This window comes from Altererythrobacter sp. C41, from assembly GCF_016803135.1.
Lineage (GTDB): Bacteria > Pseudomonadota > Alphaproteobacteria > Sphingomonadales > Sphingomonadaceae > Pelagerythrobacter.
Genome location: NZ_JAEVFE010000001.1, coordinates 228,873 through 673,598, shown reverse-complemented (window position 1 = coordinate 673,598; position 444,726 = coordinate 228,873). Strand labels below are relative to the sequence as shown.

Here is a 444,726-nt window from a genome sequence, read left to right as displayed (position 1 = left end):
GCGGTGGAGGATGTCGGGGCGGGGCCAGGGGACCTGCTCCATGACCACGCAGCGCAGCGAGCGGCCGGGAACGTCCACCCCATCGCGCAAGGCATCGGTGCCGAGCAGGCTTGCGGCGGGGTCGTCGCGGAAGATGTCGACCAGCGTGCCGGTGTCGATCGGATCGACATGCTGCGCATAGAGCGGCAGGCCGGCGCGTGCGAGCCGGTCGGCGATCCGTCCGTGGACCGCGCGCAGCCGCCGGACCGCGGTGAACAGGCCGAGCACCCCGCCGCCCGCCGCTTCGATCAGCCGCGCATAGGCGCCGGCGAGCGCAGGGAGATCGCCCCGCTTCACGTCGGTCACGATCAGCACCTCCGCGCGCGCCGCGTAGTCGAACGGGCTTTCCGCGTGCGCGAGCATCGGCTCGACCTCGATATGCGGCGCTCCCGAGCGTGCGATCGCGTTCTGCCAGTCGTCGCCATCGCGTAGCGTCGCGCTGGTGAGCATCACGCCGTGCGCAGGTTCGAGAACGACGCGGGCGAAGGGGTTCATCGGGTCGAGCCAGCGGCGGTGGATGCCGACGTCGAACTCGCGCGCCTCGCTGCGGTCGACCGCCAGCCAGTCGACGAACTCCGGGTCCGCCGGGCCGCCGAGCCGATCGAGCAGCGCTTCCCATGCCTGCAGCAGGTCGACTCGCCAGGCGAGCGAATGGCGCGCGCCTTCGATCCGGGCGCGGCCCTGGCCGTCGAGCCAGTCGGGCGCCTCCTCCACCACCGCTTCCAGCCGCACACCGAGCTTGACCAAGGGGCGGCGGATGGCGGCGAGTGCGTCGCGCGCCGCCTGCGCCTGTTCGATCAGGTTGCCCGGCAGGCCCGCGGCTTCGGTCTCGATGCCGTAGCCGGCCTCCTGCCCGCCGCTTTCGTCGCGCGCGTAAGTGCAGGCGCGCACTGCCGCGAGGAGGGCTTCGAGCGGGCCGTAAGGCTCGCCGTCGTTGAGGCGCTGGAGCCAGCCGTCGGATGGCAGCGCCTGCGCCGCCTCCAGCGCCGCCTCGATCGCCTCCCCGCCCGCGTCGTCGTAACTTGCCACGTCGGCGAGGCGTGCCGCCAGCCCGCGGCGGCGGCCCTTATTCTTGCGTTCCGGCCCGACGATCCAGCGGCGGAGCTCGATCGCCTCCTGCCCCGTCAGGGCGGCGGCGAACGTGCTGTCGGCGGCATCGAAGACGTGGTGCCCCTCGTCGAACACGATCCGCGTCGGACGCTGCGCATGGTCCCGCCCGCGCGCCGCGTTGATCATCACCAGCGCATGGTTGGCGATGACGAGATCTGCCTGCGCCGAGGCGCGCGCGGCGCGTTCGATGAAGCATTTGCGGTAGTGCGGGCAGCCGGCGTAGACGCATTCGCCCCGCTGATCGGTCAGCGCCGCGATCCCGCGCTTGCGGAACAGCGTGCCGAGCCAACCCGGCAAGTCGCCGCCGATCATGTCCCCATCGCGGCTATAGCCGGCCCAGCGCGCGACCAGGTGGGCAAGAATCGCCGCCCGCCCGCCGAAGCCGCCCTGCAGCGCGTCCTCGAGATTGAGCAGGCACAGATAGTTCTCGCGCCCCTTGCGCACGACGACGGGCTGCGTGCCGTCGGCCCGTCGTTCGGGCCAGGCACGGCGGCTTTCCCCGCGGAGCTGGCGCTGGAGGTTCTTGGTATAGGTCGAGACCCATACCGTGCCCCGCGCCGCCGAGGCCCAGAGCGAAGCGGGGGCGAGGTAACCAAGGGTCTTGCCGATGCCGGTCCCGGCCTGTGCCAGCAGCAGGTGCGGCGCGGCGCGCTTCGCCCGCGGCGCGAAGACCTTCCCCACCTCGCGCGCATAGAGCCGCTGCCCCTCGCGCCGTTCCGATCCCGCGCCGGTGAGGTGCGCAAGCTGCGCCTCGATCTCCGGCTCCTCGATCAGCACTTGTCCGGGCGGCGGGCGGTCCGGCGCCTCCTCCCATTCGGGCAGGCGCGAGAACAGCCACTTCTCCGCCCGCTCCGGCCGCGCGACATGCGGCGCCAGAACTTGCGCCCACGGCCAGCGTAGCCGGACGAGCGACTGGAGCGCCGACCATGCGCCTTCGCGCTCCGCCCAGTCGGGACTGGCGCAGGTCTCCAGCAGCGCACCTGCGGCCTCTTGGAGCAGTTCGGGTACCTTGTGGTCGCTTTCCGGCTCTCTCAGTCCCAGCGCGTGAGCCAGCCCCTTGGGCGTCGGAACGCAGAAGCGGGCGGGGTGGACGAAGGCGAACAGCTCCAGCAGGTCGAGCCCCGAAAGGTCGGGATAACCCAGCCGGGTCGCGACCAGCGGCGCGTTGAGCAGCAGCACGGGCGTATCTGCCGCGGCCATGATCGCCTCGCCCTTGGAGCACCCGCGGGTCGCGCCATTGGCGTCGCGCAGCCAGGTTCCGGCATGGCTGGCATGGAGCGCGGGAAGGGGCACCGGTTCGGGCATCGGTGAACGATGCGCGAGAGAGAACGGAAAGTAAACATGGGGCAACAGGGCGGGGAAGCACGATCAACGCTTGAACGCGCGGAGACCGCGTCCCGTCGCGAAATCAAGTCGGCAAATGGTGCAAAATCAACGGCTCACGCCTCTCTGAACGGCAGATAAACAGGAACATGGCAGAAATGTGCCGCGTTTTTCACGGACTATGCCCAAAACCAGACATCACCTTCGCAGCGCCCCCATCGCCATCGCCGCGATGCTTGCGCTAGGCAGCACTTCGACGTTCGCGCAGTCCGCACCGGCCTCTCCCAAGCCGACCGCCCCGGCGGATCCGATCGTCTTGCAGTTGCCGATCGCACCAACGTCGGCGCCAACGCCGCCGACCACCGCTACCCCGAGCACCACCGTCTCCGCGCCCCCGGCAACGCAGCCGCCCAGCATCGTGCTCGATTTGCCGCCGGCGCCCGCTGCTGCGCCTGAAGCGGCGGAGAGCGCCCCACCGGCGCGGGCGGCCGCCGCGGCTGTCGAGCCTGAACCGGCGGCGGAGCGCAGCGCACCCGTGCGGGCAACGACGCCCGCCCGCGCGCTGGCACCGGCTGCGGCAACAGTCTCGGCTGTGGAAACTCCAGACGTCTCGACCGCAGACGCCTCGCTCCCTGCCGAGGCGACGGCTGCGCCGGCACCGATCGCAGCCAGCGCCGCCGAAGGTGTGGCACCGGAGTCCTTGCCCGATACGGATCCGGACTGGATCGCCCTGATCGCTCTTGCGCTGGTCGGTCTGATCCCGCTCGGCCTAGCGATCATGGCCTTTGCCTGGTTCCGCCGGCGGTCTCGCCGGGCAGGCGAACTCGAAATGGCTGCCGCGGAACGTCAGGCCGAACCGGTCGCGATGACGCTGGCGACGAACGAGTCTGCCCCGGTCGTCGAACTGGCCGCAGTACGCGACGCCCAGCCCGAGCGAGTGAGCGAAGTCCGCGATCCGCTCGGCGCCTATCGCGGCCAACCCACGGATGGTGCGGCGGTGGCTCTGCCGGCGAAGCTTCCGGAAACCTTCGAAGAACGGGACGCCCTGCTCAAGCGGATGATCGCGGCCGAGCCCGACCGCGCCAACCCGTTCCGCTCGACCAAGGCGCGGGCCCGACGTGCGCGGCTCATCCTCCAGTCGCTGGGCCGCAAGTTCGAGAACGTCCGCCCGCGGATCGACCTGAGCGAATACACCGCGAACTGGCCAGCCCTGGCGCGGCGCCCCGTGCGTTACGCCTGACCCGGGAGGGTCGCAGGGAAGGGGCGTTCCGCAAGGGGCGTCCCTTTTCGCATGAGGTGCCTTCGCACTTGCAACACTGGCTGCCTTGCGCGAGAGGCGAGCCATGACCGAGCAGACCCTGATCGAAGCCGCCCGCGTGTCCAAGGCCTGGCCTTTTCAGGAGGCGCAGCGGCTGCTCAAGCGCTATCCCGACGGCAAGCCGGGCGGCGCGCCGGTCCTGTTCGAGACCGGGTACGGCCCCTCGGGTCTGCCGCATATCGGCACATTCCAGGAAGTGCTGCGCACTACGCTCGTGCGCCGCGCCTATGAGGCGCTGATCGGCGCGAAGCCGGAAGACGGGAAGACGCGCCTCGTCGCCTTCTCCGACGACATGGACGGGCTGCGCAAGGTGCCCGACAACGTGCCGAACCGCGAGATGCTTGCCGAGCATCTCGGGAAGCCGCTGACGCGCATCCCCGATCCGTTCAACGCCGGGTTCGACAGCTTCGCCCACCACAACAACGCCAAGCTGCGCGAATTCCTCGACCGTTTCGGTTTCGAATACGAGTTCATGTCGTCGAGCGAGCACTACAATTCGGGCGGATTCAACGATGCGCTGCGGCAGGTGCTGCGCAGCAATCAGGCGATCCTCGACATCATGCTGCCCACGCTGCGCGAGGAGCGGCGCAGGACTTATTCGCCGGTGCTGCCGGTCAGTCCCACCACGGGCGTCGTGCTGCAAGTGCCGGTCGAAGTGGTCGACGCGGACCAGGGAATCGTCCGCTTCACCGACGAGGACGGTACGGTCGTCGAGCAGTCGGCGTTCGGGGGTATGGCCAAGCTGCAGTGGAAGGTCGACTGGGCGATGCGCTGGTACGCGCTGGGCGTCGATTACGAGATGTGCGGCAAGGATCTGACCGACAGCGTCACCCAGTCGGGCAAGATCGTCCAGGTGCTCGGCGGCCGCAAGCCGGAAGGGTTGATCTACGAGTTGTTCCTCGACGCCAATGGCGAGAAGATCTCCAAGTCGAAGGGCAACGGCCTGACGATCGAGGAATGGCTCACCTACGGCAGCGAGGAGAGCCTGGGCTTCTACATCTTTCCCAATCCGAAGAGCGCCAAGCAGCTCCACGTCGGGGTGATTCCCCGCGCGGTCGACGATTACTGGCAGTTCCGCGCGCGGTTGCCGGAGCAGGAACTCGACAAGCAGCTCGGCAACCCGGCGTGGCACCTGCTCCGCGCAAACGGCGGATTCGAAAATTCGGAGGCTCCGGGGGCCGGCGATGCCTTGCCGGTCACTTACGGGCTGCTGCTCAATCTCGTCGGCGTGCTCGGCGCAGGCGCCACGCGCGAGCAGGTCTGGTCGTACCTCGGCAACTACATCGTCGATCCCGATCCGGCGAAGCATCCCGAGCTCGACGTCCTGGTCGGCGCAGCGCTCGCCTACAACCGCGATTTCGTCGCTCCGACGCTGGAGCGTCGTGCGCCCGCGGCGAACGAGGCGGCGGCGCTGCGCAAGCTCGACGAAGCGCTGGTGGGCATCGCGGCGGAGAGCTCCGCGGAAGACCTGCAGACCATCGTCTACGAGATCGGCAAGGACGAGCAGTTCGCCTTCGAGTCGCTGCGCGATTGGTTCAAGGCGCTCTACGAGACGCTTCTCGGGTCGAGCCAGGGGCCGCGCATGGGCAGCTTCATCGCGCTTTACGGTATCGAGAACAGCCGCCGCCTGATCGCCGAAGCCCTCGCGCGGGCCTGAGGCTTTCGCCTGTTCTCACCCCCACTTGCGGGTGCGATACCACTTGGTGATGACGTATTTCACGCCGCGCTCGACCGGCGTGCCGGCATGCATCGTATCTTCGTTCGGCGTGCCGTCGGGCAAGGCGTTGTTCCAAGTCAGCAGCACGCCGGGCTTGGGCGGGATCTTGATCTCGACTTCGGTGAAGTGCGTCTCTCCGCCGGCCTCGACCTGGTTGAGGAAGATCATCGCGGTCCAGCTCCGCTGCCCGCCGCGTTTGCGCTCCATCTTCCAGTAGTCTTCGGTGGTGTAGAACCAGTCGTTGTGCGGCTTGAATTCCTGGCCGGGCATGTAGCGCTGGCCCTGGATCGCCTCGCCCGTTTCCGATTTCATGCCGAGCAGATCGTCGATCCGCCGCGAGATGCCTGCCACGAAGGGATCGCGCGGATCGAGATTGCCGGAATAGGACGTGCGGAATCCGCTCGAGTAGTCGGTGTCGTAGAGCGTGCTCGGCTGCGCGACGGCGTCGATCATCAAAATGAGCCGTTGGCATTCCGCAGGGCTCAGGAATTCCCCGATGGCGAAAATCTCCGCCTTGTCGGTCGGTACCTTGTAGGCTTGGGGGTCGACCTCGAGCCGTTTGCGGACGGTTGCGCCGACGCGCTTGAGCGCGTCCTTGTCGGGAATAGTCGCGGTCTTCGTCATATCGCGCTTCCCTACCAGCGCCTCCGTATGCTTCAAGAGTTCCGGAGGCCGATGGAAGATCATCGGATCAGAGGGAGATGGATCATGAACGAAGCTTCGGGACATCGCTATCCAGGTGTGGCCATGCTGCTGCACTGGCTGCTGGCCATCGGCGTGTTTGCGCAGTGGCGCATCGCGGTCGCGGCGGAGAACGCGCCCACCGATGAAGCCGGCAGCGAGATCATGGCCAATCACTTCTCGCTCGGCGCCACTCTGCTCGTGCTCGCCCTGGTGCGCCTGGTGTGGCGCTTCATCCAGCCGAACCCGCCGCTCGCGGCGCATCTTTCGACATGGGAACGCTGGCTGGCGAAGATCACGCACACGCTGTTCTATGTTCTTCTGATCGTCATGCCCTTGGCCGGCTGGCTCGCCATGTCGAAGTATGGAAATGGGGTGGACGTGTTCGGCATCTTCACATTGCCCGCCATGCCGGTCGAAAGCGATCCGGAAGGCGCGCGCGAGATATTCCACATCCATGCGGCCGCGGGAGTCACCCTGCTGGTGATTACGGCGATCCATATTCTCGGCACGCTCAAGCACACGCTGATCGACCGCGACGGCAATCTGTTCCGCATGCTGCCGTTCGGAACGCCCAAGGCCTGACGGCACATGCAAGAACCCCCGCCGGTTCGCACCAGCGGGGGCTTGCAAAGGGCTGCCGGGCTGACAAACCCCGGCAGCGGGGGAAAGCGGCTTACCAGAAGAAGTCGTAGATCACGTCGACCACTTCGCCGGAGTAGGTGTTCACCAGCAGCACGTCGTCGTAATAGCGGACCCAGCGATAGGGGCCGTATGCCGGCGGCAGGCGGTACTGCCACGGATCGTTGATCCAGTAGCGGTTGCTGTAGAACAGATTGCCGAGCCGGAACCCGATATTCACCCGGTTGTAGCGGTAGTTGCGATAGGGCGAATAATAACGGCCGATGCGGTAGACATTCCGGTTCGACGCGCGATAGCGATGCCAGTCGTAGCGGTCGTTGTCGCGCCAGCGGCGGTTCCAGGCGCGATGATCGCGCCGGTCGCGCCGGTCGTCCCAGCGATCGCGACGGTTGTCACGCCGGTCGTCCCACCGGTCGCGGCGGTTGTCGCGACGATCTTCCCAGCGATCTCGCCGGTCGTCGCGGCGGTCCCGCCAGTTCTCGCGGCGTTCCTGATTGCGATCGCGCCAGTTCTCACGGCGGTCCTGGTTGCGTTCGCGCCGGTTCTCGCGCCGATCGTGCCGCTGCTCCCGCCGGTCCTCACGGCGTTCGCTTCGGGCACCGCTCTGTTGTACGGCGCGGCGCATCGCATCCCAGCGAATCCGCTCGTTCCCCTGCCGAGCGTTGCCGCGGCGGTCGTCGCGGTCACGGGCACGCTGCTGGGTTTCGGCAGAGGCGGCGAAGGCTTCGGTGGGCAGGGCGGTCAGCGCCATCGCGCCTGCCACGGCCGCCATCGCGCTTCCCTTCAGAAATTGTCCAAGTGTCATCTCGTGGGTCTCCGTTCGTCGAGAACGCCGCGCCCACCGCCAGCGGCCCCTCTGATAAGATGAGGCACTTTTACGGTGGGCCGAATGACCGGAAACTGAACCGGCGTGTAGGGGTAACGTTCAGGTTCAGCGCAATTTCGCTTAACAAAAAATCAGCGCATCGGAACCCACTTCATCACGCCGCCTGCGAACGGCGTCCACCAGCCCGTCTTGATCCCTGCCGCGGCCAAAGTGTCGCTGGTCCACTGGTTGCAGGTGTTGCCGAGGTGATAAGTGCCGGGCGCGTCGTAGAATACGTCCCAGCCCTCGTACCCGGCGTGGATGGTGCGCGTGCCGGGCGGGACGACTTGCGACTCGATCCGGCGGACGAGGCGCGCGTATTCCGCGGGGCGCAGGCGCAGTATCCGCGCGGTCTCACTCGGAGCCGGGCGGACATAATGCGCAACATGAAGCAGCCCGTCGCCGCCCGTAGCCGCGTTGATCGCGGTGGGTAGCGAAAGGTCCGCCCATGTGGGCGTGTCGAGGAACACCTCGCGTTCCCCCCAACTGACGGATACGTGCGTATAGGGCCGGTTTGCCGCCGGCAGGTCCGAGGCCGGGAAGTCTGCCCGCCAGTCCTTCTGCGGGCTGACCAGCGGCATGACGATCGCGGTGTGGATGCCGTTGGTCTCGATCATGATGGCGACGCCGCGTTCCGGCTCCCTCCAGTCTCCGTTGCGCGGGATAGAGGAGCCGATCCACGCAAACGCCATGAACAGACCGACGGCTAGCGCGAGCCAGGCGAGAATCTTTGCGGTGATTCTCCAGACCCTGCCGTTCGCGAGCCGCCGCAGGCCGTCGCGGAGCCTCGCCCCTCTGAACGGAGAGGCGGAAGGGGAGGTCACCGCGTGGTCCGCCGCCGTAGCCAGAGGATCGACCAGTTGCCGTTCACCAGCCGCGACGCCAGGCGGAAGCCTTGGCGCCGATACGCTCGCCGCACTCGCGGCTCCTGCGTTTGGAGGAGTCCGGCCAGGAGCAGATTCCCGCCTGGTGTGACGGCGCGCGCGAAATCGGGCGCCAGCTCCACCAGCGGCCCGGCGAGAATGTTCGCTATCAGCAGGTCGTAGGGCGCGCGTGCCCGAAGCAGCGGGTGATGCATCCCGTCGGCGACGATCATCGCCAATTCACCAGGACCCCCGCCAACCTCAAAGCCGTTCGCCGCCGCGTTGTCCTCGACCACGCCGAGGCAGGCCGGATCGATATCGCTCGCGGTCGCCAGCGCGCGCGGCCAGAGCGTGAGCGCGGCGAAGGCAAGCAGGCCAGTGCCGGTTCCGATGTCGGCGAGGTTGCGTGGGGCGACGCCCCCGCGCCTCATCCCATCGAGCATTGCGAGACACCCCGCGGTCGTCGCGTGCTGTCCGGTGCCGAACGCCTGACTGGCGGGAATCGACAGGTTCACCACGCCCTTCGTATTGCTGGGCGCGTGCTCCGGTGTGTGGACGAAGAACCGGCCCGCGCGGATCGGTTCGACGCCCAGCTGGCTCTCGGTCACCCAGTCCGTCGGAGGCAATTTCTCCGCGTGCAGCTCCGGCGCGCCGCCGGCAAACAGCGCGGCCACCATGGCACGGTCGGCGCGGCGCGGTTTGCGCGGAAAGTAGGCGTCGAGCCGCCACTCCAGCGGCCGGTCTTCCGCTACCTCGCAGCCGGTGAGCACGACCTCGTCGTCCCACTCCAGCGCATCCTCCTGCGCGACGAGTGCGGCCTGGATCGCCGTCTTGTCGGCGAACGCGGTGAGTTTCCAGCTATCGGGCATGGACGCTCAGTAGCCCGATCGTTCGCCCGGCGGAAGCGGCGGCGCGCGGCCAGCGATTACCGGACGTAACTCGCCCCGTTTACGTCCACCGTCGCTCCGGTCATGCTCGCGGGGGCGTCGAGCGCGCAGAAGACGGCGATGGCGGCGATCTCCTCCGGCTCGGCAACCCGGCCCAGGGGGATGTCGGCTAGAAGGCCGGGACCGCCCCGGCTGGCGAGGTAGTCGCCGGCCATGGCCGTGTCGGTGAAGCCGGGCGTGATCGCGAAGCTCAAAATACCGTCCTTGGGGTAGGCGCGCGCGATCGTCTTGTGCAGTGCGAGCATGCCGCCCTTGGCCGCGGCGTAATGCCAATGCGCGGGCGAGTCGCCGCGGTGCCCGGCGCGGCTCGCGACATGGACGATGCGGCCGGGCACGCCTCGCTCGAGCCAGTGCCGCACCGCGAAGCGCGAAAGCTGCGCGGCCGAGGTGAGGTTGATGCGCAGCGTATCCTCCCACCCGTCGAGCCATTCGATGTCGGAGCGGTCGAGTGGGTTCGCCTGGAACAGGCCGGCGTTGTTGATCAGCACGTCGATCTCGCCGCCGGCGCGGTCCAGCGCCTCTTCCCACACCATGTGAGGGGCTGTCGGCTCGGCGAGATCGGCGCCGATGGTCTGCGCATCATGCGGTGCGCTGGCGTGGCCGATCACGCGTGCCTTGCGCATTTCGAGCTGCGTGCGGATCGCGGCGCCTATGCCGCGGCTGGAGCCGGTGAGAAGGATCGTGGGCATGTGTCCGCGCTTATCGCACCGTCACCTGTCCGTCATCCCTGCGCAGGGGGGGATCCAGCTTCCCGTGCCGGAAGTGCGCCCGCCTGCGGGGAATGACGGGAGAGCGATTATCGCGCGGGAGCCCCGCACGCGCCTTGTCTCGCCAGTCGATTGCGCTAAGGGGAGGGCGAAATTTCAAGGGCAACCGGACGATCGCCATGGCCGAAAGACCACTCTCCCCGCATCTCAGCATCTGGAAATGGGGACCGCACATGCTGGTCTCGATCCTGCACCGTGTCACCGGCGACGGAATGGCGATCGTGGGTCTCGGCGTGCTGCTGTGGTGGCTCGGCGCGCTGGCGAGCGGGCCGGAGGCTTACGCGACCTTCACCGGGATCGCGACCTCCTGGTACGGCTATGTCGTGCTCGTCGGTCTCTCCTGGGCCTTCTTCAACCACATGACCTCGGGCCTGCGCCATTTCGTGCTCGACATCGGCGCGGGGTATGAACTCGGCATCAACAAGGCCTGGTCGGTCGCTTCCCCAATCATCGGCATTGCGCTGACGGCGGCGTTCTGGGCCGCTCTGCTGCTTCTCTGAGGACTTGAACGATGGGTAACGGAACCTCGATCGGTCGCGTGCGCGGGCTCGGCTCGGCGCACGAGGGCGTGCACCACTGGCTGCTCCAGCGCTTCACCGCGATTGGCAACCTGATCCTCGTGCTGTGGCTGGTCGGCTCGATCCTGCTGCTGCCCGATCTCTCCTATGCCACCGTCACCGGCTATCTCTCGCATCCGCTTGCAGCGACGGCGATGGCGCTGCTGATCGTCAGCCCGTTCTGGCACGCGCGCCTCGGCCTGCAGGTGATGATCGAGGACTACGTCCACACGCCCGGCAACAAGTTCGCGGCGATCGCGCTGCTCAATGTCGCGACCGTCGGCGGCGCGGCGTTCGGCCTGTTCTGCGTCGCCCGCATCGTATTCGGAGGAGCCGCCTGATGGGCAACCCGGCACCCAAGACCGCCAGCAACAATCAGGCGAGCCAGAAGGCGGGGCAGAGCCCGGCCTATCCGATCGTCGATCACACCTACGACGTTGTCGTGGTCGGCGCCGGCGGCTCCGGCCTGCGCGCGACGATGGGCGCGGCCGAATCCGGCCTCAAGACTGCCTGCATCACCAAGGTCTTCCCGACCCGCTCGCACACCGTCGCGGCGCAGGGCGGCATTGCCGCCAGCCTCGGCAACAACACGCCCGATCACTGGTCGTGGCACATGTACGACACCGTCAAGGGCTCCGACTGGCTCGGCGACCAGGACGCGATCGAGTACATGGTGCGCGAGGCGCCGCAGGCGGTCTACGAGCTCGAACACGCCGGCGTGCCGTTCAGCCGCAACGACAACGGCACGATCTACCAGCGTCCGTTCGGCGGCCACATGCAGAACATGGGCGAAGGCCCGCCGGTGCAGCGCACCTGTGCCGCAGCCGACCGCACGGGCCACGCGATGCTTCACGCGCTCTACCAGCAGAGCCTGAAGTACGACGCGGACTTCTTCATCGAATATTTCGCGCTCGACCTCATCATGGAGAACGGCGCGTGCCGCGGCGTGATGGCGATGTGTCTCGACGACGGGACGATCCACCGTTTCCGCGCCAAGGCCGTGGTGCTGGCGACCGGCGGCTACGGCCGCTGCTACTACACCGCGACGAGCGCGCACACCTGTACCGGCGACGGTGGCGGCATGGTGCTGCGCGCCGGCTTGCCGCTCCAGGACATGGAGTTCGTCCAGTTCCACCCGACCGGCATCTACGGCGCCGGCGTGCTCATCACCGAGGGCGCGCGCGGTGAGGGCGGCTATCTCACAAACTCGGAAGGCGAGCGCTTCATGGAGCGCTACGCACCGAGCGCGAAGGATCTCGCCAGCCGTGACGTCGTCAGCCGCTCGATGGCGCTGGAGATGCGTGAGGGGCGCGGCGTCGGGCCGGAGAAGGACCACATCTACCTCCACCTCGACCATATCGACCCGAAGGTGCTCGCCGAGCGCCTGCCGGGCATCACCGAGAGCGGCAAGATCTTCGCCGGCGTCGACCTGACGCGCCAGCCGCTCCCCGTGACGCCGACCGTCCACTACAACATGGGCGGCATCCCCTGTAACTATCACGGCGAGGTCGTGACGATCGGCCCCGACGGCAATCCGGAGACCATCGTGCCCGGCCTGTTCGCGGTGGGTGAGGCGGCCTGCGTCTCGGTCCACGGGGCGAACCGCCTCGGCTCCAACTCGCTGATCGATCTCGTGGTGTTCGGCCGCGCGACCGGCCATCGCCTCAAGGAAATCATCAAGCCCGGCACCAGCCACGACGAGCTGCCGAAGGACAGCGCCGATCTCGCGCTGACCCGTCTCGACCATTTCCGCCACGCCAGCGGCGGTTCGCCCACGGCGGCCGTTCGCGCGGAAATGCAGAAGGACATGCAGAAGCATGCAGCCGTGTTCCGCGACAGCAAGCTGCTCAGCGAAGGCGTCGAACTGCTCAAGCAGGCGAACAAGCGGATGGAGGACATTCACGTTTCCGACCGCTCGCTGATCTGGAACTCGGACCTCATCGAGACTCTCGAGCTCGACAACCTGATGGCGCAGGCGAACGTCACCATGGCTTCCGCCGAGAACCGCAAGGAAAGCCGCGGCGCTCATGCACACGAGGACTTCCCCGAGCGCGACGATGCCAACTGGATGAAGCACACCGTCGCCTGGTTCGAAGGGTGGGGTGGCAACGGCGGCGCGGTGAAGATCGATTACCGCCCGGTTCATGAATACACGCTCACCGACGACATCGAATACATCAAGCCGAAGAAACGGGTGTACTAGCCATGCAGATCGCGGTCCTGACGTTCGACGGGTACAATGAACTCGACTCGTTCGTCGCGGCCGCGATCCTCAACCGCATGCACGGGGCGGGGTGGAAGGCGCACATCGCGGCACCCACTCCGCTGGTGACGTCGATGAACGGCGTGACGGTCGAGCGTCAGAAGCCGATCGAATTCGCCCGCGAGGCGGATGCGGTGATCATCGGCAGCGGTATCCGCACCCGCGAGATCGCGGCCGATCCGGCCATGCTGGCGCGGATCAAGCTCGATCCTGCGCGGCAGCTCATCGGCGCGCAATGTTCGGGCACGCTGCTCCTCGCCAAGCTGGGGCTGGTCGGCGACCTGCCCGCCTGTACCGACCTGACCACCAAGCCATGGGTGATCGAGGCGGGTGTGAACGTGATCGACGCTCCGTTCGTGGCGCACGGCAACGTCGCCACGGCCGGCGGCTGCCTCGCCTCGCAGTACCTCGCCGCGTGGATCATCGCGCGTCTTGCCGGAGAGCGCCAAGCCGAAGAGGCGCTGCACTACGTCGCGCCGGTCGGCGAGAAGGACGTCTACGTCGATCGCGCCATGGCCGCGGTGCGGCCCTTCCTCGGCGCTGCAGTCGCGGTCTAGCGGAAGGACGATTCGGTCCAGCGTTCGATGAGGGCCATTCGCCTGCTTCCTCTGACGGTGTTTCTGGCCAGCGCCTGCGCCGCGCTACCATCACCGCCCGAGGACCTCGAGCTCGATCCCTTCTACACGAAGTACGTCGAGGCGGAGGGTATTCCCATCGTCGGCTCTCCGCGCGTTGCCGACGAGGCTCTGGTCAACGCCCGCTCGATCGTCGAGGACATGCTGGCGCACCGCCCCGATCTCGCCGCGGTGCTCGCGCGCAAGGGCTATCGGGTGGCAATCCTCGCGGAAGAGGAGGCGATCACCGACCTGCCGGAGAACGCGCACTGGACCAAGCCTGCGCCCGACGATCCGCGGCTGACGCGCTGCGAGCGCAAGCATTATGAGGCGCGGATCGGAAGCCTCACCGACCGTGAGTACTGGAACGCCCGCGCCCGAGGCATTGGCGGCATCCACACGGTCGGAGCGGAGGAGGACGTGCTGGGCAAGCGCACGAGCCGCTATTTCGGCGAGACGATCCTCGTCCACGAGTTCGCGCACAACCTCCTCGATGCAATCCACGCCGCTGACCCGCAGCTCTATGCCGAGGTCGAAGCCGCTTATGCCCGGGCGCTCGAGCAAGGCCTCTGGCGCGACGAATATGCCAGCACGACCGTGCAGGAATACTGGGCGGAAGGAACGCAATTCTGGTTCAACTCGAACCGCCTGGCGGTCTTCGACGGCCAGCAGATCCTGAACCACGCCGATCTGGAAACATACGATCCGCGCCTCGCCGCAGCGCTGCGCACGGCCTACGGCGAACGCCACCGCCTCACCGCAGACCCATTCTACCGCCACCCCGCGCGCGTACCGCCAGGCCCGATCCCGGAAAACACCGCAGAGGTGTGCTGAGGCGGCCGCGAAGCGCTTGGACGAGAGGCGCCGGGTCATTCATATATCTCGCCGAAGGGAGCAGGTTTGTTGAGCCTGCTCGAAAGTCATGCGTAGTCTTGAAACCCGTAGCGTTGATCCGGTAATCTCGACACTTGCTCAAAAGGGGGGCGCATGAAGTTCTCGATTCTAAAGGCCGCTGCGGCCTTTATCGCCGTACTTGTGAGTGGCCCGGCGCATGCTGAATGGCTTGAAGCGACGTCACCGCACTTCACTGTCGTTGGCGACATGTCGGAGCGTGAATTGCGAGAGCGGACAGTTGCGCTCGAACAATACGATGCGATGCTGCGCTATGTCCTTAATGCCGAGGAGGCGGTCCCCGTGACCGTTTTCATCGTCTCCGGGCTCGGCGCCGTGCAGGATGCGCTGGGCAGCGGAGCGCGCAATGCCGCCGGGTTCTATTCGGCCACCGCGCAGGGTGCCAATGCCGTCGTGCCGGAGAGGCTCGGCTACTATCGCGAGGACTTCAATCCTCGCGTCGTACTCTTCCACGAATACGCGCACCACATGCTGCTCACCAACGTGGAGATATTCATGCCGGGATGGGCGCAGGAGGGCCTGGCCGAGATGTTCGCCACTGCGAAGATCGAGGACGATGGCGGTGTGGTGATCGGCGACAAGAACGATTCTCGTGCCGACGAAATGTTCGGCGCACATCGCTGGAGCGTCGAGCGCATGTTGCTGAGCGACTTCGAACCTCCGAAGAACCCGTACGATAATATCGAGAAGTACTCGCGCGGGTGGGCTCTCGCACATTACCTCTGGATGAGCGGCGAACGGCCGAACCAGTACGGGGAATTCATCGCCGAGCTCAATCGGACCGTGGACCCGGTCGCCAGCGGCAAGAAAGTGTTCGGCGACCTCGACAGGCTCGACAGCGAGCTCGACCGCTACATCCGGATGCACAAGTACAAGCTCGCCCGCTTCGGGCCCGAGCTGATCGGCAAGCCGGCCGAGGTGGCCATCCGGCGCCTCTCGGAGGGGGAGGCGGCGATGCTGGACTACCGGATGACCAGCACGCTGGGCGTGACCGGGGAAACGGCGGGCCCGCTGGCCGCGAAGGCAAGGCCGGTGGCTGCGCGCTTCCCTGATAGCGTGCCGGTGCAGACCTGGCTCGCCGAGATCGAATACGACGCGAAGAATTATGATGCCGCCGCGGCGGCAGCCGACCGCGTGCTGGCCATGGATCCGCAAAGCCTGTTTGCCATGGTGTACAAGGGGCGCGTCGCGATGCAGCGCGCCCTGGCCGCGCAGGAGCCGGCGCTGGCAAAGGAGGCACGGCGCTGGTTTCTCAAGGCCAACCGCATCGACCCCGATCATGCACTGCCGTTTATGCTGTATTACGACAGCTTCGGCGCCATGGGGCAAACTCCGCCTTCCGATGCGGTCACTGGCCTGTACCGTGCAGTGACGCTGGTGCCGCAGGACACGACGCTGAGAATTCGCGCCGCGGTGGCGCTGCTGCGTGAGGGCGACGTCGAGAGCGCCCGAAGGATTATCGCTCCGGCCGCGTTCGCTGCGGAGAGCCTGGGTGAAAACAGCGCGCTCCAGCTCGTCAAGACAATGCAGGAAACCCTCGACCCCGAAGCATTGCTGGCGAAGGCCGCCGAACTCAAGTTCGATCGGTTGAACGAGTTCGTCTTGCCAGAGGTCGACGGAGAGGAAGCCAGCGGGGAAGACGGGGAAAGCGGGGAAGGCGAAGGTCAGTCCTAGGAGGCGTTTGCGCTCTGGGGGTCTGGCGATTCGGGTTTGAGCGCCTTTCTGCGGCGCGAGCGGTCTGCGCTCCGGTCGATTTTCCCGGCCATGCCTGTAGAAGGGGGTGAATCCGCCCAGCCGATGCCGAGTCGAGATCATGAACATGTCTACCCCAGTCGAGAGAACGCGCGAGGAGGTTCGCCAGGCGCGTGAAGCGAAGCGTGCGGCGGCCGCGGCGCTCGGGGTGGACGAACATTACGTTTCGGAGCTGGTCGAGCGGTTCTACGCCGCCATTCGCGAGGACGACCTGCTCGGCCCGATCTTCGCGGAGCGGGTCGAATCGTGGCCCGAGCACCTAGCGCGGATGAAGAGCTTCTGGCGCTCGATCCTGTTCAACAGCGGCGAGTTCTCCGGGAATCCGATGGTCAAGCACGTGGTCATCCCCGGTCTGGAGGAGCGGCACTTCGCCCACTGGCTGACGCTGTTCTACGCCACGCTCCGCGATCTGGAGGGCGATCCCGGTGCCTCGTCGCTGGTCGGCGAACGCGCGCGTGCGATTGCCGACAGCCTCCTCACCGGAATAACCATCCGCCGCGAAGGAATCGGGGGTTCGCGAGCGGGGGCCGGCCTGCCGCATATCTGACGGCCAGGCTTTGCGGCGCTACTCGCCGGGCACGCCCGGCTCGGCCCGCCGCGCCTCGATGATCTTGACCGGCTCGGCCAGCATCTGGCCCTTCATCCAGCCTTCGCCCTTGTTCGGATCGGCCGGCGCGGCGTGGATCGCGCGGACGACGTCCATTCCCTCGACGACATGGCCGAAGGCGGCGTAGCCGGCGCGCAGCTCCGGGTCTTCGGAAGTCGGATCGGCATCCATTCCCGGCTGCTCCTGGAGCATGATCGAGAAGTCCCCGGTGGCGGTACCTGGCGCATTGCGCGCCATGGAAAGTGCGCCGGCGGTGTGGAGCACGCCCGTTTCGTTGGTCGGTTCATGCGCGATCGGGGGCAGGACGCGCTCGGGATCGTGCTGCGTGCCGGCCTGGATCAGTCCGTTGGGCTGCTCGCCCCAGTCGAGCCGCATCGCGCGATAGAACACGATGCCGTCGAAACGGCCCTCGTCGACATAGCGCAGGAAGTTCGCGGCGGTGATCGGCGCGCGCTCGGTCTCGATCGCGGCGGTGATGTCGCCCATCGTGGTCTCGAGCACTACGAGCGTGGTTTCGGGTTCGGCTTCCGGGGAAGGCACAGGAGCAGGCGCCTCTTGTGCAAACGCGGCGGAGGCGAGCGCGAAGGGCAGGGCGAGCGCGGCGAATCGTCTGAACATGCCGCGACTATGCCGGACTTTCACCGCCTCCGCAGCATGTCGCGGTCGAGCTGGTCGATGGAGGTCACGCCCATCAGCCGCATGCCGCGCTCGATCTCGTCCCTGAGCAGCGTGAGCGCACGCTCCACCCCGGCCTGCCCGGCGGCGGCAAGGGCGTAGAGGTAGAGCCGTCCGCCCGATGCCGCCGTGGCCCCCTGCGCCAGCGCCTTGAGCACGTGCGTCCCCCGCCGCACGCCGCCGTCGCAGATGACCTCGATCTCGCCGCCTACCGCATCGACGATCTCCGCAAGCTGGTCGAACGGCGCGCGGCTGCCGTCGAGCTGGCGGCCGCCGTGGTTGGAGACCATGATCGCGTCCGCCCCGATTTCGACCGCGCGGCGTGCATCGGCCACGCTCATCACGCCCTTGAGGCAGAACGTACCGCCCCAGTCCTGCTTGATGCGTGCGGCGGTGTCCCAGTCCATCGCCGTGTCGAGCATGGTGTTGAAGTATTCGGCGATCGAAACCGCGCGGCCCGTGCCTTCGCTGACGTGGGTATCGAGATTGGGCAGGCGGAACTTCTCGCGGAACACGTAGTCGAGCGCCCAGCGCGGCCGCGTGGCGTAGGACCAGACCGCGCTCGGCGTGAAGCGGGGCGGGGTGGTGAAGCCGCTGCGCGCGCACCGCTCCCGCTTGCCGGCGACGATCGTGTCGACCGTCAGCGCCATGGCATCGAACCCGGCGGCCTTGCAGCGCTCGATCATCGAGGTGTTCAGCCCCGCGTCCTTGTGGACGTAGAGCTGGAACAGCTTGGGTGTTGACACGAGTGACGCGATCTCTTCGATGCTCACGGTCGCGAGGCTGGAGATCCCGAACCACAGGCCGAACCTCTCAGCCGCCCGTGCGACGGCGCGCTCGCCCTGCCAGTGGAACACGCGCTGGAGCGCCGTCGGGCTGAGCATCAGCGGCAGCGCGCTGCGGCGGCCCATGATCGTGCAGCTCGTGTCGATCTCGGACACGCCCGCAAGCACGTTCGGCACGAGGTCCACCTCGTCGAATGCGGCCGTGTTGCGCGCCCGGGTAATCTCGTCGTCCGCCGCGCCATCGATATAGTCGAACACTGGCCACGGCAGGCGGCGTCTGGCGAGCAGGCGCAGATCGCCGACGTTATGGCAGTCCGACAGACGCATGACCGGGCTCTACCAGCAGCATCGGAGCTCGCCAATCGGTTCATCCACGCTTAATGTTTACAAGCGTAGTCGTTGTGCCTACAGACGTAAACGAAACCGGGGAGGTTTTCGTGGCGAAGTCCGAAGACGACGAACGGCCGGAACGCATCAGCGATGCCGAGCACGCCGTGATGGAAACGCTCTGGGCCAGGAGCCCGCTGACCGCTGCCGAAGTGTGCGAGGCGGTCTGCGCGGAGCGCGACTGGAGTCTGCCGACGGTCAAGACGCTGCTCTCGCGGCTCGTGACCAAGCAGGCAGTCGAGACCAGGCCGGACGGGCGGCGGTTCCTCTACAGTCCGCTGCTCGCGCGCGACGACTATGTGGGCGGAGAATCCCGCCGGCTCATGGATAGGCTGTTCGGCGGCCGGGCGGCGCCGCTCTTCGCCCATCTCGCGCAGGATGAGGCGTTGACCGACGCCGATATCGCGGAGATCGAGGCCCTGCTGAAGGAGCTGAAGCAATGAGCTGGCTTCTCGACACACTCGTCTGGACCGCGGCGTTGATCGCGCTGGTCCTGGTGCTGCGGCGGCCCGTTGCGCGCCATTTCGGGGCGAAAGCGGCTTACGGACTATGGCTGCTGCCTTTCCTCCGCCTGCTGTTGCCCCCGATCACGCTGCCAGCCTCGCTCGCACCTGAAGTGCCTTCAGCGCCCGTCGCGGTGCCGTCCGAAGCAACTTATCTCATCATCGATCGAGTTGCCGCCCTGGACGGGACGGGTGCAGCGGTGGAAGCAGCGTCGCCGACAGTCCCCTGGGCGGCGGCGCTGCTTGCACTGTGGCTCGCGGGCGCGGCGCTGTTCCTCTGGCTGCGCTTTTCCGGATACCACCGAATGCGCCGCGTGCTGCTTGCCGAAGCGGTTCCGGTGGGCGAGGCGGGGAAGATCCGCCTGGTCGAGACCCCGGAGACCAACGCCCCGATCGCGTTCGGCGTGCTGGACAAGGTCGTAGCGCTTCCGCCGGGCTTCATGGCCCAGCGCGACCGCGCCGCGCGCGACCTGGCACTGGCGCACGAGCTTGCCCACCATCGCGGCGGGGATTTGCTGGCAAACTTCGCCGCGCAGCCGCTGTTTGCGCTGCACTGGTTCAACCCGCTCGCCTACGCCGGATGGCAGGCCATGCGCCGTGACCAGGAAGCGGCCTGCGACGCTCGCGTGGTCGAGAGAAGCGACCGCGAGACGCGTGCCGCCTACGGCCAAGTCATTGCCAGCTTCGCCGCCGGGCCGCGCGTCGCGCTCGCAGCGCCGATGGCCTGCCCCGTCCTGGGCGACAAATCGATCATCCACCGTTTGAGGAGCCTGAACATGTCCGAGATCACTCCGCGCCGTCGCATGGCCGGGCGCGCGCTGCTCGCCGCCGGGCTTCTCGCCCTGCCGCTGACCGCTTCGATCAGCTATGCGGAAACCATGGACCTGCCGAAGACGCCCGAGCCGCCCGCTGCGCCGGCCGTTCCTGCTGACGTGCCGCCGGCCCCGCCCGCTCCTCCTGCGCCTCCCGCACCGCCGGCACCGCTTCCGCTCCAGGTCGTCGGCGATCACTCCGATGGTGAGCGGCGCCACATCGTCGTCCATCGGCTCGATGGTGACCACGAGGGAGAGCCGATGGTCGTCAAGATGCGAGGTGACGGCGCGACCTGGGAAGGCAGTGCGCCGCGCTTCTCCCCTGAACAGCGAGCGGCTCACCTCAAGGCGCTCGAAGAGCTTCGTGCGCTCGGCGAGCTCGGTAAACTTGGCGAACTCGGCAAGCTTGGCAGCCTGGGTGAGCGTATCGGGCACGAGGTGCGTGTCGCTCTGGCCGACATGCCGGAGGTCCCGCGCGTGATCGAGGGCTGCAGCGGCACGGAGGTGGTTCACGAGAGTTCCGAGGATGGGCGGCAGGTGATCCGCATCTGCACCGCCGCGATCAACGCCGAAGCCATGCGCGGCCTGCGCGAGGCCCGGGCCGAGATCGCCCGTGACCAAGCGATCTCTGCGGAGATGCGGGCGCGCGTGCTGAGTTCGCTGGACGAATCGATCGCGCGGATGGCGGCGAAGAACTAGCCCGGGCGGCGGTTCAGCCGCCGACTGGCTGCACGACTTCCTTGGAAACGAAGGTGATCCCTCGGGCGCCTTCGTTTTCCGTTTTCGGCTTCTCGACCTCGGGTGCGGCTTGCGCGCTGGCAGCGCCGAACGCGAGTTCGGTTTCGGCCCATTCGACGCGGTCGTCTTTCGTTATGTCGATCTTCGCGAAGGCGGGGCGGGCCGGATAGGCGCAGCCCATCTGCTGACCCAATCCCTTCAGATAGCCGCGCCGGATCAATCCGGCGACGATCGCCGCCTCGAACTCGCGCTGGTGGTCGGCGGCGCCGGTGATCTCACGCACGATGCTGCGGAACGGGATGAACGATCCCACCGCGCTCTTGGCGATGCGGCCGACGGAAATATCGTCGCGATCCTCGTCGGCGATATCGAGGTCGGCGCCGAGCATCGCATCGAGCTGGGCGATCGCCCCTTCGACTTCGCTGCATTCGTCGAGGCCGTCGTTCGCGTAGGGCGACCGGGTAGCGGCCAGCAGGATCTCGGGAATCGGATCCTTCGCGAGGTTGAGATCGATGAGCGGCGTCGTGGCGATGTCCTCCATATCGGGATCGCGGTCGCGCATGTTCGCCTGGTCCCGCGCCGCGAGCGGCGCGCCGGCCAGAACCGAGGCCAGGGCGAGCGCCCTAGCGCATGTCGAAATAGGCATCGCACACACTGTCATCGGCCTGCTCCATTCCGCGCCGCAGCGCTTCCGAGCGCTGGGCGCTCGACCCATGGGTGAAGCTTTCGGGGCTGACCTGCTGCCCGGCCTGCCGCTGGAGCGTATCGTCGCCGATCGCGCTCGCGGCGCGCAGCCCTTCCTCCATGTCGCCCGGATCGATCAGGTTGCGGTTCTTGCCGGCCCAGACGCCGGCATAGCAGTCCGCCTGCAATTCCATCCGCACCTGCAGCTCATTGGCGCGGCCGGGGTTCTGCGACTGCGCGCTGCGCACCTGCCCGGCGAGCCCGGTGAGATACTGGATGTGGTGCCCGTATTCGTGGGCCATGACGTAGTAGCGGGCAAAGTCGCCGCCTGCGCCCAACTCGCGCGCCAGTGTGTCGTAGAAGCTCGTGTCGATGTAGATGCCCTGATCCGCGGGGCAGTAGAACGGGCCCATCGCGCTCGATGCGCCCCCGCAGCCGGAGTTCGTGCCCCCGGTGTAGAACGCGAGCTCCGGATCCCTGAACGCGATCCCCGCGCGCTCGAACTCGGGTTGCCAGGTGCGGTTCAGCGAATCGAGCGCGTTGCAGGCCTCGAGCGCATATTCGTTCTGCTCACAGACCTGGGTTTCCGAAAGATCCGATTGCGGCCGCTGCCCGGCCGGCGCGCTCTGCTGCACGCCGTCGATCGTGCCGAGCATCTGCCCCGGGTCCACTCCGAACACGAGCGCGGCGACGACCACGATCACCAGCGTGCCGCAGCCGACCTTGCCTCCACCGCCGCCGGGAAACCCGCCCCCACCACCGCCGCCCTGGCGTACGCGAATATTGCGCGGATCGAACCGGTTGAGCCTCATCAATTCATCTCCCCGAAGGCGCGGCCGCCGATAGTATCTGGACAGGTACAGACTTGCCCGCAAAAGCCGTTTAGGCAAGGCTTCGCTCATCAAATCTGCAGGGGGTATGGAATGTTCCTTTCAGGCAAGCGTGCGCTCGTCACTGGGTCGACCTCCGGGATCGGCCTCGCGGTCGCGCGCGCGCTGGCGGCGGAAGGGGCGGAGATCGTACTCAACGGCTTCGGAGAGGAAGCCGATATCGCCCGGCTTCGCGACGAATTCCGCGCACGGCACGTGGGGGCGGACCTCACCACCTGCGAAGGATGCGACGCGCTGATGGATGCGGCCGGGCCGGTCGATATCCTCGTCAACAATGCCGGGATGCAGCACGTCGCCCCCGTCGAATCCTTTCCGGTCGAGAAATGGGACGCGATCGTCGCGCTCAACCTGACCGCGGCGTTCCACACCGTGCGCCGCGCCGTGCCACACATGAAGGCGCAGGGCTGGGGACGGATCGTCAACGTGGCCAGCGCGCATTCGAAGACCGCATCGCCTTTCAAGAGTGCCTATATCGCCGCCAAGCATGGGCTCGACGGCTTCACCAAGACGATCGCGCTGGAACTGGCGCGGAGCGGCGTGACGGCGAACTGCGTCAGCCCCGGTTATGCCTGGACGCCGCTGGTCGAGAACCAGATCCCCGACACGATGAAGGCGCGCGGGCTGTCGCGCGAAGAAGTGATCGACGACGTGCTGCTGGCCAAGCAGCCGACCAAGAAGTTCGTCCAGCCTGCGGAAATCGGCGCACTCGCCGTGTTCCTGTGCCGCGAGGATGCGGGCAACGTCACCGGTGCCAACTGGAGCATCGATGGCGGCTGGACCGCCGAGTAGCCGGCCGGTGCGGGCAGGGGCGCAGATGCACCGCTGGGCGGTGATCCTCCTCGCGGTGGCGGCCGCGAGCTGCGCGCCTGCGCGAATGGATTCTGCGCCGGCCGACAGCCTCGATACGATCGAAAGCGAGCTGGCGGCCGACGTCGCCGTGCTGGCGAGCGACGGGTTCGAAGGCCGCCGCCCCGGCACGGACGGCGAGGCGAAAACTCTGCGCTATCTCGCGCAGCGCTGGCAGGCGGCCGGGCTCGAATCGGGTACGAACGATCCGGCGAATCCCTGGTTCGCGCCGGTGGCGTTGCAGCTCATCACGCCGGAGCACTTCGAAGCCGCATTCTTCCGCGGCCGCCGCAAGCTGGTGCCGCCGGAAGGATCGGTCCGCCTCTATAGCTCGGGGCGCCGCTCGCTGCTCGAACGCAGCCCGGCGGTGTTCGTCGGACGCAGGGGAGGGTCGCTCGATCAGGCCGAACTCGCCGGACGCATCGCGGTCATGCTGTGGGATCATCCGCGCAAGGTGGAGCAACGCGAGGCGCTGCTGGAGAAGGGCGCCGCGGCCGTTCTGGCGATCGTCCCCGATACGGCAGAGCTGGCGGAACTGACCGATCTGCGGAGCAAGGGTTCCTACCGCCTGGCGAGCGCGGAGGACGGCGCCCAGCTCGACGGGCTCGTGTCGCGGGAAGGCGCAGAGGCGCTTCTGGGTGAGGAGCGCTTCACCACACTTTCTGCCGCTGCGGGGCGCGACGGCTTCAGGCCCGTTCCACTCGACATCGAAGCGCGCCTGGAGGCGACCTCCCTCTCGCGCGAGGTGCGCACGCACAATCTCATCGCGCGGCTGCCGGGCCGCCTGCCCAACGCTGGCGCGGTGCTGCTGCTCGCTCACTGGGATCATTTCGGGCATTGCGCGGAAGGGCAGGGGGCCGACGCGATCTGCAACGGCGCGGTCGACAATGCCAGCGGGCTTGCCGTGCTTGGTGCGGTGGCAAAGCGTCTCGCGCAGGGGCCGCAGCTCGACCGCGACGTCTATTTCGTCGCGACCACCGCGGAAGAATGGGGTTTGCTGGGCGCGCGGGCGTTCGCGCAGGATCCGCCGATGCCGCTCGATACCATCGTCGCTGCATTCAACGTGGACACGATCGCCGTAGCGCCGCGCGGTGGCCCGGTGGCCATCGTCGGGCACGGGATGACTGCGCTGGACGGCGAAGTGGAGCGCATCGCTGCGAGCCTCGGCCGCAAGCTGGGCGATCACGACTACGCCAACCGGTACGTGCGCAGGCAGGACGGTTGGGCGCTGCTGCAGCACGACGTGCCCGCGCTGATGGTCTCCAGCGCCTTTGCCGATCGCGCGGCGATGGAAGCCTATATGCGCGACCGCTACCACCGCACCGGAGACGTCACCGACGCGATCCAGTTCGGCGGTGCGGCGGAGGACGTGCTGCTGCATCTCGCGCTCGTGCGGCACTTCGCCAGCCTCGGCGGCTACCAGGCCGCCCAGCCATAAATTCCCGCTCACCCCTAGCGGGCGCCGGTACATGCGGTTACATGGGCCGCCACGATTCTCCCGGCGAAAGATTTTACGTGGCTTCGATCGATATCCCCCTCGGCCTTACCTTCGACGACGTGCTTCTGCGTCCGGCCGAAAGCGACATCCTCCCTTCCATGGCGGACACGAGCACGCGGCTGACGCGCGACATCGCGCTCAATATCCCCGTGCTGTCCGCGGCGATGGACACGGTGACGGAGGCGGACATGGCGATCGTCATGGCGCAGCTCGGCGGGATCGGCGTGCTCCACCGCAACCTCACCATCGAGCAGCAATGCACCGCGGCGCGCGCGGTCAAGCGGTTCGAGAGCGGCATGGTCGTGAACCCGATCACCATCTCGCCCGACGCGACGCTGGGCGAGGCGCAGGCGCTGATGACGCAGCACCGGATCAGCGGCATTCCCGTGACGGACCGCGGCGGCACGCTGGTCGGTATTCTGACCAATCGCGACGTGCGCTTTGCCGAGAACCCGCAGCAGCCGGTGCGCGAGTTGATGACGACCGAAAATCTCGCCACCGTGCCGCTCGGCACCGGGCAGGACGAAGCGCGCCGCCTGCTGCACCAGCGACGGATCGAGAAGCTGCTGGTGGTCGACGACGCCTTCCGCTGCATCGGACTGATCACGGTCAAGGATATCGAGAAAGCCGTGAACTATCCGGACGCGACCAAGGACGTCAGCGGGCGCCTGCGCGTCGCCGCGGCGACGACCGTCGGCGACAAGGGTTTCGAGCGGACGCAGGCGCTGGTCGACGCCGAAGTCGACGTGGTCATCATCGATACCGCGCACGGCCACAACAGGGACGTCGCGCGCGCGGTGGAGAAGGCGAAGACCCTTTCGAACTCCGTGCAGATCGTCGCCGGCAACGTCGCGACGGCGGAAGCGACTCGTGCCTTGATCGACGCGGGCGCGGACGCGGTGAAAATCGGCATTGGCCCGGGCTCGATCTGCACCACGCGGATCGTCGCCGGCGTCGGCGTGCCGCAGCTCACCGCAATCATGGAATGCGCTGAGGAAGCGGCGAAGTCGGGCGTTCCGGTGATCGCCGACGGCGGCCTGCGGACGAGCGGCGATGCGGCCAAGGCGCTCGCGGCGGGCGCCTCGACCGTGATGGTGGGTTCGATGCTCGCCGGCACTGCCGAGAGCCCCGGCGAGACGTTCCTTTACCAAGGGCGCAGCTACAAGGCCTACCGCGGCATGGGCTCGGTCGGCGCGATGGCGCGCGGCAGTGCCGACCGGTACTTCCAGCAGGACGTGTCGGCGATGAAGCTGGTGCCCGAGGGGATCGAGGGCCAGGTGCCCTTCAAGGGCCCCGCGGCGGACGTGATCCACCAGCTCGTCGGCGGCATCAAGGCCGCGATGGGCTATACCGGCAGCGCAACGATCGACGATCTGCGCACGCGCGCGAAGTTCGTCCGCATCACCAATGCGGGGCTCAGCGAGAGCCATGTGCACGACGTCGCCATCACCCGCGAGGCGCCGAATTATCCGACGCGATGAGGGTGTGGCGCTCCTCGTGTAAGCCTCCGCGAAGGTTGCGGCGTCGGGCGGCCAAGCCTTCGGCATTCAAGGGAGGCCCCAGCCTGCGCTGGGGCTCACATACATGACCCCCGCGGCAAGGGTGCAGGCCGCGATCGAACTGCTCGATTCCGTCATCGCCGCAGCGCAAGGCAAGGGCGCGCCTGCAGACCGGCTGATTGCCGATTATTTCCGCCAGCGCCGGTATGCCGGGAGCAAGGACCGGCGTGCGGTGCGTGAGCTGGTCTATCGGGCGATCCGCGTTTGCGGACCGGTCCCGTCCGGCGGTCGCGCAGCGATGATTGCGCTCGGCGCCGAGGACCAAGCGATCCTGCAGCTTTTCGACGGTTCGCCCCACGGCCCGGCGCCGCTTGCCAGCGGCGAAGTCGCTGCCGAGCCCGGCCTCGCGCCGCGATGGCTGGTCGAGGCGCTCGCCGGCTCCGGGATTGCGGGAGGGGAAGCCGCTGCCCTGCTGGATCGCGCCCCGCTCGATCTGCGGATCAACACGCTCAAGGCAGGCCGCGAAAGCATCGATCTGCCCGACCATGGCGAGCCGCTCGCCGCACCGAACGCATTGCGCTTTCCTGCGGGTACTTCGGTCGATCAGTGGCCTGCGTACCGCGAGGGACTGGTCGAGATCCAGGACCACGGCAGCCAGCTCGCCTGCGTGGCCGTGGACGCACAGCCGGGCGAGACGGTGATCGATCTCTGCGCAGGGGCGGGCGGCAAGACGCTGGCGCTGGCGGCCGCGATGCAGAACCGCGGCACGCTGATCGCAAGCGACACCGACCGCGCGCGGCTGGCGAACCTTGCGCCGCGGGCCGAGCGGGCCGGCGCGGGAATGATCGAGACGCTGCTGCTGAACCCGGGCCGCGAGATGGAGGCGCTGGAGCGCTTCGTGGGTGCGGCCGATGCGGTGCTGGTCGATGCGCCATGCTCCGGCACCGGCACATGGCGCCGTAATCCGGAGGCGCGCTGGCGCCTCGACCAGGCGCAACTCGCCCGGTTCGCGGAGACGCAGGACCGGCTGCTCGACCTTGCTGCCAGGCTCGTGCGGCCGGGCGGACGGATCGTCTACGTCACCTGCTCGCTGCTCGACATCGAGGGCGCGGAGCGCATCGCGCATTTCCTTGCCGAACATCCGGAATGGCGGGCCGAACCGCCCGATCTTCCGCTCGGCCGAACGCGGGGGAGCGGCGTGCGCCTGACGCCGTTCCACGACCAAACGGACGGATTTTTCATCGCGCGTGCAGCCTTGCCGTGTTAACCGGCGGCGCTATGGCAGAGGAACCATCTGCAAGTGGCCGGGCCTACCAGGAGTTGATCATGCGTTTTGCCCCCGCAGCCGTTGCCCTTTCGCTGGCCGTTGCGCTTACCGCAAGCGTCGGGATGGGGGCGGAACGCGAAGCCGATCCACGCGCGGCGGCGCTGATCGCCGAAGGCCGCGCGGCGCTCGCTGCGGAACAGCCGCAGCGCGCCATCGACGCGTTCGAAGCCGCACTGGCCGTCGATCCGGGTTACACGCCGATCTTCCTCGAGCTTGCTCAGGCGTCGCGTGCCGAGGGGCTGCAGGGTAAGGCGATCCACTATTACCGCGAAACGCTCGCGCGCGATCCGGGCAATCTCGCGGCGATTTCCGGCGAAGGCGAAGCCTTGCTGGAGAAAGGTGCGGTCGAGAAGGCGAAGGCTAATCTCGCAAAGCTCAAGAGCATGTGCGGCGAGGGTTGCCCCGAAACGCGCGAACTCGCCGCCTCTATCCAGCGCGGGCCCACTGCGCCGGTGCTGACGGCCGAAGCGGTCATGCCCGAAGCGCAGGTGTCGCAGCAGAATTGATCGTCTAGCGGGCGCCGCTCGCGCGGGAGTTCGCGCGGCGTACTACACCAACTCGCGGAACGCTTCCACGACCGTGCGATAGACGCGCTTCTTGAACGGCACGATCAGTTCGGGAAGCCGTTCGGGTTCAACCCATTTCCAGTCGCAGAATTCCGGCGGGTCGTGGGCTTCGAGATCGATGTCGGCATCGCTACCGCCGAAGCGGGCGAGGAACCAGACCTGCTCCTGTCCGCGGTACTTGCCGCCCCAGAGTTTGCCCATCAGCTCCTCCGGCAGGTCGTAGCGGACCGGCTCCTCCATCCGTTTGAGGATCGAGACATGTTCGGCCCTCGCACCGGTCTCCTCGGCCAGTTCGCGCAGGGCGGCGGCCACCAGGTCTTCGCCCTCGTCGACCCCGCCCTGCGGCATCTGCCACCAGTCGCCTTCCTTGTTGTCGATCCGGCGGCCGACGAAGACCTTGCCGTCGGCGTTGACCAGCATGACTCCGACGCAGGGGCGGTAGCCGAGTTCGTCCATGTGCTTTCGTGCCTTAACTTGCGTGCCGCTCGAGCATCAGCCTGATCGCGGCGAGGAAGGAATCGAGGTCCTTCTGCCCGCTCGGGATCGCCTTGCGCAAGGTGGTAAAGCCATGAATGATCCCGGGAAACTCAAGATAGCAGACTTCCGTCCCCAGCCGGATCAGGTGCGCAGCATAGCTCCGGCCCGAGTCGCGCAGCGGATCGAGCCCGGCGGTGCACAGCACGGTCGGCGGAGCGCCAGCGCAGTCGCCGGCCATCGGCGTGTGGCGCGGATCGCCGGGATCGCCGCCGTAGTTGTCGGTGAACCAGGCCATCGCCGCGCCGGTGAGGAAGAAGCCTTCGAAGAAGTCCTTGAGGCTCTGATGCTGCCGCACGTCGTCCGCCACCGGATAGATCGGTGCCTGAACGATCACGGGCACATCGGCGGGCCGGGTGCAGAGCTGGTTCGCGGTGACGATCGTCAGGTTGCCGCCGGCACTGTCGCCGGTAATGACGAGACCGGTGAACTGCCGTCCCAGTTCGGCCGGGCTGGAGGCGATCCAGCGCGCCGCCGTCTCGCAGTCGTCAGGCGCGGCGGGAAAGGGGTGCTCGGGCGCGAGGCGGTAATCGACCGAGACCACCGGCAGATCGAGCTGGTGACAGATCTCGGTGCAGAGCGAATGATAGACCTCGAGATCGCCGATCGTGAACCCGCCGCCGTGGATGAACACGACGCAAGGGCTGGGATCGCGCGATTCCTTCGTGTCGTAGAAACGCAGTGGAATCTCACCGGCCGGACCCGGGCAGGCGAGATCTCGGATCACGGCGAGGGGGCGCGGTTCGGCCTCGGCCAGCGTGCCGAGCATGCGCATTCCCTGCCGGCCTTCCTCGACCGGCAGTTCCTCGACTCCGGGACGGCCCATTTGCTCGAGCATATCGAGAAATCCGCGCACGTCTTCACGCACGTAATGTTGAGTATCGGCCAATGTCCCCTCCCGCTATCGGTTGCTTTTCGCAATCCTAGCGCGCGACCGGCTCTTTTCCACTCGACATTTTTCACCCTGGGGAGAAAAACTTCATTGCGGGCGCCAGGGCGGATACATAGGTGCCGCAGCGTAGACGAGTGCACCGCCAAGTGCGGCGCCTGAAAAGGAATTCCGATGGCTACCCAAGCCGCCGACACGCCGCTGGAAGCGGAAAACCCCGACGCCGTCGTTGTGCGCTTCGCCGGAGACTCCGGCGATGGCATGCAGCTCACGGGCGGGCAGTTTACGCTCTCCACCGCGCTTGCAGGCAACGATCTCGCGACGTTTCCCGACTTCCCGGCCGAAATCCGCGCGCCGCAGGGGACGCTGTTCGGCGTCTCGGCGTTCCAGATCAACTTCGGCAGCCGCCAGATCAACACCGCGGGGGATGCGCCCGACGTGCTGGTGGCGATGAACCCGGCGGCACTCAAGGTGAACCTGGCGGCACTGAAGCCGGGCGGCCTGATCATCGCCGACACCGGTGAGTTCACCAAGCGTAACCTCGACAAGGCGAAGTACGAGAACAATCCGCTCGAGGATGGCAGCCTCGCGAAGTACGACGTGCTCGCCTTCGACATCAGTGCGCTGACGATCGAGGCGGTCAAGCCGTTCGGCCTCGGCAACAAGGACGCGCTGCGGTCCAAGAACATGTGGACGCTGGGCCTCGCGCTGTGGATGTTCGACCGTCCGCGCGAGCCGCTGCACGAATGGCTGCGCGCCAAGTTCAAGACCAAGCCCGACATTGCGGGCGCCAATATCGCGGCGCTCGATGCGGGTCATGCCTATGGCGAGACGGCGGAGCTGTCGGGGCCCCTCAAGCAGCTTCACGTCGCGCCGGTTCCGAGCGCGCCGGGCCTCTACCGCACGATCACTGGCGCCGAGGCGGTTTCGCTCGGCCTCGTGGCGGGCGCGCAGCTTGCCGAACTGCCGATGTTCTTCGGCGGCTATCCGATCACGCCGGCGAGCGCGATCCTGCACCATCTCGCGCGGCTCAAGGAATTCGGCGTCACGACTTTCCAGGCCGAGGATGAGATCGCCGCGGTCTGCGCCGCGATCGGCGCGAGCTATGCCGGGCAACTTGGCGTTACCTCGTCGTCCGGCCCGGGCATCGCGCTCAAGACCGAGGCGATCGGCCTCGGCATCATGACCGAGCTGCCGCTGGTGATCGTCAACTCGCAGCGCGGCGGGCCGTCCACCGGCCTCCCGACCAAGACCGAGCAGAGCGACCTCTACCAGGCGGTCTACGGCCGCAACGGCGATGCACCGATGCCGGTGGTCGCCGCGCGCAGCCCGTCCGACGCGTTCGAGTGCGCGATCGAGGCCTGCCGCATCGCGGTCCAGTACATGACCCCGGTCATGCTGCTGACCGATGGCTACATCGCCAATGCCGCCGAGCCTTGGAAGGTGCCGGATCCCGCTAGCTACGAGACGTTCCCGGTGCAATTCCTCACCGAGAAGAACGACGGCGACCGGCTGCTGCCTTACAAGCGCGATGCGAAGGGCGCGCGGCCGTGGATCAAGCCGGGCACGCCTGGCCTGCTGCACCGCATCGGCGGGATCGAGAAGCACGAGCTCACCGGCAACATCGACTATTCGCCCGACAACCACCAGAAGATGACCGACGCCCGCAAGGCGAAGGTCGAGCGCATCGCGGTGCCGGACCAGGACGTCGCCCTCGGCGAATCGACCGGCAAGCTCGCGGTGGTGGGCTGGGGCTCGACCTACGGGCCGATCCACCAGGCGGTGGGCCGCGCGCGGCGCAAGGGACTGGACGTCAGCCATATTCACGTGCGCCACATCTGGCCGCTGCCGGCCAATCTCGGCGCGCTGCTCAAGGGCTTCGACAAGGTGCTTGTGCCTGAGATGAACACCGGCCAGTTCAAGACGGTGCTGCGCGACCAGTTCCTGGTCGACGCCGAGCCGCTGACCAAGACCAGCGGCCAGCCGTTCCAGATCGCCGAGCTGGAAGAGGCGATCGGCAGGTATTTCGACGGTATTCCGGGCAACGAAGGCGGCGAGGTTCCGGCGAACGAGCAGCAGTTGCCGATCTCCGAATCCGGCCATGACGACGGGACCTATCCCGACGCCCCGTTCCACGGCGACGACGCCGCGCTCCCGGGCGAGGGATCCGATACCGGGGCGGTGAACCAATGACGATCTCCCGTCATCCCGGCGCAGGCCGGGATCGCTCTCCGCACCGCCCGACTTCGCTGCACCAGATCCCGGCTCTCGCCGGGGTGACGAGGTGATTTTATGAACGCCCCTGTAAAGATCGAAACCACCCTCAAGGACTGGGAAACCGACCAGGAGGTCCGCTGGTGCCCCGGCTGCGGGGACTATGCGATCCTCAAGGCCGTGCAGCGCACGCTGCCGCAGCTCGGCGCGGACCCGGCGAACACGGTGTTCATTTCCGGCATTGGCTGCTCCAGCCGCTTCCCATACTACATGGAAACCTACGGCTTCCATACGATCCACGGCCGCGCGCCGGCGATCGCGACGGGGGTGAAGCTGGCCAATCCAGACCTCGACATCTGGCTCGTGACCGGCGACGGCGACGGGCTGTCGATCGGCGGCAACCACCTGATGCACGTACTGCGGCGCAACGTGAACATGCAGATCATGCTGTTCAACAACGAGATCTACGGCCTCACCAAAGGCCAGTACTCGCCGACCAGCCGCGAGGGGACGAAGTCGCCTTCGACCCCGCTCGGCTCCTACGACCATCCGGCCCGGCCCGCCGCCTTCGCGCTCGGCTCGGGCGCGCGTTTCGTCGGGCGCGGGTTCGACGTGTCGAAGAACCTGCCCGAGGTGCTCAAGGCCGCCCACGCGCACCAGGGCGCGGCGTTCATCGAGATCTTCCAGAACTGCATCGTCTACAACAAGGACGTGTTCAACGACTTCGCCGCGCCCAAAGGTGCGGAGGACCGGCAGCTCTGGCTCGAGAACGGCGAACCGATGCTGTTCGCCGGCGGCGCGAAGGGCATCGCGCTCGACCGAGACCGGCTGGAGCTCAAGGTAGTCGACGTGGCGGGCGGCGACTGGCAGGCGGCCGACGTGCTGGTGCACGACGTCACCAATCGTTCGATTGCGCACATGCTGGTCGAAATGCCTTTCGGCCCATTCCCGATGGCCCTCGGCGTCCTCTACGACGACCCGCGTCCGACCTTCGAAACCGCCGTCATCGAAGAGCGTGCGAAGGCGAGTGAAGGCAAGACTGCGGACCTCGCCAAGCTCCTCGGCAAGGGCCAGACCTGGACCGTCAGCGGAACGGCTGCCGATCCGGTGTGATCGCGGCGCCTAAGGGGGGATGGATAACCTAACACACAGCCTCGTCGGGGCGCTGATCGGGCAGGCTGGGCTCAAGCGGAAGACGGGGCTGGCGATGCCTGCGCTGGTCATCGGCGCGAACCTGCCCGACGTCGATGCGGCGTGCTTCTTCTGGCTCGACGGGGTGCAGCATCTCGGCTTCCGGCGCGGGATTACGCACGGGCCGATCGCGTGGGTGTTGCTGCCCTTGATCCTTGCAGGGGTGCTCTGGTGGTTCGACCGATGGCAGGCGAGGCGCGGACGGCGGCCGGAGGGGCGGCTGCCGGTGCACTTCGGCTGGCTCTACGCGCTCAGCTTCATCGCCTGCCTGTCGCATCCGGCGCTCGACTGGCTGAACAGCTATGGCATTCGCCTGCTCGAGCCGTTCTCGAGCCGCTGGTTCTACGGCGACACGCTGTTCATCATCGACGTCTGGCTGTGGGCGCTGATGGGCTTCGCGACGTGGTTTTCGCTGCGGCGGGAGAGGCAGGGCGGGGAGTGGCGGCGGCCGGCGCGAATCGCGATTGCGGTGGCTGTTGGTTACATCGGGTTGAATGGGGCGATTACGGCGTATCACTATGATCTTGAGCAGAACTACGATCAAGGAAGAACAAAGATAGTAAGCCCCGTCCTCGTCCAATTCTGGTCGCGAGAGGTGCTGACTCATGAAGAGGACACAATCTGGAGTTCTACGGAGTGGGACGGTCCGCTAAAGAATCCCGAAGCAGTGAATCGTTTTTGTTTTGATAACTGTCCCGGTTATCCGGCTGCAAAAGTATGCAACATGGCGCCTGTCCGAGCGCTACAAGATGCTAACCCGCAAGTTGCCGCCTTTCTCTTCTGGTCTCGCGCACCGTTTGCGGAGCGCGAATCCGATGGTTCGGTAATCCTGCGCGACGCGCGCTTTTACGATCCGCGTGCGCGGGATCGCTTCAGCGTGGCGCTACCCGATGTGAAGTGCGAACCCATTCCTTCCACCGTTCGTGCTGAGGAGGCGCCGAGGCCGTAGGCCGAGGCGCCGTCTCGAAGCGTCGCGCGGGTCCTTCGAGACGCTCGGCCAGCGGCCTCACTCCTCAGGACGAACGGGGATGGGGAAGTGCCTCGCTCTCCGCCGCCGCCCTTGCGGGCCGATAGAGCAGCGCCGCGGCCATGAAGGCCCAACCCGCGCCGCCCAGCCAGCCGGCAACCACGTCGCTCGGGAAATGGACGCCGAGCATCACGCGGCTCCATGCGACCATGGCCGAAATCAGCATGGCAGCGCCGATAACGGTGAAGCGCACTGATTGCCGGCGGCTCAGCGCGGCGAAGGCGAGGGCCATCGCGATATAGACCACGGCCGCGTTGAAGCTGTGGCCCGAAGGAAAGCTCTCGCCGCCGGCGTTCATCAGGTGCGGGACAATCTGCGGCCGCTCGCGCCCGACGAGCGCCTTGAGGCCGGAGTTGACCAGCCAGCCTGCCGCAACCGTCATCGCGAACAGCATGGCCTCACGCCTCAGCCGGAGGAATAGCAGCGCGACGACCGCGCCGATCGCGAACAGATTGCGCAGGAATACGCCGCCGAGCGCGGTGGCGTCGCGCACGATCTCGCGCACCAGCTCCGGCCCGACGAGCGCCAGTTCGGTGCCGGTGCGGCCCGACAGGAGCCCGACCCGATCGAACGCCTCCGTACGGCCGTTCGCGACGAGCCAGACGACGATGGCAAACGCGGTCCAGCACAGCGCGCCGGCGATCAGCGCCTTGCGCCGATCGATCGTGAACCCGCGCTCGGGCAGACGGATTGTCTCTGCGGGAAGGTGATGCGCGTCGCTGGGGAGCTCGTCCATTGCAGGGGCAACCCCCGGCCGGGTGGGTCGTTCCCCCTTGCGGGCCCTTAAACCGCCTCGATCCGCCGAAGCATCAGACGCTTGGCGAAGAGCACGGCGACCAGCGGTAGAACCGCACTGGCCGCGATCAGCCAGTCGGGATGCGGAATCATCCGCGTGCTCCATATGCCCAGCAGCGCGATCAGGAGCCCGACGATCCACGCGGGGAGCACGCGCCGCGAGATGGCAATCGCAGCGCAGGCGCCCGCCAGCGCGCCGAGAAACCAGGCAAGCGCCATTGCGATCTGCGCCTCGACCGGGATCAATTCCATCGCCTGCGCAGGATCTTCCACGCCGGCGAGGTCGGGCGGGGGAGGCAGTGTGGCATCGCCGATCGTCTGGACGATAGCCATCCCGATCATCGCGGCGACCAACCCGGCCATCACTGCCAGGGCATTGCGTATCAACGGATTGCTCATCGTAGCTTCCCCTCCCGTTACGGGCCGACGTTAGCATGATCCCAGGGCCTTGCGCACTGCCGTTCGCGCCGGATGTGATGCTTGAACCGCCGTTTCCCCCGGTCCATAGGAACGGCATGAAGGCAGAGGGGATAGGCAGGGGCGAAACCCTTCTCACTGGCGGCGCACGGTTCGAGCGCAGCCCTGGCCTGCTTGCGCGTCTGTTCGCGCCGGGCTTCCACAAGATCCTCGACCGGATCGATGCGGGGCTCGAGAGCGGATCGATCACCGGCCGTCTGCCCGACGGCACCACTCGGGTGGTCGGCGGACGGGTGCCCGGATTCGATGCCGAGGTGACGATCCACGACTGGCGCGCGCTCATGCGGTTGGCGACCAACGGCTCGATCGGCTGGTATCAGGCCTGGGAAGCGGGCGAATGGGAGAGCCCCGATCCGGTGCCGCTGTTCGCCCTGTTCATGGCCAATGGCGATGCGCTGGGCGACACCGGCCGCGCGCGCGGGCCGTTCCGCTGGGCCGCGCGGCTCGCGCATTGGATGAACCGCAACACGCCCGAAGGCGCGGAACGGAACATCCACGCGCATTACGACCTCGGCAACGACTTTTACGCCGCCTGGCTCGACCCGACGATGAGCTATTCCTCGGCGATCTGGGGCGCGGGTGACGATCTCGAGGCCGCGCAGCGCCGCAAGTGGGCGCGCCTTGCCGAGCGGGTCGGCAAGCCGGAGACCTTGCTCGAGATCGGTTGCGGCTGGGGCGGCCTGTCGGACTTCTTCGCGCGGGGCGGCGCACGAGTGACCGGCATCAGCCTGTCGGACGAACAGCTTGCCTGGGCGCGGGAGCGGCACGATCAGGGTATCGACTTCCGCAAGCAGGACTATCGCGACGTAGATGAGACGTTCGATGCGATCGTCAGCGTCGAGATGGTCGAGGCGGTCGGCCGCGAATATTGGCCGAGCTACTTCGACTGCATCGCCCGCTGCCTGAAGCCCGGTGGTCGCGCGGCGATCCAGTTCATCTCGATGAAGGACAGCCTGTTCGAGGACTACGCGAGGAGCGCGGACTTCATCCAGGCCTATGTCTTCCCCGGCGGCCTGCTGATCCGGACCAGCGAGTTCGAACAGCTCGCGCGCGAACGCGGGCTCCGGTGGGAGAACTGCGAGAGCTTCGGGCTCGACTATGCCGCGACCTTGAAGGCCTGGCGCGAACGGTTCGACGCGGCCGCCGAGCAGGGGCGGCTGCCGGCCGAGTTCGACGAACGCTTCCGCCGGCTGTGGCGGTTCTACCTGATGTATTGCGAAGGGGGATTCCGCGGGCGCGGCATCGACGTTCAGCAGGTTACGTTGGTCAGGGAGGGGTAGGGGAATGCGGATATTCGGGATCGCGCTGGCGGCAGCGCTGCTGGCGGGCTGTGCGAGCGCGCCGGGCGAGTCGACGCTCGCGCAGCGGGTGGAAGTCTATCCGACCGAGCCATCGGAGCCGATTGCGCTGGAGGACCAGCAGGTCCTCTTCTGGGACGATGCCACACGCGCCGACCGCTTCCGCCGGATGGAGAACTTCTTCGCCGGTATCGAGGCGACCCATGCCGGCACCGTGCGCGAGCTGCCCGAGGGGTCTCCGCTGCCTGCGGAGGTTGTGGCGGCGGTCGACGCTTTCCTCGCCTCCAGCAACGCGGCGGGGATTATGGTGATCGACGACGGCAAGGTCCGCTACGAGAAGTACGGGCTCGGTTTCGGGCCGGAGCAGCGCTGGACCAGCTTCTCGGTCGCGAAGAGCTTCACCTCGACACTGCTGGGCGCGGCGGTAGCGGAAGGGCTGATCGGGAGCATGGACGATCCGGTGACCCGCCACATCCCCAAGCTGGCCGGCACCGCCTACGAAGGCGTGAGCGTCGAGCAACTCGCCACGATGACGTCGGGGGTGAAATGGAACGAGGACTACACCGATCCCGAAAGCGACGTGGCGAAGATGCTCAACGTTGCGCCCGTACCCGGTGAATCGCAGGCGGTGACTTATGCGCGCACGCTGGAACGCGAAGCGCCGGCGGGCGAGAAGTGGGTCTACAAGACGCTCGAGACCAACCTGCTCGGGGTGCTGGTGGAGGAAGCGACCGGTCGCAGTCTCGCCGACTACGCCAAGGAGAAGATCGTCGATCCTGCGGGTTTCGCGGGCGACCTGTTCTGGATGACCGACCTGACCGGCGGCAACATCGGCGGGTGCTGCCTGTCGATCAGGCTGTCCGATTACGCGCGCTTCGGCCAATTCGTGCTCGAAGGCGGGGAGGGCGTCGTGCCGCCGGGCTGGTTCGCGGAGGCGACCGGCAAGCAGGTTGCGTTCGACACGCCCGGCTTCGGCTATGGATACCAGTGGTGGACCTATCCCGGCGCCTACGGCGCGCAGGGAATCTTCGGTCAGGCGATCACGATCGTGCCGGAGGACCGGCTGGTGGTAGCGGTCGTCAGTAACTGGCCGGTGGCGTCGAGCCGCGATCTGCGGCTCCAATGGGGCGAGGTGGTGCAGACGATCGCGGCGGCCGACTAGGATGGCCTGACGGCCTCAAATGGGCCTTCGGCGCCTCCGGCCATCGAGGAAGAGGGCGCCTCTCACCACTCTTGTCATTGCCGCGCACGCGGGAATCCATGAGTACCCTGGATCGCCGCTTTCGCGGGGATGACAAGCCTTTGATGACCGGGCTGCGCCGATTACCGCGCCTCAACAGGCGCTGCGGTAGACTCCGCCACTGCGGTGCTTGCTGACGATATTGTCGTGGACGATCGGGCTGAGCAGCTCGGCGAAGGCGCAGCCGACCTGGCAATTGTCCCACCAGATCACTTCGGCCTGCAGCGCACCGAGCCCGGGCAGGGTGATCCAGCACACCTGCCCAGGATGCATGCGATTGATCGCCGCCGCGGAAAAGCCCGAGATCGAGAGATCGTGGACGACCGTCTGAAAAGCGCGGCCGCCGGAAGCGCGGAGCTGCGCGGGGATCGTCAGCTTGGTGCGCGGCGCGCAGCGATCTTCCTGCGCTGCGATCGCATAGCGTCCGGACGATTGGACCGTCATCGCCTGGTTTCCTTTCCCGAAACATCTGAGCCGCGCATCGCGCGCGGGCGCTCGGAAAACTTGGGCGCTGCTGGTTTCCGCGAAGTTACGAAACAGGGTTAAGCCGGATTAACCACGCGCTCGCGGTGGCGCGTCTCGAAGTCCTCGGTGACGAGAGTAGCGATGCGTTCACCCACGACGTCGGGATGCTTGACCGTTTCGGGATCCTCGCCCGGATAGGCCTTGGCACGCATCGCGGTGCGTGTGGCGCCCGGGTCGACGATCGCGAGGCGGATGTTGCCGAGCTTGCGCACTTCCTCGGCGTAACTGTCGAGGAGCGACTCGAATGCCGCCTTGGTCGAGCCGTAGGCCGACCAGAACGCGCGCGGCTCCGACCCGACGCTGCTCGTAAGCCCGACCACCCGCGCGCCGTCGGCGCGCTTCAACAGCGGGTCGAACGCGGCGAGCAGGGCCTGTGTCGCGAGCAGGTTGGTGGTGACGGCCTGGGCGAACTGCTTGGGCTCGATCTGCGTCACCGGGGTCAGCGTCGGCAGGTAGGCGGCGGAGATCACCAGGATATCGAGCTTGTCCCACCGGCTCGCGACGGCAGCGGCGAGGCGTGAAATCCCATCCTGTTCGGCCAAGTCGAGCGGGGCGATCGTCGCACTGCCGCCAACCTCGTGGATCGCGTCCTCGACTTGTTCCAACGCGCGAACGTCCCGCCCGGTGAGGACGACATGCGCGCCGGCCTTCGCCAGCGCGACCGCCGTCGCCGCGCCGATTCCGCGGCTCGCGCCGGTGACGAGCGCAATGCGCCTTTCGAGAGGCTTGGTCTGGGACATTACGCGACCTTATCGAACGGGAGCTGCGCCTCGCGATGCTCGCGCGTGGCGAGATCGGTCAGCGGCGTGGGATAATCGCCGGTGAAGCAGGCGTCGCAGAACTGCGGGCAGGCCGCATTGCGCGGCTGGTGGCCCACCGCGCGGTAGAGGCCGTCGATCGAGACGAACGCCAGGCTGTCGGCCTTGATGAACTCGCGCATCGGTTCGACATCCATGCGGGCTGCGAGCAGCTTCGAGCGTTCGGGTGTGTCGACCCCGTAGAAGCACGAATGCGCGGTCGGCGGGCTGGCGACGCGGAAATGCACCTCGGCCGCGCCGGCCTCGCGCATCATCTCCACGATCTTCAGGCTGGTCGTGCCGCGCACGATCGAATCGTCGATCAGCACGATGCGCTTGCCTTCGACCAGCGCGCGGTTGGCGTTGTGCTTGCGCTTCACGCTCGAATGGCGCGCGCCGTCGCTCGGCTGGATGAACGTGCGCCCGACGTAGTGGCTGCGGATGATGCCGAGTTCGAACGGGACGCCCGACTGCTGGGCGTAGCCGATCGCCGCCGGCACGCCGCTGTCGGGCACGGGCACGACAAGGTCCGCCTCGACCGGGCTCTCGATCGCGAGCTGCTCCCCGATCGCCTTGCGCGCGGCATAGACGCTGCGCCCGTCGAAGATCGAATCCGGCCGGCTGAAATAGACATGCTCGAAGATGCAGGGCCGTTGCTGGCGCGTGCCGAAAGGATGAAGGGAATCGATGTTGCCGTCGAAGTCGACCTTGACCAGCTCGCCCGGTTCCACCTGGCGCACGAATTCGGCGCCAACCACGTCCAGCGCGACCGTTTCGCTCGCGAACACGGTCGCGTCGCCCATCTTGCCCATCACCAGTGGGCGGATGCCGAGCGGGTCGCGGCAGGCGATCATGCCTTCGGGCGTCATCACCACCAGCGCGTAAGCGCCCTCGATCAGGCGCAGTGCATCGATCAGGCGGTCGATCATCGTGGGATAGCGGCTGGTTGCCACGAGATGGATGATGACCTCCGTGTCGGACGTCGACTGGAAGATCGCGCCCTTGCTCACGAGTTCCTGCCGCAGCGTGCCGGCGTTCGAGATATTGCCATTGTGTGCCACGGCGAAACCGCCGCTGGCCAGATCGGCATAGAGCGGCTGGATGTTCCGCATGCCCGACCCGCCGGTGGTCGAATAGCGGACGTGGCCTGCGGCCATGAATCCGGGCAGTTCGGCGATCGCTTCGCTGGAGGAGAAGTTCTCCGCCACGTGGCCGAGCCCGCGACGCTGATAGAATTCGCCGCCGTCGAAGCTGATGATGCCGGCGGCTTCCTGCCCGCGGTGCTGCAGTGCGTGGAGGCCGAGCGCGGTCGCGGCGGCGGCGTCCGCGGCGTTGACGGCTCCGAAGACGCCGCACTCCTCGCGAAGCTTGTCGCCGTCCTCGTCGCGGAACGGGTGAGTGAGATTCATGCCGATGCGATCCGGGTTTTGCGCGCAGCGCGTCTTAGGGCGCTCAATGGCGATGTTGCAGCCCGATTACAAGGGGCGGCCTGGTTCGGCGGCGGGGCGCTCGGGGATTTCATTGCGCAGACAGGAAAGCGTGCCTAAGGCTGCGCCACACCTCAGAACAGATGAGATCGCTCGCCCTTGATCCTCTCCCTCTTCGAACGAACGATCGCAAAGCGATACCTTCTGCCCGGGCGGGGGGAGGCGTTCATCGCGCTGGTCGCCGGCATCAGCGTGGGTGTGGTTATGCTCAGCGTCGCGATGCTGGTGATCGTAATGAGCGTGATGAACGGGTTCCGTGCCGAACTGCTGGACAAGATCGTGGGGCTCAACGGCCATGCGATCGTGCAGGCCTACGGCCAGCGGCTGGACAATTGGGAAGTCATTCTGGAGGACATTCGCGAGACGCCCGGCGTCGTCAGCGCCTCTCCATTGATCGAGCGGCCGCTGCTGGTCAGCTTCAACGGCCGGGTTGAGGCGATCCTCGTGCGCGGCAATACGCAGGGGGACATAGGGAAGCTCTCGCCCAATGTCCTCGCCGGCAATATCTCGGCGCTTCAACCGGGTGAACGTAATGTGGCGATCGGCGCGCGCCTGGCGGAAAATCTCGGCGTACGCCTTGGCGACACGATCACGATCATCAATCCCGAAGGGCGAGCGACGCCGTTCGGCACGATGCCGCGGCAAATCGGCTATCGCGTCGCCGCGATCTTCGAAATCGGGATCTACGACTACGACCAGAAATTCGTCGTCATGCCGATGCAGGAGGCGCAGCGATTGCTGCTCCTCGGCGACACGGTGGGCATGATCGAGGTCAAGACCACCGACGCCGACCGGGTCGAAGAGATCATGGCGCCGATCGAGCGCAATCTTGCCGGCCGCGCGGTGGTGAACGACTGGAAGACCATCAATTCCACCCTGTTCGAAGCTTTGCAGGTCGAGCGGGTGGCGATGTTCTTTGCCTTGAGTTTCATGGTGCTGGTCGCCGCGTTCAACATTCTTTCGAGCCTCGTCATGCTCGTGCGTGCGAAGACGCGGGACATCGCCATTATGCGCACGATGGGCGCCACCCGGCGCAGTCTGCTCAAGATCTTCGTCACGACCGGCTTTACGGTTGGCGCGATCGGCACGGTAGCGGGGCTGGCGCTCGGCTTTCTCGTGCTCGCGTTCCGCCAGCAGATCGTGAAGGTGATCGAAGTCGTGACGGGGCAGAACCTGTGGGACCCCTCGATCCGCTTCCTCTCGATGCTGCCCGCGCGGGTCGATCCGCTGGAAATTACCGGCATCGTCGCCCTGGCACTGGTGTTGAGCTTCCTCGCCACGCTGTACCCGGCATACAAGGCCGCCAGCACCGACCCCGTGCAGGTGCTGCGCTATGAGTAATCCCGTCGTCCGCCTCCGGAACCTGACGCGCAGCTTCGAGCAGGGCGGCGAGCGCATCGACGTGCTGCGCGGCATCGATCTCGAAATCCAGCCCGGCGAGATCGTCGCGCTGCTCGGCCCCTCGGGCTCGGGCAAGTCCACGATGCTCCAGGCGGTGGGGCTGCTCGAAGGTGGCTTCGGCGGCTCGATCGAGATCGCCGGCACGCCCGCAAGCACGCTGCCGTCCGACGGCCGCACGCGCGTGCGGCGCGAGCACCTCGGCTTCGTCTACCAGTTCCACCACCTCCTGGCGGATTTCAATGCGGAGGAGAACGTGATGCTGCCGCAACTCGTTGCCGGCAGCGGGCGGGACGAGGCGGCCGTGAGGGCGCGCGAACTGCTCGGCGCGCTGGGCCTTTCGCAAAGGCTCGACCATCGCCCCAGCCAGCTTTCGGGCGGCGAGCAGCAGCGTGTGGCCGTCGCCCGCGCGCTCGCCAACCGGCCGACGCTGGTGCTGGCGGACGAGCCGACCGGCAATCTCGACGAGCACACCGCCGACCGCGTGCTGGCACAGTTCCTGGAACTCGTGCGCGGTGAAGGCAGCGCGGCATTGGTGGCGACCCACAACGAGCGGCTGGCAGGCAAGATGGACCGCGTCCTCCGCCTGCACGAGGGCAAACTCGAATAGCGGACCCGGCGCCCGTTTCGGACGTTGGTCATGCAGCAAGGAGGAACTGCATGACCGATCATCCCAGCACGTTCAAAGCCGCCAGAACTCACGAAGAAGGCATCCAGTGGGACGATCGCGCATCGATCCACTCCGCTCACGACGGGCAGGGCGTGCTCGACGGCGCCAAGGGCCTGCGCCGCGGCACGCTGGCCGAGATGGTGGCGCAGGTCATGGCCTATCCGCCCGCGCGGCGCGGCGATTTCGTCATCCAGAAGGCGGGCGACCACAAGCTGAAGCGCGCGGAAATCGAGGCACTGGCGGCGCGAAGCGACTTTCCGGGATGATCGGTTCCCGCGGCGTGGTATGCCGGCGCAAGTAGCAGGGAGGCCCGCCGCATGACCACGATCGCCGATTTCACCGTAACCACCAATCGGGGCGAGACACTCAACCTGAAGGACAAGCTCGGCAAAGTGCTGCTGGTGGTCAACACCGCCAGCAAGTGCGGCTTCACGCCACAGTACGACGGGCTGGAGAAGCTCCATGAGGACTATACTGGCCGCGGTTTCGAGGTGCTCGGCTTTCCGTGCAACCAGTTCGGCGCGCAGGAACCCGGCAGCGCCGAGGAGATCGCCGAGTTCTGCAAGGTGAACTTCGGCGTGACCTTTCCGCTGATGGCGAAGGTGGACGTGAACGGCGAGGATGCCTCGCCGCTGTTCGACTGGCTGAAGAAGGAAGCTCCGGGGCTGATGGGCTCGAAGGCGATCAAGTGGAACTTCACGAAGTTCCTGATCGACCGCGAGGGAAAGGTCGTGCGCCGCTATGCGCCGACCGACAAGCCGGAAGCGATCGCAAAGGATATCGAAGCGCTGCTCTAGCTTCCTTCTCGTCATCCCAGCGAAAGCTGGGATCGCTCACCGCACCGTCGGAGCTTGCTGCCAGCGATCCCAGCTTTCGCTGGGATGACAGAGATTAGGGAAGGGGAAGTAGCGGACGACGGTCGATCCCGCGACGAACAGGGGGAAACAGCGGCACTCTACCTTGGCGAATCCCGCCGCCGCACGCATATTGCCACCATGCCTTTCGCTCCGTTCGTCCCCCTGCGCGTGCTGTCGTCCTATTCGATGCTCGAAGGGGCGATCGATCCCAAGGCGATCGCCAAGCTGGCCAAGGAGCGTGGGTTTCCTGCAATCGCGATCTGTGATCGCAACGGGCTCTACGGCGCGGTCATGTTCGCCAAGGCATGCTTGGACGAGGGTGTGCAGCCGATCGTCGGCACGCTGCTCGGGGTGGCGCGGGATGCGGAGGGCAAGCAGGTCGATTACCTGCCGCTCTATGCGCAGGACGAGGCGGGGTACGACAACCTCTGCCACCTGGTCAGCAAGGCGCATCTCGACCGGCCGCTCGAATTCGAACCTCACGTCGCGCCCGCCGACCTGGAAGGGCGCACCGAGGGTCTGATCGCGCTCACCGGGGCGAGCGAAGGCGCGCTGACGCGGCTGCTCGCCGACGGTCAGCGGGATCATGCCGAGGCCCAGCTCGACCGGCTCGAGGCCCTGTTCCCGGGCCGGCTCTACGTCGAACTCGCGCGGCGCGGCAATGCGGTCGAAGATGCAGCGGAAGGCGCGCTGATCGAGCTCGCGTATCAGCGCGATCTGCCGCTCGTGGCGACGAACCCGGCGAACTTTGCCGAGCCGCATATGTACGCAGCCCACGACGCGATGCTCTGCATCGCCGGCTCGACGCATATCGAGGCGGAGGAGCGAGCCCGCTCCAATCGCGAAGCCTGGGTCAAGCCGGCGGATGCGATGGCCGAGACGTTCGAGGACTTGCCTGAGGCAACTGAGAACACGCTGGTGATCGCGCAGCGCTGCGCCTTCGCTCCGCCAAGCCGCGCCCCAATCCTGCCGAGTCTTGCCGGCGACCTCGAGGGTGAGGCGAAGATGCTCGCGGAAGACGCGCGCAAGGGGCTCGTCGCGCGGCTGGAGCCCTACTATCCGGAATCCGTCCATGCGGAGCTCGTCGAGGCCCTGTGCGCACCGTCGGTCGAGACGCTCGAAGCGAATCCGATGGCGTCCGAGAAGCTCCGCACGGGCGGCATCTGGGACGAGGTTCTCGAATACAAGAAACGCCTCGAATTCGAAGTCGAGATCATCGTCGGGATGGGCTTCCCCGGCTACTTTCTGATCGTTGCCGACTTCATCAAGTGGGCCAAGGACAACGGCATTCCGGTCGGGCCGGGCCGCGGCTCGGGCGCGGGCTCGCTGGTCGCGTGGTCGTTGACGATCACCGATCTCGATCCGATCCGCCTCGGCCTGCTGTTCGAGCGTTTCCTCAACCCGGAACGTGTCTCGATGCCGGACTTCGACATCGACTTCTGCGAAACCCGGCGCGGCGAGGTGATCCGCTATGTCCAGCGCAAGTACGGGCACGACCACGTCGCGCAGATCATCACCTTCGGTAAGCTCAAGGCGCGCGCGGTGCTGCGCGACTGCGGGCGCATCCTGCAGATGAGCTACGGCCACGTCGACCGGCTGTGCAAGATGGTGCCCAACCATCCGACCGATCCGTGGACACTGCCGCGCGCGCTCAACGGCGCCGCCGATTTCAAGCGCGAGTACGACAACGACAACGAGGTCAAGCGCCTGGTCGATCTCGCGATGCAGCTCGAAGGCTTCCCGCGCAACAGCTCGACCCACGCGGCCGGCGTGGTGATCGGCGACCGGCCGCTGGCACAGCTTGTGCCGCTCTACCGCGATCCGCGATCGGACATGCCGGTGACGCAGTTCGACATGAAGCACGTAGAGAGCTCGGGGCTGGTCAAGTTCGACTTCCTCGGCCTCAAGACGCTGTCGGTGCTGCAGAAGGCCGTCGAGCTGCTTGCGCAGCGCGGGATCGAAGTCGATCTCGGTGCGCTCGCGTGGGACGATCCGGCGGTCTACGAGTTGCTCAAGCGCGGCGACACGGTCGGCGTGTTCCAGCTCGAATCCGAAGGCATGCGGCGCACGCTGACCGCGGTGAAGCCGAGCAATTTCGGCGACATCATCGCACTCGTGTCGCTCTATCGCCCGGGCCCGATGGACAACATCCCCTTGTTCGGCAAGCGCAAGGGCGGCGAGGTGCCGATCGAATATCCGCATCCCAAGCTCGAAGGCATTCTGGCGGAAACCTACGGCATCTTCGTCTATCAGGAACAGGTCATGCAGGCCGCGCAGATCCTCGCCGGCTACTCGCTCGGCGATGCCGACCTGCTGCGCCGCGCGATGGGCAAGAAGGTCCAGGCCGAGATGGACGCGCAGCGCCAGCGCTTCGTCGACGGGTGCAAGGAGGTGTCGGGTATCGAGCCCAAGCAGGCGAACGAGCTGTTCGACTTGATCGACAAGTTCGCCGGCTACGGATTCAACAAGTCGCACGCCGCGGCCTACGCGCTGCTCGCCTACCAGACCGCGTGGCTGAAGGCGCACTATCCGGAGGAATTCTACGCCGCCTCCATGTGCTTCGACATGCACCAGTCGGAGAAGCTGGCACTGTTCGTCGACGATGCGCGGCGCGGCGGGGTCGAGGTCTATGCGCCCGATATCAACCGCTCGGAAGCCGAGTTCACCGTCGAACGGACCGACGAGGGCTATGCCGTGCGCTATGCGCTGGCGGGCATTCGCAACGTCGGCGAGAAAGCGATGGAGGCGCTGGTCGCCGAACGCGAGGCGCACGGCTGGTTCGAGAGCCTGCAGGACCTGTTCGAGCGCATCCCCAAGGGCTCGATGAACAGCCGCCAGCTCGAAGGGCTGGTCTGCGCCGGGGCGCTCGACGGGCTCGAGCCGGACCGGGCGAAGCTGTTCGCCAATATCGACATGCTGCTCGCCATCGCCGACGCCGCGAACCGCGAGCGCGAGAGCGGTCAGGTCGGCCTGTTCGGCGGCGAGGAAGCGGCAGGCGATACGCTGCGGTTGAAAGATGCCGAGCCCTGGAGCCGCGCCGACCGTATGGCGAAGGAGCGCGAGAACTTCGGTTTCTACTTCTCCGCTCATCCGGTGGAGCAATATCGCGCCGTCGCCTCGGCCAATGGGGCGCGCAGCTATCAGAGCCTGATGCAGGGTGGCGGCCCTGCCGGCGGACGCCAGCCTGCAGTGATGGCCGCGATGGTCGAGAAGGTGAACAAGGGCCGCACGCGGCGCGGCGGCGAATTCGTGCGTGCCGACTTCTCCGACAGCTCGGGCCAGTTCAGCGCGGCCTGCTTCGAGGAATCGCTGGTCGAGAGCTTCCAGAAATGGGCGGCGGAGGGGACGTGCGTGCTGCTCAACGTCGAACTCGACAGCCCCAGCCCGGACGAACCGCCGCGCGTGACCGTGCGCGGCGCGCGGCCGCTGGATGAGGTCAAGAGCGGCTCGCGCATGCTGCTGACGATGGACGTGACCAGCGCCGATGCGATCGCGGAGCTGAAGCTGGCGCTGGAGATCGGCACGCCGGGCCACGGCGAGGTGCAAGTGCGCCTGAAGATCGGCGGCGAGAGCGAGCCACTCCTGCGGCTGGGCCGCGACTATCGGCTCGATGGTGAACTCGCGGAGCGCCTGGCCGAGATCGAAGGGCTAGAGAATGTCGCGCTCGCTACCCAGCGGGGCGGCGGGCACTTGCGCCTCGTCGCCTGATCCTGGCGCCGCTTCGGCGGTAGGTCGCGGCCGGGCGAAGACGTTCGTATAGCGCGCCGCAATCAGCAAGAGGGTCGGGACGGCCATGGTGTTGAGGATGTCTTTCACGTTCTCGCGGCCGATGGCGCTCTCGAACGGGCCGGGCATTCCCCGAATATCGAGCACCTCGCCCACGAACGCGGCAAGCAGCACCAGCAGCCACGGCCTCCATTGGTGCACCTTCCATCCGAACAGGGCGCACGAGCCGAACAGGACGATCAGCGCGACGTAGATATGCAGCGCGTCCCTCGCGAGATGCAGGTGCTCGACGAGATAGAACTTGGATTGCTGGAACGGATTCATTCGCCCCGCCTGCCGCCGATTGCCAAGGCGCGCAAGCGGCGGCATGAAAGTGGCAAAGAGAAATCTAACGGGAGAGAAATACCGATGCTCGGAGCCATGCAGGATTGGGACCTCGTGGTCACCCACCTGATCGACCACGCCGCACGCGAACACGGCGCGCGTGAACACGTCACCCACTGGGGAGACGGCACGGAGACGCGCGCCACCTGGGCCAGCGTGCGGCGCGATGCGCTGAAGATGGTGCAGGCCCTGCAGGTGCTCGGTATTGCGAAAGGCGACCGGATCGCGACGCTGGCCATGAACCACTCGCGTCATCTGGTGAGCTGGTACGGCGCCGTAGGCGCGGGCGGGGTGCTTCACACGATCAACCCGCGCCTGTTCGACGATCAGCTCGAATATATCGCCAACCACGCAGAGGATCGGGTGCTGCTCTATGATGCGGCGTTCCAGCCGATCGTCGACAAGATGCGCGAGAAGTGGACCACGATCGAGCACTACATCTGCTACGATCCGCCGGCGGGGTTCGCCGGGCTCGGCTTCGAGGACTGGATTGGCGAGCACGACGGCGAAGCGAGCTGGGTCGCGGTGGATGAGCGCGATCCCTGCATGCTCTGCTACACCAGCGGCACCACCGGGCATCCCAAGGGCGTTCTCTACGAACACCGATCGACGATGCTGCACGCCATGGCCGGCATTCAGCCGAACAGCTTCGATTTCGATGCACGGAGCGTGATGCTGCCGGTCGTGCCGATGTTTCATGCAGCAAGCTGGGGCCTGCCCTGGGCGGGCGCGGCGACAGGCGTGAAGTTCGTCTATTCGACGGTCAACGACCCTGCCGTCCTGTGCGGTCTGATGGAGCGCGAGGGCGTGACCCATTCCGCCGGCGTGCCGACGGTGTGGCTGGCGATGTTCCAGCATTGCGACGCGACCGGCACCCCGCTGCCCAAGCTGCAACAGGCGATCATCGGCGGCTCGGCCGCGCCGCGCTTCATGATCGAGCGGCTGATGAAGAACGGCAGCCGCGTGGCGCATGCCTGGGGGATGACGGAGACTTCGCCCATCGGCACGGTCGGCGCGCCGACGCCCGACTGGGACACGCTCTCGTTCGAGGAGCAGGTCGAGATCGTCACCCGGCAGGGCCGCCCGATCTTCGGCGTCGAGCTGCGCACGGTCGATCTCGACGACTGGACCAAGGAATTGCCGCGCGACGGCAAGACCGCGGGCGCACTGCAGATTCGCGGTCCGTGGATCATCAAGCGCTACTTCAAGGCGGAGGAGGACGCGGTGACGGCCGACGGCTGGTTCGACACCGGCGACGTCGGGATCCTCCACCCCGACGGCACGCTGCAACTGACCGACCGCACCAAGGACGTGATCAAGTCGGGCGGAGAATGGATCAGCTCGGTCGAGCTGGAAAATGCCGCCTGCGGCCATCCCAAAGTCGCGGAAGCGGCCGCCATCGGCATTCCGCACCCAAAGTGGGACGAGCGACCGGTGTTGTTCATCGTCAAGAAGCAGGGCCAGGACCTGACCGCAGGGGAGCTGATGGAGCACCTGACTCCGCTGGTCGCCAAATGGTGGCTGCCCGACGCGGTCGAGTTCGTGGACGAGATTCCCCACACCGCCACCGGCAAGATCAGCAAGAAGGACCTGCGTGCGCGGTTCAGTGAATATCGGCTGGAGGAATGACGGAGGAGCGAATGCCTCACTACATCGACCCCAGCCGCGCGAACTTCGAAGCCTTCAAGGCGCTTCCGCGCGACGAGCCCATCCATATGCTGAACCTGCTGCTCTACCGCGACCTTGCCGACTATCCGGCGGGCCATGAGCACGTGGGGAAGGGCTGGACCGGGCGGCGCGCCTACCAGGAATATGGCAAAACTTCGGGCCCGATCTTCCGACGCGTGGGCGGCACGATCGTCTGGCGCGGTGCGTTCCAGGCGATGGTGACCGGTCCGGAGGATCGCCGCTGGCACGATGGCTTCGTCGCCCAGTATCCCAGCAGCGCAGCTTTCTTCGAGATGATCAAGGATCCGGACTACCAGCAAGCCGTCATAAACCGCACGGCTGCACTCACGGACAGCCGCTTGGTGCGTTTCAAACCGGGCGAGGGCGGCGAGGGGTTCTGACAGCGTCTTTCGATAGCGTCGGTCCGCAGTGCGGGCTATTATTCCTCGTCGCGCTCACCGGAGCGCCCGTTTCCATCGAGGAGGCGCGAGATGAATTCCCATGTGCGAATGCCGGCTGCGAACGCGATCCGCATTGCCGCCTGGTCGATAGCCGGCCTCGTTCTCTGCGTACCGCTGGTCGCGATGCAGTTCACCAGCGAGGTGGACTGGACCGTATTCGACTTCATCGTTGCGGCGGCGATGCTGGGTGCGACCGGATTGATGGCGGAGGTCCTGTTTCGCAGATCGGCCGGGCTCGCATACCGCGCCGGCACGGTCTTTGCGCTCGGCGCCATACTCTTCACGATGTGGGCGAACCTTGCCGTGGGCATCGCGGGGAACGAGGGCGATCCGTTCAACCTTCTGTACTTCGCACTGCTCGCGTTCGCGGTTCTGGTGGCTGTGCTCGTGCGGTTCCGGGCATTGGGTCTGGCGTTCATCTCCGTCGGTGCGGTAGCAGGTCTTGCTCTTTTGGGCGCGGTAGCCGCGTCGCGCGGCTACGCGATCTGGCCGCAGACCATCGTGCTCATGTTGCCCTGGTGCGCCGCAGCCGCATTCTTCCGCTACGCGGCGCCAGCGCAGACCGCCTAGAGCAGCCGCATCTGCCCGCCGGTCTCCGGCGGTCTGAACTGCGAGCAATCGAGCTCGAACCGTTCCTTCCCGATCCCGGCGCGCTTGCAGGCGATGCGAAAGCGCGTGCGGAAGAGGTCGGCCCAGACGCCGCTCGGTTTCATGCGGGTGAAGAAGTCGGGGTCGTTGTCGCGCCCGCCGCGGATCGAACGGACGATCGACATGACCTTGTCGCCGCGCTCGGGAAAATGGACCGAGAGCCATTCGCGAAACAGCGGCGCGACTTCGTGCGGCAGGCGCAGCGGTATCCAACCGGCCGAGCGCACTCCCAGTGCCGCAGCGCGCGCTACGATCTCTTCCATGAACTCGTCGGTGATCGCGGGGATGATCGGTGCGATGGAGCAGTGCGCCGGCACGCCTGCCGCGACCAGTTTTCCCAGCGCTGCGAGCCGTTTGGCGGGCGCAGCCGCGCGCGGTTCGAGCTTGCCCGACAGCTTGGGATCGAAAGTGGTGACCGAGATCGCCACAGCGACCAGCCCGCGCTCGGCCATCTCGGTCAGCAGGTCGAGATCGTCGAGCACGCGGTCGGACTTGGTGGTGATCGTCACCGGGTGGCGCGCGTCCAGACATACCTCCAGAATCTGGCGGGTGATGCGGTAGCGCCGCTCGATCGGCTGGTAGGGATCGGTGTTGGTGCCCATCGCGATGGGGCGAGGGCGGTACTTCGGCTTCGCCAGCGTCTCGCGCAGCAGCCGCGCGGCATCGGGCTTGGCGTAAAGCTTCGTCTCGAAATCGAGACCCGGGGACAGGTCGTGATAGGCATGCGTCGGCCGCGCGAAGCAATAGACGCAGCCGTGCTCACATCCCCGATAGGCGTTCACCGAACGATCGAAGGCGATGTCCGGCGAGCGGTTGAAGGAGAGGATCGTCTTCGGCCGCTCCTCGGTCACCGTGGTGCGCAGCTTTACGGGCGGGCCGTCAAGCGCCTCCATGTGGTCGCGCCAGTCGCCATCTGCCTCGCGCGTTGCCAGCCCGAATCGCGTCGGCACCGCGCCCGACTGGGCGCCGCGACCGTGCACTTCAGGGTCGAGACGGCGTTCCATTTTTAGAACATACAGTGAACATTTTCGGAGCGCCAGTTTGTTTTCGCGTAAAGACACGAAGATCTGGCCCGCCCCCGCAGAGGGGCACTCCCACGGCGTGCTGCTCGCAGTTCGTCTCCGAGAATTGAACCGGAGGTGAGACGGATCTTTGCCGACCGCAGGACTTGAGAAGGTCAGTCCCGCGCCGTCACCCGCACGCCGCCGCCGCCCGACAGCTCGGGGAAGGTCGGCCACAGGCCCTGCGCGAGGGCGGTCCGGCTCTCGGACGCTCCACCGGCCTGACGTTCGTACATCCAGTAGTTGCGCATGACGATCGAGACGTAGCCGCGCGTCTCCCAGTAGGGGATGCTCTCCATGTAGAGCAGCGGATCGCCGAGATCGCGCACCTCGGTGTTCCAGCGGCTAATCGGTGTGAGACCTGCGTTGTAGGCGGCCATGATCTTCGGCAGCAGCCCGCCGGTCGCAGGTGCGTCGCGGAGCATCCGGAGATGCGCCTGCCCGAAAGCAAGGTTGATCTCCGGCCGTGCGAGATCGCTCGGCGAGCCGGCAACGCCGAGCCTGCCCGAATGATCCATCGCCGCAGCGGGCATGATCTGCATCAGACCGCGCGCACCGGCCGGGCTGACGGCGTCGGCGCGGAAGACCGATTCCTGCAGCGTGTGTGCATAGGCGAGCGCCGGATCGACCTTCCATCCGTTGACCGGCGCCCATCGCGGCGCGGGATAGCGCAGCGCGGGTTCGGCCGCCGCGCCGCGCGGGGCATTGTGCGCCATCCAGAGCTGGGTCGAGGGCAGCCCCATGTCGCGCGCGAGGCGCGAGAGCTCGTCGTAGTTCTCGGGATTGCCGATCCGTGCCTCGTGCCGCAGGACCTCATCCGCGAGATCGTCGCGCCCGATTTCCGAGAGCGCGACCGCAATCCGCACATTCTCGTTCTCGCGCAGCTTCTGCCAGTCCTCCATCGCGAAGTCGGCGCCGGCGTGCGTCCGTGGCAAGGCTTGGCCGAGCTGCTCGCGGGCGAGCATGCCGTAGAGCGTCTCGTCGAACCGCGCCGCTCCGCGCAACTGCTCGCCTGCCTTCTCCGGATGGCGGCACCGGACCAGCGCACGGCTGGCCCAGTAGAAGGAGGCTGCGGTAAGTTCGTTGTTGGTCGATCCGCTTGCGGCGCGCCTGAAGGCATCCGCCGCCGTGTCGCAGTCGCCCATCCGCCAGGCGGCGAGCCCGGCGACCCAGTCGCCTTCCGCCACCCACGCGCCGGATCCCTGGTGCACCGTCAGCGCCATCGCCAGCGCCGCGGGATCGTTGTTTTCGATGTAGTAGCTCCAGGCCACGCGCTGGCGCCATTCGGCCCGCGCGGGCGGACTGAGCAGGGCATCGACGCCGTCGAGCAGCAGGCGTGCGCCACCCGGGTCGTCGTTGGTGATCCGCTCCAGGATTGCCGCCCGCACGTCACTCGGCATCGTGCCGTCGTCGACGGTCGCAGGGCGGATTCGCTTGGAAGAATAGGCTTGCCGCACGAAATTCTGCTCTTGCGGCAGATACGGCGCCGACATGAGCCCGCGGGTCAGGCCGAGGTTGCCCATCTGCTCGGCCTGCGGCAAGCGGTTGCCCGAAGCGAACCAGGCCTGGATGGCGGGAAGTTCGACCCGGGGGCTGTTGGCGGCGAGATAATATTCGGCACGCGCGACCTGGTGCAGCGGCCCATCGCCGCGTTCGGCGAACATAGCCTGGACCCGTGCCCAATCCTCGCGGTCGATCGCCTGGAAGAGCTGCGAATAATACTCGCGGTCGGGCCGGCTCAGCAGTTGCGGGACATTGCTGTTGAGAGCGCGGGAGCGGAAATATTCCGCGCTGCTGTTCGCTGCGGCCGGTGCCGCCACGATCGCGGACGCGAGAGCCGCGGCGATCGTCGCCGCCAGCTGCCAACCCCGCTTAATCCGTCCGTCCGTCGCCATACGTCCAATCGAGCCAGCATCGCCAGAACCGCTCGCGACGTTTCGCCGAACGGCGCATATCCGCGAGCCCTCCGGCCCCCATGGCAGGAATGCTTCGCCCTTCATGGTTAAATTCCGGTAAAATTGCAGGACGTTGCGCCATGTCGTGTCTCAGCAGCGGTGGAATGTTGCGCCCGAGGAAAAGGATACGCTGCGGTGCGACGAGCCCGACGTGATGGGCGAGCAGCGGGCCGAACCCGGCGGAACCGATCGCGGTCCAGTCCGGAGCGGGGTCGTGGCGCGGCAGAAGAGACGCGAGATAAACCGCATCCGCTGCAATTCCGGCCGCCCGCAGGAACCCCTGCAGCAGGGCGCCGTCCGGCCCTGAGAGAAGGCTTTCGCGATCGCCTTCTTCCGGCTGGTTGACGACGATCATCAGCGCCGCTCCGGCCGGACCAATGGGCGCGACGCGAGGAAACGCGCCGCCCCGATCGATCGTGTCCGCAGTCAACCACCATTCGCGAAATGCCGCGAGATTGGTCGGCCAGGCGGAGCGGTCGGCGTCGATTTTCGGCGGCGCTTCGGCCTGAGGTGCCAGCGGCGCGGGCGCCGCGGCTGCCGGTATGGGAACCGCCTTGGGGGCCTCATCCTCCGGCGGGGCCAGCCAATCCGTAGCGTCCTCGGCGAAATCGCAATCGACGCCGGCCTCGCGCCACCAGTCGAAGGCGGCGGCAAGCTGGTCGGCAAGGGGCGGGGGCGGGCGTTCGGCCATCTCGGCTGCGGTCTTGACCTGCCCCGCCGCAGCAATCAAGGCATGATCCAAGCCTCGTCAACGCAATATTCGAAGGACCGACCGGGAAATGAGCGAACGCGAATCGATGCCGTGCGACGTCGTGATCGTCGGCGGGGGCCCTGCTGGCCTCGCTGCGGCGATCCGTCTCAAGCAGATCAACGATGCGCTCGAAGTCGTCGTTCTCGAAAAGGGATCGGAGATCGGCGCGCATATCCTGTCGGGCGCGGTGGTCGATCCGATCGCGCTCGACGAGCTGCTGCCCGACTGGCGCGAACAGGGTTGCCCGATGGCGGAAACGCCGGTGACCGACAACTGGCACTGGGTGCTGAGCAAGTCGGGCAAGTGGTCGATGCCGCACCTGCTGATGCCGCCGTTCCTGTCGAACAACGGCTGCTACACCGGTTCGCTCGGCAATCTGACACGCTGGCTCGGCGAACAGGCGGAGGCGCTGGGCGTGATGGTATTCCCGGGCTTCCCGGCTGCTGACGTGCTGTTCGACGAGAGCGGCGCCGTTGCCGGCGTGGTGACGCAGGACATGGGCGTTGCCGCCGATGGAAGCCACAAGCCCGACTACCAGCCGGGCATGGAGATCCACGCCAAGTATACGCTCTTTGCCGAGGGCGCGCGCGGTAATCTGACCAAGCGGATGAAGGCGAAGTTCGACCTCGAGGCCGATTGCCAGCCGCAGACCTACGGGCTCGGCGTCAAGGAACTGTGGGACATCGATCCCGCGAAGCACGTCCCCGGCCGCGTGATCCACACGCAGGGCTGGCCTCTCTCGGAAAGCGACACCTGGGGCGGCGGCTTCCTCTATCATCAGGCGAACGGGCAGGTCGCGATCGGCTTCGTCACCGCGCTCGACTACGAAAATCCCTACGTCTCGCCGTTCCAGGAATTTCAGCGCTGGAAGCAGCATCCGGCGATCCGTGAGTATCTCGAAGGCGGCAAGCGCGTCGCCTATGGCGCGCGTGCGATCAACGAGGGCGGCTGGCAGTCCGTGCCGAAGCTCGCCTTCCCCGGCGGGGCGCTGATCGGCTGCGCGGCAGGCTTCGTCAACGTGCCCCGGATCAAGGGCAGCCACACTGCGATGAAGAGCGGTATGCTCGCCGCGGAGGCGGTTGCGGCGGCGATCGCCGGGGGCAGTGAAAAGACCGAGTTGGCGGACTACGATTCCGCCGTGCGTTCGAGCTGGATCGCGGACGAGCTCAAGAAAGTGAAGAACGCGCAGCCCGCCGTCGCCAAGTTCGGCGGCGATATCGGCACGCTGGTCGCCGGGGTCGACATGTGGATGCGCACGCTCGGCATCGGCTTGCCGATCACGATGAAGCACGCGCCCGACTACACGCACACGCACCGGGCCGACCTTCACCGGCCGATCGACTATCCCAAGCCCGACGGCGTGATCAGCTTCGACCGGCTTACTTCGGTCTCCTATTCCTACACCAACCACGCGGAGGATCAGCCCTGTCACCTCAAGGTGAAGGACATGGCCCTGCAGGAAGCGAGTGAACTGGGTGTCTATGGCGGCCCCTCGACGCGCTACTGTCCCGCCGGCGTTTACGAGTGGGTCGGCGTGGAGGAGGGCGATCCCAAGTTCGTCATCAACTCGCAGAACTGCGTCCACTGCAAGACCTGCGATATCAAGGACCCGAACCAGAACATCGAATGGGTCACGCCCGAGGGCGGCGGCGGGCCTAACTATCCGAACATGTGATGGGTAGCGCCCGCACCACCCCCAAACCCCCTCCTCTGAAGAGGAGGGGGCTTTACCGTTGCGCACTCTTCTCCCCCTCCTCTTCAGAGGAGGGGGCCGGGGGGTGGTGAACGCGGTGCCGGCCGAAACAGCCTACGCCAAGATCAACCTCGCGCTGCACGTCCGCAGGCGGCGCGCGGACGATTATCACGAGCTCGAGACGGCGTTCGCCTTCGTTGACGCCGGCGACGAACTGACCGCGCGCACCGCCGCACAGGATAGCCTGACGGTGACCGGAGAATTCGCCGGCGCGCTCGACGATCCGTTCGGGAACATCGCCGCCAAAGCGCTCGGCAAGCTGCCGCGCGCGGAGGGGCTGGCGGTCACGCTGGACAAGCGCCTTCCCGTCGCCGCCGGGCTCGGTGGCGGCTCGGCTGATGCGGGCGCGGTGTTTCGGATGATCCGCGAGCGCTACGGCTTGCCCGACGACTGGCGCGAACGTGCCGCCGCTCTAGGAGCGGACGTTCCGGCCTGCGTCGAGAGCGAGGCCTGCATCGGCCGCGGGACGGGGACCGAGCTCGCGCCACTGGAGAACGACCTCGCCGGAACGCCGGTGTTGCTGGTGAACCCGCGCGTGCCGCTCGCGACCGCGGCCGTGTTCGCGGCCTGGGACGGCCGGGACCGGGGCCCACTGCAGGAAGGTCCAGCATCCCGTATCGCGCAGGCGGGGCGCAACGATCTCGAAGCGGCAGCCGTCGCGCAGTGCCCGCTGATCGCCGACGTCCTCGCCGCGCTGCGGGGGACGAGCGCGTTCCTCAGCCGCATGTCGGGTTCGGGCGCGACGTGTTTCGCCCTGTTCGAGAGCGGCGATGCTCTGACCGACGCCGCTGCACGGCTCACTGCGGACCACCGCGACTGGTGGCAAATGCAAGGAAAGCTGAGATGACCAGCCATTCTCCCTATCGGCACGTCGGCGAGGTCGCGCCGGGCGGGATCGTGTGCGTGGCGGACCACGCGTCCAGTTTCGTGCCCGACGACGTCTCGCTCGGCATTGCGCCCGAGCTTCTGGGCAAGCACATCGCGGTCGACATCGGCGTGGAGGGCGTCGCCGAGCGAATGGCGCTGGGTCACGGAATTCCGGCGCACCTCGCCCGCATCAGCCGCCTCGTCTGCGATCTTCACCGCGAAGAGGATTCACCGGCCGTCGTTCCAACCGCCAGCGACGGGTACGTGATACCGGGCAATGTCGATGCCGATATCGAGGAGCGGCTGGCCCGGTTCCACCGGCCCTATCACGCGGCGCTGGGGGACTGGCTCGATGCGGCACAGCCTGAGCTTATCGTGGCGCTTCACAGCTTCACGCCGCGGCTCGAAAGTGGCGGCGAGGAGCGTCCTTGGGAAGTGGCGCTGCTATACAACGAGGATGACCGCGCGGCGCGGCACGCGATCCGCCTGTTCGCCGAGGAAGGGCTGACCGTCGGCGACAATCAGCCCTATTCGGGCAAGCAGCTCAACGCGACGATGAACCGCCATGCCGAGGCGCATGGCCGGCCGTATCTCACGATCGAGGTCCGCCAGGACATGATCGAGCGCGAGGCAGACCAGACCCGCTGGGCGGCGCTCGTAGCGAATGTCGCCCGCCAAACCTCCCTTTTGCTGAAACGCACCTAGAGACACCTAGGCGCACTCAAAGGAAGTCAAAAGGCGCAGAGCTGTTGCCGGCAAAAGAATTTCCCTTTCGACCGCTGCGCGCGATGCTTTAGGGGTGACCGGAACCCAAATCCCGCAACATCTGGAATTCGTCATGCCCGCCTACCGCTCCCGCACTTCGACCCACGGCCGCAACATGGCTGGCGCGCGCGGGCTGTGGCGCGCGACGGGGATGAAGGACGACGACTTCGGCAAACCGATCATCGCGGTGGTCAATTCGTTCACCCAGTTCGTTCCGGGCCATGTCCATCTCAAGGACCTCGGCCAGATGGTCGCGCGGGAGATCGAGGCGGCTGGGGGCGTGGCGAAGGAGTTCAACACGATCGCCGTCGACGACGGGATCGCGATGGGCCACGACGGCATGCTCTATTCGCTGCCGAGCCGCGACCTGATCGCTGACAGCGTCGAATACATGGTCAATGCGCACTGCGCCGACGCGATGGTCTGCATCTCCAACTGCGACAAGATCACGCCCGGCATGCTGATGGCCGCGATGCGGATCAATATCCCGGTCGTGTTCGTCTCGGGCGGACCGATGGAGGCGGGCAAGGTCGTGGTGAAGGGCAAGGAAGTCGCGCTCGACCTGGTCGACGCGATGGTCGCCGCGGCGGACGAGCATTACACCGACGAGGAAGTCGCCGCGATCGAGCGCTCGGCCTGCCCGACCTGCGGCTCGTGCTCGGGCATGTTCACCGCCAACTCGATGAACTGCCTGACCGAAGCGCTGGGCCTCTCGCTGCCGGGCAACGGATCGACGCTGGCGACGCATGCCGACCGCCAGGCGCTGTTCCTGCGCGCGGGGCGGCTGGTCGTCGAGCTGTGCCGCCGCTGGTACGAGGAGGACGACGCGAGCGTCCTGCCGCGCACGATCGCCGACAAATCCGTGTTCGAGAACGCGATGAGCCTCGACATCGCGATGGGCGGTTCGACCAACACCGTTCTCCACCTGCTCGCCGCGGCGCACGAGGCGGAGGTGGATTTCACCATGGCCGATATCGACCGCCTTTCGCGCCACGTGCCGTGCCTCAGCAAGATCGCGCCGGCGAAGTCCGACGTCCATATGGAGGACGTTCACCGCGCCGGCGGTATCATGGCGATCCTGGGCGAGCTCGATCGCGCGGGCCTGCTCAATACCGCAGTGCCGACGGTCCATAGCCCGACGCTGGCCGACGCGCTCGACGCGTGGGACATCGCCCGCACCAACAGCCCGGCGGTGCAGGAATTCTTCCGCGCCGCGCCGGGCGGCGTGCCGACGCAGACCGCTTTCAGCCAGAGCCGCCGCTGGGACGAGCTCGACCTCGACCGTCAGGGCGGCGTCATCCGCTCGGCCGAGCATGCCTTCAGCAAGGATGGCGGCCTGGCGGTCCTCTACGGCAATATCGCGCTCGACGGGTGCATCGTGAAAACCGCCGGGGTGGACGAGAGCATCCTCAAGTTCTCCGGCTCGGCCAAGGTCTTCGAGAGTCAGGACTCGGCAGTCACGGGAATCCTGATGGACCAGGTCAAGGAAGGCGACGTGGTCGTGGTCCGCTATGAAGGACCCCGCGGCGGGCCGGGCATGCAGGAAATGCTCTATCCGACGAGCTATCTGAAATCGAAGGGGCTGGGGAAAGCCTGCGCGCTGCTGACCGACGGGCGCTTCTCCGGCGGCTCTTCCGGCCTGTCGATCGGCCATGTCTCGCCCGAGGCGGCCGAGGGCGGGGCGATCGGGCTGATCCGGGACGGCGACACGATCGTCATCGACATTCCCGGGCGCACGATCCATCTCGATGTATCCGACGAGGAACTCGCGCACCGCCGCGCGGAGATGGAGGCGAAGGGGGATGCGGCATGGCAACCGATGGAAAAGCGCAAGCGGCAGGTCTCGACCGCGCTCAGGGCCTATGCCGCGATGACCACCAGCGCCGCGCGCGGCGCGGTACGCGACGTCTCGCAGCTCGAGCGCAAGTGACCCGCTTCTCCACCGCCGCCGCAGGGGCGCTGGCGCTCGCCGCCTGCTCCTCGGGCGATGCGGCGGTGCAGGCGCAGGCGGAGGAAGGCGCGCAGCGGATCGAATGCGCGATCGGACCGGGCGCCGAATTCGGGGCCGACTGCCTGGTGGAACGCGCCGAAGCGGACGGGGTAGCCGTGCTCACCGTGCGCCACCCCGACGGCGGTTTTCGCCGCTTCGAGCAAATGCCGGACGGACGCGGCCTCTCGGCTTTCGACGGAGCCGATCCGGTGGAACAGGAACTGGCGGGCGCGCTGCTGGAAGTCAGCGTGGCGGGCGACCGCTACCGCTTCCCCGCGCGCCCGCAGCAAGGCGGCGATGCCGGCGAGTGATCCTGTCCTTACGGTCGCCGAAATGCAGGCGGCCGAGCAGACGCTGATCGATGGCGGAACCAGCGTCGACGAACTGATGCAGCGCGCCGGCCGCGGCGCGGCGGAATGGGTCTGGCGGATCGCGGCCGGGCGGCCGGCGACGGTGCTCTGCGGCCCCGGCAACAATGGCGGCGACGGCTACGTGATCGCCGAAGTGCTGCGCGAGCGCGAGCTGGATGTGCTCGTCGTCGCGCCGATCGAACCGAGGACCGAAGCGGCGGCAAACGCGCGGACGCTCTATCGCGGCGCGGTCGCGACGACGGCCGAGGGACGGCGCGGCGGGGTGCTGGTCGACTGCCTCTTCGGAAGCGGGCTGACGCGGCCGCTGTCGGACGAACTGCTTGCCTTGCTGGGCGGCCTTGCGGTGAGCCACGATCAGATTATCGCGGTCGACCTGCCGAGCGGCGTCGAGAGCGACAGCGGGGCGCTGCTCAACGACGGGCTGCCGCGCTACGACCTAACGCTTGCGCTCGGCGCATGGAAGTTCGCGCACTGGACGATGCCTTCCTCCGCCGCGATGGGCGCGCGGCGGCTGATCGACATCGGCATCCGTGAGACCGGCGCGGCTACTTCGCTGTCGGCGCGGCCACGCTTCGAACAGCCCGCACCCGATGCGCACAAGTACAGCCGCGGTCTGCTCGCGGTGGTCGGCGGAGCGATGCCCGGCGCCGCGCTGCTCGCAGCGCAGGCGGCGATGCACGCAGGGGCGGGCAACGTGAGGCTGCTCGCCGACCATTCGCATCCGGCCACGCCCGCCGCGCTGGTGGTGAGCGACGCGCAGCTTGACGAGGCGCTTGGCGACGAGCGGATCGGCGCCGTGCTCGCGGGGCCGGGTCTGGGGCGCGACGACGCGGCGAAAGCTCGGCTCGCGGCGGTGCTGGCGCGTGGGGGACCGCTGGTTCTCGATGCCGAAGCGCTGGGGCTGCTCGAGCACCAGGTCTTTACGAGCGAGACGCTGGCCACGCCGCACGAGGGCGAGCTCGCGAAGCTGTGCAAGACTTACGGCATTTCCGCCCAGGGAAAGCGCGCGAAGGCCCGGGCGCTGGCCGAGGCGAGCGGGATGACGGTGCTCGCCAAGGGCCCCGACACCGTGCTCTGCGCGCCTGATGGACACGTGCGTCTGTTCGCTCCGGGCCCGAGCTGGCTTTCGGCAGCGGGTACCGGCGACGTGCTCGCGGGCATCGCCGCGAGCCGCATGGCCACGGGGCGCTCGGCGTTCGAAGCTGCCGAGCAGGCTGTCTGGCTCCAGCACGAGGCCGCGCGGATCGCCGGCTCGGCGTTCATCGCGGACGAACTGGCGCAAGCCGTCAAGAGCGCCTACGCGCGCTTCCTGTGAGCGAAGCATCCGAGATCGTCCGCATCGTCGCCAAGGGCGATGGCATCACCGCCGATGGCCGGCACGTGCCCTACGCCGCGCCGGGCGACGCGCTCCTGCCCGACGGATCGCTGGCGCCCGGGCCGCACCATGCGGTTCCGCCCTGCCGCCACTTCGGCACGTGCGGCGGATGCCAGCTCCAGCATTGCGACGAGCGCTCGATCGCGCGCTATGTCGGCGAACGGATTGCCTTCGCGGCGCAGTCGCAGGGCGTGGCGATCGGCGAACTGCTCGCGCCTCATCTCTCGCCGCCGCGCAGCCGCCGCCGGTGCACGCTGCACGCGCTCCCCACCGGAGGGAAGCCGGTGATCGGCTTCCGCGAGGCAGGCTCGCACCGCGTGGTCGACATGCGCGAATGCCATATCCTGCGGCCGGAGCTGTTCGCGCTCGTGCCCGCGCTTCGCGCCCTGCTTGCGCGCCGCAGGGGGCGCTTCGCGGTCGATATCGAGCTGGCGCTGACCGATCAGGGCGTGGACTGCGCGCTGGCCAACCTGCCCGTCGAGGGCCTGGAGGACACCGAAGCGCTGCTCGCTTTCGCGCAGGAAAACCGTCTCGCGCGGCTGACGCTGGATCAGGGTTACGGCCCCGAGCCGGTGTGGGAGCCGGAGCCGGTGACGGTCTCCCTCTCGGGGATTCCGGTCGGCTTTCCCAGCGGCAGCTTCCTCCAGGCCACCGCCGACGGGGAGGCGGCGCTCGCCGGTGCGACCCGCGAATGGCTCGCCGGGGCCGGCGTGATCGCCGACCTGTTCGCGGGCCTCGGCACGTTCTCGTTCCCGCTGGCCGAAACCGCGAAAGTGCTGGCCGTCGAAGCCGCTCGCGACGCCCATCTCGCGTGCAAGGCTGCAGCGGGGCGATCGGGCAGGGCGGTCCACGCCATGCACCGCGACCTGTTCCGCAACCCGCTTCAGCCCGACGAACTCAATCGCTTCGACGCCGTCCTCCTCGACCCGCCCCGCGCCGGCGCGCGAGATCAGGTCGCGCGCCTCGCCGAAAGCACCGTGCCCCGCATCGCATACGTGAGCTGCAACCCCTCGAGCTGGGCCCGCGACGCGGCGCGGCTGGTGGACGCCGGCTACCGGCTCGAGCGCGTTCGCCCGGTGGGCCAGTTCGTCTGGTCAACCCACGTGGAACTGGCGAGCCTGTTCGTCCGCTAGACTGTGGGGAAAGCCCCTCGTTCCGCTCTGTTAGCGGGCGCGCGGCGCTGCTAGGGCGGGGAGCATGGCGACCCTGCACGATGAAAAAGATCCCTTCGACGCGATCGTCGATGCGCCGTTCGATTCCGCGCTGGAAGAGCGCTATCTGGTCTATGCGCTCTCGACGATCACCGCGCGTTCGCTGCCCGATCTGCGCGACGGGCTGAAGCCGGTCCACCGCCGCCTGCTGTGGGCGATGCGGCAGTTGAAGCTCGATCCGGCCAGTGCGTTCAAGAAGTCCGCGCGCGTGGTCGGCGACGTGATCGGCAAGTATCACCCGCATGGCGATGCCAGCGTTTACGACGCGATGGTGCGCCTCGCGCAGGATTTCGCGCTGCGCTATCCGCTGGTCGAGGGGCAGGGCAACTTCGGCAATATCGACGGCGATAACGCCGCGGCCTACCGCTACACCGAGGCGCGGCTGACGAAGACTGCGCTGCGCCTGATGGAGGGGCTCGACGAAGGAACGGTCGAGTTCATCCCGACCTACAATGGCGAGGAGCAGGAGCCGGAGATCTTCCCGGGCCTGTTCCCCAACCTGCTCGCCAACGGTGCCAGCGGCATCGCGGTCGGCATGGCGACCAATATCCCGAGCCACAACGTCGCCGAGGTGATCGACGCGACGCTGGAGCTGATCGACAACCCGCATGTCGAGCATGCGCGGCTGATGGAGCTGTTCCAGGGGCCGGATTTTGCCACCGGCGGCCTGATCGTCGACAGCCCGGAGATGATCTCCCACGCCTATGAGACCGGCCGCGGCAGTTTCCGCGTCCGGGCACGCTTTCACGCGGCCGAGGCGGAGAAGGCGGAGGACCGGGAGGCGGGGATCGAGCGGCTGGGCGGGGGCCAGTGGCAACTCGTCGTCAGCGAAATCCCCTACCAGGTGCAGAAGGGCAAGCTGATCGAGCAGATCGCGCAGCTTATCGCCGACAAGAAGCTGCCGATCCTCGAGGACATTCGCGACGAGAGCGATGAGAACATTCGCCTCGTGCTGGTCCCGCGCAGCCGCAACGTTGATCCCGAGCTGCTCAAGGAATCGCTCTACAAGCTGAGCGACCTCGAGACCCGCTTCGGCCTCAACATGAATGTGCTCGATGCGCACCGCACCCCGATGGTCATGGGCCTGAAGGAGCTGCTGACGCACTGGACCACGAGCCAGATCGACATCCTCCAGCGCCGCAGCCGCCACCGGCTCGAGCAGATCGCGCGGCGGCTGGAGCTGCTCGAGGGCTATATCATCGCCTTCCTCAACCTCGACCGGGTGATCGAGATCATCCGCGCCGAGGACGAGCCCAAGCCGGTGATGATGGCGGAGTTCAACCTCACCGACCGCCAGGCCGAGGCGATCCTCAACATGCGTCTGCGCAGCTTGCGCAAGCTGGAGGAGATGCAGCTGCGGCAGGAGAAGGATGCGCTGCTGAAGGAGCAGGACGAGCTCACCAAGCTGCTCGACAGCCCGGCGCGGCAGCGCACGCGGCTGAAGCGGGACCTCGGCGCGCTGCGCAAGGAATATGGCGAGGATACCGCGCTCGGCCGCCGGCGGACCACGGTGGCCGAGGCGGCGCCGGCGGTCGAATTCAGCATGGACGCGATGATCGAGAAGGAACCGGTGACGGTAATCCTGTCGCAGAAGGGCTGGGTCCGCGGCGCCAAGGGCCACGTCGATCTCGCGAGCGAGTTCAAGTTCAAGGAGGGCGACGGGCCTGCCTTCGCGGTCCATGCGCAGACGACCGACAAGCTGCTGGTCGTGGCGGACGACGGGCGCATCTATACCCTCGGCGCCGACAAACTCCCCGGCGCGCGCGGGTTCGGCGAACCGATCCGCAACATGCTCGACATCGATCCGGAGGCGCAGGTCGTCGGCCTGATCGTGCACAAGCCCAAGGGGCAGCTCCTGCTCGCGGCCACGACCGGCAAGGGCTTCGCCGCGGCGACCGACGAAATCCTCGCCGAGACGCGCAAGGGGCGGCAGGTCGTCAATCTCAAGGCCGGTGCGAAGCTGCGCGTGGTGCGCGAGATCGCCGAGGCGCACGATCACGTCGCCGTCGTCGGCGACAACCGCAAGCTGGTGGTCTTCAATCTCGAGGAACTGCCGATGCTCGCGCGCGGTCAGGGGGTGACGCTGCAGCGCTACCGCGACGGCGGGCTCAGCGATGCGATCACCTTCACCCTCGCGGATGGCTTGAGCTGGACGATGGGCGGCGAGACCGGTCGTACGCGGACGGAAAGCGAGATCTGGCAGTGGAAGGTCGCGCGCGGCGCGGCGGGCCGCCTGCCGCCGCAGGGCTTCCCGAAGGACAACCGCTTCTAGGTCATAGAAAAAGGGCCGGGTGCACCAGCACCCGGCCCCTTCCTTGCAACCTGAAGAGGAAGCTTATTCGGTAGCGCCAGCCGTCGTTTCGGCCTGCGCCGCGCCGGCCGCGGGGCTCGGCGTGGCACTGGTCTGGGCTGCAACCGCCTGGTCGAGCTGCGCGTCGGTGAACAGCACCATGAGCTGGCCGCTCTGGTTGACCGCGAAGTGCTCGCGCAGGAGGTTCAGGTCGCCCTGGCCGCCGCTGACGATCACGGTGTTGCCCGCGATGCTCTTGACGACGCCGAGCGGCTGGTTGTCGGCCGTGACCACCGCGGCGGCTTCGACCAGCGCCGCATCGCGCTTGGCATTGGCGGCGGCGATCTGCTCGTCGAGCATCGCGTCGAGCTGCGCCTTGGTGACGGTGATGGTCGGGCCCTTGTCGCCCTGACCGAAAGCGTTGGAAGGCAGTGGCGCCTTGTGCTTGCCCGTGTCCACGGTCACGACGCCATCGGCGACGCTCTCGATCGTGCCAACCGAATTGCCCTCGGGCCCGTAGACGGTTGCGCCGACGGTGACGCCCTGAGCATGTGCTGCCGTCGCGATCCCGGCGGCGGCGATGGCGGCAATGGCCATTTTCGAGAACTTCATAATTCCACTCCGTAAATAATTCATATCAAACGCAAAGCTGTACGACGCGAGACCCGCACGAAACCAGCCAGTTTGGATCACGGGTGCACCATTCGAAGGTCTGGAACGTCCTTCGGCGCCTAGCGCCCCGCTGCAAGAGCAGGAACCCGCATGCCCGGAAGAACCGGACGGAGGCCCACCGCGAGCGAGGCACGCGATGACATGTCCTGCCTGTCGGCGATGAACACGGGGTATCATTTCCACATTAAACCCGGATGAAGCAACCTCAGATGCCTCCGAGTACCTCATCCAGAATACGCTTCACCCGGTCGCGCCCGGGGAAGCCTTCGTCGATCCACCGGGATTCGACCTGCCGCAGCGTGCGCGCGACTTCCGGCCCGGCGGCGATCCCACGTTCCACGATCTCACCGCCCTTGAGCGGGAGTTCGGGCACCTGCCAGCCGATCAGCGGCGCGACGTCGGCGCCCGCAAGCAGCAGGCGGTCGATCGCGCAGTCGATGCCTTCGCGGTAGGCCAGCACGCGCGGTTGCTGCGCATCCTCGGCGCAGCGCGCGGCGGCGCGGGTGATCCGCTCGCGCTGCGCCTTCGACAGGCGGAGACGCGCGGCGACGGTTTCCGCGACTGCAGGGAGCGTCGGCAGGAGCGCCGCGAGCCGGCGGATCGGGTTGGGCGTGACGCCGGCCGCTCGCTCGTTCGCTACGAGGCGGCGAAGTGCCTCGATCCCCTTGGGCCCGGCTTCCGGCAAAACCACGGGCAATACGCCGAGCGTCAGCATTCGCGCGACTGTGTCGGCAGGATCGGGAAGACCGAGCAGGTTGAGCAGTTCGCCGGCGATCCGCTCCCGCGAGAGGCCCTTGAGCGTCGCGGCAAGCTCGGCGCAGGCTCCTTCCGCCTCGGCATCGAGCTCGGCGCCGAAGCGCGCCTGGAAGCGGAAATAGCGCAGGATGCGAAGATGATCCTCCCGGATGCGCTGGCGCGCATCGCCGATGAACCGCACACGCTGCGCCGCGAGATCGCCGAGCCCCCCGAACCAGTCGAAGATCTCGAGCGTATCGGGCGCGGCGTAGAGCGCGTTGATCGTGAAATCGCGCCGGGCGGCATCCTCGCGCCAGTCTTGCGCGAAGGCGACGGTCGCGCGGCGGCCGTCGGTCGAGACGTCGCGGCGGAGCGTGGTGATCTCGACCGGGCCGCCGGGCAGGACCGCGGTGACGGTGCCGTGGTCGATCCCCGTCGGAACCGTCCTGATCCCGGCCGCTCGCAGCCGGTCGATCACGGTCGCAGGCTCGAGCGGAGTGGCGGCATCGATGTCGCGCACGTCGTGTCCGAGCAGCGTGTCGCGCACCGCGCCGCCGACCCAGCGGACATTGTCCGCGCCCAGGGCCGCCACGAGCGCCGCGAGATCGGGGCGCTGCGTCCATTCGGCAGATGGAAGGCGCTCAGCCATCGAACAGGGCCTTGTACTCGATCCGACGGGCAAGATTGGCGATGATCGCCGCGGTCACGCCCCAGATGCGGAAGCCGTCGTAGTGATATTCGAGGTAGCGCCGCGTCGCGCCGCGCCAGAAGACCTCGTGCTCGGTCCAGTTGTCTCGGTCCAGCAGCAGGTCGAGCGGCGCCTCGAACCATGCCTCGACCTCGCCGGGGTTGGCGATCAGCGGCAGGTCGGGCGGTACGACGCCAAGCACTGGCGTGACGTCGAAGCCGGTGCCTGTCTGGTAGCGGTCGGTCGTGCCGATCACGCGCACATGGTCAGGGCGCATGGAGAGCTCCTCCTCGGCCTCGCGCAAGGCGGCTTCGACCGCGGTTTCTCCTGGGTCGATCTTCCCGCCCGGAAAAGCGACCTGACCGGGATGATCGCGCATGCCGTGCGGCCGCTGTGTCAGGATCACGCCGGGGGAGGGGCGGTCGGTCACCGCGATCAGCACCGCAGCGTCCGCCGTGCGGCTGGCATCGGCAAAGCGCTCGTCGGTCAGCAGGTCCGGGATATCCGCGCGGTGCCCCTGTTCGAACAGGGCTTCGAGGCGATCGAAGAGCGAGCTCATCGCGGCAGAAGGGGGAAGGTTTCGCCCTGGCTCGCCACCGTCCGGCCGTCGCCCTCGGACAGCGCGATTTCGGCGAGCTGCTGCCAGGTGCTGCGGTTCAGCCGCGCCTCGCAGCCGCGCCGCACGGCGAGATAGATCGCGGGCGCTTCGATCTCGCCCGCCGCGCGCAGCGGATTGTCGGGGCCGGCGACGATCAGTTCATCGGTGTTGAGGCGGAAGGCGAGGTCGCCGCCGCGCCGGACCACATCGGTCGCCATGAAGGCCGCATCCTCGACCTCGATCGAGAGCTTCTCGAACGGGGTGACGAGCCAGTGGCGTCCGTCATCATCGCGGGTCACCAGCCCGGAAAAGGCACGTACCATCGCATGGCGGGTGATCGGGCCGCCATCGTGATACCAGGTCCCGTCGGCCGCGATGCGCATATGGCTGTCGCCCGTGCTTTCCGGCCGCCACTCCTCGACCGGCGGCAGCTTGCGCGCCGCGACCTGCTCAGCGATTTCGTCGAGCGTCAGGCCGGCAAGTTCGGGAGGCGGTTGGTACGGCATCGAGTGTCCGATGCCACGGCGCGGTCAATTCGCCAAGGTCTCGGGCCAGGGGCCGAGCATTCCCTTTGCCGGAAGGATCGACGGATTGTCGCACCGGACCAGCAGGCGTGCGGGTTCGAAAGGGCCGGGGCAGTGCCAGCCGCCGGTGGGTGCGGCGGTGAAGCCGAAGAAGCGGCCGTAATATTCCGGATCGCCGATCATCACCTGCGGCAGCGCGCCGGGCTCCAGCGCGCCGAGCGCGGCGAGCATCAACGCCTTGCCGAAACCTTCGCTCTGCCGTTCGGGCACGACCGCGACCGGGCCGACCATGATCATCGGATGGGCGCGGCCTTCCGGATCGGTAAGCGCCGCCGGCCAGAGCTGGATCGTGCCGACGAGATAGCCGTCGTCGTCGACCGCCGCAAAGCTGAGGGCGGGGAGCCAGTCCATGCCTTCGCGGATACGGTAGGCGGTGCGCGCATGACGATCCGGTCCGAAGGCACGGTCGAGCAACGCTTCGATCAGCGCGGAATCGACGTTGGCAAGGGGCACGATGGTCGCCATAGGCGCGCGCCGTTAGGGGCGGCGCGCGCCGCTGTCGATCAAATTCGCCTTGCTGCGCGCGGGGCGCAGCTTTGCCGTCAGCGCGGAGTGAGCCTGACGAGCCGCCCGTCTTCGCCATCCTCGAGGATCCACAAGGCTCCATCGGGGCCTTCGAGGATCTCGCGCACGCGCTTCTCGAAGGGATAGCGAGCCGCCTCGGTCGCCTTGTCCCCCTCGATCGCGACGCGCACCACCGCGGTCGGCTTCATGGCGCCGATGATCGCCTGCCCCCGCCACTCCGGCCAGAGCTTGCCCGAATAGAACACGAAGTCGCCCGGCGCGATGACCGGATCCCAACTGATCGCGGGCGCGTGGAATTCGGGGCGCGTGTTGTGGTCGGGGATCGGATCGCCGTTATAGTGAACGCCGTCCGACACGACCGGCCAGCCGTAGTTTTCGCCCTGTACGACGAGGTTGAGCTCGTCGCCGCCCGCCGGGCCGTGCTCGAGGTCCCACAGCCGCCCCTGCGCATCGAACTGCAGGCCCAGGATGTTGCGGTGACCGTACGACCAGATCTGATCCGACGGGCTGCCGCGGTCCGCGAAGGGGTTGCCGGGGGCCGGCTTGCCGTCGAGCGTGAGCCGCAGGACGCTGCCGAGGTTGTTCGACAGGTCCTGTGCCGGCTCCATCTTCTGCCGGTCGCCCGAGGCGAGGAACAGATATTGCCCGTCGGGCGAGAAGGCGATGCGGTGCGAATAGTGGCCGCGGCCGGTGACTTTCGGCTGCTGGCGCCAGATCACCGAAAGGCCGTCGACCGTGCAGGCATTGGCCTGTTCGCAGACGAGCGTGCCCTTGCCGAGCGCGGCGCCGCGCGTGTCGCCTTCGCCTGCCTCGGCCCAAGTGAGATAGATCGTCCTGCGGCCCAGCGTGTCGGCGCTTTCGGAAGGCAGGAACGCCACGTCGCCGAGGCCGCCCTGGCCGCCGTAATCGACCTCCGGCATGCCGATGACCGTGCCGGTCCGGCCGGTCGCGGTATCGACGAACTTCATCGTCCCCCTCTTCTCGGTAATGAACAGCACGCTGGTGCCCGGCGCGAACTCGGCCGCCCAGGGCTCGTCGAAGGTGCCGAGGGACATGGCCTTGAACTGGTTCGCGGACGTGACGGACACTTCTTCGCCGATTTCGGCAGTGACGGCGGCTTCGGTCGGGGCGCTGTCCCCGGCGGGTTCCGCGCTGCAGCTTGCAGAGACGAGCGCGCACGGCGATAGAACCGCGGCAAGAATCGCAGATTTCGTCATGTTCAGTGGAACTCCCCATCACAGGTTCGGGCTCGGACCCCTCGTCGTCGGCGTCGACGAGGCGGGGCGTGGGCCGTTGGCAGGGCCGGTTGTGGCGGCTGCGGTGGCGCTGTGCAAGCCACGACCGGCGGGGCTCGACGATTCGAAGAAGCTCTGCGCCAACTCGCGCGGCCGGCTCGATCTCACGATCCGCCGTCGCTGCGCCTGGGGGGTCGGCGTGGTCGAGGTGGAAGAGATCGACCGGCTCAATATCTTCGGAGCGACGATGCTGGCGATGACGCTGGCAGTGGCGCGGCTTGCCGAAGTGCTCGCGCGCGACCCCGACGAAGTGCTGGTCGACGGAAACCTCACCCCCCACGGCCGCCGGCCGGAATGGCGCTGGGCGGCGCGGCCGATCGTGGGCGGCGACGCGAAGGAGCCGGCGATCTCGGCCGCTTCGATCGTCGCAAAGGAATGGCGCGATCGCATGATGATCGAAGCCGCCCGCGAACACCCGCATTACGGGTGGGAACACAACAAGGGTTACGGCACGCCCGACCACGTGGAGGCGCTGCGCACGCATGGTCCCACGCCGCTCCACCGCCGCAGCTTCGCCCCCGTCGCACAGATGGAACTGTTCTGACGAGCGAGTCCTTCCGGCAACACCCGCAGCATGTCGAGTCTGCCCGAATACCGTAGACTCAACATCTTGTGGCGGACTCTTTTCGTTCCTCGGCAGGTTACCGGGCGTTAACCATACCAGGCGCAAATTCCTCGCTTGACGCGGAGTCCGCTTGGACTCACCCTGTGGATAACTACGGAAACGGGGGATTTGCATTGAGCGTTCTGGAAATCACGAAGACGCGCGCGCCGCGCATGGCCGAAACGGTCGAGACGCCGCGCACGCTGCCGCTGGGGCAGATCCTCGGCGGCGACTGCGTGGAGGCCATGCGCAAGCTGCCCGACGCCAGCGTCGATCTCGTCTTCGCCGATCCGCCTTACAATCTCCAGCTCGGCGGCGATCTCAATCGGCCCGACGGCAGCCATGTCGATGCGGTGACCGACGAGTGGGACCGGTTCGACAGCTTCAAGACCTACGACGATTTCACCCGCGCCTGGCTGGCCGAAGCGAAGCGCGTGCTCAAGCCGGACGGCGCGCTGTGGGTGATCGGCAGCTATCACAACATCTTCCGCGTCGGTGCGATCCTGCAGGATCTCGGCTTCTGGATCCTCAACGACGTCGTCTGGCGCAAGGCGAACCCGATGCCCAATTTCAAGGGCACGCGTTTCACCAACGCACACGAAACGCTCATCTGGGCGAGCCAGGGCGAGAAGGCGAAGTATCACTTCAACTACCGCGCGATGAAGACGCTCAACGACGAACTGCAGATGCGCAGCGACTGGGTCCTGCCGATCTGCGCGGGGCAGGAACGGCTCAAGGAAGGCGGGCATAAGGTCCACCCGACGCAGAAGCCCGAGGCGCTGCTCTACCGCGTGCTGCTGGCTACGACCGAGCGGGGGGACGTCGTGCTCGATCCGTTCTTCGGCACGGGGACGACCGGTGCGGTTGCAAAGCGCCTGGGCCGGCAGTGGATCGGATGCGAACGCGAGGGGCTCTATCGCGAAGCCGCGCTCAAGCGGATCGAGAAGGAACTGCCGCTCGACGAAAGCGCGCTCCAGACCATGCAGAGCCGCAAGAGTGCGCCGAAGGTCGCGTTCGGCGCGCTGGTCGAGAATGGCATGATCCAGCCCGGTACGGAGATCTTCGACAAGAAGCGCCGCTGGGTCGCCACCGTGCGGGCCGACGGCTCGCTCGCCTATGGCAAGCAGACCGGCTCGATCCACGGGCTCGGCAAGGAACTGCAAGGCGCACCGAGCTGCAACGGCTGGACTTTCTGGCACTACGAGGCCGGCGGCGACGTCAAGCCGATCGATGCGGCGCGGCAGCTCTACCTGCTGGCGATGGAGGACTGATCCTTCTCTCGTCCGCTCTACCGTCATCCCGGCTTTCGCCGGGGCGGCGGATTGGGTAGCGAAGGCACCGCATGTCCGACCAGATCTATCTCCGCCCGATCGGCCTTGTCGCCAGTCCGCAGAGCGAGGAGGGGGATTGCATCCGCCTCGCAGGCGGCATGGTCTACGCGCATCGCTTCGCGGCGATCCTGCGGCGTGACGGCGAGGTGGTCGAGCGCTGGCGCTTCACGCCGGCGAGCGTGGAGGACCTTCTCGGTCGCCTGCCGGACACTCTGGGTGCGGAGGCGGAGGCCCAATGGGCGAACTTGCGCATGGCGCATCCGCCGATCGAGATGGGGGCGCGGACCGTGCGGCTCGACCAGCCGCAGATCATGGGCATCCTCAACCTCACGCCCGACAGCTTCTCTGACGGCGGGAAATTCCTCGACAATCCGGAAGAGGGCCGCGCGCATGCCGCCGCTATGCTCGAAGCCGGGGCGGCAATCGTCGACATGGGCGGCGAGAGCACCCGGCCGGGCGCGCCCGCGGTGTGGGAAGGGGACGAGCTCGGCCGCGTGATCCCCGCGATCGAATACTGCGCGGCGATGGGCGCCGCGATCAGCGTCGACACACGGCGCCCGGCGGTGATGGACGCCGCGCTTCACGCCGGCGCGCACATGATCAACGACGTCTCGGCGCTACGTCACGATCCCCGCAGCATGGAGCTAGTCGCGGCGCGCGACTGCCCTGTGGTGCTGATGCATGCGCCGGGGGAGGGTGACGATCTCCACGCGGATGCCGATTACGAATGCGTCGTGCTCGACGTGTTCGACTGGTTGCGCGAACGGCGCGATGCGGCCCTGGGGGCCGGTGTGGCGCGTGAAAGGATCGTGCTCGATCCGGGCATCGGCTTCGGAAAGAGCGTGAGCGAGAACCTCGCGCTCATCAACGGGCTGCCGCTGTTCCATGCGCTCGGCCAACCGCTGCTGCTCGGTGCCAGCCGAAAGCGGATGATTGGCGCGCTCAGCAATGAAGTGCCCGCGCACGAGCGCCTGGGCGGCAGCCTCGCGCTCGCAATCGCGGGCATGAACGCGGGCGTTCAACTCCTGCGCGTCCACGACGTGTTCGAAACGGTTCAGGCCCGCAACGTCTGGCGCGGCCTGCGCGACGCGGCCCTGACCGACTTCTCCGATCTTCCCGCCTAGAGCGAGTATCCGCCGTCGCTGACCAGCACGGCGCCGGTGATCGTCGCCGCGGCGTCGGAAAGCAGGAAGCCGGCCTGCGCGGCGATCTCTTCGGCAGTCGCGTAGCGGCCCAGCGGCGTCGCCATTTCGGCCATCGCCGTCAGCGCCGCGGCGCGATCGCCGCCGTGCTGGGCGACGAGATCGCGGAAGAACGGCGTCTGATCCCAGATCGGCGTGTCGACGCCGCCCGGGGCGATCGCGTTGACCCGCAGGCCGCGTGATGCACCTTCCTTAGCGGCGACTTTGGCGAGCTGGATCAGTGCCGCCTTCGAAGCGCCATAGGCGGCCGTTCCGGGCTCTGCCTTCAAACCGCTGACCGAGGCGGTGACGACCACGCTGCCGGCGCCGGGGATCGCCCGCATCGCGGCCTGGAGCGAGAGGAAGGCGCCGTCGAGGTTGACCGTCATCACGCGCCGCCACTCGGCAAAGTCGCAATCCACAATCGCCGCGCCTGCGGAAATTCCCGCGTTGATCACTGCATGGTCGAGCGGTGCCAGGCCCGCGATCCGCGCCCACAATGCGGGATCGGCCACGTCGCCCGTCACGCGCTCGCACGAACAGGCGAGGTCCAGCGCTTCGAGAGCGTCGGCGTCACGGTCGACGAGGACGAGATGCGCGATCCCGTGATCGCCCAGCCAGCGCGCCACGGCCGCGCCGATACCCGAAGCCGCGCCGGTGACGAGCGCCCTGCGTCCTGTGAAATCGAAATGGTCGGCCATGGCGTGCCGGGTAAGGTGCCTAGGCCGCGTTGTCGATTCCGAGTTCGCCGAGCTTGCGATAGAGCGTGGAGCGGCCGATGCCGAGGCGACGGGCGACTTCCGTCATCCGGCCGCGATAGTGGCCAATGGCGAGGCGGATCACGTCGGCCTCGATCTCCTCGAGCGGACGCAGGTTGCCGTCGTCGGTATAGAGCTGCACCCCGGCGCCGTCCTGCACGGCCGCGGCGGCATGGCCGAAATCCCCGACAAGCTCCAGCAACTGCGGGAAGCTTTCGATGGTGAGCGTCTCGCCTTCGCAATAGACGGCGGCGCGGAACAGCACCGACTGGAGCTGGCGCACGTTGCCCGGCCAGTCGAATGCCGCGAGGAGTTGCAGCGCACCGTCGGTGATCGAATGGTGTCGGAGGCCCGGCTGCTCTCCGATCCGCGCGAGGAAATGGCGGGTGAGCGCAGGTATGTCGCCCTGTCGTTCGCGCAGGGGTGGGAGCACGATCGTCGTGGGCGCGATCGCGGCGAGCAGCCGCTCGTCGAAATGGCCTCCCTGGACGAATTCGGCGAGCGGCAGATTGCTCGCGGTGAGCAGGCGCACGTCGACGCGGAATCCGTGCCGCGCGCCCGTGGGGCGGACGATCCCCTGCTCGAGGCAGTCGGCCAGCCGCTCCTGCACCGATCGGTCGAGGCGGTCGATCTCGTCGAGGAACAGGGTGCCTCCGTCGCAATGCTGCAGCGCGCCGATCTGCCGGTCGAACGCGCCGGGGAACGCGCCTTGCTCGTGACCGAACAGCATCGATTCGATCGAGCTCGACGGCACGCCGCCGACGTTGATCATCCGGAAAGACGCCTTCGCGCGGGGCGATGCGGCGTACATCGCGCGCACCAGCATTTCCTTGCCCGTGCCGGTCTCGCCCTCGATCAGAACCGGGCCGTGCCCGCGCGCCGCCTTGGCCGCGCGGGCGAGCGCGGTACGGAACGATGGCGATGTGCCGATCATCGCATCGAAGTCGAGTGAGGCCGGCATCTTCTCGGTCAGCGGCTGGAGCTCGTCCTTGGGCGCCTCGCGCTTTGTCGCGCTGCGCAGCGCCTGCATCAGCCGGTCGGGCGCGACGGGCTTGATGAGATAGTCGGTTGCGCCCGCGCGCATCGCCTCGACCGCGAGGAGCGGAGAAGCACTGGTCGTCAGCATCAGGATCGGCAGGGCCGGGCGGCGGCTCTTCAGTTCCTCGATCAGCGCGCAGGCATCGTCGCCGGGCACCCATTGATCGAGGATGATCGCCGAAAGCTGCATGCCTTCTCGGGTGCCGAGGGTCGCGATGGCGGTTTCGGAATCCTTCACGACGAGCGTGCGCCATCCCTCGCGCGCGGCCAGCGCGGCGATCAGCCGGCTCTGCGCCGGTTCGTCGTCGATCAGCATCAAAAGACGTGATTCGTTTTCGGCCATCGTCCCCAAACCGTCCCGCTGCGGTACAGGCGTTCGATTTACGGGGCGGGGGTAAAGGTCCGATTAAGGCTGTTGCCACCCCCACGAGGCTTGATGCCGTGCACCCGGCGCGATAGAGCCTCGTGCAAACGTATCTCTTGGGGAAATGAATACAAATGGCTTCGGGTAACGACATGAAGGCGGCCAACGCGACCTACGCAGGCTTCATCAGCATGCTGAAGTGGTCGGTTCCGACGATCGCGATCGCAACGCTGATCATCGTCATCCTGATCTCAAGCTGACCGACGCCATCTTGCGGATCGCCGTCCTCAAGGAACGCGCGCCGGGCGAGACCCGGGTCGCGGCCACGCCCGAAACGGTGAAGAAGTTCGTCGCGCTGGGCGCGGCGGTGGCGATCGAGGAAGGCGCGGGCGAATCCGCATCGGTGTCCGACGCCGCCTATCGCGAGGCGGGCGCCGAACTCGGGTCCGCCGCCGAGGTGGCGAAGGATGCGGATATCGTCCTCGGCATCCAGGCGCCCGACGTGGCCTTGCTGGAGGGGACTAAACCTGGCGCATGGGTCGCGGCGCTGTTCGATCCGTTCGGCCAGCGCGCGCGTGTCGATGCCTATGCGAAGGCGGGCGTCGAGGCGCTCAGCATGGAGTTCATGCCGCGCATCACCCGCGCGCAGAGCATGGACGTGCTCTCCAGCCAGTCCAACCTCGCCGGCTACAAGGCGGTGATCGCCGCGGCGGACGTCTATGGCCGCGCGTTCCCGATGATGATGACCGCGGCGGGCACGATCCAGGCCGCTAAAGTCTTCGTCATGGGTGTCGGCGTCGCGGGCTTGCAGGCGATTGCCACGGCCCGCCGGCTGGGCGCGCAGGTTTCTGCGACCGACGTGCGTTCGGCCACGAAAGAGCAGATCCAGTCGCTCGGCGCCAAGCCGGTGTTCGTCGAAACCGTCGCCGGGATCGAGGGCGAGGGCAGCGGCGGCTACGCCACCGAAATGTCGGAGGAATACCAGAAGGCACAGGCCGAGCTGGTTTCCGGCCATATCGCCAAGCAGGACATCGTCATCACGACAGCGTTGATCCCCGGCCGCGCCGCGCCGCGCCTGATCTCCGAAGCGCAGATCGCAACCATGAAGCCGGGTAGCGTGATCTTCGACCTCGCCGTGGCCCAAGGCGGGAACGTCGAAGGTTCTGTGGCCGATCAGGTGGTGGAGAAGCATGGCGTGAAGATCGTCGGCTATTCCAATACCGCCGCGCACCTCGCTGCCGACGCCAGCGCGCTCTTCGCCCGCAATCACTACAACTTCCTCTCCGCCTTCTGGGACAAGGAGCAGGGCCGGCCCGTGCTGGATGAAGAGATCGGCGATGCGGTGCGCCTGACGCGCGGTGGCGAGATCGTGAACGAGAGGCTGAAGGGGTGAGGGCGGAAATCTGATGGACTTCATATCGATCCTGTCGATCTTCGTTCTCGCCTGCTTCGTCGGGTATTACGTCGTCTGGTCCGTCACCCCCGCGCTGCACACGCCGCTGATGGCGGTGACGAATGCGATTTCCAGCGTGATCATCGTCGGCGCCCTGATCGCCGCGGCGGCGGCCGAAGTGCCGGGGGCGAAGTGGCTCGGCCTTGCCGGCGTCGTGCTTGCCAGCGTCAACATCTTCGGCGGCTTTGCTGTGACCGAGCGCATGCTCGCGATGTACAAGAAGAAGGAGCGCAATTGAGATGACGCTCCCGCCGGATGCGGTTTCCGACCTCTCGATCGCTGCGGACGCGGCGCATGCGGTGAGCCCGTGGGTCGCACTCGCCTATCTCGCCAGCGGCGTGCTGTTCATTCTCGCGCTGCGTGGCCTTTCGAGCCCGTCGACTAGCCGGCGCGGCAACCGCTTCGGCATGGCAGGCATGCTGATCGCCGTGGTGACGACTCTCGTCACGCACGAGATCGCAGGACTGCCGGAAATTTTGGTCGCGATCGCGGTCGGCGGCGCGATCGGTTTCATCATCGCACGCCGTATCGCCATGACCGCGATGCCGCAGCTCGTCGCGGCGTTCCACTCGCTGGTCGGGCTGGCAGCGGTACTCGTGGCGGCGGCTGCTTTCCTCAACCCCGGATCATTCGACATCCTCGGGCTCGACGGCAACATCCTTGCCGTCAGCCGCGTGGAAATGGCTCTCGGCGCGGCGATTGGGGCAATCACGTTCTCCGGTTCGGTGATCGCCTTCGCCAAACTCAACGGTAATATGAGCGGGGCTCCGATCCTTCTGCCCGCGCGGCATGTGATCAACCTCGGTACGCTGATCGCAATCCTCGGCATGACCGCTGCCTACGCGCTCGCGCCCAACGCGGGACCCGGGGAAGGATGGTTGTTCTGGGCGATCGTCGCGGCGGCCTTCGTGATCGGCTTCCTGTTGATCATCCCGATCGGTGGGGCGGATATGCCGGTCGTCGTCTCGATGCTCAACTCCTACTCGGGGTGGGCTGCCGCGGCGATGGGGTTCACGCTGCACAACACCGCGATGATCGTCACCGGCGCGCTGGTCGGCAGTTCGGGCGCGATCCTCAGCTACATCATGTGCCGCGCGATGAACCGCAGCTTCATTTCGGTGATCGCGGGCGGCTTCGGCGCGGATGCGAGCGCGGGCGGGGGCGAGCCGAAGGAACAGCGCCCCTACAAGCAGGGCAGCGCCGCCGATGCGGCCTTCATGCTGGAACAGGCGGAGAAGGTCATCATCATCCCCGGCTACGGCATGGCCGTGGCCCAGGCGCAGCACGCGCTGCGGGAGATGGCCGATGTCCTCAAGGAAAAGGGCGTGGAGGTGAAGTACGCCATTCACCCCGTCGCCGGCCGCATGCCGGGCCACATGAACGTGCTGCTCGCCGAAGCCAACGTGCCCTACGACGAAGTGTTCGAGCTGGAGGACATCAACTCCGAGTTCGCGACGGCGGACGTCGCCTTCGTTATCGGCGCGAACGACGTGGTCAACCCGGCTGCCAAGACCGACAAGTCCAGCCCGATCTACGGCATGCCGGTGTTCGACGTGGACAAGGCCAAGCAGGTCTTCTTCATCAAGCGCTCGATGGGCGGCGTCGGGTATGCGGGTGTCGACAACGACGTGTTCTACATGGACCAGACCATGATGCTGCTCGCCGACGCGAAGAAGATGGTCGAAGAGATTGTGAAGGCGCTGGACTAAGCCTCTCCTCCAAGGACAGCTTGCAATCCTCCATCTGCGCGGCAGAATAGGTTGCAGGGGAGAGACTCACATGATCAGACTGTCGATTGTCGCACTTGCGCTTGCGAGCGCTGCACCCGTTCTTGCCGAAACCATCGCCGTCGAGCCCGGAGAAGGCGCGCAGGAGCGCTTGCAGGAGGCGCTGATCCTCGCCCAGCCGGGCGACGAGATCGCGCTCGGCGCGGGCCGTTTCGAATTGACCGACGGGCTTTCGCTCGATGTCGACGACGTCACGGTCCGGGGCGCCGGGATAGAGGCCACCATCCTCGATTACACCAGCCAGCAAGGCTCGGGCGAGGGCCTGCTCGTCACCTCCGATGGCGTTACCCTGCGCGATTTCGCGGTCGAGAACCCCAAGGGGGACGGGATCAAGTCCAAGGGCGCCGACAACATCGTCTACCACGCGATCCGCGTCACCTGGACCGGCGGACCGAAGCCGACCAATGGCGCTTACGGTATCTATCCGGTCGAGAGCACCAATATCCTGATCGACGGCACCGAGGTTTCGGGTGCATCGGACGCGGGGATATACGTCGGCCAGTCGAGCAAGATCACCGTCCGCAATTCGGTCGCGACGGATAACGTCGCGGGGATCGAGATCGAGAATAGCCGGGACGCGATCGTCGAACGCAACTTCGTCAGCCGCAACACCGGAGGCATCCTCGTGTTCGACCTGCCCAACCTGCCGGTGATGGGTGGTGGCAACGTGATCGTGCGCGACAACCTCGTCGCCGCGAACACCACCCCCAACTTCGCGCCGGAGGGCAATATCGTCGCCACCGTGCCGCGCGGCACCGGCGTGATGGTCATGGCAAACGAGAACGTCTGGGTCGGGCAGAACCTGCTCTACGACAATCCCACGGCGCCGATCATGGTCATCGCCTATCCGCTACCCTTCGAAGACGCGGACTATAATCCCTATCCGCGCGAAGTTACGATCGCGTGGAACGCCGTGGATGCGGGCGGCACCGACCCGCAGCTCGACGGCGCGGAACAATTGACGGCGGCGTTCGGCGGCGCGCTGCCCCCGGTCATGTGGGACGGCCTGACCGATGGCGGTGCCGAGTACACGCCGCTCAGGGTCCATTCCGATCTCAAGGGCTGGTCGCTCAACCTCACTGAACAGGGCAAGGGCATGACAGGCGCGCAGCCCGGGCCGCTCGAGGTCGGTCGGCCCGGGCAACCGATCTCGACCGAGGGTTGGGGCGCCAGTGCGGAGCTGGAGGCGCGGCTCAAGTGAAACGGGCGGCGATCTTGGTCGGGGCCGGGATCCTGGCCCTTACCGGCAGCATCGCCGCGCATTCGGGCCAACGCGCGGCGACCGCCGCACCGGTTGCCGTCAACGACGCGGCGGTGATGGGCGGGCTGCCGCGAACGCTCGCCGAGTTCGGGTTCTTCGCCGATGCGCCGGCTCAGGTACCCGCTGCGCGCGTCATCCCCTACCGCCTCAACACGCCGCTCTATTCCGACGGGGCGGAGAAGCTGCGGTTCATCTACCTGCCGGCAGGCGTCGGCGCCTCGGCCGACGGCGAGGGCCTGCTCGAAATCCCGGTGGGCGCGGCGCTGATCAAGACCTTCGCATTCGGCGAAGGCGAGGCGCGCCGCTTGATCGAGACGCGCGTGCTGCTTCACCGCGCAGATGGTTGGCTGGCATTGCCTTACCTCTGGAACGACGAGCAGACCGAGGCGCGACTGGCCGTTGCAGGCGCACGGGTCGATCTCGTTACACCGCGCGGGGAGGCGATCAGCTACCGCGTGCCCAACAAGAACCAGTGCAAGGAATGCCACGGTCTCGCCGGCGAGGTGATTCCGATCGGCCCCAAGGCGCGCAACCTGTCTCACGAATGGCTGGGCGAGATGGTCGCGCGCGGCATGCTCGATCGAGTGCCGGACGGGGCGGACGTCCTGCCACTATGGGAAGCGCGTGGTGACGCGAGCGCGGCCGATGCGGCGCGCGCCTATCTGGATGTCAATTGCGCCCATTGCCACCGGCCATCCGCCACGGCTTCGAACTCCGGCCTCGATCTGCGTTGGGAACAGCGCGAGCCGGCTGCGATCGGGATCATGAAACGGCCCGTCGCTGCGGGCCGGGGGTCCGGCGGCCTGCTGTTCGATGTAGTTCCGGGAAAGCCGGAAGAATCGATCCTGGCTCACCGCATGGCAAGCGCCGAGCCGGGCGTCGCAATGCCCGAACTGGGCAAGGCGACCGTCGATCCCGAAGGGGTCGAGGCGGTGGAGCGCTGGATTTCCGGTCTGGAGCCGTAGCGAGCGGGCATCGTCACCAGCACTCCTGTGCGCGGCCAACTTCCTTGGGATGACTGAAACAAGCGCCCAGTCGCGCACGCGCCCTGTGGACGGCCGACACCCGACTTCGCTAAGGCCCCCCGCCTAATTGCGTTTTCAGGAAGGATCGACGTTTGCGAAAATTGGGGCTGATCGGCGGCATGAGCTGGGTGTCGACGCGCACCTACTACGACTGGATCAACCGCTTGGTACAGCGCCGCGCAGAGCCGATGGCGAGTGCGCCGGTGCTGATCGACAGCCTCGATTTCAGGCGGCTCTATGGCCTGCACGAGCCGGAGGACTGGCAGCGGGCGGCGCAGGTTCTCGGAGATTCGGCGCGCCAGCTCGAAGGGGCGGGGGCAACGGCCATCGTGATCGCGGCCAATTCGATGCACAAGGTCTACGACGAAGTGGCGGCGCAGGTCACGGTTCCGATCATCCACATTGCCGAATGCATCGGCAAGCGGATGCGGGAGGACGGGGTCGCCAATGCCGCACTGATCGGCACGCGCAACGTGATGACGGAGAACTTCTATCGCCAGCGCCTCGTTGCGCACGGGATCGATCTGCTGCCGCCCGACATGGACAACGTCGAGCAGCTCGATCGCATCATCTACGACGAGCTGATGCTGGGCAAGGCGACCCGCGATGCGCAACGTGCGCTCAAGACCATGATCACCCGCAAGGAGCAGGACGGGGCGGAGGCGATCGTGCTCGCATGCACGGAGCTCGAAATGATCGTCGACGTCGATGCCAACGTGCTGCCGATATTCGATTCCGCGCGCATTCATTGCGAGGCTGCGGTCGATTGGATCTTGGGGGAAAGTTGAACGGACCCGCACCGAGGTTGCCCGATTGTTCCCGTTGCCGCCCGCGCCGGGCTGACCTAGGCGGCGCGGCATGACCCGTGCGCTGTTCGCCGCCGATCCCGCCGCATCGCGCGGCCGCGAATTTCCTGAAGATCGCGCGGGCGCGCGCGGGCCGCGGAGCGAGTTCCAGCGCGATCGCGACCGGATCATCCATTCGATCGCCTTCCGCCGGCTGCGCTCGAAGACGCAGGTCTTCATCGCGCCCGACGGCGATCACTATCGTACACGGCTCACGCATAGCCTTGAAGTCGCGCAGATCGGGCGGGTGATCGCGCGCGCGCTGGGTCTCGACGAGGATCTGACAGAGGCGCTGTGCCTGGCGCACGACATTGGACACCCGCCCTTCGGTCATGCCGGAGAGGATGCGCTCCGGCAGGCGATGGAGGGCGAGGGCGGGTTCGACCACAACGCGCAGGCCCTGCGGGTGCTGATGCGCCTCGAAAGTCCGTACTGCGAACACGACGGCCTCAATCTCACATGGGAGCTGCTGGAAGGTCTGGCAAAGCATAACGGCCCGGTTGCGGAGCCGGGCTGGGCGCTGACCGAACTGAATGCCGCATTCCCGCTCGATCTCGGCCGTTATCCCTCCCTCGAGGCGCAGGTTGCCGCGGTGGCGGACGACATCGCCTACGACAATCATGACATCGACGACGGGCTGCGAGCGGGCTTTCTCGCGCTCGACGACCTGCTTTCGCTGGATTTCGTCGCAGACCAGTGGCGCGAGGTCGAAAAGCGCTTCCCCAACGCTCCGCGCGAGCGCCAGTTGCGCGAACTGGTGAGGGTGCAGATCGGCCTGATGGTGAACGATGTTATCGCGCAGACGCAGCGCGCCGCGGAAGGCATGGCGACGATCGACGACGTGCGCGCCGCGGGGCGCGCTCTCGCCACCTTCTCTCCCGCAATGGGAGCCCAGGAGCGCCGGCTGAAGCGTTTCATGTACGACCGGCTCTATTTCCATCCGGAGCAGCTCGCGACGGCCGAGCGCGCGCGCGAGGTCGTGGCGAAGCTCTATGCCGCTTACGCCGCCGATCCGGCAGCGCTGCCCGCCGCCTGGCGTGCTTCCCTGCCGGCCGAGCAACCGGCGCGGGCGCGGCATATCGGCGATTTCGTCGCGGGCATGACGGACCGGTTCGCGATCGATCAGTATGCGCGGATATTCGGCAGTCGGCCCGAAGGCCTGAGCAATGTCTGAGCTGCTGCGCATCGCGCTGGTCGGTTCGACCGGGCTGATCGGCAACACGATCATCAACCTCTCGATCGGGCGCGAGGACTTCCGTCTCGTGGGGCTCTCACGGCGCGAGGTTCCTCTGCCCCAAGGCGTTCGAATGGAGATGTTCGTCGCCGATCCGGCACATTGGGGCGAGGTGTTCGAAGCCGTGCGGCCCAAGGCCCTGATCTGTGCGCTGGGCACGACCTGGCGCAAGGCGGGGGAGGACGAGGCTGCCTTCCGCGCGGTCGATCACGATCTCGTGCTGGAGACGGCGCGCGCGGCGAAGGAGCACGGGATCGAGCGAATGGTTGCCGTCAGCTCGGCGGGCGCCTCGCTCGCGTCCAAGGCGTTTTACCTGCGTGTGAAGGCGGAGATGGAGCGGGATCTGGCCAAGGTCGGGTTCAAGCGCCTCGACATCCTGCGTCCCGGTCTGCTGCGGGGCCCCCGCGTCGACGACCGACGCCCCGGGGAACGGATCGGGATCGCCATGAGTCCGCTGACCGATTTCTTCCTTCGCGGCGGAATGCGGCGGTTCCGCTCGATCCCGGTACAGACGGTAGCCGAGGCGGCGCTGGGGCTGACCATGCGCAAAGCCGCCGGGCGCTTCATTCACGATAACGACGGCATCCGCCGGGCCGCGCGCGAGTTCCCGCAGCCCGTCGACGCCTGAGGCGAAAAAGGGGGCGCGCGCGAATGTGGCCGACGATCTTTGGTGCGACCAACCTCGTCGCGCTTGCCGCATGGGCGATCCTGCTGTTTCTGCCGCGCCGTCCGTTCGCGATGGCCAGCGTGCTCTATCTCGGCATCGCCCTGCTGTGCCTGGTCTACACGGTTCTGCTCGTACTGCTGGTGACCGGTGCGGTCGATCCCGTGCGGGACGCGGGGGCGGCCTGGTCTGCCGATTTCTCACTCGCCGGCATCAAGGCCCTGTCCCGATCCGACGGGGCGGTCGTGCTCGGCTGGACCCATTACCTCGCGTTCGATCTATTCGTCGGGTTGTGGATCGCGCGCGACGCCGATGCGAAGGGATTCTCCCGGATCGCCCAGGCCCCCGTGCTCCTCACGACCTTTCTGGCCGGGCCGCTCGGTCTCCTGATCTGGCTCGCCATTCGGGAACGCCGCGCACGTGCGTCGGGCCGGTGGGCATGAAGCGCCACGCACCCGCTGCCGGGCGCAACAGCGAGCCGATCGCGGCCGTGCTCGAAGTCGAGCTGCCGGCGCGGGGAATCGTGCTCGAGATCGCGAGCGGTTCGGGCGAGCATGCCTTGTTCTTCGCGCGCCGCTTTCCGCATTTGTCATGGCAACCGAGCGACCGCGAGCCTGATGCACTGGCTTCGATTGCGGCGTGGCGGGAGGAGGCGGGGCCCGGAAACCTGTTGCCCCCGGTTGAGCTCGACGCCTCCTCGGTAGCCTGGCCGGTAACGCAGGCAGACGCGGTTCTGTGCAGCAACATGATCCACATCAGCCCGTGGGCGGCAGCCGAGGGTCTGTTCGCGGGCGCGGCGAAGATCCTGCCGCGGGGTGCGCCGCTGATCGTCTACGGCCCGTTTATCGAACAGGAAGTGGAGACGGCGGAATCGAATCTGACATTCGATGCAAGTCTTCGCGCTCGCGATCCCGCCTGGGGACTACGCGATCGTGCGGCGGTCGACGCACTGGCGAAGGACACGGGCTTCATCCGGTCGGCGCGACATGCAATGCCGGCCAACAACCTTACACTGATCTACCGGCGCAACTAGCTCGCAAATACGCCCGCCGGATCCCTCCGACGGGCGCATGTGGCCCGGAACCGGGCCTTGTCCGTGGCGTGCGATCAGATTGCCTCGTCGCCGGCTTCGCCGACGGATTCGATGTCTTCCCCGACGCCCTTCACCGTGTTGCAGGCCGTTGCGGCGAGCGAGAACGCGGCAATTCCTGCGGCGAGTAGAATCTTGCGGACCATAACATGGCACTCCTTCGTTGCTCACTGCGAGCAGATGGAGGAAAAACGCAGCGCCGCGGCCGGGGTTCCGGCTGCCCGCCGCTTGCCGAGCATCGGCGCACCGCCCATATCGCGCCGCAATGAGCATCGGGCACTTTCTGACGTTCGCCAGCGAAGCGGAAATCACCGGCCTCTGGGGGCTCGGCTGTCTCGGTATAGCGCTCGTGGCGACACTGGCGGAGATCCGGCGCAATCGGCGCACGCGGATGGACGGCGTGGGCTGGGTCCCTTGGCGAGGCATCTTTCTGACCTCCGCGATCGTCGGCGGCGGTTTGATACTGCTGTCGGTGAAGGGACTGCTCGCCGGTTAGCGGGTCAGAGGCACGCTTCCAGATAGGCCTGATCGAACCCGAACTGGCGCGCCTTTTCCAGGGTGTAGGGGCGCAGGCCCGAACTGCGGAACTCGCCCAGGATCTTGCCGTCCTCGCTCTCGTCCAGATACTCGAACTTGAACAACTCCTGGGTGACGATCACGTCGCCTTCCATGCCGATTACTTCGGTGACGTTGGTCGTGCGGCGCGAGCCGTCGCGCAGGCGCTTGACCTGAACGATGAGGTCGACCGATTCCGCGATCTGGCGGCTGATGGCCTCCTTCGGAATCTTGATGTCGCCCATCAGGATCATGTTTTCCATACGGCCCAGGCATTCGCGCGGGCTGTTGGCGTGCAGCGTGCACATCGATCCGTCGTGGCCGGTGTTCATCGCGGCGAGGAGATCGAAACACTCCGCGCCGCGGATCTCGCCCAGGATGATGCGGTCAGGGCGCATACGCAGCGCGTTCTTGACCAGGTCTCCGATCGTGATCGCGCCCTGGCCCTCCAGGTTCGGCGGGCGCGTTTCGAGCGGGAGCCAGTGCGGCTGCTGCAGCCGAAGCTCGGCCGCGTCCTCGATCGTCAGCACGCGTTCGCCCGGGTCGATCATCTTCGACAGCGCGTTGAGCATCGTGGTCTTGCCCGAGCCGGTACCGCCCGAGATGACGATGTTCATCCGGCACGCGCCGGCGATCTTGAGCGCCGTCGCCATCTTGTCGCTCATCGACCCGAAGTCGCGCAGCATGTCGATGGTGATCGGCTTCTCGGAGAACTTGCGGATCGAGATCGCCGTACCACGCAGCGACAGCGGCGGCACGATGACGTTGACGCGGCTGCCGTCCTTGAGGCGGGCGTCGGCGAGCGGGGTCGTCTGGTCGACGCGGCGGCCGACCTGGTTCACGATACGCTGCGCGATCTGGAACAAGTGCTGCTCGTCACGGAACTTGATCGGCGCGACGACCAGCTTGCCTTTCTTCTCGATGTAGGTCTGATCGGGGCCGTTGACCATGATGTCCGAGACATCGGGGTCGTTGAGCAGCTCCTCCAGGGGACCGAAGCCGAGCAATTCATCGATCAGCACCTTCTCGAGCGCGAACTGCTCGCGCCGGTTGAGCGTGACCTTGAGCTCGGCCAGCACCTCCATGATGATGGGGCGAAATTCCTCGCTGAGCTCGTCCTTGGTCAGCGTCGCCGCCGCTTCGGGGTCCACGCGCTCGAGGAGGCGGGGCAACACCTGTTCCTTGATCTTGTGGACGCTGGCTTCGAAGCCGCCGATCTCGGCCTGCTGGTGGATCGCATTGGCCCGGTCCGCGAGGCGAGCCAGGGCATCGGACTTGTTCGGTGCAGCGGATTCCGACGGAGCGGTAGCGCTATCGCCCGGCAGAGGCGGAAACTGCTCGCCGCCAGGTTCCGGCGCCCGGCGCGCGTCGCCCCCCTTCATGGGTCGCGCCACACCGAAGGAGGGACGCGCCCCGGGCATACCCCCCGGTCCGTTCTTCCTGCCGAAAGCCGTCATTCCAAACCCCTTGGTCCACCCGCTCGACCTACCAGCACTGCGGGAGCGACGGTCTGCGGGAACTTGGTGAATAGATCGGAAAGTTTATTATTTTCCTAAGGCTGATTGATCAGACCCCGCCGGCACCTAATGGTGTGCCACCGCCGCGCTCGCCGTCGCGTTCGCGATTACCAGACACAGGATGACGATCATCACTGGATAGGTGTGATATAGCGAGCCTTCGAGCATCGCCATTGCCAGCAATCCGGTCGCTGTCCCAATTGATGCCAGCCGGACATCGGTCCACGTATGATTTCGCAGGTTCCGGACCGTCGAAGCCAGCATCAATGCCAATGCGGCTGTACCGATAAATCCCCACTGATAGAGAAACTGGAGGGGCGCGTTGTGGGGGTGGTTCAAGCCGTTGCCGGCGCTCACGATCTGAGATCGGAACTGACCTTCTCCGTGGCCGAGAAGGGGACGTTCGAGAACTGCTGCCCATGTCTCCTTCCAGATCGCTAAGCGCCCAGATGTATATGCATTCATATCGTCGTCGAAAAAGCTTCGGTCCATGATCCGGTCGAAGCCCCAGCTCTCATGAGGAACCAGTAAATATGATGTAGGAATCGCCGTCACGAGAGCGAGAGTGACGAGCATCGCCAGTGATGCGCGCTGCTTCCTTTCGCTTAGTACACCGACAACGATACCCGCGATGACGGCAGCAACAAACGCTACCCTGCTACCACTCACGATCGTCAGCCAAAACCCGAATGCAGTGCTCAGTGCGGCGAACCACCAGGGCCAGCCGCGGGAGACCGCGCCAAGACCGAGGGCGATGCCTACCAGTGTGATACCGTAGAAGCCCAGCTGTCTGATGTTGGTGATACCGATACCCACGCCCACCCAATTGAAATCAGGGTTGTTCAGTTCGGCCAATATCACCACGGTAAAGACGACGCCGAACAGGCCGACGCCTGCTGCGGCGCAGTAGAGAAAGCCTCTTTGGCGCAATCTCCAGCGACTCGTAACCAGACTCCAAAGCGCAAGCGCAAAGGATGCGTGGATGAGAGTAATAAACAGCAACGGCACCGCTGCAGCTCGCACGGGCGCAAAAATGAGGTTTGCGCACAGGACGGTCGCAAGCCAGACGACCGCTCCGAGACGGGTGATTGGGTGAAGCTGCGAGAACGCCCCGCGCAAGTCGAAGCCGGCGCCAACCGCGAGGATGATTACGGCGATTTCGGCCGCGAGCACGGGGAATGCGTAGAACAGGACTGCAGGGTAGTCCGCCGCGACAAGCCAGCTCGCCAAGGCGAAGGCCGGCGCTGCTAGCAGCAGCGCTACCCCTGCTAGCGCTGACAGACCGGTCGCTTGGCGGGGCATAGATACGTCGCGCCACGACGAGCGGAATTTCAACCTCGCACCGTCGACGTTTTGGACGACGTTCATCAAGCTCTCCCGTCTCGGCGTTCGCTTCCGGCTAACGCGTGCTGCTTAAGGTGCGGTAAACCACGATCTGTCGAATGCCGTTGCAGCGCTTCCGAAGTTGGAGCGCTTCCGAATTTGTTTGACGCGATATCATGATATGATATCGCGATATCATTATGCCGCGAATCCTCGCCGACCTTCCCGAAGATGACATCAGATGGCTCGATCGCCTTGCGGAGGAGCAGGGGAAGTCGCGCGCCGCGGTGTTGCGCGAAGCGGTGAGCGCCTATCGGGGCGAAAGCTCGACCGACTGGATCGATCGCGGGTTCGGTCTCTGGAAGGAGCGAACGGATCTCGGCGATGCGGCGACGTGGCAGCGGCGCGAACGGGCGTCCTCGACCCGGCCGTGGGACGATGATTACGAAGACGCGCGCGGCGAGTTTCCGGAGCTCTTCGATGCCGAGGACGACCGGCAGCGGCAGATACATCGGCAATTTTCCGGCAAGGGCGGCGAAAGGCCATGAGCGGCTTTGCTTTCGACACCGGTATCGTCATCGATGCGCTTCTCGGCATAGAGCAGGGGCGGGCGGAACTGCGTCGAGCCCTCAATCAGACCGGGCGCGCGTGGCTGAGTCGGATGGCCTGGGTCGAGATCATGTCGAAGAGTTCGGGGACCGAGTTGCGCGAGATAGAGCGTTTCCTGGCCGGGTTCGCGATAGATGAAATAGATTCGGAAATCGCCGATCGGGCGGCGGCGCTGCGCCGCGAACGCAAAGGTATTCGCTTGCCCGATGCGATCATCCTCGCCACGGCGCTGGTGCGCGGGCGCGTTCTCGTAACTCGAAATATCAAGGATTTTCCGGCCGAGATGCCGGGCATCCGCATACCTTACACACTCTGAAGGAAATACGGCTCTATGTGCGGAATCATCGGCATCGTCGGCAGGGATCAGGTTGCAGACCGGCTGGTCGACGGACTGAAGCGGATGGAATACCGCGGCTACGACAGCTCCGGGGTCTGTACCATTCAGGAGGGCAGGTTGATCCGGTGCCGCGCGGAAGGCAAGCTCGCCAATCTCGTCAAGGAGCTCGAGCACAACGCTGCGCCCGGCACGATCGGTATCGCGCACACGCGCTGGGCGACGCACGGCGCCCCCACAGCAAACAACGCACACCCGCACGCGACCGAGCACGTAGCGCTGGTCCACAACGGCATCATCGAAAACTTCAAGCCGCTCCGGGACGAGCTCACGGCCAAGGGACGCAAGCTCGAGAGCGAGACCGATAGTGAGGTCGTCGCGCACCTGATCTCCGAGGAAATCGAGAACGGCGCGTCACCGGAAGAAGCCGTCAGGACTGTTCTGCCGCGGCTGCGCGGCGCCTTCGCCCTCGCCATCGCATTCCGCGATCACCCCGATATGCTCATCGGCGCGCGCCTCGGTTCGCCGCTGGTCGTGGGATACGGCGAAGGCGAGACCTACCTCGGCTCCGACGCGCTTGCGCTCGCGCCGTTGACGCAGAAGATCGCCTATCTCGACGAGGGGGATTGGGTCGTCGTGCGCCGCGATGGGGCGCAGATCTTCGATGCAGAGAACAACCCGGTGGAGCGCGAGATCACCACGTCCGGCGCGTCGGCGGCGGCGGTGGAGAAGGGCAACTATCGCCACTTCATGCAGAAGGAGATCTTCGAGCAGCCGACCGTCGTCGCCCAGACGCTGCGCAGCTACGTGCACCAGGCGAACAACACTGTCGCGCTGCCGCAGATGGACTTCGATCTTTCGACGATCAGGCGCGTGACGATCGTCGCCTGCGGTACGTCGTACTACGCGGGGCTGGTCGCGAAATACTGGTTCGAGCACTTCGCGCGCGTGCCGGTGGACATCGACGTGGCGAGCGAGTTTCGGTACCGCGATCCCGTGCTGGAGGAGGGCGGCCTGGCCCTGTTCATCTCGCAGAGCGGCGAGACCGCGGACACGCTGGCGGCACTGCGCCACTGCAAGGCGGCCGGGCAGACCATCGGCGTGGTCGTCAACGTGCCGACCAGTTCGATGGCGCGCGAGGCAGACCTGCTGCTCCCGACCCATGCCGGACCCGAGATCGGCGTTGCCAGCACGAAGGCCTTCACCTGTCAGCTTGCAGTGCTCGCCGCGCTGGCCGCGCATCTGGCGGTGAAGAAAGGCCGCATGGACCGGGCCGAAGAGCAGGAAGTGGTGAAGCACCTGCTCGAAGCGCCGGCTGCGCTCAACGCCGCCCTCGATCACGACGAGGACATTGCCGGGATGGCGCACCTGATCGCACCTGCGCGCGACGTGCTGTACCTCGGCCGCGGGCCGGACTACCCGCTCGCGCTGGAGGGGGCGCTGAAGCTCAAGGAAATCAGCTACATTCACGCGGAAGGTTACGCTTCGGGCGAGATGAAGCACGGGCCGATCGCGCTGATCGACGAGGCAGTGCCGGTGATCGTCCTCGCGCCCTCGGGACCATTGTTCGAGAAAACGGTGTCGAACATGCAGGAAGTCCGCGCGCGAGGCGGCAAGATCGTGCTGATCTCCGACGCCGAGGGGCTGCTGGAGGCGGGCGAGGGGTGTCTGGCGACGATCCAGATGCCCAAGGTGCACCCGCTGATCGCACCGCTGGTCTACGCCGTGCCGGTGCAACTGCTCGCCTATCACACCGCTTGTGTGAAGGGCACCGATGTCGACCAGCCGCGCAACCTCGCCAAATCCGTCACGGTCGAGTGAGTGGCGGCGTCAATCGAGAAGCGCCGCGATCGAATCCTCTGCCACGCGCTCGACCAGGCGCCTTCGATGACCCGATCGGACTATAGGGCGCACTGCTTTATGGATATGCAAGCAGACGGCGCCCATCGACATGGTGGACGCCGATCGGAACATCATAGATTTCCTCGAGCACGTCCTGCCGGATAACCTCGTCAGGCGACCCGTCAGCAACGATGCGGCCGTCGCGCATGGCGATGATGCGGTCGGCGTAGTTTGCGGCGAACGCTATGTCGTGCACGACGATGACGATGGTTCGGGAGAGTTCATCCGCCGCGGTTCGGAACAGGCCGAGCATCTGCACGGACTTCTGCACGTCCAGGCTGCTCAAGGGCTCGTCCAGCAGGATGTAATCGGTCTCCTGCGCGAGAACCATGGCGATGAAGGCGCGCTGGCGCTGGCCGCCGGAAAGTTCGTCGAGATAGCGGTCGCCCAGAGCATCGAGATCGAGCTGCCGGATGGCCTGCTCGATGATGTCGCGGTCGGCCAGCGAGAGGCGGCCGTGGTTGTGCGGATAGCGGCCGAAGGCGACCAGATCGCGCACCGTCAGACGCAGCATGATGTGGTTATCCTGGCGGAGGATCGCGAGCCGCCGCGCCAGAACCGCGCCAGGCGTCTGATCCACCCGCATGCCGTCGATCGTGACATGGCCGGCGTCGGGGGCGATCAGGCGGCTCATGACGCCCAGCAGCGTGGACTTGCCGGCGCCGTTCGGCCCGATGATCGCGGTGATCCCGCCATGCGGGATCTTCACGGAGACATCGTCGAGCACGACGGAGGAGCCGTAGCGTTTGGTGACGGAGATTGCTTCGATCATCGACGGGGATCACGCAAGAGCAGCAAGATGAAGGTTATCCCTCCGGCGAATTCCAGGACCACGCGCAAGTTGGTGCCGAAGCCGAGCGCCTGCTCCAGCACCAGTTGCCCGGCCAGCAGCGCGATGACGGCGAGCAGCGTCGCCGCAGGCAGGATCAGCACATGGCGATGGGAGCGTATCAGCCAATAGGCTAGGTTGGAGACCAGCAGGCCGAAGAAGGTGACCGGGCCGACGAGCGCGGTGGAGATCGACACCAGGACCGCGGTGATCGCCAGGATCGCGCCCACGGTGCGCCGATGATCGACGCCGAGGCTGATGGCGCGCTCCCGACCCAGCCCGAGGACGTCGAATGCCGGCAGCATCCGCCAGGCCATCAGCGAGACGGCTCCGACCACGCCGTAGGAGAACGCGAGAAGCTGCGTGTCCGGATTGTTGAACGAGGCGAAGAACCTGTCCTGCAGGAACAGGTACTCGTTGGGCGAAATCACCCGGCCGGCGAATTCCGACAGGCTGCGGAACAGGATGCCGAGCACCACGCCCGTGAGGACCAGCAGGTGCAGGCTCCGCCCGCCGCTGTGGAACAGCAGGCGGTAGAGCAGGGCCGAAAAGCCGATCATCAGGGCCGCCTGGCCTGCAAAGAGCAGGCGCGGGTCGATGCCGGTGTAGCCCTGCGCGCCGATCGAGAAGACGATGAGCGTCTGGAGCAGAATGAAGAGGGAATCGAAACCCATGATGCCCGGCGTCAGGATCCGGTTGCCGGTGGCGGTCTGGAAGAGCACGGCGGAAACGGCCACCGAGTAGCCGACCAGCACCATTGTCAGGATCTTGGTTCCGCGGAATGGCAGGACGAAGTCCCACTGCCCGTTCGCGCCGACCGTGAGGAACAGCGCCACGCACAGCATCGCCCCGGCAAAAAGGCCGAACAGCGTCTGTCGGGAGGAGCGGATGGCGCTGTTAGCCAACCTGCCGCTCCCTTCGAAGCAGCAGCGCAAGGAAGACCGCGCCCCCGACCACGCCGACGACGGTCCCCACCGGAATCTCGTAAGGATAGCGAACCACGCGGCCGGCGATGTCGCACAGCAGGATCAGCGCCGCACCGGTGAGAGCCACCCAGGGCAGGGAGCGGCGGGCATTGTCGCCCATTCGCATGGCCACCAGGTTGGGGGCGATCAGCCCGACGAACGGGATCAGGCCGACCGTCACGACCACGCTCGCCGTGATGAGCGAAACGATCAGCAGCCCGATCGCGACGACCCTGTTATAGTTGATGCCGACGTTGACGGCGAATGTCTCGCCGATGCCGATGGCGGTGAATCGATCCGCGGCAAGGTAGCCCGCGAGCGCGAGCGCGAATCCGATCCAGAGCAGTTCGTAGCGTCCTGCAAGCACGCCCGAGAAGTCGCCGGCCATCCAGGTCGAAATCGACTGGAGCAGATCATAGCGATAGGCGAAGAACGTAGTGATGGAATCGATGACCCCGCCGAGCATCAGGCCGACGAGCGGCACCACCAGTGCCGAGCGATGGGGAATGCGGCGCAGGATCAGCAGGAACAGGAACGTGCCTGCCAGCGCGAAACCCCCGGCAACGAGCATTCTCGCCAGAACGGAAATGCCCGGGGCGAGGAGCATTACCGCCAGGACGCCCAGCGCAGCGGATTCCGCCGTGCCGGCCGTGGCAGGCTCTACGAAACGGTTGCGGGCGATCATCTGCATGATCAGCCCGGCTATGGCGAGCGAACTCCCGGCCAGGACCAGCGCGAGGGTTCGCGGGACGCGGCTTTCGCGCAGCAGAGCCGAGGCGTTGCCCCCGGAGCCTGAGAACAGCTCTTCCAGGTGCAACGTCCCGGCCCCGATGGTGAGGCTGACGAAGGCGAGTGCGGCGACGCCCGTCCACGCGAGGACGAGCCTGCCGTTACGTTCGAACAATCTCGATCACTGGCCTTCTGCGGAGGTGCCTTCGGCACGCTCGTAGGCAGCCGCGATCTCGTCGACCATGGTCTGGGTGGATTGCAGGCCGCTGCCGACAAGGTACCAGGCGACGGGGTTGAGATAGACGACCTGATCGTTCTTCCACGCGTTGGTCTCCCGCACGAGCGGATTGTCGAGCAGGCGCTTGGCCGCATCGCCCTGGCCGATCGCCGCGTCCCGATCGATCACGAACAGCCAGTCCGGATTGCGCTCGCGGATGAATTCGGAACCGATCGCCTCGCCGTGAAGCGACGTATCGAGGCCTTCCGCCGCGGTGGGTACGCCGAAGTCGGTGTGGATGACCCCGAAACGGGATCCGGGGCCATAGGCGCTCATGCGCCCGCCGGTCGTCAGGACGATCAGGCCGCGGCCCCCCTCGGCGGTGCGGGCGCGGAGGTTCTCGATCGATTGCTCGAGGCGCGCGATCCGTTGCTCGGCCTCGTCGGTCTTGCCGAAGATCGCGGCGAGCATGCGCGTGTTTGCGACGGTCGTCGCGATCGGCGCATTGTTGTCCGTGCGCATGTCGATGGTCGGCACCATTCCGGCGACCTGCTGATACTTCGCGCTCGAGCGGCCGCCGGTGATCGCGAGGTCCGGCTGCAGTGCGTTGACCGCCTCAAGGTCGGGCTCGAACAAAGTGCCCAGCTTCGCATAGCCGTCTTCGCCGTACTTGCTGAGATAAGGCGGGAAATTGTCGCCCGCGACACCTGCCACGCCGACGCCCAGAGCATCGAGTGTGTCGAGCGCCGACAGGTCGAATACCGCCACCCGAGCAGGGCTTGCGGGGATTTCGGTCGTGCCCTGTGCATGGGTTACCGGCTGCGTTTCCGACGCGCCAGGCTGGGCGGATGCCGAAGGATCGCCGCATCCCGCCAAGAGCAGCGCGGCGGCCGCAAGACCGCCCAACGCCGAAGCTTTCTTCCACATTACAATGTCTCCGTTAGCGATTGAAGCAACAGTATCGGGAGGATCCCTCAGAACCGCGCGGCCACGCCCAGCCAGACGCGCGCAGGATCGATGACATAGGCGTAGTCCGCGTAGGCGAGGCGCTTGTCGAACAGGTTCTGGACACCGCCGTGCAGCGTGAACGCCGGCGAAATCCTGTAGGAGCCGCCGATGTCCACGGTCGTGTAAGAGGCGGCCACCACGTTCTCGCCGCTGATCTGCGCTTCGGTGACGGCCTCCTCTCCGCGATAGACCGCGCGCAGGTAGCCGCTGAAACGATCGTCCGGCCGCCAGCTCAGCGATGCGCTGGCCTGCTGCTTGGGCGTGTCGTTGAGCGCCGCGCCCGCGGCGGGGCCGGTCAACTGCTCGGAATCGGTCAGGGTACCTGTGGCATTCAGCCTGACCGCCTGCGTAAGCCGCAGGTTCACGGTCGCCTCGATGCCGCGCACACGCGCTTCGTCTATATTGACGTAAGTGGTCGGGGGACGGCCGATCGAGCTCAACGGTTCATCGACGCACCATGCGCCCGCTTCCTCGCAGGTGATGCGGGTGATCTTGTCCTTGAAGCGCGTGTCGTAGGCGGCGAGGCTCGCTTCGAGAGGTCCGCCGTCATAGAGCAGGGAGGCTTCGAGCGTGCGCGACGTCTCCGCTTCCAGATCGGGGTTCCCATAGATGGTCCCGCCGCGGCTCATTTGACCCCAGTCAGGAAGAGTCTGGCGCAGGTTCGGGGCACGGAAGCCTTGCGAATAGCCGCCCTTCAGCGTGAATTCCGGAGTGATGTTCCACACGGCGTAGATGCGCGGCGTCCAATGGGAACCGTACTGCTCGTCGTCATCCATGCGGATGCCGCCGGTCAGCTTCAGATTGTCCAGGATACTGAGTTCGTTCTCGGCGAAGAGCGCCCAGTTGGTGCGTGTGGCGCCGGTGCGCGTGGATCCGGACAACCCGTTACCGGTCAGGTCGGTCAGGTCCTCATGCCGATAGAACAGCCCGACGCTCAGGACGTTGGCAGGCAGAGGCACCGTCCAGATCGACTGCCCCACCGTGTTCTTGATCCGCTTCTTGCCCTCGACGTGCTCCGCATCCTCGTACTGGAGGTAGCTGTCCGAGTCGGCGAAACCCCAGTCGCCGTTATGGCTGAGCGAGGCGACCCAGCGGTTCTGCGTCATCGGCGCTTCGGTCCCCTCCGGCTCGGTCGCCGAAACTTCGACGGTCTTGCCGGCGGTGGAGACGGTCTTCTGCCGGTAATAGCCGCCTTCGAGGATGAAGCGGTGACTGGAGCCTGTGTCAAAGCCCAGTTTGGCGGCGATCGACTCGTCCTCGCGCTCGGGTGTGCCGCCGACGACATCGTCTTCCTCGCGCCGGTTGATCGACCCCTGCACCTGCAGGCCGACCGCGTTTCCGACAACGGGGCCGGAGATGTAGAAATTGCCGTCGTAGAAGTTGCCGTAATCCTCGGCGAGCTGGAGCGTGCCGTTGACGCGGAGGCTGCCGCGCCAGCTTTCGGCAATGCTGCGGGTGATCACGTTGACCACACCGCCCATCGCGTCGGACCCGTAAAGCGAGGACATTGGGCCGCGGACGACTTCTATCCGCTCGATCGCTTCCAGCGGAGGCAGCAGCCCGCCCTCGCTGATGCTGCCCCCGTTGGTGCGGGATTCGCGCGAACTGAGCCGCCGCCCGTCGACGAGGATCAGCGAGTATTGCGGCGACATGCCGCGGATCGAAATATCACGGCTGTTCCCTTCACCGGGTGTCACCGTAACGCCGGGAATCTCGAGCAGAGCATCGGTCAGCTCGCGATAGGGCAGGCGCTCCAGCTCTTCGCGCGTGATGACGCTGATCGACGCGGGCGCGTCCTTGACCTGCTGCTCGCGCGAAGTGGCGGTCACAACAATGGCGTCCGGATCGGCGGCCACCTCGGCATGAGCGGGAACCGCGAACGCCAGGCTCGGAAACACGGCGGATGCGAGCAGGCGGCGGCAAAGCGCGTCGTTCATCAATTCTTCGAGACCCCTTGAGGGCAACCGGTTTATTGCGATTGCTTCTCAAGTGCGACTGCCAGCCGGAATCAGAGGCGGCAAATATCCAGATCGGATTTCGGTCTTTCGCGAATTGAATGATGTGGCTCGGCCAGCAGGTCGCGCAACCAGACCGAAGCGGCGTCGCGCGCGGTTCGCTCATGCCACAAGAGGCGATAGTCGAAGGTGCCGATTTCCTGCGGCGCACCGCGACAGCCGAGGCGGTGCGCGGCCGCGAAATAACGGGCCGCGCGGGTGGGAAGGGTGACGACGGCGTCGGATTTGCCGATCACTTCCGCGGATGCCCCGAAGTACGGCAATCGCGCGACGATCCGCCGGCGCCCGAGTGAACCGAGGCGGCTCTCGATGCGGTCGAAATCGTGCTCGCCTACCGTCAGTGCGATGTGCGGCCATTCGAGAAATTCGTCGAGCGGAATGGCTGATCGCCCGCGCGACAGGGGATGTCCGGCGCGGAAAAGGCAGGAGAAGTCCTCGGTGAAGAGATAGCGCTCGTGCGTCTGGCTGGGGTTCGGATCGAGGCCCGAGACGAGCAAGTCGACGTCGCCGGCAGCGAGCTCGTCGGTCATGCCCCCCTTCAACGGCACCACCTCGATCGACGCCTGCGGTGCGAGCGTCATGAACTTCGGCAAAACAGGCGCGATGACTGCGGAGACGCCGAAGTCGGTCGACGCGATGCGGAACCTGCGCTTCAGGCGCAAGGGGTCGAACAGCGGCGGTTCGAGCAGTGCTTCGGTCGCCGCGAGCCACTGCTGCAGCGGCGCGACCAGTTCCTCGCCGCGGCGCGTGAGCGTCATGCCGCCGCCCTTTCGCACGAGAAGCGGATCTTCCAGCAGCCTTCGCAATTGCGCCAGTGCCCGGCTGACCGACGGCTGACTGGTCTTGAGCTGGAGGGCCGTGTGCGTGACGCTCCGGGTCTTCAGAAGGATTGCGAGGATGACCAGCAGACTGGGATCAACACGGGTGGAAATCGCGACAGCTCCTATTGCGAATCATTCGCACACTGTCGCGGAAAGTGGGCGCGGGTCAACTCCCGCGAGGACGGCGTGGTCGAAGCCGGCGAAAAGCGAGCTAGGTCGCTTTACGAAGGAATTTCGCGAAACCTGGGTGCTTTAGACCCAAAATCGCATCGGGTCCCAAGCGGGAATCTAGCCGATCCCGGGCTCTGCCGAATTGCGCCGCGATCGATCGAGCGCGCGTTTGCCGAGATGTCCGGCCGAGTAGAACAGGAAGGCATAGATCAGCTTCACCAGGAAATTGAGCGCCATGCTCTCGGCGGTGAAGCTGAGGTGTCGTTCGACCGCGGTGAAGACCGGGCTGTTCGTGGTGACGAGGCAGAGCGCCGTCGTCCCTGCGGCAACCACCGGCGCAATCGGCAGGCCGGAGCGCCACCGATCCGAAAACCAGCCGATGACGAACATCGCAAGCCAAGTTGCAATCAGCATCTCTCCATCTCCTCTCCGTTAGCCGGCCCTCTTTCGGAACCTGACTGTCATCCCATCGCCCTGGTGGCGGTCTCCTTCTTGCTGCGCTTTTTTCTCCGCGCTCTATTTGCATGCACAATGTGCAGAACAATCGGTCCGCAGGCAAGGGCGGCCGCGCAATATGACTGCGTGCTCCATCCCGTGCGGGGATATAGTGCGATAGAAAGTGCGGCGGTAAGCGGCGGTTAGCCTGTGCGGGCCGCAGCCTGCCTCTCGATCAGAGGACGGCAGTTCCGATCACCGGAAACTCGGGGACGTGCAGCCGCGCCGGGCCGCGGTCCTCAGGCGGCGACCAGGCCCTTTACGGCGCTTTCGAACAAGGCGCGGCCGTCGCTGCCGCCGTGATCGGATTCGATCGCGCGCTCGGGGTGGGGCATCATGCCGAGCACGTTGCCGGCGTGGTTGAGAATGCCGGCGATGTCGCGCCGCGAGCCGTTGCACGCGTCGAGGTAGCGGAAGGCGACGCGGCCTTCGCCCTCGATCCGGTCGAGCGTGTCCTCGTCCGCGAAATAGTTGCCGTCATGATGGGCGACGGGCAGCATGATCTTCTGCCCCCGGTCATAGCCGCCGGTGAACAGCGACTGGCTGTTCTCGACCCGCAGCGGGGCGATGCGGCAGGTGAAGGTGAGCTGGGCGTTGCGCATCAGCGCGCCGGGCAGCAGGCCGCTCTCGGTCAGAACCTGGAAGCCGTTGCACACGCCGAGCACGGGCACGCCGCGCTCCGCCGCCTCGATCACCGCGCGCATGATCGGGCTGCGGCTCGCGATCGCGCCGCAGCGAAGATAGTCGCCGTAGGAGAAGCCGCCGGGGATACCGATGAAATCGAGCCGCTCGGGCAGCTCCGCATCGCCGTGCCACACGCGCATTGCCGGCGTGCCCGAGACCTTCTCGAGCGCGACCGCCAGATCGCGGTCGCAATTGGAGCCGGGGAAGGTGATGACTGCGGAGCGGAAGGCCATCACGCCGCCTCCATGCTCTCGATGCGGAAGTTCTCGATCACCGTGTTGGCCAGCAGCTTGCGGCACATGTCCTCGAGCTCGGCTTCGCTCGTGCTATCCGCAACGTCGAGCTCGATCAGACGGCCGACGCGGACGTCCTCTACTCCGGTGAAACCCAGGCCCTCGAGCGCGTGGTGAACCGCGCGGCCCTGCGGGTCGAGCACGCCGGGCTTGAGGCTGACATGGATGCGGACTTTCATGGGGCGGCGCGCCTTTCGCTAAGAGTGCTCATCGACTCGCGCGCAGCCTATGGCTTGCTGCGCACCGCAGGGCAAGCTGTGCCTTGAACAGGGAAGGCGCGAAACCTTGGGTTTTTGGCAAGGTGGGAATGCTAAGGCCGGCGCGATGAAGATCGATCTCGTCTACAATCCGGCGGCGGGCAATTTCCGCCAGGCACGGCTGGACGCGCTGATTGCGGCGTTTTCCATTCGCGGAGTCTCCGTCTCGCCGGTGGCGAGCCAGGTCGACGGCGCCTGGCTCTCGGGCCAGGCGGACATGGTCTGCGTTCACGGCGGCGACGGGACCTTGCGTGACACGGTTCAGGCGCTGGGCGAAAACGCGGGCAGGGTGCCGCTGGCGATCGCCCCGTCGGGCACGATCAACCTCGTCGCCCGCGAACTCGGTTACGCGAGAAATCCCGAACGGCTTGCGGAGCAGGTTCTTGCCGCATGGGAGCGCGGGCCCGAAAGCTGGGTGCGCGCGCCGCTCTACCGCCTCGGTGAAATGCCGATCGTCGCTTGCCTCAGCATCGGGCCCGACAGTCATGCGGTCGCGCAGGTTTCCGGCGCGCTCAAGAAGCGGCTCGGGCGCTACGCCTATGTCGTCGCGATCATGCGCCAGCTCCGGCGCTGGCCGCGCGACACCATGACGATCAGCGGCGAGCTTGCCGACGGAACGGCTTTCTCCTGCGAGGCCGAAGCGGCGATCGCCTCGCACGGCGCGCTCTACGCCGGTCCGTTCAGGCTCAGCCCGCGAGCCGCGCTGGCGGCGGATTCGGTGGAACTGATCACGCTGCGCCGCTCGACCCGGCTGGGCACGCTGGCGCTTTCCGGCGCGGCGATGCTGCGCCTGCCGCTCGATCGCCTCGGTCTCGCCGAAATCCGCACCGTGCGCCGCGTCGTGTTCGATCGCTGCGTCAGCCCGGTGCAGGTCGATGGCGACCATATTCCGGACTGCGCCTATGCGATCGGGCCGAGCGGAACGGCGCTGCAGTACGTGATCTGACGCTTCTTCGCGCGGAGGCGGTCTAGAACGCGCTGCCCGTCAGCGCGTCGATGGCGCCTTGCAGGATCACGGCTGCGGCGTGGCTGTCGATGCGTTCGGCGCGCTTCCTGCGGCTCATGTCCTGGCCGATCAGATCGCGCTCGGCACTGGTGGTGGACCAGCGTTCGTCCCACAGGAGGATCGGCAGCGCGAGGCGTTCGGAGAGATTGCGGGCATAGGCCCGGCTCGCCTGCGCGCGCGGACCCTCGCTCCCGTCCATGTTGCGCGGCAGGCCGAGGACGAGACCCTTTACCCGCCGCTCGCGCACGATTGCGGTGAGCGCCTCCAGATCGCGGCCGAACTTGCCGCGGGGCAGGGTCTTGCCCGCGGTGGCGAACTGCCAGCCCGCATCGCAGGTGGCGGTGCCGATCGTCTTCGTCCCGAGGTCAAGCGCGAGCAGCGTGCCGCCGCCGGGCAGGGCGGCACCGAACTCGGCGCTGCTGTCGGTGATCAGGGCCGCGCTGCCCACGCCTCGACCCGATTGGCGACATCCTGCTTCACGTTCTGCCAGAACAGCGGGATGTCGTAGACGTGGTAGTTGTTGCCCGGCAGCACCGCGCTGCCGACTTCGGGCGGATCGCCGATCAGCAGCAGGCCGCGTTCGTTGCAGCGGGCGGGCACCGCGCCCGGAACCAGCTCGCCGGTCGAATAGTCGGCGTTGGGGATGAGCGTCCCGAGGTTGGCCTCGGCCGGCGCTTCGCCGCCGATCCCGCCGGTGAGCGGGTTGGTGCAGAGGATCGGGCTTTCGCCGCGCATCGTCCCATCGAAGCCGCGCGAGCCGCTGTAGGCCTCGATCACGCGGGCCGGATCGGCGGGTTCGGCGAACGTCGACCAGCTCATGATGCAGCCGGCCTGCGAGGGGGTGGCGCATGCGGGAAAGCCGAGCGCGGGCAGATCGTGCTCGACCGAGATCGGCCAGCCCACTGCGTAGATCGCCGCGACACGGCCCGCCGACGGACTGTTTGCGAGTTCCTCCCGCAACAGGCGGAGCAGGTGAAGCGCGCCCTGGCTGTGCCCTGCGAGCACGATCGGCACGTCTTCGTCGACGCTGGCGACGAAGAAGTCGAACGCCTGCTTCACATCGTCGTAAGCGGCATCGATCGCCTGCTGCGCTTCGGGGGAATCGGTCAGGAATGCGCCGAAGGTCGCCTGGCGGTAGCGCGGGGCCCAGATCTCGCTCGCCTGGTTGAACGGGCTCGCCATGCCGCGAACGTAGATGCGCGCGATGCTCTGCGATTGCTCGTCGTCGAGCGGCGCGTTCCAGTTGGCGCTGTCGAGATAGCTCGTCGGATGCACGAAGAAGACGGCGAAGTTCTGGCTCGCCTCGCCGGCCTGCGGCAGTTGCCGTCCTTCACCGCGCATGGCCGGCTGCCAGCGCGCCGCGTCGTCGAGCCCGATCCCGGGGCGGGAGAGCCACATCGCCGGGTCCTGATAGGCGTTCGTCTCGAGCGGCTTCTGCTCGACGAATTCGCTGCGCGGGACGTAGGCGATCTCGGCCAGATCGTCCCAGTAGAGCCGCAGCGCGAACACCGCCACCAGGGCGAGAACGATCAGAACGGCAATGAAGTAGAGAAACTTGCGAGCCATCAGGCGCTTGCCTCGTTCAGCCTGTTATCGTTGTCGAGGCGCTCCGCCCGGCGTTCCAGCGCCACCTTGATCATCGCCAGCATGGGGTCGGCCAGCGCCAGCCCGAGGATGCCGAACACGACGCCGGAGATGAGCTGGGCTCCGAGAACGAGCGCGGGCGCCAGATCGACCGTCTTCTTCGCGATCATCGGGACCAGGATATAGCCGTCGAAGTTCTGCACGAGCAGATAGACGAAGATCGTGTAGAGCCCCATGTCGGTGCCGCCCGAGAACCCGACCAGCACCATCAGGACGCCCGAAATCAGCGCGCCGATGTTGGGGATGAAGGCGAGCAGGCCGGTCAGCAGGCCGAGCAGCGCGGCCATCGGGACCGGACCGATCCCGATCAACTGTCCGCCGTAGGCGAGCAGCGCCCAGGTGAAGAGACCTTCCGCGAACATGCCGAACAGGCGCCCCGCCAGAAGCCGGCGCAGGGTGAAGGACATGTGCTCTATGGTATCGTAGAACGCGCTCCGCTGGTTCTCCGGCACCATCCAGGCGACGCCGCGCTCGTAGAGGTTCGGATCGATCGCGATGTAGATGCCGATGATCAGGATCAGCAGCAGCGTCGCCAGACCGCCGAAGATGCCGCCGATCGCACGGGTTACGGTTCCCACGCCGCTGACGAGGCTGCCGACGACGTTCTGGACGTCGTCCTGGCTGATCGCGAAGCCCTGCTCGCGCAGCAGCGCCAGCAGACGGCCCAGTTGCTCGCCGACGATGGCGGGGAATTGCGCGGCCTGCTGGGAGATCTGCGAGCCGGCGAAGTAGCCGAGCCAGGCGAGGAACGCGACCATCGCGACGATCACGATCGCGACCCGCCACCCGCGCCCGATCCTGAGCCAGCGGCCGAGCAGGCGCGCACCGCCGTCGATCATCGACGCGAAGACCATCGCCCCGAAGATGACCAGCAACGACTGCGAGATATAGACCGCGAGGACCGCAAGCCCGATCACGGCGGCCCAGATGACCGCGCGCGCCGCTTCGTAGCGCAACTTGGGACTTCCGATGTGGGTTGGACTGACGCCCATCGGCGCGTCCGGTGCTTCGTCAGTCTTGCTCACTCTCGGCGCCCCCATCGGCGATTGCGGGCCGCAGTGTGGTCCAGGCGCGGTCGCCGCGCAAGGAGGTGAACCACGTGATCGGGTTGAAGCTGGTCGTGCCGTCGAGCGAGAACGTGATGAACTCTGCCCGGCCGCCGATGTTCGCCAGCGGAACCGGCCCGCCAAGCCCGCGCGAGCCATACTCGCGGCTATCCGCCGAATGGTCGCGGTTGTCGCCCATCACGAACACATGCCCTTCGGGCACGGTGATCTCGGCGAAGTTGTCGAGATCCTGCGTCGTGTGATCGACGACCAGATAGCTCGCGCCGTTCGGCATGGTCTCGCGGTAGGTCGGCATTTCGCAGACGGCCTCGCCGGAGGACGTGGTCGTCCGCATGCCTGGGTAGGTGTAGGGATCGCAGGGCGAATTGTCGTCGACCGGGATCTGCACGGGCGGCTCGACCGCGCGCGGGACCGGCGTGCCGTTGAGCACGATCTGCCCGCCCACCACCGCGATCCGGTCGCCGGGGAGGGCGACGACGCGCTTGATATAGTCCTCGTCGCGCTCCGGATGGACCGGAATCACGATGTCGCCATATTCCGGCGTCGCGGGCCAGATGCGCCAGTCGCCGCGAGGCATGAGGTGGAAGGAAATCGAGGCCCAGCTCCAGCCGTAGGGATACTTGCTCACCACCAGCCGGTCGCCGACCAGCAGGTTCGGCATCATCGATTCGCTGGGGATGTAGAACGGCTTGGCGACGAAGCTGTGGAAGCCCAGCACGGCGAGCAGCATCAGTGCCAGCCCGCGCAGTTCGGAGACCCAGTTGATCTTCTCGCGCTCTTTCGCCTTTTCGGTGGTCGTTTCGCTCACGGTCGGATTTTCTGCGGTCAAAGGGGTCGGGCCTCTATCACGACGAACGCCTGCGCCCATGGGTGGTCGTCGGTTAGGGTGAGATGAACGACCGCCTCATGGCCGGGCGGCGTCAATTCCGCAAGCCGCTTGGCCGCGCCGTTCGCCAGCGCGAGCGTGGGCGCGCCCGACGGCGCGTTCACCACGCCGATGTCCTTCATATAGACGCCGCGGAAGAATCCGGTGCCGACGGCCTTGGAATACGCCTCCTTGGCGGCGAAGCGCTTGGCGTAGGTGCCCGCGCGCGTGAAAGGGCGCTTGGCGGCCTTGGCGCGTTCGATCGCGGTGAAGCAGCGCTGCTCGAAACGCTCGCCGTGCCGGTCGAGCGCGGCCTGGATGCGCTCGATGTTGCAAAGGTCGGAGCCGAGGCCGATGATCACCGCGCCCGCCTCACCGCGCGTCGTCCATCAGCTCGCGCATCGTGCGCACGGCCTGCTCAAGCCCGACGAACACGGCCTCGCCGACGAGATAGTGGCCGATGTTGAGCTCGGCGAGCTGGGGGATGGCGGCGATCGGCTGCACGTTCTCGTAAGTGAGCCCGTGGCCGGCGTGCGGCTCGATCCCGTTCTTCGCGGCGAGCGCGGCCATGTCGGCGATGCGCTTCAATTCGCGCGCGCGATCCTCGCCGGCGGCGTGGGCGTACTCACCGGTGTGGAATTCGACGACCGGCGCGCCGAGCCGGATGGCGGCATCGAGCTGGCGCTCGGTCGCCTCGATGAACAGGCTGACGCGGATCCCGGCATCGATCAGCCGCGAGACGACCGGCGCGAGCTGGTTGTGCAGACCCGCCGCGTCGAGGCCGCCTTCGGTCGTTCGCTCCTCCCGCTTCTCGGGCACGATGCAGGCAGCGTGCGGCTTGTGGCGCAGCGCGATCGCCAGCATCTCGTCGGTGGCGGCCATCTCGAGATTGAGCGGCAAGTCGGTCGCCGCCTGGATCCGCGCGAGATCTTCGTCGCGGATGTGCCGCCGGTCCTCGCGCAGGTGCGCGGTGATGCCGTCGCCGCCGACGCGGGCCACGATCTCCGCCGCACGCACCGGATCGGGATGGGCTCCGCCGCGCGCGTTGCGGATGGTCGCGACGTGATCGATGTTGACGCCGAGGCGGAGCCGCCCGGCCACTTACTTGCGGCTCCCCGGCTTGGTGACCGGCACCGCCGCGAGTTCGGCGGGAACTTCATCCTCCGCATAAGTCGGGAAGGTGATGTCCAGCAGCGCGTGATAAGGGACGTCGAACGTCACCCCTTCGCCGCGACGGTCGACCAGCGAGACAAGTCCGACGACCTCGCCGCCCGCCGCCTCGACCGCCTTCATCGCCTCCTTGGAGGAGAGGCCGGTGGTCACGACGTCCTCGACGACGAGCACTTTGTCGCCCTGCTTCAGATCGAAGCCGCGGCGGAATTCGAACGTGCCTTCGGGCCGTTCGAGGAAGATCGCCTCCTTGCCGAGCGCGCGGCCCATCTCGTGACCGATGATGATCCCGCCCATCGCAGGGGAGACCACCTTGTCCACCGAAGCGCGCAACTCGCGCGGCATCTTCGCGGCCAGCGCGGCGGCGAGGCGGCTCGCGCGCATCGGCTCCATCAACACGCGCGCGCACTGCAGGTAAAAGGCGCTGTGGCGGCCGGAAGAGAGCTTGAAGTGCCCTTCCAGCAGCGCGTCGCTCGTGCGGAACTCGTGGAGAACTTCGTCTTCTGTCATCGAGGTTTGCGGTCCGTTTCTGGAGCGTTTCGCAGCGTTATCCGCCGGTTTCGGATTTTTCTCCTAGAAGCGCTTGAGGCAGGGGGCAAGCGGGCGTATAGGGCCGCCCAGACCTGTCCCCCGACGGGGTTTTCGCGGCTGCATATTGCAGTCTCTCAATGACAAGAACGGAAAGCGTCGGACAGATGAGATTCGGTGACTGGCCCCAAGGGGCTACGCGGTTCGTAATGGTTTTCTGGGCAGCGATCGCGCTCGCCCTGGCGCCCCAGGGTGCGTTCGCGCAGGATGCGGCGGAAGCGCCCGTGGCGGAAGCCGCGCCTGCCGAGGCGGCCGCTGCGCCCGCCGGCGATGCGGCGCCCGCAGCGGGTGGCTACGAACCGCTCGGTCCCGAGTGGATCAAGGGGCAGCCGACCGCGGGCGGCTGGGACGTGCAGGACCAGTTCTCGCCGATCGGCGACACGGCTTCCGGTCTGCACGTCGGCCTCATGTGGGTCATGGGCCTCATCTGCATCTTCGTGCTTGCGTTGCTGGTGTGGGTGATCGTCCGCTATCGCCGCGGCGCCAATCCGACCCCGTCGAAGACGACGCACAACACCTTCATCGAAGTGGTCTGGACGCTCGTCCCGGTTCTGATCCTGGTCGGCATCGCGGTCCCCTCGATCTCGCTGCTTTCCGACCAGTACGAATCCCCGCCCGAAGATGCGGTGACGATCAAGGTCACCGGCTATCAGTGGTACTGGGGCTACGGCTATCCCGACAACGGCGGGTTCGAGGTGATCTCGAACATGATGCCGGAGGATGAGGCGAAGGCGAAGGGCCTGCCCGCACTGCTCGAGGTGGACAACCGCATGGTCGTGCCCGTCGATACGCCGCTGCGCATCCAGACGACCGCGGCCGACGTCATCCACTCGTTCGCGGTGCCCTCGCTCTGGTTCAAGATCGACGCGGTTCCCGGCCGCCTCAACGAGCGTCTGCTGACGATCGACGAGCCCGGCATCTATTACGGCCAGTGCTCCGAACTGTGCGGTGCGCGCCACGGCTATATGCCGATCGCGGTCGAGGCGCTTCCGCGCGATCAGTGGGAGGCCTGGGTCCGTTCGCAGCCGGGCGGCAGCGTGGGTGACGAGGCCGAAGCGGCTCCTGCCGCTCCCGCCGCGGCGCCGGCCGCCGAGGGCGGCGAGGCCGCTCCCGAGAATGCCGACGGCGCCGAAGCCGCCGCCGCAACCAATTGATAGAAGTCGAAGAGAAACGCGACCATGGCTACCACCGCTGAAGGTTTTCAGGCTCACACCGAAGACGAGCATCACGATGCCGATCACAAGCCCGGCTTCTTTGCGCGTTGGTTCATGTCGACCAACCACAAGGACATCGGGACGCTCTACCTGATCTTCGCGATCTGCGCGGGCATCATCGGTGGTGCGATTTCGGGCATCATGCGTGCCGAACTCGCCGAGCCGGGCATCCAGATCCTTACGCAGGCCTGGCCGCTCGGTGCGAGCGAGGAAGGCTTCGACGCCGCGCTGCACCACTGGAACGTGCTGGTCACGGCGCACGGCCTGATCATGGTGTTCTTCATGGTCATGCCGGCGATGATCGGCGGCTTCGGCAACTGGTTCGTGCCGCTCATGATCGGCGCGCCCGACATGGCCTTCCCGCGGATGAACAACATCTCGTTCTGGCTCACCGCCGCCGGTTTCGTTTCGCTGATGATCTCCACGGTCGTCCCGGGCGCAGCCGCGGGTTCGGGTGCGGGGACGGGCTGGACGGTCTATGCGCCACTGGCGACCTATGGGCATGACGGTCCTGCGGTCGACTTCGTGATCTTCTCGCTCCACCTTGCGGGCGCAGGCTCGATTCTGGGCGCGACGAACTTCATCACCACGATCTTCAACATGCGCGCGCCGGGCATGACCCTGCACAAGATGCCGCTGTTCGTGTGGTCGGTGCTCATCACCGCCTTCCTGCTGCTGCTCGCGCTGCCGGTGCTCGCCGCTGCGATCACCATGCTGCTGACCGACCGCAACTTCGGCACGACGTTCTTCGATCCGGCCGGCGGGGGCGATCCGGTGCTCTATCAGCATCTGTTCTGGTTCTTCGGCCACCCCGAGGTCTACATCATGATCCTGCCGGGCTTCGGCATGGTCAGCCAGATCGTCGCGACCTTCAGCCGCAAGCCGGTGTTCGGCTACCTCGGCATGGCCTACGCCATGGTCGCGATCGGCGTGGTCGGCTTCGTCGTCTGGGCCCACCACATGTATACCGTGGGCCTCGACGTGAACACGAAGATGTACTTCACGGCGGCGACCATGGTCATCGCGGTCCCGACCGGCGTGAAGATCTTCAGCTGGATCGCGACGATGTGGGGCGGCAGCCTCGAGTTCAAGAGCCCGATGGTCTGGGCGCTGGGCTTCATCTTCCTGTTCACGGTCGGCGGCGTGACCGGCGTCTACCTCGCCAACGGCGGCGTCGACGACGTCGTGCACGACACCTACTTCGTGGTCGCGCACTTCCACTACGTGCTGTCGATGGGTGCGGTGTTCTCGCTCTTCGCGGGCTTCTACTACTGGTTCCCGAAGATGAGCGGGCGCATGCACAGCGAACTGCTGGCGCACATCCACTTCTGGGGCTTCTTCATCGGCGTGAACGTGATCTTCTTCCCGCAGCACTTCCTGGGCTGGCAAGGCATGCCCCGCCGTTACCCGGACTATGCGGAAGGCTACGCCTACTGGAACGAGATCTCCTCGGTCGGCTACACGATCATGGCCGTCTCGATGCTCGTCTTCTTCGTGAACCTCGCTTACGCGTTCATCGCGGGCAAGCGGGCGGCGCCGAACTATTGGGGCGAGGGCGCGACGACGCTCGAGTGGACGCTTTCGAGCCCGCCGCCTTACCACCAGTTCGAGACGCTGCCGGTGATCGAGGAAAGCCAGGGCTATCACGATCACCGCCCGGCGGCCGCGACCCCGGCGACGAGTTGACAATGCGACCCTCCCGCTTGCGGGAGGGGAAAGGGCGGCCCGCCGCCGCCCGCCCAACCGATCATGGACCCCTCCCGTTCGCGGGAGGGGGCATTTTTTGATATGACCGCGACCACGTCCCACACCCGATCCGTCCCGGCCGACTGGCGCGATTTCTTCGCCCTGACGAAGCCGAGAGTGATGAGCCTGGTGATCTTCACCGGGCTCTGCGGTCTTCTGGCGGCGCCCGGTACGATCCACCCGGTGCTCGGCTTTACGGCCGTGCTGTGCATCGCGCTTGGTGCGGGCGGCGCGGCGACGCTCAACCAGTGGTGGGAAGCCGATCTCGACGCGGGAATGAAGCGGACCGCAGGGCGGCCCATTCCCGCCGGCCGGCTGAATCGCATCGACGCGCGCGACTTCGGGATTGCCCTGTCGGTAGGCTCGGTCCTGCTGATGGGGCTGGCGGTGAACTGGCTCTCGGCCGCGATCCTCCTGGTCTCGATCATCTATTACGCGGTCGTCTACACGATCTGGCTCAAGCCGCGCACGCCGCAGAACATCGTGATCGGCGGCGGGGCGGGGGCCTTCCCGCCGATGATCGGATGGGTTGCCGTGACCGGCGACGTCACGCTGATGCCGGTCCTGCTGTTCGCGATCATCTTCTTCTGGACCCCGCCGCATTTCTGGGCGCTCGCGCTGTTCGTGCAGTCGGACTACGCCAAGGTCGGCATTCCGATGATGCCCGTGGTGAAGGGCGAGCGGTCGACCCGGCGGCAGATCCTGATCTACTCCGTATTGCTGCTGCCGCTCGCGCTGGCCCCCTGGTTGATCGGCGGCACGGGCCTCCTCTATGGCGGAGCGGCCGCGGCGCTGACGGCGGTATTCGTGGCGCTTTCGGTGCCCGTCGCGTTCCGCGCCGCCGGTGCGGACGACCGGATGCTGCCCGAGAAGCGGCTGTTCGGTTACAGCGTGCTCTATCTCTTCGCGCTCTTCGCGGCCCTCGTTGCGGACCGCATGGCGCAAACGCAAGGATGGCTCGGATGACCCCCGAAGAACAGGAAGAATTCAAGCGGCGGCAGAAGGGGCGCAACATCGCGCTCGCGCTCGTGCTCGGCTTCTTCGTCGTGCTGTTCTACGTCCTCACCTTCGTGAAGATGGGAGACTGATCATGTCCACCGCCGCGCTCGAACGGAAGAACCTGCGTGTCGGCCTCCTCGGCTTTTTCGGCGCTGCTGCCATGCTGGGGCTCGGCTATGCCGCGGTCCCGCTCTACCAGTTGTTCTGCCAGGTGACCGGTTTCGCGGGCACGACGCAGCGCGCGACCGAGACGGACGCGGCCGTCGCGGCACGTATCGCACAGAGCACCGGCGCCTCGACCATATCGATCCGGTTCGACGCGAGCACGTCGCACGGCATGCCCTGGACCTTCGCCCCCGAACAAGTGACCGAGACCGTCCAGGTCGGGGAGCGCGAGATGGCGTTCTTCGTTGCGCGCAACGACAGCGCGGAGCCGATCACCGGAACCGCGACCTTCAACGTCGAGCCCGAGCAGACGGGCAAGTACTTCAACAAGATCCAGTGCTTCTGCTTCACCGAGCAGACGCTCCAGCCGGGTCAGGAAGTGCGCATGCCGGTGCTGTTCTACATCGATCCGGCGATCCGCGACGACCCCAACGCGCAGGGTGTCGAACAGATCACCCTGAGCTACACTTTCCACCGCAAGCCGGAACCCGCTTCCTAACACTGGACCAACGGCGCGCCGCCGATTAAGGGCCGCGCAACGCTTTGACAGGACCTTCGATCAATGGCCGGAACCAAGAACCACGACTACCACATTCTCCCGCCCGACATCTGGCCGCTGATCGGCTCGATCTCGGCTGTCACCTTCACCAGCGGCATGGTCCTTTACATGCACGAGCTGGCGAACTGGCAGATCGTGCTCGGCCTCGGCATCGCCGGGCTGATCGCGACGTTCTTCAGCTGGTTCAGCAACATCGTGAAGGAAGCCGAGGCGGGATATCACACGCCCGTCGTGCAGCTTCACATGCGCTACGGCATGATCCTGTTCATCGCCTCCGAAGTCATGTTCTTCGCGGGCTGGTTCTGGGCCTGGTTCGACTTCTCGCTGTTCCCCAGCACGCTTTCCGAGGTGGTCGGCGGCCAGTTCCCGCCGGTGGCGATCGAAGCGGTCATGAACCCGTTCGACCTGCCGCTGCTCAACACGCTGATCCTGCTCTGCTCCGGCACCACGGTCACCTGGGCGCACCACTCGCTGATCCACGGCGATCGCGACGGGCTGAAGAAGGGCCTGTGGCTGACGGTCCTGCTCGGCGTGCTGTTCACCTGCATCCAGGCCTACGAGTACTGGCACGCGCCGTTCGAGTTCGGTGGCAACACCTACAGCTCGGCGTTCTACATGGCGACGGGCTTCCACGGCTTCCACGTGCTGGTCGGCACGATCTTCCTGATCGTCTGCCTGCGCCGCGCCTATCTGGGCCACTTCACCCCGCGTCAGCACTTCGGCTTCGAAGCGGCCGCCTGGTACTGGCACTTCGTCGACGTGGTGTGGCTCTTCCTGTTCGTCGTCGTGTACGTATGGGGCGGTTGGGGCGCGCCGGTCCACTGATGGATCAGGGCGAATCGACGCCAGAAAAGGGGCAGCCCGGCATCGCCGAGGCTGCCCTTTTCGGTTTGTGCCCGCAGTGCGGAGGGAAGACCCTGTTCGCACGCGGCGTTCGCTTTGCCGAGCGATGCCGGGCGTGCGGGCTCGACTACGACAGCTTCAATGTCGGCGACGGGCCAGCGGCGTTCCTCACGCTGCTGATCGGCGCTGCGGTCACCGCGCTTGCGATCTCGGTCGAACTCACATTCCGCCCGCCGCTCTGGCTGCACGCTTTGATGTGGGTGCCCGTCACCGCCCTTGCGGTGATCTTCGGCCTGCGGGTCGCCAAGGCGGCGCTGCTTGCCTCCGAATTCCGGAACCGCGCCAAGGAAGCGGGAAGCCGCGAGCTGTGAGGCGGAAGGTTCCGATCATCGCGACAGTGATCGTCGCCGCTGCCGTCGCGACGATGATCGCGCTCGGCTTCTGGCAGCTCGACCGCAAGGCGGAGAAGGAAGCGCTGCTCGCCCGCTACCAGCAGGCCCATACGCTCTCCTCCGCGGTCGAATGGCCGCAGAGCGAAGCGGAGACGGAGGCGGCGCTCTTCCGCCACGCCCAACTCGATTGCGAGCAGGTGCTGGAGTTGTCCTCGCGCGCGGGGACCAGCGTCGAGGGACGCAAGGGCTGGGCCCATGTGGCCCGCTGCGCGATCGGCGACGGACGTGAAGCCAAGGTGGCGATTGGCTGGTCGGAACGGCCCGTGACCCCCGAGTGGCAGGGCGGCACGGTCGAGGGGATCGTCGCGCCCGGTCCGCGTCTCGTGGTGGGGCAGCCCACGGCGGGCCTCGTGCCGCTGGCGCCGCCCGATCCCGCGGATGTCCCCAACAACCACCTCGCTTACGCCGGGCAGTGGTTCTTCTTCGCGCTGACGGCGCTCGTGATCTACATGCTGGCCCTTCGAAGGCGTCGCGACGAGATGGTGGATTAGCCGTCCGGGCGATCGGCGACCGCCTGAAGCTCTGCGGTCAAACGGTCTCGATCCTCGTCGCGGCCATGAAAGGCGGCCGGGGTGTTCTGGAACAGCTCCACGGCCCAAGATCCGTCCTTGCATGAAGCGACCACGGTTTGAACAACGTTGGCCTGTGGGTTGACGAGGCCGCCGGTGCGGGGGACCATCCCGGCGACGGCCGTCAGCAGCGCCATGTCCGATCCGAGTGGGCGGCAGTCGCGCACTTTCGCAACGAATCGCGCTGTGGGATGATCACGGAAGATCGGCTCGAGGTGGGCTTGGATTCGCTCCGGCCCGACCATCTGGGTTCCGTCGAAGCCAATCTGTACGCCTTCAGCCGCGAAAAGCGCGGCCATGCCGGCGGCATCCTGGCGGTTCCAGGCCTCCAGTAGCGCAAAGTAAAGGCCGGAGACTTCCCCCATCGCATCGCTGCTCGCCGGTCCGGTCACACGTACATCCCCTCCCGCAAATTGATGCCGTGCTCGAGCCAGGCCTTGAGCGCGCAGAGCATCTGGCTCCAGCCCTGGCAGTTGCCGTAGCTGGCCTTGAGCGCGCCCTGGTTCTCGCGCCAGCCCTCTTCGGCGATTTCGACCAGCGTGCGGCCGTCGTCGAGCGGCTTGAAGGTCATCGTCACGGTCGTCCGATAGTCCGCTCCGGTCGACTCGGCGCCCTCGACGTTCGGGGGTTCGCCTTCGCTGGCATCCCATTCCAGCACGATCCGCTCGTTCGGCACGACCTCGATCACGTAGACGGGGAATGCGCCGGGGAAGTCCCGGAAGTCCCAGGTCACCGTGGCCCCGGTCTCGAGCCGTCCCTGCGCGCCGCCCGTGGTGAAGTAGCGGGAGAGCTGTCCGGGGTCGGCGACTGCCTCGAACACTTCGTGCACCGGCCTGGCGATCCGCGCCGCCACTCTGAATTTCAGTTCCATCGCATCCGTTCCTTTCCGAGTCGCCGCTTGATTGGTTGGAAAATATGTTATAAAAAACTAACATGTCAATCGAAGACGACCTCGACGCCGTGTTCAAGGCGCTGGCCAATCCCGTGCGGCGGGCGGTCTGCGATGCGCTTAAGCTGCGCCCGCTCACGACCAAGCAGCTCTGCGCCTGCTTCGACGAACTCGACCGGACCACGGTGATGATGCATCTGCGCGTGCTGGAGCAGGCGGGGCTGGTGGTGCCGGTGCGCAAGGGGCGGGAGCGGTTCAACTACCTCGACGCCATGCCCATTCAGGCGATCCACGAGCGCTGGATCGGCCCGCACGCTGCAGCGGCCGCCGCCGGCCTGCATCGCCTCAAGCAGGAGCTGGAGCAGGATACGGTCAAAGCCCGTTCGCGCTGAAACGCGCCGTTCCCCCGCGCAGGCGGGGGCCAGGCCACTGGCGCTTCGTCTGCCTGCCTAAGACACCGTCTCGAAAAGAATTTGAGCACTCACAGAGGCACAGAGGCACAGAGTTTAAGTTTCGCGCAGAGTCCGCAGAGAACGCGGAGAGGATATTCCCCGCACCACGAACGGAGGCTTTTGAACCGATAAGCGCCGCTTGCTTGCTCGCCGCCCTGCGCGCGGCTAGTCGCTCCGGTCGATGGAATACCTATCCACCCGCGGAAGCGCCCAAAACCCCAATGGCGGGCCGCTCGATTTCGAAGGCGTCACGCTCGCCGGTCTGGCGAACGACGGCGGGCTCTACCTGCCGCGCGAATGGCCGCAGTTCTCGCATGGCGAGATCGCGGCACTGGCCGGTCTCCCTTACGCCGAGCTTGCCGCGCGGGTGATGCAGCCGTTCGTCGGCGACAGCCTGACGCCCGAGCGCCTGCGCGAGCTGTGCGAGGAGGCCTATGCCCGCTTCGCGCACAAGGCGGTGACGCCGCTGGTCCAGCTCGATCAGCGCAACTGGCTGCTCGAGCTGTTCCATGGGCCCACGCTGGCGTTCAAGGATGTCGCGCTGCAACTGCTCGGGCTGCTGTTCGAGGAATTCCTCGGTCGCCGCGAAGAGAGGCTGACGATCGTCGGCGCGACCAGCGGCGATACCGGCTCGGCTGCGATCGATGCGGTTGCGGGCCGCGAGGGCGTCGAGATCTTCATGCTCCATCCGAAGGGCCGCGTCAGCGACGTGCAGCGCCGCCAGATGACCACCGTGCTTGCGCCCAACGTGCACAATATCGCGATCGAGGGCAGCTTCGACGACGCGCAGGCGATGGTGAAGCGCATGTTCGCCGATACCGCGCTGACCGGCCGCGTGCGGCTCGGCGCGGTGAACTCGATCAATTGGGCGCGGCTCATGGCGCAGGTCGTCTATTACTTCGCCGCCGCGCTGCAGCTCGGCGCGCCCCGGCGCAAGGTCGCCTTCAGCGTGCCGACCGGCAATTTCGGCGACGTCTTCGCCGGCTATGTCGCCGCGAAGATGGGCCTGCCGGTCGAGCGGCTGATCGTGGCCACCAACGTCAACGACATCCTCCACCGCGCGCTGTCCGACGGCGACTATTCGGCCGGCGAGGTGACGCCGACCGCGGCGCCTTCGATGGACATTCAGGTCAGCTCCAATTTCGAGCGGCTGCTGTTCGACTGCGGCGGGCGCGACGGCGCGGCGCTGGCCGAACAGATGCGCGGGTTCGAGGCGACGAAGGCGATGCGGCTCACCAACGCGCAGCGCGAAGGGGCCGCTGCGCTTTTCACCAGCGCGCGCGCCGATCAGGACGAGATGGCCCAGGCGATGCGCTGGGCGTGGGAGCATTGCGGCGAGACCGTCGATCCGCATACCGCAATCGGCCTCCACGCGGCGCGCCTGCAGGACGTCGATGCGCCGGTCGTGACGCTTGCTACTGCCCATCCTGCCAAGTTCCGCGATGCCGTGGAGCGCGCGACCGGGACCCGCCCGCCGCTGCCCCCACGCGTCGGCGACCTGTTTGCGCGCGAGGAACGCTTTACCGAACTGCCCGGCGACTATGATGCGGTAGCCACGTACATCACCGAGCATGCGAGCGTGTGATCGTGGCCTCTGCGCGTGAACGACAAGGTCCGGCATGGCCCGCCTGATCGAAAACCCTCAGGTCATGATCGGCGAACCCTGGGCCGACTACGGGCTCGTCGACAGCGGTAACGGCCGCAAGCTCGAGCGCTACGGCCGCTACCGCTTCATCCGGCCCGAGCCGCAGGCCATGTGGACCCCGCGCAGTGCCGACTGGCGGGCGCACGGCGAGTTCGTGCCCGGTTCGGACGAGGACGGCGGCGGCCGCTGGCAGTTCGCCGAGCCGGTGCCGGCCGAGGGCTGGCCGCTTTCCTGGAACGAGGTGCGCTTCACCGCGCAATGCACGCCTTTCCGCCATCTCGGGTTTTTTCCCGACATGGCCCCTGTGTGGGAGTGGATGGGCGCGCAACTCGGCGCGGCCGAGGATGCGCAGCTCCTCAATCTCTTCGGCTATACCGGCGTCGGAACCCTGGCGCTCAGCCGCTTCGGGCAGGTCGCGCATGTCGACGCCTCGAAGAAGTCCGTCGCTCAGGCGCGCGAGAACGCGGCGCTCTCGGGCATGGAGGAGCGGCCGGTTCGCTGGCTCGTCGACGACGCGGTCAAGTTCGCCGCGCGCGAGGTGCGGCGCGGGCGGCGCTATGACGGGATCATCCTCGATCCGCCCAAGTTCGGGCGCGGCCCGAACGGGGAAGTCTGGCGGATCGAAGAGGGGCTGCCCGGCCTCGTCCGCGATTGCCGAAAGCTGCTCGATGGCCGCAGCCGCTTCCTCTTCCTCACCGTCTACGCGGTGCGCATGAGCAGCCTCGCGCTCGCCGGACTGCTGGCTGAAGTTCTGCAGGATCTGCCGGGGGAAATCCAACACGGCGACCTTTCTGTGCGCGAAGATAGCGAAGATCCCCGCCTCCTCCCCACCGCAATCTTCGCCCGCTGGTCGAATCGGGGCTAAGCGCAGCACATGGCCGATTCGCTGATCCTCGAAGTCGCCGATCTCGAGCACGATGTCCTCACGGGCATCTACTCGGAGGAGACCGGCAAGCCGCAGCCGCTGCGCATCTCGATCAGCGCGCGGCTCAAGTGCGCGGCCCGCTACGCGCCCGATACGCCGCTCGACGCGAGCAAGAACTACATGGACCTGAAGTTCGCCGCCACGGAAGCCCTGCCGCCCGGCGTGCACTTCAAGCTGATCGAGGCGGTTGCGGACCACATCTGCGAAACCCTGTTCCTGCAGGACGACCGGGTCGAGGCGGTCACGGTGAAGATCGTCAAGCTCGCTATCGCGGAAGGCAACGAGAAGATCGGCATCACGCTGACCCGCGAGCGCCGCTGATGAAGCGGATCGCGGTGGACGATCTGCCGGAAGATCCCCTGTCCGCCGCGAGCGTGTTCCACCAGCACTGGCTGCCTTATGCCGAGGACGCGCTTGCCGGGGGCGACGATCTGCTGCTCGTCTTCGCTCCGGCCGATCATACGCACCGTGCCTGGCGGATTGCAGCGGTGGCCGGGCTGGCGCGAAAGCATGCGCCGCTGCGCGTCAATGCCGTGGCGGGACAGGGTGACGCGATTGCGGAAGCAGAGCGATACCTGGCCGCTGCGCCCGGCGTGACCGGGCAATATCTGCCCCTGGGCGAGGAAGGCTCGCGAAGGCGGTAAGCGCAGCCCGCTAGAAGGCGCCGCGCAGCTCCGCCAGAATCGCATCCTCTTGCGCGATCATGTCGGCGACCTGGCCGTGTGCGTCGGCGATCGGCTCTCGCAGCTCGAAGGCGAGTGTCGCATCGGCGAATATCAGGTCGAGATCGCCCAGCGCGACCGCAGTCCTGCTGCGATGCGAATCGAGATCGGCCAGCGCGACCTGCGCGGCGGCCCAGCTATTGGTTTCAACGCCTGCCCCGCGAGCGGCCTCGATCGTGCGGCGCGCGCCCGGCACGGCTTGCGTAAACGCCCGATGGGCACTCGCTGCCTCGGTCCGTAGCTGCGAAAGCCGCTGGAGCAGATCGGCGCTCGGCACCGCTGGCGGGGCCGGGGCTTCGGTTGCCGGAGCAGGCTCGAACGTGCCCTCGACACGCTCCGCGTCGCGGATCGCCAGCGACGGGTAGTCGGCGCTGCCGCCAGCGCAGGCGGCCAGCGGGGCGGCCAGAACGAGTGGTACGAGGCGGATGAGGGCTTGCTTCATTCTGCAAGGCTCATAGCATGCACCCCGCGCGGCGCCAGATGGCGCGCGCAGGCGGATTTCCGCCGTTGACTTGCGCGGGCGCTTCCCTTAACGGCACCCATCTTTCCGGACACCGCCATTGGCGGCATTTCGGTCGCGCCCCTTCCACCACGGCAGGGGCACAGCAATGAGAATGGAAGTTACCACCATGTTCGCAGTAGTGCGCACGGGCGGCAAGCAATACCGGGTTGCCGCCGGAGACAAGATCGCGGTCGAAAAGCTCGCTGGCGAAGCCGGCGACACGGTGACGCTGGGCGACGTCCTGCTCGCTGGCGAAGGCGACAAGATCGCCGACGCCTCGAAGGTTGCCGTTTCGGCGGAGATCATCGCACAGGCGAAGAGCGAGAAGGTCGTCGTCTTCAAGAAGCGTCGCCGCCACAACTATCGCCGCAAGGCGGGTCACCGCCAGCAGTTGACCCTGCTGCGCATCACCGCGGTGGGCGATTCGAAGGCCGAGAAGAAGGCTGCTGCTCCCAAGAAGGAAGAGGCCAAGGCCGCTCCTGCGAAGGAAGAAGCTGCGCCGAAGAAGGCGGCACCCGCGAAGACGGCTGCCCCGGCTGCGAAGGCCGACACTGCCGAGAAGAAGCCGGCCGCCAAGAAGGCTGCGCCGAAGAAGGAAGGCGCCACCGACAAGGCGCCGGCCAAGAAAGCCCCGGCCAAGAAGGCCGAGAAGAAGTAAGGACCACGAACGATGGCACATAAGAAAGCAGGCGGTTCATCCCGCAACGGTCGCGATTCGGCCGGCCGTCGCCTCGGCGTGAAGAAGTTCGGCAGCCAGGGCGTGATTCCGGGCAACATTATCGTGCGCCAGCGCGGCACCAAGTTCTATCCGGGCACCAATGTCGGGATGGGCAAGGACCACACGCTGTTCGCGCTCGCGCAAGGCGTCGTCCGATTCCACACCGGCAAACTCGGCCGCAAGTACGTGTCGGTCGACATGCTCGCGGAAGCTGCCGAATAACCGGACGATCCGATGACGGGATCGTCCTCACGGGACGGTCCCAGCCCGGTTGAACGCCGGCAGACGAAGAGGGAGATGGGGCCGACCCGTCTCCCTCTTGTCGTTTCTCCCTCTCCCGCTGGCGAAATATTCTTTCGCCGCCATCGCACTGTCACGCATCGCCCGTAACGGGGCGCTGCGGGGCGAATGAGGAGAGATCGCCGTGTTCCATCGCAGCCAGAGACTGCTCCTGAGACCGCCATGGCCCGAGGATTCGGGCCAGGTCTTCAGCGCCATCGCCGACGAAGGTGTGGTGCGCAATCTGGCGCGCGCGCCGTGGCCGTACGGCGTGGCGGATGCGCGCGAATTCGTCTCGCGCCCGTTCGATCCCTGTTTCCCCAGGTTCCTGATCACACGCGCGGACGACGCTGCGCTGATCGGCTGCATCGGGATCAATCCGGAAGGCCGGGAGATCGAGCTGGGCTACTGGATCGCCCGGGATCACTGGGGGCAGGGCTATGCAACCGAAGCGGGAAGCGCGATGATCGAGATCGCGCGCATGCTCGGACACCCGCGGATCGTCGCGAGCCACTTCCTCGACAATCCCGCTTCAGGCGCCGTCCTGCGCAAGCTCGGCTTCGCGCCCGTCGGCCGCATCCGTCCGCGGTATAGTCGCGGGCGAGGCGAGCAGGCGCTGGCGGCCGAGTACGCGCTGGAACTGGCGGGCGAGGTCGAGCCGGACATGCGTGCGGCATAGCGTGAGCCCCCGCGCAGGCGGGGGCCTCAGGCCATCTGGTCGTCCGGTGCTGCCTGAGGTCCCCGCTTTCGCGGGGACTCCCGGCAATCACTCCGCCGGCAGCAGCGCGTCCTCGAACTCGCCTTCGTAGAGGCCGATCAGCTCGCGGTCGTCGTGTTCCCACGGGTGGAAGCCGGGCTTGAAGTAGGCGAGCCATGCCGGGAAGATCCGGCGCAGGACGCCCGGGCTGGCCACGAGATACTTGAGCAGACCCCAGCGCGCGTTCCAGCCGGTGATCCCGTCCTGCGCGAGCAGGTTCATCGAATCGATCCAGCGGTTCTTGAAGAACCTGCCCGTGACCGAGAGCATCACCAGGCTGCGGACTTTCCAGCGCTGCCACTTCGACCAGTCTCGCGTCGCGTGATTCCAGGTGTCGAATGCGACGCCCTTGTGCTCGATCTCCTCGACCGCATGCCAGCGCCACATCGCCCGCACCTCGGCGTCGGCGTTCTCGAAATGCTGCGGATTGGCGAGGAACTCGTGCGCCATCATCGCAGTGTAGTGCTCGAGCGCCATGGTCACGGCGAGGTTGGCGATCGCCGGACGGTCCTTGGTCAGCGCGAGCAACTCCTCGACCCGCTTGTCGATCGCCTTGATGTCGTAGCCGGCGTTCTCCGCCAACTTGTTGAAGGCGATGTGTTCGCGGGTGTGGTTGATTTCCTGCTTCACGAACGCGCGGATTTCGGCGTCCAGCTTCGGGTCCGCGCCGGCTCGGTGCGCCTTGACCGCTTCGATAAAGAAAGCTTCGCCGCGGGGGAAAGTGGCGGAAAGCGCGTTGTGCCAGGCGGTGCCGAACGGTTCGCCGGCCCACCAGCGGCGCGGCTTGCCCTCGCGGTTGAAGCGCTCGTCGCGCACGGTGATCGCGAGATCGGGTGGTGTGGGGCTCGCCGAAGCGCGGTCGAAGGGGAATGTCTGAGGGGCGTTCATGATTCGCTCGTACTTACTGACACTCTTGTAAGTAGTATCCGCTGACATTCGTGTCAATATGGCTAGAGTCCCTGCGAAGGCAGGGACCTCAGGCCACCGGCGCTCCTCGACGGGAAAGCCGCACCGGACGGCCGAGCGGCCCAAGGCTCCCGCCTTCGCGGGAGCTCACAAGAACGCGAAATACCGGTTTTATTCCGCCGGCATCACCGCATCGGCGTAAGGGCTGTCGAACTTGCGGATCAGTGCCCGGTCGTCCTGCTTCCAGGGATGGAAGCCCGGCAGCAGAATTTTCGCCCAGTCGAAGAACATCCGCCGCATCATGCCGGGGGCGATCCATAAATGCCTGAAAAGCAGCCACTTGGCCCGCAGACCTGTGATCCCGTCCTGCCGCAGCAGGCCCAGCGCGTCGCGCACCCTGTTGTTGTAATAGCGACGAGTGATCAGCAGCGTCAGCAGCGCGCGCACGCGGTACCGCTTCCACGCGCTCCACTCGCGCGTGGCGTGAAGCCAGACGTCGTAGGTGATGCCCTTGTGCTCGATCTCCTCGATCGAGTGCCAGCGCCACATCTCGGCGATTTCCTCGTCCACGCCCGCGAGGTAGCGCGGATCGGTCAGCAGGCAGTGGCTGATCGACGCGGCGAAATGCTCCAGCGCGATGGTGATCGCGAGATTGAATTCGACCGGCCGTCCCTGGGTCAGCGCGAGCATCTCCTCGATGCCCTTGTCGATGCTCTCGATGTCGTAACCATGGCTCTGCGCGAGATTGTTGAACGCCACATGCTCGCGCGCGTGGTTCGATTCCTGCCGCGTGAAGGCGCGCAGTTCCGCCGCCATGGCGGGCGGAACCTTGTCGTCGTAGTACTTCATCACCTGGATGAAGAACTTTTCCCCGCGGGGCAGACTGGCGGAAACCGAATTATACCAGGCCGTCGCCACCGGATCGCCCGAGTGCCACCAGCGCGCCGGCCGCTCCCCCCGGCAGAACTTCTGGTCGCGAATATTCAGCGCATGATCGGCAGGCGTCACGCTACCGCTGGTGCGCGGCGACTTGCCGGCAGCGCTCCCGCGCTCTACCCCGATTGTTTGATCCCCCCGCATGGTTAATCTTTTATTGTTCAGGGAATCGCATGGCAAGTCGCAAGCGTCTCAGCCCCGAGGAAAGCCGCAAATCTGCGCTCGAAGCGGCGCGCGCATTACTTATAGAAGCCGGCCCGCAATCCGTGACGCTGAAAGCCGTCTCGGCGCGGATTGGGCGGACGCATGCCAACTTGCTGCATCATTTCGGATCGGCGTCGGGCCTGCAGAAGGAACTCGCACGGCATCTGGCCGAAACCGTGTGCGAGAGCATCAAGGATGCCGTCCGCGCGAGCCGCGCCGGCCTCGGATCGCCGCGTGAAGTGGTCGATCTTGCGTTCGATGCCTTCGACAAGGAAGGGGCGGGAGCGCTCGCAAGCTGGATGATCCTGACCGGCAACGAGGATGCGCTGACCCCGATCGTCGAGGCGATCCATCAACTGGTGGACGAAATCGCGCCCGAAGAAGCGGGATCGCATGGCGATCTGGCGCGGGTGCACGAGGATACGCTGGCGCTCGTTCTTCTGGCGATGGGGGACGCGCTGATCGGTTCCGCGCTCGCACGCTCGCTCAAGCTGCCCGATACTGCCGCCCGCGACCGGGCCGAGCGAATGCTGCTGAACTCGATCGCGGCGGCTACTCAACCGGGCTGAGCGATCCCGCAAGCCAGGCGGGCGCCCACGCGGGATCGATCGCTTCGAGCCTCAGGTGATCGACCGCGAGGCCGAGTGCGGGGTAGGCCGCCTTGCGCCGCTTCTCCTCCGAACTGTCGAGCGGAACGACCACGAGGCGGCGATTGACCTTCTGCCGCCAGTTCATCCGTGCGGTGTTCTCCTGCCCGACGTAGCAGCCCTTGGAGAAGCTCACGCCGTGAAGCTCCACGGCATTGGTCTCGAGCCACAGCACGTCGCCGAGCTCGTCGCGTCCCTCGGGAACGCCGAGCGCGAGGCGGTGCGCATGCCATTCGGCGTCCGCAGCCACGTCGTCGCCCGAAACGGGCGCCAGCCAACGCTCGCCGAGATCCGCGAGCCTCGGGTCGGGCGCGGCGCCGTCGCCGCTCTGCTTGCGCCAATGGACGCCGACCGTGTCGTCGATCCGAATGTCGATCTTGCGCCGCAAGCGGTAGAGCGACAGCCGCCTGACCAGTTCCTCCGCATATGTGGCCTCGCAATCGAGCAGGATCTCGCCTTGGCCGCCCTGCCAGACGATCAGGTCGAACAGCGTCTTGCCCTGGGCGGAGAGCAGCGCGGCATAGGCGGGCAGCGGCCCCGCGACGTCGTTGGTCAGCAAGCCCTGGAGGAAGCCGGTCACGTTTTCCCCTTCATCGAGCGGGCTCAGGCGCACTACGGCGCGGTCGAACAAGCGGGTCGCGGTCATGGGTGACAGATAGGCAGCGGCGCGCCTAAGGGAAGCCCCATGACCGACGCGCCCGAATCCCTCACCATCCGCCGCCCCGACGACTGGCATGTCCACTTGCGCGACGGCGACGTGCTGCGCGGGGTCGCGCCCTTCACCGCGCGCCAGTTCGCGCGTGCGATCGTGATGCCGAACCTCTCGCCGCCGGTCGTGACGGTGGAGGCGGCCGACGCGTACCGTGATCGCATTCTGGCTGCGGTGCCGGAAGGCGTGAGCTTCACGCCGCTGATGACCTGCTATCTCACCGATCACACCGATCCGAACGAACTCGAACGCGGCCACCGCGATGGCGTGTTCACCGCGGCCAAGCTCTACCCTGCCAACGCCACCACGAATTCGGCGCATGGCGTCACCGATGTCGCGAATATCCGCGGAGGGCTGGAGCGGATGGCCGCGATCGGCATGCCGCTCTGCGTCCATGGCGAAGTCACCGATGCCGAGATCGACGTGTTCGACCGCGAGAAGGTGTTCATCGACCGCGTTCTCGCGCCGCTGCTGCGCGAGCTGCCCGAGCTCAAGGTGATCTTCGAACATATCACCACGGAGGACGCCGTGCAGTTCGTGGACGCAGGCAGCGCGAACGTCGGCGCGACGATCACGCCGCAGCACCTCCACATCAACCGCAATGCCATGCTTGTCGGCGGCATTCGGCCGCATGCCTACTGCCTGCCGGTCGCGAAGCGCGAGAAGCACCGGCTGGCCCTGCGCAAGGCGGCGACCTCCGGGTCGGCGAAATACTTCCTCGGCACCGACAGCGCGCCCCATGCGCGCCATACAAAGGAAAACGCCTGCGGCTGCGCAGGCATCTTCAACGCACCCTACGCGCTGGAGAGCTATCTGCAGGTATTCGACGAGGAAGGCGCGCTCGACCGTTTCGAGAGCTTCGCTTCGGAAAACGGCCCCCGCTTCTATGGATTACCGCTCAACGAGGAACGGATCACGCTGGAGCGGACCGGCATCGATGTCGCGGAGGAGATCGACGCGGGTGGCGCGGCGATCGTCCCGTTCCATGCCGGCGAGACTCTGCGCTGGAGGCTGCGCGCCTAAGCCTGGAGGACCTTGTCCGCCTGGCGCCGCGCGAGAATGTCCCACACGAAAATCGCGATCGCTATCCAGATCAGCACGAAACAGGCGAGCTGCACCGGCTGGAGCGGCTGATCGAACACCGTCAGGCCCAGGATGAACACGATCGTCGGTGCGAGGAATTGCAGGAAGCCCAGCGTCGAATAGTCCATCCGCCGCGCTGCGATGGCGAACAGCAGCAGCGGGATCGCGGTCACGATCCCGCCGAGCACGATTGCGAGGCTGAGTTCGGCCGACTGGCCGAACGACGAACCCGCGGGTGACGCGGCATACCACCAGGCGATGGCGCCGGCCGGGATGAGCAGCAGCGCCGATTCGATGGTCAGGCCGGGAAGGGCGCCGACGTCGACCTGCTTGCGCAGCAGGCCGTAAGCCCCGAACGTCACCGCCAGTGCGAGGCTGATCCACAGCGTCGTCAGCGCGCCGCCGAGAAGGAGCGCGACACCGCAGGCGGAAATCGCGACCGCAAGCCATTGCCGCCCGCTCAGCCGCTCGCCCAGAACGAAGGTGCCGAGAAGCACGTTGATCAGTGGGTTGATGTAGTAGCCGAGGCTCGCGGCGTAGACGTGATCGTGCTGGATCGCCCAGACGTAGACGAACCAGTTGGTGCCGATCAGCATCGCGCTCGCGGTCAGGGTGGCCAGGCTGCGGCGGTTGGAGAGCGCCTCCCGGATCTGCGGGCCCTGCTTGCGAACCGCCACGATCAGCAGGCAGATCGGGAGTGTCCAGATGATTCGCCAGCCGACGAATTCGAAAGCCGGCACCTCTCGCACGAGAAGCAGGTAGAGCGGCAGGAAGCCCCAGATGAAGTAGGCAGCGAGCGCCGCGGCGAAGCCCGACTGCCGGGTCTGAGGCTGTGCATCGGTCACCCAAGGGCATTAGGTGGGGCGAGGAAGACCGGCAAGGGGGCATTTCGGCGGCCGAAATCACTCGCTTTGTCGCAAATTCGAATTCTGTATCTCGCGTTGCAGTCTGTTCAGAAAACACGTCTTAAACATGAATGCATCGAGCGGATAACCCATCGAGTCGGGATCCGGCGAGACAAGAAAGGACCGAGCGATGACCATGAAGACTTTCAAGATCGCGGCGCTGGCGATTGCCGCCCCGGGCCTGGCGATGGCAATGCCCGCGCAGGCAGCGGTGCCGACCGCCACCCACCAGGCGGTCCATGCGGCGACTTACGAGATCGAGAGCAGCAACCAGTGGCGCGACCGCTATCGCGACCGCGACTATCGCCGCTACGACCGCGGCCGCTACGATCGCTATCGGGACCGCGACTATCGCGACCGGCGCACGTGGCGCGGCCGTGACGGACGCTACTACTGCCGCAAGGATGACGGCACGACCGGTCTCCTGATCGGCGGCGCAGTCGGCGGCCTGGTCGGTCATGAAGTTGCCGGCCGCGGCGACCGCACCCTCGGCGCCATTCTCGGCGCGGCGGGTGGTGCCCTCCTGGGCCGCGAGATCGACCGCAGCGGATCGCGTTGCCGCTGATCCGATCTGACTGAAGAGCTTCGGCTGCACCCACCTGCAGTCGCAGCGCGGCTCCACCGTGCCGCGGAAGGCGCTCCGTTTGCCACCTGGCGACGGGCGCCTTCAACTTTTCTGGCGACCGGTTAACCCTATTCTTCCCTCTTGCCGCTAACCCGCAGGTCGTTTCAGGCAGGTGGCTGGAAAGGGGCATTGACATGGCGACGCACCGCATCGCATTCTGCGCGCTGCTCGCCTGTGTCCTCGCCGCATGTGACGGTGAACGTCCCGAGCCGGTGCTCGACGAGATCGACCCCGCCGTGATTGCCGCGATCAACGATCAGATCCTCACCGACCCCGACCTTTCGCGCCAGAACGAGGGCAACGCTGCGCTCACGGGCGGCATCGACCATGCCCTTCCTCTGGTGAACGACAGTCCCCGTGCCATCGACGCCGCGCGCGAGGAGGCACGGGCGCTTGTCGGCGGGCGCGATCGTTTCCGTCGATTGCCCTCGGCGGGGGAGCGCCAAGCGGAAATTCCGCTGGAAAGCCGCATCACGGTTACCGCGCGCGCCGCCTATGCGGGCGCGAGTCAGGCCTGCGTCGGTTCGCTCGACCCTGGCTTCATCTGGGCCGCCCGCATGCCGGCGGCGTTTCCCGTCTATCCCCGCGGCGCGACGCAGGAGGCGGCGGGCAGCGACGCAGCGGGATGCGCGCTGCGCGCCGTCAATTTCCGAACACCCGTACCGCTCGAGGAGGTGCTTGCCTTCTACCACACCCGCGCACTCGACACGGGCTTCACCTCGACCCTCGCCACGGCAGGCGATGAATCGGTCCTGCTTGGCGAATATGGGGGCGGTTCTTTCGCCCTCTACGCACGCACCGATGCCGCCGGCCTTACGGAAGCCGATCTCGTCACGCGTGGGCTGTGAGGCGCCTCAGGCGTCCTTGAAGCCGACGCCCACGCTCGCGCGCGGCTGGTCCATCTCGGTGCTCGCCACTGGATAGGCGCAGTAGTCTGCGGCGTAGTAGGCGGCGGGGCGGTGATTGCCCGACAGGCCGATGCCGCCGAAGGGAGCGTTCGAGGATGCGCCGTTGGTCGGGCGGTTCCAGTTGACGATGCCTGCACGAACATTGGCCCAGAACCTGTTGTAATCTTGGGGCGTTCCGCCGATCAACGAGGCGGAGAGGCCGAAACGCGTGTTGTTCGCCTCCGCAATTCCTTCGTCGAGATCCTCCACCTTGATGACCTGCAGCAGCGGGCCGAACAACTCGACGTCGGGCCGATCGGCCATCGCGGTCGTATCGATCATCGCCGGAGAGAGAAACGGCAGGTCGTCGTCGGGCCGAGTCATGTGCCGGATCGCCTTGCCGCCGTTCGACAGCAGATAGAGGAAGCTCTCCATCAACTGGTCGGCTGCCTGGTTGTCGATCACCGGCCCCATGAAGGGTGCGGGATCGGCGAAAGGCTGTCCGACGATGATGCGGCTGGCGAGGGCTTTCACCTCGCCGACGATCGCATCGTACATGCTCGCCTTGACGATCAGCCTGCGTGCCGCCGTGCAGCGCTGCCCGGCCGAGGTGAAGGCGGACTGGATGATCAGTGTCGCCGTATCAGGAATCTTCGGCGTATCAAGTACTAGAATGGGATTGTTGCCACCCATTTCGAGCGCGACGATCTTGCCCGGGCTGGTCGCGAGCTTGCGGTTGATCGCGATCCCCGCCTGCGCCGAGCCGGTGAAGAGCACCCCGTCCACTCCGCGGTGGGCGACCAGTTCCTTGCCTTCCTCCGGCCCGCCGACGAGCAGTTGCACGACCGCCGCCGAAATGCCGGCGCGGTGGAAACATTCGACCAGGAACTCGCCCACTGCCGGCGTCTTCTCGCTCGGCTTGAAGATCACCGCGTTGCCGGCAATCAGCGCGGGGACGATGTGGCCGTTCGGCAGGTGCGCCGGGAAGTTGTACGGGCCGAGCACGGCCATCACGCCGTGCGGCTTGTGTCGCACGGCCGCTGTGCCCTGAAGTGCACTGTCGAGCTTCTTCTGCCCGGTTCGCTCCGCGTAGGCGGTGACCGAGATGTCGACCTTCTTGATCACGCTGTCGACTTCGGTGAGCGCTTCCCACAGCGGCTTGCCGGTCTCGCGTGCGATCAGCTCGGCGAAGCGATCCGACTGCTTGCGCACCTCGTTGGCGAAGCGGCGGCAGAGCTCGATGCGGGTCGCCAGCGGCTGCGCGGCCCAGGCGGGCCAGGCGCGGCGCGCGCGATCGACCGTTTCCTCGACGTTGCCGGCGGGGCTGCGCCACAGCTCCTCGCCCGTCGCGGGTTCGAAAGACACGATTTCATTGCTGCTCACTGGAGCGGGTATCCCTGCGTTCCTGAATGTCGGGGCCAATGCCATAGGCCCAAGGTAGTAACAAACCGATTGTCTGCCAGTCGGTGCCTCAGTGTCCCCGAGGCGGCGGCGGTGGCCCATGCGCACGGCCCATGCGGCGGATCGCTTCGACCTTGTCGTGGAGCAGCGCCCAGTCGTCGCGCTGGTCGATCGCGGACCAGATTGCCTCGACCTCCTCGATCAGCATCGTTTCCGGCGTCGGCAGGTTCCAGTACGGATCGTCCGACGGAATAGCGCGGTAACCCTCGAGCGCCTCGGCCAGTTCGCCCTCTGCACCGCGCCCGCCGCGGTGACGATGGAAGAAGCCGTCCGGCTGAACCCCGCTTTCCCGCATCGCCTTCTCACTGGCCGCGACGAGCGCGCCGTCGCTCTCCGGTCCGCGGGATTCGACGCCCAGACGCCAGCACCATCGCCGCGCCACGGCTTCCATGTAGAGCGGCCCGAACCGCTCCAGCGCCGCGATCAGGGGCGGAGCATCGGCGAGGAGACGCAGCGCGACCGCGAACTGTCCGAGGTTCCAGTGCAGCGCTTCCGGCTGGCGGCCGAACGCATAGAGTCCCGCATGATCGAAATAGGCCGCAGTGAAGGCGGAATCCCACTGGGGCAGCCAGCGCCATGGGCCGTAGTCGAAGCTCTCGCCCGTCACGTTCATGTTATCGGTGTTGAGCACGCCGTGGACGAAGCCTGCCACCATCCACGCGGCCGCAAGGTCGGCAAGCCGATCGACCACCTGATGCATCAGGACGATCGCCGGCTCGTCCCGCCCGGGCGCATCCGCCGGCGGCTGCGGGCCCGGAAATTGGCTGAGGCAATAGTCGACCAGTTCCGCCATGTGCTCGCGTTCCTCGAGCGCGAGGAGGCGCTGGAACGTGCCGATGCGGATATGCCCGTGGCTCAGCCGCACCATGACTGCCGAGCGGGTCGGGGAGGGCTCATCCCCCCGCCACAACTCCTCGCCGGTTTCGATCACCGAGAAAGTCTTCGAGGTGTAGACACCCAGCGCCTCGAGCATCTCGGTCGCGAGGATCTCGCGCACTGCGCCCTTCAGCGTCAGCCGCCCGTCGGCGGTGCGGCTGTAGGGGGTGAGACCGGAGCCCTTGGTACCGAGGTCGAGCAGCCGCTCCTCCGCATCGCGCATCTGCGCAAACAGAAAGCCCCGCCCGTCGCCGATGTCCGGATTGTACACTCGGAACTGATGGCCGTGGTACCGCAAGGCGAGCGGATGCAGCAGGTTGTCCGCGAGGGGTTCGAACCGCGCGAAGTGTGTGGTCCACTGCCGGTCGTCGAGACCGTCCAGGCCGACCGCGCGGTCCCATCTGCGATTGCGGAAGCGCAGCGTGGCGCGGGGGAATTGTGCGGCGGTCACTTCGTCCGCAATCCAGTCCGAGAGCGGCAGGATCGCGGGATCGGGCCGATAGGGCGACGCTTGCGGTTCTTCGCGCATCGGGCGATAGTGGGCTGCGCGGGCGGCGCTGGCAATGCGGCCGTCCGGAGATGCAGCAACTTGGACACAGGAAACTCTCCGAAGCCGATGGACACAGGATTTAGCGACCGTTTCTGGGAAAGCCCGGACGGTCTGAAGCTGCATTTCCGCGACTATCCGGGGCGTGAGGACCGTGTGCCGGTCGTCTGCATGCATGGCCTGACGCGCAACGCGCGCGACTTCGCGGCGCTCGCCGAGCATCTGGCGGGGGAGCGCCGTGTGCTCGTGCCCGAGATGCGCGGGCGGGGCGACAGCGAATATGCGCGCGACCCGGCGACTTACACGCCGGCGACATATGTCGCGGACGTGTCCGTTCTGCTGGCGCAGGAAGGTATCTCCCGCTTCGTCGCGGTCGGGACCTCGCTCGGCGGGCTGATGACTATGATGCTGGCCGCGGCCGAGCCAGACCGGATCGTCGGCGCGGTGCTCAATGACGTGGGCCCCGAGCTCCAGGCCGCGGGGCTGGCGCGTATCGCGGAATACGTTGGTCAGGGCCGCAATTTCCCGACCTGGATGCACGCAGCCCGCGCACTCGAGGAAGTGCATTCGGCGGCCCATCCGGGCTTCGACACTGAAGACTGGATCGCCATGGCCAAGCGCACGATGACCGTGCAGCAGAACGGCCGCATCGCCTTCGATTACGACATGAGCATCGCCGAGCCGTTCCAGGCAGGCGGCGGCGCTGCGCCGCCCGACCTCTGGCCTGCCTATGACGCGCTGCAGGGCGGACCGCTGCTGATCGTGCGCGGCGGGCTCTCCGACCTGCTTTCCGAAGAGACCGCCCGGAACATGCTGGCGCGGCATCCCGATGCGGAGCTCGTCACGGTGCCTGGCGTAGGCCATGCGCCGCTGCTCGATGAGCCTGCCGTCGTGGCTGCGATCGACCGGCTGATGGCGAAGGCGGCATGAGCGCCGCAGGGCGCGGCAAGGCGCGGATCCTGCATCTTCATTCGACCTTCGCCGCCGGCGGCAAGGAACTGCGTTCGGTTCGGCTGATCAACGCCTTTGGCCCGAAGGTCTCACATACGATCGTCTCGGCGGAACCGGAGCGGATGGAGGCCGCGCAGCACATCCTGCGGCAGATCCCCGTCACCTACCCGCGCGATTTCCCCGCGCTGAAGGGAAAGCCGACACCGGGCCGCCTGCAGCGTCTCGCCCGCGCCATGCAGGGCTACGATCTCGTACTGACCTACAACTGGGGCGCGATGAACGCGGTGATGGCGCATACGGCGTTCAGGGACGCTTTCCGGCTGCCTGCGCTGATCCATCACGAAGACGGCTTCAACGAAGACGAACGCAAACGCCTCAAGCCCATTCGCAACTGGTTTCGCAAGATCGCGCTCGGGCGCGCGAACGGCCTCGTCGTACCCTCGGAGACGCTCGAAGGTATCGCGCTGCAGGTATGGGAACAGCCGATCGGGCGGGTGAAGCACATCCCCAACGGCATCGACACCAAGGCCTTCGCCAAGCGCCCGAAGCCGGACGCTCTGCGCGGCGTGGTGAAGCGGAAAGGCGAATTCTGGGTCGGCACACTCGCCGGTCTGCGCCCGGTCAAGAACCTGCCGCGGCTGGTCCGCGCATTCCGCCATCTGCCCGAGGATTGGCACCTGGTGATCGTTGGCGAAGGGCCCGAGCGGGACGCCATTCGCGCCGAAGCCGACGAATACAACATCGGCCACCGGGTCCATCTGCCCGGCTTCGCACCTCATCCGGAGCGCTATGTCGGTCTGTTAGACATATTCGCGCTCTCCTCCGACAGCGAGCAGTTTCCGGTCTCGCTGGTCGAGGCGATGGCAGCCGGCGTACCGGTCGTCGCCCCGGCGGTGGGTGACGTGGCTGATATGGTGTCCGAGGCCAATGCTCCGCTGATCGGCCCCGCCGGCGACGAGAGCGCGCTGGCCCAGGGCCTCGCGCAGCTCGCCGGCGACGCGGCCCTGCGCGAGCGGATCGGGTATGCGAACCGGGAGAAGGCGCGCGCCAGTTACGACGAGAAACCGATGATCGCCGCCTATCGCCGCCTCTATTCCTCCGCGATGGACAACGATGCGCTGAGCTGAATGTCCACTCCGGCCCCGCTTCACCTCGGGTTCACGCGGCGGGGGACAGGCGGGTTTCCAAGTTGAATTGGCGCGGTCATCCGCTAAACAGCCCGGCGAACCTTCACTCGAATGATCGAAAGTGCCACGTCTTGGCCCTGAACCCTCTTTCCAAGCAGAACCCCGACCAGCGCCGCGCTTCGGAAGAAGACGTGCTGATGCGCGAAGTCGACGAAGCGGTCCGGCAGGACCAGTTGGCGAACTTCGCACAGCGCTACGGCAAGCCCATCATCGCCGCCGTCGTGCTCGGGCTCGTGGCGTTCGGTGGTTACCTGTTCTGGGATCACCGGCAGGAAGCGGCACTGGAAACTGAATCCGAAACGCTCGTGGGCGCGCTCGATCAGCTTCAGTCCGGCAATCTCGGCAGCGCAACCGAACGTCTCGAGCCGCTCTTGGCCGACGAGGGCGGTGCGGCGACACAGGCGGCGCTGCTCAAGGCAGGCATTGCGATGGAGCAGGGCCGCAGCGAGGATGCAGCCAAGATCTACGCGGAAGTCGCAGCCGACGGCGACGTGCCGCAACTGCTCCGCGACCTGGCCACGGTTCGCGAGGTCGCGGCGACGTTCGACAGCCAGGAGCCGGGTGAGGTCGTCACCCGGCTCAAGCCGCTGGCGGTGCCGGGTAACCCCTACTTCGGCAGCGCGGGCGAACTCGTCGCGATGGCCTACCTCGAGCAGGGCAAGAACCAGGAAGCGGGAACGCTCTTCGCATCGATCGCGAAGGACGAAACCCAGCCCGACAGCCTCCGCTCTCGTGCACGGCAGATGGCGGGCGTCCTCGGTGTGGACGCCATCGAAGACGTCGATGCAGTGCTGGACGGAATTCGAGAACCCGCGGCCGCGCCGCAAGCGCAGCAATAAGTCAGGACGGGCCTAACCGATGAAGTCGAATCGCATTTCCATTCTTGGCCGCGGCGTTGCCGTGGCGGCGCTTGCCGGCATGCTCGGTGCGTGCGGCATTTTCGGTGGCAGCGAAACCAAGACAACCCCCACGATCGGCGAGCGCAAGCCGGTGCTTTCGCGGATCGAGAGCGGGGCAAAGGTCGACCCGGCGCTGGCAGGCGTGGCTGTCGTTCTACCCACGGCGCAGACGAACAGCGAATGGGCCCAGGCCGGCGGCACGGCCGACAAAGCTTACGGCCACCTGACGCTGGCGGATCATCCGGTGTCGGCATGGACCGTGCAGATCGCGGGCGGTGGCGAACGCCGCAAACTCGCTTCCGCTCCTGTGATCGGCGGCGGCGCCCTGTTTGCCGTTGACACGGAAGGGGTGATCCACGCGTTCGACGCACAGACCGGCGCGCGGCGCTGGACCCACCGGATGGAGCTCGCCGGTAACGTGCGCAACGCGGCGTTCGGCGGCGGGGCGAGCTACAACGCGGGCCGTGTCTATGCGACCAACGGTGTCGGCCAGGTGATCGCGCTCGACGCCGAAACGGGCGCGGAGATCTGGAAGAAGCAGCCTGCAGGGCCGCTGCGCGGCGCGCCGACGATCGCGTTCAACTCGGTCTACGTGATGACGCAGGACAACCAGATCCATGCGCTGAACGCCGCGACCGGCGAAACGCAGTGGAACGAATCCGGCTCACAGGCGCAAGCGGGTGTGTTCGGCGTGGCGACCCCGGCGGCGGGGCAGGGCACCGTGATCGCCGGCTACAGCTCGGGCGAACTGGCGGCCTACCGCTACGAGAACGGCCGGGTCCTGTGGTCGGACGCTCTCGCGCGGACCTCGATCTCGACCGAGGTCGGCTCGCTGACCGACATCGACGCCGATCCCATCATCGATTCCGGAAGTGTTTACGCTCTGGGCCAGGGCGGCCGCATGGCCGCTTACGAGCTCGTGACCGGGCAGCGACAGTGGGAACTGAACGTCGCGGGTATCTCCACCCCGGCGGTGGCCGGCGAATGGATTTTCGCGCTCACCGACGATGCCCGCCTGCTCGCGATCGCGCGCGCGACCGGCAAGGTGCGGTGGATCACGCAGTTGCAGCGCTATCGCGACGAAGAGGACAAGGAAGACCCGATCTTTTGGACCGGCCCCGTCCTTGCGGGCAACAACCTGTGGGTCGCCAGCACGCAGGGCGAGATCTACAAGATCAGCGTCGGCGAAGGATCGGCGAGCCTGTTCACCGATCTGGAGACGGCCGTGTCGCTGCCGCCGGTAGTGGCCAACAACACCCTCTACCTGCTCGACGACGGCGGCACGATCCACGCCTTCCGGTAATCGCGCCGCCTGGGCTCTTACCACGCGCTTAACCCTTTGCCGCTATCGCGCGACTCGTCATGAGCGCGCACCCGATCTCGGCAAAGGGGCTTCCGGCAAGCGACGTCTCGGCGGGCGTGGGCCTTGCCGGGCTGCTCGGGTTGCTTGCGTGGATCGTTTTCTGCCGCAACTGGCCGCACTTTGCAGACGCTTTCGCTCTGCCGGGGCCGCGAGAGCCGCTCTCCGGGCCGCACGCGGCGCTGACGGCGCTGTTCTTCTCCGCGGCGCCGATGGTCCTTTGGTCGATCTTCGTCGACAAGGTTCATCGCAATCCCTCCACCGGGATCGACTGGAGCCGCAAGCGTCCTCTGTCCGAAGTGATCGGCGCCTCGATGGTGAAGATCGCCGGCCTCTGGGTCACCTGGGCGATCCTAGGTTTCCTCTACTGCGTCGCGCGCTGGTACTGGCGAGGGCAATATCTCTTTGCGATGGACGTGATCGCCGCGGCGGCGATCCCTCTGCTCGTGCTGTCGGTGCCCTATGTGCTCTGGCTCGACCGCTACCTGGTGAACCCGCGCGATCACGCCTGGCATTTCGGCGCCATGCTCCTCGGGCGCGAGGCCTTCGATCCGGATGAAGTGAAGAAGCACTGGCGGGCCTGGATCATCAAGGCGTTCTTTGGCGCTTTCATGATCTCGATCCTGCCCGCCGGCTTTGCGGCGGTGGTGGAAACGGACCTTGCACAGGTCGCCGCCAACCCGGTCGCGCTCGGCATGCTGCTGGTCCAACTCCTGTTCGTGATCGACGTGCATATCGGCACGGTCGGCTATCTCGTCACCTTCCGCCCGCTCGATGCGCATATCCGCAGCGGCAACCCGTTCCTGGCGGGATGGCTGGCGGCGTTGATTTGCTATCCTCCGTTCGTTTTCGCCTTCATGGGGGCCGAAGGGGTGCTGGCGTACGAGGTCAACACGCCTGGCTGGGGTTTCTGGTTCGGAGATCATTCCGTCCTGGCTTCGGTCTGGGCGGTGTGGCTCGTGTTCCTGACCGCGATCTACGCCTGGGCGACGCTCGCATTCGGGGTGCGCTTTTCCAATCTGACCTACCGCGGCGTGCTGACGAACGGGCCCTACCGCTTCACGCGGCACCCGGCATACCTGTCGAAGAACCTCTTCTGGTGGTGCTCGACGCTGCCGTTTCTCGTCTCCAGCGGTTCGGCGGTGGACGTGGTGCGCAATACCTTCTTCCTCGGCTGCGTAAGCGCGATCTATTACTGGCGGGCGAGGACCGAGGAGGCGCACTTGCTGGGGGAAGATGAGAAATATCGCGCGTATCACGCATGGATGGAGCGCCATGGGCTGGTCACCCGGCCGCTCGCGGCGCTGGGGCGGGGGCTGCGGCGGCGCAGGTCTACCGTGCAGCAGCCCGCGGAGTAGGTGCTAGAAGCTCTGCTCGTAGACCCGCGAGACGTCGCCGTTCCATTCGCCGTGGTAGAGGTCGAGCAGGCGCTGCGCCGGAACCTTGCCGCTGGCCACGATTTCGTCGAGCGTTTCGAGGAAGCCCGTCTCGTTGTCGCCCCCGCTGCTGACCCGGGCGCGCGCTGCGAGGCCCGAACGGGAGATCGCCAGCACCTCGCGCGCGATGTCGTGCAACCTGCCGCCGTTCGGGAGCGGCGCATCGAGAGCGAGCTTCGGAACGGCCCCCCGCAGCGCCTCGCGCTCCTCCATCGTCCAGTCCTTCACGACGTCCCACGCCGCATCGAGCGCGGCTTCGTCGTAGAGCAGGCCGACCCAGAAGGCGGGCAGGGCGCAGATCCGGTTCCACGGCCCGCCGTCCGCGCCGCGCATCTCGAGGAAGCTCTTGAGCCGCACTTCGGGAAAGGCGGTGGAGAGGTGATCCCACCAATCGCTCTCGCGCGGCTTCTCGCCGGGCAGCGCGGGCAGCTTGCCTTCGAGGAAGTCGCGGAAGCTCTGCCCGGCGGCGTCGATGTATTTCCCGTCGCGGAACACGAAGTACATCGGCACGTCGAGCATGTAGTCGACCCACCGCTCGTAACCGAAGCCGTCCTCGAACACGAACGGCAGCATGCCCGTGCGGTGCGGGTCGGTGTCCGACCAGATATGGCTGCGGTAGGAGAGGTAGCCGTTGGGCTTGCCCTCGGTGAACGGTGAATTGGCGAACAGCGCGGTGGCGAGCGGCTGCAGCGCCAGCCCGACGCGGAACTTCTTCACCATGTCCGCCTCGCTGCCGTAGTCGAGGTTCACCTGGATCGTGCAGGTCCGCAGCATCATGTCGAGGCCGAGCGAACCCACGCGCGGCATGTGCCGCATCATGATCTCGTAGCGGCCCTTGGGCATCACCGGCAGCGCCTCGCGGGTCTTGTCTGGCCACATGCCGAGACCGAGAAAGCCGACGCCGCAGCATTCGCCGATCGCCTTGACCTGCTGGAGATGCCGGCCCGTCTCGTCGCAGGTCTGATGCAGGTTCTCGAGCGGTGCGCCCGAGAGCTCGAGCTGCCCCGCCGGCTCCAGGCTGACGGTGCCGTCCGCGCCGCGCATGGCGATGACCTTGCCGCCCTCCTCGACCGGCTCCCACCCGAACTTGCGCAGGTTGAGCAGGAGGTCGCGGATGCCGCATGATTCGTCATAGGCGGGGGCGTGGAAATCGTCCCGCTTGTAGACGAGTTTCTCGTGCTCGGTGCCGATGCGCCAGGCATGTTTCGGCTTCTCGCCGGCGGCAATCGGCGCGACCAGCTGGTCGCGGCTCTCGATGGTCGGATCGTCGGCGGCCGAGGCTTCGCGGGTGCTCATGCCCGTTGCGATAGGCAACCGGTGAAGGGGAGGAAAGCGCTAATTGCGCCAGTCCCCGGCGACCGCCATCCAGAGCGCGGTCGCGGCGATCGCGGCCGTTTCGGCGCGCAGGATTCGCGGGCCCAGCGAGATCGGGCGCGCCTGCGGCAGGCCGCGAATCGCAGCGCGCTCGGCATTGTCGAAGCCGCCCTCGGGACCGATCAGCAGGGCTGCCGGGCCGGCATGGTTCGCCAGCGCCTCCGCCGGCGCTTCGCCGCCCATCTCGTCGGCGAAGAACAGCGCGCGGTCGGCCGGCCAGTCTCGCAAGAGCCGGTCGAGCTTCGTCAGCGGTGCGAGCTCGGGCAGGGCGGTGCGTTCGCACTGCTCGGCAGCCTCGATCATCCGCTTCTGCAACCGCGCGTCGTTGATCTTGCGCACGACCGAGCGGCGCATCTCGACCGGAACGAACCGCCGCACGCCCAGCTCGCAGGCCTTCTCCGCCACGAGTGCGAAGTTGTCGCGCTGGAGCGGGGAAGCACAGAGCCACAGGTCCGGCACCTCTTCGCGCGGCGCCAGCTTCTCCTCGACCGTGGCGAGGCAGCGTCCGCCCCCGGCAGCCGCCAGCCGGGCGAGATACTCGCCCGTCCGGTCGTCGAACAGCCGCACGACATCGTCGTCGCCGCGCCGCATCACGCCGAGCAGATAACGCGACTGGGCCTGGTCGAGCTCGATCGTGGCACCGGCCTCTATCCGCTCCTCGAGATAGAGACGCGGGGTCGATTTGGGCGGCCAGGCGGGGGTGGCGGGCATCGCAATCCTCTCGCTTTGCGGGTCGAACGGAGAAGGTTTGTGGCGCTGCCGACCTAATCGATATGGCGCAAGACGGAATCCGCGTGCTAGGGACGCGTCCAGACCATGGCCGAACAGTCTACCACCGAGTATTTCCGCTACCGGATCCGCCGCGATGCGTCCGGCGCGTTGAACTGGTTCAGGACGAACTGGCGCGAAAAGCGCTGGTTCCGCTGGACGACGATTCTGCTGGGGGTGTTCCTGGCGCTGTGGCTCGTCGTCTGGGCATTGCTTGCGCGCGACCTGCCCGATGCGGAAACCCTGCTCGAATACGAACCGCCCCTGCCCACGATGGTGCGCGGAATCGACGGGGACATCGTCTATTCCTATGCCCGCGAGCGCCGCGTCCAGTTGCAGTACGCCGACTTTCCGGTCGAACTGATCGAGGCCTATCTCGCGGCAGAGGACAAGACGTTCTTCAGCCATGGCGGGATCGACGCCGGCGGTCTTGCCGGGGCGGTGATCGACTATGTCAGCAAGCTCGGCTCGGGCGAGCGTGCGGTCGGCGGTTCGACGATCACCCAGCAGGTGGCGAAGAACATCCTGCTGTCGAACGAATATTCGATCACCCGCAAGCTCAAGGAAATGATCCTCGCGCGGCGCATCGAAGGGGTGCTGACCAAGCAGCAGATCCTCGAGCTCTACCTCAACGAGATCCCGCTCGGCCGGCGCAGCTTCGGCGTGCAGGCCGCCTCGCGCGCCTATTTCGACAAAGACGTGGGCGATCTCGAACTGCACGAGATGGCCTTCCTCGCGATCCTTCCCAAGGCGCCGGAGCGCTACGGGCGCAAGCAGCACGCCGAGTTGGCGCTGGAGCGGCGCAATTTCGTGCTCGACCAGATGGTCGAGAACGATTTCGTCACCGCGGCCGAGGCAACCGAAGCAAAAAGCCAACCGCTTGGCCTCAAGCCCATGCGCGCGCAGCACGAGACGGTCGATGCCGGCTATTTCTTCGAGGAAGTCCGGCGCACGCTGATCGAGAAGTTCGGCGAAACGGCGGAGGATGGGCGCAACAGCGTCTATGCCGGTGGGCTGTGGGTCCGCACTTCGCTCGATCCCGTGCTGCAGGAAGCGGCGCGCGACGCGCTGCGGAATGGCATGCTGCGCTACCACGGGAATCGCGGCTGGCCCGGTCCGGTAGCGACGATCGATCCGGACAACGGCGATCTCGTCGCACAGCTCCGTTCGTCCAACCTCAACCTCGACTTCCGCGACTGGCGCGTTGGCGTCGTGACCGAACGCAGCGGATCGTCCGCGACTGTGGGGCTCACCGACGGTGAGACTTATCCGCTGACCGGCTTTCCCGATGCGGTGAAGGTCGGCGATGTGGTCGCGGTCGAGCGTTCGGGCAACGGTTACCGCCTGCGCTCCGTACCCGAGGTTTCGGGCGGTTTCGTGGCCATGGCCCCGCAGTCGAGCCGTGTGCTCGCCATGCAGGGCGGGTTCGACAGCGGCCTGAGCGATTTCAACCGCGCGACCCAGGCCGAACGCCAGCCCGGATCGACGATCAAGCCGTTCGTCTATGCCACCGGCCTCGACAACGGCATGACCCCCGCGACGCAAGTGCCCGACCAGACGTTCTGCTTCTATCAGGGCGCGGCGCTGGGCGAGAAGTGCTTCCGCAACTTCGGCGGCGGCGGCGGCGGGGTCCACACCATGCGCTGGGGCCTGGAGCAGAGCCGCAACCTGATGACGGTGCACGTCGCGATGGACGCGGGGATGCCCAAGGTCATCGACACCTTCGAGCGGGTCGGGATCGGCAGTTACGAGCCCTACCCGGCCTTCGCGCTGGGCGCGGGCGACACCACCGTGCTCAAGATGGTCAACGCTTATGCGGCGCTGGTCAATCACGGGCGGCAGAACAATGCGACGCTGATCGACTACGTGCAGGACCGTCATGGCAAGGTGATCTGGCGCGCCGACACCCGTAGCTGCGAGCGATGCGACATGCCCGAATGGGACGGCAAGCCGATGCCGCGGCTCGGCCGCAGCGGCAAGCAGGTGCTCGACCCGCGCACTGCCTATCAGGTCGTCCACATGCTTGAAGGCGTGGTGACGCGCGGTACGGCGGTGCGCTTGCGCGACCTCGACCTGCCGCTGTTCGGCAAGACCGGCACGACTACCGGTCCGACGAACGCCTGGTTCGTGGGCGGATCCCCGGACATCATCGCGGGCATGTATCTCGGCTTCGACCAGCCCCGGAACATGGGCGGCTGGGTCCAGGGCGGGAACACCGCCGCGCCGATGTTCAAGGAATTCGTGCAGGAGACGCGCGATCGCTGGTCGGAGGAGCCATTCATCGCGCCGCAGGGTGTGCGAATGGTGCGGATCGACCGGCGCTCCGGCAAGCGCGTGCTCGATGGCTGGCCGACCGACGACCCCCTCAGCTCGATCATCTGGGAGGCATTCAAGCCCGATACCGAGCCGCCGCGGCGCACGCGCGCCGACGCGATCGAGGCCAAGCGCCGCGAGTTCCTGGATCTGATCCGCCGGGGCGAGCTGGCGCGGCGCAACGCCGGGTCCGGCACCGGGCGTCACGGCGAACCTTCGGACTTCGTCGAGGACCAGGGCGGAATCTACTGACGTTTGGGTAAGGAGAGCGCGATGAGGAAACTTGCCATGGCCGCCGTATTCGCCGCGCTTCTGGCCGCGCCGGCATCGGCCGAGCTGCCGGTCGGGGCGAAAGCGCCGCTGTTCGCGACCGACGCCGCGCTTGCTGGCAAGGCCTTCGCCTTCAACTTGCGCGCCGCCCTCGCGAAAGGACCGGTCGTCCTCTATTTCTACCCCAAGGCCTTCACCAAGGGCTGCACTCTGGAGGCGCGCCAGTTTGCCGAGGCGTCGGACGAGTTCGCCGCCGCGGGCGCGACGGTGATCGGGATGTCGGCCGACGATATCGACACGCTCAAGCGCTTCTCGCGAGAGGAATGCCGCGACAAGTTCGCCGTTGGCGCCGCGACGCCTAAGATCATCGAGGCATACGACGCCGCGCTCGTCCGCGACGGCAAGGACACCGGGATGACCGAGCGCACAAGCTACGTCATCGACCAGAGCGGCCGGATCGTGTTCGTCCATTCGGACCTCGACTACCGCAATCACGTCCGCCTTACGCTCGCCGCGGTGAAGAAGCTCGAGCGGGGCGGCTGACGCCCGCTTTCGGGCGTCCCTTTCGCTTCGCACGCCCCTCCGCTAAGCGGGCGGCCAAATCCTTTGGAGAATCAATTTATGCGTGCCGAAGGGCAGGCCCATATCGACCGTATCGACGCCGCGCTGGCGCTGGTGCGGCAATCGCTCGACTGGGAGCGCGCGTTGCGCCGGCTCGACGAGCTGAATGCGCGCGTCCAGGACCCCGCACTGTGGGACGATCCCAAGGAAGCGCAGGCGATCACGCGCGAACAGAAGCGGCTCGAAAGCGCGATCGGCACGGTGCGGCAGATCGGGTCCGAAAAGGACGACGCGATCGAGTTCGTGGAGATGGGTGAGGCCGAGGGTGACGACGACGTCGTGGCGGAAGGCCTCACCAGTCTCGCGCGGCTTGCCGAACGGGCCGACGCGGACAAGGTCCAGGCGCTCCTCGGCGGCGAGGCGGATGCGAACGACACTTATCTCGAAATCCATGCCGGCGCGGGCGGGACGGAAAGCCAGGACTGGGCCGAGATGCTTCAGCGGATGTACACCCGCTGGGCCGAGCGGCGCGGCTTCAAGGTCGAGCTGGTCGACTATCACGCCGGCGAACAGGCCGGGATCAAGGCCGCGACCCTGCTGATCAAGGGCGAGAACGCCTACGGCTACGCCAAGACCGAAAGCGGCGTGCACCGCCTCGTGCGCATCAGCCCCTATGACAGCGCGGCGCGGCGGCACACGAGCTTCAGCTCGGTCTGGGTCTATCCGGTGATCGACGACAACATCGACATCGAGATCAACCCGGCCGACCTCAAGATCGACACCTACCGGGCGAGCGGTGCTGGCGGGCAGCACGTCAACACGACCGATTCGGCGGTGCGCATCACCCACGTTCCCAGCGGGATCATCGTCGCCAGCCAGATGGACCGCAGCCAGCACAAGAACCGCGACATCGCGATGAACATGCTCAAGGCGCGGCTGTTCGAGGAGGAGATGCGCAAGCGCGAGGAAGCCGCCAGCGCCGAGCATGCGAGCAAGACCGAGATCGGCTGGGGGCACCAGATCAGGAGCTACGTCCTGCAGCCCTACCAGATGGTCAAGGACCTGCGCACCGGCGCGACCTCGAGCTCGCCCGACGACGTGCTCGACGGCGCGCTCGACCCGTTCATCTCCGCCGCGCTGGCCCAGCGCGTCACTGGCGAGACGGTCGAGGTCGAGGACGTCGAGTAGGGACGTTCGGCGGCTTTGCCGGGCCCTTCCGTTCCGCTAGGGGCGTCTCAGGACCAGATGAAGAGCCTCCTCTCCCTCCTCTGCGCCGCGCTGGCGCTTAGCCTTGCGGCCTGCGAGCCGGTCGACGACGGCCGGCTCGAAACCGCGCGCGACTTCCCGGTCCCCGACCGGCCCGTCTCCGGCCTCGGCGCGAACGAGTTCTCGTCGGAAGACGCGCGCGACAGCGTGGGCGAGGCGCGCAAGGTGATGGATTTCGCCGCGATCGAACCGGGCATGAGCGTCGCGGACATCGGCGCGGGTGAGGGCTACTATACCGTGCGTCTCGCCGACCGCGTGGGGGAGAGCGGCCGCGTGCTCGCGCAGGACATCGATCGCGACGCGCTCGACCGCCTGGCGCGCCGCGTCGAGCGCGAGCGGCTCGACAACGTCTCGATCAAGCTGGGCGAGATCGACGATCCCAAGTTGCCCGAAAACAGCTTCGATCGTATCTTCATGGTGCACATGTACCATGAGATCAGCGAGCCCTACGCGTTCCTGTGGCGCATGTGGCCCGCGCTGCGCGAGGGCGGCCAGGTGATCGTGGTGGACATCGACCGGCCGGCCGACCAGCACGGGATCGATCCGCTGCTGCTGGCGTGCGAGTTCACGCAGGTCGGTTTCGAGCTGGTGACGTTCCGTGACGCGCCCGAGCTGGCCGGGTACTATGCACAGTTCAAGCGGGCCGCTAAGAGGCCCGAACCGGAAGAGATCAAGCCCTGCCGGGGAACGCCGGTCAAGGCAGACAATGCGGCGCGATAAGGCCGCTCACGAGGATTAGCAGTTCAATGGCATTCAAGGGGCTCAGCCCGATCGTATATGGTGGCCGCGAGGTCTGGCCGCTCATCGAGGGCGGCAAGGGCGTCTCCGCGACCAATCACATGAGCTCGGGCGCCTGGGCGGCTGCCGGGGGCATCGGCACGGTCAGCGCGGTCAATGCAGACAGCTACGACGCCGAAGGCAAGATCATCCCGCAGATCTACGATCAGCTCACCCGCAAGGAACGGCATGAGCAGCTCGTCCGCTACGCCATCGACGGCGCCACCGAACAGGTCAAGCGCGCCTACGAGGTTTCGAACGGCATGGGCGCGATCAACATCAACGTGCTGTGGGAAATGGGCGGGGCGCAGGAGGTGCTGGAAGGCGTTCTCGAACGCACCAGAGGCCTCGTCACCGGCGTCACCTGCGGGGCGGGCATGCCCTACAAGCTGGCCGAGATCGCCGCGCGCTTCAACGTCAGCTACCTGCCGATCATCAGCTCCGCCCGTGCCTTCCGCGCACTGTGGAAGCGCAGCTACCACAAGGTGAGCGAGCTGATGGCCGCGGTCGTCTACGAGGACCCGTGGCTCGCCGGCGGGCACAACGGCCTTTCGAATGCCGAGGATCCGGAGAAGCCGGAGGATCCCTATCCCCGCGTGAAGGCGCTGCGCGAGACGATGCGTGCCGAAGGCGTGAGCGAGGACGTGCCGATCGTCATGGCCGGCGGCGTCTGGTTCCTGCGCGAGTGGGACGACTGGATCGACAACCCCGAGCTGGGCAAGATTGCCTTCCAGTTCGGCACGCGCCCGCTGCTGACCGAGGAAAGCCCGATCCCGCAAGGGTGGAAGGACATGCTCCGCACGATCGAGCCGGGCGACGTGCTCCTGCACAAGTTCTCGCCCACGGGCTTTTATTCGTCCGCCGTCAAGAACCCGTTCCTGTGGGACCTCATCCACCGCAGTGAGCGGCAGATCCCCTATTCGAAGGTCGAGGCGGGCGAGCACACGGTGCAGCTCGACGTCGGCATCAAGGGCAAGAACTTCTGGGTCACGCCGAAGGATCGCGAACGCGCCCGCGGCTGGGTCGGCGAGGGCTTCACCGAAGCGCTCAAGACCCCCGACGACACGGTCGTCTTCGTCACGCCGGAAAGCCGCGCCGAAATCCGCAAGGACCAGGCCGACTGCATGGGCTGCCTGTCGCACTGCGGGTTCTCGTCGTGGAAGGATCACGACGACTACACCACCGGCCGCCTCGCCGATCCGCGCAGCTTCTGCATCCAGAAGACCCTGCAGGATATCGCCCACGGCGGCCCGGTCGAACAGAACCTCGCCTTCGCGGGCCACGCGGCCTACCGTTTCAAGCAGGATCCGTTCTATTCGAACAACTTCACCCCGACGGTGAAGCAACTGGTCGACCGCATCCTGACCGGGGATTGATGGGCCTCATCCCGGCGCAAGCCGGGACGATGCAAATCAGACCAGCGCTTCCAGCACCTGATCGGGCGGGCGATGGCCGTCGGCCCAGAAGCGGATGTTGGCGATCACCTTCTCGCCCGAGGCTTCGCGGCCCTCGATAGTGGCGCTGCCGATATGCGGCTGCGCGATGACGTTCGGCAGTGCGATCAGCCGCGGGTCCACCTGCGGCTCGTCGGGAAAGACGTCGAGCCCCGCGCCGCCCAGGTGGCCGCTCTCGAGTGCGTCGATCATCGCCTCGTAATCGATCAGGTCCGCGCGCGCCGTGTTGATCAGCGCCGCCCCGGGCTTCATCAGCGCGATCCGCCGCGCATCGATCAGCCCGCGCGTCGCGGCCGTGGCGGGGCAGTGCAGGGTGACGATGTCCGAATCGGCCAGAAGCCTGTCGAGATCCTCGACATATTCGGCGCCGAACATCGATTCGACTGCGGGCGGCAGGCGATGACGATTGTGGTAGCGGATCTGCAGGCCGAAGGCGCGCGCGCGGAAGGCGACCGCCTGGCCGATGCGGCCCAGGCCGACGATCCCCAGCACTTTCCCGCCGAGCTTGCGCCCGAGCATCGCGAGCGGCGCCCAGCCCGTCCATTGCCCTTGCCGGATCAACGCGGTGCCTTCGCGCACACGGCGCGGCACGCCGATGATCAGCGCCATGGTGAGATCCGCGGTGTCCTCGGTGAAGACGCCAGGGGTGTTGGTCACCATGATCTTGCGTGCGGCGGCCGCGCCGAGATCGATGTGATCGGTGCCGGTGCCGAAGCTCGCGATCAGGCCCAGCCGCTCGCCGGCCTGCACGATCAGCTCGGCGTCTATCCGGTCGGTCACGGTGGGGACGAGCACGTCGCATTCGCGCATCGCGGCCGCGAGTTCGTCCCGCGTCATCGGCAGATCGTCGCGGTTGAGGCGCGTTTCGAAGAGCTCTTCCATCCGCGCTTCGATCGAGGGCAACAAGTGCCGCGTCACGATGACCCGCGGCTTGCCCGCCACACGCCGAGTCGAGGTGTCTCCCGCATTCTCCATATATGCCGCGCTAGGATGGCGGATGCGCCGCGGTCAAGCCGCGTGCGAGACGGCTTGAAGCAAGGGCGCTCCACGATTTAAGGGTGGAACCCATGCGCAGCTTCCTCCTCGCCGCCGTCTTCGCCCTTTTCACCTTAGTTTCCGTGCCCGCCGCGGCGCAGGAGCGTGAGGTGCCCTACTGGGCGACGATCGGGACGAGCAAGCTCAACATGCGCGTGGGGCCGAGCGTCAACTACCGGATCGCATGGGTCTACAAGCGCGAAGGGCTGCCGGTGAAAGTGGTCCGCGTCGTCGACGGATGGCGCCTGATCCGCGATCCCGATGGTGCGGAAGGCTGGGTCGTCGCCCGTCTGCTCGATGCCGACCGCAGCGCCGTCGTCGTGGGCGAGGGGCTTGCGGCCTTGCGGGAGGAGCCGTCGGACAATGCAAAGCTCAGGTGGAATGCCGAACCCGGCGTGGTCGGCAAGCTGGGCGAGTGCGAGAACGACTGGTGCAGCTTCGACGTCGAGGGCCGGGTGGGCTGGGTAAAGGCCGAACGCCTCTGGGGCGCGGGCAAACCCTGACAGCCGGGCGCCGCGCGAAGCTCGGCAATCGCGAGAATTGAGGCTTGCCTCCCCGCGGGGGCGCGGCCAAGCTCGGTTGCGAAACGCAACGCTTGGGAGGGTGCATGGACTTCAAGACAATCAGGTTCGCGGTGGACGAGCGCGTCGCCACGATCACGCTGAACCGGCCCGAGCGGCTCAACGCCTGCTCGCTGGAGATGGCGGGCGAGATGCTGATGGCGCTCGACCACCTCGGCGATGCGCGCGTGCTGGTGCTCACGGGCGAGGGGCGGGCGTTCTGCTCGGGTGCGGACCTTGCTGCGAGTGGCGAGCGGCCGGTGACCGGGGCGCAGGGCAGCTACATGGCGCTGACCGAGAAGTACAATCCGCTGATGATGAAGCTCGCGCGGCTGGACGTGCCGGTCGTCTGCGCCGTCAATGGCCCCGCGGCGGGCATCGGCTGCTCGATCGCGCTGGCGGGGGATTTCGTGATCGCGGGGGGCAGCGCCTATTTCCTGCAGGCCTTCGTCAACATCGGGCTGGTGCCCGACGGCGGCGCGAGCTGGATGCTCCCACGCCTCGTCGGCAAGGCGCGAGCGACCGAGATGATGATGCTGGGCGAAAAGATCGGCGCCGAAAAGGCGTACGAGTGGGGCATGATCTACAAGGCCGTGGCCGACGAATCGCTGGCCGGCGAAGTCGAGACGCTCGCCGCCCGGCTCGCGAACGGACCGACCGTTTCCTACGCCACGATGCGCAAGAATATTCTTACCGCGCTCGAGAACAGCTACGCTCAGGCGCTGCTGGCCGAAGCCGAGGGGCAGCGCACCGCAGCCTCGACCGAGGACGCGCGCGAGGGCGGCATGGCCTTCCTCCAGAAGCGCAAGCCCGCGTTCAAGGGCTGCTGATGCTGTTCTACGACAGCCCCAACCCCGCGCCCAATCCGCGGCGTGTGCGCATCTTCGCGGCGGAGAAGGGCATCGAGTTGCCGACCCGCGAAGTTTCGATTCTCGAGCGAGAGCAGAAGTCGCCCGAGTATCTCGCGATCAATCCGCGTGGACAGACGCCTGCGCTTCAGCTGGATGATGGCACCGTGATCGCCGAGAGCGTGGCGATCTGCCGCTATCTCGAGGCATTGCATCCCGAGCCCAACCTGTTCGGAACGACGCCCGAGGAGATCGCGCTGGTCGAGATGTGGAATCGCCGCGTCGAGATGATCGCAATGTATCCGATCGGCGCGGTTTGGGTTCACACGCACCGTTTCACTGCCGCGCTGCCGGGCCGCAACGAAGCCTGGGGCGAGGCCAATCGCGCGGCAGTGGCGAAGGCCTTCGGCTTCTTCGACGAGGCGCTGGTGGACCGTGAATTCCTTGCTGGGGAGCGCTTCACCTTCGCCGACATCCTGTTGCTGACGACGGTCGATTTTGCTGTTTTTGCCGGTTGCCCCCCGCCGGAAAGCTGCACCCACCTTACCGCTTGGCACACCCGCGTGTCGGCCCGTCCGAGTGCGGATGCCTGACGAATGTTGGCCGAGGTCAAGCTAAGCTCGCATTGAAATTTCCGCCGGAATGGTGGATCGGCGTCCCCATGACCGACGACAAAGACATCCGGCCCACCCTCTCCGACTGGCAAAACCTCGCCGAGAAGGAAGTGAAAGGCCGCGATCTCACCTGGCATACGCCGGAGGGGATCGATGTGAAGCCGCTTTATACCGAGGCGGATGTCGAGGGCTGGGACCCGGGCCTGCCCGGTTTCGCGCCCTACACCCGCGGCGTGAAGGCGAGCATGTATGCCGGGCGGCCTTGGACGATCCGGCAATACGCGGGCTTCTCGACCGCCGAGGAATCGAACGCTTTCTATCGCCGCAATCTCGCGGCGGGGCAGAAGGGCCTGTCGGTCGCCTTCGACCTTGCGACCCATCGCGGCTACGACAGCGACCATCCGCGCGTCGTCGGCGACGTCGGCAAGGCGGGGGTGGCGATCGATACGGTCGAGGACATGAAGATCCTCTTCGACGGCATCCCGCTCGATGAAATGAGCGTGTCGATGACGATGAACGGCGCGGTCATCCCGTGCCTTGCGTTCTACATCATCGCGGCGGAGGAGCAGGGGGTCGGCCCCGATCAGCTTACCGGGACCATCCAGAACGACATCCTCAAGGAGTTCATGGTCCGCAACACCTACATCTACCCGCCCGAGCCGAGCATGCGGATCATCTCCGACATCTTCGCTTACACGGCGGATCACATGCCGAAGTTCAACTCGATCTCGATCTCCGGCTACCACATGCAGGAAGCCGGGGCGACGCAGGTGCAGGAGCTCGCCTTCACCATCGCCGACGGCATGGAATATGTGAAGTACGGCGTCGCCAGCGGTCTCGATATCGACAAGTTCGCCGGGCGGCTCAGCTTCTTCTTCGCGATCGGCATGAACTTCTTCATGGAAGTCGCCAAGCTGCGCGCCGCGCGCACGCTGTGGCATCGTGCGATGACCGAGCTCGGCGCCAAGAGCGAACGCAGCAAGATGCTGCGCACGCACTGCCAGACGAGCGGCGTCTCGCTGACCGAGCAGGACCCGTACAACAACGTCATCCGCACGACGATCGAGGCGATGGCCGCGATGCTCGGTGGCACGCAGTCCCTGCATACGAATGCGCTCGACGAAGCGATCGCGCTGCCGACCGACTTCTCCGCCCGCATCGCGCGCAACACGCAGATCGTGCTGCAGGAAGAGACCGGGATGACCAACGTGGTCGATCCGCTCGGCGGCTCGTACTACGTCGAGGCGCTGACCAAGCAGCTCGTGGACGAGGCCTGGGCGATCATCGAGCGGGTAGAGAGCGAGGGCGGCATGGCCAAGGCGGTCGCCGCGGGCTGGCCCAAGGGCATGATCGAGGAAGCCGCCGCCGGGCGCCAGGCGCGGGTCGACCGGGGCGAGGACGTGATCGTCGGCGTCAACCGGTTCCGCCTCAAGGACGAGGACCCGATCGAGACGCTCGACATCGACAACACGAAGGTCCGCCAGAGCCAGATCGCGCGGATCGAGCGCGTCCGCGCCGGCCGCGATGAGGCGAAGTGCCAGGCGGCGCTCAAGGCATTGGCCGAGGGCGCGAAGGGCAAGGGCAACCTGCTCGCTCTGGCGGTCGATGCCGCGCGCGAGCGGGCGACGCTGGGCGAGATCTCTTCCGCGATGGAGGAAGCCTTCGGCCGCTACGACACGATGCCGCGCCCGGTGAAGGGCATCTACGGTGCCGCCTACAAGGACGACGAGCGCTATGCGCAGGTCGTGCGCGGGGTCGAGGCGGTCGCGCGCCGTCTGGACCGCAAGCCCAGGGTCATGGTCGCCAAGATGGGGCAGGACGGCCACGACCGCGGCGCCAACGTGATCGCCAGCGCCTTCGCCGACATGGGCTTCGAGGTGCTGAGCGGCCCGCTGTTCCAGACCCCGCGCGAGACGATGGAGATGGCGCTGGAGGCGGACGTCGACGCGATCGGGGCCTCGAGCCTTGCCGCCGGTCACAAGACGCTGATCCCCGAGCTGATCCAGCTCCTGAAGGATGCCGGGCGCGCGGACATCAAGGTGGTCGCCGGCGGCGTGATCCCGCCGAGCGACTACGAGTTCCTGCGCAAGGCCGGCGTGCAGGGCATCTACGGCCCCGGCTCCAACGTCGTCGAATGCGCCGCCGACCTGCTGCGCCTGCTGGGCCACAATATGCCGCCCGCGGGTGAGGACACCGGCGACGACCGCGCCGAGGCGGCGGAGTGATCGAACCCCCGTCATCCCGGCGGAAGCTGGGATCGCTCTCCGCCCGGTCGGAGCATGCGGCAAGCGATCCCAGCTTCCGCTGGGGCGACGGGGTAGATTTTTGGCAGGTGTCGCTCGATGCCGGAAACGTCTCCCGTCACCCCCGCGAAGGCGGGGGCCCAGCTAACCTCGTCGCGGCTGGGAACGCGAGCTGGATCCCCGCCTTCGCGAGGATGACGACAAGAGGGGTTTGCGCGTGACTCTCGGCTTCTCCGTCGACGCGCTTCTGCCCCGTGCTCGCGGCGGGGGTGTGCTCAAGATGGGGCTCGCCGCGCTGTCGGAGAATGAATGGCTCGATCCAGATCCCGATCTCGCGGCGCGCGAGGCGGGCTTTGCGGCTTATCCCGAAGCCATTCAGCTCGTTCCCGAAGGCGAAGCGCCGGGGCGTGAGCTCGCAGCGATGCTCGGCATCGGTGGCGGGCTCCCCGAAGCAGCGAAAGCGCGGTGGGAGGACATGTGCCTGCTCACGCGCCGCGAGGATGAGGACTTCTACCGCCTCATCGGCGCCGCGGTCGCCTTCCCGAGCGACTGGCGTCCGGCGGAGAAGATGGGCCTGCCGCTCGCCGGGATGCACGCGCCGATCCAGGGCTATGCGGAGCAGCTCGCGAGCGGCGTGGATCGCTTCATCGCCGGGCTCGCTCCCGGGCGTATATTCGGGCGCTGCAACTGGTTCATCGCCGCGACGCCCGCGCTGCGCTGGGTTGCCGAGCCGCCCGAGCAGGCCTTCGCCCATGTCACACCCGAGAACGCGGGCGAGACGCTGTTCGTCCGTTCCGAGCGCCAGACGCTGCGGCGCCTGCCGGAAACCGGCGCGATCCTGTTCACCATCGGGGTCTATGTCGCACCGCTCGGCGCCCTGTCCCACGCGAACGTGACGCGGCTCGCCGGTGCGATGGAGAAGCTGCTGGCAGGCGAGGGGGATCGCCGCGGCGCGCCCTGTTACGCCGTCGCACTGCAAGGGTTTGCGCAAACGCGCGAGGCCGCTATCGGAAGCCCCGTATGACACAGAAACCCGAAACCCTCGCCGTCCACGCAGGGACCGAACCCGATCCGACCACCAAGGCGCGGATCACCCCGATCTACCAGACCTCGTCCTACGTCTTCGACAGCGTCGAACATGCCTCGCGCCTGTTCAACCTGCAGGAATTCGGGAACATCTACACCCGGATCATGAACCCGACGAACGGGGCGCTGGAAGGCAAGATCGCGGCGCTCGAAGGCGGGGCCGGGGCACTTGCAGTGGCGTCGGGTCACGCCGCGCAGTTCCTCGCGTTCCACACGCTGATGGAGCCCGGGTGCGAGATCGTCGCCGCACAGAAGCTCTACGGCGGTTCGCAGAACCAGCTCGGCCAGAGCTTCCGCAAGATGGCGTGGACCACCCACTTCGTCGACGCCGATGATGCGGGCAACGTCGCCGCCGCGATCACCGACAAGACCCGCGCAGTGTTTATCGAAAGCCTCGCCAACCCCGGCGGCGTGGTGCAGGATATCGAGGCGATCGCGAAAGTCGCGCACGACGCCGGCGTTCCGCTGATCGTCGACAACACGATGGCGACCCCGGTTCTCTGCCGCCCGATCGAATACGGCGCGGACATCGTCGTCCATTCGACCACCAAGTTTCTCAACGGCCATGGCAACGCCATCGGCGGCGTGATCGTCGATGCAGGCAGCTTCGACTGGGCGAAGGATGGCAAGTATCCGACGCTCAGCGAGCCGAACGATTCCTATCACGGTATCAGGTTCACCGAGAATTTCGGCAATCTCGCCTTCATTCTTGCCGCGCGTACGCTGGGTCTGCGCGATCTCGGACCCGCTCTGGCACCGATGAACGCCTTTCTGGCACTTACTGGCATGGAGACGCTGGCGCTTCGTATGGAGCGGCACTGCAGCAACGCTCTCGCGCTCGCCAAGTGGTTGAAGGAACATCCGAAAGTGGACTGGGTCTCCTACGCCGGCCTGGAGGACGACCGCTATCACGCGCTCGCCCAGCGCTATCTCGGCGGCAAGGGCGGGGCGGTGTTCACCTTCGGCCTGAAGGGCGGATACGACGCGGGTGTGAAGCTGGTCTCCTCCGTGAAGATGTTCAGCCACCTCGCCAATCTCGGCGACACGCGCTCGCTGATCATCCACCCGGCCTCGACCACCCACAGCCAGCTCGAGGGCGAGGCGCTGGAGGCGACCGGCGCCGGGCCGGACGTGGTGCGGGTATCGGTCGGCATCGAACATATCGACGACATCATCGCCGATCTCTCGCAGGCACTGGACGCTATCTGATGACCGAAATCCGCAACGACTGGACCCGCGAGGAAATCGCCGAGCTGTTCGACCTGCCTTTCACCGAACTCGTGTTCCGCGCGGCCTCGGTGCATCGGGAGAACCATCCGCCCGCCGAAGTGCAGCTTTGCACCCTGCTCTCGATCAAGACCGGCGGATGCCCGGAGGATTGCGGCTATTGCTCGCAGAGCGTCCATGCCGACAGCGGCGTGGAGGCGACAAAGCTGATGGACGTGCAGGCCGTGCTCCAGTCGGCGGCGCAGGCCAAGGATCATGGCAGTCAGCGGTTCTGCATGGGTGCCGCCTGGCGTAACCCCAAGGACCGCGACATGCCCAAGATCGTCGAGATCGTGAAGGGTGTGCGGGCCATGGGGCTGGAGACCTGCATGACGCTCGGCATGCTGACGCCGAAGCAGGCCGACATGCTCGCCGAAGCCGGGCTCGACTACTACAACCATAACATCGACAGCAGCCCGGAATATTACGAGCGCGTCATCAGCACGCGCACGATGGACGAGCGGCTGGAGACGCTCGACAATGTGCGGCAAGCCGGGATCAACGTCTGCTCGGGCGGGATCGTCGGCATGGGCGAGACGCGCGCCGACCGCGTCGGCTTCATCCACACGCTCGCGACGCTGGACCAGCATCCGGAAAGCGTGCCGGTCAACGCGCTGGTGCCGGTCAAGGGCACGGTGCTGGGCGACATGCTGGCCGATACGCCGCTCGCCAAGATCGACGACATCGAATTCGTCCGCACCGTCGCGGTGGCGCGGATCACCATGCCGCTGAGCATGGTCCGCCTCTCCGCGGGCCGCGAGTCGATGAGCGAGGCGACGCAGGCGCTTTGCTTCCTCGCCGGCGCCAACTCGATCTTCACCGGCGACAAGCTGCTGACCGCGCCGAATGCGGGCGACGATAGCGACGGAGCGCTGTTCGCGAAGCTGGGCCTGACGGCGCTGCAGGGCGAGGAGCCCCTGAGAGCTTCTGGGCGCGCGTGCCGCGTGGCGGAGGCTGCGGAGTGAGCTTTAGCGATCGGCCGACACTGACTGTATGGCAGATGGCGGGTTGTTTTGCTTACATGGCGCTGGGAGCTTTGATCACATTCACCGGACTAATCGGTGCGGCGTTAGGCGATTGTGCCTCTAGTCCTGGCGGTTATGGCTGCCGTCACGATGGCCTCGTCAAATTCGCCATGTTTCCGGGAACCCTTATTGTGATTCTTGCCGGTGGGATTCTGCTGGCGCGACATATGATGAAAGATCGAGATTGATGTTCTCCAAAATCCTCATCGCCAACCGGGGCGAGATTGCCTGCCGGGTCATCAAGACCGCGCGCCGCATGGGTATTGCGACCGTTGCGGTCTATTCGGATGCCGACGCACGTGCACCGTTCGTGCGGATGGCGGACGAGGCGTTGCATATCGGGCCGGCGCCGGCCTCCGAGAGCTACCTGATCGCGGACAAGATCATCGCCGCGTGCAAGCAGACGGGTGCGGAGGCGGTGCATCCGGGTTACGGTTTCCTCTCCGAGCGGGCGAGTTTCGTCGAGGCGCTGGAGAAGGAAGGGATTGCGTTCGTCGGCCCGCCGCCCGGTGCGATCGCGGCGATGGGCGACAAGATCGAATCGAAGAAGCTGGCGAAGGAGGCGGGTGTCAACGTCGTCCCCGGCTTCGTCGGCGAGATCCGCGATACCGAGCATGCCGTCGAGATCAGCAATGGCATCGGCTACCCGGTGATGATGAAGGCCTCGGCCGGCGGCGGCGGCAAGGGGATGCGCCTCGCCTACGACGAGAAGGACGTCCGCGAAGGCTTCGAGAGCGTCAAGCGCGAAGGCCTCAACAGCTTCGGCGATGACCGGGTGTTCATCGAGAAATTCATCGAGAACCCGCGCCATATCGAGATTCAGGTGCTCGGCGACAAGCACGGGAATATCGTCTATCTCAACGAGCGCGAATGCTCGATCCAGCGCCGCCACCAGAAGGTGGTCGAGGAAGCGCCGAGCCCGTTCGTCACGCCCGCGATGCGCAAGGCGATGGGCGAGCAGTGCGTCGCGCTAGCAAAGGCGGTTGGATACCACTCGGCAGGCACCGTCGAACTGATCGTCAGTGGTGCCGATACGACCGGAGAGAGCTTCTACTTCCTCGAGATGAACACGCGGCTCCAGGTCGAGCATCCGGTGACCGAGGCGATCACCGGCGTCGATCTGGTGGAGCAGATGATCCGCGTCGCTTATGGCGAGAAGCTCGGCTTCACGCAGAATGACGTGACAATCGATGGCTGGGCGATCGAGAACCGGGTCTATGCCGAAGACCCCTACCGCGGCTTCCTGCCGAGCACCGGGCGGCTCGTGCGCTATCAGCCGCCGGTCGAGGGCTGGACCGACGACGGCGAGGCGAACGGCCGCCGCGGGATCGATGGCGTGCGTATCGACGACGGCGTCTTCGAAGGCGGCGAAGTCTCCATGTTCTACGACCCGATGATCGCCAAGCTGATCACCTGGGCGCCCACCCGCGAGGAAGCGGCGGACCTCCAGATCGAAGCGCTCGATGCGTTCCGGATCGAGGGACTCGGCCACAACATCGATTTCCTCTCCGCGATCATGCAGCATCCGCGTTTCCGCTCGGGCGAGCTGACGACGGGCTTCATCGCCGAGGAATATCCCGAGGGTTTCGCCGGGGCGGCGGCTTCCGACGAGCTGAAGCGCGCGCTTGCCGCTGTCGGCGGGGCTATCGCTACCGCCGATGCGGACCGGGCGCGGCGGATCGAAGGGCAGCTCGATCCCGCACTGGCCGCTCCGGGAGACTGGTCCGTCACCATCGATGGCACCGATTACGCGGTCAGCCTGGAGGAGGCCGCGATCACGGTCGACGGCGAACCGGTCGAACTGGAAATGGAATACACGCCGGGTGCGCGGCTCCTCGAAGTCGCGCTTTATAACGCCGGGTCGGACGAAGATGCCGAGCCGGTCGAGAAACTCGGCCTCCAGCTCGAACCCACCCGCACCGGCTATGCGATCACCACGCGTGGCGCACGGCACGTGCTGCGCATCCTGCCCGCGCACGTCGCCCATCTTGCGCAGCACATGATCGAGAAGGTACCGCCGGATCTCTCCAAGCTGCTGATCTGCCCGATGCCCGGCCTGCTCGTTGCCTTGCATGTGCAGGAAGGCGAGGAGGTTCAGCCCGGCCAGCCGCTCGCGACGGTCGAGGCGATGAAGATGGAGAACATCCTGCGCGCGGAGAAGCAGGCTACCGTCGCGAAGATCAATGCGGCGCAGGGCGACAGTCTGGCGGTCGACGCGGTGATCCTGGAGCTGGAGTAGTGCATCTCCACCATTCGCCCGATGCTCCTGCTGCGGAGCCGATCGACTTCGAGACGTTCCTCAAGGTGGACATCCGCGTCGGCACGATCGTCGCAGCCGAGGCGTTTCCCGAGGCGCGCAAGCCGAGTTATCGGCTGCGCATCAATTTCGGGCCGGCGATCGGCGAGAAGAAGAGCTGCGCGCAGATCGCAGCGAACTATACGCTGGAGGAGCTTCCCGGACGGCAGGTCGCGGCGGTGGTCAACTTTCCGCCGCGGCAGATCGGTCCTGCGATGTCCGAAGTGCTGACGCTGGGCTTTGCCGATGAAACTGGCGAGGTCGTGCTGTTCGCGCCCGACAAGCCGGTGCCGAACGGATCGCGCCTTTTCTAGTCCTCGATCAGCGCCACGGCCCTGATCCAGCCGGCGCTGGCGCGCTCGATCTTCACCGGGAAGCAGCTTAGCGTGAAGCCGTGGCCCGGCAGGCTTTCGAGGTTGGTGAGCTTCTCGATCTGATAATAGGGCCGGACGCGGCCGGCCTTGTGGCCTTCCCAGATGATCGAGGGATCGCGGTTTTCCGCCCAGCGGCGCGCGGTATGGCTGAAGGGCGCGTCCCAGCTCCAGGCGTCTGTGCCGACCACTTCGACGCCGCGCTCGGTCAGCCATAACGTCGCTTCCGCCCCGAGGCCGACGCCCTGGTCGGTGAAGTTCTCGGTTCCATAGACTGCGCCCGATTGCACGAGCACGATGTCGAGCGGCTTGAGTTCGTAGCCGATCCGGTCGAGCTCCGTCTCGACTTCTGCCGCACTCACCACGTGTCCGTGCGGCAAATGGCTGAAATCGAGTTTCACCCCCGGGCGGAAGAAGCGGTCGAGCGGTGCCTCGTCGATGCTCGGGGCGGGCAGGGCGCCTTCGCCGGTGGTCGAGTGGTAATGCCACGGGGCGTCCATGTGCGTGCCGTTGTGCGTCGAGAGTTCGAGCATTTCGACGGCCCAGCCTTCTCCGTCGGGGAGGTCATTCTTTTCAAGGCCGGGGAAGAACATGGCGATCTGCTGCCAGGTGGCCTCGTGCGTCATGTAGGTGATCTTCGGGCGCATGACCTCCGGGTCGGAGATCACGTCGTTGGTGATCGGGATCGAGAGGTCGATGAAGCGGGTCATATGACGAGAGTGCGTCGACCGGGAGGCACCGTCAATCCTCCCCATTTTTGCGCAGCACAAATGGGGAGGTGGCAGACGCCGCAGGCGGCTGACGGAGGGGCTTGGAGTGCAGAAACCCCTCCACCACGAGCCGCTTCGCGTCTCGCGGTTCCCCTCCCCATTTGCGCCTGCGGCGCAAAATGGGGAGGATCACGATCAATCCGCCCGCAGCTCTTCGTTCAAAAACTCGGTGATATCAGTCAACTCCACATCACGCGCCACATAGGCGTCGCCGATCGCTTGCAGGAGGACGAAGGGGAGGGTACCGGCATCCATCTTCTTGTCGTGAAGCATATGTTCCGCGAGCCGGCGTCCGTCGCAGTCGAGGCCGAGGGTGGCGATCTCGCTCGGCAGGCCCGCCGCATCCACGACGCGCGTTACCCGCTCCGCATCGGCATCACCGATCTGACCCCGCCGCGCGGAATAGCGTGCGGCGAGCACCATGCCGAGCGCGACGGCTTCGCCATGCAGAAGGCGGTCGGAAAAGCCGGTCTCCGCCTCGAGCGCATGGCCGAACGTGTGGCCGAGATTGAGCAACGCACGTCGGTCGGCGGTCTCGCGTTCGTCCTCGGCGACGATCCGCGCCTTGGCTGCGACGCTGGTGGCGACGGCGTGTTCGAGCGGCGCTTCCTCGCGCGCGAGGACCGCCGCGCCATGGGCCGAGAGCCAGTCGAAGAACTGCGCGTCGCCGAGCACGCCGTACTTGAGCACCTCGGCATAACCAGCGCGCATCTCGCGATCGGGCAGGGTGGCGAGCGCGCCGAGGTCGGCCAGCACCAGCGAGGGCTGGTGAAACGCGCCGATCAGGTTCTTGCCCGCACCGGTGTTGATCGCGGTCTTGCCCCCTACCGAGCTATCGACTTGCGCCAGCAACGTGGTCGGCAACTGGATGAAGCCGCATCCGCGCTTGAGGATCGCTGCCGCGAATCCGACGAGATCGCCGATCACTCCGCCGCCCAGCGCGAGGACGTGATCGCCGCGCTCGACCTGCTCGGCCAGCAGCCAGTCGGTGACGCGCTGCAGGTTCTCCCAACTCTTCGACGCTTCGCCGGGGTCGAGCACCAGCCAGCGCGGCTCAAGGCCCTCACGCGCGAACGATGTGTCGACCGGCTCGCGCCAGTGCCGCGCCACGTTGGCGTCGGTCACGATCGGCACCGAGCTCTTGCGGAGCAGCGGCGCGCACTGGCGCGCGGCATCGCGCAGCAGGTCCTTGCCGATGCGAACCTCGTAGGATCGGCCGCCCAGTTCCACCGGCACTACAGCCATCGATCGATTGCCTCCACTATGGCCATTGCGGTGTCGAGATGCGGACCGTCTTCCCCTGCGACGCGGATCGGCGCTTCGGCGTAGCACGGCATGCGCTCGCGATGGAGCCGCGTGAGAATTTCGTGCGGGTCACCGTCGCGCAGTAGCGGGCGGACGTTGCGCCGCGCGGTGCGCTCGACCAGCGTTTCGACGTCGCAGTCGATCCACACGGCGATCGCCTTTTCGAGAATCAGCGCGCGTGTGACATCGTTGACGAACGCGCCTCCGCCGGTGGCAATCACCCCGTGCCGTTCCTCGATCAGCCGCGCGATCACGCGCCGCTCCCCGTCGCGGAAGTAACCTTCACCGAAGCGGTCGAAGATTTCCGTGATCGGCATCTGTGCCGCATCCTCTATCGCCTCGTCCGCGTCGACGAAGCTCTTGCCCAGTAGCGCCGCGAGCTTGCGCCCGACGGTTGACTTGCCCACACCCATGAGGCCGACGAGCACGACCGGGCGATCTATCCGCCGTGCGACGCGGGCGATTTCTGCGTCGTTCCATGTTTCGGACTGCTGGGTCATTGCCGCTTCGCCTATAGATGGGCTAGGTGCGGCGCAACTGTGCAAGGACGGGCAAAGAAGGGTCTGCTGGCTTGGCAATGACAGGTAGGCGTGTCGTATGGGCGGTAGTGGTGCTGGTCGCCGCGCTGCTGCTCTATGCCTGGATCGATGGAGGGGAGGAGCCGATACGCCCCATCGCCGAGCCGATCGACCTGCCGGAGACGGCGGAATGAAGGCGGCCCTCTTCGTCGGAGGTGCGGCGCTCGCGCTGAGTTCCTCGTTCGTGCTCGCGCAGAGCGCACCCGAATCGCTGCTGCCGCCGGGGTTCGACGATCCGGCGCCGGCGCCAAGTCCCACGCCCACTCCGCGTCCCACAGCCACGAGCACGGCCGCCCCCGCGCCGAGCGCGACCAACACGCCCGTCATCCAGCCGCTGCCCGAGCTCGACGTCGCGGATATCGAGCTGCCGCCGGATCTGCCCTCGCTCGAAGAGCTGGAGGCGATGGACACCGATGAACTCGACGAACTGCTCGGGCTCAAGCCGCGAGACGACATTCCGCGGGCCGCGCGCCGCTCGCTCGCCGAAGTCGGCGTGCTCGCGCCGGACGAAGGCGGTTTCGCGACGGGGTCGCTTGCGGCACAACCTGCCTCGCTGGTGCGCGCGGCGCTGGCTGGAACGCGCGGGCCGCTGGTCTCGCGCTGGGGCCATATTCTGCTCCGCCGCGCGCTCGCGAGCCGCCTTGCGGCACCGGAAGGGATGGATCCGGTCGACTTCGCAGCGCTCCGCGCCGCGACGCTCAACTCCATCGGCGAATACACCGCCGCGCGCGCGATCGCGCAGGATGTCGACACGAGCAACTGGAACGGCGCCCTGACGGGTGCTGCGCTCGACGCCTATATCGCCACCGGCGACATCGTCGGGGCCTGTCCGGCAGTCCAGCTTCAGGGCAGCGACCGCGACGAAGCGCGCTGGCAGCTCTGGCGCTCGATCTGCTCGGCCTTTGCGGGCCAGGGCGTACGGGCCGGAACCGAACTCAGCCGCGCGCTCTCGCGCGGAACCGCGCCGGCGATCGACGTGCTGCTGGCGCAGCGCTACGCCGGCGCCGCGGGATCCGGGCGGCGAGCCGTCAACCTCGAATGGGAAGAGGTGAACGAGATCACGCCCTGGCGTTTCGCACTTGCGACGGCGGTCGGCGCGGAAATTCCCGAGAACCTGCTTGCGGACCCCGAACCCTACTACCAGCGAGTCACCGCCATCGCGCCAATGCTCGCCCCCATAGCCCGCGCGGAAGGTGCCGACCGGGCGGCGCGTGAGGGCATTCTCTCCGCCTCCGCGATGGTCGATCTCTACAGCCAGATCTATGCGATCGAGGGCGCCGAGGGACCGGCCGCCGCGACTGCCGCGAGCTTGCGGGAGGCCTATGTCGGCCAACCCGCCGCGCGGCTTCCTGCAATTCGGGAGATTTGGGGCTCGTCCAACTCGCCCGCCTATGGCCGCCTGGTCCTTACAGCCTATGCGGCGGCACGCCTGCGGCCGAGCGAGGATCTCACCGAGGCGGCGGCGCAGTTGATCGCATCGATGCTCGCAGCAGGGCTCGACCGGGACGCGATGGAATGGGCGCCGGTGGTCGAGCAGGGAAGCCAGGCCTGGGCGCTGCTTGCGCTGGCGCAGCCGGATCCGCAGGATTCTATCGGCGGCGGGCCACTCGATACGTTCATCGATGCCGACGAAAGCGCCGGACAGCGCAAATCGCGCTTCCTCGTCGCCGCGCTGGCGGCACTGGGGCGGATCGACGGCGATACGGCGCAGTCCTATTCGGAACGGGTGGGCATCGATCTCTCGCGCGAGACGAAGTGGATGCGCATGATCGAGCGCGCCGCCGACGTCGACAATCCGGCGCTCGTGGCGTTGCTCGCGGGACTCGGGATGCAAGGCGAAGGGTGGGAGCGGATGACCGCACGGCACCTGTTCCACATCGTATCCGCGCTCAACCGCGTGGGGCTTTCGGCGGAAGCGCGGATGATCGCGGCGGAGGCCGTGGCGCGCGGTTAACGCCTCTCCCGCTTGCGGGAGGGGCCGGGGGTGGGCCAGAATGCCGTCCATGCTCAGGCTGTGCTGTCCGATCCCCTCCTGCAAGTCGAAGGGGGCGTAGTGTCCGCGATCGAGGATTTCCTCGCGATGCTGGCGGCGGAACGCGGTGCGGCAGCGAATACGCTGGCAGCGTACCGACGCGATCTCGAAGGGGCGGAGGAAGCGATCGGCTCGCTCGATCGCGCTGGGCGGGACGATCTGGCGCGTCTGGGGCAGGCGTGGGCGATGCTCGCCCCATCGAGCGTGGCGCGAAAATCCTCGGCGCTGCGGCAGTTCTACGGCTTCCTCGTCGACGAAGGGCAGCGCAGCGACGACCCTTCCGCCGCGCTGCCCCAGCCTGCGATGCGGCGCCCGCTGCCGAAGATTCTCTCGCACGGCGAGATCGAGACGCTTTTCTCCACGGCGGAGGAGGAAGCTCGGGGCGACGATCCGCGTGCGGTGCGGCTCCTGGCGCTGCTGGAACTCCTTTACGGATCCGGGCTGCGCGCGACCGAGCTCGTCTCGTTGCCCCTCTCGGCCGTTCCCCGAGATGCGCCGTTCCTGACGGTGACCGGCAAGGGCGGACAGGCGCGTATGGTGCCGGTCAGCGGCCGGGCCGGGGCGGTTCTGTCGCGCTGGCTGCCGCTGCGGCCGGAGGGATCGAAGCACCTCTTTCCCTCGCGCGGAGGCAAGCATCTGACGCGCGTGCGGCTCTTCCAGCTCCTGAAGGCACTCGCGACGCGCGCCGGGCTGGCGGCAGAAAAGCTCAGTCCGCACGTGCTGCGCCATGCCTTCGCGACGCATCTGCTGGAGGGCGGGGCGGACTTGCGCGTGCTCCAGACCCTGCTCGGCCATGCCGATATCGCGACTACGCAGATATACACCCACGTCGACAGCGCCCGGCTGGTTGCACTGGTCAACGAACGGCATCCTCTTGCCGTCCGCCGCCGCGCGGACTAGGCGCTCTGCGATGATTTCCTATCTCGAATTCGAGAAGCCCGTCGCGCAGCTCGAGGCGCGGATCGCGGAACTGCGCACCGCAGCCGAGGGCGACGACGTCGATATCTCGGGCGAACTTCAGCGGCTCGAGCAGAAGAGCGCCGATTTGCTGTCCAGCACCTATGCCGCGTTGACCCCGTGGCAGAAGACGCAGGTGGCTCGCCATCCGGCGCGGCCGCACTTTCGCGATTTCGTCGAACATGCGTTCGAAGAGTTCATCCCTCTCGGCGGGGATCGCTTCTACGGCGAGGACGAGGCGATTCTCGGCGGATTTGCGAAGCTGGGCGATCGGCGCGTCATGTTGATCGGGCACGAGAAGGGCAACGACACCGAAAGCCGCCTGCGACACAACTTCGGCATGGGCAAGCCCGAGGGGTACCGCAAGGCGATCCGCCTGATGGAGATGGCGGGGCGCTTTGGCCTGCCGGTCGTGACGCTGGTCGATACCTCGGGAGCCTTTCCCGGCGTCGAGGCGGAAGAGCGCGGCCAGGCCGAGGCGATCGCGCGCTCGACCGAAGCCTGCCTTGCGCTGCCCGTGCCGATGGTTGCGACGATCGTTGGCGAAGGCGGTTCGGGTGGGGCGGTGGCACTGGCCAGTGCCGAGCGCGTGCTCATGCTCGAGCACGCGGTCTATTCGGTGATCTCGCCCGAAGGATGCGCCTCGATCCTCTGGCGCACGGCCGAGAAGGCTCCCGACGCGGCCGAAGCGATGAAAGTCACCGCCCAGCACCTCGAGCGGCTGGGCGTGATCGACCGCATCGTGCCCGAACCCGTCGGCGGCGCCCATCGCGATCCCGTCGCAACCGCGCAAGCTCTCGCGCACGCGATCGGCGAAGAACTGGACGCCCTTTCCGCACTCGCGCCCGACGAGCTCCGGCGCATGCGCGAAGAACGCTTTCTCCGGATCGGCGGCGCTTGAGGGAACGACGGCGACTCGCCGTCGCGGGTTCCCGATGGATTTGTCTGAAATGACGGTTGCGCGAGAAGCGGGAACCAAGCGTGTGCGCGCCGGGTTTCTCGCATAGAATCAACCGCAGCGGCGAGCGCAGCGTCGCGCATGCTTGGAGGAGACACCGCAAATGCTTCGCCTGAAACCGCTTGCGCTGGCGTCGGTCGCCACGCTTTCCATGACGCTCGGTTCGTGCACCTCGATGGGCAACATTCCGAGCGCGTCGACGCCGATCACCCAATCCGAAGCGCAAATGGGCGCCGAAGCGCATCCTCAGCTTCTCGCCGAGTTCGGAGGCGCGATGACGGGGCCGCAGGCGCAGTATGTCGCGCAGGTCGGCAAGAATATCGCGGTCCAGTCGGGGCTGGGGAATGCGCAGTCGGATTTCACCGTCACGCTACTCAACAGTTCGGTCAACAACGCCTTCGCGATCCCTGGCGGCTACGTGTACACCACGCGCCAGCTCGTCGCTCTGATGAACAACGAGGCGGAACTTGCGGGCGTGCTCGGGCATGAGGTCGGCCACGTCGCCGCCCGGCACTCGCAGCGTCGACAGGCAAGGGCGCAGCAGAACACGCTGCTCGGCGCGGCGGGGGCTATTCTCTCGGGCATCCTGCTGGGCGACAGCGGCATCGGCCAGCAGATCTCGCGCGGCATCCTGCAGGGATCGCAGATGCTGACATTGCGCTTCTCGCGCGATCAGGAATTGCAGGCTGACGACCTCGGCATTCAGTACCTCAATCGCGCCGGCTACGACCCCCGGGCCATGGCGACCGTGCTGCAGAGCCTCGCCGCGCAGAATGCACTCGATGCCTCGCTGCAGGGGCGTGACGATGCGACGGTGCCCGAATGGGCTTCCACCCACCCCGACCCCGCGAGCCGCGTTCAGACGGCGCTGCAGAGGGCGGCGGGCGGCACCGGCGTCACCAATCGCGATACCTTCCTCACGCGGATCGACGGATTGGTCTACGGCGACGATCCGGCGCAGGGGATCATCGAGGGACGGCAATTCATCCATCCGGTGTTCCGCCTCTCGTTCACCGCGCCGCAGGGTTTCTACATGGTCAACGGCACGCGCGCGGTGTCGATCAATGGGCAGAGCGGACAGGCGCAGCTCAGCACCGGCGCTTACGACGGCAATCTCGGCAACTACATCCGCAGCGTTTTCCGTGCGCTCGGCGGCAACCAGCAGACGCTGGCGCCGGCAAGCATGGAGCAGACGACGGTGAATGGCATCCCGGCCGCTTACGGCATTGCGCGCGTCAACAGCGGGAACGGTCAAGTGGATGTGGTGGTGTTCGCCTACGAGTTCTCGAACAATCAGGCGTTCCACTTCGCCGCGATCAGCCAGGCCGGGCGGTCGGGAGTGTTTACGCCGATGTTCAACTCAATGCGCAGGATCAGCCAGTCCGAAGCGAATCAGGTCGTGCCGCGGCGGATCGATGTGGTGACGGTGCGCAGCGGTGACACGATCTCCTCGCTGGCGCGGCGCATGGCCTACGATAACGCACAGGAGCAACGTTTCCGGGTGCTCAACGGCGTCGGCTCGGGCGACACGCTACAGGCCGGGCAGAAGGTGAAGATCGTGGTCCGGGGGAGCTAAACGCTTGCTGGCCATGTAAACAGAAAGGGCGGCGAGATCGCTCCCGCCGCCCTGTCTATCGGCGATTGCCGAGCTTACCTTTCATCAGGGGGCGCCATTTTCCATCGCCGATGAAACTTCACCGAAAGTCCCGATCAGCTGGTCGCCGAGTGCACCCATCGCACCAATCGCAGCAACAGCGATAAGCGCTGCAATCAGGCCGTATTCGATGGCGGTGGCGCCCTGCTCGTCGCGGAGCAGCTTGTTGATGAACTTCATGTCAGTCTCCTGGTTCAGTCTTCGATACCCGAACTCTTTCCTGCAACGCGGGAACGAGCAGTGAGCGGAATAAGGGGAATGGCTTTATAAAGTGCTAAAGGTCGGGACTGGCCGACCATCCTATCCCCTCTCCTTGGTGACCTCGCTCGAAACCCAGTCCCACATCTCGATGGTCTCCCCCACGACGAGCTGGAGAGCGCCCATGCAGGCGATCACGATCAAGGCCACGATCAGGCCGTACTCGATGGCAGTAGCGCCGCGGGTGTCGCGTCCGATGCGCGCCAGAAGATTCGTCTGCTGCATGGACGTTTCCCCCCGGTACGGTCCTGAGGGCGGACAATGCACCGTCTCCATTAAGAAAAAGTTCTGATAGGTCCGCGAGATGGAACAGGAGCCGAAATGGATCACGGTCGTCGCGCTGGCATTGCGCGGAGGCAATGGTCGCTGGCTGATGCACCGTCGGCCGCCGGAAAAGCATCATGGGGGGCTGTGGGAATTCCCTGGCGGCAAGGTCGAGCCGGACGAACTGCCCGATCGCGCGCTGGAGCGGGAAATCCGCGAGGAACTCGGCATTGCGATCCGCTGCGACCGGCTCCGGCCCGCCAGCTTCGCCCAGTCCGCACCGAGCAACGGCGCACCAGGCATCGTGATACTTCTCTACCGCACGGACCACTGGACCGGCGATCCGCGCGCGCTCGAGGGTGGAGAGGTCGCTTGGCTCACGCCCGAGGAAATCGCGCCGCTGCCCAAGCCTCCGCTGGACGTCGCGCTCTGCCGGGCGCTGTTCGGAAGCTTGTCCGAAAAACCGGTCCAATAGGGATTGCCAAGCTCTGCCGCCCCCCTTATGTGGCGCCCTCCAAGCGCGCCCGTAGCTCAGCTGGATAGAGCACCAGACTACGAATCTGGGGGTCAGAGGTTCGAATCCTTTCGGGCGCGCCAATAAACAGGGCCGTCCCCACCGGGGGGCGGCCCTGTTTGTTTGTGGGCCATGGAAGGTTCGGATTTTCGGAATCGGAGCGCCGCAGGCGCGGAGATGACGAAGCACCGCAGGTGCGGAGTAATCCTTTCGGGCGCGCCAACGAACAGGCCCGTTCCCATCCGGGGGTGGGCCTGTTTGCTTATGGGGGCTAGCGATCACCGCTCACTCTCACCTCTGGCGAATCCCTATTGCTTCGCATGCGTTGCAGCGTAGTTTCGGTAGCATGGGGCAGGAGGACGAGGAGGCCCGGCGCGAGCAGCGTCACCATGTCGCGGTCGAGGGGCGTTACCGCACCGGCAGCGGCGTGCCCAAGGACGTCAGCGTGCTCGATATCTCGGAACGCGGCTGCCGCTTCTTCGACAAGTTCGGCAGCCTAATACCCGGTGCGCAGATCACGGTCCGCATCGGGCCGATCGGGCCGATCGCGGCGACGGTGAAGTGGGCCGAGCGCCAGGTGGTCGGTGTCGAATTCGAGAACCCGATCTACGGCCCCGTACTCGATCACATCCGCAACGAGCTCGCCCGGAATCCCGGCGACTAGGGCGCGAGTTCGTCGTCCACGCTGTCTTCGAGCCAGTGCATCTCCTCGTCGGAAAAGCCGAAGTGATGCCCGGCTTCGTGAACCACCACGTGCCGCACCAGATCGCCGAAATCGACGCCCGTTTCGCGCCATTCTCGCACCAGGGGCCGGCGGAACAGGCTGATGACCGGGGGCAGTTCGCCGGAATCCCAGCTCGACTGCTCGCCGAGCGGACGCCCTTCGTAGAGACCGGTCAAATTCCACTTGCTTCGGATGTCGACCGAATCGAGTTGCTCGCGGGTGGCGAACTCCTCGATCCGCACGACGACCTGACGCAGCGGTTCGCGGAATTCCTCGGGTAGCGAGTCGATCACCGCCTGCGCCATGCGCTCCATGTCCTCGGCGGTTGGCGGGGTCTGCCTGAATGCGTCCATGGCGTGAATATGGCGTGCGCCCGCGACTTCGTCACCCCCGCCGGCCACGCGAGGAACTATGCTGGGATTCGGCCATTTTCCGATGGAACATCAACCAACAGGGGATCTCCGATATGGCAGCAGCCGAAGCGATTTTTGCGCGTCTGAAGCAGGATCATGACAAGCACCGCGAACTGCTCGACCGGATTCTCGGCACCCAGGGCGAGAGCCGAGAACGCGAAACCCTCTTTACCGAGCTGACCAAGGAACTGAAAAGCCACGCAGCGGCGGAGGAGCAAGCGCTCTATTCGACAATGCTGCGCAAGCCGGAGACCACCGACGAAACTCGCCACTCGGTTGCCGAGCATCACGAGATCGATGAGATGCTCAACGATCTTGCCGCAACCGAGATGACGAGCGGCGACTGGATGACGAAGTTCGAGGCCCTCGATCACCGCTATCGTCATCACATCGAAGAAGAGGAGGACGAGCACTTCCCCGACTTCGAAAAATACCTCACTGAGGAGGACGAGGTGTACATGGAATCCGTCTTCGAGCGCCGCAAGCGCGCGGAGAAGGCCGAGGCCGAGGTAACGCCCGAGAAGATGGAAGACGCCAAGGAATAGCGAAAGCGAGGGAGGGGTGGGCGCGGCCGAGGAAGACTTGAGCGAGCCGGAGTTCGACGACCGCGCGGAAGAACCGGGCGTCTGGCGTTATGCCCGCGTCGATCGCGCGAGCGTGATCGTCGACGCGGCGGCCTATTTCGCGCTGATGCAGCAGGCGATGCTCAAGGCCCGCCACCGGATATTCCTGGTGGGGTGGGATTTCGACACGCGCATTCACCTCGCTCTGGGCCGCCGCTGGTTCCACCGGATCCTGCGCCGCAAGTATCCGCGCCGGCTCGGCAGTTTCCTCATGTGGTTAGCGCGCCATCGGCCGGGGATGGAGATTCGGGTCCTCAAATGGAGCCTGGGCCTGCTCCAGTTCATGCTGCGCGGCTATATGCTGGTGGATCTGGCGCGCATGGCTTCGCACCGCGGGATCACTTTCAAGTTCGATACTCACCATCCGGTCGGCTGCTCGCATCACCAGAAGATCGCGGTGCTGGACGACAAGCTGGCCGTCTGCGGCGGGATCGACATGACGCAGGACCGGTGGGACACGCGCGAGCATCTGGAGCACGACCGGCGCCGGCGGCGGCCGCACGGCAGGCGCTACGGCCCCTGGCATGACGCAACGATGATGTTCGAAGGCGACGCGGCGCGCGTCCTGGGCGCCCTCGGCCGCAACCGGTGGGAGCGAGCGGGCGGCGAGCGGCTCGAGCAGGTACCGATTCCCGACGAAAGCCTCTGGCCCGATGATCTGCCGGTCCAGTTCGAGAATATCGAGATCGGCATCGCGCGGACGCGCGCCAAACACGACGGTTCGCCGCAGGTGAACGAGATCGAGCAGTTGCTGCTCGCCCAGATCGCTCGCGCCCGGCGCTTCATCTACAGCGAGAACCAGTATTTCACCTCGCGCAAGATCGCGGAGGCGATCGGCGAGCGTCTGAAGGAGGACGATCCGCCCGAAATCGTCATGGTCCAGCCGCAGACGGCCGAAGGGTGGCTGGAGCAGCAGGCGATGGATCACGCGCGCAATTGCCTGCTCCATAGCCTGGCCGAACTGGACCACAAGCGCCGCTTCAAGGTCTATGTCCCGCACGCCGGCGATACGCCGATCTATGTGCACGCAAAGTTGATGATCGTGGACGATCGCATTTTGCGGATCGGTTCGGCCAACTTCAACAACCGGTCGATGGGTCTGGATTCGGAGTGCGACGTGTTCGTCGATTGCGACCGACCGGGCAACGATCACGCTTGTGACGGCATCGCCGCGCTGCGCCACTCGCTGCTCGGCGAACACTGCGGAATCGAGGGGGAAGAGGTGGCCCGGCTGCTCTCCGCCGATCCGTCGATGCATGCCCTGATCGCGGCGCACGGGCAGGGCGATGGGCGCTCGCTGCGGCGCTATGATCCGCCCGAAATCGGCAGCATCGAAGAGACTCTGGCGGGGTCCAACCTGCTCGATCCCGAGCGGCCCGACGAGATGTTCGAGCCGTTTGCCAAAGGCGGACTTTTCCGTAAGGGAAGCCCTCTGGGCCGCGCCTTCCGCGGGGCGAAAAAGAGGATGGGGAAATGAGCAGCCTGGTCGGACCCGACGAAGACGTATCGGATGGAAAGCCGCCGGTGCCCGAAGAGGTGCAGGAGGCGATCCGCACTCTGATCCGTTGGACTGGCGACGATCCGACGCGGGAGGGCCTGCTCGATACGCCCAAGCGCGTGGCGCGGGCGTGGAAGGAATACTGTCTCGGCTACGGGGAGGATCCCTCGATCCATCTCAGCCGCGTGTTCGAGGAAGTCGGCGGCTACAACGAGATCGTCCTGCTCCGGGATATCCCGTTTCAGAGCCATTGCGAACATCATATGGCGCCGATCATCGGCAAGGCCGCGATCGCCTATCTGCCGACCGACCGCGTGGTCGGCATCTCCAAGCTCGCCCGGGTACTCCATGGTTTCGCCCGCCGCCTGCAGGTCCAGGAGCGCCTCACTGCCGAAGTCGCCGACTGCATCTGGGAACACCTCCATCCGCAGGGCGTCGCCGTCGTGATCGAGGCCAGCCATAGCTGCATGACCGCCCGCGGCGTCCGCACGCCCGGCGTCACCATGACCACCAGCCGCATGATGGGCACTTTCCTGGACGACCCCCGCAGCCGCGAGGAAGTGCTCAAGCTGATGGGCTATTGAGAGCCTGTTTCTCAGCCAGTCGCTCATCGCGCCGGATAACCAGTGGAGTGCTGGCCCGGAACGAAATAGCCGGGACGTCGCAGGACGCCCCGGCCGGTAATTTCGTCATGCCCGGCGCGAGCCGGAACGAGGAGGGGCGTCAGCCGAGTTGGCCGAGCATATGCTCCGCGCTCGAGACCGAGAAGTCGCCCGGCTGCTCGACGTTCAGTTCCTTGACCACGCCGTCCTCGACAATCATCGAGTAACGCTGGCCGCGCTGGCCGAGGCCGAAGCCGCTGCCGTCCATGGTCAGGCCCACGGCTTCGGCGAATTCGCCGTTGCCGTCTGCAAGCATGGTGATGTCTTCCGAACCCGCATTCTTGTTCCAGGCGCCCATCACGAAGGCGTCGTTGACGGCGGTGCAGGCGATCTCGTCGACGCCCTTGGCCTTCAGGTCCTGGGCCTTCTCGACATAGCCGGGCAGATGCCGGGCCGAGCAGGTCGGGGTGAAAGCGCCGGGGACGGAGAACAGCGCCACCTTCTTGCCCTTGAAGTAGTCGCTCGACTGGACCTTCTCGGGCCCGTTCTCGGTCGCCTTGACCAGCGTCACATCGGGAATTCTGTCGCCTACCGAAATCGTCATCGGGAAATTTCCTTTCGTCACCCCGTCCGTTCGCGCTCGATATAGAGCCTGCGTCCTGCACGGCAATATGGCATCATATAAAGATCGCTTTATATTTGCCTCGAAACGGACCGATCGTTACATCGCGATCGATCACGAGGTGCCCCTTCGCACGGGGGCCGGACGTAGCAGAATTGCAGGAGATCATTCGTGGCCGACGCCAAGCAGGACTACATCATCAAGGATATCGCGCTCGCCGAATACGGGCGCGACGAGATCGGAATCGCCGAAACCGAGATGCCGGGCCTGATGGCGCTGCGCGAGGAATACGGCCGCGCCCAGCCGCTCAAGGGCGCCCGGGTGACCGGCAGCCTGCACATGACGATCCAGACCGCCGTGCTGATCGAAACGCTGGTCGCGCTCGGAGCGGAAGTGCGCTGGGCGACCTGCAACATCTTCTCGACCCAGGACCATGCCGCCGCCGCGATCGCGGCACAGGGCATTCCGGTGTTCGCGGTGAAGGGCGAGAGCCTGGCGGACTATTGGGATTATGTCGGCCGGATCTTCGACTGGTCGACCGCCGACGATGCCGATCGCACCGCCAATATGATCCTCGACGACGGCGGCGATGCCACGATGTTCGCCCTGTGGGGCGCGCGGATCGAGGCGGGCGAGGAACTGCCCGAGCCGCAGAACGCCGAGGAGATCGAATTCCAGCGCGCACTGAAGGCGTTCGTCAAGGCGAAGCCGGGTTACCTCACCAAGTCGGTCGAGAACATCAAGGGCGTGTCCGAAGAGACGACCACGGGTGTCATGCGGCTCTACCAGATCGCCAAGAAGGGCAAGCTTCCGTTCCCTGCGATCAACGTGAACGATTCGGTGACCAAGTCGAAGTTCGACAATCTCTACGGCTGCAAGGAATCGCTGGTCGACGCGATCCGCCGCGCGACCGACGTGATGCTGGCGGGCAAGGTCGCGTGCGTCGCGGGCTACGGCGATGTCGGCAAGGGCTCGGCAGCCTCGCTGCGCAACGGCGGCGCGCGCGTGATGGTGACCGAGATCGACCCCATCTGCGCGCTCCAGGCGGCGATGGACGGGTTCGAGGTCGTGACGATGGAAGACGCCGTGAAGCGCTGCGACATCTTCGTCACCGCCACCGGCAACGAGGACGTGATCACCGCCGAGCACATGAAGGCGATGAAGCACATGGCGATCGTGTGCAACATCGGCCACTTCGACAGCGAGATCCAGATCTCGGCGCTCGACAACTATACCTGGAAGGAAGTGAAGCCGGGCACCGATCTGGTGACTTTCCCCGACGACAAGTCGATCATCGTGCTTGCCAAAGGCCGCCTGGTGAACCTCGGCTGCGCGACCGGCCATCCGAGCTTCGTCATGAGCAGCAGCTTCACCAACCAGACGCTGGCGCAGATCGAGCTGTTCACCAAGTCGGAAGAGTATCAGAACGACGTCTACGTCCTGCCCAAGCACCTCGACGAGAAGGTCGCGGCGCTGCACCTTGAGAAGCTCGGCGTGGCGCTGACGCAGCTCAGCAAGAAGCAGGCTGACTATATCGGCGTCCCGCAGAACGGTCCGTTCAAGCCGGATCACTACCGCTATTGAGCTAATACGAGTTTCCGCTGCCGGACACCGAAGGCGGGTGTCCGGCAGCGGGCATCTGCACCGGGATAGCCGTTGCATCCTTTCCGCATGCCGCATAGCTGGTCGGCATGGACCTTTCCCCCACCGCGCTGGCTCTGATCGGACTGCTGCTCGCAGCCTGGACTGCCGGCGCTGCGTGGCTGATGATCGCGGCCGCCGGGAAGGCCAGGGGGGCCGAAACCAGCCGCCGCGCCGCACGGCGCATGGCCCGCATGATCGACGAAGCGCCGGCTATTCCACTGCTGGTGCGTGCCGACATGCGGATCGAGGCATCGGAACGGCTCGCCGCCTGGCTCGGGCTTGCCAAGCTGCCTGCATACTTGAGTGAGCTGGCCGGCCGGAGCGGCGAGGGCCTGTCCGAAGGGCAACTCGCGGAGCTGACCGAGAACGTGCGCCGCGCGCAGAAGACAGCCGCGCCCTTCCGCATGGCCGTGACGCCGCCGGGCTCGCAGCGCAGCCTGGCGCTGCGCGGAGCGCTTGCGGATCCGCAGGTCTCGCCGGGTGGCGCCGCGCTCGTCTGGGTCTTCGACTTCAGCGAAAGCGAAAGCGAACTGGCGCTTCTGCGGGAGGAGGCAGCGCGCGCGCGGGGCGATTTCGCGGCACTGGTCGGCCTGATCGAAGGGGCGCCGATGCCGATGTGGTTCCGCGGGCCCGACGCACGGCTGCAACTGGTCAATGCGGCCTATGTCGAGGCGGTCGGGGCGGCCAGCGCTGCCGACGCGATCGAGCGTCAGCTCGAGCTGATCGAAGCGGTCGACGGCCTAACCGCAGCGCAGATCGCGCGCCATTCCGCCGACCAGAAGACCCCGATCGAACGGATCGTGGCCACGACGGTCGCGGGCGAGCGGCGCTCGTTGCGGGTCAGCGACTTACCTCTCGGGCAGGAGGGAATCGCCGGCTATGCAATCGACATCGAGGATCAGGAGGAGCTCGCCCGCGAGTTTCGGGCCTTCCGCGAAGCTCAGCGATCGATCCTGGACCAGCTTTCCGTCGGCGTCGCCCAGTTCGACGCGCGCCGCCGTCTGACTTTTGCCAATCAGCCATTCCGCCGGATTTTCGGCGTAGCGCCGGGCTCCGTGGCGACCGGGCTCGATTTCGAGCGTTTCCTCAGCGACGCGCGCGACGCCGGGAAGACTCCCGAAGTGCGCGATTTCCCTGCATGGCGACGCGAGCATGCGGAATGGTTCAGCGCCGGCGCACCGCGCGAGGAAGCCTGGCCGCTGGCGGACAAGACCCACTTGCGCGTCGTTGCCAACCCGATGCCCGACGGGGGGCTGGTGCTGATCGCCGAGGACCGGACCGAGCAGCTCGCGCTTTCCGCGACCCGGGACACGCTGCTGCGCACCCGGACCGCCACGTTCGACAGCCTGTTCGAAGCGCTCGCTGTTTTCGCGCCCGATGGGCATCTGCAGCTCTGGAACCGCGGCTTTGCCGGGAGCTGGGGTCTCGATCCGGACCTGATGGACACGCATCCTTCCGCCGACCGGCTGCTCGAGGCGATCGCGCCGAACCTGGCGAAGCCTGGCCAGGAGAAGGCGGTCGGCGAGGTAATCCGGGCCGCGACGCTCGATCGCAAGGAGCAGGGCGGGCGCATCCAGCTCGCGGACGGACGAACGCTCGAATTTGCCGGCGTTCCCTTGCCCGACGGCAACGGGCTGCTGACGGTGCTCGACATCACCGATTCGCAGAAGGCTGAGGAGGCACTGCGGGAGCGGAACATGGCGCTGGAGGAAGCCGATCAGGTCAAGACTCGTTTCCTTGCCAACATGTCCTACGAGTTCCGCACTCCGCTCACCTCGATCGGCGGGTTCGCCGAACTGCTGGAGAGCGGCGCGGCAGGCGAACTTTCGGACCAGGGCAGGGACTATGTTCGCGCGATTCTGGATTCGGTCGCACGGCTTTCCGATCAGGTCGAGAACGTACTCGACCTATCGCAGAGCGAGGCCGGGCTATTGCCGATCGCCAAGGAGCTGATCGCGCTGATGCCGTTCGTCACCAGGATTGTGCGCGAGCGGGAGCAGGCGATCCTTGGCGGCGGGTTGAGCCTCGACTTGCGCGGCAGTGCGGCGGGTAAGGTCGATGCGGATCCCCGCCAGCTCGGTCGCGCGATCGGGCACCTGCTCGACAACGCGATCGCCGCGACCGGCAAGGGCGGCAAGATCGCGGTCGACCTCACGCGCAAGGCCGAGGGTGCACGCATCGTGATCTCCGACAACGGGAAGGGGATGACGACGAGGGAGCTCGCCCATGCACTCGACGGGCTCCGCACCACGTCCGACGGGAACGGGCTGGTGCGGCGCCAGGGGCTTGGCATCCCGCTCGCGCGCCAACTCATCGAGGCGCACGGTGGCACGCTCGAGATCGTCTCGCGCGAAGGCGCGGGCACGACCGTGACGATCGAGCTGCCGTGAGGTTCGAAATGGACCTTCCCGATCTCTCCGCGATGGAGACGTTCGGCAATCGCATCGCCGCCCGGTTGCGCGCAGGTGATGTCGTCGCACTCTCCGGTGGGCTCGGGGCGGGCAAGACCACGCTGGCGCGCTCGATCGTCTCGGCGCTGGGTCATGAGGGGGAGGTGCCGTCACCGACCTTTACCATCGTCGAGACTTACGACGCACTGGATCCGCCCCTCGTTCACGCCGATTTCTACCGGCTCGAACATCCGGACGAGACGGAGGAAATCGGCCTCGACGACTATCGCGAGGGTGCGGCCCTGATCGCCGAATGGCCCGAAAACGCCGGCGGCTTTGCGCACGAGCCGGGCTGCCTCTCCATCACGCTCGAAATTGCCGGGAGCGGGCGCAAGGCGATTGTCGAACCCGGCGCGGATTGGCTAGGGCGCCTGCCATGAGCGAACTGCCCGATGGCCTGATTCAATTCCTCGAAAGCGCAGGATGGGGAGGGGCCGCGGTTGATCCGATCCCTGGCGATGCCTCGTTCCGTCGCTATTTCCGCGTCCGCGCGGGTGGTCGCAAAGCCATGCTGATGCACGCGCCGCCGCCCGAGGAAGACCCGCGCCCCTTCCTCGACGTTGCGCACTGGCTTGCCGCGCACGGTCAGCGCGCGCCCGAGATCATCGCAGAGGATGCCGAGGCGGGCTGGATCCTGCTGGAGGATTTCGGCGTCGACCGGATGCGCGACTGGCTGGACGAGAACCCCGAGGGCGAGGCGAATGCCTATGCGGCAGCGATCGATGCCTTGGTGGAGCTGCATCGCGCGCCTCCGGGGCCGTTCGATCCCTACGACATGCCGGTCTATCAACGCGAAGCCGCGCTGCTGACCGAGTGGTATTGCCCGGCGATGGGATTGGCGGTCGATGCCGAGGGCTATGCCGCTGTATGGACGGAGACGCTGCGCCCGCTGCTCGCCCGCCAGCAGCCCGGCGTGACGGTTCTGCGCGACTATCATGCGGAAAACATCATGCTGCTCGGGCCCGCGCAGGACGGCACCGGTGCGCAGGGGCTGATCGATTTCCAGGACGCGCTCGTCGGCCATCGTGCCTACGACCTCGTCTCGCTGCTGCAGGACGCCCGCCGCGACGTTTCGGTCGAGCTCGAACGGACCATGCTCGACCGCTATATCGCGCGCGCGGCGCCCGGCGACGAGTTCGAGGCCGATTACGCCCGGCTCGGCGCGCAGCGGAACGCGAAGATCGTCGGCATCTTCACCCGCTTGTGGAAGCGCGACGGCAAGGCGCGCTATCTCGCAATGATCCCGCGTGTGTGGGAAGCGATGGAGCGCGATCTCGCGCATCCCGCGCTCGCGCCGGTCGCTAGCTGGTTCGATCTCAACATCCCGCGCAATATCCGCGATACGTTCGGCGGAGAGATCCAGTGACCGGGCTCGCTTCCGACACCGCGATGGTCATGGCGGCGGGCCTCGGCAAGCGCATGCGGCCGCTGACGGCGAGCCAGCCTAAGCCGATGGTGCGCGTCGCCGGCAAGCCGTTGATCGACCACACACTCGATCGGCTCGCCGAAGCCGGTGTGGCGAAGGCGGTGGTCAACGTCCATTACCTCGCCGATTCGCTCGAAGCGCATTTGAAAGAGCGCGCCAGGCCGAAGGTTACGATCTCGGACGAGCGCGATCTGCTACTCGAGACGGGCGGCGGTATGGCGAAGGCGCGGCCGCACCTGCCGGACCCGTTCTTCTGCCTTAACGCCGACAACATCTGGCTCGACGGGCCGCGCGACGCCTTCGCCGACCTGTCGGAACTGTGGAACGCGGACGAGATGGACGCGCTGCTGCTGGTGGTTCCCCATGCGCGGGCGAGCAATTTCCGCGGCCTCGGGGACTTCCACATGGACCCGGTGGGCCGGTTGAAACGGCGCCTGCCGGGCCGTGTCGCGCCGTTCATCTACACCGGTATCCAGCTCGTGTCGCACCGCCTGCTGCGCGATGCGCCGGAAGGACCGTTCGGCACCATGGTGCTGTGGGAGCGCGCGATTGCCGAGGGGCGGCTGTACGGCGCCGTCTTCACTGGCTTGTGGTTCGAGGTAGGGACACCGGAGGCTATAAAGCCGACCGAAGAAGCGCTCAGGCGTGGCTGAACGCAGCGGGCCGAGCGTCTATTCGATCGCCGCGCACCGCGGTTTCGCCGATGCACTGGTGGCGGGTCTCGCCCCGCGCTACGCCGAACCCGATCTCGGCCTCGCGCGCCTGACGCTGTTGCTCCCGAGCACGCGGGCGGTGCGCACCGTCACCGAAGCGTTCATTCGCCACTTTGGCGCCGAAAGTCAGCCTGGAATGCTGATGCCGCGCATGGCGGTGGTCGGCGACCTCGATCTCGATGAGACGCTCGGGATGCTGCTCGACCCGCTGGGCGCGAGCGATATTCCTCCGGCGGTGGAGTCGACACGGCGCTGGCTGACGCTGGCGCAACTCGTCGATCAGGCGATGGCGGCGCTGGGACGCGATCCGCGCCCGACGCCTGCAGGCCGGCTGCGGCTCGCGCACGAGATCGGGCAGACGATGGACCGGCTGCTCGTCGAAGGCGTCGCACCCGACGATCTGTGGAACGAGCCGGTGATGCAGGCGCTCGCCGAAGTCGCCGCGCACTGGAGCGAGAACACCAAGCTTTTCTACACCGTGCAGACGATGTGGCTGGCGGAGCTCGAGCGGCTCGGCATGGTGGACGCCGCCATGCGCCGGAACATGCTGTTCGCCCGCGCGGCGACGCACTGGCGGAACCATCCGCCGGCAAGTGCCATCGTTGCGGCCGGTGTGACCAGCGCCGCGCCTGAACTCGCCAAGCTGTTGAGAGTGGTTGCCGATCTGCCCAACGGCGCTGTCGTGTTGCCCGATTTCGACCTCGCATTGGACGACGCGGTGTGGGACGAGCTCGGACGCGCGGGCCGGGGCGACAGTCCGGAGGATACCGCGTTGGCGCGCGGCGATGCGGTGACCCATCCGCAGTATCACCTCAAGCTGCTGCTCAACCGCATGGGCATCGCGCGCGGCGAGGTCCGGCCGTGGCATCGCAGAGGGCTCGGCGCGGCCGAACCCGAGCGCAGCCATGCGATCTCCAGCCTCTTCCTGCCGCCGCAGGCGAGCACGGGCTGGGTCGACCTACCGCCCGAGAAGCGCCGGCTCACAGGCGTACGGATCATGGAAAGCGCCAATCCGGAAGAGGAGGCGCAGGCGATCGCGCTGCTCGTGCGCGAGGCGCTGGAGGTGCCCGGCAAGCGGGTGGCGGTGGTGACGCCCGACCGCGGCCTCGCCGCGCGCGTCGCGGCGCACCTGCGGCGCTGGAATATCGAGGCGGACGACTCCGCCGGTCGGCCTCTTTCGAAAACCCCGGCCGGGCGGCTCCTCCTCCTGCTCGCCGAAGTTGCCGCCGAGCAGGCCGCACCGGTCCCGCTGATGGCGCTGCTGGAGCATCCGCTGGCCGGGCTGCCCTTCGGCCGCGCCGACTGGCTCGACCATGCACGCGCGCTTGAACTGGCGCTACGCGGGCCGCGACCGGCGCCGGGCCTTGGTCCCCTGCGCCAGGTGGTGTTGCGTCTCGGCGATAAACCGCGGATCGCCGACTGGTGGGCGGAGGTCGAAACCATCCTCGCCCCGCTGCTCCCGCGCGATGGCGACGAACCACCGCTCGCCGATCAGCTCGACGCGCTGGCGACGGCCGGAGAGGCGCTGTGCGGGGAGCAGCTCTGGGCGCGCGAGGATGGACGCGCGCTTTCCGCCTTCATCGACGATCTGCGCCTGCATGCGCGCGAGGCGGGCCTTGGCCTTGCATCCGCCGATCTCCCCACCGTGCTGCGTGAGGCGATGGAGCGCGTCGCGGTGCGCCCTCCCTACGGCGGGCACCCGCGCGTCGCGATCTACGGACTGCTCGAATCGCGCATGAGCCGCGCGGACCTGGTGATCTGCGGCGGGCTCAACGAGGGGAGCTGGCCGCCACGCCCCGCGCCCGATCCGCTGCTCGCACCGGCGGTGATGCGGGCGCTGGGCGTTCCCGGTGCGGACTTCCGTATCGGCCTGTCGGCGCATGATCTCGCCGGCGCTCTCGGCGCGCCGGAAGTCGTGCTGAGCCGGGCCGCGCGGGACGAGAGCGGTCCGGCGATCCCCTCGCGCTTCCTGCTGCGGGTCAAGGCGCTGCTGGGCGAGACGCTGCTCGAATCGCACCGGGAGACGGCCACGGTGGAACTGGCGCGGGCGCTCGATGCCGCGACCGACGAGCCGTCGCCCTATCCGCGCCCGGCGCCGCGCCCCAGCGCCGAGCAGCGCGACGTGCCGATCGCCGTCACTGCGCTCGACCGGCTGCTGGGCGATCCCTACCAGTTCTACGCGGGCGCGATCCTCGGCCTGCGCAGGCTCGATACGCTCGACGCCGAACCGTCCGCCGCATGGCAGGGGACGGCAGCGCATGAAATCCTCGAACGATGGCACCTCGCCCGCAAGGATGACCCGAAGGCGGCGCTCACGCCCGTCGCCGAGAGCGTGCTGGAGGAGATGAACGCCCATCCGTTGATGCGGGGGCTGTGGCGCCCCCGGCTGATGGCCGCGCTCGAGTGGGTCGAGGCGCAGATCGATGCCGAGCCCGAACGCGAGGTGATCGCGGTCGAGCGCAAGGGTGAGATGATCGTCGACGGTGTGCGAATCCACGGTCGCGCCGACCGGATCGATCGCTTGCCGGGCGGCGAGCTCGCGATTGTCGACTACAAGACCGGCAAGCCGCCGAGCTGGGCCATGGTCCAGGAGGGTTTCGCGCTCCAGCTCGGTCTGATCGGCACGATGGCGCGAGCCGGCGGGATTGAGGGCGTCTCGGGCGAACCCACCGCGTTCGAATACTGGTCGCTTGCAAAGAACCGGGAAGGCGATTTCGGCTATGTCGAAACGCCGCTTAGGATCGGCACCAAGCGCGTCGGCATCGCGCCCGAAAGCTTTCTGCCGCTAACTGACAAGAAGCTGCACAAAGCGATCGAGGAGTACATCAAAGGGACCGAGCCGTTCACCGCGCGCAAGAACCCCGACTATCCCGGCTATGCCGATTACGACCAGCTCATGCGGCTGGACGAATGGCAGGCGCGTCTCGACGACGACGAGGACGGCACATGAGCGGCAAGGTCTATCCGCTCCACGGCAATCAGCGCGCGGCAGTCGATCCGCGCGAGTGCGTCTGGCTTTCCGCTTCGGCCGGGACGGGCAAGACGCAGGTTCTTTCGGCGCGCGTGCTGCGTCTGCTGCTTCAGCCGGATACCGATCCGTCGCAGATCCTGTGCCTGACCTTCACCAAGGCCGGCGCGGCGGAGATGGCGGTGCGGGTCAACGATGTGCTCGCGCGATGGGTGCGGATGGATCCGGCCGCGCTGGCGGGCGAGCTCAAGGCGATCGGTGCGCCGTTCGATCCCGAGACTCAGGCGCGGGCGCGGACGCTGTTTGCGAGCGTACTCGACACGCCGGGCGGGGGGCTGAGGATCGACACGATCCATGCCTTTGCCCAGTGGCTGCTCGCGACGTTCCCGGAGGAAGCGCGGATCGTCCCCGGCTCGCGCCCGATGGAGGATCGGGAGTGCGAGCTGCTTTCGCACGACGTGCTGGCGGACATGCTGCTCGCGGCGGAACGCGAGGGGGACGGGGCGACGCTCGATGCTATCGCCAGGCTCAGCTGTGATAAGGGGCCCGACGGCGTGCGCGCGTGGCTCATGCGCTGCGCCGGCGCGAGCGAGCTCTGGTTCGGCCCCGGCGCCTGGCAGCCGCCGATGCGTCCGCGCGTCAACCGGCTCTTGGGGCTGGAAGCCGATGCCCGGCCGGAGGACGCGGCGACGCTCTGCGCTGACGAAAGCTTCGACGTTGCGGCGCTGAGGGAATGCCTCGCGCAGTACCGCGCGTGGAAGGGCAAGACCGGCGCCGCGGCGGTCGAGGCGATCGGCGCCTGGCTCGACGGTGATGGCTCCATGCGCGCGGCGGGGATCGAGGCGCTGGCCGATGCGCTGTTCTACAAGAACGGCAATCCCAAGCTGCCCAAATCCACCGATCCCGCATTCTCCGGCGCCAGCGCGCGGGCGGGCGAGTGCATCGGCAAAGTGCGCGAGTTCCTCGGCCTTCTGGCGCTGGCGGAGAATATCTCGCCGCTGCTCGAGCTCGGCCGCAAGTTCGCGCTGCTATGGGAGGAAGCCAAGGCGCGCGAGGGGCTGGTCGATTTCGATGACCAGATCCGCCGCGCCGCGGACCTGCTCGGCCGTTCGGACATGGCGGGGTGGATTCGCTACAAGCTCGACCGCCGCTTCGATCACATCCTGATCGACGAGGCGCAGGATACCAACGCCGAGCAGTGGGCGATCGTCTTTGCGCTGATCGACGATTTCTTCAGCGGCGAGGGCGCGCACGACGGCAAGCTGCGGACGATCTTCACCGTCGGCGACTACAAACAGGCGATCTTCCGCTTCCAGGGCACCAGCCCGGAGAACTTCGAGGCCGCGCGCAATCGGGTGAAGCGCGAGATGGAAGCGGCGGCGAAAGCCGCGGAAGATGCGTCCAAGGCGGCGGGGACGCTGTTTTCCGACATTCCGGTCCGCCGCTTGCAGGAATACGGCCTGGGCCAATCCTTCCGCACGGGACAACCGGTGCTCGATTTCGTCGATCGCGCGATCGAGGCGGTCGGGTTTGCCGAACTCGGGCTTGGCAGACCGTCCGAACCCCATATTGGCGAGGCGCGGGCTGGACTCGTCACGCTCTGGCAGCCGGTCACCGGCGAAGCGCTCGACGGGGAGGACGACGAGGGCGAGGAAGGCTGGCTCTCGCGCCACGACCGGCAAATGGCCGACCGCATCGCGCGACAGGTCAGGCGCTGGCTCGACGAAGGATTCCCGCTCGCGAAGGGAACGCCCCGCAACGCCGGTCCGGGCGACATCATGGTGCTGGTGCGCAAGCGCAAGGAGCTTGCCGGTCTGATCGTCGCGCGGCTCCACGCGGCGGGCGTGCCCGTCGCGGGCGTGGACCGGCTGCGGCTCGGCGCGCCGCTCGGGGTCAAGGACCTGATGGCGGCGCTGCGCTTCGCCGCGCAGCCGTTCGACGATCTGAACCTTGCCAATCTGCTGGTGTCGCCGCTCGGGGGGTGGAGCCAGGACGACCTGCTCGAATACGGCTATCGGCCGAAGGGCATCCGCTTGTGGACGCACCTGCGCGCCTCGCGCGCGCCGCTCGTGGTGGAGACTCTGGAACGCCTCGGCGCGCTGCTCGCGCGGGCCGACTTCGAGCTTCCGCAGGCGATGCTCCACTGGATACTCGTCGGGCCATGGCAGGGGCGGCGCAGGCTGGCCGCGCGGCTCGGGAGCGAGGTCAACGATCCGATCGACGAACTGCTCAATGCCGCCCACGCCTATGCCGCCGCGCATCCGGCGAGCCTGCAGGGCTTCATCCGCTGGTTCGATGCGGGCGAGGGCGAGCTCAAGCGCGAGGCGGGCGAGGGGGGCGATCTCGTCCGCGTGATGACGGCGCACGGTTCCAAGGGGCTGCAGGCGCCGATCGTGATCCTGGCCGACGCGACGGGAACCCCTCCTTCCGGCGGCGCGCTGACGCTGGCGGAGCCGGTTCCGGGCGGCGACAAGGGCCGCGCCGTGCCGATCCCGGGCCTGCCGAAGAACCAGCGCCTCGGCCCGATCGCCGCCGCGCACGAGGCGGCGATGGCCGAGGAAATGCGCGAGCACTGGCGCCTGCTCTACGTTGCCATGACACGGGCCGAGGAGGCGCTGTTCATCGGCGGATCGCTCGGTCCGCGGGAGAAGGGTGAGCCGCACGCCGACAGTTGGTACGCGCGCCTTCGCCCATTGTTCGAGGGCGACGGCCTCGCGGACGACCTGTGGGGGGCACGGTGGGAGATCGGCATCCCGGCGCCGGCACTGCCGGTCGAGGACCCGGCGGAGCGAAAGGCGGCACGCTCGCTGCCCGCCTGGGCCACCACACCTGTCGGCCCCGAGCCCCGGCCGCCGCGTCCTCTCGCGCCGTCCTCGGCAGGCGAGGACACTGGCGCCGACCCGCCGCTGCCGCCCGAGATGCTGCGCGAGGCGGCGCTGCGCGGCACGCTGACGCACAAGCTGCTCGAGCGGTTGCCGGAGGTGCCGGTTGCGGATCGCGAGCGGATCGGGCGCGAATGGCTCGAACGGCAGGGGCAGGGCCTGTCCGGTGATGTGCGTGAACAAGTGCTCGCCTCCGCTCTTGCCGTAATGGCCGATCCCGCCTTCGCGCAGGTTTTCGCCCCGGGGGCGCTGGCCGAGGTCCCGCTGGCGGCGATCGTCGAGGGGCAGGTCATTGCAGGGACCGCCGACCGGCTGCTCGTCGAAGCGAACCGCGTGACGGTGGTCGATTTCAAGACCGCGCGGCGTCCGCCCGAGACGCTCGATCGCGTGCCGCCATCCACGATCCGCCAGATGGCAGCATACGCCGCCGCGCTTGCGCAGATCTATCCGGGCAGAGAGATCGCCGCGGCGGTGCTCTACACGCAGGCCCCGCGGCTCGTCGCGATTCCTGCGGAGGTTCTGGCCGCGCAGAACGCCGCCTTGTCCACAGCGCAGGAAAGCTTTGGCCGCGCGCCCGTTGAGCCGGTAGACCGCGGCCCTAAATAGAGGGCAACACAACAGGAGATTCCCCATGGCGACCGTCAACGTCACCGATGCCAGCTTCCAGGCCGATGTGCTCGACAGCGACAAGCCCGTGCTTGTCGATTTCTGGGCCGACTGGTGCGGCCCCTGCAAGATGATCGCGCCTGCGCTCGAGGAAATCAGCGAGGAACTGGCCGACAAGGTGACGATCGCCAAGATGGACATCATGGAGAATACCGGCGTGCCCGGTCAGATCGGCGTCCAGTCGATTCCGCTGATGGTATTGTTCAAGGACGGCAAGCCGGTTGCGCAGAAGCTCGGCGCCGCGCCCAAGAGCCAGCTCAAGGGGTGGCTGGAAAGCGAGCTGTGAGTTTCCTCCCCTCCTTTTCAAAGGAGGGGATCGAGGGGTGGTTACGGACGCGCCAGCGTCCGCTGCGGCAAGCACCACTCCAACCCCTCCTCTGAAGAGGAGGGGCTTCAGTCGAGCGACGCCATCCGCTTCGCCAGATCATCCCACAGCGCCGGGCTTGCCGCACCGAGCAGGCCCGGCTTCTCCCATTCGTCGACCCGATAGGGTGAACCGTCCGGCCGTGCCGCCTTGCCGCCGGCCTCGTTGAGCCACAGCACCCCGGCGGCGTGGTCCCAGGCCAGCGTCCGCTCGAAGATCGAGACATCGTTCACGCCCAGCGCGAGGCGCGGGTACTGCTCGGCCGCGCAGTAGGGGATGTCGGTCAGGCGGTAGTGCGGAGCGATCCGCCGCTTCACCGTCTCGCGCCTCGATTCGTCCATGAAGATCAGCGAAATGGCCGCCACCGGCGGCGTTTCGCCGGTGGGCTGGGCCTCGATCCGTTCGCCGTCGACGAACGCGCCGTGCCCCTCATGCGCGGCGCAGAAGCGGCCGCTCAGGCAATCGTAGATCCAGCCCGAGCGGGCAACGCCGCCTTCTGCGCGCGCAATGATGATCCCGAACGGCGGTTCTCCGCGCGCGAAGTTGCGCGTCCCGTCGAGCGGATCGACGATCCAGCAATCGCCGGCCAGCGCATCCTGCACTGCGGCATCGGCGTGGGAGGCTTCCTCGCCGACGACCGGCAATGCAGGTTCGAAGGCGGCCAGCGCCTCGGCGAGCATGGCCTCCGCTGCATGGTCCGCCACCGTCACCACATCGCCGGGCGCCTTGGCCACGATCTGGTCGTCCGCCAGTGCGCGGTAGAGGGGCACGATCGCCTCCTCGCTCACGCGCCGCATCAGGGCGAGGATTTCGCGGTCGAGCAGGCTCACGATCGATAGTCCGCGTTGATCGCGATGTAGCCGTGGGTGAGATCGCAGGTCCATACGGTAGCCCGGCCGTCGCCGAGGCCCAGATCGACCGCGATCGCGATTTCGTTGCCTTTCAGATGTTCGGCGACGGGCGCTTCGTCGTAATCGGCGAGCGGCAACCCGTTGCGCGCGGTCCACTGGCCGCCGAAGCCGATCGAGAGCCGGTCGCGGTCGGCGGGCTCGCCCGCCTTGCCCACGGCCATGACCACGCGGCCCCAGTTCGCATCCTCGCCCGCGATGGCGGTCTTGACCAGCGGCGAGTTGGCGATCGCGAGGCCGATCCTGCGGGCGCTTTCGTCGGACACGGCGCCGGTCACCGCGATCTCGATGAACTTGCGCGCTCCCTCGCCGTCGCGGACCACGAGATGCGCAAGCTGGCGGCAGATGTCGTGCAGCGCGGCGGCGAAGGCATCGGCGCCGGGGTCGTCGAACGAGGATATCGGCGCGTTGCCCGCCTTGCCCGTGGCGAAGGCGAGCACGGTATCGCTGGTCGAGGTGTCGCTGTCGACGGTGATGCAGGAGAACGTCCGTTCGTTGGCTTCCGACAGCAGGCGGTGCAGGAATGCGGGTTCGACGGCCGCGTCGGTGAAGACATAGCCGAGCATCGTCGCCATGTCCGGCGCGATCATGCCGCTGCCCTTGATGATGGCGGAGAGTGTCACCGTGGTATCGCCGACCACCGCCTGTGCGGTGGCGCCCTTGGGGAAAGTGTCGGTGGTTCCGATGGTTGCGGCCGCTTCCTCCCATGAACATTCGTCGGCTTCGAGCGCTGCGGCGATCCCGGCGCGAGCCTTGTCCTTCGGCAGGGGCACGCCGATCACGCCGGTGGAGGAGACGAACACCTCGGTCTTCGGGCAGCCGAGGTGTTCGGCGACCTGTGCCATGATCGCTTCCACCGCCTCGCGCCCCCGATAGCCGGTGAAGGCGTTGGAGTTGCCCGCGTTGACCACCAGCGCCCGCGCCCGCCCGGCCTTGACCTGCTCGCGGCCCAGTTCGACCTCGCTCGAACAGCAGACGCTGCGCGTGAAGACGCCGGCGACTACCGTGCCTTCAGCAAGCTCGACGTAGGTCAGATCGCAGCGCCCCCAGTTCTTGTACCCGGCGCGCGCGACGCGCGGCACCACGCCGGCGATCGGAGGCATGTCGGGGAAGGGCAGAGCGAGGGGTGAGCGTTCGAGATCCATGGCCGGCTCCTACCCGGACGGCACGCGGGGGTAAATGCGGCTTTCTAGGTGGACGATCGGACGAACAGCACCTATCTTGCGCCGAGATGCTGACCCGCCTTCTCGCCTGCCTTGCGCTCATTACCGGGCTTGCCGCTACCGGCACGCCCGCGAACGCGGCGTTTGCGCAGGCGCTGAGCGCGGAAGTCAGCAACCGGGCGGAAGAGGCGCAGCCGGGGAAGACCCAGCGTTGCCAGGCCGCCGCCCGCAAGAGCAAACTGCCCGCGAAGGCCGATACTGCGCCGGGCTGCAAGGTTTGCAAACCGGTCACGATCTACATCCCGACCGTTCAGTTCGGCCCCGACCGCGCCTTCGAATAGGCGCATTTCCGCATTTTCCGACGTGATCTGCCGCCGGCGCCGAACGCGCGCGGGCGGCTTCCATCCATTTCCAGTCCGGACAGGACCCCTTTCATGTTCCAAGCAATCGCCAAGTCCATTTTCGGCTCGTCCAACGACCGCTACGTCAAGTCGCTGGGCAAGATCGTCAACCAGATCAACGCGCTCGAGGAGCAGATCCAGGCGTTCTCCGACGAGGAACTCCAAGCCCAGACCGCCAAATTCCGTGCGCAGCTCGAAGAGGGCAAGACGCTCGACGACATCCTGCCCGAAGCGTTCGCCACCGTGCGCGAGGCGTCGCAGCGCGTGCTCGGCATGCGGCATTTCGATGTGCAGATGGTCGGCGGCATCGTGCTCCATCGCGGCGAAATCGCGGAGATGAAGACTGGCGAAGGCAAGACCCTCGTCGCCACGCTCGCGACCTACCTCAACGCGATCGAGGGCAAGGGCGTGCACGTCGTCACCGTCAACGACTATCTCGCCCGCCGCGACGCGGAGCACATGGGACGGCTCTATAGCTGGCTGGGCCTGACCGTCGGCGTGATCGTGCCCAATCTCGACGAATACCAGCGGCGCGAAGCCTACGGTTCGGACATCACCTACGGCACCAACAACGAATTCGGGTTCGATTACCTGCGCGACAACATGAAGCACGAGCGCCGCCAGATGGTGCAGCGCCCGTTCAATTTCGCGATCGTCGACGAGGTGGACTCGATCCTGATCGACGAGGCGCGCACCCCGCTGATCATCTCCGGCCCGACCGAAGACAAGACCGAACTCTACGTCTCGATCGACGAGATCGTGAAGCGGATCGACGACAGCTTCTACGATGCAGACGAGAAGACCAAGAACATCACCTGGACCGAGGACGGGATCGAGAAGGTCGAGCAGATGCTCGCCGAAGCGGGCCTGCTCGAGACCGACAATCTCTACGACGTCGAGAACACCCAGGTCGTCCATCATCTGGACCAGGCGCTCAAGGCCAACATGATGTTCAAGCGCGACATCGATTACATCGTGAAGGACGGAAAGGTCGTCATCATCGACGAGTTCACCGGCCGCATGATGGAGGGGCGCCGGTGGTCGAACGGTCTGCACCAGGCGGTCGAAGCCAAGGAGGGTGTCAAAATCGAGCCCGAGAACCAGACGATGGCCTCGATCACCTTCCAGAATTATTTCCGCATGTACCCCAAGCTGTCGGGCATGACCGGCACTGCTGCGACCGAGGCGGCCGAGTTCTGGGACATCTACAAGATGAACGTGGTCGAGATTCCGACCAACGTGCCCGTGCAGCGCCTCGACGAGGAAGACGAGTTCTACAAGAACACGCAGGACAAGTTCAAAGCCATCGCCAAGGCGATCCGCGAGAAGAACGAGATCGGCCAGCCGGTGCTCGTCGGTACCGTCTCGATCGAGAAGAGCGAGTTGCTGTCCAAGTTCCTCGACGAGGAGGGCGTGAAGCACAACGTGCTCAACGCCCGCTTCCACGAGATGGAAGCGCACATCGTGGCGCAGGCGGGCCGCCTCGGCGCGGTGACCATCGCGACCAACATGGCCGGCCGCGGCACCGACATCCAGCTTGGCGGTAACGTCGACTTCCGGGTCGACGACGAGCTTCGCGATATGGAAGAGGGCCCCGAGAAGGACGCCGCGATCGCGAAGATCCGCGAAGAGGTTGCCGCGGAGAAGGCCAAGGTGCTCGAAGCGGGCGGGTTGTTCGTGCTGGGCACGGAACGGCACGAATCGCGCCGTATCGACAACCAGCTTCGCGGCCGCTCGGGCCGTCAGGGCGACCCGGGTCTCTCGCGCTTCTATCTCTGCCTCGAGGACGATCTGCTGCGCATCTTCGGGCCGGACACGCTGTTCGCCCGCATGATGAACTCGAATCTGGAAGACGGCGAAGCGATCGGCTCACGCTGGCTCTCGAAAGCGATCGAGACCGCGCAGAAGAAGGTCGAGGCGCGCAACTACGACACCCGCAAGCAGGTCGTCGAATTCGACGACGTGATGAACGACCAGCGCAAGGTGATCTACGAGCAGCGCGCGGAGATCATGGACAGCGAACGGGTCGACGACGTGGTGGTGGACATGCGCCACGATACGGTGGCCGGTATCGTCGGCGCCGCCTGCCCGCCCGAATCCTATCCCGAGCAATGGGACGTGGAGGGCCTGAAGGAGCGCGTCGCAGAAGTGCTCGGTATCAATCCGCCGATCGATGCCTGGATGCAGGAGGATACCCTCGATCCGGAGATCATCGAAGAACGTGTTCGCGCCGAGGTCGACGGGATCATGGAGCGCAAGATGGCGGACAACGATCCATCGATCTGGCGCCAGGTCGAAAAGTCGATCCTGCTCGAACGGCTCGACTACCACTGGAAGGAACACCTCGCGACGCTCGACGCTCTGAGGCAGGTCGTGTTCCTGCGTGCCTATGCGCAGAAGCAGCCGATCAACGAGTACAAGCAGGAAGCCTTCGGCCTGTTCGAATCGATGCTCGACAAGCTGCGCGAGGACATCACCTCGATCCTGCTCAAGAGCGAACTGCGCCTCGCCCCGCCGCCGCAGCAGGCCTTGCCGGACCTGCCGGACTTCCTCACCGGCCATATCGATCCGCTGACGGGGCTCGAGGATTCGAACGACGGCGACGGTTCGGCGGCGCGGGCCGCGCTGTTCGGCGCTCTCGCCGGCAGTCCGCAGGCGGCCGCAGGTCCGGGCGGCGCTGCGGGTGAGAACCCCTACGCCGGCATGGATATCAGCCGCAACGCGCTGTGCCCCTGCGGCTCGGGCAACAAGTACAAGCACTGCCACGGCGCCGCCTCCTGAGGCGCGCCGGAGCATGCGAAAAGGGCGCGGCGGGAAATCCCCGCCGCGCCCTTTTTCATTGCCGTTTCAGGATGATGGCTCCCCGAGTTGGATTCGAACCAACGACCAAGTGATTAACAGTCACCTACTCTACCGCTGAGCTATCGGGGAGCAGCCCGTGCAGGCAGAGCGCGCGTATATGGTCGAGCTTCGGAGTTTGCAACCCCGTCGTTGCGGTAGCCGCAAGATTGCCGACCCGGTGGGACTCGGCCTCCAGCGGCTCAGGCCACGAACTGCTCCGCCACGATGCGTTCGTCGAGCGCATGGCCGGGATCGAACAGCAGCGTCAGTTCGGCTTCGCGGGCGATCTCCAGCGTCACTTCCGCCACATCGCGCACTTCCTTCTGGTCGGCCACCGCGGAGACGGGCCGCTTCGACGGCTCGCGCACGCGCAGCTGAATCCGGCTGCGGTCGGGCAGGAGCGCGCCGTTCCACCGGCGCGGGCGGAAGGGGCTGATCGGAGTCAGCGCCAGCAGGTTCGAATCGAGCGGCAGGATCGGCCCGTGGGCGGACAGATTGTAGGCGGTCGATCCGGCGGGGGTCGCTACCAGAACACCGTCGCAGACGAGCTCTTCGATGCGCACGCGGTCATCGACCGAGACCTCGATCTTCGCCGTCTGGCGCGTTTCGCGCAGCAGCGAGACTTCGTTGATTGCGCAGAAGGTCGTCCGCGCACCGTCCTGAGTCACCGCTTCCATGCGCAGCGGCGCGATCGCGATCGCGCGGGCGCGGTTCACGCGGTCGATCACTCTGCCGCCCTTGCGATACTTGTTCATCAGAAAGCCGACCGTGCCCAGGTTGACGCCGTAAACCGGCTTCACGTCTCCACTGTCGAGCATCTGGTGCAACGTGTGGAGCATGAAGCCGTCGCCGCCGATCACCGCAACCGCCTCTGCCTCCTCCATCGAGCAGAAGGCCTGCGACTGGCGCAGCTCGTGCGCCGCCTCCTGCGCGCGCTCGGTATCGGAGGCGATCATCGCCAGCCGCGTAAATCCGTTGGAAACGCCCACTTAGAGCTCCGTCCTGCCGGCGCGCACCCTATGGGGCACCGTCTCGATTTGCAACGCGCGCGGCACACGGGCAGACGGGCAGGGCGGACTGCGCCAACGGCGGGGAATGAATTTCATGACATCGACTCGCGAGCGCCGTTCGCCCATCGACCGCCGGCGCAGCGGTGCCGAGCGTTCGCAGGAACTGTTCGCCGCGATCGACGGGGGGCAGATCGAAATCGCGTTCCAGCCGCAATTCTCCTGCAGCGACGAGAGGCTGATCGGCGCGGAGGCGTTGGCGCGCTGGAACCACCCGCGGCGCGGGACGATCGGGATCGACGCCCTGTTTGCGCTCGCCGGGAACGCCGGCGATGCCGCGGCGCTCACGCACCATATTGCCGGGCGGGCGCTGGCGGCTGCGGCACGCTGGCCCGATCCGCTGCGTCTCTCGCTCAACGTAACGGCCGCCGATATCGCGGCGGAGAATTTCGCCGACACCTTTGGCGCGGCGGTACGGGAATCGGGTTTCCCGGCGGAGCGACTGACGCTCGAACTCACCGAACAGGCGCTGGTGCGCGACATCGACGGCAGCGCCGCCCAGCTCGCGCGGCTTGCCGGCAAGGGCATGCGAATCGCGCTCGACGACTTCGGTGCGGGCTTCTGCAACTTCCGTTATCTCAAGATCCTGCCGCTCCATTATCTCAAGCTCGACCGATCGATGGTGGAGGGGATCGTCACGGATGCGCGCGATCTGGCCGTGCTGCGCGCGATCGTCGCCATGGCCGGGGCGCTCGACATCGCCGTGATCGCGGAGGGGATCGAGGACGAAGCGCAACTGGAGAAGGTGCGCGACGAAGGCTGCGCGGCGTTTCAGGGCTTCCTGCGCGCGCGGCCGATGGCTGCGCGGGCGTTCGAGGAATTCGCGAGCCAAGATAGCGGGCGAGTCGTTCGCGGACTTTAGCCAGCGAGTTCCTTCTCGCGCTTCTTCGTCTTGCTGACGATGCCGCTCAGGCCCTTGGTCAACTGGAACAGCCCATTCAGCCGCGACTTGGGGTCGCCCCAGGCACGGTTGATGACGAGTTTCATGTCGGGCCGCAGCTTGGCGGTGTCCTTCAGCCGCTCGACATAGGCGAGCAGGCCTGCGGGATCGGGGAAGTCGTCGTTGTGGAAGGTCACCAGCGTACCGCGCGCCCCGACATCGATCTTGGCTATGTTCGCGGTGATGGCCTGATGCTTGATCTCGATCAGGCGGATGAGGTTCGCGGTGGCATCGGGCAGGGGGCCGAAGCGGTCGATCATCTCGGCCGCCATCGCCTCAATCTCGGCGCCGTCCTTCGCGTCGTTGAGGCGGCGATAGAGCGCCATGCGAACGGCGAGATCGGGCACGTAGTCCTCGGGGATCATGATCGGCGCGTCGACCGTGATCTGCGGGCTCAGCGGATCGCCGCCACGCTCCAGCCCGGCATCGCCAGCCTTGGCGGCGAGGATCGCGTCCTCCAGCATCGACTGGTAGAGTTCGAACCCGACCTCGCGGATATGGCCTGACTGCTCGTCGCCCAGCAGATTGCCCGCGCCGCGAATGTCGAGATCGTGGCTGGCGAGCTGGAAACCGGCACCGAGGCTGTCGAGATCGCCGAGCACCTTGAGCCGCTTCTCGGCGACTTCGGACAGCGCGACGTCCTTCTCGTAGGTGAGGTAGGCATAGGCGCGCAGCTTCGATCGGCCGACGCGGCCGCGAAGCTGGTAGAGCTGGGCGAGGCCGAAGATGTCGGCGCGGTGGATGATGATCGTGTTGGCGCTCGGCAGGTCGAGCCCGCTCTCGACGATCGTGGTCGAGAGCAGCACGTCGTACTTGCCCTCGTAGAAGGCGCTCATCCGTTCCTCGATCTCGCCGGCGGCCATCTGGCCATGCGCGGCGACGAACTTCACTTCGGGCACGTGCTCGTGCAGCCAGTCGGACAGCGGCTCCATGTCGGAGATGCGGGGCACGACGATGAAGCTCTGCCCGCCGCGATGGTGCTCGCGCAGCAGCGCCTCGCGCATGACCATGTCGTCCCATTCCATCACGTAGGTGCGCACGGCGAGGCGGTCGACGGGCGGGGTCTGGATGGTCGAGAGTTCGCGCAGGCCGCTCATCGCCATCTGCAGCGTGCGCGGGATCGGCGTGGCGGTGAGGGTGAGAACATGAACGTCGGCGCGGAGCTGCTTGAGCTTCTCCTTATGCGTGACGCCGAAGCGCTGCTCCTCGTCGACGATCACGAGGCCGAGATTGCGGAACTTCGTCGTCTTGGAGAGGATCGCGTGGGTGCCGATCACGATATCGACTTTGCCTTCGGCCAGCCCTTCGCGGGTCTCGGTCATTTCCTTCGCGGGCACGAGGCGCGAGAGACGTCCGATGCGCAGCGGGAAGCCGGCGAAACGCTCGACGAAATTGGTGTAGTGCTGGCGCGCCAGCAGCGTGGTTGGCGCCACTACCGCGACCTGCTGCCCGGCCATCGCCGCGACGAAGGCGGCGCGCAGCGCAACCTCGGTCTTGCCGAAGCCGACATCGCCGCAGACCAGGCGGTCCATCGGCCGGCCGGCTTCGAGATCGCCCAGAACGTCCTCGATCGCGCGGTCCTGATCGTCGGTTTCCTGCCACGGGAAACGGTCGACGAACTGGTTGAAGCTCGCCTCTTCCGCCGCGAGCACCGGCGCCTTCTTCAGCGCGCGCTGGGCCGCGACCTGCATCAACTCGCCCGCGATCTCGCGGATGCGCTCCTTCAGCCGCGCGCGCCGCTTCTGCCACGCCTCGCCGCCGAGGCGGTCGAGCATGACCGCCTCCTCGCTGCTGCCGTAGCGGCTGAGGACGTCGATGTTCTCGACCGGGATGTAGAGCTTGTCACCGCCCTTGTACTCCAGCATCACGCAGTCGTGCTGGCTCTTGCCGACGGCGATCGGCTCCAGCCCGAGGTACTTGCCGATCCCGTGCTCGACATGGACGACCAGGTCGCCCCGGTTGAGCGCCGATAGCTCGGCCAGGAATGCGTCGGAATCCTTGCGCTTCTTGCGGCGGCGAACGAGGCGGTCGCCGAGCACGTCCTGTTCGGTGAGCAGCTCCAGTTCGTCGTTGGCGAAGCCGGTCTCGAGCGGCAGGACGAGCGCCACCGGCTTGCCCTTCGCGGCCAGGCCGAGCGCTTCCTGCCAGCTATCGGCAAGCTGCGTATTCGCACCGGCCTCCGAGAGGATCGACGCGATGCGGGCCCGGCTTCCGGTCGAATAGGCGGCGAACAGCGCCTTCTTCCCGCTTCGGCCGACCGCGCCGAGGTGCTTGGCAGCGGCTTCATAAACATTGCCGCCCCGCGCGCGCTCGGGTGCGAAATCGCGCGCGGAGGAGAAGCCGAAATCGACTACCCGCTCGCTTTCGGGCTCGGCGAAGATCGTCGTCCGGTGGACGGGCCTCTTGTCCAGCGCTGCGCCGAACTCGTCCTCGGCGAGGTAGAGCGCGTCGGCGGGGAGGGGGCGGTAGCTGCCCTTGGCCTGGCCGCCGGTGGTCTTGCGCTGTTCGTGATAGTCGGAAATGTCCGACAGGCGCTCCTCGGCGGCCTGGAGTGCTGCGGAATCGATCGCGACCATGTCGCCATCGCCGAGGTGATCGAACAGCGTCGCCATCCGCTCCTCGAACAGGGGCAACCAATGTTCCATGCCGGCGAGACGGCGCCCTTCGCTGACCGCCTCGTAGAGCGGATCCTGCGTCGCGTTGGCGCCGAACATTTCGCGGTAGCGGCTGCGGAAGCGCTTGATGCTGTCCTCGTCGAGCAGTGCTTCGCTGGCCGGCAGCAGGAGGTGCGACTTGAGCACGCCGGTGCTCATCTGGGTCGAGGGATCGAAGCTGCGCAGGCTTTCGAGCTCGTCGCCGAAGAAATCGAGCCGCAGGCCCTCGTCCAGCCCCGAGGGGAAGATGTCGACGATCGAACCGCGGACCGCGTACTCGCCTTTGTCGACCACCGTGTCGGTCCGGCTGTAGCCCTGCCTCTGGAGCAGTGCGGCGAGGCTCTCGCGGCCGATCTCGATCCCGGGCTTGAACTCGCGCACGCTCTCGCGGACGCGGAAGGGCGTCAGCACCCGCTGGAGCACCGCGTTTACGGTGGTGACGAGGAGCTGTGAACCCGCCTTGCCGGCCTGAAGCCGGTGCAGCGCGGAAAGCCTGCGTGCGCTGACGGTGAGGGCGGGGCTGGCGCGATCGTAGGGCAGGCAGTCCCACGCGGGAAACTCGATGACGTCGAGCTCGGGGGCGAAATACTGCGCCGCCTCCGTAACGCTGTGCATTGCCACTTCGTCGGCCGCGATGAAGACCGCTCGGCCCTTCGCCGCACGCGCGAGATCGGCCATCACGAGCGGCTGCGCGCCCCGCGCGACCGAGGCGAGCGTGAGCGGCCTCTCGGCCTTCAGGATACGGTGGAGGTCGGGCATGTCCTGTCCAAATCGTGTTGCCGGTCCCGCGTTCCGCGCACGAGCGAAAACCCGCCCGAGGGATTCGAGCGGGTGGGTCGTGGAGCCTCACATAGACATTCGGGGCGATTTTCCCACCCGCCATTCCAGCGAAAGCTGGGATGACGACCTTTGGGGAGCTACGAAATCTCGACGTAGTCGAGCTTCTGCATCGCAGCCATCTGGGGACCTGCGAACTGCTCCGGCACGGGCTGCGTACCAAGCGCCCAGGCCATCACATCGACGTCGTCTTCCTCCAGCAGCGCCTCGAACCACACCAGTTCCGCCTCGTCCCAGTCGGAATGATACCGGTCGAAGAACCCGCCGATCATGTAATCGGCCTCGCGCGTGCCGCGGTGCCACGCGCGGAAGCGGGCGCGGGAGAGGCGGGTGGGGTCGGGCATGCGGGGCGCCTATCTTCACCGCCGTGCCAGCGCAAGCCGGCATCGCTCTCCACAAGCGCAGCGCCGGGCATGCGATCCCAGCTTTCGCTGGCACGACGATGGGCGCTAAGAGCATCCCATGCGCCCCGACATCCTCAACCCGCTGTTCGCCGAAACCGCGACGCTCGACGGTGTCGGGCCCAAGCTGCAGAAGCCGCTCGACAAGCTCGGCCTCTCGCGGGTGAAGGACGTGGCCTACCACCTGCCCGAACGTTTCGTCACGCGCCGCCCGGTCGAGAACCTGGATGCCGCCAGCGAGGGCGAGCAGATCGTCGTCGCGCTCACCCCGACCGAGCACCGCGCCGCGCGCAGCGGCCGCGGCCCCTACCGCGTGCTCGCGCAGGATGCGGTCGGCAACGTCTGCGCGCTGACTTATTTCGGCCGCGCGTCCTACACCGCGAAGAAGCAGCTTCCAGTGGGCGAGAAGCGCTGGGTCGCCGGGCGCCTCGACCGCTACGGTGACATGCTCCAGATCGTACATCCGGATCACGTGTCGGAGGACGGCGGCAACGCGCTCTGCCAACTCTGCGAGCCGGTTTACGCGCTGTCGGAGGGGCTAACGCAGCCGAAGGTCGCAAGCCTCGTCGAGCAGGCGCTCGCACGCTTGCCTGAACTACCGGAATGGATCGAGCCGGGCCAGTTCGCGCGTCAGAAATGGCCTGCCTGGGCCGACGCGCTCAAGCTGGCGCACAACGGCGAGCATGCGGCCGCCCGGGAGCGGCTTGCTTACGACGAGCTTCTCGCCAACAGTCTCGCTCTGATGCTCGTGCGGGCGGACAATCGCCGCCGGCGCGGACAGTCTCTACAGGGCGACGGAGCCTTGCGTGCCAGGCTGCAACTGCCATTCCCCCTCACCGGCGCGCAGAAGCGCTCGATTGCCGAGATCGAGGGCGATCTGGCGCAGGAAGCGCCCATGCTGCGGCTGCTCCAGGGAGATGTCGGCGCGGGCAAGACGGTGGTGGCCCTGGAAGCCATGCTGATCGCAGTCGAGGCCGGCCGGCAGGCGGCACTCCTCGCACCCACCGAGATCCTCGCGCGCCAGCATTTCGAAACGCTGCGGGCCATGGCGCAGCCGACCGGAGTCGAGATTGCCCTGCTGACCGGCCGCGACAAGGGCAGGGCGCGCGAATCGATCCTGATGGGCCTGATGGACGGAAGCATCGACATCGTGGTCGGCACCCATGCGATCTTCCAGGAAAGCGTCGCCTACCGCGACCTCGCGCTGGTGGTGATCGACGAACAGCATCGCTTCGGGGTCGCACAGCGGCTGCAGCTCGCGGGCAAGGGGCGCCGCACGCCGCACACGCTGGCGATGACGGCAACCCCGATCCCGCGCACGCTCACTCTGGCGCAGTACGGCGAGATGGACGTCAGCCGCCTCGACGAGATGCCACCCGGACGCCAGGCGATCGATACCCGCGTAGTCGCGCAGGAGCGGCTCGCCGACGTGATTGATGCGATCGGCCGGCACATCGCGGGAGGGCAGCAGGCTTACTGGGTCTGCCCGATGGTGCGCGAGCACGAAAGCGAGGACATCGCCGCGGCCGAGGCGCGCTACGCCGCGCTGCGGGAGCGTTTCGGAGATGCAGTCGTGCTGGTCCACGGGCAGCTCAAGCCGGAACTCAAGGACGCCGCAATGGAGCGATTCGCGCGCGGCGTGGCGAAGCTGCTGGTGGCGACCACGGTGATCGAGGTCGGTGTCGACGTGCCCGCCGCAACCCTGATGGTGATCGAGCAGGCCGAGCGCTTCGGCCTCGCCCAGCTTCACCAGTTGCGCGGACGCGTGGGGCGCGGAAGCGAAAAATCGACGTGCCTGCTGCTGCGCGGCGAAGCGCTGTCGGAAACCGGCCGGGAACGCCTCGCCCTCATGCGCGAGACGCAGGACGGCTTTCGCCTCGCCGAGGAGGACTTGCGCTTGCGCGGCGGCGGCGAGCTGCTCGGCACGCGCCAGTCGGGCGACACGCCGTTTCGCGTCGCGACGCTGGAGCAGATCCAGCGCCTCCTTCCGCTCGCGCACGACGACGCCCACCTGCTGATGGAGCGCGACGGCGGCCTGGAGGGCGAGCGTGGCACTGCCGCCCGCGTGCTGCTTTATCTGTTCGAACGCGACTGGGGCGTGCAACTGCTGCGCGGAGGCTAGCGCAGCAGGGCGACGAGCGCTTCGGCGCCGCGGCTCACATCTTCCCAGGTGTAAGTGAAATTATCCTCGCCGCCGTACCAGGGATCGGCGACTTCCGCCCCTTCCCGGCCCGGCACGAGATCCATCAGCATGGCGACCTTCGCTCTGCTGTCCGCCGGCCGCAGGCGTTCGATATCGCGCATGTTCGAGCGATCCATGCCGACGATCCAGTCGAACCGGTCGAAGTCCTCCACCGCCAGTTGCCGTCCGCGATAATGCGAGATGTCGATTCCGTGCCGCGCCGCCGTCGCGATGCTGCGCGGATCGGGCTGCTTGCCGACGTGGTAGTCCGCGGTCCCCGCACTGTCGACCACGACATCGAGCCTCGCGCGCGCCGCCGCCGCGCGAAACGCCGCTTCGGCCAGCGGCGAGCGGCAGATGTTCCCCAGGCAGACGAACAGGATGGCGAGCCTTGCGATGATGTCCTCCGGCATGATGATTTCGACGGCTCTTAAGCCGCACGCCGGGTGCTTGGGAAGCGGGAGCATCTTACCGCGCGCGATCGCGTTCGCCGCGCAGCACGGCGGCGCGCGATTGCAGAAGGTCGCGGCGCGAGATGATGCCGATCAGCCGTCCATCGTCCGGGGCGACGACGCATATGCGACCGACCTCGTTGGTGATCATGAGGTTGGCGATCGCATCGGCCGGCGTATCGGGCGTCGCCACCGGCAACGACCGGTCCGACAGGCGATCGCCGAGCGAGACCGTCTGCCGATCGTCCAGCCGCTGCCAGTGCAAGGCATCGCGGCGTGCGGCCAGCCCGACGGGGCGGTGATCGGCGTCGACCACCGGATAAGTCTGGTGCACGGCTTCGGTTTCGAAGAAGTGCGTGGCGTCCGCGATCGACATGGTTTCCGGCAGGGTCTCCGGATCGCGCGTCATCAGGTCGGCCGCCATGCCCAGCGCCAGCGGGTCCACGCTGAATTCCTGACTGACGTGGCGCCCGCGGCGCGATATCTTCTCGGTCAGGATCGAGCGCCTGAGCGCCAGCACGGCGATCGCATAGGCGGCACCCGAGGCGGCGACGGCGGCGGGTAGCTCTGCAAAGTGCCCGGTGAGCTCGACCACGAAAATGGCCGACGTGAGCGGCGCGCGCATCGCCGCGCTCATCACGCCCGCCATGCCGAGCATGGCCCACGGCCCACTTCCGCCCGGCAGCCAATACCCCGCGACGCCGCCGAGGGCGCCCCCCAAGATAAGTAGCGGCGCAAGCACGCCGCCGGACGTGCCCGAACCTAGCGCGATCAGCCACACGACCGCTTTCGCCGCGAAGAGCAGCACCATTGCGGCGAGCATGAGGCGCCCGTCGAGCAGGTCCTGAATGCTGCCGTAGCCAGCGCCGAGCACGCGGGGTTCGATCAATCCGCCGACGCCGACGATCACGGCACCGAGCGCGGGCCACCACATCCAGTGTACCGGCAGGCGGTGGAAGACGTCCTCGATTCGGTAGAGCAGGGTGGACAGCAGTCCCGCGACGCCGCCGGCAAGGCACCCGAGCACGGCCGAGAGCAGCAGGACGGTGCCGTCGATCGGCAGAGCAGCGTCGAAAGGAAACAGCGGCCCACTGCCGATCAGTAGCGGCCGCCAGGCAAAGGCGACTGTCGCGCTGACGATCACCGGCACGAAGCTGCGGGGCTTCCATTCGAACAGCAGAACTTCGATCGCGAGCAGTATCGCGGCGACGGGCGTGCCGAAGATCGCCGTCATCCCCGCGGCTGCACCTGCCACCAGCAGGGTTTTGCGCTCGGCCGCGGTCAGGCGGAAACGCTGCGCGAACAGCGATCCGACCGCGCCGCCGGTCATGATGATCGGACCTTCGGCGCCGAACGGTCCGCCGCTTCCTATGGAAATGGCGGAGGAGAGCGGCTTGAGGAAGGCGACGCGGGGCGACAGCTTGCTTTCGCCGTAGAGAATCGCCTCTATCGCCTCCGGAATTCCGTGCCCCCTGATCTTGTCGGAGCCGAAGCGCGCCATCAGTCCGACAATCAGGCTGCCGATGACCGGAACGAGCAGCACGATCGGTCCGGTTGCCGCATCGACGATCGATGCAGGCTCCACAGAAATGCGCTGATACCAGAACAGGTTCACCGTGAGCTCGATCAGATGGAGCAGCAGCCAGGCGGCGAGCGCACCGCCGGTGCCCGTCACCAGCGCCATCGCCGCGAGCACGAGCATGCGCCTGTCCGCACTGTGGTCGGCCGCGCGTGGGCGAGGGACAGCGGCACGGGCGTCCGGCTGCGCAGGTCGGTCGGTCATCTCGGTCTCTTGCAAGGCGAAGTCGCCCCGGTATATCGTGATCCGATATTTTTCAAGGTGCACGATGGCGGACGAACTCGACAACGAAAGCTATCGCGCACTCGCGGCCTTCCGCTACGAGCTGCGGCGGTTCCTGCACTTCTCCGAAAACGCGGCGCGGGGCGCAGGACTCACGCCGCAGCAGCACCAGGCTCTGCTGGCGATACGGGCCGCTCCCGGCGGCGAGATGCTGGTCGGCGAATTGGCCGAGCGGCTCCTGCTACGGCCGCACAGTGCCTCGGAACTCGCGGCCCGACTCGAGGGGCAGGGGCTGGCGATGCGTCAGCATGACGCGGCCGACCGGCGGCAGGTCCATTTGTGTCTGACAAAGGAGGCGATGGAAATCCTCACCTCGCTGACCGTCGCCCATCGCGCAGAACTCCGCCGCTCCGGCCCCTTGCTGCACAAGTTGCTCGAAAAGCTTTGAAGGCCAGCCTCCGGGAAGGAGGTGCTGCCGCCCGCCGGAGAATACAGATTTCCGTTGAAGATATTGGTCGGGGAGAGAGGATTCGAACCTCCGGCCCCTGCCTCCCGAAGACAGTGCTCTACCAGGCTGAGCTACTCCCCGACCGTGTCGGTCCCGTCCGGCGAAGCGCCGTGCGGGTCGAGGCAAGGCGCGCCCTATAGGCAGCGTGTGGCGGGGTGGCAAGCGGGCAATTGCAGGTCTAGGACGTTGGCATGGCCAGCGCCGCACTTCCCGCCGATTCTCCGAATCGCGAGCACCCCGAACAGCAGTATCTCGACCTCATGCGCCGCATCTGGGCCGAGGGGAGCGAGCGGGTGGACCGCACCGGGGTCGGCACGCGGTCGGTGTTCGGGGCGATGCTGCGCTTCGATCTGGCAGAGGGTGCCATGCCGCTCCTCACCACCAAGCGGGTCTACTGGAAGACCGCAACGCGCGAGATGCTGTGGTTCCTCACGGGCGAGACGAACATTCGCCCGCTGGTGCTGCAGGGCGTGAAGATCTGGAACGAATGGCCGCATGCCCGCTACGTGCGCGAGACGGGCGATGCGATGACGCTCGAGGATTTCGTGCAGCGGATCGCCGAGGACGAGGCATTCGCCGAGCGCTGGGGCGATCTGGGACCGGTCTACGGCAAGCAATGGGTCGACTGGCCGACGTACCGCTATCGCCCGGACGGCACGTACGAGAAGGGCCCGGGGATCAACCAGGTCGCGCAAGTTGTCGAATCGCTGCGCACCAATCCCGGCAGCCGGCGCCACATCATCGAAGGGTGGAACGTTGCCGAGCTCGACCGCATGGCGCTGCCGCCGTGTCACAAGACCTACCAGTTCCACGTTGCCGACGGCCGGCTCAACTGCGCGCTCTATCAGCGGAGCTGCGACGTCGCGCTGGGCCTGCCGTTCAACTTGTGGTCGGGTGCGCTGCTACAGCGGATGATCGCGCAGCAGGTCGATCTCGAGCCGGGCGAGTTCGTGTGGATGGGGGGGGACGTCCACCTCTACCTCAACCACGAGCACCTGATCACCGAGCAGCTTACAAGGGAACCGCAGGGCCGCCCGCGGCTTGAGATAGTGCGGCGGCCGGAGACGATTTTCGATTACCGTCTCGAGAATTTCGAGGTCCGCAACTACACGCCGCTGGGGGCGATCAGGGCCCCCGTGGCGGTCTGAGACGGGAGAGCTTGACCCCTCCCGAACCGTGAAATAAAATAACGCACACGTATAAGAATGCGTCTCACGTTTTGGGAGATCACCCTATGGCCGACAGGCCCGACGCGGACCGGGAAGCAGGGGCCAACAAGCCCACGCTCCGGCTTCACGTTCCCGAACCCAAGTTCCGCCCCGGCGACACGGTGGACTTCAGCCATATCCAGGTCAGCGAGCCCGGCAAGCAGCCGCGCCCCGACGAGGCGTGCGATGCCCGGGAAACCGCGCCGCTCTGCCACGACCTGATCCGCGTGCTGGGCGACGACAACCGCGCCCACGGCCCCTGGGATCCCAAGCTCGATCCCGACACGCTGCGCACCATGCTCGGCCATTTCGCGCTCGTGCGCGCGTTCGACGAGCGCATGTTCCGCGGCCAGCGGCAGGGCAAGACCAGCTTCTACATGAAGTGTACGGGCGAGGAGGCGACCTCGGTCGCCGCCGCCATGGCGCTGGCGAGCGACGACATGGTCTTCCCCAGCTACCGCCAGCAGGGCGTGCTGATCGCGCGCGGCTACGACCTCGTCGAGATGATCAACCAGATCTACTCGAACAAGGGCGACAAGCTGAAGGGCCGCCAGCTCCCGATCATGTATTCGAGCCGAGAGCACAGCTTCTTCTCCATCAGCGGCAACCTCGCCACGCAGACCCCGCAGGCGGTGGGCTGGGCGATGGCGAGCGCGATCCGGGGCGACAGCCGCATCGCCGCGACCTGGGTGGGCGAGGGCAGCACCGCAGAAGGCGACTTTCATTCGGCCTGCACTTTCGCGACCGTCTATAACGCACCGGTTATCCTCAACGTTATCAACAACCAGTGGGCGATTTCGAGCTTCTCGGGCTTCGCCGGCGCGGAGCGGACGACCTTCGCCGCGCGCGCGCTGGGATATGGGCTTGCCGGGCTGCGGGTCGACGGCAACGACGCGCTCGCCGTCTATGCCGCGCAGCGGTGGGCGGCCAATCGCGCGCGCGCCAATGCCGGGCCGACTCTGATCGAATACTTCACCTACCGTGCGGAAGGGCATTCGACGTCCGACGATCCCGCCGGTTACCGCAGCGCGCAGGAGCGTGAGGAGTGGCCGCTGGGCGATCCCATCATGCGGCTCAAGAATCACCTAATCGCGCTCGGTGAATGGGATGAGGAGCGGCAGGAAGCCATGGACCGCGAGGCGGCCGAGCGGGTCAAGGCCGCGACCAAGGAGGCCGAGAAGAACGGTATCCTCGGCCACGGCATGCACCAGCCCTTCCGCACGATGTTCGAGGACGTGTTCGAGGAACTGCCCTGGCACCTGAAGGAACAGGCCGAGCAGGCGACGCGCGAGCGGCTCATCAAGTTCCACGGAGGGCGTCCGCAATGAGCGCCGAAGTGAAGGAAAGCCAGGCGGCACAGAGCGGCACCGAGCGCCGCCTCAACATGATCGAGGCGATCAACGATGCGTTGGACATCATGCTGGAGCGCGATCCCGACGTGATCGTGATGGGGGAGGACGTCGGCTACTTCGGCGGCGTCTTCCGCTGCACGGCTGGCCTGCAAAAGAAGCATGGCAAGACGCGGGTGTTCGACACGCCGATTTCGGAATGCGGGATCATCGGCGTCGCGGTGGGGATGGGCGCTTATGGTCTGAGGCCGGTGCCGGAGATCCAGTTCGCCGACTACATCTATCCCGGGCTCGACCAGCTCATCTCCGAAGCGGCGCGGCTGCGCTATCGTTCGGCGACCGAATACATCGCGCCGATGACGGTGCGTTCGCCCTTCGGCGGAGGCATCTTCGGTGGGCAGACGCACAGCCAGAGTCCGGAGGCGCTGTTTACCCACGTCTCGGGCCTCAAGACGGTGATCCCCTCGACGCCTTACGATGCCAAGGGTCTGCTGATCTCGTGCATAGAGGACAACGACCCGGTGATCTTCTTCGAGCCGAAGCGGATCTACAACGGGCCGTTCAGCGGTTACTACGACAAGCCGGCCGAGCCCTGGAAGCGCCACCCGCAGAGCGTCGTGCCCGAGGGATACTACAAGATCCCGCTCGGCAAGGCGCGCACGGTGACCGAAGGCGATGCCCTGACCGTGCTTGCTTACGGCACGATGGTTCACGTGGTCGAGGCGGTCTGCCGCGAGAAGGGCGTCGAGGCGGACATCCTGGACCTGCGCACGCTGGTGCCGATCGACATCGAGGCGATCGAGGCCTCGGTCGAGCGCACCGGCAAGTGCCTGATCGTGCACGAGGCGACCCGCACCTCCGGCTTCGGCGCGGAGCTCTCGGCGCTCGTCACCGAACGCTGCTTCTATCACCTCGAAGCCCCGGTCGAGCGCGTGACCGGCTTCGACACCCCTTATCCGCACAGCCTCGAATGGGCCTATTTCCCCGGCCCGGTTCGCATCGGCGAAGCGATCGACAAGCTCCTGAAGGACTGACGCACATGGCCAGATTCACCTTCAATCTTCCCGACATCGGCGAAGGCATCGCCGAAGCCGAGATCGTCGACTGGCACGTCAAGGTCGGCGACACCGTCGACGAAGACGACCGCCTCGCCGACATGATGACCGACAAGGCGACCGTCGAAATGGAAAGCCCGGTCGCGGGTAAAGTCGTCGAGATCGCCGGCGAAGTGGGTGACACGATCGCGATCGGCGCGATGCTCGTCGTGATCGAGACCGAGGGCGCCGCTGCGGAGGCGGATGCCGCCCCTGCACCGAAGGCCGAGGAAGTCGAAGAGCGGATCGAGGTGGAGACCTCGGACGCGAGCGACGCAGACGATGCGGTCGCGGCGGAAAAGCCCTCTCCCCATCAGGGGAAAGGGAGGAGTGCCCTGAGCATGTCGAAGGGCGCGGAGGGAGTGGGGGACGTGAGCGATGTCCCCCAAACCCCGACCCTCTCCCCTGAAGGGGAGAGGGAGAAGAAAGTTCTCGCCTCTCCTGCCGTTCGCGCGCGGGCGAGGGATCTCGGCGTCGATCTTGCCGAGGTGAAACCGGCCGAGGACGGGCGTATTCGCCATGCCGATCTCGACGCCTTCCTCTCCTACAATGCCGGCAGCGGGTTCTCGCCCGCGGGCCGCACACGGGCTGACGAGGAGATCAAGGTCATCGGCCTGCGCAAGCGCATCGCGCAGAACATGGCCGAATCGAAGCGCAACATCCCGCACTTCTCCTATGTCGAGGAGTGCGACGTGACCGAGCTCGAGCGGCTGCGCGCCGATCTCAACGCCAATCGCGGCAACAAGCCGAAGCTCACCATGCTGCCGCTGCTGATCGCCGCGATCTGCCGGACATTGCCCGACTTCCCGATGATCAATGCGCGCTACGACGACGAGGCGGGCGTGGTCACGCGCCACGGTGCGGTTCACCTCGGCATGGCGACGCAGACGGACAGGGGGCTGATGGTCCCGGTGATCCGCGACGCGCAGGCGAAGAACCTCTGGCAGCTCGCGCGCGAGATCGGCCGCCTGGCGGAAGCCGCCCGCGATGGCTCGGCGAAGTCGGAGGAGCTGTCCGGCTCGACGCTCACGCTTACTTCGCTCGGCCCGCTGGGCGGCGTGGCGACGACGCCCGTCATCAACCGGCCCGAAGTGGCGATCATCGGGCCCAACCGGATCATCGAGCGGCCGATGTTCGTGCCCGACGGGATGGGCGGCGACCGGATCGAGAAGCGCAAGCTGATGAACGTCTCGATCAGCTGCGATCATCGCGTGGTCGACGGCTACGACGCCGCCAGCTTCGTGCAGGCGCTCAAGAAACTGCTGGAAACCCCGGTCCTGCTGCTGGCGGATTGACCAGGATCCTCCCCATTTGCGCTTCGCGAAAATGGGGAGGATCGGGTAGGTTGGCTTTCATGGCCACCGACCCACGCATCGACGCTTATATCGACAAGGCCGAAGCCTTCGCGCAGCCGATCCTCCGACACGTCCGCGCTCTCGTGCATTCCGCGCTGCCGGAGGCCGAGGAAGCCATCAAGTGGGGCATGCCGCACTTCATGGTCGGCGGAAAGAACGTGGTCGGGATGGCGGCGTTCAAGGCACACGCGGCAGTGATGATTCACGGCGAGGACGATTCGGCGGAGGGCATGGGCACTCTCGGCAAGATCGCTTCGCTCGGAGAATTGCCGCCCGACGAGGACCTCACGGCGCGCTTCCGGGCGGCTGCCGATGCGTTCGTTTCAGGGAAAGCATCGACGCGCGCGGCGAAACCCAAACCGGAGATCGCGATGCCGGACGACTTCGGCAGCGCGCTCGCGGCGGCTCCGCAAGCGCGGGCGTTCTTCGATACGCTCGCGCCCTCCTATCGCCGCGAGTACCTGGAATGGATCGTCGAGGCAAAGCGCCCGGCGACCCGCACGAAACGCATCGCCACGGCAGTCGAGTGGCTGGCCGAGGGCAAGAAGCGCAACTGGAAGTACGCGGGCTGCTAGGCGGCCCGTTCAGCGCACGATCGCGCTGTAGGTCACCCGCGCGGCGCGTTGTGCGGCGCTGCCGTCGTCGAAGCGCCAGCGCAGGTGCGTGACATCTTCGGGCGAGGCGAGGCGCATGCCGTCGCCATCCGCCATTCGCATCGTGCCCAGCCGGCCCCAGTTGCGGCCCCCGTCGACCGAAACCTCGAGCGCGTCCGAACTGCTGCGCTGGAAGGCGAGGGCACGCGGCACCGCGCTCGAGACCGTGACCGGATCGCCGCTCCGCCGACCGCGCCATTCGACCATCAGCACGACCTTGTCGCCGGACCGCAGGTTTTCGGCCGGCTCGATCGTGCGAACCCGCTCCCCGTCGGACGTGGTCGCGACACGCTCCACATAGACCGCGCGCGAGATGGCGCTTGTCGATTGAGCCGCCACGCCGCTGGCGGCGAAGCAGGCGAGGCTGCCGATCACGAGACCGATACGCATGACTTCCCCCTTCGTCTCCTCGTGATCAGAGGTGACCGGAAGAGACGAAAATATGGTTAACGAAAGCCTCCGGGCGAGTGCTTTTCCACACCGTGAAAAAGCCGCGCGAGAGGCCATTGACAGCCCTTTCAGGCTGCCCTAGTGGCGCGGCTCCCAAGCGGCGCACCGCCCGAGAATGCGCGGGTGTAGCTCAGTTGGTTAGAGCGCCGGCCTGTCACGCCGGAGGTCGCGGGTTCGAGTCCCGTCACTCGCGCCACTTGGGATTTTCTTCCAGATTTGATGGTTGGCGGCAGCGTTTTGCAAGCACCACCCCCCGACCCCTTCCTCTGAAGAGGAGGGGGAGAAAAGACCTATGCGCCTCTAAGCCCCCTCCTCTTTAGAGGAAGGGGTTTGGGGGTGGTGGCAACGCCGCGCAACGGCCTCACCCCCAGCGGCCGGTTTCCATCCAGATCAGGAAGCGCCTGAGCGGCAGCAGCCAGGCGAGGCCCAGCGCTAGGTAGATCGGGGTCTGCGCCCAGGCCGGCCAGCCACCGATGAGATCGGGAACGTAGCGCGCGATCAGCAGGCCGTAGACCGCGAGGCCCACGAGCAGCCCCAGGATACCTACCGGAAGGCGCCAGCTCGGTTCCTCGCGCATCAGAACGGTCCGTAGAGGCGGGTGGGCGTGACGACGGCGTCGAGCGGCATGTCGTGCGGTTCGACCGGCAGTTCGCCGACGCGCTGGCTGTCCCACGCGAGCCCGATCCGCAGCGTGTCGGGATGCGCGTCGAGCCAGCGGTCGTAATGCCCGCCGCCCTGACCCAGACGGTCGCCGCGATCGGTGAAGCCGAGCAGCGGCACGAACAGCACCTGCGGCTCGATCGTTTCGGCATCCGCCCCGGGCTGGCGAATCGCAAACGGGCCCTCGACCAGATCGCTCTCTCCGAACGGATCGCTATGCCGGGCGAATTCCATCGGCGCCTCCCGGGTGGCGAAGCGGGGAAGGGCGACCGCGTGCCCGCGCTCGGCGAAGAAGCGCGCATATGATGCAGCCGGCGCCTCATGCGGGTGCGCGACGTAGAGGCCGATCACCGCGCCTTCGGGAATGCGTTCGAGCAGCGGCGCGGGCGGACGGTGAAATACGAGCGCGCGAATCTGTTCGGGCAAGGCCGCGACATGCTCGCGGCGCGCGGCGCGCAGCGCCTTCCTCAGTTCGGCCTTGGTCATAGCCTCGCGTATATCGGGGAAATCGAGTGGCGGAACCACCATGGGTCGTTTTCCGGCGAAATCCTCTGACGCCTAAACGTCAGGTGGGCGCCGTATGCCCGGGCCCCCTGGACGAACCAGTAGACCAAGGCAGGGACAGCTCCCGTTGGATTGCTTATAGCCTCAGGGATATTCTAGCGGCTCGTGCCGGGCAGTCCCGCCGCTTCCTATCTAGGATGCCGCCGCCTTGCTCTCAAGCTTCTCGGCGCATTTCTCGAGCAAGTCGGCGAATCGTTCGAGAGCGGGGGCGAGATCCGGATCGCGGAACAGGTCGGCGGCAGGGGACGTTGCCGAGCCGGCAGCCTTCAATTCATTGAGCTCCCGACGCAGCGTTTCGACCTCGGTGCGGGCGGCGGCGGCGTCCACTTCGGCGTCCTGATGCGCGGCGCGGAGGCGCTCGATCTCATCCTCGCGCTCGGCAATCGCCTGGCGCACTTCCCCCGCTTCGGGTGCGGTGCGGCGCTGTTCGTCGAGCTCGTCTGCGAGAAGGAGCGCGGCGAAGAGCAGATTCTGCGCATCGCGCGCCGTGAGATTGCTGCCGAGCTGCTGCAGCTTGGCGTCGATGGTTTCGCCCAAGCGCGTGATGTGCGCCTCCTCACCGGGAGCGCAGCCGACCGTGTATTCGCGGCCGCCGACGATGAGCCTGACCTCGCTCATCGCTCCAGTCTCTCGATCAGCGCGTCCAGTTCCTTGAGAGCGCCGGAGGTCGCTTCGCGCAGCCGCTCGTGCTCGACCACCAGACCGGAGACCGAGGGCGGGGCCGGTTGATAGTCGTCCGCCGCCTTGGCGATCCGGCCGAGTGCAGCCTCGATGCGCTGCACGGCGCGTTCGATACGCTCGCCATCCATGAGTCCAAACTATCGCAAATGTGTGACCGCGCAAAGCCTTGCCGTCACCTGTTGATAACTTGCGCGGGTTCGGCGGCCGGGGACGTGCCGCTGCGCCCTGTTGACCTGCGCCTGCGCGTCCGCAAAGGCTTCGCGCGCCCGAATCGACCGGGCACGCGCATTACCCCACGTCCTCCAGGAGCCTGCCCCGCATGACCCTCGATCCTACCCGCCTGGCGCCGATGGCCAATGCCATCCGGGCGCTGTCGATGGATGCGGTGCAGGCGGCGAATTCGGGACATCCCGGCATGCCGATGGGCATGGCCGACGTCGCAGCGGTCCTGTGGTCGAAGTATCTGAAGTTCGACCCGTCCACGCCGGACTGGGCCGATCGCGACCGTTTCGTGCTCAGCGCCGGGCACGGTTCGATGCTGATCTACTCGTTGCTCCATCTGTCGGGCTACGCGCATCCGACGATGGAGGAGATCAGGAATTTCCGCCAGCTCGGCAGCCCCTGCGCTGGCCACCCGGAGAACTTCCTGCTCGACGGCGTGGAATGCACGACAGGGCCGCTGGGCCAGGGGCTCGCGATGGCGGTCGGCATGGCGATCGCCGAGCGGCACCTGAACGCCGAATTCGGTGACGATCTGGTCGACCACCGCACCTGGGTGGTCGCCGGCGACGGCTGTCTGATGGAAGGCATCAACCACGAGGCGATCGGGATCGCCGGGCACTTGAAGCTCGGCCGCATGATCGTGCTGTGGGACGACAACCAGATCACCATCGACGGCTCGACCGACCTCTCGACGAGCGAGGACATCCGTGCGCGCTACGACGCGACCGGGTGGCACACGGTTGCCTGCGACGGGCACGATCCGGCCGATATCCAGCGCGCGATCGACGAGGCGCTTGCGGACGAGCGCCCCTCGCTGGTCGCTTGCCGCACCGTGATCGGCAAGGGTGCGCCCAACAAGCAGGGCACTTCCGCGACCCACGGCGCGCCGCTCGGCGCGGACGAGATCGCCGCGGCGCGCGAGGAGCTGGGCTGGACTTCAGAACCGTTCGAGGTTCCCGAAGCGATTCTCGCCGACTGGCGGGCGACCGGCGAGCGCGGCGCAAAGGCGCGTGGCGAATGGCATGCCCGGCTCGCAGGATCGGATCGCAAGGGCGAATTCGAACGGCGCATGGCCGGCGATCTGCCTGCGGGCGAGGATGCCGCCCAGGCCTTCGCCGACTGGCTCGGGAAGGACCAGAAGGTCGCCACCCGCAAGGCGTCGGAACTGGCGCTCGAGGTGCTGACGCCCCTGCTGCCCGAGATGATCGGCGGCTCGGCCGACCTTACCGGCTCCAACAACACCAAGACCAAGGCGATGGAGCCGCTCACCGTCGACAACTACGGCGGGCGCTACGTCTATTACGGCATCCGCGAATTCGGCATGGCCGCGGCGATGAACGGCATGGCGCTGCACGGCGGCGTGATCCCCTACGGCGGCACGTTCCTGATCTTCAGCGACTACTGCCGCAACGCGGTGCGCCTTTCTGCTTTGCAACAGACGCGGGCTATCTACGTCTTCACCCACGATTCGATCGGGCTGGGCGAGGACGGGCCGACGCACCAGCCGATCGAGCAGGTGATGAGCCTGCGGCTGATCCCCAATCTCAACGTGTTCCGCCCGGCCGACATTATCGAAACCGCCGAGTGCTGGAACCTCGCGCTGCAGACCAAGGGCACGCCCTCGGTCCTGGCGCTGAGCCGGCAGAACCTGCCGCAGCTCCGCCATGAGGGCGAGATGCTGAGCGCCAAGGGCGCCTACCGCCTCCGTGCGGCCCAGGCGGATCGCAAGGTCGTGCTGATCGCGACCGGCTCCGAGGTGCAGGTCGCCTGCGACGTCGCCGATGCGCTTGAAAGCCAGGGCATCGGTGCCGATGTGGTCTCCATGCCGTGCATGGAACTGTTCGAGGTGCAGGACGAGGCCTACCGGCGCGACCTGCTTCCGGCGGACGCCCTCAAGGTCTCGATCGAGGCCGGCTCGACCCTCGGGTGGGAGCGGTACACGGGCACGGACGGGCTGCAGATCGGCCTCGACCGCTTCGGCGCTTCCGCCCCGGCAGAGGAATTGTTCGCGAAATTCGGCTTCACCGCTGAAGCCATCGTTCCCAAAATCCAGGCCAAACTCGGCCTTTAGCAGGAGCTCTTCATATGGCGACCAAGGTTGCGATCAACGGTTTCGGACGTATCGGGCGGCTCGTGGCGCGCGCCATTCTGGAGCGCGATGACCATGATCTCGAACTCGTCTCGATCAACGATCTCGCCGACACGAAGTCCAACGCGCTGCTGTTCGGTTTCGACAGCACGCACGGCCGCTTCCCCGGCAAGGTCGAGACCGACGGCAACGACCTGGTCGTCAACGGCAAGCGCATCCACGTCACCGCCGAGCGCGAGCCGGGCAAGCTGCCGCACAAGGCGAACGGCATCGACATCGTGCTCGAATGCACCGGCTTCTTCCAGTCGGACGAAGCGAGCCGGCCGCATCTCGACGCAGGTGCCAAGCGCGTCCTGATCTCCGCCCCGGCGACGGGCGTGTCCAAGACCATCGTGTTCGGGGTCAACCAGGACACGCTGACCGCGGACGACGTGATCGTCTCCAACGCGAGCTGCACCACCAACTGCCTCGCGCCGGTCGCCAAGGTGCTGCACGAGGCCGTCGGCATCGAGCGCGGCTTCATGACCACGATCCACAGCTACACCAACGACCAGCGCATGCTCGACCAGATCCACAACGATCTGCGCCGCGCCCGCGCCGGCGCGCAGAACATGATCCCGACCACCACCGGCGCCGCGCGCGCGGTCGGGCTTGTCCTCCCTGAGCTCAAGGGCAAGCTCGACGGTTCCTCGGTCCGCGTGCCGACGCCGAACGTCAGCCTGATCGACCTCGTCTTCACGCCCGGCCGCGACACCAGCGCGGAGGAGCTCAACGCCGCGCTCAAGGCCGCGTCGGAAGGCGCGATGAAGGGCGTGCTCGACTACGCCGACCAGCCGCTCGTCTCGAGCGACTTCAACCACTATCCGGCAAGCTCGACTGTCGACAGCCTCGAGACCGCCGTGCTCGAAGGCAAGCTCGCCCGCGTGGTGAGCTGGTACGACAACGAGTGGGGCTTCTCCAACCGCATGATCGACACCGCCGGGGTGATGGCGGGGCTGCTTTGACGGCTTCCCCCCTTCCGCGTGCGGGAGGGGGGCGAGACTTGCGGGCGCGAAGCGGTCGCTAGTTGCAGCGGGATGGGTCCTTTGGCGGGCCCACGCCCACCCCGATCCCTCCCGTCCGCGGGAGGGCGGCAGGAGATGCAAATGCCCAAGTTCAAGACCCTCGACGATCTCGGCGACGTAACCGGCAAAGTCGCGCTCGTGCGCGTTGACCTCAACCTGCCGATGAAGGGCGGCTCGGCGACCGACGTCACCCGCGTCGAGGCGAGCATGCCGACGATCCTCGAACTGGCGGACGCGGGCGCCAAGGTGCTGCTGCTGGCTCACTTCGGCCGGCCCAAGGGCCAGCGTCATTCGACGATGAGCACGAGCTACGTCCAGGGCGACGTGTCGCGCGTGCTCGGGCGCGAGATCATGTTCATTTCCGAGGTAGCGGGTCCGGTGGTCGAACAGTCGATCTCGATCCTGCGCAACGGCGACATCGGCCTGCTCGACAACGTCCGCTTCTGGCCGGGCGAGGAAGCGAACGATCCCGAGTTCGCGAAGGGCATCGCCGCGAACGCAGACTTCTACGTCAACGACGCCTTTTCCGCCGCGCACCGCGCGCATGCCAGCACCGAGGGGCTGGCGCACCTGCTGCCCGCCTATGCCGGACGCGCGATGGAGAAGGAGCTGACCGCGCTCGACAAGGCGCTCGGCAATCCCGAGCCGCCCGTTGCGGCGGTGGTCGGCGGCGCGAAGGTCTCGACCAAGCTCGCCGTGCTCGAAAACCTCGTCGGGCGCGTGCAGCACCTGATCATTGGCGGCGGCATGGCCAACACGTTCCTCGCCGCGCGCGGGGTCGATGTCGGCAAGTCGCTGTGCGAGCACGACCTGACCGCGACCGCCAACGCTATCATGGACAAGGCCGACCACGCGGGCTGCACCGTGCATCTGCCCTATGACGTCGTGGTGGCGAAGGAATTCGCCGCCAATCCGCCGAGCCTGCGCACCTGCAACGTGCACGAGGTCGCCGCCGACGAGATGATTCTCGACATCGGCCCCCAGGCGACCGAGGCATTGGCCGACGTGCTCAAGACCTGCCGCACGCTGGTGTGGAATGGCCCCCTCGGCGCGTTCGAGACGGAACCGTTCGACACCGCCACCGTCGCGCTGGCCCGCACCGCGGCGGCGCTGACGCAGGACGGCTCGCTCACCTCCGTGGCCGGCGGCGGCGATACCGTCGCGGCGCTCAATCATGCTGGCGTGGCGAAGGATTTCACCTACGTTTCAACCGCCGGCGGCGCTTTCCTCGAATGGATGGAAGGCAAGGAACTGCCGGGCGTCGCGGCGCTCTCGGCATGAGCGAGGCATCGGCGGTCAGCGAGGGAAGCGGGCTCACCCTGATCACCGAAGGTGAATGGGCCGGGTGGTCCCGATGGATCGACGATCCGTTCGAGGAGCGCGCAGGCCCGTTTTACGACAAGGAGCTGGAGGACGGCTCGTTCGTCTCCGCCTTCCGCGCTGAACAGCGGCACATGAACGGCGCCGGCTTCATGCACGGCGGATGTCTGATGACGTTCGCCGATTCGGCAATCTTCACCATCGCCCGCAAGGCGATGGGCGACAGCCGCGGCGTCACGCTCCACCTGACGGGCGATTTCCTCGATCCCGCACGCGTGGGCCAATTGATCGAGGCACGCGGAGAAGTCGTGCGCGCAGGCGGCAAGACCGTGTTCGTACAGGGCATTGTCACCGCCGATGGCCAGCCCGTGTTGCGCTTCGACGGGATCATCCGCAAGGTTTCCGGCACGCGCACCTGAACCCGGTTGCGGGCGCGGCGGGTGCTGGCTAAGGGCTCGCGCGCATACGAATGCATAAGCCAAGGGGTAGACGATGAATCAGCAGGAAATGACCGATCGCATCGCAACGGGCCAGGGCTTCATCGCCGCGCTCGACCAGTCGGGAGGTTCCACCCCGAAGGCGCTGCGCGGTTACGGCATCGAGGAAGGCGCTTGGAACGGCGACGACGAGATGTTCGCGCTGATCCACGAGATGCGCAGCCGCATCATCGAGAGCCCCTGCTTCGGCAATGGCAAGGTTCTCGGCGCGATCCTGTTCGAAAAGACCATGGACGGCACGAGCGGTGGCAAGCCCGTGCCCGATCGCCTGAAGGAGCGCGGCATCGTTCCCTTCCTCAAGGTCGACAAGGGGCTGGAGGACGAGGCGAACGGCGTCCAGTTCATGAAGCCGATGCCCGATCTGGAAAGCCTGCTCGCCCGTGCGCGGGACAAGGGCGTGTTCGGCACCAAGATGCGCTCGGTCATCAAGGCGAACGACACTGCCGGTATCAAGGCGGTCGTCCATCAGCAGTTCGCCGAGGGTGCGCGCATCCTGGCGATGGGCCTGATGCCGATCCTGGAGCCGGAATACGACATCAAGTCGCCCGATCGCGCGGAAGGCGAGAAGGTCCTGCTCGAAGCGATCATGGAAGGGCTCGACGCGCTTCCCGAAGGGCAGCAGGTCATGCTCAAGCTGTCGATCCCGGCCGAGGCGGGCCTCTATCGTCCTGCGATCGAACACCCGGCCGTGCTGCGCGTGGTCGCGCTCTCGGGCGGCTACAGCACCGAGGAAGCCTGCGCCGAGCTGTCGAAGAACCCGGGCATGATTGCGAGCTTCAGCCGCGGCCTGCTGCAGGACCTGCGCGCCGGCCAGAGCGACGAGGAATTCGACGCGACGCTAGGAGCGGCGATCGACCGCATCCACGCGGCTTCGATCATGTAAGATCCTCCCCGTTTTCGCCGAAGGCGCAAATGGGGAGGGGGACCGCGAGACGCAAAGCGGCTCGTGGTGGAGGGGTATTGCGCAACAATGCCCCTCCGTCAGACGCCTTTGGCGTCTGCCACCTCCCCATTTGGCTTCGCAAAATGGGGAGGATCGGCGTTACCGCGCCTCGTACACAAACCGGTACTCCTCCGGCCGGGTCTCCCGATCGGCCTTCTTCTCGGGAATGCCCGAGACCAGCGCGATCACGCGGCCGTGGGTGCCGTACGTCTCGCCCAGCGTGATGTCGGTCGTGTCGCGCCAGCCGGCGCCGTCGACCTGCGTCTTCACGATCAGCCGTCCGGCCCAGACGCAGCGGGCGTTCTCGGGGCAGCGGCTGTCTTCCACGACGCCTTTGGGCGTCACCACGAGGTCGCCGACCTGAACCGGCTGACCGATCGGCACTGCGTAGCCCGCGGGCATGGGCGTCCGCTCCACGTTCGGCGCGTCGGGGACCACCATGCAGGCGGCGAGCGAGAGCGGGGCAAGGCTGACCAAGGCGAGGGCGCGGTTCATGGGCGCAATAAACGCGCAAGGCCGCTTTCCGGGCCCTGAACGTGTGACGAGCGCGTGACGAATCCCCTCGGCCGCACTACCTACCGCGCAATGACCGATACGCCTCACACCACCCACCTCTACCTCATCTCGCCTCAGGACGTCGGCGGCAGCTTCCCGGACCGTCTGGAGCGCGCGCTCGATGCGGGGGAGGTCGCTGCGTTCCAGTTCCGGGTGAAGGGCCTCGACCAGCACGACGAAGCCCAGCTCGCCGCCCCGCTGCAGGAAATCTGCGCGGCGCGCGACTGCGCCTTCATCGTCAACGATTCGATCGCGCTGGCCAAGCGTCTCGGAGCGGACGGCGTCCACCTCGGGCAGTCCGACGGCTCGCCGCAGGAAGCGCGCGAGGCGCTTGGGCGGGAGGCGCAGATCGGCGTCACCTGTCATGCTTCGAAGCATCTGGCGCTGGAAGCGGGCGAGGCGGGGGCGGACTACGTCGCCTTCGGCAGCTTCTTCCCGAGCGAAACCAAGGCGAGCGAGCATCGGCCCGATCTCGAACTGCTCGCCTGGTGGCAGGCGGTGGTCGAGATTCCCTGCGTCGCGATCGGCGGGATCACGCCGGAGAATTGCGGCCCTCTGGTGACCGCCGGCGCGGACTTCCTCGCGGTGAGCCACGCGGTGTGGGGCGGCGACGAGGCCGAGGCGGTCCGCGCCTTCCACCGTGCGATCACGGCTGCGGCGCCGGAGGGCTGACGCCGCCGTTTCCTTCACTTTTCCGGCATTTGCGCAGCAGGCGAGGAAATATCCCCGACATCGCGCGTTCTTCAGGCGAGGGGCGGGTCGCGTCCCGGCAATCGGGAGAATTCCATGCGCCATGCATTCGCCGCCGCTTCGCTGCTTGCCCTGTCCGCCTGCGGATTGAACGGCACCGACGGCGAGGGGGCTGACACCGAAGCGACTGCTGCTCCCGCCGCACCGGCAGACGATAACCTCGCTGATTCGATGGCCTCGCGCGATCCCGCACAGGGCGAGCGCGTCGTGCCCGAGATCCCGGACAGCGAGGAGCGCCCTCTGATGCAGGCGCAAGTGGTGCTCGACCGACAGGGTTTCGGGCCCGGGGTGGTCGACGGCGCCATGGGCATGAGCATGCGCAACGCGCTCAGCGGCTTTCAGGAAGCGAACGGGCTGGAGGCGACCGGCGAACTGGACGAACCGACGCGGCAGGCGCTCGCGCAGTGGCGCAATATTCCCGCGACGCGGGTGGTGCGTATCCCGGAAACCTGGGGGAAGCTCGCCTTTGCGCCCGTTCCCGAGGACCCGGCCGAGCAGGCGGAGATGGAGCGGCTCGGCTACGAATCGCTGGCGGAGAAGCTCGCCGAGCGGTTCCATACGACCCCGGAAGTGCTCGCGGCGCTCAACCCGGGCGGCAAGCCTGCGGGTGCAGCGGGAACCGGTGGCACTTCGGCCGCCAGCGAGACGCCGCCGGCCGCCGGCAACACGCCTCCCTCGCAGGCGGCGTTCAGGGCAGGCCAGCTCATCCGCGTCCCCAATGTCGGCGCGGACCGGATCGTGCCGGGCGCGATCGACGATCCCGACTGGCAGCGCACGCTGCAGATGCTGGGCGTCGGCAGCGAGCAGCCGGAGGTGGCGCGGATCGTCGTTAGCAAGTCGAAGGGCACGCTGCGGGCCTACGATGGCGACGACAAGCTGGTGGCGCTGTTCACCGTCACCTCGGGCTCGGAGCACGACCCGCTCCCGCTCGGCGAGTGGGGCGTGAACGGCGTCGCCTTCAACCCGCCCTTCGCCTACGATCCCTCGCTGTTCTGGGACGTGCCCGATCACGAGGAGGAGCAGCAGATTCCGCCCGGGCCGAACAGCCCGGTCGGCGTCGTCTGGATCGATATCACCAAGGAGCACTACGGCATCCACGGCACGCCCGAGCCGCAGATGATCGGCCGCACGCAGAGCCACGGCTGCGTGCGCCTGACCAACTGGGACGCGGCCCGGCTCGCGGAAATGGTGACGGGAAGCACAAAAGTGCTATTCGAGGCCTGATGGCGCTGAACTTCGTAGACAGGATGCTGACGGTCGTGGTCACGGCCACGCTCACCTCGGCGGTATGGATCGTGGCGGGGGGCAGCCTGATCGAGCTGGCCGACGGCGAAAACCAGCGCGACACCACCCGCCCGGCCGACGCTGCGCCGAGCCCGTCTCCCACGCCGGGCGAAGACGGCACGGCGCGGCCGGCCACAGCCCTCGACGCCGCGGCCGCGGGCGCCCCCAACGCGATCGAGCTGCGCGAGCTCGTCATCCCCGTGCTCAACGTGCGCGCGCAGGACCTCACCGACACCTTCACCGACGAGCGCGGGAATGCGCAGCGCCTGCACGAGGCGATCGACATCATGGCGCCCCGCGGCACGACGGTGATCGCCGCGACGCCGGGACGGATCGAGAAGCTGTTCCGCTCGAAAGCCGGCGGCAACACGATCTACGTCCGCTCCAACGACGGGCAGACGATCTACTACTACGCCCATCTCGACGAATATGCGGAGGGACTGCGCGAAGGGCAGCGCATCCGGCGCGGGCAGCGCCTCGGTTCCGTCGGCAGCAGCGGCAACGCGCCCGAAGACGCGCCGCACCTCCATTTCGCGATCCTGCGCACCACGGCCGATGCCGACTGGTGGGAGCCGGCGAACGCGGTCAATCCCTATCCGCTGCTGACGGCGAAGGCGCCCTAGCGCGACGGTCCGCGAACGCAGCGCACGCGGCGGGGCACGCCCTCGCTGTCGGTCCGCTGCAGCGTCGTCGTGCCCGTGCGGACGAAGCGCTCGCCCTTGAGCGGGCCGCGGGTGAAGACCAGCCGGTCGTCGGTCAGCAGGTAGGTGCCGGATCCGGTTTCGGTCCGGTAGGTGGAGGCGGTGTCGATGGTGAACTCGCCGCCCGGAATCACATTCCACGGCGCGCCCATGGCGTCGCCCGGCGTCGAGCAGGCGTAGGTCCCGTGGGGCAGCGTCCCCAGCTTGCCGCCCGGCGCGGCCTGCGCGGCGAGAGCGAGCGAGGCGAGGCCCGCGGCGGCGAGAAGAGCGATCGTGCGTCCCATCATGACGCGCCCGCTCCTAACAGCGCCGCCCGCCATACGCCAGCGACCTTGCCCGCGCCCCGCCGCTCCGCTAAGGCGCGGCGCGCGATTGCGGGCGGGATTTCTCTCGCCCTTCCAACGAAGGCTCCTTGAACCATGAAAATCAGCGGCGTGGACATCCGTCCCGGCAACATCCTCGAATACGAAGGCGGCATCTGGAAGGTCGCCAAGATCCAGCACACCCAGCCCGGCAAGGGCGGGGCCTACATGCAGGTCGAGATGAAGAACCTGCAGGACGGCCGCAAGACCAACGTCCGCTTCCGCAGCGCCGACACGGTCGAGCGCGTGCGCCTCGACACCAAGGATTTCCAGTACCTCTACGAGGATGGGGAGATGCTGGTGTTCATGGATCAGGACACGTACGATCAGATCAACCTGCCGTCCGACCTGCTCGGCGATGCCAAGGCGTTTCTGCAGGACGGGATGCAGGTCACGCTCGAACTGTGGGACGAGAAGCCGATCTCGGTTGCGCTGCCCGAACAGGTCGAGGCGACGATCGTCGAGGCCGACGCGGTGGTGAAGGGGCAGACCGCCTCCTCCAGCTACAAGCCCGCCGTGCTCGACAACGGCGTGCGCGTGATGGTGCCGCCGCACATCGAAAGCGGCACCCGCATCGTGGTCGACGTCTACGAGCGGACTTACGTGGGCAAGGCCGGATGAGATGAGCGAGGGCGGCGATCCGAAGCTGGCCGGAATCGACCTTTCCACCAGCTATGTCCTGGGCGTGATCTACGACGACGAGTCGCTCACGCTCGAGATGGATTTCCGCCTCCTCGAAACGCATCCCCGATACCAGCCGCCCGGCGACGGGTCGGACGGCTGCTACGGCAAGGGCTTCATCCGCTTCGCCGACCTCGACGACCTGCGCCTGCGCAAGGCCCGGCCTGAAGAGGGGCGCGACGTGAACTACAGCGACATCTACTCGGCCACGATCGACGGCGACTACGCCAATATCTCGAGCGGCTGGGGTGAAATCGAACTGACCGCGCGATCGATCCGCATCGCGCTCGACTGACGAGTACGGACACACAATGGCTCTTCCAGGACTGATCCGCGTGATGGAACGCGCCGCGCGCAAGGCGGGCGGCCGCCTGCGGCGCGACTTCGGCGAGATCGAACACCTGCAGGTGAGCCGCAAGGGTCCCTCGGATTTCGTCTCCAAGGCCGATCGCATCGCCGAGCGCACGATCTACGACGAGCTGCTCCACGCGCGTCCCGACTGGGGCTTCGTGATGGAGGAAGCGGGCACGATCGAGGGCGATCCGACCAAGCCGCGCTGGATCGTCGATCCGCTCGACGGCACCAGCAACTTCCTCCACGGCATTCCGCACTTCGCGGTCTCGATCGCGGTGCAGGAACCCAAGCTCGACGGCTCGGGCTGGGGCGAAGTGACCGCGGGCGTCGTTTACCAGCCGATCACCGACGAGACCTACTGGGCGGAAAAGACCCGCGGCGCCTGGTTGCACGACGGCCGCCTGCGCGTGTCTTCGCGCTCGCGCCTGTCCGACGCGCTGATCGGCACCGGCATTCCTTATGGCGGCCACGGCGATTTCGCCGAATGGGGCCGGATCTTCGCCGCGATCGGCCCGCAGGTCGCCGGCATCCGCCGCTTCGGGGCCGCCTCGCTCGACCTCGCCTGGCTCGCCGCGGGGCGCTTCGACGGGTTCTGGGAAAGCGATCTCGCCGACTGGGACACCGCCGCCGGCTGCCTGCTGGTGCGCGAGGCCGGCGGCTTCGTCAGCGACTACCGCGGCCGCTCGCAGCCGATCCACGCGAAGCAGGTCCTCGCCGCCAACGACAGCCTGCATTCGAAGTTGCACAAGCTGCTGGCCGGGGCGGTGAAAGCGTAAATCCTCTCCGTTTTGCCGAAGGTCAAACGAGGAGGGGGGCCGCGAGACGCCCCTCGGCTGGCTGGCAAGCCAGCCGCTCGGGATAAACTGCCCTTCGGGCAGCGTCTCATGGTGGAGGGGGCCTGCGCACCGATGCCGCTCCGACCGACGCCTGCGGCGTCGCCCACCTCCCCATTTGGCTTCGCAAAATGGGGAGGATCGAGATCAAGTGCATTCTTGCCGCGGCGATACCGCTCCGCTATCCGCCGCGCTCCCGCACCAGTGCCCCTGTGGCGGAATTGGTAGACGCGTTCGACTCAAAATCGAATTTCCACGGAAGTGCCGGTTCGAGTCCGGCCAGGGGCACCATGCAGCCGGAAAAAAAGGGCCAACCTCCGGCGCTCCCGCACACTTCGAATAATAAGCCGCAGCCGCAACGGAACTACCGCTGCGAGCTATCGTTGTGCCGAAACGGAGCGGACTCGATCCGTGCATCGGAGTGAGAAAAATGAAGAAGCTTCTGACAATGCTGGCTTTGGGCGGCACGGTTATGTTCCTGCCGGCCTGCAACACCGTTGAAGGGGCTGGTGAAGACGTAGAATCCGTCGGGGATTGCGCCGATGGGGTGGAAGGAAACTGCTAGCGTCCGGAGAACTTCTGATGAGACGTCCAGAGGCCTGATGAGGCGGGCGCCGCTTTCATTTTGCTCCTTTGGCGTCTCGTCAGTCCGACGTCTGTAGTCGCGTCGCTTCCCGGCCTCGGTGCAGGCCTGCGATACCCTGCCGTAAGCTCGCTGATCGCCTCGACGCGGTGCGGGCCTTCGCCTCCTGAGCATCCAGAATTTCCCGCAACTGCAAGGGCATATTTGAAGGGCTTCCCTTTCCGTCCGGCGGAATTGGCTTGATCTTGGCGGGCGGCTCTGGGAATTGCCCACTAGATGTTTCCCGGCGTGCCCTCCTTCCACGCGATCGCCGCCATGGTGGTCACGATCGCGATGTTCGTGGCGTTCGCGCGCGGGCGGATGTCGACAGAGATCGTTTCGCTGCTGACGATCGCGGTGATCGCGGTGGGGCTCTACTTCTTCCCGCTCGAAGGCACCGGGCCGACCGACGGCATCCAGCTCGCCTTCTCGGGCTTCGGGCACTATGCGCTGATCACGATCTGCGCGTTGATGATCATGGGCCGCGGCCTGGTGACGACGGGGGCGCTGGAGCCGGCGGCGCGGTTCCTTGAGCGGGTGTTCAAGCTGAACGTCCAACTCGGCCTGCTGGTCTCGCTGATCATCGCCTTCGGGCTCTCGATGGGCGTCAACGATACGCCTGTGGTGGTGCTGCTGCTGCCGATCTTCGTCAGCCTCGCCGCACGCGGGGTGATCCCGGCGTCCAAGACGCTGATCCCGATCAACGCCGCCGTGCTCATCGGCGGCATGGCGACGACGATCGGCACCTCGACCAATATCCTCGTCGTCTCGATCGCGGGCGATCTCGGCATGCCGCCCATGGGCGTGTTCCACTACACGCCGATCGTGCTCACGGCGTCGCTGTTCGCGCTGCCCTATCTCTGGCTGATCGCGCCACGCCTGCTGAGGGACAACACGGTCGCGGAAACGCACGCCGCGCGCCGGTTCCGCACCCGGCTGCGGGTGGGGGAGGAGAGCGCGCTGAGCGGGCAGGTGCTCGCAACGATCCTGCCCCGGCTTCCGGCCGATCTGGAGTTCCACGAGCCGCCGCAAGGGCCCATCCAGCCGCAGCAGCAACTCACCATTTCCGGCACGCATGAAGCGCTCGAGGAAGCCATGCGCACGCTCAAGGGCGAGGTCGCGCCGGCCTGGGTGCTCGACCGAATCAAGCGCAGCTCGAACGCCTCGGGCGAGGACATCGCCGTCGTCGAGATGACGGTGACGGCCGATTCGCGCCTGATCAACCGCACGCTGTCGACCTCGGGCATTGCCGATCTCTACGGCGTCGCCGTGCTCGGCGTGCACCGGCCCGAGCGGCTAATCGGCGAGCGGCACCGCGACGGCGAAGGGGCTGACTTGCGGATCGCCGAAGGCGACGTGCTCCTCGTCATGGGGATTTCCGCCGATCTCGCCGATTTCGCCCGCGCCGACAGCCTGCTGATCCTCGAAGGCGTGCGCGAGCTCCCCCGCCGGTCCAAGGCGGTGCTGTCGGCCGGCATCATGGTCGGCTCGGTGGGTCTTGCGTCGATCGGGCTGCTGCCGATCGCGATCTCGGCGCTGGCCGGGGCGATCCTGATGTTCGTCACCGGGTGCGTGAAGTTCGACCGGGTCGGCCGCGCGCTCTCGGCGCAGGTCATCGTGCTGGTGGCCGCGAGCATCGCGATCGGGCGGATCATCCTCGAAAGCGGCGCGGCGGCCTGGCTGGGCGAGGTCCTCGCGTCGGGACTGCAGTTCCTTCCCCCCGCAGGCGTGCTCGCGGCGATCATGCTGTTCGTGACGCTGCTCACCAACTTCGCCTCGAATGCGACCGCGGCGACGGTCGGCACGCCGATCGCCTTCGCGGTCGCGCAGCAGCTCGGCATGCCGCCCGAGCCGCTGATCCTGGCCGTGCTGTTCGGCTGCAACCTCTGCTACGCGACGCCGATCGCCTACCAGACGAACATGCTGATCATGTCGGAAGGCGGCTACGAATTCCGCGACTACATCCGCACCGGGCTGCCGCTGGTGCTGCTGATGGTGACGACGCTCTCGATCCTGCTGGTGACGACCTACATGTAGGGGACAGGCGCCTCGCGCCGAGGGCGCGGGGCGGTCTTTCCTACACGCCCGCGATCTGCAATGATCCGTTCCGATGACGCGTGCGAGGGCGAGTGGGGTGGTCTGGGTCTTGAACGGACGGCCATGTTCCAAGGTGACAGTCGAAAGTCACACACTCGTGTGACCCCTGTACGGAAGGTCACGGGAAGAGGGGGATTGTTCAATGATTGCAGCAGGTTCGCGAAACGCATATGCCCGTCGAGTGTCAACTCTGGCGGCTGCTGTGGCAGTGGTGCTCGCCGCGCCGGCCCATGCCGACGAGCTGCGCGACGCGGTCGCGGCCGACATGCCCGCGCTGATGGAGCTCTACCGTGACCTCCACGCCCATCCGGAGCTGAGCTTCCAGGAAGTCGAGACCGCGAAGAAGCTTGCCGCCCGCATGCGCGATCTCGGCTTCGCGGTGACCGAGAAGGTCGGCAAGACCGGGGTGGTCGCGGTGATGGAGAACGGTGCGGGACCGACCGTCATGCTCCGCGCCGACATGGACGGGCTGCCGGTGGTCGAGCAGACCGGACTGCCGTTCGCCTCGAAGGAAGTCGCCGTGCCTGCGTCGGGCGTTGAGACCGGCGTGATGCACGCCTGCGGGCACGACACGCACATGACCGCCTGGATCGGCGCCGCGCAGCAGCTCGCCGAGCGCAAGGACGAATGGTCGGGCACGCTGGTGATGATCCTCCAGCCGGCCGAGGAGATCGGCGAGGGCGCGCTGGCGATGATCGAGGATGGGCTCTACACGCGCTTTCCGAAGCCCGACTACGTGGTCGCCTTCCACGACGCGGCGCAGTTTCCGGCGGGAACGATCGGCTACTCGCCGGGCTTTGCGCTGGCAAACGTCGACAGCGTCGACATCACGGTTCCCGGGGTCGGCGGCCACGGCGCCTATCCGCACACGACCAAGGATCCGATCGTGCTCGCGAGCGCGATCGTGATGAAGTTGCAGACGCTGGTCAGCCGGGAGAGCAGTCCGCTCGACCCGACGGTGGTCACCGTCGGCAGCTTCCATGCGGGCGCCAAGCACAACATCATCTCCGACGAGGCGAAGCTGCAGCTGACCGTCCGTTCCTACAGCGACGAGACGCGCAAGCTGCTGCTCGACGGCATTGCCCGCATCGCGCGGGGCGAGGCGATCGCGGCGGGCATGCCGGAGGACAAGATGCCGACGGTCACGGTCGCCGATCCTTACACGCCCTCGACCTTCAACTCGCCTGACTTCACCGAGCAGGTCATGGCCGGCTTCCGCACCCGCTTCGGCGAGGATCGGGTGGTCGAGGTCCCCTCCGTCATGGGCGGGGAGGACTTCGGCCAGTTCCTGCGCGCCGATCCCGATGGGCTCAAGTCGCTGATCTTCTGGGTCGGCGGCGTGCCGCAGGCGGAGTTCGATGCGGCGCAGAAGGGCGAGGGCACGCTGCCCTCGTTGCACAGCCCGTTCTGGGCGCCCGACGCCGAGAAGGTGATCGCGACCGCCGCCGAAGCGCTGACCGCAGCGACGCTCGACCTGCTGCCTGCGGCCGGTCAGTAGTCGAGCGAACTCCCGCCGCCGCGCGCGAGCGAGCCTTCGAGCAGCGAGCGCGCCTGGCGGGAGCGGAGCTGGCGGAATTCACGCAGCAGCGCTTCCCGTTCCGACGGGGAGAGTCGCTCGAATTCCTCTTCCGTGAGGCCGAGCGCGGCATAGTCGATGCCGGTGCCGACGCGGGTCGTGCTGTTGCGCGGGAGATAGCTCGCGCTCTCCGCGCCGGCGCCTGCGGTATCCATCGGTGCGCCGAACGTGCTCGGGGTGCCGCCATAGTCGAAGGTCGCCGCATGGCCGCCGCGCTGGTCGGAGCTCGTGACCAGCTTGGGCGCGCCGAACTTCTCCGCCTCCGCGCGCTTCAGCTCCGCCTGCCGGTCGCGCCGGGCCAGTTCGTCGGCAACCGCCTCGCGGTTCTCGCCGTCGGCCAGGATCGCCAGCGCGCCCGTCAGGCAGACGGTGACGACGGCGAAATGCCGGTACATTTTCGCGTTCAACGCCGCCGGGTTCGCACGCCGTGCCATCGACCCGCAGCGCTGTCAGAAAATGGTTAAGATCCGGCAACGGCCGCCCAAAACCATGACGGCCGCCGAGGTCCGAGGAACCCCGACGGCCGTACTCTCCTCCCCAGGAGATCGTTGTCAGTTGTAGGTGCCGAGCCGGTGATGCAGGGCGTTGATCCGGGCGAGCTCGTCGCGGTCCTCGGTCGTGCGGGCATGGCTGGCGAGCGCGGCGCGCAGCAGCTTGAAGTCCGCGGTCGAGAACAGCGCGCGGGCGCGGGACGGTTCTCGGGGCAGCGTTTCGTTGCTCATGATGCCTTCTCCTTCGGGCGGTGTCCGCGGCGGCTCGGGGGGCTCAGGCCGCCGCGAACTGGTTCATCGTATTCGCCGTGCCGCCGGCTTTCAGCGCGGCCTCTCCGGCGAAGTATTCCTTGTGGTCGTCACCGATGTCGGAGCCGGCCATGTTCTGGTGCTTCACGCAGGCGATGCCCTGGCGGATCTCCTCGCGCTGCACCTGCTTGACGTAGCCGAGCATCCCTTCCTCGCCGAAGTAGCGCTTGGCGAGATTGTCGGTGCTGAGCGCCGCGGTATGGTAGGTCGGCAGCGTGATGAGGTGGTGGAAGATCCCCGCCTCGCGCGCCGCGTCGGCCTGGAAGGTGCGGATGCGCTCGTCGGCCTCGGCGGCGAGATCGCTGCCGTCGTAGTCCACGCTCATCAGCTTCGCCCGGTCGTAGGCCGAAAGATCGCGGCCCTCCGCTTCCCAGGCGTCGTAAACCTGCTGGCGGAAATTGAGCGTCCAGTTGAAGCTGGGCGAGTTGTTGTAGACCAGCTTGGCGTTCGGAATGACCTCGCGGATGCGGCTGACCATTCCGCCGATCTGGCCGATGTGCGGCTTCTCGGTCTCGATCCACAGCAGGTCCGCGCCGTTCTGGAGCGCCGTCACGCAGTCGAGCACGCAGCGGTCCTCACCCGTACCAGAGCGGAACTGATAGAGGTTGCTCGGCAGCCGCTTGGGCCGCAGCAGCTTGCCGTCGCGGGTGACGAGAACGTCGCCGTTGCCGATCTGGGCGGGATCGACCTCATCGCAGTCGAGGAAGCCGTTGTACTGGTCGCCGAGGTCGCCCGGCGCGGTGGAGTAGGCGATCTGCTTGGTCAGCCCGGCGCCGAGGCTGTCGGTGCGGGCGACGATGATCCCGTCCTCCACGCCCAGCTCGAGGAAGGCGTAGCGGATCGCGCGGATCTTCTGCAGGAAGTCCTCGTGCGGCACGGTGACCTTGCCGTCCTGGTGGCCGCACTGCTTCTCGTCCGAAACCTGGTTCTCGATCTGTAGCGCGCAGGCGCCAGCCTCGATCATCTTTCTGGCGAGCAGGTACGTCGCCTCGGCATTGCCGAAGCCGGCATCGATATCGGCGATGATCGGCACGACATGCGTCTCGTGATTCTCGATCGCATGCTCGAGCCGCTTGGCTTCGACCTCGTCGCCGCGCTCGCGCGCCGCATCGAGATCGCGGAACAGCATACCAAGCTCGCGCGCGTCGGCCTGGCGCAGGAAGGTGTAGAGCTCCTCGATCAGCGCGGGCACGGAGGTTTTCTCGTGCATCGACTGGTCGGGGAGGGGGCCGAACTCGCTGCGCAGCGCGGCGACCATCCAGCCCGACAGGTAGAGGTACTTGCCTCTGGTCGTGCCGAAATGCTTCTTGATGCTGATCATCTTCTGCTGGCCGATGAACCCGTGCCAGCAGCCGAGCGACTGGGTGTAGGCCGCCGGGTCGGCGTCGTAGGCGGCCATGTCTTCGCGCATGATCTTCGCGGTATGGCGCGCGATTTCGAGCCCGGTGGGGAAGCGGTTCTGGATCCGCATGCGCGCAGCCGCCTCGGCGTCGATCGCATTCCACGGCGCGCCTTGCGCGGCGATGGTGGTCCTGAACTCGTCGATCTTGGCCTGATAGGTCACGTCGGTGGTCTCCTGAAATCGATCGGCCGTTTCCGGCGTCGGGGACATTCATCGCGTGTCGGGCAGCGGCAGGATAGCCAAACTTACAAAGTTTCTTGTCCGATTGCGCAGGATGCCGCATCATTGCCTGTAAAGCTGTAAAGGAATTTACATGTCGGACGATGCCATCTTCGCGGGACCGGCCCTGCGACGCCTGCGCAAGCGCGAAGGCTTGACCCAATCCGCCATGGCGGCGCAGCTCGCGATTTCGCCGAGCTATCTCAATCTCATCGAACGCAACCAGCGCCCGTTGACCGCGCGAGTCATGGTGCAGGTGGTTGAGCGGTTCGATTTCGATCCTCGCAGCCTGCGGGAGTCCGAAACCGTGGGCGGGATCGACGGACTCGCGCGTCGGCTTGCCGACCAGCGCTTCGCCGGGTTTTCGATCGATCGCGACGAGATCGGAGAAGTGCTGGCCATGGCGCCGCACTTCGCGGCCGCTTTCGCGCAGCTCTACGACACCGCGGGGGAGGGGGCGGGGGGCGAAGATCCGCTCGCCGAGTCACGCCGCGAGATCGAGCGCTGGCGCAACCATTTCGCCGATCTCGACGCTGCGGCCGAGGAATTGGCCGACGAACTGCGCCTGTCGCGCGCCGACATCGGAACGGCGCTGGTCGAGCGCCTGCGCGAGCGCCATCAGATCGCGCTGCGCATCCTCCCGCGCGAAGTGATGCCCGAGGCGATCCGGCGGCTCGATCTGCATGCGCGGCAGTTGCAGCTCTCCGAGATGCTTTCGCCCGCCTCGCGCAATTTCCAGATCGCGGTGCAACTCGCGCAGCTCGAGCAGCGCGAGGCGATCCGGACGCTCGCTGCGAGCGGCCAGTTTCAGAACGAGGATGCGCGCAAGCTGTTCGAGCGGCACTTGCAAGGCTATTTCGCCGCGGCGCTGATCATGCCTTACGGCCGTTTCCTGCGCGCCTGCGATGCGACGGGCTACGACTTCCCCGTCTTGATGCGGCGCTTCGGGGTCAGCTTCGAACAGCTCGCGCATCGGCTGACCACGCTGCAGCGCGTGGGCCAGCGCGGGCTTCCCTTCTTCATGGCGCGGCTCGACCGCGCGGGGCAGTTCTCCAAGCGGTTCGCCGGTGCGAGCGGGGCGACTTTCCTCGAATCCGAGGCGAGCTGCCCGCTGTGGCACGTTCACCGGACTTTCGAACGCGCGGGCGAATGGTGCGTGCAGGAGATCGCGCCCGACGTGGCGGAAGCGGCGCCCGATCACTGGTTGACGGTCTCCCGCCTGACCGAGGGCGTTGCCGCCGAGGGGGAGGCGCAGTTCGCCGTCGTCGTGGGGGTGGAGGCACGTTTCGCCGCGGACCTGGCGCTTGCGCGGGGATATCCGCTGCGGCGTGAGCAGGCTCAGCCGATCGGCCCCGGATGCCGCGGCTGCCACATCGCCGGTTGCCGTCAGCGCTCGCTGCCGCCGCGTAACGCCCGGCTTGCGTTCGAGAACCACCAGCGCGGGGTCACCCCGTTTCGCTTCGGCGCTGAAGGCTGAAGAGGGAACCGCCCCTGCGGATCGCGAGTTTCCGGAGCGCCAAGGGAGTAGAAAACATGGTCGAAGAACGCACCACCGAAGTCGAAACGCCGCGAGGCGATACCCACACGCACACCACCGTCGTCACCGACGAGCCGCGGCGGCGCGGTTCCAGCGGATGGATCATCGCGCTCGTACTGATCGTCGCGCTGATCGTCGGCCTCTACCTCTTCAGCCAGACCGGCGGAGCCGAAATCGCCAAGGACAATGCGATCGCCGACGCTGCGGGCGAAGTGGGCGACGCTGCCCAGCAGGCGGGCGACGCAGTCGATCGCGCCGCAGACGAAGTCACCGACGGGAACTGATCCCGCTGAGGCCGTGCCCGTCCGCCTCACCGGCGGATGGGAAGTGGTGTAAAATTTACCGACATTTCATCTCTGCTCCCTAGTCCGGCTGTTCTTCGCAAGGACTTTTTCGGACCGGGACAGAGATGATCCGCCTGTTCAAGCACTACATTCCCCATGCGGTGCTGCTGTTGGGGCTGGTGGACCTTCTGCTGCTCGTCGCAGCGGGTGAGCTGGCCTGGGTGGCGCGCGCTGCGCAGGCCGGGATCGACACCGGGCCGCTGTCCGAGCGTATCGCGCCGCTTGCCGGCTTCGCGCTTACGGTGTGGACCGCAATGATCTCGGTCGGCGTCTACGGCAGCGAGGCGCTGCGGTTGATGCGCTATGCCTGCGCGCGCCTGCTGGTGGCGATCAGCTTGGCGATCATCGCGTTGTCGTTCATCGACTTCCTGCTGCCGGGGCTGACCTTCTGGCGCTCCACGCTCCTGTTCGCGATGATCATCTCTGCGGCGCTGCTGGTGTTCGGGCGGCTGCTGATCGGTTCGTTTCTCGGCACGTCCGCCTTTCGGCGGCGGGTGATGGTGCTCGGCGCCGGTCATCGCGCGCAGCGGCTGCGCAAGCTCGCGGAGCGGCCGGAGAGCGGCTTCGCCATCGTATCCTACATCGCCATGACCGATAGCGAGCGGGTGGTGGAGGAGGCGATCGCCCGCTCGGCGATTCACGACCTGGGCCGCTTCGTGGAGAACCTGGGGGTGAGCGAAGTCGTCCTAGCGCTGGAGGAGCGACGCAACGCGCTGCCGCTCAAGGATCTGCTGCGGGTCAAGACGATGGGCGTCCACGTCAACGACTTCAGTAGTTTCATGGAACGCGAGACCGGCCGGGTCGATCTCGACTCGCTCAATCCGAGCTGGCTGATCTTCTCCGACGGATTCTCGTCCGGCAGAATGGTGTCGAGCGCGGCGAAGCGCCTGTTCGACATTGCTGCAAGCGGTCTCCTGCTGCTGCTCACGCTACCGGTGATCGCGCTCTTCGCCCTGCTGGTGAAGCTCGACAGCAAGGGGCCGGCGTTCTTCCGCCAGACGCGGGTCGGCCTCTACGGACAGACCTTCGACCTCATCAAGCTGCGCTCGATGACCGCCGACGCCGAGAAGGACGGTGCGAAGTGGGCCGAGCGCAACGACCCGCGGGTCACGCGGGTCGGCAAGTTCATCCGCAAGGTCCGGATCGACGAACTGCCGCAGGTCTGGACGGTGCTGAAGGGCCAGATGAGTTTCGTCGGCCCGCGGCCCGAGGTGCCCCGCTTCGTCGCCGATCTCGAGCAGGAGCTGCCCTACTATGCCGAGCGTCATATGGTGAAGCCGGGGATCACCGGCTGGGCGCAGATCAACTATCCCTACGGCGCCTCGACGGAGGATGCGCGGCACAAGCTCGAATACGATCTCTATTACGCGAAGAACTACACGCCCTTCCTCGACCTGCTGATCCTGCTCCAGACCCTGCGCGTCGTGCTCTGGCCGGAGGGCGCGCGATGATCGGCCTCCGGCGCTTCCTTCGCCACCGCTACGACTATCGCGCCGAATGGCTGCGTTTCACGCGGACCATGGGGCAGGGCGGTTCGGCGGGCGAGGCCCTGCCGGAACGCGCGATCCGCGCCATTGCGGAGATGACCGAGAGCGCCGGCGGTCTGCTGTTCATGCCGGAGCAGGACGGGACCCTCGTCCTGGCGGCGCGCTGGCACTGGCCCGCGATCGAGGTGCCGGGGGCGGCCTTTCCGATTGAGTTCGCGCTGGAGGTCGAGCGGACCGGGCGTATCGTCGATATCGGCGAGGCGCGCGGCGAGACCGAGCCGGAGATACTGCCCATGTGGCTTGCCGCCGCGGCGGATGCCTGGGCGCTCGTCCCGCTGCTCCACCTCGACCGCCTGCATGGTGTCATCGTCCTTGCCCATCCCTCCGTGCCCCGGCAGCTCGACCGGGAGGATGTCGATCTGCTCGGCATCGTCGGCCGGCAGCTTGCGAGCTATCTCGCCGAGCGCGCGGGACAGGAAGCGCTGATGGAGGCGCGCCAGTTCGACGAGTTCAGCCGCCGCATCGCCTTCGTGATGCACGACGTGAAGAACCTCGCCAGCCAGCTCTCCCTGCTTGCCCGCAATGCCGAGCGCCACGCCGACAATCCCGCCTTCCGCGCCGACATGCTTGTCACCCTGCGCAACAGTGCGGACAAGCTCAATGCGCTGCTCGCTCGCCTGGGACGCTATGGCGCCAGCGGCGGCAGGCGGCGCGAGCGGGTGGAACTGCGCGAGCTTGCCGCACGAGTGAAGGATGGGCTGGCCGGCGGCGCCTCGCTGAACCTCATCGATTCCGGGGATGTCGCGGTGCTCGCCGACGCGGAGGCGCTCGAACAGGCGCTGGTCCATCTCGTGCAGAATGCGGTCGAGGCGGGTGAAGGGCACGGGCCGGTCTATCTCGATATCGCGAGCGACGGGGTGCGCGGGCGGATCGACGTGATCGATTCCGGCGGAGGAATGTCGGCCGAATTCATCCGCGACGGGCTGTTCCGTCCTTTCGTTTCGTCCAAGCCTTCCGGGTTCGGCATCGGAGCGTTCGAGGCGCGCGAACTCGTGCGCGCGATGGGCGGGCGGCTGGACGTCGATTCGCGGGAAGGGATCGGCACCCGCTTCTCGATCAGCCTGCCCTTGTTTGCCGCGGCCGAGCTGATTCGGAATGTGGAGGCGGCGTGATGGCGCAGGACAAGCCCCGGCTGCTGATCGTCGAGGACGATCCTGGCCTCCAGGCGCAGCTCAGATGGGCCTATGAGGATTTCGAGGTCGTCTGCGCCGCCGACCGCGAGACGGCGCTCACCGCGCTAAGAGCGGAAGAGCCGGCGGTGGTGACGCTCGATCTCGGCCTGCCGCCCGATCCCGACGGGGTGAGCGAAGGTTTCGCCGTGCTCGACGCGATCATGGCGTTGAAGCCCGACACCAAGGTGATCGTCGCATCCGGCCACGGCGCCCGGGAGAGCGCGCTCGAAGCGATCGCGCGGGGCGCTTACGATTTCTACCAGAAGCCCGTGGATATCGAGGCGCTCGGGCTGATCGTCCGGCGCGCCTGCAATCTCAGGCAGATCGAGCAGGAGAACCGCCGCCTGGTCCTGAGGGCTGCGGAGGACAGGACCGTGCTCGGCGGGCTCGTCACCGCGGCGCCCGAGATGATGAAAGTCGCGCGCACGATGGAGCGGGTGGCCAACACCGGCGTCTCGGTCATGCTGCTTGGCGCGAGCGGGACGGGCAAGGAACTGCTCGCGCGAGGTTTGCACGAGGCGAGCGACCGGGCCGGCGGGCGGTTCGTCGCGATCAACTGCGCTGCGATCCCCGAAACGCTGCTCGAGGCCGAGCTGTTCGGGCACGAGAAAGGCGCCTTCACCGGTGCGGTGAAAACCACCGAAGGCAAGATCGAGCAGGCGCACGGCGGGACCCTGTTTCTCGACGAAGTGGGCGACATTCCGCTACCCCTTCAGGTCAAGCTGCTGCGCTTCCTGCAGGAGCGGCAGATCGAACGGATCGGCGGCCGCAAGGCGATCGACGTCGATACGCGGATCGTGGGTGCGACGCATCAGGATCTCGAGGCGATGATCGCCGAGGGCCGCTTTCGCGAAGACCTGTTCTATCGCCTCGCCGAGATCGTGGTGAAGATTCCGCCGCTGTCGGAGCGGGCGGGCGATGCGGCGCTGCTCGCACGCGTATTTCTCAAGCGCTTTGCCGCCGAGATGAATCCGAACGTGGGCGGCTTCGCGCCAGACGCGCGCGCGGCGATCGACGGCTGGAACTGGCCGGGCAACGTGCGCGAACTGGAGAACCGCGTGAAGCGCGCGGTGATCATGGCCGACGGGAAGCTGATCACGGCTGCGGACCTCGACCTCGATGGGCTCGAGGAGGATGATTTCCCTCTCAACCTGAAGAGTGCGCGGGAGCGGTCGGATCGCAAGATGATCCGCCACGCGCTGGCACGCAGCGAAGGTAATATCTCGCACACGGCCAAGCTGCTCGGGATCAGCCGGCCCACGCTTTACGACCTGCTCAAGCAGTATGACTTGCAGGCGTAAACGGGGCCTGCGTCGGGCGCTGGCAGGCTTCGCTCTGCTGGCGCTGGCTGCGTGCGGTCAGGGGGAGCCCCAACTTGCCCCGCTCGATACCGCGCGCGCCGCGCTGGCACGCGGCGACGGGCTGAGCGCCGAGATCGTGCTGCGCCGGATGATGGAGCAGGGAACGCCGCGCGCGGACGTTGCCGCCTACCTCGGCCAGGCCGAGCTCGCGCAGGGCAAGGTTGTCGAGGCGCGCGACTGGCTCGGGTCGGGGGACTTCTCGCCCGCCACCAGGGCGCACGGCTTTCATATGCTCGGCGTGCTGGAAATGCGGGGCGGCAACCTCCCTGCCGCGGGCGCCGCTTTCGACCGTGCGCTGCGGAGCGATCCGGACAATCCCGAGCTGTGGGTCGATATCGGCCGGCTGCGCCATCTCGGCGGCGAGCACACGCTTGCTCTCGAAGCGGCCGAGCGAGCGGTTACCCTCGGCCCGCGCAATCCGGAGGCCTTGCGCTTCCGGGGGCAACTGATCCGCGATGCGCACGGTGTGGTCGCGGCATTGCCGTGGTTCGAAGCGGCGCTGGAAGTCGCACCCGACGACGGCGACATCCTGGCGGACTATGCCGCCACGCTCGGAGAGAGCGGACGGGCCGCCGAGATGCTCACCGCCTTGCGCCGCATGGCGGACGTCGCGCCCGGCGACCCGCGCCTCTATTTCCTCCAGGCCACTCTGGCGGCGCGCGCAGGCGAATTCGATCTCGCGCGGGGGCTGCTTTCGCGGCGAGGCGATCTCGATCGGCTGAGCCCGGCGATGGCGCTGCTTTCTGGAGTGATCGATCTTCGGAGCGGCAATCCCGCAAGCGCCGCGCAGACCTTCGACCGCCTCCTCCTGAACCAGCCGGACAATCGCCGGGTGCGTCAGTTGCTCGCCCATGCGCTGCATCTTTCGGGGAACGATCGGGAGCTCGTCTATCGCTTCGGCGACGCGGCGATGCGCCCTGACGCCGATCCCTATTTCGCCATGACAGTCGGGCGTGCGTACGAGGCACTTGGGCAGCGCGACGAGGCTGCGCCGCTATTGGAAAAGGCGAGCCGATCAGGCGGGCCCCAACTCGCGCCCCTTGCCACGCCGGTCGCGGTGGAGATCGCGCAGGCGAGGGGCGGGGCAACGGGTGCCGACACGGTCGCGCTCGTGCGCGGCCTGATCGCCGCGGACCGGCTGCCGGAGGCTTTGGCGGCGGCAGAGGCATTTCGTGGGCGGTTTCCCGGCTCCTCGGATGCGCTCGGGCTTGCCGGCGATACTCTGCTGGCCGCGGGGCGACCCGCCGAAGCGCTCGAGCGATATCGTGCGGCTGCGGGCATCCGGCGGCCGTGGCCGCTGATGCACCGTATGCTCGCGGCCTACGCCGCGCAGAACGACCGATCCGCGGCCTATGCGCTGCTCACCGATTACCTGCGCGCCGAGCCGCGGAACAGGGAGGCTGCGGCCATGCTTGCGCTGCTCGCCTTGGATGCCGGCCGGCGGGATCAGAGCATGGCGCTGCTCGATCACGCTCTGGCGTCCGGCGGCATGCGCGATCCGCGGCTATGGGCGCTGAAAGCCGAAGCCGGCTTGCTGCAGGGCGATGTCGCCGGCGCGCGCGAAGCGGCCGAGCGTGCCTATCGCCTTCAGCGCAGCGATCCGCTGGCGAGGCGCGCTCTGGCCCGTGCATTCACCGCCTCCGGCAATGTCGAGGCGGCGCGAGCGCTCACGCGGCGCTAGCCCACTCGACAGGCGATCGGCCGTTGGGCATGGCCGCGCCGTGGCCATTCCGATCCTCTCCCGCATCGACCCGATGGTGCGCCTGCTTGTCGTGGCAATCGCACTGGCGACGATTTGTCCTGCCGTGGGGGAAGGGCGGGAGGTAGTGGAGGTGGTGTCGAATTTCGCGATTTTCGCACTGTTCGCGCTTAATGGACTGAGATTGCCGCGGGGCGAGGTGCTGCATGGGGTGCGGCATGGGCGGTTCCTCGTGCCGCTGCTGGTCTGGTGCTTCGGGGCGATGGCGCTGACGGGGCTGGGGCTGTCGCGCGTGGGCGCGGGACATCTGCCGCAGGAGCTCGCGATCGGCCTGCTGTTCCTCGGCACCCTGGCTTCGACGGTGCAGTCGGCGACGGCCTACAGCTCCCTCGCGGGAGGCAACGTCGCGCGGTCGGTCGTGGCGGCGGCGCTGATCAACATCGCGGGCGTGTTCGTCACCGCGCCGCTGTTTGCAGTGATGGGGGGCTTCGGGACGGCCGAGATCGGGATAGGCGGCCTGGGCAAGATCCTCGCGCTGCTGGTCGTGCCGTTCGTGCTGGGGCAGGCGTTGCAGGGCGTCGGGCGCTCATGGGTGCAGGCGCATCCGGCGCTAGTCTCGACGATGGACCGGCTGGCGATCGCGATCGCGGTCTACGTGGCGTTCTCCGGCGCGGTCGAGCGGGGCATCTGGACCACGCTGGAGGCAGGCCAATGGGCGATCCTGCTCGGCCTGCTGCTCGCGTTCCTGGCGATCGGCTTCGGCGGAAGCTGGCTCTTCTCGGGCCTGTTCCGGCTGGACCGGCCGACGCGCATCTCGTTCATGTTCGCGGGCGCGCACAAGAGCGTGGTGAGCGGGGCGCCGATCGCGCTGATCCTGTTCCCTCCGGCGAGCGCGGGCCTCGTGATGGCGCCGCTGCTCGCCTACCACCTGCTGCAACTGGTGGTCTCGGCCCCGCTGGCTAGTCGGCTGTCCCACTCTCGCCGCTGACGCTGGCGCGCCGGTTGTGGCGCACCGACCACCACAGCGACAGGCCGATCAGGATCGCGCCGATCAGGCCGGTGATCGTCTCGGGAATGTGCATCACGGCGGAGAACAGCATGATCATCCCGAGCACGATGATCGCCCAGAAGGCGCCGTTCTCGAGGAAGCGGTACTGCGCCAGCGTGCCCTGCTTGACGAGGTGGATGGTCATCGAACGCACGAACATCGCGCCGATCGAGAGGCCGAGCGCGATCACGATCATGTTGTTCGAAAGCGCGAAGGCGCCGATCACGCCGTCGAAGCTGAACGAGGCGTCGAGCACGTTGAGGTAGAGGAAGCCGCCCAGGCCGCTGCGCACCACCGCGCCCTGCAGGCGGGCCGCTTCCGCGCGCATCTCGAGGATCGTGTTGACCCCCTCGACCGCGATGAAGGTGACGAGGCCGAGAATGCCCGCGACGAGGAACGTCAGCGCATCGGCCGGCTCGAGCATCGTCGAGATGCCCCACATCACCAGCAGGAGCAGCGCGATTTCGGCCGCCGGCAGCGCAGCGAAGCGGGCGAGCTGAACCTCCACGATGCGGATCCAGTGCACGTCCTTGTCGAGATCGAAGAAGAACTTGAGCCCGACCATGGCGAGGAAGGCGCCGCCGAAGCCAGCAATGCCGACATGGGCGGAGCTGACGATCTCCTCGTACCGCAGCGGATCGTTGAGCGAGAGGTTGAGCGTCTCCAGCGGCCCGAGACCGGCGGCGATGGCGACGATCGCGAGCGGAAAGATGACGCGCATGCCGAAGACCGCGAAGGCGATACCCCAGGTTAGGAAGCGGCGCTGCCAGACTTCGTCCATCTCCTTCAGCACCGAGGCGTTGACCACCGCGTTGTCGAAGCTGAGCGAGACTTCCAGCACCGAGAGGACGACGATGATCCACAGCAGCGACGCCGTCGCACCCAGATCGCCCGTGCTCGACCAGCCGTACCACGCACCGAGCGCGAGGCAGATCAGCGTGAAAATGAAGGAGAACTTGTAGAAGCGAAGCAGCGTGGCCATGCGGCGGTCCCGTCGAAATATCTGCACTCGTGGAGCGAGCGCGCGCTAGAAAATCCGCGGCGGAATCGCAAGTTCCCCGTGCCGCCGTCTGCCGGCCTATTTGGGCTGGTAGGTCTGCTCTTCGCCAGGGAAGGCGCGGCTGCGCACGTCGGCCGCGTAAGTCTCCGCCGCCTTCGCGATGATCTCGGCGATTTCCTCGTAACGCTTCACGAAACGCGGAACCCGCTCGAACATGCCGAGCATGTCTTCGGCCACCAGCACTTGCCCGTCGCAGCGGGCCGAGGCGCCGATCCCGATCGTCGGGCAGGAAATGCTCTCGGTCACCTCGATCGCGATCGGTTCGACCACGCCTTCGACCACGACGGCAAAGGCGCCGGCCTCGTCGAGCGCCTTCGCGTCGCCGACGATCTTCTCCGCCTCGGCATCGCTGCGCCCGCGCGCGCCGTAGCCGCCGAGCACGTTGACCGCCTGCGGGGTCAATCCGATGTGGCCCATCACCGGGATGCCACGCTGGCTCAGGAAAGCGACCGTTTCGGCCATGGCCGCGCCACCTTCGAGCTTCACGCCCGCCGCTCCGCTTTCCTTGAGCAGGCGCGCGGCGCTTTCGAATGCCTGCTGCGGCGAGGCTTCGTAGCTGCCGAAGGGCATGTCGACGATGACCACCGAATGATAGCTGCCGCGCACCACGGCGGCCGCATGGTTGGCCATCATGTCGAGCGTGACGGGCACGGTGGAGGGCAGGCCGTAGATCACCTGGCCGAGCGAATCGCCGACCAGCAGCAGGTCGCAGTGCGCGTCCAGCAACTGCGCCTGGCGCGCGGTATATGCCGTCAGCATGACCAGCGGTTCTTCGGTCACGCCGTTCTTCTTGCGCTGCCGGATCTTGGGCACCGTGAGGCGGCGCATCGGCTGCGGAGTGGGGGTTGCGCGGCTGGTCGCGGTGTCGAGCTGGAAGGTCGTGGACATGGCCGTGAGTTCTAGGGTCCAGGCTTGTGGCTGGCAACGGGCGTTACCGTCTGAGAGGTATTTCGGGCCCTGACGCTGCGTCAAGGCGGGGAAAGCTCCGCAATGGGCGCTTGTAATGACGCGACTTTGCGCTAGCTTCCCGGCCCATTCCGGGGCGCGGCAGCACAGATCGCGCCACCAGCGGGAGGGAAAATTTCAATATGCTCCTAGATAGGGTCAAGCCGCTCGACGCCATTCTGGCGACGGCGGAAAAGAAGTCGCTGAAGCGTACGCTGGGCTGGTTTCAGCTCACCTTGTTCGGCATCGGCTGTGTCATCGGCACGGGCATTTTCGTGCTGACCTCGGTCGGCGCACAGAAAGCGGGGCCGGGTCTCATGCTGGCCTTCGCCATTGCCGGCGCGGTCTGTATCGTCGCGGCGCTGTGTTATGCCGAGATCGCCTCGATGATCCCGGTTGCCGGCAGCGCCTATACCTACAGTTATGCCACGATGGGCGAATTCCTCGCATGGACGGTCGGCTGGGCGCTGATCATGGAATACGCCATCGCCGCCTCGGCCGTGTCGGTCGGGTGGTCGGGATATTTCTCCGGCACGATATTGGGAGGGTTGGGCATAGAATTGCCCGCCTGGCTCAGCGCAGGGCCGTTGGCCCTCGGCGGCGCGGAAGGCGGGCTCATCAACCTGCCCGCGCTGGTCATCGCGCTGCTGGTCACCAGCCTGCTGATCGTCGGCACGAGCGAAAGCGCCAAGTTCAACGCGCTTCTGGTTGCGATCAAGGTGACCGCGCTGACTCTCTTCGTCGCGCTGACGCTGACCAGCGTCGAATTCGACACCGAGAGATTCAATCCTTTCCTGCCCGCCGGCGTGTTCGGCGGCTTCGGAACAGGGCTGGGCGCCGTGGGTGCGGCGGCGACGATGTTCTTCGCCTATGTCGGCTTCGACGCGGTCTCGACCGCTGCGGAGGAAACCAAGAATCCGCAGCGCAACGTGCCTATCGGCCTGGTCGGATCGCTGCTGTTCTGCACCGTGTTCTACGTTCTTGTCGCCGCGGGTGCGATCGGGACGATCGGCGGGCAACCGATCATGGATGCCCTGGGCATTCCGCTCGAGACCGGCTCGCCCGAACTCGCGCGGCAATGTGCGATGCCGCAATATGCCGACGCGCTGGTGTGCTCGAACGAGCCGCTCGCGCACGTGCTGAAGGTTCTGGGCTTCTCGTGGTTCGGCAACGCGATCGGGATCGCGGCGATCCTCGCCCTGCCGTCGGTCATTCTCATCCTGATCTTCGGGCAGACGCGCATCTTCTTCGTCATGAGCCGCGACGGCCTGATGCCGGAGATGCTCAGCCGCGTGCACCCGAAGTTCCGCACGCCGCACGTGGTGACCGCGATCACCGGCACGGTCGTGGCCGTGGCGGCTGCGTTCTTCCCGGTCGGGCAGTTGGCCGACATCTCAAATGCGGGAACGCTCTATGCATTCTTCATGGTGGCATTGGCGGTCATGGTGCTCCGGCGCAGGGATCCCGGCCGTGCGCGGGGCTTCCGGGTCCCCGCCCTGTGGCTCATCGCACCGCTGACGATCGCGGGGTGTCTGTTCCTGTTCCTCAACCTGCCGAGCGCGGCTATGCTGTTCCTGCCAGCGTGGACGGTGCTGGGGCTGCTGGTCTACTTCCTCTACAGCCGCAGCCGCAGCCATCTGGGCCGCGGGATCGTGGAAGTGGTGGACGATGTCGGCGGGGAGGAGACGATGGTCCCGATCCATCCGGAGGGTCGGACCGACTGATCTCTCCCTTTCTGGGAAAACGGGAAAGGGCTGCCTCGATGAGGCAGCCCTTTTTCTTTGTCTCTGCCGAAGTTCGCTAGAGCCGGGTGTCGGCGTGGTGCTCGCTTGCGTCCTCGCGGACGTCCATGCCGAGCGCCATCCTGGCTGTATCCAAGAGGCCCATGTCGCCGTCCCAGATCTCCGCTTCGCCCAGGTCCATGCGCAGGAACAGGATGTCGGGATCGTCCTTGCCGCCGTCGAACCAGGCTTCGGCGAAGTTGTTCCAGAACTGGTCGAAGCGTTCGCGGCTGGTCTCGACCGTCAGCGAGCCATGAAAGCGGGCGTAGATGTCGTGACCCTTGCTCTCGAACGTCGCGGTGGCGGGGCCGAGCGCGGCGAACTTGCCCTGCTTGTGAGTGAAGAACCAGATCGCGCTGTTCGCGTCCTTGTCCAGCTGCGCGCTCATGGGCACCGCGCTGATGGTGTCGCTGTCGAGCTGGAGGAAGAGGAATGGCGAGTCCGCGAGCGCCTTCCAGAATTTCGTCTTCAGCTCGTCGGGATCGCCTTGGCGGTATTTCATGAGAATGGCTCCTTTCGTGATGGCAACGGGGCGGCGGGAGCTTTCGTTCCTTTGCTGCGGTGGAGGGTTGCCAATCCGCGTTCGTGGGAACATAATAGGAACAAATGAGTCGTTCCCGTATGCCTGCCACGATGCTTTCCGATCTGTGCGACGTCGATGCGCTTGCCGCCGCGCGCAGCACGCGCTGGCGGCCGGGGCTTGCCGCGCCTGCGCATAGCGAGATCTTTGCCGGCGGGTCCGAGGGCGGCGGCGCGGGATTGGCGCTCGCGCTTGCCTGTGATGCGCTCCGTTCGTCGCTTGTCGAAGACGAGGACCGGCGTGCCGTCCTGTGGGTGCAGGACCGTGCGGCGGTGCGGCTGACCGGGCGGCCTTACCGCCCCGGACTTCCGGTGGAGCTGCGCCGCCGGCTGATCCACGTCGTGGCGGAGAAGGCGGAAGATGCGCTGTTCGCCCTGGAGGAAGGGCTGCGCTGTCGCGAGCTCGCCTTCGTGATCGGCGAACTGACGGGCAATCCGAAAGCGCTCGATTTCACCGCTTCGCGCCGGTTGAGCCTTGCGGCGGAGAAATACGGCGTGCCGCTGTGGCTGGTTCGGCTCGATGCGCAGCGCGATCTTTCCTCCGCCCGGATGCGGTGGGACGTGCGCGCCGCAGCCTCGCCGGCGCCGCGCTGGAATGCGGTCGCGCCCGGCAATCCGAGCTGGCGGGCCGAGCTGTTCCGTGCGCGGGCTCATGCTCCTGGAGAATGGATATTGCGTGATGACGGACGAAGTCTCGTCGCCGCCCCGCCGCATTCTGTCGGTGTGGCTGCCGCGGCTGGCGATCGACCGCTGGCGGCTGGGTGAAGGCTGCGCGCGCGGGGAAGGGCCGGACGCCGACCCGCTCGCGCTGATCGCCGAAACCGCGCACGGACCGCGCATCGATGCGGTCAACGACGCCGGCCGCGCTGCGGGTGCGCGGCGCGGCATGATGCTGGCCGACGCGCGCACGCTCTGCCCGCGGCTGAAGGTCGCCCCTTCCGACCCGGAGGGTGATCTCGCGTTCCTCGGAAAGCTGGCGGTCTGGGCGCAGCGGTGGGGACCGTGGAGTGCGCTCGACGCGCCCGACGGGCTGGTGATCGACGTCACTGCGGTGGCACATCTGTTCGGTGGCGAGACGCGGCTGCTGGCCGATGCGCAGGCTGCTTTCGCCCGCCGCCGCCTGACCGCACGCCTCGCGATCGCGCCGACCGCGGGGGCGGCCTGGGCGCTGTCGCATTTCGGGCCGGAACGCGCGATCCTGCAACCGGGCGACGATGCGGCTGCGTGTCTCGAGGAGCTGCCGGTGGCGGCGCTGCGGCTCGACGACGAGGTGCTCGTCGTGCTCCGCCGCCTCGGCCTCAAGCGCCTGGGCGACCTGCACGGGATCGGCCGCAGCGCGCTCCACCGGCGCTTCCGCAACCGCAAGTCGCCCGCGGCCAATCCGCTGATCCGGATGGACCAGCTTCTCGGCCGCGTGTCGGAGCCGCTGCTGCCGGTGGTGCGACGGCAGGCGCCGCTGGTCCAGCGCCGGCTGCTCGAACCGATCCGCCATCGCGAACTGCTCGACCAGGTGGTGGCCGATCTGGCCGGCGACATGGCGCGCGAACTCGAAGGCAAGGGGCAGGGCGCCCGGCGGCTCGAAATCGGCCTGTGGCGGGTGGATGGCGAAGTGGCGATGCGGCATCTCGAGCTCTCCGCCGCCACGCGCGATCCGGCGCACGTGTGCCGGCTGTTCTCGGCCAAGCTCGATGACGTCGACGCCGGGTTCGGTATCGAGATGGTGCGCCTGCGCGCGAGCTGGACCGAACCGCTGGCGCTGGAGCAGGGCGACATCGAAGCGGCCGCCGAAACGCAGGGCACTTCGCTCGCCGCCTGCCTCGACCGGCTGACGGTGCGCCTCGGCGAGAAAGCGGTGCGCCGCCCGGTTCTGCACGCCAGTCACATGCCCGAGCGCGCGCAGCGCTGGCGCCCGCCGCTGGAGCGCGAGCCCGCCGCGCAGGAGGAACTGCGCTTCCACGCCCGCCCGTTGAAGCTGCTCGACCGGGCGGAGAAGATCGCCGTGCTCTACGCCACGCCGGACGGGCATCCGAAGGCCTTCCGCTGGCGCGGACAGGTGCGCGAGATCGCGCGTGTCGAGGGCCCCGAACGCATCGCGCCGGAATGGTGGCGCTCGAAATCGACGGCCCGCCTGCGCGATTACTACCGGATCGAGGACACCGCGGGGTGCCGCTACTGGATCTACCGTCACGGCTTGATGGAGGACGGGCGGGGCGGGCTGCCGGACTGGTTCTTGCAAGGTCTATGCGCATGAAAGCGCTAGGCAAATCCAGCATAAGAACATATAGTGAACGAATGGAGTCGCAGTCCATTCTCGAAAGGCTCGGGATTCTCGCCGATGCCGCCAAGTACGACGCCTCGTGCGCTTCCTCCGGCACGTCCGGCAGGAACAGCCTCGGCGGCAAGGGCATCGGCTCGACCGAAGGCATGGGCATCTGTCACGCCTACGCTCCCGACGGGCGCTGCATCTCGCTGCTGAAGATCCTGCTGACCAACCACTGCGTGTTCGACTGCCACTACTGCATCAACCGCAAGAGCTCGAACGTGCGCCGCGCCCGCTTCACGCCGCAGGAAGTCGCGGACCTCACGCTCAGCTTCTACCGCCGCAACTACATCGAAGGGCTGTTCCTCTCCTCCGGCATCGTGAAGAGTTCCAACCGCACGATGGAGCAGCTGATCGAAGCCGCGCGCATCCTGCGCGAGGAGCACGATTTCCGCGGCTATATCCATCTCAAGACGATCCCGGAGGCCGATCCCGAACTGGTCCACGAGGCCGGGCTCTATGCCGACCGCGTCTCGATCAACGTCGAACTTCCGACCGACAGCGGCCTCACCCGTCTCGCGCCCGACAAGGACGCGCGCCAGATCGAAGGCGCGATGGGGAGGACGAAGGACGACATCGCCGAGACGAGCGATGCACGGAAGAGATTCCGCCACGCGCCGCGCTTCGTGCCCGCCGGCCAGTCGACGCAGATGATCGTGGGCGCGGACGCGGCGACCGATGCGGACATCGTGGACAAGGCGAGCCGGCTCTACGGCAGCTTCGGACTGCGGCGCGTCTATTATTCGGCCTTCAGCCCGATCCCCGACGCTTCGGCAGTGCTGCCGCTGAAGCGCCCGCCGCTGATCCGCGAGCACCGGCTCTATCAGTCCGACTGGCTGATGCGCTTCTACGGCTACAAGCCCGCCGAGGTGATGCAGGCGGCCGGAGCGGACGGGATGCTGCCGCTCGACATCGATCCCAAGCTCGCCTGGGCGCTCAAGTTCCGCGACCGCTTCCCGCTCGACGTCAACCGTGCGGCGCGCGAGGACCTGCTGCGCGTGCCCGGGCTGGGCGTCGGCGCGGTCGACCGCATTCTCGCCGCGCGCCGCCACCGCACGCTGCGCCTCGACGACGTTGCGCGGCTGACCCAGTCGATCGCCAAGGTCCGCCCGTTCCTGTGCACAGTCGACTGGCGCCCGACCGCGCTCACCGACCGCGCCGACTTGCGCGCGCTGCTCGCGCCGAAGCAGGAGCAACTGGAGCTGTTCGCGGCATGAGCGCGCTCCGGCATATCGAGCTCGACACCTGCTATCTCGTGCATCTGCCCGAGCCGGACGACTTCGATGCCTGGCGCGAGCGGGCGCGGGTGTTGATCCAGTGCGATGTGCCGCCCGATCGGATCGTCTGGACCGCGGCGGGCGGAGCAGGGGACCTCTTCGCGCGGGGAGATTCGCGCCTGCCCGCGCCGGCGCCGAATGCGCCGCCCGTGCGTGCGAGCCGCCGCTTCGTGGAACTTGCGCGCCAGGCCGCGCTCCACACCGATCCGGAGCGTTTCGCGCTGCTCTACCGCTTGCTGTGGCGGCTTCAGGCCGATCCCCGGATCATGGAGGACAAGGCGGACCTCGATGTCCGGCGCATCGAGGAACGGAGCAAGGCCGTGCGCCGCGACAGTCACAAGATGCATGCTTTCGTGCGCTTCCGCCGCGTCGAATCCGACGAAGAGGAGAACGGCGAGCACTATGTCGCATGGTTCGAGCCGGAGCATCATATCCTGCGCGCGAACGCCGGGTTCTTCGTGCGCCGCTTCGCCTACATGAAATGGTCGATCCTCACGCCGCGCGGCAGCCTGCACTGGGACGGCGAAACGCTGGAGGAAGGGCCGCCTGCGCAGCGCGGCGACGCGCCCACCGGCGATCCGATGGAGGACCTCTGGCGCACCTATTACGCATCGATTTTCAATCCCGCGCGTTTGAAGGTCGGGGCGATGCTCAAGGAGATGCCCCGCAAGTACTGGAAGAACATGCCCGAGGCGGCGCTCATTCCCGAGCTTATCGCCGGGGCGCAGAAGCGGGAATTGCAGATGGTCGCGGAAGGCGCGCTGGAAACCGAAGACCGGCCCGGGACGCTCAAGGCAGTCGACAAGGCGATCCACCAATGCCGCCGATGCCCGATCGGCTGCCTGGACAACCGGGCGGTGATGGGGGAAGGGCCGAAAGACGCGGCGTTGATGATCGTCGGCGAACAGCCGGGCGATCAGGAGGACTTGGCGGGCCGGCCTTTCGTGGGTCCTGCCGGGCAGTTGCTCGACCGGTATCTCGAAAAGGCCGGGGTCGATCGCAAGGACGCCTATCTCACCAACGCGGTCAAACACTTCAAGTTCGTCCAGCGCGGCAAGCGGCGGCTGCACCAGTCGCCGACCGCCAAGGAAATCGACATCTGCCGCTGGTGGCTGGAGAGCGAGCGCGAGATCGTCCAGCCCAAGCTGATCCTCGCCACGGGCGCCAGCGCCGCGCGCGGTATACTCGGCAAGACGGTGAGCATCTCGAAAACGCGCGGCGAACCCATTCCGCTCGAGGATAACAGCGAACTGTGGGTCACGGCGCATCCGTCCTACCTCCTGCGTCTCGATGGCGAAGCGAAGGAGAAGCAGACCCGCCTGTTCGAAGCCGATCTTGCCGCGGTGAAGGAGCGGTTGGCGGAACTGGCGGGATGAACTCGCAATTTTATTGTCATTCCCGCGCATGCGGGAATCTGTCTCCGACCGGTCGGAGCTGGATCCCCGCGTGCGCGGGGACGACGAAGTGAAGGGCGGCACACAAACATGCCCGATGCCCCGATCACACCCGGCAAGCGCCGGATCGAGATCGATCCCGATCTGATCGATGCGCCTCCGCGCGCGCCGTTCGTCGAGCTGGGGCTGGTCTCCAATTTCAGCTTTCTGCGGGGTGCTTCGGATGCTCCCGATCTCGTGGGGGCCGCGCGCGAGCTGGGCTATGACGCGATCGGGATTGCCGACGCGAATACGATGGCCGGCGTCGTGCGCATTCATACGAATGCCAAAGCAGCGAAATTACGGCCGGTTATTGGCTGCAGGATAGAAACTGTGGAAGGTCTTTCCTTCCTTGCCTATCCCCAGGACCGCGCGGCCTATGGCCGGCTGTGCCGGCTGATCTCGGCCGGACGCATGAACACGCTCGACGGCAAGTGGCAGGACAAGGGCGTGTGCGACATCTCGCTCGCCATGCTGGCCGACCATGCGGAAGGGGTGCAGTTGCTCCTGCTGCCGCCGGACGATCTGGCGAAGCCGCTCACGATCGCGGTGCCGAACAACGTCATCCCGTTCCGGGGTCCCGACTCACATGTGGCCGAAGATATCTCCGCATCTCTGCGCGAAATAACAGGAGGTTTCACCGATATTCTGCCGCATCTTGTGAGCCAGCTCCCGACCTTGCGCCATCTGGCGGCATCTTACCTCTATGGCGGCGACGACATTGCGCGGATCGACCGGCTCGACGCGCTGGCAAGGGCGAACGGGCTTGCGCTGCTCGCTACCAACGATGTGCATTACCATGCTCCCGACCGACGGCCTCTGCAGGATGTCATGACGGCAATCCGTCACAAGACGACGGTGGCGGAGGCCGGGCACCTGCTGTTCGGTAACGCAGAGCGACACCTCAAGTCGCCCGGCGAAATGGTCAAGCTGTTCGCGCGCTGGCCCCACGCCATCGCAGCGGCGCGCGAGGTGGCGGATGCCTGCGACTTCGATCTGAAGGAACTGCAGTACGAGTATCCGGAGGAGATCTATCCCGACGGCATGACGCCGCAGCAATACCTTGAAAAGTCGACTTGGGAAGGGGCGCAGGGGTATTACCCAAAGGGCGTTCCCGACAGTGTGAAGAAAGCGCTCGATCACGAGCTGGCGCTGATCGAAAAGCTCAAGCTCGCCCGCTACTTCCTGACCATCAAGGATATCGTCGATTACGCGCGAACGCGGGAGCCGCCGATCTTGTGCCAGGGGCGCGGATCGGCGGCCAATTCGGCGGTCTGCTATTGCCTCGGGATCACTGCGGTCGATCCTGCAAAGCATCAATTGCTTTTCGAGCGTTTCATTTCGGACGAACGGAACGAACCGCCCGACATCGACGTCGATTTCGAGCACGAGCGGCGTGAGGAGGTGATCCAGCACATCTACGAGAAGTACGGCCGCCACCGCGCAGGCCTGTGCGCGACGGTGATCCATTACCGCCCGCGCATGGCGATCCGCGAGGTCGGCAAGGCGATGGGTCTGTCCGAAGACGTGACGTCGGCTCTAGCCCGCACCGTCTGGGGCGGACATGGCCGCAAGATCGACGAGAACCACGTCATGCAGGAAACGGGTCTGGACCTTTCCGACCCGCACTTGAGACGGGTTCTGAAGTTGACCGAACAGATGATCGGCATGCCGCGGCATCTCAGTCAGCATGTCGGCGGTTTCATTCTGACCCAGGGCCCGCTGATCGAGACGGTGCCGATCGGCAACGGGGCCATGGCCGATCGCACTTTCATCGAATGGGACAAGGACGACATCGACGATCTCGGCATCCTCAAGGTCGACGTGCTCGCGCTCGGCATGCTGACTTGTATCAGGAAGTGCTTCGATCTCGTTGAAAAACATTGTGGAAGATCATTGAAGCTTACCACGGTGCCACCCGATGAAGAGGCTGTTTATGACATGCTGTGCAAGGGCGATTCCATCGGCGTCTTCCAGGTGGAGAGCCGTGCGCAGATGAACATGCTGCCCCGGTTGCGCCCGCGCTGCCTCTACGATCTCGTCGTTCAGGTGGCGATCGTGCGGCCCGGGCCGATTCAGGGCGATATGGTCCATCCCTACCTGAAGCGGCGGAAGGAACGGCGCGAGGGGAAGAAGACCTTCGAACTACCAGGGCCAGCGAACGGCCCCGCAGACGAACTCTCGTCCATCTTGGAGCGGACGCTCGGCGTGCCGATCTTCCAGGAGCAGGCAATGAAGATCGCGATCGACGCGGCCGAGTTCACCGCGGTCGAAGCGAACCAGTTGCGCAAGGCCATGGCGACGTTCCGCAACCGCGGGACCGTCGACGAACTGGAAGAGCGGATGGTCGGCAGGATGATCGAGCGCGGCTACGATCCCGAGTTCGCCGAACGCTGCTTCAACCAGATCAAGGGATTCGGCGAATACGGCTTTCCCGAAAGCCATGCCGCGAGCTTCGCGCATCTGGTTTACGTCTCGAGCTGGCTGAAATGGTATTGTCCCGCGGTCTTCGCTTGCGGGCTGCTCAATTCGCAGCCGATGGGGTTCTACGCCCCCGCGCAGATCGTGCGCGACGCGCAGGAGCACGGCGTCACCGTGCTGCCGATCGACGTCAATGCGTCTGACTGGGACTGCACGCTGGAGAGCTGCGCGGACCAGCCTCCCGACAAGGACCGCTTGGACAGGCATGTCGCGCTGCGCCTGGGGCTGCGACAGGTCGATGGATTGCCCGAGCATGTCGCCGCAAAGCTTGTCGGCGAACGGGCTGTGAACGGCCCCTATCGCGACGTCGCCGATCTGCGCGATCGGGCGAAAGTGCCCGTGGGCCATATCGAACGGCTCGCCAGCGCCGATTGCTTCGGCTCGCTCGGGCTGTCGCGGCGGCAGGCGCTGTGGGACGCGCGCAGTCTGGTGGCGGCGCCCGACCTGCCGCTGTTTCGCTACGCCGAGGAGCGCGACGAGGGGGCGGAGAAGAGCGTCACCCGTCTGCCGCGGATGCCGCTGAGCGAGGAAGTGGTCACCGACTACCAGACGACGCGGCTCAGCCTGAAGGCGCATCCCATGTCCTTCCTGCGCGCCGAGCTCAGCGCGCGTGGCTTCGTGCGCGCCTGCGATCTGCGCACGCGCAAGTATCGCTCGATCGTCAATGTCGCGGGCGTGGTGCTGATCCGTCAGCGGCCGGGCTCGGCCAAGGGCGTGTGCTTCATCACGCTGGAAGATGAGACCGGCGTGGTCAATCTCGTCGTCTGGCCCGACTTGATGGAACGGCAGAGAACCGTCGTGATGGGCGCGCGTTTGATGGAAGTGCGCGGGCGGGTGGAATACGACGGTGAGGTGATCCATGTCATCGCGAACCACATGACCGACGCGACCCACCAGCTTCGCAAGCTGTCGGACGACACGCCGGGCGCGCCGACCGAGGACGATTACCGCCACAGGCACCCGCGCAACGTGCGGATCATTCCCAAGTCGCGGGATTTCCATTGAGCCGCGACCGCTGGCGCATATCCCGCCGCATCGGGCACTTCCGCGCCGATCGGCGCGCGGTCTGGCTGCTGATCGTCGCCGGCCTGCTGCTCGCCGCGCGCGGGTGGCTGGCCGATCATCCGCAGCACGACCCCTGGGCACCGCTCGACCTCAACGATCCGCCGGGCTGGGCGACGCAGAGCAAGCTGCTCGCGCTCAAGGACGATCCGGCCGAGTGCCGCGCCGTGCTCGAGCGCAGCGGCGTCGAATTCCGCGCGCTCGATCCGCAGGGCGAAGGGGCATGTCGGCGCGAGGACCGCACGGTGCTCGCCGCGCTGCCGCTCTCGCCCGACGTGCCGCCGACGACCTGCCCGGTGGGCATCGGCCTGGAACTATGGCTGCGTGACGTCGTGCAGCCGGCCGCGACCGAGCGCTTCGGAGCGGAAGTGGCGCGGATCGAGCATTTCGGCGCCTTCAGTTGCCGTCGTCTCTACGGTCGGGACGAGGGGCGCTGGAGCGAGCACGCGACCGGCAACGCGATCGATATCGCGGCTTTCGTGCTTGCCGACGGGCAGCGGATCGCGGTGCTCGGCGACTGGACGGGCGCGGACGAGGAGGCGGTGTTCCTGCGCGAGGTGCGCGATGGCGCCTGCCCGCTGTTCGCCACTGTGCTTTCGCCGGATTACAACGCGGCGCACGCCGACCATTTCCACTTCGACCAGTCCGGCCGCTACATGGGCGTCTGCCGCTAGTCGAACTCCGCTCAGACAGCCTCGAAGGCGTACCCGGCCGAGCGCACCGTGCGGATCGGGTCGGGTGCACCGGCCAGTTCGATCGCCTTGCGCAGCCGCCGGATATGCACGTCGACCGTGCGCAGCTCGATGTCGCTGCCGGTGCCCCACACGCCGTCGAGAAGCTGGTTGCGACTGAACACGCGACCCGGGCTTTCCATGAAGAACTTGAGCAGACGGTATTCGGTCGGGCCCATCTGCAGGTTCTGCCCCCGGCGGGCGACCTTGTGCGCGACCGGGTCGAGCTTGATGTCACCTACTTCGATCGTCTCGCCGGCCAGGGCCGGGCGGATGCGGCGGAGGACGGCGGCGACGCGCGCCAGCAGCTCGCGGGGCGAGAAGGGCTTGGTCACGTAGTCGTCGGCGCCGGTCTCGAGGCCGCGAATGCGGTCGTCCTCCGCCTCGCGCGCGGTGAGCATGATGATCGGCACGTGCGCGGTCGCCTTGTCGCGGCGCAGGCGACGGCAGACCTCGATGCCGCTGGTTCCCTCGATCATCCAGTCGAGGATGACGAGGTCGGGCACCTCCTCGGCGGCGAGCACCAGGGCTTCGTCGCCGTCGGCGGTGGCGCGGACGCGGTAGCCCTCGTTGGCGAACCGGTACTCGAGCAGTTCCGAAAGGGCGGGGTCGTCTTCGACGAGAAGGAGCGTTGCGGCTGTCATGACGAATTCAAGACACCGCGATTATTTCACTTTGACGACACGCGTGTCATGAATCGTCGTCGGCGGGATAAGTCCCGGTCGCCGCGTAGTGCACCATTTCCGCCACATTGGTCGCGTGGTCGCCGATCCGCTCGATGTTGCGGGCGACGAAGAGGAGCTGGGCGGCGGTCGAAATGGTCGAAGGGTTCTCGACCATATGGCTGACGAGATTGCGGAAAATCGAATTATAGAAATTATCGACCTTCTGGTCGGCCGCGATCACTTCACGCGCCAGCACGGGATCGCGCGCGCCGTAGGCGGTGAGCACGTCGTGCACCATTTCGGCGGCGAGCTCGCCCATGGCGGGAATCAATGTCAGCGGATCGAAGTGCCGGCGGTCGGCGATTTCACGGCTCGCCTTGGCGATCGCCTTCGAATAGTCGCCGATCCGCTCGACCACACCGGCGATCTTCAGCGCCGCGATCACCTCGCGCAAGTCGTCGGCCATCGGGGCGCGCAGGGCGATCACACGCACGGCGAGCTTGTCGACCTCGGATTCGAGGGCGTCGATCTTCTTGTCGCCCTTGATGATCTGCTGGGCCAGGGCGTCGTCGCCCTTGACCAGAGCGTCCATCGCGTTCTGCACGGCCACTTCGGCCAGACCGCCCATCTCCGCGATCAGGCCGCGGAGCCGGGTAATGTCCTCGTCGAACGCCTTGACTGTATGCTCGGTCATCAGCCGTACCTGCCCGTAATGTAATCCTTCGTCCGCTCCTCGAGCGGATTGGTGAATATGTCAGAAGTCCGGCCGTATTCCACCATCTTTCCGAGGTGGAAGAACGCCGTGCGCTGGCTGACGCGTGCGGCCTGCTGCATCGAGTGGGTGACGATGACGATGGCGTAGCGCCCGTTGAGCTCGTCGATCAGTTCCTCGATCTTGGCGGTCGCGATCGGGTCGAGCGCAGAGCATGGCTCGTCCATCAGGATCACCTCGGGATCGACGGCGATCGCCCGCGCGATGCACAGGCGCTGCTGCTGGCCGCCCGATAGTGCGGTTCCGCTATCTTCGAGCCGATCCTTCACCTCGTTCCACAGCCCCGCGCGCTGGAGTGAGGTTTCCACGATCGCGTCGAGTTCCTGCTTGCCTTCGGCCAGGCCGTGAATGCGCGGGCCGTAGGCGATGTTCTCGTAGATCGACTTGGGGAAGGGGTTCGGCTTCTGAAACACCATGCCCACGCGCGCACGAAGCTGCACGACGTCCATCTTGGAGCGGTAGATGTCCTCCCCGTCGAGCAGGATCTCGCCATCCACGCGGGCGGAGGGGATCGTGTCGTTCATGCGGTTGAGCGTGCGCAGGAAGGTCGACTTGCCGCAGCCCGACGGACCGATGAAGGCGGTGACGTATTTCGTCGGGATTTCGATCGAGACATTGTCGATCGCCATCTTGTCGCCGTAGAACACGGAGACGTCCCGCGCGTTCATCTTCGCTTCGGTGTCGTCCAGATTGGGATGGATTACGGTCACCACTTTTTCTCGAACTTGTTGCGCAGGTAGATGGCGAGGCCGTTCATCACGAGGAGGAACAGCAGGAGCACGATGATCGCTGCCGAGGTCCGCTCGACGAATCCGCGGTCGATCTCATCCGACCATAGGAAGATCTGGACCGGCAGGACAGTCGCCGGTGAAGTAAACCCGTCCGGCGGCGAAGCGACGAAGGCGCGCATGCCGATCATCAGCAACGGCGCGGTCTCGCCGAGAGCGCGGGCCATGCCGATGATCGTGCCGGTGAGAATACCGGGGAGGGCGAGGGGGAGCACGTGGTGGAACACCACCTGCACGGGCGACGCGCCGATCGCGAGCGCACCGTCGCGGATCGAAGGCGGCACGGCCTTGATCGCGTTGCGCCCGGAAATGACGATCACCGGCATCGTCATCAGTGCCAGCGTCATGCCGCCGATCAGCGGCGCCGACCGCATGCTGGGGAAGATCCACAGGAACACCGCGAGGCCGAGGAGGCCGAAGATGATCGAGGGCACGGCGGCCAGATTGTTGATCGACACCTCGATCAGGTCGGTCCAGCGGTTCTTCGGCGCGTATTCCTCGAGATAGAGCGCGGCGAGGACGCCGATCGGGAAGGCGAGCGCGAGTGTGACGATCATCGTCAGGATCGAGCCCTTGAGCGCGCCCCATATCCCGACCTGCTGCGGATCGGTGGCATCGGCGCGGGTCAGGAAACCGACGTCGAACGCGGTTCCCAGCTTGCCTTGCTCCACGAGCTGCGCAGCCAGGGCCTGGGTCTCGTCGGAACCTTCGCCGTTGAGTGCCGCCGCCAGATTGGGGCTCGCGGGAAGGTCGAAGGTGACCGTGGTATTCAGCAGCGAGGGATCGTCGATGATCGCCTGGCCGACCTCGCGCCAGGCACCGCTGCCGAGTTGCGCGGCGCCTTGCGGGCCAAGCTCCTGCTCGGCGAAGAATTCCACCACTGAGGGCAGGTCCTGCGCCTCGAGGTTCTGCATGCCCCCCGGCTGCGACAGCACCGCCGGATCGCCGGCAATTCCGGCTTCCTTGAAGTCGATCGGCACCGTCAGCTCGGCGCGCTGGAAGCCGCCGATGCCGTTCAGCGTCATCGTCACCAGCAGGAAGGCCAGCACGGCGATCGAGAACATGATCGCGGCGATCCCCGCCAGCTTGAAGCGGCGCTCTGAAGCGTAGCGCTTCTTCAGCCGCTCCTCGAAGGCGGGGGTGCGCGTCGGGGGGATGCGCTCATTCATAGGCTTCACGGAACCTCTTCACGACGCGCAGGGCGATGAAGTTGAGGCCAAGCGTGACCAGGAACAGCACGAAGCCGAGCGCAAAGGCGCTCAGCGTCGCCGGATGGTCGAAGCTGCCTTCGCCGGTCAGCATGGCGACGATCTGCACGGTCACGGTGGTCATCGCCTCCAGCGGATTGGCGCTGAGATTGGCGGCGGTCGATGCGGCCATGACGACGATCATCGTCTCGCCGATCGCGCGGCTGATGGCGAGCATGACACCCGCGACGATACCGGGCAGCGCCGCGGGCACGAGAACGCGGCGGATGGTTTCCGAAGTCGTCGCACCCATCGCGAGGCTGCCGTCGCGCATCGCCTGCGGAACGGCGGCGATCGAATCGTCCGCCATCGAGGAGACGAACGGAATGATCATCACGCCCATTACCAGCCCCGCTGCCAGCGCGCTCTCGCTCGACGGGTTGGACATGCCGGCGGCAAGCGCCAGGTCGCGGATCGCAGGGGCGACTGTCAGCGCCGCGAAATAGCCGTAGACGACGGTCGGGACGCCGGCGAGGATCTCCAGTGCCGGCTTGACCCATGCGCGCACGCTGGGGCGGGCATACTGGGTCAGATAGATCGCGCTCATCAGACCGAGCGGGATGGCGACGATCATGGCGATGATCGCGCCGATGTAGATCGTGCCCCAGAACAGCGGGATCGCGCCGTAGCGGCTCGGATCGGGATTGTCCGCGCTCGACATCGGGTCCGGGCCCCAGTGCGTCCCGAACAGGAAGTCGATCGGATTGACCATTCCGAAGAACCGGATCGTCTCGAACACCAGGCTGGCGAAGATCCCCAGCGTCGTCAGGATCGCGACGAGCGAGGCGAGCAGCAGGATGACCATGATGGTCCGTTCCACGCGGGTGCGGGCGGCGAAGTCGGGCTTGATGCGCAGGAAGGCCCATACGCCGCCGAGGAAGCCGAGGATCAGCGTCACGACGATCCCGATGGCCTGGTAGCGCCCGATCGCTTCCCGATAAGGCTCGATCAGAGCGCGCGCCTCGGCATTGAATACGCCCGGCGCCGTTCCCATCGCCACTGCGCGCGCTTCGGCCAGCATCGATTCGCGCTTGAAGCCGAACGCCGGAAGATCGGCGGCCGCCGGGGAGGCGAGGACGTGCTGGCTGACGAGGTGCGGGCCGACGACGCTCCACAAGGCAATGAAGAGCACCATGGGAACCACGATCCACAGCGCCACGTACCATCCGTGATAGCTGGGGAGGGCTGCCATCGCGCTCGCGCCGCTTGTCCGGCGGAAGGCCCATGCGCGCGACCGTGCGGCGAGCCATCCGGCTAGCCCCAGTCCCAGCGCCAGAAGAAGAAGAATGGTGAGAGACACGCCTGTTGCGACCTAGCTCGGGAGGGCTTCGAACGGACGCAAGCGCGCGGTCCACGAGCTTGCCACCGAGGCTTTGTTGAACTTTCGTGACAATTTCATGACACTTCCTCGGCAGTCTGGGCGACGGTCGGAATGCGCACGGTGATGGTCGTGCCTTGGCCAAGCTTGCTGGCGATGTCGAGGCGCCCGCGGTGTCGCTCCACAATGTGTTTCACGATGGCGAGGCCGAGCCCCGTCCCGCCCGAGGCGCGGCTACGGCCCGGATCGGTGCGATAGAACCTGCGGGTCAGGTGGGGGAGGTGCTCGGGCGCGATGCCTTCGCCGCGATCGGTGACCGTCAGTTCGGCATCGCCTTCGGGCAAGCGATGCAGGGTGACGGAGACCTTTTCCTCGGGCGCGCCGTACTTCAGCGCGTTGTCGACCAGGTTGCGGATGAGCTGTTCGATCTGACGCGCGTCGCCCCTGATTTCGATCTCGCCTTCGCAATCGAGGTCGAGGCGATCCTGCCGCTCGGCGCCGGCGGCATCGCGGGCGGCGCTTTCGACCAGCTCGCGCAAGGGAAGATGTTCCTGCGGCAGGTCGTGCTTCTCCGCCTCCACGCGCGAGAGCGACATGAGATCGTCGACGAGGTTCTTCAGGCGCCGCGCTTCGCCGAGCACGGTGTCGAGAAACTTGGCCCGGGTTTCGGGGGGGGCCTTGCCGGCGTCCTCCCGCAGCGTCTCGACGTAACCGATGATCGAGGAAAGCGGCGTCCGCAGTTCGTGGCTGGCGTTGGCGACGAAATCGGTGTGCGCGCGGCTGATGTCGGCTTCCGCCGTCTGGTTGAGCAGCTCGATCACGCCGAGCTCCTCGCCGAGCCGCTGATAGTTGAGGATCCAGATGTCGCGCCGGCGGACGAGCCCCTGCACGGTCGCCTGCCCGCTCGCGTCCCGCTCGAGCAGGGCGACGGCCTCGGGATGGCGGAAGGCGACCCGGATGTCCTGCCCCAGGATATGCGCGCCGAGGAGATTGCGGGCGGAGCGGTTGGCGATCGAGATCCGGCGGTTCTCGGTCACCAGGAGCGGCGTCCCGGCATGTTCGATGAACTGGCCCATGTCGTCGCGATTGAACGAACCGTTGGTCGCCGATTCGATGGGTGGTGGAGGAGATGCGACTGCGAGCCAGAGCGAGCCGGCCCAGACGAGAAGCACCGCCAGCGCGAGCCACAGGGGCGCTCCGGCGATTGCCATACCTACCGCCGTGATCACGGCCAGCACGAGCGCGGCGACGGGGTAGGTGCGATCCTGCTCCATAGCGCGCGGGGCCTTAGCCGCGGGAAACCGCTCCGGCTAGAAAATTGCGCCAATGTCCGGGTGGTAGTTGGAACATTGCCGTCCCTTTCACATGATCGCGGTTGCCCGGCCGTAGCCGAGCACCAGCGCGAGGATGAACAGTGCCGACCCGAGGCCGGCCGCGATGGTTCTGACGGTGTTCCAGATCGTCCATTCGCGCAGGAATCTCCGCCATAGGGCATCGCCGCTACCGGCGTCGGCCTCCGCGAGGCGACGGTTGAGCGGCACGTTAAAGGCGATCGTCACGCCGAAGCAGCCGACGATGTAGAGCAGGGAGCCGACAAGGACGAGCTGGCTCGCGAGGTTTTCGATCGAGAACAGCGACCATACCGCGAGGACGGCGGACAGCAGAGCTGTCCCGATGAACAGGATCATGAAGCTCGGCGTATAGACCGCCACGTTGATCGCGTTCATCGCGCCGCGGCCTTGCTCGTCCGGAACGCGGCCGAGCGCGGGCATGACGAAGGAGGAGAAGGCATAGAAGATGCCGGCGACGAGCGCAGCGGAAACGGCGCCCGCGAAAAGCATGACGGTGTAAACCGAGATCATAACCGACTCCCTCCCTGCGCGGGGAGAACTCAGCGCGAAACGGTAGGGGTCGCACGGGCGGCTGTCATCAACCGATCGGAACCGGTGTGCGCCCGCTGGCGCGGATTGCGTCGGCATCTGTCGCTTGAGCTGGTGACCCCTACGGGAATCGAACCCGTGTTTCAGCCGTGAGAGGGCCGCGTCCTGACCGCTAGACGAAGGGGCCATACCATGAAGAATGGCGCGCCACGGCGACATTTCGTCGGTGGTGACCCCTACGGGAATCGAACCCGTGTTTCAGCCGTGAAAGGGCCGCGTCCTAACCGCTAGACGAAGGGGCCGAACCGTCAGGTGCCGGTGGCGTGGCGGCGCACTTAGGGGTGCGGCGCGGCGCGGTCAACCCTGTGCGTTACGCGTTGATGTCAGTCGGCCCAGGCGGCGTCCTCGAGATGGAGCTCCGCCTGCGGCCGCGCGCGCCAGTCGTCGATCTTCGCGCGGCCGGCCAGCCACAGCCGCCGCCCCTTGGCGCCGTGGAGCAGCGACTGGCCGAGATCGCTTTCCGCCATGCGAAAGCCGATCGCCTTGAACGAGCGTCCGTCGTCGCCGCTGGCGATCACGCGGACGTGATCGGTTCCGACGAGATCGGCCTTGACCAGCCGCACCGGCCCGACTGCGAGCTTCGGTCCGGGCCACCCCACACCGAATGGCCCCGCGCGCTCGAGCGTTTCCACCAGCTCCGGCGTCAGCCCGCCAGGAGTGAGGGAAAGATCGAGCGACAGGACCTGCTCGGCACAAGCGCGCTGCACCGCACCCGCAAGGCGTTCATCGAGCCAGTCGGCAAGCGAATCGAGTTTGTCCGCATCCAGCGTGAGCCCCGCCGCCATCGCGTGTCCGCCGCCCGCGACCAGCAACCCCGATTCGCGCGCCGCGATGATGGCCGCGCCAAGGTCGACGCCGGAGATCGAACGGCCCGAGCCCTTGCCCTGGCCGGTCTCTCCATCGAGTGCGATCACGATCGCCGGCCTGCCTGCCTTTTCCTTGATTCGCCCGGCGACGATTCCGATCACGCCGGGATGCCAGCCCGAGCCGGCGAGCACGAGCACCGCGCGGTTGTGCTGCCGGGCAAGCTGCGCCTCTGCAGCCTCCTGTACCGCCATCTCGATCGCGCGCCGTTCTTCATTGAGCGCGGAAAGCTGCGCGGCGATCTCGCGCGCTTCGTCGGGATCTTCCGTGGTCAGCAGGCGAACGCCGAGCGTCGATTCGCCGACCCGGCCGCCCGCATTGATCCGCGGGCCAAGCGCAAAACCCAGATCACTGCACACCGGCGCGCGCGACAGCCGGCTCGCGTCGATCAGAGCGGACATGCCGACGTTCTGACGCTTCGCCATGACCTTCAGGCCTTGCGCCACGAAAGCCCGGTTGAGGCCGTGCAGGGCCGCGACGTCGGCCACGGTGCCGAGCGCGACCAGATCGAGCAGGGCGCGCAGATCGGGTTCCGGCCGCGCCGCGAAATACCCGCGCTCGCGCAAGGTGCGCACCACGGCGATCGCCAGCAGGAACGCGACGCCCACCGCTGCCAGATGACCGTGCCGCGCGCCCAGATCGCTTTCGTCGAGCCGGTTCGGATTGACCAGCGCCGCGGCCCTGGGAAGCTCGGTGGCGCATTTGTGGTGGTCGACCACGATCACGTCGACGCCCGCGTCGTGCGCCATGCTCAGCGCCTCGTGCGCCATCGCCCCGCAATCGACCGTGACGATCAGACTCGACCCTCCCTCCGCCAGCCTGACCAATGCCTCCCCGCTGGGCCCATAGCCCTCGAGCAAGCGGTCGGGAATATAGTGCCCGGCGTCATGCCCGAGCATGCGCAGCAGGCGGATCAGCAGTGCTGAACTGGTCGCGCCGTCCACGTCGTAGTCGCCGTAGATCGTGATCGTTTCGCCGCCGAGCACCGCCTGGGCGATGCGTTCTGCGGCCGCATCCATGTCGCGGAAGGCAGATGGATCGGGAAGGAACTCCCGCAGAGTAGGCGTCCGGTGCCGGTCCAGCTCCTCCCGGGCGACGCCGCGCGACAGCAGAAGCTGTGCGACGATATCGTCCTCGAGCGAGGCGGCGCCGTTTGCCAGCGCCATGTTCCCTCCGCGCCAGCGCCAGGCCTTGCCAGAGAGCGAACGTTCGATGCCGAACACGCAGGAAAGCGATTGCGACCCCATGGGCGGCATCTACCGCAGCGCTGCTGCTCGCGCAAAGCGTGCCGTTTGACAATCGACAGCTATCCGCGATGGTCCCGGCATGAGCGAAGATGGAAAGCGCCTGCTGATCGCCTGGCACAGCCGCACCGGGGCGAGCCGGGCGATGGCCCGCGCCGGTGCCGAAGGGGCGGGGGAAGCGGCGCGGCTCCTGCGTGCGGGTGAGGTTATGCCGGAGGACATCCTTGCTGCCTCCGCCTATCTTTTCGTGTGCCCCGAGAACCTCGCGAGCATGAGCGGAGAGATGAAGGAGATGTTCGATCGCTGCTACTATCCCGTCCTCGGCCGGATCGAGGGGCGGCCTTACGCGACGCTGATCGCGGCAGGTTCGGACGGGGAAGGCGCACAGCGCCAGATCGACCGCATCGCTACCGGATGGCGACTGCGCCGGGTGGCCGATCCGGTGATCCTCTGCTTCGATGCGCAGACGCCGGAGGCGATCATGGCTGAGAAGACCGTTTCGGCCGAACGCCTGTCGCGGTGCCGCGAGCTCGGCGCTGCCTTGGCCGAAGGGCTCGCTCTGGGGGTGTTCTAGCGGGCCACCGCAAATCTCTCGAAAACGGACGCATCTCTCGCCCCTCCCGACTCGACCTATGATGCCTTTCGCGTCAGGATTTCGGAGCATTACCGGGGGGGCGCACCGATCACGATCAGGTCCGACATTGCCGCGCACGAAGCGCCGCCGGGGCTGTTACTCATGTTCCGGTCGGGGGCCCGCCCCGACGCGGTCGCAGTCCGGCGGGCCATCGAGGCCGCCGGAAGAGTTGCGATCAGCCATAGCGGGGCGGAGCCCGGCGGGCCGGCGGGCAGTCAGTGGCTTGAACTGCTGATCGACGGGATGACCTTCGACCTTAGCGGGCTTGCGCCCGGCGCCGGTTACGCGGCGACGGATCTGCGCAACCGCTACGAGGTTCCACCCGACTTCGGCGAGACGCTGGGGGAGGGGCTTTGCCTCCTCCCTGGGCCCCACCTCGCGGGAGGGCGCGCGACGGTTCCCGTGGTGCGCGCGCAGGCGGCGCTCGGGGCGGAGCTCGTGCGCCGGTTGCCGGAGGCACTGGCGGTTGCCTGGACGCCCGCGCGAGCGCTGGTCGGGCGCGACTTCTATCTGTCGATGGTGGAAGCCTGGTTGGCGGGCGGGCCATTTCCGGCGCTCGGCCTCTGTGCGTTCCGGCAAATGCTAGGCGGCGCCATCCAGTCGGAGGGGCTGGCGTTCTTCATCGGGCAGGAGCTCCATTTCGATAACGCAGAGTTTCCCGACTCGGCGGCAGCGGTACGGCTCGGCTTGAGACTGGTGAACGAACTTGTCGGGGGCGGCAGGGTCGCGGATACCCTGTCGCTCACCGGGCCGGACGGTGCGCGCGTGACGCTCCGACCTTCGGGGAACGGGCGGTTCCTCAGGGTCGAGCGTGGCTGATCGCGGGCTGACCGGTTTCGGCGCTATCCGCCGCAGCATTCCGTTCGCAGCGGTCAACCATCGGGATCGTCCGGGGCACGATCCGGGCCTCCAGCGGCATCACTTGCTGCCGCGTCAGTTACGCACGATGCGGTGCTTCGAGCGGATGTTTGCGGAACTCGGGGTCGCACGGATGGGGCTCGAGGATTTCCGGCGCAACGGCATGCTGCTTCCGGCCCGCGAGCGCGCGGCGCTGCGCACGGGCCTGCCGCTTCACCGGGGGCCGCATCGGACCTACAGCGAGCTCGTGGCCGAGCGGGTCGGGCAGATCGAACGCGGGTGGGCGGCAGCGCGACCGCGCAATCCGGAAGGCGCCGTGGCGGAAGCGCTGATGCGGCTTGCGCTCCTCCAGCGCGGATTGCGGCGGCGATTGCTCGACACGCGCCGGAGGCTCGTCCTCAATCGCCGCGATCCGATCGGACACGGGTTCGACTTTACCGAGATGGATGCGCTGGCCGACGCTCTCTGGCCGGCGACTCAGCCGATGATCTTGGCAGCCAGTTCTTCGCGCGCCGCCTGATACTCGCGCTCGAGCCGCTCGACGCGGTCCGCCACGCTTTCGACGGCATCGACCATGCCAACGCCCTGGCCCGAGCCCCAGATGTCCTTCCACGCCTTGGCCTTGGTGTTGCCGCCGGAACCGAAGTTCATCTTGCTCGGATCGCTCACCGGCAGGTTCTCGGGATCGAGCCCCGCGGCGACGATCGAGCCGCGCAGATAGTTGCCGTGAACGCCGGTGAAGAGGTTGGTGTAGACGATGTCCGCCGCGCGGCTCTCGACGATGCCCTGCTTGTAGTGCTCGTCGGCGTTCGCTTCCTTCGTCGCGATCCAGGGTGAGCCGATATAGGCGAAGTCGGCGCCCATCGCCTGCGCGGCGAGCACCGAGCGGCCGTGCGCGATAGAGCCGGAAAGGGCGACCAGCCCGTCGAACCACTGGCGGATTTCCTGCATCAGCGCGAACGGCGACTGCACGCCCGCGTGCCCGCCGGCGCCGGCCGCAACCGGGATCAGGCCGTCGGCGCCCTTCTCAATCGCTTTCCGCGCAAAGCGGTCGTTGATCACATCGTGCAGTGTGATCCCGCCCCAGCCGCGCACCGCGGCGAAGATCTCCTCCCGCGCGCCGAGCGAGGTGATGACCAGCGGCACCTGCCACTTGGCGCAGACCTGCATGTCCTCCTCGAGCCGGTCGTTCGACTTGTGGACGATCTGATTTACGGCGAAGGGCGCCGCCGGCCGATCGGGATTGTCGCGGTTGTGCGCCGCCAGTTCCTCGGTGATCCGGTGCAGCCATTCGTCGAGCACGCCCGAAGGCCGGGCATTGAGCGCGGGGAAGGAGCCGACGATCCCTGCCTTGCACTGCGCGATCACCAGTTCGGGGCCGGATACGATGAACAGCGGCGATCCGATCACGGGCAGGCGCAGGCGGTCCAAAGGGGCGGGAAGGGGCATCCAGGTCTCCGTTGTCGATTGCAACTTATTGTGCGGGCTATCGGGGCGGCGCGGCCTTGTCGAGATTGCCGTTACGGAAGGGTCACCCTGAGGACGTGCTCGATACCGTAGATGCGCGCCGCAGTGCCGGCGAAGAGGTCGCGCTTCTCGTCCTCGCTCGCCCCGGCGGTGAGCCGCTTGAAGGCGTTCCACAGCACAGGGTAGCTGGCGCCCCAGCGGTCCACCGGATAGTTGCTCTCGAACATCGCCCGGGCGGCGCCGAACGCTTCGATGCAAGTGTCGATGTACGGCTTCCAGAGCGCGGCGAGCTCCTCGGAGCCGCGGCCCTTGGCGGGGCCGTCCTCGGGCATGCCGCAGAAGGCCATCGCGAGGCCGCCGAGCTTGACGGTGACGTTCGGGCATTCCGCGATCGCCCACATGCTTGCGCGCCAACGCTCGAAATGCTCCCCGAGCGTGCCGCGATAGCAGGCGATGTTGAGCGGCGTGCCGCAATGGTCGAGCACGATCGACTGATCGGGAAAGGCGCGGGCGAGATGAAGCACGTCGCCAAGCTGCGGCTCGAGCACCCAGGCGTCGAAGGTCAGCCCCCGCGTGCCGAGCTCGGCGAACCCTTCGCGAAAGGCTGCGTCGCGATAGAGGCCTTCGGGCGCGTGGAAGGGCGGGCCGAGCACGTCCGCATCGGCGTCCCACGCGCCCTGATGACGGATGCCGACGAAGCGGGGCGACGCGGCCTGCAGGGCGTCGAGCACTTCGCCCGCCGCCGCACCCAGCCTGAGGTCCGCATGGCCGACGATCGCCGCACAGGGGCGGTAGGTGCCATAAAGACCGCTTGCCCCCTGCGCGGCGACGCCATTGACGAACTCGACTTCGCCGACCGGCTTGAGCGCGTCGCTGCGGCTCACGTCGTAGAATGCGCCGCATTCCATGAACACGGTGGCGACGACGTTATGGCCGCTCTGCGTATCCGCCTGGAGTTGGTCGAACGTGTAGTGGGCCGCGCCCGCGATCGCTTCCAGGAATGCGTGCCGCGGTTCGGGGAATGCGGGCAGGAGGGGGCGCAGGTCCCACAGGTGGTGATGCGGGTCGATAATCGGCAGATCGGGTTCGATGATCTCTTCGGTCATGGCGGCTCCTCCCGGGCCGCCACGCTAACCGCACCGCCGATCGTGGCAAGCTAGATCGCAGCAGCCGAGTTCGCCGCACTCAGCACGGCGCGCACGCTGGCGGTGGCCACGTCCTCGTCGATCCCGCAACCCCAGATACGCTCACCGGAGGGAAGGGCACATTCGAGATATGCCGCCGCCCGGGCATCGGAGCCCGTGGAGAGTGCGTGCTCCGTGTAGTCGCACACCTCCAGTTCGACCCCGAACGCGTCCTTCAGCGTGGCCACGACCGAGGAGATCAGGCCGTTGCCGCGCCCGGACACGCTCTGCGCCTTGCCGTCGACTTCGACCATCCCGGCGAACACGCGTGTGCCGTCCGCCGCGCGGCTTTCCTCGTAATCGACGAGCTGGAAGCGCTTCGGCCGGACCTGGACGTGATAAGTGCGCTTGAACACGTCCCAGATATCGGCCGCGTTGAGCTCGCGCCCGAGCTCGTCGGCCATGCGCTGGACGTGCTTCGAGAAATCGGCCTGCATCTTCTTGGGCAGCTTGAGGCCCTGATCCTGTTCGAGAACCCAGGCGAAGCCGCCTTTGCCGCTCTGCGAGTTGACGCGGATCACCGCCTCGTAGTTGCGGCCGAGGTCGGCCGGGTCGATCGGCAGGTAGGGGACGCGCCAGAACTCGTCGTTCTGCTTGCCGTGCGCTTCGAAACCCTTCTTGATCGCATCCTGATGACTGCCGGAGAAAGCCGTGAACACCAGCTCGCCGCCATAGGGATGGCGCTGGTGGACCGGAATCTGGTTGCAGTATTCGACCGTCTCGATGATCCGGTCGATGTCCGAAAAATCGATCCCGGGGTCGATGCCCTGCGTGTACATGTTGAGCGCCACGGTCACGAGACAGCAGTTGCCGGTGCGTTCGCCGTTTCCGAACAGGCACCCTTCCACGCGGTCCGCGCCGGCCATGAGGCCGAGCTCCGCCGCTGCGACGCCGGTACCGCGGTCGTTGTGGGTGTGGAGGCTGATCACCGCGCTCTCGCGGTTCGGCAGATTGCGGCAGAAGTATTCGATCTGGTCGGCATAGACGTTGGGAGTCGCCGCTTCGACCGTAGCGGGCAGATTGAGGATGATCGGCCGCTCGGGCGTGGGGGCGAATACCTCCATCACCGCCTCGCAGACCTCGATCGAGAAATCGAGCTCGGCGGTGGAGAAGGTTTCCGGCGAATACTGGAAATGCCACTCGGTATCGGGACGTTTCGCCGCCTCGTCGCGCATGACCTTCGCCCCCGCCACCGCAATCTCGCGCACTTCATCGCGGCTCATCCGGAAGACGATGTCGCGCCATGCCGGGCTGACGGCGTTGTAGAGGTGCACAATCGCCGCGCGCGCGCCGTCGAGGCTGGCGAAGCTGGTGCGGATCAGATCCTCGCGGCTCTGCGTCAGGACTTGCACCACGACATCGTCGGGAATGCGCCCGGAACGGACGAGGCCCTGGATGAAGTCGAACTCGGTCGCGCCCGCGCTGGGGAAGCCGACCTCGATCTCCTTCACCCCGATCTGGACCAGAAGATCGAAGAAGCGGTTCTTCTTCGCCGAGTCCATCGGGTCGACGATGGCCTGGTTGCCGTCGCGCAGGTCGGTCGAGAGCCAGCGGGGTGCGGTCTCGATCACGCGTGCGGGCCATTGCCGGTCGGCCAGCGGCACCTGGGGGAAGGATCGGTACTTGCGCGAAGGTTCGCGGAGCATGGTCATTGTAGGAAATCTCGCAACGGAAGGTTCTGCTGTCTGGTGGCCTGGACCCCTTGGGCGCATCGCGCGCCCGCAAGGCACGCGTCAGATCACGCCCAAGGGCGAGTAAGTCGAAGCAGAATAAGTCCGTTGCGCGTCATGGCGATCCCAATGACCTAAAGTTTCCGTGATGGCAAGCGATGCAACCGCGATTATTCCGCGGCCCGCTTCTCGAAGGCGGCCGTGAATTCCAGCTTCACATCGTCCGACACCACCGGAATGCCGAAGGCGATGCCGAAATCGGAACGCTTGATAGTGCCGTGCCCCTCGAACCCGACGGTCTCGGCCTTGGTCATCGGGTTGGGCCCGGTGCCGGTGAAACGCGCGTAGAGCTGAACTTCCTTCGTCACACCGTTGAGCGTCAGGTCGCCGACGATGTCCGCGGTCATCCCGCCGGGGCTGATCTGGACCGATTTCGAGACGAATCGAGCCGGGGTCGGCTCGGGCCCGAAGAAGTCGGGCGCACCGCCATCCTTGCCGGGGCGCAGCAGATGATCGCGCAGCCCTTCGCTGGCCAGGGTGACGCTGGCGATGGGGATCGTGATATCGACCGACGACTGCGCCGGATTGGCGGGATCGAGCTGCAACGTCCCTTCGACATCCCCGAAGATGCCGAAATAGTCGTTGAAGCCGAAGTGGTTGACCCGCCACTGGACCAGGCTGTGCGCAGGGTCGGCGACATAAGCGCCGCCGGTGACCTTGCTTGGATCGACGACGCCCGGCACCTCGATCGGCGCGTCCTGGGCGCCGAGGGTGGTCAGGGCCGAGAGGCCGAGCGTTGCCGCGCCGATCGCGGCGATCCAGGTCGTCTTCGTCATCTCGCGTCTCCGAATGCTGTCGGCGCGAAAATGCCCTCAGTTCTTCTCCTTGTCGACCAGCTTGTTCTTGCCGATCCAGGGCATCATCGCCCTCAGGCGCGCGCCGGTCTGCTCGATCGGGTGCGCCTCCGCCGCCTTGCGGGCAGCCTTGAGTTCGGGCTGGCCGGCGCGATTGTCGAGGACGAAGTTCTTCACGAAGCGGCCCGACTGGATGTCGGCCAGCACGCGCTTCATCTCCGCCTTGGTCTCGTCCGTGATGATCCGCGGGCCGGTGGAGATGTCGCCGTATTCGGCCGTGTTGCTGATCGAATAGCGCATGTTGGCGATACCGCCTTCATAGAGCAGATCGACGATCAGCTTGGTTTCGTGGAGGCACTCGAAGTAGGCCATTTCGGGGGCGTAACCGGCCTCGACCAGCGTCTCGAACCCGGCCTGAATCAGGTGGGTGATGCCGCCGCAGAGCACGGCCTGCTCACCGAACAGATCGGTTTCGCATTCTTCCTTGAAGTTGGTTTCGATGATCCCGCTGCGGCCGCCGCCGACGCCGCTGGCATAGGCGAGGGCGATATCATGCGCATTGCCGGTCGAATCCTGGTGGACGGCGATCAGGCAGGGCACGCCGCCGCCGCGCTGGTACTCGCTGCGTACTGTGTGGCCGGGCCCCTTGGGCGCGATCATGATGACATCGATGTCCTTCGGCGCCTCGATCAGGCCGAAGTGAATGTTGAGCCCATGGGCAAAGGCGATCGCGCTGCCCGGCTTCATGTTGCCGGCGAGGTCGTTCTCCCAGATCGCAGCCTGATGCTCATCGGGCGCGAGGATCATCAGCACGTCGGCCCATTTCGCCGCTTCGCTGTTCGACATGACCGTGAAGCCGGCGGCTTCCGCCTTCTTGGCGGTGGCCGAGCCCTCGCGGAGTGCGATCGCGACGTCCTTCACACCCGAATCGCGCAGGTTCTGCGCATGCGCGTGACCCTGGCTGCCGTAGCCGAGCACGGCGATCTTCTTGTTGGCGATCAGATTCAGGTCGGCATCGGCGTCGTAGTAGACTTTCATCTCTCGTCCTTCGTTGCAGAAATCGTCATGCTGAAGTCGTTTCAGCATCCATTTCGCCGCACGCGGGGCGCTAACGGATAGATGGGCCCTGAAACAAGTTCAGGGTGACGTGGATTTTCTTTGGTCCGGTCTAGGCTCCCTGTGCCCCGCGCATCATCCCGACGATGCCGGTGCGGCCGACTTCGACCAGACCGAGTTCGCGCATCAGGCCGACGAAGCTGTCGACTTTCTCCGGCGGGCCGGTGATCTCGAAGATGAAGCTGCCGGTCGTCGTGTCGACCGGGCGGGCGCGGAAGATGTCGGCAAGGCGCAGCGCCTCGACCCGCTTTTCCCCCGTGCCCGCGACCTTGACCAGCGCCAGTTCGCGCTCGACGTGCGGGCCTTCCTCGGTCAGGTCGACGACCTTGTGCACCGGTACCAGCCGGTCGAGCTGCGCATGAATCTGGTCGATCACCTCAGGTGGGCCACTGGTGACGATGGTGATCCGGCTGACCGCGTGATTCTCGGTGATGTCGGCCACGGTCAGGCTGTCGATGTTGTATCCGCGTGCGGTGAACAGCCCCGCGATCTTCGCGAGAATGCCAGCCTCGTTGTCGACGGTGATCGCCAGCACGTGGCGCTGCGATTCGGCTTCCTTGATCAGCATCACACCAGCGCCTTCGCTTCGTCGTCCATCGTGCCGCTGACGCGGTCGCCGTAGAGCAGCATGTCGGTGTGCGCCGCGCCGCTCGGGATCATAGGGAAGCAGTTCGCTCCCTTCGACACGCGGCAGTCGACCATCACCGGCCCGTCATGCTCGATCATCGCCTGGATTCCCGCGTCGAGGCCCGCGTCGTCTTCGATGCGGATGCCTTTCCAGCCATAGGCTTCGGCGAGCTTCACGAAGTCGGGCAGGCTGTCGGAGTAGGAATTCGAATAGCGGCTCTCGTACGTCAGTTCCTGCCACTGGCGGACCATGCCCATGTACTCGTTGTTGAGGATGAAGATCTTGACCGGCAGGCGGTACTGGCTCGCGGTGCCGAGTTCCTGGATGTTCATCTGGATCGAGGCTTCGCCCGCAATATCGATCACCAGCGCGTCCGGATTGCCGAGCTGCGCGCCGATCGCGGCGGGCAGGCCGTAGCCCATCGTGCCCAGGCCGCCGCTCGTGAGCCAGCGGTTGGGATCGGAGAAGCCGAAATACTGCGCCGCCCACATCTGGTGCTGGCCGACTTCCGTCGAGATGATCGGGCTGCGGTCGCGGGTGAGCGCGAAGAGTCGCTCGATCGCCTTCTGCGGCATGATCTCGGTCTTGCTGGGCGGATAGGCGAGGCATTCGCATGCCCGCCAGCCGGCGATGCGAGCCTTCCATTCGCCGAGATCGCGCGGTTTCCGCGTACCCCAGGCGGTAGTCAGTTGACGTAGCACATGCGTGCAGTCGCCCAGTATGGCGAGGTCGACGGGCACGGTCTTGTTGATCGAGCTCCGGTCAATGTCGATGTGTATCTTCTTGGAATCGGGAGAAAACGCATCGAGGCGCCCGGTTACGCGGTCGTCGAAACGGGCGCCGATGCAGACCATCACGTCGCAGCGGTTCATCGCCATGTTCGCTTCGTAGGTTCCGTGCATGCCGAGCATGCCGAGCCAGTCGGGATGATTGGAAGGAAAGGCGCCGAGGCCCATCAGCGTGCTGGTGACCGGCGCGCCCGTCAGGTCCTGCAGACGGCGCAGCAGTGCGCTCGCCTCGGGACCGGAGTTGATGACGCCGCCGCCGGTGTAGAAGATCGGGCGCTCGGCCGAGGCCAGCATCTCGATCGCCTGCGCGATCTCGTCCGCTTCGCCTTCCACCGGCGGCGAATAGCGCGACGAGGGCAGGGGCGCTGTGTCCTGATCGTCCCAGCTTGCGAGCGCGATCTGCACGTCCTTCGGAATGTCGATCACGACCGGGCCGGGCCGTCCGGTCGTCGCGATGCGGAACGCCTCCTCGATGGTCGCGCGGAGCTGCGTCGGGTCCTTCACCAGATAGTTGTGCTTGGTGCAGTGGCGCGTGATGCCGATGGTATCGGCTTCCTGGAACGCGTCCGTGCCGATCAGCGTGGTCGGCACCTGGCCGGTGATGACCACCATCGGGATCGAATCCATGAAGGCATCGGCAATGCCGGTGACCGCGTTGGTCGCGCCAGGGCCGGAAGTGACGAGCACCACGCCCGGCTTGCCGGTCGAGCGCGCGTAGCCTTCGGCCGCGTGCGCTGCGCCCGCCTCGTGGCGGACGAGGATGTGGCGGACGCGCGTATCGGCGAAGAGCTCATCGTAGATCGGTAGCACCGCGCCGCCGGGATAGCCGAAGACGAATTCGACACCCTCCCGCACCAGGCACTCGATCAGGATGGATGCGCCGCTGCGCTCCTCCGCCATTGTCCGACCCTTTCCTTCTCAACTTCGTCATACGCCGAAAAAAGATCGACCCGGCGCGGAGGGGGTGGTTCGCGCCGGGCCAAACTGTTCACTTCGATCCGCCTATGCGACAGAATATGATATGTCAAGAGCTATTGGTGAAACAATGATGCGAATTGCGCCTTGATATCATTCTGAAGTGACTCGGTGCGCATCCATTCTTGCGGAGGCTGGCGGCGGAACCAGGTGTATTGCCGTTTCGCATAGTTGCGCGTCGCCTGCTGCCCTGAAGCGATCGCCTCCTCGCGCGAAAGTTCGCCCGCGAGCCACGCTGCGATCTCGCGCACGCCGATCGCACGCATGACGGGCAGCATGGGGTCGAGATCCCTCGCCAGAAGCGCCTCGACCTCCTCCACTGCGCCCGATTCGATCATCGCCTCGAAGCGCCGGTCGCAGCGTTCGTAGAGCCTCGCACGATCGGGAAGCAGGATCAGCGGATGGAGTGTGACCGCACCGCCGATCCCGCCTTCGCGCAGCGCTTGCCAGTGGGCGAGCGTGTGGCCCGTCGAACGGACGACTTCGAGCGCGCGGGCGATACGGGTCGTATCCGCCGGAGCGAGCTGCGCGGCTCGTTCGGGGTCGAGCGCCGTGAGCTCGGCATGCGCTTCGCTCACCGGCATCGCCCGGACGGCTTCGCGCACCTCAGGCTCGATTGGCGGCACGGGAGCAATCCCGTCGATCAGGGTGCGCAGATAGAGCCCGGTCCCGCCCACCAGGATCGGCACGCCGCCGCGCGCGTGCAACTCCGCGATCTCGACTTTCGCGCGCAAGGCCCAGTCGGGGGCGGAACAGGCCTCGGTCCCATCCCACGCGCCGAACAGGCGGTGCGGCACTCCGGCCATCTCTTCCTCGGAGGGGCGGGCGCTGAGGACGCGCAAGTCGCGATAGACCTGCGCGCTGTCGGCGTTGATCACCGCGGCGGGCCGTCCGCTCTCCGTCAGCGCACGCCCGAGACGCACGGCGAGATCGCTCTTGCCGCTCGCGGTCGGCCCTGCGATGAGCGCCACCGGCGGCCGTTCGCGGCGGGATTTCGGAGAATTTGCGGTGCTCATCGCCCGGCTGATAGCAGACCCGGTACACCTTGAAACACGCCTCGACCGTGCAACCGTCGCGCTCGAGCGCGAGGGGATGCGCGTGGCCGTGGCGCAGATGCTGGACTTCTGCGGCGATGTGCTCGAAATCGGACTGCCCCAAGGCGACGCAGCGGCGCTTCGTGCGATTCTGGACGAGCATTTCAAGCCCGCCGACCTTCTCGTATCCGAGCGCGAGATCGCCGTGCCCGACTTGTTCGTATCGGACATGGATTCGACCATGATCGGGCAGGAGTGCATCGACGAGCTCGCCGATTTCGCCGGGTTCAAGGACCGCGTCGCAGCAATCACCGAGCGGGCGATGCAGGGCGAGCTCGACTTCGCCAGTGCGCTCTCCGAACGCGTCGGTTTGCTCGCGGGCCTGTCGGAAGAGACCATCGTCACCTGTCTGACCGAGCGGATTCGCCCGATGGACGGCGCGAGAACGCTCGTCGCGACGCTCAAGGCGAAAGGCTGCCGCACCGTGCTGGTGACCGGCGGCTTCCATCACTTCGCCGACCCCGTGGCCGAAGACATCGGTTTCGAGCAGGTCGTCGGCAATCGCCTCGCCGTCGCCGAGGGCAAGCTGACCGGCGCACTCGCGGGCGCGATCACGGATAGCTCGGTGAAGGAGCGTGTGCTGCGCGAAGAGGCAGCGAAGATCGGCCCCGATGCTACCAGCCTCGCGGCCGGGGATGGCGCGAACGATATCCCGATGCTGCGCGCCGCGACCTGGGGCATTGCCTTCCGCGCCAAGCCGAAAGCGCGGGCGGCGGCGGACGGGTGGATCGATCGGGGCGATCTGACGGCGGTGCTCGAACTACTTGGCGTGCCGCGCGAGGAGTGGGTGAGCGGGTAGGCGCGCGCGAGCCAACTCCTGTCGCGCGAAGCCCTTCCCGAGTCCCAGCGGAGGCTGGGACCTCGTGCTATCGGGCGAAGCGCAGCGGCCGAGGCCCCTGCCTTCGCAGGGGCTCGCAAAATGCTGCGACCAGAACTAGCTTTCAATTTGCAACTGAAATGCTACATTGACAGGCGTGTCAGTAAGGGGCGACGCGATGACCGAAGTTCAGACCCTGCCGAATGCCGATCCCGACGCCGCCTGTGCCAGCGACGGCACGCTGTTCCGCAATCCGGTTCGGCCTGAAGTCAGGCGCGACGTCGGCAAGGCACTTCATCACTTTCGTGAGCTGCTGAAGGACAAGGAAGATACCGAGCAGGTCTTCCACATCTATGAAGCCCTACCGTCGAAGACCTTTCTGCCGCGCGCCCGCGCGCTGACGTTGAGCAAGGAGGGCGAGGAACTGCGCGCGAACGAGCCGTTCCTGCCGCCGATCCTCGACAATCATGCGGCGCTGCGGCGGATGCCCGCGGGCAGCGTTGCCCATACCTACGTCGATTTCATGGAGCGCGAAGGGCTGACCGCTGCGGGTCTCGTCGCTGAATCGGACAAGATGGGGCGACCGAAGTACGGTGACCTGATCGAGTGGTACGGCTTTCGCCAGCGCGACACGCACGATCTGATGCACGTCCTCACCGGCTACGGCCGCGACGCGCTGGGCGAGCAATGCGTGCTGCTGTTCACCCATGGGCAGAGCCCGAGCCATGGGCACCTGCTGCTCGGCTATGCAGGTGCGCTCAACATCAAGAAGCAGGTCAAGAGCAAGGCGCCGGTCTATCGCGCGGTGCGCGAGGCGCATCGGATCGGCAAGGCCTGTCCGTCGATCGTCGAGATGTCAGTGCGCGACTTGCTGGCGATGGATCTGGCGGAGGCGCGGCGGCGGTTCGGGATCGCCGAGGCGAAGTGGTATAAGCGCTGCCACGAAGTCTGGCGCAGCGAGGGCGTCGATCCGTATGACCTGCTCGGTAAGGAGCTGACGGAAAAGCTCGCCGCGTAGCGGCCGAGCCCTCGCGCAGGCGGGGGCCTCAGGTCACCGGGTCGTTCGCTGCGGTTTCGCTTGACGGCCTAACCAACGTCGTCCGAGCGGCCTGAGGCCCCCGCCTGCGCGAGGGCTCACGCTTAACTCTCCTCGTCATCCCAGCTTGCGCCGGAATGATGAGGGTCAGTGGATTTCCCTCCGGCCCTGCGCCGTGATCCATGCGATCGGGATGCCGACCAGGATGCAGTGCGAGAACAGCGCGTTGCCCACGCTCCATGCGATCTCGCCGGCGCTGTCACCGGCGTACGCCGCTGGCGGCCATTGCTCGGGCCAGCGGAGCGGGCGGACGATCCAGTACATGATGACCCACAGCAGCAGGCCGTAGAGCAGCCCGGCCACGATCGGGTGGCGCAGGGTCGCGGGGAAGTTCGGCGCAATCGTGACGTAGGCAGCGACCATCGCGAGCATGATCGCGAAATGCGTCAGCAGCCCGAGCGGTGCGCCGGCTGCGCTTTCATACATTCCGTCGCCGAAGGGCCCGCTGGCGACGAACTGCAGGACCTGTGTGGGCGTGACGCCCGCCATTCCCGCGAAGACGAAGGCCGAGAGGATATCGAGCGCTCCCGCGACAAGCCATGCGATGACAATCGTGCGTGTCATTCAGGCCTCCCCTTCCAACGCGACCTCACCACCTCATCACCTCACCACGCGCGCCACCTCCCTTACCCGTTCGTGCTGAGCTTGTCGAAGCACCGCTCTTTCTTCGGGCGTGGCGCTGGAAGAAAAAGTGCGGCCCTTCGACAAGCTCAGGGCGAACGGGGGGAGAGGGCGGGAGTGGGGTCAGGGGAGCTGGGCCCGAACCGCCTTACCCCTCCATCCAGTCGCGGAAGAAGCTCTGATGCGCCTCGCGCAGATCGGTCAGCGAAATGTCCAGAAGCTTGTCGCCGCCGACGGTGCCGAGGCGACGGAAACCGATCATCGCCGTTTCGGCGTTCTCGGTGCCCTTGGCCAGCGCTTCGTTGAGCGCATCGGTATCGGACACGGTGACGACGTAGCGGCCCTGGTCCTCGCCGAACCACCACTGGGCGGCGGTGTAGGCGTCGTTGCCGCCGACCTCGGCGCCGATCCCGCCCGCGAGTGCCATCTCCGCCAGCGCGACCGCCAGGCCGCCGTCGGAAATGTCGTGTACCGCGTTGACCAGCCCGTCGGCGATGAGCTGGCGCACGATCTCGCCCGCGTTGCGCTCGATGGTCAGGTCGGTGGGCGGGGTGCGGCCTTCGTCACGGCCGTGGATCTCGCGCAGCCACAGCGACTTGCCGAGGTGCGAACGCGTCGGATCGGGCTTGGCCCAATATTCCGCCGCGACGAGATAGACGACGTCGCCCTCGTTCTTGAACGGCATCGTCATCATGCGGCCGTAGTCCTCGATCACGCCGACGCCGCCGATCGCGGGAGTCGGCAGGATCGCGGTGCCGCCGCCCGTCGCCTTGCTCTCGTTATAGAGGCTGACGTTGCCGCTCACGATCGGGAAGTCGAGCGCGCGGCAGGCATCGCCCATGCCTTCGAGGCAGCCGGTGAACTGCGCCATGATCTCGGGCCGCTGCGGATTGGCGAAGTTGAGGCAGTTGGTCACCGCCAGCGGCCGCGCGCCCACCGCGCAGAGGTTGCGGTAGGCCTCGGCGATCGCCTGCTTGCCGCCTTCGTAGGGATCTGCATAGCAGTAGCGCGGCGTGCAATCGGTGGTCATCGCCAGCGCCTTGCGCGTGCCGTGGACGCGGACCACGCCGGCGTCGCCGCCGGTCTGGAGCGTGTCGGCGCCGACCTGGCTGTCATACTGCTCGGCGATCCAGCGGCGCGAGGCGAGGTCGGGGCAGGCCATCAGCTTGAGCAGGTCCGCGCCTACGTCGGCGCTCTCGGGCACGTCGGCGAGCGGCTTGATCTGGGCCCAGGTCTTGTAGTCCTCGCGGCTCATCGCCGGGCGGTCGTAAAGTGGCGCATCGGCGGCGAGCGGGCCGAGCGGTATGTCGCACACGACCTCGCCATCGAATTCGAGCACCATGTGCTGCGTGTCGGTGACTTCGCCGATCACCGCGAAATCCAGCTCCCACTTGCGGAAGATTTCCTCGGCCATCGCCTCCTTGCCGGGCTTGAGGACCATGAGCATTCGCTCCTGGCTCTCGCTCAGCATCATCTCGTACGGCGTCATACCCTCTTCGCGGCACGGCACCTGGTTCATGTCGAGGCGGATGCCGGCCTTGCCGTTGGTCGCCATCTCGACGCTGGAGGAGGTAAGGCCGGCCGCGCCCATGTCCTGGATTGCGACGATCGCGTCGGTCGCCATCAGCTCGAGGCAGGCTTCGATCAGCAGCTTCTCGGTGAAGGGATCGCCGACCTGCACGGTGGGGCGCTTCTCTTCCGCGTCCTCGCCGAAGTCGGCGCTCGCCATGGTCGCGCCGTGGATGCCGTCTCGCCCCGTCTTGGAGCCGACGTAGACGATCGGATTGCCGACGCCCGTGGCGGCCGAGTAGAAGATCCGGTCCGCGTCGGCGACGCCCACAGTCATCGCGTTGACGAGGATGTTGCCGTCGTAGGCCGGATGGAAGTTCGTCTCCCCGCCGACGGTCGGCACGCCGACGCAGTTGCCGTAGCCGCCGATGCCCGCGACGACGCCCTGCACCAGGTGCTTCATCTTGGGATGGTCGGGCCGGCCGAAGCGCAGCGCGTTCATGTTCGCCACCGGCCGCGCGCCCATCGTGAACACGTCGCGCAGGATGCCGCCGACGCCGGTCGCCGCGCCCTGGTAGGGCTCGATATAGCTGGGATGGTTGTGGCTCTCCATCTTGAAGATCGCAGCCTGCCCGTCGCCGATGTCGATCACGCCCGCGTTCTCGCCCGGGCCGCAGATGACCCACGGCGCCTCGGTCGGCAGCTTCTTCAGGTGGATGCGCGAGCTCTTGTAGCTGCAATGCTCGGACCACATGACGGAGAAGATACCGAGCTCGACGAGGTTCGGCTCGCGGCCCAGCGCGTGCAGGACGCGCTCGTATTCCTTGGGGCTGAGGCCGTGCTGCTCGACGACTTCGGGGGTGATCGTGGACTCGGTGGTAGCCATGCGCGCGCCCTTAGCCTTGGTAGGCCTGCGCCGCCAGTCCCACGTCGTGTCCGAAGGCGCGACAAAATCCACATCGGGCGCTCCCTTCGTCAGCCTGTCGCCTTGACCAAGCGGGGGGCGCCCGCCAATGCTCGCGCGCATGACCGAGGCTGCGCCCGAAATCGCCGAAATGTCCTTCGAAGATGCGCTGCGCGCGCTGGAGGAGATCGTGAGGAAGCTGGAGGGCGGTGAAGTGCCGCTCGACGATTCGATCACGCTCTACGAACGCGGCGAACAGTTGCGGCGCCACTGCCAGGCGCGGCTCGATGCGGCGCAGGCGCGGATCGAGAAGATCGTGACCGGGCCCGACGGGCAGCCGCGCGGCACCGCACCGTTCGGCGCGGACGGCTGACGTGCAACTGGTCGGCGATCGGGCGAATATTCTCTCCGGAAACCTCGCGCGGGTCCAGCGCGAGGTCGATGCCGCGTTCGAAGAGTTCCTTCCCGTCCCCGACGATACCCGCGCACGCCTGGTCGAGGCGATGCGCTATGCGGCGATCGGCGGGGGCAAGCGGGTTCGCCCGCTGCTGGTGACCGCGACGGCGGGCATGTATGGTGTCGCCCGCCAGACGGCGGTGAAAGCCGGATGCGCGGTCGAGGCGATCCACGTCTATTCGCTGATCCACGACGACTTGCCGTGCATGGACGATGACGAACTGCGCCACGGCAAGCCAACGCTGCACAGAGCCTACGACGAGGCGACCGCCGTGCTTGCCGGCGATGCGCTCCACGCGCTCGCTTTCGAGATCCTGTCGATGCCCGAGACGGTAAGCGACCCGTTCGTTCGGGCCGAGTTGATCGCCACGCTCGCCGGTGCCAGCGGCATGGGCGGCATGGCGGGCGGCCAGATGATGGACATGGCCGCCGCCGAGAAGGACTACGACCTTCGCGCGATAACCCGGCTGCAGCAGCTCAAGACGGGCGCCCTGCTGACGGCTGCGGTGGAGATGGGTGCGATCCTCGGCCGTGTCCCGGTCGATTCCCGCGGCCACTTGCGCAACTACGCCCGCGACGTCGGCCTCGCCTTCCAGATCGCCGACGACCTGCTCGACCACGAGGGAGACGAGGCCAAGGCGGGCAAGGCGCTGCGCAAGGACGACGAGAAGGGCAAGCAGACCTTCGTGACGCTGATGGGTGCCGACAAGGCGCGCGATCAGGCGCATGCGTTGGTAGAGCAGGCGATCGGCCATCTCGCCCCCCACGGCGGCGAGGCCGATTTGCTGCGTGCGCTGGCGCGATTTATCGTGGAGAGAGACAGGTGAGTGCCAAGGACGATTCGGAGCGTATCGGCGTATATCCGGGCACGTTCGACCCGATCACGCTCGGGCATGCCGACATCATCCGGCGCGGGGCCAAACTGGTCGACCGGTTGATCATCGGGGTGACGACCAATCCGTCGAAAAACCCGATGTTCTCGCCCGAAGAGCGGATGGAGATGGTGCGGCGCGAAGTCGCTTCGCTCGGGCTCGGCAATGTCGACGTCGTGGGTTTCAACGCGCTGCTGATGAAGTTCGCGCGCAAGCAGGGGGCGAGCGTGATCGTGCGCGGGCTCCGCGCCGTGGCCGACTTCGAATACGAATATCAGATGGCCGGCATGAACCAGCAGCTCGACGACGAGATCGAGACCGTGTTCCTGATGGCCGACGTCTCGCTTCAGCCGATCGCGTCCAAGCTGGTCAAGGAAATCGCCCTGTTCGGCGGGGACATCTCCCCCTTTGTCAGCCCCGCGGTGTGCGACGAAGTCATCGCGCGGGTCGAGAAGGTCGGGCGTCGGGGGGATTACTGATCCTTCGTTCGAAATATCCCGCCGCGTATCATTCATTGAACCGACAGTCCCCCGGCGCTAGACGCTGCCGCCGAAGCTGCCTGAAAGACGGAATACTCATGATCAGACGCCTGATTGCCGCCGGCGCCTTGCTGTCGCTCATTGCCGCCCCCACCGCCGCCGCCGCGCAGGACGACGAGGACGCGCTGGAGGACTCCGCAGCCGCAATGGAGGAGGATGCGACCGCACAAGCCGCGGCCGCGCCGATCTACGCGCCGATCAACTACAATATTCAGGAAGACCGGGAGAACATCCTCCTGCTCGACCTCTCGACCGGACAGCGCGTTGCGATCCGTCTTATGCCGAGCTGGGCCCCGAACCATGTCGAGCGGATCAAGACGCTCGCCCGGCAGGGCTTCTACGACGGGGTGATCTTTCACCGCGTGATCGACGGCTTCATGGCGCAGACGGGCGACCCGACGGGCACGGGGCAGGGCGGCTCCCAGCTCCCCGATCTGGAGGAAGAGTTTAATCCGATGCCGCACTTGCGCGGCACGGTCTCGATGGCGCGCGCGCAGTCGGAAAACAGCGCGAACAGCCAGTTCTTCATTGTCTTCTACCCGCGCTTCAGCCTGGACAAGCGGTATACCAACTTCGGCCGCGTGATCTCCGGCATGGAGGCGGTCGATGCGATCACGCGCGGCGAACCGCCGGCTAATCCGACCAAGATCCTCCAGGCCTCGATTGCTGCCGACAACAAGCCGCAGCGCATGCCGCTCCCGGCCGCGCCGCAGCCTCAGGAGATCACCGCCGACATGCTGAACGCGCCGACGAGCGAAGCGCCGGCGGGCGCGCCGGTCGAGGAATAGCAACCGGTATTTTGCGCCGCTCTTCGCGGGGTGACGAAGCGCGATCGCCGGTCTAAGCGCGCGCCATGCGTGTCGACCTCTTCGATTTCGAGCTTCCCCAGGATCTGATCGCACTGCGCCCGGCGGTGCCGCGCGATTCTGCGCGCATGCTGGTCGTGCGCGGTGAGGGCGCCTTCGCCGACCGCGCGGTGCGCGATCTGCCCGACTTGCTCGAGCCGGGTGACGTGCTCGTGTTCAATGACACACGCGTCATTCCCGCACAGCTCGAGGGGCGCCGTGGCGAGGCACGGATCGGCGCGACGCTGCACAAGCGGATCGACCTCAGGCGCTGGCAGGCCTTTGTGCGCAACGCCAAGCGGCTGCGCGAGGGCGACCGGATAGAGTTCGGTGCGGACGTGACCGCGATCGCGGAGGTACGACACGACGACGGCAGCTTCACCCTCGCATTCGACGGCGAGGAACCGGTCGAGGTGCTTCTGGAACGCGCAGGCCGCATGCCGCTGCCGCCCTATATCGCACAGCGCCGCGAGACCGACGAACGCGATCGGGCGGACTACCAAACCATGTTCGCCGCGCGCGACGGCGCCGTGGCAGCGCCCACCGCGGCGCTCCATTTCACGCCCGACCTGCTTGCCCGCCTCGAACAGCGCGGCATCGTTACGGAGACGCTCACGCTGCATGTCGGCGCGGGCACCTTCCTGCCGGTCAAGGCCGAGGATACCGACGAGCACCGGATGCACGCGGAATGGGGACGGATCGACGCGGTCATCGCAGATCGGCTCAACGCCGCACGGCAAAGCGGCCGGCGTGTGATCGCCGTCGGCACGACCAGCTTGCGCCTGTTGGAGAGCGCAGCGGGAGAGGACGGGACGATCCACGCTTTCGAAGGCGACACGGCGATCTTCATCACTCCCGGCTACACCTTTCGTGCGATCGACGGTCTGATGACCAACTTCCACCTGCCGAAATCGACCCTGTTCATGCTGGTGAGCGCTCTGATGGGGCGGGAGCGGATGCAGGCGGTCTATGCCCACGCGATCAAGGAAAAATACCGTTTCTACAGCTACGGAGATTCCTCGCTGCTGCTGCCGTGATCTCGCCGTTCGGTGCTTCTGAAGCATAGGCAATCGGGACCGGATCGTAGTCGAGACCTCTCTGTTCTGCCGGACATCCCGCTATTGCAGGCCCGCTGTTTCTATGTGACATTCGGGCCCAGGCAGGTGAATCCTTGGATGGGAGGGCCTCGCGATGCCGGTTCTTCACGCTCTGAAGATGCCTGCCGGATTGGCGATCGTTGCCCTTGCGCTTGCGCCCTCTCGATCGCGCCACCCGATACTCGGCAACATCTCGCGCGGACGCTTGTCGTCCTGCCGATCTAGCCGTTCGGGTTATTGAGGAAAGATCGATGACCAAGACGATCCTGATGGCTGCCGTGATGATCACCGTCGCGGGCTGCACTTCGGTTCCCCGCAACACGGGCACGAGCTATGTGTGCGACCGCGGCACAAAGCTGAAGGTCGATTATGTCGGCGATGGCGCGATCGTCCGTATCAGTGGGCGCCAGACGGCGGTGTTGCGTCAGACCTCGTCGAGCCGCGGAGAGATTTACGAAAACAAGGTTGGAGTGCGGCTGCAACGCAGCGGCAACACTGTGATCTGGAACACCGCCGCGCGTTCCGCGCCCGAACAGTGCCGTGTCGTCAACACGCCGCTCTGACGGGCTGGTACCCTTACTGGTTTCTTGATCCCAATACCCTGATCAACATCGGCTTGTTGGTCGCCGCCTTCGTCGCGGTTGCGCTCATGCTCATCGCCATCGATCGTTGGATGGGCCGGGCATAACCGCGTCGATCGACAGGAGTTGGGCGGGAGGGCATGTGTGCTGCGCCGCCGCAGGCGCCTGTTTTGCAGGCGGCCCGCCAGACGCGCATCATTAACACTTGGCAAGTGCAGCCGTTGCGGCAATGTTCCGCCGCCCATGGAACCGATTCCCCAACCCATTCTCGACATCCGCGGGCTGACCAAGGTCTATCCCGGCGGGCTCAAGGCGCTCGACAGCGTCGATCTTGAAATCCGCAAGGGCGAGATCTTCGCGCTGCTCGGGCCCAACGGTGCGGGCAAGACGACGCTGATCGGGGCTGTCTGCGGCATGGTCCGCGTCAGTTCCGGCACGATCAATGCGTTCGGTGAAGACCTGGCGCGTCACTGGCGCAGCGCACGCCAGCGGATCGGGCTGGTTCCGCAGGAACTCGGCTTCGACATGTTCGATACGGTCGAGCGCCAGGTCGGCTATTCGCGCGGTCTGTTCGGCCGCGCGCCCGATGCGAACCGGATCGAGGAAGTGCTGCGCTCCCTGAGTCTGTGGGACAAGCGCGGCGAGGAAATCCGCAAGCTTTCGGGCGGGATGAAGCGCCGCGTGCTGATCGCCAAGGCGCTCGCGCACGATCCCGAACTGCTGTTTCTCGACGAACCGACCGCCGGTGTGGACGTGGAACTGCGGCGCGACATGTGGCGCCAGATCGGCGCGCTGCGCGAGCAGGGCGTCACCGTCATCCTCACCACGCACTATCTCGAGGAAGCCGAGGAAATGGCCGATCGCGTCGGCGTGATCGACAAGGGCCGCGTGCTGCTGGTCGACGAGAAAGATGCGATGATGAGGCGTCTCGGCCGGACCGAGGCGCATTTCGCCCTCGCTGCGCAACTGCCCGAGCTTCCGGCCGTGCTGCGCGACTATCCCGTCACGCTCTCCGACGACGGGCGCACGCTCTGCTACCGCGGCGGCGACGGGACCGGGAAGGGCAAGGCGGAAGTCGCAGCGGTGGCGACCGCCCTCGTTCAAAGCGGCATCGTATTCACCGCGCTGGACCAGAAGGAATCGAGCCTGGAAGACATCTTCGTCGATCTGGTCGAGCGGCAGGGGCTGGCAGCATGATCAACTGGCGTTCCACTCTCGCGATCTACCGCAACGAGCTGTCCCGCTTCCGCCGCACGGTGTTCGGCTCGATCGTCTCGCCGGTGCTGACGACGAGCCTCTACTTCATCGTCTTCGGCGCCGCGATCGGCGGGCGCATCAACGAAGTCGGCGGGGTCGATTACGGCGCGTTCATCGTGCCCGGACTGCTGATGCTGACGCTGCTGTCTGAGAGTACCAGCAATGCCAGCTTCGGTATCTACATGCCCAAGTTCACCGGCGCGATCTACGAACTGCTATCCGCCCCCGTGGGGGTTGCCGAGACGCTGCTCGGCTTCGTCGGCGCGGCAGCGACCAAGAGCCTGATCCTCGCTGCGATCATCCTCACCACCGCGATGCTGTTCGTCGACTACACGATCGCGCATCCGCTGTTCGCGCTGGTCTACATCATGCTCGTGGCGGCGAGCTTCTCGCTGCTCGGCTTCATTCTCGGGGTTTGGGCCGAAGGTTTCGAGAAGCTGCAGATGGTCCCGCTGCTGATCCTGACCCCGCTGACCTTCCTCGGCGGTACGTTCTACTCGATCGACATGCTGCCGAGCCCGTGGGACAAGATCGCGCTGGCTAACCCGATCGTCTATCTGGTCAACGGGTTGCGCTGGACGTTTTACGGCCAGTCCGACGTGTCGATCGGGGTTTCGCTCGGCCTGACGCTGGCGTTCCTCGCAATCTGCGTGGCAGTCATCGCAGTGATCTTCCGCACGGGCTGGCGCCTCCGGTCCTGACGCGCTAACCCGATCTGGCGATGTTCCAACGATCTTCTCTTTGTGTCGCGGCGGGGTTCGCCGCCGTCGTTCTCGCGTCTCCCCCGGCGGTGGGCCAGACCATGGAAACTCGGAACGACGGGATGGCGATCGTGCCCGTGGAATCGACCCCGCTGCCCGTGGGTGAAATCCAGCCCGTCGTCGATGCGCCGCCTACCGCCGAGGAGGTTTCGAACATCCCCGGCGGCGTACGCGCGATGATCAACGCCGCGATGAAGACGAACGACAAGGGCAAGATCGAAACCGTGCTCGCTCTCGCGCGCCAGGCCGCTCCTCACGGAGAGGAAGAAGTCAAAGCGATCGAGACGGCTTGGCGAGCGGACGTTGCCGAGAAGGCGAGGCTCGCGCGCGAGGCGGAGACGAACAAGATTCGCCAGGCTGGTCTGTTCGAGCTGTGGAGCGGGGAGGGCCAGCTCGGCGGCTTCCAGGCCAGCGGCAACAGCAACAATATCGGCCTGTCCGCGGGTCTCAATCTCAAGCGCCAGGGGTTGGACTGGAGTCACTCCCTGCGCGCGACGGCCGACTACCAGCGCTCCAACGGCGTGACGAGCCGCGAACAGTTCCTGTTCGCCTACGAACCGCGTTACCAGGTCAAGGACGAGTTGTTCGTCTACGGTCTCGCCCAGTACGAGCGCAACAAGCTGCAGGGCTTTACGGGCCGGTACGCCATCTCGGGAGGGATCGGCTATCAGATCGCGAACAGCGGAGACCTCAAGTTGGCGGTCAAGGCAGGCCCGGCACTGAGGATCACGAACTTCACCGTTGAGGAGGATGAGACGCGCCTGGCCGCGCTGTTCGGGTTTGATTTCGACTGGAAGATCGCCGAGCGGCTCTCGTTCACCCAGGACGCGAACATGGTGACCGAAACCGGCGGTCAGGCGACGGTCATCGTCGATTCATCCCGCACGACGCTCAATCTGATCAGCGGGCTCGACGCGAAAGTCAGCGACCGGCTGCGCTCGCGCATCACTTATGCAGTGGATTATGACAGCAAGCCGCCGGAAGGCAAAGTCTCGACCGACACGGTCACGCGCCTGACGCTCGTCTACGACTTCTGATGTCCGGTCCCCGGTTCGATTTCCGCGTCGACGCCGTCGACGGCAACGCGCGTACCGGCCGTATCGCCATGCGACGCGGCGAGATTCGCACGCCCGCGTTCATGCCGGTCGGCACCGCGGCGACGGTCAAGGCGATGAAGCCGGAGACCGTGCGGGCGACCGGCGCCGACATCATCCTCGGCAACACCTATCACCTGATGCTGCGCCCGGGTGCGGAGCGGGTCGTGCGGCTCGGCGGGCTGCACGCCTTCATGAACTGGCAGCGACCGATCCTGACCGACAGTGGCGGCTATCAGGTCATGAGCCTCTCGGACCTGCGCAAACTGACCGAGCAGGGAGTGGAGTTCCGCAGTCATATCGACGGTTCGAGACACATGCTCACGCCCGAACGGTCGATGGAAATCCAGCGCCTGCTGGGCTCGGACATCGTGATGGCGTTCGACGAGTGCCCGCGGATCGATCGGCCCTATGACGAGATCGCCGCCTCGATGGAGCTTTCGATGCGCTGGGCGAAGCGCAGCCGCGACGCCTTCGATGCCGGCGGCGAGCACGCCGCGGGCGCGGCCCTGTTCGGCATCCAGCAGGGTGCGCTCGATCCGGAACTCCGCCGCCGATCGGCCGAGGCGCTGACCGAGATCGGCTTCGATGGATACGCGGTCGGCGGCCTGGCCGTGGGCGAGGGGCAGGAAGCGATGTTCGCCACGCTCAACTTCGCGCCGGACATGTTGCCCGCCGACCGGCCTCGCTATCTTATGGGCGTCGGCAAGCCCGACGATCTCGTCGGGGCGGTCGAGCGGGGGATCGACATGTTCGATTGCGTCCTGCCGACCCGCTCCGGCCGCAACGGACAGGCGTTCACCTGGAATGGCCCGCTCAACCTTCGAAACGCGCGCCACGCGGAGGACACCGACCCGCTCGATCCGCGCTGCACCTGCTCCGTCTGCGGAACCTATTCGCGCGCCTACCTCCACCACCTGCAAAAGGCCGGCGAGATCCTGGGGGCCATGCTCGTCACCGAGCATAACCTCGCGTTCTACCAGCAACTGATGCAGGCGATGCGCGAAGCGATCGGGGCAGGGCGTTTTGGAGCCTTCGCTGCAGACTTCCGGCGGGACTATTTCGCCGACTGATCCGGAGGCTCGGCCGCTTCCAGGCTGGTGCCGGGATAGGCCACGAAGCGGCCCGTAAGCCGTTCCAGGAAACCCGCGCCGATCGAGTTGGCGAAGAGCTGTGCCTGCCTGAGATCGGGGTACCACTTGCCCTTGCGGTGAGGGGTTACGAAACGGTATTTCGTCATAGCTCAGGGGAAAATCGCAAACTTGCGACTGGTTCCTAAGCTTCTGTAATCTTGCGACGAATAGAAAAAAGGCGGCCCCGCGGGACCGCCTTTTTCTCGTTCCGTAGTCGGAAGCCGGATCAGCGCGAGTAGAACTCGACGACCAGGTTCGGTTCCATCGTCACCGGGTAAGGCACCTCGTCCAGCGTGGGCACGCGGGTGTAGGTGACCTTGTCGGTGCCGTCGGGCGCGACGTAGTCGGGGATGTCACGCTCGGCCAGGCTCTGCGCCTCGATCACCAGCGCCATTTCCTTGGCCTTGTCGCCCAGGCTGATGACGTCGCCAATGTTGATGCGGCGGCTCGCGATGTTGCACTTCACGCCGTTCACGCGGATGTGCCCGTGGTTGACGATCTGGCGCGCGGCGAAGATCGTCGGCGCGAACTTGGCGCGATAGACGACCATGTCCAGACGGCGCTCGAGCAGACCGATCAGGTTCTGGCTCGTGTCGCCCTTCATGCTGGACGCTTCCTGGTAGGTGCGCTTGAACTGCTTCTCGGTGACGTCGCCGTAGTAGCCCTTGAGCTTCTGCTTGGCGCGGAGCTGCAGGCCGTAGTCGCTCATCTTGCCCTTGCGGCGCTGGCCATGCTGGCCGGGGCCGTAGGAACGCTTGTTGACCGGGGAATTCGGACGACCCCAGATGTTTTCGCCCATCCGGCGGTCAAGTTTGTGCTTGGCGCTCTTGCGCTTCGACATAAGTCGTGTCCTTCGATTTGCTGTCGCTACCCCAGCGGTAGCGCTTGAACCCGGCATCGCCCGCCCGACCCATTCGCCAGGCGCGGCCACCGCTTCACCGGGATGCGGGACCAAATTCGCGAAGGCGCGCGTCTAGCAGGATTGCGCGGTGCGTCAAGCACGCGATGGGCGCTCGACAAACCCAGCCGCTCGGGGCAGGGCGCAGGTATGACCGACGACTTCAAACTGCCCGACGATTGCACCGACATGCGCGAGGTGCGGATCGGCGTCGACGCGACCGATCGTGAACTGATAGCGCTGCTCGACCGCCGTTTCGGCTATATGCGCGCCGCCGCCCGGATCAAGCAATCGCGCGACACCGTGCGCGATGAAGCCCGCAAGGTGGCGGTGATCGGCGCGGTTGCTGGCGATGCAGCCTCCCGCGGCCTTCCTCGTGAAAAAATTGCCGAACTCTGGGATCTTCTGGTCGAAACCTCGATCGCTTACGAACTCGAGGAATGGGACCGGCTGCGGCGTTAGGTGCGCTCGCCCCGAGGAGGTTTTGCGAGGCTCGACAACACTCCGCGCATCGTTCGTACCTCCAGATGGTTCCAGCCCGGCTTGGTCAGCATCGTCCGCAAGGTTCGCCGCGTTGCCGCGGCTCGGCTTTCCGGCAGGAAATAGCCCCGCGGCTCGAGCATGGTTTCGAGCTGGCGCATCATCCCCTCCAGTTCTTCCTGGGGTGCCGGCGGGAGCAGGTCCTCCCCTGTGGGCTGCACCAGCGTGCCGCCGTCCCACTGGGTCTTCGACCATTCGTAAGCGCACAGGATCACCGCCTGGGCGAGGTTGAGCGAGCCGAACTCGGGATTGATCGGCACCGTCACGATCGCGCGGGCGAGGGCGACATCGTCGGTTTCGAGGCCGGAGCGCTCGGGCCCGAACACGATCGCGGAGCGCCCCTGCGCGCTGGCAATTTCAGTCGCCGCCTTTTCCGGCGTTACCACGGGCTTCGTCACACCCCTCTTGCGAACGGTGGTCGCATAGACGTGTGCGCAGTCGGCGACAGCGTCGGCCAGCGTTTGGTGAACGGTGGCGTTTTCCAGCACGTGGTCCGCGCCGGAGGCTGCCGGCCCCGCGCTGGGATTGGGCCACCCGTCGCGCGGGGCCACGAGCCGCATTTCGGTCAGCCCGAAATTGAGCATGGCCCGCGCTGCCTTGCCGATGTTCTCCCCAAGCTGGGGGCGGACGAGGACGATGACGGGCCCTTCGAGACACGCCTTCGATGCGCCCGCTGACGCGGGCTTGCTCAGTCGCTCCTCAGGATGAGCGGATTTTTTTTTATCCCGCTCATCCTGAGGAGAGGCTGAGCTTGTCGAAGCCTCGTCTCGAAGGGATCTGCGGCTAGGGGCGAGTCGGCTTACGAGATGCCAGTCGCCTGCAACCAGAGCTTCCTTCTTTGCCCTCGACCAGCCCTTGAGTTGCCGTTCGGCATCGAAGGCTTCATCCCGCGTGGGAAAGTCCGTCGACCACACCAACGTTACCGGTCGCCGCTTTGCAGTATATCCGCCCAGCGTCCCCTCGGCGTGCTGCGCCATCCGCGCTTCAAGATCATCGGTATGCCCGGCATAGTAGCTGCCATCCGCACACCGCAGCATATAGGTCCAGAACGGCTCAGCCATCGCCGCCCGCATCCCGCACGGTGCTGGCGAATTCCTCGAAGTCCTTTGCCTCGCTGAAGTCGCGATAGACGCTGGCGAAGCGGATGTAGGCGACGCTGTCGATCTGGCGCAGGCCGTCCATCACCAGTTCGCCGATGCGGGCGGAGGGGACTTCGCTGTCGCCCGCCGTCTCCACCTGGCGCTGGATGCCGGAGATGAGCTGGTCGATCCGCTCCTGCTCGATCCCGCGCTTGCGGCAGGCGAGTGCGACCGACTGCTCGAGCTTCGATCGGTCGAAAGCTTCGCGGCGATCGCCCGATTTGATGATCGTCACTTCGCGCAGTTGCACGCGTTCGAACGTAGTGAACCGTGCGCCGCAGCTCGTGCACTGGCGGCGGCGACGGATCGCGGTGCCGTCTTCGGTGGGGCGGCTATCCTTTACCTGGCTGTCGTCATGCGCGCAGAAGGGGCATCGCATCGCGCATCACATTCCCGGATAGACGGGGAAAGCGTCGCACAGCTCGTTCACCTTGCCGCGCACGCGCTCCTCGATCTGCGCGTCGCCGTCGGGCCCGTTCTTGGCGAGGCCGTCCACCACCTCGGCGATCAGCGCGCCGACCTTGCGGAATTCGGCCGGGCCGAAGCCGCGCGTTGTGCCCGCGGGCGTGCCGAGGCGGACACCGCTGGTTACGAAGGGGCTGCGCGTGTCGAACGGAATGCCGTTCTTGTTACAGGTGAGCCAGGCCCGGTCGAGGCCTTTCTCGGCCGCTTTACCGGTCACGTCCTTGGCGGTCAGGTCGACCAGCATCAGGTGGTTGTCGGTGCCGCCCGAGACGATGCGCAGACCGTTTTCTTCGAGGCTAGCGGCCAGTGCCTTGGCATTCTCGACCACGCGCGCGGCATAGCTCTTGAACTCGGGCCGCAGCGCTTCACGGAAGGCGACCGCCTTCGCGGTGACGACATGCATCAAGGGGCCACCCTGCATGCCGGGGAATACCGCGCTGTTGACCTTTTTCGCGATGTCCTCGTCGTTCGTGAGGATCACGCCCGAGCGGGGGCCGCGAAGGCTCTTGTGCGTGGTGGTCGTCGCGACATGGGCGTGCGGGAAGGGGGAGGGGTGCGCACCTCCGGCGACGAGACCGGCGAAGTGCGACATGTCCACCATCAGGTAGGCGCCCACGGCGTCCGCGATCTCGCGGAACTTCGCGAAATCCCACTGGCGCGAATAGGCGGTGCCGCCGGCGATGATGAGCTTGGGCTTGTGCTCCTGCGCGAGCCGCTCGACCTGCTCCATGTCGAGCAGTTCGTCGTCCTTGCGCACGCCGTAGGGCACGACGTTGAACCACTTGCCGCTCATGTTCACCGGCGACCCGTGTGTCAGGTGCCCGCCCGAGTTGAGGTCGAGCCCCATGAAAGTATCACCCGGCTCCAGCAGCGCGAGGAACACCGCTTGGTTCATCTGGCTGCCGCTGTTGGGCTGGACGTTGGCGAAATCGCACCCGAAGAGCTGCTTCGCGCGCTCGATCGCCAGCGTTTCTACCACGTCGGCATAATCGCAACCGCCGTAGTAGCGCTTGCCCGGATAGCCCTCGGCATATTTGTTGGTGAAGACGCTGCCGGTCGCCTCCAGCACCGCGCGGCTGGCGATGTTTTCGCTCGCGATCAGTTCGATCTTGTTGCGCTGGCGCTTGAGCTCGTTCTGGACCGCCTCGGCGATCTCCGGATCGGCTTCGGCGAGCGTATCGGTCCAGAAACGGCGCATGATGTCGGCGGTGGCGGCTTCGGCGGTGCTCATGAAATTCCTCAGCAACTGGGGTTCGATAGCTTGTCGACGCGGCGCTGATGGCGGCCGCCGCCGAATTCGGTTCCGAGAAAGGCGGCAACGCAGGCCTTGGCCATCTCGATACCGATCAGCCGTGCCCCGATGGCGAGGCAGTTGGCGTTGTTGTGTTCGCGCGCGAGACTGGCGGAGAGCGGCTCGGACACCAGCGCGCAGCGCACGGCCGGGTTGCGGTTCACGGCGATCGAGATGCCGATCCCCGATCCGCACAGCGCGATCCCGTGCTCGGCGGTTCCTTCCGCGACAACGGCTGCGAGCTTGTAGCCAAAGTCGGGATAGTCGACGCTGTCGTGACTGTCGGGGCCGAGATCGGCGACTTCATGGCCTTCCTCGATCAGCCACTCGCGCAGGGCGGCTTTCATCTCGATGGCAGCATGGTCGGAGGCAATGGCGATACGCATGGCGTCCCCATAGTGATTCGCGGGCCATGTCGCCACCGCAAACCGGCCTTGTCCCCGGCAAGGCTCGCTTGCTGGCGCCGCACGGGCCACTGAAGCAAAAGCCCCGGCGCCATTCGGCACCGGGGCTCCTGATAGCTTCTCCTGAGAGAAACTTCATATCCAGTCGATTTTTACATCGTCTGGACTTCAATAACGACTGACCGAGCGAACGGTTCCCGTACCCGGATCACTGATCCAGGAAGCTGCGCATCTTGCGGCTGCGGCTCGGGTGCTTGAGCTTGCGCAGCGCCTTGGCCTCGATCTGACGGATGCGTTCGCGGGTCACCGAGAACTGCTGGCCGACTTCCTCCAGCGTGTGATCGGTGTTCATGCCGATGCCGAAGCGCATGCGCAGCACGCGTTCCTCGCGCGGGGTGAGGCTGGCGAGGACGCGGGTGACCGTTTCCTTGAGGTTCGCCTGGATCGCGGCATCCACGGGAATGATCGCGTTCTTGTCCTCGATAAAATCGCCGAGGTGCGAATCCTCCTCGTCGCCGATCGGCGTTTCGAGGGAGATCGGCTCCTTGGCGATCTTCATCACCTTGCGGACCTTCTCGAGTGGCATGCTGAGGCGCTCGGCCATTTCCTCGGGCGTGGGCTCGCGGCCCTGCTCGTGGAGGAACTGGCGGCTGGTGCGCACCAGCTTGTTGATCGTCTCGATCATGTGCACCGGGATGCGGATCGTGCGCGCCTGGTCGGCGATCGAACGGGTGATCGCCTGGCGGATCCACCAGGTGGCGTAAGTGCTGAACTTGTAGCCGCGGCGGTACTCGAACTTGTCGACCGCCTTCATCAGGCCGATGTTCCCTTCCTGGATCAGGTCGAGGAACTGCAAGCCGCGGTTGGTGTACTTCTTGGCGATCGAGATCACGAGGCGCAGGTTCGCCTCGACCATTTCCTTCTTGGCAATGCGCGCCTCGCGCTCGCCTTTCTGGACCATGTTCACGATCCGCCGGAATTCCTCCAGGCTCATGCCCGTCTGGCTGGCGATGTCGGAGATCTCGGCACGGATGCGCTCGACCGCGTCGGCCTCCTTCTCGGCGAAGGCGGCCCACTTCTTGTCCTTCTTCACGCGCGCGGCCAGCCAGCTGTCGTCCAGCTCGTTGCCGATATAGGCCTGGAGGAAGTCGGCGCGCTTGATCTTGTGCCGCTCGGCCAGGCGCAACATCTGCCCGCCAAGCGCGGTCAGCCGGCGGTTGAAGGCGTAGAGATTGTCGACCAGGAACTCGATCTTGGTCGCGTGGAACTGCACGCTCTCGACTTCGGCCGTGAGCTGTTCGCGCAGATCTTCGTACTTCTTTTCCTTCGCCGCCGGGAACTCCTCACCGCGGCCAAGCACGTCGACGCGCTCGGCCTGGAGCTTCTCGAACTTCTTGAAGAGATCTGTGATGCGGGCGAAGCGTTCGAGCGCGTCGGGCTTCAGCGCGGCTTCCATCTGCGCGAGGGACATGGTGTTGTCTTCCTCGTCATCCTCCTCGCGCCGGCGCGAGCTGCCGCCTTCCTCATCGTCCTCGTCGCCGTCTTCTTCGTCCTCGACATCATCGTCGTCGCGGATCGAAGGGCCGGCAGTCTCCTCCGAGATCTCGCCGTCGTCGTCCTCGGCGCCTTCCTCCATCTTATCGGCCGGCGGTTCCTTCGAGAGCATGGCATCGAGATCGAGGATCTCGCGGAGCTGCATTTCCTCGTTGTTGAGCGCTTCCGACCACTGGATGATGGCATGGAAGGTGATCGGGCTTTCGCACAGCCCGATGATCATCGTGTCCCGGCCCGCCTCGATCCGCTTGGCGATGGCGATCTCGCCCTCGCGGCTGAGCAGCTCGACCGCACCCATCTCGCGCAGGTACATGCGCACGGGGTCGTCGGTGCGATCGGAAGTGGTGGTCTTCTTGGCAGCAGCGGGAGCGGCCTTCTTCGCCGCCTTGGGCTCGTCGCCGTCATCGTCGTCGCCGCCGATTTCCTCGACTTCGTCGCTCTCGGCATCTGCTTCGCCGTCGGCTTCCTCGTCGTTCTCGACGATATTGACGCCCATTTCGGAGATCGCGGACATCACATCCTCAATCTGGTCCGTGCTCATCTGATCTTCGGGCAGCGCCTCGTTGAGCTCGTCTACGGTCACGTAGCCGCGCTTCTTCGCCCTGGCGATGAGCTTCTTGATCGATGCTTCGTTGAGGTCGATCAGCGGTGCGTCGTCCTTCTCGGAATTCTTCGACGTGGTTGCCATGGAGGTGCGTTCAGTCCGTTTCTGCGCCGTTGGCGGACCCTGTCTCCCGCCGGCGCGTTGAATCAGTTTGGGCCGCCGAAGCAGCCCTTCGGCTTGCCATTTGCCCGAGTCGTCGCTCGAATTCCAGCTTTCGTTTGAGCAGCCTCTGCTGCTCGGCGAAAGCTCCTTCAGGGTCGGCTTCGAATCGCGCAGTGGCTGCGGAAAGCGCAGCTTCCAGCGCGGGCCTTTCGACCAGCAACGCTACGGCTTCGGCCAACTGTTCGCGCGCGTCTTGCGGATCGATGCCTTCATTGAGGAAGGCGAAACGGGTGTTATCCGGCGGCGCGACGGGACCGTCGAGCGACGATATGGGGAAAATCTCTCCCGGTTCAAGCATTTCCACCGCTTCGAGTATCGCATCGACCAGCGGGCCCGACTTAGCGTCCATCTGTGCGAAGCGTCCGAGCTGCTCCGCGTGGCGCAGCGCCTCCTCTGGAAAACGGACCAATCCGGCGATCACCGCGGAGACGAGCTGGTCGCGCGAACCCTCCCGCGCTCCGCGCAGTCGCCGCGCGGCGTCGGGTGAAAGCCTCGGTGCCGCCGGCTTGCGCCAGTCGCCCCGTGCGCGTTCACGGCGCGGGAAGGCGAAGGCGGAGAAGCGCTCCAGCAAGTCGCGCTTGTAGAGGGCGCGGATATCCGGATGCTCGATTTTCTCCACGTGATCGATCAGGCGCTGCTTGAGGCCGGCCTTGTCCTCGGGTGTGTTCAGCGGCTGCGCGGCGCGTTCGAACTCCCACAACGTGTCGAGCAGAGTGGCCGGTTCGGCGAGCAACTTCTCCATCGCGCCTTTACCCTTAGCGCGCAGCAGGTCGTCGGGATCGAGCCCGGAGGGGAGGCGCACGATCGCCAGCGAATGGGCCGGGCGGAGCAGGGGCAGGGCACGTTCGATCGCGCGCATGGCGGCGCGCTGGCCGGCAGCATCGCCGTCGAAGCACAGGATCGGCGTCTCGACCATGCGCCAGAGCAGTTCGATCTGCCGCTCGGTCAGCGCGGTACCGAGCGGCGCCACCGCATCCTCGAATCCGTGCGCGGCAAGCGCGATCACGTCCATGTAGCCTTCGACGACGATCATCCGCCCCGTCTGCCGCGAGGCGGGACCCGCGCGGTGCAGGTTGTAGAGCGTGCGGCCCTTGTCGAACAAGGGCGTGTCGGGCGAATTGAGGTACTTGGGTGCGTTGGTGTCCGCCTCGAGGATGCGCCCGCCGAACGCGATCACCCTCCCGCGCGCGTCATGGATAGGCAGCATCAGGCGATTGCGAAAGCGGTCGTAGGGCTCGCGTTCCTCGACCGCAATTCTCAGGCCCGCCTCGATCAGCAGCTTTTCGTCAAATCCCGAAAGGGCGACTTTGAGCGCCTGCCGCTCGTTCGGCGCGAACCCGAAGCCGAAGCGTTCGACGGTGCGCGCGTTAAATCCACGCGTTTGCAGATAGTCGCGCGCTCTGGCGCCTCCGGGCCCTTCGAGGGCTGCGACGAACCAGTCCTGTGCTGCCTGGGTCACGTCGTGCAGACCCGCCCGTTCTTCCGCCCGCTGCGCCGCGCGCGGGTCGGGCGCGGGGACTTCCAATCCCGCTTCGGCCGCAAGTTCCTTAACCGCGTCCATGAAGGAAAGGCCGCGCTGGTCGGTCATCCAGCGGATCACGTCGCCATGTGCGCCGCAGCCGAAGCAGTGGTAGAACCCCTTCTCGTCGCTGACGGTGAAGCTGGGCGTCTTCTCGTTATGGAACGGGCAGCACGCCTTCCACTCCCGCCCCGCGCGCTGGAGCTTGGTCGTGCGCATGATGACGCTCGAAAGCGTCACCCGCGCACGCAGTTCGTCCAGCCATTGGGGGGAGAGCACTCTACTCCCCTCCCGCTCGCGGGAGGGGCTGGGGGAGGGCATGCCGAACAACGCTCACCAGTCGCTGCCCCGAGGCTTGGACATATCGCGCGTTCCCAGTTCGGCGAGCACACGCTCGATCTCGTGGATCACACCTTCGAGGTTGTTCAGCACATCGTTGTTCCAGAAGCGGAGGACGCGGTAGCCGCGCGCCTCGATATAGCATGTCCGGGCCGAGTCGTACGAAGAGGCCGTGGCATGCTGTCCGCCATCGACCTCTATGATCAATCCCTTCGATCGAGCGGCAAAGTCGCAGATGTAAGGGCCCACGGGATATTGCCGGTTGAAGCGGACACCGGCGACTTGTTTTGAGCGCAAGCAGGACCAGAGTTTGGTTTCGGCGTCGGTGGGATTGACGCGCAGTTCGCGCGAGCGGCTAGTCGGTCGTATGTAACCTTTGTCCAAACAGGCCCTCCCCCAACCCCTCCCGCAAGCGGGAGGGGTGTTTTGTCTCAGCTCAGCGCTTCCTTCACCCAGCCGCTGGCCTTGCTCATGTCGAGCACGGCGCCATGTCGGGCTTTCAGTTCGGCCATGACGCGGCCCATGTCCTTGATCGAGGAGGCGCCGAGGCCACTCTTCACGTCCTCGATCGCCGCGCGGGTGGCCGCCTCGTCCATCATCTGGGGCAGGAATTCCTCGATCACGGCGAGCTCGTCGCGCTCCTGCTGCGCGAGTTCCTCGCGGCCGCCTTCCTCATACATCTGGATCGATTCGCGGCGCTGCTTGGCCATCTTCTGCAGCACTTCGGTCACCAGATCGTCGTCGTTCACTTCCTTGGCGGAAGTGCGCATCTCGATATCGCGATCCTTAATCCTGGCGGAGATCAGGCGCAGCGCGGCGGTGCGCGGCTTGTCGCCCGCCTTCATCGCCTGGACGGTGGCTTGCTTGATATCGTCGCGGATCATGGGTGCTCTTTCTGTGGAAGGGTTTTGCCAGGCGGGGCATTTAACCCGATAAATCGCAATTGGACAGGTTGACGGGCACGCCCCCGGGGCCTAGCGGCAACGACTTAGCGACATCGCCGGAAACACCTGACTCGGAGCGCCACATGGCAGACCCCGCAAACTCTCGCGCGCAACCCAGCGGCGCGACGGGAGTCCTCGTGCTGGCCGACGGAACGGTCATTTGGGGCCATGGCTTCGGCGCCGTCGGCAGTGCAGTGGGCGAGGTATGTTTCAATACCGCGATGACCGGCTATCAGGAGGTGATGACCGATCCGTCGTATGCCGGCCAGATCGTCACGTTCACCTTTCCGCACATCGGCAACGTCGGCGCGAACCCCGAGGACATCGAGTCGAAGGTGGAAGGCGCGGTCGGCTGCGTGGTGCGGGAAGAGGTCACTCCGCATTCAAGCTTTCGCGCCCGCGAAGAGTTCGGGGAGTGGCTTGCCGCGATGGGCAAGATCGGCCTGTCCGGCGTCGATACGCGCGCGCTAACCCGCCGTATCCGCCTGAACGGTGCGCCCAATGCCGTGATCGCGCACGATCCGAAGGGCGCCTTCGATATTCCCGCGCTGCTCAAACGCGCGCAGGACTGGCCGGGACTGGAGGGCATGGACCTCGCCCAGCGTGTCAGCCGCGAGAAGCACGAGAGCTGGGAAGGGGGCTACTGGCGCCTAGGCACCGGCTACGGCCGCGCGCCCCGCGATGCGAAACCGCACGTGGTTGCGGTCGACTACGGCAGCAAGGACAACATCTTCCGCAACCTGGTGAAGGCGGGAGCGCGGGTGACGGTGGTTCCGGCGCAAACCACGCTCGACGAGATCCTGGCGCTCCAGCCCGACGGCGTGTTCCTCTCCAACGGCCCCGGCGATCCGGCGGCGACCGGGGAGTACGCGGTGCCGACGATCAAGGCGCTGCTGGAGCGCGACATGCCGATCTTCGGCATCTGCCTCGGCCACCAGATGCTCGGCCTCGCCGCCGGCGCCAAGACCGCCAAGATGCACCAGGGCCATCGCGGCGCGAACCACCCGGTCAAGCGACTGGAAGACGGCGTGGTCGAGATCACCAGCATGAACCACGGCTTCGCGGTCGATAATGCGACGCTGCCCGAGGGGGTGGAGGAAACCCACGTCTCGCTGTTCGACGGCTCCAACTGCGGCATCGCGATCCGCGGGAAGAAGGCGTTCGGGGTGCAGTATCATCCCGAGGCGAGCCCGGGGCCGCAGGACAGCTTCTATCTGTTCGAGAAGTTCGTGGGGATGTTGGGGTGAGGCGGATCAAGTTGACTTGGTTTGCGTGGGGTGCTGGCACTTCTGCTCTCTTTGCACTCTTTGCGTGGTGGTATTTGAAGCCCGAAGTGCTTGAGGAGGACTGGACTGCAAACATTGTTTTGGTCGAGCCTACTTCATCGGTCGCGGGCATGAGCAAAGAACAATCGGACTTCAATATGATTGCAGATGAGACGGGGAAAATTCTTCGCGATTGCGGCGCGCGAATTTTTGAGACGACGTTTCTAGCTGACGATCATCTCCCAACGGCAAGTTTGCCAATCATTGTCGAAAACTACGATTCCTTAGAGTGCGTTATCAAGACGAGTGAAGGGCGGAACATTGGGTATCGCGTTGAGGTTCACTCGGGATCACGGATAGCGGATCACATGAGGTCAACGAATTAATGCCCAAACGCACTGACATCTCCTCGATCCTCGTTATCGGCGCCGGGCCGATCGTTATCGGCCAGGCTTGCGAGTTCGATTATTCGGGCACGCAGGCGATCAAGGCGTTGAAGGAGGAGGGCTATCGGGTGGTCCTCGTCAACTCCAACCCCGCGACGATCATGACCGATCCCGAGTTCGCCGACGCGACTTACGTCGAGCCGATCACGCCCGAGATCGTAGAGAAGATCATCGCCAAGGAGCGGCCCGACGCACTGCTGCCGACGATGGGCGGCCAGACGGCGCTCAACTGCGCACTGGCGCTGTTCAATGACGGCACGCTGGAGAAGTACGGCGTCCAGATGATCGGCGCCGATGCCGATGCGATCGACAAGGCGGAGAACCGCCAGCGATTCCGCGAGGCGATGGACAAGATCGGGCTCGAAAGCGCCCGCAGCGGCGTCGCGAACACGCTGGACGAGGCATTCGCGGTGCTGGAGACGACCGGCCTGCCGTCGATCATCCGCCCGAGCTTCACGCTCGGCGGCACCGGCGGCGGCATCGCCTATAACAAGGCCGAATTCGAGCGGATCGTGCGCGAGGGGCTCGACGCCTCGCCGACCACCGAGGTCCTGATCGAGGAATCGCTGCTCGGGTGGAAGGAATACGAGATGGAAGTCGTGCGCGACCGCGCCGACAATGCCATCATCATCTGCTCGATCGAGAACGTCGATCCGATGGGCGTCCACACCGGGGACTCGATCACCGTCGCCCCGGCGCTGACGCTGACCGACAAGGAATACCAGATCATGCGCAGCGCCAGCATCGCTGTGCTGCGCGAGATCGGCGTCGAGACGGGTGGGTCGAACGTCCAGTTCGCGGTCAACCCGAAGGACGGGCGCCTGATCGTGATCGAGATGAACCCGCGCGTATCGCGTTCCTCGGCGCTCGCCTCGAAGGCGACCGGTTTCCCGATCGCGCGCGTCGCGGCCAAGCTCGCGGTCGGCTACACGCTCGACGAGATCACCAACGAGATCACCGGCGCGACCCCGGCCGCGTTCGAGCCGACGATCGACTACGTCGTCACCAAGATCCCGCGCTTCGCGTTCGAGAAGTTCAAGGGCGCCAAGACCGAACTCTCGACGGCGATGAAGTCGGTGGGCGAGGTTATGGCGATCGGGCGCAACTTCCAGGAATCTGTCCAGAAAGCGCTGCGCGGGCTCGAAACCGGGCTCGACGGGTTCAACCGCGTGCTCGAGCTGGAAGGCGCGGATCGCGAAACGATCACGACCGCGCTCAGCCGCCGCACCGACGACCGGCTGCTCAAGACCGCGCAAGCGATGCGCGAGGGCTTCACGATCGAGGATATCCAGGCGATCACCGGTTACGACCCGTGGTTCCTGCGCCAGATCGCGGACATCGTCGCCGCCGAGAAGGAGGTGAGCGAGAACGGTCTGCCGAACGACGCCGAGGGGCTGCGACGGCTCAAGGCGATGGGCTTCTCCGATCGCCGCCTCGCCACGCTGGCGGTGCGTTCGGTCGGCGTTGCCGGTGGGCTTGCCGAGACCCAGGCACGCCATTCGGGCCTGCTGCACGATACGCTGCGCGCCATGGCCGGCGCCACGAGCGAGGAAGAAGTGCGCAAGCTGCGCCACAAGCTCGGCGTGCTGCCAGTGTTCAAGCGGATCGACAGTTGCGCTGCCGAGTTCGAGGCGATCACGCCCTATATGTATTCGACCTACGAGGCACCGAGCTTCGGTGAGCCCGAGGACGAGGCCATGCCGAGCGACCGGCGCAAGATCGTGATCCTTGGCGGCGGACCGAACCGGATCGGGCAGGGAATCGAGTTCGACTATTGCTGCGTCCACGCCTGCTTCGCACTGGCCGAAGCCGGGTTCGAGACGATCATGGTCAACTGTAACCCGGAGACGGTGAGCACCGACTACGACACCTCCGACAGGCTCTATTTCGAGCCGCTGACGGCGGAGGACGTGCTGGAAATCCTGCGCGTCGAGCAGCAGGCGGGTGAACTGGTCGGCGTGATCGTCCAGTTGGGCGGTCAAACCCCTCTCAAGCTGGCGCAGGCGCTGGAGGACGAGGGCATTCCGATCCTCGGCACCAGTCCTGACGCGATCGACTTGGCCGAAGACCGCGAGCGCTTCGCCAAGCTGGTCAACCAGCTCAAGCTCAAGCAGCCGATGAACGGCATCGCCAAGAGCCGTGACGAGGCGGCCGCGGTCGCCGCGCGGATCGGCTATCCGGTTCTGCTGCGCCCGAGCTATGTGCTCGGCGGGCGGGCGATGGAGATCGTCGATTCCGAAGCGCAGCTCGACAACTACATCGCAACTGCGGTGCATGTGTCCGGCGACAGTCCGGTACTGGTCGACCAGTATTTGCGCGACGCGATCGAGTGCGACGTCGATGCGCTCAGCGACGGGCAGGAGGTGCGCGTCGCGGGTGTGATGCAGCACATCGAAGAGGCGGGCGTGCACTCGGGCGACAGCGCATCGACGCTGCCGCCTTATTCGCTCCCGGCCGAGATCGTCGAGGAAATGGAGCGTCAGACCGAAGCGTTGGCCAAGGCGCTCGGCGTTCGCGGGCTGATGAACGTGCAGTTCGCCGTCAAGGACGGCGAGATCTATCTGATCGAAGTCAACCCGCGCGCGAGCCGCACGGTCCCCTTCGTCGCCAAGGCGATCGGCCAGCCGGTCGCCAAGATCGCGGCCCGGGTGATGGCAGGCGAGCCGCTCTCGGCTTTCCCGCCGTTCCGGCGCGATCTCGACTACATGGCCGTCAAGGAAGCGGTATTCCCCTTCACGCGCTTCCCCGGGTCGGACCCGGTGCTGACGCCGGAGATGCGGTCGACGGGCGAGGTCATGGGGATCGATCGCGACTTCCCGGCTGCCTTCTTCAAGTCGCAGCTCGGCGCAGGGGCGGCGCTGCCGGCTGGCGGCGTGCTGTTCGTCTCGGTCAAGGACAGCGACAAGGCGATGATCCTGCCGGCGGTGCAGACGCTGATCGAGCAGGGCTTCAAGGTGATCGCGACCGCCGGCACGCAGGCCTATCTCGCCGAGCATGGTTTGCCGGTCGAGCGTGTCAACAAGGTCGCGCAGGGCCAGCCCCACATCGTCGACCGGATGATCGACGGCGAGATCGCTCTGGTCTTCAACACGACCGAGGGCTGGCAGAGCCTGATCGATTCCAAATCGATCCGCGCCACGGCACTGGAGATGAAGATTCCCTACTACACGACCGGGGCGGCTTCGGTCGCCGCGGCCAAGGCGATCCGCGCGGTCAAGGCCAGCCAGCTTGAAGTGCGCCCGCTGCAGGCTTATTATAGCTGAAACAACCGCGGTTCCCTCTTCCGGACAATTCACCGTTCAATCGCCGCCTCCCGAGGGAGGGGCAGAACGGCGAATTGCCGTTGCAGGGCCGCCTGGAGGAAAGACGCGATGGCTACGATGGAAAAGGTTCCGATGCTGGCGGAGGGTTACGAGCGGCTGACGGCCGACCTCAAGACGCTGCGCGCGGAACGTCCGAAGATCGTCGACGCGATCGAGGAAGCGCGCGCGCACGGAGATCTCTCGGAGAACGCCGAATATCACGCCGCGAAGGAGCGGCAGGGACAGGTCGAGGCGCAGATCGCGGACATCGAAGACCGCGTCAGCCGCGCGCAGATCATCGATCCTTCGACGCTGTCGGGCGACAAGATCGTATTCGGCGCCACCGTCACCTTGCTCGACGATAATGACAAGCCTGTGAAATACCAGATCGTCGGCCAGACCGAAGCCGATGCGAACAAGGGGCGGATCTCCTACAACTCACCGCTCGGCCGCGCGCTGATCGGCAAGAGCGTGGGCGACGAGATCGAAGTCACCGTTCCCTCGGGCGACAAGTTCTACCTCGTCGACAAGATCGAATTCATCTGAACCCGAAAGTGAGCCCCCGCGAAAGCGGGGGCTGCAGTGGCATCACACCTCCGGCGTCAGCAGCCGGTGCAGGTGGACGACGACGTACTTCATTTCCGCATCGTCGACCGTGCGCTGTGCGTTCGAGCGCCAGGCATCGACGGCCGCGTCGTAGTCGCTGAAAACGCCCACCACGTGAATGCTTTCCGGGTCCTGGAACTCCAGGCTCCGCGGATCCTTGACGCGGCCGCCCATCACGAGGTGCAGCCGCTGCTTGGCTTCGGTTTCTTCCATGTCTTGTCTCTGGGGTCTTGGGGAGGACGGCGCGGCCATTAAAGCAAACGGCGCGGCAGGCAAGCCCGCCGCGCCGCGTGCATCGGACCAACCGGATCAATGCGCCATCCGCGCCCGCAGATCGCGAACCTTGCGGCCGGTTTTCTTGCCGACTTCGCGGGTCAGCCGCCGCGCACCTTCGCTGGCGGCGCTCCCTTGCAAGCTTGCCTTCCGGCGCAGATCGTGTGCGCTATCGCCGATCGCATCGCCGAAATCCTCGAGCCGGTCGCCGCCTGCGCGCGCGGCGGTGCCCAGGCTGTCGATGAGGCTGGCCCCGTAGGCAAGGCCGATCTCCGCCGCCATCGCCGCGAGCGCGGAGCCGCGCCGGGCCGCCTGCTTGCGCATCCGCCGGCCCGGACCGGGAAGCATGCTGGCAACGATCACCCCGATCGCGAGGCCGCCCACGACTGTCGCAACGGGATGATCCTTGACGAATGCGGTGGCCGTATCGCGCGCCTCGCGAGCGTAATCGCCCACGGTGCGATTGGCATGGCGTTGCTGGCCCGCCTCGATCCGGTTTTTCAGTTCTTCGCGCTTCTGATTGTCGGCCATCGCCTCGTCTCCGCTGGAATGGGGTTGTCGTGGATCGAACGGGCTCAATCGCGCTCGGGTTCCTCGGTTTCTTTATCCTCGCCGTCATCGTCGCCGAACAGTGCGAGGAGTGGGTTGCGCGTCAGCCAGAGCACCACCGCCGCGAGCAGCGTGAACAGGACGCCGCGATTGTTTTCAGCCACTTCCGCCGCCTCGTCGAGCACGTCGCTCGCCCCTTCGGCTACCCGGTCGAGGAAACGCGCGCCGATGCCCTTGGTCGTGAGGTCTACCCGGAGATGGGCAATGTCGGCCTTGACGAGTGCCCAGGCTGCATCGCGCAGTGCGCGGTCTTCGATCATCTTGCGCTCGGGATCGCTCATTGCCCGTCGCCCGTGAAACTGCTGCCCGCGTCCCTGAAGTGCGCCAGCGCCTTGCGGCCGATGACCACGCCGGCGATCAGCAGCACACCCGTGACGAGTGCGGTCGCGCCCCAGATGGTCAGAAGGGGGGCGAGTGCGATCACTGCGCCGACGACCAGGCCGATCAATGCGGTGTGGATGAGGGCGAAGGCGACCAGCCCATGGATGATGCCGCTCTTGCCCTCGTGCGCAACATAGATCGCGCGGCTCTTCTGAAAAGCCTTCTCCGCCTCGAAGTAGGTCTTCCCGTCGTCCAGCAGGGCGACGAGGTCGTCGGTCAACGAGGAGCCGGACCGGGGGGATTCCCCGGCGGGCTCCTCGTCGCCGTCCTGCGCGGGCAGGGGCTCGTCGTGCATGGATGCCACCGCGCGGGGCGGGGGATCAGTCGCGGCTGCCGCGGAACATCCGCGCCAGCATGAAACCAGCAACCGCAGCGAGACCGACCGCGAGACCGGGGCTCTTGCGGACCATCTCGCGCGCGTCCTCGCTCAGATCGTCGACGCTCTTACTGTCGAGCTTGACCGAGGCTTCCTGCAAGCTCCGCGAGGCGTTGCGCGCATAGTCGCCATACTGCGCGCCGAACTTCTCGTCGATCGCCGCGGCGTTCTCGGAAACCATCCTGCTGAGCGAGGAGAGCGCTTCGCTCGCCTTGGTCTTGCCCTCGGTCGCGAGTTCCCGGCCTTTGCCCTTGGCCTGGCGGCCATAGGTCTTTGCCTCTTCGACCCAGTCTTCCGAGCGGCCCTTGGCCTGATCACGATAGGCGACGGCGCGGTCGGCGGCTTCGGCTTTGAGGGCCGCCGCACCCGCCTTCGCTTCCTCGAGCGCCGAGTTGAAGCGCGACTTCGCCTCCGCGCGGTGATCCGATGTCGAGGCTGCCGTCACTGGCGTGCCGACCGTGGGCGCAGCCTTGGTGGTCGCGGCCGACTTGGTCGCCGGCTTGCGGGTGGTCTTCTTCTTGCTCGTGCTCGGGGTCGTCGCGTCAGCCATATCTCGTTCCTTAGCCCTCACTTGGTTCGTTATCCACCACCGCCGTCGGCGGTTTCACGGTTCTGTGTCGCAACGTAACTTGCGTGGCATTGTTCCGGCGCATAGAGGGCGCCTAGCTCCCGATATGGGAGTGTCATAGCCCTTTACAACACCTCGCAACTCCGGAGCGCAGCATGACCGCCATCATCGACCTTCACGGCCGCGAAATCCTCGACAGCCGCGGCAATCCGACGGTCGAGGTCGACGTGCTCCTCGAAGACGGCAGCTTCGGCCGAGCGGCTGTCCCCTCGGGCGCATCGACCGGCGCGCACGAAGCGGTGGAGCTGCGCGATGGCGACAAGACGCGCTATCTCGGCAAGGGTGTGACCAAGGCGGTGGACGCGGTCAACGGCGACATCTCCGACGCTCTGCTGGGCCTCGATGCCGAGGATCAGCGCGACATCGACCTCGCGATGATCGCACTCGATGGCAGCGCGAACAAGGGGCGGCTTGGCGCGAACGCGATCCTCGGCGTCAGCCTCGCTGTTGCGAAAGCCGCGGCGAACGCGCGCGGACTGCCCCTCTACAGCTACATCGGCGGCGTCTCCGCACATGTCCTGCCGGTGCCGATGATGAACATCATCAACGGCGGCGAGCACGCCGACAACCCCATCGATATTCAGGAATTCATGATCATGCCGGTCGGTGCTGAGACGCTTGCCGACGGCGTGCGTTGGGGCGCGGAGGTGTTCCACACGCTCAAGAAAGGGCTGGCAGAGAAGGGGCTTTCCACCGCGGTCGGCGACGAGGGCGGCTTCGCGCCCGATCTTGCGAGCACCCGCGCCGCGCTCGACTTCATCATGCAGTCGATCGAGCGAGCCGGCTTCAAGCCCGGCGCCGATGTCGCGCTCGCGCTCGATTGCGCCTCCACCGAGTTCTTCGCCAGCGGCCGCTACGACCTGGCGGGCGAAGAGCTGTCGCTTACGCCTGACGAAATGGCCGAATACCTGGCCAAGCTCTGTGCCGACTATCCGATCCGCTCGATCGAAGACGGCATGAGCGAAGACGACTTCGAAGGCTGGAAGGCGCTGACCGAGCTGGTCGGCAACAAGGTCCAGTTGGTTGGCGATGACTTGTTCGTGACCAACCCGGAACGCCTGCGCATGGGGATCGGCAAAGGGCTCGCCAATTCGTTGCTGGTCAAGGTCAACCAGATCGGCACGCTGACCGAAACGCTGGAGGCGGTCGATATCGCCAACCGCGCCGGCTACACCGCCGTGATGAGCCACCGTTCGGGCGAGACCGAGGACGCGACGATCGCGGATCTCGCGGTCGCGACCAACTGCGGGCAGATCAAGACCGGCTCGCTGGCACGGTCGGACCGGCTTGCGAAGTACAACCAGCTCATCCGCATCGAGGAAGAACTGGGCGACAGTGCGCTCTACGCGGGCGAGGGCTGCTTCGGGAAGCTGGCAACGGGCGACTGACGGGGATCAGGCTTTCTCGGCTTCGAGCTCCCGCTCGGCTTCCTCTTCCAGTTCCTCCAGCTTCTCGATCTTCTTCCGGTTCTTCGGGTTGAGGAGATACTGCCACACGCCCCAGGCGTTGATCAGCAGGAGGATCGCGTTCATGGCCGCGATCGGCAGGGCGTCGCTGGTGAGGCCGGAGACGATCCATGTCACCGCGACCGCGCAGAACAATACAAACCCCCAGCCGGTAGCCCGGCGCCCCAGGTCGGCGGCAATCAGACCGGCGGCGATCATCGTGCCGACCGCGGCGATCCATTCGAGCGAACCGTTCATCGCTTGCCGAGCGCTCGGCGCGGGAGAAGGTTCCTGAGCTTAGCCGGGGAGGGCTGCCGACAGCCGGGCGACCTGATCGTCGCTCAGCTCCACGCGAGTGAACTCAAGCAGATCGGTTAGCTGCTCGACGGTGCGCGCGCTCGCGATCGGCGCGGGAATGCCCGATTGGCGCACCAGCCATGCGAGCGCGATCGCGGGCAGGCTTGCACCGGTTTCGGCGGCGACTTCGTCCATGGCGGACAGGACGGGCGCGCCCTTTTCGGCGTAGGCCCGGGCGCTGCCCGACCGCGCACCTCGTTCGAAATCCTCCGGAGTGCGGTACTTGCCGGTCAGATAGCCGGAGGCGAGGCCATAGAACGGCAGCATGGCGATGCCGCGCGCCGTACACAGGGCTTGCAGGTCGCCGCCGTAGCTGCCGCGGGATACGAGATTGTATTCGTTCTGCAGCACGGTGAACGGCGTCCGTCCCGCCGCATCGGCGGCTTCCAGCGCGGCGGCAAGGCGCACTGCATCGAAGTTGGAGGCGCCGATCTCGCGGACCTTGCCGCTCGCCACCGCGCCATCGAATGCCTCGACGATGTCCCCGGCGGGCAATTCGGGATAATCCTTATGGGCGTAGTAGAGATCGAGATAGTCGGTCCGCAGCCGCTCCAACGAGGCGTCGAGCGAGTGCAGGACCCGCGCAGGCTCGTAAAGCTCCTTACCGCCCATCATCCCCGTTTTGGTGTGGATCAGCATCTCGCCGCGCACGCCGCGCGTCTCGAGCCATTCGCCGATCACCCGTTCCGATTCCCCGCCCTGGTGGCCTTCGACCCAGGCAGAGTAGACGTCGGCGGTGTCGATCATCCGCCCGCCCGCTTCGTGGAAGGCGTCGAGAACCGCAAAGCTCTCGTCGCGCGTGGCGGTCCAGCCGAAGACGTTCCCGCCCAGCACGAGCGGAATGCCGCCGATGGCAGGATGCGCGCTCATGCGAACTTCTCCTGAAGCGCGAGCAGCGCAAGTGCGGCCTTGGCCGCTTCGCCGCCTTTGTCCTTCTGCGCCTTGTCCGCTCGGACGAGCGCCTGCTGCTCGTCCTCGACCGTCAGAATGCCGTTGCCGATGGCGATGCCGTCCATCGTCAGCGCCATGATCCCGCGTGCGCTTTCGCCCGCGACGATCTCGAAGTGATAGGTTTCGCCGCGAATGACCACACCGATCGCCACGAAGCCTTCATAGCGTCCGCTTTCCGCCGCAAGCGCGATCGCGCCAGGAATTTCCAGCGCACCCGGAACGGTCAGCAGATCCGCCTCGTGACCGGCTGCTTCGAGAGCGCTACGTGCGCCGTCGATCAGCATGTCGTTGAGGTGGTCGTAGAACCGGGCTTCGACGATCAGGAAGCGCGCCATGTCTTTCTCCGCGGCAATGAACCACCGCGGCGTAGCTACGCGATCGCTACAGGGGAAGGGGGCTGCAAAAGAAAGCCCCACCCGAAGGCGGGGCTTGGAGGTGAGAGCCGTGCTAACACGAGCCCTTCGGGTCGCCGGTCGCTTCTGCCGGATCGCGAACGACGAACCTAGCCCAAGAAATGTTGGGGCGCGTGGCGAAGCCGCCCTCAACTGGCCACCGAAGGCTGAAACATGATGATAGCCATGCCCGCGAGCGCAACGAGCACGCCGGCGACGTCCCACACCGTCGGGCGGACACCATCGACCACCCAGAGCCACGCGATCGCGGCGCCGATGTAGACTCCGCCATAGGCCGCGTAGACACGCCCCGCCGCGGTCTCGTGCATCGTCAGCAACCATGCGAATAACGCAAGCGCGATCGCCGCCGGCACGAGCAACCAGACGGACTTGTCCTCACGCAGCCAGAGATAGGCCATGTAGCAACCGGCGATCTCCGCCAGCGCCGTTGCGGCGTAGAGCAGGAATGTTTTCAACGGCAGTCCCTTTCGGATCAGACCGTACAAGCTCCAGGGTGAGGCAGGAACCGGCGACAGGAGGCACAGGGCATGAATCTAGGCCTGATCAAGAGTCCATAGAATGCAACTCTTCTAACGGTTATCCCGTGAATTCGTGGTTTGTTTCGATACCATAAATCAACGGGTTATAAGGCATTGTCGAATTGGATTGCTCTTGAGCTTCTCCTTCGGTGAGCGTCTCGCACAGAATGAGGAGCGAACTCGTCATCCTGCGAGAGCCAGTTAGCCAGGCAAAATCTTCGATGAACGGAGCTCCCACCTTCGGTTCAGTCGTTAGGTCATAATCCGAAGAATGATTCCCGATTCCGCGTGGTCGACGGGAAAGGAGATAGACTATGACGACGTCGAAACTCCGCAGGATGCTGTTCCTGGGCGCGATGACCGGGCTCACGGTCATGCTTTCCGCCTGCGAGCCCGAGGATAGTAAGAATCAGCTGCAGCACAGTTCACTGTTATCCGACGCGGCATTGGGGCCGGGCTGGTCGATGACCGATCTAGCTGGACTGGAGCCTGGCCTGCTGAGCGGCAACTATTCCGAAATGCCCCAAGCGCTGCCGATGCAGGCGTCCTGGGATGGCGGGTATGATTATGCCCCCGCCTATGATTATGCACCGTACGCGGATGAATATTATGAGCCGCTGGACGAGAGCTACTACACTGAGTCCTCTAGCTCCGACGATTATCTCTGGCTTGCACTGGCGGCCGCGCTGGCGGGCATGCTCGGCGATTCCCCGCCGGATTATGCTTTCGGCTACGACGGCATCCAGCCTTGGGCCTGGGAGACAGGCGACCGCTATGTTCGCTATGCGGAGCCGGTCTATGGCGGCTACCGCTATTACTATTACGAGCCGGACGCCTATCGTCCCTTCCTCGTGCGAGATCCCTATTACAGCTATGGCTACCGCGACGACCGGCTGATGGTCATCTATGACCGTCATGGCCAGATCATCGACGGCGGGCGGGCCAGGCACCAACGCCTGGCGGCGCGCGATTACTATTTGCGCGGCGAACGCCTCTACCGGGCCGGCCACCAACAGAAGCGCTTCGGCGTCCCGGCGCCGCTCTGGGACAGGCATCGCGACAAGGTCGCGCAGGAACGGCGCGAATGGCAAGAAGCGCGCCGCGATCACGACAACTGGCAGCGCTGGGATGTTCGACATCGGCAGCGACTTCATCGCGACTGGGCCGGCGAGGCTCTGCTGAGGCGCAAGGCGGAGCGCGGCTTTGCCAGCTGGCAGAAGGCCGACTACCGCACGCCCGCACCGAAATTCTACACCGCTGAAAACCGCCGTGCGCAACTACTCAAGGTGGCCGATATCAGGCGCGAGCGAGCGGGCGAGCCTCGCGAGATGCTGCGCCGCGAAGAACGGCTCGCTCTGGTTCGGAGCGCCGAACCCGATCGGTTGGAGCGGCGCGGCAATGGCCCATCCGGGGAGCAATTCCGGAGAGCCAACCTTGCACCCGAGCGGGACAATGGCCGTGCCGATCGAGCGGGGCAGGGGGGGAATCGCCGGGCCGAGCTACGCCGCGAGGTCGATCGCCCGCAGCGCTCGGAGCGTGCCGCCGAGCGCCATCAGGAACGCGCGACGCCGCGTCAGGATCTTCAGCGACAGGCCGCACCCCCTCGTCAGAACGCCGAACGGCAGCAGCGCGCTTCGGTCCAGAAGGACTGGGCGGGTGAGCGCGGGACCCAGGCGCGGCAAGTGGAGCGACGCCGCAACGAGCAGCAGACGCAGCGTGCTGGTCGTGAACGCCAGGCAGCTGTGAACGCAGAGGCTCGCCGGGAGAGGATGCAGCAGCAACGGCAGGAAGTCCGCCGCCAGCAACAGGTGAGGCAGGAAGCTGCCCGGCAGACGCAACAGCGCCGACACGTCGATCGCCAACGAGATCAGCAGCGAGCACAGCGTCAGGTGGTCCGCCAAGCCGATGCGCGCTCGCAGCAGCAAGTCCGGACCCAGGCACCGCGCGCCAGACAGGATGCGCGGCGGGAGCGCAGCCGCGGTAACCATAGATAGTTAGAGCTGAGCCCCGTTCGCCGCCAGAAGGCGATGGCAGCTACCAAGGTGACGGCTGACAGGAAGTTGGCTCGCTCCAATATGGTGGAATAACATCCGGCGCGACGTGCGAGTCAGGTCCAGCAGGTCGCAGGGAACCGAAAGGCACGCCGCCGCACCAGGAGAAGAGATATGCCTGACCGCACTTCTACCGACGTCATCGACAACCCAGGCGAGCACCGCTTCGAACTCGCGCTCGATGGCGAAGATATCGCCGCTGCCTATTATCGCCGCGACGAGAACGGCTATCTCGTCCTCACCCATACCGAAGTGCCGAGCGAATACGGCGGCCGGGGGCTTGGCTCGACTCTCGCTCTCGGCGTGTTCGACATGGCCCGCGAGCGGGGTGACAAGCTCGTCCTCAAATGTCCGTTCATGGCGGCATGGTTTGCCAAGCATCCCGACTATGCGGACGTGGTTGTGGGCTGACAGAACGGGCAGGAGGCGCGAACGACAACGGGGATCCAGCTTGCAGAAGAGCCGCAGAAGGGGCTTCGTTGCTGCGTATCGCTGAGGAAATGAGCGGTCTTTTCGGCTAGTGGGTGGCCTGAAGTCCCGGCTCCCCACGTAGCCGACCGGGCCAACTCGCGAAAGCCACCTAGCAGGATTGGAACGACAGATGGTTCAGATACTCGGTCTCTCGGGCAGTCTTCGGGAAGGTTCGTTCAACTCCGCGCTGCTGCGAGCCGCCGCGGACCTGATGCCGGAGGGCGCGACGCTCGAGATCGGCACGATCGAGGGCATCCCGCTCTATCATGGTGATCTCGAGGCTGAGCATGGACTTCCCGAGCCGGTGGTCGTTCTCAAGGAGCAAATCGCACGCGCGGACGGCCTGCTGCTGGCAACGCCCGAGTATAACAACGGAATTCCCGGTGTCTTCAAGAACGCGATCGATTGGACGACGCGGCCGGCCTCGGACATCGAGCGGGTGTTCGGCGGCAAGAAAGCGGCGCTGATGGGCGCTTCGCCTGGAGCGTTCGGGACGATCCTTTCACAGAACGCATGGTTACCCGTGCTGCGAACCCTCGGCGTAAACTTGTGGTCCAGCGGGCGAATGCTGGTCCCGCGGGCCAGCACAGCGTTCGATGATGCGGGTAAGCTCACCGACCCGAAATCGAGGGAGCGGCTCGGGGCGTTCCTCGAGGGTTTCGTTGCCTACGCGAGGGGATGAACTTGAGGAGACGTCCGGGCACTTCGCCGGGATGCGGGGGGAAGCGGCCCGAGAAGCGAGCAACTCGGGCGTCGATTGCGGCGATGTGCGATCTTCCAGCGGTTCCGCACTGGTTTTCTCGACAGCGTCTCGTGCGCTCGTTCTGCGGTTCCGTCGATCCCGTACGATTGTCGGAATGACGCCGCGCGATTTCCGCTAAGTCATTGAAAAGGTGGTGGACGCACTAGGGCTCGAACCTAGGACCCGCTGATTAAGAGTCAGCTGCTCTACCAACTGAGCTATGCGTCCACATCCCGTCGGACTGTCGGGCCGGCTGCTGCCGTCCGACTCGGGAGGCGCTGCATATAGCGATCTCCGCGCGCATGAAAAGGGGCGATTTTCGCTCTAACTCAATCGGCTGCGCGGGGCGCGGTTGTTCCAGCGGTTCACCATCATCAACGTGCCGATGCAGATCATGTTGGTCATCATCGACGAGCCGCCGTGGCTCATGAAGGGCAGGGGGATGCCCACGACCGGGGCGAGCCCCATCACCATCATCAGGTTGATCGCGACATAGAAGAACATCGTCGCCACCATGCCCGAGGCGAGCAACGTGCCGAAGCGGTCGTGCGATTTGCGCGCAACGCTCAGGCCCCAGCGCATGATGAGGCCGTAGATCAGGATCACGGCGAATCCGCCCAGGAGACCCCATTCTTCTGCCATGGTGGCGAAGACGAAGTCGGTGTGCGGCTCGGGGAGATAGTTGAGGTGGCTCTGCGAGCCTTCATTGAATCCCTTGCCGAACAGTCCGCCCGATCCGATCGCGATCTTCGACTGCGTGATGTGGTAGCCCGCGCCGAGAGGATCGCTCTCCGGATCGAGGAACGTCGTCACGCGGCGTTGCTGGTAGTCGTGAAGGCCGAAGAAATAGGCGAGCGGGGCGATCACCACGGCCGCGGCGCCTGCCGTGAGGAACCAGCGGAGCGGCAGGCCGGCGAGGAACATCACCGTGGCGCCGCCGAAGCCGATGGCCAGGGCGGTGCCGAGATCGGGCTGCAGCAGGACGAGGCCCATCGGCATCGCGATCAATCCCGCCGCGGGCACCAGCGCGCGCCACGAAGTGATCATGCCCGGGGGAAGCTCGCTGTAGAACTTCGCGAGGACGAGAACGATCGCCGGCTTCATGAACTCCGACGGCTGCAGGTGGATGATGCCGAGGTTGAGCCAGCGCTGACTGCCGCCGCCGACGAAACCCATCGCTTCCACGGCCATCAGAAGGACGAGAATGATGCCATAGACGGGATAAGCCGCGAAACGCACGAACTCGCGTCTGAACAGCGTCATTACCGAGGCCATGACGAGGAAGAGCAGGAAGCGCACGACATGCGAGGTCGCGTAGGGCTCCCAGCTTCCGCCGGCCGCGGAAAACAGCACCATGGCGCCGAAACCGACCAACGCGATCAGCGGGAACAGCATCGACCAGGGCTGGCGAGCGATGGGCGTAGGGATCACGGAGTTCATTCGGCGACATCCGAACGGTTGATGGCTGCGTCGGTCGCCTCGGTGACAGGGATCATCGCGGCGGCGCGCGCTTCCGCGTCGACGCGAGCGAAGATCTCCTCATCACGCCGCGGTGCAGGCGCCACGGCTTCGCCCGCCTGCGCCGCATAGGCGGCATAGCGGGCGGCGAGCCGTTCCTGTGCGTTGCCCCCCCACTGCTTCTCCAGCGCGTGCAGGGCGTCCATTCCCTTGCGCGGGTCGAACAGGAACGTCATCACGTCGCGGGCGATCGGGTAAGCCGAGCTGGACCCGCCGCCGTGTTCGATCACGACTGCCCCGGCATAGCGTGGATTGTCGTAGGGCGCGAAGAAGATGAACAGCCCGTGGTCGCGATATTTCCATGGGCCGGAGGTGCCATCGGACACCGACAGCGACACCACCTGCGCGGTGCCGGTCTTGCCCGCCATCAGCACATCTTCAATCGGCAGCCGCGCGCGGCCGGCGGTGCCGGGCCCGTTGATCACGTCGCTCATCGCCTGACGCACGAGGGCGACGTGCTCGGGGGCGAAGTCGGCGGGGGGGAACTCGCCGTCGGATTCGCCGAACAGCAGATGCGGTTCGACATGGCGCCCGCTCGCCAGGCGCGAGGCCATGACCGCGAGCTGGAGCGGGTTTGCGAGCATGTAACCCTGACCGATCGTGGCATTGACCGTATCGTAGGCCTGCCATTTCGTGCCGTACTTCTCCAGCTTCCACGCCGGATCGGGCACCGTGCCGTAGAACTGGCTGAGGACCGGCAGGTCGAATTCCTGCCCCATGCCGCAGCGGCGGGCCATCGCCGCGATCGGATCCATCCCGATGCGCTGCGCCAAGTGGTAGAAATAGACGTCGCAGCTCTGATAGATGCCCTTCGCCATGTTCACCTGGCCGTGGCCGCGGCGCTGCCAGCAGTGGAACACGCGGTTGCCCACCCGCAAGCCGCCCCCGCAGTACACGGTCTCTTCCGGGTCGACGCCTTCCCGCAGGAGCGCCATCGACACCATCGGCTTCACGGTGGAGCCGGGCGGATAGAGGCCCTTCAGCACCTTGTTGCGCAGCGGCACCCGCTCGTCGTCGCGCAGCATGGCGTATTCGACGCGCCCGATGCCGTCGGAAAAGCTGTTCGGGTCGAAGCTGGGCATCGAGGCCATGCACAGCACGTCGCCCGTGCGGCAGTCCATCACCACGACGGAGCCCGACTCCGGCCCGATGCGGCGCGCCGCATAGTCCTGCAGCGGGCCGTCGATGGTCAGCTTGACCGGCTTGCCCTGAATGTCTTCGCGCGTTTCGAGGTCGCGCACGATGCGGCCGGATGCGGTCACCTCCACGCGGCGCGCACCTGGCACACCGCGAAGCCGCTGCTCGAACTGCTTCTCCAGACCGTCCTTGCCGATCTTGTATCCGGGCGTGATCAGCAGCGGGTTGCGGTCCTTCTCGTACTCTTCGGCGGAAGCGGGACCGACGTAGCCGATCAGGTGTCCGACCGACGGGCCGGTGGGATAATAGCGCGAATAGCCACGCTGCGGGACGACGCCGGGGAGGTTCGGCAGGCGAACGCTCAGCGCCGCGAACTGCTCGTAGGAAAGGCCGCTGGCGACTTCGACCGGTCGGAAGCCGCGCGTCCGGCCGATGCGCTCGCGCAGATCGGCCATCGCCGCCTGATCGAGGTTCAGCACCTCCTGCAGGACCGCCATCTGCTGTTCGGGACGACTCATCCGCTCGGGGATCACGTCGACGCGGAAATCCGCACGGTTGGATGCGAGCGGGGCTCCGCTGCGGTCGACGATCCACCCGCGGCGGGGAGGGATCAGCGACAGGTTGACCCGGTTGCTTTCCGCTTCCGTCGCGTACTTCTCGTTCTCGGCAATCGCGAGATAGCTCATCCGGCCGGCCAGCAGCAGGCCGATGCTTGCGCCGAAGCCGGCCACGACGAAGCTGCGCCGGTCGTAGGTATTCTCGAGCGTGGCGGAGGTGATCTGGACCTGCGATGCTTTGCGGAACAGCGGTTTCCTGCGGAACATCAGCCGAGAATCCGAACGCGCAGCAGCCGGAACCGATCGAGAGTGGAGACCATTCGCGCGATAATGGGATAGAGCATCAGCGACAGCAAGACCTGAGGAACGAGGGCCGCGAACAGGGGCGGACCCAGCGAAGCGCCCGAGAGAGAGGCCGCCGCGACGATGCTGCAGGCGACTATCCCCACCGCGATCAACCAGTCCTGAACGAAGCTGCGCCAGGGAAAGCGCGTTTCGATCGCTTCGATCACGATCATTGCCAGCGACCACAGCATGATGCCGCTGCCGAAGGGCTGACCGCTAAAGAGGTCGCTGAACATGCCGAGCGGGAAACCCGCCCAGACCGGCAGGAGCCCCGGCCTCACGAGCCGCCAGGCGAGGAGCGTCATCAGCCCGACCGGCGGCACGATCGGCGCGGCCGAGGCGATCGGAAACAGCGGGAGAAGGCTGGCGAACAGGATCGTCGCCCACGGCACGGCGTAGGCGAGAAGCGGCGAGTGCGCGCGATTGATCCGCGAACCGTAGGCGTCCCTCCGCGATCTCGGATCGGCCCGTTCCATCAGGTGTCGTCCGCGTCGGCGACGGATTGCTCGACCGGGGTTTCGGCGGCCCTGATCGCCTGCGGTTGCCAGATCTCCTCGATCGCCACGTAGTCGGTCGCCGCAGGATCGCTGATGATCCGCGCGAGCGCGCCGTCTTCGGTCTTTTCGGCGACGATGGCGACCGCAGTACCGGGCCGGTAATACCCGCCGGCGCCGCTGGTCACGAAGATATCGCCCTTCTCGAGCGGATTGATGCCGAGGTTGATCAGGCGGATCCGCAGCATGCTGTCGCCCCGGCCTTCGGCGTAGGCGACGACGTTGCTGTCGGTCAGCCGGACGGGGAGAACGCTCTGGCTGTCGGTCAGCAGGAGCACGCGGGAGCTGTGCCGCCCGACTTCCAGCACCCGGCCGACCACGCCGCGCGGACTGCGCACTGGCATTCCGACCCTGACGCCATCGGCACTACCCGCGCCAAGGTAGGCGAAACGCCGGGCGCTGGCGGAGCTCGATCCGATCAGCCGTGCGACGGCAACTGGCCGCGTGTTCTCCTGCTGCTCGAGGCCGAGCAGCGCCTTGAGCCGCGCGTTCTCGCGCTTGATCGCCTCGGCCTCCGCCAGGCGGATACGCGCGAGTTCGACTTCCTGCTTCAGCTCGGCATTCTGGCTACCCGCGCGCAGATAGCCGCGGATCGCCTCGATCAGATTCTGGCTTTCGGCCCGAACTTCCGCGCTGGCTTCTGCGGCGGGGGCTACTGCGTCCTGCGCGACCGTGCGCGGGCCGTTGAAGCTGGCGGGCCGCCAGAGCGAGAGAGCGAGCAGGATGGCGCCGATCAGCGCGCCGACCCCGGCAATCACGTAGCCGGTAAAAACCCCGTATTGCGCCCTGCGCGAATAGCTCGAGCGCCGTGACGAAGGCGGCGCCATATATCTCCCCTCAAGCGGTCATCAGCACGCCGCGATAGATCGGATCTTCCATCGCCCGGCCGGTGCCGACGGCGACGCAGGACAATGGATCCTCCGCGATGCTGACCGGAAGGCCGGTCTCCTCGCGCAGGTGCTCGTCGAGCCCCTGGATCAGCGCGCCGCCCCCGGTGAGGACGATACCCTGATCGACGATGTCGGCGGCGAGTTCCGGCGCGGTGTTCTCAAGCGCGATACGCACGCCTTCGACGATCGCGCCGATCGGCTCGGCGAGCGCCTCGGCGACATGCGCCTGGTTGATCGTGATTTCCTTGGGCACGCCGTTCACGAGGTCGCGGCCCTTGAGGGTAATGATGTCGCCCACGCCGTCTTCCGGCACGGTGGCGATGCCGTAATCCTTCTTGATCCGTTCCGCCGTCGCTTCACCGATCAGCAGGTTGTGATGGCGGCGAACGTAAGAAACGATTGCCTCGTCCATCTTGTCGCCGCCGGTGCGGACCGAGGTGGTGTAGGCGAGGCCGCGCAGCGAGAGCACCGCGACTTCGGTGGTACCACCGCCGATGTCGACCACCATGCTCCCGACGGGCTCCGTCACCGGCATGTCGGCGCCGATCGCCGCAGCCATCGGCTCGAGGATCAGGTAGACCGCGCTCGCGCCGGCGTTGCTCGCCGCATCGCGGATCGCGCGGCGCTCGACCGAGGTCGAACCCGAGGGAACGCAAATCGTGATTTCGGGATAGCGGAACAGGCTCCGCTTCCCATGCACCTTGCGGATGAAGTGCTTGATCATCTCTTCCGCGATTTCGATGTCCGCAATCACGCCGTCGCGCAGCGGACGGATCGCCTCGATGCTGTCGGGCGTCTTGCCCATCATCATCTTGGCGTCGTCGCCAACCGCCTTGACCCGCTTGATCCCGTTGATCGTCTCGATCGCGACCACCGACGGTTCGTTGAGAACGATGCCCTGGTCCTGAACGTAGACCAGCGTGTTGGCAGTTCCGAGGTCGATCGCGAGGTTGGGTGAGCCGAATTTGAACATATTGGAGAAGAAGCTCATGCGGTTGCGTATTTCCGTATGTGTTTCGGGCCCTTGCCGCAGTGACCTGCGACTGCCGTAACCCGCATCTGACAGGGACCGCGGGTCCTTACCCAAAGCTGCGGAAAAAGGCCAAAAGAAATATGACGAAAGCCGGGGGCAAAATTCACTGCCGGCCTCGAATTCCCGGCGCTTCGCCGCTAGGCCATGGCATCCATGCCCCAGATACGCCGCCTGCCCGAGAATCTGGTCAACCGCATCGCCGCGGGCGAAGTGGTGGAGCGGCCGGCGGCAGCGCTCAAGGAACTCGTCGAAAACGCGATCGATTCCGGCGCTTCGCGGATCGCGGTGAAGATCGCCGATGGCGGCCTCGCGCGGATCGAAGTGACCGACGACGGCTGCGGCATGGCGCCCGACGAGATGGCGCTCGCGCTCGAACGTCATGCAACCTCCAAGCTTCCCGACGATGCGATCGAGCAAGTCGCGACGCTGGGCTTCCGGGGCGAGGCGCTGCCTTCGATCGCCAGCGTCGCACGCCTCACGCTGGAAAGCCGGCCGCACGGTGCCGCGGACGGATGGCGCCGCGTGGTCGACCATGGCGAACTGCGCGAGGACGGCCCGGCCGCTCTGCCGCCCGGCACGCGGGTGCGGGTCGAGAACCTGTTCGGCAAAGTGCCTGCGCGCCGCAAGTTCCTGCGCACCCCCCGCAGCGAGTACGGCGCGTGTCACGAGGTCGTCCGCCGTCTGGCGATGGCGCGGCCGGATATCGCCTTCACGTTCGAGCACGGCGACCGGCGCGTGCTGTCGCTCCAGGCCGGGCAGCCGCTCGGGCAACGGGTGGCGGAGATCGTTGCGCGGGAACTGGCGGACAACGGCGTTGCGATCGATCTCGAGCGCGGAACCCTGCGGTTGACGGGCATCGCTGGTCTGCCGACCTACAACCGCGGCGTCGCCGACCACCAGTACCTCTTCGTCAACGGGCGCCCGGTGAAGGACCGGACGCTGTCCGGCGCGGTGCGCGGGGCCTATGCCGACATGCTCGCGCGCGACCGGCACGCGGTGCTGGCGCTGTTCCTCGAGCTTCCGCCGGAGGAGGTGGACGTGAACGTCCATCCGGCCAAGACCGAGGTGCGTTTCCGCGATGCGCCGGCAGTACGCGGGTTCATCGTCTCGGGTCTGCGCCAGGCGCTCGCGACCGGCGACAAGCGCAGCGCGCAGACGCCCGACGCAGGCGCGATGGCGCGCTGGCAGGCTGAGCCGACGACGACACAAGAAGTACCCAGCGCGCTCGAAACGATCTTCTCGGGCCGCGACTGGTCCCGTCCGCAGAGCAGCGTGCGCGAAACCTCCGATGCCTGGCGCAGCTACGAAAGCCAGGTCATGGCCGCGCCGCAGGGCCGGGCGGAAGAAGCGGCTCCGTTGCCGGAGGAGGCGACCGAGTACCCGCTCGGGATCGCGCGCGGCCAGGTCGCCAACACGTACATCGTGGCAGAGGCTGCCGACGGGCTGGTGATCGTGGACCAGCATGCCGCGCACGAACGGCTCGTGCTCGAACGCCTGCGCGCGGCGGGGGCGGCGGACTCGGTCGCGCGAGCGCAGGCGCTGCTCATTCCGGAGGTGGTCGAGCTCGACGAGCCGGCCTGCGACCGGCTCGAGGACGCGGCGGAGAAGCTCGGTGCGCTGGGCCTCGCGATCGAGCGTTTCGGCCCCGGCGCGATGCTGGTGCGCAGCGTTCCGCATGCGCTCGGCAAGTCCGATCCGCACAAGCTGCTGCAGGACATTGCCGACGATCTAGCGAACCACGGCGAGGCGCTGCTGCTCGGCGAGAAGCTCGACCTGGTGCTCGCGACCATGGCCTGCCACGGCTCGGTTCGTGCGGGCCGCACGCTCTCGGTTTCCGAGATGAATGCGCTGCTGCGCGAGATGGAGCGAACCCCACGCTCGGGGCAGTGCAACCACGGGCGGCCGACCTGGGTCAAACTTCGGATGGAAGACGTCGAGAAGCTGTTCGGGAGACACTGAGATGAGAAAAGCGGTTCTCTTCCTCCCGCTCCTGGTCATGGCCTGCAGCGAGCCAGAACTGTCGCCCGAGCAGCGGGAGGCCGCGGAAGAACGCGCCATCGCCGCGGTCGAGGCGGCGCAGATCATCCCTCCGGAGCCCGTGACGCCGGAGCCGATCCTCTTCGCCGATATCGAACGATACGACCTGTTCGGCGCCGGATGCAGCTTCCTTCCCCGGGGCGAGGCTGCCGAGGCGCCGGACGGAGCGGGCGTGCTTGCGCTCACCAGCGAGAGCGGCGCCTACATCAAGGTCGAGGGCGAGCTCCACCGCCTCGCGCCCGACGCCGGCAGCCCGCAACTGCCGCTCGGAACGCGCGGCAAGTACGATGGCAGGGAGTTCGCCCTGATCCTCGACATCGCGGCCGAAGAAGGCACGCCGAGCGGAACCGAGACGATCGACTTCCCCGCACGCCTGGTGCTGCGCAATGCGCGCGACCAGACTGTCTATGCCGAAACGGGCATAGCGCAGTGCGGCTCGTGAGCCGCCCTAGTCCTCGATCGGCGCCTCGGGGTCGCGCACGCTGATCAGTCCGTTGGAGGTCATTTCCAGCACCGGCGTGTCGTCCTGGTTGAAGACCCGGATGCGCGACTTGAACAGGCCCATGTCGCGCCGGGACTTGCTGCGCCGCTTCTCGATCACTTCCGTTTCGCACCGCAGCGTGTCGCCGGGATAGACGGGTCGCAGCCATTTGAGCTGGTCGACGCCGGGCGAACCCAGCCCCGCCTGCGTCTGCGACTTCATGTTCTCGACCAGCATCGCCATGGTCATCGCACAAGTGTGCCATCCGCTGGCGGAGAGCCGCCCGAAGTGCGTTTTCGCCGCGGCTTCATCGTCGAGGTGGAAGGGCTGGGGATCGTACTTCGAGGCGAAATCGGTCACCTCCTCGCGCGTGACTTCATAGCGGCCGAAGCTCTGCTTCGCGCCGACTTCGATATCCTCGTAGTAGTTCATCTCGTCCCCTCACGCTGAATCGGGCACGGATCGTGTAACGCATCCGGCGGTCAAGGCCATAGAGGGCGAGCGCCTCAGGGCATGAAGATCATCCAGATCGCCATGCCGATCATGAACAGGTTCTCGGTCAGCGAGACGAAGCCCAGGGGCACGTTGCTCGATCCGCCGACGCAGGCGCATTTGATCTCGCGCTTCTGCACGTAGACGGCGTAGAACACGCTCACAGCGCCGATCGTACCGATGAACAGCGCCACGGGGATGGAGAGCCAGTCGAGCGCATGCGCCGCCATCAGCACGCCGGCGCCGGCCTCCAGGAAGGGGTAGGCATAGGCGTAGGGCACGAAGCGCTTGGCAAGCAGGTCGTAGCCGAGGAACATGGTCGAGAACTGCTCGACGTCCTGGAGCTTGAGCATGGCGAGGATCGCCATGGTGAAGGCGACGAACCATTCGGCCGCGCGAATGGTGAAGGGCGAGCCGAACATGAACTGGCTGACGGCCATCCCCAGCGCGGCCGCAATGACGAACACGGCGATCACCGGCGTGTAGCTGGTCGCGCCCTTCTCGGGCAGCGGCTTGCCGAGGAAGGCGCGCAGCTCGGTATAGCCGCCGATGCGCTTGCCATCGATGAACGTCTGCGGGGTGGTCGCGACGTCGTGCTCGCGCTTGAACGCGTCGGTCTCTTCGCGAGTCGTCAGCCAGTGGTCCTCGACCGTGTAGCCGTGGCGTTCGAGCAGCCACTTCGCTTTCACGCCGTAAGGGCAGATGTGTTTGTCCATCACCATGCGATGGAGGCGGGCGGTCTTGTTTCCAGTCATGAAAGCATCCATAACCTCCGTACTACGGTACGGAGTCAAGCATGAAAGCGATGCGCATCTCTGATCTCGCAAAGGCCGGCAAAGTCGGAGTGGAGACCGTGCGCTTCTATCAGCGCAAGGGACTGCTGCAGGTTCCGCGCGGCGATGCGCCCGGTGGGCGGCACTACGGCCCCGACGACCTGCGCCGCCTGCGCTACGTCAAGCAGGCGCAGACGGCGGGGTTCACGCTGGCGGAGATTGCCGAGCTGATCGACCTCGACCGCACCGACGACCGGCCGCGCGCCCGCGACATGGCCCGTGAGCGAATCGCGGCGCTGGACGAGCAGATCGCGCAGCTCACTGCCGCGCGCGCTTCGCTTGCGAAGCTCGCCTCCGACTGCGCAAGGGGCGGAGAGGGACCCTGTCCGATCCTCGCGGCGTTCGCCTAGGTGCGAAAGCTCGGCCGCAGTCCGCGCGGGCCGAGATCCGGGATGATCCGGTAGCGCGCCAGCACGAGACTGAAGGCGCCGAACAGCATCAGACCCACGGCGACCAGCGTGTAGAGCGCGCCCATGTCTCGCAGCGAAAGTATCGCTTCGCCAAGGCCCTTGATCTGGCTTTCCTGCGCGAACCACGCACCCTGAACCATCGACCACCCGATGATGGCGAAGACGATCGCCCGCGCCGCATGTCCGATCCGGCCCACGGTTCGCACGCCTGCGGGGGCGGCGCCGCTGATCCAGCGCATGAAATCGCAGGTCCAGGCTTTCTTCGCCTGCATGGCACCGGCCACGAGAAAGCCCAGCCCGACAAGACCGATCAGCACCGAGCCGAGCTCCATCGACAGCACGGAACCGGCCATTTCCTCCCCGCTCGCGCCGCCGCCGGAGCTCTGCTGTTCGCCCGTGGCGAACTGATAGCAGGCATAGGCGAGAAAGGTGTGCGCCACGCCGCTCGCCGCATCGCCGACACGGTGCAGAGCGCCCGTCGTGTCGCTGCCGCGATGCTGGATGTCGGCGATCGCGGAGAGGAACTTGAATGCGGCATAGCCCAGCAGGCCGATCGCCATGACCCACAGGAGCGGGGTGCCCAGCGGAACCTCCTGGATATAGTCGAACACGGCCGACTGGCCGTTCTTTGCCTCGCCCGCGGTGCCGAGCGCGATATAGCCGAGCAGAAGATAGACCACCCCTCGCGCCGCGAAGCCAAGGCGGACGAGCCAGCGGAACTTCTCGGATTTGTCGATCATCACTCTCCCCTTGAAATTCCTAGCGGAACGGGCGGGGAGGGAATTGGTGCCCGGCGCGGGCAGCCGGGCTCGGGGTGAGGCTGACTAACGCAGCGCCCCGCGCACCGGCTCGAGAGAGCCGTCGGTCTCAGTCGCCTGCGACAGCCCGATCAGCTCGCGGATCAGCGGCGTTATCGCGGTGTTGCGGAAGGGCGGCAGGGTCGCACCGCTGCGGAAGGCCGGGCCGTGAGCGACGAACAGCGCGGCCATCTCAGGTGCTGCAGGATCGTAACCGTGGCTGCCGCCGGTCCATGCCTCCTCGGGCTGCGTGAGGGCGATCGTCCAGCCCGTCTCCGGCAAGCAGAAATACGGCGGAATGCGGCGGTGCGTGCCGTAAGCGAAGCGTTCCGGGATCTCGCCCTTGCGCCAGCACTCCATATGCTCGTGCTTTCGCAGAAGCGCCTTCTCCAGCGCAGCCGTGTTGCCTTCGGTCGGCTCGAACGTGGCATAGGCGCCGCTCTCGACAAGTCGATAGAGCGAGGCGTCGAGCAGTTCGTCGAGCGCGATCACGCGCTCCGAACTCGTTGCCGCCATGCCGTGGTCGGAGACGATCATCAGATTGGCCGGTTGACCGAGATCGCTCAGGCCGCCGACCAGCCTCGCGATATCGCCGTCGATGCCGCGCAGCGCCTCGTTCAGCTCCGCGCTGTCGGGGCCGCCGCCATGACCGGCGGTGTCGATCGTATCGAAATAGAGGGTGACGAACTCGGGGCGGATCTCGGCAGGGCGGCGCAGCCAGTCGAGCACGGTGTTGACGCGCTGGACGTTCGTCACCTGCATGCTGAACTGCTGCCAGTCCTGCGGCACGGTTCCGTCGGAGACCGGTCCCCAACCTCCTTCGGGCATGGTGCCGCCCCAGGCGACCGACGAACCGGGCCAGAACATTGCCGCGCTGCGAATGCCGGCTTCCTCGGCGGCGACCCAGACCGGCTTCGCTTCGTTCCACCACCAGGGGTCGAGTGTGGCCATGGTGAACACTTCGCCCGGCCGGGCCGGGTCTTCGATCCGGTTGGCCACGATACCGTGATGGTCGGGGACCATACCGGTCACCAGCGTCCAGTGGTTGGGGAAGGTCTTGCTGGGAAAGGACGGCTGCATCGGCGCGCGCACGCCTTCGGCAGCGAGCGCGGACAGCGTCGGCGTCAATCCGCGGTCGAGATAATCGGCGCGAAAGCCGTCGATCGATACGAGGATCGTAACGGGTGGGCGCTGTTCGGCCTGTACGACCGTGGCTGCGGTGGGAGCAGTGCTTTGGGAAACCGATGCGCAGGCGGCGAGCAGCGCCGCCGCCGTCAGGGTGAGGGCACTCGCAAGCCTGCGCATCTCGTCGCTCCGCGTGTTCAGACGTTGAACTTGAACAGCAGGACGTCGCCGTCCTGGACGAGGTACTCCTTGCCTTCCTGCCGCAGCTTTCCGGCCTCGCGCGCACCCGTCTCGCCGCCGAGCGCGACGTAGTCGTCGAAGGCAATTGTTTCAGCACGAATAAAGCCGCGCTCGAAATCGGAATGAATCTCGCCGGCGGCCTGCGGCGCCTTGGCGCCGGCGGGGAAGGTCCAGGCGCGCGCCTCCTTCGGTCCGGCGGTGAAGAAGGTCTGCAGGCCGAGCAGCGTGTACCCGGCGCGGATCACCCGACTGAGGCCGCTTTCGGTGAGGCCCAGCTCGGTCAAGTATTCGGCGCGCTCTTCCGCTTCCATCGCGACGAGTTCGCTCTCGATCGCGGCGGAGACCACGACGGCTTCGGCGCCCTCGGCCTTGGCCTTCTCGAAGACCTGCGCGCTCAACGCATTGCCCTCGGCCGCGTCTTCCTCGGCGACGTTGCAGACGTAGAGCACCGGCTTGGCGGTGAGGAGCTGCGCCTGTTCGAACAGGCGCGCCTCCTCGTCGTCCTTCGGCTCGGTCAAGCGGGCGGGCTTGCCGTCGCGGAGAAGGTCGAGCGCCTGGCCGAGAACGCTCGCCATCGCCTTCGCTTCCTTGTCGCCGCCTGTCGCCTTCTTGGCCGCGGCGGGGACGCGCTTTTCGAGGCTTTCGAGATCGGCCAGCATCAGCTCGGTCTCGACCACTTCGGCGTCGGCGATGGGATCGACCTTGTTGGCGACGTGCTGGATGTCGTCATCCTCGAAGCAACGCAGGACGTGGACGATCGCGTCGACCTCGCGGATGTTGCCGAGGAACTGGTTGCCGAGCCCTTCGCCCTTGCTCGCGCCCTTCACGAGGCCCGCGATGTCGACGAAGGCGAGCTGGGTCGGGATGATCTTCGCCGACCCGGCGATTGAGGCGATCTTCTCGAGCCGGTCGTCGGGCACGGCGACCTGGCCGACGTTCGGTTCAATCGTGCAGAACGGATAGTTCGCCGCTTGCGCTGCCTGCGTCTCGGTCAGCGCGTTGAACAGGGTGGACTTGCCGACATTGGGCAGCCCGACGATTCCGCAACGGAAACCCATCGATAACTCCGGAAAGAACTGATTTGCCCGGCCCGATAGGCGCGGCGGGGCCGAAAAGCTAGGGAGGAGGGGTCAATCCCTCATCCGCAGTGCCACGTCGCTCATGAAGCGCGCGTCGTCGCTCTTGGCGAGCCATTCCGCCTCGGCGCCGATCGCGGCGAGCATGTCGGTCAGATCGTCCAGTTCGGCTTTTGCGTAGTTGCCGAGGACGTGGCCGGTCACGCGGTCCTTGTGGCCGGGATGGCCGATTCCGATGCGGACTCGGCGGAAATCCGGCCCAAGATGTTTGTCGATGCTCCGGAGACCGTTGTGCCCGGCGAGCCCGCCACCGGTGCGGACCTTGACCTTGAACGGAGCCAGATCGAGCTCGTCGTGGAACACCGTCAGCGCATCGGTGCCGAGCTTGTAGAAGCGCAGCGCCTCGCCGACGCTGCGGCCGCTTTCGTTCATGTAGGTCGCGGGCTTGAGCAGCAGGATCTTGTCGCCGCCGATCCGCCCTTCCTGCACCCAGCCGGAGAACTTCTTCTGCACGGGACCGAAGCCGTGCATCTCCGCGATCACGTCGCAGGCCATGAAGCCCACGTTGTGGCGGTGGAGCGCGTATTGCGGTCCGGGGTTACCGAGGCCTGCCCAAATCTGCATGCGCGCGCTCTAGAGGCGAGGGGCAGGCGCGGCAAGCGACGAGACCACGGCATGCGCGCCGCCACCTCAACCACCCTCTGGCCGTCACCCTGAACTCGTTTCAGGGTCCATTTCTCACCACGCACCTTCGGTCCAGATTGCGCAATGGATGCTGAAACGAGTTCAGCATGACGGTGCGGGAATGAATGAGAGAGGGCGTGCGGCCCCTTACCGGTTCAACCGCCCCTCGATCAGTCCGTCGACCAGCGACGGATCGGCCAGCGTCGAGGTGTCGCCGAGCGAGCCGTAGTCGTTCTCGGCAATCTTGCGCAGGATGCGGCGCATGATCTTGCCCGAGCGGGTCTTGGGCAGGGCGGGGGTGAAGTGGAGGTGGTCGGGCGTCGCGATCGGGCCGATCTCCTTGCGCACCTGCTGCCGCAGTTCCTCGGCGAGCGCATCGGACGGCTCCTCGCCAGCGTTGAGCGTGACGTAGCAGTAGATGCCCTGACCCTTGATGTCGTGCGGGAAGCCGACCACCGCAGCCTCCGCCACTTTCGGATGGAGCACCAGTGCGCTTTCGACTTCCGCCGTACCCATGCGGTGACCCGAGACATTGATCACGTCGTCCACCCGGCCGGTGATCCAGTAATAGCCGTCCTCGTCGCGACGACAGCCGTCGCCGGTGAAGTATTTGCCCGCATAGGTGCTGAAATAGGTCTGCACGAAGCGATCGTGATCGCCGTAGACCGTGCGCGCCTGGCCGGGCCAGCTTCGCGCCATGCAAAGGTTGCCCGATCCGGCGCCTTCGATGACTTCGCCGTCGCCATCGACGATCTCCGGGCAAACGCCGAAGAACGGCCGGCCTGCGCTGCCCGGCTTCATCGGGTGCGCGCCGGGCAGGGTGGTGATCATCGTCCCGCCGGTCTCGGTCTGCCACCACGTGTCGACGATCGGGATCTCGCCCTTGCCGACGGTGTCGTGATACCAGCGCCAGGCCTCCGGGTTGATCGGTTCGCCCACGGTGCCGAGCAGCCGCAGGCTCGACAGGTCGTGCTTGGTCACATGCTCTGCACCCTCGCGCATCAGCGCGCGGATCGCGGTGGGGGCGGTGTAGAAGATATTGACCTTGTGCTTCTCGCATACGGCCCAGAAGCGGTCGTGATCGGGCCAGTTGGGCACGCCTTCGAACATCAGCGCGGTCGCCCCGGCCTGGAGCGGGCCATAGACGATATAACTATGCCCGGTGACCCAGCCGATGTCCGCCGTGCACCAGTAGATCTCGCCCGGGCGGTAGTCGAAGACATAGCGGAAGGTCGCCTCGACCCAGACCGCGTAGCCGCCGGTCGTATGCAGCAATCCTTTGGGCTTCCCGGTCGAACCCGAGGTGTAGAGGATGAACAGCGGGTCTTCCGCGTTCATCTCCTCGCAGGGGCAGTCCTCGGCCACACCTTCGGACAGCTCGTCATACCAGTGATCGCGCCCGTCCTTCATCGGCACGTCCGCGCCGGTGTGGCGGATCACGAGCACGGCCTTGGCCGAGACTTTCTCCAGCGCCGCATCGACATTGGCCTTGAGCGGGATCGTTTTCGATCCGCGAAGACCTTCGTCGGCGGTGACGACCCAGTCGCTCGCGCAATCCTCGATCCGGCCGGCGATGGCGTCGGGGGAGAAGCCGCCGAAGATCACCGAATGCACCGCGCCAATCCGCGCGCAGGCGAGCATGGCGATCGCGCCTTCGGGGATCATCGGCATGTAGATCGTCACGCGGTCGCCCTTCGCCACGCCCATTTTCTTGAGCGTGTTCGCCATGCGGATCGTCTCGCGCTGGAGGTCCGCGTAGGTCAGGCGCCGGACCGCACCCTCAGGATCGTCGGGTTCGAAGATCAGTGCGACCGTCTCGCCATGCCCCGCATCGACATGGCGGTCGACCGCGTTGTGGCAGATGTTGAGCGTGCCGTCCTCGAACCACTTGATCGCGACAGGATCGAAGCTCCAGTTGGCGATCGTGGTCGGCGAGCGGAACCAGTCGAGCCGCCGAGCCTGTTCGGCCCAGAACGCATCGGTGTCCTCGATGCTGCGGCGATACATGGCCTCGTACTGTTCGAGCGTGCACCCGGTCCGCTCCTTGGCGGTGGCGGGGACGGGCACGGTTTCGGCAGTGGTATCGATGTCGCTCAAGTCGGTATCTCCCGGGGGCTCGCGATGCGAGTCAGCATCATCGTATCGCGGCGGCGGAGATAGACAAGCGAGCGCGCAAAGACAAAGCGCCGGCCCATCGCTGGACCGGCGCTTCGAAAATGCCGCGAAAGGGAAGGGCGGAATTACTCCTCGCCGGCTTCCTCTTCCTCGTCGCTCTGCTCGCTGGCAGGAACTGCGTCGGCCGCGGCTTCCTCGCCCTCGGCAGCCTCGGCGCGCTTGAGCGCGGACGGTGCGACGACGGTGGCGATGGTGAAATCGCGGTCGGTGATCGCGCTCTCCGAACCTTCAGGCAGCGTGATGTGGCTGATGTGGATCGCATCGCCGACTTCGAGGCCGGTGACGTCGATCTCGATCTCGTTCGGGATCTTGTCGGCTTCGCAGACCAGCTCGAGTTCGTGACGCACGACGTTGAGCACGCCGCCCTTCTTGAGGCCGGGGCTCGCTTCTTCGTTCACGAACACCACCGGCACGGCGACGTCCACCTTGGCGCCCTTCGCCAGGCGCAGGAAGTCGACGTGGGTCGGACGGTCGGTGACGGGGTGGAAAGCGACGTCCTTCGGCAGGGTGCGCAGCTTCTTGCCGCCCAGTTCGATCTCGACGATCGAGTTCATGAAGTGGCCGGTGCCGAGCTGCTTTACCAGCAGCCTTTCCTCGACGTGGATCGTGGCGGGGGCTTCCTTGCCACCGTAGATGACGGCGGGAACACGGCCTTCGCGACGCAGTGCACGGGAGGCTCCCTTGCCAGCCCGATCGCGCGTCTCGGCCGGCAGAGTCAGAGCTTCGCTCATGTCGCTTACCTTTCGAAATGCTTCTTGAGTACAGGTTTCCGCCACGCCTCCAGGGATGACCATGGCCGGAAGCGGGCGCCTATAGCGGGCCCGGGCGGAAATGCAAGCTGCGCCTCAGGTAGCGAAGCGGTCGGCAACAAGAAACGCCTCACGTAGCGAAGCGACAGGCGAACGAGGGCCGCTACTGGATGCGCCGCACGGTGTAGCCGCGCGCGGCGAGCAGGGCGGGCAGGCCATCCTCGCCCGCAAGATGGGCCGATCCAACCGCGATCAGCGGGCGTGGCTCACGTTCGAGCAATGCTGCGAGGTGCGCCACCCATTCGCGATTGCGACCGGCATAGAGCGCCTCGCGCAGCTCGGGATCGCCGAGGATGGCGCTGGTAGCGGGATCGGCGAGGTGGTCGATCCGCCCCGCGTACCAGTCGGCTGCATGGCGCAGGGGATCCTCATCTTTCCGGGCCATGTCGGCGATCACTGCTGCCAGAAGATCGCGCTGCTCCGCCTCGGGCAAACGGTCGAACACCTCAAGCTGCCGCGCAGCGCCTTCCAGTTCAACCACTTTCTCCCGGGGAACGCGGGAGATCAGCGCCCGGTCGGCGCCGTTCGCAGCCTCCCCGGTCTCGGCATATTGCGCGAGCGTTAGCGCCGCTGCCCAGGTTTCCAGTCCGGCGAAGGTGTCCGCCGCGACGTCGTGCTCGGCGAGGACCGCGGACAGGTCGTCGCGCGCCTTCGCCGGAACCCTCTCGGTCAACGGCGGCTGACGGGCCGTGTAGGCACGCTCGGTAAAAGCCTTGCGGAGCGCAGGGGCATCGTCGAGATCACGCACCTCGACAACCAGCAAGTCCGCCCGGTCGAGCACGCCTTCCAGGGCGGCGGTTTCCCACGCGACACCGTCAGGCAACGAGTGGATCGTGCCGAACATCCACCCTTCGACCGCGCCGCCGGGAGAGGATATCTCGAACAGCGCAGGCGAAGGCGGCCCCTCGAACCCCGGCGGCGGATCGGCTTTGCCGCAGGCGGCGAGCGCAAGCAGCGCCACCAGCGCGAAGGCGGTGGGCCGGATCACTGAATGCGGCCGATCATTGAACGCGAGCGGTCTCGATGCCGAGCTCGGCGAGCTTGTCCTGCACGCTCTGCTCGCCCGCGAGATGCCCGGCGCCGACCGCGACGAACACGGTCCCCGGCGCATCCATCCGCTCGTCGATCCACTTCGCCCAATTGGCATTGCGCGCATAGAGCAGACGCTCGGCCAGCACCGGGTCGGTCATGCCCTCGTTCATGAGCCGCGCGAGCTCGTCCGCGTCGCCTTCGGCCCATTCCGCGACCATCGCGTCGAGCAGCGCCTTGATCTCGTCGACGGCGTCCACCGTCTCCATCAGGAACGCGATCTGCGTGTCGGGCGGTAGGTTGTCGAAAATGGAAAGCTGTTCCTCGACCGTCTCGAGCGCGCCGCGCTCCAGACCCGTGTTCGCCTTTGTTTCGAGCACCGCCTCGACGCCGGCATCGGTCGTATAGCCTTGCTTGAGGAGCGGCAGCATGGTCAGCATCATCGCGCCGTACCACGGCTCGAACCGGTCGAAGGCGGCAGGCGGCAGTTCGACACGGGCCAGCGCCGTCTCGTAAGCCGTGCGCTGCTCCTTGGTAAGCATGTCGCGCAGCGTCTCGCCTTCGGGCAGCACGCCTTTGGTCATCACGAGATTCTGGGTCGTCGCCATCGATTCGGGCGACATCTCGATCTCCGTTACCAGGATGTCGGAGGCGCCGAGCGCGTCGGCGATGGGGCCGTGATACCATTCGATCCCGTCAGGCAGCGCGTGGACCGTGCCGAAGAGATAGATGGTCGTGTCCTCGTCCGCGACTTTCCACAGAGCGGGAGTTGCGACCTCGACCTCCTGTGCCTCGACAGGAGCGGGCGCGGGCGCTGCTTCCTGTGCATGCACAGGCGCGACGAAGGCGAAGGCGCAGGCGGAAATGCCAAGGGACAGCGTACGGATACGGGTCGACAGGCGATTCAGTTTCATCGTTCTCGAATCCTTAATTGAGAGAGAAAATGCCGGTCTGGTCAACGATAGCGGCGAATGAGCCAGCCGATCAGCCAGGTGATCATAACCACCCAGAAGATGAGATGGCCGTCCGGCGCCGGGGCGAAGCCGCCACGCGCAAGCAGCCACCAGCCGATACTGAGGACGAAGTAGATGTAGATCGAAACGACCGCTCCGAAATCGTAGGCGGCGCGCTCGTGCTCGTCGAGAAGCATGTGCCAGCGAATGGAGAGCGCCGTCGCAAGGATCAGAACGGACAACAGGATTAGCACTGCCGTCGGCGAGATCGGCTCGTTTGCGGAGAAAAGCGCCCAAGCGCCCATCTCGCCACCCCCACCGACGAGTGCGAAGGCCATGCCGCCAGCGATTCCGATCACTCCGCAAGAATAGAGGAGCATGCGCGATTTCCGCATGCGCGGGCTGACGGGGAGGTCCATGACGGCGCGGTTGCGAACGATCAGCCAGATTGCCCCTGCAGCGAGCGCTACGGCGGCAAGAAGGATGAGGTAGAAGATCGCGCTGTGCGCTCCGCCGTCGTTCATTGCCGCGCCGATCATTCCGGCGATTACGCCGATCGCGAAGATCGCCACGAGCGCCGCCGCGACGATCACCAACAGGCGGACCGCTCCGGACATTGGCCGTTCATCCCGTTCAGGACTGGTCATCGAAAATCTCCTCGATCGGCATTCCGAACAGGCGGGCGATGCGAAAGGCGAGCGGCAGCGACGGATCGTGCTTGCCGGTCTCGATCGCGTTGACCGCCTGACGCGAGACGTCGAGCCGGACGGCCAGTTCGGCCTGGCTCCAGTCCCGCTCCGCTCTCAGCACTTTCAGCCGGTTGTTCATGTCACCTATACCTGCCTTAATGTCAGGAATACCTGACTATATGTCGCGATTCGCTGACGGTGTCAAGAATACCTGACAAATAGCCAGTGCTGCTTGCGCCGCGCTGCCTGCCATTGACGCTCCCGGCGTGAGCCGTCATGGCGCAGCGCGATGGACCGGAATCCCGCGAACAGCTTTCAGGACATGATCCTCGCGCTCCACGATTTCTGGAGCGCGCAGGGGTGCCTTATCCTCCAGCCTTACGACATGCGGATGGGCGCGGGCACCTTCCATACCGCGACAACTTTGCGCGCGCTGGGGCCGGAACCATGGAGCGCGGCTTTCGTCCAGCCCTGCCGCCGCCCGACCGACGGCCGATATGGCGAGAATCCCAATCGGCTGCAGCACTATTACCAGTATCAGGTGATCCTGAAGCCGAGCCCGGCGGACATCCAGGACCTCTATCTCGAAAGCCTGCGCGTGATCGGGATCGACCCGCTGCTGCACGATATCCGCTTTGTCGAGGACGACTGGGAAAGCCCGACACTCGGCGCCTGGGGTCTGGGCTGGGAGGTCTGGTGCGACGGGATGGAGGTGACGCAGTTCACCTATTTCCAGCAGATGGGCGGGTTCGACTGCAAGCCGGTCGCGGGCGAGCTGACCTACGGCCTCGAACGCCTGGCGATGTACATCCAGGGCGTCGACAACGTCTACGACCTCGATTTCAACGGCCGCGGGACTACCTACGGCGACGTATTTCTCGAGAACGAGAAGCAGATGTCGAAGTGGAACTTCGAGATCGCCGATACCGACGCGCTGTTCGATCTGTTCCGCAAGGCGGCGGCCGAATGCCGCAACTGCCTCGACAACAACGTGCCGATCGCCGCCTACGAACAGGCGATCGAGGCGAGCCATGTGTTCAACCTTCTCCAGGCCCGCGGCGTCATCAGCGTGCAGGAGCGCGCCAGCTACATGGCTCAGGTGCGCGACCTCGCGCGCGGTAGCTGTGAGGCCTACATGGCCAAGGAAGCGCCCGCGTGGGCGGAGAAATATCCGGAGTGGTCGAAGTGAGCGACTTCCTCCTCGAACTCCGCAGCGAAGAGATCCCCGCCCGGATGCAGGCTGGCGCGCGGGCGGAACTGGAGAAACTGTTCCGCCGCGAGATGGATGCGGCCGGTGTCGAGATCGGCGAGATCGCCGTATGGTCGACCCCGCGCCGCCTTGCCCTGATCGCGCACAGCCTGCCCGAAAGCACCCGCGCCGTGCGCGAGGAGGCAAAGGGCCCGCCCGAAGGCGCGCCCGACGCGGCGATCGACGGCTTCTGCCGCAAGAATGGCGTGGGCCGCGACCAGCTTGAGTTGCGCGAAGTCAAGGGACGGCCGACATGGTTCGCCGTGATCGACAAACCGGGCCGCGCCACCCGTGATCTGCTTGCGGAAGCAATCCCCGCGATCGTGCGCGACTTCGCCTGGCCCAAGTCTATGCGGTGGGGCACCGCCTCGATCTCCACCGGGTCCCTGCGCTGGGTCCGGCCGCTCTCCGGCATCGTCGCCATCCTGGGGGAGGACCTGGTCGAGTGCGGGGTAGATGGGGTCCGCTCCGGCTATGCCACGCTCGGCCATCGCTTCCATTGCCCGGGCGAGATCACCATCGGCGGCGCACACGACTACGCCGAGAAGCTGCGCGCGTGCCACGTAGTCGTCGATCACGAGGAGCGCGCGGTGCTGATCCGCGAAGGCGCGCGCAAGGCGGCCGCGGAAGCCGGACTTGCCCTGATCGAGGATGAAGGATTGGTGGTCGAGAACGCCGGTCTCACCGAATGGCCCGTGCCCCTGCTCGGCCGCTTCGACGAGGCGTTCCTCGACGTCCCGCCGGAAGTGATCCAGCTCACCGCGCGCACCAACCAGAAGTATTTCGTATGCGAGTGTGAAGGCGGCAAGCTCGCCAACGCGTTCGTCTGCACGGCCAATATCGAGGCGCAGGACGGCGGAGCCGCGATCGTCGACGGGAACCGCAAGGTCCTCGCCGCGCGGCTATCCGACGCGCGCTTCTTCTGGGAGCAGGACCGCAAGACGCCGCTCGCCGACCAAGCGAAGAAGCTCGAGCGGATCACCTTCCACGAAAAGCTCGGCACCGTCGCGGATAAAGTCGAACGCGTCGCGAAGCTGGCGCGCTGGCTCGTCGAAGAAGGGATCGTGAAGGGCGCGAACGCCGATCTGGCCGAACAGGCCGCCCGGCTCGCCAAAGCCGATCTCGTCACCGAGATGGTCGGCGAATTCCCCGAACTCCAGGGCCTTATGGGTGGCTACTATGCTCGCGCCGAGGGCCTGCCCGACGAAGTCGCCGATGCCATCCGCGATCACTACAAGCCGGTCGGGCAGGGGGATGAAGTGCCCACCGCGCCGGTGACGGTGGCGGTGAGCTTGGCGGACAAGCTAGATACGCTGGCTGCGTTCTTCTCGATCAGGGAAAAGCCGACCGGATCGAAGGATCCTTTTGCCCTGCGGCGCGCGGTGCTTGGCGTTATCGCGATCGTGCTCAGGAACGCCCTACGCTTGTCGCTCCAGAATGGGGCCTACTACGCGGCACTGCTGCGCGTGGAAGGCGCAAAGATGACGAACGTGCGGGCTCTACGCACTCCTGATGCCGTTCGCACCGCGTTGGGCAACACCGCTCAGGGTTCCATGCTCGACATCGAATGCGACGCGAACTTCGTTTATGAAGAGTTCCCCGCCTTCTTCGCTGACCGCCTCAAGGTCCAGCAGCGCGAAGCCGGCGTCCGTCACGACCTGATCGACGCCGTGTTCGCGCTCGGGAACGAAGACGACCTTGTGCGCCTTCTTGCCCGTGTGAACGCGCTGCAAACTTTCATCGAGACCGAGGACGGCGCCAATCTGCTCGCCGCCTACAAGCGCGCCGCGAACATCCTCAGGAAAGAGGACTGGCGTGGGATCGAGGGGGAGATCGCGCATACCGGCGAGGAAGACCCGCTGGCCAATGTCGACGATCCCGATCTCGCCCCGGTGGTGGCCGCCAAGATGGCGGAACGCCATGGGCGGGAACTCTCCTACGAGCCCGAGCCCGCCGAGCGGGCGCTGATGGAGGCACTCGACGCCGCCGAGCCGAAGGCCGCACGGGCGGTCGAGGAGGAAGACTTTTCCGCCGCCATGGCCGCGCTTGCGTCGCTGCGGGCTCCGATCGACCGCTTCTTCGACGAAGTGACGGTAAACGCGGATGAAGAAAAGAAGCGCGCCGCGCGGCTCGATCTGCTTGCGCGCTTCCGTGCTGCGGTGCACAAAGTGGCGGACTTCTCAAGCATCGAGGGGTAGGCGCTACTCCACCGTTCCTGCCGAAGCTGGCGACGGGCCGCTCTTGTCGAGTGCGGCCGGGAACGGGTAGCGCGGCCTCCCGGTAACTCACACGAACGGATGGGCAGGATGGAACAGACGGTCTTCACCTTCGGCGGCACTTCATCGCATACGAATGCGCGGCAGAAGGACAAGACCGTTACCGGCGGCAAGGGCGCAAATCTAGCCGAAATGGCCTCGATCGGCCTGCCTGTGCCGCCTGGCTTCACGATCGCGACGGAAGAATGCGTCCGTTACCTCAAGCACGGTGGCGATTTCTCCGATGCCTTGCGAGAAGAAGTCGCCAAGGCTTTGCAACATATCGAGAAAATGGTCGGCAAGCGTCTCGGCGACGCGAAAGATCCCTTGCTCGTCTCGGTCCGCTCGGGAGCGCGCGTATCGATGCCCGGAATGATGGACACCGTGCTCAACCTCGGCCTCAACGACGAGACGGTGGAGGGGCTCGCCAGCGCCTCGGGCGACCCGCGTTTCGCCTGGGATTCCTACCGTCGGTTCATCCAGATGTATTCCGACGTCGTGCTCGGCATCGATCACGGACTTTTCGAGGAAGCGCTCGAAATCGCGAAGGAAGACAAAGGTTTCTACAACGATACCGAGATGGAGTGCGAGGACTGGCAGGCGCTGGTCGGCGAATACAAGCGCATCGTCGCGGACGAGCTTGGCGAGCAGTTCCCGCAGGACGTGTCACGCCAGCTCTGGGGCGCGATCCGCGCCGTGTTCGATAGCTGGGATTCGGAACGCGCCAAAGTCTACCGCCGCCTGAACGACATCCCGGGCGACTGGGGCACCGCAGTCAACGTCCAGGCGATGGTCTTCGGCAATATGGGCGATACGTCCGCCACCGGGGTTGCCTTCACCCGCGATCCGGCAACGGGCGAGAAGGTCTACTACGGCGAATACCTCATCAACGCACAGGGCGAGGACGTCGTTGCCGGCATCCGGACGCCGCAATATCTGACGAAAGCCGCGCGCGAGGCCGCAGGGGCGAAACCGCTGTCGATGGAAGAGGCGATGCCCCAGGCCTATGCCGAACTCGCCCGCGTGTTCGACCTGCTCGAGCGGCACTACCGCGACATGCAGGACATCGAATTCACCGTCGAGCGCGGCAAGCTCTGGATGCTGCAGACCCGCAGCGGCAAGCGCACCGCGAAGGCCGCACTCAAGATGGCGGTCGACATGGTGGGCGAGGGCCTGATCAGCGAGGAAGAGGCCGTTCTGCGCGTCGATCCGATGGCGCTTGACCAGCTCCTTCACCCGACGCTCGACCCGAATGCGCCGCGCGACGTGCTCACCACCGGCTTGCCTGCCTCGCCGGGGGCCGCCTCGGGCCGCATCGTACTCGACGCCGACACTGCCGAGCAGTGGTCGCAGCGGGGCGAGAAGGTGATTCTCGTTCGTGTGGAGACCAGCCCCGAGGACATCCACGGCATGCACGCCGCGCAGGGTATCCTCACGGCGCGCGGCGGGATGACGTCACACGCCGCCGTGGTCGCTCGCGGCATGGGACGGCCCTGCGTATCGGGGGCGCCTGGTGTGTCGATCGATCTCAAGACCCGCACGCTGCGCATCGGGGAGCGGGAGCTGGCGGAGGGCGACACGCTCACGCTCGACGGCAGCAAGGGCCAGGTCATGGCGGGTGAGGTCGCGACGGTCGAGCCCGAACTGGCCGGCGACTTCGGTACGCTGATGGAGTGGGCCGACCGCCACCGGCGAATGAAGGTGCGCACCAATGCCGAGACTCCGACCGACTGCCGCATGGCGCGCCAGTTCGGGGCGGAAGGCATCGGCCTGTGCCGGACCGAACACATGTTCTTCGATGCAAGCCGGATCAGCGCGGTGCGCGAGATGATCCTGGCCGAAAACGAGCAGGGTCGCCGCGCGGCACTCGCCAAGCTCTTGCCCGAGCAGCGAGCGGACTTCCGCGAGATCTTCGAAGTCATGGCCGGCCTGCCGTGCACGATCCGCCTGCTCGATCCGCCGCTGCACGAATTCCTGCCTCATGGCGATGCCGAGTTTGCCGAACTGGCGGAAGTGACCGGTGTCGACGTCGATCGCCTCCGGCGCCGCGCGGACGAACTGCACGAGTTCAATCCCATGCTCGGCCATCGCGGTTGCCGCCTCGGCATTACTTATCCCGAGATCTACGAAATGCAGGCGCGCGCGATCTTCGAAGCAGCCTGCGAAGTCGCCGAACAATCGGGTGATGCGCCGGTGCCCGAGATCATGATTCCCCTGATCGCTACCCGGCGCGAGCTCGAGCTCCTGCGGGCCCTGGTCGACCGTGTTGCGGGTGAAGTGTTCGCCGAAAAGGGGCGCACGCTCCAATATCTCGTCGGCACCATGATCGAGCTTCCGCGCGCTGCCCTGATGGCCGGCGAGATTGCCGAGGAGGCGACATTCTTCTCCTTCGGAACCAACGATTTGACCCAGACCACTCTGGGCGTTTCGAGGGACGATTCAGCGCGCTTCCTCGCGCCTTACGTGGAGAAGGGCATCTTCGCGCGCGACCCGTTCGTAAGCCTCGACATCGAGGGGGTGGGACAACTCGTGGAGCTCGCGGCGGAGAGGGGGCGGAGGGCGCGGCCCGACCTCAAGCTCGGCATTTGCGGCGAACATGGCGGCGATCCGGCAAGCATCGCCTTCTGCAATACGGTCGGGCTCGATTACGTCAGCGCATCGCCCTACCGTGTGCCGATCGCCAGACTGGCTGCGGCGCAGGCGGCGCTTCGCTAGTTCTTCCAGCCTGTTAGAGTGACGATCTCGAAGGTTTCGGTAACTCGACCGTCCGCATCCGCGGTTTCGAGAAAGGCCTCCCGCGCTCGCTGGAGCGCGGTCCGTGATAGCGGGGGCGGGGCGGCGGCAAGAACGTTCGTCAGCGCCTGGCTGCGCAGATCCTCGGCAAGCCTGTCCAGCGCGCCGTAGCGCACGCGCAAGGGGTAGCCATCCGCTACCTGGCGGCCGAAGCCCGCACGCTGCATCAGCGCGGCGCCGGCCTGCACGTCGATCATGGGGTGCATCCGCGCCGCGGGGCGGTCGGGCTCCGCCGCCAGCAGCGCACGTCTGAGATTGGTCAGGCTGCCTGCGCCGACGAAACTCACCATCGCGATGCCGTCCGGCGCGAGCGCGTTGCGCAGATGGATCAGCGCACCCGGCACGTCGTTGACCGTGTCCAGCGCACCGAGACTGACGATCAGGTCGAACGCGCCATCGATCGCCGCCTCCTCGTCGTGTTCGAGCGGATCGATCGTCCGGATCGTCTCGGTCTGCGCCGCCAACGCAGCCCGCGCCAGCCCGGTCGGATCGCCGGAGAGCAGCGCGGTGACGGGGCGGAGGTTCATGAAGGCGAGCCGCTCCTGCAGATCTTCGGCCATCGACTGGAAGACGAAATCGGCCGCCCCGTCGCGGCGCTGCTCCGCGAGCGCCCGGCGCCAGCGCGCGCGCCGCCGGTGAGGAGAGAATATCTGCGGAACGCGGGCTGCCGTCATGTGCCGGCCCTGCCGGGCTTGCCTTCGCGTTGCAAGAGCGACAGCATCGCCGGGTGAGCGCCGTCACGACCTTGCGCGAATCGATCGCTCCGCTGGTCGATCTGATATATCCGCCCCGCTGCCCGGTTTGCGGAGCGGCAATCGCGCAGCAGGCCGGACTGTGCGCGTCGTGCTGGAGCGACCTCGTCATCCCCGGCGAGCCTGCATGCGCCGCCTGCCAGCGGCCGTTTGCAGGCGCCTCGACGGGCGAGGGCGCGTTGTGCGCACCGTGCCTGGCGCAGCCACCGCGCCACGACGGGATTGCCGCAGGAACGCTCTACAACGATACCGCGCGCAAGCTCGTCCTGGCGTTCAAGCACGGCAGGCGCATCGCGCTGGCGCCGATGCTGGCACGTCTGATCGCGGCGCGGCTACCGCCAATGGAAGGCGAGTGGCTGGTGGCGCCGGTGCCGCTTCACCGGTGGCGCCTGTGGCATCGGGGCTTTAACCAGGCCGTTCTCCTCGCGGCCGAGATCGCGCGTCTGACCGATGCGGAGTTGATGGTCGACGGTCTCGAGCGGCGCAAACGCACGCCGGCTCTGGGCGGGCTGGGGCGCAAGGCGCGAATGCGGACACTTCAGGGGGCGATCGCCGTCGACTCCCGCCGCCGCGCGCGCCTGCGCGGAGCGCAAGTCCTGCTAGTGGACGATGTGCTGACGAGCGGAGCGACGAGCGATGCCTGCGTGACCGCCCTCAAGCGCGCGGGCGCCACGCGGGTCGTCGTTGCATGTTTTGCGAGAGTTCTGGATGACGGCGGAATGGGAAGGGCCAGTATGTCGGAGCCCCACCGCTCATAAACGAAACGCCCGAAGCCGAAGCTCCGGGCGCCACGTGACGAAAATCGTCGGTCCCGCTTTAGCTGCGCAGTCGCCCCCATCGACTGCGGGCACGAGACCCGATCCCTCAACGTTGCGGGGGCGCCATCACCGTGCGGCGGGCTGCGTCCCCAATTCCCCCTGAACCTGGCGCTCTTGCGGCACCGAAAGGTCGGCGGGCGGCTCTTGCGAGCTGCCTGCACTTCTTCCCACCTGCAGGCTGTTCATCAAAGCGACATGTGCGGCAGGTGCGGATTTTGGACAGCCGCTGTGGTTATCGTGCAACAAATCAACTAACGGGCGGGGCTGCGCGTCCGATTGCCATGATGGAGAACGCCTTGATCGACCGATTTGAACCCAAGTTCGACAGCAGCGGATTGCTCACTGCAGTGGTGGTCGACAGCGTCGGCGGGGCGGTGCGGATGGTGGCCTTCATGGATCGGGAAGCCTTGGCCAGGACGCGCGAGACAGGCCTTGCCCACTTCCACTCGCGCTCCCGCGGCACGCTCTGGCTCAAAGGGGAGACTTCGGGCAACACCCTGGAGGTCGACGAGATCCTCGTCGATTGCGATCAGGACGCGATCGTGCTTCGTTGCCGGCCGCGGGGGCCGACCTGCCATACGGGGGCGGAGAGCTGCTTCTTCCGCAAGCTCGATGGCGACAGCCTGGTTTCGGCCGAAGATTGACGTTTACGTAAAGGGTATTATTCTGCGGCCATGCCTGATCCCGCCCGCAAGCTTCCCGAACCGCATTCCGGAGCGCATCTCGAGCGCCCCGACAAGCATTCGCGTGAACAGTACTCCATCTCCGATCTGACGTCGGAATTCGGTTGCACCGCGCGTGCGCTGCGCTTTTACGAGGACGAAGGGCTGATCTGTCCAAAGCGCCTCGGCCTCACGCGGGTCTACTCGAAGCGCGATCGTGCACGGCTTGCATGGATCATGCGGGCGAAAAACGTCGGATTCTCACTGTCCGAGATCCGCGAAATGATCGACCTCTACGACCTCGGCGACGGACGTGTGGAGCAACGGCGCGTTACGGTCGAGAAATGCCGCGCGCACGTTGCCAAGCTCAAGCGCCAGAAGGCGGATATCGACTCGTCCATCAAGGAATTGAGCGCCTTCATCAAGCTCGTCGAATCGATCGACTGACCAGCACCTCTTTCTTCGCAGGATTCATCATGCCGACTTATACCGCTCCGACCCGCGACACGCGTTTCGTCGTCAACGAGCTTCTCGACCTGGCGAGCTACGGCGAGTTGCCGGGCTTCGAAAGCGCCACGCCTGACATGATCGACACGGTGATCAACGAGGCAGGCAAGTTCTGCGCCGAGGTTCTCGCGCCGCTCAACCAGGCGGGGGACGAGCACGGTTGCACCCGGAACGACGACGGATCGGTCACCACGCCGCCGGGGTTCAAGCAGGCGTTCGAGCAGTTCCGCGAGGCAGGCTGGGGCACGATCTCGGCTCCGGAGCAATTCGGCGGGCAGGGCATGCCGCACGTCCTCGGCTTCGTGATCGAGGAGTTCATCTCGTCGGCCAACCAGGCGTTCGGCATGTACCCCGGGCTGACAAACGGCGCAGTATCGGCGCTGCTCGCGAAGGGCTCGCCCGAGCAGCAGGCGAAGTACGTGCCGAAGATGATCGCGAACGAATGGCTCGGCACCATGAACCTGACCGAGCCGCAGTGCGGCACCGACCTGGGTCTGATCCGCACCAAGGCGGAGCCGCAGGCAGACGGCAGCTACGCGATCACCGGCACGAAGATTTTCATCTCGGCCGGCGAGCACGACCTGACCGAGCAGATCATTCACCTCGTGCTGGCGAAAACCCCTGGCGCGCCCGATTCGACCAAGGGCATCTCGCTGTTCGTGGTGCCAAAGGTGCTGGTGAACGACGACGGTTCCCTCGGCGAACGCAATGGCGTGAGCTGCGGCTCCATCGAGCACAAGATGGGCATTCATGGCAACTCGACCTGCGTGCTCAACTACGACGGAGCGAAGGGCTGGATGGTCGGCGAGGAGAACCAGGGTCTCGCCGCCATGTTCATCATGATGAATGCGGCGCGGCTTGGCGTCGGCATCCAGGGCTTCAGCCAGGCGGAAGCCGCCTATCAGAACGCAGTCGCCTACGCACTCGACCGGCGGCAGGGCAGGGCATTGACCGGCCCGGCCGAACCGGAAGAGAAGGCCGATCCGATTATCGTCCACCCCGATGTGCGCCGTATGCTGATGGATGCGAAGGCTTTTACCGAAGGCTTTCGCGCGCTCGCGCTGTGGGGCGCACTGCTGGTGGACCTGACGCACAAGGCCGCGAGCGAGGAAGAGCGGGCCGAGGCCGACATGCTGCTCGGGCTGATGACGCCGGTCATCAAGGGCTACGGCACGGACAAGGGGTTCGAGACCGCGGTCAACATGCAGCAGGTCTTCGGCGGGCACGGTTACATCAAGGAATGGGGCATGGAGCAGTTCGTGCGCGATGCCCGCATCACCCAGATCTACGAAGGCACCAACGGCATCCAGGCGATGGACCTTTGCGGCCGCAAGCTGGCGCAGAATGGCGGCGCGGCGATCCAGGCGTTCTTCAAGCTGGTGGGCGAGGAAGCCGCCGCGGCCAAGGGCGATGAGACACTTGGCCCACTCGCGGAGCGGCTCGAGAAAGCGCTGAACGAGCAGCAGGCCGCGACCATGTGGTTCATGCAGAATGCGATGCAGAACCCGAACAACCTTGGCGCGGGCGCGCATCACTACATGCACATCATGGGACTGGTGACGCTGGGCCTGATGTGGCTGCGCATGGCGAAAGTCGCGCAGGAAAAGCTCGCCAGCGGGGCGGAGGACAAGGAGTTCTATGAGGCGAAACTCGTCACCGCGCGCTATTACGCCGAACGCTTCCTGCCCGATGCGGGCGCGCTGCGGCGCAAGCTCGAAACGGGTAGCGAGGCGATGATGGCGCTCGGCGAGGAAGCGTTCGCGACGGCCGTTTAGGCCGGTGGCATCCCGCTCGTCTTCATCTCAGCGGAAAGCAGGGTTGTTTTGCTGCCCTGTGCTTGATCGGAGCGCGATCCAGCTGTCGCTGTGACGACGCGGCTGGGCGGTGCCTTGCTATAGATGAGGCGGGCTTGTTGGCCGCTAGAGCGATGCGGAAACCAGCAGCATCATCGGTCGCTCCAATTCTTCGGCCAGTTGCGGCATCTGCCGGATCTGCTCGGCCATAGGTACGAACTCGACGACCCGCTGAAGCCGGAAGCCTGCATCGAGCAGGGTGTTCAAGGTCGTGTCGAGCGTCCGATGATATTTCCTTACGCCTTCGACGAACCACGTCGTAGTGCGCTCGCCCTCCCTGAAGTAGCCATTCACGGGCCACGTCATGCGACCGTCCGAGTCGACGATCCAGTTCGGATGAGTGGCCGCCATGTAGATCGGGTGCTCGATCGTGAAGACGAGATTACCACCCGGCCTGAGAGCGGCTCGGACCATGCGGACCAGGCGCCCGAAATTCTCGACATAGTGGAAAGTGAGCGCACTGTAGGCGAGATCGAACGCGCCGGCCGGTAGAACCAACGTATCGAGATCGGCAATCCGGTACTCGATGGCGGAGTCCGTGGTACTCGCGCGGGCGCGATCGATCATGTTTTCGGAGAGATCCAGCCCGAGGACCGACGCAGCCCCTTGCGCTCTCATCCAGCGCGAGGCCCATCCGAAGCCGCATCCCAGATCCACGACATCCTTGCCGGCGAGATCAGGCAGGAGTGCGCGGATTGCCGGCCATTCCGGTGCGCCGTCGAGACCATGCACCTGGCGGGGCAGCTTGCTGTATTCCGCGAAGAACGCGGGATCGTCATAGACATTCTGTGCCATCGTGCGAACGCTGATGGCGGTTTGGCGAGCCCGGCGCAATCTTCCCGCTACGGACCCCTATGGTCGATGCCGCCCCGCACCTTTCAGGGGCAGGGCGGCACGCGCGCAAGTCACGCTCGCTCGGCATCTCCGCCGACGTGATCCAGCGTTTCGCCCGGCATCAACAGGAAGCGCCAGATCAGCGCACCCAGCGCCCCGCCGATCAGTGGAGCGAGCCAGAAGAACCATAGCTGCCCCATCGCTGCGGTGTCCGCGAACAGCGCCACGCCGGTCGAACGCGCCGGGTTGACCGAAGTGTTGGTCACCGGGATCGAGATGAGGTGGATCAACGTGAGCGCCAAGCCGATCGCCAGCGGCGCGAAACCTGCCGGTGCGACCCGGGATGTCGAGCCGAGAATCACGATCAGGAACCCGGCGGTCAGGATCACCTCGATCAGCAACGCCGCCTCCATCGAATAGCCGCCCGGCGACAGTTCGCCGAACCCGTTGGTGGCAAATCCGCCCGCCTCGAACCCGGTTTGCCCGGAGGCAATCGCCAGCAGCGCAGCACCCGCCACGATCGCCGCCACGACCTGCACGATCCAGTACGGGATCACCTCTTTCCACGACATGCGGTTGGCGATCGCGAGGCCCAGCGTCACCGCGGGATTGAAATGTGCCCCCGAAATGCCCCCGACTGCGTAAGCCATCGTCAGGACGGTCAGTCCGAAGGCAAACGCGACCCCGGCGAAGCCGATGCCAAGTTCAGGAAATCCTGCCGCGAGAACCGCTGCGCCGCAGCCGCCGAAAACGAGCCAGAACGTGCCGAAAAACTCGGCCCCCAACTTACGGACCATGTTCGCTCCTCCCTCTCATTGTCTTCACCTTTGTTAAGGTGCCATCGGGATAGCGTAAGTGCCAAGAGAAAAAGTGTTTCGAGAACTTTCACCAAGGGAGCAGGCGCTGGTGCCCCGGGGCACGCTTACGCCAGCACTTCGTCCAGCATTTCCAGCATTGCGCCCCAGCTTTGCCGATCGGCGCTGGCGTCGTAGTCCACGGCGGCGTTGCCGGGCGGCGGATCGGGATTGGTGAAACCGTGCTTCACGCTGCTGTAGCTGTGAAAATGCCAGTTCGCGCCGGCACGGTCCATTTCCTCCCAGAAGGCCAGCACTTGTTCGCGCGGGACGAGAGGGTCGGCATCGCCGTGGCAGACCAGAATGCGCGTCCCGACGGCGCGCGGCTCGGCAGGAGCCTTGGTGTCCAGCAAACCGTGAAAGCTCGTCACCAGCGTCAGGTCCGCGCCATCGCGCGCGAGTTCGAGCACGGCCTGCCCGCCCATGCAAAAGCCGATTGCGGCCTGCCGAAGGCCCGGCGCAGCCTCGCGCAAGGCGGCGAGTGCTGCATGAAGCCGGGCGCGGTAGGCGCGCGGATCGGTGCGCAGGTCGTTCGCCCATTCGTTCGCTTGCGCGAAGTCCTGCGGAGCAGCGCCGTAGAAGTCGCAGATCATGGCCAGATAGCCCGCATCGGCCAAGGCGCGGGCCTTGGCCTCTACGGCGGGCGTGGGATTCATGATCGTCGGGAAGACGGCGATGGCCGCGCGAGGCGCGCCAGCGGGCCGGATCAGGTGGCCGGTGAGCGCGCGGTCGCCATCGGCGTAAGAGACTGCTTCGAAACTCGCCATGATCGCTATTCCGCCGGTGTCACGTAAGCCTGCCGCAGGATCGCGAGCGCACGTTCGGTTTCCGCAGGGTCAACCGTTTCGTTCGCATCGCCGTAGCCGAAGTCCTCGTTCGGTCCGTAATACTGGATCACGACGCCATCGCGCCGCGAGATCGCGTTAACCCCGCCGTAGTAGAGCGAGTAGCGCGCCTCCGGCTGCGGGATCAGCCATCCGATCTGGCCGCGAACCGGCACCATGTCGGCATCGCCCCAGATCGCCTTTGCGCCGTAACCCATGCAGTTCACTATTACCGGTTCCGGCAATGCGAGTGCTGCAGCGCGGTCGGGAAAGGTGCGGCGGATCATCCGTCCGCCGCGCAGCATGAAGAGCCGTGCGAGCCGGTCCGCGTAGCTGGCGACGTTGAACACCATTCCGTTGCCGGTTGCGGTTTCGCGCGGCGCGAAGGGGTTCTCTTCCAGGGCCATTTGGCGCCAGGGTGGCTGCAGGTCGCGCACCCGGCGGTGGATGTGGAGGAAATCGTGCGCCGCGGGGGGCGCCTCGGTCTCCGGCGCGCCTCCGCTGACTTCGTACTGCGGGAGGAACTCGACCGGATCCCCAAGGAGGCCGATCATCCGCAGGTGTGCGGCGTAGGAGGCGCGCGCCCAGCCTTCCCAGCGGTCCGCAAAGCCGACCGGCGCAGCGCCGGCTAGTGCGATTCGGCTGCTCGGGGACCATACTCCGGTGGCACGCGCCGAGCGGGTTTCGGCGGGGAACTCCTCGGCGTAGATCGCCACCTTCGCGCCGGTTTCGATCAGACGCAGGGCGGTCGTGAGCCCGATAACGCCCGCGCCGATCACCGCGAACTCGCTCGCACCACCGGACCGGGCGAGCGCCGCCGCCTCTGCGGCACAGCCCCATCCGAGCGACCACCCTGCGCCGCCATGGCCGTAGTTATGGATCACGGTCTTTTCGCCGAGCCGCTCGGCTTCGAGGCGGGGCCCTGACGGACGGAACGGGCGCAGGCACACGGTGATCTTCATCACCTCGCCGGGATCGAGACGAAGCGGCGCGATACGCGGGCCAGCAGATGCCGATGCAATCCGCGTTCCCGCATCAGTGCACCCGGCGAGGAGGGTGGCGGCGCCTCCGATCAGTACAGTGCGACGCCTGACATGCATTCAGCGACCTCCCGAAACCCGTTCGCGCCGAGCTCGTGGGAGCACCGCACGTTCCTCAAGCGCTACGCTAGATGGAAAAGCGGCCGCTCGACAAGCGTCGCGCGGCCTGTTCCCGGGGGCGCTTACTGCTCCGGCAGGAAGTCGGGCACCGAGAGGTAACGCTCGCCAGTGTCGTAGTTGAAGCCGAGAATGCGAGCGCCCGCGTCCAGCTCGGGCAGCTTCTGCGCGATCGCCGCCAGGGTGGCGCCGCTGGAGATGCCGACCAGCAGCCCTTCCTCACGCGCGCAGCGGCGGGCCATTTCCTTGGCATCGTCGCCCGAAACCTCGATCGCCCCGTCGATCGACTGGGTGTGGAGGTTGCCGGGAATGAAGCCCGCGCCCAGGCCCTGGATCGGATGCGGGCCGGGCTGGCCGCCGCCGATCACGGGCGAGAGATCGGGCTCGACCGCATAGGCCTTCATCCCGCTCCAGTGGCTCTTCAGCTCCTCGGCACAGCCGGTCAGATGGCCGCCTGTGCCCACGCCGGTGATGAGGACGTCGATCGGCGTATCGCGGAAATCCTCGTAGATCTCCTTCGCCGTCGTTTCGAAATGAACCTTCCAGTTGGCCTCGTTGTCGAACTGCGCCGGAATCCATCCCCCCTCGGTCTGCTGGGCCAGTTCGGCGGCGCGCTCGATCGCGCCTTTCATGCCCTTTTCCTTGGGGGTGAGATCGAACTTCGCGCCATAGGCCAGCATCAGGCGGCGGCGCTCGATGCTCATGCTCTCCGGCATGACGAGGATGAGCTTGTAGCCCTTTACCGCGGCGACCATGGCGAGGCCGATGCCGGTGTTGCCGCTGGTCGGTTCGATGATCGTGCCGCCGGGCTTGAGCGCGCCCGACTTCTCCGCATCTTCGACCATGGCGAGCGCGATGCGGTCCTTGATCGAGCCGCCGGGATTGGCCCGCTCGCTCTTCACCCAGACTTCGTGGTCGGGGAACATGCGCGCCAGGCGGATGTGCGGCGTGCGGCCGATCGTTTCGAGGACGCTGGCAGCTTTCATGGGACGTGCTCCTGCAACTTTTCTTCCGGTGTATGATCGTCCAATTCTTCCGGCGGGTCAAAGGTCCGGGTGGTGCGCAGGACGGGGAAAATCTTCGCCCACAGCGCAACGGTGACGATAGCGCCGATCCCGCCGCTCACCACGGCGAGCACCGGGCCGATCAGCCACGCGAGCGTGCCGGAGAAGAAGTCGCCGAATTCGTTGGAGGCCGAGATCGTCAGCAGCGAGACCGACGATACGCGCCCGCGCTTGTCGTCGGGCGTGTGAAGCTGGATCAGCGACTGGCGGATGTAGACCGAGAACATGTCCGCCGCGCCGACGATGAACAGCATCGCGAGGCTGAGCGGCATCCACGTGGAAATGCCGAAGATCACGGTGGCGAAACCGAACACGGCAACCGACACGAGCATCTTGGGCCCGACATTGTTCTTGAGCGGGCGGAACGAGAACCACAGCGCGGTGAGCGCGGCACCGGTGGCCGGCGCCATGGCGAGCTGCGCCAGCCCGGTCTCGCCGACCTTCAGGATGTCGCGCGCATAGACCGGGAAGAGCGCGGTCGCGCCGGCGAGAAACACCGCGAACAGGTCGAGCGTGATGGCGCCCAGCACCATCTTGTTGCGCACGACATAGTGCAGCCCGTCGATCATCTGCCCGATCGGACGCGTGGCGCCCGGGATCGGCGGCTGCGGCACTTTGCCGATGGTGCTGAGCGCGATGATCGAGATCGTGAGCAGACCCGCAGCGACGGCGTAGGGAAGGGCCGGAACGATGGCGTAGAAATAGCCGCCGATCGCGGGCCCGACGATCATCCCCGACTGCCACGCGATCGAGCTCAGCGCGATCGCGTTGGGCAGGATGGCCTTGGGCACGAGGTTCGGCGCGAGTGCCGAAAGCGCGGGGCCGTTGAAGGCGCGCACGACGCCGAGCACGACGGCGACCGAGAACAGCCAGTGCAGCTCGATCGCCTCGTGCCACGTGAGCAGCGCCAGGGTTGCGGCGCAGGCAAGCTGGAGAACGATCGTCAGCCGCGCGACATTGCGCCTGTCGAACCGGTCCGCCGCCAGACCGGAAAACGGCGTCAGCAGGAACAGCGGGACGAACTGCAGCAGCCCGATCAGCGCAAGCTGGCCCGAGGCGCCGGCGACGCTCATCCCGCCGTCGCGCGCGATGTTGTAGGTCTGCCACCCGATGATGAGCATCATCGCGTACTGCGCCAGCGTCATCGTCAGGCGCGAGACCCAGTAGGCGCGGAAGTTGGCGATGCGGAAGGGGGACCGTGGCTGGCTCACCGGCGGGCTCATGACATCGCCCGCGGCGCAAGCCAAGCAATCTGATCAAGCAACGTGAGAAGCGGCCCTTGCCGCGTATGCCTTTAGCGCCGGCGGCGCAGGCGCGGATTGGGCTGGAGGGTGTCGATCAGGCTCACGAAGTCGTCCAGCCGGATGATCCGCTCGAACTGGAAGCCTGCGCGCGTGTCGCGGGTCCAGATAACGTAGGCTTCGATGAGGCCGATCACGGGCAGGCGAATCATCAGCCGGTCGCCGCGGGCAAGATCCTCGGCGTTGTCGACCATGAAGCCGTGCGCCGAGATGTTGCAGATATGGAGCGGCATGTCGCCGCGAACGTGATGTTCGGCGATCACCGGATGATCCACGGGATGCCGCGCCGCGCGGCGCATATCGGTAACGCTGAGATTCGCTCCGGCGGACACTGACGACAACCCTTTTTCTCCTGGTGCGGCCGTCCCTAGTGTTCTCAAATGTCTTACAATTGGTAAAGTCGGCGGGGCTTCAATCTATACCGAAACCGGAACGGTGTGTCGCGATCAGCGGGTCAGCACGCCGTGCTTCTTCTTCCCCAGGCTAAGCCGCATCTCCTGCCCCTCGGCCGGCAGAACGAGCTGCGCCGGATCCGTCACCGCTCCACCGTCGAGCTTCACGGCCCCTTCGGCGATCTTGCGCTTCGCCTCGCCGTTGGACGCGGTGAAGCCAATCGCGGTGAGGACAGCGCCGATCCGCATGCCTTCGCTTCCGAGCGCGAGCGTGGGCAGGTCATCACCCGCGCCGCCGGCGAAGGTTTCCGTGGCCGTAGCCTCGGCCGAGCGCGCCGCGTCGTCGCCGCGCACCAGCTTCGTCACCTCGTTGGCCAGAACGACCTTGGCCGCGTTGACCTCGCTCCCCTCGAGCGCCTCGAGGCGCGCGATCTTGTCCAGCGGAAGGTCGGTGAAGAGGCGGAGGAAGCGGCCGACGTCGCGGTCGTCGACATTGCGCCAGTATTGCCAGAAATCGTAGGCCGGAAGCTGCTCCTCGTTGAGCCACACCGCGCCGCCCGCTGTCTTGCCCATCTTCGTGCCGTCCGCCGTGGTCAGCAGCGGGGTGGTGACGCCGAAAAGCTCCGTCCCGTCCATCCGCCGGCCGAGCTCGACCCCGTTGACGATATTGCCCCACTGGTCGCTGCCGCCCATCTGCAGCCGTGCGCCCATCTCCTGCGACAGGTGCCGGAAATCGTAGCCCTGGAGGATCATGTAGTTGAATTCGAGGAACGTCATCGGCTGCTCGCGTTCGAGCCGCAGGCGTACCGAATCGAAGGTCAGCATCCGGTTGACGGTGAAGTGCGTACCAACCTTCTGCAGCATCTCGATATAGCCGAGCTGGCCGAGCCAGTCCTGGTTGTCGACCATCACCGCGTCGGTCGGACCGTCGCCGAACGTGAGCAGTTTCTCGAACACCTTGCGGATGCCCGCGATGTTCTCCGCGATCGCCGCGTCGGTCAGCATCTTGCGGCTCTCGTCGCGCCCGGTCGGGTCGCCGATCCGCGTCGTGCCGCCGCCCATCAGGACGATCGGCCTGTGGCCGGTCTGCTGCAACCGCCGCAGCATCATGATCTGCACCAGGCTGCCGACATGGAGCGAGGGCGCGGTGGCGTCGAACCCGATATAGCCCGGCACGACCTGCCGCGCGGCGAGGGCGTCCAGCCCTTTCGCGTCGGTCGCCTGATGGACATAGCCGCGTTCGTCGAGCACGCGCAGCAGTTCGGATTCGTAAGTCGTCATGAGGCCCTCTGATGCGGGGGCGGCGCGTAGCACGAGGATTCCCGCTTGCAAACGCATGAACTCACCGCTCATCCCGACCATCCGCCGCTGGCGGTAACGCGGATCGAGGCGCGCATTCTCACATCCGACAGCGAATGGCTGCGGCTACGCTGGCGGATTGAGGGGATCGGAGCGCTCGTGGTGCCGCCGTTCGCGGGCCGCGGCCGCGCTGACGAACTGTGGCGGACCACCTGCTTCGAGCTGTTCCTGAGGCCCGAGGGCGGAGCGGCCTACTGCGAGATCAACCTCTCGCCCTCCGAACGCTGGGCGGCCTACGACTTCACCGGCTACCGCGAGGGGATGAGCGAGCGGCCGTTCCCGCGCGAGCCGGATTGCACGATGCGGCTCGGCAGCGCGATGGCGATCTTCGATGCGACCGTACCGCGTGCCGGACTCCCCCGTGCAGAATGCGCAGCGGGTCTTTCGGCCGTGATCGAGGAGACCGGGGGCATAAAGAGCTATTGGGCGATGGTTCACCCGGAAGGCCCGCCCGACTTCCACAACGACGCTTGCTTCGCAGCGAGGCTTGCGGCACCCGCACCGGCATGAAATTCGGCATAGACCGGCTGCTCGCCGAACCCGACCTCAGGACGCCGCTCGAAGGGCGGCGTGTCGCGCTCGTCGCGCATCCGGCGTCCGTCACGGAGAACCTGACGCATAGCCTCGATGCGCTGATCGCTGCGGGCGTCGATGTGACCAGCGCTTTCGGCCCCCAGCACGGCCTCAAGGGCGACAAGCAGGACAACATGGTCGAGACCGCGGACGAGACCGATCCGCGCTACGGCATCCCGGTGTTCAGCCTCTACGGCGAGGTTCGCCGTCCGACCGCGGAGATGATGGCGAGCGCGGACGTGTTTCTGTTCGACCTCCAGGACCTCGGCTGCCGGATCTACACCTTCGTCACCACGCTGCTCTATCTGCTGGAAGAAGCCGCGAGGTACGGCAAGAGCGTGTGGGTCCTCGACCGGCCCAATCCCGCGGGGCGGCCGGTCGAAGGCACGCTGCTGGTGCCGGGGCAGGAAAGCTTCGTCGGCGCCGCCCCGATGCCGATGCGCCACGGGCTGACACTAGGCGAGATGGGCCACTGGTTCGTGCGGCATTTCGGCCTCGACGTCGACTATCGCGTGATCGAGATGGAAGGCTGGCAGCCCGGCGGTGCCGGCCATGGCTGGCCGCCGGAACGCATCTGGATCAACCCGAGTCCCAATGCGGCGAACGTCAACATGGCGCGCGCCTATGCCGGCACGGTCATGCTCGAAGGCACGACGTTGAGCGAGGGGAGGGGGACGACCCGCCCGCTCGAAGTGCTGTTCGGCGCGCCGGACATCGATGCGAACGCGGTGCTCGCCGAGATGGAGCGGCTTGCGCCCGAATGGCTCGCCGGATGCGCCCTGCGCGAATGCTGGCTCGAGCCGACCTTTCACAAGCACGCCGGCAAGCTCTGCAACGCGCTGATGATCCATGCCGAGGGGCCGTTCTACGCGCACGAAGCCTTCCGTCCGTGGCGTCTGCAGGCGCTGGCCTTCAAGGCGATCCGCCGGCTTCAGCCCGATTACGACCTCTGGCGCGACTTCCCTTACGAATACGAACTGGACCGTCTCGCGATCGACGTGATCAACGGCGGCCCGGCCTTGCGCGAATGGGTCGACGACCCGGCGGCAGAACCGGGCGACCTCGATCGCACGGCCGGCACGGACGAAGCGCAATGGCGCGAGGAAATCGCACCCATTCTTCGATATCCATGATTCACGCTTGACGAAGCGCCCTGCATAAAGAAGGTTCGGCTCTCGCGACGGGCATACCCGCGCTTCGGAGAGGTCGAATATGGCATCAGCGGCACAGGCCGAAAACACGTCGCGCTCGGTGCGTGCGACGCTCTGGATTCTGCTGATCGTCTACATTTTCAATTTCATCGACCGGCAGATCGTCAACATTCTGGCCGAGCCGATCGCGATCGATCTGAACCTCAGCGATACGCAGATCGGGTTGATGACCGGTCTGGCCTTCGCGCTGTTCTACACCGCGCTCGGCCTGCCGATCGCGCGCTACGCCGACCGGCCGACGACCAATCGCCCGCGGCTGATCGCGGTGGCGCTTGCTACCTGGTCCGCGATGACCGCGCTGTGCGGCATGGCGAACAACTTCGTGCAACTCCTGCTCGCACGGATCGGCGTGGGTGTGGGCGAGGCCGGCTGTACGCCGCCGGCGCATTCGCTGATCAGCGATATCGTGCCGCCGGAGCGGCGCAGTTCGGCGCTGGCGTTCTACGCCCTCGGCATTCCGATCGGCACGCTGCTGGGCATGATGATCGGCGGCTTCCTCGCCGACTGGGTCGGATGGCGCACGGCATTCCTGATCGTCGGTTTGCCCGGCGTCCTTCTCGCGCTGCTGGTCCACTTCGCGCTGCGTGAGCCGCGGCGGCATCTGACCGAGGCGGCGCAGACGCTGGCGGCGAGCGATGCGGGGATGTCGATCTGGGCGGCAGTGCGCACCGTGATGGGCTCGCGCGCCTTCGTCCTCCTGCTTGCGGCAAGCTCCACCGCGGCCTTTCTTGCCTATGGCAAAGTGACCTGGACGACGATCTTCTTCCAGCGCACGCACGAGCTTTCGCCGGGCGAGGTCGGGTTCTGGTTCGGCGTCGTCAACGGCGCGGCCGGCATCTTCGGGACCTGGTTCGGCGGCTATCTGGCCGACCGGTTCGGGTCGAAGAGCCGGCGCCATGTGCTGACCGCGCCCGCTATCGGGATGGCCGTGGCGGTGCCGTTCGCATTCCTCGCCTACCAGTCGACGAACTGGTTCGTGGCGCTCCTGTTGTTGATCGTGCCGACGGTCTGCAATTCGCTTTACTACGGACCGACCTATTCGGCCGCGCAGGGCCTCGTGCCGCTGCGCACGCGGGCGATCGCGGCGGCGATGGTGCTGTTCTTCCAGAACCTGATCGGGCTGGGACTCGGCCCGCTGTTCTTCGGCATGCTGTCGGACCTGCTGCAACCTGCCTATGGCGAGGAAAGCGTACGCTACGTTCTCTACGGCGCGGCCGTCCTCGGGCTGGTTCCTGCGTTCTTCTTCTGGCGCTGCAGTCTGCGGCTCGACGAGGAGCTCGACCGGAAGGGCTAGCCCCCGGGGTAGATCTTCGCGGAGCCGTGGGGCGGGGCGGACAGCGGCCGCAGGTCGTCGGCGTCGTGAAGCATCTGCATTACCGGGCATCCGTCGATCCGCTTGTCGACCGCGGCCATCAGGTAGGGGCGCTCGGGACTCGCGGGACGCCTGTCCAGTTGTGGTTGGTCGTTCTCCTCCCGCACGAGCGCGATCCGATCACGACATGCGGCTTCGGCAGGCTTCTCGGGCTCGTCCACGGTCAGCCGCGCTGGTGGGCAGCCTTCCGGATTGAAGACCGGCACGGTGCCCTCGCAGGGCAGATACTCGGCCGGCAACGCGTTCTTCGCGCCTATGTCGGCAGCTCCGTCCGGCATCGGACCGGCAAGTGCCACCGCGGCGAGCGGAAGCGAAATCCAGTGCATGGCCTCTCCTCCGCTGGCAAATTACCGGAGTTCGCCCTCGAACTCAACTTTGACTCGGCTCGGGCTCCCGAACCGGCTGCACCAGCGCCACCAGCACGAAGCTGATGAGCATCAGCAGATACCAGCTTCCGAGCTTCGCCGGCGAAACCATTTCCCATCCGTCCTCCTGCCCCGGATAGTGCCAGGCGTTGGCGAAAGTGGCGATGTTCTCGGCGAACCAGATGAACAGCGCGACGAGCCCGAAACCGAGCAGTAGCGGCATCCACCGGTGCACCTGCCAATTGCGAAAGTGGACGTGCGTACGCCAGAAGAGCAGGGCGGTTGCCGCGAACAGCAGATAGCGGATGTCGACCGTCCAATGATGCGCGAAGAAGTTGACGTAGATCGCCGCCGCCAGAAGCCACGTCACCCATTGCGGCGGATAGTGGCTGAAGCGGAAGTCGAAAATCCGCCAGACCCGCGCGATATAGCTGCCGACCGCGGCGTACATGAAGCCCGAAAACAGCGGCACCGCGCCGATATGCAGCAGGCTGGCCTCGGGATAGACCCACGATCCGGCGGCGGTCTTGAACAGCTCCATCACCGTGCCGACGACATGGAAGATCAGGATCACCGACGCCTCGCGCGGCGTCTCTAGGCGAAAGGCAAGCAGCGCGAGCTGGATCGCGATCGCCGCCAGCGTCAGGAAATCGTAGCGATGGAGCGGCGCATCGGTGGGGTAGAACAGGTGCGTCCCCAGCAACAAGGCGAGGAGCAGCGCCCCGAACAGGCAGGCCCAGGCCTGCTTGAAACCGAACAGCAGGAACTCGTAGAGCCAGAGCCGCCAACCGGTGCCCGGATCGAACGTCTCGAGACGGCGGCGGACCGCCCCGAAGCGGGTGTGGCGCAAGCCTCTATCCCTGTTTCCGGCTCAATTCGCGCATGGCGTCGTCGAGCCCGTCGAGCGTGAGCGGATACATGCGGTCGTTCACGAGCTGCTTCATCAGCTTAGTCGACTGCGAATAGCCCCACTGCTTCTCCGGCACCGGGTTGAGCCACACGGTCGCGGGATAGGTGTTGGTCACCCGCTGCATCCACGTCGCGCCGGCTTCCTCGTTCATGTGCTCGACGCTGCCGCCCGGGTGGGTGATCTCGTAGGGGCTCATCGCCGCATCGCCGACGAAGATCACCTTGTAGTCGTGCCCGTACTTGTGGAGCACGTCCCAGGTCTTGGTCCGCTCCTGCCAGCGACGCCGGTTGTCCTTCCACACGCCTTCGTAGAGGCAGTTGTGGAAGTAGAAGAACTCGAGGTTCTTGAACTCGCTCGTCGCCGCGCTGAACAGCTCCTCGCACAGCTTGATGAACGGGTCCATCGATCCGCCGACGTCGAGGAAGAGCAGCAGCTTCACCGCATTGTGCCGCTCGGGCCGCATATGGATGTCGAGCCAGCCCTGCTTGGCCGTGCCCTCAATCGTTGCATCAAGGTCGAGTTCGTCCGCCGCGCCCTCCCGCGCGAAACGGCGCAGGCGGCGAAGCGCCATCTTTATGTTGCGGGTGCCGAGTTCCTTGGTGTTGTCGAGATTGCGGAACTCGCGCTTGTCCCACACCTTGATCGCGCGCTTGTGCCGGCTCTCGCCGCCGATCCGTACGCCTTCGGGATTGTAGCCGGAATTGCCGAACGGCGACGTGCCGCCCGTGCCGACCCACTTGTTGCCGCCCTGGTGGCGCTTTTCCTGTTCCTCGAGCCGCTTCTTGAGCGTCTCCATGATCTCGTCCCAGTCGCCGAGGGATTTGATCTTCGCCATCTCCTCCGGCGTCAGGAACTTCTCGGCAACGGCCTTGAGCCAGTCTTCCGGAATATCGACCGGGTTCTGGCCGTAGTCGGTCAGGATGCCCTTGAAGACCTTCTGGAACACCTGGTCGAAGCGATCGAGCAGGCCTTCGTCCTTCACGAACGTCGCACGGGAAAGGTAGTAGAACGCCTCGGGCGTCTGCTCGATCACCTCGCGGTCGAGGGCCTCCAGCAGCGTAAGGTGCTCCTTGAAGCTGGCGGGAATGCCCGCGGCCCGCAGCTCGTCGACGAAGTTGAAGAACATCGGCGTGTCCTATCGTCTCCGCGATCCCACCGCCAGCGTGACGTTGCGTAAGGCGCCTGCTTAAACGTTCGCTAACCATGGAGCGGTATGCCGTACGCGACCAAGCGTGAGGGAGAACGGTTTCCATGGAAGAGCTCAAGATCGGCACCGGTGGGAACGAGCCGATCGACCGCATTCCGGAAAGCTGCGGCGAGGTGACGGTCGGCTGCACCGACGTCGCCGGCATCGTCGAGGCGGTGATCAAATCATCCGAGATCCTGCGCGCCGAGCACACCGCGCTGCGCGGTACGGTCGAGGAACTCGAGGCCGACCAGCGCAAGGTTTCGCAGGCGAGCGACGAGGCGCGCATGCTCTCCGAGCGTGCGATCGATCGCCTGGGGCAGGGCACCGACTTGATCCAGTCCTCGCTCGGCCAGATTACCGACCTTCTGGAACTGGTCGACACGCTCACCCAGCATGTGACCGGCTTCGCTGCTGCGATGGATCAGGTGCGGCGCTGCTCGCAGGACATCGAGCAGATTGCGGAGACGACCAACATCCTCGCGCTCAACGCCACGATCGAGGCCATGCGCGCTGGTGACGCGGGTCGCACGTTCGCGGTGGTCGCCAACGAGGTGAAGAGCCTCGCCGGCGACACCCGGCGAGCCACCGAGGAAATCGCCCGCACGATCGACGCGCTCGGGGGCGAGGCGAACTCCGTCATCGCGCAGATCGAAAGCGGCGCGGAAGCGAGCAAGGAAGCCAAGGCCTCGGTCTTCCAGATCGAGCAGACCATCCAGGGCGTCGCCGAGCTGGTCGAGGAAGTCGACCGCCAGAACGACGAGATCGCCCGCGCGACCGGCACGATCAGCGGCCACGTCGGCCGGGTGCAGCGCGTGCTCGACAACTTCGACGCGGCCGCGATCGAGAACGAAAGCAAGCTCCAGAGCGCTCATCGCCGCATGGTCGATCTCGAGATGACGGCGAGCGAGATGTTCGATTCGATCGTCAAGGCCGGCCTCTCGCCGCAGGACGGCGCGATGGTCGAGCGCGCGCAGGAGAATGCGCGCGAGGTGGAGCGCCTGGCCGAAGAGGCGATCGCGGCCGGCAAGCTCGATCCGGCGCAACTGTTCGACCAGGACTACCGCGAGATCGAGGGCAGCAACCCCAAGCGCTACCGCACCTCGCTGATGGACTGGGCGCACGAGACCTGGCGCCACCTGCTCGATCGCGCGGAGGAACGCGATGCCTCGGTCATGGGCGCAGCCTGCACCGACATGAACGGCTATCTCCCCACGCACCTGACCAAGCACTCGCAGACGCCGACGGGCGACCTCGCACACGACACCCATTCATGCCGCAACGGCCGCATCATCTTCGACCCGATCGATCAGAAGGCGAAGCGCAGCGGCGATCCCTACATGATGGCCGTCTACCGCCAGGAAGGCGACGGCAAGACCTACCGCGTCGTGCGCAACGTCTACGTCCCGGTGTTCATCGCCGGCCGCCGCTGGGGCGATTTCGAACTGGCTTACAGCTTCGACTGAACCAGCGTCACGACTGCCGCCGCGCCATGAAGGCGAGGCGCTCGAACAGCATCACGTCCTGCTCGTTCTTCAGCAGCGCTCCGTGAAGGGGCGGAATGGCGCTATTCGGGTTGGAATCCTGCAGCACCTCCAGCGGCATTTCCTCATTCAGCAGCAGCTTGAGCCAGTCGAGCAGTTCGCTGGTCGAGGGCTTCTTCTTCAGGCCCGGCACGTCGCGGATTTCGTAGAACACCTCCATCGCCTTGCTGACGAGGGTTTTCTGGATGCCGGGGAAGTGGACCTCGATGATCTCGCGCATCGTGTCGCGGTCGGGGAACTTGATGTAGTGGAAGAAGCACCGGCGCAGGAAGGCGTCGGGCAGCTCCTTCTCGTTGTTCGAAGTGATGACGACGATCGGCCGTTCCTGCGCCGCGATCCGCTCCTGCGTCTCGTAGACGTCGAAGCTCATCCGGTCGAGTTCCTGCAGCAGGTCGTTGGGGAACTCGATGTCGGCCTTGTCGATCTCGTCGATCAGCAGCACGGGCAGTTCGGGGCTGGTGAAGGCCTCCCACAGCTTGCCGCGCTTGATGTAGTTGCGGATGTCGTGGACGCGCTCGTCGCCGAGCTGGCCGTCGCGCAGGCGGGCGACGGCGTCGTATTCATAGAGCCCCTGGTGCGCCTTGGTGGTCGACTTGACGTTCCACTCGATCAGCGGCGCATCGATCGCCTTGGCGATCTCGTGCGCGAGCACCGTCTTGCCCGTGCCGGGCTCCCCCTTCACGAGCAGCGGCCGCCGCAGCGTGACCGCGGCGTTGACCGCCACCTTCAGGTCCTCGGTCGCGATGTAGGAGCTCGTGCCTTCGAAGCGCTGGTTCATCCGGTTTCCTCTTGCCACTTTACGTTCGCGTTAAGCGGCGGTGCGCGCAGGGGCAAGGGAAAGATCACTGCGGCAGCGACAGAAGCCGCTGGGCGATGAGTTCGAAGGCAGCCGGCTCCACCGGTGCATCGGGGTTGTTCCAGCTCATCGTCAGGATGCGCCATTCGCCGGCCTTGTCCCGCAGGAGCCAGGTCAGGTTGAGGACGCCCGGCTCGGAGCCGCCCTTGTAGCCGATGTAGGACCAGTCGGCGCGCTTCGGTTCGGGCACGGCGGGGGTGACGGCCATGATCTCCCGCGCGGTCGGATCGTCGAATTCCACGATCCGGCGCAGCAACCCGGCGAGATCGCGGCCGCTGGCGAACCATTCGAGGCTGTCGATCGCGGTCGGTTGCGTGAAGGTCGGCTTGACGATCCTGTCCGGGTCGCCCGCGATCTCCGTGGCGAACGCCTCGATCAGCCGCGCCTGTTCCTCTTCGCCGGCTGCCGCATAGGCCTTTCCGCGCGCGAGGTCGCCCTTGAGGCCGAACAGTTCGAGCGTGGTGAGGAAGGGCAGCGTCGTGGCCGGCGCCGAGTGGCCGCTGGCCCGCAATTCCTCGGCCACCGCGTCCCGGCCGACGATCTTGATGAGCTGATCGGTCGCGGTGTTATCGCTGATCGAGATCATCAGCGTCGCCAGCGTATGCAGCGTCACCGGCGCGCCTTCGGGCCAGTTCTGCATCACGCCGCTTGGCAGCGAATGGGTGCTGAGCGGTACCACCTTGTCCCACGAATGCTCGCCGGCGGTGATCTGCCGCGCAAGCGCCGAGAGGACGTAGAGCTTGAAGGTCGAGCCGATGGCGAACTGCTCGTCGGCGTTGACTGCCACGATCGGTTCTGTCCCCTCGGCGAGCGGCGCGTAATAGACGCTGGTTTCACCCGGAAGCGCGGCGATGTCGGCAGCGATCTTCGCCGCGCTGTCGTCGATCGGCTCGAACTGATTGATCAGCAATCCGGCGACCAGGCCCTCGGCGTCGAGTTGCATCGACCCGCGCGCGATCGCCCGCTCGAAGCGCAGCGACACGATAGCCTTGTTCGCGCCCTGCGGTTCGACGCCTGCGACGCCCTGCAATGCGCCGAACTGCGCCACGAGCTGCTGATGCAGTGCTTCCAGCTGCGCCTCGGGAACGGCGGCAAGGAAGGCCGGCGAGTAGATCTCGGCAGGCGCCTTCTCGCCCCGGAACACGGCGACGATGCCCTCGGCACTGGCTTCGAGCGAACCTGGCGCGGCGTCCTCACCTGTTTCCGGTACCTGCGCGGCAAGCTCCGCAGGGACGGCGGCGAGGGCAAGCGCGAAGGCGATCGTGCGTAACATTGTGGCATTCTCCTCGGTAGCACGTTCTATCGGTCGCCGGGCGAAGCCGCAATTTGCGCCTGGTTCCCAGGCTTTCTTCTAGCGCCCCCACGTTGCTATGGGACTGCCACAGAAGGAGAGCCGATGCCGACCGAAAGCCAGACGATCCCGACGAGCAGGGGGTACGACCTTGCAGGCTCGCTCGAGCTGCCCGCGGAGCGAGCGAGGGGAGCGGCGGTGTTTGCGCATTGCTTCACTTGCACGCAGCAGAGCAAGGCCGCGGTGGAAGTCACGCGGGCCCTTGCCCGTGCCGGCATCGCCAGCCTGCGGTTCGACTTCACCGGCCTGGGGAAAAGCGAGGGCGAATTCGGCCGCGCCGGCTTTGCGATCGACGTCGCCGATCTGGTCGACGCCGGCCGGTTCATGATCGAGCGCTGCGGCGGGCCGCTGCTGCTCGTCGGCCACAGCCTCGGCGGCGCGGCGGTGCTCGCGGTGGCGGACGATCTCGGCTTCGATGCCATCGCCGGCATCGCCACGATCGGCGCACCCGCCGACGTTTCGCATGTGCTCGAACGGATCGACGGCGATCTCGACGCCATACGCGCCACGGGCGAGGGGGAAGTCTCGATCGGCGGCCGCGAGTTCAGGCTGGGCCGCGAATTTCTCGAGCGGATCGAGAATATCGACCTCCTCGCCGAAGTCGCCCGGTTGCGTGTGCCGCTGCTGCTCATGCATTCTCCGACAGACACATTCGTCGGCATCGAGAATGCCGGGGCGCTGTTCACCGCGGCCATGCACCCAAAGAGCTTCGTCAGCCTGGAGCGCGCCGGGCATCTTTTGCTCGACGGCGACGATGCCGCCTACGCCGCCGGGATCATCGCGGCCTGGGCTAGCAGGTATCTCGGCGAGGGTTCGCTAGGTAGCTAGCGCAGAACCTCCGCAACATCGGCCAGACGCGTCTCGCTCAACATGCCGAGATAGCGTTCGTAGTACGGTTTGTGCGAGGCGCCGACGATGGCGAGCACCCGAATCCCAGGGTGCGGCCCCGCCGCTTCCCGGATGTTGGCGACCATGCGCAGGTTCCGCGTCTCCCAGTAAGCCAGATAGCGGCGGCCCACACGGGCAGCACCTGTATCGGCTGCCGCAGCGCCGAAGTCGCCGCGGATGGCCAGTTCAGCCGCCTCGGGCGAGTTGTAGGCGATATAGGTGTCGATCACGGCATCGGGCGATGGCGCATCACTCAGCCGGGCGATCCACTCGTCTCCGCGCCGGCGGTTTACCTTGGCCCATTCGTTGTCCCAGATGCGCGGCATTGCCTCCGCGAACGCGTCGGTATCGGGCCCGGTCGCGCGGTCACCGGTATGGTCGTCTACCAGATGCACGCGTTCGAGCCCCAGTCTCGCGGCAAGCTGGGCGCCGATGACGTAGTTCTCGTTTAGCCTGGTGCGGGGCGCGAGCGTCTTAGCGAGTTCTTCGGTCAGAACGGCATCGGCGTGCCGCTCCTCCTCCGGAAGGCGGAGCCACTGCACCATCGCGGAAGCGCGATCTCCTGCGGCGAGGAAAAGTGCCGCCAGATTCCGTCGCTCGGCCGGAGAGCGGCTGCTGGCCGGCTCGGTCAGAATGCTCTCGATGGCCGCCTCGGCTCCGGCTTGGTTGAGCCCGAGCGCCTTGCGAGCGGGTTCTGCGTCGAAACAATACCTCTCGGCCGTTCCCTCGTAAGCGAAGGCAAACTCCCGGAGGTAGTCGCACTGCGCGCCGCCAAGGCCTTCGAGCGCAATCAGGTCCGGCTGCCAAATCGCCAGCTTGTCGAGCAGAGGATCGAACATCGATCTTTCAGTTCCCTCGGGAAGAGCCGAGAGATGCGGCGTCCCAAGCACCAGGACTTCGGTCTTCGGCTCGCGGACAGCCGCGTCCGCGATCGCGACCGCCCGAGCAGCGGGCGTGGGCTCGGCGCTCGCCTTACCTGTAACGACGCCCCCGATAATGACGAGACACCCTAGAGCGGCAAGGCGAGAAGACACGGCGAGCTCCCGAAGTGAGGTGGTGTATTACCCCACTACTTCACTTCGGACGTCGGGGCAACCGTCAGGCGTCGATCAGCTCGCGGTCGAACTCGCCAGCGCGGTTCTGAATGAAGTTGAAGCGGTGTTCGGGATTGCGCCCCATGAGCTGGTCGACCAGTTCCTTCACCGCGTGGCGCTGCTCGTGTTCGGCGGGGAGGGTGATGCGGATCAGGCTGCGCGTTTCCGGGTTCATCGTGGTTTCGCGAAGCTGCTGCGGGTTCATTTCACCGAGGCCCTTGAACCGACCGACTTCGACTTTCCTGCCCTTGAACACCGTCGCCTCCAGCTCGGCGCGGTGGGCGTCGTCGCGGGCGTACACGCTCTCCTTGCCCGAGGTCAGACGATAGAGCGGGGGCTGGGCGAGGAACAGGTGCCCGCGACGCACGACCTCGGGCATTTCCTGGAAGAAGAACGTCATCAGCAGCGTCGCAATGTGCGCACCGTCGACATCGGCGTCGGTCATGATGACGATCCGGTCGTAGCGCAGCGCCTCCGGATCGCAGTCCTTGCGGCTTCCGCAGCCGAGCGCGAGGATCAGATCGGCGATCTCGCTGTTAGCGCGGATCTTGTCGGCGCTCGCCGAGGCGACGTTGAGGATCTTTCCGCGGATCGGCAGGATCGCCTGGGTCTTGCGGTTGCGCGCCTGCTTGGCGCTGCCGCCGGCGCTATCGCCCTCGACGATGAACAGCTCGGTCTCGCCGTCGCCTTCGCCCGAGCAGTCGGTGAGTTTGCCGGGCAGGCGCAGCTTCTTGGCGTTGGTCGCGGTCTTGCGCTTTACCTCGCGCTCCGCCTTGCGGCGGAGGCGCTCGTCCATCCGCTCCATCACGGCGCCCAGCAGCGCGCGCCCGCGCTCCATGTTGTCGGCGAGGAAGTGGTCGAAGTGGTCGCGCACCGCGTTTTCGACCAGGCGCGTGGCTTCGGGGCTGGTCAGGCGGTCCTTGGTCTGGCTCTGGAACTGCGGGTCGCGGATGAAGACGCTGAGCATGACCTCTGCACCAGTCATCACGTCGTCGGCGGAGAGATCCTTCGCCTTCTTCTGCCCGGTCAGTTCGCCGAAGGCGCGCAAACCCTTGGTCAGCGCGGCGCGCAGGCCCTGCTCATGCGTGCCGCCGTCCGGCGTTGGCACGGTGTTGCAATACCAGCTCCCTGCGCCGTCTGACCAGAGCGGCCAGGCGATCGCCCACTCGACCCGGCCTTGATCGTCGGGAAATTCCTGCGTTCCGGTGAAGGGGCGGGAGGTCACGCATTCGCGGTCGCCGATCTGCTCAGCGAGGTGATCGGCAAGCCCGCCGGGGAACTTGAACACCGCCTCCGCCGGAACGTCGTCGCTCGCGAGCGAGGAGGCGCACTTCCAGCGGATCTCGACCCCGGCGAAGAGATAAGCCTTGGAGCGGGCGAGCTTGAAAAGGCGCTTGGGGCTGAAGGTTCGATCGCCGAAGATTTCCGTATCCGGCGTGAAGCTGACCGTCGTGCCGCGGCGGTTGGGCGTCGGGCCGAGCTGCTGCAGCGGCCCCAGCGTCTCACCCCGTGCGAACTCCTGCGCGTAGAGCTGCCGGTCGCGCGCCACCTCGACCCGCGTGTGGCTGGATAGAGCATTTACCACCGAGACGCCGACGCCATGCAGGCCGCCGCTCGTGGCGTAGGCCTTGCCCGAGAACTTGCCGCCCGAGTGCAGCATCGAGAGGATCACCTCGAGCGTCGACTTGCCCGGGAACTTGGGATGCTCGGCCACCGGCATGCCGCGACCGTTGTCGGTGATCGTCAGGCGGTTGCCATCTTCAAGGCTGACCTCGATCCGCGTCGCATGGCCCGCGACCGCCTCGTCCATAGCGTTGTCGAGGACTTCGGCGGCGAGGTGGTGCAGGGCGCGGTCGTCGGTCCCGCCGATATACATGCCGGGCCGACGGCGTACGGGCTCGAGCCCCTCGAGCACCTCGATCGAGGAAGCATCGTAGTCACCGCTCGAAGCGGGCGTGTTCGCAAACAGGTCGTCGGGCATCGTACGGCCTATAGGCCGCGATTTCGCGCGGCTTCAAGCAGGCGGCGGTGCGTTATCGTCAACCTCAGAAGCCGCTGGGCGCGGGAGAGACGATCACGACCTGGCCGTCGCGTATCTCGCGCACTTCCATCGCCCGCTGGATCACACCGTTGCCCTGGAACCGGAACGGGCCGTCGAGGCCAAGGAAACCGCCTTCCTCGCGCAGGCGCGCAACCGGGAAGCCGCTCCCGACCCGCCAGTCTTCCGCGACGCGCAGCGCCAGCAGGACACCGTCGTAGCCGAGCGTGGAGATGCGATATGGTTGCGATCCGAAGCGGCTGCGGTAACTGTCGGAGAAGCGCTTGAAGCGCGCATCGGAAACCGCCGCGAACAGCGCACCGCGCAGCGCCGCCGCGCTGGTCACGGCGCCTTCGCCGCTCCACAATTCGGTGCCGAGGATCTGCATCTTGCCCCCGTCAGAGCGCAGCTCGCGCGCGGCCAGCGAGGCGAGCCGCGCGCCGTCGGCCAGCAGAACGGTGTCGAAGCCGCCTTCGCCGGCGATCCGCTGGGCGGCGCTGACCACCGAGGTGTTGCTGCGCGTGTAGGTTTCGGTCGCGACGAGCCGTCCGCCCGATTCGACGACCGCGGCGGAAAGCGCCGCTTCGGCGCGCCGGCCGTACTCGCCGTCTGGCACGATCGCCGCGAAGTTGGCCGAGCCGCGCTGACGCGCATAGGCCACGCTGCGTGCGACCGACTGCTCGGGAATATGGCCCATCAGGAACACGCCGGCGCCGGCAACGCTAGTGTCGTTGGAAAACGAGATCAGCGGCACGTCGGCCGGGCGCGCCTCGGCCAGCACCGGCCCCACGTTGCTGCCTAGCAGCGGACCCAGGATCAGCTTGTTGCCATCCGCGATGGCGCGGCGAGCGGCATCACGGGCGTTGGTCGACGTATCGTAGGTGGTGATGCGCAGATTGTCGGCATTGGTGTCGAGCAGGGCCATCGTCGTCGCATTGGCGATCGACTGGCCGACTGCGCCATTGGTGCCCGACATCGGCACGAGCAGAGCGACCCGGTGCCGTTCCTCGTCGTCGGGCAGGCCGGACTCGCTCGGCGTGGGTGTCGGCGTCGGCTCGGGAGCGGTGGAAGTGGTCGGCCCCTTCGGTATCACCTGGCAACCCGCCAGAACGGCGCTTGCCCCGGCGATGACCAGCATCCGCCGATCCAGTTTCCAACGCTTCATGCTTGCGGCTCCCCGTCGTCGTGTCCATGGATGCGGGAGTGGCCCACCAACCTCTCCAACCCGGTCTCTATATAGTCGCAACCCCGATTGGCAATCTCGGCGACATCACCATGCGGGCAGCCGAGACGCTCGCGCGGTGCGACGGGGTGGCCTGCGAGGACACGCGCGTCACCGGCAAGCTCATGAAACACCTCGGCTTGTCGAAGCCCCTCTGGCGTTACGACGATCACGCCGGGGAGAAGGATCGGGCGCGTCTCGTCGCCGCAATGCAGGAGAAGGCGGTCGCACTGGTAAGCGATGCCGGGACGCCGCTGGTCTCCGACCCTGGTTATCGCCTCGTGCGCGATGCGCGCGCGGCTGGTGTGCCGGTGACGACGCTGCCAGGGGCCTGCGCGGCGATCGCCGGGCTGACCCTGTCGGGCCTTCCCAACGACCGGTTCCTGTTCGCGGGCTTCCTGCCGAACAAGGACAAGGCGCGGCGCGAGGCGCTGGAGTCGGCCGCGAAGGCGGATGCGACCGCGATCTTCTACGAAACCGCGCCTCGGCTGGTGAAATCGCTCGACGCGATCGGGCAATTGCTGCCCGGCCGCGAGATCGCCGTCGCTCGCGAACTGACCAAGCTGCATGAAGAATGCCGGACCGGCACGGCAGCCGAGCTCGCCGCGCATTTCGCAGCCTATCCCGCCAAGGGCGAGATCGTGCTGCTCGTAGGGCCGGGTGGTGACGAGCGCGCAGACGAGCAGGATGTCGATGCACTGCTCACCGAGGCCCTGCAATCGGCCAAGCCGTCGCAGGCGGCCGCCCAGGTCGCCAGGGCGACTGGGCAGGATCGCAAGACGCTATATGCTCGCGCGCTCGAGCTGCGAGGCGCATGAAACGCCAGCGGGCGGAGCGTGAAGGCCGGGCCGGGGAAGGGCGGGCGGCGCTCTGGCTTCAGATGAAGGGCTGGCGTGTGCTCGACCGCCGCCGCAAGACGCCGCTGGGCGAGATCGATCTCATCTGCAAGCGGGGCAATGTGGTTGCCTTTGTCGAGGTCAAGTGGCGCAAGGCCGCGGCGGAGCTGGACTTCGCGATCGATGAATTCCGCCTCAGTCGCGTCGCCGCGGCGGTCGAGGCCGTGGCCCATGAATACGCGTCCGGCGGGGAAGATATACGTTTGGACGTGATCCTCCTTGCGCCCGGCAGCTTCCCCCGCCACATCGTCAACGCCTGGCAGCCTTAGGGAACCTCAATGAGCTTACGCGTCGCCATCCAGATGGACCCGATCGAGAGCGTCAGGATCGCCGGCGATTCCTCCTTCGCCCTGATGCTGTCCGCGCAGGCGCGCGGGCATCGGCTGTGGCATTACGACGTTTCGACGCTCGCCTGGGAAGAAGGGCGCGTAACCGCCTGGGCGCGCGAGGTTTCGGTTCAGCGCGTCGAGGGCGATCACTTCCGGTGGGAAAGCGAACTGCGCCGGATCGACCTGGGGAACGAGATCGACGTCGTGCTAATGCGGCAGGATCCGCCGTTCCACCTCGGCTATATCAGCGCGGCTTTCCTGCTCGATCGGCTGAAGGGCGAGACGCTGGTCGTCAACGATCCGCGCGAAGTGGTGAATGCGCCGGAGAAGATGTTCGTGCTCGATTACGCGCGGTTCATGCCGCCGACGCTCGTCGCGCGCAAACTCGAGGATATTCGCGCCTTCCAGAAGAAGCACGGCGCAGTGGTGGTGAAGCCGCTGCACGGCAACGGCGGCAAGGCGATCTTCCGTATCGACGCCGACGGGACGAACCTTTCGGCCCTGTCGGAGGTCTTCAACCAGACATGGCCCGAGCCGCATATGGTCCAGCCTTTCCTCCCCGAAGTGGCGGAAGGGGACAAGCGGATTGTGCTCGTCGACGGAGAATTCGCGGGCGCCATCAATCGCTTCCCGGGCGAAGGGGAGTTCCGTTCGAACCTTGCACAGGGCGGCCATGCCGAGGCAGCGACCCTGACCGCGCGCGAGGAAAAGATCTGCGCCGCGATGGGGCCGGAGCTCAAGCGCCGCGGCCTCGTGTTCGTCGGCATCGATGTGATCGGCGGCAAGTGGCTGACGGAAATCAACGTCACCAGTCCGACCGGGATCGTCGCCATCGACAGGTTCAACGGCACCGACACCGGTGCGCTGATCTGGGACGCCATCGAAGCACGGCACGCAAGCCGCTAGGCTCGGAACACTCGGAACCATGCACGACATCATCATCGAATTCATCGCCCGTGGCGGCTACGTCGGAATCGCGCTGCTGATGGCGCTGGAGAACGTCTTTCCGCCGATCCCGTCCGAAGTGATCATGGGCATCGGCGGCATGCTCGTCGCGCGGGGGGAGATGGAGTTCTGGCCGCTGATGCTGGCCGGCACCGTCGGTTCGACGGTGGGCAACTATTTCTGGTTCTGGCTCGGCGACAAATGGGGCTACGAGCGGATGAAGCCCTTTGTCGATCGCTGGGGCCGCTGGCTGACGGTCGACTGGGAGCATGTCGAGCGCGGGTCGGAGTTCTTCCGCCGCCACGGCCAGTGGGTCGTCCTCGTGCTGCGCTGGGTGCCGATCTTCCGCACGATCATCTCGCTTCCGGCGGGGCTCGCCCACATGAAGGTCTGGCGCTTCCTTGCCTTCACGTTCGTCGGCACAGCGGTCTGGAACGTGCTGCTGGTGGCCGGGGGGACGGCCGTGGGACGCTATCTGGAAGAGTACGAGCACGTCGTCGGCTGGATCATCGTCGGCTTCGTGGTGCTGACGGTGGTCGGGTATCTCTGGCGCGTTTTCACATGGACGCCGCGTGAGGAGCGGAACGACTAGCCCCGCTCGCGTGGGTGCGCATTGCGATAGGTGTCGAGCAGGGTCGCCGCATCGACTTTCGTGTAGATCTGCGTCGAGCCGAGGCTCGCGTGGCCGAGCAGCTCCTGCAGGCTGCGCAAATCCGCCCCGGCACCGAGCAGATGCGTGGCGAACGAGTGGCGGAGCGCATGGGGGGTTGCGGTCGCAGGTAGGCCGAGCGCGATGCGGGCGCGCGCCATCGCTTTCTGAACCATGCCCTGGTTGAGCGCTCCGCCTTTCGCCCCACGGAACAGCGGTTCGTCCCTGGTCAGCGGCCAGGGGCATTGCCGTGCGTAGTCGGCGACCGCCTCACGAACGAGCGGCAGGATCGGCACCACGCGCTGCTTGCCGCCTTTGCCGGTGACCGAGAGCGTCTCGCCCAAAGGCAGATCACCGCCCTTCAGCGATAGCGCCTCCGCGATCCGCACGCCGGCGCCGTAAAGTAGCAGCAGAACCGCACGGTCGCGCGCGCCGATCCAGGGCTCGCCCGCGTCGGCGGCGACCAGTTCGGCGAGATTGCTCGCGTCGTCGGGGGTGACAGGGCGGGGCAGGCCTTTTTTGATTCGTGGCCCGCGCAAACGCGGAGCGGCCGCATCGGCATGGCCCGCACGTTCACGGGCGTGCTTCACGAATGCCTTGAGCGCGGAAAGCTCCCGCGCCGCCGAGGCATTGCCGAGCCCATCGGCGCGCCGCCGGGCGAGCTGCGCGCGCAACCCGGGGCCCTCGATCCGGGCGACGGCAGGCCAATCCTCCGCACCGATGGCCTGGAGCAGGTTCTTTGCCGCCGCGAGGTAGGCACGCACCGTGTGCGGCGACCGGCGGCGGTTCTTCGCGAGATGGTCGTGCCAGTCGGCGAGCAGGTCGACGGCGCTCATGCCGCGACGAGTTCCGGATGAACCAGTTCTCCCAGCACCGCGTCGAGCACCGGCATGCCTTTGTCGGTCACCACGAGACGGCCACCCGTCCGCCGTACGAAGCCGAGCCGCTCGAGCATTTCGCAGCGATGGTGATCGATCAGGCGGTTGGCATCGAGTCCGAAACGCCCTGCGATATCCGGTAGCGAAACGCCTTCGGAGAGACGCAAGCCCATCAGCAACGCCTCGGAGGCCCGGGTAAGGGGAGACAGCACCGTTTCCTCGCGGATGCCGTGCCCTTGCTCATCCACGGCGGCGAGCCAGTTCTCGGGCTTCTTGTGGCGAAGCGTCCCCACACTGCCGCGCCGCCCATGCGCACCGGGACCGATCCCGCAGTAGTCGCGGTAGCGCCAGTAAGTGAGGTTGTGCCGGCTCTCCTGCCCGGGCCGTGCGTGATTGCTGACTTCGTAGGCAGGCAGGCCCACCTCCGACGTGACCGCACGGGTGACTTCGAACAGTTCGGCTGCCGGATCGTCGTCGAGCGGCGCGAAGCGGCCGAGCCGGACGTCGGTGGCGAAGCGCGTGTTGGGTTCGATCGTGAGCTGATAGAGCGAGAGGTGATCGGTGCCGAAGCCGAGCGCACGAGTCAGCTCGGCCCTCCACTCGGCGGCGGTCTGCCCGGGACGGGCATAGATCAGGTCGAAGCTGACCCGCGCGAAATGCTGCTGGGCGATCTCCAGCGCAGAAAGCCCTTCGCGGACGTCATGCAGCCGTCCGAGGAACCGCAGCGCCGCGTCGTCGAGCGCCTGCAGGCCGAGCGAGACGCGATTGATTCCCGCTGCGGCGAGGTCGTCGAACGCCGCCGCCTCGACCGAGGACGGGTTCGCTTCGAGCGTGATCTCGATCTCGTCCGAAAAACCCCACAGCCGCTCCGCTTCCGCGAGCAGGTGAGCGACCAACGCAGGCGGCATCAGCGAGGGCGTACCGCCGCCAAAGAAGATCGAGGTGAGCGGTTCGCCGCCTGCAAGCGCGACCTCGTGCCGCATGTCTGCCACGAGTGCGCGCTGCCATGCCGCGTGATCGACTCCGTCGCGCACATGGCTGTTGAAGTCGCAGTAGGGGCACTTCTTCAGGCAGAAGGGCCAATGGATGTAGAGTGCGCGTGCCACAGGAATTCCTTAGCATACACCTGTTCCCCCGCGAAGGCGGGGGCCTCGCGCCGCTGGCGCAGCGCCGATGGGCTGAGGTCCCCGCCTTCGCGGAGACTCACGCTTTGGCTAGCCGAATTGCTCCGCCACGAGCTTCGCGAAGGCGTCCGAGCGGTGGCTGATGCGGTGCTTTTCCTCGGGCGCGATCTCGGCGAAGGTCTGTTCGTAGCCGTGCGGCACGAAGACGGGATCGTAACCGAAACCCAGGGCTCCGCGCGGCGGCCATGTGACCGTGCCGGGCGCCCTCCCTTCGTAGACCGCGTGCTCTCCGTCGGGCCAGGCGATCGCGAGCACGCAGTGGAACGCGGCGTCACGCGGCGCGTCCGGCCCCTGCTGCGCGAGCATCCCTTCCACTTTGCCCATCGCCATGTACCAGTCCCGGCCCGGCTCGCCTTCGAACCATTGCCGCTCGGCCCAGTCGGCGGTGTAGACCCCCGGCCTTCCGTTAAGCGCCGCGACCGAGAGTCCGCTGTCGTCGGCGAGCGCGACGATGCCGGAGGCCTCGGCCGCTGCCCGCGCCTTGATCAAGGCGTTCTCGACAAAAGTCGTGCCCGTCTCGGCCGGCTCGGGCAGGCCCAGTGACCCCGCACTGAGGCACTTCACCCCATATGGATCGAGCAGCGCCTGGATTTCCTTGAGTTTGCCCGCGTTATGCGTGGCGATCACAAGGCTGCCCGAACCGAGACGGCGGGTCATTTCTTCACCGCATTCAGCTGAGCGGCGAAGATTCGGTCGCAGCCGATCCGCGCCAGGCGCAGGAGGCGCAGCAAGCCTTCCTCGTCATAGCAGGCCCCCTCGGCGGTCGCCTGGGCTTCGGCTATCTTGCCGCCGGAAATCAGGACGAAGTTCGCATCGGCATCGGCGGCGCTGTCTTCATCGTAGTCGAGATCGAGCACAGGCGTTCCCTGATAGATGCCGCAGCTCACCGCGGCGACCTGTGCCTCGATCGGATCGCTGGCGAGCGCGCCGCTCTCGATCAGTCCGTCGACTGCGAGCCGGAGGGCGATCCACGCGCCGGAGATCGCCGCGGTGCGCGTGCCGCCGTCGGCCTGTATGACGTCGCAGTCGAGGGTGATCTGACGCTCGCCGAGCTTCTTCAGGTCGACCACGGCGCGCAAACTGCGGCCGATAAGGCGCTGAATTTCCTGCGTACGGCCCGACTGACGGCCTTTTGCCGCCTCCCGCTGGCCGCGGGTATGCGTTGCGCGCGGCAGCATCGAGTATTCGGCCGTGACCCAACCTTCGCCCTTACCTCGCAGCCATGGCGGCGTGCGTTCCTCGATGCTTGCGGTGCAGAGCACGCGCGTATCGCCGAAACCGATCAGGCATGAGCCTTCGGCGTGCCGGGTGAAGGCGGTTTCGATGGTGATGGCGCGCATCTCGTCGGGCGCGCGGCCGGAAGGTCGCATGAAAGTCTCCGTATCTCTCGATTGCGGATCGCCCTAGCGGTCTTGCACGTTGGTGACCAGCATCGACGAAGGAGCGATTCGAATCATGTTGAAACCCTTCGCCGCGGTTGCGGCACTCGCGCTTGCCGGCTGCGCCGCCACCTCGACGCACGAGGGCACGGCCGCTGGAAACGACGCGGTCGAATCGATCGCATTCTCGACCGCGCCCTGCTTCGGCGCGTGCCCGGTCTTCGAAATCGAACTCGATCGCTCGGGCGATGGGATATATCGCGGCGAGCGGTTCGTCGCCGTGAAGGGCGAGCGCGCGTTCGCCGCCAGCGCCGCGGAGTGGCAGGCGTTTGCCGAGCGTTTGGAGCCCTTTCGTCCCGAAACCAGCGTAAGCTATGGCTTCGAGAATTGCGAGGGGCCGACCGTGACCGACCAGGCCACCGTCGTGATCACCTGGCGCGATGCGAAAGGGGCCGAAACCACGCTTGATTGGTACATGGGCTGCCGTCAGCCCGGTCTGGCCGAGAACGGCGAACGTCTCTATGGAGCATGGCAGGAACTGCCGCTCGACGCTCTCGTCGGCACGATGGAGAACCGGTTCCGCTACGAACAGGATCAGGCCGCCGGTGGCTGACGCCGGCTTCGAACCCGCGATGCCCACACCCCCCGTCACCGAACTGACCGATCGCGCACGGGCGATCTTCCGCTTGGTGGTCGAGGGCTATCTCGATAGCGGGCAGCCGGTCGGATCCAAGGTGCTGGCAGGGGAGGGTGGGCTCAACCTTTCGCCGGCGTCGATCCGCTCGGTGCTGGCGGATCTTGAAGCGCTCGGCCTACTCGCAGCACCGCATACGAGCGCGGGGCGCATGCCAACCGAGAGCGGGCTGCGGCTGTTCGTGGACGGGATGATGCAGGTCGCCGAGCCGACCCGCGAGGAGCGCAAGGCAATCGAACGGCGGCTTGCCGAACCGGGCCCTATCGAGCAGGCCCTCGAGCAGACGAGCGCGATCCTTTCGGACATCTCGGGCGCAGCAGGCATGGTCATGGTGCCACGCCTCGAACCCCGCCTTGCCCAGTTCAGTCTCGTCAATCTCGGTCAGGGTCGGTTGCTGGCCATCCTCGTCGGCGAAGACGGGGCGATCGAGAACCGCGTGGTCGAGTTGGGGGAGGGCGTCTCCCCGCAACTTCTGGAGCAGGCGAGCAACTACATCACCGCACGCCTTGCCGGCCGGACGCTGCCCGAGGCGGCGGCGATGATGCGCAGCGAAATTGCCTCCGGCCGTTCGCAGCTCGACGATGCGAGCCGCAGCCTTGTGGAACGCGGCCTGGCCGTGTGGAGCGAGGACGCGGCGCAGCGCCCGGTCCTGATCGTGCGCGGACAGGCGAAGCTGCTCGACGACACCGCGCTTTCGGACCTCGAACGCGTCCGGTCGCTGCTCGACGATCTGGAGAACAAGCAATCGGTTGCCGAACTGCTCGAGAGTGCGCGGGAGGCGGAGGCGACGCGAATCTTCATCGGCAGCGAGAACCGGCTCTTCGCGCTCAGCGGCTCTTCGGTCATCGCCTCGCCCTATCGCGACCGCGAGGGCAGGGTCGTCGGCGTCCTGGGCGTGATCGGCCCGACTCGGTTGAATTACGCGCGGGTCGTCCCCATGGTGGACTTCACCGCCCGATCCCTGGGTAAACTCATCGGATAGACACGAAAAATCATGAGCGACAACGACAAGCGGCCGCACGACGAGGCCGTTGAAAAGGAACTCGAAGGCGTGCCCGAGGAATTCCTCGATGATGGCAGCGTGGACGCCGGCGACGAAGCAAGCAGCGTCGAGGATGCGCTCGCAACGCTGCGCGCCGATCTCGATGCGGCCAAGCAGGATGTGCTCTACGCCCGCGCCGAGACGCAGAACGTCCGGCGGCGGCTGGAGAAGGACGTGCAGGACGCGCGCAACTACGCCGCCACCGGCTTCGCGCGCGATATTCTCTCGGTCGCGGACAACCTCGCCCGTGCGCTGGAATCGGTTCCCGCCGAATATCGCGAGGACGAGAAGATGAGCCGCTTCATCGCCGGGATCGAGGCGACGCAGCGGGAGATCGAGAAGGTTTTCGGCCAGCATGGCATCACGCGGATCGCCGCGACCGGGCTGCCGCTCGATCCCAACGTCCACCAGGCGATGATGGAAGTTCCTGCCGGCGAAGGGCAGGAGCCCGGCACGATCGTGCAGGAGCTGCAGTCCGGCTACATGATCAAGGATCGCCTGCTGCGGCCCGCCATGGTGAGCGTCGCCAAGTAACGAGAAGTTCCGAGGGGAGGATTGATGAGGTTTGCGTTTCCGGCGGCGGTTGTAGCCGCCTGCGTTGTCGTTGCGCCGCTGCAGGCGCAGGAAACCGCCGACGATCGGCTCTCCGCTTTGACCGGCGAGTACTATGCCTACCAGTTGGCGCAGTACAAGCAGGTCGAGGAAGGCAACGGAAGCACCGCCCCCGGGGACGAACTGGCATCGGTCACGCCCGAGGCGCACCTGGCGCGCGCCGCCAAAGCGAAGGAGTTCCTGCAGCGGTTGGCGGCGCTGGACGGGAGCGCCCTCAGCCCGTCGTCGCGGACGGATGCAGCGGTCTTCCGCACGCTGCTGGAGAGCGATATCGGCGACGCGCGTTTCCGCGAATGGGAAATGCCGTTCGACAGCGACAGCAGTTTCTGGAGCTATCTCGCCCCGCGCTCGGGCTTCACCACCGTCGAGGAATATGAGCGTTACATCGGTCGCATGCGCGACATTCCTCGCTTCTTCGACGAACACATCGCCAACGCGCGGGCGGGGCTGGAGCGCGGGTTCAGCGTGCCGCGCGTGACGCTCGAGGGACGGGATGCCTCGATCGCGTCGAGCGTGGTCGAGAATGTCGAGGACAGCCCGTTCTGGACCGCTTTCACCGAGATGCCCCAGCGCATTCCCGCGGCCGAGGCCGAGCGGCTGAGGACGGCTGGCCGTGCGGCAATCGCCGAAAGCGTCACGCCGGCGTATGCCAAGCTGCTCGACTTCTTCCGCGACGAGTACCTGCCGCAGACGCGCACCACGCTGGCAGCGGAAAAGATGCCGGAGGGACCGGCCTACTACCAGCAGCAGATCGAGCAGTACACGACGCTCGATCTGACCGCGGCGGAGATCCACGAGATCGGCCTGGCCGAAGTCGCGCGGATCACGGCCGAGATGGAGAAGGTGAAAGCGGACGCCGGATTCGAAGGCACGCTACCCGAATTCGTGCAGTTTCTGCGCACCGACCCGCAGTTCGTCGCCGACACGCCGGATGAGCTGATGGGCGTGTCGGCCTATACGGCGAAGCGGGTCGATGGGGTGATTGCCGACTACTTCGGCTTCCTTCCGCGCCATCGCTTCACGATTCGCCCTGTGCCCGACGCGATCGCACCGTTCTATACAGCAGGGCGCGGCGGGCTTGATGCCTGCATGATGAACACCTACGATCTTCCGTCGCGGCCGCTCTACAACATCCCGGCACTGACCCTGCACGAGTGCATCCCCGGGCACAGTTTCCAGGCCGGGGTGGCGCTCGAACAGGCCGAGGCGCCGCCGTTCCGCAGGCAGACCTACTTCTCCGGCTTCGGCGAGGGCTGGGGGCTCTATGTCGAATATCTCGGCAATGAGATGGGCATCTATCGCACGCCTTACGAACGGTTCGGCCAGCTCAGCTACGAGATGTGGCGTGCGGCGCGGCTGGTGATCGACACCGGGGTCCACCACTACGGCTGGAGCCGCGAGAAGGCGCTGGACTACCTCGCGAGCCGCACGGCCTTGTCGAGGCACGAGGTCGAGACCGAGGTCGATCGCTACATAAGCTGGCCCGGTCAGGCGCTGGCCTACAAGCTAGGCGAAATGACGATCCGCCGCGTGCGCGCGAAGGCCGAAGAGGCGCTGGGCGAGCGGTTCGACATCCGCAAGTTCCACGATGTGGTGCTCTCGCTCGGCTCCGTGCCGCTGCCGGTGCTGGAGCAGCGGATCGACGCCTTCATCGCCGACGGGGGCCAGGGGCTGTCCGGGGTCGCATACGACTGACCGGCACCTCGATTCACCGCAAGGGCTAGGCCCACACGGAACCTTCGCCTGCGCAGCCCGTAGCAATCGCACAGGGATGCAACGGAGAATCACCATGAAAACCACAATGCTGCTCGCGCCGGCGCTGCTCGTTTCGTCGCTCGGGCTGTCCGCCTGCGCGGAGAACTACGCGGTGGAAGGTGCCGGCCTCGGCGCGGCGGCGGGCGCGGCCGCGGCCGCGATCACTGGAGAGGACCTCGAAACTTACGCGATCGCCGGCGCTGCGATTGGTGGCCTTGCCGGCTATTTCAAGGATAAGGACGGCGACTGCGACGGCTGGTACGACCGTAACGGCCGTTATCTGGACGACGATTGCCGCAACGACGACCGTTACCGCGACTACTTCTGATCCGCCGGATCGAACGGGAAAGGGCCGCCAGCAAGGCGGCCCTTTCCCTTTTCGGTGTTCCCGTCGCAGGAGCGTGTCGCGCTCAAGAAGCGCCGGGGAACCTCACTAACAGGTCATAAGCTGCCGCATCAGGCACGCCAGCCACTTTCACGCCGCGGCGTAGCCAGAAAGCGTGTTTCACGATCTCGGCCTGCTGTTCGATGCCATAGCGTTCGAGCGGCCATCCGGGCTTGAGGCTGTAGTCGTAGCGCGCCCAGGGCATGCGGTTGAAGACGAGCCACCAGCTTCCCTTCGTCTGTGACTGCCAGACGTGGACCATTTCGTGGATGAAAAGCCCCTGCCGAATGACGGAGACTTGCGCAAAATCGTCGCAGTATGCCTCGCCCAGCGGGTGGAAGTGGAGGTGCCCGCGCGGCGCCATGGTGATCTTGCGCGGCTGGAAGGGAAAGAACTTGCGGCGGCGAATGGTGACTTTCGAATAGTCGATCGCATCGCCGAAAACCGACCGGGCGAGCGCGATCTCGCCCGGCGTGAGCGGCCGCTCGCCGCCGGCCGGACAGACCGGCACGGCGGCGGAAACGGCCGCTTCGCTCAGCGCTCTTCCCCAGGGCCGCGGATCTCGGCTTCGAAGGTGGTCTTGTCACCACCGGAGACGATGAGCGTCACCTCGGTCGTTCCCCCCGGCTGCAGCTCGGGCGCGACGTCCATCGCCATTACATGCTTGCCCCCGGGTTCGAATGCGACCTTGTCGCCTTTCTTGAGCACCAGCGGCAGCATTTCCTGCATCTGCACCTGGCGGTTCCATTCACCGTATTCATGAAGCGAGGCGCTCTGCGCCCCTTCGACATGGGCGCGGGTGAGCGCGACGTTGCGGTCGCCATCGTAGGCGAGATCGAAGTAAACCGCCGCCGGATTGCCCCCTACCGGTGCGAGCACCATTCGCGCATTCGTGACGGTGAGCCCCGGCACGCCTTCGGGCGCCTCGGCCGGCTGATCGGTCGCACCGTCCCCACAGGACGCGAGGCCGAGAGCGGCGACGGACAGCGCCGCGGCCGCAAGCATAGACGATTTCATGGTCGTTTCTCCCCTCTGAACACCGCACGAGGCTAGCCCGCAGGGTCTCTTGTGCCAACAGAAACCGAACCTATATCCCGCACATAATCGAGCCGCCGAGCAGCCTTGCCGGTTTCCGGGGGGCATAGTGAGCGGCGTCCAATCATCGGAAGTGGAATAGGGAAACCATGGCGAAAGTAATCGGTATCGACCTCGGCACGACGAATAGCTGCGTTGCCGTGATGGATGGGGGCAAGCCCAAGGTTATCGAAAATTCCGAAGGCGCGCGCACGACGCCTTCGATCGTTGCGTTTACCAAGGATGGCGAACGCCTGATCGGCCAGCCGGCGAAGCGTCAGGCGGTCACCAATCCCGACAACACGCTGTTCGCGATCAAGCGCCTGATCGGCCGCCGCTACGACGATCCGACCACCACGAAGGATCAGCAGCTCGTCCCCTACGATATCGTCAAGGGCAAGAACGGCGACGCCTGGGTCGAGGCCGGCGGCACCGAATATTCGCCTTCGCAGATTTCCGCCTTCATCCTCCAGAAGATGAAGGAAACCGCCGAAAGCTATCTCGGCGAGACCGTGACGCAGGCGGTCATCACCGTTCCCGCATACTTCAACGACGCGCAGCGCCAGGCGACCAAGGACGCCGGCCAGATCGCGGGTCTCGAAGTGCTGCGCATCATCAACGAGCCGACCGCGGCCGCGCTCGCCTACGGCCTCGAGAAGAACGACGGCAAGACCATCGCCGTCTACGACCTCGGCGGCGGCACGTTCGACATCTCGATCCTCGAGATTGGCGACGGCGTGTTCGAAGTGAAGTCGACCAACGGCGACACCTTCCTGGGCGGCGAGGACTTCGACAGCACGCTGGTCGAATATCTGGCGGACGAGTTCAAGAAGAAGGAGAACATGGATCTCCGTTCGGACAAGCTCGCTCTCCAACGCCTCAAGGAAGCGGCGGAGAAGGCCAAGATCGAGCTCTCCTCCAGCCAGCAGACGGAAGTGAATCTGCCCTTCATCACTGCGCGCATGGAAGGCGGCAGCTCGACCCCGCTGCACCTGGTCGAAACGCTGACCCGCTCGAAGCTCGAGCAGCTCGTCGGCGATCTGATCAAGCGCACGCTCGAACCCTGCAAGAAGGCGCTCGCCGATGCGGGCGTCGACAAGAGCGGCGTCGACGAAGTGATCCTGGTGGGCGGCATGACCCGCATGCCCAAGGTGCACGCGGTAGTCGAGGAGTTCTTCGGCAAGAAGCCGCACACCGGCGTGAACCCTGATGAAGTCGTCGCCATGGGTGCGGCGATCCAGGCGGGCGTTCTGCAGGGCGACGTCAAGGACGTGCTGCTGCTCGACGTGACCCCGCTTTCGCTCGGCATCGAGACGCTGGGCGGTGTGTTCACCCGCATGATCGATCGCAACACGACGATCCCGACCAAGAAGACGCAGACCTACTCGACCGCCGAGGACAACCAGAATGCGGTGACCATCCGCGTCTTCCAGGGCGAGCGCGAGATGGCTGCGGACAACAAGATGCTCGGCCAGTTCGATCTGGTCGGCATCCCTCCGGCGCCGAGGGGCGTGCCGCAGATCGAAGTCACGTTCGACATCGACGCGAACGGCATCGTCAACGTCAGCGCCAAGGACAAGGGCACCGGCAAGGAGCAGCAGATCCGCATCCAGGCTTCCGGCGGTCTTAGCGACAACGACATCGAACAGATGGTCCAGGACGCGGAAAAGTTCGCCGAGGAGGACAAGAAGCGCCGTGCAAGCGCCGAGGCCCGCAATCAGGCGGATAGCCTGGTTCACGCGACGCAGAAGCAGCTCGAAGAACATGGCGACAAGATCAGCGCCGATCTCAAGAGCCAGGTCGAAGCCGCGTTGGCCGAGGCCAAGACGGCGCTCGAAGGCGACGACGTCGATGCGATCAATGCAAAGGCGCAGGCGCTGACCGATCTCGCCATGAAGATGGGTCAGGAGATCTACAGCCAGGAGCAGGCCGCCGCCGCGGATGCGCCGACCGATGGCGCCGCCGCCGGAAGTGAGGGCGGTTCCGAGGAGGATGTGGTCGACGCGGAGTTCTCCGAAGTCGACGAAGACGGCAACAACAAGGGCTGAGACGCCCGATGAAGATCCAGACCGCCGCCGGTGCAACCCGCCCCGGCGGCGGCTAGGTCTTCAAGGGGCGGGGACACCATGCCGGCAACCGAAACCGATTTCTACGAGCTGCTCGGGGTCAGCCGCGATGCGGACGGCGCGACGATCAAGTCCGCCTATCGCAAGCTGGCGATGAAGTACCATCCCGACCGCAATCAGGGCTGCAAGGAGAACGAGGCCAAGTTCAAGGCGATCAGCGTCGCCTACGACTGCCTCAAGGACCCGCAGAAGCGCGCCGCCTACGACCGCTTCGGTCATCAGGCATTCCAGCAGGGCATGGGCGGCGGCCATGCGGGCGGCGACTTTGCCGACATCGGCGATATCTTCGAGACCATCTTCGGCAGCGCTTTCGGAGGCGGCGGGCGGCAGCAGCCGCGCCGCGGGGCGGATCTGCGCTACGACATGGAGATCGGCCTCGAAGAGGCATTCCACGGCAAGTCCACCCAGATCGAGATCGAGGTCTCGCAGGCTTGCGAAACCTGCCACGGCTCGGGCGCCACGCCGGGCACGAGCACGCGCGGCTGCAATCTCTGCAACGGCTACGGCAAAGTCCGGGCCAAGCAGGGCTTCTTCGTGGTCGAGCGCCCCTGTCCCAACTGCCATGGACGCGGCGAGGTTCTGGTGAGCCCCTGCCGCGATTGCCGCGGGGAAGGCTGCGTCGACCGTCCGCAGACGATCGAGGTGGAAATCCCGCCCGGCGTCGATACCGGCACGCGCATTCGCCTTTCCGGCAAGGGCGAGGCCGGTCCGCGCGGCGCGCCCCCGGGCGATCTCTACATTTTCGTGCACGTCCGGCCCCACACGGTGTTCCAACGCGAGGGGACGACGCTGCTTTCCCGGGTTCCGGTCAGCTTCACGACGGCTGCGCTGGGGGGGAAGGTCGAGATTCCCGATCTCGGCGGCGAGACCAACACCGTGGACATTCCCGCCGGCATCCAGTCGGGCAAACAGTTGCGCGTACGCGGCGCGGGGATGCCCGTGCTGCAAGGCCGCGGACGCGGGGATCTGGTGGTCGAGATCGCGGTCGAGACGCCGACCAGGCTCAGCAAGGAACAGAAGGCGCTGCTCGAACAGTTCCGCGAGACCGAGACGGGCGAGGAATGCCCCGAGTGCCGTGGTTTCTTCGAGCGCCTGAAGGATGCCTTCGGCGCCTGAAGCTCATCCCGACAAGGGACGCGTTCTTCAAATTCGTTCGGCCGCCAGCACCTCGCTGCGGATCCGCTCCAGCAGTCCCGGATCAGCGCGTAGCCGTTCACGCTCCTCGTCCAGGATCGCGAGGAATATCTTGCGCTTGAAAGCCGCCGGGTCGACCCTCGGTTCTCCGCCCTCGATAGTCGAGCAGACGAGGTCGATCATCCGTTCCGCGCCGTGGAGCCGGCCCCAGAGATAGTCGTTCTCGCGGTAGGCGCGGCTGAAGAACGCCCCGAAATTGTAGAACTCGATCCCGCGCAGCGTGGCGCGTGTGCCTCCCTGACGGATCGAGCGCGCGTCGTCGGGGCTGATCCGGTCCACCTTGATCGGATCGAACTCGGTCAGCGCCTCGTCGCGCGCGAGCGGCAACGTCGCGACATCGTAGAACGGAAAGCCGAGATAGGTCAGCAGTGTCGGACGCCGCAGGTTCTTCGGCATCTTCTCCAGCGCCTCGGCGAGCATCTCTTCCGCCAGATCGTCGACCTCGGGCAGCAGCCGGCGGGCGGCAAGCGCGTCGATCACCGCGAAAGGATCGTCGAGCACTTTCGCCGCAAGCAGGGGGAAATCGTTACCCAGATCGTTCGCGCCCTCGCGCGCGAAGTAGAGCGCGAGGATGCTGTAGATCGCGTCTCGCGCCGCCTCGACCGCGGCATCGGGTATCTCGGGATCGGCATCCCATTCGCGCGACAGGCGGCGGGCGAGCAGGCGGAGGCGGCGCACGCGAAAGCCCACGTCGTGCGCGCGGAAGAAGGCGATCGCCTCCGCGTTCGCACCGCCCGAAGGCGCGGAGAGCCGGTCGAGCCCCCGTTCCGCAAGCGCGTTGCGCAGCACGGCGATGATGGGCCGCGCATCCGGCAACTTGAGCTCCGGCGCGGCATCGAACACAAGCTCCGCAAGGCTCTCCACGATACCGGTGAACTTCGCCTGGGCGTAGGACTGGAAGGCGTAACCGGCCTGCTCGGCAGCGGCTTGCTGCGCCTTCGCCCGCCAGGCGTGGAGCCGCTTCGGCGTCGGCCGGTCGAGGAACAGCGTCAGCCCGAACAGACGCTCGACGGCCATTTCCACGTCGGGTCGCAGGGCGGCGATCATGTGCTGCCGCCGCTCCGCCTCGTGCGACTGGCGTTCGAGAACTTCCAGATTGTCGCGAATCGGCTGCTCGCGCGGGATCGTCGAAAGCGATCCGAAGATCGCACCGAAGAAGCCGACGGGATCGCCGTTCTGCTCGCGGATCGAGTGCGTTCGGTCGGGCCGCGGGTCGATATAGACGAAGCGCCGATCGACCTCGCGCTGGGCCGGGCGGCCACGAAGCGCGCGCATCGCACCTTCGAACGGCTTGTTGACCAGTACCGAGCCGTCGATCAGCGCAACCGTCTCGGCGGAGCCCTGCCGCAAATTGACCGGCATCGCCCGTTCCAGAAACTTGTGCCGCTCGCTCCATTCCACCTTCCGCTCGCGTGCAAGGCGGTCGATCTCCTTGAGTTGCAGCGGCGGAAACGCACCGGGAAAGCTCGCGGTGGCCCGGGCGGCGAACGTGAGCTCCAGCGGATCGGCCAGATCGTGCCCGCCCTCGGCAGGGACGCGGGCGGTGAAGCCGATCGGAAGGCGGTGCTCGCTCTCCTCCACCACGGGCGGGCTGTTGAGCCGCAGCAGTTCCAGGTGCCCGCGGAAATCGGTGGTCGTCACCATCAGGTCGATCGGGTGCCGGGGCGGCAGCAACGGTTTGCCGCAAGGCGCCTTCGCCATCGCGTCCAGCGCCTCGAACAGCAGGTGCGAGAAACCGATGCCCGAGAAGGGCGGCTCGAACCAGCGGCCGCGAATGAAACTGGAAACCTTCCGCCGCACTTCAGCCTGCGTCTCCGGCGCCACGCTCTCCGACACCGCGTTGCCGGGGCGTTGCAGCACCCACCATGCGAGCGGCTGCGCCCAGTACTTGGCGAAGCGCCAGACGGGTTCCGCCTTGGGATCGACGAGACGCTCGACGTCGGCCCCCGAGAGCCAGAGCTCGGTCAGCGGCTCCAGCGAGCGCCCGGAGTGGATCGCCTGCGCCAGGAACACCGCGTTGATCCCGCCCGCGCTCGCGCCGCTGAGGATATCGGGCAATACCCGCAACTTCAGTTCATGCTCCGCCTCGATCGCCTCCAGCAGTTCGCGGTAGACGCCCTGCACGCCATCGGCGGGCGGATCGCCTGCGTGGAACGCACGGCTCGCACTGGCGAGCTTCCAGATCTCCTTGGTAACCCCGTGCATGTAGACCGCCAGGCTGACACCGCCGTAGCAGACGAGCGCGATCCTCAGTTCCTTCTGCCGCATCCGGGACCTTGTGGCGGGCAATTGCGGTGAAGGCAATTGCGTTCCATAAATGTTCCGTTTATCGCGCTGCCATGGCCAAGTCCAAGAAGCGCTACGTCTGCCAGGCCTGTGGCTCGGTTTCCCACCGCTGGCAGGGGCAGTGCCCTGATTGTGCGGAGTGGAACACGCTGGTCGAAGACGCCCCGGCGACCGTTTTCTCCCAGAAGCACGATCTGTCGAGCGGGGGCAGGGCGATTGCGTTCGAGCCGCTCGACGCGCCGGGAGAGGTGCTGATGCGGCGCACCACCGGCCTTGCTGAATTCGACCGAGCACTTGGCGGCGGTCTCGTGCCCGGTTCGGCGATCCTGATGGGCGGCGATCCCGGCATCGGCAAGTCGACGCTGCTCCTTCAGGCAGCGGCGAAGATCGCCAAGGCGGGGAGCGAGACGGTCTATGTCAGCGGCGAGGAGGCGGCCGGCCAGGTGCGTCTGCGGGCCTCCCGCCTCGGGCTTGCGGACGCTCCGATCCGCCTCGCGGCTGCAACCTCGGTGCGGGATATTCTCACGACCCTGAACACCATGGCGCCGCCCGCGCTGCTGGTGATCGATTCGATCCAGACGATGCATTCCGACACGATCGAGGGCGCGCCCGGCACGGTCAGCCAGGTGCGCGGATGCGCGTTCGAGCTGATCCGCTATGCCAAGGAGAACGGCGTAGCGCTGGTGCTCGTCGGACATGTGACCAAGGATGGCACGATCGCCGGCCCGCGCGTGCTGGAGCACATGGTCGACGTGGTCATGAGTTTCGAGGGGGAGCGGAGCCATCAGTATCGCATCCTGCGCAGCCTGAAGAACCGCTTCGGCCCGGTCGACGAGATCGGCGTCTTCGCCATGGCGGGGCAGGGGCTGGACGAAGTCGCCAACCCCTCGATGCTGTTCCTTTCCGGCCGCGACGAGCCGATGGCGGGGAGCGCCGTCTTCCCAGCGCTGGAAGGCACGCGGCCGGTATTGATCGAAGTCCAAGCCCTGATCGTGCGCCTCCAGAGCGGGGCGACACCACGCCGGGCAGTCGTGGGCTGGGACAACGGGCGTCTGGCGATGCTGCTCGCCGTGCTGGAGGCGCGCTGCGGGCTCAACTTCAGCTCGGCGGAAGTCTATCTCAACGTCGCGGGTGGGTATCGGCTGACCGACCCGGCGGCCGATCTCGCGGTGGGCGCCGCGCTGGTGTCCGCACTTGCGGACCGACCGTTGCCGGCCAAGAGCGTGTGGTTCGGCGAAGTCTCGCTCGCCGGTGAAGTGCGCCCCGTCGCCCATTCCGCGCTGCGCCTGCGCGAATCGGCCAAGCTTGGCTTCGACTGCGGCTTCGGGCCGGTGGAGGACAAGGCCGGGACCGCGGCCTCGTCCGCCTTCCGCTATCGCGGTATTCGGCAGCTCGCCAATCTCGTTGACCAGGTTATGGCCACCACCTAATTCTGCAACGCTTATGGCGATCTTCGACATCATCGTACTGATCATCGTCGGCGTGGCCGCGATCGGCGGCTTCATGCGCGGCTTCGTGCAGGAGGTGCTCTCGCTGGCAGCGTGGATTCTCGCGCTGGTAGCGATCCGGGCGCTCCATACGCCGCTCTACACATGGCTCGAACCTTACGTCGGCACCGAAACGGGCGCGGCCGTGCTGGCCTTCGCGTTGCTGCTGCTGATCCCGTACGCCGCGATGAGGCTGATCGCCGGGCGGGCGGGCAAGGCATCCCGCAACTCGATCCTGGGTCCGATAGACCGCGTCCTCGGCTTCGGCTTCGGCATGATCAAGGGCGCGGTGATCGTCGTGCTGGCGTTCTCGCTGCTCGTGCTCGGCTACGACACGATCTGGGGTGTCGCCGGGCGGCCCGACTGGATCACGACCGCCCGCACCTACCCGGTCGTCAATGCCAGCGCCAACGAACTGGTCGAGATCGTTCAGGAGCGCCGCGCACAACTGCGCCGCGAAGCCGAGGCGGAAGCGGCAGCCGAAGCGGCATCATGACCGCCGCAGCCTCCGGGCCCCTCTACACGCCTGAGCTGCTCGCCCTGGCGGTATCGCTGGCAGACAGCCCGCTCAGCGACGATCTGCGCCTGCGCGGCGAAGCAGTCTCCCGAACATGTGGCAGCACTCTCACAGTAGGACTGCAGTGCGACGATTCAGGGCGGATCGAGCGGGTCGGCGTGCAGGTCTCCGCCTGCGCGGTCGGACAGGCGTCCGCCGCCATTTTTGCAGGCGGCGCACGAGGCACGACCGCCGAAGATCTCGCGGCGGCGGAGGAGGCGATCGCTGGCTGGCTTGCGGGCGGCGACATGCCCGTATGGCCGGGGATCGAGAAGATCGCCGCTGCTCGCGCGCATCCGGGGCGGCACGGTGCCATCCTCCTCCCGTGGAGAGCCGCGCGCGCCGCGCTTTCCAAGGCGGCGCTGGCCGGTTAAGCCGCTTCCACAGGGAGAAGGGATGGCCGGATGAGCGAAAGCGCAGCGATGGCGCACCGGGAGCCGACCGACAAGGAAATCCGCCTGGTGATCGCGGCCTCGTCGGCAGGCACGATCTTCGAATGGTACGATTTCTTCATCTACGGAACGCTCGCCGGGCTGATCGGTGCGGCTTTCTTCCCGAGCGGTAACGAGACGCTGCAACTGCTGCTCGTCTGGGCGGGTTTTGCGGTCGGCTTCGGCTTCCGGCCGCTGGGCGCGATCCTGTTCGGCTTTCTCGGCGACCGGCTCGGGCGCAAGTATACCTTCCTCATCACCGTCACGGTGATGGGCGTCGCCACGGCGGGCGTCGGTATGATCCCGAGCGCGGCCAGTATCGGGATCGCGGCGCCGATCATCGTGATCGGCTTCCGCATCCTCCAGGGGCTTGCTCTCGGCGGAGAATACGGCGGCGCCGCAATCTATGTCGCCGAGCATGCGCCGCCGGCGAAGCGCGGCTTCTACACCAGCTTCATCCAGGCCAGCGTCGTCGGCGGCTTCGTGCTGTCGATCGCCGTCGTGCTCACATGCCGCCTGCTCATTCCCGAGGATGATTTCGCCGCCTGGGGTTGGCGCATGCCGTTCCTGCTTTCGATCGTGCTGCTGGCGATCTCGCTGTGGATGCGTCTGAAACTCCACGAAAGTCCGGTGTTCCAGGCGATGAAGGCGGAAGGGAGAACGGCCGCCAACCCCTTCGCCGAAAGTTTCCGCTATCCCGGCAACGGAAAGCGGATCTTCGTCGCCCTGTTCGGCATTACCGGAGTGCTGACGACGATCTGGTACACCGCGTTCTTCTCCAGCCTCTCGTTCCTGCGCGGCCCGATGGGCATGGACGAGCAACTGGTCGAGATAGTGCTGTTCGTCGCGGGCCTGATCGCGATGTCGTTCTACCTCGTCGTGGGGCGCTGGTCGGACCGGATCGGGCGCAAGAAACCGATCGTCATCGGCGCACTGCTGACGCTGGTGCTGCTGTTTCCGATGTTCTGGGGGATGGGCAAGCTTGCCAATCCAGGGCTTGCCGAAGCGGCCGAGGCGAACCCGGTGGTCGTTGCCGGCATGCAGTGCTCGACAGACCCGTTCGCGGAACTGTTTGGGCGGGAGCAGACCGACTGCGGCAAATTGCTCGAGACGCTGACGGCGAACGGCGTCTCCTACTCCGTCGAGCAGTTCCGTGACCTCGGGCTGACTGTCGGAGGAGAGGCGATCCCGCTCAACCCGATCTGGTTCGAGGATGCAGCGGCGCGGCGCGATGGTCTGCTCGGAGCGCTGGAGGCGCGCGGATTCGATTTCACGCGCCAGACGCCGCCGGCGATCAACGTGCTCGGCATCGTCGCGCTTCTGCTGGGTCTCGGAATGCTCTCGGCGCTGACCTACGGTTCGGTCGCAGCGCTGCTCTCCGAGATGTTCCCGCCGCAGATCCGCTATTCCTCGATGTCGATCCCCTATCATATCGGAGCAGGCTATCTGGGTGGGTTCCTCCCGCTGATCTCCGGCATCATCGTCGCGCGGACCGGCGACGTCTACGCTGGCCTCTGGTATACTTGGGCTGTCGTCGCGTTCGGTGCCGCGGTGGCCTGGTGGGGCCTTCCCGATGGACCGCCGAAAGACTTCGAAGCCGATGCCTGAGCTTCCTCCGCCAAGCCTGCGGCTGCGACTGGACGATGGCGCGCTGGCGGCCAACTGGCGCGCGCTCGACGCGATGTCGGGCGCTGCGCACGCAGGCGCCGCGGTGAAGGCCGACGCGTACGGTCTCGGCGCCGGTAAAGTGGTTCCTGTGCTGCGCGATGCAGGGGCTCGCGATTTCTTCGTCGCACATTGGAGCGAGGTGCCCGACGTACTGCGTCACGTCGATCCGGCGCAGGTCGCGGTCCTGCACGGGCCGGTGCGCGCCGAGGACGCCGCCTATGCGCGAAGCGTCGGCGTCAGACCGGTCATCAACAGCATCGCTCAGGCGAAGCGCTGGACCGAGGCAGGCGGCGGTCCGTGTCATCTTATGGTCGACACCGGAATCAACCGTCTCGGCCTGTCGCTGGCGGACATCGGCGATCCGGCGATCGCGGCACTGGACGTCGATTTGCTGATCTCGCATCTCGCGTCGGCGGACGAGGACAGCCCGCTCAATGCGCGTCAGCTCGCGCGTTTTCGCACGGTCTGCGCGGAGATCCCTGCGCAGCGACGGAGCCTTGCCAACAGCGCGGGGATCGCACTGGGACCGGACTTCGCCTTCGACCTTACCAGGCCCGGCATCGCGCTCTACGGCGGCGTCCCCCGAGGCGAACTCGCGAGCACGATCCGGCAGGTCGCCTATCCGCAAGCCGCAGTGATTCAGGTTCGCGAACTCGCAGCCGGAGACGGCGTCGGGTACAATGCTGCTTTTACTGCGGCCGAGGCGATGCGCGCGGGTGTAGTGTCGCTCGGCTACGCCGACGGATTTCTGCGCTGCCGTGGCCCGGGCGTGTTGCGTCGCGGCGAAGCACGATTGCCTTTGCTCGGCAAAGTGTCGATGGACATGGTCGTCGTCGATCTGGGTACAGCGCCGGAGGTGCGCGAAGGCGACTGGCTGGACGTTCCGTTCGAATTGCCGACGCAGGCCGAAGCCTCAGGCCTTTCGCAGTACGAGCTCCTGACCACGCTCGGTCGCCGTTTCCGCCGGTAGCGCTCGACGATGTTGCGCTGCACATGCTGCACCTGCTAATGCAGCAGGAAGCGCAGCATCTCGGGAATTTCAATGGCCAGGAACCAGGGCGGGGCGGGTGATCCGATCACCATCAAGAAGTACGCCAACCGGCGCCTCTACAATACCGGCACCTCCAGCTATATAACGCTCGAGGATCTCGCGAAGATGACCCGCGAAGGCGTGCAGTTTCAGGTCGTCGACGCGAAGACGGGCGACGACATAACCCATTCGATCCTGACCCAGATCATCATGGACGAGGAGGCCAGCGGCGAGCACATGCTGCCGGTAAGCTTCCTGCGCGATCTGATCTCGATGTACGGCAATTCGATGCAGGCGATGATGCCGAGCTATCTCGAAGCCAGCATGGCGAATTTCCGCGAGAACCAGACCAAACTGCAGGAGGCGTTCCAGAGCGGCATGGGAAACAATCCCTTCGCCCGGATAGCCGAGACCAACATGGCGATGATGCGGGCGGCGACCGAGGCGTTCATTCCCGGGGCCAAGAAGGACGATGCCCCGCGAGCCAGCAAGCAGGATGCGGAACTGGCCGCGCTGCGCGAGCAGATGGCCGCGATGCAGAAAAAGCTGGACGAACTCGACAAGTAGCGCGAACGCGCCCGCCTTCACCGACGACGAATTGCAGGAATTCACGTGTCCCAGATCCGCCATGCGCTGAACACCCGGCGCGCAGACGATTTCGCCCAGTGGTACCAGGAAGTGATCTCCGCCGCCGACATGGCCGAGGAGTCGGGTGTGCGCGGGTGCATGGTGATCAAGCCGTGGGGCTACGGCATCTGGGAGCGCGTGCAGCGCCTGCTCGATGCGCGGATCAAGGCCACGGGCCATGATAACTGCTATTTCCCGATCTTCATCCCGCTCTCTAATTTCGAGCGCGAGGCGAGCCACGTCGAGGGTTTCGCGAAGGAGATGGCGGTCGTCACCCACCACCGCCTCATTGCCGACGGCGAGGGCGGGCTGGTGCCCGATCCCGAGGCGAAACTGGAAGAGCCACTCGTTGTCCGTCCCACCTCGGAAACGATCATCGGCGACGCCATGGCGCGCTGGGTGCAGAGCTGGCGCGACTTGCCGTTGAAGCTCAACCAGTGGGCCAACGTCGTGCGCTGGGAAATGCGCACCCGCATGTTCCTGCGCACCAGCGAGTTCCTCTGGCAGGAGGGGCACACGGCACACGAGACCGCCGAGGATGCGAAGGAGCACACGCTGCGCATGCTCGAGGTCTATCGCGCCTGCGCGGAGGAAGACATCGCCATGCCCGTCGTTGCGGGCGAGAAGCCGGAGCATGAGCGCTTCCCCGGCGCCGTCGAAACCTGGTCGATCGAGGCGATGATGCAGGACGGCAAGGCGCTGCAGGCCGGCACGTCGCACTACCTCGGGACCAACTTCGCGGAAGCCGCGGGCATCCGCTATCAGGGTCGCGACGGCGGACAGCAGCTCTGTCATACGACCAGTTGGGGTGTCTCGACCCGTCTGATCGGCGGAATGATCATGGTCCATGGCGACGACGACGGGCTGCGCGTCCCGCCGAAGCTCGCGCCGTGGCAGGTCGTGATCCTTCCCATGCTGCGCGACGATGAACGCGATGGAGCATTGCTCGAATACTGCGAAGGCCTGCGCACGGCGCTCGCCGGGGCGTCGGTCTTCGGCGAAGCCGTGCGCGTGCTGCTCGACGACAAGCCCGGCAAGGCGGCGGCAAAGCGCTGGGACTGGGTACGCAAGGGCGCGCCGGTGATCGTCGAGGTCGGCGGACGCGACATGGAGAACGGTGTCGTCTCGCTGCTCCGCCGCGACCGGCTGTGGGGCGAGAACGCCAAGCCCGCTTTCGAAACGCCGTCGCGCGATAATGCTGCCGAGTCGATTCCCGCGTTGCTCGAGAACATTCAGCAGGCTCTGTTCACCGAAGCGCGCGAGCGGCGAGAGGCGAATATCACGCGCGGGATCGAGAGCATGGAGGCGCTGAAGGACTTCTTTGCTTCCAACGGCCGCTACCCGGGCTGGGTCGAAGTGCAGTGGGCCAAGCCCACCGGCGCTGCGCTGGAGAGGGTGATCGAGGAGCTCAAGGCGCTTAAGCTGACAGTGCGTAATGTGCCCATCGGTTCGGCGCCGGCCGACGCAGCTTGCCTGTTCACCGGAGAACCTGCGGTCGAGCGGATTCTGGTCGGCAAGGCCTACTGACAATTCCGGATCTCGGCGGAGGCCGGGGCAATTCATGGACAACCAGGCGACCTGGGATCCCGCCTTCACCGGGATTCACGCTGGATGGCGCCTTGTAATCGAACCATTTGGCGGCAAGAGTGCGCGTCATGCACAAACTCCTGCCGCTCGCCGCCTTCTTCGTTGCCGCCCCCGCTGCCGCGCAGGGCAGTCCCGCCGACAGCGTGTCGCAAGAACGCCTGCAATCGGATGTCGCGAGCCTCGTGGGATTCGGCACGCGCCACACGCTCTCCGAGCAGGACAGCGAGACGCGCGGCATCGGCGCGGCGCGGCGCTGGGGCGAAGCGCAGTTTCGCACCGCGAGTTCGGCCTGCGGCGGCTGCCTTGAGATCGCGCTGCCGGAACGCATGATCCAGGGCAACCGCGTCCCTGAACCGACCCGTCTGGTGAACGTCGTCGCCATCCAGCGCGGAACCGAACGGCCGGACGAAGTCGTGATCGTGCAGGGTCATATCGACAGCCGCGTCTCCGATGTGGCGGACTTCGCCAGCGACGCGCCCGGCGCGAACGACAATGCCTCGGGCACGGCGCTCGTCATCGAAGCGGCGCGGGTACTCTCGCAGCGGAAATACCCCACCACGATAGTCTACGCATTGTTCTCGGGCGAGGAGCAGGGGCTATATGGCGGGCAACTGCTGGCGGACTACGCCAAGGAACAGGGCTGGACGGTGAAGGCCGTGCTCAACAACGATATCGTCGGCGGCTCCTGCGGTTCGGACGGTTATTGCGACGATGCGCACGTGCGCGTTTTTTCAGAAGGACCGCGCGCCGACCTGACCGACCAGATCCGCGCCGCGCAGCGCCGCAACGGCGGCGAGAACGACAGCCCGGGGCGCAACATCTCCCGCTGGCTCGACGATCTCGCCGAAGCCGATCCGGCGGGCCTCGACGTGCGGCAAATCTGGCGCACGGATCGGATGGGGCGGGGCGGTGATCAGATTCCGTTCCTCGAGAACGGCTATCCTGCGGTCCGCATCTCGGTCGCGGTCGAGGACTACGATCACCAGCATCAGGACCTGCGGGTTGAAGGCGGTGTGACCTACGGCGACACCATCGACGAGATGGATTTCCCCTATCTCGCGAAGGTGACCCGCCTGAACGTCCGCGCGCTCGATGAGCTGGCACGGGCGCCATTGCCTCCCACGCCGACGGCCGAGGCTGCGGTGCAAACCTTCACCGAAATCACATGGGACGAGGTTCCGGGCGCGGTCGGCTACACCATCTGGCAGCGCCGCACCGACGAGCCCTATTGGCGGGAAACACCAGTGATCGAGAACGTGGTCGCGACCAGCGCGAAGCTCGAGGGCGTGCGGGGCGACGACTGGATCTTCGGCGTCAGCGCGCGTGCTGCGGATGGCACCCAAAGCCCGGTCGCGAGCGCGGTGCCGGCCGGCGGGTTTGCGCCGATCTCCGAAACCCAATCCTGATCCCGTTCGTTCGAACCAAGCTGCCACGCAGCGACGCTCGACACGAAGGGATTGGAGGAATAGGCCCGCGCCATGTCACGCAAGACCCACGGCTTGCCCTCGCGCGAGCAAATCCTCGAATTCATCCAGACCGCGGACACGCCGGCTGGCAAACGCGAGATCGCCAAGGCCTTCGGCCTCAAGGGGCAGGAAAAGATCGCGCTCAAGCACCGTCTGAAGGACATGGCCGAGGAAGGCCTGATAGACGGCAAGAAGACCGCCTATCACCGCATGGGCGGGGTGCCGAAAGTCACCGTGCTGCGCGTGGTGGAGATCGAGGACGGCGAGGCTTTTGCGATTCCCGATGCCTGGCAACCCGACGATGCCACGCCGCCACCGCGGCTACGAGTGATCGAAGGGAAGAAGGGCAAGTCCCGTCAGGCGGCGCTGAAAACCGGCGACCGGGTCCTCGCTCGCACCGAGGAGACCGGGCGCGGGTGGAAAGCGCACGTGATGAAGAAGCTCCCCGCCCGTACCGAGGGGCTGATGGGCGTCGTCGAAATCGACGCCAGCGGTAAAGGCTGGCTCGCGCCGGTCGACAAGCGGGTGCGCAGTTCCTCGCCGATTGCCGACCTCGGCGGAGCGGAGGAAGGACAGCTCGTGCTGGCCGAGCCCGCGGGACGCTCGCCGCGGTCCGGCGTCAACGTGGTGGAAGTGCTCGGCGATCCGCTGGCGCCGAAGAGCTTCTCGCTCATCGCAATCGCCAAGCACGGCATCCCACACGTCTTCCCCGAAGCCGCGCTTGACGAAGCAGAGCGCGCAGCGAAGCTGCCGCTGAGCGAGGATAAGCGCGAGGATCTGCGCCACCTGCCGATCGTCGCGATCGATCCGGCCGACGCGCGCGATCACGACGACGCGATCTGGGCCGAACCGGACGGCGAAGGTGGCTACCGCGCGCTGGTCGTGATCGCCGATGTGAGCTTCTACGTGCGGGCCGGCGGTCAGATCGACCGTGAGGCGCGCAAGCGTGGCAATTCGGTCTATTTCCCCGACCGCGTCGTCCCGATGTTGCCGGAAGTGCTGAGCGGCGACGTCTGCTCCCTCAAGCAGGAGGAGGATCGCGCCGCGATGGCCTGCCACTTGCGCATTTCGCCTGAGGGCAAGGTGACGAAGTGGCGCTTCACCCGCGCGCTCGTGCGGATCGCCCATAACGTCGCGTACGAGGACGCGCAGAAGGCGATCGACCAGGGCAATGCGCCCGAGCATCTGCAGCACCTCTGGGACGCGTGGAAGCTGCTGTTCGCCGCCCGCAATGCGCGCGACCCGCTCGAGCTCGAACTGCCCGAGCGGCGCGTTGTGCTCGACGAGCAGGGCAGGATCGCCGAGATCGCGGTCCGCGAACGGCTCGACGCGCACCGTGTGGTCGAGGATTTCATGATCGCAGCGAACGTGGCTGCCGCCAAAGCGCTGGAGAGCAAGACGGCGCCCGTCGTCTATCGTGTCCACGAGCCGCCGAGCCGCGAGAAGCTGGTCGCGCTCAAGGACTATCTCGCCACGTTCGGCCGCACGCTGGCGTTGGGGCAGGTGATCACGCCGGGGCTGTTCAACCGCATGCTCAAGGACGTGACCGACGAGAGCGAGAAGGCGCAAGTGATGGAGGCCGTGCTGCGTACGCAGACGCAGGCCTACTACGGCCCGCAGAACGCCGGCCATTTCGGCCTCGCGCTCGGCTCCTACGCGCACTTCACATCACCTATCCGGCGCTACGCCGACCTGCTCGTTCACCGGGCGCTGGTCGATGCCTTCGGGCTCGAGCAGCCGAAGCCGAACGGCGGGGATTTAGCGCCGACGACCGGCCTATCGGATCGCGACCGGGACGACCTGTCCAAGGTCTCGGACGCGATCAGCGCCGCCGAGCGCCGCGCCATGGAGGCCGAGCGCGACACGATCGACCGCTACGTCGCAGCCTGGCTCGCGGGGCGAATGGGCGAAACCTTCGACACGCGGATCACCGGCGTGCAGCCGTTCGGCTTCTTCGCCACCATCGTTGGGCTCGGAGGCGATGGGCTCGTTCCGGTCTCGACCCTCGGCGCCGAGCACTTCTACTACGACGAAGCGGCGCAGGCTCTCGTGGGCGCGGACAGCGGCACACGCTATGCGAGCGGAGATCGCCTCAAGCTGAGGCTCGGAGAAGCGAACCCGCTCACCGGTGCCCTCAAGTTCGAACCGCTCGACGCGAACGGCCGCGCGATCGAGCCGCGGGGCGACCGCCCCCCTCCGCGCGGGCAGAAGAAGGGCAAGTACATTCAGGGAAAGCGTGGACGCCCGGGCAATATCCGCCATCAGGGACGCGGCAAGAAGCGCTAGCCGAGCGCGGCACGCAGGCGTTCGCCAGTCTCGCGATCCGCGGGGAAGAATGCCTCGATCGCCAGCTCCGACAGTGTGATGTCGAGAGGCGAGCCGAACACCGTTGTCGTCGAGATGAACGACAGACGCCCATGCGGCGTGTCGAGCTGCAACGGCACCGCGATGGCACCGCCGTGCCCTCGCGGGGATGGGCTTGACGAACGATAGGGAATTGCTCGCAACTCGGCTTCGAGCCGCTCGAGCGCCGGATCGCCCGTTGCCTCGATTTGCGCCGACAGCCGCGCGAGAAGATGCGCGCGCCATTCGGCGAAATTGGCGATCTGCGGCGCGATGCCGCGCGGATCGAGAGCGATGCGCAATACATTGACCGGGGGCTCAAGCAGTTCGGGCGCGACTCCCGCGAGCAGCAGTGGCAGGGCCGCGTTAGCCGCGACCAGATTCCATGCCCGGTCGACCGCGAGGGCGGGGTAGGGCTCATGGCCCGCGAGAACCTGTTCGACGATCGTCCGTGCGTCGCTGAGCTGCGGATCGTCGAGCGGCCGCTCCCGATGGGCCGGCGCGTATCCGGCAGCGATCCGCATCGCGTTATGCGCGCGCATCGGCATGCTCAGTTCGCGCGCAAGGCGGTCGATCACCGAGGTGCTCGGCGCGCTGCGGCCGGTCTCGATAAAGCTGAGGTGCCGCGCCGATATCTCGCTCGCGAGCGCGAGGTCGAGCTGGCTGACTTTCCGCCGCGCGCGCCATTCGCGCAGCATCTCACCGAGAGAGGCCTGTTCCATAAGGGGTTTCCTAATGTGTGAGCAGTGTGAGCACCATTACCTGTCAGGTAATCGACTTGCCTCCCCGTCACTGCGACCCATGCGCTTGTCCAACCAACGGAGTAAAGCACATGCGCAATATAACTCTTTTCCAGGCCCTCGTACTCGACGCGGCGAGCTGCGCGCTCTTCTTCGCGCTCTGCGTGGGAGCCACCTCTGCCGTCGCAGGTCTGCTGGGCCTGCCCGCCACGATCGTCGCCGCAGCCGGATGGATCTGCCTGCCGGTGGCGGCGCTGTTGGCGTTCCTTGCATACAGGCCGTCCCGTCCGCTGCTGGCGGTGGTAGTCGCAGGCAACGCCGGATGGGTGCTCGCCAGCCTCGCGGTCTGGCTGCTCCACCTCAACGCGCTGACGGGACTCGGCCATGCGGTCATCATCGCGCAGGCGGTCGTGGTCGAGCTGTTCGTGATTCTCGAATGGCGGGGCCTGAAGGCGCTTCGCGCGCGGACTGCCGCAGTCTAACTCAACTGGTCGATGTCTTCCGAGCTCAGCGAGCCGGGAATCACGAAGAGAGGGCAGGGCAACGAGCCGGCGTGCGCGGAGAAATGCGTCACGAGCGGCCCGGGCCCGCCCTCCGGCGCGGAGCCGAGCACCAGCGCCGCGACCTCCGGATGCTCGGCAAGGTATTCCTTGATGACCGCCTGCCCTTCGCCGACCCGCACCGCGATGGTCGGCATTTTTCCGCTTTCGGAATAGAGATTGCCCGCGGCGCTAGTAGCCATGACTTCGGCGCGGTCGCGGGCCTCCTGCTCGATCGTCGCCTGGACGCCGCCGAAAGCGTTGAAGCTCTGCGGCTGGACCAGCGCGAGGATGTGCACGGCACCGTCCGTTGCAGCCGCGCGGCGCGCGGCGAACCGAAGCGCTTTGCGCGCTTCCTCGGTCTCGTCCATGATCACGAGATAGACCCGCATGCTTTGCCCTCCGGGCGCAGGTATCCGATGAAATCGTATTCCGCGCAAGGACCTTGCCCGTGCGCGCCAAATTGGCCAGAGCAGGGCCGAAAACTCGCGAGGACCCAACGGAAACATGCCGACGCCGATCAAGATGCCCGCTCTTTCGCCCACCATGGAGGAGGGCACTCTCGCCCGATGGCTCGTGAAGGAAGGCGATCAAGTCAGCGCTGGCGACGTGATGGCCGAGATCGAGACCGACAAGGCCACGATGGAATTCGAGGCGGTCGACGAGGGAACGATCGTCAAGATCGAGGTGCCCGAGGGGACCGAAGGCGTGAAAGTCGGCACTGTAATCGCCACACTGGCGGGCGAGGATGAAGACGCGGACGACGCGAAGGCAGCGGCAGAATCGAAGCCGGCCGGGAGTGAGAAGGCGCCGGCACCGGTGAAGGCAAGCGGCTCCGAAGATGGAGAAAAGTCTCCCGCTGCGCCGGAAGCCCCCGCTTCTGCGAAGGCCCCCGAAAAGCCGAAAGCGGCCGCAGCGCCCAAGGCAGAGGGCGACCGAGTTATCGCCTCTCCGCTTGCGAAGCGGATCGCCGAGCAGAAGGGGGTCGATCTCGCTTCGGTGCAGGGAAGCGGACCGAACGGGCGAATCGTGAAGGCGGATGTCGAGAGTGCGCCGGCGGCCAGCGGGCAGGCGCAAGCCCCTTCCAAGGCCGCAGAACCGGCCAAGGCTGCTGCCCCTGCGGGCTCGCAGCAGAGCGAGTTCGGCGCGCCTTACGAGGCCCAGAAGCTCAACAACGTGCGCAAGGTCATCGCGCGCCGTCTCACCGAGGCAAAGCAGACGATCCCGCACATCTACCTGACGGTGGACGTGCGACTCGACGCGCTGCTCAAGCTGCGCGGCGAACTCAACGCCAGCCTCGAGGCAGAGGGCGTCAAGCTCTCGGTCAACGACCTTCTGATAAAGGCGCTCGCCCGTGCGCTGCAGCGCGTGCCGCAGTGCAACGTCAGCTTCCAGGGCGATGAGTTGCACCAGTACACGCGGCAGGACGTCTCGGTCGCCGTGGCGGCGCCCAGCGGCCTGATCACCCCGATCATCGTTGACGCAGGGCGCAAGGGTCTCGCGCAGATCTCGACCGAGATGAAGGAGCTCGCGGGCAAGGCGCGCGACGGCAAGCTGCAGCCGCACGAGTATCAGGGCGGCACGGCCTCGATCTCCAACCTCGGCATGTTCGGGACCAAGCAGTTCGACGCCGTGATCAACCCGCCGCAGGCGATGATCCTGGCGGTCGGCGCAGGCGAGAAGCGGCCCTACGTGATCGACGACGCGCTCGGCGTCGCCACGGTGATGACGGCCACCGGCAGCTTCGACCACCGCGCGATCGACGGCGTCGACGGCGCCAAGCTGATGGACGCGTTCAAGAACCTGGTCGAGAACCCGATGGGGCTGCTCGTCTGACATGATCCCGGTGTTCCTCCTCGCGGTGCTCGCCAGTCAGGTGGGGCCGCCGGCTCCCGAGGCGGTCGTGCACGAGGAAGGCCGCGCCCCCATGGTCGGACTCGCGGGTCCGGGCGAGGATGCGTGCCTGGGCATCGGGCGCATCGCGGGCGGCGAGCCGGAGCAGACCGTTCACGAGGGGCCCGGCGAAGACACTCGGGTAAAGGACGACCTGCCCAGCGATACGATCGTCTGGCTTTGCGAAGCCGCGGACGAGTGGCAGGGCATCGTTTTCGCCGACGCGGAGTTCCAGGAGCTCGGCGATTGCCGCGTGAGCAGGCCCGTTGCCGAACCTGTCGCCTACGAAGGCCCTTGCGGCTGGGGATGGGTCAAGGCGTCGAGCATCGAACTGCTGGCGGGCTGACGAATGGACCACCGCACCGAGCCGATGATCCGCGTCACCGCCATGCCGGCGGATACCAACCCTTATGGCGGCGTGTTCGGAGGATGGCTGATGAGTCAGATGGCGCTCGCCGCCGGAGCGCTCGCGAGCCGGGTAGGACAGGGCAAGGCGGTCGTCGTCTCCGCCTCCGATTTCGCGTTTCCGGGCGCGATGGCGGTCGGCGACGAACTCTCGGTCTACTGCGATATCGCCGCGACCGGCCGCACGTCGCTGACCATCACCGCCGACGCGATCGCCCGCGAACGCAATGGCGAGACGACCGTGAAGGTCGCGGCCGGAACCTTCAAATTCGTGCTGCTCGATGAGAGCGATCGTCCACGGGCGGTCGGCGAGGCGGCGACATCACTCCCCAAGGAAATGAGTAATGGCTGACAAATACGACGTTATCGTGCTCGGTTCGGGCCCCGGCGGTTATGTGGCGGCGATCCGCTGCGCGCAGCTCGGGCTGAAGACCGCGATCGTCGAGCGCGAGAACCTGGGCGGCATCTGCCTCAACTGGGGCTGCATCCCGACCAAGGCGCTGCTGCGCTCGGCCGAGATCTTCCATTACATGCAGCATGCGCAGGATTACGGTCTCAAAGCCAAGGAGATAGAGGCCGATCTCGAAGCGGTGGTGAAGCGCAGCCGGGGCGTCGCCAAGCAGCTCAACCAGGGCGTCACGCACCTGATGAAGAAGAACAAGATCGCCGTTCATATGGGCGAGGGGACCATGACCGGCCCAACCTCCATGACCGTCAAGGGCGAGAAAGGTGAAGAGAAGCTGGAAGCGAAGCACGTGATCGTCGCGACCGGCGCGCGGGCGCGGGATCTGCCGTTCGCGAAGGCCGACGGGAAACGCGTGTGGACCTACCGACACGCGATGACCCCGCCCGAGATGCCGAAGAAACTTCTGGTCATCGGCAGCGGCGCGATCGGGATCGAATTCGCGAGTTTCTACAACGATATGGGTGCCGAAGTTACGGTCGTTGAGATGCTCGACCGGATCGTGCCGGTGGAGGACAAGGACGTCTCCACTTTCCTCGAGAAGTCGCTCACCAAGCAAGGCATGACGATCATGACCGGGGCGGGCGTGGAAGACCTGAAAGTCGGCCCGAGCGGGGTGAAGGCGAAGATCAAGGCAAAAGACGGCAAGGTCTCCGAAAGCGAGTTCAGCCACGTGATCGTTGCGATCGGGATTCAGCCCAATACGGAGAACGTCGGCCTGGAGAAGCTCGCCGAGATGGACCGCGGCTTCATCCAGATCGATCCCTACGGTCGCACGAAGAGCAAGGGCCTGTGGGCGATCGGCGACTGCACGCCCGGTCCGTGGCTGGCGCACAAGGCCAGCCACGAAGGCGTCACCGCGGCCGAGGCGATCGCGCGGGAGCTGGGCAACAAGGACGTCCACCCGCATCCGCTCGACCGCAACAATATCCCGGGCTGCACCTACTGCCATCCGCAGATCGCCAGCGTCGGCATGACCGAGGCGAGGGCGAAGGAAGCCGGCCACGAGGTGAAGGTGGGCAACTTCCCCTTCATCGGCAACGGCAAGGCGATCGCGCTCGGCGAGGCCGAAGGCTTCATCAAGACCGTGTTCGACGCGAAGACCGGCGAGCTGCTCGGCGCACACATGATCGGAGCCGAGGTGACCGAGCTGATTCAAGGCTATGCCGTCGGCAAGACGCTGGAAACCACCGAAGCCGAGTTGATGCAGACGGTCTTCCCGCATCCGACTCTTTCGGAGATGATGCACGAGAGCGTGCTCGGCGCCTACGGACGCGCGCTACACATCTGACCGGCGCCTGCGGGCACTAAGCGGCCCCGACGGGGACCGCGGCGAGGGAGAACGAGATGACCGAGTTCCTGATCCTCGCCTTCGTGATCATGATGGCGGGCGTGGTCGCCGTGCCGCTTGCCACCCGGTTCGGGCTCGGCTCCGTGCTCGGTTATCTGCTCGCCGGAATGGCGATCTCGCCACTGCTCGGCGCTCTGCGGGTCGACGTCGATGCGCTCCAGGCCTTTGCCGAATTCGGCGTCGTCATGATGCTGTTCATCGTCGGGCTGGAGCTCGAGCCGAAGAAGCTGTGGGAAATGCGCCGGCGCCTGATCGGGCTGGGCGGCGGGCAGGTGCTGCTGACGACCCTGGCGCTCGCAGCGGCGATGATGCTCGCGGGCGAGGCGTGGCGCACCGCGCTCGCGATCGGCATGATACTCGCGCTCTCCTCCACCGCGATCGTGGTGCAAACTCTCACCGAGAAAGGCCTGCTGAAAAGCGAGGGCGGGGAAGGAAGCTTCTCGGTCCTGCTGTTTCAGGACGTCGCGGTCATCCCGATGCTCGCCATTCTGCCGTTCCTCGCCTTGCCCGAGCTGGCCTCGGCAGGCTCTGCCGTCGCGAGCGCTGCGCACGGCCACGGCAGCGGCTTCAACCTGACCGAGGGCATGCCGGTCTGGCTCTCCGGCCTGACGACGCTGGCCGCGGTCGGAGCGGTCGTGTTCATCGGCACCTATCTCACCCGGCCGGTCTTCCGCTTCATCGCTGCGGCGCACTTGCGCGAGCTGTTCACCGCCACGGCGCTCGTCTTCGTGATCGGCATCGCGCTGCTGATGACGATCGTCGGCCTCTCACCGGCTCTCGGCACATTCCTCGCCGGGGTGGTCCTTGCGAACAGCGAATACCGGCACGAACTCGAAAGCGACATCGAACCCTTCAAGGGCCTGCTGCTCGGCCTGTTCTTCATTACCGTCGGCGCGGGAGTCGACTTCGCACTGGCGATGGAGAACTGGGGCACGGTGCTCTTCTGGGCGGCGGTCGTGATCGGGGTGAAGGCCGCGGTCCTTGCGCTGATCGCGCGCATCGCCGGGATCCGGCGCCAGGCCTCGTGGCTCTTCTCCCTCAGCCTCGCCCAGGCGGGCGAGTTCGCCTTCGTGTTGATCGGCTTCGCGGTGGCCAATTTCGTGCTGGATGGCGAAACGGCCGACCTGCTGCTGCTGATCGTGGCCCTCACCATGCTCGCCACGCCGTTGCTGTTCATCGCCTACGACCGCCTGATCGAGGCCGCCTATTGCCGCGGCGAGGAGCGCGAGGCCGATCCGATCGAGGAGGAGAACCCGATCATCATCGCGGGACGCGGTCGGGTCGGCGGGATCGTCGACCGCATGCTCGATATTGCCGGTTACCGCGCGACCGTGATCGACTACGATTCGACGCACCTTGAGCATCTCAAGAAGTTCGGGGTGAAAAGCTATTTCGGCGACGCGACGCGGCCCGACCTGCTGGCATCCGCCGGGATCGCGCGCGCGAAGCTGCTGATCGTGGCGCTCGACGAGCGGGAGCAGATCGACAAGCTCGTCCAGTACGCGATCACGAACTTCCCGCAGATCCACGTCGTCGCCCGCGCGATCGATCGCGATCACGTCTACCACCTGTGGGCGATGGGTTGCCGCGACGTGATTCGCGAGACTTACGACGCGGCGATCCGCATGGGTCGCTCCGCCTACGAGGCGCTGGGCGCCGACCCGCAGGGCGCCCGCGCGATGGCGGACGCATTCGAGGAAATGGACCGCACTTCGATGCGCGCGGTGGCTGATCTCTACCGGCTCGACATTCCGGCCTACGAGAACGAGCCGCTGCTCGCGAAGATCAGGGAACTGCGCGCCGAGTGGGATCCCAAGCTGCGCGAGATGATGGACGACATCGTCCAGAGAGGGCACTGAGCGAATGACGCAGGGCACGCACCACTACGTTCCGGATACGCGGAACGAGACCATTCTGATCGACGTGAACGGCGAGCATTTCCCGCGGGCCGAAGCCAGGGTCAGCGTGTTCGACAGCGGCTTCATGCTCGGCGACGGCGTGTGGGAGGGGATCCGGCTTCATGGCGGCCGCCTGGCCTTTCTCGACCGGCACCTCGATCGCCTGTGGCGCGGCGCCAAGGCGATCCACATGGACATCGACGTCACCCGCGAGGAGTTCGAGCGGCGGCTCTACGCGGTACTCGATGCCAACGGCATGACGGACGATGGCGTGCACATCCGCCTGATGGTCACGCGCGGCGTGCGCTCCACCCCCTATCAGGACCCGCGCGTGGTGGTGACGCCGGCAACCATCGTCATCATTCCCGAATGGAAGGAGCCGGCGCCCGAAACCGCGACACGGATGCTTCGGCTGTTCACGGTCCACGTGCGCCGCGGCTATCCCGACGTGCAGGACCCGATGCTCAATTCGCATTCGAAGCTGAACTGCATCACCGCCTGCATCCAGGCCGCGCAGGCCGGGGCGGACGAGGGGCTCATGCTCGACCCTCACGGCTTCGTCGCGACCTGCAATTCGACGCACTTCTTCATTGCTCGGGACGGCGAGATCTGGACGTCGACGGGCGACTACTGCCTCGACGGGATCACCCGCGGCCTGGTGATCGAAGTAGCCCGGGAAGCCGGCATCCCGGTGTTCGAGCGCAACTTCTCGCTGACCCATGTCTACGGCGCGGACGAGGCGTTCACCACCGGCACCTTCGCCGGCGTGGCGCCGGTCGGCTCGGTCGACGGGCGGGTGCTCGGTGCCGAGCGGGGCCCGATAGTCGAGCGGCTCCAGCAGCTCTATCTGGAACGTCTTGCGCGGGATGTCGCCGGGAGGGCGCGGCCATGACGATCCGCATCGCCATGTGGTCCGGCCCGCGCAACATCTCGACCGCGATGATGCGCAGCTTCTCCTCGCGGGCGGATTGCGCCGTTTCGGACGAGCCGTTCTACGGCGCGTTCCTCAAGGCGACGGGAGAGCCGCATCCCATGGCGGAGGAAACGATCGTTTCGATGGATTGCGATTGGCGCTCGGTGCTGGCGGCCCAGTCAGGCGATGCTCCCGGCGGTGACCCGATCTGGTATCAGAAGCACATGCCGCACCACATGGTCGGCCCGGTCGGGATCGCCGCCATGCCGGATCATCGGCATGCCTTCCTGATCCGTGCGCCGGAACGCGTGGTCGCAAGCTACCGCGCGAAGAACGAACTGCGCCGACCCGAGATGCTCGGCTTCGAACAGCTGCGCCGCTATTTCGAATATGAAGCCGAGCGGACAGGGGGCATCCCCCCGGTGGTGGACTCGGACGACATCCTCGCCGACCCGCCGGGCGTGCTGGAGAAGCTATGCCGTGCGCTGGGCATCGACTGGGATCCGGCGATGCTTCGGTGGGAGAGGGGGCCGCACCCGGCGGACGGCGTGTGGGGCGCTCACTGGTACGACAGGGTCAATGATTCCACCGGCTTCGGCCGCCCGCCCGGTCCCGCGCCAATGCTGGACAACGTGTATCGCGAAGTGGCGGACGCGTGCCGCGCGGACTACGAGGCGCTCCGGCGCCACGCGATAACCGTCTGACAGCGGTTCGGCGAAAAATCGGGGCGCTCCGCCGACGAGGTCGTTACCACTCGAAGTCCCACGCGTTTCTCCATCGAAGGAGAGGCACGATGGAATACGAAATCGACGACGACCCCCAAGACCATGAAGGCGACCGCTGCGAGGCGAACCGAAGAGGCGGCGTCCGCGAAGATCACCTCCTGCGCACGCGCCGACAACACGACGCCAGCACCGCCGCTAATCGCCGGCACGCGAACGCTAATGCCGGGTGATACGAAATAGGCGCAAGATGTCGCCCGCGGCGGCCTAGCGGTCAGAGGTTCTCATTTACCAGCGAGCGCGAGCGTTCCATGGCCCGGGTGCGATCGAGGTCGGCCTTGCCCTGTTCCTCGAGTGCCTTCCATTCCGCCTTGGTGAGGCAGATGCGCCGCGACATGATCGATCCGGTCGCCACTTCCCGCTTGCAGATTACTTTTTCCTCGTCCGGCTTGGCAGCCGGCGGTTCGTCGGAATCCAAGGCGAAAGCAGCAGCTGGAATTGCAACCAGCAACACCGCGAGGCTGATCTTGATCACGCGGACTATTCCTTCACCCGTATCGTGCGCAGTTCTCCTGCGCAGATGATGAAAAAAATGGGCGGCTTTCGAAGAAAGCCGCCCAAGCTCGTTATACCGTCTTTGTTTAGAAGTCGACCTTCGCGCCGAGGCGGAAGTAGCGACCCATGATATTCGGGCCAGCCCATGCCGGGTTGAAGCCGAACAGGGCATAAGCGGCGTCCGGATCGAACGGCGGCTCGGTGTCGAGCAGGTTGAGCACGTTCGCGTAGATCGTGAACCTGTCGCCTACCTTCTGCGACACCGTCAGGTCGAGATTCCAGATGTCCTCGGTCTTACAATTGACCGGAGTGCCATCGATGTAGGCGTGCGTCGACGTTCCGTTCTCGGCGTTGAAGGCGCAATCGCCCTTGATGCCGCCGAAGTCGATCGACGCCGTATCGTAGCCCTTGGTGTAGTAGGCCGTCAGACTGACTGCAGTATCGCCGAACTCCAGCGTGTTCTGCCACGTCGCGCGCCACTTGGGCGAACCCGAGCAGGACGTGATGTTGCAGGGGCTGAGCGTGCCGTCATAACGCAGCACTTCGCCGTCGTCGGTCTTCAGTTCGTACTTCAGCATGTACGAAGCATCGAAGTCCGTCCGCCAGGTCACCGCATCTCCGATGGGCAAGCTCGCACGGGCACCGAAATCGATGCCGCTAACCGTCTGCTGGTTCTCGTTGGTGAACGACGACTGGATGAAGCCGATCAGAGGCAGCGCGTTCGGGAACGCCGGGTCGGGCTGCCCCGGGATCACGGTGATGCCCGGAATGTCCACCACGCCGTTGTTGGCATAGTAGGCAGCTTCAGCCGCGCTGGTGTCGGTCACGCCGACGATCAGGTCCTTGACCTCGATGTGCCAGAAATCGACCGTCAGGCTGACGTTGCGGATCGGCTCGTAAACGACGCCGGCGGTGAACGCCGTCGACTTTTCGGGATCCAGTTCCGGATTGCCAACCTGCGTAAGGCCCAGCGAGTAGTTGCCGGTCGCGTAAGCGTTATCACCATGCGCCGCACAGAAAGCCGCGAAGGTCTCGCAATTGACCGTACGGGTCACATAGCCCGTGGTCGGGAGGCCGAAGCTCTCGTTGAAGCTCGGAATGCGGAAACCCTTCGAGAAGGTGCCGCGCAGGGCGAGCTGCGGGATGGGAGTGAACTTGACACCAACCTTCGGCGAGAAGTTCGACTGGCCCGTCGAATAATCGTCGTAGCGGCCCGAGACGTTGACCTCGAACTGCTCGACGATCGGCGCGCCCACTTCGAAGAACGCCGACTTCACGTTACGGCTGCCCGAGGTACCCACCGAGTTGATGCTGTAATAGCGATCATACTGGTTGCCCAGCGTACCCGGATTGCCGCTCGGCGCGTCGATCGACTCGTCACGGTAGGACAGGCCGACCGCTGCCTGCAACGGGCCGCCCGGAAGCTCGAACAGATCCTTGGCGAGGGTGCCCTGGACCTGCCACAGTTCCGACACCGACGTCGTGACCTGACGCGGGCCGATGTAGTCCCAGATATCCTCCGGCGTGGCTTCCAGATCGTTGAAGTTGATCTGGCCGCGCGCGACGGCATCCATGATCCGCTGCGGGATATAGTAATTGTCCTGCCCACGCTTCAGGCGCACTTCGGACCCGGTGAAGCTGGCCGAATAGCGCCAGTCGTCGCCGAAGGTGCCATCGATGCCAAGCACGCCGCGCAGCGAGCGCGAACTCGTATCGACGGTGCGGGGACGGGTCGAGCGAACGAACGCCTGCGCTGTGCGGCCGTCGGCAGCATAGGGGTTGTAGGGGTTGAGGACGCCGTTGGTGGCGTCGCAGCCGGTGCCCGTGCCGGTCGGCGTGCCGACGCCGGTGTTGCAGACGTATACCGGCAGCATCACGTTGTAGGCGGCCACCCCGTTGTTCGGCGGAGTCGGCGTGCCGTTGAAGCCCAGCGGCGTGAACGACGCATGAGTCTTGGTGTTGTAATAGTTGGCAATCGCATAGATCTGCGCACGATCGCCAACATTGGCAGTGAAGCGTGCCGTCAGACCCCTACGTTCGATTTCCGGCTGCAACATGATGTAGTCGCCGTGGAAATCGACCTCGCACACGCCGGCCAGCGGGGCGGTACCCGAACCGGCGGTGTTCTGATGCATATTGTAGTTGAGGCAGCCGGCCGCCGGGTTCAGGAACTCGAACCGGCCTGCGCCCGTCATCGGGTTCGGCGGGCTATCGTCGTCGTCGTCCGGGTCCAGCGGTGCATCGTCGACCGGACGGACGAGCGTCACGCCTGGAATGCTGATGAGGCCGTTGAAGCTTCCGTCTTCCGGAGTGTAGCCGTTCCAGTTGAGGTTCGGCAGACAGCTGCCGCTGGCACCGCACACCCCGGTCCAATCCTGCGTATTGAAGGGATAGCCGCGGTCGCGGGCCCAGAGCGCATCCTGCTTCTGGTATTCGCCGCTTACGTAGAAGTTGAAGCCTTGTTCGGCGAGATCGCCATAACCCCAGGTGGCGTCGATGCGCTGCTCGCCGGCATCGCCGCGCTGCGAAACGCCGACCGAGCCGCCCAAGTGGAGACCCTGGATCTCCTTCTTGGTGATGACGTTGATGACGCCCGCGATCGCGTCGGCGCCATAAGTCGACGAGGCGCCATCACGCAGCACCTCGATGCGCTCCACGACGGCGTTGGGAATCGTGTTGAGGTCGACGAAGTTGCGCTGACCATCATCCGCAAGCGGGTAGGGTGCCATGCGCAGGCCGTCGGAAATCGACAGGGTCGCCTGCACCGTGAGGCCGCGCAGTGCCGGAGCGTTCGCACCCGACGCGAAGTTGAAACCGGTATTCCAGCCCTGGGTAATCGTACCGGCACCGTTGGCCGACAGGCGCTGCACCGCCTCCGCCACGGTGTTGATGCCGCGCTCTTCCAGGGTTTCCGCACTGAGCACGGTGACCGGCGACGGCGCTTCGGTATCGGTACGACGGAGAATCGAGCCCGTAACCACGATGACGTTGTCATCCTGATCGTAGGCCGCGCAGTTCGGATCGTTGGGATCGGCGCACGCGTCATCCGGCACAAGGGTCGGATCGGGCTCATCCTGCGCCATGGCAGGCGAGGCGAATGCCGCGAACGACAGCGCCGCTACTCCTGCGCCTGCGAACAGACGCCCTTTGATTGCAAAAGATCTCATGCTTTTCGCTCCCCCAAGAAAAGGCCGCTAACCGGCTCAAGAGCAAAATCACGCCCTCACGCGCAAAATTTGCATACCTTCGCATGCGACACGACCGGTGCTCTCGCAAATAAAATTGCGCAGAGACCCTATTCTTCCGGGAAAGTGTCGCAAAAATGCAACGAAAGCGAGCCTTCCGGCGCCACGGTTGGCGTCGGAATAACGCATGTGGGGACCGATGATGGCGGACAGGGTGGGATTCGAACCCACGGTGGGCGTTAACCCACGGCGGTTTTCAAGACCGCTGCCTTAAACCACTCGGCCACCTGTCCGCTGTTTGTGCGCGCTAGCGACTGCGCGCGCGGTTGTCATCATCCGCGCGTCGGTTGGGCTCTGCCGCCAACATAAACATCGAAAATCATTTGCGGTTAAACTGAGCTCTGCCACAACGTCCGCATGATCAAGCGCGCTCTCCTGACCCTCGCCCTCTCCGCCGCCATGTTTACACCTGCAGTCCCGGTCGCGGCGCAGGACATGCCGTTCGATACTTATCTCCAGCAGCTCGCCGCACGGGCGCGGGCCGAAGGGGTGAGCGAGGCAACCATCGTGCGCATGACTCAGGGCCTCCAGCCCAATCACCGCGTGATCGAGCTCGACCGCGGACAGCCGGGATCGTCTTCGAGCGGCAGCGGGTTCCCGCCGCTGTCGTCCTATATCGAGAGGCATGTCGATGCCGCGCGGATCAATGGCGGCAGGCGCGCCTATTCGTCGTCGCTCGGCACGATCCGTGCGATCGAGCGGGAATACGGTGTGCCGGGCGAAGTCCTGGTCGCGATCTGGGGCCATGAAACGGCCTACGGCGCGGTCACCGGGAGCTTCGATCTGGCCCAGGCGCTCGCAACGCTCGCCTGGGAAGGGCGCCGGAGGGAGCTGTTCGCCGGCGAGTTCGTCGACCTGCTCAAGGTCGCCGACAAGGGGTATCCGCGCTCGCAGCTCAAGGGGAGCTGGGCCGGCGCATTCGGCAATCCGCAGTTCCTGCCGAGCGTCTATCTACGCCTGGCGACCGACGGCGACGGCGACGGGCGGGCGAACATCTTCAGCAATAGCGCCGACACGCTGGCGTCGATCGCAAACTATTTCCGCGATGCAGGTTGGCGGGCCGGGCAGCCCTGGGGGGTGCGCGCCTCGGTGCCGAGCGGGTTCAACTGGTCCGCGGTGCGTAGCAAGGTCGTCTCGCCGGTGTGTCCGCGGGTGCACGAGCGGCACAGCCAGTGGCGGACCGTGGGCGAGTGGCGCGCGCTTGGCGTGCAGCCGCAGCGCCCTCTGAACGACAGCGTGATGGCCTCGCTGTTTCAGCCCGATGGGCCGGGGGCACCAGCGTGGCTCTTAACGGCAAATTATAGGGTTATCCTCGAATACAACTGCTCGAACTACTACGCGATGAGTGTGGGATTGCTTGCAGATGAGATTGCCCGATGACTTGTTTCGTGGAGCCGCCGCGCTCGCACTGAGCGTCGCCCTGGCCGGGTGCGGGCTGACCGGTGGAGGCGATCGTCCCGCTGCCGAGGCGGGATCTCCGCTCGCGGCGCAGGTGACCGGACCGGCGGCCGATTATCCGATGGTGCTGGGGGATCCGTTCACCGTCGACGGCATCGAGTACGTCCCCACCGATGTGATGAACTACGACGAGGTCGGCTATCTGGCCGCTGACGATGGCGGCGCAGGGGTGACGGCCGCACACAAGACGCTTCCGCTGCCGAGCTACGTCGAGGTGACTTCGCTCGAAACCGGACGGACCATTCTCGCACGGGTCGAGCGGCGGGGTCCGATATCGACCAAGCAACTGGTGGCGCTGTCGCCCGACGCGCTTGTGCAGCTCGGCGCAGGCGCGGGAGCACCCGTGCGTGTGCGCCGGGTCAATCCACCTGAGGTGCAGCGCGCCGAGCTTCGCGCCGACCGAAGGGCACCGCTGCGCATGGACACGCCGGAAACCCTGCTCGGGGTGTTGCGGCGCAGCTTGCCAAAGGAGGGATCGGCCAGCCTGGCGGACGGTCGCAGGCCGCCGGTTCCTTCGGGCGTTCAGACGGCGGGTTTGCCAACCGCAGCGCCGCCCCTTGCACGCCCCGAACCGACCCCCAGCGCACCGCCTGCATCGTCGAGACAGCCGGCGGCTGCGGCATATGCTCTCGAACCTCTCGACGGCACGGCTCCTGCGCAATCGGAAGCGCCCGCCGGTGCCTTCGTGGTTCAGGCCGCCGCCTTCTCGAACAAAGAAAACGCCGATCGGGCGGCCGACGCGCTGGGCGGGTTCGTCTCGAAGGCCGGGCGCTTCTACCGAGTCCGCACGGGCCCTTACGCGACCCGTGGACAGGCCGAAGCCGCGCTCGCCAAGGTACGCGCCGCCGGTTATAGCGACGCGAGAGTGTCCACAGCAGGTTGATCCGCCGGCTCCCCGCCGGCGGCGGGAGCGCAATTGACCGGTCTTCTTCGATATTTCGCCGTGCTTCCCGCGCTGGCGCTTGCCAGTGCGGCCGGAAGCGCCGATCCCGAGCCCGGTGCGGTGCAGCCGTTCCCCGGCGCGCCGATCGCGCTGCTCGCCGACCTCTCCTCCGGGCAGGTGCTGTTTTCGCGCGAGGCCGACCGGCGCTTCATGCCCGCCTCCATCACCAAGGTGATGACCGCGTTCCTCGCCTTCGAGCTGATGGACGATGGCGAACTGTCGCCCGGCCAGTCGTACATGATGAGCGAAAACGCCTACCGCGAGTGGCACGGTAAGGGATCGCGCATGTTCCTGGACAGGAGCGCGCCGGTCACGGTCGAGACGCTCTTGCTGGGGATCACGAGCGTTTCCGCCAACGACGCAGCGGTGGTGCTGGCGGAAGGCGCGGCAGGTTCGGTCGACAACTGGGTCGCGATGATGAACGCCAAGGCGCGGGAAATCGGGATGACCGACAGCCACTTCGGCACGCCCAACGGCTGGATGGACGAAGGGCGGACGTTCACGACCGCCACCGACCTGGCCATCCTCGCCCGCGAGATGATCGTCCGGCACCCTGACCTCTATCGATTCTATTTCGGGCGCGAGGGTATGACCTACCGTGGGATCGCTCAGGCGAACCACGACCCTATCACCGGCCGGGTCGAGGGCGCCGACGGGATCAAGACCGGCTTCACCAACCAGGCCGGCTACGGCTTCCTCGGCAGCGCAGAACGCGACGGCCGGCGGCTGGTCATGGTCGCGGCAACCGCGCCCACCCCGCGCGACCGCAACGAGGCTTCGATCGCGATGATGGAATGGGGCTTCGAGGCGTTCGATACGCGCAAGCTCTATGCGCGCGGCGGTTACGTGGGTGAAGCGCAGGTGCAGGAGGGCGCGCGCAGCACGGTGCCGCTGGTCGCGGCAGGGCCGATCCACGCGACGTTTCCGGACGGAGCCAGGGTCACGCCGAGCCTGACGATCCGCTACGACGGTCCGCTCGAAGCGCCGCTGGAAGAAGGCGCGCACGTTGCCGACCTCGAAATCGCGATCGAAGGCGCACCGCCCTCGCGGGTGCCGCTGCTGACGGGCGAGGCCGTCCCGCAGGCGAACGCCTGGCAACGGCTGGTGAACGGTGTGGTGGGCGTGTTTCGATGACCCGCGGCCGCTTCATCGCGTTCGAAGGGGGCGAGGGGACGGGCAAGTCCACCCAGGCGAAGATGCTCGCCGAAGCGCTCGCCGCGCGCGGCATTGGCGTCGAACTGACCCGCGAGCCGGGCGGCACGCCGGGCGCCGAAGCCATTCGCGGGCTCCTGCTGCAACCGCCGGGGGAGGGGTGGGGCGCCCCTGCCGAGGCGCTGCTGTTTGCGGCAGCGCGCGCGGATCACGTGGCGCGCCGCATTCGCCCGGCTCTCGAAAACGGCCAATGGGTCGTGTGCGACCGTTTCGTTGATTCGAGCAGGGCCTATCAGGGTAGCGCCGGCGGACTGGGCGACGATGCCGTGCGTGTGCTGCACGACATCGGCAGTGGCGGGCTGCGGCCGGACCTTGCCGTCTTGATCGACGTCGCCCCCGACATCGCGGCCGAGCGGCTCGCCGCACGCGATGCGGGGCGGTCCGATGCGATCGGCGGCCGCGACGCCGGCTATCACGCGCAAGTGGCGGAGGCCTTCCGAGGTTTCGCGGCCGCCGCCCCCTCGGCTTTCGCCGTCGTCGACGGAACAGGAACGCCCGAGCAGGTTCACGCCCGCGTTCTCGAGGTGATCGAGCCGCTTCTGCGGGAGGCGGCGTGATGACGATGCTTGGGCACGACGAACCCTGGCGGCAATGGCGCGACGCCCTGCAAGGGGAGCGCATGCACCACGCATGGCTCCTCGCGGGCCGGCGCGGGCTCGGCAAGATGCGCTTCGCAGAGGCGGCCGCGCGCGAGCTGTGCGCCGAGCCGGGTGTTCCTCAGCCGCAGGGCCCTCACCCGGACGTCCACGTTCTCACCCATTTGCCGAAGGACGAGAAGGAGGAACGCAAGCGCGAGGAAGGCAGGCCCTACGAGGTCAAACGCAACATCGCCGTCGCGCAGATTCGCGCGATGCAGCAACGACTGACCACCCGGCCGACGCTGGGCTCAAGGCGCGCCGTCATCATCGACCCGGCGGACGACCTCGAGAAGAGCGCGTCGAACGCGCTGCTCAAGAGCCTCGAGGAGCCTCCCGCGGGCACCTTCTTCCTGCTTGTCGCGCACCGGCCTGCGAAGCTCCTGCCGACGATCCGCTCGCGCTGCCGCGTGCTGCGGTTCCCTTCGCTCGGCGAGGCGGAACTGACCGCCTGGCTTGCCGCCGAAACGCCCGATGCGGATGCGCGAACGCGCGAGGCGGCCGTGCGCGCCGCGAGCGGCTCCCCCGGCGCGGCGCTCGAGTTCGTGGAACGCGATCTTGCGCCGCTCGACAGGTTGATGACGGAGATCGTCCGCCAAGGCGACCAGAGCTTCGAACTGCGCGGGCAACTGGCGGAGGCGATCGGTGCGCGTCCGGACCGCGAGCGGATGACCGCGATCCTCGATCTCGCCCGCTCGGTGCTCGCCGGCCAGATGACGGGGGAGGGCCGGCGCGAATGGTCGAATCTCGTGGACGCCCATGCCGCGCTCGTCCGCCTCGCGGGAGAAGCGCCGACCTACAATTTCGATCCGGGCCTGCTGGTAATGGAGATCGGCACCTTGCTCGCCTCCGCCGCGCCCGCTAGCGAGCGCGCCGATGCCTGACCCTTTCTATATCACCACCGCAATCAACTATCCGAACGGCCGGCCGCACATCGGCCACGCGTACGAGGCGGTCGCGGCTGACGTCGTCGCCCGCTTCCAGCGAGCCATGGGGCGCGAAGTGCGCTTCCAGACCGGCACCGACGAGCACGGCCTCAAGATGGCGCGCAAGGCAGCCGAACAGGGCAGGACCGCGCGCGAACTGGCCGACGAAATGGCGGGCTACTTCAAGGTGATGGCCGACGCCCTTAACGTCTCGTATGACCGCTTCATACGCACCGTGGAGGAGGACCACCACCGCGCCAGCCAGGCCATCTGGCGGGCAATGGAGGCGAATGGCGACCTTTACCTCGACCGATACGAAGGCTGGTACTCGGTTCGCGACGAGGCCTACTACGACGAAAAGGAACTGGTCGAAGGCGAGGGCGGAGACAAGCTTTCGCCGCAGGGCACGCCGGTCGAATGGACCGTCGAGGAAAGCTGGTTCTTCCGCCTGTCCAGGTATCAGGAGCCGCTGCTGGAGCTCCTGCGCACGCCGGGGTTCGTCGAACCGGAGAGCCGCCGTAACGAGATGATCGCCTTCGTTTCCGGCGGCCTGAAGGACTTGTCCGTCAGCCGGACGAGCTTCGACTGGGGCGTGCCGGTTCCGGGCAGCGACGGGCACGTTATGTATGTCTGGGTCGACGCTCTGACCAACTACATCACCGGTCTCGGCTATCCCGACGACACCGAACTCTGGCGCAAGTTCTGGCCGGCCGATCTGCACCTGATCGGCAAGGACATCGTCCGCTTCCATACGGTCTACTGGCCTGCTTTCCTGATGAGCGCAGGCCTGCCGCTGCCGAAGAAGGTGTTCGGTCACGGCTTCCTGCTCAACCGCGGCCAGAAGGAATCCAAATCGGTCGGCAACGTGACCGATCCGCTCGAACTGGCGGAACGCTTCGGGGTCGATCCGCTGCGCTATTTCTTCCTGCGCGAGATCGCCTTCGGGCAGGACGGCAGCTACTCGCCCGAAGCGATCGTGACCCGCGCCAATGCGGAGCTCGCGAACAGCTTCGGCAATCTTGCGCAGCGGACGTTATCCATGATTCACAAGAACATGGATGGAAAACTTGCCACGTGCGAGCCGGACGCGGCGGACCTGTCGCTGTTAGCGGCCGTGCGCACCGCCTGCGCCGGGGATCTGCCGCGTGAGTTCGAACGGCTCAACTTCTCGGTTGGTCTGGAGGCCTGGATGCGGGCGGTGTTCGCCTGCAACCAGTATGTCGACGAGCAGGCGCCCTGGACGCTGCGCAAGACCGATCCCGCGCGGATGGTGGCAGTGCTGATGACGCTCTTCCGCTGCGTGCACGATCTGGCGATCGCGGTGCGGCCGGTCGTGCCCGGCGCGGCCGACGCCTTGCTCGACCAGATGGGCGTCGCCCGGGACGCACGCGACTACGCCGCGATCGGGAACGACACCTGGTTCGAAGCGCTCGTTGATGGCGGGTTCGCTCTCGACAAACCGGTCGGCGTGTTTCCGCGTCTCGAGTTGCCGGAGAGCGAGACGGCCTGATGCTGATCGACAGCCACTGTCACCTCGAATACGAAGGACTGGCGGAGAACCAGCCCGACGTGCTCGCTCGTGCCCGAGCGGCCGGGGTAGGGGGCTTTCTCAACATCTCGACCCGCCGCAGCGAATGGGACAGGGTGGTCGGCACCGCGGAACGCGAGAGCGACGTCTGGGCGAGCGTCGGCATCCATCCGCACGAAGCCGATGCACATGAAGACCTCGGCGCCGCGGAACTGCTCGCCGCAACCGAAAATCCGCGTGTGATCGGCATCGGGGAAACCGGGCTCGACTACTACTACGACAAGTCGGACCGCGGCGTGCAGCAGGCGCTGTTCCGCACACACATCGGCGTCGCGCGGGAAACCGGTCTGCCGGTAATCATCCATACGCGCGATGCGGAGGACGATACCGCCGCAATCCTTGCCGAGGAAATGGAGAAGGGCGCTTTCCCGGCGCTGATCCACTGCTTTACCGCTTCGGCCGAGTTCGGGCGCAAGGTTCTGGATCTGGGCCTCACGATCTCCCTGTCAGGCATAGTGACCTTCAAGAACGCGTCGGAACTTCAGGAAATTGCAGCCGGATTGCCGGCCGAACGGATGCTGGTCGAGACCGACAGTCCATTTCTCGCGCCCGTGCCGCATCGCGGCAAGAAGTGCGAGCCGGCGTTCGTGCGCAACACGGCCCAGTTCATTGCGGATCTGCGCGGAGAACCGTTGGAACAGCTTGCCGAGACCACCACGCGCAACTTCTACCGCCTCTTTTCGAAGGCGAACGCGTGAAGTGCATCCTGCTCGGCTCGGGTACGTCCACCGGCGTTCCGCGGATCGGTGACGACTGGGGCGATTGCGATCCAGATGAGCCCAGGAACCGGCGTACGCGCGTGTCGATCCTCCTCGAGAGCGATGAGGGGCGGCGGATCCTGGTCGACACCTCTACCGACCTGCGCCAACAGCTCCTGACAAACGGGATCGACGCGATCGATGCCGTGTTCTGGACGCATGATCATGCCGACCATTGCCACGGCATCGACGATCTGCGGGTGCTCCGCTACGGGCGCGGCGGACCGATCCCCGGTTATGCCGCTTCCACGACGGCCGATCGTTTGCGGCGGCGGTTCGACTACGTCTTTGCCGGACAGCACGGCTATCCCACAATCGTCTCGCTCGAAGCGCTCGATCGTCTGCGACTGTGCGCGGGCTTTTCGATCGAGTGGTGCCAGATGCCCCACGGTCCGGCGCAATCGACCGGCTTTCGCTTCGAGATCGACGGGAAATCCGTGGCTTACGCGACTGATTTCAGTGAAGTTCGTGACGAAATGGTCGAGACCTTTTCCGATGTCGACCTGCTCGTGACCGATTGCCTGCGCCGCGAGCCGCATCCGACACACGCGCATCTTGCCATGGCGCTCGATCTCGCGGAGCGCTGCAAGGCCCGGCGAACCGTGCTCACCCATCTCGACAAGAGCATGGATTACCGGACGTTGTCAGACGAAGTGCCGAAAGATGTCCTGGTGGGCTACGACGGCATGGAAGTCGTGCTGTGACCGACTTCGATGCGCTCCAGATGGTTTCGCTGATCGGATGGCTGGCGGTGGCTGTCGCAGCATACGCATCGTTCCGGTTCGACTGGAAGAAGAGCGCCCGCATGGCGCTCGTGTGGATCGCGATCTTCGTGGGCGTCGCATTCCTGTTTTCGCTGATCGGCGGATCTCGCTGATGGCGGATGGGGCGTCTGACCTCACCGCTCTTTTACTTTACATAATATATATTATCGTTCCAGTATGACCAAGCAACTGACCCGCCTTCTCGGCATCATGGCCACTCTCCGCGATCCAGAGCGCGGCTGCGAATGGGACCGCGCACAGCGCTTCGAAACCATCGTGCCGCACACGATCGAGGAAGCCTACGAAGTCGCCGACGCAGTTGCACGCGGCGACATGCGCGATATTCGTGAAGAACTCGGCGATCTGCTGTTCCAGGTCGTATTCCAGGCCCGCATCGCCGAGGAAGCCGGTCATTTCGATTTCGACGACGTCGCGCGGTCCATTGCGGAGAAGCTCGAGGCGCGCCATCCGCACATCTTCGGTGACGCGGACATGCCGGGCGGCATGCGCGAGGAACGCTGGGAAGCGCTCAAGGCGCAGGAACGGGCGGCCAAAGGTGCGGAGAGCGCACTCGATGGCGTCGCGGCGGCGCTTCCGGCACTCATGCGCGCCGAGAAGCTCCAGAAGCGAGCCGCGCGCGCCGGCTTCGACTGGCCCGATCCGGAAGGTCCCCGGGCCAAAGTCGTCGAGGAGATGGCCGAACTCGCCGAGGCTGCCCCTGATGACCGCGCCGCCGAGGCGGGCGACTTGCTGTTCGCGGCGGTCAATCTCGTACGCGCCTATGGCATCCCGGCGGAAGAAGCCCTGCGCGGCGCCAACGACAAATTCGAGCGCCGCTTCCGGGCGATGGAAGCTCTGGCGGACGGCGCCTTCCCCGATCTCCCGCTCGACGAGCAGGAAGCGCTCTGGCAGCAGGTCAAACGAACGGAGCGCTAGCGAAGGCTGGCAAAGCGCCCGAATTCCTTCGGCGTCAGGCGCACCTGGAGGCGATGGATGGGACCGTCCTCGCCTTCTTCGGCGCGGTCGCCAAGCACCTGCCCATGCGCGTGGAGCCAGGCGATCTTCTGCCCCTCGCCCGCAGGCAGGACGATCTCGTGCACTTTCGCGCCAGCGGTGAGCAGCGCGTCGAGGCGCGCGAGCAACGCTTCCAGCCCCTCCCCCGTTTCAGCGGAGATCGGGACGATATCCGGCTCGCCTTCCGCGACCGCGAGCAACTCTGCCAGCGGTTCGGCCGGCAGCAAATCGATCTTGTTCCAGGCCTCCACGATAGGGATGGTGCTCTCGCCCCCCTCCCCTTCGATAATGCCGAGATCGGCGAGCACTTGGAGGACTTGCGTCTTCTGTGCACCGGCCGAAGCGTTGGCCATGTCGCGCACATGCACGATCACGTCGGCACCCGTGACTTCCTCCAGAGTAGCGCGGAAAGCTGCGACGAGCTGGGTTGGCAGATCGGAGATGAAGCCGACGGTATCGGACAGAATCGCTTTCTCCACACCCGGCAGGCGGATCGCGCGCATGGTAGGATCGAGAGTGGCGAAGAGAAGATCTTCCGCCATGACAGTTTCGCCTGTGAGGCGGTTGAAAAGTGTTGATTTTCCCGCGTTCGTATAGCCCACCAGGGCAATTACCGGCCACGGCGCCCTGCCCCGTCTTTCACGATGCAATGTGCGCGTCTTGCGCACCTGCTCAAGCTCCTTGCGCAGCCGTCCCATGCGCTGCCGGATCATTCGCCGGTCAGCCTCGATCTGCGTCTCGCCCGGGCCCCCTAGGAACCCGAAACCGCCGCGCTGGCGCTCCAGGTGCGTCCACGAGCGCACGAGACGACTCTGCTGGTAATCGAGGTGTGCGAGTTCGACCTGCAGGCGCCCTTCGGCAGTCGCCGCACGCTCGCCGAATATCTCGAGGATCAGACCGGTCCGGTCGATCACCTTGCGCTTCAGCGCTTCTTCCAGATTGCGCTGCTGGATCGGCGACAGCGCGCCGTCGACGACGACCAGTTCCGCCTCGTTCTGCTCACAGGCGACCGCGATATTCTCGACCTGCCCCGCCCCGAAGAGCGTGCCAGGCCGCACCTGGCGCACGGGCAGGACGAAGGCCTCGGCGACCACGATCCCGATCGCGAGCGCGAGCCCGCTTGCCTCGGCAAGGCGCGCCTCGGCATCGAGATCGTGATGCTGCCCGCGTATGTCGGGGCACACGACAAGGGCCCGCGCACCGCGGGACACCTCACCGAGAAGGTTGTCGTCGAAGCTCAGTCGTCCTCGCCTTCCCAATCGTCGCTCAGATCGACCGGCGTTGCAGGCTGGATCGTCGAGATCGCGTGCTTGTAGGCAAGCTGCACGTAACCTTCGCGCTCCAGCAGCATGCAGAACAGATCATAGGCGGCGATCGCGCCTTGCAGCATGACGCCGTTGACGAGGAACATCGTCACCTGCGCTTCCGCATCGCGCACGCGCGAAAGGAACACGTCCTGCAGGAGGCGCTGCTTCTTGCTCGAATCCTGGCTCGCGAACTGCGAGGCATCCATCGGCTGCGCCGGCATAATGGTGGAGATCGCGTGCTTGTAGACGAGCTGCGACTGCCCGTCGCGGCGCAGCAGGATCGAGAAGTTGTCGAACCAGGTGACGATACCCTGCAGCTTGACGCCCTTCACCAGGAACATCGTCACGGGCGTCTTGTTCTTGCGCAGAATATTGAGAAACGCGTCCTGAAGATTCGCCTGACGCGTCTGCTGCTTCGCTTCTTCGGCAGGCTTCGGATCAGGTTTGGGCTTGGGGCGCGCGGAAAGCGTCTTTCCGGTAGACATGGATGCTTCCTTCTTCTTGGCGGCCGCCCTTGCGGTCCGCATTCTGGCCGCAGCCCGAAGACTGCCGCCGCATAGGTAACCGATTATGCCGCGTTTGGTGCCCGCGGGCAAACCGTTATTGCGTCTGACCGGATTCGCGAGACTGCTCAGATCTTCCGGTCGGTTGCGTGCCGCTCGCCCATGCCAAGGAGCTTGAGCTTGCGGTGCAATGCCGAGCGCTCCATCCCGATGAAGCTCGCGGTCTTCGAGATGTTGCCCGAGAAACGCCGGATCTGAATGCTCAGATACTCGCGCTCGAACGTCTCGCGCGCCTCGCGCAGGGGAACACCCATGAGCGTGGAAAGCCCGTTCGCGCCGCCCAGTTTGCCGCCGGTGACTTCGCTCGGAAGCATCTCGGCCTCGATCACTTCCAGATTCTCGCGCGGGGAGAGGATCACGGTCCGCTCGACCACGTTTCTCAACTGGCGGACGTTGCCTGGCCAGTCGTAGGCCTGCAGCGCGGCCATCGCCTCCTCCGAGATGTCCGGCGCCGGCACGCCCTGTTCGGCGGCGTAGCGCGCGAAGAAGTGCTGCGCGAGCGCGGGGATGTCGTCGCGGCGCTCGGCGAGCGAGGGAATTGCGACGGGCACCACGTTGAGGCGGTAGAAGAGATCTTCCCGGAAGCGCTTGTCTTCCATCTCCTCCGTCAGATCGCGCGAGGTCGAGGAGACGACCCGCACGTCGACGCCAATCTGGCGGTTCCCGCCCACACGAACGAAGGATTGTTCAGTGAGCACGCGGAGAATCCGTGCCTGGGTCGAAAGCGGCATGTCCGCCACTTCGTCGAGATAGAGCGTCCCGCCGTCAGCGAGTTCGAGCAGGCCGGGCCGAACGAGCTGACCGTCGGCTTCTTCCCCGAACAGCTCCTGCTCGAACCTTTCCGGCGTAATCCGCGCCGAATTGACGATGACGAACGCGGAATCGGCCCGCCCGCTCCAGCTATGCAGGAGCCGCGCGGCCACTTCCTTCCCCGCCCCTGCCGGGCCGCTGATGAGCACGCGGCTGCCGGTGTTGGCGACCCGCTTCAGCGTGGCGCGGACCTGATTGATAGCGGGGGAATTGCCGGTGAACTCTTCCCCTTGCGAGAAGCCTTGCCGCAGACGGGTGTTTTCCCGCCGCAGCCGCTCGGTTTCGGTCGCGCGGCCGACGAGATGGAGCAGGCGTTCGGCTTCGAAGGGCTTCTCGATGAAGTCCATCGCCCCGCGGCCGACGGCCGAGACCGCCGTGTCGATGTTGCCATGACCGGAGAAGATGATCACCGGCAGCTCGGGCTCACGCTTCTTGATCTCGTCGAGTACTTCGAGCCCGTCCATCGGGCTGCCGTGGAGCCATACGTCGAGCAGCACCAGGCTCGGGCGGCGCTCGTCGATTGCGGCGAGCGCCCCGTTGCTGTCGCCCGCCGTCCGGCATTCGTAGCCCTCGTCGCAAAGGACGCCGGAGACGAGCTCGCGAATATCGCGTTCATCGTCGACGACGAGGATGTCTAGGGCCATCGGGCGAACTCCTTGTCATGCATCATTCGGCGGCCTCGCTCCCCTGCGCCGCAGGTTCGCGCGTGAACCGCAAGGTCACGCGAGTGCCGCCCCCTTCGGCAGTTGCGAAAATCATCTCCCCCCCGTGTTCCTCGACGATCTTGTTGACGATCGCGAGGCCAAGGCCCGTGCCCTTCTCGCGCGTCGTGACGTAGGGCTCCACGATACGATCGCGATCCTGCGGCAGACCGACGCCGTTGTCCTCGACGGTGACAGTCACATCGTCTTCGGTCGGAATGACCGCGACCGCGATCTGCCCGCGGAAGTCGGGCTCCGCATCGCGCGCGCGCGCGTCGACTGCCTCGACGGCGTTCTTGAGTACGTTGGTGAGCGCCTGGCCGACCTGGTGACGATCGCACGCGAGCGGGACCGCGCCCTCACCCTCGTAACTGAAGCGGAAATCGATCTCCGGATGAGCGACTTCCTGCAGGAACAGTGCCTGGCGGACGAGATCGAGTGCGTCCTCCTTGCGGAACACAGGCTTGGGCAGGCGCGCGAAGGACGAGAACTCGTCGACCATCTTCCGCAGGGCGCCCACCTGGCGCACGATCGTGCTGGTCAGCTCGTCGAACAGGTCGCCGTCGCTGTCGATCTGCTTGCGATAGCGGCGCTTGAGCCGCTCGGTAGCGAGCTGGATCGGTGTGAGCGGATTCTTGATCTCATGCGCGATCCGTCGCGCGACGTCGGACCAGGCCGCCTGCCGCTGGTCCAGCAACTGGCGCGTGATATCCTCGAACGTGATCACCTTGCCTTCCGAGAAGTCGGCGACCTTGACCGCCAGCGTCAGCAGGTCTCCCCCCACGGTCTGGTTCACGATCCCCCGATCCACGCCCCCGCGAACGAGCGTCGAAATCGGCGGGCTGAGCTGCTCGAGCGTGAGGCCGAGAGGCGGCGGCGATGCTTCCTCGATCAGCAACTCCTGCGCCGACCCGTTCATCAGCAGGACCTGCCCATCCTGATCCACCGAGATCACCCCCGCCGTGACGGATTCGAGCACGGTTTCCATAAAGGCGCGGCGATTTTCCAGCTGGCGGTTGGCGCTGACGAGGGCATCCGTCTGCTTCTCGATCTGCGCCGTCATCCGGTTGAACGCACGATTCAGTAGGCCGATCTCGTCGGGCCCGGTCCGCCCCTCCACGCGCAGCGAGAAGTTGCCGGCGCCGACCTGACGCGCGGCGCCGACAAGATCGGTGAGCGGTTCGACCTGCCGATCAGCGAAGCGCAACGCGAACCACACCGAGAGCGCCAGCAGCGCGAGCGAGACGAAAAACAGCGCGAGGTTGAAGCGCAACTGCAGCGCGCGGGCGCGCTGCGTGAGCAGGTCGTAATTGGTGGAGATGGCGTTGGCGCGGTCCCATAAGTCGAAGGCAAAAGCTTGGGAATTGCGCGCGTTGTAGAGGAATATCCCGCTTTCCTCATCGATCGCCGCGACCCCCTCGATGCGCTCGGAGCTCCCTTGCACGACGACTTGCTCGTCGCCTGCCACGCGGTCGAATATCGCAGGATCGAGCTCGGTGGGATCGTTGTCGCTGACCAGACCCAGCATCGCCGCGGTGCGCAGACTCCCGTCTGCCACGCGCTGGAGAATGGCCGATTCGTTGATCCCCCGCCCCTCGGCCTGATAGCGGTAATAGTCCTCGAAGCCGCCGTCGGTGAGTGAGCCGCGCTGGAGATAGAAGCGCAGGTCGGCCGCCATCGCTATGGTCTGATTGGCCACTTCGAGTTGGTTCTGCTCGTAATATCCCTGCGCGAGTTCGTTCGCGTTGCGCATCAATCCGCGTGAATCGTCCGAGAACCAGAAGTCCACGCCCGATTGGAAAAGCACCGCGGCGAATGCAGCCACCAGCAAGGTCGGGATGGCCGCGATCAACGAGAAGAAGAACACGAGCCGCACGTGAAGCCGGGCGGTGCTGCCCGCAGCGCGGCGCAAGGCGAGCCGACGGCCGAAGAGGACGACCAGCGCCATCGCCGGCAGCAGCGTGCCGATCAGCAAGCTCGCCACCTGTCCCGCCGGGACGAGCTGGCCGTCCGGCGGCGCGCTTTCGAATGTCACCCAGGTCGTCAGCACCATTGCCGCAAGGGCAAGCCCGGCGGCGATCTCGAGCAGGAGGAAGAAATTCGACCGGCGCGAAGCGACCACGACCCGGCGCCACAAGCGCGGCGCTCGCCTGGTCAACGGGAGTGTCGGTGCTGCCACAGTTGCAAGCTTACAACGCCGCTGTTGCAATTTTGCAAGCTCAATTTCGCTCAAGCGAAAGTTGGTGTGGACGAAACGTCAGTCCGCCCGAACGAAGCTCTCCGCCTGGATCTCGAGATCCCCGAGCTTCTTGCGCAGCGTATTCCGGTTGATGCCCAGAAGTTTCGCCGCCCGCAACTGATTGCCGCCGGTCTGCGCCAGCGCGTGTTCGAACAGCGGCCGCTCGAATGCCGCGAGCGCGCGATGGTAGACGGTGCCCGGTGCCGGCGCGGTGCCGACGATCCAGCCCTCGAGCGCGCTGCGAAGGCCGTCATCATCATCGGGTCGAGTCGGATGCGCCGAGTCTTCACCGAGCACCGACGTGATCGTCTGAGCGTCGATCACGTCGTCGCGTGCCATCAGCGCCAGGCGATAGACCGCGTTCCGCAGCTCGCGGACGTTGCCGCGCCAGGGCTGCTGTTCGAGCAGCGCGATGGCTGCTCGGTCGATCCGGCGTTCGGGCAGGCCCTCTCGTGCGGCATGGCCGAGGAAATGCTTGGCCAGCGCCTCGATGTCCTCCGTACGGTCGCGCAGCGGCGGCAGCTGGATCGGCACGACATTGAGGCGGTAGAACAAATCCTCGCGAAACCTGCCGCTGGCGATCATCGGCTTGAGATCGCGGTTCGTCGCGGCGACGATACGCACGTCCACCCCGATTTCCTGACGCCCGCCGACGCGCCGGATGCGCCCGGACTGCAGCGCGCGAAGCAGCCGGGTCTGCGCCTCCATGGGCATGTCGCCGATCTCGTCGAGGAACAGCGTGCCCCCATTGGCCTGTTCGAACTTGCCGATCGCCTGCGCGATGGCGCCGGTGAAGGCGCCCTTCTCGTGTCCGAAGAGCTCGCTTTCGATCAGGTCCGAGGGGATCGCAGCGGCGTTGACCGCGACGAATGGCCCCGACTTGCGATGTCCGAGCTCGTGAATCGCCTCTGCCACGAGTTCCTTGCCGGTCCCGGATTCGCCGAGGATCAGGACGGTCAGATCGTTGCGCAGGACGCGTGTGATCATGCGGTAGACCGCCTGCATCGCCTGACTGCGGCCAACGAGCGGCAGCCCGTCGCCCGCCTCCGCTTCCTCGCCCCGCCGCGCACCCGAACCCGCTGCCTGCACGACCGCGCGCACCAGATCCTCGAGATCGAACGGCTTCGGGAAGTACTCGAACGCGCCGGTGTCGCTCGCGCGCACCGCCGTATCGAGCGTATTCTGCGCCGACAGCACGATCAGCGGCATGGTGGGACAAGCCGCACGGACGCTGCCAATCGTCGCAATGCCATCGCCGTCGGCGAGCACGACGTCGGTCAGCATCACGTCGTACTTGCCAGACGCGAGCAACTTGTCGCGCGCAGCGATGCTGTCGCAGCGGTCGACCGCGAACCCTTCATCCTCCAGTGCGGAGCGGATGACGGTCGCGATCGAAGTGTCGTCCTCGACCAGTAGGATCTTGCCGCTCATACCTGTTCCCTCTCATCCTTAGCCAGCGGCAGATGGATGCGAAAATGCGTCAGGCCCATGCGCTCATCGCGCTGATGCCCGATCCGCCCGTCCATGTCGCGGACCAGCTTGCGCACCAGTGCGAGACCGAGGCCCTGGCCGCTTGCCTTGGATGTGACGAACGGTTCGAACACGTGGTCGCGCAGCGCAGGTTCGATGCCGGGCCCGTTGTCGCTGACGGTGATCTCGATCGGCAGGCGCACGGTGCGCCCCAGCTTGAGGTTCGAGACGAGCCCGCTGGCAAAGCGCGTACGGATGACGACCCGCGGCGCCTCGGCGTTGGCGCTGGCGTCACGCGCATTCGAGATCAGGTTGATCAGCACCTGTTCCAGCGCGTCCCGACTCGCAAGCACCGGCGGCAAGGACGGGTCGAACTCCTCGATCAGTTCCACTCCGCTGTCGTCCGCGGCACGGACCGTAGCGATCGCGCTGCGCACCGCGGCGTGGAGATTGACCGGCGCCACGGGGTCCGCGCGCTCGCTGCCGAGGCGCTGCATGCGATCGACCAGGCGCGCGATGCGGTCGACTTCATCCGAGATCATGGCCGCGAGCGGCCGGTCCTTCTCGTCCAGCTTGCGCGCGACGAGCTGTCCTGCACCGCGGATCGCGGCGAGCGGATTCTTGATCTCGTGCGCGAGGATCGCCGGCGCGCGAAGCGTGGTCTCCTGAACGAGGTCCTCCGCCATCTCGCCCTGCCCCACTTCGGAGATGGTCATCACGCGCCACCCCGGATGCGATGCAAGGGGGGAGACGGTCAGATTGACCTGTGTCGCCCGCGCGCCGCAGCGCAGCGCCATGCCGCGTACGGTTAGCCGCGCATCGGCTTCCCTGAGGCGCGTCGCCACCCGCGCATCGTCGAGTTCGACGACATCCAGCAACCTGGCACCGACAAGCCGCTTGGCGCTGCGGTGAAGCAGGTCTTCCGCCGCCGGGTTGGCTTCTCGCACCGCAAGGTCGGGATCGAGCAACAGAACGGCGAAGATCAGCCCGGCGATCTGCGCCCCCGGGCCGGGCGGCGCGTCTTCCATCGTCACGCAGCGCGGCGGCGCATGAACGGTTTGTAGAACCGTTCCAGCTCGCCGAGCACCTGATCGGGATCGTCGATGAAGTTCACGTGGTTGCGGAACTCGGCGGAGCCATGCATCCCCTTGGTGTACCAGCCCAGATGCTTGCGCGCGACTTTGGCCCCGACATCGCGGCCGTAGAGCTCCAGCATACCGCGATAGTGCTCGACGAGCACGTCGTACTGCTCATCGAAGCTGGGGCTCGCCAGGCTCTGTCCCGTGCGCCACCAGTGCATGACCTGGCCGAGCAGCCACGGCTTGCCGTAAGCGCCACGGCCGATCATCACCCCGTCGGCCCCGGACTGTTCGAGCGCCTGCGCAGCGTCGTCGACCCCGCAGATATCGCCGTTGACGATCACCGGAATGGACACGGCCTCCTTCACCTTGCGGATGAAAGACCAGTCGGCGCTTCCCTTGTACATCTGATTGCGAGTGCGGCCATGGACGGTGACCATCTTCACGCCGAGGTCCTCGGCGATCCGTGCGAGTTCGGGCGCGTTGAGGCTGTCATGATCCCAGCCCATGCGCATCTTGACCGTGACCGGCACCGAGACGGCCTTGACGGTCGCCTCCATCAGCCTCGTCGCCAGCGGCACCTCGCGCATCAACGCAGAGCCTGCCATGCCGTTGGTGACCTTGCGCACCGGACAGCCGAAGTTGATGTCGATGATCTCCGCGCCGCGGTCTTGGTTGAGCTTGGCCGCTTCTCCCATCGATTCCGGATCGCATCCGACGAGCTGCATCGAGACCGGCTCTTCGGTCGGGTCCCAGGCGGCCTTCTGAACCGACTGGCGCGTTTCGCGGATCGCCGCCTGACTCGCGATCATCTCGGTGACGTTGAGGCCGGAGCCGTAGCGCCGGACGAGCGTGCGGAACGGCATGTCGGTGACGCCGGTCATCGGCGCCAGGATCACAGGGCAGTCGATCGTCACCGGGCCGACGTGGATCGGCTTCAGCGCCGGAGGAGTGGGAAGCGAAGTCATATGCAAAGGCGTGCCTAAAATTTGGGCAGCGCATAGTGGATTGCCCGCCTTCGCGCAAGCGGCTAGCCGCGGCTGCGATGCCGGACAGCCCGCCCCTGCCCCCCTTCGCCGCGGTGGTCGTCGCCGCGGGCAAAGGGCTGCGCGCTGGACAGCCCGTTCCCAAGCAATTCGCCCCGTGGCGCGGCAAGCCGGTCGTGCGCCACTCTGTCGAGGCTTTGATCGAAGCGGGGGCGCAGAAAGTGCTCGTCGCCATTCCGGAAGGCGCAGAGACGATCGCTAGTGAGGCGCTGACAGGCCTCGCCGCGGTGGAACTGGTAACCGGCGGCGCAACCCGGCAGAGCTCCGTGCGAAACGCCCTAGAGACGCTAGAATCGGGTGAGCCCGAACTCGTGCTGATCCATGACGCTGCCCGCCCCGCCCTCGCCCGCCCGGTGATTGCACGACTACTGGCGGCGCTCTCTGACCAACCAGGCGCAATTCCGGTCCTTCCCGTAGTCGACAGTCTCGCATTCGACGACCGCGGCACGATGGGTACCGCGGCCGACCGCGAGGCGCTGCGCCGTGTCCAGACCCCGCAAGCGTTCCGGTTCGCCGACATTCTGGCTGCGCATCGTGCATGGTCCGGCGAGCCGACAGCTGGCGACGATGCGCAGGTCCTGCGCGCCGCGGGGGGGATCGTCGCGCTCGTCGAAGGGGACGAAGCGCTCAGGAAGCTGACATTCGCGGAGGATTTCGTGTCCCAACCCAGCGCCATCCGCACCGGCATGGGCTTCGACGTGCACCGCCTTGCCGCGGGTGAGGAGCTGTGGCTCGGCGGCGTGCTCGTGCCGCACGACAAGGGACTGGCGGGCCACAGCGATGCAGACGTCGCGCTCCATGCGTTGGTCGACGCGCTGCTCGGCGCGATCGGTGACGGGGATATCGGTGCCCACTTCCCGCCGAGTGACCCCAAGTGGAAGGGGGCGCGTTCGGCGCACTTCGTGGAGCATGCGGCCGCACTCGTCGACACCGCAGGCTTCCGGATCGCCAATGTCGATCTCACCATCATCTGCGAGGCGCCGAAGATCGGTCCGCACCGGAATGCGATGAGGGCGCGCATAGCGGAGCTCTTGGCGATCGACCTCGGCGCGGTTAGCGTGAAGGCTACGACCACCGAGGGACTCGGCCTTACAGGCCGCGGCGAAGGCATCGCCGCCCAGGCGATCGCGACACTGGTCGGAAAGGATTGAACGGATCCCATGAAAGCCACCCTGGCATGCACCGCCCTCACGCCGCTTGCGCTCATGTTCCTGGCCGTGCCGGCGAACGCGCAGGCCGAACCAAGCGGCCCGGAAATCGAAGGCGCGGTCCGCTTCGGCCTACCTGCGCTGTTCGCCGGGTACCGGGCGACCTGCTCCGCGCAGCTCTCGCCGGACGGCTATGTCGCGCAGAACGCCGATCGCCTGGTTGCGAAGTTCGCGGACGGCGCCGATGCGCACTGGCCTGCCGCGAAGGCCGCGCTGTCCACGCTGGGCGACGATCAGGGCATGGACAGCGTGATGCTGGCCCAGATGCCCGACGACGCGCTCAAGCCTTTCGTCACCGCCCTGTTGCAACAGATGGTCGCGACCGAGATCAAGCCTGCGCAGTGTGTCGATGTCGAGCGCGGGCTCGAGTTGATCGATCCGCTGCCCGCCGACAATATCGCCGGACTAATCGGCTTCATGGTCGAGATGGCGGAGCGGCGCGATAGCGGCTCGGACATCGCCGGCGCAGCGGGCGAATAACATGGCAAGCGCGCTCCTCTCCGACGACATCGAGGAACTCGCTCGCCGAGCCGTGGAAGAGAACCTCGCGGCCAGCCGCCGCGTTGCGCTCGCCGAAAGCTGCACCGGCGGTCTCGTCACGGCGGCGCTGACAGAAATCCCGGGTTCGTCGAAAGTTCTCGACCGCGGCTTCGTCACGTACTCGAACGAGGCAAAGTTCGAGCTGCTCGGCGTATCGAACGAGATCATCGAGACGTTCGGTGCGGTCTCGATCGCCTGCGTCTGGGCAATGGCCCAGGGCGCGCTCGAGCGCAGCCAGGCGGACGTCGCCGTTGCGATCAGCGGAGTGGCGGGGCCGGACGGCGGCTCGGATCTCAAGCCGGTCGGGACGGTCGTGTTCGCCCGCGTCGTAAGGGGCGAGACCGGCGATCCCGAAGGCGAACTGCGGAACTTCGGCAATGTCGGGCGAGCCGAGGTTCGTCGTCAGGCGACGCTCTGCGCGCTCGAGCTGCTGCTGCCGTAAAGCTCTTCCGCGCGGGCTTCGAACGCGGCGACCATCTTGCGGAAGGCGCGGTCGAAATACTGGCCCGCCAGAGCCTCGAACACGCGGTTCTTGAAGGTGAATTCGACCGCGAAATCGACCCGGCACCCCCCTTCGGGCAGATCGGTGAAGTGCCACTCGTTGTCGAGATCGCGCAGCGGTCCATCGACGTAGATCACATCGATCATCTCCGGCCGGCGCTTGGTAACCTTCGAGGTGAAGCTCTCGCGGAAGCTCTTGAAGCCGACCACCATGTCGGCGACCATCTCGGTCTCGCTGTTCGCACGGACCCGGGTCGCGATCACCCAGGGCAGGAATTCCTTGTAGTGGCCCACGTCGGCGACGAGGTCGAACATCTGCTCGGCGCTGTAGGGAACGTGTCGTGTCTCGCGTATTCCGGGCATGCTCGTCTTCTAGATACTCGTCGGCAGATGCAGATTTACGCCTGAGCCACCTTCGCCAGTTTCGCCTCGCGCGCGGCTTTCATCTCGGCGAAGTCGTCGCCCGCATGATAGCTCGAACGCGTGAGCGGGCTTGCCGCAACTTGCAGGAAGCCCTTGGCACGCGCGATCGAGCCGTAGGCGGCGAAGGCCTTGGGCGTCACGAACTCCTCGACTTTGGCGTGCCGCGGCGTGGGCTGGAGATACTGGCCCATGGTGATGAAATCGACGTCGGCGCTGCGCATGTCGTCCATCACCTGGTGCACCTCGAGCCGCTGCTCGCCGAGTCCGAGCATGATGCCCGACTTGGTAAAGATCAGCGGATCGTGAGCCTTCACCTCTTCGAGCAGGCGCAGCGACGCATAATAGCGGGCGCCGGGCCGGATCGTCGGATAGAGGCGTGGCACGGTTTCGAGGTTATGGTTGTAAACGTCCGGCCCAGCATCACAAATCGCCTCGACCGCCGCACGCATCTTGCCGCGGAAGTCCGGAGTGAGAATCTCGATCGTCGTCTCGGGCGTTTCCCGGCGGAGCGCCTTTATGACCTTGACGAACTGCCCTGCCCCGCCGTCCGGCAGGTCGTCGCGATCGACGCTGGTAATCACGATGTGCTGCAGGCCCATCTTGCCTGCTGCAATGGCGACGTTCTCCGGCTCCATCGGATCGACCATGCGCGGCATGCCCGTCTTGACGTTGCAGAACGCGCAGGCGCGGGTGCACACGTCGCCCAGGATCATCACCGTCGCGTGCTTCTTGGTCCAGCACTCGCCGATATTCGGACAGGCCGCTTCCTCGCACACCGTGTTGAGATTGAGTTCGCGCATCAACTGGCGCGTCTCGTGATAGCCCTTGCTGACGGGCGCCTTGACCCGGATCCAGTCGGGCTTGCGCTGCCTTTCGGGGCGCGGGCTTTCAGGTACGGGTGCGCTGGAGAGATCGTTCATGCGGCTCATCTAGTCGTCGCATTGCGGTCTTGCCAGCCCTTTCCCGGCGCTGCATGGGGCGAGCATGAAGAGCTTTGCAGAACTGATCGACGGTTACCGCAACTTCCGCAAGAACGCCTGGTCTGCACAGCGCGAGCGGTGGAGTGAGCTTGCCGAGGGACAGTCGCCGCAGGTCATGGTCATCGCCTGCTCCGACAGCCGCGCCGACCCGATGCAGATCTTCGATGCCGCGCCCGGCGAAATCTTCGTCGTGCGCAACGTCGCGGCCATGGTCCCGCCGTTCGAGACCACGCCCGGCAACCACGGCGTCTCGGCGGCGCTGGAATTCGCCGTACAGTTCCTCAACGTCCGCGAGATCGTCGTGATGGGACACGGCTTCTGTGGCGGCTGCAAGGCGGCACTGACGCAGGACCTGCGCGGCACCCAACCCGGCGAGGGCGGCTTCATCGCCAATTGGATGGCCATGCTGGACGAAGTGCGCGATCCGATCGCGGCCGAGCTTGGCACCGAAGGGCGTGAAGCGGAGCGGGCGCTGGAGCATGCCGCGGTCAAGGTCAGTCTCGACAACCTGCGCACCTTCCCGTGCGTCCAGGCGAAAGAAGGCAAAGGCGCGCTCAAGCTGCACGGCGCCTTCTTCGCGATTTCGGACGGCATACTCCACCTGCTCGACGAGCAGACGGGCGAGTTCAACCCCGCCGACTAAGGCGCTTGTCACGCCTCGCTCGGCCCGGCATGTAGCCGCACATGGCCGAAGAGCTGCAACGCAACATCGCTCTCCTGATCGACTCCGACAACGCGAGCCCCGCCGGCATCGATCCGGTGCTGACCGTTCTGGCGGAGCTCGGACAGGTGAACATCCGCCGCGCCTACGGCAACTGGCGCAAGCCTGCGCTCAAGAGCTGGGCCGATCTCGTCCACCGATATGGCATCGAACCGCAGCAGCAGTTCGATCTCACCCGCGGCAAGAACGCGACCGATATGAAGATGACCATCGATGCGATGGATTTGATGTATCGCGGCCGCGTGCACGGCTTCGGCATCATGAGTTCGGACAGCGACTTCATGCCGCTCGCAATGCGCATCCGGCAGGATGGCTATCCTGTCTACGGCTTCGGCAGCCCCAAGACGCCCGAGGCTTTCCGCCAGGCCTGCACGCGCTTCATCGATGTCGAAGCGCTGATCCGAGCTGAGAAGGAAGAGCGAGTCAACGGCAAGAACGACAAGCTCGATCAGGAGCTCCTGCAGCTCCTGTTCGACGCGTACAATGCCAGCAAGCGCGACGAGAACGGCTATGCCAAGCTCTCCGAAGTCGGGCAGCTCGCCGGCAACCGCTCCAGCTTCGACACGCGCAACTACGGTTTTGCCCGGTTGATCGACATGATCGAAACCATCCCCAACTTCGCCATCGAACGGCGTGACGGCGGGCATATCTGGATCAAGCGGCTGCGCTGAGAGCGCGCAAAAAAAGGCGCGGGCCGAAACCCGCGCCTTTCGCTTCTTCAATCGCCAGAATTACTGGGCCGGTGCAGGAGCGGCAGGTGCCGCCGGCGCGGCGCCAGCGGTCTGCTTGGTGGCATAGAGAGCCCACAGGTCTGCGATCGGTGCACGGGTCCCTTCGATCTTGTCGAAGGTAGCCTTGGCTTCCGCGGACTTGCCCTGATCGATCTGGGCGATGCCGAGACGGGTCAGCACTCGGGCGGTATCGACGTCGGGCCGCGTCAGAGCGAGCTGATACATCTCCTCCGCCTTAGCAGGCTCTTCGAAGTTCAGATACATGTCGCCCGCCGCTGCCGCGAGAAGCGCATTCGCGCCGGAAGCGCGCGCATCGCTTTCGAGTTCGACCAGGTCGGCCCGCGCGGACGCGGCTTGTGCCTGCGCCGTCGACTTCGCTTCGGTCACGAGGACGTCGCCCTGCTTCAGCATGTTCGCAGCGAGCCCGGCATCGACGATACGCCCGACTTCGGCCGGCAGACGGCGCGGGTCGGCTGCGGCGATGTAGTCGACATAGTCACGCTCGCTCCGCAGGCTGTCGGTGCGCTCGGCGAGGCGCATCAGGTCCAGCAGCGCCTGATCGTCGTAGTTGTAGAAGCTGCGCTGCACGGCAATCGCGTCGCCCCACACGTCGCTCGACGGATAATGCGTGACATAGAGTCTGCTGAACGCCGTCGCCTGCTCGGGAAGCTGATTGTTGTAGGCGATCGCGAAGCCACGCTGGATCCAGTTCTCCTCGACAGGCTGCCCGGCCTGTTCCTGCGCGGTGATGGCCTGCATGAGGAAGTCGAGGCCCGCCGCATGGTTGCCTTCCGAGAAGTAAGTCTCGGCGATCAGTCCCTGAGCGTTCGCGGTCTCGAAACCACCGGCAACCGCCTGTTCGAAGCGGGTACGCGCAGCAGTCCAATCCTCGGCCTGGTAGGCAAGCTGCCCCGCGGCGAAGGCCATACGGCCCTGATCGGCACCGGAGACCTTGCCGCTCTCGAGCATCATTTCGACGCCCTGGCGCTGGAGCGCCGTGTCCTCGCTGCGCGCGCCGATCGTGTAGATCGCCTGACCTGCGACGAGCTTGTCGTCAGGGGTCTGCGCAGCGGCCAGCAGGGCCGGAATTTCGGCCTTCAACGCCGCCGGATCTTCCTGGGCCTCGAGGCGCTTGCCCAACGGCTGATACACCTCGATGAAGCCCTTGGAATAATCCGCCTTTGCCTGCTTCTCCTCGTCCTTCTGAGCGTGCGCCGGAGCTTCCAGAGCGAGAGTGCCGAATGCCCCGCCCGAAACGAGCGCGACGGCGAGAGCAAGGTGTGAGCCGAACCGCTTGGTACGCGCTTTCGGATCGCGGGCGAATGACAGCATCTGGGTATCTCCCATTGATAAAACAGGCGCCATTTAGGCTGAGAAACATTGAGGCCGGCGCTAGTGCCGCCTCGTGTTGCATATTGCAATCGAATGTAGGGGAACCGTGCTGAACGGGCTTTGAATGCCTCATTCGAACCGACGTGCGGCACGAGTCGCCGGAAGTGTGGAAAAAGCCGCTCCGAACGCCCATCTTGCGCCTGTTCAGGTGGCGATTCCCGGGCTTCTCGCCTAGGCTCGCCCACGGATCCCACGTAACAGAACGAAAAGAAAAGAAGTCCCTTGAGCGACGATACCGATACTCTTGCACCGCCCGTTCCCGCGGACGACTTCGATCGGGTCGACATTGTCGACGAAATGAAGACGAGCTACCTCGATTACGCGATGAGCGTGATCGTGAGCCGCGCGCTGCCCGATGTGCGCGACGGCCTCAAGCCCGTCCATCGCCGGATTCTCTTCGCCAGCCAGGAAGGCGGTTTCGTCGCCGGGCGTCCGTACCGCAAGAGCGCCAAGATCGTCGGCGACGTGATGGGTAACTACCACCCGCACGGCGATTCCGCGATCTACGATGCGCTCGCGCGCATGACGCAGCCGTGGTCGATGCGCGTGCCGCTGGTCGACGGCCAGGGCAACTTCGGCTCGATGGACCCGGATCCGCCAGCCTCGATGCGATACACCGAGGCGCGTCTGGCGAAAGTCGCCAACAGCCTGCTCGACGATCTCGACAAGGATACGGTCGATTTTGCCGACAACTACGACGGTTCGCGGCAGGAGCCGACCGTCCTCCCAGCCCGCTTCCCCAACCTGCTGGTCAACGGTGCCGGCGGTATCGCGGTCGGCATGGCGACCAATATCCCGCCGCACAACCTCGGCGAAGTGATCGACGGCTGCCTGGCCTACATCGAAAACCCGGGCATCAGCACCGAAGAACTGTTCGAGATCATCCCCGGGCCGGACTTCCCCACTGCGCCGCTGATCCTCGGCCAGTCGGGCGCCAAAGCCGCCTATACCACCGGGCGCGGCTCGATCCTGATGCGCTGCCGCCATTCGATCGAGACTTCACGCGGCGATCGCCAGTCGATCGTGCTGACTTCGATCCCCTATCAGGTCGGCAAGGCCGGCCTGGTCGAGAAGATCGCCGATGCGGCCAAGGAAAAGCGGATCGAGGGAATCGCGGACATTCGCGACGAATCGAGCCGTGAAGGCGTGCGCGTCGTGGTCGATCTCAAGCGCGACGCGACGGCCGAAGTCGTCCTCAACCAGATCTGGCGCCATACCCCGGCGCAGGCCAGCTTCCCGGCGAATATGCTCGCGATCCGCGGCGGACGGCCCGAAGTCCTCAACCTGCGCGACTTCATCCAGGCCTTCATCACCTTCCGTGAACAGGTCATCACCCGCCGCACGAAGTTCGAGCTGAACAAGGCGCGCGAACGGGCGCATATCTTGCTCGGTCTGGTGGTGGCGGTCTCCAATCTCGACGAGGTCGTGGCGATGATCCGCGGATCGTCCAATCCGGCCGACGCGCGCGCCAAGCTGCTCGGCAAGGAATGGCCGATCGGCGATATCGCGCAGTATATCCGTCTTGTCGAAGCGATCGAACCCGATGCCGAGCAGCAGGGCGGCACCTACCGCCTGTCAGAACGCCAGGTGAAGGCGATTCTGGACTTGCGCCTCCACCGCCTCACCGCGCTCGGCCGCGACGAGATCGGCGACGAGCTCAAGGAACTGTCGGTCGCGATCGAGGAGTATCTCTCGATTCTCGCCGACCGGGTGAAGCTCTACGGCGTGATGCGCGATGAACTGACCGAAATCCGCGAACTCTACGCCACCCCGCGTATGTCCGAGATCGCGCCCGCATGGGATGGCATCGACGACGAGGACCTGATCGAACGCGATGAGATGGTCGTGACGGTCACGCTCGATGGCTACATCAAGCGCACCCCCCTCTCCACCTTCCGCGCGCAGAACCGCGGCGGCAAGGGCCGCGCCGGCATGGCGACGAAGGACGAGGATGCGGTGATGGAGATGTTCGTCACCTCCACTCACAACCCGGTGCTGTTCTTCTCCACCGCGGGCAAGGTCTACCGCCTCAAGGTGTGGAAGCTGCCTGAAGGCGGGCCCGCCACGCGCGGGCGGCCGATCGTCAACCTGCTCCCGGCACTCGACGAAGGCGAGACGATCCGCACCGTCCTCCCGCTGCCGGAAGATGAGGACTCCTGGGGCGCTCTCTCGGTCGTGTTCGCCACCGCCAAGGGTAATGTGCGCCGCAACTCGATGGATGCGTTCACCAACATTCCCTCGAACGGCAAGTACGCGATGAAGTTCGACGAAGGCAGCGAGGACCGCCTGATCGGCGTCGCGCTGCTCGACGTGAACGACGACGTGCTGCTCGCCAGCCGCAACGGCAAGGCGATCCGCTTCGCCGGCGACGATGTGCGCGAGTTCACGAGCCGTACGTCTACCGGCGTTCGCGGCATGAACCTGAAGGACGGCGACGAAGTCGTCTCGCTCTCTATCCTGCACCGCGTCGGCACCGACTCGGAAGAACGGGATCAGTACCTCAGGTATGCACCGTGGAAGGGCGAGAAGGACGGCGAACCCACCCTCGCCCGCGAGCGTTTCGACGAACTGGCCGATCGGGAACAGTTCATCCTCACCGTCTGTGCCAACGGCTACGGCAAGCTGTCCTCGGCCTACGAGTATCGCCGTATCGGGCGTGGCGGCCAGGGCATTCTCAACATCGACAATGTCGAACGCAACGGCCCGGTGGTGGCGAGCTTCAACGCCACCCAGCGCGATCAGCTCATGCTGGTGACCGATCAGGCCAAGCTCATTCGCATCGGGCTCGACAGCCTGCGCGTGATCGGGCGCGGCTCGGCCGGCGTGCGGCTGTTCAAGGTTGCGGATGGTGAGCAGATCGTCAGCGCCGTGCGGCTCGACGAGGAGCCCGATCCCGAGAATGAGGCCGAGGAGGCGATCGTCGAGGAAATGGCCGCTCGTGGCAGCGCGGAAACCGTGCCCGACACGACTCCGCAGTCGGACGACGACATCGAAGGCGAGTCCGGCAGCGAATGACGCTGCCGGGCGCCCGCCTCTAGACGTTGCGACGCAGCGTCTTGATCACGCCGGTGGCGATCAGGAACTGGCCGGCGAAATAGGCCGGCCAGACCAGCAGCCCCGGCAGCGCGCTGGACGCGAGCGGCCCCATGCGCGCGAAGATCAGCCAGTCCGAGATGACGAACAGGATCGCGCCAAAGCCGACCCGGTAGCGCGGGAAGCGGCTCATCCATGCACAGGCGGCCATGCCGCCAAGCCCCAGCGCATAGAGTGCAATGCCGGCATCGCGCGTGAACAACCAGGAGATCAGCGGCGTGCCGATCAGCAGCGCGACCGCGAGCGCCTTCTGGCTGGTCTCCGGTGCTTCCCGCCTATTGCGCAGGTAGAGAGTCATGGCCGCAAGGTGCGAGGCGAAGAAGGCCGCCCCGCCCCAGATGAAGTCGAGTTCCAGCAGCATGTCGCCGAGCGCCGACAGTGCCATGACGAGCGCTAGGAGCCGGCCCTCGGCGCTCGCGTGACGCTGCCAGGCGTAGACCGCGAGGAAACCCACGCTCGCGCCCTTGAGCAGGATCAGCCACAGCTCGCCGAGCGGCCATCCGCGGACGAAGAAATAGACCGTCGCCGCCGCGATCGCGGCAAGCAGCCACGGTCTGTGTTCAAGTAGTGCGCGCTTCGGCATCGTTTCCGTCCCCCTAGGCGCGCGTACTTGGACTCGAAGCCTGTGGCAGGCAAGCGCGAAGAGCTCCATCCCGCAGCGGGCCCTCCCCGACCATTGCACCTTATGAGTCCGGACCCTAGGTGCGCGCGATGACCCATGACGTCCACATCATCGGCGGCGGCCTCGCAGGGAGCGAAGCCGCCTGGCAACTCGCACAGCGCGGCTTCCGCGTGCGCCTGTCGGAGATGCGCGGCAGCGGGGACATGACGCCCGCGCACCAGACCGACGGTCTTGCAGAACTCGTCTGCTCGAACAGCTTTCGTTCCGACGACGACGAGCGCAATGCGGTCGGCCTCCTGCACCACGAGATGCGGCGCCTCGATTCGCTGGTGATGCGCGCAGGCGAGATCGCGCGCGTGCCCGCGGGCTCGGCCATGGCGGTCGATCGGGATGTGTTTTCGGCCGAAGTCCAACGCGCGCTCACCGAGCATCCGAATATAACGATCGTGCGCGAGCGGATCGACGAACTGCCCGCTTCCGGCCTCACTGTGGTCGCGACGGGGCCGCTCACCGCGCAGGCGCTGGCGGAAAGTATCGTCCGGGCAACGGGGCAGGACCGGCTCGCCTTCTTCGATGCGATCGCACCGATCGTCCACCGCGACTCGATCGACATGGACGTGTGCTGGTTTCAGAGCCGCTGGAACAAGGGGGACGGGAACGATTACATCAATTGTCCGATGACCCGGGAGCAGTACCTCGCCTTCCATCAGGGGCTGCTCGACGGGGAGAAGACCGCCTTCAAGGAGTGGGAGGCCGATACCCCCTATTTCGAAGGCTGCATGCCGATCGAGGTCATGGCTGCCCGCGGTGTCGACACGCTGCGCTATGGCCCTATGAAGCCGGTCGGTCTCGACAACCCGCGCGACGCAACCCCCGAGTTTCCGCAAGGACGCTGGCCCTATGCCGTGGTGCAGCTTCGCCAGGACAACAAGCTCGGCACCCTGTGGAACATGGTCGGTTTTCAGACGAAGCTGAAGCACGGCGCGCAGGTCGAGCTCTTCCGCACGATCCCTGGACTCGAGAACGCGGAGTTCGCGCGCCTGGGCGGGCTGCACCGGAACACTTTTCTCAACTCGCCGCTGGTGCTCGACCGGCAACTGCGCCTCAGGGGCGGCGAGCACATCCGCTTCGCAGGGCAGATCACGGGCTGCGAGGGCTATGTCGAAAGCTCGGCGGTCGGGATCACGGCCGGACTGATGACCGCAGCCGAGTTAGCTGGCACGGAATGGACTCCGCCACCACGCACCACCGCGATGGGCGCGCTCCTCGCGCACATCACCGGTGATGCGGAGGCGGAGACGTTCCAGCCCATGAACGTCAACTTCGGGCTCTTCCCTCCGCTCCACGACGTGAAGAAGAAGTCGCGCAAGGAAGCCTACACGAGCCGTGCGAAGGCCGATTTCGGCCAATGGCTGGAGAGTGCCGCGCCGCTGGTCCCGGCGTAGGCCGCTAGCACGCGCAGGCTGGCTTCGGCTCGCGTTTCGGGGCGGTCGTCGCAAACTCCGCGGGCGTGAGTTCGCTGTTTCCGTCCGCATCGGCGCCTTCGAAGCGTTCCGCCGTCGTGACGGCCCACTCTTCGAACGTGAGGAGGTTGTTGCCGTCCTTGTCGAGACTCCTGAAGCCGTCGCTTCGCGTCGACAGCATCTCGTTGCGGGTGATCTTGAGATCCCGGTTGCGGTCGTAGCGGAAGAAGCGGCGCTGCTCGCGCGTCAGCTCGGTCGCTTCGGGTGGTTCAGGACCGCTCATCGTTCCGGGATCGGCGTGCGGCAGCGCCTCGTCCCCGGGTTCTGCCGTTTCCAGCAAGGGCGGCGGAGCGCCGTTTTCGACTTCCGCCCTTCCCTGCCACCAGAACATGCCGATCCCGGCAAGGATCAAGGCGCTAACAGCTCCCAGCACAAGCCGGTTCATCGTCCATTCTCCCCCTGCAAACCGGGGAGATAATAGGCTACCGGCCGATCATGCCAAGGCGCAGCGCGGCAAGAATATCGCGCCGCCGCGCGACGAGCGGCGCCCCACCCCGGGAGAGAGAGCGGTCTGCCAGGCCCCGCAGCACCGCCAGAGGCCGCAGGACGCGCGGCAAAGGCGGAAAGCGGTGCCCGCCCGCACCCGCCAGGGCTAGCGCCGTCCGGCGTTCCTCCGCGTTGCTCACCCGAGCGGCGAAATCGGCAAGCGCCCAGATCCTTCCCGCGTGCTGCGCGCGCTCTTCCGCGGCCGGGTGACCCGCGAGACGGGCGAGCGCGGCGAATGCACCCGCGCGGCCGTTCGCGAAACTCTCGACCGCTGGCATGGGCAACGGCGCTTCACCGACGAGCTGCTCCCATCCATCGACCAACCGGACAAGCGCGCGTTCCTCTCCCGCCCAGGTCTCGCCGATCGCATCGAGTATGGGATCGCCTTTCGCCCGATCCGCAGGCGCTTTGCTCAGTTCATCCCGCCACCAGGCCAACCGTAGCTGCGCCAGCAGCGGTTCGTTGGCCTTCGCAACAAGCTCGCCCAGACGCGCGTCGAGAGCGAACAGCGCAGCCGTCGACGCGCGCAGGTGCACGGGGGCATAGTTCAGCGCCAGCCGCTGCGGCAAGGGGAGGAGATCGGCATCCATCGAGGCGGCTGCCGATAGCACCGATCGGGTCGCGCGCGCCACGCCGGATCGGAAAGGGTCCTCATTTGGAGTTTCTTAATGCCACTTCCCTAGGGGCGAGGTGAACAACTTTGGACGTTCCATGAGGGGTATCGGCATCGCCAAATCGCTTGCGGCGCTCTGGCGCGATCGGAGGGGTAACACCCTGCCGATCTTCGCGGCATCGCTCGTTCCCCTGCTCGCGGTCGTCGGCGGCGGGATCGACGCCAGTCGCGGCTATCTGACCAAGACGCAGTTACAGAACGCCTGTGACGCCGGCGTGCTCGCGGGCCGGCGCGCGATGGCCAAGTCCGGTCTCTTCGAAACCTCGGAAAAGGCGAAGGCGTCGCGCATGTTCGACGCCAATTTCGATTCCGCGATCGTCGACGCAGAGGAAGTCGCGTTCGATACCCGTGCCGGCACCGACGGTGACGTCTACGGCACCGCCACTGCCACGATCCCGACCGTGCTGATGAAGCTGTTCGGCACCAACGAGCTTTCGTTCTCCGTCGGCTGCATGGCCGAGCTGCAGATTACCAACACCGACGTGATGTTCGTGCTGGATACGACCGGATCCATGGCCGGCACCCGCATTCAGGGCCTGCGCGACGCAGTGAAAGACTTCCATAAAACGATCGCCTCGTCGGTGACCGACGACGACGTGCGAGTGCGGTACGGCTTCGTACCCTACAGCATGACGGTGAACGCGAAGCGGCTGCTCGTGAACGGCGATATGCCGAAGGACTATATCGCCAACACGGTGCAGTATCAGTCCCGCACGGCAGTATTCCAGCGGGCGAAGACAGTGAACGGCAAGACCGTTTATGAGTTTTCCAATTGGCACTACGGACCAGCGGAAATCGACGTATCCGCACTGAAGAACTTTACCCCTGTCACCTTCGTAAATGAAATCGATACTGGTTACTGGGACGACGACCAGAAAAGATATCGAGACCGCGCCTACATCGAGAACCGGGGTGAATACGATATCCGGACGCTCGCCCTGCTTACTGGCAAAGTAAAGGTCTATACGCAGGATTATACGTGGGGCGGCTGCATCGAAGAACGTCAGACCGTAGCGGAACTGGACATGGACCCTGTCCCTTCCGGGGCTACGGACCTCGACATCAACTCGGCGCCCGACAGTGACCCAACGCGCTGGAAACCCTACTTTCCCCGGGCAGTATTCAATCGGGCCGGTTATTACAATGGTCATTATAATGAGTATTACGACGGACGAGACACGTCCTCGAATCTGTCGAGCACGACCAATTATTGCCCGGCGCCCATGCGAATCTTTGAAGAAGTGGACCTTACGCCCAATGTCGTGCCGGAATGGCTCGATGATTATCTCGACGATCTCAATCCTGTAGGTGGCACCTATCACGACATAGGGATGATTTGGGGAGGTCGTCTTGCGAGCCCCAACGGCATCTTCGCAACCACAGTGAATGACGAACCGGATCGGTCGGTCAGCCGTCACATCATCTTCATGACCGACGGCGAGATGGCTCCTGAAACCGAATATTATTCGGCTTATGGTTTCGAGAAATACGACAACCGCGTCGCCCCGCGTTATACCAGTCGGACCGGCCTCATCCCCTACCACAACGCTCGGTTCGTGGCGGCATGCAACGCGATCAAGGACGAGGGCTACACCGTCTGGGTGATCGGTTTCGGCTCATCTCTGACCCAGCAGATGAAGGACTGCGCGACCGGCCACCGCGCGTTTTATTCCAACGACTCCGACGAACTCCGCGCCACGTTCCGCTACATCGCTTCGCAAGTGGCCGACCTGAGGCTCGGGGAGTGACCTGCTTGCGCACCCTGGGCCGTGACACCGCCGGCGTTACGATCGTCGAGTTCGCGATCGTGGCGCCGGTGTTGCTAACGCTGATCTTCGGAGTGCTCGACCTCGGTCATGGGCTCTACATGCAGTCGGTTCTGCAGGGCGCCGTGCAGGACGCAGGGCGCGATGCCGGCCTCGAGAGCGGGCGCACGGCGCAAGCCACGATCGACGAAAGCGTACGGTCGAGCGTCCAGGCCGTTATGCCGTTCATTCCCGACGAGGACATCGCCATCAAGCGCTCCAACTACGCCACGTTCAGCGACGTCGGCGTGCCGGAGGACTACGACGACACCAACAACAACGACACCTACGACATCACCGAGTGCTTCACCGATCAGAATGGCAACGCCCAGTGGGATGATGACATCGGCGCCGACGGTCTCGGCGGTGCGGACGACGTGGTCTACTACGAAGTGACCGTCGGATACGACCGGATATTTCCCCTCTGGTCGATGATCGGTCTGTCGCAGCGGACCACGGCGCAGGCGACGACCGTCATGCGCAATCAGCCGTTCGGGGAGCAGGCCGAACGCAAGACGGTGCGCATATGTCCGTGACGCGACTGAGTTCCCGGATGATACGCGAGTTTCGTGCGCTCGCTCGCGCGCGCGATGGCGTGGCGCTGGTCGAGTTCGCATATTCGCTGCCGATCATGGTCACGCTCGGCCTCGGCGGTCTTGAGCTAGTCAACTACACGACGGCGCATCTGCGGGTGAATCAGATCGCGATCTCGCTCGCCGACAACGCCTCGCGCGCCAAGCAGGAGGTGGTCGGCGCCAATCCCCGCTTCCGAGAACTCGACGCGAACGAATCGATCCGCGCCGCGCAGTTGCAGGGTGGCAATCTGGATCTGAAGGCGAATGGTCGGGTCGTGCTCTCAAGCCTCGAAGTGAATGAGGACGGCGGTCAGTGGATCCACTGGCAGCGCTGTGGCGGAGACAAATCGTATCCATCGCGCTACGGCACGGAGGACGAGGGAGAAACGGGAACCTCGTTCGCCGGCATGGGCACCGGCACGCGCCTGGTGCAAGCGGAACCTAGGTTCGCGATCATGTATGCCGAGGTCTTCTATGACTATCAGCCGATCGTGTTCCGCGGGCTGATCCCGGAGCAGACGATCTACAAGACGGCAGCGATGTACGTTCGTGACGATCGCGACCTGAGCGGGATCTTCAATCCAAGTCCCGAGGCGGACGAAAGCTTCTGCTGACCCGAGACGAATGATCTCAATAAATTAACCCCAGTCGTTCACGATAATCTTACCCCGCCGCGATAACAGCGACGAGTGGGAAACCGCCTCGCCTCGACCAGCCGGTCCATCGCCGGAATGCTGACGCGCCTCGGCCGCGATCGCTCGGGCAATACGCTGGCGATTATCGCCGCAGCGATCGCGCCGATCCTCGCCATGGTCGGCGGCGGGATCGACATGGGGCGCTCCTACCTCAGCCAGAGCCGGTTGCAGCAGGCGTGCGATGCCGGCGTGCTCGCGGCGCGCAAGCGGCTGGGGGCGCAAGCGGCGGTGACCGGAGAGATCTCGCCTGACGTCGCCGAGACCGGACAACGCTTTTTCAACATTAACTTCCGCTCGGGCTCGTACGGCACCGAGGACCGCGATTTCGTGATGACGCTGGAGGAGGATCTCGCGATCTCCGGCGTGGCCACTGTAAGCGTCCCCACCACGATCATGCAGATCTTCGACTTCACGGTTGTCCCGGTAAGCGTCGAGTGCGAGGCGCAGATCGACTTCGCCAATACCGACGTGATGATGGTGCTCGACGTCACCGGCTCGATGGCAGAGCACAATCCAGGCGAAGCGCAGTCGCGGCTCGACGCGATGAAGCAGACGGTCGCGAACTTCCACGCGCAGCTCGCGGCCGCGTCGCAGGCGGGTTCGCGCATCCGCTACGGCTTCGTGCCCTATTCGACCAACGTCCGCGTGGGCCATCTGCTGCGCGACGAATGGGTGACCGGGACGTGGAGCTATCAATCGCGCGAGCAAGTCGCCGATCGCAAGAACCCGACCACCCGCACCTATACGACCGGTGCGACGAAAGTCTCGGGCGACGTCAAGGTCACCGAGTACGAGTCCTACAAGGCAAGCTTCACCGAGCTCGATGGTTATCACTGCCCGTCCCGTCCCGGCAGCAATGTGACCACGAAGGAGGAGCAGACGGCATACGAGGAGACGCCCGTCGTCGAGCCGAGAGAGGGCGTGCGCAAGGAATGGACTTACGTCCGAACGCGCACCGGCCAGAGTTACTCGACGGTGCTCGACGACACGACCTGCATCGTGCGCCAGCACACGTACAACAACTATGTGGACACCTACAAAAGGGTTCAGGAACCCTCGCTGACGAGCGAGAAAGAGTGGCGATACGCGCAGATCGAATACGACGTGTCCGATTGGCGGAATATCGCAAACGGCTGCATCGAAGAGCGCGATACCTACGAGATCGGCAATTACAGCGCGGTGGATCTCGGCCGCGCGCTCGACCTCGACCTCGACCGGGTTCCGAGCAGCGGCAACCCGGCGACGCAGTGGCGCCCGATGATCCCCTCCTACATTTACGGCCGCGCCCTTCAGTGGAACGGCAAGGGAAAGTTCCAGACCAACGAAAAGATCACCGGCGAGGAGTATGTTTCCCCGGTGGGCCTCGAAACCGCAGCGTGCCCCGCGCCTTCGCGCAAGCTGTCGGAAATGACGGCGGACGAGTTGCAGGACTATCTCGAAACGTTGCGGGCGGAAGGCAGCACTTACCACGACATCGGAATGATCTGGGGCGGCCGCCTGATCTCTCCGACCGGCCTGTTCGCCGCCGAGAATGCGGACGCCGTCAATTCCGTGACTAGCCGCCATCTGATCTTCCTGACCGACGGCGAGACCGCGCCGCTCGACCTCAGCTATTCCAGCTACGGCTTCGAGCCGCTCGACCAGCGGCGGTGGTCGCCGGACTCTCCGCTCTCCCTGGCCGAAACCGTTGAGAGACGCTTCGCCTTCGCTTGCAGTGAAGTGCGCAGGAAGAACGTCACCGTCTGGGTCATCGGCTTCGGCATCGCGCTGACCGACGTGATGAAGAACTGCGCAGGCGAAGGCCGCTACTTCGAAGCTGCCGACGCAGCCGAGCTCAACGCCTCGTTCGCCGCGATCGCCGAGAGCATGAGCGACTTGCGAGTGAGTCGATGACGCCGCTGCGCAACCTCCTCGCCGATCGGGACGGCGCCACCCTGGTCGAATTCGCGCTGGTCGCGCCCGTGCTGCTGCTGATGCTGCTCGGCATGTTCGACATGGGCTACAACTACTACGTCCAGTCACAGCTCCAGGGCGCGATCCAGCAGGCGGCGCGCGATTCCGGCATCGAAGGCGCGCATTCGCGGATGGATGAGATCGACGCGCGGGTGATCGACGCCGTCCATGCCATCGTGCCCAGCGCGGAGGTGACCTTCTCGCGCAAGGCCTACGCCCGTTTCTCCGACGTCGCCCGGCCTGAGGATTTCAGCGACGTCGACGGTAACGGCAAGTGCAACGACGGCGAGCCGTTCGAGGATGTGAACGGCAATGGCGCGTGGGACGAGGATCGCGGCGCTGAAGGTCTCGGCGGCGCCCGCGACGCGGTGCTCTACGTGGTGACCGTTAGCTACCAGCGCGCCTTCGCCATCACTGCCTTCGTCGGCATGCCGGACACGTTCACAACGCAGGCGACGACGGTGCTGCGTAATCAGCCGTACGGCGAGCAAGCCGTCTCTTCGCTGATCCGGAACTGCGCATGACGCCGTTCCGCGCCCTCGTCGCGCGCCTGCGCCGCTCGACAGCGGGCGCCGCGCTCACCGAATTCGCGCTCGCCGCACCGCTGGTGATGACGGCCGGCCTCTGGGGTGTGGAGTCGGCGCATCGCGCGGTCGTGCAGATGCGCATCAGCCAGATCGCGGTGCTGGTCGCCGACAATGCCTCACGCGTGGGCGAGAACTCGCTGCTCGGCGAAACCAAGCTCTACGAGACCGACCTCAACGACGTGCTCTACGGCGCTCACGTCCAGGCCGGCAACTTCGACCTCTACAAGCACGGACGGGTGATTCTCTCCAGCCTCGAGGTGGTTCCGGGAACCGACGACCAGCAGTACATCCACTGGCAGCGGTGCAAGGGCGAACTGGTTCACACCTCGAGCTACGGGCACGCCGGCGACGGCCTGATGAGCGCCATCCCCGGCATGGGGCCACCCGGTGAGGAGATCATCGCGTTCGACGGGGAGGCGGTGATGTTCGTCGAGGTCGTCTACGACTATCAGCCGCTGATTTCACAGGCCTTCACCCATGCGGACAAGATAACCGCCACAGCCGCCTTCAACGTGCGCGACAATCGCGATCTGTCGCAGGTCTACCAGCACGATTCCGGAAACCCCGACGCGACCGCCGACTGCAACGTGTATGACGGGGTGGCGACGCTCGGATGAGCGCCGCCGCACGTCAGACGTAGCAGACCTTCTTGACCGCCTCGACGATCCGCGGCGCATCGATCAGCGCCATCTTCTCGAGGTTGGCCGCATAAGGCAGCGGAACGTCCTCGTTGCATACGCGCAGGACTGGCGCGTCGAGGTGGTCGAAACCTTCCTCCATGCAGATCGCGATCACTTCCGATGCGATCGAGCATGTCGGCCAGCCTTCCTCCGCGACCACCAGGCGATTGGTCTTGGCCAGGCTTTCGAGGATCGTCTGCTTGTCGAGCGGGCGCAGCGTGCGCAGGTCGATCACTTCCGCTTCGATACCTTCTTCCGCCAGCTTCTCGGCCGCCTGCAGTGCGAAGCCGACACCGATCGAGTAGCTGACGATTGTGACGTCCGTACCCTCGCGCATGATCCGCGCCTTGCCGATCGGAAGGACGTGATCGTCGAGCTCGGGCAGCTCGAACGTGCGGCCGTAGACGAGTTCGTTTTCGAGGAACACAACCGGATCCTCGCTGCGGATCGCGGCCTTGAGCAGGCCCTTGGCGTCCGAGCTGTCGTAGGGCGCGATCACGATCAGGCCCGGCACGCTGGCGTACCACGGGCCGTAGTTCTGGCTGTGCTGTGCGCCGACGCGGCTCGCCGCGCCGTTCGGCCCGCGGAACACGACCGGGCAGCGCATCTGGCCCCCCGACATGTAGTTTGTCTTAGCCGCCGAGTTCACGATGTGGTCGATCGCCTGCATGGCGAAGTTGAAGGTCATGAACTCGACGATCGGCCGCAGACCGCCCATCGCCGCACCGGTACCGATGCCGGCGAAGCCGTACTCGGTGATCGGGGTGTCGATCACGCGCTTGGGCCCGAATTCCTCGAGCAGGCCCTGCGTGACCTTGTAGGCGCCCTGATACTCGGCGACTTCCTCGCCCATGACGAAGACGCGCTCGTCCCGGCGCATCTCTTCCGCCATGGCGTCGCGCAGTGCTTCGCGCACGGTGACGCTTGCCATGTTGGTGCCGTCGGGAATGGCCGGGTCGGACTTCGGCTCCGACTTCGGCTTGCCCGGGGTAATTGCTGCCTTCTGGTCGTCGGACTTTTCCTGCTCTCCCGAAGAGGCCGCAGGCTCAGGCTGTTGCTCGGCCTCGCCGGAGGTCGTTGCCTGCGCCGCAGCGGCTTCGGAGACATCTTCGCCCTCGCCTGCCAGCACCGCGATCACGGTGCCGACCTTGACGTTCTCGGTGCCTTCCGGAACCAGGATCTTGCCGACCGTGCCTTCGTCGATGGCTTCGAATTCCATCGTCGCCTTGTCGGTTTCGATCTCGGCGAGGATATCGCCGCTGGAAACGGTGTCGCCTTCCTTGACCAGCCACCTGGCGATCGTGCCTTCCTCCATGGTCGGAGAAAGCGCGGGCATCTTGAGTTCGATCGCCATGGCTCAGTACTCCTCCACCAGCACGTCGGTGTAGAGTTCGCTCGCCTCCGGCTCGGGAGAGTTTTCCGAGAAATCAGCCGCTTCTGACACGATCTTGCGAATCTCCTTGTCGATCGCCTTCAGGTCGTCCTCGCTCTTGCCCTTGTCGACGAGCACTTTCTTCAGGCCCTCGATCGGATCCTTGTGCTCGCGCACGTCCTGTACTTCCTCGCGCGTGCGGTACTTCGCCGGGTCGGACATCGAGTGGCCGCGATAGCGATAGGTGTTGAGCTCCATCAGCACCGGCCCGTTGCCTTCGCGCACATGCTTGAACGCGACTTCCGCCGCGGCGCGCACCTCGAGCACGTCCATGCCGTTCACGTCCATGCCGGGAATGCGGAACGCGGTGCCGCGGCGATAGAATTCGGTCTCGGCGCTCGACCGCACGGTGCTGGTGCCCATGGCGTACTGGTTGTTTTCGATCACGAACACGATCGGCAGCTTCCACAGCGAGGCCATGTTGAAGGTCTCGTAGACCTGCCCCTGGTTCGCCGCGCCGTCGCCGAAATAGGCGAGGCACAGGCCGCCGTCCTCGTTGTACTTGTGCGCGAGCGCAAGCCCGCCGCCCAGCGCGACCTGCGCGCCGACGATGCCGTGCCCGCCGTAGAACTTATGCTCGGTGCTGAACATGTGCATCGAGCCGCCCTTGCCTTTGGAGATGCCGGCCTGGCGCCCTGTCAGCTCGGCCATGATGACCTTCGGATCGATGCCGTAAGCCAGCATGTGGCCGTGATCGCGGTAGCCGGTGATCACGCTGTCCTTGTCGTTGTCGAGCGCGCTCTGGAGACCGATCGCAACCGCTTCCTGCCCGATATAGAGGTGGCAGAAGCCGCCGATCAGGCCCAGGCCGTAGAGCTGCCCCGCTCTCTCCTCGAACCGGCGGATGAGCAGCATCTGCCGGTAGAATTCCATCATCTCGTCTTCCGAGGCGTCGTAGGTCTTCGCCTTCTCGAAAGCTTCCTGCAGACTGTGCAGCGCGAAATCGGAATTGTCTGACGGGCCGCCCTGCTGCTGGCTTTTCGCGGGCGTCTTGCGGGTCTTGGCGGTTCTGGCCAATTCTCTTTCCTCGGTTGTGGCGATCACCTGGGGAGGTGCGCCGCATCGCGCGGCATGCCGCGCCTATAGGCGCAAGCGGCGCGCAGGTGCAACGCCCCGGACTGCAGATGAATACGAAATTCCCGGCGGCGCGGAGAGTGCCCGCAGAGGCCTACTCGCCTTCGGGCTCCAGGATCAGGACGACCTCGTCCGGATGCACCACGTTGAAGTTCCGGCGCAACTGCTCGCCCACGAGGTCGGGATCGGCGTGGGCCGGATCCAGCAGCCTGACCCGGTTGCGGAGCGCGTCGCGCTCTTCCGTCAGCTTCGCGATGCGCGCTTGGTGCTTGCCCAGCAACTGCTCGTTCTCGCCCCAGGCAAGCAATCCGCTCGGCCCCGCGATGGCCAGGCCCATGAGCAGCAGGAGAAGCGCCAGGGCCAGCCCTTGCGTCAATTGCTCCTTCGGCAAAGTGATCTTGTGCCCTGCTCTCGTCACGAGAGCGACAGAATCACAGTTAATGCCGCGATTCAAGCGGTTTGTCCGCGATCATCACCCATTTGCGACGATCCGATGCTTTCGCGCGAGCCCCACAGCGCCTCCTGCGCGTTATCCGACATGTCCTCCCCTTGCGGAATCGGATCGAATTGGTTACACTTGAAACCAATAGAGGAGACCACGTTCATGCCCGACCTGTTCGAAAACCCCGCCGGCCTCGATGGCTTCGAGTTCGTGGAATTCTGCGCGCCGGAAAAGGGCGTTCTCGAACCGGTGTTCGAAGCCATGGGTTTCACCCACGTGGCCACCCACCGCAGCAAGGACGTGCACCTCTGGCGCCAGGGCGGGATCAACCTGGTCACCAATTACGAGCCCAGAAGCGCGGCCTGGTATTTCGCCCGCGAGCATGGCGCCTCAGCCTGCGGCATGGCCTTCCGCGTGAGGGACGCTGCCAAAGCCTGGCAGCACCTGATGGACAAGGGCGCCGAGCCGGTTCACGTCGAAACCGGCCCGATGGAACTGCGCCTGCCTGCGATCCGCGGGATCGGCGGCGCGATTCTCTATCTCGTCGATCGTTATGAGAGCGAGGAAGGCGATGGCCTGTCGATCTACGACATCGACTTCGAATACCTGCCAGGCGTCGAGAAGCACCCGGTTGGTGCCGGCTTCAAGCTGATCGATCACCTGACGCACAACGTCTACGGCGGACGCATGAAGTACTGGGCGGACTACTACGAGACGCTCTTCAACTTCCAGGAAATCCGCTACTTCGACATCAAGGGCGAATATACCGGCCTGACCTCGAAGGCGCTGACCGCGCCCGACGGCAAGATCCGCATCCCGCTCAACGAGGAAGGCGAAGGCGGCAAGGGTCAGATCGAGGAGTATCTGCGCGAGTTCAACGGCGAAGGCATCCAGCACATCGCACTCATCTGCGACGACCTCGTCGCATGCTGGGACAAGCTCAAGCAGCTCGGCGTGCCCTTCATGACCGCGCCGCCCGCCACGTACTACGAAATGCTCGACGAGCGCCTGCCCGGCCACGGCGAGGACGCCGAGGCGCTGAAGGCTCGTGGCATCCTCCTCGACGGCACGACCGAAGGCGGCCGTCCGCGTCTGCTCCTGCAGATTTTCGCGGAGGCGCAGGTCGGCCCGGTGTTCTTCGAATTCATCCAGCGCAAGGGCGACGAAGGCTTCGGCGAAGGCAACTTCAAGGCGCTGTTCGAATCGATGGAGCGCGACCAGATCAAGCGCGGCGCACTCAAGGTCGAGGAACCCGCGGAGTAGAGAAGTCAGGTTGAGAGGTCAGCGATGAGCAAACACCCGATCAAGCTCGGCGGAGTCCATCACGCCGCCTATCGTTGCAAAGACGCGAAAGAGACGGTCGAATGGTACGAGAAGGTACTCGGCATGGAATATGTCAGTGCCTTCTCCGAAGACCATGTGCCATCGACCGGCGAATACGATCCTTACATGCACGTGTTCCTCGACGCGGGTAACGGCAACGTCCTCGCATTCTTCGAACTGCCCCAGCAGAAGGACATGGGCCGCGACGAGAACACGCCGGCCTGGGTCCAGCACCTGGCGTTCAAGGTCGGCTCGGAAGAGGAACTGCTCGCGGCCAAGGACCATATCGAAGGCCTCGGCATCGACGTGCTCGGCCCGACGCATCACGGCATCTTCAAGTCGATCTATTTCTTCGATCCCAATGGCCACCGCGTGGAGCTCGCCGCCGACATCGGCACCGACGAGCAATATGCCGAACTCAAGCGGGTCGCGATGCCGATGCTCGAGGAATGGTCGCAAACCAAGAAGGCCCCTCGCCACGCCGACTGGCTGCACGAAATCGCCCGCGCCGAACACGCCGCGAAAGGCTGATGTGCGGCGCTGGCCTCGCTCACGTCACCGGCCAGCCTCCGCGTAGTTCTTGCAGCACTGCGCGCGCGACCCTAAAGCGCGCTGCGGGGCGCCCGTAGCTCAGTTGGATAGAGCACCAGATTCCTAATCTGGGGGCCACAGGTTCGAATCCTGTCGGGCGCACCACGCCGCGATCAAGCAGCTCACATGCTCGGAAAGCCTGCGGTCCGGCGAGTGTCGACAAGTGCGGGCACACGGTCTGCCGCGATCGCACGGCCGAAGTAGTAGCCCTGACCCAGCGAACATCCCTGCTCGAGCAGGATGCGCCTTTGCTGTTCGGTTTCGATGCCTTCCGCGACCACCGATAGGCGCAGGCTTCGCGCCAGTGCGGCGATAGCCGCGACGATCGCGCGCATGTCGGGATCGGTCGCCACCTTCTCCACGAACGAGCGATCGATCTTAACCAGGTCGACCGGGAAATCCCGCAAGTGCGAGAGCGAGGAATAGCCGGTGCCGAAGTCGTCGAGCGCGATGTGCGCGCCGGCGCGGCTGAGCACCTCGAGAGCGCGGCCGACGAAGCCCGCGCACCGGTCCAGAAAGACGTGCTCGGTCACTTCGACCTCGATGAGCGCAGGAGGAACGTCATGTTCCCGCAATCGCCCCAGCAACCGCTCAGCGAAGTCGTCGCGGAGAAATTCCGCGGGCGCCGCATTGACGGCGATGCGGCCGACGCGGAGGCCCTGCCCCAGCCATTCGCGCAAATCGGCGAATACCCGCCGCTGCACGAGTTCGCCGATCTTCGACGCCAGCTCGTAGTCGCGGAAGGCTTCGGATACGGAATCGGGCGGCTGCAGCCCTCGCCCTTCGTGATGCCATCGAAGCAGCGCTTCGAAGCCCACGATCCGGCCGGTGCACAGATCCACCTTCGGCTGATAGTGCGGGTCGACCGTGCGGTCCGAGACGGCGGATCGCGCGAGATCGAGCTGAGTGGCGACGACGAGTGCCTGCTCCAGCATCTCCCGGCGGAACATCCCGGTCCCGCCCCGACCGCTGCCCTTGAGAGCGTAGAGCGCAACGTCGGCGTGCTTGAACAGCTCGTTCGCGCTTTCCGCATCCACCGGAAATACCGCTCCACCGATGCTCACGTCGACGTTGATCGTTCGTCCGTCGATCCGAAACGGGCGTCGCAAGTGCTTGCGGATTTCGTTGCCCAGCGCGGCGAGGTCGGTACTTCCGCGGCAATGCTCGACCAGGATCGCGAACTCGTCGCCCCCGAGACGCGCTGCAAGATCGGTATGCCGCAGGCATTTGCCGAGCCGATCGCCGATCTCCTGCAGCAGTTCATCGCCGGCCGCGTGACCCGCGCTGTCGTTGACGTGCTTGAAGTGGTCGAGGTCGAGCAGAAGCAACCCGACCGTGCCGCGGTTATGCATCGCGCGGATCGTGGCCGCCTGCAGGCGCGCATCGAATGCGCGGCGATTGGGCAATCCGGTCAGCGCGTCGTGCTCGCTCGCCCATTTCAGGCGTTCGTTGATCTCGCGCTGCTGGGTGATGTCCTCGGCAACGACGATCGAGCTTTCGATCTCGCCGGCCGGCGCGCAGACGAACGATACGCTGACGCGGCACCAGACAATCGTTCCGTCCGGACGGACGTAGCGCTTCTCGATCTGGAAGGCCTCGCCGTCCTTGCGCTGCTTGCCGAGGAAGGCGTTGTTCCACGCCAGATCGTCGGGGTGCGTGAAGTCCATGACGTCGACCCCAAGCACCTCGTTCTCGCCGCGGCCTAGGATTTCGCAAAAGCGCGCGTTGACCAGCCGCGCGCGCCCGTCCGGGCCGCTCTCGAGAATGCCGACCAATGCCTGCGAGAAGATGTTGGCAAGCTGAGCGGTGCGGCGCCGGATCGCGTTGTTGGCCCGGTTCTGCTGTGAAACGTCCCGCATCGCGACGATCATGCGGAGAGGCTTTCCGCGGGCATCGCACTGCACCACGCCGGTCTGCCGCACGTCGGCATAAGTCCCGTCGGCTTTGCGGAGCCGCATTTCGCACACGAAGCGCTCGCCGGTTTTCAAGCATCGCCGGATTTCGGCTAGAACCTCTGACCGGTCTGCCGGATGCACCCGCTCAGCGCACCATCGGCGCGACCGGACGACACCATCGCCGAAACCGAAGTCCGACTGGAGCGATTCCCAGAGCACGACCTGACCGGTCTCCAGATTCCAGTCCAGGACCAGATCGGTGGCGGCCGAAGCGGCAAGCCGGTACCGTTCCTCGGCACGGCGCAATTCCTCCTCGGCCTTCTTGCGATCGTCGATGCGACGGAACCAGACCGCAAGCCCTCCCTCTGCAAGCGGAGCGACGGCGATCTCGTACCAACCGCCGAGTGGGCCATAGTAAGCCTCGAGGCGGGCCTCGCGCCGCGTCGCCATTGCCGCGCGGTATTGCCGTTCGACTTCGGTTCCGAGCAGCTCCGGAAATTCCGCCCACAACGATTTGCGCAGGAGCGACCCGCCCGCGGCGATTTCGTCGCAGGCCGGCTTGTTCAGGTAAGTGAATCGCCAGTTCGCATCCACGGCGAAGACGCACGCTGTCGCGAAGTCGAGGATCGTGCTCGCAGGGTGCGTCGGCGAGAGTTCTTCGAGAGCCGAGACATCGTGCCGGTCCCCATATGGCGCAACTCCGCGGCGAGGCGCCGCAATTGCCTTCGATGCTGCCACCAAGTGGTTCCT

The 444,726-nt window shown here is 66.3% G+C and carries 432 protein-coding genes and 10 tRNA genes (1 of these 442 cut by a window edge); 248 read left to right on the top strand and 194 right to left on the bottom strand.

Annotated elements, in window-relative coordinates:
- Both JNO53_RS03225 and JNO53_RS03220 read right to left on the bottom strand, forming a co-directional pair.
- On the bottom strand, window positions 1-2,454 hold the 5' portion of the coding sequence (locus JNO53_RS03225) for an ATP-dependent DNA helicase (RefSeq protein ID WP_203107542.1). It extends 270 nt beyond the left edge of the window; the window shows 2,454 of its 2,724 coding nt (coding positions 1-2,454); it begins with the start codon at window positions 2,452-2,454; the stop codon falls past the left edge of the window.
- Window positions 2,455-2,670: 216 nt separating this feature from the next.
- A complete protein-coding gene (locus JNO53_RS03220; protein ID WP_203107540.1) occupies window positions 2,671-3,252 on the bottom strand; it encodes a hypothetical protein in 582 nt (193 codons plus the stop codon).
- A 49-nt stretch (window positions 3,253-3,301) separates the two neighbouring features.
- Here JNO53_RS03220 and JNO53_RS03215 point away from each other — a divergent pair, with 49 nt between their 5' ends.
- Window positions 3,302-3,712, top strand: a complete 411-nt coding sequence (locus JNO53_RS03215; RefSeq protein WP_203107538.1) for a hypothetical protein — start codon at window positions 3,302-3,304, stop codon at window positions 3,710-3,712.
- Window positions 3,713-3,815: 103 nt separating this feature from the next.
- Window positions 3,816-5,447: a lysine--tRNA ligase gene (locus tag JNO53_RS03210; protein ID WP_203107536.1), complete on the top strand. Its 1,632-nt coding sequence runs from the start codon at window positions 3,816-3,818 to the stop codon at window positions 5,445-5,447.
- A gap of 15 nt (window positions 5,448-5,462) precedes the next feature.
- Here JNO53_RS03210 and JNO53_RS03205 read toward each other — a convergent pair whose 3' ends face one another.
- Window positions 5,463-6,131, bottom strand: a complete 669-nt coding sequence (locus JNO53_RS03205) for a prolyl hydroxylase family protein (protein ID WP_203107534.1) — start codon at window positions 6,129-6,131, stop codon at window positions 5,463-5,465.
- Window positions 6,132-6,215: 84 nt separating this feature from the next.
- On the opposite strand from JNO53_RS03205, the gene JNO53_RS03200 reads away from it, so the two are divergent.
- Window positions 6,216-6,773: a cytochrome b gene (locus JNO53_RS03200; protein WP_203107532.1), complete on the top strand. Its 558-nt coding sequence runs from the start codon at window positions 6,216-6,218 to the stop codon at window positions 6,771-6,773.
- A gap of 91 nt (window positions 6,774-6,864) precedes the next feature.
- Here the strand turns inward: JNO53_RS03200 and JNO53_RS03195 are convergent, their stop codons facing one another.
- The 4 genes from JNO53_RS03195 to JNO53_RS03180 all read right to left on the bottom strand — a co-directional run bounded on the left by JNO53_RS03195 (window position 6,865) and on the right by JNO53_RS03180 (window position 10,194).
- A complete protein-coding gene (locus JNO53_RS03195; protein WP_238401544.1) occupies window positions 6,865-7,602 on the bottom strand; it encodes an RcnB family protein in 738 nt (245 codons plus the stop codon).
- Between the two features lie 185 nt (window positions 7,603-7,787).
- Entirely contained in the window at window positions 7,788-8,312 is a 525-nt protein-coding gene (locus tag JNO53_RS03190) for a DUF2459 domain-containing protein (protein WP_238401543.1), read from the bottom strand.
- A gap of 203 nt (window positions 8,313-8,515) precedes the next feature.
- Window positions 8,516-9,427 carry a 50S ribosomal protein L11 methyltransferase gene (locus JNO53_RS03185; protein ID WP_203107528.1) on the bottom strand — a complete coding sequence of 304 codons (912 nt, stop codon included), beginning with the start codon at window positions 9,425-9,427 and terminating at the stop codon, window positions 8,516-8,518.
- A 56-nt stretch (window positions 9,428-9,483) separates the two neighbouring features.
- Window positions 9,484-10,194, bottom strand: coding sequence for an SDR family NAD(P)-dependent oxidoreductase (locus JNO53_RS03180; protein WP_203107526.1), 711 nt, complete (start codon window positions 10,192-10,194; stop codon window positions 9,484-9,486).
- A gap of 197 nt (window positions 10,195-10,391) precedes the next feature.
- Here JNO53_RS03180 and sdhC point away from each other — a divergent pair, with 197 nt between their 5' ends.
- The 7 genes from sdhC to JNO53_RS03145 all read left to right on the top strand — a co-directional run bounded on the left by sdhC (window position 10,392) and on the right by JNO53_RS03145 (window position 16,917).
- The gene (sdhC, locus tag JNO53_RS03175) at window positions 10,392-10,772 is read left to right on the top strand and encodes a succinate dehydrogenase, cytochrome b556 subunit (RefSeq protein WP_203107524.1); all 381 of its coding nucleotides are present in this window, start codon (window positions 10,392-10,394) and stop codon (window positions 10,770-10,772) included.
- A gap of 11 nt (window positions 10,773-10,783) precedes the next feature.
- Window positions 10,784-11,170: a succinate dehydrogenase, hydrophobic membrane anchor protein gene (gene sdhD / locus JNO53_RS03170; RefSeq protein ID WP_119512795.1), complete on the top strand. Its 387-nt coding sequence runs from the start codon at window positions 10,784-10,786 to the stop codon at window positions 11,168-11,170.
- A complete protein-coding gene (gene sdhA / locus JNO53_RS03165; RefSeq protein WP_203107522.1) occupies window positions 11,170-13,032 on the top strand; it encodes a succinate dehydrogenase flavoprotein subunit in 1,863 nt (620 codons plus the stop codon). The genes sdhD and sdhA overlap by 1 nt, the downstream gene beginning before the upstream one ends.
- A gap of 2 nt (window positions 13,033-13,034) precedes the next feature.
- Window positions 13,035-13,649, top strand: coding sequence for a DJ-1/PfpI family protein (locus JNO53_RS03160; protein WP_203107520.1), 615 nt, complete (start codon window positions 13,035-13,037; stop codon window positions 13,647-13,649).
- Between the two features lie 27 nt (window positions 13,650-13,676).
- Window positions 13,677-14,540: a glycoside hydrolase gene (locus tag JNO53_RS03155; RefSeq protein ID WP_238401542.1), complete on the top strand. Its 864-nt coding sequence runs from the start codon at window positions 13,677-13,679 to the stop codon at window positions 14,538-14,540.
- Window positions 14,541-14,693: 153 nt separating this feature from the next.
- Window positions 14,694-16,292 carry a DUF1570 domain-containing protein gene (locus JNO53_RS03150; RefSeq protein ID WP_203107518.1) on the top strand — a complete coding sequence of 533 codons (1,599 nt, stop codon included), beginning with the start codon at window positions 14,694-14,696 and terminating at the stop codon, window positions 16,290-16,292.
- Window positions 16,293-16,437: 145 nt separating this feature from the next.
- Window positions 16,438-16,917 carry a group III truncated hemoglobin gene (locus JNO53_RS03145; RefSeq protein WP_203107516.1) on the top strand — a complete coding sequence of 160 codons (480 nt, stop codon included), beginning with the start codon at window positions 16,438-16,440 and terminating at the stop codon, window positions 16,915-16,917.
- An 18-nt stretch (window positions 16,918-16,935) separates the two neighbouring features.
- Here the strand turns inward: JNO53_RS03145 and JNO53_RS03140 are convergent, their stop codons facing one another.
- Together JNO53_RS03140 and JNO53_RS03135 are read right to left on the bottom strand one after the other, a co-directional pair.
- Window positions 16,936-17,595 carry a peptidylprolyl isomerase gene (locus tag JNO53_RS03140; protein ID WP_203107514.1) on the bottom strand — a complete coding sequence of 220 codons (660 nt, stop codon included), beginning with the start codon at window positions 17,593-17,595 and terminating at the stop codon, window positions 16,936-16,938.
- 20 nt (window positions 17,596-17,615) lie between these two features.
- Window positions 17,616-18,764, bottom strand: coding sequence for an alpha-hydroxy acid oxidase (locus JNO53_RS03135; RefSeq protein WP_203107512.1), 1,149 nt, complete (start codon window positions 18,762-18,764; stop codon window positions 17,616-17,618).
- A 170-nt stretch (window positions 18,765-18,934) separates the two neighbouring features.
- On the opposite strand from JNO53_RS03135, the gene JNO53_RS03130 reads away from it, so the two are divergent.
- Entirely contained in the window at window positions 18,935-19,267 is a 333-nt protein-coding gene (locus JNO53_RS03130) for a BlaI/MecI/CopY family transcriptional regulator (RefSeq protein WP_238401623.1), read from the top strand.
- Window positions 19,264-20,838 (top strand): M56 family metallopeptidase, encoded by a 1,575-nt coding sequence (locus JNO53_RS03125; protein ID WP_203107508.1) that lies wholly within the window; start codon window positions 19,264-19,266, stop codon window positions 20,836-20,838. Before JNO53_RS03130 ends, JNO53_RS03125 begins: the two co-directional genes overlap by 4 nt.
- A 13-nt stretch (window positions 20,839-20,851) precedes the next feature.
- Here the strand turns inward: JNO53_RS03125 and JNO53_RS03120 are convergent, their stop codons facing one another.
- Together JNO53_RS03120 and ypfJ are read right to left on the bottom strand one after the other, a co-directional pair.
- The gene (locus tag JNO53_RS03120) at window positions 20,852-21,523 is read right to left on the bottom strand and encodes a hypothetical protein (RefSeq protein ID WP_203107506.1); all 672 of its coding nucleotides are present in this window, start codon (window positions 21,521-21,523) and stop codon (window positions 20,852-20,854) included.
- Complete coding sequence (ypfJ, locus tag JNO53_RS03115; protein WP_203107504.1) at window positions 21,501-22,373, bottom strand: KPN_02809 family neutral zinc metallopeptidase; 873 nt, start codon at window positions 22,371-22,373, stop codon at window positions 21,501-21,503. Before ypfJ ends, JNO53_RS03120 begins: the two co-directional genes overlap by 23 nt.
- Window positions 22,374-22,484: 111 nt before the next feature.
- On the opposite strand from ypfJ, the gene JNO53_RS03110 reads away from it, so the two are divergent.
- From JNO53_RS03110 to JNO53_RS03090, 5 genes are all read left to right on the top strand, one after another.
- Window positions 22,485-23,240: a 3-hydroxybutyrate dehydrogenase gene (locus JNO53_RS03110; protein ID WP_203107502.1), complete on the top strand. Its 756-nt coding sequence runs from the start codon at window positions 22,485-22,487 to the stop codon at window positions 23,238-23,240.
- Window positions 23,218-24,735 (top strand): M28 family peptidase, encoded by a 1,518-nt coding sequence (locus JNO53_RS03105; RefSeq protein WP_238401541.1) that lies wholly within the window; start codon window positions 23,218-23,220, stop codon window positions 24,733-24,735. The genes JNO53_RS03110 and JNO53_RS03105 overlap by 23 nt, the downstream gene beginning before the upstream one ends.
- Window positions 24,736-24,821: 86 nt before the next feature.
- The gene (guaB, locus tag JNO53_RS03100; RefSeq protein WP_338015293.1) at window positions 24,822-26,276 is read left to right on the top strand and encodes an IMP dehydrogenase; all 1,455 of its coding nucleotides are present in this window, start codon (window positions 24,822-24,824) and stop codon (window positions 26,274-26,276) included.
- Between the two features lie 103 nt (window positions 26,277-26,379).
- Window positions 26,380-27,561 carry an RsmB/NOP family class I SAM-dependent RNA methyltransferase gene (locus tag JNO53_RS03095; protein ID WP_203107496.1) on the top strand — a complete coding sequence of 394 codons (1,182 nt, stop codon included), beginning with the start codon at window positions 26,380-26,382 and terminating at the stop codon, window positions 27,559-27,561.
- A 59-nt stretch (window positions 27,562-27,620) separates the two neighbouring features.
- On the top strand, window positions 27,621-28,127 hold the full coding sequence (locus JNO53_RS03090; protein ID WP_203107494.1) for a tetratricopeptide repeat protein: 507 nt from the start codon (window positions 27,621-27,623) through the stop codon (window positions 28,125-28,127).
- Between the two features lie 42 nt (window positions 28,128-28,169).
- Here JNO53_RS03090 and JNO53_RS03085 read toward each other — a convergent pair whose 3' ends face one another.
- Entirely contained in the window at window positions 28,170-28,643 is a 474-nt protein-coding gene (locus JNO53_RS03085; protein ID WP_203107492.1) for an RNA pyrophosphohydrolase, read from the bottom strand.
- 13 nt (window positions 28,644-28,656) lie between these two features.
- Complete coding sequence (locus JNO53_RS03080) at window positions 28,657-29,610, bottom strand: alpha/beta hydrolase (protein WP_238401540.1); 954 nt, start codon at window positions 29,608-29,610, stop codon at window positions 28,657-28,659.
- Between the two features lie 174 nt (window positions 29,611-29,784).
- On the opposite strand from JNO53_RS03080, the gene JNO53_RS03075 reads away from it, so the two are divergent.
- From JNO53_RS03075 to JNO53_RS03065, 3 genes are all read left to right on the top strand, one after another.
- Window positions 29,785-31,803, top strand: a complete 2,019-nt coding sequence (locus tag JNO53_RS03075; protein WP_203107490.1) for a 2-oxoacid:acceptor oxidoreductase subunit alpha — start codon at window positions 29,785-29,787, stop codon at window positions 31,801-31,803.
- A 99-nt stretch (window positions 31,804-31,902) separates the two neighbouring features.
- A complete protein-coding gene (locus JNO53_RS03070) occupies window positions 31,903-32,937 on the top strand; it encodes a 2-oxoacid:ferredoxin oxidoreductase subunit beta (RefSeq protein WP_203107488.1) in 1,035 nt (344 codons plus the stop codon).
- A gap of 19 nt (window positions 32,938-32,956) precedes the next feature.
- A complete protein-coding gene (locus JNO53_RS03065) occupies window positions 32,957-33,964 on the top strand; it encodes a metal-dependent hydrolase (protein WP_203107486.1) in 1,008 nt (335 codons plus the stop codon).
- Between the two features lie 64 nt (window positions 33,965-34,028).
- Here the strand turns inward: JNO53_RS03065 and JNO53_RS03060 are convergent, their stop codons facing one another.
- Together JNO53_RS03060 and JNO53_RS03055 are read right to left on the bottom strand one after the other, a co-directional pair.
- The gene (locus JNO53_RS03060) at window positions 34,029-34,778 is read right to left on the bottom strand and encodes a phosphatase PAP2 family protein (RefSeq protein ID WP_203107484.1); all 750 of its coding nucleotides are present in this window, start codon (window positions 34,776-34,778) and stop codon (window positions 34,029-34,031) included.
- A 47-nt stretch (window positions 34,779-34,825) separates the two neighbouring features.
- Window positions 34,826-35,236, bottom strand: a complete 411-nt coding sequence (locus JNO53_RS03055) for a hypothetical protein (protein WP_203107482.1) — start codon at window positions 35,234-35,236, stop codon at window positions 34,826-34,828.
- Window positions 35,237-35,352: 116 nt separating this feature from the next.
- Here JNO53_RS03055 and JNO53_RS03050 point away from each other — a divergent pair, with 116 nt between their 5' ends.
- Both JNO53_RS03050 and JNO53_RS03045 read left to right on the top strand, forming a co-directional pair.
- Entirely contained in the window at window positions 35,353-36,594 is a 1,242-nt protein-coding gene (locus tag JNO53_RS03050; protein ID WP_203107480.1) for an SAM-dependent methyltransferase, read from the top strand.
- A gap of 4 nt (window positions 36,595-36,598) precedes the next feature.
- Window positions 36,599-37,774: a serine hydrolase domain-containing protein gene (locus JNO53_RS03045; protein ID WP_203107478.1), complete on the top strand. Its 1,176-nt coding sequence runs from the start codon at window positions 36,599-36,601 to the stop codon at window positions 37,772-37,774.
- A 171-nt stretch (window positions 37,775-37,945) separates the two neighbouring features.
- Here JNO53_RS03045 and JNO53_RS03040 read toward each other — a convergent pair whose 3' ends face one another.
- The 3 genes from JNO53_RS03040 to purF all read right to left on the bottom strand — a co-directional run bounded on the left by JNO53_RS03040 (window position 37,946) and on the right by purF (window position 40,583).
- The gene (locus JNO53_RS03040; RefSeq protein WP_203107477.1) at window positions 37,946-38,296 is read right to left on the bottom strand and encodes a PilZ domain-containing protein; all 351 of its coding nucleotides are present in this window, start codon (window positions 38,294-38,296) and stop codon (window positions 37,946-37,948) included.
- Window positions 38,297-38,394: 98 nt separating this feature from the next.
- Window positions 38,395-39,117: an SDR family NAD(P)-dependent oxidoreductase gene (locus tag JNO53_RS03035; RefSeq protein WP_203107475.1), complete on the bottom strand. Its 723-nt coding sequence runs from the start codon at window positions 39,115-39,117 to the stop codon at window positions 38,395-38,397.
- Window positions 39,117-40,583, bottom strand: coding sequence for an amidophosphoribosyltransferase (gene purF, locus JNO53_RS03030; RefSeq protein ID WP_203107473.1), 1,467 nt, complete (start codon window positions 40,581-40,583; stop codon window positions 39,117-39,119). The genes JNO53_RS03035 and purF overlap by 1 nt, the downstream gene beginning before the upstream one ends.
- Before the next feature lie 177 nt (window positions 40,584-40,760).
- Here purF and JNO53_RS03025 point away from each other — a divergent pair, with 177 nt between their 5' ends.
- The 5 genes from JNO53_RS03025 to dnaE all read left to right on the top strand — a co-directional run bounded on the left by JNO53_RS03025 (window position 40,761) and on the right by dnaE (window position 47,294).
- Window positions 40,761-42,002 carry a lipoprotein-releasing ABC transporter permease subunit gene (locus JNO53_RS03025; RefSeq protein WP_203107471.1) on the top strand — a complete coding sequence of 414 codons (1,242 nt, stop codon included), beginning with the start codon at window positions 40,761-40,763 and terminating at the stop codon, window positions 42,000-42,002.
- Window positions 41,995-42,669 (top strand): ABC transporter ATP-binding protein, encoded by a 675-nt coding sequence (locus JNO53_RS03020; protein WP_203107469.1) that lies wholly within the window; start codon window positions 41,995-41,997, stop codon window positions 42,667-42,669. The genes JNO53_RS03025 and JNO53_RS03020 overlap by 8 nt, the downstream gene beginning before the upstream one ends.
- A gap of 50 nt (window positions 42,670-42,719) precedes the next feature.
- Window positions 42,720-42,995 (top strand): hypothetical protein, encoded by a 276-nt coding sequence (locus tag JNO53_RS03015; RefSeq protein ID WP_203107467.1) that lies wholly within the window; start codon window positions 42,720-42,722, stop codon window positions 42,993-42,995.
- A 51-nt stretch (window positions 42,996-43,046) separates the two neighbouring features.
- Window positions 43,047-43,526, top strand: a complete 480-nt coding sequence (locus JNO53_RS03010; RefSeq protein ID WP_203107465.1) for a glutathione peroxidase — start codon at window positions 43,047-43,049, stop codon at window positions 43,524-43,526.
- A gap of 198 nt (window positions 43,527-43,724) precedes the next feature.
- Window positions 43,725-47,294 carry a DNA polymerase III subunit alpha gene (gene dnaE / locus JNO53_RS03005; RefSeq protein ID WP_203107463.1) on the top strand — a complete coding sequence of 1,190 codons (3,570 nt, stop codon included), beginning with the start codon at window positions 43,725-43,727 and terminating at the stop codon, window positions 47,292-47,294.
- Here dnaE and JNO53_RS03000 read toward each other — a convergent pair.
- Window positions 47,235-47,636: a hypothetical protein gene (locus tag JNO53_RS03000; RefSeq protein ID WP_203107461.1), complete on the bottom strand. Its 402-nt coding sequence runs from the start codon at window positions 47,634-47,636 to the stop codon at window positions 47,235-47,237. The two genes, dnaE and JNO53_RS03000, sit on opposite strands and share 60 nt — an antisense overlap.
- A gap of 84 nt (window positions 47,637-47,720) precedes the next feature.
- On the opposite strand from JNO53_RS03000, the gene JNO53_RS02995 reads away from it, so the two are divergent.
- From JNO53_RS02995 to JNO53_RS02985, 3 genes are all read left to right on the top strand, one after another.
- Window positions 47,721-49,325, top strand: a complete 1,605-nt coding sequence (locus tag JNO53_RS02995) for a long-chain fatty acid--CoA ligase (RefSeq protein ID WP_203107459.1) — start codon at window positions 47,721-47,723, stop codon at window positions 49,323-49,325.
- 11 nt (window positions 49,326-49,336) lie between these two features.
- Window positions 49,337-49,765: a DUF1330 domain-containing protein gene (locus JNO53_RS02990; protein ID WP_203107457.1), complete on the top strand. Its 429-nt coding sequence runs from the start codon at window positions 49,337-49,339 to the stop codon at window positions 49,763-49,765.
- 90 nt (window positions 49,766-49,855) lie between these two features.
- Window positions 49,856-50,395 carry a hypothetical protein gene (locus tag JNO53_RS02985; RefSeq protein ID WP_203107455.1) on the top strand — a complete coding sequence of 180 codons (540 nt, stop codon included), beginning with the start codon at window positions 49,856-49,858 and terminating at the stop codon, window positions 50,393-50,395.
- Here the strand turns inward: JNO53_RS02985 and JNO53_RS02980 are convergent.
- The 3 genes from JNO53_RS02980 to JNO53_RS02970 all read right to left on the bottom strand — a co-directional run bounded on the left by JNO53_RS02980 (window position 50,392) and on the right by JNO53_RS02970 (window position 54,219).
- Window positions 50,392-51,477, bottom strand: a complete 1,086-nt coding sequence (locus JNO53_RS02980; RefSeq protein ID WP_203107453.1) for a PA0069 family radical SAM protein — start codon at window positions 51,475-51,477, stop codon at window positions 50,392-50,394. The two genes, JNO53_RS02985 and JNO53_RS02980, sit on opposite strands and share 4 nt — an antisense overlap.
- A 173-nt stretch (window positions 51,478-51,650) precedes the next feature.
- On the bottom strand, window positions 51,651-53,429 hold the full coding sequence (locus JNO53_RS02975) for a lytic transglycosylase domain-containing protein (protein WP_203107451.1): 1,779 nt from the start codon (window positions 53,427-53,429) through the stop codon (window positions 51,651-51,653).
- Entirely contained in the window at window positions 53,407-54,219 is an 813-nt protein-coding gene (locus JNO53_RS02970; protein ID WP_203107449.1) for a hypothetical protein, read from the bottom strand. The genes JNO53_RS02975 and JNO53_RS02970 overlap by 23 nt, the downstream gene beginning before the upstream one ends.
- 49 nt (window positions 54,220-54,268) lie before the next feature.
- Between JNO53_RS02970 and JNO53_RS02965 the strand changes: the two genes are divergently transcribed.
- From JNO53_RS02965 to parC, 8 genes are all read left to right on the top strand, one after another.
- Entirely contained in the window at window positions 54,269-55,915 is a 1,647-nt protein-coding gene (locus JNO53_RS02965; RefSeq protein ID WP_203107447.1) for an electron transfer flavoprotein-ubiquinone oxidoreductase, read from the top strand.
- 115 nt (window positions 55,916-56,030) lie between these two features.
- Window positions 56,031-56,840: a 4-(cytidine 5'-diphospho)-2-C-methyl-D-erythritol kinase gene (locus tag JNO53_RS02960; RefSeq protein ID WP_203107868.1), complete on the top strand. Its 810-nt coding sequence runs from the start codon at window positions 56,031-56,033 to the stop codon at window positions 56,838-56,840.
- Window positions 56,837-57,565 (top strand): N-formylglutamate amidohydrolase, encoded by a 729-nt coding sequence (locus JNO53_RS02955; protein ID WP_203107445.1) that lies wholly within the window; start codon window positions 56,837-56,839, stop codon window positions 57,563-57,565. Before JNO53_RS02960 ends, JNO53_RS02955 begins: the two co-directional genes overlap by 4 nt.
- A 133-nt stretch (window positions 57,566-57,698) precedes the next feature.
- Window positions 57,699-59,555: a dihydroxy-acid dehydratase gene (ilvD, locus tag JNO53_RS02950; protein WP_203107443.1), complete on the top strand. Its 1,857-nt coding sequence runs from the start codon at window positions 57,699-57,701 to the stop codon at window positions 59,553-59,555.
- Window positions 59,552-59,926: a hypothetical protein gene (locus JNO53_RS02945; protein WP_203107441.1), complete on the top strand. Its 375-nt coding sequence runs from the start codon at window positions 59,552-59,554 to the stop codon at window positions 59,924-59,926. Before ilvD ends, JNO53_RS02945 begins: the two co-directional genes overlap by 4 nt.
- Window positions 59,913-61,301 carry an NAD(P)H-hydrate dehydratase gene (locus tag JNO53_RS02940; protein WP_203107439.1) on the top strand — a complete coding sequence of 463 codons (1,389 nt, stop codon included), beginning with the start codon at window positions 59,913-59,915 and terminating at the stop codon, window positions 61,299-61,301. The genes JNO53_RS02945 and JNO53_RS02940 overlap by 14 nt, the downstream gene beginning before the upstream one ends.
- Window positions 61,298-62,494, top strand: coding sequence for a class I SAM-dependent RNA methyltransferase (locus tag JNO53_RS02935; RefSeq protein ID WP_203107437.1), 1,197 nt, complete (start codon window positions 61,298-61,300; stop codon window positions 62,492-62,494). The genes JNO53_RS02940 and JNO53_RS02935 overlap by 4 nt, the downstream gene beginning before the upstream one ends.
- Before the next feature lie 64 nt (window positions 62,495-62,558).
- Complete coding sequence (gene parC, locus JNO53_RS02930; protein ID WP_203107435.1) at window positions 62,559-64,844, top strand: DNA topoisomerase IV subunit A; 2,286 nt, start codon at window positions 62,559-62,561, stop codon at window positions 64,842-64,844.
- Between the two features lie 63 nt (window positions 64,845-64,907).
- Here the strand turns inward: parC and JNO53_RS02925 are convergent, their stop codons facing one another.
- The 6 genes from JNO53_RS02925 to JNO53_RS02900 all read right to left on the bottom strand — a co-directional run bounded on the left by JNO53_RS02925 (window position 64,908) and on the right by JNO53_RS02900 (window position 69,881).
- Window positions 64,908-65,474 (bottom strand): hypothetical protein, encoded by a 567-nt coding sequence (locus tag JNO53_RS02925; protein WP_203107433.1) that lies wholly within the window; start codon window positions 65,472-65,474, stop codon window positions 64,908-64,910.
- Between the two features lie 265 nt (window positions 65,475-65,739).
- Window positions 65,740-66,918: a CCA tRNA nucleotidyltransferase gene (locus tag JNO53_RS02920; protein ID WP_203107431.1), complete on the bottom strand. Its 1,179-nt coding sequence runs from the start codon at window positions 66,916-66,918 to the stop codon at window positions 65,740-65,742.
- Window positions 66,911-67,516, bottom strand: coding sequence for a CoA pyrophosphatase (locus JNO53_RS02915; RefSeq protein ID WP_203107429.1), 606 nt, complete (start codon window positions 67,514-67,516; stop codon window positions 66,911-66,913). The genes JNO53_RS02920 and JNO53_RS02915 overlap by 8 nt, the downstream gene beginning before the upstream one ends.
- On the bottom strand, window positions 67,513-68,061 hold the full coding sequence (locus tag JNO53_RS02910; RefSeq protein WP_203107426.1) for a DUF1285 domain-containing protein: 549 nt from the start codon (window positions 68,059-68,061) through the stop codon (window positions 67,513-67,515). The genes JNO53_RS02915 and JNO53_RS02910 overlap by 4 nt, the downstream gene beginning before the upstream one ends.
- Window positions 68,062-68,085: 24 nt before the next feature.
- Entirely contained in the window at window positions 68,086-68,604 is a 519-nt protein-coding gene (locus tag JNO53_RS02905; protein ID WP_203107424.1) for a GNAT family N-acetyltransferase, read from the bottom strand.
- A 77-nt stretch (window positions 68,605-68,681) separates the two neighbouring features.
- Window positions 68,682-69,881 carry a PQQ-dependent sugar dehydrogenase gene (locus JNO53_RS02900; protein WP_203107422.1) on the bottom strand — a complete coding sequence of 400 codons (1,200 nt, stop codon included), beginning with the start codon at window positions 69,879-69,881 and terminating at the stop codon, window positions 68,682-68,684.
- On the opposite strand from JNO53_RS02900, the gene JNO53_RS02895 reads away from it, so the two are divergent.
- The 3 genes from JNO53_RS02895 to folP all read left to right on the top strand — a co-directional run bounded on the left by JNO53_RS02895 (window position 69,880) and on the right by folP (window position 73,018).
- Complete coding sequence (locus JNO53_RS02895) at window positions 69,880-70,503, top strand: ribonuclease HII (protein WP_203107420.1); 624 nt, start codon at window positions 69,880-69,882, stop codon at window positions 70,501-70,503. The genes JNO53_RS02900 and JNO53_RS02895 overlap by 2 nt on opposite strands.
- A gap of 233 nt (window positions 70,504-70,736) precedes the next feature.
- Window positions 70,737-71,834: a site-specific DNA-methyltransferase gene (locus JNO53_RS02890; protein ID WP_203107866.1), complete on the top strand. Its 1,098-nt coding sequence runs from the start codon at window positions 70,737-70,739 to the stop codon at window positions 71,832-71,834.
- A 71-nt stretch (window positions 71,835-71,905) separates the two neighbouring features.
- Window positions 71,906-73,018, top strand: a complete 1,113-nt coding sequence (gene folP / locus JNO53_RS02885; protein WP_203107418.1) for a dihydropteroate synthase — start codon at window positions 71,906-71,908, stop codon at window positions 73,016-73,018.
- On the opposite strand, the gene JNO53_RS02880 is transcribed toward folP, so the two are convergent.
- Together JNO53_RS02880 and JNO53_RS02875 are read right to left on the bottom strand one after the other, a co-directional pair.
- A complete protein-coding gene (locus tag JNO53_RS02880; protein WP_203107416.1) occupies window positions 73,015-73,776 on the bottom strand; it encodes an SDR family NAD(P)-dependent oxidoreductase in 762 nt (253 codons plus the stop codon). The genes folP and JNO53_RS02880 overlap by 4 nt on opposite strands.
- 19 nt (window positions 73,777-73,795) lie before the next feature.
- Window positions 73,796-75,214, bottom strand: a complete 1,419-nt coding sequence (locus tag JNO53_RS02875) for a sigma-54-dependent transcriptional regulator (RefSeq protein ID WP_203107414.1) — start codon at window positions 75,212-75,214, stop codon at window positions 73,796-73,798.
- A gap of 155 nt (window positions 75,215-75,369) precedes the next feature.
- Between JNO53_RS02875 and JNO53_RS02870 the strand changes: the two genes are divergently transcribed.
- The 11 genes from JNO53_RS02870 (at window position 75,370) to JNO53_RS02820 (ending at window position 84,537) form a co-directional block, all read left to right on the top strand.
- Window positions 75,370-75,495, top strand: coding sequence for an aa3-type cytochrome c oxidase subunit IV (locus JNO53_RS02870; RefSeq protein WP_238401539.1), 126 nt, complete (start codon window positions 75,370-75,372; stop codon window positions 75,493-75,495).
- A gap of 11 nt (window positions 75,496-75,506) precedes the next feature.
- Entirely contained in the window at window positions 75,507-76,628 is a 1,122-nt protein-coding gene (locus tag JNO53_RS02865) for an NAD(P) transhydrogenase subunit alpha (RefSeq protein WP_203107412.1), read from the top strand.
- Between the two features lie 13 nt (window positions 76,629-76,641).
- The gene (locus tag JNO53_RS02860) at window positions 76,642-76,926 is read left to right on the top strand and encodes an NAD(P) transhydrogenase subunit alpha (RefSeq protein ID WP_119512690.1); all 285 of its coding nucleotides are present in this window, start codon (window positions 76,642-76,644) and stop codon (window positions 76,924-76,926) included.
- A gap of 1 nt (window position 76,927) precedes the next feature.
- Window positions 76,928-78,397, top strand: a complete 1,470-nt coding sequence (locus tag JNO53_RS02855) for an NAD(P)(+) transhydrogenase (Re/Si-specific) subunit beta (protein ID WP_203107410.1) — start codon at window positions 76,928-76,930, stop codon at window positions 78,395-78,397.
- A 70-nt stretch (window positions 78,398-78,467) separates the two neighbouring features.
- Window positions 78,468-79,676: a parallel beta-helix domain-containing protein gene (locus JNO53_RS02850; protein WP_203107408.1), complete on the top strand. Its 1,209-nt coding sequence runs from the start codon at window positions 78,468-78,470 to the stop codon at window positions 79,674-79,676.
- Window positions 79,673-80,701 carry an SO2930 family diheme c-type cytochrome gene (locus tag JNO53_RS02845; protein WP_338015283.1) on the top strand — a complete coding sequence of 343 codons (1,029 nt, stop codon included), beginning with the start codon at window positions 79,673-79,675 and terminating at the stop codon, window positions 80,699-80,701. Before JNO53_RS02850 ends, JNO53_RS02845 begins: the two co-directional genes overlap by 4 nt.
- 152 nt (window positions 80,702-80,853) lie before the next feature.
- Window positions 80,854-81,549, top strand: coding sequence for an aspartate/glutamate racemase family protein (locus tag JNO53_RS02840; protein ID WP_203107406.1), 696 nt, complete (start codon window positions 80,854-80,856; stop codon window positions 81,547-81,549).
- A gap of 70 nt (window positions 81,550-81,619) precedes the next feature.
- Window positions 81,620-82,780, top strand: a complete 1,161-nt coding sequence (locus JNO53_RS02835) for a deoxyguanosinetriphosphate triphosphohydrolase (RefSeq protein ID WP_203107404.1) — start codon at window positions 81,620-81,622, stop codon at window positions 82,778-82,780.
- Window positions 82,773-83,468 (top strand): NAD(P)H-binding protein, encoded by a 696-nt coding sequence (locus JNO53_RS02830; protein WP_203107402.1) that lies wholly within the window; start codon window positions 82,773-82,775, stop codon window positions 83,466-83,468. Before JNO53_RS02835 ends, JNO53_RS02830 begins: the two co-directional genes overlap by 8 nt.
- Window positions 83,469-83,491: 23 nt before the next feature.
- Entirely contained in the window at window positions 83,492-83,947 is a 456-nt protein-coding gene (locus JNO53_RS02825) for an ABA4-like family protein (RefSeq protein ID WP_203107400.1), read from the top strand.
- Window positions 83,944-84,537 (top strand): DUF938 domain-containing protein, encoded by a 594-nt coding sequence (locus tag JNO53_RS02820; RefSeq protein ID WP_203107398.1) that lies wholly within the window; start codon window positions 83,944-83,946, stop codon window positions 84,535-84,537. The genes JNO53_RS02825 and JNO53_RS02820 overlap by 4 nt, the downstream gene beginning before the upstream one ends.
- 74 nt (window positions 84,538-84,611) lie before the next feature.
- Here the strand turns inward: JNO53_RS02820 and JNO53_RS02815 are convergent, their stop codons facing one another.
- Window positions 84,612-84,740 carry an entericidin A/B family lipoprotein gene (locus JNO53_RS02815; protein ID WP_203107396.1) on the bottom strand — a complete coding sequence of 43 codons (129 nt, stop codon included), beginning with the start codon at window positions 84,738-84,740 and terminating at the stop codon, window positions 84,612-84,614.
- Between the two features lie 119 nt (window positions 84,741-84,859).
- On the opposite strand from JNO53_RS02815, the gene JNO53_RS02810 reads away from it, so the two are divergent.
- A complete protein-coding gene (locus JNO53_RS02810; protein WP_203107394.1) occupies window positions 84,860-85,090 on the top strand; it encodes a hypothetical protein in 231 nt (76 codons plus the stop codon).
- A gap of 4 nt (window positions 85,091-85,094) precedes the next feature.
- Here the strand turns inward: JNO53_RS02810 and JNO53_RS02805 are convergent, their stop codons facing one another.
- Window positions 85,095-86,606: a CpaF family protein gene (locus tag JNO53_RS02805; protein WP_203107392.1), complete on the bottom strand. Its 1,512-nt coding sequence runs from the start codon at window positions 86,604-86,606 to the stop codon at window positions 85,095-85,097.
- A 126-nt stretch (window positions 86,607-86,732) separates the two neighbouring features.
- On the bottom strand, window positions 86,733-88,034 hold the full coding sequence (locus JNO53_RS02800; protein ID WP_203107390.1) for an O-antigen ligase family protein: 1,302 nt from the start codon (window positions 88,032-88,034) through the stop codon (window positions 86,733-86,735).
- A 155-nt stretch (window positions 88,035-88,189) separates the two neighbouring features.
- On the opposite strand from JNO53_RS02800, the gene JNO53_RS02795 reads away from it, so the two are divergent.
- The 3 genes from JNO53_RS02795 to glmS are packed head-to-tail and all read left to right on the top strand — an operon-like array spanning window position 88,190 to window position 90,753.
- Window positions 88,190-88,537 carry a ribbon-helix-helix domain-containing protein gene (locus JNO53_RS02795; RefSeq protein ID WP_203107388.1) on the top strand — a complete coding sequence of 116 codons (348 nt, stop codon included), beginning with the start codon at window positions 88,190-88,192 and terminating at the stop codon, window positions 88,535-88,537.
- Window positions 88,534-88,914, top strand: coding sequence for a PIN domain-containing protein (locus JNO53_RS02790; protein WP_203107386.1), 381 nt, complete (start codon window positions 88,534-88,536; stop codon window positions 88,912-88,914). Before JNO53_RS02795 ends, JNO53_RS02790 begins: the two co-directional genes overlap by 4 nt.
- Window positions 88,915-88,929: 15 nt before the next feature.
- On the top strand, window positions 88,930-90,753 hold the full coding sequence (gene glmS / locus JNO53_RS02785) for a glutamine--fructose-6-phosphate transaminase (isomerizing) (protein ID WP_203107384.1): 1,824 nt from the start codon (window positions 88,930-88,932) through the stop codon (window positions 90,751-90,753).
- Between the two features lie 97 nt (window positions 90,754-90,850).
- On the opposite strand, the gene JNO53_RS02780 is transcribed toward glmS, so the two are convergent.
- The 9 genes from JNO53_RS02780 to purS form a co-directional block, all read right to left on the bottom strand.
- Complete coding sequence (locus JNO53_RS02780; RefSeq protein WP_203107382.1) at window positions 90,851-91,606, bottom strand: iron ABC transporter ATP-binding protein; 756 nt, start codon at window positions 91,604-91,606, stop codon at window positions 90,851-90,853.
- A complete protein-coding gene (locus JNO53_RS02775; RefSeq protein ID WP_203107380.1) occupies window positions 91,603-92,568 on the bottom strand; it encodes an iron chelate uptake ABC transporter family permease subunit in 966 nt (321 codons plus the stop codon). The genes JNO53_RS02780 and JNO53_RS02775 overlap by 4 nt, the downstream gene beginning before the upstream one ends.
- Window positions 92,561-93,532, bottom strand: a complete 972-nt coding sequence (locus JNO53_RS02770) for an ABC transporter permease (RefSeq protein ID WP_203107378.1) — start codon at window positions 93,530-93,532, stop codon at window positions 92,561-92,563. Before JNO53_RS02770 ends, JNO53_RS02775 begins: the two co-directional genes overlap by 8 nt.
- A 6-nt stretch (window positions 93,533-93,538) precedes the next feature.
- Window positions 93,539-94,501, bottom strand: coding sequence for a siderophore ABC transporter substrate-binding protein (locus JNO53_RS02765; RefSeq protein ID WP_203107376.1), 963 nt, complete (start codon window positions 94,499-94,501; stop codon window positions 93,539-93,541).
- 47 nt (window positions 94,502-94,548) lie between these two features.
- Complete coding sequence (locus JNO53_RS02760) at window positions 94,549-96,519, bottom strand: TonB-dependent receptor domain-containing protein (protein WP_203107373.1); 1,971 nt, start codon at window positions 96,517-96,519, stop codon at window positions 94,549-94,551.
- Between the two features lie 71 nt (window positions 96,520-96,590).
- On the bottom strand, window positions 96,591-97,496 hold the full coding sequence (locus JNO53_RS02755) for a LysR family transcriptional regulator (RefSeq protein ID WP_338015292.1): 906 nt from the start codon (window positions 97,494-97,496) through the stop codon (window positions 96,591-96,593).
- A gap of 210 nt (window positions 97,497-97,706) precedes the next feature.
- Window positions 97,707-98,003, bottom strand: coding sequence for a hypothetical protein (locus JNO53_RS02750; protein WP_203107371.1), 297 nt, complete (start codon window positions 98,001-98,003; stop codon window positions 97,707-97,709).
- Window positions 98,004-98,323: 320 nt separating this feature from the next.
- Window positions 98,324-99,001, bottom strand: a complete 678-nt coding sequence (gene purQ, locus JNO53_RS02745; protein ID WP_203107369.1) for a phosphoribosylformylglycinamidine synthase subunit PurQ — start codon at window positions 98,999-99,001, stop codon at window positions 98,324-98,326.
- The gene (gene purS / locus JNO53_RS02740) at window positions 99,001-99,240 is read right to left on the bottom strand and encodes a phosphoribosylformylglycinamidine synthase subunit PurS (RefSeq protein ID WP_203107367.1); all 240 of its coding nucleotides are present in this window, start codon (window positions 99,238-99,240) and stop codon (window positions 99,001-99,003) included. The genes purQ and purS overlap by 1 nt, the downstream gene beginning before the upstream one ends.
- A 145-nt stretch (window positions 99,241-99,385) precedes the next feature.
- Between purS and JNO53_RS02735 the strand changes: the two genes are divergently transcribed.
- A complete protein-coding gene (locus JNO53_RS02735) occupies window positions 99,386-100,264 on the top strand; it encodes a diacylglycerol/lipid kinase family protein (protein ID WP_203107365.1) in 879 nt (292 codons plus the stop codon).
- Window positions 100,265-100,286: 22 nt separating this feature from the next.
- Here JNO53_RS02735 and ruvX read toward each other — a convergent pair whose 3' ends face one another.
- Genes ruvX through pyrE form a run of 7 tightly spaced genes read right to left on the bottom strand, consistent with a single transcriptional unit; the run spans window position 100,287 to window position 105,580 of the window.
- The gene (gene ruvX, locus JNO53_RS15320; protein ID WP_338015282.1) at window positions 100,287-100,772 is read right to left on the bottom strand and encodes a Holliday junction resolvase RuvX; all 486 of its coding nucleotides are present in this window, start codon (window positions 100,770-100,772) and stop codon (window positions 100,287-100,289) included.
- Complete coding sequence (locus JNO53_RS15315; RefSeq protein ID WP_238401538.1) at window positions 100,754-101,890, bottom strand: DUF3089 domain-containing protein; 1,137 nt, start codon at window positions 101,888-101,890, stop codon at window positions 100,754-100,756. Before JNO53_RS15315 ends, ruvX begins: the two co-directional genes overlap by 19 nt.
- A complete protein-coding gene (locus JNO53_RS02725) occupies window positions 101,890-103,008 on the bottom strand; it encodes an AI-2E family transporter (protein WP_203107363.1) in 1,119 nt (372 codons plus the stop codon). Before JNO53_RS02725 ends, JNO53_RS15315 begins: the two co-directional genes overlap by 1 nt.
- Entirely contained in the window at window positions 102,980-103,903 is a 924-nt protein-coding gene (lepB, locus tag JNO53_RS02720) for a signal peptidase I (protein ID WP_203107361.1), read from the bottom strand. The genes JNO53_RS02725 and lepB overlap by 29 nt, the downstream gene beginning before the upstream one ends.
- Window positions 103,861-104,262 (bottom strand): holo-ACP synthase, encoded by a 402-nt coding sequence (acpS, locus tag JNO53_RS02715; protein ID WP_203107359.1) that lies wholly within the window; start codon window positions 104,260-104,262, stop codon window positions 103,861-103,863. The genes lepB and acpS overlap by 43 nt, the downstream gene beginning before the upstream one ends.
- A 10-nt stretch (window positions 104,263-104,272) precedes the next feature.
- On the bottom strand, window positions 104,273-105,001 hold the full coding sequence (locus tag JNO53_RS02710; protein WP_203107357.1) for a pyridoxine 5'-phosphate synthase: 729 nt from the start codon (window positions 104,999-105,001) through the stop codon (window positions 104,273-104,275).
- Window positions 105,002-105,580, bottom strand: coding sequence for an orotate phosphoribosyltransferase (gene pyrE, locus JNO53_RS02705; RefSeq protein ID WP_203107355.1), 579 nt, complete (start codon window positions 105,578-105,580; stop codon window positions 105,002-105,004).
- Window positions 105,581-105,807: 227 nt separating this feature from the next.
- On the opposite strand from pyrE, the gene coxB reads away from it, so the two are divergent.
- From coxB to JNO53_RS02670, 8 genes are all read left to right on the top strand, one after another.
- Window positions 105,808-106,812, top strand: coding sequence for a cytochrome c oxidase subunit II (gene coxB / locus JNO53_RS02700; RefSeq protein WP_238401536.1), 1,005 nt, complete (start codon window positions 105,808-105,810; stop codon window positions 106,810-106,812).
- A gap of 24 nt (window positions 106,813-106,836) precedes the next feature.
- Window positions 106,837-108,558 (top strand): cytochrome c oxidase subunit I, encoded by a 1,722-nt coding sequence (ctaD, locus tag JNO53_RS02695; protein WP_203107351.1) that lies wholly within the window; start codon window positions 106,837-106,839, stop codon window positions 108,556-108,558.
- 102 nt (window positions 108,559-108,660) lie between these two features.
- Window positions 108,661-109,584, top strand: a complete 924-nt coding sequence (locus JNO53_RS02690) for a heme o synthase (RefSeq protein ID WP_203107349.1) — start codon at window positions 108,661-108,663, stop codon at window positions 109,582-109,584.
- On the top strand, window positions 109,581-109,706 hold the full coding sequence (locus tag JNO53_RS15445; protein WP_263853359.1) for a hypothetical protein: 126 nt from the start codon (window positions 109,581-109,583) through the stop codon (window positions 109,704-109,706). The genes JNO53_RS02690 and JNO53_RS15445 overlap by 4 nt, the downstream gene beginning before the upstream one ends.
- 2 nt (window positions 109,707-109,708) lie before the next feature.
- Window positions 109,709-110,281, top strand: a complete 573-nt coding sequence (locus JNO53_RS02685) for a cytochrome c oxidase assembly protein (RefSeq protein ID WP_203107347.1) — start codon at window positions 109,709-109,711, stop codon at window positions 110,279-110,281.
- A 63-nt stretch (window positions 110,282-110,344) separates the two neighbouring features.
- Complete coding sequence (locus JNO53_RS02680) at window positions 110,345-111,166, top strand: cytochrome c oxidase subunit 3 (protein ID WP_203107345.1); 822 nt, start codon at window positions 110,345-110,347, stop codon at window positions 111,164-111,166.
- Complete coding sequence (locus JNO53_RS02675) at window positions 111,166-111,555, top strand: DUF983 domain-containing protein (protein ID WP_203107343.1); 390 nt, start codon at window positions 111,166-111,168, stop codon at window positions 111,553-111,555. Before JNO53_RS02680 ends, JNO53_RS02675 begins: the two co-directional genes overlap by 1 nt.
- A complete protein-coding gene (locus tag JNO53_RS02670) occupies window positions 111,552-112,127 on the top strand; it encodes an SURF1 family protein (protein WP_338015279.1) in 576 nt (191 codons plus the stop codon). The genes JNO53_RS02675 and JNO53_RS02670 overlap by 4 nt, the downstream gene beginning before the upstream one ends.
- On the opposite strand, the gene JNO53_RS02665 is transcribed toward JNO53_RS02670, so the two are convergent.
- Entirely contained in the window at window positions 112,124-112,597 is a 474-nt protein-coding gene (locus JNO53_RS02665) for an SgcJ/EcaC family oxidoreductase (RefSeq protein ID WP_203107341.1), read from the bottom strand. The two genes, JNO53_RS02670 and JNO53_RS02665, sit on opposite strands and share 4 nt — an antisense overlap.
- The gene (locus JNO53_RS02660) at window positions 112,594-113,076 is read right to left on the bottom strand and encodes an SRPBCC family protein (RefSeq protein WP_203107339.1); all 483 of its coding nucleotides are present in this window, start codon (window positions 113,074-113,076) and stop codon (window positions 112,594-112,596) included. The genes JNO53_RS02665 and JNO53_RS02660 overlap by 4 nt, the downstream gene beginning before the upstream one ends.
- A 62-nt stretch (window positions 113,077-113,138) precedes the next feature.
- Between JNO53_RS02660 and JNO53_RS02655 the strand changes: the two genes are divergently transcribed.
- The 5 genes from JNO53_RS02655 (at window position 113,139) to JNO53_RS02635 (ending at window position 116,760) form a co-directional block, all read left to right on the top strand.
- Window positions 113,139-113,486 (top strand): ArsR/SmtB family transcription factor, encoded by a 348-nt coding sequence (locus tag JNO53_RS02655; RefSeq protein WP_203107337.1) that lies wholly within the window; start codon window positions 113,139-113,141, stop codon window positions 113,484-113,486.
- Between the two features lie 241 nt (window positions 113,487-113,727).
- Window positions 113,728-115,131: a threonine synthase gene (gene thrC, locus JNO53_RS02650; protein WP_203107335.1), complete on the top strand. Its 1,404-nt coding sequence runs from the start codon at window positions 113,728-113,730 to the stop codon at window positions 115,129-115,131.
- A gap of 34 nt (window positions 115,132-115,165) precedes the next feature.
- Window positions 115,166-116,056 (top strand): class I SAM-dependent methyltransferase, encoded by an 891-nt coding sequence (locus JNO53_RS02645; protein ID WP_203107333.1) that lies wholly within the window; start codon window positions 115,166-115,168, stop codon window positions 116,054-116,056.
- Between the two features lie 9 nt (window positions 116,057-116,065).
- Entirely contained in the window at window positions 116,066-116,437 is a 372-nt protein-coding gene (locus JNO53_RS02640; RefSeq protein WP_203107331.1) for a dihydroneopterin aldolase, read from the top strand.
- The gene (locus JNO53_RS02635) at window positions 116,437-116,760 is read left to right on the top strand and encodes a Rossmann fold domain-containing protein (RefSeq protein ID WP_203107329.1); all 324 of its coding nucleotides are present in this window, start codon (window positions 116,437-116,439) and stop codon (window positions 116,758-116,760) included. Before JNO53_RS02640 ends, JNO53_RS02635 begins: the two co-directional genes overlap by 1 nt.
- 10 nt (window positions 116,761-116,770) lie before the next feature.
- Here JNO53_RS02635 and JNO53_RS02630 read toward each other — a convergent pair whose 3' ends face one another.
- A complete protein-coding gene (locus JNO53_RS02630; protein ID WP_203107327.1) occupies window positions 116,771-117,280 on the bottom strand; it encodes a hypothetical protein in 510 nt (169 codons plus the stop codon).
- A gap of 187 nt (window positions 117,281-117,467) precedes the next feature.
- Here JNO53_RS02630 and rplU point away from each other — a divergent pair, with 187 nt between their 5' ends.
- The 3 genes from rplU (at window position 117,468) to JNO53_RS02615 (ending at window position 119,016) form a co-directional block, all read left to right on the top strand.
- Window positions 117,468-117,998 carry a 50S ribosomal protein L21 gene (gene rplU / locus JNO53_RS02625; RefSeq protein ID WP_203107854.1) on the top strand — a complete coding sequence of 177 codons (531 nt, stop codon included), beginning with the start codon at window positions 117,468-117,470 and terminating at the stop codon, window positions 117,996-117,998.
- Between the two features lie 12 nt (window positions 117,999-118,010).
- Window positions 118,011-118,280 (top strand): 50S ribosomal protein L27, encoded by a 270-nt coding sequence (gene rpmA, locus JNO53_RS02620; RefSeq protein WP_119512486.1) that lies wholly within the window; start codon window positions 118,011-118,013, stop codon window positions 118,278-118,280.
- A gap of 202 nt (window positions 118,281-118,482) precedes the next feature.
- On the top strand, window positions 118,483-119,016 hold the full coding sequence (locus JNO53_RS02615; protein WP_203107325.1) for a GNAT family N-acetyltransferase: 534 nt from the start codon (window positions 118,483-118,485) through the stop codon (window positions 119,014-119,016).
- 87 nt (window positions 119,017-119,103) lie between these two features.
- Here the strand turns inward: JNO53_RS02615 and JNO53_RS02610 are convergent, their stop codons facing one another.
- Complete coding sequence (locus tag JNO53_RS02610; RefSeq protein ID WP_203107323.1) at window positions 119,104-119,982, bottom strand: metal-dependent hydrolase; 879 nt, start codon at window positions 119,980-119,982, stop codon at window positions 119,104-119,106.
- A gap of 189 nt (window positions 119,983-120,171) precedes the next feature.
- Complete coding sequence (locus tag JNO53_RS02605; RefSeq protein ID WP_203107321.1) at window positions 120,172-121,080, bottom strand: metal-dependent hydrolase; 909 nt, start codon at window positions 121,078-121,080, stop codon at window positions 120,172-120,174.
- Window positions 121,081-121,109: 29 nt separating this feature from the next.
- Between JNO53_RS02605 and JNO53_RS02600 the strand changes: the two genes are divergently transcribed.
- Window positions 121,110-121,709, top strand: a complete 600-nt coding sequence (locus JNO53_RS02600) for a TetR/AcrR family transcriptional regulator (protein WP_203107319.1) — start codon at window positions 121,110-121,112, stop codon at window positions 121,707-121,709.
- Here JNO53_RS02600 and ygfZ read toward each other — a convergent pair.
- Complete coding sequence (gene ygfZ, locus JNO53_RS02595; protein ID WP_203107317.1) at window positions 121,693-122,433, bottom strand: CAF17-like 4Fe-4S cluster assembly/insertion protein YgfZ; 741 nt, start codon at window positions 122,431-122,433, stop codon at window positions 121,693-121,695. The two genes, JNO53_RS02600 and ygfZ, sit on opposite strands and share 17 nt — an antisense overlap.
- Before the next feature lie 39 nt (window positions 122,434-122,472).
- Between ygfZ and pyrC the strand changes: the two genes are divergently transcribed.
- The gene (gene pyrC, locus JNO53_RS02590) at window positions 122,473-123,519 is read left to right on the top strand and encodes a dihydroorotase (RefSeq protein ID WP_203107315.1); all 1,047 of its coding nucleotides are present in this window, start codon (window positions 122,473-122,475) and stop codon (window positions 123,517-123,519) included.
- Here the strand turns inward: pyrC and rarD are convergent.
- The gene (rarD, locus tag JNO53_RS02585) at window positions 123,516-124,424 is read right to left on the bottom strand and encodes an EamA family transporter RarD (RefSeq protein WP_203107313.1); all 909 of its coding nucleotides are present in this window, start codon (window positions 124,422-124,424) and stop codon (window positions 123,516-123,518) included. The two genes, pyrC and rarD, sit on opposite strands and share 4 nt — an antisense overlap.
- Before the next feature lie 190 nt (window positions 124,425-124,614).
- On the opposite strand from rarD, the gene JNO53_RS02580 reads away from it, so the two are divergent.
- Entirely contained in the window at window positions 124,615-125,049 is a 435-nt protein-coding gene (locus tag JNO53_RS02580; RefSeq protein WP_443111154.1) for a glycine zipper 2TM domain-containing protein, read from the top strand.
- A gap of 194 nt (window positions 125,050-125,243) precedes the next feature.
- Window positions 125,244-125,957 carry a hypothetical protein gene (locus JNO53_RS02575; protein WP_203107311.1) on the top strand — a complete coding sequence of 238 codons (714 nt, stop codon included), beginning with the start codon at window positions 125,244-125,246 and terminating at the stop codon, window positions 125,955-125,957.
- Between the two features lie 6 nt (window positions 125,958-125,963).
- Here JNO53_RS02575 and astD read toward each other — a convergent pair whose 3' ends face one another.
- Both astD and JNO53_RS02565 read right to left on the bottom strand, forming a co-directional pair.
- A complete protein-coding gene (astD, locus tag JNO53_RS02570; protein ID WP_203107309.1) occupies window positions 125,964-127,424 on the bottom strand; it encodes a succinylglutamate-semialdehyde dehydrogenase in 1,461 nt (486 codons plus the stop codon).
- Between the two features lie 43 nt (window positions 127,425-127,467).
- Complete coding sequence (locus tag JNO53_RS02565) at window positions 127,468-128,862, bottom strand: protein adenylyltransferase SelO family protein (RefSeq protein WP_203107307.1); 1,395 nt, start codon at window positions 128,860-128,862, stop codon at window positions 127,468-127,470.
- Window positions 128,863-128,949: 87 nt separating this feature from the next.
- Here JNO53_RS02565 and JNO53_RS02560 point away from each other — a divergent pair, with 87 nt between their 5' ends.
- The 5 genes from JNO53_RS02560 (at window position 128,950) to JNO53_RS02540 (ending at window position 134,635) form a co-directional block, all read left to right on the top strand.
- A complete protein-coding gene (locus JNO53_RS02560; RefSeq protein ID WP_203107305.1) occupies window positions 128,950-129,810 on the top strand; it encodes an alpha/beta fold hydrolase in 861 nt (286 codons plus the stop codon).
- Window positions 129,807-130,958, top strand: coding sequence for a glycosyltransferase family 4 protein (locus tag JNO53_RS02555; protein ID WP_203107303.1), 1,152 nt, complete (start codon window positions 129,807-129,809; stop codon window positions 130,956-130,958). The genes JNO53_RS02560 and JNO53_RS02555 overlap by 4 nt, the downstream gene beginning before the upstream one ends.
- 131 nt (window positions 130,959-131,089) lie before the next feature.
- Entirely contained in the window at window positions 131,090-131,857 is a 768-nt protein-coding gene (locus tag JNO53_RS02550) for a tetratricopeptide repeat protein (RefSeq protein WP_238401535.1), read from the top strand.
- A 19-nt stretch (window positions 131,858-131,876) separates the two neighbouring features.
- Window positions 131,877-133,220: an outer membrane protein assembly factor BamB family protein gene (locus JNO53_RS02545; RefSeq protein ID WP_203107301.1), complete on the top strand. Its 1,344-nt coding sequence runs from the start codon at window positions 131,877-131,879 to the stop codon at window positions 133,218-133,220.
- Window positions 133,221-133,279: 59 nt separating this feature from the next.
- The gene (locus JNO53_RS02540) at window positions 133,280-134,635 is read left to right on the top strand and encodes a methyltransferase family protein (RefSeq protein ID WP_203107298.1); all 1,356 of its coding nucleotides are present in this window, start codon (window positions 133,280-133,282) and stop codon (window positions 134,633-134,635) included.
- Window positions 134,636-134,638: 3 nt separating this feature from the next.
- Here JNO53_RS02540 and JNO53_RS02535 read toward each other — a convergent pair whose 3' ends face one another.
- Together JNO53_RS02535 and JNO53_RS02530 are read right to left on the bottom strand one after the other, a co-directional pair.
- On the bottom strand, window positions 134,639-136,009 hold the full coding sequence (locus tag JNO53_RS02535; protein WP_203107296.1) for a glutamate--cysteine ligase: 1,371 nt from the start codon (window positions 136,007-136,009) through the stop codon (window positions 134,639-134,641).
- Between the two features lie 39 nt (window positions 136,010-136,048).
- Complete coding sequence (locus JNO53_RS02530) at window positions 136,049-136,798, bottom strand: 16S rRNA (uracil(1498)-N(3))-methyltransferase (RefSeq protein WP_203107294.1); 750 nt, start codon at window positions 136,796-136,798, stop codon at window positions 136,049-136,051.
- 105 nt (window positions 136,799-136,903) lie between these two features.
- On the opposite strand from JNO53_RS02530, the gene JNO53_RS02525 reads away from it, so the two are divergent.
- The 5 genes from JNO53_RS02525 (at window position 136,904) to JNO53_RS02505 (ending at window position 143,418) form a co-directional block, all read left to right on the top strand.
- Window positions 136,904-139,420 (top strand): penicillin-binding protein 1A, encoded by a 2,517-nt coding sequence (locus tag JNO53_RS02525; protein ID WP_203107292.1) that lies wholly within the window; start codon window positions 136,904-136,906, stop codon window positions 139,418-139,420.
- Between the two features lie 21 nt (window positions 139,421-139,441).
- Window positions 139,442-139,981 (top strand): peroxiredoxin, encoded by a 540-nt coding sequence (locus tag JNO53_RS02520; protein ID WP_203107290.1) that lies wholly within the window; start codon window positions 139,442-139,444, stop codon window positions 139,979-139,981.
- Between the two features lie 78 nt (window positions 139,982-140,059).
- Complete coding sequence (prfB, locus tag JNO53_RS02515; RefSeq protein ID WP_203107288.1) at window positions 140,060-141,187, top strand: peptide chain release factor 2; 1,128 nt, start codon at window positions 140,060-140,062, stop codon at window positions 141,185-141,187.
- Window positions 141,188-141,244: 57 nt separating this feature from the next.
- Window positions 141,245-141,985 (top strand): class I SAM-dependent methyltransferase, encoded by a 741-nt coding sequence (locus tag JNO53_RS02510; RefSeq protein ID WP_203107286.1) that lies wholly within the window; start codon window positions 141,245-141,247, stop codon window positions 141,983-141,985.
- 26 nt (window positions 141,986-142,011) lie between these two features.
- A complete protein-coding gene (locus JNO53_RS02505; RefSeq protein ID WP_203107284.1) occupies window positions 142,012-143,418 on the top strand; it encodes an NAD(P)H-dependent flavin oxidoreductase in 1,407 nt (468 codons plus the stop codon).
- 36 nt (window positions 143,419-143,454) lie between these two features.
- Here the strand turns inward: JNO53_RS02505 and JNO53_RS02500 are convergent, their stop codons facing one another.
- Window positions 143,455-144,471, bottom strand: a complete 1,017-nt coding sequence (locus JNO53_RS02500; protein WP_203107282.1) for a 2-hydroxyacid dehydrogenase — start codon at window positions 144,469-144,471, stop codon at window positions 143,455-143,457.
- Window positions 144,472-144,563: 92 nt separating this feature from the next.
- On the opposite strand from JNO53_RS02500, the gene JNO53_RS02495 reads away from it, so the two are divergent.
- The 9 genes from JNO53_RS02495 (at window position 144,564) to JNO53_RS02450 (ending at window position 154,783) form a co-directional block, all read left to right on the top strand.
- Window positions 144,564-145,034 (top strand): SH3 domain-containing protein, encoded by a 471-nt coding sequence (locus tag JNO53_RS02495; RefSeq protein ID WP_203107280.1) that lies wholly within the window; start codon window positions 144,564-144,566, stop codon window positions 145,032-145,034.
- Window positions 145,035-145,138: 104 nt separating this feature from the next.
- A complete protein-coding gene (locus JNO53_RS02490) occupies window positions 145,139-145,921 on the top strand; it encodes an enoyl-CoA hydratase-related protein (RefSeq protein WP_203107278.1) in 783 nt (260 codons plus the stop codon).
- Entirely contained in the window at window positions 145,921-146,532 is a 612-nt protein-coding gene (locus tag JNO53_RS02485; RefSeq protein ID WP_203107276.1) for a glutathione S-transferase family protein, read from the top strand. The genes JNO53_RS02490 and JNO53_RS02485 overlap by 1 nt, the downstream gene beginning before the upstream one ends.
- Window positions 146,533-146,600: 68 nt before the next feature.
- On the top strand, window positions 146,601-148,778 hold the full coding sequence (gene scpA / locus JNO53_RS02480; RefSeq protein ID WP_203107274.1) for a methylmalonyl-CoA mutase: 2,178 nt from the start codon (window positions 146,601-146,603) through the stop codon (window positions 148,776-148,778).
- Between the two features lie 235 nt (window positions 148,779-149,013).
- Entirely contained in the window at window positions 149,014-149,820 is an 807-nt protein-coding gene (locus JNO53_RS02475) for a heme-dependent oxidative N-demethylase subunit alpha family protein (protein ID WP_203107272.1), read from the top strand.
- Window positions 149,817-151,091: an O-acetylhomoserine aminocarboxypropyltransferase gene (locus JNO53_RS02470; RefSeq protein WP_203107270.1), complete on the top strand. Its 1,275-nt coding sequence runs from the start codon at window positions 149,817-149,819 to the stop codon at window positions 151,089-151,091. Before JNO53_RS02475 ends, JNO53_RS02470 begins: the two co-directional genes overlap by 4 nt.
- Window positions 151,091-152,113, top strand: a complete 1,023-nt coding sequence (gene bioB / locus JNO53_RS02465) for a biotin synthase BioB (protein ID WP_203107268.1) — start codon at window positions 151,091-151,093, stop codon at window positions 152,111-152,113. Before JNO53_RS02470 ends, bioB begins: the two co-directional genes overlap by 1 nt.
- Before the next feature lie 247 nt (window positions 152,114-152,360).
- Window positions 152,361-154,412 carry an acetyl-CoA carboxylase biotin carboxylase subunit gene (locus JNO53_RS02455; protein WP_203107264.1) on the top strand — a complete coding sequence of 684 codons (2,052 nt, stop codon included), beginning with the start codon at window positions 152,361-152,363 and terminating at the stop codon, window positions 154,410-154,412.
- Window positions 154,412-154,783 carry a tRNA-binding protein gene (locus JNO53_RS02450; protein WP_203107262.1) on the top strand — a complete coding sequence of 124 codons (372 nt, stop codon included), beginning with the start codon at window positions 154,412-154,414 and terminating at the stop codon, window positions 154,781-154,783. Before JNO53_RS02455 ends, JNO53_RS02450 begins: the two co-directional genes overlap by 1 nt.
- On the opposite strand, the gene JNO53_RS02445 is transcribed toward JNO53_RS02450, so the two are convergent.
- The 3 genes from JNO53_RS02445 to JNO53_RS02435 form a co-directional block, all read right to left on the bottom strand.
- Complete coding sequence (locus JNO53_RS02445) at window positions 154,780-155,550, bottom strand: cyclase family protein (RefSeq protein WP_203107260.1); 771 nt, start codon at window positions 155,548-155,550, stop codon at window positions 154,780-154,782. The two genes, JNO53_RS02450 and JNO53_RS02445, sit on opposite strands and share 4 nt — an antisense overlap.
- 195 nt (window positions 155,551-155,745) lie before the next feature.
- Window positions 155,746-156,855 carry a 3-dehydroquinate synthase gene (gene aroB / locus JNO53_RS02440; protein WP_203107258.1) on the bottom strand — a complete coding sequence of 370 codons (1,110 nt, stop codon included), beginning with the start codon at window positions 156,853-156,855 and terminating at the stop codon, window positions 155,746-155,748.
- The gene (locus JNO53_RS02435; RefSeq protein ID WP_203107256.1) at window positions 156,846-157,415 is read right to left on the bottom strand and encodes a shikimate kinase; all 570 of its coding nucleotides are present in this window, start codon (window positions 157,413-157,415) and stop codon (window positions 156,846-156,848) included. The genes aroB and JNO53_RS02435 overlap by 10 nt, the downstream gene beginning before the upstream one ends.
- A gap of 77 nt (window positions 157,416-157,492) precedes the next feature.
- Here JNO53_RS02435 and JNO53_RS15440 point away from each other — a divergent pair, with 77 nt between their 5' ends.
- The 5 genes from JNO53_RS15440 to JNO53_RS02415 all read left to right on the top strand — a co-directional run bounded on the left by JNO53_RS15440 (window position 157,493) and on the right by JNO53_RS02415 (window position 163,016).
- A complete protein-coding gene (locus JNO53_RS15440) occupies window positions 157,493-157,627 on the top strand; it encodes a hypothetical protein (protein ID WP_274380848.1) in 135 nt (44 codons plus the stop codon).
- Complete coding sequence (locus JNO53_RS02430; RefSeq protein WP_203107254.1) at window positions 157,624-159,447, top strand: hypothetical protein; 1,824 nt, start codon at window positions 157,624-157,626, stop codon at window positions 159,445-159,447. Before JNO53_RS15440 ends, JNO53_RS02430 begins: the two co-directional genes overlap by 4 nt.
- Before the next feature lie 99 nt (window positions 159,448-159,546).
- Window positions 159,547-160,425, top strand: coding sequence for a tyrosine recombinase (locus JNO53_RS02425; protein WP_203107252.1), 879 nt, complete (start codon window positions 159,547-159,549; stop codon window positions 160,423-160,425).
- Window positions 160,426-160,435: 10 nt separating this feature from the next.
- Entirely contained in the window at window positions 160,436-161,383 is a 948-nt protein-coding gene (locus JNO53_RS02420) for an acetyl-CoA carboxylase carboxyltransferase subunit alpha (RefSeq protein ID WP_203107250.1), read from the top strand.
- A gap of 160 nt (window positions 161,384-161,543) precedes the next feature.
- Window positions 161,544-163,016, top strand: coding sequence for a M48 family metalloprotease (locus tag JNO53_RS02415; protein ID WP_203107240.1), 1,473 nt, complete (start codon window positions 161,544-161,546; stop codon window positions 163,014-163,016).
- A gap of 84 nt (window positions 163,017-163,100) precedes the next feature.
- On the opposite strand, the gene JNO53_RS02410 is transcribed toward JNO53_RS02415, so the two are convergent.
- Window positions 163,101-163,274, bottom strand: a complete 174-nt coding sequence (locus JNO53_RS02410; protein WP_203107233.1) for a Flp family type IVb pilin — start codon at window positions 163,272-163,274, stop codon at window positions 163,101-163,103.
- A 120-nt stretch (window positions 163,275-163,394) separates the two neighbouring features.
- Window positions 163,395-163,577, bottom strand: coding sequence for a Flp family type IVb pilin (locus JNO53_RS02405; RefSeq protein WP_203107226.1), 183 nt, complete (start codon window positions 163,575-163,577; stop codon window positions 163,395-163,397).
- Window positions 163,578-163,656: 79 nt separating this feature from the next.
- Between JNO53_RS02405 and JNO53_RS02400 the strand changes: the two genes are divergently transcribed.
- The 3 genes from JNO53_RS02400 (at window position 163,657) to JNO53_RS02390 (ending at window position 164,794) form a co-directional block, all read left to right on the top strand.
- Window positions 163,657-164,091 carry a (deoxy)nucleoside triphosphate pyrophosphohydrolase gene (locus tag JNO53_RS02400; RefSeq protein WP_203107224.1) on the top strand — a complete coding sequence of 145 codons (435 nt, stop codon included), beginning with the start codon at window positions 163,657-163,659 and terminating at the stop codon, window positions 164,089-164,091.
- Window positions 164,092-164,136: 45 nt separating this feature from the next.
- Window positions 164,137-164,213, top strand: a tRNA-Arg gene (locus tag JNO53_RS02395).
- Between the two features lie 263 nt (window positions 164,214-164,476).
- On the top strand, window positions 164,477-164,794 hold the full coding sequence (locus JNO53_RS02390) for a PilZ domain-containing protein (protein WP_203107222.1): 318 nt from the start codon (window positions 164,477-164,479) through the stop codon (window positions 164,792-164,794).
- Here the strand turns inward: JNO53_RS02390 and JNO53_RS02385 are convergent.
- Window positions 164,791-165,207 carry a metallopeptidase family protein gene (locus tag JNO53_RS02385; RefSeq protein WP_203107220.1) on the bottom strand — a complete coding sequence of 139 codons (417 nt, stop codon included), beginning with the start codon at window positions 165,205-165,207 and terminating at the stop codon, window positions 164,791-164,793. The two genes, JNO53_RS02390 and JNO53_RS02385, sit on opposite strands and share 4 nt — an antisense overlap.
- Before the next feature lie 113 nt (window positions 165,208-165,320).
- Between JNO53_RS02385 and JNO53_RS02380 the strand changes: the two genes are divergently transcribed.
- From JNO53_RS02380 to folE, 3 genes are read left to right on the top strand one after another with little or no spacing between them, the layout of a single operon-like run.
- Window positions 165,321-165,812, top strand: coding sequence for a hemerythrin domain-containing protein (locus JNO53_RS02380; RefSeq protein ID WP_203107218.1), 492 nt, complete (start codon window positions 165,321-165,323; stop codon window positions 165,810-165,812).
- Window positions 165,813-165,828: 16 nt separating this feature from the next.
- Entirely contained in the window at window positions 165,829-167,367 is a 1,539-nt protein-coding gene (locus JNO53_RS02375; protein WP_338015277.1) for a phospholipase D-like domain-containing protein, read from the top strand.
- Complete coding sequence (folE, locus tag JNO53_RS02370; protein ID WP_203107210.1) at window positions 167,364-167,972, top strand: GTP cyclohydrolase I FolE; 609 nt, start codon at window positions 167,364-167,366, stop codon at window positions 167,970-167,972. The genes JNO53_RS02375 and folE overlap by 4 nt, the downstream gene beginning before the upstream one ends.
- Window positions 167,973-168,111: 139 nt before the next feature.
- On the opposite strand, the gene JNO53_RS02365 is transcribed toward folE, so the two are convergent.
- Window positions 168,112-168,594 carry a peroxiredoxin gene (locus tag JNO53_RS02365; RefSeq protein ID WP_203107208.1) on the bottom strand — a complete coding sequence of 161 codons (483 nt, stop codon included), beginning with the start codon at window positions 168,592-168,594 and terminating at the stop codon, window positions 168,112-168,114.
- Window positions 168,595-168,783: 189 nt separating this feature from the next.
- On the opposite strand from JNO53_RS02365, the gene ahcY reads away from it, so the two are divergent.
- The 8 genes from ahcY to trxA all read left to right on the top strand — a co-directional run bounded on the left by ahcY (window position 168,784) and on the right by trxA (window position 181,647).
- Window positions 168,784-170,196, top strand: coding sequence for an adenosylhomocysteinase (gene ahcY, locus JNO53_RS02360; RefSeq protein WP_203107206.1), 1,413 nt, complete (start codon window positions 168,784-168,786; stop codon window positions 170,194-170,196).
- 107 nt (window positions 170,197-170,303) lie between these two features.
- A complete protein-coding gene (locus tag JNO53_RS02355) occupies window positions 170,304-172,646 on the top strand; it encodes a PAS domain-containing sensor histidine kinase (protein WP_203107204.1) in 2,343 nt (780 codons plus the stop codon).
- 8 nt (window positions 172,647-172,654) lie between these two features.
- Entirely contained in the window at window positions 172,655-173,086 is a 432-nt protein-coding gene (gene tsaE, locus JNO53_RS02350) for a tRNA (adenosine(37)-N6)-threonylcarbamoyltransferase complex ATPase subunit type 1 TsaE (RefSeq protein WP_203107846.1), read from the top strand.
- The gene (locus tag JNO53_RS02345) at window positions 173,083-174,072 is read left to right on the top strand and encodes an aminoglycoside phosphotransferase family protein (RefSeq protein WP_203107197.1); all 990 of its coding nucleotides are present in this window, start codon (window positions 173,083-173,085) and stop codon (window positions 174,070-174,072) included. The genes tsaE and JNO53_RS02345 overlap by 4 nt, the downstream gene beginning before the upstream one ends.
- Window positions 174,069-174,785: a sugar phosphate nucleotidyltransferase gene (locus JNO53_RS02340; protein ID WP_203107191.1), complete on the top strand. Its 717-nt coding sequence runs from the start codon at window positions 174,069-174,071 to the stop codon at window positions 174,783-174,785. Before JNO53_RS02345 ends, JNO53_RS02340 begins: the two co-directional genes overlap by 4 nt.
- Window positions 174,778-177,795, top strand: coding sequence for a PD-(D/E)XK nuclease family protein (locus JNO53_RS02335; protein ID WP_203107190.1), 3,018 nt, complete (start codon window positions 174,778-174,780; stop codon window positions 177,793-177,795). Before JNO53_RS02340 ends, JNO53_RS02335 begins: the two co-directional genes overlap by 8 nt.
- A complete protein-coding gene (addA, locus tag JNO53_RS02330) occupies window positions 177,792-181,301 on the top strand; it encodes a double-strand break repair helicase AddA (protein WP_203107189.1) in 3,510 nt (1,169 codons plus the stop codon). The genes JNO53_RS02335 and addA overlap by 4 nt, the downstream gene beginning before the upstream one ends.
- A gap of 25 nt (window positions 181,302-181,326) precedes the next feature.
- Complete coding sequence (gene trxA, locus JNO53_RS02325; protein ID WP_203107188.1) at window positions 181,327-181,647, top strand: thioredoxin; 321 nt, start codon at window positions 181,327-181,329, stop codon at window positions 181,645-181,647.
- Window positions 181,648-181,754: 107 nt separating this feature from the next.
- Here trxA and JNO53_RS02320 read toward each other — a convergent pair whose 3' ends face one another.
- Window positions 181,755-182,522: an inositol monophosphatase family protein gene (locus JNO53_RS02320; protein ID WP_238401603.1), complete on the bottom strand. Its 768-nt coding sequence runs from the start codon at window positions 182,520-182,522 to the stop codon at window positions 181,755-181,757.
- A gap of 29 nt (window positions 182,523-182,551) precedes the next feature.
- A complete protein-coding gene (gene argJ, locus JNO53_RS02315; protein ID WP_203107186.1) occupies window positions 182,552-183,778 on the bottom strand; it encodes a bifunctional glutamate N-acetyltransferase/amino-acid acetyltransferase ArgJ in 1,227 nt (408 codons plus the stop codon).
- A gap of 86 nt (window positions 183,779-183,864) precedes the next feature.
- Here argJ and JNO53_RS02310 point away from each other — a divergent pair, with 86 nt between their 5' ends.
- Together JNO53_RS02310 and secA are read left to right on the top strand one after the other, a co-directional pair.
- The gene (locus JNO53_RS02310) at window positions 183,865-184,137 is read left to right on the top strand and encodes a hypothetical protein (protein ID WP_203107185.1); all 273 of its coding nucleotides are present in this window, start codon (window positions 183,865-183,867) and stop codon (window positions 184,135-184,137) included.
- Window positions 184,138-184,230: 93 nt separating this feature from the next.
- Window positions 184,231-186,978 (top strand): preprotein translocase subunit SecA, encoded by a 2,748-nt coding sequence (gene secA / locus JNO53_RS02305; protein ID WP_203107184.1) that lies wholly within the window; start codon window positions 184,231-184,233, stop codon window positions 186,976-186,978.
- A gap of 75 nt (window positions 186,979-187,053) precedes the next feature.
- On the opposite strand, the gene JNO53_RS02300 is transcribed toward secA, so the two are convergent.
- Window positions 187,054-187,128, bottom strand: a tRNA-Asn gene (locus JNO53_RS02300).
- Window positions 187,129-187,238: 110 nt separating this feature from the next.
- Window positions 187,239-188,027 (bottom strand): NAD kinase, encoded by a 789-nt coding sequence (locus tag JNO53_RS02295; RefSeq protein WP_338015276.1) that lies wholly within the window; start codon window positions 188,025-188,027, stop codon window positions 187,239-187,241.
- Window positions 188,028-188,142: 115 nt separating this feature from the next.
- Here JNO53_RS02295 and JNO53_RS02290 point away from each other — a divergent pair, with 115 nt between their 5' ends.
- A complete protein-coding gene (locus tag JNO53_RS02290) occupies window positions 188,143-188,967 on the top strand; it encodes an EAL domain-containing protein (protein ID WP_238401534.1) in 825 nt (274 codons plus the stop codon).
- Here the strand turns inward: JNO53_RS02290 and mfd are convergent.
- Both mfd and JNO53_RS02280 read right to left on the bottom strand, forming a co-directional pair.
- Window positions 188,964-192,458, bottom strand: coding sequence for a transcription-repair coupling factor (gene mfd, locus JNO53_RS02285; RefSeq protein ID WP_203107182.1), 3,495 nt, complete (start codon window positions 192,456-192,458; stop codon window positions 188,964-188,966). The genes JNO53_RS02290 and mfd overlap by 4 nt on opposite strands.
- A 158-nt stretch (window positions 192,459-192,616) precedes the next feature.
- Complete coding sequence (locus JNO53_RS02280; RefSeq protein WP_203107181.1) at window positions 192,617-192,880, bottom strand: FAD assembly factor SdhE; 264 nt, start codon at window positions 192,878-192,880, stop codon at window positions 192,617-192,619.
- Window positions 192,881-192,998: 118 nt separating this feature from the next.
- Between JNO53_RS02280 and recG the strand changes: the two genes are divergently transcribed.
- Entirely contained in the window at window positions 192,999-195,059 is a 2,061-nt protein-coding gene (gene recG / locus JNO53_RS02275) for an ATP-dependent DNA helicase RecG (protein WP_203107180.1), read from the top strand.
- Here recG and JNO53_RS02270 read toward each other — a convergent pair.
- Together JNO53_RS02270 and JNO53_RS02265 are read right to left on the bottom strand one after the other, a co-directional pair.
- Window positions 195,056-195,532: a low molecular weight protein-tyrosine-phosphatase gene (locus tag JNO53_RS02270; protein WP_238401602.1), complete on the bottom strand. Its 477-nt coding sequence runs from the start codon at window positions 195,530-195,532 to the stop codon at window positions 195,056-195,058. The two genes, recG and JNO53_RS02270, sit on opposite strands and share 4 nt — an antisense overlap.
- A 55-nt stretch (window positions 195,533-195,587) precedes the next feature.
- A complete protein-coding gene (locus JNO53_RS02265) occupies window positions 195,588-197,354 on the bottom strand; it encodes a chloride channel protein (protein ID WP_238401533.1) in 1,767 nt (588 codons plus the stop codon).
- Window positions 197,355-197,418: 64 nt separating this feature from the next.
- Here JNO53_RS02265 and JNO53_RS02260 point away from each other — a divergent pair, with 64 nt between their 5' ends.
- Window positions 197,419-197,820, top strand: coding sequence for a MarR family winged helix-turn-helix transcriptional regulator (locus JNO53_RS02260; protein ID WP_203107179.1), 402 nt, complete (start codon window positions 197,419-197,421; stop codon window positions 197,818-197,820).
- A gap of 64 nt (window positions 197,821-197,884) precedes the next feature.
- Here the strand turns inward: JNO53_RS02260 and JNO53_RS02255 are convergent.
- Window positions 197,885-197,961 (bottom strand) — tRNA-Pro (locus JNO53_RS02255).
- A 110-nt stretch (window positions 197,962-198,071) separates the two neighbouring features.
- Here JNO53_RS02255 and thyA point away from each other — a divergent pair.
- From thyA to JNO53_RS02230, 5 genes are all read left to right on the top strand, one after another.
- Window positions 198,072-199,028 (top strand): thymidylate synthase, encoded by a 957-nt coding sequence (thyA, locus tag JNO53_RS02250; protein ID WP_203107178.1) that lies wholly within the window; start codon window positions 198,072-198,074, stop codon window positions 199,026-199,028.
- 86 nt (window positions 199,029-199,114) lie between these two features.
- Entirely contained in the window at window positions 199,115-200,416 is a 1,302-nt protein-coding gene (locus tag JNO53_RS02245) for a 3-methyl-2-oxobutanoate dehydrogenase (2-methylpropanoyl-transferring) subunit alpha (protein WP_203107177.1), read from the top strand.
- Window positions 200,413-201,471, top strand: coding sequence for an alpha-ketoacid dehydrogenase subunit beta (locus JNO53_RS02240; protein WP_203107176.1), 1,059 nt, complete (start codon window positions 200,413-200,415; stop codon window positions 201,469-201,471). The genes JNO53_RS02245 and JNO53_RS02240 overlap by 4 nt, the downstream gene beginning before the upstream one ends.
- Window positions 201,472-201,476: 5 nt before the next feature.
- Window positions 201,477-202,826: a dihydrolipoamide acetyltransferase family protein gene (locus JNO53_RS02235; protein WP_203107175.1), complete on the top strand. Its 1,350-nt coding sequence runs from the start codon at window positions 201,477-201,479 to the stop codon at window positions 202,824-202,826.
- Window positions 202,827-202,885: 59 nt separating this feature from the next.
- Window positions 202,886-203,461, top strand: a complete 576-nt coding sequence (locus tag JNO53_RS02230; protein ID WP_203107174.1) for a YdeI/OmpD-associated family protein — start codon at window positions 202,886-202,888, stop codon at window positions 203,459-203,461.
- A gap of 9 nt (window positions 203,462-203,470) precedes the next feature.
- On the opposite strand, the gene JNO53_RS02225 is transcribed toward JNO53_RS02230, so the two are convergent.
- Window positions 203,471-203,929 carry a hypothetical protein gene (locus JNO53_RS02225; RefSeq protein ID WP_203107173.1) on the bottom strand — a complete coding sequence of 153 codons (459 nt, stop codon included), beginning with the start codon at window positions 203,927-203,929 and terminating at the stop codon, window positions 203,471-203,473.
- A 179-nt stretch (window positions 203,930-204,108) separates the two neighbouring features.
- On the opposite strand from JNO53_RS02225, the gene JNO53_RS02220 reads away from it, so the two are divergent.
- Window positions 204,109-204,185: transfer RNA gene (locus JNO53_RS02220), tRNA-Asp, on the top strand.
- A 165-nt stretch (window positions 204,186-204,350) separates the two neighbouring features.
- Here the strand turns inward: JNO53_RS02220 and JNO53_RS02215 are convergent.
- The 4 genes from JNO53_RS02215 to JNO53_RS02195 all read right to left on the bottom strand — a co-directional run bounded on the left by JNO53_RS02215 (window position 204,351) and on the right by JNO53_RS02195 (window position 206,022).
- Window positions 204,351-204,566 carry a DUF2842 domain-containing protein gene (locus JNO53_RS02215; RefSeq protein ID WP_203107172.1) on the bottom strand — a complete coding sequence of 72 codons (216 nt, stop codon included), beginning with the start codon at window positions 204,564-204,566 and terminating at the stop codon, window positions 204,351-204,353.
- On the bottom strand, window positions 204,566-205,135 hold the full coding sequence (locus JNO53_RS02210; RefSeq protein WP_203107171.1) for a 5-formyltetrahydrofolate cyclo-ligase: 570 nt from the start codon (window positions 205,133-205,135) through the stop codon (window positions 204,566-204,568). Before JNO53_RS02210 ends, JNO53_RS02215 begins: the two co-directional genes overlap by 1 nt.
- Window positions 205,136-205,345: 210 nt before the next feature.
- Complete coding sequence (zapA, locus tag JNO53_RS02200) at window positions 205,346-205,831, bottom strand: cell division protein ZapA (RefSeq protein ID WP_203107170.1); 486 nt, start codon at window positions 205,829-205,831, stop codon at window positions 205,346-205,348.
- Window positions 205,828-206,022: a hypothetical protein gene (locus JNO53_RS02195; protein WP_203107169.1), complete on the bottom strand. Its 195-nt coding sequence runs from the start codon at window positions 206,020-206,022 to the stop codon at window positions 205,828-205,830. The genes zapA and JNO53_RS02195 overlap by 4 nt, the downstream gene beginning before the upstream one ends.
- A gap of 191 nt (window positions 206,023-206,213) precedes the next feature.
- On the opposite strand from JNO53_RS02195, the gene tkt reads away from it, so the two are divergent.
- The 5 genes from tkt (at window position 206,214) to JNO53_RS02170 (ending at window position 211,969) form a co-directional block, all read left to right on the top strand.
- Complete coding sequence (gene tkt, locus JNO53_RS02190; protein WP_203107168.1) at window positions 206,214-208,187, top strand: transketolase; 1,974 nt, start codon at window positions 206,214-206,216, stop codon at window positions 208,185-208,187.
- A gap of 14 nt (window positions 208,188-208,201) precedes the next feature.
- Window positions 208,202-209,209, top strand: coding sequence for a type I glyceraldehyde-3-phosphate dehydrogenase (gene gap / locus JNO53_RS02185; protein ID WP_203107167.1), 1,008 nt, complete (start codon window positions 208,202-208,204; stop codon window positions 209,207-209,209).
- A 141-nt stretch (window positions 209,210-209,350) separates the two neighbouring features.
- Window positions 209,351-210,550, top strand: coding sequence for a phosphoglycerate kinase (locus JNO53_RS02180; protein WP_203107166.1), 1,200 nt, complete (start codon window positions 209,351-209,353; stop codon window positions 210,548-210,550).
- Complete coding sequence (locus JNO53_RS02175; protein WP_203107165.1) at window positions 210,547-211,008, top strand: PaaI family thioesterase; 462 nt, start codon at window positions 210,547-210,549, stop codon at window positions 211,006-211,008. Before JNO53_RS02180 ends, JNO53_RS02175 begins: the two co-directional genes overlap by 4 nt.
- A 73-nt stretch (window positions 211,009-211,081) precedes the next feature.
- The gene (locus JNO53_RS02170; protein WP_203107164.1) at window positions 211,082-211,969 is read left to right on the top strand and encodes a fructose bisphosphate aldolase; all 888 of its coding nucleotides are present in this window, start codon (window positions 211,082-211,084) and stop codon (window positions 211,967-211,969) included.
- Window positions 211,970-212,128: 159 nt separating this feature from the next.
- On the opposite strand, the gene JNO53_RS02165 is transcribed toward JNO53_RS02170, so the two are convergent.
- On the bottom strand, window positions 212,129-212,524 hold the full coding sequence (locus JNO53_RS02165) for a hypothetical protein (RefSeq protein WP_203107163.1): 396 nt from the start codon (window positions 212,522-212,524) through the stop codon (window positions 212,129-212,131).
- A 90-nt stretch (window positions 212,525-212,614) separates the two neighbouring features.
- Here JNO53_RS02165 and thiE point away from each other — a divergent pair, with 90 nt between their 5' ends.
- From thiE to JNO53_RS02150, 3 genes are all read left to right on the top strand, one after another.
- Window positions 212,615-213,256, top strand: coding sequence for a thiamine phosphate synthase (gene thiE, locus JNO53_RS02160; protein ID WP_203107838.1), 642 nt, complete (start codon window positions 212,615-212,617; stop codon window positions 213,254-213,256).
- A gap of 114 nt (window positions 213,257-213,370) precedes the next feature.
- Window positions 213,371-214,558, top strand: coding sequence for a L,D-transpeptidase family protein (locus tag JNO53_RS02155; RefSeq protein WP_203107162.1), 1,188 nt, complete (start codon window positions 213,371-213,373; stop codon window positions 214,556-214,558).
- On the top strand, window positions 214,558-215,241 hold the full coding sequence (locus JNO53_RS02150) for a M23 family metallopeptidase (protein WP_203107161.1): 684 nt from the start codon (window positions 214,558-214,560) through the stop codon (window positions 215,239-215,241). Before JNO53_RS02155 ends, JNO53_RS02150 begins: the two co-directional genes overlap by 1 nt.
- On the opposite strand, the gene JNO53_RS02145 is transcribed toward JNO53_RS02150, so the two are convergent.
- A complete protein-coding gene (locus tag JNO53_RS02145; protein WP_203107160.1) occupies window positions 215,238-215,606 on the bottom strand; it encodes an elongation factor P in 369 nt (122 codons plus the stop codon). The two genes, JNO53_RS02150 and JNO53_RS02145, sit on opposite strands and share 4 nt — an antisense overlap.
- Window positions 215,607-215,738: 132 nt before the next feature.
- Between JNO53_RS02145 and efp the strand changes: the two genes are divergently transcribed.
- The 7 genes from efp (at window position 215,739) to JNO53_RS02110 (ending at window position 221,766) form a co-directional block, all read left to right on the top strand.
- The gene (gene efp, locus JNO53_RS02140; protein ID WP_203107159.1) at window positions 215,739-216,302 is read left to right on the top strand and encodes an elongation factor P; all 564 of its coding nucleotides are present in this window, start codon (window positions 215,739-215,741) and stop codon (window positions 216,300-216,302) included.
- Between the two features lies 1 nt (window position 216,303).
- On the top strand, window positions 216,304-216,657 hold the full coding sequence (locus JNO53_RS02135) for a hypothetical protein (RefSeq protein ID WP_203107158.1): 354 nt from the start codon (window positions 216,304-216,306) through the stop codon (window positions 216,655-216,657).
- A 16-nt stretch (window positions 216,658-216,673) separates the two neighbouring features.
- A complete protein-coding gene (locus JNO53_RS02130) occupies window positions 216,674-217,492 on the top strand; it encodes an inositol monophosphatase family protein (protein ID WP_203107157.1) in 819 nt (272 codons plus the stop codon).
- Between the two features lie 263 nt (window positions 217,493-217,755).
- A tRNA-Leu gene (locus JNO53_RS02125) sits at window positions 217,756-217,840 on the top strand.
- A gap of 139 nt (window positions 217,841-217,979) precedes the next feature.
- The gene (locus JNO53_RS02120; RefSeq protein ID WP_203107156.1) at window positions 217,980-218,114 is read left to right on the top strand and encodes an Entericidin EcnA/B family protein; all 135 of its coding nucleotides are present in this window, start codon (window positions 217,980-217,982) and stop codon (window positions 218,112-218,114) included.
- A 306-nt stretch (window positions 218,115-218,420) separates the two neighbouring features.
- Entirely contained in the window at window positions 218,421-220,208 is a 1,788-nt protein-coding gene (locus tag JNO53_RS02115; protein WP_338015275.1) for an SLC13 family permease, read from the top strand.
- Between the two features lie 202 nt (window positions 220,209-220,410).
- Window positions 220,411-221,766, top strand: a complete 1,356-nt coding sequence (locus JNO53_RS02110; protein WP_203107155.1) for an amidohydrolase — start codon at window positions 220,411-220,413, stop codon at window positions 221,764-221,766.
- Here JNO53_RS02110 and JNO53_RS02105 read toward each other — a convergent pair.
- The 3 genes from JNO53_RS02105 to JNO53_RS02095 form a co-directional block, all read right to left on the bottom strand.
- Window positions 221,760-222,239: a hypothetical protein gene (locus tag JNO53_RS02105; RefSeq protein WP_203107154.1), complete on the bottom strand. Its 480-nt coding sequence runs from the start codon at window positions 222,237-222,239 to the stop codon at window positions 221,760-221,762. The two genes, JNO53_RS02110 and JNO53_RS02105, sit on opposite strands and share 7 nt — an antisense overlap.
- 156 nt (window positions 222,240-222,395) lie before the next feature.
- Window positions 222,396-222,566 (bottom strand): hypothetical protein, encoded by a 171-nt coding sequence (locus tag JNO53_RS02100; RefSeq protein WP_182849676.1) that lies wholly within the window; start codon window positions 222,564-222,566, stop codon window positions 222,396-222,398.
- A gap of 43 nt (window positions 222,567-222,609) precedes the next feature.
- On the bottom strand, window positions 222,610-224,208 hold the full coding sequence (locus JNO53_RS02095; RefSeq protein WP_203107834.1) for an isocitrate lyase: 1,599 nt from the start codon (window positions 224,206-224,208) through the stop codon (window positions 222,610-222,612).
- A gap of 151 nt (window positions 224,209-224,359) precedes the next feature.
- On the opposite strand from JNO53_RS02095, the gene JNO53_RS02090 reads away from it, so the two are divergent.
- The 7 genes from JNO53_RS02090 to JNO53_RS02060 all read left to right on the top strand — a co-directional run bounded on the left by JNO53_RS02090 (window position 224,360) and on the right by JNO53_RS02060 (window position 232,913).
- Window positions 224,360-225,742, top strand: coding sequence for a helix-turn-helix domain-containing protein (locus JNO53_RS02090; RefSeq protein ID WP_203107153.1), 1,383 nt, complete (start codon window positions 224,360-224,362; stop codon window positions 225,740-225,742).
- Between the two features lie 56 nt (window positions 225,743-225,798).
- A complete protein-coding gene (locus JNO53_RS02085; RefSeq protein ID WP_203107152.1) occupies window positions 225,799-226,086 on the top strand; it encodes a hypothetical protein in 288 nt (95 codons plus the stop codon).
- 125 nt (window positions 226,087-226,211) lie between these two features.
- The gene (locus JNO53_RS02080) at window positions 226,212-227,597 is read left to right on the top strand and encodes a TIGR03013 family XrtA/PEP-CTERM system glycosyltransferase (protein WP_203107151.1); all 1,386 of its coding nucleotides are present in this window, start codon (window positions 226,212-226,214) and stop codon (window positions 227,595-227,597) included.
- Window positions 227,594-228,805: an XrtA/PEP-CTERM system histidine kinase PrsK gene (gene prsK, locus JNO53_RS02075; RefSeq protein ID WP_203107150.1), complete on the top strand. Its 1,212-nt coding sequence runs from the start codon at window positions 227,594-227,596 to the stop codon at window positions 228,803-228,805. The genes JNO53_RS02080 and prsK overlap by 4 nt, the downstream gene beginning before the upstream one ends.
- On the top strand, window positions 228,805-230,166 hold the full coding sequence (prsR, locus tag JNO53_RS02070; RefSeq protein ID WP_203107149.1) for a PEP-CTERM-box response regulator transcription factor: 1,362 nt from the start codon (window positions 228,805-228,807) through the stop codon (window positions 230,164-230,166). Before prsK ends, prsR begins: the two co-directional genes overlap by 1 nt.
- The gene (locus tag JNO53_RS02065) at window positions 230,150-231,907 is read left to right on the top strand and encodes a tetratricopeptide repeat protein (protein ID WP_203107148.1); all 1,758 of its coding nucleotides are present in this window, start codon (window positions 230,150-230,152) and stop codon (window positions 231,905-231,907) included. The genes prsR and JNO53_RS02065 overlap by 17 nt, the downstream gene beginning before the upstream one ends.
- Window positions 231,908-231,947: 40 nt before the next feature.
- On the top strand, window positions 231,948-232,913 hold the full coding sequence (locus tag JNO53_RS02060) for a bile acid:sodium symporter family protein (RefSeq protein WP_338015274.1): 966 nt from the start codon (window positions 231,948-231,950) through the stop codon (window positions 232,911-232,913).
- Here the strand turns inward: JNO53_RS02060 and JNO53_RS02055 are convergent.
- Window positions 232,885-233,955 (bottom strand): DUF475 domain-containing protein, encoded by a 1,071-nt coding sequence (locus JNO53_RS02055; RefSeq protein WP_203107146.1) that lies wholly within the window; start codon window positions 233,953-233,955, stop codon window positions 232,885-232,887. The genes JNO53_RS02060 and JNO53_RS02055 overlap by 29 nt on opposite strands.
- 96 nt (window positions 233,956-234,051) lie before the next feature.
- Complete coding sequence (panB, locus tag JNO53_RS02050; protein ID WP_203107145.1) at window positions 234,052-234,921, bottom strand: 3-methyl-2-oxobutanoate hydroxymethyltransferase; 870 nt, start codon at window positions 234,919-234,921, stop codon at window positions 234,052-234,054.
- Between the two features lie 200 nt (window positions 234,922-235,121).
- Between panB and JNO53_RS02045 the strand changes: the two genes are divergently transcribed.
- Window positions 235,122-236,702: an amino acid permease gene (locus JNO53_RS02045; protein WP_203107144.1), complete on the top strand. Its 1,581-nt coding sequence runs from the start codon at window positions 235,122-235,124 to the stop codon at window positions 236,700-236,702.
- Window positions 236,703-236,778: 76 nt separating this feature from the next.
- Here the strand turns inward: JNO53_RS02045 and JNO53_RS02040 are convergent, their stop codons facing one another.
- Complete coding sequence (locus JNO53_RS02040) at window positions 236,779-237,261, bottom strand: pyridoxamine 5'-phosphate oxidase family protein (protein WP_203107143.1); 483 nt, start codon at window positions 237,259-237,261, stop codon at window positions 236,779-236,781.
- A 104-nt stretch (window positions 237,262-237,365) separates the two neighbouring features.
- On the opposite strand from JNO53_RS02040, the gene JNO53_RS02035 reads away from it, so the two are divergent.
- The 6 genes from JNO53_RS02035 (at window position 237,366) to JNO53_RS02010 (ending at window position 246,585) form a co-directional block, all read left to right on the top strand.
- Window positions 237,366-238,103 (top strand): hypothetical protein, encoded by a 738-nt coding sequence (locus JNO53_RS02035; protein WP_238401531.1) that lies wholly within the window; start codon window positions 237,366-237,368, stop codon window positions 238,101-238,103.
- Entirely contained in the window at window positions 238,018-239,589 is a 1,572-nt protein-coding gene (locus JNO53_RS02030; protein ID WP_203107142.1) for a Y-family DNA polymerase, read from the top strand. The genes JNO53_RS02035 and JNO53_RS02030 overlap by 86 nt, the downstream gene beginning before the upstream one ends.
- 41 nt (window positions 239,590-239,630) lie before the next feature.
- Complete coding sequence (locus tag JNO53_RS02025; RefSeq protein WP_203107141.1) at window positions 239,631-240,875, top strand: putative DNA modification/repair radical SAM protein; 1,245 nt, start codon at window positions 239,631-239,633, stop codon at window positions 240,873-240,875.
- Window positions 240,872-242,311 carry a UdgX family uracil-DNA binding protein gene (locus tag JNO53_RS02020; protein WP_203107140.1) on the top strand — a complete coding sequence of 480 codons (1,440 nt, stop codon included), beginning with the start codon at window positions 240,872-240,874 and terminating at the stop codon, window positions 242,309-242,311. Before JNO53_RS02025 ends, JNO53_RS02020 begins: the two co-directional genes overlap by 4 nt.
- A 108-nt stretch (window positions 242,312-242,419) precedes the next feature.
- A complete protein-coding gene (locus tag JNO53_RS02015) occupies window positions 242,420-245,854 on the top strand; it encodes an error-prone DNA polymerase (protein ID WP_203107139.1) in 3,435 nt (1,144 codons plus the stop codon).
- Complete coding sequence (locus JNO53_RS02010) at window positions 245,851-246,585, top strand: extensin-like domain-containing protein (RefSeq protein ID WP_203107138.1); 735 nt, start codon at window positions 245,851-245,853, stop codon at window positions 246,583-246,585. Before JNO53_RS02015 ends, JNO53_RS02010 begins: the two co-directional genes overlap by 4 nt.
- 11 nt (window positions 246,586-246,596) lie before the next feature.
- On the opposite strand, the gene phoB is transcribed toward JNO53_RS02010, so the two are convergent.
- The 10 genes from phoB to recJ all read right to left on the bottom strand — a co-directional run bounded on the left by phoB (window position 246,597) and on the right by recJ (window position 255,483).
- Entirely contained in the window at window positions 246,597-247,286 is a 690-nt protein-coding gene (phoB, locus tag JNO53_RS02005) for a phosphate regulon transcriptional regulator PhoB (RefSeq protein ID WP_203107137.1), read from the bottom strand.
- Between the two features lie 46 nt (window positions 247,287-247,332).
- Window positions 247,333-248,001, bottom strand: a complete 669-nt coding sequence (gene phoU, locus JNO53_RS02000; protein WP_203107136.1) for a phosphate signaling complex protein PhoU — start codon at window positions 247,999-248,001, stop codon at window positions 247,333-247,335.
- Entirely contained in the window at window positions 248,001-248,747 is a 747-nt protein-coding gene (gene pstB, locus JNO53_RS01995) for a phosphate ABC transporter ATP-binding protein PstB (RefSeq protein ID WP_238401598.1), read from the bottom strand. Before pstB ends, phoU begins: the two co-directional genes overlap by 1 nt.
- Window positions 248,748-248,785: 38 nt before the next feature.
- Window positions 248,786-250,036, bottom strand: a complete 1,251-nt coding sequence (gene pstA, locus JNO53_RS01990; RefSeq protein WP_203107830.1) for a phosphate ABC transporter permease PstA — start codon at window positions 250,034-250,036, stop codon at window positions 248,786-248,788.
- Window positions 250,029-251,414, bottom strand: coding sequence for a phosphate ABC transporter permease subunit PstC (gene pstC / locus JNO53_RS01985; RefSeq protein WP_203107134.1), 1,386 nt, complete (start codon window positions 251,412-251,414; stop codon window positions 250,029-250,031). Before pstC ends, pstA begins: the two co-directional genes overlap by 8 nt.
- Before the next feature lie 95 nt (window positions 251,415-251,509).
- Window positions 251,510-252,706: an ATP-binding protein gene (locus tag JNO53_RS01980; RefSeq protein WP_203107133.1), complete on the bottom strand. Its 1,197-nt coding sequence runs from the start codon at window positions 252,704-252,706 to the stop codon at window positions 251,510-251,512.
- Window positions 252,707-252,793: 87 nt separating this feature from the next.
- Window positions 252,794-253,294 carry an anthrone oxygenase family protein gene (locus tag JNO53_RS01975; protein WP_203107132.1) on the bottom strand — a complete coding sequence of 167 codons (501 nt, stop codon included), beginning with the start codon at window positions 253,292-253,294 and terminating at the stop codon, window positions 252,794-252,796.
- Window positions 253,295-253,424: 130 nt separating this feature from the next.
- A tRNA-Glu gene (locus tag JNO53_RS01970) sits at window positions 253,425-253,499 on the bottom strand.
- 40 nt (window positions 253,500-253,539) lie between these two features.
- Window positions 253,540-253,614, bottom strand: a tRNA-Glu gene (locus JNO53_RS01965).
- Window positions 253,615-253,695: 81 nt separating this feature from the next.
- The gene (gene recJ / locus JNO53_RS01960) at window positions 253,696-255,483 is read right to left on the bottom strand and encodes a single-stranded-DNA-specific exonuclease RecJ (protein WP_203107131.1); all 1,788 of its coding nucleotides are present in this window, start codon (window positions 255,481-255,483) and stop codon (window positions 253,696-253,698) included.
- Between the two features lie 79 nt (window positions 255,484-255,562).
- On the opposite strand from recJ, the gene JNO53_RS01955 reads away from it, so the two are divergent.
- From JNO53_RS01955 to JNO53_RS01945, 3 genes are all read left to right on the top strand, one after another.
- Window positions 255,563-256,054, top strand: a complete 492-nt coding sequence (locus JNO53_RS01955) for a flavodoxin family protein (protein WP_203107130.1) — start codon at window positions 255,563-255,565, stop codon at window positions 256,052-256,054.
- A 162-nt stretch (window positions 256,055-256,216) separates the two neighbouring features.
- Window positions 256,217-256,933 carry a hypothetical protein gene (locus JNO53_RS01950; protein WP_203107129.1) on the top strand — a complete coding sequence of 239 codons (717 nt, stop codon included), beginning with the start codon at window positions 256,217-256,219 and terminating at the stop codon, window positions 256,931-256,933.
- The gene (locus JNO53_RS01945; protein ID WP_338015273.1) at window positions 256,926-257,492 is read left to right on the top strand and encodes an AHH domain-containing protein; all 567 of its coding nucleotides are present in this window, start codon (window positions 256,926-256,928) and stop codon (window positions 257,490-257,492) included. The genes JNO53_RS01950 and JNO53_RS01945 overlap by 8 nt, the downstream gene beginning before the upstream one ends.
- Here JNO53_RS01945 and JNO53_RS01940 read toward each other — a convergent pair.
- From JNO53_RS01940 to miaA, 8 genes are all read right to left on the bottom strand, one after another.
- Window positions 257,450-258,421: an NAD(P)H-dependent flavin oxidoreductase gene (locus tag JNO53_RS01940; protein ID WP_203107128.1), complete on the bottom strand. Its 972-nt coding sequence runs from the start codon at window positions 258,419-258,421 to the stop codon at window positions 257,450-257,452. The genes JNO53_RS01945 and JNO53_RS01940 overlap by 43 nt on opposite strands.
- 71 nt (window positions 258,422-258,492) lie before the next feature.
- Window positions 258,493-259,545 (bottom strand): amidohydrolase family protein, encoded by a 1,053-nt coding sequence (locus JNO53_RS01935; protein ID WP_203107127.1) that lies wholly within the window; start codon window positions 259,543-259,545, stop codon window positions 258,493-258,495.
- Window positions 259,546-259,595: 50 nt separating this feature from the next.
- Window positions 259,596-261,275, bottom strand: coding sequence for a 2-isopropylmalate synthase (leuA, locus tag JNO53_RS01930; RefSeq protein ID WP_203107126.1), 1,680 nt, complete (start codon window positions 261,273-261,275; stop codon window positions 259,596-259,598).
- Window positions 261,276-261,463: 188 nt separating this feature from the next.
- Window positions 261,464-262,129, bottom strand: coding sequence for a YceI family protein (locus JNO53_RS01925; protein WP_203107125.1), 666 nt, complete (start codon window positions 262,127-262,129; stop codon window positions 261,464-261,466).
- Window positions 262,130-262,165: 36 nt separating this feature from the next.
- Window positions 262,166-263,185, bottom strand: coding sequence for a ketol-acid reductoisomerase (gene ilvC, locus JNO53_RS01920; protein WP_203107826.1), 1,020 nt, complete (start codon window positions 263,183-263,185; stop codon window positions 262,166-262,168).
- Between the two features lie 130 nt (window positions 263,186-263,315).
- Window positions 263,316-263,831 (bottom strand): acetolactate synthase small subunit, encoded by a 516-nt coding sequence (gene ilvN, locus JNO53_RS01915; protein ID WP_203107124.1) that lies wholly within the window; start codon window positions 263,829-263,831, stop codon window positions 263,316-263,318.
- The gene (gene ilvB, locus JNO53_RS01910; RefSeq protein WP_203107123.1) at window positions 263,831-265,579 is read right to left on the bottom strand and encodes a biosynthetic-type acetolactate synthase large subunit; all 1,749 of its coding nucleotides are present in this window, start codon (window positions 265,577-265,579) and stop codon (window positions 263,831-263,833) included. Before ilvB ends, ilvN begins: the two co-directional genes overlap by 1 nt.
- 131 nt (window positions 265,580-265,710) lie before the next feature.
- Window positions 265,711-266,670 (bottom strand): tRNA (adenosine(37)-N6)-dimethylallyltransferase MiaA, encoded by a 960-nt coding sequence (gene miaA / locus JNO53_RS01905; protein WP_203107122.1) that lies wholly within the window; start codon window positions 266,668-266,670, stop codon window positions 265,711-265,713.
- On the opposite strand from miaA, the gene serB reads away from it, so the two are divergent.
- Both serB and JNO53_RS01895 read left to right on the top strand, forming a co-directional pair.
- Window positions 266,615-267,547 carry a phosphoserine phosphatase SerB gene (gene serB, locus JNO53_RS01900; RefSeq protein ID WP_203107121.1) on the top strand — a complete coding sequence of 311 codons (933 nt, stop codon included), beginning with the start codon at window positions 266,615-266,617 and terminating at the stop codon, window positions 267,545-267,547. The genes miaA and serB overlap by 56 nt on opposite strands.
- Window positions 267,548-267,743: 196 nt before the next feature.
- Window positions 267,744-268,583: a Coq4 family protein gene (locus JNO53_RS01895; protein WP_203107120.1), complete on the top strand. Its 840-nt coding sequence runs from the start codon at window positions 267,744-267,746 to the stop codon at window positions 268,581-268,583.
- A 165-nt stretch (window positions 268,584-268,748) separates the two neighbouring features.
- Here the strand turns inward: JNO53_RS01895 and JNO53_RS01890 are convergent, their stop codons facing one another.
- Together JNO53_RS01890 and purL are read right to left on the bottom strand one after the other, a co-directional pair.
- Window positions 268,749-269,225 carry a hypothetical protein gene (locus JNO53_RS01890; RefSeq protein WP_203107119.1) on the bottom strand — a complete coding sequence of 159 codons (477 nt, stop codon included), beginning with the start codon at window positions 269,223-269,225 and terminating at the stop codon, window positions 268,749-268,751.
- 205 nt (window positions 269,226-269,430) lie between these two features.
- Window positions 269,431-271,677, bottom strand: coding sequence for a phosphoribosylformylglycinamidine synthase subunit PurL (gene purL / locus JNO53_RS01885; RefSeq protein WP_203107118.1), 2,247 nt, complete (start codon window positions 271,675-271,677; stop codon window positions 269,431-269,433).
- A 139-nt stretch (window positions 271,678-271,816) separates the two neighbouring features.
- Here purL and JNO53_RS01880 point away from each other — a divergent pair, with 139 nt between their 5' ends.
- From JNO53_RS01880 to tgt, 10 genes are all read left to right on the top strand, one after another.
- On the top strand, window positions 271,817-272,068 hold the full coding sequence (locus JNO53_RS01880) for an exodeoxyribonuclease VII small subunit (protein WP_119512307.1): 252 nt from the start codon (window positions 271,817-271,819) through the stop codon (window positions 272,066-272,068).
- Between the two features lie 7 nt (window positions 272,069-272,075).
- Window positions 272,076-272,978, top strand: a complete 903-nt coding sequence (locus JNO53_RS01875) for a polyprenyl synthetase family protein (RefSeq protein WP_238401594.1) — start codon at window positions 272,076-272,078, stop codon at window positions 272,976-272,978.
- Entirely contained in the window at window positions 272,975-273,502 is a 528-nt protein-coding gene (gene coaD, locus JNO53_RS01870; protein WP_203107116.1) for a pantetheine-phosphate adenylyltransferase, read from the top strand. Before JNO53_RS01875 ends, coaD begins: the two co-directional genes overlap by 4 nt.
- 98 nt (window positions 273,503-273,600) lie before the next feature.
- On the top strand, window positions 273,601-274,350 hold the full coding sequence (locus JNO53_RS01865) for a peptidylprolyl isomerase (protein WP_203107115.1): 750 nt from the start codon (window positions 273,601-273,603) through the stop codon (window positions 274,348-274,350).
- Between the two features lie 65 nt (window positions 274,351-274,415).
- Window positions 274,416-275,444 (top strand): tRNA preQ1(34) S-adenosylmethionine ribosyltransferase-isomerase QueA, encoded by a 1,029-nt coding sequence (gene queA / locus JNO53_RS01860; RefSeq protein ID WP_203107114.1) that lies wholly within the window; start codon window positions 274,416-274,418, stop codon window positions 275,442-275,444.
- 311 nt (window positions 275,445-275,755) lie between these two features.
- Entirely contained in the window at window positions 275,756-276,067 is a 312-nt protein-coding gene (locus tag JNO53_RS01855; protein WP_203107113.1) for an MliC family protein, read from the top strand.
- 270 nt (window positions 276,068-276,337) lie between these two features.
- Window positions 276,338-277,282, top strand: a complete 945-nt coding sequence (locus tag JNO53_RS01850) for an ABC transporter ATP-binding protein (RefSeq protein WP_443111156.1) — start codon at window positions 276,338-276,340, stop codon at window positions 277,280-277,282.
- The gene (locus JNO53_RS01845; protein WP_203107111.1) at window positions 277,279-278,043 is read left to right on the top strand and encodes an ABC transporter permease; all 765 of its coding nucleotides are present in this window, start codon (window positions 277,279-277,281) and stop codon (window positions 278,041-278,043) included. Before JNO53_RS01850 ends, JNO53_RS01845 begins: the two co-directional genes overlap by 4 nt.
- 122 nt (window positions 278,044-278,165) lie before the next feature.
- Window positions 278,166-279,140, top strand: a complete 975-nt coding sequence (locus JNO53_RS01840) for a DUF481 domain-containing protein (RefSeq protein ID WP_203107110.1) — start codon at window positions 278,166-278,168, stop codon at window positions 279,138-279,140.
- Complete coding sequence (gene tgt / locus JNO53_RS01835) at window positions 279,140-280,270, top strand: tRNA guanosine(34) transglycosylase Tgt (RefSeq protein WP_203107109.1); 1,131 nt, start codon at window positions 279,140-279,142, stop codon at window positions 280,268-280,270. The genes JNO53_RS01840 and tgt overlap by 1 nt, the downstream gene beginning before the upstream one ends.
- Here the strand turns inward: tgt and JNO53_RS01830 are convergent.
- Complete coding sequence (locus JNO53_RS01830) at window positions 280,255-280,437, bottom strand: hypothetical protein (RefSeq protein ID WP_203107108.1); 183 nt, start codon at window positions 280,435-280,437, stop codon at window positions 280,255-280,257. The two genes, tgt and JNO53_RS01830, sit on opposite strands and share 16 nt — an antisense overlap.
- 119 nt (window positions 280,438-280,556) lie before the next feature.
- On the bottom strand, window positions 280,557-281,171 hold the full coding sequence (rpsD, locus tag JNO53_RS01825; protein ID WP_203107107.1) for a 30S ribosomal protein S4: 615 nt from the start codon (window positions 281,169-281,171) through the stop codon (window positions 280,557-280,559).
- 207 nt (window positions 281,172-281,378) lie between these two features.
- Here rpsD and JNO53_RS01820 point away from each other — a divergent pair, with 207 nt between their 5' ends.
- Window positions 281,379-281,690 (top strand): chorismate mutase, encoded by a 312-nt coding sequence (locus JNO53_RS01820; RefSeq protein WP_203107106.1) that lies wholly within the window; start codon window positions 281,379-281,381, stop codon window positions 281,688-281,690.
- Here JNO53_RS01820 and JNO53_RS01815 read toward each other — a convergent pair.
- The 8 genes from JNO53_RS01815 to JNO53_RS01780 all read right to left on the bottom strand — a co-directional run bounded on the left by JNO53_RS01815 (window position 281,687) and on the right by JNO53_RS01780 (window position 290,129).
- Window positions 281,687-282,829 carry a TrmH family RNA methyltransferase gene (locus JNO53_RS01815; protein WP_203107105.1) on the bottom strand — a complete coding sequence of 381 codons (1,143 nt, stop codon included), beginning with the start codon at window positions 282,827-282,829 and terminating at the stop codon, window positions 281,687-281,689. The two genes, JNO53_RS01820 and JNO53_RS01815, sit on opposite strands and share 4 nt — an antisense overlap.
- Complete coding sequence (gene nrdR / locus JNO53_RS01810; protein ID WP_203107104.1) at window positions 282,822-283,286, bottom strand: transcriptional regulator NrdR; 465 nt, start codon at window positions 283,284-283,286, stop codon at window positions 282,822-282,824. The genes JNO53_RS01815 and nrdR overlap by 8 nt, the downstream gene beginning before the upstream one ends.
- A gap of 6 nt (window positions 283,287-283,292) precedes the next feature.
- Window positions 283,293-284,603 carry a serine hydroxymethyltransferase gene (glyA, locus tag JNO53_RS01805; RefSeq protein ID WP_203107103.1) on the bottom strand — a complete coding sequence of 437 codons (1,311 nt, stop codon included), beginning with the start codon at window positions 284,601-284,603 and terminating at the stop codon, window positions 283,293-283,295.
- 8 nt (window positions 284,604-284,611) lie between these two features.
- A complete protein-coding gene (rpiB, locus tag JNO53_RS01800) occupies window positions 284,612-285,049 on the bottom strand; it encodes a ribose 5-phosphate isomerase B (RefSeq protein ID WP_203107102.1) in 438 nt (145 codons plus the stop codon).
- A 226-nt stretch (window positions 285,050-285,275) separates the two neighbouring features.
- Complete coding sequence (gene rpoD / locus JNO53_RS01795; RefSeq protein WP_203107101.1) at window positions 285,276-287,309, bottom strand: RNA polymerase sigma factor RpoD; 2,034 nt, start codon at window positions 287,307-287,309, stop codon at window positions 285,276-285,278.
- Between the two features lie 10 nt (window positions 287,310-287,319).
- Window positions 287,320-289,185: a DNA primase gene (gene dnaG, locus JNO53_RS01790; RefSeq protein ID WP_203107100.1), complete on the bottom strand. Its 1,866-nt coding sequence runs from the start codon at window positions 289,183-289,185 to the stop codon at window positions 287,320-287,322.
- Window positions 289,186-289,239: 54 nt separating this feature from the next.
- Entirely contained in the window at window positions 289,240-289,629 is a 390-nt protein-coding gene (locus tag JNO53_RS01785) for an endonuclease domain-containing protein (RefSeq protein ID WP_203107099.1), read from the bottom strand.
- A gap of 47 nt (window positions 289,630-289,676) precedes the next feature.
- Window positions 289,677-290,129 carry a GatB/YqeY domain-containing protein gene (locus JNO53_RS01780; protein ID WP_203107098.1) on the bottom strand — a complete coding sequence of 151 codons (453 nt, stop codon included), beginning with the start codon at window positions 290,127-290,129 and terminating at the stop codon, window positions 289,677-289,679.
- A 143-nt stretch (window positions 290,130-290,272) separates the two neighbouring features.
- Here JNO53_RS01780 and carA point away from each other — a divergent pair, with 143 nt between their 5' ends.
- The 3 genes from carA (at window position 290,273) to greA (ending at window position 295,748) form a co-directional block, all read left to right on the top strand.
- Complete coding sequence (gene carA / locus JNO53_RS01775) at window positions 290,273-291,436, top strand: glutamine-hydrolyzing carbamoyl-phosphate synthase small subunit (RefSeq protein WP_203107097.1); 1,164 nt, start codon at window positions 290,273-290,275, stop codon at window positions 291,434-291,436.
- A 403-nt stretch (window positions 291,437-291,839) separates the two neighbouring features.
- Window positions 291,840-295,163 (top strand): carbamoyl-phosphate synthase large subunit, encoded by a 3,324-nt coding sequence (gene carB, locus JNO53_RS01770; protein WP_203107096.1) that lies wholly within the window; start codon window positions 291,840-291,842, stop codon window positions 295,161-295,163.
- A 108-nt stretch (window positions 295,164-295,271) separates the two neighbouring features.
- Window positions 295,272-295,748: a transcription elongation factor GreA gene (gene greA, locus JNO53_RS01765; protein WP_119512289.1), complete on the top strand. Its 477-nt coding sequence runs from the start codon at window positions 295,272-295,274 to the stop codon at window positions 295,746-295,748.
- Between the two features lie 42 nt (window positions 295,749-295,790).
- Here the strand turns inward: greA and JNO53_RS01760 are convergent, their stop codons facing one another.
- From JNO53_RS01760 to JNO53_RS01740, 5 genes are all read right to left on the bottom strand, one after another.
- Window positions 295,791-296,021 carry a DUF4170 domain-containing protein gene (locus JNO53_RS01760; protein ID WP_203107095.1) on the bottom strand — a complete coding sequence of 77 codons (231 nt, stop codon included), beginning with the start codon at window positions 296,019-296,021 and terminating at the stop codon, window positions 295,791-295,793.
- A 96-nt stretch (window positions 296,022-296,117) separates the two neighbouring features.
- Window positions 296,118-296,612 carry a hypothetical protein gene (locus JNO53_RS01755; protein WP_203107094.1) on the bottom strand — a complete coding sequence of 165 codons (495 nt, stop codon included), beginning with the start codon at window positions 296,610-296,612 and terminating at the stop codon, window positions 296,118-296,120.
- A 44-nt stretch (window positions 296,613-296,656) separates the two neighbouring features.
- Window positions 296,657-296,971: a hypothetical protein gene (locus JNO53_RS01750; protein ID WP_203107093.1), complete on the bottom strand. Its 315-nt coding sequence runs from the start codon at window positions 296,969-296,971 to the stop codon at window positions 296,657-296,659.
- Window positions 296,968-297,366 (bottom strand): phage holin family protein, encoded by a 399-nt coding sequence (locus JNO53_RS01745; RefSeq protein ID WP_203107092.1) that lies wholly within the window; start codon window positions 297,364-297,366, stop codon window positions 296,968-296,970. Before JNO53_RS01745 ends, JNO53_RS01750 begins: the two co-directional genes overlap by 4 nt.
- A 25-nt stretch (window positions 297,367-297,391) precedes the next feature.
- Window positions 297,392-297,997: a hypothetical protein gene (locus JNO53_RS01740; protein ID WP_203107091.1), complete on the bottom strand. Its 606-nt coding sequence runs from the start codon at window positions 297,995-297,997 to the stop codon at window positions 297,392-297,394.
- A gap of 173 nt (window positions 297,998-298,170) precedes the next feature.
- Between JNO53_RS01740 and eno the strand changes: the two genes are divergently transcribed.
- Complete coding sequence (eno, locus tag JNO53_RS01735; RefSeq protein ID WP_203107090.1) at window positions 298,171-299,463, top strand: phosphopyruvate hydratase; 1,293 nt, start codon at window positions 298,171-298,173, stop codon at window positions 299,461-299,463.
- Window positions 299,464-299,469: 6 nt separating this feature from the next.
- On the opposite strand, the gene JNO53_RS01730 is transcribed toward eno, so the two are convergent.
- From JNO53_RS01730 to JNO53_RS01715, 4 genes are all read right to left on the bottom strand, one after another.
- A complete protein-coding gene (locus JNO53_RS01730; protein ID WP_203107089.1) occupies window positions 299,470-299,778 on the bottom strand; it encodes a hypothetical protein in 309 nt (102 codons plus the stop codon).
- Between the two features lie 39 nt (window positions 299,779-299,817).
- Window positions 299,818-300,747, bottom strand: coding sequence for an aldo/keto reductase (locus JNO53_RS01725; RefSeq protein ID WP_203107088.1), 930 nt, complete (start codon window positions 300,745-300,747; stop codon window positions 299,818-299,820).
- Window positions 300,744-301,163 carry a 6,7-dimethyl-8-ribityllumazine synthase gene (ribH, locus tag JNO53_RS01720; protein ID WP_203107087.1) on the bottom strand — a complete coding sequence of 140 codons (420 nt, stop codon included), beginning with the start codon at window positions 301,161-301,163 and terminating at the stop codon, window positions 300,744-300,746. The genes JNO53_RS01725 and ribH overlap by 4 nt, the downstream gene beginning before the upstream one ends.
- 206 nt (window positions 301,164-301,369) lie before the next feature.
- Window positions 301,370-301,696: a YnfA family protein gene (locus JNO53_RS01715; RefSeq protein ID WP_203107086.1), complete on the bottom strand. Its 327-nt coding sequence runs from the start codon at window positions 301,694-301,696 to the stop codon at window positions 301,370-301,372.
- A gap of 377 nt (window positions 301,697-302,073) precedes the next feature.
- On the opposite strand from JNO53_RS01715, the gene JNO53_RS01710 reads away from it, so the two are divergent.
- The 3 genes from JNO53_RS01710 (at window position 302,074) to JNO53_RS01700 (ending at window position 304,963) form a co-directional block, all read left to right on the top strand.
- Window positions 302,074-303,753, top strand: a complete 1,680-nt coding sequence (locus JNO53_RS01710; RefSeq protein WP_203107085.1) for a hypothetical protein — start codon at window positions 302,074-302,076, stop codon at window positions 303,751-303,753.
- A 171-nt stretch (window positions 303,754-303,924) separates the two neighbouring features.
- Entirely contained in the window at window positions 303,925-304,221 is a 297-nt protein-coding gene (locus tag JNO53_RS01705; protein ID WP_203107084.1) for a GNAT family N-acetyltransferase, read from the top strand.
- 190 nt (window positions 304,222-304,411) lie between these two features.
- A complete protein-coding gene (locus tag JNO53_RS01700; protein ID WP_203107083.1) occupies window positions 304,412-304,963 on the top strand; it encodes an NADPH-dependent FMN reductase in 552 nt (183 codons plus the stop codon).
- A gap of 212 nt (window positions 304,964-305,175) precedes the next feature.
- On the opposite strand, the gene JNO53_RS01695 is transcribed toward JNO53_RS01700, so the two are convergent.
- The 6 genes from JNO53_RS01695 to JNO53_RS01670 form a co-directional block, all read right to left on the bottom strand.
- Window positions 305,176-305,251 (bottom strand) — tRNA-Lys (locus tag JNO53_RS01695).
- Between the two features lie 96 nt (window positions 305,252-305,347).
- Window positions 305,348-306,463, bottom strand: a complete 1,116-nt coding sequence (rodA, locus tag JNO53_RS01690; protein ID WP_203107082.1) for a rod shape-determining protein RodA — start codon at window positions 306,461-306,463, stop codon at window positions 305,348-305,350.
- Window positions 306,460-308,502, bottom strand: coding sequence for a penicillin-binding protein 2 (gene mrdA / locus JNO53_RS01685; RefSeq protein WP_203107081.1), 2,043 nt, complete (start codon window positions 308,500-308,502; stop codon window positions 306,460-306,462). The genes rodA and mrdA overlap by 4 nt, the downstream gene beginning before the upstream one ends.
- A complete protein-coding gene (locus JNO53_RS01680) occupies window positions 308,502-309,056 on the bottom strand; it encodes a rod shape-determining protein MreD (protein ID WP_203107080.1) in 555 nt (184 codons plus the stop codon). The genes mrdA and JNO53_RS01680 overlap by 1 nt, the downstream gene beginning before the upstream one ends.
- Window positions 309,056-309,961: a rod shape-determining protein MreC gene (gene mreC / locus JNO53_RS01675; RefSeq protein WP_203107079.1), complete on the bottom strand. Its 906-nt coding sequence runs from the start codon at window positions 309,959-309,961 to the stop codon at window positions 309,056-309,058. The genes JNO53_RS01680 and mreC overlap by 1 nt, the downstream gene beginning before the upstream one ends.
- Window positions 309,962-309,971: 10 nt before the next feature.
- Window positions 309,972-311,015, bottom strand: a complete 1,044-nt coding sequence (locus JNO53_RS01670) for a rod shape-determining protein (RefSeq protein WP_274380847.1) — start codon at window positions 311,013-311,015, stop codon at window positions 309,972-309,974.
- Window positions 311,016-311,210: 195 nt separating this feature from the next.
- Here JNO53_RS01670 and mutL point away from each other — a divergent pair, with 195 nt between their 5' ends.
- Together mutL and JNO53_RS01660 are read left to right on the top strand one after the other, a co-directional pair.
- Complete coding sequence (gene mutL / locus JNO53_RS01665; protein WP_203107078.1) at window positions 311,211-313,016, top strand: DNA mismatch repair endonuclease MutL; 1,806 nt, start codon at window positions 311,211-311,213, stop codon at window positions 313,014-313,016.
- A gap of 1 nt (window position 313,017) precedes the next feature.
- Window positions 313,018-313,536 carry a hypothetical protein gene (locus tag JNO53_RS01660; protein ID WP_203107077.1) on the top strand — a complete coding sequence of 173 codons (519 nt, stop codon included), beginning with the start codon at window positions 313,018-313,020 and terminating at the stop codon, window positions 313,534-313,536.
- Between the two features lie 6 nt (window positions 313,537-313,542).
- Here JNO53_RS01660 and JNO53_RS01655 read toward each other — a convergent pair whose 3' ends face one another.
- Window positions 313,543-314,007 carry a MaoC family dehydratase gene (locus JNO53_RS01655; RefSeq protein ID WP_203107076.1) on the bottom strand — a complete coding sequence of 155 codons (465 nt, stop codon included), beginning with the start codon at window positions 314,005-314,007 and terminating at the stop codon, window positions 313,543-313,545.
- Window positions 314,008-314,081: 74 nt separating this feature from the next.
- Window positions 314,082-314,822: a glutaredoxin family protein gene (locus JNO53_RS01650; protein WP_203107075.1), complete on the bottom strand. Its 741-nt coding sequence runs from the start codon at window positions 314,820-314,822 to the stop codon at window positions 314,082-314,084.
- Window positions 314,823-314,863: 41 nt separating this feature from the next.
- Between JNO53_RS01650 and JNO53_RS01645 the strand changes: the two genes are divergently transcribed.
- Window positions 314,864-315,250 carry a MerR family transcriptional regulator gene (locus tag JNO53_RS01645; protein ID WP_203107074.1) on the top strand — a complete coding sequence of 129 codons (387 nt, stop codon included), beginning with the start codon at window positions 314,864-314,866 and terminating at the stop codon, window positions 315,248-315,250.
- On the opposite strand, the gene JNO53_RS01640 is transcribed toward JNO53_RS01645, so the two are convergent.
- The 10 genes from JNO53_RS01640 to JNO53_RS01595 all read right to left on the bottom strand — a co-directional run bounded on the left by JNO53_RS01640 (window position 315,247) and on the right by JNO53_RS01595 (window position 325,026).
- A complete protein-coding gene (locus JNO53_RS01640; RefSeq protein WP_203107073.1) occupies window positions 315,247-316,050 on the bottom strand; it encodes a DUF1206 domain-containing protein in 804 nt (267 codons plus the stop codon). The genes JNO53_RS01645 and JNO53_RS01640 overlap by 4 nt on opposite strands.
- A gap of 84 nt (window positions 316,051-316,134) precedes the next feature.
- Window positions 316,135-317,412 carry an alkaline phosphatase family protein gene (locus JNO53_RS01635; RefSeq protein WP_203107072.1) on the bottom strand — a complete coding sequence of 426 codons (1,278 nt, stop codon included), beginning with the start codon at window positions 317,410-317,412 and terminating at the stop codon, window positions 316,135-316,137.
- A gap of 17 nt (window positions 317,413-317,429) precedes the next feature.
- The gene (ychF, locus tag JNO53_RS01630) at window positions 317,430-318,530 is read right to left on the bottom strand and encodes a redox-regulated ATPase YchF (protein WP_203107071.1); all 1,101 of its coding nucleotides are present in this window, start codon (window positions 318,528-318,530) and stop codon (window positions 317,430-317,432) included.
- Window positions 318,531-318,602: 72 nt separating this feature from the next.
- Window positions 318,603-319,172: an aminoacyl-tRNA hydrolase gene (gene pth / locus JNO53_RS01625; protein ID WP_203107070.1), complete on the bottom strand. Its 570-nt coding sequence runs from the start codon at window positions 319,170-319,172 to the stop codon at window positions 318,603-318,605.
- A gap of 207 nt (window positions 319,173-319,379) precedes the next feature.
- Window positions 319,380-321,320 (bottom strand): acetate--CoA ligase, encoded by a 1,941-nt coding sequence (gene acs / locus JNO53_RS01620; RefSeq protein WP_443111155.1) that lies wholly within the window; start codon window positions 321,318-321,320, stop codon window positions 319,380-319,382.
- Window positions 321,321-321,472: 152 nt separating this feature from the next.
- On the bottom strand, window positions 321,473-322,138 hold the full coding sequence (locus tag JNO53_RS01615; protein WP_203107068.1) for a 50S ribosomal protein L25/general stress protein Ctc: 666 nt from the start codon (window positions 322,136-322,138) through the stop codon (window positions 321,473-321,475).
- Window positions 322,139-322,319: 181 nt separating this feature from the next.
- Entirely contained in the window at window positions 322,320-323,204 is an 885-nt protein-coding gene (locus tag JNO53_RS01610; RefSeq protein WP_203107067.1) for a TraB/GumN family protein, read from the bottom strand.
- A 13-nt stretch (window positions 323,205-323,217) separates the two neighbouring features.
- Window positions 323,218-324,159, bottom strand: coding sequence for a TraB/GumN family protein (locus JNO53_RS01605; protein ID WP_203107066.1), 942 nt, complete (start codon window positions 324,157-324,159; stop codon window positions 323,218-323,220).
- A gap of 41 nt (window positions 324,160-324,200) precedes the next feature.
- Window positions 324,201-324,845: a hypothetical protein gene (locus JNO53_RS01600; protein WP_203107065.1), complete on the bottom strand. Its 645-nt coding sequence runs from the start codon at window positions 324,843-324,845 to the stop codon at window positions 324,201-324,203.
- Window positions 324,832-325,026 carry a helix-turn-helix transcriptional regulator gene (locus JNO53_RS01595; RefSeq protein ID WP_203107064.1) on the bottom strand — a complete coding sequence of 65 codons (195 nt, stop codon included), beginning with the start codon at window positions 325,024-325,026 and terminating at the stop codon, window positions 324,832-324,834. The genes JNO53_RS01600 and JNO53_RS01595 overlap by 14 nt, the downstream gene beginning before the upstream one ends.
- Before the next feature lie 150 nt (window positions 325,027-325,176).
- On the opposite strand from JNO53_RS01595, the gene JNO53_RS01590 reads away from it, so the two are divergent.
- The 3 genes from JNO53_RS01590 (at window position 325,177) to ppdK (ending at window position 331,106) form a co-directional block, all read left to right on the top strand.
- Window positions 325,177-326,076 (top strand): glycine--tRNA ligase subunit alpha, encoded by a 900-nt coding sequence (locus JNO53_RS01590; protein ID WP_203107063.1) that lies wholly within the window; start codon window positions 325,177-325,179, stop codon window positions 326,074-326,076.
- Window positions 326,073-328,334, top strand: a complete 2,262-nt coding sequence (gene glyS, locus JNO53_RS01585; RefSeq protein WP_203107062.1) for a glycine--tRNA ligase subunit beta — start codon at window positions 326,073-326,075, stop codon at window positions 328,332-328,334. Before JNO53_RS01590 ends, glyS begins: the two co-directional genes overlap by 4 nt.
- A gap of 108 nt (window positions 328,335-328,442) precedes the next feature.
- The gene (gene ppdK / locus JNO53_RS01580; RefSeq protein ID WP_203107061.1) at window positions 328,443-331,106 is read left to right on the top strand and encodes a pyruvate, phosphate dikinase; all 2,664 of its coding nucleotides are present in this window, start codon (window positions 328,443-328,445) and stop codon (window positions 331,104-331,106) included.
- Here the strand turns inward: ppdK and JNO53_RS01575 are convergent.
- A complete protein-coding gene (locus JNO53_RS01575) occupies window positions 331,103-331,858 on the bottom strand; it encodes a methyltransferase domain-containing protein (RefSeq protein WP_203107060.1) in 756 nt (251 codons plus the stop codon). The genes ppdK and JNO53_RS01575 overlap by 4 nt on opposite strands.
- Before the next feature lie 53 nt (window positions 331,859-331,911).
- On the opposite strand from JNO53_RS01575, the gene JNO53_RS01570 reads away from it, so the two are divergent.
- From JNO53_RS01570 to JNO53_RS01555, 4 genes are all read left to right on the top strand, one after another.
- Entirely contained in the window at window positions 331,912-332,694 is a 783-nt protein-coding gene (locus JNO53_RS01570) for a double zinc ribbon domain-containing protein (RefSeq protein WP_203107059.1), read from the top strand.
- A 341-nt stretch (window positions 332,695-333,035) separates the two neighbouring features.
- On the top strand, window positions 333,036-333,398 hold the full coding sequence (hisI, locus tag JNO53_RS01565) for a phosphoribosyl-AMP cyclohydrolase (protein WP_203107822.1): 363 nt from the start codon (window positions 333,036-333,038) through the stop codon (window positions 333,396-333,398).
- Window positions 333,399-333,428: 30 nt separating this feature from the next.
- A complete protein-coding gene (locus JNO53_RS01560; RefSeq protein ID WP_203107058.1) occupies window positions 333,429-333,863 on the top strand; it encodes a MerR family transcriptional regulator in 435 nt (144 codons plus the stop codon).
- 29 nt (window positions 333,864-333,892) lie between these two features.
- Window positions 333,893-335,698 (top strand): acyl-CoA dehydrogenase C-terminal domain-containing protein, encoded by a 1,806-nt coding sequence (locus JNO53_RS01555; RefSeq protein ID WP_203107057.1) that lies wholly within the window; start codon window positions 333,893-333,895, stop codon window positions 335,696-335,698.
- 144 nt (window positions 335,699-335,842) lie between these two features.
- Here JNO53_RS01555 and JNO53_RS01550 read toward each other — a convergent pair whose 3' ends face one another.
- The 8 genes from JNO53_RS01550 to tyrS form a co-directional block, all read right to left on the bottom strand.
- Window positions 335,843-336,610 carry a class I SAM-dependent methyltransferase gene (locus JNO53_RS01550; protein WP_203107056.1) on the bottom strand — a complete coding sequence of 256 codons (768 nt, stop codon included), beginning with the start codon at window positions 336,608-336,610 and terminating at the stop codon, window positions 335,843-335,845.
- A 71-nt stretch (window positions 336,611-336,681) separates the two neighbouring features.
- Window positions 336,682-337,407 carry an aquaporin Z gene (gene aqpZ, locus JNO53_RS01545; RefSeq protein WP_203107055.1) on the bottom strand — a complete coding sequence of 242 codons (726 nt, stop codon included), beginning with the start codon at window positions 337,405-337,407 and terminating at the stop codon, window positions 336,682-336,684.
- Between the two features lie 125 nt (window positions 337,408-337,532).
- Window positions 337,533-338,231, bottom strand: coding sequence for a dienelactone hydrolase family protein (locus JNO53_RS01540; RefSeq protein ID WP_203107054.1), 699 nt, complete (start codon window positions 338,229-338,231; stop codon window positions 337,533-337,535).
- A gap of 5 nt (window positions 338,232-338,236) precedes the next feature.
- Window positions 338,237-339,250: an FAD-dependent oxidoreductase gene (locus JNO53_RS01535; protein ID WP_203107053.1), complete on the bottom strand. Its 1,014-nt coding sequence runs from the start codon at window positions 339,248-339,250 to the stop codon at window positions 338,237-338,239.
- Between the two features lie 260 nt (window positions 339,251-339,510).
- Window positions 339,511-340,431, bottom strand: coding sequence for a cysteine synthase A (gene cysK, locus JNO53_RS01530; protein ID WP_203107052.1), 921 nt, complete (start codon window positions 340,429-340,431; stop codon window positions 339,511-339,513).
- Window positions 340,428-341,732 (bottom strand): MFS transporter, encoded by a 1,305-nt coding sequence (locus JNO53_RS01525; RefSeq protein ID WP_203107051.1) that lies wholly within the window; start codon window positions 341,730-341,732, stop codon window positions 340,428-340,430. The genes cysK and JNO53_RS01525 overlap by 4 nt, the downstream gene beginning before the upstream one ends.
- Window positions 341,733-341,803: 71 nt before the next feature.
- The gene (locus tag JNO53_RS01520) at window positions 341,804-342,142 is read right to left on the bottom strand and encodes a PilZ domain-containing protein (RefSeq protein WP_203107820.1); all 339 of its coding nucleotides are present in this window, start codon (window positions 342,140-342,142) and stop codon (window positions 341,804-341,806) included.
- Between the two features lie 114 nt (window positions 342,143-342,256).
- Entirely contained in the window at window positions 342,257-343,483 is a 1,227-nt protein-coding gene (tyrS, locus tag JNO53_RS01515; protein WP_203107050.1) for a tyrosine--tRNA ligase, read from the bottom strand.
- A 45-nt stretch (window positions 343,484-343,528) separates the two neighbouring features.
- Here tyrS and JNO53_RS01510 point away from each other — a divergent pair, with 45 nt between their 5' ends.
- The 3 genes from JNO53_RS01510 (at window position 343,529) to JNO53_RS01500 (ending at window position 346,639) form a co-directional block, all read left to right on the top strand.
- Window positions 343,529-344,071 (top strand): DOMON-like domain-containing protein, encoded by a 543-nt coding sequence (locus JNO53_RS01510; RefSeq protein ID WP_203107049.1) that lies wholly within the window; start codon window positions 343,529-343,531, stop codon window positions 344,069-344,071.
- Window positions 344,068-345,267 carry an exo-beta-N-acetylmuramidase NamZ family protein gene (locus JNO53_RS01505; RefSeq protein WP_203107048.1) on the top strand — a complete coding sequence of 400 codons (1,200 nt, stop codon included), beginning with the start codon at window positions 344,068-344,070 and terminating at the stop codon, window positions 345,265-345,267. Before JNO53_RS01510 ends, JNO53_RS01505 begins: the two co-directional genes overlap by 4 nt.
- A gap of 79 nt (window positions 345,268-345,346) precedes the next feature.
- The gene (locus JNO53_RS01500; RefSeq protein WP_203107047.1) at window positions 345,347-346,639 is read left to right on the top strand and encodes a spinster family MFS transporter; all 1,293 of its coding nucleotides are present in this window, start codon (window positions 345,347-345,349) and stop codon (window positions 346,637-346,639) included.
- On the opposite strand, the gene JNO53_RS01495 is transcribed toward JNO53_RS01500, so the two are convergent.
- The 3 genes from JNO53_RS01495 to JNO53_RS01485 are packed head-to-tail and all read right to left on the bottom strand — an operon-like array spanning window position 346,636 to window position 349,118.
- Window positions 346,636-347,043: a hypothetical protein gene (locus JNO53_RS01495; protein WP_203107046.1), complete on the bottom strand. Its 408-nt coding sequence runs from the start codon at window positions 347,041-347,043 to the stop codon at window positions 346,636-346,638. The two genes, JNO53_RS01500 and JNO53_RS01495, sit on opposite strands and share 4 nt — an antisense overlap.
- Before the next feature lie 43 nt (window positions 347,044-347,086).
- On the bottom strand, window positions 347,087-347,932 hold the full coding sequence (locus JNO53_RS01490; protein WP_203107045.1) for a DUF817 domain-containing protein: 846 nt from the start codon (window positions 347,930-347,932) through the stop codon (window positions 347,087-347,089).
- A 4-nt stretch (window positions 347,933-347,936) separates the two neighbouring features.
- On the bottom strand, window positions 347,937-349,118 hold the full coding sequence (locus JNO53_RS01485; protein ID WP_203107044.1) for a vWA domain-containing protein: 1,182 nt from the start codon (window positions 349,116-349,118) through the stop codon (window positions 347,937-347,939).
- Between the two features lie 125 nt (window positions 349,119-349,243).
- Between JNO53_RS01485 and JNO53_RS01480 the strand changes: the two genes are divergently transcribed.
- Complete coding sequence (locus JNO53_RS01480; RefSeq protein WP_203107043.1) at window positions 349,244-350,644, top strand: methyl-accepting chemotaxis protein; 1,401 nt, start codon at window positions 349,244-349,246, stop codon at window positions 350,642-350,644.
- A gap of 7 nt (window positions 350,645-350,651) precedes the next feature.
- Here the strand turns inward: JNO53_RS01480 and JNO53_RS01475 are convergent, their stop codons facing one another.
- The gene (locus tag JNO53_RS01475) at window positions 350,652-351,500 is read right to left on the bottom strand and encodes an AAA family ATPase (protein WP_203107042.1); all 849 of its coding nucleotides are present in this window, start codon (window positions 351,498-351,500) and stop codon (window positions 350,652-350,654) included.
- A gap of 64 nt (window positions 351,501-351,564) precedes the next feature.
- A complete protein-coding gene (locus tag JNO53_RS01470; RefSeq protein ID WP_203107041.1) occupies window positions 351,565-352,851 on the bottom strand; it encodes a serine hydrolase in 1,287 nt (428 codons plus the stop codon).
- A 123-nt stretch (window positions 352,852-352,974) separates the two neighbouring features.
- Here JNO53_RS01470 and JNO53_RS01465 point away from each other — a divergent pair, with 123 nt between their 5' ends.
- Window positions 352,975-353,757 carry an alpha/beta hydrolase family protein gene (locus JNO53_RS01465; protein WP_203107040.1) on the top strand — a complete coding sequence of 261 codons (783 nt, stop codon included), beginning with the start codon at window positions 352,975-352,977 and terminating at the stop codon, window positions 353,755-353,757.
- Here JNO53_RS01465 and JNO53_RS01460 read toward each other — a convergent pair.
- The 3 genes from JNO53_RS01460 to JNO53_RS01450 form a co-directional block, all read right to left on the bottom strand.
- Window positions 353,754-354,656 (bottom strand): DUF5694 domain-containing protein, encoded by a 903-nt coding sequence (locus tag JNO53_RS01460; protein WP_203107039.1) that lies wholly within the window; start codon window positions 354,654-354,656, stop codon window positions 353,754-353,756. The genes JNO53_RS01465 and JNO53_RS01460 overlap by 4 nt on opposite strands.
- 259 nt (window positions 354,657-354,915) lie before the next feature.
- Entirely contained in the window at window positions 354,916-356,892 is a 1,977-nt protein-coding gene (gene parE, locus JNO53_RS01455; RefSeq protein WP_203107038.1) for a DNA topoisomerase IV subunit B, read from the bottom strand.
- A gap of 64 nt (window positions 356,893-356,956) precedes the next feature.
- A complete protein-coding gene (locus JNO53_RS01450; protein ID WP_203107037.1) occupies window positions 356,957-358,114 on the bottom strand; it encodes a penicillin-binding protein activator in 1,158 nt (385 codons plus the stop codon).
- A gap of 26 nt (window positions 358,115-358,140) precedes the next feature.
- Here JNO53_RS01450 and rsmI point away from each other — a divergent pair, with 26 nt between their 5' ends.
- From rsmI to JNO53_RS01430, 4 genes are read left to right on the top strand one after another with little or no spacing between them, the layout of a single operon-like run.
- Window positions 358,141-358,989 carry a 16S rRNA (cytidine(1402)-2'-O)-methyltransferase gene (gene rsmI / locus JNO53_RS01445; protein ID WP_203107818.1) on the top strand — a complete coding sequence of 283 codons (849 nt, stop codon included), beginning with the start codon at window positions 358,141-358,143 and terminating at the stop codon, window positions 358,987-358,989.
- A complete protein-coding gene (locus JNO53_RS01440) occupies window positions 358,986-359,336 on the top strand; it encodes a YraN family protein (RefSeq protein WP_203107036.1) in 351 nt (116 codons plus the stop codon). Before rsmI ends, JNO53_RS01440 begins: the two co-directional genes overlap by 4 nt.
- 9 nt (window positions 359,337-359,345) lie before the next feature.
- Window positions 359,346-360,302, top strand: coding sequence for a glutathione synthase (gshB, locus tag JNO53_RS01435; RefSeq protein ID WP_203107035.1), 957 nt, complete (start codon window positions 359,346-359,348; stop codon window positions 360,300-360,302).
- A 19-nt stretch (window positions 360,303-360,321) separates the two neighbouring features.
- Window positions 360,322-360,933, top strand: coding sequence for a DedA family protein (locus JNO53_RS01430; RefSeq protein WP_203107034.1), 612 nt, complete (start codon window positions 360,322-360,324; stop codon window positions 360,931-360,933).
- On the opposite strand, the gene JNO53_RS01425 is transcribed toward JNO53_RS01430, so the two are convergent.
- The 4 genes from JNO53_RS01425 to rph form a co-directional block, all read right to left on the bottom strand.
- Complete coding sequence (locus JNO53_RS01425; RefSeq protein WP_203107033.1) at window positions 360,930-361,826, bottom strand: tyrosine recombinase XerC; 897 nt, start codon at window positions 361,824-361,826, stop codon at window positions 360,930-360,932. The two genes, JNO53_RS01430 and JNO53_RS01425, sit on opposite strands and share 4 nt — an antisense overlap.
- Window positions 361,823-362,974 (bottom strand): radical SAM family heme chaperone HemW, encoded by a 1,152-nt coding sequence (gene hemW, locus JNO53_RS01420; protein WP_203107032.1) that lies wholly within the window; start codon window positions 362,972-362,974, stop codon window positions 361,823-361,825. Before hemW ends, JNO53_RS01425 begins: the two co-directional genes overlap by 4 nt.
- Window positions 362,975-363,082: 108 nt before the next feature.
- Complete coding sequence (rdgB, locus tag JNO53_RS01415) at window positions 363,083-363,709, bottom strand: RdgB/HAM1 family non-canonical purine NTP pyrophosphatase (RefSeq protein WP_203107031.1); 627 nt, start codon at window positions 363,707-363,709, stop codon at window positions 363,083-363,085.
- A complete protein-coding gene (gene rph / locus JNO53_RS01410) occupies window positions 363,706-364,422 on the bottom strand; it encodes a ribonuclease PH (RefSeq protein WP_203107030.1) in 717 nt (238 codons plus the stop codon). The genes rdgB and rph overlap by 4 nt, the downstream gene beginning before the upstream one ends.
- An 85-nt stretch (window positions 364,423-364,507) precedes the next feature.
- Here rph and JNO53_RS01405 point away from each other — a divergent pair, with 85 nt between their 5' ends.
- The 5 genes from JNO53_RS01405 (at window position 364,508) to JNO53_RS01385 (ending at window position 368,862) form a co-directional block, all read left to right on the top strand.
- Window positions 364,508-365,044 carry a DUF6438 domain-containing protein gene (locus tag JNO53_RS01405; protein ID WP_203107029.1) on the top strand — a complete coding sequence of 179 codons (537 nt, stop codon included), beginning with the start codon at window positions 364,508-364,510 and terminating at the stop codon, window positions 365,042-365,044.
- Between the two features lie 19 nt (window positions 365,045-365,063).
- A complete protein-coding gene (hrcA, locus tag JNO53_RS01400) occupies window positions 365,064-366,107 on the top strand; it encodes a heat-inducible transcriptional repressor HrcA (protein WP_203107816.1) in 1,044 nt (347 codons plus the stop codon).
- A 12-nt stretch (window positions 366,108-366,119) separates the two neighbouring features.
- Window positions 366,120-366,701: a nucleotide exchange factor GrpE gene (locus JNO53_RS01395; RefSeq protein ID WP_203107028.1), complete on the top strand. Its 582-nt coding sequence runs from the start codon at window positions 366,120-366,122 to the stop codon at window positions 366,699-366,701.
- Window positions 366,702-366,725: 24 nt separating this feature from the next.
- Window positions 366,726-368,474, top strand: coding sequence for a DUF885 domain-containing protein (locus JNO53_RS01390; RefSeq protein ID WP_203107027.1), 1,749 nt, complete (start codon window positions 366,726-366,728; stop codon window positions 368,472-368,474).
- Between the two features lie 94 nt (window positions 368,475-368,568).
- A complete protein-coding gene (locus JNO53_RS01385) occupies window positions 368,569-368,862 on the top strand; it encodes a glycine zipper domain-containing protein (RefSeq protein ID WP_203107026.1) in 294 nt (97 codons plus the stop codon).
- An 82-nt stretch (window positions 368,863-368,944) separates the two neighbouring features.
- On the opposite strand, the gene JNO53_RS01380 is transcribed toward JNO53_RS01385, so the two are convergent.
- The gene (locus JNO53_RS01380; protein ID WP_203107025.1) at window positions 368,945-369,430 is read right to left on the bottom strand and encodes a vgr related protein; all 486 of its coding nucleotides are present in this window, start codon (window positions 369,428-369,430) and stop codon (window positions 368,945-368,947) included.
- Window positions 369,431-369,453: 23 nt separating this feature from the next.
- Window positions 369,454-369,936: a copper chaperone PCu(A)C gene (locus tag JNO53_RS01375; protein WP_203107024.1), complete on the bottom strand. Its 483-nt coding sequence runs from the start codon at window positions 369,934-369,936 to the stop codon at window positions 369,454-369,456.
- A 167-nt stretch (window positions 369,937-370,103) separates the two neighbouring features.
- Here JNO53_RS01375 and dnaK point away from each other — a divergent pair, with 167 nt between their 5' ends.
- Window positions 370,104-372,041, top strand: coding sequence for a molecular chaperone DnaK (dnaK, locus tag JNO53_RS01370; protein WP_203107023.1), 1,938 nt, complete (start codon window positions 370,104-370,106; stop codon window positions 372,039-372,041).
- 78 nt (window positions 372,042-372,119) lie between these two features.
- Window positions 372,120-373,235 carry a molecular chaperone DnaJ gene (gene dnaJ, locus JNO53_RS01365; protein WP_203107022.1) on the top strand — a complete coding sequence of 372 codons (1,116 nt, stop codon included), beginning with the start codon at window positions 372,120-372,122 and terminating at the stop codon, window positions 373,233-373,235.
- A 27-nt stretch (window positions 373,236-373,262) separates the two neighbouring features.
- Here the strand turns inward: dnaJ and JNO53_RS01360 are convergent, their stop codons facing one another.
- Entirely contained in the window at window positions 373,263-375,581 is a 2,319-nt protein-coding gene (locus JNO53_RS01360; RefSeq protein WP_203107021.1) for a patatin-like protein, read from the bottom strand.
- A gap of 71 nt (window positions 375,582-375,652) precedes the next feature.
- On the opposite strand from JNO53_RS01360, the gene radA reads away from it, so the two are divergent.
- The 9 genes from radA to JNO53_RS01315 all read left to right on the top strand — a co-directional run bounded on the left by radA (window position 375,653) and on the right by JNO53_RS01315 (window position 386,737).
- On the top strand, window positions 375,653-377,029 hold the full coding sequence (gene radA, locus JNO53_RS01355) for a DNA repair protein RadA (RefSeq protein ID WP_203107020.1): 1,377 nt from the start codon (window positions 375,653-375,655) through the stop codon (window positions 377,027-377,029).
- 13 nt (window positions 377,030-377,042) lie between these two features.
- Window positions 377,043-377,582, top strand: coding sequence for a CvpA family protein (locus JNO53_RS01350; RefSeq protein WP_203107019.1), 540 nt, complete (start codon window positions 377,043-377,045; stop codon window positions 377,580-377,582).
- Window positions 377,579-378,016 carry an iron-sulfur cluster assembly scaffold protein gene (locus JNO53_RS01345; RefSeq protein ID WP_203107018.1) on the top strand — a complete coding sequence of 146 codons (438 nt, stop codon included), beginning with the start codon at window positions 377,579-377,581 and terminating at the stop codon, window positions 378,014-378,016. The genes JNO53_RS01350 and JNO53_RS01345 overlap by 4 nt, the downstream gene beginning before the upstream one ends.
- A gap of 30 nt (window positions 378,017-378,046) precedes the next feature.
- Window positions 378,047-379,681 (top strand): MFS transporter, encoded by a 1,635-nt coding sequence (locus JNO53_RS01340; RefSeq protein WP_203107017.1) that lies wholly within the window; start codon window positions 378,047-378,049, stop codon window positions 379,679-379,681.
- Window positions 379,674-380,711 (top strand): alanine racemase, encoded by a 1,038-nt coding sequence (alr, locus tag JNO53_RS01335; RefSeq protein ID WP_203107016.1) that lies wholly within the window; start codon window positions 379,674-379,676, stop codon window positions 380,709-380,711. The genes JNO53_RS01340 and alr overlap by 8 nt, the downstream gene beginning before the upstream one ends.
- A 72-nt stretch (window positions 380,712-380,783) precedes the next feature.
- Window positions 380,784-381,338, top strand: a complete 555-nt coding sequence (gene phaR, locus JNO53_RS01330) for a polyhydroxyalkanoate synthesis repressor PhaR (RefSeq protein WP_203107015.1) — start codon at window positions 380,784-380,786, stop codon at window positions 381,336-381,338.
- Between the two features lie 45 nt (window positions 381,339-381,383).
- On the top strand, window positions 381,384-382,925 hold the full coding sequence (proS, locus tag JNO53_RS01325; protein ID WP_203107014.1) for a proline--tRNA ligase: 1,542 nt from the start codon (window positions 381,384-381,386) through the stop codon (window positions 382,923-382,925).
- Window positions 382,926-383,053: 128 nt separating this feature from the next.
- Window positions 383,054-384,391, top strand: coding sequence for a M28 family peptidase (locus tag JNO53_RS01320; RefSeq protein ID WP_203107013.1), 1,338 nt, complete (start codon window positions 383,054-383,056; stop codon window positions 384,389-384,391).
- A gap of 72 nt (window positions 384,392-384,463) precedes the next feature.
- Window positions 384,464-386,737 carry a ribonuclease R family protein gene (locus JNO53_RS01315; protein ID WP_203107012.1) on the top strand — a complete coding sequence of 758 codons (2,274 nt, stop codon included), beginning with the start codon at window positions 384,464-384,466 and terminating at the stop codon, window positions 386,735-386,737.
- On the opposite strand, the gene JNO53_RS01310 is transcribed toward JNO53_RS01315, so the two are convergent.
- Entirely contained in the window at window positions 386,734-387,516 is a 783-nt protein-coding gene (locus JNO53_RS01310; protein ID WP_203107011.1) for a helix-turn-helix domain-containing protein, read from the bottom strand. The genes JNO53_RS01315 and JNO53_RS01310 overlap by 4 nt on opposite strands.
- Before the next feature lie 110 nt (window positions 387,517-387,626).
- On the opposite strand from JNO53_RS01310, the gene JNO53_RS01305 reads away from it, so the two are divergent.
- Window positions 387,627-388,016, top strand: coding sequence for a hypothetical protein (locus tag JNO53_RS01305; RefSeq protein WP_203107010.1), 390 nt, complete (start codon window positions 387,627-387,629; stop codon window positions 388,014-388,016).
- Here the strand turns inward: JNO53_RS01305 and JNO53_RS01300 are convergent.
- Window positions 388,013-388,465 carry a universal stress protein gene (locus tag JNO53_RS01300; RefSeq protein WP_203107009.1) on the bottom strand — a complete coding sequence of 151 codons (453 nt, stop codon included), beginning with the start codon at window positions 388,463-388,465 and terminating at the stop codon, window positions 388,013-388,015. The genes JNO53_RS01305 and JNO53_RS01300 overlap by 4 nt on opposite strands.
- Before the next feature lie 115 nt (window positions 388,466-388,580).
- On the opposite strand from JNO53_RS01300, the gene JNO53_RS01295 reads away from it, so the two are divergent.
- From JNO53_RS01295 to JNO53_RS01260, 8 genes are all read left to right on the top strand, one after another.
- Complete coding sequence (locus tag JNO53_RS01295; protein ID WP_203107008.1) at window positions 388,581-389,909, top strand: pyruvate dehydrogenase complex dihydrolipoamide acetyltransferase; 1,329 nt, start codon at window positions 388,581-388,583, stop codon at window positions 389,907-389,909.
- A 1-nt stretch (window position 389,910) separates the two neighbouring features.
- Window positions 389,911-390,312, top strand: coding sequence for a hypothetical protein (locus JNO53_RS01290; RefSeq protein WP_203107007.1), 402 nt, complete (start codon window positions 389,911-389,913; stop codon window positions 390,310-390,312).
- A gap of 3 nt (window positions 390,313-390,315) precedes the next feature.
- The gene (locus JNO53_RS01285; RefSeq protein ID WP_203107006.1) at window positions 390,316-390,723 is read left to right on the top strand and encodes an acyl-CoA thioesterase; all 408 of its coding nucleotides are present in this window, start codon (window positions 390,316-390,318) and stop codon (window positions 390,721-390,723) included.
- The gene (gene lpdA, locus JNO53_RS01280; RefSeq protein ID WP_203107005.1) at window positions 390,716-392,125 is read left to right on the top strand and encodes a dihydrolipoyl dehydrogenase; all 1,410 of its coding nucleotides are present in this window, start codon (window positions 390,716-390,718) and stop codon (window positions 392,123-392,125) included. The genes JNO53_RS01285 and lpdA overlap by 8 nt, the downstream gene beginning before the upstream one ends.
- A 56-nt stretch (window positions 392,126-392,181) precedes the next feature.
- Window positions 392,182-394,044 carry a monovalent cation:proton antiporter-2 (CPA2) family protein gene (locus JNO53_RS01275; protein ID WP_203107004.1) on the top strand — a complete coding sequence of 621 codons (1,863 nt, stop codon included), beginning with the start codon at window positions 392,182-392,184 and terminating at the stop codon, window positions 394,042-394,044.
- A 4-nt stretch (window positions 394,045-394,048) separates the two neighbouring features.
- Window positions 394,049-394,975, top strand: coding sequence for an aminotransferase class IV (locus tag JNO53_RS01270; protein ID WP_203107003.1), 927 nt, complete (start codon window positions 394,049-394,051; stop codon window positions 394,973-394,975).
- Window positions 394,972-395,700 (top strand): HAD family hydrolase, encoded by a 729-nt coding sequence (locus tag JNO53_RS01265; protein ID WP_203107002.1) that lies wholly within the window; start codon window positions 394,972-394,974, stop codon window positions 395,698-395,700. The genes JNO53_RS01270 and JNO53_RS01265 overlap by 4 nt, the downstream gene beginning before the upstream one ends.
- An 89-nt stretch (window positions 395,701-395,789) precedes the next feature.
- Complete coding sequence (locus tag JNO53_RS01260; protein ID WP_203107001.1) at window positions 395,790-395,951, top strand: hypothetical protein; 162 nt, start codon at window positions 395,790-395,792, stop codon at window positions 395,949-395,951.
- A gap of 41 nt (window positions 395,952-395,992) precedes the next feature.
- Here JNO53_RS01260 and JNO53_RS01255 read toward each other — a convergent pair whose 3' ends face one another.
- From JNO53_RS01255 to JNO53_RS01245, 3 genes are all read right to left on the bottom strand, one after another.
- On the bottom strand, window positions 395,993-396,253 hold the full coding sequence (locus JNO53_RS01255; RefSeq protein ID WP_203107000.1) for a hypothetical protein: 261 nt from the start codon (window positions 396,251-396,253) through the stop codon (window positions 395,993-395,995).
- A gap of 106 nt (window positions 396,254-396,359) precedes the next feature.
- Window positions 396,360-399,440 carry a TonB-dependent receptor plug domain-containing protein gene (locus JNO53_RS01250; protein WP_203106999.1) on the bottom strand — a complete coding sequence of 1,027 codons (3,081 nt, stop codon included), beginning with the start codon at window positions 399,438-399,440 and terminating at the stop codon, window positions 396,360-396,362.
- Window positions 399,441-399,661: 221 nt separating this feature from the next.
- Window positions 399,662-399,751: transfer RNA gene (locus tag JNO53_RS01245), tRNA-Ser, on the bottom strand.
- Window positions 399,752-399,875: 124 nt separating this feature from the next.
- Here JNO53_RS01245 and JNO53_RS01240 point away from each other — a divergent pair.
- The 10 genes from JNO53_RS01240 (at window position 399,876) to mazG (ending at window position 408,738) form a co-directional block, all read left to right on the top strand.
- The gene (locus JNO53_RS01240) at window positions 399,876-400,898 is read left to right on the top strand and encodes a lytic murein transglycosylase (RefSeq protein WP_203106998.1); all 1,023 of its coding nucleotides are present in this window, start codon (window positions 399,876-399,878) and stop codon (window positions 400,896-400,898) included.
- Complete coding sequence (locus tag JNO53_RS01235; RefSeq protein WP_203106997.1) at window positions 400,882-401,859, top strand: SPOR domain-containing protein; 978 nt, start codon at window positions 400,882-400,884, stop codon at window positions 401,857-401,859. Before JNO53_RS01240 ends, JNO53_RS01235 begins: the two co-directional genes overlap by 17 nt.
- Window positions 401,860-401,892: 33 nt before the next feature.
- Window positions 401,893-403,053: a D-alanyl-D-alanine carboxypeptidase family protein gene (locus JNO53_RS01230; RefSeq protein ID WP_238401530.1), complete on the top strand. Its 1,161-nt coding sequence runs from the start codon at window positions 401,893-401,895 to the stop codon at window positions 403,051-403,053.
- Complete coding sequence (gene tmk / locus JNO53_RS01225; protein ID WP_203106996.1) at window positions 403,050-403,688, top strand: dTMP kinase; 639 nt, start codon at window positions 403,050-403,052, stop codon at window positions 403,686-403,688. The genes JNO53_RS01230 and tmk overlap by 4 nt, the downstream gene beginning before the upstream one ends.
- A complete protein-coding gene (locus JNO53_RS01220) occupies window positions 403,688-404,650 on the top strand; it encodes a DNA polymerase III subunit (protein WP_203106995.1) in 963 nt (320 codons plus the stop codon). The genes tmk and JNO53_RS01220 overlap by 1 nt, the downstream gene beginning before the upstream one ends.
- On the top strand, window positions 404,643-406,202 hold the full coding sequence (metG, locus tag JNO53_RS01215) for a methionine--tRNA ligase (protein WP_203106994.1): 1,560 nt from the start codon (window positions 404,643-404,645) through the stop codon (window positions 406,200-406,202). Before JNO53_RS01220 ends, metG begins: the two co-directional genes overlap by 8 nt.
- Window positions 406,202-406,978: a TatD family hydrolase gene (locus tag JNO53_RS01210; protein ID WP_203106993.1), complete on the top strand. Its 777-nt coding sequence runs from the start codon at window positions 406,202-406,204 to the stop codon at window positions 406,976-406,978. The genes metG and JNO53_RS01210 overlap by 1 nt, the downstream gene beginning before the upstream one ends.
- The gene (locus JNO53_RS01205; RefSeq protein WP_203106992.1) at window positions 406,975-407,742 is read left to right on the top strand and encodes an MBL fold metallo-hydrolase; all 768 of its coding nucleotides are present in this window, start codon (window positions 406,975-406,977) and stop codon (window positions 407,740-407,742) included. Before JNO53_RS01210 ends, JNO53_RS01205 begins: the two co-directional genes overlap by 4 nt.
- On the top strand, window positions 407,739-407,915 hold the full coding sequence (locus JNO53_RS01200) for a hypothetical protein (protein ID WP_203106991.1): 177 nt from the start codon (window positions 407,739-407,741) through the stop codon (window positions 407,913-407,915). The genes JNO53_RS01205 and JNO53_RS01200 overlap by 4 nt, the downstream gene beginning before the upstream one ends.
- A gap of 64 nt (window positions 407,916-407,979) precedes the next feature.
- Window positions 407,980-408,738 carry a nucleoside triphosphate pyrophosphohydrolase gene (gene mazG, locus JNO53_RS01195; protein WP_203106990.1) on the top strand — a complete coding sequence of 253 codons (759 nt, stop codon included), beginning with the start codon at window positions 407,980-407,982 and terminating at the stop codon, window positions 408,736-408,738.
- Here mazG and hflX read toward each other — a convergent pair.
- The 7 genes from hflX to dusB all read right to left on the bottom strand — a co-directional run bounded on the left by hflX (window position 408,735) and on the right by dusB (window position 417,953).
- Window positions 408,735-410,000, bottom strand: coding sequence for a GTPase HflX (gene hflX / locus JNO53_RS01190; RefSeq protein ID WP_338015270.1), 1,266 nt, complete (start codon window positions 409,998-410,000; stop codon window positions 408,735-408,737). The genes mazG and hflX overlap by 4 nt on opposite strands.
- A 53-nt stretch (window positions 410,001-410,053) precedes the next feature.
- Window positions 410,054-410,608, bottom strand: a complete 555-nt coding sequence (gene hfq / locus JNO53_RS01185) for an RNA chaperone Hfq (RefSeq protein ID WP_203106989.1) — start codon at window positions 410,606-410,608, stop codon at window positions 410,054-410,056.
- 146 nt (window positions 410,609-410,754) lie between these two features.
- Window positions 410,755-412,140, bottom strand: coding sequence for a nitrogen assimilation response regulator NtrX (gene ntrX, locus JNO53_RS01180; protein ID WP_203106987.1), 1,386 nt, complete (start codon window positions 412,138-412,140; stop codon window positions 410,755-410,757).
- Between the two features lie 22 nt (window positions 412,141-412,162).
- The gene (locus JNO53_RS01175) at window positions 412,163-414,319 is read right to left on the bottom strand and encodes a sensor histidine kinase (protein ID WP_338015269.1); all 2,157 of its coding nucleotides are present in this window, start codon (window positions 414,317-414,319) and stop codon (window positions 412,163-412,165) included.
- Window positions 414,320-414,454: 135 nt separating this feature from the next.
- Complete coding sequence (gene ntrC / locus JNO53_RS01170; protein WP_203106984.1) at window positions 414,455-415,867, bottom strand: nitrogen regulation protein NR(I); 1,413 nt, start codon at window positions 415,865-415,867, stop codon at window positions 414,455-414,457.
- Window positions 415,864-416,934 carry a two-component system sensor histidine kinase NtrB gene (locus tag JNO53_RS01165; RefSeq protein WP_203107810.1) on the bottom strand — a complete coding sequence of 357 codons (1,071 nt, stop codon included), beginning with the start codon at window positions 416,932-416,934 and terminating at the stop codon, window positions 415,864-415,866. The genes ntrC and JNO53_RS01165 overlap by 4 nt, the downstream gene beginning before the upstream one ends.
- 2 nt (window positions 416,935-416,936) lie before the next feature.
- On the bottom strand, window positions 416,937-417,953 hold the full coding sequence (dusB, locus tag JNO53_RS01160) for a tRNA dihydrouridine synthase DusB (RefSeq protein ID WP_203106982.1): 1,017 nt from the start codon (window positions 417,951-417,953) through the stop codon (window positions 416,937-416,939).
- Between the two features lie 77 nt (window positions 417,954-418,030).
- Between dusB and JNO53_RS01155 the strand changes: the two genes are divergently transcribed.
- From JNO53_RS01155 to JNO53_RS01145, 3 genes are read left to right on the top strand one after another with little or no spacing between them, the layout of a single operon-like run.
- Entirely contained in the window at window positions 418,031-419,182 is a 1,152-nt protein-coding gene (locus tag JNO53_RS01155; RefSeq protein WP_203106980.1) for a bifunctional 2-C-methyl-D-erythritol 4-phosphate cytidylyltransferase/2-C-methyl-D-erythritol 2,4-cyclodiphosphate synthase, read from the top strand.
- A 9-nt stretch (window positions 419,183-419,191) separates the two neighbouring features.
- Window positions 419,192-419,719: a hypothetical protein gene (locus JNO53_RS01150; RefSeq protein WP_203106978.1), complete on the top strand. Its 528-nt coding sequence runs from the start codon at window positions 419,192-419,194 to the stop codon at window positions 419,717-419,719.
- Window position 419,720: 1 nt separating this feature from the next.
- Entirely contained in the window at window positions 419,721-420,221 is a 501-nt protein-coding gene (locus JNO53_RS01145) for a CinA family protein (protein ID WP_203106976.1), read from the top strand.
- On the opposite strand, the gene JNO53_RS01140 is transcribed toward JNO53_RS01145, so the two are convergent.
- Together JNO53_RS01140 and lipA are read right to left on the bottom strand one after the other, a co-directional pair.
- Window positions 420,182-420,643, bottom strand: coding sequence for a type II toxin-antitoxin system RatA family toxin (locus tag JNO53_RS01140; RefSeq protein ID WP_203106974.1), 462 nt, complete (start codon window positions 420,641-420,643; stop codon window positions 420,182-420,184). The genes JNO53_RS01145 and JNO53_RS01140 overlap by 40 nt on opposite strands.
- A 35-nt stretch (window positions 420,644-420,678) precedes the next feature.
- On the bottom strand, window positions 420,679-421,632 hold the full coding sequence (gene lipA, locus JNO53_RS01135; protein ID WP_203106972.1) for a lipoyl synthase: 954 nt from the start codon (window positions 421,630-421,632) through the stop codon (window positions 420,679-420,681).
- A 55-nt stretch (window positions 421,633-421,687) separates the two neighbouring features.
- Between lipA and JNO53_RS01130 the strand changes: the two genes are divergently transcribed.
- Window positions 421,688-422,326, top strand: coding sequence for a carbonic anhydrase (locus tag JNO53_RS01130; protein WP_203106970.1), 639 nt, complete (start codon window positions 421,688-421,690; stop codon window positions 422,324-422,326).
- Window positions 422,327-422,367: 41 nt separating this feature from the next.
- Entirely contained in the window at window positions 422,368-423,075 is a 708-nt protein-coding gene (locus JNO53_RS01125) for an NYN domain-containing protein (RefSeq protein WP_203106968.1), read from the top strand.
- Window positions 423,076-423,135: 60 nt separating this feature from the next.
- Here the strand turns inward: JNO53_RS01125 and JNO53_RS01120 are convergent, their stop codons facing one another.
- Entirely contained in the window at window positions 423,136-424,467 is a 1,332-nt protein-coding gene (locus tag JNO53_RS01120; protein ID WP_203106966.1) for a hypothetical protein, read from the bottom strand.
- 282 nt (window positions 424,468-424,749) lie between these two features.
- Between JNO53_RS01120 and gyrA the strand changes: the two genes are divergently transcribed.
- A complete protein-coding gene (gene gyrA / locus JNO53_RS01115) occupies window positions 424,750-427,542 on the top strand; it encodes a DNA gyrase subunit A (protein ID WP_203106963.1) in 2,793 nt (930 codons plus the stop codon).
- Window positions 427,543-427,561: 19 nt separating this feature from the next.
- Here gyrA and JNO53_RS01110 read toward each other — a convergent pair whose 3' ends face one another.
- Window positions 427,562-428,203, bottom strand: a complete 642-nt coding sequence (locus JNO53_RS01110; protein WP_203106961.1) for a lysoplasmalogenase family protein — start codon at window positions 428,201-428,203, stop codon at window positions 427,562-427,564.
- A 128-nt stretch (window positions 428,204-428,331) separates the two neighbouring features.
- Between JNO53_RS01110 and trmFO the strand changes: the two genes are divergently transcribed.
- A complete protein-coding gene (trmFO, locus tag JNO53_RS01105) occupies window positions 428,332-429,687 on the top strand; it encodes a methylenetetrahydrofolate--tRNA-(uracil(54)-C(5))-methyltransferase (FADH(2)-oxidizing) TrmFO (RefSeq protein ID WP_203106959.1) in 1,356 nt (451 codons plus the stop codon).
- Between the two features lie 4 nt (window positions 429,688-429,691).
- Here the strand turns inward: trmFO and JNO53_RS01100 are convergent, their stop codons facing one another.
- Window positions 429,692-430,150 carry a hypothetical protein gene (locus JNO53_RS01100; RefSeq protein WP_203106957.1) on the bottom strand — a complete coding sequence of 153 codons (459 nt, stop codon included), beginning with the start codon at window positions 430,148-430,150 and terminating at the stop codon, window positions 429,692-429,694.
- A gap of 37 nt (window positions 430,151-430,187) precedes the next feature.
- Window positions 430,188-430,841, bottom strand: a complete 654-nt coding sequence (locus tag JNO53_RS01095; protein ID WP_203106955.1) for a squalene/phytoene synthase family protein — start codon at window positions 430,839-430,841, stop codon at window positions 430,188-430,190.
- 121 nt (window positions 430,842-430,962) lie between these two features.
- Between JNO53_RS01095 and JNO53_RS01090 the strand changes: the two genes are divergently transcribed.
- The 6 genes from JNO53_RS01090 to JNO53_RS01065 all read left to right on the top strand — a co-directional run bounded on the left by JNO53_RS01090 (window position 430,963) and on the right by JNO53_RS01065 (window position 437,156).
- Window positions 430,963-432,672: a TadE/TadG family type IV pilus assembly protein gene (locus JNO53_RS01090; protein ID WP_203106948.1), complete on the top strand. Its 1,710-nt coding sequence runs from the start codon at window positions 430,963-430,965 to the stop codon at window positions 432,670-432,672.
- Window positions 432,673-432,677: 5 nt separating this feature from the next.
- On the top strand, window positions 432,678-433,265 hold the full coding sequence (locus tag JNO53_RS01085) for a TadE/TadG family type IV pilus assembly protein (RefSeq protein ID WP_203106947.1): 588 nt from the start codon (window positions 432,678-432,680) through the stop codon (window positions 433,263-433,265).
- Window positions 433,266-433,324: 59 nt separating this feature from the next.
- Entirely contained in the window at window positions 433,325-433,918 is a 594-nt protein-coding gene (locus JNO53_RS01080; RefSeq protein ID WP_203106946.1) for a pilus assembly protein, read from the top strand.
- A 75-nt stretch (window positions 433,919-433,993) separates the two neighbouring features.
- Entirely contained in the window at window positions 433,994-435,892 is a 1,899-nt protein-coding gene (locus tag JNO53_RS01075) for a pilus assembly protein TadG-related protein (RefSeq protein ID WP_203106945.1), read from the top strand.
- Window positions 435,889-436,476: a TadE family protein gene (locus JNO53_RS01070; protein ID WP_203106943.1), complete on the top strand. Its 588-nt coding sequence runs from the start codon at window positions 435,889-435,891 to the stop codon at window positions 436,474-436,476. The genes JNO53_RS01075 and JNO53_RS01070 overlap by 4 nt, the downstream gene beginning before the upstream one ends.
- Window positions 436,473-437,156 (top strand): TadE/TadG family type IV pilus assembly protein, encoded by a 684-nt coding sequence (locus tag JNO53_RS01065; RefSeq protein WP_203106942.1) that lies wholly within the window; start codon window positions 436,473-436,475, stop codon window positions 437,154-437,156. The genes JNO53_RS01070 and JNO53_RS01065 overlap by 4 nt, the downstream gene beginning before the upstream one ends.
- Window positions 437,157-437,169: 13 nt before the next feature.
- Here JNO53_RS01065 and JNO53_RS01060 read toward each other — a convergent pair whose 3' ends face one another.
- The 4 genes from JNO53_RS01060 to JNO53_RS01045 all read right to left on the bottom strand — a co-directional run bounded on the left by JNO53_RS01060 (window position 437,170) and on the right by JNO53_RS01045 (window position 440,331).
- A complete protein-coding gene (locus tag JNO53_RS01060) occupies window positions 437,170-438,573 on the bottom strand; it encodes a pyruvate dehydrogenase complex E1 component subunit beta (protein ID WP_203106941.1) in 1,404 nt (467 codons plus the stop codon).
- Between the two features lie 3 nt (window positions 438,574-438,576).
- Window positions 438,577-439,668: a pyruvate dehydrogenase (acetyl-transferring) E1 component subunit alpha gene (gene pdhA, locus JNO53_RS01055; RefSeq protein WP_203106939.1), complete on the bottom strand. Its 1,092-nt coding sequence runs from the start codon at window positions 439,666-439,668 to the stop codon at window positions 438,577-438,579.
- A gap of 151 nt (window positions 439,669-439,819) precedes the next feature.
- Window positions 439,820-440,143, bottom strand: a complete 324-nt coding sequence (locus tag JNO53_RS01050; protein ID WP_338015268.1) for an FtsB family cell division protein — start codon at window positions 440,141-440,143, stop codon at window positions 439,820-439,822.
- A gap of 32 nt (window positions 440,144-440,175) precedes the next feature.
- Entirely contained in the window at window positions 440,176-440,331 is a 156-nt protein-coding gene (locus tag JNO53_RS01045) for a hypothetical protein (RefSeq protein ID WP_203106938.1), read from the bottom strand.
- On the opposite strand from JNO53_RS01045, the gene hppD reads away from it, so the two are divergent.
- The 3 genes from hppD to JNO53_RS01030 all read left to right on the top strand — a co-directional run bounded on the left by hppD (window position 440,330) and on the right by JNO53_RS01030 (window position 442,186).
- The gene (hppD, locus tag JNO53_RS01040) at window positions 440,330-441,430 is read left to right on the top strand and encodes a 4-hydroxyphenylpyruvate dioxygenase (protein ID WP_203106937.1); all 1,101 of its coding nucleotides are present in this window, start codon (window positions 440,330-440,332) and stop codon (window positions 441,428-441,430) included. The two genes, JNO53_RS01045 and hppD, sit on opposite strands and share 2 nt — an antisense overlap.
- Window positions 441,431-441,454: 24 nt before the next feature.
- Complete coding sequence (locus JNO53_RS01035) at window positions 441,455-442,021, top strand: VOC family protein (protein ID WP_203106935.1); 567 nt, start codon at window positions 441,455-441,457, stop codon at window positions 442,019-442,021.
- 88 nt (window positions 442,022-442,109) lie between these two features.
- Window positions 442,110-442,186 (top strand) — tRNA-Arg (locus JNO53_RS01030).
- A 17-nt stretch (window positions 442,187-442,203) separates the two neighbouring features.
- Here the strand turns inward: JNO53_RS01030 and JNO53_RS01025 are convergent.
- Window positions 442,204-444,714: an EAL domain-containing protein gene (locus JNO53_RS01025; protein WP_203106934.1), complete on the bottom strand. Its 2,511-nt coding sequence runs from the start codon at window positions 444,712-444,714 to the stop codon at window positions 442,204-442,206.
- Between the last annotated feature and the right edge of the window lie 12 nt (window positions 444,715-444,726).

Excerpts from the sequence above, each read along its gene's own strand:
- JNO53_RS03220 (WP_203107540.1), bottom strand. The coding sequence starts at position 3,252 with ATGATCGCTAGGCCGAGCGGGATCAGACCGACCAGCGCAAGAGCGATC.
- JNO53_RS03215 (WP_203107538.1), top strand. The coding sequence starts at position 3,302 with ATGGCTGCCGCGGAACGTCAGGCCGAACCGGTCGCGATGACGCTGGCG.
- JNO53_RS03210 (WP_203107536.1), top strand. The coding sequence starts at position 3,816 with ATGACCGAGCAGACCCTGATCGAAGCCGCCCGCGTGTCCAAGGCCTGG.
- JNO53_RS03205 (WP_203107534.1), bottom strand. The coding sequence starts at position 6,131 with ATGACGAAGACCGCGACTATTCCCGACAAGGACGCGCTCAAGCGCGTC.
- JNO53_RS03200 (WP_203107532.1), top strand. The coding sequence starts at position 6,216 with ATGAACGAAGCTTCGGGACATCGCTATCCAGGTGTGGCCATGCTGCTG.
- JNO53_RS03195 (WP_238401544.1), bottom strand. The coding sequence starts at position 7,602 with ATGGCGGCCGTGGCAGGCGCGATGGCGCTGACCGCCCTGCCCACCGAA.
- JNO53_RS03190 (WP_238401543.1), bottom strand. The coding sequence starts at position 8,312 with ATGATCGAGACCAACGGCATCCACACCGCGATCGTCATGCCGCTGGTC.
- JNO53_RS03185 (WP_203107528.1), bottom strand. The coding sequence starts at position 9,427 with ATGCCCGATAGCTGGAAACTCACCGCGTTCGCCGACAAGACGGCGATC.
- JNO53_RS03180 (WP_203107526.1), bottom strand. The coding sequence starts at position 10,194 with ATGCCCACGATCCTTCTCACCGGCTCCAGCCGCGGCATAGGCGCCGCG.
- sdhC (WP_203107524.1), top strand. The coding sequence starts at position 10,392 with ATGGCCGAAAGACCACTCTCCCCGCATCTCAGCATCTGGAAATGGGGA.
- sdhD (WP_119512795.1), top strand. The coding sequence starts at position 10,784 with ATGGGTAACGGAACCTCGATCGGTCGCGTGCGCGGGCTCGGCTCGGCG.
- sdhA (WP_203107522.1), top strand. The coding sequence starts at position 11,170 with ATGGGCAACCCGGCACCCAAGACCGCCAGCAACAATCAGGCGAGCCAG.
- JNO53_RS03160 (WP_203107520.1), top strand. The coding sequence starts at position 13,035 with ATGCAGATCGCGGTCCTGACGTTCGACGGGTACAATGAACTCGACTCG.
- JNO53_RS03155 (WP_238401542.1), top strand. The coding sequence starts at position 13,677 with ATGAGGGCCATTCGCCTGCTTCCTCTGACGGTGTTTCTGGCCAGCGCC.
- JNO53_RS03150 (WP_203107518.1), top strand. The coding sequence starts at position 14,694 with ATGAAGTTCTCGATTCTAAAGGCCGCTGCGGCCTTTATCGCCGTACTT.
- JNO53_RS03145 (WP_203107516.1), top strand. The coding sequence starts at position 16,438 with ATGTCTACCCCAGTCGAGAGAACGCGCGAGGAGGTTCGCCAGGCGCGT.
- JNO53_RS03140 (WP_203107514.1), bottom strand. The coding sequence starts at position 17,595 with ATGTTCAGACGATTCGCCGCGCTCGCCCTGCCCTTCGCGCTCGCCTCC.
- JNO53_RS03135 (WP_203107512.1), bottom strand. The coding sequence starts at position 18,764 with ATGCGTCTGTCGGACTGCCATAACGTCGGCGATCTGCGCCTGCTCGCC.
- JNO53_RS03130 (WP_238401623.1), top strand. The coding sequence starts at position 18,935 with ATGGAAACGCTCTGGGCCAGGAGCCCGCTGACCGCTGCCGAAGTGTGC.
- JNO53_RS03125 (WP_203107508.1), top strand. The coding sequence starts at position 19,264 with ATGAGCTGGCTTCTCGACACACTCGTCTGGACCGCGGCGTTGATCGCG.
- JNO53_RS03120 (WP_203107506.1), bottom strand. The coding sequence starts at position 21,523 with ATGCCTATTTCGACATGCGCTAGGGCGCTCGCCCTGGCCTCGGTTCTG.
- ypfJ (WP_203107504.1), bottom strand. The coding sequence starts at position 22,373 with ATGAGGCTCAACCGGTTCGATCCGCGCAATATTCGCGTACGCCAGGGC.
- JNO53_RS03110 (WP_203107502.1), top strand. The coding sequence starts at position 22,485 with ATGTTCCTTTCAGGCAAGCGTGCGCTCGTCACTGGGTCGACCTCCGGG.
- JNO53_RS03105 (WP_238401541.1), top strand. The coding sequence starts at position 23,218 with ATGGCGGCTGGACCGCCGAGTAGCCGGCCGGTGCGGGCAGGGGCGCAG.
- JNO53_RS03095 (WP_203107496.1), top strand. The coding sequence starts at position 26,380 with ATGACCCCCGCGGCAAGGGTGCAGGCCGCGATCGAACTGCTCGATTCC.
- JNO53_RS03090 (WP_203107494.1), top strand. The coding sequence starts at position 27,621 with ATGCGTTTTGCCCCCGCAGCCGTTGCCCTTTCGCTGGCCGTTGCGCTT.
- JNO53_RS03085 (WP_203107492.1), bottom strand. The coding sequence starts at position 28,643 with ATGGACGAACTCGGCTACCGCCCCTGCGTCGGAGTCATGCTGGTCAAC.
- JNO53_RS03075 (WP_203107490.1), top strand. The coding sequence starts at position 29,785 with ATGGCTACCCAAGCCGCCGACACGCCGCTGGAAGCGGAAAACCCCGAC.
- JNO53_RS03070 (WP_203107488.1), top strand. The coding sequence starts at position 31,903 with ATGAACGCCCCTGTAAAGATCGAAACCACCCTCAAGGACTGGGAAACC.
- JNO53_RS03065 (WP_203107486.1), top strand. The coding sequence starts at position 32,957 with ATGGATAACCTAACACACAGCCTCGTCGGGGCGCTGATCGGGCAGGCT.
- JNO53_RS03060 (WP_203107484.1), bottom strand. The coding sequence starts at position 34,778 with ATGGACGAGCTCCCCAGCGACGCGCATCACCTTCCCGCAGAGACAATC.
- JNO53_RS03055 (WP_203107482.1), bottom strand. The coding sequence starts at position 35,236 with ATGAGCAATCCGTTGATACGCAATGCCCTGGCAGTGATGGCCGGGTTG.
- JNO53_RS03050 (WP_203107480.1), top strand. The coding sequence starts at position 35,353 with ATGAAGGCAGAGGGGATAGGCAGGGGCGAAACCCTTCTCACTGGCGGC.
- JNO53_RS03045 (WP_203107478.1), top strand. The coding sequence starts at position 36,599 with ATGCGGATATTCGGGATCGCGCTGGCGGCAGCGCTGCTGGCGGGCTGT.
- JNO53_RS03040 (WP_203107477.1), bottom strand. The coding sequence starts at position 38,296 with ATGACGGTCCAATCGTCCGGACGCTATGCGATCGCAGCGCAGGAAGAT.
- JNO53_RS03035 (WP_203107475.1), bottom strand. The coding sequence starts at position 39,117 with ATGTCCCAGACCAAGCCTCTCGAAAGGCGCATTGCGCTCGTCACCGGC.
- purF (WP_203107473.1), bottom strand. The coding sequence starts at position 40,583 with ATGAATCTCACTCACCCGTTCCGCGACGAGGACGGCGACAAGCTTCGC.
- JNO53_RS03020 (WP_203107469.1), top strand. The coding sequence starts at position 41,995 with ATGAGTAATCCCGTCGTCCGCCTCCGGAACCTGACGCGCAGCTTCGAG.
- JNO53_RS03015 (WP_203107467.1), top strand. The coding sequence starts at position 42,720 with ATGACCGATCATCCCAGCACGTTCAAAGCCGCCAGAACTCACGAAGAA.
- JNO53_RS03010 (WP_203107465.1), top strand. The coding sequence starts at position 43,047 with ATGACCACGATCGCCGATTTCACCGTAACCACCAATCGGGGCGAGACA.
- dnaE (WP_203107463.1), top strand. The coding sequence starts at position 43,725 with ATGCCTTTCGCTCCGTTCGTCCCCCTGCGCGTGCTGTCGTCCTATTCG.
- JNO53_RS03000 (WP_203107461.1), bottom strand. The coding sequence starts at position 47,636 with ATGAATCCGTTCCAGCAATCCAAGTTCTATCTCGTCGAGCACCTGCAT.
- JNO53_RS02995 (WP_203107459.1), top strand. The coding sequence starts at position 47,721 with ATGCTCGGAGCCATGCAGGATTGGGACCTCGTGGTCACCCACCTGATC.
- JNO53_RS02990 (WP_203107457.1), top strand. The coding sequence starts at position 49,337 with ATGCCTCACTACATCGACCCCAGCCGCGCGAACTTCGAAGCCTTCAAG.
- JNO53_RS02985 (WP_203107455.1), top strand. The coding sequence starts at position 49,856 with ATGAATTCCCATGTGCGAATGCCGGCTGCGAACGCGATCCGCATTGCC.
- JNO53_RS02980 (WP_203107453.1), bottom strand. The coding sequence starts at position 51,477 with ATGGAACGCCGTCTCGACCCTGAAGTGCACGGTCGCGGCGCCCAGTCG.
- JNO53_RS02975 (WP_203107451.1), bottom strand. The coding sequence starts at position 53,429 with ATGGCGACGGACGGACGGATTAAGCGGGGTTGGCAGCTGGCGGCGACG.
- JNO53_RS02965 (WP_203107447.1), top strand. The coding sequence starts at position 54,269 with ATGAGCGAACGCGAATCGATGCCGTGCGACGTCGTGATCGTCGGCGGG.
- JNO53_RS02955 (WP_203107445.1), top strand. The coding sequence starts at position 56,837 with ATGACCAGCCATTCTCCCTATCGGCACGTCGGCGAGGTCGCGCCGGGC.
- ilvD (WP_203107443.1), top strand. The coding sequence starts at position 57,699 with ATGCCCGCCTACCGCTCCCGCACTTCGACCCACGGCCGCAACATGGCT.
- JNO53_RS02940 (WP_203107439.1), top strand. The coding sequence starts at position 59,913 with ATGCCGGCGAGTGATCCTGTCCTTACGGTCGCCGAAATGCAGGCGGCC.
- parC (WP_203107435.1), top strand. The coding sequence starts at position 62,559 with ATGGCGACCCTGCACGATGAAAAAGATCCCTTCGACGCGATCGTCGAT.
- JNO53_RS02925 (WP_203107433.1), bottom strand. The coding sequence starts at position 65,474 with ATGAAGTTCTCGAAAATGGCCATTGCCGCCATCGCCGCCGCCGGGATC.
- JNO53_RS02920 (WP_203107431.1), bottom strand. The coding sequence starts at position 66,918 with ATGGCTGAGCGCCTTCCATCTGCCGAATGGACGCAGCGCCCCGATCTC.
- JNO53_RS02915 (WP_203107429.1), bottom strand. The coding sequence starts at position 67,516 with ATGAGCTCGCTCTTCGATCGCCTCGAAGCCCTGTTCGAACAGGGGCAC.
- JNO53_RS02910 (WP_203107426.1), bottom strand. The coding sequence starts at position 68,061 with ATGCCGTACCAACCGCCTCCCGAACTTGCCGGCCTGACGCTCGACGAA.
- JNO53_RS02905 (WP_203107424.1), bottom strand. The coding sequence starts at position 68,604 with ATGGCGACCATCGTGCCCCTTGCCAACGTCGATTCCGCGCTGATCGAA.
- JNO53_RS02895 (WP_203107420.1), top strand. The coding sequence starts at position 69,880 with ATGTTCAGTGGAACTCCCCATCACAGGTTCGGGCTCGGACCCCTCGTC.
- JNO53_RS02900 (WP_203107422.1), bottom strand. The coding sequence starts at position 69,881 with ATGACGAAATCTGCGATTCTTGCCGCGGTTCTATCGCCGTGCGCGCTC.
- JNO53_RS02890 (WP_203107866.1), top strand. The coding sequence starts at position 70,737 with ATGGCCGAAACGGTCGAGACGCCGCGCACGCTGCCGCTGGGGCAGATC.
- folP (WP_203107418.1), top strand. The coding sequence starts at position 71,906 with ATGTCCGACCAGATCTATCTCCGCCCGATCGGCCTTGTCGCCAGTCCG.
- JNO53_RS02880 (WP_203107416.1), bottom strand. The coding sequence starts at position 73,776 with ATGGCCGACCATTTCGATTTCACAGGACGCAGGGCGCTCGTCACCGGC.
- JNO53_RS02875 (WP_203107414.1), bottom strand. The coding sequence starts at position 75,214 with ATGGCCGAAAACGAATCACGTCTTTTGATGCTGATCGACGACGAACCG.
- JNO53_RS02870 (WP_238401539.1), top strand. The coding sequence starts at position 75,370 with ATGGCTTCGGGTAACGACATGAAGGCGGCCAACGCGACCTACGCAGGC.
- JNO53_RS02860 (WP_119512690.1), top strand. The coding sequence starts at position 76,642 with ATGGACTTCATATCGATCCTGTCGATCTTCGTTCTCGCCTGCTTCGTC.
- JNO53_RS02855 (WP_203107410.1), top strand. The coding sequence starts at position 76,928 with ATGACGCTCCCGCCGGATGCGGTTTCCGACCTCTCGATCGCTGCGGAC.
- JNO53_RS02850 (WP_203107408.1), top strand. The coding sequence starts at position 78,468 with ATGATCAGACTGTCGATTGTCGCACTTGCGCTTGCGAGCGCTGCACCC.
- JNO53_RS02835 (WP_203107404.1), top strand. The coding sequence starts at position 81,620 with ATGACCCGTGCGCTGTTCGCCGCCGATCCCGCCGCATCGCGCGGCCGC.
- JNO53_RS02830 (WP_203107402.1), top strand. The coding sequence starts at position 82,773 with ATGTCTGAGCTGCTGCGCATCGCGCTGGTCGGTTCGACCGGGCTGATC.
- JNO53_RS02825 (WP_203107400.1), top strand. The coding sequence starts at position 83,492 with ATGTGGCCGACGATCTTTGGTGCGACCAACCTCGTCGCGCTTGCCGCA.
- JNO53_RS02820 (WP_203107398.1), top strand. The coding sequence starts at position 83,944 with ATGAAGCGCCACGCACCCGCTGCCGGGCGCAACAGCGAGCCGATCGCG.
- JNO53_RS02815 (WP_203107396.1), bottom strand. The coding sequence starts at position 84,740 with ATGGTCCGCAAGATTCTACTCGCCGCAGGAATTGCCGCGTTCTCGCTC.
- JNO53_RS02810 (WP_203107394.1), top strand. The coding sequence starts at position 84,860 with ATGAGCATCGGGCACTTTCTGACGTTCGCCAGCGAAGCGGAAATCACC.
- JNO53_RS02805 (WP_203107392.1), bottom strand. The coding sequence starts at position 86,606 with ATGACGGCTTTCGGCAGGAAGAACGGACCGGGGGGTATGCCCGGGGCG.
- JNO53_RS02800 (WP_203107390.1), bottom strand. The coding sequence starts at position 88,034 with ATGAACGTCGTCCAAAACGTCGACGGTGCGAGGTTGAAATTCCGCTCG.
- JNO53_RS02795 (WP_203107388.1), top strand. The coding sequence starts at position 88,190 with ATGCCGCGAATCCTCGCCGACCTTCCCGAAGATGACATCAGATGGCTC.
- JNO53_RS02790 (WP_203107386.1), top strand. The coding sequence starts at position 88,534 with ATGAGCGGCTTTGCTTTCGACACCGGTATCGTCATCGATGCGCTTCTC.
- glmS (WP_203107384.1), top strand. The coding sequence starts at position 88,930 with ATGTGCGGAATCATCGGCATCGTCGGCAGGGATCAGGTTGCAGACCGG.
- JNO53_RS02780 (WP_203107382.1), bottom strand. The coding sequence starts at position 91,606 with ATGATCGAAGCAATCTCCGTCACCAAACGCTACGGCTCCTCCGTCGTG.
- JNO53_RS02765 (WP_203107376.1), bottom strand. The coding sequence starts at position 94,501 with ATGTGGAAGAAAGCTTCGGCGTTGGGCGGTCTTGCGGCCGCCGCGCTG.
- JNO53_RS02760 (WP_203107373.1), bottom strand. The coding sequence starts at position 96,519 with ATGAACGACGCGCTTTGCCGCCGCCTGCTCGCATCCGCCGTGTTTCCG.
- JNO53_RS02750 (WP_203107371.1), bottom strand. The coding sequence starts at position 98,003 with ATGCTGATTGCAACTTGGCTTGCGATGTTCGTCATCGGCTGGTTTTCG.
- purQ (WP_203107369.1), bottom strand. The coding sequence starts at position 99,001 with ATGGCCTTCCGCTCCGCAGTCATCACCTTCCCCGGCTCCAATTGCGAC.
- purS (WP_203107367.1), bottom strand. The coding sequence starts at position 99,240 with ATGAAAGTCCGCATCCATGTCAGCCTCAAGCCCGGCGTGCTCGACCCG.
- JNO53_RS02735 (WP_203107365.1), top strand. The coding sequence starts at position 99,386 with ATGAAGATCGATCTCGTCTACAATCCGGCGGCGGGCAATTTCCGCCAG.
- JNO53_RS15315 (WP_238401538.1), bottom strand. The coding sequence starts at position 101,890 with ATGGCTCGCAAGTTTCTCTACTTCATTGCCGTTCTGATCGTTCTCGCC.
- JNO53_RS02725 (WP_203107363.1), bottom strand. The coding sequence starts at position 103,008 with ATGGGGGCGCCGAGAGTGAGCAAGACTGACGAAGCACCGGACGCGCCG.
- lepB (WP_203107361.1), bottom strand. The coding sequence starts at position 103,903 with ATGGGCGCAGGCGTTCGTCGTGATAGAGGCCCGACCCCTTTGACCGCA.
- pyrE (WP_203107355.1), bottom strand. The coding sequence starts at position 105,580 with ATGACAGAAGACGAAGTTCTCCACGAGTTCCGCACGAGCGACGCGCTG.
- coxB (WP_238401536.1), top strand. The coding sequence starts at position 105,808 with ATGGTTTTCTGGGCAGCGATCGCGCTCGCCCTGGCGCCCCAGGGTGCG.
- ctaD (WP_203107351.1), top strand. The coding sequence starts at position 106,837 with ATGGCTACCACCGCTGAAGGTTTTCAGGCTCACACCGAAGACGAGCAT.
- JNO53_RS02690 (WP_203107349.1), top strand. The coding sequence starts at position 108,661 with ATGACCGCGACCACGTCCCACACCCGATCCGTCCCGGCCGACTGGCGC.
- JNO53_RS15445 (WP_263853359.1), top strand. The coding sequence starts at position 109,581 with ATGACCCCCGAAGAACAGGAAGAATTCAAGCGGCGGCAGAAGGGGCGC.
- JNO53_RS02685 (WP_203107347.1), top strand. The coding sequence starts at position 109,709 with ATGTCCACCGCCGCGCTCGAACGGAAGAACCTGCGTGTCGGCCTCCTC.
- JNO53_RS02680 (WP_203107345.1), top strand. The coding sequence starts at position 110,345 with ATGGCCGGAACCAAGAACCACGACTACCACATTCTCCCGCCCGACATC.
- JNO53_RS02675 (WP_203107343.1), top strand. The coding sequence starts at position 111,166 with ATGGATCAGGGCGAATCGACGCCAGAAAAGGGGCAGCCCGGCATCGCC.
- JNO53_RS02660 (WP_203107339.1), bottom strand. The coding sequence starts at position 113,076 with ATGGAACTGAAATTCAGAGTGGCGGCGCGGATCGCCAGGCCGGTGCAC.
- JNO53_RS02655 (WP_203107337.1), top strand. The coding sequence starts at position 113,139 with ATGTCAATCGAAGACGACCTCGACGCCGTGTTCAAGGCGCTGGCCAAT.
- thrC (WP_203107335.1), top strand. The coding sequence starts at position 113,728 with ATGGAATACCTATCCACCCGCGGAAGCGCCCAAAACCCCAATGGCGGG.
- JNO53_RS02645 (WP_203107333.1), top strand. The coding sequence starts at position 115,166 with ATGGCCCGCCTGATCGAAAACCCTCAGGTCATGATCGGCGAACCCTGG.
- JNO53_RS02640 (WP_203107331.1), top strand. The coding sequence starts at position 116,066 with ATGGCCGATTCGCTGATCCTCGAAGTCGCCGATCTCGAGCACGATGTC.
- JNO53_RS02635 (WP_203107329.1), top strand. The coding sequence starts at position 116,437 with ATGAAGCGGATCGCGGTGGACGATCTGCCGGAAGATCCCCTGTCCGCC.
- JNO53_RS02630 (WP_203107327.1), bottom strand. The coding sequence starts at position 117,280 with ATGAAGCAAGCCCTCATCCGCCTCGTACCACTCGTTCTGGCCGCCCCG.
- rplU (WP_203107854.1), top strand. The coding sequence starts at position 117,468 with ATGTTCGCAGTAGTGCGCACGGGCGGCAAGCAATACCGGGTTGCCGCC.
- rpmA (WP_119512486.1), top strand. The coding sequence starts at position 118,011 with ATGGCACATAAGAAAGCAGGCGGTTCATCCCGCAACGGTCGCGATTCG.
- JNO53_RS02610 (WP_203107323.1), bottom strand. The coding sequence starts at position 119,982 with ATGAACGCCCCTCAGACATTCCCCTTCGACCGCGCTTCGGCGAGCCCC.
- JNO53_RS02605 (WP_203107321.1), bottom strand. The coding sequence starts at position 121,080 with ATGCGGGGGGATCAAACAATCGGGGTAGAGCGCGGGAGCGCTGCCGGC.
- JNO53_RS02600 (WP_203107319.1), top strand. The coding sequence starts at position 121,110 with ATGGCAAGTCGCAAGCGTCTCAGCCCCGAGGAAAGCCGCAAATCTGCG.
- ygfZ (WP_203107317.1), bottom strand. The coding sequence starts at position 122,433 with ATGACCGCGACCCGCTTGTTCGACCGCGCCGTAGTGCGCCTGAGCCCG.
- pyrC (WP_203107315.1), top strand. The coding sequence starts at position 122,473 with ATGACCGACGCGCCCGAATCCCTCACCATCCGCCGCCCCGACGACTGG.
- JNO53_RS02580 (WP_443111154.1), top strand. The coding sequence starts at position 124,615 with ATGACCATGAAGACTTTCAAGATCGCGGCGCTGGCGATTGCCGCCCCG.
- JNO53_RS02575 (WP_203107311.1), top strand. The coding sequence starts at position 125,244 with ATGGCGACGCACCGCATCGCATTCTGCGCGCTGCTCGCCTGTGTCCTC.
- astD (WP_203107309.1), bottom strand. The coding sequence starts at position 127,424 with ATGGCATTGGCCCCGACATTCAGGAACGCAGGGATACCCGCTCCAGTG.
- JNO53_RS02565 (WP_203107307.1), bottom strand. The coding sequence starts at position 128,862 with ATGCGCGAAGAACCGCAAGCGTCGCCCTATCGGCCCGATCCCGCGATC.
- JNO53_RS02560 (WP_203107305.1), top strand. The coding sequence starts at position 128,950 with ATGGACACAGGATTTAGCGACCGTTTCTGGGAAAGCCCGGACGGTCTG.
- JNO53_RS02555 (WP_203107303.1), top strand. The coding sequence starts at position 129,807 with ATGAGCGCCGCAGGGCGCGGCAAGGCGCGGATCCTGCATCTTCATTCG.
- JNO53_RS02545 (WP_203107301.1), top strand. The coding sequence starts at position 131,877 with ATGAAGTCGAATCGCATTTCCATTCTTGGCCGCGGCGTTGCCGTGGCG.
- JNO53_RS02540 (WP_203107298.1), top strand. The coding sequence starts at position 133,280 with ATGAGCGCGCACCCGATCTCGGCAAAGGGGCTTCCGGCAAGCGACGTC.
- JNO53_RS02535 (WP_203107296.1), bottom strand. The coding sequence starts at position 136,009 with ATGAGCACCCGCGAAGCCTCGGCCGCCGACGATCCGACCATCGAGAGC.
- JNO53_RS02530 (WP_203107294.1), bottom strand. The coding sequence starts at position 136,798 with ATGCCCGCCACCCCCGCCTGGCCGCCCAAATCGACCCCGCGTCTCTAT.
- JNO53_RS02525 (WP_203107292.1), top strand. The coding sequence starts at position 136,904 with ATGGCCGAACAGTCTACCACCGAGTATTTCCGCTACCGGATCCGCCGC.
- JNO53_RS02520 (WP_203107290.1), top strand. The coding sequence starts at position 139,442 with ATGAGGAAACTTGCCATGGCCGCCGTATTCGCCGCGCTTCTGGCCGCG.
- prfB (WP_203107288.1), top strand. The coding sequence starts at position 140,060 with ATGCGTGCCGAAGGGCAGGCCCATATCGACCGTATCGACGCCGCGCTG.
- JNO53_RS02510 (WP_203107286.1), top strand. The coding sequence starts at position 141,245 with ATGAAGAGCCTCCTCTCCCTCCTCTGCGCCGCGCTGGCGCTTAGCCTT.
- JNO53_RS02505 (WP_203107284.1), top strand. The coding sequence starts at position 142,012 with ATGGCATTCAAGGGGCTCAGCCCGATCGTATATGGTGGCCGCGAGGTC.
- JNO53_RS02500 (WP_203107282.1), bottom strand. The coding sequence starts at position 144,471 with ATGGAGAATGCGGGAGACACCTCGACTCGGCGTGTGGCGGGCAAGCCG.
- JNO53_RS02495 (WP_203107280.1), top strand. The coding sequence starts at position 144,564 with ATGCGCAGCTTCCTCCTCGCCGCCGTCTTCGCCCTTTTCACCTTAGTT.
- JNO53_RS02490 (WP_203107278.1), top strand. The coding sequence starts at position 145,139 with ATGGACTTCAAGACAATCAGGTTCGCGGTGGACGAGCGCGTCGCCACG.
- JNO53_RS02485 (WP_203107276.1), top strand. The coding sequence starts at position 145,921 with ATGCTGTTCTACGACAGCCCCAACCCCGCGCCCAATCCGCGGCGTGTG.
- scpA (WP_203107274.1), top strand. The coding sequence starts at position 146,601 with ATGACCGACGACAAAGACATCCGGCCCACCCTCTCCGACTGGCAAAAC.
- JNO53_RS02470 (WP_203107270.1), top strand. The coding sequence starts at position 149,817 with ATGACACAGAAACCCGAAACCCTCGCCGTCCACGCAGGGACCGAACCC.
- bioB (WP_203107268.1), top strand. The coding sequence starts at position 151,091 with ATGACCGAAATCCGCAACGACTGGACCCGCGAGGAAATCGCCGAGCTG.
- JNO53_RS02455 (WP_203107264.1), top strand. The coding sequence starts at position 152,361 with ATGTTCTCCAAAATCCTCATCGCCAACCGGGGCGAGATTGCCTGCCGG.
- JNO53_RS02445 (WP_203107260.1), bottom strand. The coding sequence starts at position 155,550 with ATGACCCGCTTCATCGACCTCTCGATCCCGATCACCAACGACGTGATC.
- aroB (WP_203107258.1), bottom strand. The coding sequence starts at position 156,855 with ATGGCTGTAGTGCCGGTGGAACTGGGCGGCCGATCCTACGAGGTTCGC.
- JNO53_RS02435 (WP_203107256.1), bottom strand. The coding sequence starts at position 157,415 with ATGACCCAGCAGTCCGAAACATGGAACGACGCAGAAATCGCCCGCGTC.
- JNO53_RS15440 (WP_274380848.1), top strand. The coding sequence starts at position 157,493 with ATGACAGGTAGGCGTGTCGTATGGGCGGTAGTGGTGCTGGTCGCCGCG.
- JNO53_RS02430 (WP_203107254.1), top strand. The coding sequence starts at position 157,624 with ATGAAGGCGGCCCTCTTCGTCGGAGGTGCGGCGCTCGCGCTGAGTTCC.
- JNO53_RS02420 (WP_203107250.1), top strand. The coding sequence starts at position 160,436 with ATGATTTCCTATCTCGAATTCGAGAAGCCCGTCGCGCAGCTCGAGGCG.
- JNO53_RS02415 (WP_203107240.1), top strand. The coding sequence starts at position 161,544 with ATGCTTCGCCTGAAACCGCTTGCGCTGGCGTCGGTCGCCACGCTTTCC.
- JNO53_RS02410 (WP_203107233.1), bottom strand. The coding sequence starts at position 163,274 with ATGAAGTTCATCAACAAGCTGCTCCGCGACGAGCAGGGCGCCACCGCC.
- JNO53_RS02405 (WP_203107226.1), bottom strand. The coding sequence starts at position 163,577 with ATGCAGCAGACGAATCTTCTGGCGCGCATCGGACGCGACACCCGCGGC.
- JNO53_RS02400 (WP_203107224.1), top strand. The coding sequence starts at position 163,657 with ATGGAACAGGAGCCGAAATGGATCACGGTCGTCGCGCTGGCATTGCGC.
- JNO53_RS02390 (WP_203107222.1), top strand. The coding sequence starts at position 164,477 with ATGGGGCAGGAGGACGAGGAGGCCCGGCGCGAGCAGCGTCACCATGTC.
- JNO53_RS02385 (WP_203107220.1), bottom strand. The coding sequence starts at position 165,207 with ATGGACGCATTCAGGCAGACCCCGCCAACCGCCGAGGACATGGAGCGC.
- JNO53_RS02380 (WP_203107218.1), top strand. The coding sequence starts at position 165,321 with ATGGCAGCAGCCGAAGCGATTTTTGCGCGTCTGAAGCAGGATCATGAC.
- folE (WP_203107210.1), top strand. The coding sequence starts at position 167,364 with ATGAGCAGCCTGGTCGGACCCGACGAAGACGTATCGGATGGAAAGCCG.
- JNO53_RS02365 (WP_203107208.1), bottom strand. The coding sequence starts at position 168,594 with ATGACGATTTCGGTAGGCGACAGAATTCCCGATGTGACGCTGGTCAAG.
- JNO53_RS02355 (WP_203107204.1), top strand. The coding sequence starts at position 170,304 with ATGGACCTTTCCCCCACCGCGCTGGCTCTGATCGGACTGCTGCTCGCA.
- tsaE (WP_203107846.1), top strand. The coding sequence starts at position 172,655 with ATGGACCTTCCCGATCTCTCCGCGATGGAGACGTTCGGCAATCGCATC.
- JNO53_RS02345 (WP_203107197.1), top strand. The coding sequence starts at position 173,083 with ATGAGCGAACTGCCCGATGGCCTGATTCAATTCCTCGAAAGCGCAGGA.
- addA (WP_203107189.1), top strand. The coding sequence starts at position 177,792 with ATGAGCGGCAAGGTCTATCCGCTCCACGGCAATCAGCGCGCGGCAGTC.
- trxA (WP_203107188.1), top strand. The coding sequence starts at position 181,327 with ATGGCGACCGTCAACGTCACCGATGCCAGCTTCCAGGCCGATGTGCTC.
- JNO53_RS02320 (WP_238401603.1), bottom strand. The coding sequence starts at position 182,522 with ATGCGGCGCGTGAGCGAGGAGGCGATCGTGCCCCTCTACCGCGCACTG.
- argJ (WP_203107186.1), bottom strand. The coding sequence starts at position 183,778 with ATGGATCTCGAACGCTCACCCCTCGCTCTGCCCTTCCCCGACATGCCT.
- JNO53_RS02310 (WP_203107185.1), top strand. The coding sequence starts at position 183,865 with ATGCTGACCCGCCTTCTCGCCTGCCTTGCGCTCATTACCGGGCTTGCC.
- secA (WP_203107184.1), top strand. The coding sequence starts at position 184,231 with ATGTTCCAAGCAATCGCCAAGTCCATTTTCGGCTCGTCCAACGACCGC.
- JNO53_RS02290 (WP_238401534.1), top strand. The coding sequence starts at position 188,143 with ATGACATCGACTCGCGAGCGCCGTTCGCCCATCGACCGCCGGCGCAGC.
- mfd (WP_203107182.1), bottom strand. The coding sequence starts at position 192,458 with ATGCCCGACCTCCACCGTATCCTGAAGGCCGAGAGGCCGCTCACGCTC.
- JNO53_RS02280 (WP_203107181.1), bottom strand. The coding sequence starts at position 192,880 with ATGCCCGACCCCACCCGCCTCTCCCGCGCCCGCTTCCGCGCGTGGCAC.
- recG (WP_203107180.1), top strand. The coding sequence starts at position 192,999 with ATGCGCCCCGACATCCTCAACCCGCTGTTCGCCGAAACCGCGACGCTC.
- JNO53_RS02270 (WP_238401602.1), bottom strand. The coding sequence starts at position 195,532 with ATGCCGGAGGACATCATCGCAAGGCTCGCCATCCTGTTCGTCTGCCTG.
- JNO53_RS02265 (WP_238401533.1), bottom strand. The coding sequence starts at position 197,354 with ATGACCGACCGACCTGCGCAGCCGGACGCCCGTGCCGCTGTCCCTCGC.
- JNO53_RS02260 (WP_203107179.1), top strand. The coding sequence starts at position 197,419 with ATGGCGGACGAACTCGACAACGAAAGCTATCGCGCACTCGCGGCCTTC.
- thyA (WP_203107178.1), top strand. The coding sequence starts at position 198,072 with ATGGCCAGCGCCGCACTTCCCGCCGATTCTCCGAATCGCGAGCACCCC.
- JNO53_RS02245 (WP_203107177.1), top strand. The coding sequence starts at position 199,115 with ATGGCCGACAGGCCCGACGCGGACCGGGAAGCAGGGGCCAACAAGCCC.
- JNO53_RS02240 (WP_203107176.1), top strand. The coding sequence starts at position 200,413 with ATGAGCGCCGAAGTGAAGGAAAGCCAGGCGGCACAGAGCGGCACCGAG.
- JNO53_RS02235 (WP_203107175.1), top strand. The coding sequence starts at position 201,477 with ATGGCCAGATTCACCTTCAATCTTCCCGACATCGGCGAAGGCATCGCC.
- JNO53_RS02230 (WP_203107174.1), top strand. The coding sequence starts at position 202,886 with ATGGCCACCGACCCACGCATCGACGCTTATATCGACAAGGCCGAAGCC.
- JNO53_RS02225 (WP_203107173.1), bottom strand. The coding sequence starts at position 203,929 with ATGCGTATCGGTCTCGTGATCGGCAGCCTCGCCTGCTTCGCCGCCAGC.
- JNO53_RS02215 (WP_203107172.1), bottom strand. The coding sequence starts at position 204,566 with ATGCGCGAGGAACCGAGCTGGCGCCTTCCGGTAGGTATCCTGGGGCTG.
- JNO53_RS02210 (WP_203107171.1), bottom strand. The coding sequence starts at position 205,135 with ATGACCAAGGCCGAACTGAGGAAGGCGCTGCGCGCCGCGCGCCGCGAG.
- zapA (WP_203107170.1), bottom strand. The coding sequence starts at position 205,831 with ATGAGCGAGGTCAGGCTCATCGTCGGCGGCCGCGAATACACGGTCGGC.
- JNO53_RS02195 (WP_203107169.1), bottom strand. The coding sequence starts at position 206,022 with ATGGATGGCGAGCGTATCGAACGCGCCGTGCAGCGCATCGAGGCTGCA.
- tkt (WP_203107168.1), top strand. The coding sequence starts at position 206,214 with ATGACCCTCGATCCTACCCGCCTGGCGCCGATGGCCAATGCCATCCGG.
- gap (WP_203107167.1), top strand. The coding sequence starts at position 208,202 with ATGGCGACCAAGGTTGCGATCAACGGTTTCGGACGTATCGGGCGGCTC.
- JNO53_RS02180 (WP_203107166.1), top strand. The coding sequence starts at position 209,351 with ATGCCCAAGTTCAAGACCCTCGACGATCTCGGCGACGTAACCGGCAAA.
- JNO53_RS02175 (WP_203107165.1), top strand. The coding sequence starts at position 210,547 with ATGAGCGAGGCATCGGCGGTCAGCGAGGGAAGCGGGCTCACCCTGATC.
- JNO53_RS02170 (WP_203107164.1), top strand. The coding sequence starts at position 211,082 with ATGAATCAGCAGGAAATGACCGATCGCATCGCAACGGGCCAGGGCTTC.
- JNO53_RS02165 (WP_203107163.1), bottom strand. The coding sequence starts at position 212,524 with ATGAACCGCGCCCTCGCCTTGGTCAGCCTTGCCCCGCTCTCGCTCGCC.
- thiE (WP_203107838.1), top strand. The coding sequence starts at position 212,615 with ATGACCGATACGCCTCACACCACCCACCTCTACCTCATCTCGCCTCAG.
- JNO53_RS02155 (WP_203107162.1), top strand. The coding sequence starts at position 213,371 with ATGCGCCATGCATTCGCCGCCGCTTCGCTGCTTGCCCTGTCCGCCTGC.
- JNO53_RS02150 (WP_203107161.1), top strand. The coding sequence starts at position 214,558 with ATGGCGCTGAACTTCGTAGACAGGATGCTGACGGTCGTGGTCACGGCC.
- JNO53_RS02145 (WP_203107160.1), bottom strand. The coding sequence starts at position 215,606 with ATGATGGGACGCACGATCGCTCTTCTCGCCGCCGCGGGCCTCGCCTCG.
- efp (WP_203107159.1), top strand. The coding sequence starts at position 215,739 with ATGAAAATCAGCGGCGTGGACATCCGTCCCGGCAACATCCTCGAATAC.
- JNO53_RS02135 (WP_203107158.1), top strand. The coding sequence starts at position 216,304 with ATGAGCGAGGGCGGCGATCCGAAGCTGGCCGGAATCGACCTTTCCACC.
- JNO53_RS02130 (WP_203107157.1), top strand. The coding sequence starts at position 216,674 with ATGGCTCTTCCAGGACTGATCCGCGTGATGGAACGCGCCGCGCGCAAG.
- JNO53_RS02120 (WP_203107156.1), top strand. The coding sequence starts at position 217,980 with ATGAAGAAGCTTCTGACAATGCTGGCTTTGGGCGGCACGGTTATGTTC.
- JNO53_RS02110 (WP_203107155.1), top strand. The coding sequence starts at position 220,411 with ATGATTGCAGCAGGTTCGCGAAACGCATATGCCCGTCGAGTGTCAACT.
- JNO53_RS02105 (WP_203107154.1), bottom strand. The coding sequence starts at position 222,239 with ATGTACCGGCATTTCGCCGTCGTCACCGTCTGCCTGACGGGCGCGCTG.
- JNO53_RS02100 (WP_182849676.1), bottom strand. The coding sequence starts at position 222,566 with ATGAGCAACGAAACGCTGCCCCGAGAACCGTCCCGCGCCCGCGCGCTG.
- JNO53_RS02090 (WP_203107153.1), top strand. The coding sequence starts at position 224,360 with ATGTCGGACGATGCCATCTTCGCGGGACCGGCCCTGCGACGCCTGCGC.
- JNO53_RS02085 (WP_203107152.1), top strand. The coding sequence starts at position 225,799 with ATGGTCGAAGAACGCACCACCGAAGTCGAAACGCCGCGAGGCGATACC.
- JNO53_RS02080 (WP_203107151.1), top strand. The coding sequence starts at position 226,212 with ATGATCCGCCTGTTCAAGCACTACATTCCCCATGCGGTGCTGCTGTTG.
- prsK (WP_203107150.1), top strand. The coding sequence starts at position 227,594 with ATGATCGGCCTCCGGCGCTTCCTTCGCCACCGCTACGACTATCGCGCC.
- prsR (WP_203107149.1), top strand. The coding sequence starts at position 228,805 with ATGGCGCAGGACAAGCCCCGGCTGCTGATCGTCGAGGACGATCCTGGC.
- JNO53_RS02065 (WP_203107148.1), top strand. The coding sequence starts at position 230,150 with ATGACTTGCAGGCGTAAACGGGGCCTGCGTCGGGCGCTGGCAGGCTTC.
- JNO53_RS02055 (WP_203107146.1), bottom strand. The coding sequence starts at position 233,955 with ATGGCCACGCTGCTTCGCTTCTACAAGTTCTCCTTCATTTTCACGCTG.
- panB (WP_203107145.1), bottom strand. The coding sequence starts at position 234,921 with ATGTCCACGACCTTCCAGCTCGACACCGCGACCAGCCGCGCAACCCCC.
- JNO53_RS02045 (WP_203107144.1), top strand. The coding sequence starts at position 235,122 with ATGCTCCTAGATAGGGTCAAGCCGCTCGACGCCATTCTGGCGACGGCG.
- JNO53_RS02040 (WP_203107143.1), bottom strand. The coding sequence starts at position 237,261 with ATGAAATACCGCCAAGGCGATCCCGACGAGCTGAAGACGAAATTCTGG.
- JNO53_RS02035 (WP_238401531.1), top strand. The coding sequence starts at position 237,366 with ATGAGTCGTTCCCGTATGCCTGCCACGATGCTTTCCGATCTGTGCGAC.
- JNO53_RS02030 (WP_203107142.1), top strand. The coding sequence starts at position 238,018 with ATGACGGACGAAGTCTCGTCGCCGCCCCGCCGCATTCTGTCGGTGTGG.
- JNO53_RS02025 (WP_203107141.1), top strand. The coding sequence starts at position 239,631 with ATGGAGTCGCAGTCCATTCTCGAAAGGCTCGGGATTCTCGCCGATGCC.
- JNO53_RS02020 (WP_203107140.1), top strand. The coding sequence starts at position 240,872 with ATGAGCGCGCTCCGGCATATCGAGCTCGACACCTGCTATCTCGTGCAT.
- JNO53_RS02015 (WP_203107139.1), top strand. The coding sequence starts at position 242,420 with ATGCCCGATGCCCCGATCACACCCGGCAAGCGCCGGATCGAGATCGAT.
- phoB (WP_203107137.1), bottom strand. The coding sequence starts at position 247,286 with ATGACAGCCGCAACGCTCCTTCTCGTCGAAGACGACCCCGCCCTTTCG.
- phoU (WP_203107136.1), bottom strand. The coding sequence starts at position 248,001 with ATGACCGAGCATACAGTCAAGGCGTTCGACGAGGACATTACCCGGCTC.
- pstB (WP_238401598.1), bottom strand. The coding sequence starts at position 248,747 with ATGAACGCGCGGGACGTCTCCGTGTTCTACGGCGACAAGATGGCGATC.
- pstA (WP_203107830.1), bottom strand. The coding sequence starts at position 250,036 with ATGAATGAGCGCATCCCCCCGACGCGCACCCCCGCCTTCGAGGAGCGG.
- JNO53_RS01980 (WP_203107133.1), bottom strand. The coding sequence starts at position 252,706 with ATGGAGCAGGATCGCACCTACCCCGTCGCCGCGCTCGTGCTGGCCGTG.
- JNO53_RS01975 (WP_203107132.1), bottom strand. The coding sequence starts at position 253,294 with ATGATCTCGGTTTACACCGTCATGCTTTTCGCGGGCGCCGTTTCCGCT.
- recJ (WP_203107131.1), bottom strand. The coding sequence starts at position 255,483 with ATGGGGTCGCAATCGCTTTCCTGCGTGTTCGGCATCGAACGTTCGCTC.
- JNO53_RS01955 (WP_203107130.1), top strand. The coding sequence starts at position 255,563 with ATGAGCGAAGATGGAAAGCGCCTGCTGATCGCCTGGCACAGCCGCACC.
- JNO53_RS01950 (WP_203107129.1), top strand. The coding sequence starts at position 256,217 with ATGTTCCGGTCGGGGGCCCGCCCCGACGCGGTCGCAGTCCGGCGGGCC.
- JNO53_RS01940 (WP_203107128.1), bottom strand. The coding sequence starts at position 258,421 with ATGCCCCTTCCCGCCCCTTTGGACCGCCTGCGCCTGCCCGTGATCGGA.
- JNO53_RS01935 (WP_203107127.1), bottom strand. The coding sequence starts at position 259,545 with ATGACCGAAGAGATCATCGAACCCGATCTGCCGATTATCGACCCGCAT.
- leuA (WP_203107126.1), bottom strand. The coding sequence starts at position 261,275 with ATGACCATGCTCCGCGAACCTTCGCGCAAGTACCGATCCTTCCCCCAG.
- JNO53_RS01925 (WP_203107125.1), bottom strand. The coding sequence starts at position 262,129 with ATGACGAAGACGACCTGGATCGCCGCGATCGGCGCGGCAACGCTCGGC.
- ilvC (WP_203107826.1), bottom strand. The coding sequence starts at position 263,185 with ATGAAAGTCTACTACGACGCCGATGCCGACCTGAATCTGATCGCCAAC.
- ilvN (WP_203107124.1), bottom strand. The coding sequence starts at position 263,831 with ATGCTGATCAAGGAAGCCGAATCGCAGCGCCACGTGCTGGCGATCACC.
- ilvB (WP_203107123.1), bottom strand. The coding sequence starts at position 265,579 with ATGGCGGAGGAGCGCAGCGGCGCATCCATCCTGATCGAGTGCCTGGTG.
- serB (WP_203107121.1), top strand. The coding sequence starts at position 266,615 with ATGAGCGCCACCGGCGGCCGTTCGCGGCGGGATTTCGGAGAATTTGCG.
- miaA (WP_203107122.1), bottom strand. The coding sequence starts at position 266,670 with ATGAGCACCGCAAATTCTCCGAAATCCCGCCGCGAACGGCCGCCGGTG.
- JNO53_RS01895 (WP_203107120.1), top strand. The coding sequence starts at position 267,744 with ATGACCGAAGTTCAGACCCTGCCGAATGCCGATCCCGACGCCGCCTGT.
- JNO53_RS01890 (WP_203107119.1), bottom strand. The coding sequence starts at position 269,225 with ATGACACGCACGATTGTCATCGCATGGCTTGTCGCGGGAGCGCTCGAT.
- purL (WP_203107118.1), bottom strand. The coding sequence starts at position 271,677 with ATGGCTACCACCGAGTCCACGATCACCCCCGAAGTCGTCGAGCAGCAC.
- JNO53_RS01880 (WP_119512307.1), top strand. The coding sequence starts at position 271,817 with ATGACCGAGGCTGCGCCCGAAATCGCCGAAATGTCCTTCGAAGATGCG.
- JNO53_RS01865 (WP_203107115.1), top strand. The coding sequence starts at position 273,601 with ATGATCAGACGCCTGATTGCCGCCGGCGCCTTGCTGTCGCTCATTGCC.
- queA (WP_203107114.1), top strand. The coding sequence starts at position 274,416 with ATGCGTGTCGACCTCTTCGATTTCGAGCTTCCCCAGGATCTGATCGCA.
- JNO53_RS01855 (WP_203107113.1), top strand. The coding sequence starts at position 275,756 with ATGACCAAGACGATCCTGATGGCTGCCGTGATGATCACCGTCGCGGGC.
- JNO53_RS01845 (WP_203107111.1), top strand. The coding sequence starts at position 277,279 with ATGATCAACTGGCGTTCCACTCTCGCGATCTACCGCAACGAGCTGTCC.
- JNO53_RS01840 (WP_203107110.1), top strand. The coding sequence starts at position 278,166 with ATGGCGATCGTGCCCGTGGAATCGACCCCGCTGCCCGTGGGTGAAATC.
- tgt (WP_203107109.1), top strand. The coding sequence starts at position 279,140 with ATGTCCGGTCCCCGGTTCGATTTCCGCGTCGACGCCGTCGACGGCAAC.
- JNO53_RS01830 (WP_203107108.1), bottom strand. The coding sequence starts at position 280,437 with ATGACGAAATACCGTTTCGTAACCCCTCACCGCAAGGGCAAGTGGTAC.
- rpsD (WP_203107107.1), bottom strand. The coding sequence starts at position 281,171 with ATGTCGAAGCGCAAGAGCGCCAAGCACAAACTTGACCGCCGGATGGGC.
- JNO53_RS01820 (WP_203107106.1), top strand. The coding sequence starts at position 281,379 with ATGACCGACGACTTCAAACTGCCCGACGATTGCACCGACATGCGCGAG.
- JNO53_RS01815 (WP_203107105.1), bottom strand. The coding sequence starts at position 282,829 with ATGGCTGAGCCGTTCTGGACCTATATGCTGCGGTGTGCGGATGGCAGC.
- nrdR (WP_203107104.1), bottom strand. The coding sequence starts at position 283,286 with ATGCGATGCCCCTTCTGCGCGCATGACGACAGCCAGGTAAAGGATAGC.
- glyA (WP_203107103.1), bottom strand. The coding sequence starts at position 284,603 with ATGAGCACCGCCGAAGCCGCCACCGCCGACATCATGCGCCGTTTCTGG.
- rpiB (WP_203107102.1), bottom strand. The coding sequence starts at position 285,049 with ATGCGTATCGCCATTGCCTCCGACCATGCTGCCATCGAGATGAAAGCC.
- rpoD (WP_203107101.1), bottom strand. The coding sequence starts at position 287,309 with ATGGCAACCACGTCGAAGAATTCCGAGAAGGACGACGCACCGCTGATC.
- JNO53_RS01780 (WP_203107098.1), bottom strand. The coding sequence starts at position 290,129 with ATGATCCGCGACGATATCAAGCAAGCCACCGTCCAGGCGATGAAGGCG.
- carA (WP_203107097.1), top strand. The coding sequence starts at position 290,273 with ATGGCAGACCCCGCAAACTCTCGCGCGCAACCCAGCGGCGCGACGGGA.
- carB (WP_203107096.1), top strand. The coding sequence starts at position 291,840 with ATGCCCAAACGCACTGACATCTCCTCGATCCTCGTTATCGGCGCCGGG.
- greA (WP_119512289.1), top strand. The coding sequence starts at position 295,272 with ATGGCTACGATGGAAAAGGTTCCGATGCTGGCGGAGGGTTACGAGCGG.
- JNO53_RS01760 (WP_203107095.1), bottom strand. The coding sequence starts at position 296,021 with ATGGAAGAAACCGAAGCCAAGCAGCGGCTGCACCTCGTGATGGGCGGC.
- JNO53_RS01755 (WP_203107094.1), bottom strand. The coding sequence starts at position 296,612 with ATGGCCGACAATCAGAAGCGCGAAGAACTGAAAAACCGGATCGAGGCG.
- JNO53_RS01750 (WP_203107093.1), bottom strand. The coding sequence starts at position 296,971 with ATGAGCGATCCCGAGCGCAAGATGATCGAAGACCGCGCACTGCGCGAT.
- JNO53_RS01745 (WP_203107092.1), bottom strand. The coding sequence starts at position 297,366 with ATGCACGACGAGCCCCTGCCCGCGCAGGACGGCGACGAGGAGCCCGCC.
- JNO53_RS01740 (WP_203107091.1), bottom strand. The coding sequence starts at position 297,997 with ATGGCTGACGCGACGACCCCGAGCACGAGCAAGAAGAAGACCACCCGC.
- eno (WP_203107090.1), top strand. The coding sequence starts at position 298,171 with ATGACCGCCATCATCGACCTTCACGGCCGCGAAATCCTCGACAGCCGC.
- JNO53_RS01730 (WP_203107089.1), bottom strand. The coding sequence starts at position 299,778 with ATGAACGGTTCGCTCGAATGGATCGCCGCGGTCGGCACGATGATCGCC.
- JNO53_RS01725 (WP_203107088.1), bottom strand. The coding sequence starts at position 300,747 with ATGAGCGCGCATCCTGCCATCGGCGGCATTCCGCTCGTGCTGGGCGGG.
- ribH (WP_203107087.1), bottom strand. The coding sequence starts at position 301,163 with ATGGCGCGCTTCCTGATCGTCGAAGCCCGGTTCTACGACCACCTCAAC.
- JNO53_RS01710 (WP_203107085.1), top strand. The coding sequence starts at position 302,074 with ATGACGACGTCGAAACTCCGCAGGATGCTGTTCCTGGGCGCGATGACC.
- JNO53_RS01705 (WP_203107084.1), top strand. The coding sequence starts at position 303,925 with ATGCCTGACCGCACTTCTACCGACGTCATCGACAACCCAGGCGAGCAC.
- JNO53_RS01700 (WP_203107083.1), top strand. The coding sequence starts at position 304,412 with ATGGTTCAGATACTCGGTCTCTCGGGCAGTCTTCGGGAAGGTTCGTTC.
- rodA (WP_203107082.1), bottom strand. The coding sequence starts at position 306,463 with ATGAACTCCGTGATCCCTACGCCCATCGCTCGCCAGCCCTGGTCGATG.
- mrdA (WP_203107081.1), bottom strand. The coding sequence starts at position 308,502 with ATGTTCCGCAGGAAACCGCTGTTCCGCAAAGCATCGCAGGTCCAGATC.
- JNO53_RS01680 (WP_203107080.1), bottom strand. The coding sequence starts at position 309,056 with ATGGAACGGGCCGATCCGAGATCGCGGAGGGACGCCTACGGTTCGCGG.
- mreC (WP_203107079.1), bottom strand. The coding sequence starts at position 309,961 with ATGGCGCCGCCTTCGTCACGGCGCTCGAGCTATTCGCGCAGGGCGCAA.
- JNO53_RS01670 (WP_274380847.1), bottom strand. The coding sequence starts at position 311,015 with ATGAGCTTCTTCTCCAATATGTTCAAATTCGGCTCACCCAACCTCGCG.
- mutL (WP_203107078.1), top strand. The coding sequence starts at position 311,211 with ATGCCCCAGATACGCCGCCTGCCCGAGAATCTGGTCAACCGCATCGCC.
- JNO53_RS01660 (WP_203107077.1), top strand. The coding sequence starts at position 313,018 with ATGAGAAAAGCGGTTCTCTTCCTCCCGCTCCTGGTCATGGCCTGCAGC.
- JNO53_RS01655 (WP_203107076.1), bottom strand. The coding sequence starts at position 314,007 with ATGAACTACTACGAGGATATCGAAGTCGGCGCGAAGCAGAGCTTCGGC.
- JNO53_RS01650 (WP_203107075.1), bottom strand. The coding sequence starts at position 314,822 with ATGACTGGAAACAAGACCGCCCGCCTCCATCGCATGGTGATGGACAAA.
- JNO53_RS01645 (WP_203107074.1), top strand. The coding sequence starts at position 314,864 with ATGAAAGCGATGCGCATCTCTGATCTCGCAAAGGCCGGCAAAGTCGGA.
- JNO53_RS01640 (WP_203107073.1), bottom strand. The coding sequence starts at position 316,050 with ATGATCGACAAATCCGAGAAGTTCCGCTGGCTCGTCCGCCTTGGCTTC.
- JNO53_RS01635 (WP_203107072.1), bottom strand. The coding sequence starts at position 317,412 with ATGCGCAGGCTTGCGAGTGCCCTCACCCTGACGGCGGCGGCGCTGCTC.
- ychF (WP_203107071.1), bottom strand. The coding sequence starts at position 318,530 with ATGGGTTTCCGTTGCGGAATCGTCGGGCTGCCCAATGTCGGCAAGTCC.
- pth (WP_203107070.1), bottom strand. The coding sequence starts at position 319,172 with ATGCAGATTTGGGCAGGCCTCGGTAACCCCGGACCGCAATACGCGCTC.
- JNO53_RS01615 (WP_203107068.1), bottom strand. The coding sequence starts at position 322,138 with ATGAGCGAAGCTCTGACTCTGCCGGCCGAGACGCGCGATCGGGCTGGC.
- JNO53_RS01605 (WP_203107066.1), bottom strand. The coding sequence starts at position 324,159 with ATGAAACTGAATCGCCTGTCGACCCGTATCCGTACGCTGTCCCTTGGC.
- JNO53_RS01600 (WP_203107065.1), bottom strand. The coding sequence starts at position 324,845 with ATGACCAGTCCTGAACGGGATGAACGGCCAATGTCCGGAGCGGTCCGC.
- JNO53_RS01595 (WP_203107064.1), bottom strand. The coding sequence starts at position 325,026 with ATGAACAACCGGCTGAAAGTGCTGAGAGCGGAGCGGGACTGGAGCCAG.
- JNO53_RS01590 (WP_203107063.1), top strand. The coding sequence starts at position 325,177 with ATGGACCGGAATCCCGCGAACAGCTTTCAGGACATGATCCTCGCGCTC.
- ppdK (WP_203107061.1), top strand. The coding sequence starts at position 328,443 with ATGGAACAGACGGTCTTCACCTTCGGCGGCACTTCATCGCATACGAAT.
- JNO53_RS01575 (WP_203107060.1), bottom strand. The coding sequence starts at position 331,858 with ATGACGGCAGCCCGCGTTCCGCAGATATTCTCTCCTCACCGGCGGCGC.
- hisI (WP_203107822.1), top strand. The coding sequence starts at position 333,036 with ATGATGGAGAACGCCTTGATCGACCGATTTGAACCCAAGTTCGACAGC.
- JNO53_RS01560 (WP_203107058.1), top strand. The coding sequence starts at position 333,429 with ATGCCTGATCCCGCCCGCAAGCTTCCCGAACCGCATTCCGGAGCGCAT.
- JNO53_RS01555 (WP_203107057.1), top strand. The coding sequence starts at position 333,893 with ATGCCGACTTATACCGCTCCGACCCGCGACACGCGTTTCGTCGTCAAC.
- aqpZ (WP_203107055.1), bottom strand. The coding sequence starts at position 337,407 with ATGGTCCGTAAGTTGGGGGCCGAGTTTTTCGGCACGTTCTGGCTCGTT.
- JNO53_RS01540 (WP_203107054.1), bottom strand. The coding sequence starts at position 338,231 with ATGGCGAGTTTCGAAGCAGTCTCTTACGCCGATGGCGACCGCGCGCTC.
- JNO53_RS01535 (WP_203107053.1), bottom strand. The coding sequence starts at position 339,250 with ATGAAGATCACCGTGTGCCTGCGCCCGTTCCGTCCGTCAGGGCCCCGC.
- cysK (WP_203107052.1), bottom strand. The coding sequence starts at position 340,431 with ATGAAAGCTGCCAGCGTCCTCGAAACGATCGGCCGCACGCCGCACATC.
- JNO53_RS01525 (WP_203107051.1), bottom strand. The coding sequence starts at position 341,732 with ATGAGCCCGCCGGTGAGCCAGCCACGGTCCCCCTTCCGCATCGCCAAC.
- tyrS (WP_203107050.1), bottom strand. The coding sequence starts at position 343,483 with ATGACGACTTACGAATCCGAACTGCTGCGCGTGCTCGACGAACGCGGC.
- JNO53_RS01505 (WP_203107048.1), top strand. The coding sequence starts at position 344,068 with ATGAAATTCGGCATAGACCGGCTGCTCGCCGAACCCGACCTCAGGACG.
- JNO53_RS01500 (WP_203107047.1), top strand. The coding sequence starts at position 345,347 with ATGGCATCAGCGGCACAGGCCGAAAACACGTCGCGCTCGGTGCGTGCG.
- JNO53_RS01495 (WP_203107046.1), bottom strand. The coding sequence starts at position 347,043 with ATGCACTGGATTTCGCTTCCGCTCGCCGCGGTGGCACTTGCCGGTCCG.
- JNO53_RS01485 (WP_203107044.1), bottom strand. The coding sequence starts at position 349,118 with ATGTTCTTCAACTTCGTCGACGAGCTGCGGGCCGCGGGCATTCCCGCC.
- JNO53_RS01480 (WP_203107043.1), top strand. The coding sequence starts at position 349,244 with ATGGAAGAGCTCAAGATCGGCACCGGTGGGAACGAGCCGATCGACCGC.
- JNO53_RS01475 (WP_203107042.1), bottom strand. The coding sequence starts at position 351,500 with ATGAACCAGCGCTTCGAAGGCACGAGCTCCTACATCGCGACCGAGGAC.
- JNO53_RS01470 (WP_203107041.1), bottom strand. The coding sequence starts at position 352,851 with ATGTTACGCACGATCGCCTTCGCGCTTGCCCTCGCCGCCGTCCCTGCG.
- JNO53_RS01465 (WP_203107040.1), top strand. The coding sequence starts at position 352,975 with ATGCCGACCGAAAGCCAGACGATCCCGACGAGCAGGGGGTACGACCTT.
- JNO53_RS01460 (WP_203107039.1), bottom strand. The coding sequence starts at position 354,656 with ATGTTCGATCCTCTGCTCGACAAGCTGGCGATTTGGCAGCCGGACCTG.
- parE (WP_203107038.1), bottom strand. The coding sequence starts at position 356,892 with ATGCCCGACGACCTGTTTGCGAACACGCCCGCTTCGAGCGGTGACTAC.
- JNO53_RS01450 (WP_203107037.1), bottom strand. The coding sequence starts at position 358,114 with ATGAAGCGTTGGAAACTGGATCGGCGGATGCTGGTCATCGCCGGGGCA.
- rsmI (WP_203107818.1), top strand. The coding sequence starts at position 358,141 with ATGGATGCGGGAGTGGCCCACCAACCTCTCCAACCCGGTCTCTATATA.
- JNO53_RS01440 (WP_203107036.1), top strand. The coding sequence starts at position 358,986 with ATGAAACGCCAGCGGGCGGAGCGTGAAGGCCGGGCCGGGGAAGGGCGG.
- gshB (WP_203107035.1), top strand. The coding sequence starts at position 359,346 with ATGAGCTTACGCGTCGCCATCCAGATGGACCCGATCGAGAGCGTCAGG.
- JNO53_RS01430 (WP_203107034.1), top strand. The coding sequence starts at position 360,322 with ATGCACGACATCATCATCGAATTCATCGCCCGTGGCGGCTACGTCGGA.
- JNO53_RS01425 (WP_203107033.1), bottom strand. The coding sequence starts at position 361,826 with ATGAGCGCCGTCGACCTGCTCGCCGACTGGCACGACCATCTCGCGAAG.
- rdgB (WP_203107031.1), bottom strand. The coding sequence starts at position 363,709 with ATGACCCGCCGTCTCGGTTCGGGCAGCCTTGTGATCGCCACGCATAAC.
- rph (WP_203107030.1), bottom strand. The coding sequence starts at position 364,422 with ATGCGACCTTCCGGCCGCGCGCCCGACGAGATGCGCGCCATCACCATC.
- JNO53_RS01405 (WP_203107029.1), top strand. The coding sequence starts at position 364,508 with ATGTTGAAACCCTTCGCCGCGGTTGCGGCACTCGCGCTTGCCGGCTGC.
- hrcA (WP_203107816.1), top strand. The coding sequence starts at position 365,064 with ATGCCCACACCCCCCGTCACCGAACTGACCGATCGCGCACGGGCGATC.
- JNO53_RS01395 (WP_203107028.1), top strand. The coding sequence starts at position 366,120 with ATGAGCGACAACGACAAGCGGCCGCACGACGAGGCCGTTGAAAAGGAA.
- JNO53_RS01390 (WP_203107027.1), top strand. The coding sequence starts at position 366,726 with ATGAGGTTTGCGTTTCCGGCGGCGGTTGTAGCCGCCTGCGTTGTCGTT.
- JNO53_RS01385 (WP_203107026.1), top strand. The coding sequence starts at position 368,569 with ATGAAAACCACAATGCTGCTCGCGCCGGCGCTGCTCGTTTCGTCGCTC.
- JNO53_RS01375 (WP_203107024.1), bottom strand. The coding sequence starts at position 369,936 with ATGAAATCGTCTATGCTTGCGGCCGCGGCGCTGTCCGTCGCCGCTCTC.
- dnaK (WP_203107023.1), top strand. The coding sequence starts at position 370,104 with ATGGCGAAAGTAATCGGTATCGACCTCGGCACGACGAATAGCTGCGTT.
- dnaJ (WP_203107022.1), top strand. The coding sequence starts at position 372,120 with ATGCCGGCAACCGAAACCGATTTCTACGAGCTGCTCGGGGTCAGCCGC.
- JNO53_RS01360 (WP_203107021.1), bottom strand. The coding sequence starts at position 375,581 with ATGCGGCAGAAGGAACTGAGGATCGCGCTCGTCTGCTACGGCGGTGTC.
- radA (WP_203107020.1), top strand. The coding sequence starts at position 375,653 with ATGGCCAAGTCCAAGAAGCGCTACGTCTGCCAGGCCTGTGGCTCGGTT.
- JNO53_RS01350 (WP_203107019.1), top strand. The coding sequence starts at position 377,043 with ATGGCGATCTTCGACATCATCGTACTGATCATCGTCGGCGTGGCCGCG.
- JNO53_RS01345 (WP_203107018.1), top strand. The coding sequence starts at position 377,579 with ATGACCGCCGCAGCCTCCGGGCCCCTCTACACGCCTGAGCTGCTCGCC.
- JNO53_RS01340 (WP_203107017.1), top strand. The coding sequence starts at position 378,047 with ATGAGCGAAAGCGCAGCGATGGCGCACCGGGAGCCGACCGACAAGGAA.
- alr (WP_203107016.1), top strand. The coding sequence starts at position 379,674 with ATGCCTGAGCTTCCTCCGCCAAGCCTGCGGCTGCGACTGGACGATGGC.
- phaR (WP_203107015.1), top strand. The coding sequence starts at position 380,784 with ATGGCCAGGAACCAGGGCGGGGCGGGTGATCCGATCACCATCAAGAAG.
- JNO53_RS01320 (WP_203107013.1), top strand. The coding sequence starts at position 383,054 with ATGCACAAACTCCTGCCGCTCGCCGCCTTCTTCGTTGCCGCCCCCGCT.
- JNO53_RS01315 (WP_203107012.1), top strand. The coding sequence starts at position 384,464 with ATGTCACGCAAGACCCACGGCTTGCCCTCGCGCGAGCAAATCCTCGAA.
- JNO53_RS01310 (WP_203107011.1), bottom strand. The coding sequence starts at position 387,516 with ATGGAACAGGCCTCTCTCGGTGAGATGCTGCGCGAATGGCGCGCGCGG.
- JNO53_RS01305 (WP_203107010.1), top strand. The coding sequence starts at position 387,627 with ATGCGCAATATAACTCTTTTCCAGGCCCTCGTACTCGACGCGGCGAGC.
- JNO53_RS01300 (WP_203107009.1), bottom strand. The coding sequence starts at position 388,465 with ATGCGGGTCTATCTCGTGATCATGGACGAGACCGAGGAAGCGCGCAAA.
- JNO53_RS01295 (WP_203107008.1), top strand. The coding sequence starts at position 388,581 with ATGCCGACGCCGATCAAGATGCCCGCTCTTTCGCCCACCATGGAGGAG.
- JNO53_RS01290 (WP_203107007.1), top strand. The coding sequence starts at position 389,911 with ATGATCCCGGTGTTCCTCCTCGCGGTGCTCGCCAGTCAGGTGGGGCCG.
- JNO53_RS01285 (WP_203107006.1), top strand. The coding sequence starts at position 390,316 with ATGGACCACCGCACCGAGCCGATGATCCGCGTCACCGCCATGCCGGCG.
- lpdA (WP_203107005.1), top strand. The coding sequence starts at position 390,716 with ATGGCTGACAAATACGACGTTATCGTGCTCGGTTCGGGCCCCGGCGGT.
- JNO53_RS01275 (WP_203107004.1), top strand. The coding sequence starts at position 392,182 with ATGACCGAGTTCCTGATCCTCGCCTTCGTGATCATGATGGCGGGCGTG.
- JNO53_RS01270 (WP_203107003.1), top strand. The coding sequence starts at position 394,049 with ATGACGCAGGGCACGCACCACTACGTTCCGGATACGCGGAACGAGACC.
- JNO53_RS01265 (WP_203107002.1), top strand. The coding sequence starts at position 394,972 with ATGACGATCCGCATCGCCATGTGGTCCGGCCCGCGCAACATCTCGACC.
- JNO53_RS01260 (WP_203107001.1), top strand. The coding sequence starts at position 395,790 with ATGGAATACGAAATCGACGACGACCCCCAAGACCATGAAGGCGACCGC.
- JNO53_RS01250 (WP_203106999.1), bottom strand. The coding sequence starts at position 399,440 with ATGAGATCTTTTGCAATCAAAGGGCGTCTGTTCGCAGGCGCAGGAGTA.
- JNO53_RS01240 (WP_203106998.1), top strand. The coding sequence starts at position 399,876 with ATGATCAAGCGCGCTCTCCTGACCCTCGCCCTCTCCGCCGCCATGTTT.
- JNO53_RS01235 (WP_203106997.1), top strand. The coding sequence starts at position 400,882 with ATGAGATTGCCCGATGACTTGTTTCGTGGAGCCGCCGCGCTCGCACTG.
- tmk (WP_203106996.1), top strand. The coding sequence starts at position 403,050 with ATGACCCGCGGCCGCTTCATCGCGTTCGAAGGGGGCGAGGGGACGGGC.
- JNO53_RS01220 (WP_203106995.1), top strand. The coding sequence starts at position 403,688 with ATGACGATGCTTGGGCACGACGAACCCTGGCGGCAATGGCGCGACGCC.
- metG (WP_203106994.1), top strand. The coding sequence starts at position 404,643 with ATGCCTGACCCTTTCTATATCACCACCGCAATCAACTATCCGAACGGC.
- JNO53_RS01210 (WP_203106993.1), top strand. The coding sequence starts at position 406,202 with ATGCTGATCGACAGCCACTGTCACCTCGAATACGAAGGACTGGCGGAG.
- mazG (WP_203106990.1), top strand. The coding sequence starts at position 407,980 with ATGACCAAGCAACTGACCCGCCTTCTCGGCATCATGGCCACTCTCCGC.
- hfq (WP_203106989.1), bottom strand. The coding sequence starts at position 410,608 with ATGTCTACCGGAAAGACGCTTTCCGCGCGCCCCAAGCCCAAACCTGAT.
- ntrX (WP_203106987.1), bottom strand. The coding sequence starts at position 412,140 with ATGGCCCTAGACATCCTCGTCGTCGACGATGAACGCGATATTCGCGAG.
- ntrC (WP_203106984.1), bottom strand. The coding sequence starts at position 415,867 with ATGAGCGGCAAGATCCTACTGGTCGAGGACGACACTTCGATCGCGACC.
- JNO53_RS01165 (WP_203107810.1), bottom strand. The coding sequence starts at position 416,934 with ATGGAAGACGCGCCGCCCGGCCCGGGGGCGCAGATCGCCGGGCTGATC.
- dusB (WP_203106982.1), bottom strand. The coding sequence starts at position 417,953 with ATGACTTCGCTTCCCACTCCTCCGGCGCTGAAGCCGATCCACGTCGGC.
- JNO53_RS01155 (WP_203106980.1), top strand. The coding sequence starts at position 418,031 with ATGCCGGACAGCCCGCCCCTGCCCCCCTTCGCCGCGGTGGTCGTCGCC.
- JNO53_RS01150 (WP_203106978.1), top strand. The coding sequence starts at position 419,192 with ATGAAAGCCACCCTGGCATGCACCGCCCTCACGCCGCTTGCGCTCATG.
- JNO53_RS01145 (WP_203106976.1), top strand. The coding sequence starts at position 419,721 with ATGGCAAGCGCGCTCCTCTCCGACGACATCGAGGAACTCGCTCGCCGA.
- JNO53_RS01140 (WP_203106974.1), bottom strand. The coding sequence starts at position 420,643 with ATGCCCGGAATACGCGAGACACGACACGTTCCCTACAGCGCCGAGCAG.
- lipA (WP_203106972.1), bottom strand. The coding sequence starts at position 421,632 with ATGAGCCGCATGAACGATCTCTCCAGCGCACCCGTACCTGAAAGCCCG.
- JNO53_RS01130 (WP_203106970.1), top strand. The coding sequence starts at position 421,688 with ATGAAGAGCTTTGCAGAACTGATCGACGGTTACCGCAACTTCCGCAAG.
- JNO53_RS01125 (WP_203106968.1), top strand. The coding sequence starts at position 422,368 with ATGGCCGAAGAGCTGCAACGCAACATCGCTCTCCTGATCGACTCCGAC.
- JNO53_RS01120 (WP_203106966.1), bottom strand. The coding sequence starts at position 424,467 with ATGCTGTCATTCGCCCGCGATCCGAAAGCGCGTACCAAGCGGTTCGGC.
- JNO53_RS01110 (WP_203106961.1), bottom strand. The coding sequence starts at position 428,203 with ATGCCGAAGCGCGCACTACTTGAACACAGACCGTGGCTGCTTGCCGCG.
- trmFO (WP_203106959.1), top strand. The coding sequence starts at position 428,332 with ATGACCCATGACGTCCACATCATCGGCGGCGGCCTCGCAGGGAGCGAA.
- JNO53_RS01100 (WP_203106957.1), bottom strand. The coding sequence starts at position 430,150 with ATGAACCGGCTTGTGCTGGGAGCTGTTAGCGCCTTGATCCTTGCCGGG.
- JNO53_RS01095 (WP_203106955.1), bottom strand. The coding sequence starts at position 430,841 with ATGGATGCCGATCTCCTCCCCTTGCCGCAGCGGCTGGCGCTGAACTAT.
- JNO53_RS01090 (WP_203106948.1), top strand. The coding sequence starts at position 430,963 with ATGAGGGGTATCGGCATCGCCAAATCGCTTGCGGCGCTCTGGCGCGAT.
- JNO53_RS01070 (WP_203106943.1), top strand. The coding sequence starts at position 435,889 with ATGACGCCGCTGCGCAACCTCCTCGCCGATCGGGACGGCGCCACCCTG.
- JNO53_RS01065 (WP_203106942.1), top strand. The coding sequence starts at position 436,473 with ATGACGCCGTTCCGCGCCCTCGTCGCGCGCCTGCGCCGCTCGACAGCG.
- JNO53_RS01060 (WP_203106941.1), bottom strand. The coding sequence starts at position 438,573 with ATGGCGATCGAACTCAAGATGCCCGCGCTTTCTCCGACCATGGAGGAA.
- hppD (WP_203106937.1), top strand. The coding sequence starts at position 440,330 with ATGCCCGACCTGTTCGAAAACCCCGCCGGCCTCGATGGCTTCGAGTTC.
- JNO53_RS01045 (WP_203106938.1), bottom strand. The coding sequence starts at position 440,331 with ATGAACGTGGTCTCCTCTATTGGTTTCAAGTGTAACCAATTCGATCCG.
- JNO53_RS01035 (WP_203106935.1), top strand. The coding sequence starts at position 441,455 with ATGAGCAAACACCCGATCAAGCTCGGCGGAGTCCATCACGCCGCCTAT.